Consider the following 456,038-nt stretch of genomic DNA (forward strand, 5'->3'; position numbering starts at 1 on the left):
GGTCGTTCGCGCCACTTCAACTTCTCGACCGATGCCGGTCACCGCTTTGAGCGCGGCGTGGACCCCGAGTTCACCACCGAGCACATCGAGCGCATCACCGCGCTGGTGCTGGAAATCTGCGGCACGCCCGATACGCAAGTCTGCGCCATGGATGACCACAAGCCCAATATGCCTGCCTCCAAGGCAGTGCAGTTGCGCGTGGCCCGTGCGGTGAAGGTCATCGGTATGCCTGTGACTCAGCAGCAATGCCTGGACGCCTTGAATGGCCTGGGCCTGCCTGCGACGGTGGCTTCTGAAGGCGTGATCTCTGTCACGGCGCCTACCTTCCGCTTTGACATCAATCTGGAAGAAGATCTGATCGAAGAAGTGGCCCGCATGATCGGTTACGAAAACCTGCCGACCACCAAGCCGCTGGCCCCGATCTCGCCCAAGCTGCGCGCTGAAAACGAGCGCAGCCCCTTTGGCGTGCGCCGCGAACTGGCAGCTCTGGGGTATCAGGAAACCATCAACTTCAGCTTTGTCGAGGAAAAGTGGGAGCAAGAGCTGGCTGGCAACACCAATGCCATCAAGCTGCTCAACCCCATTGCCAGCCATTTGAGCGTGATGCGCTCGTCGCTGCTGGGATCTCTCCTGCAAGTTTTGAAGTTCAACGTAGACCGCAAGGCTCAGCGCGTGCGCGTGTTTGAGCTGGGCCGCGTGTTCTTCAAGGACGACTCCGTGGTCGATTCCGACACCACCGTCAAGGGCTTTTACCAGCCAATGCGTGTGGCCGGCCTGGCCTACGGCGCTGCCGATCAGCTGCAGTGGGGCAGGGCAGAAGCCAAGGTCGATTTCTACGACGTCAAGGGCGATGTTGAAGCGTTGCTGGCCCCGGCCAAACCCGTGTTTGAGCCTGCTGAGCACCCTGCCATGCACCCCGGCCGCTGCGCCCGCGTGCTGCTGGACGGCAAGGCTATCGGCTTTGTCGGCGAGCTGCACCCCCAATGGCGCCAGGAATGGGATCTGGCCCAGGCACCCGTGATGTTCGAGCTGGAGCTCGATGCCGTGCTGGCGCGCCAGGTGCCGGTTTTCAAGTCTGTGGCCAAGCACCAGGCCGTGGAGCGTGACATCGCGGTGGTCGTCAAGGAAGCTGTGACTCACGCACAGGTGATGGAAGCCGTACAAAACGGAGTGAAGGGCGGTATTCTGCGCTCGGCCACACTGTTTGACGTGTTCCGACCCAAGAAGCTTAAGGCCGGCGAAGAAGCTGCGCCGGGTGCGCTGGCCCAGGATGAAAAGAGCCTGGCTGTGCGCCTGACGCTAGGTAGCGATACAGCATCGCTGACCGATGCCGAGATCGACACTGCCATGCAGGGCGCGATTGCAGCTCTGACCGAACGCGTGGCTGCACGTCTGCGTTGATATGTTCAATCCACAAGGAGATCGACCCATGGAGCTAGCCGTAGAAAGCATCGACAGCCCCGCGTTGACCAAGGCGCAGCTGGCCGATCTGCTGTTTGACGAAATCGGGCTGAATAAACGCGAAGCCAAGGATATGGTGGATGCGTTTTTCGACCTGATCTCGCAAAAGCTGGTGGATGGCGAAGACGTCAAGCTCTCGGGCTTTGGCAACTTCCAGATCCGCACCAAGGCCCCGCGTCCCGGTCGCAACCCGCGCACTGGCGAGCTAATTCCCATCGCCGCTCGCCGCGTGGTGACCTTCCATGCCAGCAGCAAACTCAAGGAACTGATTCAGGGCGAAGGCTCGGGGTCTTAATACAACCAGTCGATCGACTGGGAAAACGAGGGATGCGGCTGTCAAGCTGTGCATCCTTCATTGAAAGAGCTGACAGTCTTGTGCCGCAAGTGGTGCAAGGTCCTGTCAGCTCTTCGCGCTATATTGCGAGAATCTACGCAAGCAGGATGCCTTGGCGGACCTTTCTATCGAAAAATCACCGTCCTGATCCGAACTTGCGCAGCCCTGATTGCATACCTTTCATCCACTCTTTTCTGACTGCTTGCAAACAGCCATGGCTTCATCTTTGCCTGCGATTCCTGCCAAGCGCTATTTCACGATCGGTGAGGTTGCCGATCTGTGCGACGTCAAGCCCCATGTGCTGCGTTACTGGGAGCAGGAGTTTGTGCAACTCAAGCCTATGAAACGGCGCGGCAATCGCCGCTATTACCAGCACCATGAAGTGCTGATGGTGCGCCGTATCCGGGAGCTGCTTTATGAGCAGGGCTTCACCATCAGCGGCGCGCGCAATCGCTTGCGAGAGCTGGTCGGCGCAAGAGGCAAGGCGGAAGATCCATCGCAGACAGATGCTAAACAAGTGCTGGCCCAGAGTGCCGAGACCAATCTGGCGTTGGATGCCATGCTGGGACAGCCCCCTTGGGATGCGGCCAAGCCTTTCAGCCTGGAAGAGGTCAAGGAAGAGCTTTTGCAGATCAAGGCTCTACTTTCTCTTTAGGACTTGATTTCTGTGTATAATTGAAGTCTTCGGAATGTAGCGCAGCCTGGTAGCGCACTTGCATGGGGTGCAAGGGGTCGCGAGTTCGAATCCCGCCATTCCGACCAATTTAAAAAGGCCTGTGATGAAAATCACAGGCCTTTTTCTTTGGCTGTGGCTCATGCAGGGTATGGGCGCTGGAGTGCATGTCACCGGTTTCAGCGCAAGAAGTCCTCAATCAAGCGGGCCACAGCTTCTGGTTGGTCGTGGTGCAACATATGTCCAGCATTCTGGACGGTGGCGATTTGGCACTGTGGAATGTGCTGGAGGCGCTGATGGTAATGCTCCAGCGTATAGCGGCCCTTGTACCACTGGTCCAGGCTGTCATCGGAAGCCTCGACGCACAGAGTGGGGGCTGTAATAGCCGACAAGCAGGCGATCGCCTCATCGACGCGATACAGATAAGGGTTGGTGAGTTTGTGGGCCGCATCACCAAGCACATGCCAGCGGCCTTGCTCATCGGGGGCAGACCAGTGATGAGCCAGCCACAAGGCCTTGTCGCGCGGCAGGCGGTGGTTGGTCTTTTGCAGGCGGTCTGCCACGGCTTCGACAGAGGCATAAGGAGCCAGGCCCAGGCCGCCTGAGCGTTGCTCGCGCAACTGATCCATCCATTGTGCAAGTCGGCCAGGTGCATGGTTGGGCGCTGTCTCCGGCATGCCAAAGCCTTCGAGATTGATAAAGCGGTGCACGCGCTCAGGGCGGGCGCCGGCATACAGGCAGGAGACGTTGCCGCCCATGCTGTGGCCGACCAGGTCAATAGGCTGTGCGGGAGAGATGTGCTCCAGCAGCATGTCCAGATCGGCCAGGTAGTCGCTGAAGTAGTAGCTGTCACAGGGCTGTGACGTTCGGCTGAGGCCAAAGCCGCGCCAGTCGTGGGCGACGATGCGGCGCCCTTGTATGAACGAGTCTCCAAGCGCATCCACTACAAATTGCCAGGAAGCAGCCACGTCCATCCAGCCATGGGCCAGCACCAATACAGGCAGGTCTGGGTTGATGGGGCCATGGCTCCAGCTGCGCAGGTGGTAGTGCATCTGGCGCACCGGCAGCATGTGCGATTGACAAATGCGGCGGGGCTGGTAGTGAGGCAGGCAAGAGGGGGAAGTGAGAGAGGGAATTTGAGTGTTGTTGTGCATAAAGTCTCCTGTCTTCATTATTGCCGGGCTCGCTGCCATGCTCGTCGTGGTGGAGACAAGGGGTGAACAAAGCCCGCACGCTGTATCTTGCATGGGGGCTTCGAAGGTGAGCAGGCAAGAATGGGCAAGAAAGCAGTGAATGCACCATGGTCTTGCGATGTGAGGACATAAACTTGCTCACATGACTTCCCTTTCCTCTTCTCCACATCTTTCCATGCCTGCTGTTGCTCTGGGCCAGAGCGATCTGCGGGTCAGTCCCATTTGCCTGGGCACCATGACCTTTGGCGAGCAGGTGGATGAGGCCGAGGCTTGGCGCATCATGGATCGTGCTGTCGAGCGCGGTGTAAATTTTTTCGATACCGCCGAGATGTATGCTGTGCCTGCGCGCCAGGCTACCTGTGGTGCGACGGAGAGCATTATTGGACGCTGGTTTCAGGCAAGGCCCGGTGTGCGCGAGCAGATCACCTTGGCCAGCAAAGTCGCTGGCCCTTCTCGTTCCATGCCCTGGATTCGCGAAGGGGCAGGCATGACGGCGCAAGACATCGTGCATTCTTGCAATGCAAGCCTTCAGCGTCTGCAGACCGAGACCATTGATCTTTACCAGATTCACTGGCCAGAGCGCCATGTGCCTGCCTTTGGCAGCATGTATTACGACCCGGCCAGCGAAAGCTCGGCCACATCCATCCACGAGCAGCTCGAAGCCCTGGCCGCGTTGGTCAAGCAGGGCAAGATTCGCACTATCGGCCTCTCGAACGAAACGCCTTATGGCGTTCATGAGTTTGTGCGGCTGGCCGAGCAGCATGGGTTGCCGCGCGTGGCGGCCATCCAGAACCCTTATTGCCTGGTCAATCGCAGCTATGAGAATGGGCTCGATGAAACCTGTCACCGCCTCCATGTTTCGTTGCTGGCGTATTCGCCGCTGGCTTTTGGCTTGCTGACGGGCAAGTTCGATCATTTCGCGCCGCATGAAGCTGGCGCGCCCAAGGATGCGCGTATTGCCAAGTATGAGTCCGTGCAAAAGCAGCGCTGGGGGCGCGCCGATGCCTTGGCGGCTGCGCGGCGCTACAACGCGCTGGCGCGTGAGCATGGCATGACGCCGGTGCAGATGGCGCTGGCGTTTTGCTATACGAAATGGCAAGTGGCCAGCACCATTATTGGTGTGACCTCGGTTGCGCAGCTCGATGAAGATCTGGATGTCTGGGGCACGCATTTGCCTGAGGACTTGCTGGTCGAGATTGATCAGATTCGCTGGCAGATGCGTGATCCTGCGGTCTGAGGTTTTGAATATTCGGTGAAAATGCCATCTGGCTCATATACCTAAAGGGCTGATAGCTATCAAAGTTGAATCATGGCGAAAAAAGACAAAAGCACCCATGTGAGCGAGACCCCGGCGACGCAACTGCTCAAGGCGAACAAGGTGGAGTTCACTGAGCACCCTTATGACTATGTCGAGCATGGTGGCACGGAAGAATCGGCGCGCCAGCTCGGTCTGGATGAGCATGCAGTCATCAAGACGCTGGTCATGCAGGATCAGGATGCCAAGCCGCTGATTGTGCTTATGCATGGTGACTGCAAGGTCTCCACCAAGAACCTGGCCCGCCAGATCGGGGCCAAGAGCGTGGAGCCTTGCAAGCCCGAAGTGGCCAATCGCCACAGTGGCTATCTGGTGGGTGGCACCTCTCCGTTCGGTACCAAGCGTGCCATGCCGGTCTATATCGAAGAGAGCATTCTGGCGCTGCCGCGCATTGCCATCAATGGCGGGCGACGTGGCTATCTGGTGCAAATGGCTCCTGAGGCTTGTACCCGGCTGCTCAATGCCCGGCCAGTGCAGTGCGCGCTGGCAGAATAGGGCCCTGCCTGCGCTGCAGGCTCAAAATCAAACCATCATCTGTGTCGCCTGCGATTGCAGGCGGCTTTAAGCGCCAGTCTCTGGCCGAGGAATTCTCTTGAGCGCCCTCTATCCCCTGATTGCCGTTATTGCGGCTTATTTGATTGGTTCCCTGTCTTTTGCGGTCATCGTCAGCCGTGTCATGGGCCTGAATGATCCGCGGACTTACGGTAGCGGCAACCCAGGCGCGACCAATGTGCTGCGCTCGGGCAGCAAGGCAGCAGCGGCTGTCACCTTGCTGCTGGATGCGCTCAAGGGCCTTGTTCCCGTGGTGCTGGTCAAGGCTTTTGGTGCGGAGTTCGGCCTGGGTGAGAGCACGGTGGCGCTGGTTGCTCTGGCGGCTTTCCTGGGGCATTTGTACCCCGTGTTTTTTGCCTTCAAGGGTGGCAAGGGGGTGGCCACCGCGCTGGGCGTGCTGCTGGGTATCAGCGGCTGGCTGGGTCTGGCCACGGCGCTGACCTGGCTCATCGTGGCGATGTTCTTTCGCTATTCGTCGCTGGCAGCTCTGGTGGCTTCGATTTTTGCGCCTGTTTACTACGTGCTGTGCAGCGGCATCGTGTGGGATGCGGAGACCCCCATTACCGTAGCCATTGTGGTGATGGCGGCTTTGCTGCTCTGGCGTCACCGCGAGAATATTCAGCGCCTGATCGCTGGCAAGGAGTCCAAGCTGGGTCAGAAAAAAGGCGATGCCGCCAAGGCGGACGCCGCAGCAATCTCTGCAGGCAAGAAGGCTGGCAAGAGCAAGCGACGTTGAGGCTGTGGGTGTTTTTAGGCTTTTTGACGACTGAGCCCAAGCCAGTCATGCGTGTGCAGCTCTTTATTGGATAGCAAGAAATATGGCATCCAGCCCATCGCAGCGCGATTACAGCGCGCCCTGTCCTGGTTGTGGCGCGCCGGTTCATTTCGCCAGTGCGCAGTCCAGCTTTGCTGTCTGTGAGTTCTGCCGCAGCACCGTGGTGCGTGATGGAGAAACGCTCAAGCGCATCGGCTCCATGGCCGAGGTCTTCGAAGACTACAGCCCATTGCAATTGGGTGCCTCGGGCATGGTCAAGCGCAGTGGCAAGCCCGAGCCTTTCACCCTGGTGGGGCGTGCGCAATACAAAAGCAAGGCGGGCAGTTGGCTGGAGTGGGTGGCTGCGCTCAGCGGTGGTGAGTTGGCCTGGCTGAGTGAGGACAACGGCAGCTTTGTCTTTGCTGTCAACTGGCAGCCACCGGGCTGGAATGTGACGGAGTTTCAGGCCCGCGAATGGCGCATGGGCCGAGAGGTCAAGGCAGGGGAAGAGTCCTTCACAGTTACCAGTGTTCAGGATGCCCAGCTGATGTCTGCCCAGGGCGAGTTGCCTAAGTTACCGGAGCAAGGGAAAGCATTCAAGCTGGTAGAGCTGCGCAGCGACAAAGATCAGATTCTCTCCATCGACTTCAGCGGCAAAAAACCTGCGTTCAGCCTGGGGGCTGCAGTGGCGCTGGACGCTTTGCAGATGCAGGGCTTGCGCAGCAGCGCCAAGAAAAGCACGCAAGGGCGCCACTTCAACTGCCCCAACTGCGGTGCCGTGGTGCCGGTGCGTTTTGACACCACCAAGGCCTTGAGCTGCCCCAGCTGCGGCAGTCTGATCGACATGTCCAAGGGCATGGGCGGTGAGCTGAGTTATGCCGAGCAGCGCCGCAAGATCAAGCCAGCCATTGCTCTGGGCAGCGAAGGAATGCTTGATGGCCTGAAGTGGCAGGTCGTGGGCTTTCAGCGCCGCAGTGGGCGAGGGCTGGGTGAAGACGAGGACGACAGCTTTACCTGGGATGAATACCTGCTCTACAACAAGAAGGCGGGTTTTTCGTTCATCGTTGACTCGGAAGATGGCTGGAGTACGACGAGGGTTGTCAACGGCGCACCCAAGCTCAGCAAGAGCGGAGCGACGGCTACCTATCTGCAGCGCAAGTACCAGCGCGACTATGCGTATCTGGCCGAGACAGACTATGCCGAAGGCGAGTTTTACTGGCCGGTGTTCAAGGGGGCCAAGTCCAGCAATGTGGACTATGTGAACGCGGGCAAGAAGTCCACGCTGGCGTTGGAGACGGCCAACCAGGAAACTACCTGGAGCCATGGCCAGAGCGTGTCGGCAGAAACCATTGCCCAGGCTTTTGGCGTGAGCAAGCTCAAGGACCGCTCGCAGGTCAGCCCCCTGTCGGGCAGCGGCTTCAGCTGGGGCACGATTGTGTTCTGGCTGTTTGCTCTGCTGTTCATTTTTCCGTTTTTGCGTGCCTGCGTCTCCAGTCCTGACTGCGACCCACGCACCGACCCCAACTGCAGCTATACCCGCTCCAGTAGTGGCTCTTATGGTGGTTACACCTCGGGCGGCAGCCATAAGTAGGCGTTGCGCCGCTAGGCCGCCTGCCCTTTATCTCATTACAGGAGAGACATCATGAATTTTGACTGGTTCAGTGCACAAAGCTTCTTCGGCTCCATCCTCTACGCTCTGGTGGGTGTGGTGGTGTTCTGGCTGTGCTTCATCATCATCGACAAGATCACGCCCGTGGACATGTGGGCCGAGATTGTCGAAAAGCACAACAAGGCGCTGGCCATGGTGGTGGCCGCCATGTGTCTGGGCATCTCCATCATCGTCGCTGCGGCGATTCACTGAGGCTCTCCCTGAGCGGCTTTGCCGCTTCCCCCTCTGTGCTTCGCGGAGGGGATAACAGCATCGCTGCGGAGCGGCCCTTGCTTGCTGTCTTTTTTGCTGGTGTGTGCCAGTTTGGGCGGCTGCTATCTCTAGAAAATTAAGGCGATTTGATGACTTCGACGCAGCCAGAGCAGAGCGGCGCTCCTCAGGAGCAGGGGCCGCGGCCTATTGATGTGGCGCTGCTGGCCAGTGTGTTTGTGATTGCAGCCTGCGGTTTGCTTTACGAGCTGGCTGCGGGGGCATTGGCGTCCTATCTGCTCGGTGATTCGGTGCTGCAGTTCTCCACCATCATCGGCACCTATTTGTTTGCCATGGGCATTGGCTCGTGGCTGTCGCGGTATTTCGAAGATCAGCTGCCCGCGCATTTTCTGCGGGTGGAGCTGATGGTGGCGCTGGTTGGCGGTGCCTTGCCGGCCGTGCTGTTTCTGGCCAATGCCTATGCACCGGGCGCTTTTCGCTTTTTGCTCTACGGCATGGTGATGGTGGTGGGCATGTTGGTGGGGCTGGAGATCCCGCTGGTCATGCGCATCTTAAAGCGCAATGCCTCACTCAAGGACCTGGTCTCCAAGGTGCTGACCTTTGACTATCTGGGTGCGCTGGCCGTGTCGCTGGCCTTCCCGATTGTGCTGGTGCCCAAGCTGGGGCTGGTGCGAACGGGACTGCTGTTTGGCTTCATGAATGCGGCGATTGCCGTGTGGGCTCTGGTGTTGTTCAAGCATGAGCTGCGCAATCTGCGCGCACATGCCTGGGCCTGTGCGCTGGTGTTGTTGGCGCTGGGCGGCGGCATTGTGGGGGCGGATCAGCTCACCAAGCTGGCGGATGACCATTTTTATCAGGACCGCATTGTGCTGAGCAGCAGCTCGCCCTATCAGCGCATTGTGGTCACGCAGGGAAGGCAGGGCGCACGTCTGTACCTGAACGGCAATCTGCAGTTTGCTCAGAGCGATGAGTACCGCTATCACGAAGCGCTGGTTCACCCCGCCATGGCGGCGCATGGTGCTCCCAAGAAGATAGCGGTTCTGGGCGGTGGTGATGGCATGGCAGTGCGTGAGGTGCTCAAGTACGCTAGCGTGCAAGCGGTGACCCTGGTGGAGCTGGACCCAGCCATGACAGATCTGTTCCGCAGCAATGCCATGATGACGGCGCTCAATGGCAATGCGCTCAACGACCCGCGCGTGAGCATCGTCAATACCGATGCTTTTCGCTGGCTGCAGGAAACAGCCGAGATGTTTGATGTGATCGTGGTGGACTTTCCTGATCCCACCAATTTCGCCATTGGCAAGCTGTTCACCAACAGCTTTTATTCGCTGCTGGACAAGCGACTTGCGGCCAGTGGCTATGCCGTGATCCAGACCACCTCGCCACTGATTGCACGCCAGAGCTTCTGGACCGTGGTGCAGACCGTGGAGTCGATCGGACTGACAACCAAGCCCTATCACGCGCATGTGCCCAGCTTTGGTGAATGGGGCTTTGTGCTGGCCAGCCACCGTCCTTGGCGCGAGCCAGAGACACTGCCAGAAGGCATGCGCTTTTTGACACTGCCCACGTTGCGGCAGATGTTTGACTTCCCTGTCGACATGGCGCGCGTGCCCACCGAGGTGAACCGCCTGTCCAATCAGGTGCTGGTCAACACCTATGAGCGCGAATGGGGCAAGGTGGAGCATTGATGGCAGGGCCAGTCATCAATCGCCGTCAGTCCTTGCAATGGGCCGGTGCTGCAGCGCTGGGGCTGTCGGGCTGCAAGCCTGCAGAGCCTCTGCTGGAGGACCTGCCCGGTGGCTTTACGGGTGTGGCGCTGGAGCGCGGTCATAGTCTGCGCCCCTTTTGGCAGCGTCTGGCCCAGGGGCTTGCGCTGCCTGCGCCTGCTGTAGAACATCGTGCGCCTGTGGTGGTAGCGGGAGGCGGTATGGCCGGACTGGCGGCAGCGCGTGCGCTGGAGCTGGCGGGCGTGCAAGGCGCCGCCTTGCTGGATACCCAGGCTGCCATGGGTGGCAACAGCCAAGGCGGGCAGATCAAAGGCATTGCCTGCCCGTTGGGCGCGCACTACCTGCCTGTGCCCGGAGACGATGCCTGCGAGGTGCAGGACTGGCTGGAAGAGCTGGGTGTGCGCCAGCGTGTGGCTGGTCGTTGGCGTTATGACGAGCGCTATCTGTGCCATAGCCCGCAAGAGCGACTGTACTGGCAAGGCAACTGGCATGAGGGCTTGCTGCCCGTACAGGGAGTAAGCCAGCGCACGCTGGATCAATATGCCTTGTTTGAAAAGCTGGTTGGAGCGGCGATGGGTGCTGCGCGCTTTGCCATGCCATCGATTCGAGTCTGGCAGCGAGCAGGGCAGCTCCCCCCCTCTCATGCCGAACTGGATGCCCAGCGCTTTGACCACTGGCTGGCGGCTCAGGGGCTGGATGACGAGTGCCTGCTCTGGTATCTGGACTACAGTTGCCGCGATGATTTCGGTGCCGGGCTGGGCAGGGTGTCCGCATGGGCGGGTATTCATTATTTCGCCAGTCGCCACGGCTTTCATGCACCGCGCCTGCAGCTTGAGCATGACAGTGCTGACGAGGGCGAGCAGGTGCTGACCTGGCCTCAAGGAAATGGCTGGCTGAGCCAGCAGTTGGTGGCAAGGTTGAAGGCCACACATCTGCAGACAGACTGCAGCGTGCTCGCCATCACGGAAGATGCGGGCGGCGTGCAGGTCGATACCTGGCACAATGGCCGCCAGCAGCTTGAGCGCTGGCTGGCTGGGCATTGCGTGGTGGCACTGCCTACTTTTGTGGCTGCGCGTGTGGTGCGCAACGCCCCTGATTTTCTGAGGATGGTGGCGACGCGGCTGGACTGGGCGCCCTGGCTGGTGGCCAATATTCATCTTGATCAGCCGCTGGCGGACTATCCTGGTGCAGAGCCCGCTTGGGACAATGTGATGTATAGCGATGGCAATGTCGGTGGCTTGGGCTATGTGGATGCAGGCAATCAGCGGCTGGATCGAGTCAGTCGCCAGCCTACGGTGCTCAGTTACTACCAGGCTTTGGGCGATTGGGGCGATGGCCGCAGGCATTTGCTGGAGCAGCCCTTTGCCTTTTGGCGTGACCGGATTGTGAAGACGCTGAGCGAGCCACATCCTGATTTGCAGCGGCGGGCGACACGCATGGAGATTAGCCGCTATGGTCACGCCATGGCGATCCCGCGCCCCGGAGATCAGAAAGTTTTGAGTGAAATTGGCCTCAAATTCAATCAGGTAAAGCGCAAGCAGCTATCGAATGGGGAGCGTTTCAGTGCATTGCCTACGCCGGCAACAACGCGCCTGAGCTTCGCGCATTCGGACTGGGCGGGCTATTCGGTATTGGAGGAGGCCTTCACGCGGGGGCACCATGCCGGTCTGATCGCTGCTGCTGGCTTGGGCGGGTAGTTTGGCTTGAAAAAAGCCGTCAAGAGCATTAATGGCGGCTGCCTGGCAGCTTGACGACGCGATATAGCTCGGCGTTGCCGCGTGCGCTGTGCATGCCCAGCTGAGCCATGGAGCGCAAATCGAGGTCCAGTGTCAGTGACGAGCGCGCCAGCGCGGAAGTGATGGCGGGCCTGCGCCCGTCCAGGTGCCAGATAGGCGGGTAGAGGCTGTCTCCATCCCGGTCGATGACGCTGGCAATCTGCGGCTCATCTAGGCTTCGACCACGGCGCAACACTACAGCGACTTCACCGTTGTCCAACTGAACATAGGTACCAGGAGGGTAAAGACCCACCACATCAATCAAGGCCTGTTTGACTTCATCGGCGTATTGGCCGTCCTGTTGCAGGACCTGCAGGGATTCGGTGGCAGAGCGGCCGCTACGGGTCTTGCGTGGACTGATTAGCGCGGCATAGCGGTCCACGGTGCCCAGAATCCTAACCAGCCGCTCCAAAGGCTGAAGCTGGCTCAGCGGAGCTGGCGGCAGCACGGCATGGTGGTATTGAACGGTATCAAGCCACAGTGGATCGCGCACGAGCAAGCGCTCCAGTGTCAGACGCCCGTCCATAGGGTGTTGCTTGACGGCATGTGCCTGCTGGCTGCTAAGCGGAGTGCGCTGTTCGGCCAGCTGGTTTTGCAGCGTGGTCATGCCAATGTTCATGGTCAATGCGGCCTGAATCAGCGTATTGCGCTCCCCTTGGGGAAGGTGCAAGGCTTTGGCCAGAATGTGGCAGAGACAGGCGCAGATCAGCGCGTGAGAGGGACTGTAGCCCACCGTGGTGGAGCTGGCGCGCTGAAACATCAGATACAAGGCTGCATCGCTGTCCTGGGTGATGAGATCTTGCAGCCAGCGGTCCAGCTGCTCCAGCTTGACGGTAAAGCCGGGGATGTGCAGCGGCTGGGTCAGCAAGACGGCAAGTGCCGACTCCAGGTCGGACCAAAGGCCCAGCAGGTCTTCGTAAGGATCGTCGTAGCGTGCATGCATTGGGGAAGTGACGCCAGGAGGACTTAGTTTTTCTTCAGCACCATTTCGTTGCCCTTGCGGGTCATCTGAAACTGGGTCAGCAGATTGTTGCCCAGCAGCACATAAGGCATGGACTCGGGGGCGACCACGGCTTCTATGTCGTAGACCTCCATCTCCCCGATCTTGACGCTGCTGAGCTTGAGTCGCCAGCCCTGGGCCGTGCCATTGGCGGTGCGCATCAGAACCGGAGTGCCTTGCTGGTAGGCCAAGCCCATGCGATCAGCGTCTGCGCGTCCAATCGCAATGGTGCTGGCACCGGTGTCTACCATGTACTGCATGGTCTTGCCGTTGATGTAGCCGCGATTGACAAAATGGCCGCGCGCATCGGCTATCAGCACGAGCTGGTCTGAGCGAGCCGTGCCGTTGGCCCCGCCGCGGCTGCCGACGCTGACTGGGGCCTCGCCCAGGCGCAAAGTTTGCCTTTGCCCCTTGATCTCCACCATCGCGGAGTCACCGCTGACCTGCAGCAGGCGCACCTCCTTGTGGCTTTCGTTGACCGCAAGCGCCTTGGGGGCGCTTCCATCAATGACCAGCAAGGCTTTGTTGCCGAGCACGCCACTCAACGCCACAGACTGCGCCCAGGCTCCGCTGGCAGCCAATGTAAGTGCCAACATGAATCCGGTGCGACCCAGGCGTGCAGTCGCGCACAAGGGTAGCAGGGCTTCTTGGTATGCGTTGCCCTTCTCCTGCGTTGTGCAAGAGGAGAAGCCGCAGGCGCGGCTCAGGAGGCGCTGCATTTAGTCGCGGAAGTTATTGAAGGACAGAGGATGCTCTGCCAGGTCCTTGCGGATCAGGGCCATTGCGGCTTGCAGGTCGTCACGCTTGGCTCCGGTGATGCGAACCTTGTCTTCCTGAATGGCGGCCTGCACCTTGAGCTTGCTTTCCTTCATCATTTTCTGGATCTTCTTGGCCAGCTCGGACTCGATGCCGTTCTTGACCTTGATGACTTGCTTGACCTTGTCGCCACCAATTTTCTGAGCCTTTTGGATGTCCAGGAAACGCACGTCCACATTGCGCTTGGTCAGCTTGTTGCGCAGCAGGTCTTCGACTTGCTGCAGCTGGAACTCGGCATCGCCAAACATGGTGATTTCCTTGTCCTTGAGCTCCACGGCAGCCGAGGTACCCTTGAAGTCGAAGCGGGTGCCAATTTCCTTGGTAGCGTTGTCGACGGCGTTCTTCACTTCGACGAAATCGGCTTCGCAAACAGTGTCAAAAGAAGGCATGTTTTATTCCTATCAATATCAGAGCAGTAAACGGCTGCAGTGCGTCTGGCCGTCATCTGGTATTTCCCAGCAGGGCCTCAGGCGCAGTGCGACAATTGCAAGGATGTTAGTCGAGAAAAATGTACCCCTGCAGCATTGCAACACCTTTGGCATTGCTGCGCGTGCTGAAACACTGGTGCGTATCCGTAGCCAGGACGATATTCGCCAGTTTCTGGCTGATCCGCTATGGGGGCGCCAGCCGGTGTTCGTGCTGGGTGGCGGCAGCAATGTCGTGCTGACCGGCGACGTGGCCCCTGTCGTGCTCAAGATGGAAATCATGGGCATGCGGCTGCTGCGTGAGACTGACAAGCATTGGATTGTCGAGATTGGTGCCGGTGAGCGCTGGCATGACATGGTGGCCTGGACCCTGTCCCAAGGGTACACGGGGCTGGAGAATATGGCGCTGATACCGGGCACGGTGGGTGCTGCTCCAGTGCAGAACATTGGTGCTTATGGACTGGAGTTGCAGGATCGCTTTGACTCTCTTGATGCCGTGGACCTGGTCACCGGCGAGCAGTTCAGTCTTAACGCTGCGCAATGTGCGTTTGGCTACCGAGACTCGGTGTTCAAGCATGCGCCTGCTCAGCCCAAATACTGGCCGGTGACAGGCTCTGCAGCCATGCCGCGTGGCCTGGGGCTCAAAGGACGTGCGGTGATTACCCATGTGCGCCTGGCACTGCCCAAGAGCTGGAAGCCTGATCTGGGCTATCTGGACCTGCAGCGCAAGCAGGCCGAAAAAGGCATCGATCAACCTACAGCGCAGCAAATTTTTGAATGGGTATGTGAGATTCGCAGCGCGAAATTGCCAGACCCTGAGGTCATTGGCAATGCGGGCAGCTTCTTCAAGAACCCGGCGGTGACGCTTGAGCAGTGTGCGGACATCATTGCCCGTGAGCCCAAGATTGTTCACTACCCCATGGATGACGGCTCCATCAAACTGGCTGCAGGCTGGCTGATTGATGCCTGTGGCTGGAAGGGCAAGACTATGGGCCGGGCCGGCGTCTATGACAAGCAGGCGCTGGTACTGGTCAATCGCGGTGACCGCCACAGCGCGGATGGCAGTGTGACGGGGGGCGAGGTGATGACGCTTGCCAAGGCCATTCAGACCAGTGTCTATGAGCGCTTTGGAATTCGGCTGGAACCCGAGCCGGTTGTCATCTGAGCAAGGTTGAAAGCAAAAATGGAGCTTGAAGACTCCATTTTTGATAGCGTTAGGCGCTTATTTCCAGAAGGCTGGACGCAATAAAATGCCTGAAATGCGGTAGGGTGCCTTGGGCTCTATGGCCAGCTCCATGGGGACAAAGCCTTTGGTGCAATTGAGCAAAACGCTGGCAGCCAGAGGGGTGGAGGTCTGCATGCGGCCTACGGGCTGGCAGCTGCCAACGCCGGTGCGTACGGAGTCCAGCGCTTTCTGCACGGCATCGATGGGGGAGTTTTTGAGAAACTCTTCGTTGAAATTGTTGGCGGCCAGCTTGGACTTGCCATCTATGGCGGTCACTACAGCCTGCAGGCGTGTGCGCAGTGCGGCATCCGCGGCGGCGGCGTCCACATTGGCAGGGGCTGTTTGAGAGGTCGTTTCTGCTGTGGCATCGGCTGCTGGGGCGTCCGTTTGGGCCTGTGCGGTGGCCATGAAGCCGGCAGAGGCCAGCAGAACGCTCAGGCAAAGAGCTTTGCTTGTTTTGAGGGAAGTCACGTGTTGAGCCTTTCGTCTAACAACGAAGGACACTGTAAACCTTCTGCAAGCATTTTTATGAGAGACAAGAGCTTGTTTTGTGAAGAAGTGGCAAAGAGTCAAAGCAAGTGTTAGGACCTCGGGCTGTGGTGCGGGAAGAGATATAGCGCCTTGTCAGGGTTACTGCCCGACGATGGCTCTCACGCACTGCCTAAAATCTGTTGCACTGCAATAGCTCAACGGATGACGGGGCAGGCCCCCAAGATAAAGGACTTGCAATGCAAGAAAACAAAGAGGGCAAAGCTGGTGAAGGTCAGGCCAGCAATCAGCGCATCATCAAGAAGTACCCCAATCGACGTCTGTACGATACGAAGACCTCTTCATACATCACTCTGGCCGAGGTCAAGCAACTGGTCATGGAGAGTGAGCCGCTGCTGATCCGTGATGCCAAGACCAATGAAGATTTGACCCGAGCGATCTTGCTGCAAATTATTCTGGAGGAAGAGGCAGGTGGGGCACCCATGTTCTCGGAGGCCATGCTGGCCAACATCATTCGTTTCTACGGGCATGCGATGCAGGGCTTTATGGGAGCCTACATTGAAAAAAATGTGCAGATGTTCACGGACTTCCAGAGCAAGCTTGCAGGCAGCTCGCAGGGTTTGAGCCCGGATGCCTGGAAGCAGTTCATGAATATGCAGCCTCAGGCCATGCAGAGCATGATGGGGGGGTACATGGAGCAGTCTCAAAGCATGCTCACCCAAATGCAGGAGCAGATGCAAAAGCAGACCGAGCAAATGCTGGGGGTGTTTGGTATCAAGCGCTAGGCACAGAGATCATTCATGTTTTTCAAGCGGGCCTGAGGGCCCGTTTTTCATGCTGGCTGTGGACAACAGAGGCATCTAGTCTTCTTTGACGATGTTGAGCGAATGAGGTGGTCGAACAATGGTTTCGTCCCTGCAAGAGTTTTGATGAAAAAAGCCGCAGAGGATGTGAATGTTCGACAGAAAAGGTGCATCGCAGATGTGTCAAAGGAGACTGAGGATGACGGTAGGAATGGGGTCACGTGTGCTGGTGGCCTGTGCTGCGACGGTGTTGGTGGGTTCGGTATGGGCAAAGGCGACGCCCGAAGAGGTGGCAAAGCTTGGCAAGTCGCTGACTTGCACGGGAGGAGAAAAAGCAGGTACTGCCAGTGGAGTGCCTGAGTTCACGGGTAAATGGCTGGGAACACCTCCCGGTATTCAGTACACGCCACATTCGGGTCAGCATCCTGTGGATCCCTATGCTGCGGAGAAGCCGTTGTTTACGATTACAGCGGAAAATTTGAGTCAATACGCCGAGCGACTGACAGAAGGGCAAAAAGCCATGTTCGCTCGCTATCCCAAGACCTACCGCATCCCTGTGTATCAGGGCCATCGTGACTTTCGCTTTAGCGATGCTGTGTGCGCTGCAGCCAAGAAGAATGCAGAAAACGCTGTCTTGAATGCGGATGGATTGGGTACTAGTGGGGCAGTCAAGGGGGCATTGCCATTCCCGATTCCAAAAAGTGGGCTGGAGCTGGCATTCAACAACCTGCTGCCATCACGCGCTTTTACAGAGCACACGCTGCGCGACAACGCCAATGTACTGGCCGACGGAAGCATCGTCTGGGGCCGTGCCGACAACAAGGCGTTCAGCCAGATCAACGATCCTGCCAATGTGGGGCAGCCGCTGAGCAGCCCCATGTCTCAAGGTGCCAATGTGGTCAGGTTGCCTGAGCGTGAAAAGGGTGGTGTGAGCGTGGTTTCCGAGCCTGTGGAGTTCGGCAAGGAAAAGCGTCTGGGCTGGAGCTATGACCCTGGTACGCGCCGCGTACGTCAAATCCCTGAATACGGTTTTGACCAGCCCCTGGCAGGTACGGGCGGCAAGCTGACCATTGATTCTGACCGTCTCTTTAACGGTTCGCCTATTCGTTACAACTGGAAGAGTCTGGGCAAAAAAGAAATCTATGTGCCTGCCAATGCCTACAAGGTGCACGCCAATACGGTGAAGTATGCGGACTTGCTGAAGACGGGTCATGCAAACCCCGACTACATGCGCTATGAGCTGCGTCGCGTCTGGGTGCTGGAAGCTTCGCTCAAGGATGGCTATCGTCACATGTTCGGCAAGCGCGTGCTCTTCTTGGATGAGGATACTGGCCAAGCTTTGATGGGTGATTACTACGACGTGCGCGGTCAGCTGTGGCTGCATGCGCTGGTCAACCACTACTATGCGTTCGATGCCAAGATCTGGCATGCAGGCACTAGCTTCTATCACGACCTGAACTCGGGAGGCTATGTGGCCTACAACCTGTTCCAGGAGCGTCCACAAGGACCGGTGCTGAACAAGGGCAATATGAATGCTTCCATGTTTACGCCTGAAGCGGCGCGCAACGCAGGTAACTGATGAAATGTAGGGGTGGCAAAGGCTGCTGCAGCCTGGCCATCAGAGCAGGAGGCGCTTTGCGCCTCCTTTTTTGTAGGTGCTTAAAAGGCTGTCCAAGGCCTGAAGAAATCTCAAGGAGACACAAATGAGCGAGCGTTTGCAAGGCAAGGTAGCGTTGGTGACGGGCGGGGCCAGTGGTGTTGGGCTGGAGGTCGTGAGGCTGCTGCTGACCGAGGGTGCCAAGGTGGCATTCAGCGACATCAATGAGGCGGTTGGGCAGGAACTGGCGCAGGAGTTGGGTGAGCGAGCAATGTTTGTGCGTCATGACGTCAGTAGCGAGGCCGACTGGAAGCTTGTGATGGCTGCAGTCGCTCAGCGCTTTGGGGTGTTGAACGTGCTGGTCAACAATGCTGGCATTCTCTTGCCTGGCGATATGGAAACCGGTCGGGTGGAGGACTTCAGTCGACTGCTCAAGATCAATACCGAGTCTGTGTTTATCGGCTGCCAGCAAGGCATTGCGGCGATGAAGGAGAAGGGGGGCTCCATCATCAATATGGCATCGGTTTCAAGTTGGCTTCCCGTAGAACAGTACGCTGGCTACAGCGCCAGCAAGGCGGCTGTGTCCGCCTTGACGCGCGCTGCTGCGCTGAACTGCCGCAAACAGGGCTATGCGATTCGTGTGAACTCGATTCACCCAGATGGCATCTACACGCCGATGATGCAAGCTTCTCTGCCCAAGGGTGTTGGCAAGGAAATGGTTTTACACGACCCCAAGAGCAACCGTGCTGGGCGGGCTTATATGCCTGAGCGCATTGCACAATTGGTGTTGTTTCTGGCCAGTGATGAGTCCAGTGTCATGAGCGGCAGCGAGCTGCATGCAGATAACTCTATTTTGGGTATGGGTCTGTAATTGCTTTTGGGGCCTGCTGCGTGCAGGCTTGTGCCAGAAAGAAAAAAGGCCTTGAATTTCTTCAAGGCCTTTATCTTTGGCGGAGCAGGCGGGATTCGAACCCGCGGTGGGCTATTAACCCACACACGCTTTCCAGGCGTGCGACTTAAACCACTCATCCACCGCTCCACGCGATAACCCAAAATACTTCAGTACTGAAGTAAAAAACCAAGTGTGGTTGACTTGGTTTTTGAAACTTGGCGGAGCAGGCGGGATTCGAACCCGCGGTGGGCTATTAACCCACACACGCTTTCCAGGCGTGCGACTTAAACCACTCATCCACCGCTCCGTGTGATGAAGCTGCTATTCTAACCAGAAATTACAGCTCTAAAAGGAAAGTGCAAAAAGTTCTTTTGTGCACTTTCTCCTGAAGTGAAGCCTGGCTCAGGCGTTCTTGCCAATTTGCACCATCTTCATGGCCGAGGCGATCAAGCCGGAAACTTCGGTCATGTTGGCCGGCACCACCAAGGTGGTGTTGGAGTCAGCAGCCACCTTGCTGTAGGCCTCCACGGCGCTTTCGGCAACCTTGAGTTGCACGGCCTGCTCGCCGCCGGGTTGGCGAATGGCTGTAGCCACACGCTCCAGCGCCTGTCCTGTCGCTTCGGCCACGGTGGTGATGGCTGCAGCCTCACCCTCGGCCTTGTTGATGGCGGCCTGCTTTTCACCTTCGGAGCGGGCAATAAAGGCTTCACGCTCGCCGGTGGCGATATTGATCTGCTCCTGGCGGCGGCCTTCGGACGCGGCGATCAGGGCACGCTTTTCACGCTCTGCGGTGATCTGGGCCTGCATGGCGCGCAGAATTTCAGCAGGCGGTGTCAAGTCCTTGATCTCATAGCGCAGCACCTTTACGCCCCAGTTCAGTGCCGCTTCGTCGATGGCGTTGACAACCTGCGCATTGATCATGTCGCGCTCTTCAAAGGTCTTGTCCAGCTCCAGCTTGCCGATCACGCTGCGCAGCGAGGTCTGCGCCAGCTGGGTCACGGCCATGATGTAGTTGGACGAGCCGTAGCTGGCGCGCATGGGGTCCGTGACCTGAAAGTACAAGATACCGTCAACGGTCAGCTGAGTGTTGTCGCGTGTGATGCAGACCTGGCTGGGCACGTCCAGGGGAATTTCCTTCAGGCTGTGCTTGTAGGCAATACGATCGACGAACGGGATCAGAAAGTTCAGGCCGGGAGTGAGGGTGCCGGCGTACTTGCCCAGGCGCTCCTTGACCCATGCGTGCTGCTGCGGCACGACCTTGATCGAGCGCACGATGAAAATGACGGCAGCAATGGCAATGGCGAGAGGAAGTGCGAAATCCATATTGTCTCCAGCCCTCGTGGGGCGTAGCTATGAAAAAAGAGGATGAAAGGAATCGGCTTCGGCACAGTCGTGCCAAAGCCGCGTAATGATCAGATCTTGTCGACCAGCAAGCGGTTGCCAATGACCTCGGCGACGCGGTGTGCGCCGGGAAGTGTCAGCGAGCCCGGGCGACCCATGACTGTCCAGGATGCGCCGCGATAGCGAACCTGGGCCGTACCGTCGGAAGCCCATTGCTCGATGAAGACGGTTTCGCCAACGTCGAGATTGACATCGCGGTTGCTGGCTGCAGGGGCTTTGCCCGGACTGCGCTTGCGCAGCAGGTAGCAGATGAGGACGGCCGCAGAGCTGAGTGCTGCAGCGAAAACGATCTGGGTGGTGCTGCCCTGTCCCAGATGGGCGCTCAGGGCGCCGACGACGGCCCCAAGGGCCAGCATGAGGAGGTAAAACGTGCCTGTCAGCAGCTCTGCAATGACAAGCCCACCTGCCAGCAACCACCAGACGGTGGAATGATCCATACCTGAACTCCTGTCGAATAGCCTGTATTTAGTGCACCACATTCTGGGTTAAAAACAGCCTGTTTCAAAGCTGCAATAAGGATATTCCTTACACTTCGCGGCTGTTTCGTTTTTTCAGGCCTGATTGGTACGGAGGCTGTCCATGAAGTTTCGCTTTCCCATCGTCATCATCGACGAGGACTATCGTTCCGAGAATACCTCGGGTCTGGGCATTCGCGCCCTCGCTCAAGCCATTGAAGAAGAGGGCTTTGAAGTGCTGGGCGTTACCAGCTACGGCGACCTGAGCCAGTTTGCGCAGCAGCAAAGCCGCGCCAGCGCCTTCATCTTGTCGATCGACGACGAAGAGTTCCAGCTGGGTGGTGACAAGGATCCCATCATTCACAGCCTGCGTGACTTCATTGGTGAAGTGCGTCGCAAGAATGAAGATGTGCCCATCTACATCTATGGCGAAACCAAGACCAGCCGTCACCTGCCCAACGACATCTTGCGTGAGCTGCACGGCTTCATTCACATGTTCGAGGATACGCCCGAGTTCGTGGCCAAGCACATCATCCGCGAAGCCAAGAGCTACCTCGAAGGCGTGCAGCCCCCATTTTTCAAGGCGCTGCTGGACTATGCCGAAGATGGCTCCTACAGCTGGCACTGCCCCGGTCACTCGGGCGGTGTGGCGTTCCTGAAGAGCCCCGTGGGCCAGATGTATCACCAGTTCTATGGCGAGAACATGCTGCGCGCCGACGTGTGCAATGCAGTGGAAGAGCTGGGTCAGCTGCTGGACCACAACGGCGCCATTGGCGAGTCCGAGCGCAATGCCGCGCGCATCTTCAATGCCGACCACTGCTACTTCGTGACCAACGGCACATCCACCTCCAACAAGATCGTCTGGCACCACACCGTGGCCCCGGGCGACGTGGTGGTGGTGGACCGCAACTGCCACAAGTCCATCCTGCACTCCATCATCATGACGGGTGCGATTCCGGTGTTTTTGAAGCCCACGCGCAACCACTTCGGCATCATCGGTCCCATCCCGCAAAGCGAGTTCTCGGTCGAATCCATACAGGCCAAGATCGCCGCCAACCCGCTGCTCAAGGGCGTGGATGCCAAGGCGGTGAAGCCCCGCGTGCTGACGCTGACGCAGTCCACTTACGATGGCGTGCTCTACAACACCGAAACCATCAAGGGCATGCTGGACGGCTATGTGGCCAACTTGCACTTTGACGAAGCCTGGCTGCCTCACGCGGCCTTCCACCCCTTCTATGGCAGCTACCACGCCATGGGCAAGAAGCGCGCACGCCCCAAGCATTCGGTGGTGTACGCCACCCAGTCCATTCACAAGCTGCTGGCCGGTATCAGTCAGGCATCGCATGTGCTGGTGCAGGACAGCCAGACCGAAAAGCTGGACCATCCGCTGTTTAACGAGGCGTATCTGATGCACACCTCGACCAGCCCGCAGTACAGCATCATCGCCAGCTGCGACGTGGCCGCCGCCATGATGGAGCCGCCCGGCGGCACCGCGCTGGTGGAAGAGTCGATTGTTGAAGCGCTGAACTTCCGCCGCGCCATGCGCAAGGTGGAAGACGAGTTCGGTGACGACGACTGGTGGTTTGAAGTCTGGGGCCCCGAGGCGCTGGCCGAAGAAGGCATTGGCCGTGCGGACGACTGGATCATTCGCGGCAAGGATGCATCGACCAAGACCAAGGCCAAGAAGAGCGGCAAGGAGTTCGACAACTGGCACGGCTTTGGCGATCTGGCCGACGGCTTCAACATGCTGGACCCGATCAAGTCCACCATCGTCACTCCCGGCCTGGATCTGGACGGCGACTTTGCCGACACCGGCATTCCCGCGTCCATCGTCACCAAATACCTGGCAGAGCACGGTGTGGTGGTCGAAAAGACGGGCCTGTACTCGTTCTTCATCATGTTCACTATCGGCATCACCAAGGGCCGCTGGAACACCATGCTGACCGCGCTGCAGCAGTTCAAGGACGACTACGACCGCAACCAGCCGTTGGCGCGCATCCTGCCCGAGTTCGTTCAGCAGCACCGTCGCTACGAGCGCATGGGCTTGAAGGACCTGTGCCAGCACGTGCATGAGCTGTATGCCAAGTACGACATCGCGCGCCTGACGACCGAGATGTACCTGTCCGACCTGACGCCGGCGATGAAGCCTTCGGATGCCTACGCCCATATCGCGCAGCGCAAGACCGAGCGCGTGGAAATCGACCACCTGGTCGGCCGCACCACCGTGGGTCTGGTCACGCCTTATCCGCCCGGCATTCCGCTGTTGATTCCTGGCGAAGTCTTCAACAAGAAGATCGTGGATTACCTGCTGTTTGCGCGTGACTTTGCCAAGGAGTGCCCAGGTTTCGAGACCGATATCCACGGTCTGGTGGAGCTGGAAGACGAGCACGGCAATATTCGTTACTACGCAGACTGCGTAGCTGAAGCCAAGGCCAAGCCCGCGCCTGCCAAGAAGGCTCCTGTAGCGAAAAAGGCCCCGGCCAAGAAAGCTGTGGCTGCCAAGGCCGCGGCAAAGCCTGCGGCCAAAGTCGCGGTGAAGGCTGCGGCCAAGCCGGCTGCAAAGGCTGTTGCCAAACCCGCTGCGAAGAAGGCTGTCAAAAAGACCCCTGCCGATATGGATGTGCGCGTGACCGGCACGGCCGCCAAGCCTGCGAAAAAGGGCAAGGCCACGGTGCAAGTCGGTGATGCAGGGCCTTTTGGTCGTACTCTGTAAACCCGTCATATCGCAGGCAACAGCCTGCGCATGATTCGGCCCGAGGCACTTGCTGTCTCGGGCTTTTTGCTGTCTGAGCTGTGGGTGTTTTCGATGAGTGCCTTGTTTCACCGAGAGAAAGCGGGTCTAGTCTGGAGAGTGATGGCCGCCTTGAGTCTGTTGTGGGCGCTGTTTGTGCTGTGGGGCTGCCTCAATGAAAGCGGCAGCAGCGGCGGTTTGATCCTGCGGCTGTTTCCTTTTTTGCACGACTTTGACCATACCGACAAGCTGGTGCATGCGGGCCTGCATGCCGTGCTGGCAAGCCTGCTGTGGTGGACCGGCATGGCGCGCATGGCGGCGCAGCCACGAGAGAAGGCATTGAGCTGGTCAGCCTGTCATGCGCTTTTTGTCGTGCTGCTGTGTGCCGCCTATGGCGGTCTGATTGAGCTACTGCAGGCAGCTCTTACCAGTACACGCGGTGCAGAGTGGCTGGATGCGCTGGCCAACACGCTAGGTGCCAGTGTGGCCGTGCTGTTCTGGCAGGGAGTGCGGAGCTGGTTTCTTCAAAAAAGAGAGCTGCTAGCGCATGGTTTGACTTGAATTCAGATTCATTAATATCTGAAATCTATTTATATCAAGCGCAAGAAGCTCTTTTTATATAGCGATCAGACGCTGCCATGTGAGTATTCAGGCAGCGTCTGAGGCCTTTATTGCCCTTGAGCCAGCGCCTGGGCTTGCTCAAGGCTATAGCCCAGCGCCGTCAGAATCTCCAGGCTGTGCTCGCCCAGCTTCGGGGGCGAGAGGCGCACTTCAAGGTGCTTGCCATTCAGCGTCAAAGGCAGCAGCACGGTCTTGCTGCCCCGCCCATCGGGCAAGGTGATGGGCGCGAGTGCGCCCGTGGCATTGAGGTGGGGGTCGTCCAGCAGATCATGCGGGCGAACAATGGGTGCAAACGGCAGGCCTCGGTCCTCAAAGATCTTGGCAATCTGCGTGGCGCTATAGGTCGCCATTTTTTCGCGCAGCAGCGGTATCAGCCAGTCACGGGCCTGCACGCGGTCGTTGTTGCTGGCAAGGCGCGGGTCCTCATGCAGCGTTTGCAGCTCAAAGGCCTGGCAGAACTCGCGCCAGGCCCCGTCGCTGACCACGGCTAAAAAGATTTGCTCGCCGTCCTTGGCCTCGAATACGTCGTAGATAGCCCAGGCCGAAATACGCGTCGGCATAGGTGCGGCGGGCTGGCCGGTCACGGCAAACTGCATCATGTGCTGGGCGATCAAAAACACATTGTTTTCGAACAGCGCGCTTTGCACCTCCTGGCCCTTGCCGGTTTTCTCGCGCTGGGCCAGGGCTGCCATGGCACCCATGGCACCAAACATGCCGCCCATGATGTCGTTGACGCTAGTGCCCGCGCGCAGCGGGTCGCCGGGGCGGCCCGTCATATAGGCCAGGCCCCCCATCATCTGAACGACCTCGTCCAGCGCCGTGCGGTGGTCGTAGGGGCCGGGCAAAAAGCCTTTGTGGCTTACATAGATCAGGCGGGGAAATTGATCTTTGAGGCTGTCGTAGTCCAGCCCCAGCTTTTTCATGGTGCCGGGCTTGAAGTTCTCGGTCACCACATCGGCCGTGGCAATCAGCTTGAGAGCGGCTTCCTTGCCTTCGGGCGTCTGCAAATCCAGCGTCAGGCTTTTCTTGTTGCGATTGAACAGCGGGAAAAATCCCGCACCCGAACCCAGCAGCTTGCGTGTGGCATCGCCGTTGCGACCATGGCCCATCGGCTCGACCTTGATGACCTCGGCGCCCAGGTCGGCCAGCATCAGTCCGCAGCTCGGGCCCATGACCATGTGCGTGAACTCCACTACGCGTATGCCTGAATAGGGCAATGCCGTGGCCTGGTCGGCGTCGTTCAAAGAGTGCATGTGAATCTCGTTTGTTTTTATGAGGGAAAGGCAAGGCCTGCGTGCAGCGTCTCAGTCCGCATAGCGCCGAGGGACAAATCCTCGGGGCAGGCCAGCAGGCTCAAGCATGCCGTACAGCGGCTCGCCAGGCAGGGCAGCAGCCAGCGTTTCTCGCGCAGCGAGCAATCGCTCAATGTCAATGCCAGTGCGCACGCCCATGGCTTCGAACATGAAGACCAGGTCCTCGGTCACCACATTGCCGGACGCACCGGGAGCGTAGGGGCAGCCACCCAGTCCCGCCTGTGAAGCGTCAAAGGTGCGCACACCAGCCTCGTAAGCGGCCAGGCAGTTGGCCAGACCCAGGCCACGCGTGTTGTGCATGTGCGCGGCCCCGGCCTTGCTGCCCAGCTCGGTGCGCAGGCGAGTGAACAGGCGTTTGACCTGTGCCGGGTTGGCCATGCCTGTGGTGTCGGACAGGCCCACCTCATCGACACCGACCTGTGCACAGCCTGCGGCCAGCGCCATCACCTCGTCTTCCGGTACCTGCCCCTGCAAGGTGCAGCCAAAGGCGGTGGAAATGCCGGCCTCCACATGCACCTGTGGCGCCATGGCGTCGCGCAGCCGGGTGATGGCGCGTACTTCCTCCAGCATCTGCTCTGGCGTCTTGCGCACATTGGCCAGCGAGTGGGCGCGGCTGGCGGAGACGGGAATCGTGAGCTTGTGCACGCCCGCGCGCAGGGCGGCCTCGGCGCCCTTGAGGTTGGGTACCAGTGCCATGACGGTGACGCCAGGGTGCGTGGTGGCGTGCTGCACGATCTGGGTGGTATCGGCCATCTGCGGCAACAGCTTGGGCGAGACAAAGGAGCCAACTTCGATTTCCTGCACGCCGGAGGCGATGAGGGCGTCGATCCAGGCGCATTTATCAATGCTTGGCATGGTGGCGGCCACGGATTGCAGGCCGTCGCGTGGGCCCACCTCGCTGATCAGAACATCGAAGCGGGGTGTGAAGCGAAGGTGGCGGCTGTCGTGACTCATAAGGCAAAAGGCGGAGTAAAAAGCTTGCCAGCGTTGCGCCTCAAGCGATGAGTTTTGGATTATGGAGTGTCTGGCCGGGGCGCAAAGCCCGGCTCGCTGCGCACGCGCAGAAAGCGGGCAAAGCGTGGCAGTCCACTTTTTTCATGCAGACCCTGATAGCGATAGGTGATCCAGCTGCCCAGCGGTGGCGGATTCTGGCGTTGCTCGGCGTTCAGGCCCGAGCCCAGTGCAAACCGTTTGCCCTCCGGAGTCTGCACCAGCAAAGCACCGGTCATTCCCTGCCATTGGCCGCGTCCGGGCTTGTAGCCAATGACCTGGGCTTCGGCGTCGTCAAAGGGCTTGAGCTTGAGCAGGTCATCGCTGCGGCCCGAGCGGTAGGGCGCGCTGGCTTTGTGCAGCATCAGGCCTTCTCCGCCGCTTTTCACGACGTGGGTCAGCCACTGCTGCAGTTCGGATTCGCTGGAGAGCTTGCGCTGCTCCACGGCTTGTACCCAGGGCTGTGCAATAGCGCTGACGGTGCGCTGCAAGAGCGGCAGGCGCTGATCGAAGCTGCCCGGTGCGGCGGGCATATCGAACACCATGAACTGCATTTGGCGCCAGGCGGCATCGTTCGCCACCACTTGAGCCGTGGTGGACTGGGCATGGGAGAACCGGCCGCGCCCGGCCCATAGCTCGCCGTCCATGGGGGTTGCAGGCCAGCCGGCAATGAACCAGGCAGGTGCTGCAATCACTTGCCCACCACGGCTGATGAGCTGGCGACCATTCCAGTACCCCCGCACGCCGTCCAGCTTCTCGCTGACCCAGTAGTCTTGCAGCGGCAGGCCGCTACGCCAGACTTGGGCCAACAACAGCGCCGGTGGCTGTGCTGAACTAGGGATGGCGGTCTGGCCCTGGGCTGCAACAGTCAGGCCGAGCAAGGTGCAGATCAGGCAGCGAACACATGCACGCAGAAACCATTGTTGAGATCGAGGCATGGCAGTCTCCTGCTCAAGAGCTGGTCCATGCTAGAGCCTGGCTCTGAGATTGTCGATGCGCTGGCATGGTGCTTGTAAAAACAGGAGCTGACAGCGCTTTATCTGTAAGGGTTCAAGGCTTTTTTGGCATAAAAAAGCCGCTGCATGAAGGCAGCGGCTTTGTCGAAGCAGGAGACTGCTGCGCTGATGGCTCTTAGTTGCGCTCGATCACGGCGCATGCAATGCGTGCACCGGCATTGCCCGTGGGCTGGGTGGTGTAGTCATCGGGCTGGGCGTGGACGATGACGGCGCGGCCAATGATATTGCCGGCGCCGGTCAGCAGCGTGATGTCAGGTGACTGTACGTTGACTGTGGCTACGCCGTTGGAGTCGGCCTTCAGGCTGGGCAAGTCGCCCATGTGGTGCTGGGTGGAATCATATTTGCCGTGTGGATTGCCCAGAGGGTTGAAGTGGCCAGCAGCGGCATTGCCGTTGTCGCCGCAGTCGCCCTTGTCATGGATGTGAAAGCCATGCTCGGAATTGGGCTTGAGGCCGTGAATCACGGCATTGATGACGACCTGCTGGCCGTTTTTCTGGGTGAATTTCACATCGCCGCTGACCTGGCTGCCGGAAGTGGCCTGCAGCTTGGCAATCGCCTGTGCGGGATGGGGTTCGGGGGTACTGCAGGCGGTCAGTGCAGCGGCGGAGGCGGTCAGGATGAGAAAACGCAATGGCATGAGAGCTCCTCTTGAATGTTCGTTGGGACGGTCGAGATATACCTGTGAACCATAGCGGCAGTGCTTTGCGTGGCTTGTAGGGCAAGAGCGAAGATCTGCCAACGGAGTCCAAAAACAAAGCCCCGCAGGCAATGCATACCTGCGGGGCTTTGTACGTGGTCTGTTGCGAAAGGCTTAGACCTGATCGGCAGACAGGCCCGCGGTCTGGCTGAAGCCGCCATCCACATAGGTGATCTCGGCGGTCACGCCCGAAGCCAGGTCGGACAACAGGAAGGCGGCCACATTGCCCACGTCTTCAATCGTCACGTTGCGGCGCAGAGGAGCTGCATCGGCTACGCGGCCCAGCAGCTTGCCAAAGTCCTTGATGCCGGAAGCGGCCAGGGTCTTGATGGGGCCGGCAGAGATGCCGTTGGCGCGGATGGCGCGGCCATCTTCGGTGCGGCCCACGGCCTCGGCCAGGTAGCGCACGGAAGCTTCCAGCGATGCCTTGGCCAGGCCCATGGTGTTGTAGTTGGGGATGGAGCGCAGCGCGCCCAGGTAGGACAGCGTCAGCAGCGACGACTTGTCGTTCAGGTAAGGCAGAGCCGCCTTGGCCATTGCGGGGAAGCTGTAGGCGCTGATGTCGTGCGCGATCTTGAAGTTCTCGCGGGTCAGGCCGTCCAGGAAGTTGCCGGCAATGGCTTCGCGAGGCGCAAAACCGATGGAGTGCACAAAACCGTCGAACTTGCCCCAGACGGCGCTCAAGTCGGCAAACAGCTTTTCGATCTGGGCGTCATCACCCACGTCGCAGTCGAACACCAGCTTGGAGTCAAAGTCGGCCGCGAACTCGGTGATGCGGTCCTTGAAGCGTTCGCCCACATAGCTGAAAGCCAGCTCGGCGCCTTGTTCGTGGCAGGCCTTGGCAATGCCATAGGCAATGGAACGGTTGGACAGAACGCCTGTGATCAGCAGCTTTTTACCGGCGAGAAAACCCATTGTTGTTCTCCATAGAAAATTGAAAGAGAGATTGGCGCTGTCTGTGTCAGGTGCGCCATCATTGAAAACCTGTGCCCTGGAACCGACCGGGAGTCAGTCGGGCTAGGGCAGAATTGTCGCATGCGCCATTGGATGATTTGTTCAGCTCTGATTGTCGGTAGCCAAGTTGCTGCGCCCGCTCTGGCGGCGCATGCCTATGCTCTTTGGGGTGAGCCCAAGTATGGAGCGGACTTCAGGCATTTCGATTACGTGAACCCGGCAGCGCCCAAGGGCGGAGAGCTGCGCATGGTCAGCAATCTGCGCTACTCGACCTTCGACAAGTACAACCCCTTCACCATCAAGGGCTCGCCCCCCGCCTATCTGGCGGACATGATGTTCGAGACCTTGTTGAGCGTCAGTCTGGACGAGACAGCCACCGGTTACGGCTTGCTGGCCGAAGATGTGCAGGTCGCGGCTGACGGGCTTTCTGCCACGTTCAAGCTGCGCGAGCAGGCGCGCTTTCACAACGGCAAGCCGGTGCAGGCGCAGGATGTGAAGCACAGCTACGAGACGCTGCTGAGCAAATATGTCTCCCCCGGCTACAAGACGGTGTTTGCAGAAGTTGAGGGCTGTGATGTGCTGGATGAGCGCACGGTGCGCTTTCGCTTCAAAAAGCCCAACCGCGACTTGCCGCTGACCGTAGGCGCGGCGCTCCCTATCTTCAGTCGCGACTGGGGGCTGGGCGCGGACGGTAAACCCAAGCCTTTCGATCAGGTGGTGATGGATATGCCCATTGGCAGCGGGCCCTACAAGGTCGGCCCCGTCAAGTTTGGCAAGGACATCACCTATGTGCGCGACCCTGCCTACTGGGGCGCGAATCTGCCGGTGCGCGTGGGCTCTGCCAATTTTGATCGCGTCACCATCAAGATCTACAAGGACAACACGGCGCGGCTGGAAGCGCTCAAGGCCGGTGAATTCGACCTCATGCGCATCAACAGTGCGGGTGACTGGGCCAGGCGCTTGACGGGCAAGCGCTTTGACTCGGGTGAGCTGGTCAAGGGCAGTTTCGAGAACAAGCTGCCCTCGGGCTTTCAGAGCTTTTTTCTAAACAGCCGTCGCCCGCAGCTGCAGGATGTGCGCGTGCGCGAGGCATTGGGGCTGGCCTATGACTTCGAGTGGATGAGCCGCCAGATGTTCTATGGTGCCTACCAGCGCGTGCATGGCTTGTTTGGCAACACGGCTTGTGAAACCCATGGCAGCCCCACGGAGGCCGAGCTGGCTTTGCTCAAGCCGTTTGAGGCGGACTTGCCGCCTGGAACGCTGGGGCCCATCAGCCAGCCGCCGCGCACCGATGTGGGCGATGGCCTGCGCGGCAACCTGCGCAAAGCACAAAAACTGCTGGCCGATGCGGGCTGGAGCGTCAAGGACGGCGCGTTGCGCAATGCGGCGGGCGAGCCCATGGTCATCGAATATCTGGATAGCGGCGATGGCGCGATCAAGCTGGTCAGCAGCTGGATGCGCAATCTGGAAAAGCTGGGCATCACACTCAAGGTGCGCAGTGTGGATTACGCGCTCTACCAGCAGCGCATGGACAAGTACGACTTCGATATCGTTACGCTCAATGTGCCCGGCACGCACAACCCCGGTCAGGAATATGCCGAGCTGTTTGGCACGGCTGCTGCCGATCAGGAGGGGGGCTCCAACTATGTGGGTCTCAAGAGCCGCGCTGTGGACTCCATCATCAGCCAGATGGCTGCCGCCCAGTCCAAGCAGCAGATGCTGCCCGCCTGCCATGCGCTGGAGCGCATCATCGTGCAGGGCCACTATCTGATTCCGCAGTACTACTCTGGCACGCACCGCATGGTCTATGACAGCTGGCGGCTGGCGCTGCCCGGGCAGATACCGGCCTATTCGCCCGGTGAGCTATGGGCTGTCTATACCTGGTGGGCTAGACAGCCGGCGCAGACCACGCCTTCTTCCAAACCGCAGCCTTGATCCGAAGCCGCCATGTTTGCCTATATTCTCAAACGTATTCTGCTCATGATTCCCACTCTCTTGGGCGTGCTGCTGCTGACCTTTGTCGTCATCCAGTTTGTGCCCGGTGGCCCGGTGGAGCAGTATCTGGCAGAGGCCAAGGCCGGTGCGGGCAGTGGTGCAGAAGGTGCATCCATGAGCTATCGCGGCGGGCAGGGGGTGGACCCTAAACGGCTGGAAGAAATCAAGGCGCTGTATGGCTTTGACAAGCCGCCCTTAGAGCGCTTTGTGCAGATGCTGGGCCAGTTTGCGCGCTTTGATCTGGGCACCAGCTTTTTCCAGAACAAAAGTGTCTGGGCGCTGGTCAAAGAGAAGCTGCCGGTCTCCATCAGTCTGGGACTGTGGACGTTTTTCATCAGCTATTTGGTCGCCGTGCCGCTGGGCATTGCCAAGGCAGTGCGTGCAGGCTCGCGCTTTGATCTGGCCACCACGATCTTGATTCTGATCGGCTATGCCATTCCGGGCTTTGTGCTGGGCGTGGCGCTGCTGGTTATCTTTGGCGGGCAACTGCAGTGGTTCCCGTTGCGCGGGCTGACCTCGTCGAACTTTGATGAATTGAGCGCGATGGGCAAGGTGGTGGATTACCTCTGGCATATTGCGCTGCCGGTGACGGCCATGGTGGCGGGCAGCTTTGCGGTCACCGCCATGCTGACCAAGAACTCGTTTCTGGAAGAAATCCGCAAGCAATATGTGCTGACGGCACGCGCCAAAGGTTTGTCGGAAAAGCAGGTGCTCTACAAGCATGTGTTTCGCAATGCGCTGATCCCTATCGTTACCGGCTTTCCCTCGGCGTTCATTGGTGCGTTCTTTGCCGGCGCGCTGCTGATAGAGACGCTGTTCTCGCTTGATGGCCTGGGCCTGCTCAGTTATGAGAGCGTGATTCGCCGCGATTTTCCCGTGGTGCTGGGGACCTTGTATCTGTTTACGCTGATCGGGCTGGTCACCAAGCTCATCAGCGATCTTTGCTATGTCTGGGTAGATCCTAGAGTCAAGTTTGACTGAATACATGCCTAAACAGACTCAATCCCTTATGGGTAAAGCGCAAAAAGCTATGAATTTAGGAGCAAGTGCTGTGGCCGTGGAAGCGTCCAAGTCCATTTCCAAGATCAACTCCAGAACTACTTCCCAGTCGCCCGGGCGCCGTGCCTGGCAGCGTTTCAAGTCCAACCGGCTGGGCTTTATCAGCTTGATGGTATTCAGTGTGCTGGTCGTGCTCAGCTTGTTTGCCGAAGTGCTGTCCAACGACAAGCCGCTGATTGTGCGCTACGAGGGACAGACCTATCTGCCGCTGCTGCATGACTACCCGGAAACCACCTTTGGCGGTGACTTTCACACCACTACCGATTACCTGGACCCCTTCATCCAACAAAAGCTGCAGGAGGGCGACAACTGGGCCATCTTTCCCATCAATCGCTACGGCAAGGCCACCATCAACTATTTTGCTAAGCAGCCTAATCCTTCGGCACCCTCGGCCGACAACTGGTTGGGCACGGACGATCGCGGGCGCGACCTGCTGGCACAGCTGATCTACGGCTTTCGCGTCAGCGTGCTGTTTGGCCTGGCGCTGACGGCGGTGGGCGTGCTGCTGGGGGTGTTGGCGGGCGCGGTGCAGGGCTTTTTTGGCGGTAAGACCGACCTGGCCTTTCAGCGCTTCATGGAAATCTGGGGCTCCATGCCCGAGCTGTATCTGCTCATCATCTTCAGCGCGCTGTTTGCGCCCAGTGTGTCGCTGCTGCTGGTGCTGCTGAGTCTATTTGGCTGGATGGGGCTGGCTGACTATGTGCGGGCCGAGTTTCTGCGCAATCGCCAACTCGACTATGTGAAGTCGGCCCAGGCGCTGGGTGCCAGCAATCGCTCCATCATCTTTCGCCACATCCTGCCCAACAGCATGACGCCGGTGATCACATTTTTGCCATTTCGCATGAGTGGCGCCATTTTGGCGCTGACCTCGCTGGACTTTCTGGGCCTGGGTGTGCCACCCGGCACGCCTAGCCTGGGCGAGCTGCTCAACCAAGGCAAGAACAATATTGATGCGTGGTGGATCTCGCTGTCCACCTTTGGCGTTCTGGTCATCACGCTGCTGCTGCTGACCTTTATGGGCGATGCACTGCGCGATGCACTGGATCCGCGCAAGCAGGCGGCCACCTCTGCAACGAAAGGCAAGTCATGAGCGAGGACAAGACTCTGCTGAGCGTGCGCGACCTGGGCGTGCGCTTTGGCGAAAAGCAGGTGGTTCAGGGCGTGAGCTTTGAGATGGCCGCTGGTGAAAAGCTGGCGCTGGTGGGCGAGTCCGGCTCGGGAAAGTCCGTGACGGCGCTGAGCTTGCTGCGTCTGGTGGGTGATGCCCAATTGAGTGGTCAGGCCATGCTGGACGGACGTGACCTGCTACGCCTTTCGGAGCGTGAGATGCGCGGCATTCGTGGCGACGACATCGCCATGATCTTTCAGGAGCCCATGACGGCGCTGAACCCACTGATGACCGTGGGTGATCAGGTGGCCGAAGTGCTGCAGCTCAAGCAAGGGCTGAGCCGTGCCCAGGCCATGAAGCAGGCGGTAGAGCTGCTGGCCACCACCGGCATCCCCGAGCCGCAGAGGCGTGCCCAGAGCTTTCCGCACCAGCTCAGTGGTGGGCAGCGTCAGCGCGCCATGATTGCCATGGCGCTGGCCAGTCGCCCGCGCTTGCTGCTGGCTGATGAGCCGACCACGGCGCTGGATGTGACGCTGCGCGGGCAGATTCTGGACCTGCTGGCTGATTTGCAGCGCCAGACCGGCATGGCCGTGCTGATGATTACGCACGATCTGAATCTGGTGCGTCGCTTTGCTGATCGGGTGGCAGTGATGGAGCGAGGTGTGCTGGTCGAACAGGGGCCAGTGGCAGAGCTTATGCAAAGCCCTCAGCATGCCTACACCCGCAAGCTGCTGGACAGTCGCCCCGTGCGTGATGTGGATGAGGCGCCGCCAGCGCGGGATGCGGCGGATGTAGTGCATACCAAGGCACTGGGCGTGAGCTATGCCACGCCTTTGCCTGGCATTCGGGGCTGGTTTCGCAAGGGCAAGTTTGTTGCAGTGCAGGGGGCCAATATTGCTCTCCAGCGTGGGCGCACACTGGGCGTCATTGGTGAATCTGGCTCTGGTAAGTCCACGTTGGCGCAGGCTGTACTGGGCTTGCTGCCGCATGAGGGAGAACTGCGAGTGGCAGGGAAGGCATGGCAGAAGCCGGCAATTCGCAACAGCCCGATCAATCTGGCGCTGCGTCGCAAGATTCAGGTGGTGTTTCAGGATCCGTTTTCTTCACTCTCGCCACGGATGACCGTGGAGGAAATCGTGGCCGAAGGTCTGGAGATTCACGCGCCCGAACTCAAGCAGGACGAATGCCGTGAGCGTGTGACCCAGATCTTGGCAGAGGTAGGCATGACCGAAGCGCAGTTCCCTGGTCTGCTGCAGCGCTATCCGCATGAGTTCTCGGGCGGACAGCGGCAGCGTCTGGCTATCTCGCGCGCCTTGATCATGGAGCCCCAGGTGCTAGTGCTGGATGAGCCGACCAGTGCGCTGGATGTGACGATTCAGCAGCAGGTGCTGGCCTTGCTGCAGAGGCTGCAAAAGCAGCGTGGCCTGGCTTATCTGCTCATCACCCATGACATGGATGTGATTCGGGCCATGGCCCATGAGGTGCTTGTCATGAAAGATGGGCAAGTCGTGGAGCAGGGGGCGGTGCAGTCGGTGCTTTCGACACCGCAGCAGGCCTACACACGCCGTCTTGTCGAGGCGGCAGGACTGAGCGAGGTTTAGCGCTCTCTTGAAATTGATAGCACGTAGCGGTTTTCAATCAATGGCTAGAGCCGAAAAAGCCTTAAAACACTGAATCCGCACTCGAAAGTTTGTATTTGTTTGGCGCGAATTCTCTGGCTGTGGCCTAATTGACCCTTTTCAACCTCCCAATTGAGAATTCGACATGGGCAATAAGATCGTTACCGAAGCAGACCGCAAGGCCACTCCCCGTCCCCAGGCACCCAATGGCGTGACCCTGCCCACTCACGGCCGTGGCCAGCGCGTGAGCCTGGAGCGTGGTTCCCACACTCGCAGCAAGAAGAAGCCCGGCAAGCGCCACGGCTAAATTCTTGCGAGGCTGTGCTTTTGCGTGGCCCTGGCAAAAAAGCCCTCGTCACTGCGGTGCGAGGGCTTTTTGCTTTTGTGAAATGGCTCAGGGCTGCAAATTCTGCAGCTTGCGGCGCAGTTGCTGTACCTCCTCGATGAGATCGGTGGTCAGGGCTGCCAGTTGAGGATCGGCATCAAAGCTGTGCTCTAGCTGAGCAATGCGGCGGGCGCGTATCAGCGTCTGGCTGCTGAAGCGCCACTGTTCATGGCTGGCTGCATGGGTTTGCCCATCGTTGTCGCAGCAGATGACGCCGGCTTGCACATGCTCGATTACCCATTGGGGAGTGGTGCTGCAGTGGCGGGCCAGCTCCTGCAGGCTGAGCATGGCCTGGTCCAGAAGTTCGGCAGGTTCGTAGAAGGGGTAGGGGTTCATAAGAAGACCTTTCAGCTCAGGCTGCGGGCATCAAACTGCGGGAAGGCTTTGGCGAAGTCTGCGTAGGCTTGTTTTTGCTCTGGTGTGGCAGCGGGCGGGAACACCACGTCAAGCACCAGATATAGATCGCCCGGAGCGGCTGAAGGCAAGCCCTTGCCTTTGAGTCTCAGCTTGCGTCCGCTGCGGTAGCCGGCGGGCACGGTCACCTCCAGCTCGCCAGCCAGTGTCTTGAACGGTATAGGGCCGCCCAGCTCTGCCTCCCAGGGAGCCAGTGGTACGCGCTGATAGACATCCTTGCCTTCTGACCACCAGCGTGGATCGCTGCGGAAATGCACTTCCAGCAACAAATCGCCTGCAGCACCTTTTCCCAGGCCCGGATTGCCTTGGCCAGCCAGTCGAATCATCTGCCCTTCGCGCACGCCTTTGGGGATGGTGACCTGCAGCTCCTTATCCTTGTAGCTGGGCATGCCTTGGGCATCCAGTACGGTGCTGCGCAGGTGCAAGGAGCGTACAGCGCCGCTGTAGCTGTCCTGAAGGTCTAGCTCGATGCTGGCGTGTTGGTCCTGGCCGCGCATGTCGGGACTGGTGTGCGCACTTTGCGAGCCTTGTTGGCGCCTGGCACGTGCAGCCTGGCCAAACATCTGAGAGAAAAAATCGCTGAAGTCAGCGTCGCCGCCTGCATTGCCGTGGCTGCTGAAATGAAAGTCTTGCTGGTCCCACTCTGGCGGAGGGCGGAAGCCTTCGCTGCCCTGAGATCTGTAGCTCTGGCGGAACTGCATTTCATCGCCCATGGCATCGTAGGCTGCGCGCTTTTCCTGATCGGAGAGCACGGTGTTGGCCTCATTGACTTCCGCCATTCGAGCGGCAGCGTCCTTTTCCTTGCTAATGTCCGGGTGGTATTTACGGGCTAGCTTGCGGTAGGCCTTTTTGATGTCTTCGGTAGAGGCTTTTTTGTCAACGCCAAGTATCTTGTAATAGTCCTTGTAATCCATGGAGTCACCAATCTTCTAGGTCGAATGAATGAGGCTGTGCGCTTGCGCCGACTGAAGAAAATAATAGGGTGCTAATGCCTGCTCTTCAAGAGGCGATGACTTTTCGGCTGGACTTGAGGGCTGCCGATCCGCGAGAGCTGGATAAGGCGTTACCATTGCGGCGACCAAGATAAGGGGGTATCAAATGCCCTCAGAGTTGTGAAATGAAACAAGAGATTACAAGCGCGGATGCGTGGCTGGTCGTCTGCCTGTGCGCAGCCTGGTGCGGTACCTGCAAGCAGTATCGTCAGCTCTTTGAGGTTTTGGCTTTACAGTTTCCGCACATGCGCTTTGTCTGGCTGGATGTGGAGGATCGTGAAGATGTGGCTGGCGATCTTGATATCGAGACCTTTCCTTCCGTGCTGATTGCTCAGGGAGAGCAGGCCAAGTTCCTCGGCCCTGTATTGCCCCAGGGCGGAGTGCTGGCGCGTATGCTGCAGTCTTTGCCTGCCGATGCCGCAGCAAGGCCGGTGCAAGTGCAGGAGGCGCAGGAATTGCTGCGGCGCGTGTTACAAGCGGATGACTTGCATGACGTCTTGCGTTGACCGTCGTTTTATGCGAGACACTTTTTGCGAAAACAATGGTTTGCGGCTACAATCACGGCTTCACGACCAAACGGGCGGGTACACACCGCCCGTTTTTTTTGGGCAATTCATGGCGAAAACTGTCTTGAGCAGAGCTAAGTCCATGATTTGACGAATTTTTCGGGATTGAACTGAATACACGTGGCATTACAGCAAATCGTTGAACAAACCGTGACAGGTCTAGGTTACGACCTGGTTGAAATTGAACGCACAGCGGGCGGATTGCTGCGCATCACGATTGATTTGCCTTGGCAGGCGCCGGAGGAAGGTGCGCCTGAGCTGCCCGAGCAGTTCGTGACAGTGGAAGACTGCGAAAAAGTCACGCGCCAGCTCCAGTTTGCTCTGGAAGTCGACGGCGCGGATTACACCCGCCTGGAAGTGTCCTCTCCAGGAATTGACCGTTTGCTGCGCCATGAGCAGGACTTCATCCGCTTTGAAGGTGCGATGGTGGACTTGACGCTCAAGGAGCCTATTGGTGCTGCGGGTGGCGAAAAGATCAATGCAAACCGCAAGAAATTTCGTGGCACGCTGGAACGGACTGAAGAAGGTGGCTGGCAGATCGTCTGGAGCGATGAACCACCTCCCAAGCCCGGCGTGCGCGTCAGCAAAAAGCGTGAGCCTGCGCCATTGAATGTGATGGGCTTTGCGCTCGATGAGCTGCGCGAAGCTCGCCTGGCACCGATTGTGAATTTCAAAGGACGTGCAGCCAAGCCTGAGTGAGGCGGCTGGAGCGTTGAATCTTTTGGGGCAAGGAGGACGCAAGCAATGTCCTCTTTGTGTGATTGAAATAGGAGAGTCGTCGCATGAATCGCGAACTGTTGATGTTGGTTGAAGCCATTTCGCGTGAAAAGAACGTGGAACGCGATGTGGTTTTTGGTGCCGTGGAGTCCGCACTGGCACAAGCCACCAAGAAGCTGTACCAAGGTGAAGTAGACATCCGCGTGTCCATCGATCGCGAAAGCGGCGACTACGACACCTTCCGCCGCTGGGTGGTGGTGTCTGACGATGCCGGCCTGCAGAACCCCGAAGCCGAAGAAATGCTGATGGATGCGGAAGACCGCGTTCCCGGTATTCAGGTCGGTGAATTCATCGAAGAGCAGATCGAGTCGCTGCCTATTGGCCGCATCGGTGCCATGGCTGCCAAGCAGGTCATCCTGCAGAAAATTCGTGATGCCGAGCGCGAAATGCTGCTCAACGAATTTCTGGAGCGTGGTGAGAAGATCTTCACCGGCACAGTCAAGCGCATGGACAAGGGTGACATCATTGTCGAGTCCGGTCGTGTGGAAGGTCGTTTGAAGCGCGGTGAGATGATCCCCAAGGAAAATCTGCGCAACGGCGACCGCGTGCGTGCCATGATCATGGAAGTGGACGCTACTTTGCGCGGCGCTCCCATCATCCTGTCGCGCTCGGCACCCGAGTTCATGGTGGAGCTGTTCCGAAATGAAGTGCCTGAAATCGAGCAAGGCCTGCTGGAGATCAAGAGCTGCGCCCGTGACGCTGGCTCGCGCGCCAAGATCGCCGTGCTGAGCCATGACAAGCGTGTGGACCCTATCGGCACCTGCGTCGGCGTGCGTGGTACCCGCGTGAATGCTGTGACCAATGAACTGGCTGGCGAGCGCGTGGACATCGTGCTGTGGTCTGAAGATCCCGCTCAGTTCGTGATCGGTGCGCTGGCTCCTGCCAATGTCTCCTCCATCGTGGTCGATGAGGAAAAGCACGCCATGGACGTGGTGGTGGACGAGGAAAACCTCGCCATCGCCATCGGTCGCGGTGGCCAGAACGTGCGTCTGGCTTCCGAGCTGACCGGCTGGAAAATCAACATCATGGACGCTGCCGAGTCTGCACAGAAGCAGGCCGACGAATCGGCTGTCTCGCGCAAGCTGTTCATGGAAAAGCTGGATGTGGACGAGGAAATCGCCAACATCCTGATCGAAGAAGGTTTCGAGACCCTGGAAGAAGTGGCCTATGTGCCGCTGCAGGAAATGCTCGAAATCGAATCCTTCGACGAAGAGACGGTGAACGAGCTGCGTAGCCGCGCCAAGGATGCACTGCTGAGTCAGGAAATTGCTCGCGAAGAGAATGTGAGCAAGGCGTCCGAGGATTTGGTCTCGCTGGACGGCATGACTGCCGAACTGCTGGACAAGTTGGCACAAGCTGATGTGCACACCCGTGATGATCTGGCCGACCTGGCCATCGACGAGTTGACCGAAATTACCGGTCAGACCGCTGAAGAAGCCAAGGCTTTGATCATGAAGGCGCGTGAGCACTGGTTTACCGATGGGCAAGAGTAAGGTCAGGGAGGTACAGAACATTTATGTCGAGTAATACGGTTGCAGAATTTGCGAAAGAGCGCAACACGACCCCTGATACCTTGCTGCAGCAGCTCAAGGCAGCAGGGGTTGAAAAGGCCAACGAAGCTGATGTGCTGACGGATGGTGACAAGCAGCGTTTGCTCAGTCACCTGCAGGTCAGCCATGGCAGCGGAGCCAAGAAGATCACGCTGACCAAGAAGTCAACCAGCGAAATCAAGCAGGCGGACTCCTCGGGCCGTGCCCGTACGATTCAGGTGGAAGTGCGCAAGAAGCGCACTTTCGTGAAGCGGGAAGATACTCCCGCTGAGGCTCAGGCCAATGCGGAAAGCATGGCCAAGGCTGTGCAGGAGCGTGCCGTTACTCAAGAGCTGGCACGCCGTGAAGAAGATGCTCGCCGTCAGGCCGAGCAGTTGAGCCACCAGGAAGAACAATTGGCCAAGGAACGTCAAGAGCGCGAAGAGCGCGAACGCCGCGAGCGTGAAGCCGAAGAACGCGCTGCAGCTTACGCAGCTGCGGAAGCTGCCAAGATAGCGGAAGCCAAGGCTGCAAAGGAAGAAGTCAAGCGCGAGCACCAAGCCGAAGCTGCAGCCCGTGCTGCAGCACAGGCAGAAGCTCGTGCCAAGGCAGAAGCCGAATCCAAGGCCAAGGCCGAGGAAGAAGCCAACCGCGCCAAGGATCTGGAGGAGCGTCGTCGCAAGGCTCTGGCCGAAGCGGAGGCGATTCGCGCCATGATGGCTGCACCTAAGAAGGTGCTGGTCGCCAAGAAGCCCGAAGAGCCCAAGAAAGCGGCTCCTGCTGCCGACGCCAAGAAGGCAGCAACCACCAAGGATGGTGCCAAGCCAGCTGCAGGTGCAGGTAACAACAGCGGCGCAGGTGCTCGTCCTGGCAAGGAAGTCAAGTCTTCCAAGCTGTCTTCGAGCTGGTCCAACGACGCAGGCAAGAAGAAGGAAATCAAGACCCGTGGCGATAGCTCGGGTGGCGTAGGCCGCTCCAGCTGGCGCGGTGGTCCACGTGGTGGCCGTCGCGGCAATGATCGCAACGAGCAGCATCACCAGCCACAGACGCCTGAATTCCGTCAGCTGGAGATCTCGGTGCCCGAGACCATCACCGTGGCCGAGCTGGCTCACAAGATGGCCATCAAGGCATCCGAAGTCATCAAGGTTCTGATGAAAATGGGCCAAATGGTCACCATCAACCAGCCGCTGGACCAGGACACTGCCATGATTGTGGTGGAAGAAATGGGCCACACCGCCAAGGTGGCAGCACTGGATGACCTGGAGGCCTTCACCGATGAAGAAGTCTCCAGCGCAGAAGCTGAGCTGATTGCTCGCGCTCCTGTGGTGACCGTCATGGGTCACGTCGACCACGGCAAGACCTCGCTGCTGGACTACATCCGTCGCTCCAAGGTGGCGTCGGGCGAAGCCGGTGGCATTACCCAGCACATCGGTGCCTACCATGTGAAGACGCCTCGCGGCATCGTCACCTTCCTGGATACCCCCGGTCACGAGGCCTTCACGGCCATGCGTGCTCGCGGTGCCAAGTCCACCGACATCGTGATTCTGGTGGCCGCAGCCGACGACGGCGTGATGCCTCAGACCCGTGAAGCCATCAAGCACGCTAAGGCGGCTGGTGTGCCTATCGTGGTGGCCATCACCAAGTCGGACAAGCCCGAAGCCAACCCAGAGCGCGTCAAGCAAGAGCTGGTGGTGGAAGATGTGCTGCCCGAAGAGTACGGCGGCGACTCTCCTTTCGTGTCCGTGTCTTCCAAGACCGGCATGGGCATCGACGATCTGCTGGAGCAAGTGCTGCTGCAGGCCGAAGTGCTGGAACTCAAGGCGCCGGTGGAAGCTGCTGCCAAGGGTATCGTGATCGAAGCCCAGCTGGACAAGGGTCGCGGTACCGTGGCTACGGTGCTGGTGCAGTCCGGTACGCTGAAGGTGGGCGACGTGGTGCTGGCGGGTCAGACCTATGGCCGCGTGCGTGCCATGCTGGACGAAGACGGCAAGCAGACCAAGTCGGCAGGTCCTTCCATTCCCGTGGAAATCCAGGGTCTGAACGAAGTGCCTCAGGCGGGCGATGACTTCATGGTGCTGAGCGACGAACGCCGTGCCCGTGAAATCGCCACTTACCGCGCTGGCAAGTTCCGCAACACCAAGCTGGCCAAGCAACAAGCCGCCAAGCTGGAAAACATGTTTGCCGAAATGTCCGCTGGCGATGTGCAGACGCTGCCCATCATCATCAAGGCCGACATGCAAGGCTCGCAGGAAGCACTGGCTGCCTCGCTGCTCAAGCTGTCGACCGAAGAGATCAAGGTTCAGCTGGTGTACTCCGGCGTGGGTGGTATCTCCGAATCGGACGTCAACCTGGCGCTGGCTTCTAAGGCCATCATCATCGGCTTCAACGTGCGTGCGGATGCTCAGGCCCGCAAGACCGCTGAAGGCAACGATGTGGATATCCGCTACTACAACATCATTTACGACGCCGTGGATGAGGTGAAGGCTGCGATGTCCGGCATGCTGGCTCCCGAGAAGCGCGAAGAGATCATCGGTATGGCCGAGATCCGCAACGTGATCGTGGCAACCAAGATCGGTACGATTGCCGGTTCCTACATCACCCAGGGCTTCGTGACCCGCAGTGCACACTTCCGTCTGCTGCGCGAGAACGTGGTTATCTACACGGGCGAAATCGAGTCTCTGCGTCGCATGAAGGACGATGTCAAGGAAGTCAAGGAAGGCTTCGAGTGCGGTATCAAGCTGCGCAACTACAACGACATCAAGGAAGGCGACGTGCTGGAAGTCTTCGAGATCAAGGAAATCGCTCGTACGCTGTAAAAGCTATAGCTACTAGCGCTTGATATACAAGGGTTTGAGGTTGAAAAGGCCTCGAACCCTTTGTAGATGAAGCGTGGTAAGCTCCTTTTTTGATACATGGCTACCAAACGTAAAACTGCTGCACCGAATCGCAGCTTCAAAGTCTCTGACCAGATCCAGCGTGATCTGTCGGAGCTGATTGCCCGCGAGTTGAAGGACCCGCGCGTTGGCATGGTCACGCTGCAAGGCGTGGAGGTGACTCCGGACTATGCCCACGCCAAGGTGTTCTTCAGCGTGCTGGTTGGCGATCCTGAAGTCACGCTGCAAGCACTCAATCAGGCCGCAGGCTTTCTGCGCAACGGCCTGTTCAAGCGTCTGCACATTCATACCGTGCCCACGCTGCACTTCATCTACGACCGCACTACAGAGCGCGCTGCCGACATGAACGCCTTGATTGCCAAGGCCGTGGCGTCGCGTGGTCCTGAACAGGAATAAGCACATGAACGCCCCTCGCACCCGGGTGCAGCGGCGCCCTGTGCATGGGGTGTTGCTGCTCGATAAACCGCTGGGCTGGTCCAGCAACGATATCTTGCAGAAGGTCAAGTGGCTGCTGCGCGCCGAAAAGGCCGGGCATACCGGAACGCTTGACCCATTGGCCAGTGGCGTGCTGCCGCTGTGCTTTGGCGCTGCCACCAAATTCAGCCAGCTTCAGCTCGAAGCCGAGAAAACTTACGAAGCCATTGCCCGCCTGGGCCAGACCACGACCACGGCCGATGCCGAGGGCGATGTGGTGCTGGAGCGCGCGGTCGATCTGGCGGCCATCACGCCCGAGCGCCTGGCGCAGGTGCAGGCCCAGTTCACGGGTGACATCAAGCAGGTGCCGCCCATGCACAGCGCCTTGAAAAAAGATGGCAAGGCACTCTACGAATATGCCCGCGCAGGCATTGAGGTGGAGCGTCCCGCACGCGACGTCACCATTCATGCATTGAATCTGACGCTGGTGCAGGATGATCAAGGGCATCCTGCTATCAAGATGAGAGTGACCTGCAGCAAGGGCACTTACATCCGCACATTGGGCGAAGACGTGGGCGAGGCCTTTGGCTGTGGCGCCCATTTGCGTTTTCTGCGCCGTGTGGAAACCGGCGGCCTAGACGTTGCGCGCTGCGTGACGCTGGAAGCGCTGGAAGCCATGAACGATGAGGAGCGTGTTGCTCAGGTGCAGCCTGTCGACACTCTGCTGCATCGTCATGCCGTCGTCACTTTGGGTGAAGAGGATGCAGGACGCTTTCTATCAGGCCTGCGCCGCCGAGGGACTTGGGCCGATGCCCCGGCCGTTGCGGTGTATGGTGAGCGCCCGCATGCCCTTTTGGGGGTTGGCCGTGTGGTGAGCGGGGAGCTGATCCCCGAGCGCCTGCTCAGTCCGCTAGAAATTCAACAAATTTTGGAAGGAACGCCGCGTCCACAAGCAAGCGGCATTTTGGAAACACTATGAGCAAACAAATCCGCAACATTGCGATCATCGCGCACGTTGACCATGGTAAGACGACCATGGTGGACCAGCTGCTGCGCTCTTCCGGCACTTTTGCCGAGCACGAAAAAGTCGTCGACACCGTGATGGACAACAACGCCATCGAACGTGAGCGCGGCATCACCATTCTGGCCAAGAACTGTGCCGTGTCCTGGAAGGGCACCCACATCAACATTCTTGACACACCCGGTCACGCGGACTTCGGCGGTGAAGTGGAGCGTGCGCTGTCCATGGTGGACGGTGTGGTGCTGCTGATCGACGCGCAAGAAGGCCCCATGCCCCAGACGCGTTTCGTGACCAAGAAGGCACTGGCTCTGGGTCTGAAGCCTATCGTGGTGGTGAACAAGGTGGACAAGCCCGGTGCCAACCCCGACAAGGTGATCAACGCCGCTTTCGATCTGTTCGACAAGCTGGGCGCTACCGACGAGCAGCTGGACTTCCCTGTGGTGTATGCCTCCGGCATCAACGGCTGGGCATCCAAGGAAGAGGGCGAGCCCGGTGCACAGTGGGGCCCCGACATGTCGGCCCTGTTCGAGACCATTCTGGAACACGTGCCTTCGGTGCAGGGTGATGCCTCTGCTCCCCTGCAGCTGCAAGTGTCTGCGCTGGACTACTCCACCTTCGTGGGCCGTATCGGCGTGGGCCGTATCACGCAAGGTACGCTCAAGCCCGGTCAGCAAGTGGCTGTGATGGCTGGCCCCGATGGCAAGAGCTACACCGGCAAGATCAACCAAGTGCACACCTTCCAGGGTCTGGATCGCGTGCAGGCTACCGAAGCTGGTCCTTCCGAGATCGTGCTGGTCAGCGGTATCGAAAACCTCGGTATCGGTGAAACCATTGTGGACCCCGCCAATCCCCAGCCTCTGCCCATGCTGAAGATTGACGAGCCCACGCTGACCATGAACTTCTGCGTGAACACCTCGCCTCTGGCAGGTCGTGAAGGCAAGTTCGTGACCAGCCGTCAGATCTGGGACCGCCTTCAGCGTGAACTGCGCTCCAACGTGGCCCTGCGCGTCAAGGAAACCGATGAAGACGGTATCTTTGAAGTGTCTGGCCGTGGTGAACTGCACCTGACCATCTTGCTGGAAGAAATGCGCCGCGAAGGTTACGAGCTGGCGGTTTCCAAGCCCCGCGTGGTGATGCAGATGATCGACGGCGTTAAGCACGAGCCTATTGAGCTGGTGACGGCCGACATCGAAGAAGGTCACCAAGGCGGCGTGATGCAAGCTCTGGGCGAGCGCAAGGGCGAGCTGGTGAACATGGAACCCGATGGCCGTGGTCGCGTCCGTCTGGAATACCGCATTCCTGCCCGTGGTCTGATCGGCTTCACCAACGAGTTCCTGAACCTGACTCGTGGCTCCGGCATGATTTCCAACATCTTCGACAGCTATGAGCCTTACAAGGGCGAAATCGGTGGCCGTAAGAACGGCGTGCTGATCTCCATGGACGACGGTGAAATCTTCACTTACGCCCTGGGCAAGCTTGACGATCGTGGCCGTATGTTCGTCAAGGCCGGGGACCCCGTGTACGAAGGCATGATCATCGGTATCCACAGCCGCGACAACGATCTGGTGGTGAACGCCACTCGTACCAAGCAGCTGACCAACTTCCGTGTGTCCGGCAAGGAAGATGCGATCAAGATCACGCCTCCTATCGATCTGTCGCTGGAGTACGGTGTGGAATTCATCGAAGACGACGAGCTGCTGGAAATCACTCCTACCAGCCTGCGCGTGCGCAAGCGTCACCTCAAGGAACACGATCGCAAGCGTGCTTCGCGTGACTCCTGATTCGCAAGCCTAGGCTGCGCATCTCAAAAAGGCCCTTCGGGGCCTTTTTTATTGCCGTGGTCAGCCTTCGCAGGAGACAAACCAAGGGTTAACTGCCTTGCTGGAGCAGAGTCGATTTTTAGAATCACTGCTACAAATTGGCACGCATCCTGCGCATTGCGCAGGTGTGCATTTAACTCTAGGAGTGCTATGACCTTGAAAATGTTGAGTTCGGTCTTGCTGGTGGCAGGCGCAGCTTCGACGCTGAATGCCCAGGCTGCGGATCTGAAGGTCGCGATAGACCCGACTTACGAGCCTTTTACTTATAAGACGGCGGATGGCAAACCCACGGGGTTTGATGTCGATATTGCCAATGCCATCTGCGCCGAAATCAAGCGCAAATGCGTGTTTGTGGAGCAGGTCTGGGACAGCATGATTCCCGGTCTGCAGGCACGCAAGTACGACGTGGTGGTCAGCTCTTTGTCCATCACCGAGGAGCGCAAACGCGTGATCGATTTCTCCGATCGTTACTACAAGACGCCCAGCGCCATTGTGGTGAAGAAGGGCACGGCTTATGCGAATCCTGCCTCTCTCAAGGGCAAGCGCATCGGGGTTCTCAAAGGCAGTACCCAGGAAAAGTGGGCGATGGGTGAGCTCAAGCCCGCTGGCGTGACGGTCGTTCCTTATGAGGCCCAGGATCAGGTCTATCTGGACATCAATGCAGGTCGGCTGGACGGAACAGTGGCCGACAAGGTGGAAGTGCATGGCGGTTTCTTGCGCAAGCCAGAGGGCAAGGACTATGGCTATGTTGGCCCCGACCAGTACGAGACCAAGTACTACGGTGACGGCATTGGCATAGGCATGCGCAAGGGACAAAAAGATTTGAAGGATCAAATCAATCAAGCCATCAAGACCATTCGCAGCAATGGAACCTACAGCACCATTGCCAAGAAGTACTTCGACTTTGACCCCTATGGCAACTAAGCGCTGAAGAGGCAGCTTGCCCAACCTGACTTGAGGGCCTGAGGGCCCGCTTGTGGGTCTCGCAGGCTTCCTCATCAGGCGCCAGCCTTCATGAGTGAATATTTTCTTTCCATCTTGCATGGCGCGTTGCTGACAGTGGCTGTCTCGCTGGCGTCACTTTCCCTGGCTACCTTGCTGGGCTTGCTGGGTGCGATGGCCAAGCTCTCTGGCAGGCGCCCGCTGGTCTGGCTGGGCACGCTCTACACCACGGTGGTGCGCGGCATTCCAGAGCTGGTTCTGATGCTGCTGGTGTTTTATGGTGTGGCGATTGGCATCAACAGTTTTTTTGAGTCCATTGGTTCGGATTTCGTGCTGGACTTGAACCCCTTTGTGGCGGGCGTGGCGACATTGGGATTTATCTACGGTGCCTATATGACCGAGACCTTTCGCGGAGCCATTCTGGCCATTCCGCGCGGTCAGATGGAGGCGGCCTGGGCGTTTGGCATGACGCCGTTTCAGACCTTTGTGCGCATCACCTTGCCTCAGATGGTGCGCTATGCCTTGCCGGGCTATACCAATAACTGGCTGATTTTGATCAAAGCCACGGCCTTGGTCAGCCTGATCGGATTGCATGACATGACGTATCTGGCGAAACAGGCCAGCGCCGCCACTCGTGAGCCTTTTGTCTTTTTGCTGTTTGCAGCAGGCCTGTACCTGGTCTTCACCAGCATTTCCTTGTGGGCGCTCAAACGGCTCAATGCACGCTACAGCCTGGGCACCGAAAAGGTGCAGCTATGAGTTGGGATGTCATCTTCCAAGCTGAGCACATGGCTATGTATGGCCAAGGCCTGCTGATCACGCTATGGCTGCTGCTGAGCAGTCTTGCTATCGGTATGGTGTTGGCGGTGAGCATTGCATTGGCGCTGACCAGCGGCAATGCCTGGCTGGCCAGGCCTGCAGCAGCTTTCACCTATTTCATTCGCGGAACGCCGCTGCTGATTCAGATATATCTGATTTATTACGGGCTGGGGCAGCTGGAGTGGATACAGGCGCGCTGGGATGAGGTCTGGCCCTGGACATATTTCAAACAGCCATTTTTTTGCGCCTTGTTGGCCTTTGCATTGAACAACGGTGGCTATACGGCTGAAATCCTAGCGGGAGCGATTCGAGAGACTGCTCCCGGTGAAGTGGAAGCGGGCCAGGCCATGGGGATGGGGCGCTGGCAGATCATGTGGCGCCTGGTTCTACCTTCTGCCATGCGGCGCACTTTGCCGCCCTACAGCAACGAGGTGGTGCAAATGCTGCATTCCACCAGCCTGGCCAGTGTGGTGCCTGCGCTCACGGACGTGACGGCGGTGGCCAGCCGTATTTATTCAGACTTTTATCTGCCATTCGAGGCCTATCTCGCCGCAGCTGCTATTTATTTGTCAGTAACTTTTGCTTTGATTGGCGTATTTCGTATGCTGGAAAAGCACTTTCTGGCTTATCTGGCGCCGCGCACCTGAAGGTGGCCTTTTCGTTTTGCATTCATGACTTCCAACTTATACAAGCTTCAAGCCGAAGGTATTTACAAGAGCTACGGCAGCAATCAGGTGCTCAAAGGCGTGTCTTTGACGGCCAAGGCCGGTGATGTGGTGAGCTTGATCGGTAGCTCTGGCTCTGGCAAGTCCACGCTGCTGCGCTGCATCAACCTGCTGGAAAAGCCTCAGCAGGGCCGTATCGTTGTTGCTGGCGAGGAGTTGCAGCTCAAAGTCGGCCGAAAAGGAGAGCTGGAGGCGGTGCATGCCAAGCAGTTGCAGCAACTGCGAACCAAGCTCGCCATGGTGTTTCAGCATTTCAATCTGTGGGCGCACAAGACAGTGCTGCAGAACGTGATCGAGGCGCCGATCCATGTGCTGGGGCTTAGCAAAGAAGAGGCGGTGGAGCGTGCGCGTCGTTACCTGAAACTGGTAGGCCTAGAGGGGCGCGAAGATACTTGGCCCAATCACATGAGTGGCGGGCAGCAGCAGCGTGTTGCGATTGCTCGTGCCCTGGCTGTCGAACCGGAGGTCATGCTGTTCGATGAGCCTACCAGTGCACTGGATCCTGAATTGGTGGGGGAGGTCCTGCGTGTCATGCGTCTGCTGGCGGAGCAAGGTAGAACCATGGTGGTGGTAACTCATGAGATGGGTTTTGCCAGAGAAGTATCCAACCAGGTCATTTTTCTGCACCAGGGCTTTGTTGAAGAGCAGGGAGATCCACGTGAAGTTCTGCGCAATCCGCAAAGTGAGAGACTGAGCAAATTCTTGTCAGGTAGTCTGAAATAAGCGGTTATCGCTGCAATAGGCCATAAAAAAGCCGCATTTACATGCGGCTTTTTTTCTGAGCAGCCTTGTTTCGCGCCGCTGCACAAGTGAATTACTTCTGTGCCAGAACCCAGGCCACCAGCTTCTTGGCATCAGCTTCATTGACTTGGGGGTTGGCGGGCATGGGTACGGGACCCCACACGCCGGAGCCGCCCTTGATGACCTTGACTGCCAGCTTGTCAGCGGCATCCTTTTGACCTGCGTACTTGGCAGCCACGTCCTTGAAGGAGGGGCCCACCAGCTTCTTGTCAACAGCGTGGCAAGCCATGCAGTTCTTGGATTGAGCCAGGGCCTGGTCGGCCATTGCTGGCGCTGCAGCAGCAGCGGAGAATGCGAAAGCGATCAGAATTTTCTTCATCATGAGTTTCCGGGTGCAGTTTTAAACTGAGGTTAGATTTTTGCTGCATTGTAGTGCGCGCATTGAATATTGTTTGGTGTACGCACTATTGAGAAATTAAAGGAGGGTGTATGTATTTGTTAGGTTTGGCGATTGTGCTGACATTGTTGAAAGCAGCTGAAATCGGGCCGGTTGCAGACTGGAGTTGGTGGTACATCCTGGGCGTATATGGTGGTGCCGCCGCCTGGTGGGCCTGGGCGGATACTTCGGGTTACACCAAGCGCAAGGAGATGGAAAAGATGGACCGTCGTAAGAAAGAGCGTATTGAGCGACAGAAACAGGCCATGACACCGGGGCAGAGGCGTCGCTGATAAGTGATCAAGACATCGCCATTGACGATGTTCTTGTAGACCTGTGCCCATGACCGTCCAATGCTCTGAGAGCATCTTATGGCAGCACTGGGCCATAATCCCAAGGTTCATTTTTGATAACGTCTGATTAGCAAACCCCATGCCCGCATACCGTTCCAAAACCTCCACCGGCGGCCGCAACATGGCCGGTGCGCGCGCCCTGTGGCGTGCCACTGGCATGAAAGATGGCGACTTTGACAAGCCCATCATCGCCATTGCCAACTCCTTCACCCAGTTCGTGCCCGGCCACGTGCACCTGAAGGACATGGGCCAACTGGTCGCGCGCGAGATCGAGGCTGCGGGTGGCGTTGCTAAGGAATTCAATACCATCGCCGTAGACGATGGTATTGCCATGGGTCATGACGGCATGCTGTACTCGCTGCCCAGCCGCGACCTGATTGCTGACTCAGTCGAATACATGGTCAACGCCCACTGCGCCGACGCTCTGGTGTGCATCTCCAACTGCGACAAGATCACCCCCGGCATGCTCATGGCAGCCATGCGCCTGAACATTCCGGTGATCTTCGTCTCCGGCGGCCCCATGGAAGCGGGCAAGACCAAGCTGGCCAACCCCGACACCAAGGTCATCGAGTTCAAGAAGCTGGACCTGGTGGATGCCATGGTCATCGCCGCCGACCAGCGCTTCTCCGATGAAGAAGTGGCGCAGGTCGAGCGCTCGGCTTGCCCTACCTGTGGTTCCTGCTCGGGTATGTTCACCGCCAACTCCATGAACTGCCTGACCGAGGCTCTGGGTCTGTCCCTGCCCGGCAACGGTACCGTGGTTGCCACGCACGCCGATCGCGAGCAATTGTTCAAGCAGGCAGGTCATCGCATTGTGGAGCTGGCCAAGCAGTACTACGAGCAAGATGACGAGTCCGTGCTGCCGCGCGCTGTGGGCTTCAAGGCGTTTGAGAACGCCATCACCCTGGACATCGCCATGGGCGGCTCCACCAACACCATCCTGCACCTGCTGGCCATTGCCCAGGAAGCCGGCATCGACTTCACCATGGCTGACATCGACCGCCTCTCGCGTGTCGTGCCCCAGCTTTGCAAGGTGGCTCCCAATACGCAGAAGTACCACATTGAAGACGTGCACCGTGCAGGCGGCATCATGGCCATCCTGGGTGAGCTGGCCCGCGCCGGCAAGCTGCACACCGATGTGCCTACTGTCTCGGGCGGAACCATGGGCGAGGTGTTGGCCAAGTGGGATGTGATGGTGACTCAGGATGAGGCCGTCAAGCACTTCTATCTGGCTGGCCCTGCCGGTATTCCTACGCAAGTGGCTTTCAGCCAGAACACTCGCTGGCCCAGCCTGGATCTGGACCGCGCCGATGGCTGCATCCGCTCCTACGACCACGCGTTCAGCAAGGAAGGCGGTCTGGCCGTGCTGACTGGCAACATCGCCATGAACGGCTGTGTGGTGAAGTCGGCTGGCGTCGATGAATCCATTCTGGTGTTTGAAGGCCCTGCCCACGTGGTGGAGTCGCAGGACGAGGCCGTCGAACACATCCTGAACGACAAGGTCAAGGCCGGTGATGTGGTCATCGTGCGCTATGAAGGCCCCAAGGGTGGGCCCGGCATGCAGGAAATGCTCTACCCCACCAGCTACCTCAAGTCCAAGGGCTTGGGCAAGGTCTGCGCACTGCTGACCGATGGTCGCTTCTCGGGCGGTACCTCCGGTCTGTCGATTGGTCACTGCTCGCCCGAAGCAGCTGCCGGTGGCAACATTGGACTGGTGCGCAATGGTGACATCATCCGCATCGACATTCCCAACCGCACCATCAACATGCTGGTCAGCGACGAAGAATTGGCCAAGCGCCGCGAAGCGCAGAACGCCAAGGGCTGGAAGCCTGCCGAGGCACGCCCACGCAAGATTTCTGCGGCCCTGAAGGCCTATGCCAAGCTGGTGACCAGCGCCGACACCGGTGCCGTGCGTGACCTGTCCTTGCTGGACGACTGATCGCTCTCCGTTACGTTTGTTTCGTCATTGCGTCAGCACGGCTATCCGTGCTGACGGACAATCTCGCAGCCGCCCGATGCAAGTCGTGCGGCTGTTTTTTATTGTCTCGCCAGAAAGTGATTTCCATGTTGTCCGCCGTTCGTCGCTCTTTCTTGTTAAAGACTGCAGGGGCGCTTGCCCTGCTCGGAGGCGGAATTACGCAGGCAGCAGGCGGGCCACAGGCAGTGGAGGCCAGCTATCCGCAGCATCCTGTGCGCCTGGTAGTTCCGTTCACGCCAGGCGGCTCTACCGATATCGTGGCCCGACTGGTCGCAGATGCCATGCATGCCCGACTGGGGCAGGCCGTGGTGGTGGACAACCGCTCCGGGGCCAGTGGCCTCATCGGGGCAGAGGCCGTGGCCAATGCGGCGCCTGATGGCTACACCATAGGTTTGGGCACCATCAGCACGCTGGTAGTCAACCCCATCATGCTGCCGCAGTCGGCGCGCATGGATCCTGCCAAAGCGTTTGTGCCCGTGGTGGCCCTGGCTTCCATTCCCTCGGTGTTTTCTGTCCATCCCTCGCTGGGGGTACAGAACTACGGGCAGTTTTTGGCGTTGGCGCGCAGCAAGCCCGGTCAGTTCAATATCGGTTCGGCGGGCGTGGGCTCCATTGGTCATTTGATTGCTGAGCGTATCAACACCGACCTCAAGATCAAGCTGCACCATATTCCGTACAAGGGGCAGGGGCCGGTGGTCAGCAGCGCCTTGTCGGGCGAGACACAGGTGCTCAGCGATCAGTTTCCTTCCTCGGCGCCACATGTGGCTTCGGGTCGGCTGCTTCCCTTTGCTGTGGCGGCGACTGAGCGGTTAAGCGCCTTGCCTCAGGTGCCTACGTTCAAGGAGCTGGGCTATCCCGCGCTCAATGATCTGGCGATTACCTGGTTTGGCATCGTGGCCCCGGCAGGCACGCCAAAAGCCATCGTGACGCGGCTCAACAATGCGGCCAATGCGGCTTTGCAGGACCCAGCGGTGCAGCAGCGATTGCAGAGCATGGGGGTACAAGCATTGGGCGGCGAGCCGCAGCGCCTGCGCAGCTTGATGGAAGAAACCAGCAAGGCTGTGCATCAGACTGTGCATGAGCAAGAAGCGCAGACAGACAAGCCGCATTGAGTCTCTAAAAGCATAGCTGCATGCGCTTTAAATAAAAGCGTTTCAGGGTATTTTGATCGTTTTTTTAGTGCTTTAGCTGGCGCTTGAGAGGTCACGTTTCAGCCATGCGTTGCAGCGCTCCAGAACGCGGCGCTTTCGGGCTTGAGTGGGTGGTCCAGAATTCTGTTGCCCGGACAGTTTTACGGAAACGTCACCGGCCTGCGGCACAATGCCAGCCATGCTGATGTATCCGCACATTGATCCCGTTGCCGTGCAAATTGGCCCGCTGGCCGTGCACTGGTATGGCATTACCTATCTGGTGGCCTTCGGCCTGTTCCTCTTCCTGGGAACGCGCCGTATTCAACATCCCCCCTTCAAATACATGACAGGTGATCGCGCCTGGGCGCGCAAGGATGTGGAGGACATTCTTTTCCTCGGCGTGCTGGGCGTGGTGGTAGGCGGGCGCATCGGCTACTGCCTGTTCTACAAGCCCGGCTACTACCTGTCGAATCCGCTGGAGATGTTGGCTGTCTGGCAGGGCGGCATGAGTTTTCACGGCGGCCTGCTGGGGGTGATTGCCTCCATGATCTGGTTTGCCCGCTCGCGCAAGCGCAGCTGGCTGGAGGTGGCGGATTTTGTAGCGCCCTGTGTCCCTACAGGGCTGGCTGCAGGCCGCATCGGTAACTTTATCAATGGCGAGCTCTGGGGTCGTTTTGCCAGTGCCGATCTGCCCTGGGCCATGGTGTTTCCGCAAAGTGGCTCCATGCTGCCGCGCCATCCTTCGCAGCTCTATCAGTTCCTGATGGAAGGGTTGCTGCTGTTCATCATCCTCTGGTTGTATGCCCGCAAGGAGCACAAGCCAGGGCAGGTCGCTGCAGTGTTCTTGATGGGCTATGGCGCTTTCCGCTTCATTGCCGAGTACTTCCGAGAGCCCGATGATTTTCTGGGCATTCTGTCACTGGGCATGAGCATGGGGCAGTGGCTATGCATTCCCATGATCGTGGCAGGTATCGCCATGTGGGCCTGGTGCGGTAAGCAACCGGCTTATGCGGTACAGCGCAACGCTGCCTGAAGCATCAGCCCTTTAAAAAACGCAGACTTCGGTCTGCGTTTTTGCTATTGGACTGCAGTGGCGTGAAGGTCCAGAAATTGCTCATAATGGCCCTAAGCGTTACTGCAATTGCGGTATCTGCTTCTTCAATGAGAGCATGATGCCGCTAGAACAAGGAGTGAGCATATGGGCTGGGCTGGCGACTGGATTGAACAAACCAAGCTGTGGGTGCGAGGGGCGGAAAGCGACAAAGGCGATGGCGAGCATCGTGCGCTGGCGCAGCGGCTGGAAGCCACTTTGCGCCGAGGACATGAAGCCCTGTCGCCGCGCGAGCTGCGTCGTTTGCTGCAGGACATGCAGCAGGTCGCCTCGGCCACGCTCAGCGAAGTGGAGGGAGGCCGCCACGCCCAGGTTTTGATGGACTGGTATGCCAAGGCTGAGTTGCCGGCCCGCAAGGATTTCTGGCTGCTGGCGGTTGAAAAGTTCGGCCCCGATGCCAAAGCTTTGCAGGCGGCGCGTGAGCGCTATGACAAGGCAGACAGTGATGTGGAGCGCAGCGAAGCCGAGATGGGCCTGCGCCGCGCGCTGATCTCTCCGCGCACACGGCTGCTGCAGCGCTTTGCCCAGCCCAAGGGTGGCATGGGTTTCTTGGTCGATATGCGTGCCGAATTGCTGGCTCTACCCAAGGCAGAGCAGCGCTATGTGGCGCTGGATGCCGAACTGGAGCATTTGTTCTCGGGCTGGTTCGATGTGGCCATGCTGGAGCTCAGAAGCCTGAGCTGGGATTCGCCGGCATCGCTGCTGGAGAAACTGATCCAGTACGAGGCCGTGCACGATATCCGCAGCTGGGCCGATCTCAAGAATCGCCTGGACAGCGATCGCCGCTGCTATGGGTTCTTTCACCCGCGCATGCCCAATGTGCCGCTGATCTTTGTAGAGGTGGCGCTGCTCGACAAGATGGCAGGCAGCATGGCACCGCTGCTGGATGAGGGCGCTGCCGCGGCTGATCTGGCCAAGGCCAATACCGCCATCTTCTACTCCATCAGCAACACGCAAAAGGGACTCAAGGGCGTGAGCTTTGGCGACTCGCTCATCAAGCACGTGGTGGAGACGCTGACGCAGGAGTTTCCCAAGCTCAAGCAGTTCGCCACCTTGTCGCCGATTCCGGGGCTGCGCAGCTGGCTGAGCAAGAATGGCGATGCCGTACTGGCCGAGCTGGATGACAAGCAAAAAGCGGCGCTGGAGAAAGTGGCCGGAGGCCTGAGTGCCGCGCAACTACTGGCTGCGCTGGACGATCCGGGCTCCTTGCCCGAGAAGTCGGCGCTGCGCCAGGCAGCGCTGTTTTGCGCGGCCCGCTATCTGGGTCGGGAAACTGCCAAGGGGCGCCCGCTGGATGCCGTGGCACGCTTTCACCTTGGCAACGGTGCACGCGTGGAGCGCCTGAACTGGGCGGCAGACCTGTCGTCCAAGGGGCTCAAGCAATCCATGGGATTGATGGTTAATTACTTGTATGACCTCAAGCGTCTGGACAAGCACCGCAGCCTGTTGGCGCAGGGCAAGATTCCCGTTTCCTCGGAGATTGAATCGCTGTGCAAGGGATGAGTGCATCGCGATGGATGCTGCGCACAGCCTGAGCTGGTTTTTGCTCCTGCGTCTTCTCAAACCATGAATCGGGCTGCCGCACTGGCAGACCTGATGGGCACAGGAGACAGCGGATATGCAGGAATTTTCGGCAGACAAAGCAGGTTGGAAGCGACGCCAGTGGTTGCAATCGGCCGGGGGCCTGGCAGCGGCAGGTGTTGCAGGGTGGGCAGGCTGGATGGGAGCCGCACAGGCGTCGGACTGGCCAGTCCGGCCGGTCAACCTGATCGTGCCTTTTCCCGCAGGAGGCGGCACAGACACGTTTGCCAGGCCGTTCTCGGCCCAGTTTGCCAAAACCACCAGCAAGACCTTGGTGGTTGACAACCGCGGAGGGGCGGGCGGAACGCTGGGCGCCGGTATTGCCGCCAAGGCTGCGCCCGATGGCTACAACTTCTTCATGGGCGGCACCCATCACGTGATTGCGCCCTCGGTCTACCCCAAGCTCGATTACGACTTGGAGCGCGATTTCATCCCGCTGGCGCTGCTGGCCAGCGTGCCGCAAGTCGTGGTGGTCAACCCCAGGAAAGTGCCGCACACGACTTTTCAGGCCTTGCTGCAGGATTTGCGCGCCAACCCCGGCAAGTACAACTACGCCTCGGCTGGGCCGGGCTCGTCCCACCATCTGGCGGGCGAGTTGTTCAAGCTGCAGACCAAGACCCAGATCACGCATATCCCTTACAAGGGGGCGGGGCCAGCGCTACAGGATTTGATAGCGGGCAATGTGGACATGCTGTTTGACGGGTTGGGCTCCTCTGCCCAGCACATCAATGGAGGGCGCATCAAGGCGTTGATGGTCGCAGGTGCCCAGCGCAACCCGGCCTTCCCGGATGTGCCCAGCGCGGCAGAGTGCGGCTTGCCGGACTTCAATGTCACCACCTGGTACGGGCTGTGGGCGCCCAAAGGCACGCCTGTTGCGATGCAGCAGCAGATGCTGGAAGCGGTGCGCAAGATCGGCGCGGCTGAAGAGATCAAATCCACATGGGCCAAGAACGGCGCTGATTATGGGCAATTGAGCCAGCCGCAATTCGCTGCCATGGTCAAAGATGAGGTTCAGCGTTGGGCCCATGTTGTCAAGGCTGCCAATGTGAAGATCGACTCCTGATCGCTTTGTCTCTGTCTCACCTCGGCCGCAATCGCTTTGCTGCGGGGTGAAGCTCATCCTGCTCGGGCCTATGATGGCCTGCACTGTTTTTGCTTTTCCCACTCACGACTGTTACTGCGTTCGACTGCATCACGATGACCGATATGTCTCAAGCCAATCTTTACAGCGCATTGCGCGCAGCGTTTCCTGAGGACCTGACGAAAAATGCCGTAGAGGCCATAGAGCCCGATGGCTCCAGCCTCTACTACACCTGGGCCGATCTGGAACAGGGCAGTGCGCGCATCGCCAACTTGCTGGCCTCGCTGAATCTGCCCGAGAGCAGCCGCATTGCAGTGCAGGTGGAAAAGTCGGTCGAAGCCATGATGCTGTACCTGGCCACGCTGCGCTGCGGTCATGTGTTTTTGCCGCTGAACACGGCTTATCAGGCCGCAGAAATGGAGTACTTCATCACCAATGCCGAGCCTGCCGTGGTGGTCTGCGACCCCGGCTGCTTTGGCTGGGTGTCCAAGATTGCCTTCAACCATGGCGTGGGCCATGTCTATACCCTGGGGGCGGACCGCTCCGGCACGCTGCTCGATCGAGCGGCCCACCACAGTGATGAGCATCAGGTGGTGCCACGCCGCTCCGAGGATCTGGCAGCCATTCTCTACACCAGTGGCACCACGGGACGCAGCAAGGGCGCCATGCTGAGTCATGGCAATCTGCTGACCAACGCAGCCGTGCTCAAGGTGTACTGGGGCTGGCAGGAAGACGATGTACTCATTCACGCCTTGCCCATCTTTCATGTGCACGGTCTGTTTGTAGCCATTCACGGCGCGCTGCTCAACGGCAGCCCCATGATCTGGTTCGCCAAGTTCGACCCGCAGGCCGTGATGGCCCGCTTCAAGGATGCGACCGTCTTCATGGGCGTGCCCACGCTGTATGTGCGCATGCTGGCCGACGCAAGGCTGGACCGCGACATGGCTGCGCACATGCGCCTCTTCATCTCGGGCTCGGCCCCCATGCTGATCGAGACCTTCCGCGCCTGGAAGACGCGTACCGGCCACAGTGTGCTGGAGCGCTATGGCATGAGCGAGACCATCATGCTGACCTCCAACCCCTATGCTCCCGATCCTCGCTACGGCAATGAAGACGAGCGCCGTGGCGGCACTGTGGGCTTTCCGCTGCCGGGCGTTGGTGTGCGAGTGCATGGCGATGATGGCAAGGCGCTGGCGGCGGGCGAGATCGGCAATATCGAAGTGCAGGGGCCCAACGTATTTGCTGGCTACTGGCGCATGCCCGAGAAAACTGCCGAGGAATTCACGCCAGACGGCTGGTTCAAGACCGGCGATTTGGGCATGCAGGATGAGCGTGGCTACTTCACCATCGTAGGGCGCAGCAAGGATTTGATCATCTCGGGCGGCTACAACGTCTATCCGGCAGAGGTTGAGGGCTTTATCAACGACCTGGCGGGCGTGGAGGAAAGCGCCGTGGTCGGAGTGCCGCACCCGGACTTTGGCGAGGTCGGCGTTGCCGTGATCGTGCCGCGCAAGGGTGCTCAGGTGGATGGTCAGAAAATTCTGGACACGCTCAAGTCACAGCTTGCCCACTTCAAGGTACCCAAGCGCTGCCATGTGGTGGACAGCCTGCCGCGTAACACCATGGGCAAGGTGCAGAAAAAGCTTCTGCGCGATCAATACCAGAACGAGTTCGCCTGATCAGTCCACCGCGCAGGGGCTGTCGTTATTGCTTGCTTTTCAGCTGCATGTGTTGTGACTTGACTCCTAAAAAGTGAGCTGCCTGCGCTCTTGAATAGACAAACTCAGTATTGAATCAACCCAAAGACAAAGCAGCTTGTGCGCAAGCTGCTTTTAATTTGTGAGTGGCTGGCATCTGAGCTTGCCACCGGGGCAGGGGGCGCCGCGCAGCGGCTTGGGGGAAGTTGTTACTTCAGCACCAGCACAGGCACAGGGGCGTGCGTTAGCACATGCTGGGTTTCGCTGCCCAGCAGCAGCCGCTGCAGGCCCTTGCGGCCGTGCGAAGCCATGACGATCAGGTCGCAGTCATGTTTTTTGGCGGTTTCCACAATGGACTCGGCCACCAGATCGGATTGCACGATTTCGGTGCTGACGTTGACTTTGCGCTCCAGGCCAAAGGCTTTGACGCCGTCGAGAAGTGTTTGCGCCTGCTCCTTCCACTGAGTCTCGACGCGCTTGGCTTCCTTGATGTCCAGCAGGTCGCTGCCTTCCAGATAGCTGCGCGGGTAGTGAGCGACCACCTTGAGCGCAATGACGCTGGCACCGCAAAGAGCCGCTAGATCCAGGCCCGCGTGGACGGCCTTGTCCGAAAGCTCAGAGCCGTCAGTCGCAATCAGAATACGGTTGTACATAGAGATCTCCTTTCGTGTTTGCTGTCTGTCAATAAAAGCATAGGTTGATTGGGCAGTTAACGGTTGATTAATGTCAAGGTGGGTATCATCTGCCCCCGTTACGCTAGAAACATGTCCCAACACACTAACCATCAGCCCGTTGCGGCCGAGCAAGTTGTTGCTGACACTGGTTTCCTGAACGCGCCACAGATGCACAGTCATCTGCTGGACGATCCGCAAGAATGGAGCTCTTTTGGCCGCCCCGCTGGTCAAAGCTCCAGGGCCCCAATTTCTGAAAACGCGACCGAATCCCCGGTGTGGGATTCTTTTGTGGTTTTGGAGGGCATGCACTGTGCTGCATGCGCGCTGACCATCGAGGAGGCGCTTCGGGCTGTCCCCGGAGTGCAGGCAGCCGAAGTCAGTGCCGCAACGCGCCGGGCCCGCATTGAGTGGCGTCCTTCACAAGTGCTTCCATCCCAGTGGATGGAGGCTGTATCGCGTGCCGGTTATCGAGCCTTGCCTGCGCGCGACGCCTTTGCGCGTGAGCTGCGCCAGGCCGAGACACGTCGCGCCCTGTGGCGCTGGCTGGTGGCAGGCCTGTGCATGATGCAGGTGATGATGTATGCGTGGCCTGCGTACACGGCCCGGCCCGGCGATCTGTCGCTGGAGATGGAGACGCTGCTGCGCTGGGCATCCTGGGTGATTTCTCTGCCTGTGGTGCTGTTTTGCTGCGGCCCTTTTTTCAAGAGTGCCCTCAAGGACATCACCCAGCGCCGCGTGAGCATGGATTTGCCCGTGGCCATCGGCATGCTGATTACCTTCATCATCAGCACGCTGGGCACGTTCGACCCGACAGGACCTTTTGGTCATGAAGTCTTTTTTGACTCGCTGACCATGTTCGTTTTCTTCCTGCTCACGGGCCGCTGGCTGGAGCTGCGCCTGCGCGACCGCACGGCCGGCGCGCTGGAGGCAGTGATGAACCGGCTGCCGGACTCCGTGCTGCGGCGGGCCGCTGACTCCGACGAGTTTGAGCGCGTGGCGACCCGTCGCCTGCGCGTGGGCGATGTGGTGCGCGTACTGACCGGGGAGGCCTTCCCCGCAGACGGCCAGATCGTGCGCGGAACCACCCATGCCGATGAGGCCTTGCTGACCGGTGAGTCCACTCCCATTTTGCGTGCCGAGGGTGATGCCGTCACCGCTGGTAGCTATAACTTGGATAGCGTCGTCGATGTGCGCGTGGACAGCGTGGGCGAGGGCACCCGCTTTGCGCAAATCGTCAATCTGATGGAAAGCGCCTCGCTGCAAAAGCCCAATCTGGCTCAGCTGGCCGATAAGGTGGCGCGTCCCTTCCTCGTCGTCGTGTTGCTGGCGGCGCTGGGTGCCGCCATCTGGTGGTGGCCCACTGACCCTGGCAAAGCCATGATGGTGGCCGTGGCCGTGCTCATCGTGACCTGCCCCTGCGCGCTGTCGCTGGCGACTCCCGTCGCCATGCTCACGGCCGCAGGCACCCTGGCGCGCAGTGGCGTGCTGGTGCGCAATCTGCAAGGGCTGGAAGCCTTGGCTAGCGTGGACACGCTGGTATTCGACAAGACGGGCACGCTGACCCGCGACGGTTTGGTGCTGCGCGCGCTGACACCTGCTGAAGGTCAAAACACGGATGAGCTGTTGGCTCTGGCCGCCTTGCTGGCGCGCCAGTCCATGCACCCAGCATCCAAGGCTCTGGCTCAGGCAGCTCAAGTGGCGGAACTGCCCGTCAGCGACTGGCAGCTGGATTCTGTGCAGGAAGTCGCCGGCAGCGGCCTGGATGTCTGGGTGCAAGCCCGTGGTGAGGCAGAGCAGGGGCGTCATCTGCGTCGTCACCTTCGACTGGGCTCGGCCGCGCATTGCGGCGTACCCGAGCTGGCACCCCATGAGCCCGGCCAGAGTGTGATGCTGGCCGAAGAATCGGCAGAAGGCTGGAGGCCTCTGGTTCAGTTCCACCTGAGCGAAGACGTGCGCACGGAGGCTGCACAGGTCATTGCCGACCTGAAAAAACAGGGCGTAGCCGTGCAACTGCTGTCGGGTGACCGCTCTGCAGCGGTGCAGACCGTGGCGGGCAAGCTGGGCATAGAGCAGGCGCGTGGCGACTGCAAGCCACAGGACAAGCTCGATGCACTGCAGTCCGCGCAGGCTCAGGGGCGCAAAGTGGCCATGGTGGGCGACGGTCTTAATGACGGCCCAGTTTTAGCTGGAGCGCATGTCTCTTTTGCTTTTGGCAAAGCAGTGCCGCTGGCACAATCGCGCGCAGATTTTGTGGTTCTGGGCGATAGTCTGGAGTTGGTGCTACAAACCCTGCTGCTGGCGCGTCGGACCCTGTCCGTAGTACGCCAGAACCTGGGCTGGGCAGCTGCTTACAACGCCGTCTCCATTCCTCTGGCCCTGATGGGCTGGATGCCCGCCTGGCTGGCGGGGCTGGGCATGGCGCTCAGCTCTTTGCTGGTGGTGGCCAATGCCGCGCGACTGGCTCGCTCGCTTGTGCTGAAATCTTCCGATCCATCCGCCGAGCCGGCCCAGGCCGCCGAGGTGGTGGGACTGCAGCCTCAGGGAGGTCATTGATGGACATTTTGTATGTACTGATTCCGCTCTCGGTAGTGCTGGTCATGGCCATTGTGGCTGCCCTGTGGTGGGCTGTTTACCGAGGTCAGTTTGAGAGCGTGGAACAAGAGGGTGAGCGCATTCTTCGCGACGATTGATGTGGCTCAACGAGTCCGATAAGAAACCAATGAACACTTTGCAAGAAATCTAAGAGGTGCCCGATGGAAGCAACAAATAACAATGCTGTCTATTACGACGACACCGTCGTCAGACAGTTCTCTATCATGGCCGTGGTATGGGGGGTGGTAGGTATGGCGGTGGGCGTGTTTATCGCGTCCCAGCTGGCCTGGCCGGAACTCAACTTCGGTATTCCATGGCTGAGCTACGGGCGCCTGCGTCCGCTGCACACGAATGCCGTGATTTTTGCCTTTGGTGGCTCGGCTCTGTTCGCCACCAGCTACTACGTGGTGCAGCGCACCTGCCAGACCAAGCTGTTCATGCCCAAGCTGGCCAGCTTGACGTTCTGGGCCTGGCAACTGGTTATCGTCGGCGCAGCGATCAGCCTGCCCATGGGTTACACCCAGGGCAAGGAATATGCTGAGCTGGAGTGGCCTCTGGACATTCTGATTGCCGTGACCTGGGTGTCCTATGCAATCGTGTTCTTCGGTACCATCGGTATCCGCAAGGTCAAGCACATCTACGTGGCCAACTGGTTCTTCGGCGCCTTCATTCTGGCCGTGGCCCTGCTGCACATCGTCAACAACGTCTCCAGCCCCGCTGGCTGGATGAAGAGCTACTCGGCCTACGCCGGTGTGCAGGACGCCATGGTTCAGTGGTGGTACGGTCACAACGCCGTGGGCTTCTTCCTGACCGCTGGCTTCCTGGGCATGATGTATTACTTCATCCCCAAGCAGGCTGGTCGCCCCGTCTACTCGTATCGCCTGTCGATCGTGCACTTCTGGGCGCTGATCTTCACGTACATGTGGGCCGGCCCTCACCACCTGCACTACACGGCACTGCCTGACTGGACACAGTCCGTGGGCATGGTGTTCTCGCTGATCCTGCTGGCTCCCAGCTGGGGCGGCATGATCAACGGCATCATGACGCTGTCGGGTGCATGGCACAAACTGCGTGACGACCCCATCCTGCGCTTCCTGATCGTGTCCCTGTCGTTCTACGGCATGTCCACTTTCGAAGGCCCCATGATGGCCATCAAGACGGTGAACGCACTGTCTCACTACACCGACTGGACCGTGGGTCACGTTCACTCCGGCGCTCTGGGCTGGGTGGGTCTGATCACCATGGGTTCTCTGTACTACCTGATTCCCCGTCTGTTTGGCCGCGAGAAGATGCATTCCGTGCCCGCGATCGAGCTGCACTTCTGGATGGCCACCATCGGTATCGTGCTGTACATCGCCGCAATGTGGATTGCCGGCGTGATGCAGGGCCTGATGTGGCGCGCAGTCAACCCCGATGGCACGCTGACTTACACCTTCGTGGAAAGCGTGAAGGCGACCTATCCCTTCTACGTGATCCGTGTCACCGGTGGCCTGCTGTATCTGGGCGGCATGATGGTCATGGCCTGGAACACCTGGAAGACAGCCATGGCTGGCCGTTCCGTGAAGGTGGCTGTGCCTGCAGCGGTGGCGCACGCCTGAGCATTGAGGAGCAAAAGCAATGTCTGATCAAAATAACGCAGCTCCCAAGAGCTTTTCCCACGAGAAGATCGAGACCAGCAATTTCTTGCTGATCGCGCTGACACTGTTTGTGCTGACCATTGGTGGTCTGGTGGAAATCGTGCCTTTGTTCTTCCAGAAGTCCACGACCGAAGCCGTGGCGGGCCTCAAGCCCTACACACCGCTGCAGCTGATGGGCCGCGACGTCTATCTGCGCGAAGGTTGCTACAACTGCCACTCGCAGATGATTCGCCCCTTCCGCGCCGAGACCATGCGCTACGGCCACTACTCGGTTGCCGGTGAGTTCGTGTACGACCACCCCTTCCAGTGGGGCTCCAAGCGTACCGGTCCTGACCTGCACCGTGTGGGCGGCAAGTACAGCGACGAATGGCATCGCATTCACCTGAACAACCCGCGTGACGTGGTACCCGAGTCCAACATGCCTGCTTACCCCTGGCTGGAAACCAACAAGGTGGACGACACGGCTGTGGCAACGCGCATGACGGCGCTGCGCCGCGTGGGCGTGCCCTACACCGATGAGGAAATCGCTGGTGCTCAGGCCGACGTCAAGGACAAGACCGAGATGGAGGCTGTGATCGCCTATCTGCAGGTCCTGGGCCGCGCTGTCAAATAAGAGAAAGAGGGCTGGAAATGGATATCACCACCATGCGTATCGTGGCCACGCTGGCATCGCTGGCGTGTTTCGTGGGCATCTGGTGGTGGGCGTATGCCCGCCGCAACCAGGCCCGTTTTGACGAGGCAGCTCAGGTTCCATTCCTGGAAGACTGAGTCTGATCACCACAACGAGAACATCCCATGAGCGATTTCATTAACAATTTCTGGTCGGTGTACGTCGCGGCGATTACGCTGATCGGCATCTTCGGCTGCTTGCTGCTGCTGATTCTGGTGGCCCGCAAGAAGGTGGTCTCCGCTGGCGACAACACCACGGGCCACGTCTGGGACGAAGACCTGCGCGAACTCAACAACCCCATGCCCAAGTGGTGGATGGGTCTGTTTGTGATCACCGTGGTCTTTGGTCTGGCCTATCTGGCAGCCTACCCAGGCCTGGGCGGTTTCGGCGGCAAGCTGAACTGGAGCCAGACCGGTGCCTACGAGAAGGAAATGGCCAAGGCCAAGGCGGATCTGGAGCCCATGTACGCCAAGTTCACCAGCATGCCCACCGAAGAAATGGCCAAGGATCCCCAGGCCATGGCTATTGGCGAGCGTCTGTTCATGAACAACTGCGCTCAGTGCCACGGTTCTGACGCACGCGGCAGCAAGAGCTTCCCCAACCTGGCAGACGGTGACTGGCTGCATGGCGGCACTCCTGACAAGATCAAGGAAACCATCACCAACGGTCGCATCGGCGTCATGCCTCCCATGGCTGCTGCCGTGGGCACGGCTGATGATGTGCGCAACGTGGCCCACTATGTGCTGAGCCTGTCTGGCAGCCCTCACGATGCCGTCAAGGCTTCGCAAGGCAAGTCCAAGTTCGTGGCCTGCGCAGCCTGCCACGGCATGGATGGCAAGGGCAACACCGCCATGGGGGCTCCCAACCTGACCGATGACATCTGGCTGCACGGCTGGGGTGAGGCGGCCATCGTCAACATCGTCAACAATGGCAAGATGAACGAGATGCCTGCCCAGAAGGAAAAGCTGACCGAGGCGCAAATCGCCGTGCTGGCTTCCTATGTCTGGAGTCTCTCGAATACGCAAGACGCCAAGTAATGTGTAGATCAAAGGCGGTGCTCAGGCACCGCCTTTTTCACATTTCAATTTTCAGTAATTACAAAAAAATTAAGGAACTGTGATGCCGTGCGACCAAGGGAAACCTCGCAAAGTCATCCCGATCACCCCTGAGCCTCATGCAAACGGCCCGGAGATGGTGCCCATGTTTGCCTCCGAGCAAAAGGTGTACTCGCGGGCGATCAGTGGCGTGTTTTCACGTTGGCGCTGGGCCATGGTGTTCCTGACCCAGATTGTCTTCTACGGCCTGCCCTGGCTGCAGTGGGGTGAGCGCCAGATGGTGCTGTTCGATCTGGGTGCGCGCCGCTTTTACCTGTTTGGCCTGGTGCTGTACCCGCAGGACTTCATCTATCTGACGGGCTTGCTCATCATTAGTGCGCTGGGGCTGTTCCTGTTCACCGCCGTGGCCGGGCGGTTATGGTGCGGCTTTTCCTGCCCGCAGACCGTGTACACCGAGATCTTCATGTGGATCGAGAACAAGGTCGAAGGGGACCGAAGTGCTCGCATGCGCATCGACAAGAGCGGCTGGACTTTCGAGAAGATCTGGAAGAAGTCGCTCAAGCAGTTTCTCTGGATTGCGCTGTCTGTCTGGACCGGCTTTACCTTCGTGGGCTATTTTGTGCCCATTCGCGAGCTGGGCGGCGAGCTGATGGCGCTGCAGGGCAGCTGGCAGATTTTCTGGGTGCTGTTCTATGGCTTCGCCACCTATGGCAACGCCGGCTATATGCGCGAGCAGGTCTGCAAGTACATGTGCCCCTATGCACGCTTTCAGAGTGCCATGTTCGACAAGGACACCATGATCGTCAGCTACGACGCTGAGCGTGGTGAAAATCGTGGCCCTCGCAAGAAGGATGTGGATTACAAGGCGCAAGGCCTGGGTGACTGCATTGACTGCAAGCTGTGCGTGCAGGTCTGCCCTGTGGGTATCGATATCCGCAAGGGGCTGCAGTACGAATGCATTGGCTGTGGTCTTTGCATCGACGCCTGCAACTCCGTGATGGACAAGATGGAGTATCCGCGCGGCCTGATCCGCCTGACCACGCAGAACGCCGTGGCCAAGGCCTGGAAACATGCGCAGGTGATTCGCCGCATCTTCCGTCCGCGTGTGCTGATTTATTCGGCAGTGCTGCTGGGCCTGAGTGGTGCCATGATCGCCAGCCTGGTGCTGCGCGAGCCGCTCAAGGTGGATGTGATTCGTGACCGCGCCGCTCTCTCGCGTATTGTGGCGGGCGGCAAGCTGGAGAACGTCTACCGCCTGCAGATCATGAATGCCACGGAAACCGAGCAGCGTTACCGTATCACTGCGGTAGGACTGGAAAACCTGGAAGTGGCTTCTGATCAGGAGGTGACGGTAGGCCCGGCCGAGACACGCGGCATTGCCGTGCGACTGCAGATTCCTTATGGTTCCGCAGACTCCGGCTCGCACACCGTGTATTTCAATGTGGATGCAGTGACCGCAGGAGCCGGGCGCATTTCAGAGAAAACCGTGTTCCTGGTGCCGCGCTAACTTTCTCGGAACCGGCCTTTCGCCTGCATGACGGAGGTCGGACAAGGACATCGCCAATCGGCAACAATTTGCGCAGTCCTGCTGCCTTAAGCAGCGGGCCTGCCAGAATTTCGAAAAAAGGTTTCAACATGTCGGCAGCACAAGCCAAACCCCTGCAAACGGGCAAAATCATTCACCCCGAGGACGGCAAACCCTGGTGGAAGTTTGCCCATGTCTGGCTGGTCATTGCAGGCCCCGTGATCGTGGTGATTGCGGGCTTTGTCACCGCCTATATTGCCATGAGCAAGCCTGATCCCGTAATCGATCCTGACTACTATCGTCATGGCATCGAGATCAATCAGCGCCTGAGCGAGACGGAAAAAAACATGGCTCCCGCCATTACAGGGCGCAACCATGCGGCAACCCCAGCCAAGGACCATCCGCTGGATCGCTGAGTCCTTTCACATCTTTTCCATGAGGCCGCTTTTGCGGCCTTTTTTCATGGAATTTCAAAAATGTGAGCTGAAAGCGCTTTCCCTGCCGTCATTTCAAAGAAATTTAGACTTGATTTCTAAGCAGGATGAGCGCTATTAGCTCATGAAAAAGGAGTAATACGGGTTTCCCGCCACGGTGCATGCCCGAAGTTCTATATGGAAATGTTAAATGGCCCGTGCAAAATGAAGGCTATCCCGCAAACCCAGGAGACTCACTATGGATGCTCGACGCTGGATGTGGATTGTCTGGCCGGCCTTTCTGGCGGCGGCAATCATGGAGATGGTGGTTTTTGCCTTTGTTGACCCGCTGGACGTGCACTGGCTGGGGGCTCCGCTGGACTGGTCGCGCAGTGCTGTCTATACCTTGGCATTCTTTGCCTTCTGGGGTGTGACGCTGGCTGGAGGGCTGATGACGGTCATGCTGGGCCGCTCTGTCAGTGAACTCAACGCAGGCATCGTCTCCGAGCCTTTGTCCGAATAAAGAACCCAGAAAAAAGCCCGCTGATGCGGGCTTTGGGGTGAATGCAGCTGAGTCTGTGGCCTCAGTTATGACACTGCTGGCTGTTGACGATGCGCTTGAGTGCCTCGGTATCCAGAATGCGCAGATGGCGCTGCTTGACTTCGACGATGCCTTCTTCGGCAAACTTGGAAAAGGTGCGGCTCACCGTCTCCAGCTTGAGGCCCAGGTAGCTGCCGATCTCCTCACGCGTCATGCGCAGCACCAGCTCCGACTTGGAGAAGCCGCGGGCTGACAGACGCTGCACCAGATTCAGCACAAAGGCGGCCAGGCGCTCTTCGGCGCGCATGCTGCCCAGCAGCAGCATCACACCATGCTCGCGCACGATTTCGCGGCTCATGACCTTGTGCACGTGGTTTTGCAGGGCAGTGACCTCGCGCGAGAGCTGTTCGAGCTTGTCAAAGGGCATCACGCAGACTTCGGCGTCTTCAAGTGCCACGGCGTCACAGGTGTGGTGGTCGTTGACGATGCCGTCAAGGCCGATGATTTCACCTGCCATCTGAAAGCCGGTGACTTGGTCACGGCCATCTTCGGTGGCGACACTGGTCTTGAAGAATCCAGTGCGAATGGCATACAGCGAGGTGAACTCTTCGCCATTGCGAAACAGCAGTCCGCCACGCTTGACCTTGCGGCGCGTGGCCACAATTTCGTCAATGCGCTCCATTTGTTCATCGTCCAGGCCCATGGGCATGCACAGTTCACGCAGATTGCAGTTGGAGCAGGATGCTTTGATGGTCTGAAGATTCATGGGCTTTCAGCAGCGGCACTGACAGACACTGAGTGATAGTCGCGCCGGTCATTGACCTCGTGGTTTGTAATGAGATGGATCAAATTGTCGCAGCACTTGCCTCTTGCTCTCTTGATTTTCATCAAGGACAGGGGCATTGCCTTGGGGCACATTGCCAGTATTCGTTTTTAAACATGCGCTTTTTGGCATCCGAGGCAGGAGATTCATCGCAAAATATGTTGTGACTCCTTGCTTTCATCGGGTGTGAGCACTACCTGGCACCTAGTTATGACCGCAGTCACGCCTGAGTTGCTGAGCCGTTTCGATATTCCCGGCCCACGCTACACATCGTTCCCAACAGCTGACCGTTTTGTTGAGGCTTTTGGTGCAGATGACTATATTTTGGCTCTGAAGCAGCGCAAAACGCATTCCGGCACACGTGCCTTGCCACTGTCCGTCTATGTACATGTGCCCTTCTGTGAGTCACTGTGTTACTACTGTGCCTGCAACAAGATCGTCACCAAGCACCACGAGAAGGCGGGTGAGTACCTCAGCTATTTGGAGCGTGAGCTGGCCATGCATACCGAGCATTGCGGCAAGGGGCAATTGGTCAGTCAGGTGCATCTTGGTGGTGGTACGCCCACCTTTTTCAGTGATGCTCAACTGAAGCAGCTCATGGGCTTGATGCAAGAGCACTTCAAGCTGGACCCTGCGGGTGAGTACTCGATCGAGGTCGATCCGCGCACGGTGAGCAATGAGCGATTGCAAGCTTTGCGAGACATGGGTTTCAATCGCCTCAGCTTTGGTGTTCAAGACTTCGATCCTGTCGTACAGAAGGCTGTGCATCGCGAGCAGCCAGCCGAACAAGTGTTTGCCTTGGTGGCGGAAGCTCGCCGTCTGGGCTTTGTTTCCATTAATGTGGACTTGATCTACGGCTTGCCCAAACAGACGCCAGAGTCCTTTGCGCGCACGCTGCAGCAGGTCAACGAGCTGCGCCCCGATCGCATTGCGCTGTATGCCTATGCGCATCTGCCTGAGCGCTTCAAACCCCAGCGTCGTATCGAGTCTGCTGATCTGCCCATGGGGCAGGACAAGCTGAACATGCTCTCCGGAGCCATCGATGCCTTCATGGCAGGTGGCTATGTTTATGTGGGAATGGACCACTTTGCCTTACCCGATGACTCGCTGGCCATTGCCAAGCGCCAGGGGCGTCTACATCGCAACTTCCAGGGCTACAGCACGCAGCCGGATTGTGACTTGATTGCGCTGGGGGTCTCGGCCATTGGCAAGGTCGGAGCGACCTATAGCCAGAACGTCAAGACGCTGGAAGAGTATTACGACGCCATTGATGGCGATGCCCTGCCTGTGCAGCGAGGCCTGGCCTTGTCGCGCGATGATCTGGTGCGCCGCGCCGTGATCATGTCCATCATGTGCCAGGGCTCGGTGCTGTATGAGCCGATGGAGCAGGCTTGGCTGATCAATTTCCGTGAATACTTCGCTGCAGAAGTGGAGGCGCTGGAAGAGATGCAGCGCAACGGTCTGCTGGAGATATCGGAAGAGGGCTTCAAGGTGACGGGACTGGGATGGTTTTTTGTGCGTGGAGTAGCCATGCTGTTTGACCGATATTTGCAGGCAGACAGGAACCGCGCACGCTTTTCGCGCATCATCTAGCGCATGTTGTTTTCGCTGGTCTGGACTGCTTTGATCATGGGGCTCGTTGGCGGGCCCCATTGTCTTGTTATGTGTGCTGCGCCTTGCAGTGTTGTGGTCGGTGGCAAAGCCGCCAGCGAAGAGAAGGTAGTTGCCGTGCGTGGCCTGCAAAGTCGTCAATGGCTTCGCACTGCGTTGTTCCATATGGGAAGAATTTCTGGCTATGCGCTGCTTGGCGGAATTGCGGCCGTGGCCATGGAGAGTCTGTCCTGGGTGACAAGCCAGACGACGGCGTTGCAAAAGCTTTGGACTTTGATGCATGTAGCAGTCATGGCTTGGGGACTTGCCATGGTGGTGCAGGCGCGTCAGCCAGCATGGCTGGAGCGCGCGGGACGCTCTGTCTGGGCTCGGGTTCAGCCCTGGGTTACGGCGCCGGGCGGTAGTCTGGCTGCAGGCTTTGTCTGGGCGCTGATGCCTTGCGGATTGCTCTATTCGGCGGTGTTGGTGGCGGCTTTGAGTGGCGGTGCCTGGCAAGGCGCTTTGTCCATGGCTGCTTTTGCCGTAGGGGGCGCGGTGTGGCTGTTGGCAGGACCTTGGTTGTGGCAGCTGGGGCAGTCAAGAATCAATGCCGTGCGTGCCCAATGGGGAACCAGAATCGCAGGTTTGATGCTGATTGGCGTAGCAAGCTGGGCACTTTGGATGGATCTGGTTTACAAGCCCAGCCTTTGGTGCCGATAAGAAGGGTGAAGCAGGGGTCCGCAGCGTTGTTTGCATCCCAACAGGCCTTAGTCTGATGCGATGAACCCTGGAACTGCGGAATAATGTCTCATCTTGTGTATAGCGCCCAAAGTGAACCGTTTTGTTGCTATTGATATAGGACAGCTGCGTATTGGCATGCACGTCCACCTGGAGACTGGCTGGCTGAGGCATCCGTTTCCCGTGAACAGCTTCAAAGTTGTGACGCAAGAGCAGTTGAATGCGATTCAAACTCTGGGGCTCTCTGCCGTACAGGTTGACTTGTCTAAGAGCGATGCCACTGACTTGGAGTCAGGCGCAAAGCTAGAGTCTGCAGAGGTGCCATGTCTTGGCGTGGATGCTTGGCGAAAAAATATCTTGACCACACAGTCTCGGTATCTGGGCGCCATCTCGATATTTGATGATATTCAGGCCTTGCTGCTGGACAGTCCTGCAAAAGCCAGAGAAGTGACAGACGTACTGATCGCTCAGCAGGTGGTCGATTTGGCACAGGACAGGGATTTGAGCCTGCACCTTCTTGCAGATGCAGGCGGTGCAACGCATAGCATCCATGGTGTGAATGTGGCTGTGCTGAGCTTGTTGCTGGGAAAGACGCTGGGCTTGCGCGGGCAGGCATTGCAAGACTTGGGTACGGCAGCTTTGCTGCATGACATGGGCAAGTCGGGCTTGAATATCGCTGCATCAGCGAATGCCTTGAATCAAAGCGACGATGTCACCCTGCTGAGAGAGACAGGGTATGCCTGTCATGTGGGCGAGTCAGTGTCGTTGGCTCTGTCGATGGGCTATTCGCCTGCAGTGACGACTGCCATTGCCCAGCACCATGAGTGGGCCGATGGTTCTGGCTTTCCATTGGCATTGTTGGCTGCTGATATGGAGCTGGCAGGGCAAATTCTGGCGCTGAGCAATAATTTCGAACGCCTTTGTAGCTTGCCCATCCATGGCTTTGAGATGACTCCGCATGAAGCCATGACCGCGCTGTACGGACAATATCGGCAGCGCTATGCGCCACATGTACTCAAGGCATTTGTGCAGGCTCTTGGTATTTATCCTCCCGGCTCGCTGGTCGAACTCAGTGATGCGCGTGTAGGGGTGGTCGTTTCCGTCAATACAAGCCAGTCTCTGAAGCCCCAAGTGCTGGTGTATGACCAGCAGGCAGAGAAGATGCTGCAGCATGTCGATTTGCTTGACTACGTGGGTTTGGGTATTCGCCGCGGCTTGACGCGCAATCAGCTTCCAAGAACAGTGCTTGAAGCTCTTTTGCCGCAGCGAAGACTCTGTTATTTCTTCGATAGTTCTGTAGCTTCAACAGCCGAGAAGGACATTGTGTGAATTCGCAGCAAGGCTTTCATGTCGATCCTTTGCTGGTCTCGGTGCTTGAGGGCTTGCAAGAGGGGGTCTGGCTGCTGGATGTGCAGACGCTGCGGGTGATTCATGCCAATGGAGCAAGCGTACAGCTCACAGGCTATACGGCAGCTCAGGCCAAGGAGCAGTACGTCGAAGTGCTGTGTGCATCCCTTGTGCAAAAAGCGTTCTGGCAGGACGAATCCAACTGGCAGGGTGGGGCGAAATTTCTTTCTGAAATTCGCTGTGCTGACGGCTCGCTGCTAGCTGTGGAACTGGGGGTGAATGCGGTTGCCCAGAATTCGCAATTGCTGATGCTCACCATGCTTGACTGCAGTGAGCAGTTGCGCCACGAGAGTGAGTTGGACATGCTGCTGTCAGAGTTGCGCGCCACTCTGGAGTCGGCTGCAGATGGCATGCTGGTCTGTGATCTGCGTGGCGGTATTCGTGCTTTTAATCACCGTTTTGCCGATCTGTGGCAGTTGCCTGAATCGCTGCTGCTTCACAGAGACGATGGCGCGATTTTCGCGCATCTTGAGAAGCAGACGGTCAGCTGCGAAAGTCAGTTCACTTTGCTGCAGGGTGCACAGGATCTGTCTGTGCCGCAAACTTCTGAAGTGCTGCAGCTTAGAAGTGGGCGAGTGCTAGAGCGCAGGTCAGTGCCTCAGCTTAGCCGCGGTGTTGCAATAGGGCGTATCTATTCCTACCGGGACATTACGGTGGAGTCCAATTCGGCTGCAGAGTTGCGTCTGGCAGCACGGGTCTTTGAGTCCAGTCTGGATGGCATTTTCATCGCTGATGCACATGGGGTCATCGTGCAGGTAAACCCCGCAGGTGTACAGCTCTTGCATGGTATGACTGTGCTGGGGCGCTCCGCTTGGACCATTTTTGAGTCCGATAACGGGCAGGTGGAGGATTTGTGGCAGCAAGCTGCTGAGTGCTGGGAGGTCGGGGGCTTTTGGGAGGGCAATCTCTGGCTCAAGCAAAGTGAGGGCCAGCGCTGTGCTGTCTGGCTTTCCTGGGTTGCCTTGCGAGATGGCTATGGTCGCTTGATGCAAAGCATAGGCTTCATGCGTGATATGACGATGCAACGCAGTGCCCAGCAGCAGATTGAGCAATTGGCGTACAGCGATGCTTTGACGGGGCTGCCTAATCGGCAGCATCTGAGTCGTCATGTGCAGACCGTAATTGCTGCAGCCCGCTTCAGTTCCCAGCCTTTCAGTATTTTGTTTTTGGATCTTGATCGCTTCAAGATCATCAATGACTCTTTGGGTCATGATTTTGGCGATAGGGTGCTGAAGCTGGTGGCTCAACGACTGAGTGCACTGCTGCGGCCTGCCGACATACTTTGCCGCCAAGGCGGTGATGAGTTCGTTATCTATCTGAGTGGCTGCACGGGGGAAGGAGCTTCTGCGGTAGCCGCTCGTATTTTGGAGGAGATGCGTCAGCCGCTCATGCTGGACGGACTAGGATTTTCCGTGCAGTGCAGCATCGGTGCCGCTCAGTTCCCGGCGGATGGGTTGACATTGGATGAGTTGATTCGCCAGGCTGACATTGCCATGTATCGAGTCAAGGAGCGTGGGCGCGGCAACTTCAGCTTTTATCAGCCTCAGATGAGCGCGGGCCTGCTCTCGCGCATGAAGCTGGAGCACTCCATGCGACAAGCCTTGAGCAAGGGGCATATGGCAGTGCATTTCCAGCCCCAGGTGCATATCCGCTCGGGCCGAATTGTGGCTGCAGAAGCGCTGTTGCGCTGGACAGATCCTGAACTAGGTGTCATATCACCTGCTGCTTTTATCCCTTTGGCGGAAGAGTCTGGCTATGTGGTGGCGCTTGATGCCTGGGTGTTGGAGCAATCTGTACAGGAGGCAGCCCGCTGGCAGGCCGCGGGGACGCCTGTCAAGGTCTCGGTCAATGTCTCGGCACTGGAGTTCCGACAGCCTGATTTTGTAGACCGCTTGACCCGTGTTCTCAAAGACAGCGGTTTACCGGCCCGATGGCTGGAGCTTGAGTTGACGGAGAGCATTTTGTTGCAGGAGGCGCAGGAAATGGCGCAGCGAGTGCACCAAATTGCGGAGCTTGGTGTGAGCTTGGTGATCGACGACTTTGGCACAGGCTATTCAAGTTTGGCTTACCTCAAGAAGCTGCCGATCTCAAAGATCAAGATTGACCAAAGCTTTGTGCGTGGCTTGCCGCATGATGCCGGGGACAAGGCGATTGTGGGAGCCATTATCAGCATGGGGCAGGCGTTAGGTGTGGAGCTTGTGGCTGAAGGGGTGGAGACGCAAGAGCAATGCCTCGCAATTGATCAAATGAAAGGAGACTATTTCCAGGGCTACCTGTGTTCGCCGGCCTTGCCTGCAGATCAATTCAGGAGACGGCTTGAGCAGGGCGCGTCGCAGAGTAGACCGCAGTGGCAGTCGTACGACTTAGGTGAGGATGAGGGGAATACCCGCATCTCCGGCTTGCAATAAGCACTCGGGGCTCTCATCTTCCAAGTCTTTATCGTCTGAGTTGACGATGTGTGATCGCTGCGAATGCAGAACAATCCGTTTATTTCCAAGCTGAAGTTTGGACGCGGGGTGTTGAGCTGCTGTGAGCGTGCTCGGAGTTGAGCAGCTTGATGGGCCGGATTTTTTGAGAGAGCAAATGCCCAAAAGCGATTACGCAACTTTTGACTTCTATAGCTATCTTGGAACCCCTGTGGAGGCGGCTAACCGCTTCCATGTGCTTGGGGGATCTGAGTCTGTTTGCCCTAAGGCACTAGAAGGTGATGCAGTCATTAGTACTGAGAGCTTGAGTCAGCTGATTTCTGCCTTGTATGAAACAGCGATAGATCCTCAGGAATGGAAGCTCTTTCTCGAACTTTTGCGCTCCCATGCGGCAGGTAACTTTGCCTCTCTTGTTGTAAGAGATCCCAATGGCGAGAATCTCGGCTGGGTCATTTCCGCGACAGGTAGTCGTGCGGAGGTCATGCCCTATGACCCATATGCCCAATGGAGCCCTTTTGTGGGGATTGCCAAGGATAGCGTTGTCACCTTGCTGGATGTGATGACGGAGGCTGAATGGCATGCCTGTCGCTACTACACAGAGTGGTGTAAGGGTGTGGGGATTGAGCACATACTGGCAGTTGATGTTTCCACCGATAACGGTTGCTCCTATGGTTTGCGTATCACTAGGGCAGGCACTACTGGTGCCTTTGAGCAGAGGCAGCGTGATCTCGTGCGGATGCTGGTGCCTCATCTCAAGAGAGTGTTGAACCTGCAACTGAACCTGCACCGAGACCGGCAGGTCATATCGCTGTACGGGCGAGCCACTGCCCAGCTGATGATGGGGGTGGTGATTCTTGATCAGAATGGGAGGATGATTGAGGCCAATCCTGCCGCGAAAACGATCTTGAATGTAGGTGACGGAATCAGAATCAATAACGGTGCACTTGAGGCCGTTTATGCCAATGACAATCGCAAGCTGCAGCGCCTCATTCGCGATGCGCTGCTTTCTCCCAGAATGGCTCGTACCTCAATGATGGAAGGTATGTCCATCACTCGCCAGTCAGGTCAGTTGAACTGGGGAGTGGTGGTGCAGAGTATTTCCCCTGATGAGTGGACGGAGGGCAAACAGCGTCCCAGTGTCGCGGTTTTTCTACGCGACACAACGGGCAAGGCCGATCCTCCAGTCAAGCTCACGCAGCAACTTTTTCATCTGACTCCTGCAGAAACGGCCGTAGCTACACATTTGAGCAATGGGATGTCTTTGGAGGAGGCTGCAGAGGCCTTGGGTATCAAGCCCAATACGGCAAGAGCTCACTTGCGCTCTATCTTTTCGAAGACGGGGGTGCGCAGGCAAACAGAGTTGGTGCGCCTGTTCCTCAATAGCGTGGCATGGCTGGGGAACTGATGGCCCAGCCGAGGGAGAATAAAAAAAGATCCGCAGAGCGGATCTTTCAAGGTGGGTAGTTGCTTGTTTCCAGCAGTAATGAAGCAAGCAACAAAAAATAGGTGTCTGCAAATGCCGCCGGTTCGTCATCCTGAACCGGAGGTTCAGGTGGGCAAGAGCAACCTATCGTTGGGTTCATCTGACGCGAGACGATCACGCTCAATAGGTGATGTATCAAGCCCGTGCTCAATGAGCATTGGTTCAAGGAAATATAAAAACCGGCAGATTTGCAGACGTTCTCATTTTAACGTCTGCTCAGGTGCCTTGTGCACTCAAATGCCATTGAGTCATTCGGGTGAAGCGCTTAAAGAAGGCGGGTGTCTGACTCTAGGACTTCGTCCAGCTTGAGCATCAATTGTGCCGCCAGAGTTTCCTGACGTTGCTGCTCGGCATGGAGGGCTTGGGCAGCTTCGGCATCGACTTCAGGTGGCTGCTGTGTCAGGTGGTGCATTTCTGCCTCGGCGCTAGCCGTGTGAGCCTGTTGTGCATCGCGGTCAAGAACATCAAAAGCCATGTTCAAAGCGGCCAGGACGGCCACGCGTTCGCGCGATCGAACTTTGCCGCTGTCACGAATGCGGGTCATGGCCTCGTCCACGCGGTGGGCAGCTTCTTGCACGCGTTCTTCTTGACCATCGGGGCAGGTCAGCACATAGCTTTGCTGCATGATTTGCACATCAATCTGCTTCATGGGCGTCAGTGGCGGGTCTGGTTATGGGTGAAAGTGACGAGGTCACTCGCCCTGGTTGGCGGGCAGGCGTTCGATCAGTGCATCAACGCGAGCGCGCGCAGCCTGCAGGCGCAGACGCAGCAAATCGCGCTCTTGTGTGAGAGCAATGACCTGATCGGTAAGCAGGGTGTTGGTGCGCTGCAGTTCCTCGTGGCGCACCAGCAGACGCTCAACACGCTCGGCAATGAGATCAATAGAGGGCTGGGTGGTCATAGACTCTGCCATTGTAGGTCTTGCAGTCTGGGCATGGATGTAAATATGCAGGCAAATTTGGCTGTTTGTGCCGAGGAATCGCCTTGCTTGAGCAGTGCAGTTGGGAACTTGCTGGTCTCTTTCAAAATCGTAGCGCTATACGCAGGCGCTGTCTGCCCCAAGATGCTGTTTAAAGTAAAAAATCGTCACCTGAACGGCAGATAATTTAGTTCGATCGAACGATGGAGGGGCCGACAGGCTTATTACAATGCGCAGCTGTTGGTGCTCGAGGCTGCTCTTCTGCGGTCTCAGTTCAACGGGAAGCAGGGAGGAGCTGGCCAGAACACTGGCCTCTCCGAGCCTGCGCTGCCCCCGCAACGGTCGGCGAATGGAGTGCCGAGCATTCCACCTTTTCCCTCATAGCCACTGGCGCTCAGCGCTGGGAAGGCTGGTAAGAGGATGATTCGCCTAGCCCGGATACCGGCCAACATGGGTGTGTCTGCATCAAGTGCAGGCACTGTTTGCTCATTGTCGGCGGGTAGGCTGGCAGGAGCGTGTTCAGGTTCGCTTTCCATGAGTTCGCATTATTCGTCTCTGTGCGCCGCACAGCAGGCTTCGCGCGTGTGCGCATCTTTCCCCTCGGTTTTTCGTCCCACCGTTTTGGCATCGCTGCTGACCATGGCATCGCTGGCACAAGCGCAGCAAGTGGCATTGGCAGACTCCGTGCATCTGCAAGAAACCGTGGTCACGGCCAATCGCATTGAGCAGCCACTGTCTGACCTGGTGGCCGATATGTCTATCGTGGACAGAGAAACCATTGAAGCCGCAGGCGCAGTTGGCATTGCCGATGTGCTGACCCGTCTGCCAGGTGTGCAGATGGTGCGCAACGGAGGGGCAGGCTCTACGACCAGTATTTATCTGCGCGGTGCAGAGACGCGCTTTACGGCGGTCTACATTGACGGCGTACGCATGGACTCGCAGTCCACCGGCGGAGCTTCCTGGCAGGATATTCCGTTGGAGGCGATAGACCGCATCGAAGTGCTGCGCGGCCCGGCTGCTGCGGTCTATGGCTCTGACGCGATTGGCGGAGTGGTGCAGATCTTCACCAAAAAGGGGGAGGGCAAGGCCAAGCCTTATGTGGGCTTGGGCTGGGGAAGCCGTGGCACGGTCAAGGCACAGGCGGGAGTCAGTGGAGCCGAAGGGGGCTGGGACTACAGCTTGGGTGTCTCTCATGCCAGCAGCAATGGCTTTAACGCCAGAACCACGGCAACGGCCAACCCCGATGCCGATGGCTATCGCAATAATGCCTTCAATGCACGCATGGGCTATCAGATCAATAAGGCCCACCGTGTGGAAGCGACGGCGCTGACCAGCTACATGAATGCGGGGTATGACACCAGCGCAGCCGATGACCGCAGCATCTACAAGATGAGTGCCGTAGGCATGAGCTGGCTGGCCAAGTGGAGCGATGTCTACAGCAGCCGTTTGCAGTACACGCAGTCGCGTGACTTTTATCAGACTAAACCCAGTCCTTACGAAACCGATACGCGCCTGCACAGCTATCTCTTTCACAATGAGTGGAAGCTGGGTGCGCAGACGGTGACGGCAGCACTGGAGCGCCGTGAAGACAAGCTGGTCAACAGCGGACTGGACACGGGCACCCGTGAGCGTTCGCAAAACGCCCTGGCACTGGGCTATGGCCTGCATCAAGGGCAACACACGCTGCAGCTCAATGCGCGCCATGATCGCGACAGCGAGTTTGGTGGGCACACGACCGGCAGCGCCGCGTATGGCTATGAATTCATGCCGAACTGGCGTGCCACGGCTTCGGCCGGAACCGCCTTCCGTGCACCTACGCTGTATCAGCGTTTTAGCCAGTATGGCGATGCTGCACTGCAACCTGAAAAAGGCCGTAACGTGGAGCTGGGCCTGAAGTGGGGCAAGGGCAGCGATAGTTTCTCGGCCACTATTTATCGCAACAACGTCAGCAACCTGATCAACTATGTGGGTGGCAAAGGCACTTGCTCCAGTGTGGCGCTGTCTGGCCCCAAGGGCGGTTGCTATGCCAACGTGGCCAAGGCCCGTTATGAAGGCATCACGCTGGCGGCAACCACCCGTCTGGGGAGCGTGAACCTGCAAGGCTCGGTGGACTTCCAGAATCCGCGCGATACCGACAAGGACTTGCAGCTGGCACGCCGCGCCAAGCGCTACGCCAACCTGTCAGCCGACACCATGGTGGCAGGCTGGAAGCTGGGTGCTGAGATGCAGACGGCGGGCAAGCGCTTTGATGATGGGGCCAACAAGAACGTGCTGGGCGGCTACACGCTCTGGAATCTGAGTGCCCAAAAGCAGCTCACGCGAGAGTGGAGCCTGGTGGCGCGTATCAACAACCTGGCTGACAAGCGCTATGAGCTGGCCAGAACCTATGCCACCGAAGGTCGCAATGGCTACATCGGTGTGAAGTGGGAGGCTCGCTGACGCCATGACTACCACCGCAATGCATGAAGCAGGTGCGCGTTGCCCGGCGCTGCTCATCAGTTCTACGGCCTCGGGCCAGGGCAAGACCACGCTGACCGCGGCTTTGGCCAGACTGCATGCCCGCCAGGGACGCAAGGTCCGTGTGTTCAAGTGCGGGCCAGACTTTCTGGATCCGTATTGGCATGAGCTGGCCAGCGGATCGCCCGTGCATTCGGTGGATTTGTGGATGACGGGCGAGACCGATGTGCGCCAGCGCCTGCATCAGGCAGCGCAAGAGGCCGACCTGATCTTGGTCGAGGGCGTCATGGGCCTGTTCGATGGCAGTCCCAGTGCAGCTGATCTGGCGCAGTTGCTGGACTTGCCCGTGCTGGCGGTGCTGGATGCATCGGCCATGGCGGGCACCTTCGGGGCGCTGGCCTATGGCTTGCAGCATTACCAAAGTGGCTTGCGCTGGGCCGGCATGTTGGCCAATCGGGTTGCCACGGCTCATCATGCCGATCTGCTCCAGCAAGGCTTGCGTGACCCCGCTTTGTGGCTGGGCGCCATGCCCGGCGTGCAATTGGGCGCGCCCGTTGCCAAAGCCAAGCAGGCAGCCTTGCTGCCGGAGCGCCACCTGGGCCTGATTGCAGCGCATGAACTCGGCGATGCCATGCAGCGTCTGGATGCCGTAGCCGATGCACTCGCTCAGACCCCGCTGGGCCAGCGCCCGTGGCTGGCGCAAGACGGCCAGCCGAGCTGGCAAGACTGGTGTGTAAACTTTGCAGGGCCTGCCCAGGCAGGGGCGCAAAGCAAGCCCCCGCTACCGCCTTTGCTGGAGGGAAAGCGCATTGCCATTGCGCGTGATGCTGCTTTTTCTTTTATTTACCCGGCCAACCTGGACTGCCTGCGCGCCATGGGGGCCGAGTTGTGCTTTTTCTCGCCGCTGGCGGGAGAAGCGCTACCGCCTTGCGATGCACTCTGGCTGCCCGGTGGCTACCCTGAGCTGCATGCCCCGGCCTTGCACGCAAACCAGCGCTTGCGAGGCGATATTGCGGCCCATGTGGCGCAAGCCAAGCCCGTCTGGGCCGAATGTGGCGGGATGCTGGCCTTGTGCGATGGCGTCACGGCGCTTGATGGCAGCACGAAGCCCATGTGGGGCCTGCTGCCCGCACAGGTCATCATGCAAAGTCGTCTGGGAGGGCTGGGCATGCAGCAACTGGTGCTTGGTGAAGGCGTGTTGCGTGGCCATACCTTTCATTACACGCGGCTGGAGACGGCCATGCCTGTGCTGACCCGCAGCAGCCGCCCTGGCGCTGCGGTGCAGGCCGACAGAGGCGAAGCCCTGTACCAGCAAGGCAGTGTGCGAGCCACTTACTTTCACGCCTGGTTCCCATCCTGCCCATCGGTTGTGGCGGCGCTTTTTGGCGCAACAATCCAAGGCTGAGCTTTTCTGTCCATCACCATGAGTCCTGCAAGTACTTCCACCTTTGTCATGCCGCGTACCCAGTTCATTCTGGGAGGTCAGAAAAGCGGCAAGTCCCGCCGTGCAGAACTGCTGGCGCGCCAGTGGCTGGCAGCCGATGCGGGGCATCAGGCCACCCTAGTCGCAACGGGCCAGGCCTGGGATGCAGAGATGAGCGAGCGTATTGCCCGCCACCAGCGTGATCGCGCCGAGCGTGTGCCGGGCATGCAGACGGTGGAAGAGCCGCGCGACCTGGCTGCCGTGCTGGCACAGCACAGCCACCCTCAGCACCTACTGGTGATTGATTGCCTGACTTTGTGGCTGACCAACTGGCTGATGCCGGTGGCAGAAGAAAATTCTGAGTTAAAACAGCTTCAAGCCCAGGACTGGAAAGCGCAGCTAGCTCTCTTTTTGAAAGCAATTGATGAGGCCAAAGGCCCGGTCATTCTGGTGGGCAATGAAATCGGCCTGGGTGTCATTCCCATGGGGCAAGAGGTACGGGCCTTTGTCGATGCCCTGGGGGTCCTCAATCAGCAAGTGGCCGCGCATTGCGAAAGCGCCACGCTGATGTGCGCCGGCCTGCCGCTGGCGCTGAAAGGTCCCCAGGCATGAAGCTCAAAGTCAAACATTGGCTGGCTGCATCGTTGGCGGTGCCCGTGCTGCTTTGTGGTGCGTCCATGGTCTGGGCTCAGACCGTGCAGATCACCGATGCGCGAGGCAAGCAGGTGCAGCTGTCCAAGCCGCCACAGCGCATTGTCAGCCTGCTGCCTTCGCTGACCGAGAGCCTGTGCGCTCTGGGCGCCTGTGAGCGTCTGGTGGGCGTGGATCGTTACTCCAACTGGCCGGCCCATGTGAAGACCGTGCCTGTGGTGGGCGGCGGGCTGGACCCGAATATTGAATCCATCGTGGCGCTCAAGCCCGATCTGGTGCTGGCATCTGTCGCTTCACGCTCGGTGGCGCGCATGGAGGCACTGGGACTGAAGGTGGTGGCGCTGGAGCCCCGCACGCATGAAGAAGCGCGTACGGTGCTGCAACAGATTGGTGTGCTGCTGGCCCTGCCGCCTGCACAGGGGGCGGAGCGGGTCTGGGCGGGTATCGAAGCCGATCTGACCAAGGCCGCGGCCAGCGTGCCCCCAGGCATCCGTGGCCAGCGTGTGTACTTTGAAGCCAGCCGCGGCCCGTTTGCGGCGGGCGAGCAGTCCTTTATCGGTCAGACGTTGACACGGCTGCATATGCGCAATGTGATTGACCCCAAGCTGGGGCCGTTTCCGCGCATCAATCCTGAATATGTGGTCAAGGCCGATCCTGACATCCTGATGGCGGGCGAGCGTTCGTGGAAAACCGGTGTGCCCGAGTACCCGGGCTGGGCGCAGATGCGGGCCGTGCGTCAGGGCGCGATTTGCGCTTTCAGGGCCGAGGACTCGGATGTGCTGATTCGCCCCGGCCCACGCATGGCCGAAGGTGCCCGCATCATGGCGCATTGCCTACAGGCCGTGGCTGAAAAGCAGGGCAAGCCGCAATGAGCATGAGCCGAAAAGCATCCGTGCACGGGCTGTCTGCTCCCTGGCTGCTGCTGTGGCTGGCGCTGGCGGGCAGTTTGCTGGCTTTGCTGGGCGCAGGCATTGGTAGCACGGGCTTTGAGAGCGTGCTCAAGGCACGCCATGACCCGCTGGCCTGGCAGATCGTGATGGATATTCGCCTGCCGCGCACCGCAGCGGCCTTGCTGGCCGGCGGTCTGCTGGGGCTGGCGGGGGCGGTGGCGCAGGGGGTGTTTCGCAATCCGCTGGCCGATCCGTATTTGCTGGGCAGTGCCTCTGGCGCATCGCTGGGTGTGGCGCTGGCCATGGCCGCGCTGGGCGTTTCTCCGTTTGCCCTGGCGGGGTTGGCCCGTTGGGGGGTGACAGGCGCTGCATTTGCCGGGGCCGTGACCGCCGTGGTGCTGACGCTGGTGCTGGCCAAGGGCGTGCAAAACACCATGCGCCTGCTGCTGGCTGGCGTGGTGGTGGGCGTGGTGCTGGGAGCGGCGGCATCGCTGGTGCTCTTGATGAACCCGGACATCATGCAGGCCATGCAGTCCTTCATGCTGGGCAGCACGGCTTTTGCAGGCTGGAACGCCTGCGCGCTGATGCTGTGGGTGCTGCTGCCGTCACTGGCCTTGTCCTGGTGCTTGAGCCGGGTGCTGGATGGTCTGGCGCTGGGCGAAGCCACGGCGCACAGCCTGGGCTTGCCGCTGGCACCGCTGCGCCTGCTGCTGATTGTGCTGCTGGCGATGGCCACGGGCACTGCCGTGGCGCAGACCGGGTTGATTGCGTTTGTGGGGCTGGCGGCGCCGCACCTGGTGCGCTCCATGGTGCGTGCATTGCACCGCTGGCTGCTGGTGCTCAGCTGCCTGATGGGCGGTGTGCTGCTGCTGGCCGCAGACTTGCTGGCCCGCTGGCTGATTGCCCCGCAGGAGCTGCCCGTGGGCGTGCTCACAGCCGTTCTGGGCGGCAGCTATTTGCTGTGGCTGATGCACAAGCGCGGAGCCATGGCGGGCGGGGAGGGCGCATGAACATAGGCATACACAGACCGCAGGCCATCGCCACCGAAGCCTTGTGCGTACAACTGGGCGAGCGCGAAGTACTGCGCCAGGTCAGTCTGCAAATTCCCAAGGGGCGCTGGACGGCCATCGTTGGCCCCAATGGTGCGGGCAAGTCCACCTTGCTCAGAGCCATGGCCGGTATGCGCGCTGCCAACCAGCAGCAAAGCGGTGATGTGCTGCTGCAAGGTCGCAAGCTGCACGAGTGGAATGGGCGTGACCGTGCCAAGGCGCTGGCCTGGCTGGGGCAAAACCAGTCGGTGTCGGCGGATATGGCCGTGTATGACGTGGTCATGCTGGGGCGCTTGCCACATCAAGGCTGGCTGGCCCCGGCCTCTGGCGAGGACAAGCAGGCCGTGGAGCAGGCACTGCGCCAAACCCATGCCTGGGAATGGCGCCAGCGCAGCATTGGCCAGCTTTCGGGCGGAGAGCGCCAGCGTGTGCTGCTGGCGCGGGCTCTGGCGGTGCAGGCCCAGACCGTGCTGATGGACGAGCCGCTGGCCAACCTCGATCCGCCGCACCAGACCGACTGGATGCTGACGGCGCGTGATCTGGTTCAGCAAGGCGTGACTGTGGTCAGCGTGCTGCACGAGTTGTCGTTTGCCTTGCTGGCCGACGAGATGGTCGTGATGCAGGACGGCCACGTCATCCATCAGGGCGCGTGCAGCGACCCGGCCAGCCATGCAGCTCTGGAGGCCGTGTTCGACCACCGCATACAGGTGCGAGCGCTGGACGGCCTGTGGCTGGCTTTGCCGCGTTTGAGCTGAGAACCAGACTAATTTTTTAAGCCTTTTTGCCATCAAGCCATTGATGGGTAAGCGTGAGTAGCTATGAATATTGAAACCCCTCCCTCCGAAAAGCCCTATGAAAAGCCCGAAGGTGAGCGCCGCGGCCTCATCATCATCAACACCGGCGACGGCAAGGGCAAAAGCACGGCCGCTTTTGGCCTGGCATTTCGCGCCCTGGGTCGTGGCAAGGCCGTCAAGGTCTATCAGTTCATGAAGGTGCCCACGGCCCGCTTTGGCGAGCACCGCCTGGCCGAGAAGGTGGGCCTGCCCGTTGAAGGGCTGGGCGACGGCTTTAGCTGGAAGAGCAAGGACCTGGAGCATTCCGCTCAGCTGGCACGCGATGGCTGGGAAAAGGCCAAGGCCGATATTCTCTCGGGTGAGCTGTTTCTGGTGGTGCTCGACGAGATCACCTATCCGCTGATCTACGGCTGGCTGCCGCTGCAGGATGTGCTGGACACGCTGGCTGCCCGCCCCAAGGAAGTGCATGTCTGCCTGACGGGGCGCCGCTGCCCGCAGGAAGTCATCGACATGGCTGACACGGTAACCGAGATGACCATGATCAAGCACGCCTTCAAGGCGGGTGTTCCTGCGCAGCGGGGGATAGAAGACTAGTCGCCCCCTGAGGCGCTTTGCGCCTTCCCCCTCTCTCGCTTTGCTTCGCAATGCGGGAGGGGGACGATGCCTTCGCCGCGAGGCGGCTCTTGCTCGGCATCTCTGAGTTGGGCAGGGCCAGTTTTTGTTGTTTTGACGGAGGCTGGAAAAACGCGGTGGCTGCGGGTATCTGTGAAGCCTCTGCACAGCCCCCAAAGGGCGACAATTGCGTCATGTCACAAGCACAACCATCTCCCACCATTCCTGCCACGCCTTTTACCGAGGCGGAGCGGGCGGCGGTTTACCGCGCCATTTATGAGCGTCGCGACATGCGCCACTTTTCGGGTGGGCAGGTGGGGGAGGACGTGCTGCTGCGTCTGCTGCGCGCTGCGCACCATGCGCCCAGCGTCGGCTTTATGCAGCCCTGGCGCTTTATCCGCGTCAAAAACTTGGCGCTGCGCCAGCAGATTCATGCGCTGGTGGAGCAAGAGCGCGTGCGCACCGCCCATGCGCTGGGCGAGCGCGAAGAAGACTTCATGAAGCTCAAGGTGCAGGGCGTGCTCGATGCCGCCGAAGTGCTGGTCGTCGCCATGCCGCCGGGCCGCGAAGCGCATATTTTTGGCCGCCGCACCTTGCCCGAGATGGACATTGCCAGCAGCGCCTGCGCCATTCAAAACCTCTGGCTGGCTGCGCGTGCCGAAGGGCTGGGCATGGGCTGGGTGTCGATTTTTGACCCGCTGGAGTTGGCGCAACTGCTCAAGATGCCTGAGGGCGCGCACCCGCTGGGCGTGCTGTGCCTGGGGCCGGTGGATGCTTATTACGCCGAGCCCATGCTGCAGCAGGAGAAATGGGCCAGTCGCGCCCCGCTGCAAGACATGCTGATGGATGACGTCTGGGACGACTCCCGCGTTTCAGCGGCTACAGGTCAATCACAAACCGGCACGCCGGTGAATGGCTCCGGCCAAGGAAAAGCGGGCGCATGACAGGTTTTGGCTGGACTGAGCTGATCGGTCTTTCTCTCAGTCCACTGGCCTGGTTGTATCAGGCTTTCACCGCAGAGCCGTTGGCGGCACTCAACTGGGCGCGCAATCTGCAGGCCGGTCTGCTGGCCGTGCTCGTGGCCTTGTTGCTGGACAGGCTTTGGGGTGAGCCGCCCGTGTGGCTGCACCCTGTGGTGTTGATGGGCAAGCTGCTGGGATGGGTCGGGCAGGCCATTGCACCGCGCACGGAAGTCCCAAAAGATTTCATGCGTTTTTGCCTTGCAACCATTGTCTGGACTTTGCTTGCAGCTCTGTTTTTTATAATCTATGGACTGCTGCAGTTCATGCTGGGCTTTGCCGACTGGTGGGCCTGGGGGCTGGTCATGGGGGTGCTGCTCAAGCCGCTGCTGTCCTGGCGCATGCTCAAGGATGAAGTGTTGGCCGTAGAGGCCGCCTTGCAGCAGTCTCTGCCCGCAGGGCGCGAGCGCCTGAGCTGGCTGGTCAGCCGTGACACCACGCAGCTGGATGCGGCCACCGTGCGCGAAAGCGCCATCGAGACACTGGCAGAGAACCTCAGCGATTCCGTCATTGCCCCGCTGTTCTGGTTTGCCGTGGCCGGTCTGCCCGGTGCGGCCGTCTATCGACTGGCCAATACCGCCGATGCCATGTGGGGCTACCCCGGCTGGCGTGGTCAGGGCGATAAGCGTCGCCACTGGCAATGGGCGGGTAAATGGGCGGCACGGGCCGACGATGTGCTCAACTGGATTCCGGCGCGCCTGACTGCGCTGTGGCTGGCGCTGGTGGCCGGTGGCCTGTCGTGGTCTGACTTGAAGCGCGATGCGGCGGTGACTCCTTCGCCCAATGGCGGCTGGCCCATGGGGGCCATGGCGCTGGCTTTGGGGGTGCGGCTTTCCAAACCCGGCGTCTACCAGCTCAATGCCCTGGGTAGGGCGCCCGAAGCTGCGGATTTGCAGAACTCCGTAAAATTGGCCTCTAAAGTGCTTGGAGTGCAGGTAGCGATTGCGCTGATAGCTATGGTTTTGATGGCGCTATGGATGGGGAAGCTGCTGGGTAATGTTTGATATGAAGGCCGCTGCCACGCATGGCGGCACCGATGCGCTGGGCGTGCCCGCCCATGATTTTTCGACCAATCGCAACGCCTGTGGGCCTTGCCCCACGGCGGTACGGCTGCTGCAGGCGGCCCATGTGGCGCAGTACCCCGATCCGCATTACACCGAGCTGCGCGAGCAACTGGCGGCCTTTCACGGTGTGGCGCTGCAGCGCATTGTGATGGGCGCAAGCAGCAGCGAGCTGATTCACCGCATCACCTTGCATGCCGTACGCAGCGGTGCCAAAAGCGTGCAATTTCCGCAGCATCACTATGGCGACTACCTGCAGGCGGCGCGGGTCTGGCGACTGGCGCTGCAGGGGCGTTTGGAGGCGTTGGCGGTGCCCGCTTTGAGCTGGGCCTGTGAGCCGTCCAGTCCGCTGGGTCGCGTGGAAGATATCTGGCCCGCCTGGCAGCAGGCGCCGCGTCCCAAAGAGTGGCGCTTGCTGGACTGCGCTTATCGACCGCTGTGGCTGGAGGGCGATGCTCCTGAGCGCTCCATGGATGATCTCTGGCAATTGTGGACACCCAACAAGGCTCTGGGCATGACGGGGGTGCGCGCGGCCTATGCCATTGCCCCTGAGCATGCCGCCGAGGCCGATTTGCAGGCACTGAATGCACTGGCCCCGTCCTGGGTGGTGGGATCGCACGGCGTGGCCATGCTGCAGGCCTGGGTGACGGATGAGGTGCAGCAGTGGCTGCAGCAAAGCCGCGGCACGCTGAGTCGCTGGAAGGCTCAGCAACTGGCGTTGTGCGAACGACTGGGCTGGCAGGTGTTGCCGGGCCATCAGGCCAATTATTTTGTGGCACATGTGCCGGTAGGCGATATGAGCGCAGCACTGTCTGCTTTGCGCAAGAAGGGCGTCAAGCTGCGCGATTGCGAAAGCTTTGGCTTGCCCAGTCATGTGCGCCTGGGTGTTTTGCCGCCGGTATCGCAGGCGGCGCTGGAGCAGGCCTGGAAGTCAATCCGGGAAAGCATCAAATAACCTTGCAGCCCAGACTTCATGGGCGCAAGGCGCTACTATTTCTGTCATGGACACTGAAACTCTGAAGCTGCGCTCTGTGCGGGTAGAGCGCTATGTCACGCCGCTGCGTGAAGGTGGCTCCATGCCCGCCATTGTCGAGGCCGATGACCTGGGCACCTATGTGCTCAAGTTTCGGGGAGCCGGTCAGGGCGTGCGGGCCTTGATTGCCGAGATCATCTCGGGCGGCATCGCGCGGGCACTGGGTCTGCCGGTGCCGGAGGTCGTGCTGCTGCACCTCAACGGTGACTTGGCACGCACCGAGTCCGATCCTGAGATTCAAGATCTGATTCGCGCCAGCGACGGACTGAATGTGGGGCTGGACTATCTGCCCGGCTCCATCAACTTCGACCCGGCGGTGGATGGGGTGGATGATGACTTTGCCTCACGCCTGGTGTGGTTTGACACGCTGATCAGCAATGTGGACCGCACGGCGCGCAACACCAATATGCTCATGTGCAAAAAGCAGCCCTGGCTGATCGATCATGGTGCGAGTCTGACGTTTCATCACGCCTGGAAGGGCACGGTTGCCGACCCGGCCAAGCCGTTTGCGCCCAGCAGCGAGCATGTGCTGCTGCCTCAGGCATCGAAGCTGGCAGCAGTCGATGCCGAACTGGCGGCCATGCTGACTCCCGAGGTGCTGCAAGCCATTGTTGACGAGGTGCCTGACTGTTTTCTGGAGCTGGCCGCTGCCGACAAGGATGACGATGCACTGAAAGACGTGCAGGCGCATCGCACGGCGTATGTGAATTATTTTGTGGCCCGTCTGGCGGATCGTGGTCGCTGGCTGCAAGGAGTGATCGATGCCCGCGTATGAGGTGTACGACTATGCCGTGGTACGGGTCGTGCCGCGTGTGGAGCGTGAGGAATTTGTCAACGCGGGTGTGATTCTGTCCTGCCAGCTCAGCGGTTTCTTGCAGGCGGCCATTGCGCTTGACGAGAAGCGACTGCTGGCGCTGGATCCGAATGTGGATCTGGAGGCCGTGCATAGACACCTGGGCTCCATCGTGGCGATTTGCGAGGGCCGTGCCGATGCTGGGCCGATTGCACAGTTGCCCTTGCGTGCGCGCTACCACTGGCTGACTGCCAAGCGCAGCAGCATCATTCAGACCTCGCCCTCGCACATGGGGCAGTGCACCCAGCCGGGCGAAGCGTTGCAGCGCATCATGCAGCGTGTGGTGTTGCCTTTGTCTTAACGCATATCTAGAGAGAACTGATAGATGACAGCACGTTGCATCATGGTGCTGGGCACCAGCAGTGGCGCAGGCAAAAGCTGGGTGGCCACGGCGCTGTGCGCCTACTACCGTAGCCAGGGTCTGAAGGTTGCACCCTTCAAGGCGCAGAACATGAGCAATAACGCGCGTGTTGTGGCTACGCCTGATGGAAAGTGGGGCGAAATCGGCACCGCCCAGTATCTGCAGGCATTGGCGGCAGGGGCGGTGCCCGATGTGCGCATGAATCCGTTGCTGCTCAAGCCCGAGGCTGATACGCGCAGTCAGGTCGTGCTGTTCGGCCAGGTGGATGATGAACTCAGCGCCATGCCCTGGCGCGGCCGCAGTCTGAAGGTCTGGCCGCAGATTGCGAAGGCGCTGGATGCGCTGCGGGCCGAAAACGATGTGGTGGTGATCGAGGGTGCGGGCTCTCCCGCCGAGATCAATCTACACGCCAGCGATGTGGTGAACATGCGCGTGGCCAAGCATTGCAACGCGCATTGCTTGCTGGTGTCCGATATTGACCGGGGCGGTGCCTTTGCGCACCTCTACGGCACCTGGGCGCTGTTGCCAGAGGATGAGCAACAACTCATCAAGGGCTTTGTGCTCAACAAATTTCGGGGCGATGCCGCTTTGCTGGCGCCTGCGCCGCAGATGCTGCAAGAAAAGACCGGTATTCCTACGGTGGCCTGCATTCCCATGCAGTTCCAGCATGGCCTGCCAGAAGAAGATGGCGTGTTTGATGACCGAGGCAGTACCGGGGCGGGGCAGGCTATTCACACCACGATTGCCATCGTGGCTTATCCGCGCATCAGCAATCTGGATGAATTTCAACCCCTGCTGCAAGTGCCCGGCGTGCGTGTGGTGTGGGCACGCTCGCCCGCGCCAATTACCGATGCGGATTGGGTCATCTTGCCGGGTAGCAAGGCCACGGCGGCGGACTTGGCGTGGATGAGAGAGCAAGGCCTGGATGCCGCGGTAGCTCAGCACGCCAAGGAGGGCAAGCGGGTGCTGGGCATTTGCGGTGGTCTGCAGATGCTGGGCGAAGCCCTGATTGATTTGCACGGTGTGGATGGCAATGCCGCAGGCCTGGGGCTGCTGCCGCTGGTCACCTTGTTTGCGCAAGACAAAACGGTGCAGCCCACCAAGCTGACCTTGCCCGAGCTACAGGCCCCCTGGAAGGTCTTGAGCGGAGTGCAAGCACGCGGGTATGAAATCCACCACGGACAGACCCAGTTGCGGGCCGATATGCAGGCCGGCAGCGATCAGCCAGCGCAAGAGCTGCTGCCCGGCATGCTGTGGCAAGGCGGCAATCCGGCTGTGATCGGCAGCTATCTGCATGGGCTGTTTGAAAACGCCGAAGTGGTCCACGCCCTGTTCGGCCATGCTGCGCCCAGTCTGGACCAGGTGTTTGCACGGCTGGCGCAAGGTGTGGCTCAATGGTTTGAGGCCGAATCGCTTTAATGGCAGGTGTGACTTGTAGGAAAGCTCTTTCAAGCCCATGTGCGCTAAACCGATAAGCCGCAGCCTGGAGTGAGCGCAAGCTGGCAACGCTATTCACTTTTTGGAATGGAGTTAGATATGGCTTTTTTCAAGGTTCGGACGCTTCAGTTGGCTTTGGGGGCTGTCGCCTTGTCGGTGGCGGGTCTGGCCAGTGCGCAGGTCGATCAGGCCAAACCTGCGGCAGAAGCAGCAGCAATGGATGCCGCCAGGCCTGCGATGAAAAAGCATCACCATCACCACCGCAAAGGCCCGCGTGGCATGGATGGCGGCAACTCTTCAGCGCGTGAAGCGGCTGCAGCCAAGGCGGAAGCCCAAAGAGGCAGGCTTGATGACGGCCAGGGCTTGAGCCAGTACCAGCGCAACGCCTATGCCCGCTGCAGCGTGTTCAAAACCGAGGTCGATCAGCAGGCCTGCATGGCGCGCGTCAAGGATGGTGCGGTCAGTGGCTCGGTCAAGGATGGCGGTATCTTGCGAGAAGTCACGGTGGAAGAAATCATTCGCTGATGCTTTTGCTGCATTTTCAGCTCAGGCCCTTCGGGGCCTTTTTCATGTCTGTCGTGCGCTATTGCTGAACTTGCTGTCTTGACCATGATGAAAGCGCGATACTTGCCCAATCGCAAAAACATGCCTTCTGCAACACCGGTGGTGGAGGGTATTGAGGTCTGATATACCGGCAATGACTGCAAGCATGAGTTCCGCACCCCTTTCCGAAGCCGCCTTGTCCACCATCTGGAGCTGTCCTGAGGTTCCCGATATTCACGACGAACTGCTGCAAGCCCGTGTGCAGCACCGGCTGGATGTCAAGACCAAGCCACAGGGGTCTCTGGGTGTTCTGGAGCAATTGGCGCTGCGCCTGGCCTGTATTACCGGTAGTGAGAATCCTGAACTGCAAGAACCTCAAATGGTGGTGTTTGCTGCAGACCATGGGCTGGCCGCGCAAGGTGTGTCAGCCTATCCCGTCGATGTGACTTGGCAAATGGTCGAGAACTTTCTGGCGGGTGGAGCAGCAGTCAGCGTGCTGTCGCGACAGAATGGCGTAGCGCTGAATGTCGTGGACTGCGGTGTGGCCCGTGACTTTGAAGTGCGAGAGCAAGACCCCGAGCACAAGCTGCCGCGAGACGGTGAGCCGCGACTGTGGCGGCGCAAGATCGCCTATGGAACGGCCGATTGCAGCCAAGGACCAGCGATGACAGAGCAGGAGTGCGCAATGGCTTTGCGCAACGGTGCCGAACTGATCAAAAAGCTGCCGGGCAATGCCTTGCTGCTGGGGGAGATGGGGATTGGCAATACCTCCAGTGCTTCATTGCTGCTGGCGCGCCTGTGTGGTGAGCCTGTGGAAGAAGTGACCGGAGTTGGTACGGGTCTGAATAGCGAAGGCTTGACGCGCAAGATCGCTGTGCTCAAGCAGGTGCTGGATTTTCATGCCGATGTCACTGAGCCTATGGACGCTCTGGCCGCCATGGGCGGGCTGGAAATAGCGACCATGGCTGGGGCTGTCTTGCAGGCCGCAGTCGAGCGGCGCGTGATTGTGGTCGATGGTTTCATCACGACGGCTGCCGTGCTGGTGGCCAGCCGATTGCAGCCTCATGTGCTGCAGCGCTGCGTGTATTCGCACCGCTCGGGTGAGCCTGGTCACTCGCGCATGCTGGCGCATTTGCAGGCTCAGGCCTTGCTGGACTGGCAACTGCGCCTGGGAGAGGGCTCAGGCGCTTCGCTGGCATGGCCTCTGCTGCAGTCGGCCTGCACCATGCTCAATGAGATGGCCAGTTTCGAGTCGGCGGGCGTCAGCACCAAAAGCTGATGAGGTTGTCAAAATAGATAGCTGTCAGCGCTTTATTGATAAGGGTTAAGCGCTGATTCAACCCCTTTTTCCAGCCGGGGGTGCTGGAGTCTTGGGCTTGAAGTCACAGTACTGCGAGGCTACGCACTCCCAGCAACGCGGCTTGCGTGCCTGGCAGACATAGCGGCCCAGCAGAATCAGCCAGTGGTGCGAATCCACGGCATATTCAGCGGGCACACGTTTGAGCAGCTGCTTTTCAACCTCCAGCGGGTTCTTGCCGGGGGCCAGGCCCGTGCGGTTGCTGACACGAAAGATATGCGTGTCCACCGCCATGGTGGGCTGGCCAAAGGCCACATTGAGCACCACATTGGCAGTCTTGCGGCCTACGCCAGGCAGTGCTTCCAGAGCTTCACGCGTGTCGGGGACTTTGCTGTCATGCAACTCCACCAGCATGCGGCAAGTCTCCATCAAATGCTTGGCTTTGCTGCGGTACAGGCCGATGGTCTTGATATAGCTCTCCAGCCTTTCCAGACCCAGATCCAGAATCGCCTGGGGAGTATTGGCGACCGGAAACAGCTTGCGCGTGGCCTTGTTGACGCCGACGTCGGTGGCTTGTGCCGACAGCAAAACTGCGGTGAGAAGCTCAAAGACAGTGGTGTATTCAAGCTCGGTCTGAGGAGTGGGGTTGGCGGCCTTGAGAACGGCAAAAAACGGCGCTATATCGCTTTTCTTCATGGCGCTATTGTGGCCCGTGGTCGCGGCGCTTGAAAAAGAAAAGCCGCTGCATTGTGCAGCGGCTCAGGTCTTCGAGGAAGCAGGATCAGGGATCCAGGTTATAGCTGAGCACCAGGCTGTAGCGCATCTTGCGATCAGGGTTGTAGATGGAGTGATCACCCAGTGGCTTGCTCATGGCGACATCCAGCGCGTAGTGGCGGTTGTCGGAGACCCGCAGACCCAAGCTGGCTGAGCGCAGCGTGTTGCCCTTGATGCCGCTGGTCTGATGCTTGGTGCGAGCCCACTCATACAGCACATAAGGCTCTACAGACTTGATCCATGCCTGATTGAGCGGGTGCTGGTAGTTCAGCTCTGCACTGGCCCCCATGCCGGAGTCTCCCGAGAACTCACCCGCTTGGTAGCCTCTGCCATAGCGGGTCGAGCCAAACGAGATTTTTTCAGGCGTGGGCAGAATGTCGCCGCTGTATTGCCCGCTTACTGCAAAGGCAGCGCCCATTTTGTTGGCAAAGCGGTGGCGCTGAGAGTAATCCCCTGTGATGCGGGTGAAATCCAGCTTTGCGGGATTGACCAGCGGGTAGAGCTGGCTGCCCACGAGTAGATCCGTGTTTTTATAGGCTCCCATGCTGTTCAGCCCACGAGCCAGTAGCACCGATGCCGAGCGCACGGTATTGGGGCCAAAAGAGCTCCACGCCATTTGTGCGTAGAGCGTGCGCACATCTTCCTTGCGTAGCAAAGAAACTTGGCTGTCGGCCAGCTCACGGCTGTAATCAATGGCATACAGACCCGCCGTTGTGATGAGCTGGTTGGTGTTGCTCAAAATCCACGGGTAGCTGAGATTGAAGTCGAGCTTGCGTTGCTGAGTCAGGTCATCAATGCCCGGCGTGCGCGTGGCGGGTGGGTTGAAGCTTCGATAGTCGGAGTAGCTGAGCCGTGCCTGCGTGCCTTGCGCAGAGAGTTGCTGGGTGAAACCAATGGTGGCAAAACGCTCCTTATCGGGGTTCTCCAGCATGGCCGATGCCTGCAGTTGGCTGCCTGACCACAGAGGATCGTTCAGCGTGACCGAGGCAATCAGGCGTGGTGTGGGTTTGCGTGCTTCGCCTCCAAGAGTGAAAGCAACCGGTTTGTGCTTGGATTTGATGACCAGAGGCACGGCGCCATCCGTGGTCGTTGGCAGGCTGGCCGAAGCCGTGATCTGAACACCTGGCAGCCTTGCCATAAGCTGGGTTTGCTTTTGAAAAGTCTTGGCGGTCAGCGGCCTTTCGTTGAGCAGGGGCTGAGCCAGCTCACGCAACAGGTCTTCGGACCGGCCGAAATTGCCTTCAAGGTTCAGGCTCTGTACATAGCCTTCTACGACGATAACCTGCACTGTGCCATTGGCAAAGTCTTGTGGGGGCAGGTAGGCAAAGGACAGTGCATAGCCATGACGCTGATACAGCTCACTGACTTTCTGCGTGGCCACATTCAGCTCACCCACCGTGTGAGTGCCGTTGATGAACGGAGTGAAGAGCGCACTGACCTCTTCAAAAGGAATCGCCGTACTGCCCTGTACGTTGACGCCGCGCACGTTGAGACGTTGATTGACGATGTCCTGGGGGCTGGTCTGTGGCTGCTCTATCTGTATCTGTACCTCTTGCTGATGGGGCAACAGATGTTTGGCAGATTCGGGTGTCTGGGGAAGGCTGTTGAGCGGATTACCTGTAGGCTGAGCCCAGGACCAAGATGAAAGTGCGGCAAGTGCAACTGCCTGAGCCGCGACGCTTAACTGACGCTGGGCTTTTAGGCGTTGTGTTTTTGCTGTTGACTGCAAAAGTCCCTCCTGTTCTCTTTTTATGTTTCTCATTGTTCCTTACATCTTCACAGCTGTGTATGAGGATGTCGTAAAAAAGCCCGCCAGAACGCGGGCCCGGCTCACGCGGTTTCAGCTTTCACCGCCGTGGGCTGTTTATTATTTGCTGGTGGCAACAGTGCCGCCCAGTCCACCTAGTAGGCCTCCCAGAAGACCGCCAGACCCAGTGGCTGTTGCGCCGCCGGTTGCGCCTGCTCCCGCGGTCGCACCACCGGAGAGGCCGCCAGTTACACCACCAAGTACGCCACCGACCAAACCTGTCACTGCACCAACAGTATTGCCGACCAGACCAGTGACTGCGCCACCTGTTGCACCTGCAGAGCCACCGACTGTGACGCTACCGCCGACGGTGCCGCCAACAGCACCGCCAGTTGCGCCGCCCAAGCCACCGACAAGACCGGTGACGCTGCCGAGAACGCCGCCGACCAGGTTACCCGCGCCGCCAGCGCCTGCAGAGCCGCCCGAACTGCCACCTCCTGCAACTCCGCCTGTGACGCCTCCAACCAGACCTGTGGCCGTACTCAGCACACCGCCTACCAGGTTGCCTGCACCGGCCGATCCATTGGCGCCGCCGGTGACATTGCCAAGCACGCCGCCCAGCAGACCACCGTTAACACCTGTACCTGTGGGTACGCCTGCGACAACCCCGCCCAGGCCCGCTACAGTCTGTCCAACTCCGGAGACTACGCCGCCCAGAGGCGCAACAATGGGGACACCTGTACCGGTCACTGCGGCTCCCACATGGTTGACAACGCCGCCTACGGTGCCCAGAAGATTGTTGACGGGCTGAGCCAGGCCAGCAGTTTGAACCAGGTTCTGGGTCGTACCCAAAACGGTGCTTAGCACTGGCGTGACAACCTGCCCGACCTGAGTGGTCAGACCGGTGACCAGCTGGTTATTGGTCAAATGGGCTACGGTGCCTTCGAGGCCGGAGATGGTTGTGCCCAGAACTTGCACCGTGCCGCCAGCCAGACCGGCTACATCACCGACAAGGCCCAGTTGAGGTTTGTCAAGAGCACTGACGGTCTGGCCTGCGGCTCCGACTGCTCCCCCCAGAAAACCAACGGCTGGTGCAACGCCCTGCAAAGTGGTACCCACGGGGTCGGCTGTATTGCCGATTTGTCCCAGGCCTGCACTGACACCGCCGCCTACGCTGTTGACCGCATTGTTGACATTGCCAAGAATGCCGCTAGCTGGCTGAGCTACGCCGCTCAATGGCGTGCCATTGGTGGCGGAGCCCAGAACAGAAGTGACTACCGAGTTGACATCCGCGATGACGCCCGTGGCACTGCCTACGGTGCCTGTGACATCCGCTACCGTGTCTCGTACAGGAGTAAGAGGAGTGATTACTGGAGATGGATTGCTTCCGTTGCCGCCGCCTCCATTACCGCCACCACCATTACCGCCACCACCATTACCGCCACCACCATTACCGCCACCGCCGCCGTTGTTACCTCCACCACCTACGATGACACCGCCGCCGCCTCCTGCGCCGCCGTTAGTGCCGCCACTACCGACAATGTCGCCTCCACCAGTGCCTCCAGGCCCCAGGTCACTGCGCAAAGAGCCGCTGGAGCCACAGGCTGCCAAGCTGGCAATCAGTGCTACGGCGCACAGACTGCGCAGGCTCAACGCGCTCTTGTCGGCAATCGCGGCAGACAATGCCTTGCTGTTGAAAGTAGTAGTACGCATAAATCCTCCATCCCAAAAACTAGTGAAAAAAATCCGTTGACTACGCGGTCTGTGGATAGGTAGGTGTATGTTCTTGGCAGAGGCTTGGCACTGTCCAATTCATAGTTTGAGACACGAAGCTGTACATAATTAACAATATCTATCAACTTTAAGAAGTTGGTAGGAGTTTGATTACTGCGAAGCTGGAATAGCTCCTACAAAAAGACATTTCTCCCCTCTGGTGGGCTTGCGCGCGCCACAATGGGCGTTTGCCGCTCAAGCAGCGACGAGATTTCTTTAGCGCCTTAATCCAAAAAACGTATGCAATTTGCCAATCGACTCAATAACGTAGAAACCTCTGCGATTCGTGAACTGTTCAAACTGCTTGGCAAGCCCGGCATCATCAGCTTTGCGGGTGGCTTTCCGGACAGCGCCATGTTTGACGTGGCTGGCATCAGCGCCGCTTCTGCCAAGGCTCTGGAGCAAGAGGCTGGCGCTGCATTGCAGTACGGAGCAACCGAGGGCTACCAGCCATTGCGCGAGCAGCTCTCGACGTTCATGGCCAGCAAGGGCGTTCCCGATGTGGCCCCCGAGCAGCTCATCGTCACCACCGGCAGCCAGCAGGCGCTGGACTTGCTGGGCAAGACCATGGTGGGCGAGGGTGACAAGGTCATCGTTGAAGGCCCCACCTTTCTGGCCACGATTCAGTGCTTTCGCCTGTATGGCGCAGAAGTGATCTCGGCGCCTGTGGATGAGCATGGAGTCAAGACCGACGAGCTGGAAAAGCTGATTGCCGAGCACAAGCCCAAGCTGGTCTATCTGATTCCCACTTTCGGCAACCCCAGCGGTGCCATGCTGAGCCTGGAGCGCCGCAATAAGGTGCTGGAGCTGGCAGTGAAGTACCAGACCCTGGTGGTGGAAGACGATCCCTACGGCGACCTGTACTTTGACGCCGCGCCGCCTGCCAGCCTGCTGTCGCTGAGCCGCGAAGTGCAGGGCAGCCGTGAATGGCTGGCGCATTGTGGCTCGCTGTCCAAGGTGCTCAGCCCCGGCCTGCGTATTGGCTGGCTGATTGCCCAGCCCGAGCTGCTGGCCCGCGCTGTGATGTGCAAGCAGTTCAGCGACGCCCACACTAGCACCTTTGCGCAGGCCACAGCCGCCCAGTATCTGAAGTCCGGTGTCATGCCCAAAACCCTGGCCCATGTGCGCGAGGTCTATGCCCAGCGTGCCAAGGCCATGGGCGATGCGCTGCGCGAGCAGCTCGGCGATGCCATTGAGTTTGTGCAGCCCGCCGGTGGCCTGTTCATGTGGGTGCGTCTGACGGGCGCGCGCGGTCAGCTGGCTGATGCCGGTGAGCTGGCGAAGCGAGCCATCGAGCAAGGTGTGGCCTTTGTGCCCGGCGCACCTTTTTATGCGCAGAACCCGGACAACGCCACCTTCCGCCTGTCGTTTGCCACGGCCGACGAGGACAAGATCCGCGAAGGGATTACACGCTTGGCAAAAGCACTCAAGGGCTGAATATGAGGGATGAGCAAGAAGCGCTGCAAGAGCGAATCATGGAGCTGGAGATCAAAGCCAGCTATACCGAGGATTTGCTTGAGCAGCTCAATATGACGGTTTATCGTCAACAGCAGCAAATTGACTTGCTGATCAACGAGGTGCGAGAGCTCAAGCGTCAGGCACCAGAAGGTGGGGGCGCTGCAGTTCGCAACCTGCGCGATGAATTGCCGCCGCATTACTGACAGGCACTTGGATCCTTCCAATAAAAAGGCCGAAGCGAAAGCTCCGGCCTTTTTGCACCCTATCCGCGTCAGACTGTCAGCAACTCAAGGCAGGCCATGGGCGAAATGCTATGAACTTTGGCGTCACTCCAGCGGTGTGCTGGCAATGTTTTTCATCTTGCCCATGAAGAGCCGGGTAAAGAAAGCGGCCATGACGATGATCAGCACAATCACGGCCAGACTCATCAGTCCATAGTCGGTGGAAAAGAGATCAATCATCAGCTTCATAAGGCCTCCCGGTTGAATTGCTCTCACTATGGCCGCCGGGAGGGCTCGAGGGATTGCGTTGCATCAAACCGTGGCGTTGGCGGGTTTGCGCTGGAGCAATCAGCCTGCACTTATCGTCAATCAGAGTGGATTGGGCAGCGCAAAAGCGCTGAAACAGTTTCGATAGCGATGTGAGAGATGCCTGGAATGCCTTCAAGTCACAACAGAGCTGACTTTTGTGCATGAAAATAGCCGCTGAGAACGCCCGCGGATTTTGAGGACACCATGAGCATCTGGTCCATTGACGCCCAGACCGTTACCCACAGCATTCAACTGGCTGTAGCACCGGTTTTTTTTCTGACAGCCGTGGCCGGCATGATCGGCTCTGTCGCCGGGCGATTGGCCCGCATCATCGACAGAGCCCGCAAGCTTGAGGAAAGCCTGCGTACCTTGGACGATCATGACCTGATTGCCCGTTACCTGAAGGAGTTGCACTTTCTGCGCGAGCGTGGGCGACTGGCGAATGTCTCCATTGGCTTGCTCACCATGTGCGGCATGTGCATTGGCCTGACCATCGTCTTGCTGTTTGTCGGGGAAGCTTATGGCGTCAGCGGTCAGCGTTATGCCGTATTCAGCTTTTTGCTGGGGGTGCTGGCCTTTGTGCTGGCCCTGTGCTGTTTTCTCTGGGAAACCATCATGGCCACGCGCATTCTGGACTTTCACATGCTCAGCCAGGCCAAGGCTGCAGTGCGTCATGTGACGGATGATTCCAATCCCGTCTAGAGAAAAACATATAAAAAGTGCCTCAAGCCCTTATCTGGTAAGCGCTGATAGCTATCTTTATTTACATTGGCTCTAACCAAGCAGCTGCAGCCTGAATGACGCAGTCCGTCAGTCGTTGAAGGCTTTGCTGCGCGCTGCGGGTATGGCACCAGTACATGGGAATGTAGATGTCTCGCTCGGGTGCCAGCTCCAGCAGCGTGCCTTGCCGCAGCTGTGACTCGATCAGCTGCACGGCATGCACGCCCCAGCCCATGCCCAGCTCCAGAGCGCGCGTATAGCCTTGCAGCGAGGGCAGAAAGTGGCGCACGGCGTTGCGTCTGCCGTCCACGCCCAGTTGCTGCAGCCAGACATCCTGAAGGCTGTCCTTGCGCCCGTAGCACATCATGGGTGCACGAGCCATGGTCTTCGCACTGATACCCTGCGGCAGGTGGCGTGCAATGAACCCGGGGCTGGCGACGGCCACATAGCGCATGCGCCCCAGCGGCCAGGTATTGCAGCCTGTGATGGCGGTTCCGGTGGCGGTAACAGCGGCCATGACTTCACCTTCCTTGAGGCGCTTGGCCGTGTGGTCCTGATCGTCAATGCTGATGTCCAGCAGCTCGTTGCCGTCCTGTGTGAAGGCTGCCATGGCATCCATGAACCAGATGGAAAGGGAGTCGGCATTCACCGCCAGCTTGAGAGAAGGGGGCGTGGCCTGTCCTTCGGGAACCAGTTCCGGGTTCTTGCGGCGCAAGTCGTTTTCAAGCAGGGCCACTTGTTCGACATGCAGACAAAGGCGTCGGCCAGCCTCCGTACCCGTGCAGGGATTGCCGCGCAGCACCAGTACTTGGCCGACGCGCTCCTCCAGCAGTTTGATGCGCTGTGAAACGGCAGACGGCGTGACATGAAGCTTGCGCGCTGCACGCTCGAAGCTGCCCTCACGCATCACGGCGGCCAGGGCTTCCAGACCTGCGTAGTCAAACATTAGAAACTCTTCATCAAGTTGAGTAAATGTAATTTTACTTAAGTGATGTGCCGCCGCAGAATCCGTGCCGCTGAAGAGAGTTCAAAGAGGTAGGCCATGGACACAACAACTAATTTCTATTCCGCCTGGATTGCAGGCTTTACGGTGTGCGCTTCGCTCATTGCATCGATTGGTGCCCAGAATCTTTATGTGCTGCGCCAGGCTGTGCAAGGCAAGCATGTGAAGTCCTGCGTGGCGCTGTGTGTGCTCAGTGATGCTTTGCTGGTGGCCCTGGGGGTGGCGGGCATGGCGCAAATGCTGGCCCGTTACCCGTCACTGGCGCAGTATCTGACGCTGGGCGGCGCGGCTTTCTTGTTGGCGTATGGACTGTTTGCATTCCGGCGTATGTGGCTGGCATCCGATGCCGCCATGGACGCACAAGAGCCGCAGAGCGCTCCACGCGGAATGATGAGTGTGCTGGCTGCCCTGGCCGCAATCACCTTGCTCAACCCCCATGTCTATCTGGATACGGTGCTGCTAATGGGCTCTATCGGTGCGCAACAAGAGGGAGCGGGCCGCTGGTCCTATGTGATTGGGGCGGCATCGGCCAGTTGCCTTTGGTTTGTGCTGCTGGCTTTGGCTGGGCGACGGTTGCGGCATTGTTTTGCCAATCCCAGAGCCTGGCAAGTCATGGACGGCATTACCGGAGTGATGATGCTGGGGCTGGCCTGGTGGGTGGCAAGCAGCGCCTGGGCTATGGAAATCTGAGCAGGAGTTCGGACAAGCGCTGGCGCTGGGGTCAGCTTGCCGCGGTCTGCTCCCACAGGCCCACAGCCTCGATCAGGTTCCAGCTATTGCACTCAATGCGGTAAAACCGCGTTATCCCGGTTTTCTGGCTCTGTCCCTCAAGTGCCACCATGTGCTTGCCGTGGCGCTGGGCCTGGGAGAGGGGGCGAATCTTGTCGTAGTTGTGCTGCTCTGCAATATCGCCGCGAAAAGAGATCGTCACTTGCTCGCGCCTTGAGTAGTAGTCCTGGGCATATTTTTCCTTGGTTCGCTCGGCGATCAGTGCAGCCATGTCGGGCGAGGTGCTGGAAGGGATGCCCATCATGTCTCCTGCAAAGTGGACGGGGTATGCATTTCGAAATAGGAATGCGTCTGATGTGATTGTTGTATTTTGTTTCTTGCGCTGCCAGTGCCCGAGCAAGGGGCAGCAAGCCGGTATGCGCGGCGTCAAGGCTGGGTCAAGCTGGCGGCTCGCTGTGCAGAAACTTCAAATGGGCATTTGCAGTCCTGTCTTGACGCGCTCCAGCGCAATCGAGGTGCTGTAGCGGCGAATGTTGTCATCTCCTTCAAAGAGACGCCGACAGATCGCTTGGTAGTCCTCCATGTCGGTGGCGGTGACGATGAGGATGTAATCGGTCTCGCCCGTGACATAAAAGCATTGCTGCACGGCAGCTTCGGCGCTGATGCGCGCCTTGAAGTCACGTGACAGGTCTGGCCTGTCATTGACCAGTTGCACGGTGATGATGGCTGTCAGCGTGCGGCCAATATGTCCGGGCTCCAGCACGGCCACATTGGCGGAAATCACCCCGGTTTCCTGCAGGCGTTTTATGCGCCGTTGCACGGCAGGCGCCGACAGATTGATGTGCTCGGCAATCAGGCGCTGAGGCATGAGGTTGTCGCGCTGCAGTAGGGCAAGAATGGCGCGGTCGAAGGAGTCCAGGTCGGCAACAGGCATGGTGATGGGGCATTGAGAGCGAAACTTGCAGATTCCATACGGAAAATGAGCAAATTCAACGGGTGATGTGCAATATCGTATCCACCTATGTCAAAAAATAGTTGGAATCATTGGTGGCCGGTGCTGGCTGTGTTGGGGTCGGTGACAGCGCTGGGTGTCGGTACCTCGCTGGCCAAGCAGCTGTTCCCTGTGGTCGGAGCGCAGGGGACATCGGCCTTGCGCGTGGGTTTTGCAGCCTTGATTCTGGTGTGTATCTGGCGTCCCTGGCGCTGGCCGCTCAACCGCCAAAACGCACTGGCCTTGCTCGCTTTTGGCGCGGCCCTTGGCGGTATGAATCTGATGTTCTACATGGCGCTGCGTGATATTCCCTTTGGCCTGGCCGTGGCCATTGAGTTTTCCGGGCCACTGGCCGTGGCCATTTATTACTCGCGCCGGGCCGTGGATTTTGTCTGGCTGGTGCTGGCGGTCATCGGTCTTGCCATGATCTTGCCGCTGGGCGTGCACTCTCAGGGCGTACACCTGTCTGCTGTAGGTATTGCCTGCGCGCTGGGCGCGGCGATCTGCTGGGCTTTGTACATCGTGCTCGGACGCAGACTGGGCCATATTCCCAGCGGTCAGGCCGTTTCTCTGGGATTGTTGTGCGCAGCCCTGGTGGTGGTGCCATTTGGTGTGGCTGAAGCGGGGGCCAAGCTGCTGACACCATCCATCTTGCTGTTCGGGCTGATGGTGGCTGCCATCTCCAGTGCCTTGCCCTACACGCTGGAGATGATGGCTTTGCGCCGCCTTCCTCCGGCTACCTTTGGCATTGCGCTCGCTACCGAGCCAGCCATCGCTGCACTGATGGGCATGCTGCTGCTGAGCGAGAACCTCAGCACTATGCAGTGGGCTGCCATCGCCTGCATCATGGCGGCTGCCATGGGCAGCGCCATGACACGAGGGACTGTCAAACGCGTTGTGCAGGATGCATCGACAGCGAGTGCTGGATAAATGGATGCTATTAAAAACAGTGCAGCTAGCGCTTGCTAACTAATGATTTGGGTAAATATTGCTAGTGAATAACCCTTGAGGCATGCGTTGTCAGCTCTTGTTTTTGTAGCTTCTGTCCTGCAAAGCGCTACTCCGGTAGCGCTTTTTTTATGTCCTGTTCAGGCATGAGGCGCAGCGGTTTTGTCCTGGTTTTCGCTCACCGGAAAACTTCAGTGCTGGCAGACACATACGGCGTTCTGAGCGCTGCGTTGGCAGCGATAAAAACGGTTTGGAAGCGGGGTTTTTCAATGCAGAAAACGCCATGCTTTGAGTGCAGCTTGCGCAGCAAATTTGTAGGAATGTCGGCCTGTTCAAATCCAGGTTGAGGTGCTACAACGAATGCACACAGTCACGAATGCCATGCAACTTTGCGGCACTGTTCGAGCCAGGGTGTCGCCACGGGAGGTCTTATGGATGTCATCAGCAATTCCGCAGCCCGCTATGTCCGTTTGCGTGAAGAGGAAATGTCCCTGGACGAGTACCTCACCCTTTGCCAGAAAGATCCTATGGCTTATGCCAGCGCAGCGCAGCGCATGCTCGCCATCATTGGCGAGCCGGAGATGGTCGATACGCGCAATGATCCTGTCCTGTCGAGGCTGTTTGCCAACAAGGTCATCCGCCGCTACCCCGCGTTTTCCGAGTTCTATGGCATGGAAGATGCCATCGAGCAGGTGGTGAGCTTTTTCCGCCATGCGGCGCAGGGGCTGGAAGAGCGCAAGCAGATTCTCTACTTGCTCGGCCCTGTGGGCGGCGGCAAGTCCTCGATTGCCGAGCGTCTCAAATACCTGATGCAGAAAGCGCCGTTCTACGCCCTCAAGGGCTCGCCCGTGAACGAGTCGCCACTGGGCCTGTTTGATCCGGTCGAGGACGGACCGATTCTGGAGGAGGAGTTCGGCATCCCGCGCCGCAGCCTGCAGCATGTGCTCTCGCCCTGGGCCGTGAAACGGCTGGAAGAGTTTGGCGGGGACATTCGCCAGTTCCGCGTTGTCAAGCGCTACCCGAGCATCCTCAAGCAGATCGGCATTGCCAAGACAGAGCCGGGCGATGAGAACAACCAGGATATCTCCAGCCTGGTGGGCAAGGTCGACATTCGCAAGCTGGAGAATTTCTCGCAAGACGACACGGATGCGTACAGCTATTCGGGCGGTCTGTGCCTGGCCAACCAGGGGTTGCTGGAGTTTGTCGAAATGTTCAAGGCGCCCATCAAGGTACTGCACCCTTTGCTGACTGCGACACAGGAAGCCAATTACAAGGGCACGGAAGGCTTTGGCGCCATACCGTTTGATGGCGTGGTGCTGGCGCACAGCAACGAGAGCGAGTGGAAGGCCTTCCGCAACAACAAGAACAACGAGGCGTTTCTGGACCGCATTTACATCGTTAAAGTGCCGTACTGCCTGCGTGTGAGCGAGGAAGTCAGGATCTATGAAAAACTGATTCGCGAGTCATCGTTGGCCAACGCTATCTGCGCGCCTGGCACGCTCAAGATGATGGCGCAGTTTTCGGTGCTAACGCGCCTGAAGGAGCCCGAGAACTCCAGCCTTTTCAGCAAGATGCAGGTCTATGACGGTGAAAGCCTCAAGGACACCGATCCACGCGCCAAGAGCTATCAGGAGTACCGTGACTATGCGGGTGTGGATGAAGGCATGGAGGGAATATCGACCCGCTTTGCCTTCAAGATTCTGGCCAAGGTCTTCAACTACGACAGCACCGAAGTGGCGGCCAACCCTGTGCATCTGATGTATGTGCTGGAGCGGCAGATAGAGCGCGAGCAGTTCCCGGCCGAGATGGAGACCAAGTACATCGGCTTCATCAAGGAGTACCTGTCGCAGCGCTATGCGGAGTTCATCGGCAAGGAAATCCAGACGGCCTATCTGGAGAGCTATAGCGAATATGGGCAGAACATCTTTGACCGCTATGTGACCTATGCCGACTACTGGATTCAGGACAGCGAGTACCGCGACACGGATACCGGAGAAGTGTTTGATCGCAGTGCGCTGAATGCCGAACTGGAGAAAGTGGAAAAGCCCGCAGGCATTGCCAACCCCAAGGATTTTCGCAACGAGATTGTCAACTTCGTGCTGCGCGCACGGGCCAACAACCAGGGCAAGAATCCGAGCTGGACCAGCTATGAAAAGCTGCGCGCGGTGATCGAGAAGAAGATGTTCTCCAACACCGAGGAGCTGCTGCCGGTCATCAGCTTCAATGCCAAGGCCAGCGCCGAGGATGCACGCAAGCACCAGGACTTTGTCACGCGCATGGAAGCCAAGGGCTATACATCCAAGCAGGTGCGTCTGCTGTGCGAGTGGTACTTGCGTGTACGCAAGAGCAGCTGAGGCTATGACGAGCGGATGGGGCACCGCGTGCTCCATTCGTGTGATGGTTGAGACAGCCCCTGGAGATGGGAGCACAGATGGCACTGCATATCATCGATCGCAGGCTTGCAGGCAAGAATAAATCCGTGGGCAATCGCGAGCGCTTCGTTCGGCGCTTCAAGCAGCAGATCACGGAGGCAGTACGCCGCGCCGTATCCAGCCGCGACATTCGCCATATCGAGCAAGGCGAAAGCATCACCATTCCGAAAAAGGATATTCAGGAGCCTGTCTTCAGGCATGGTCAGGGCGGAATTCGGGACATGGTGCTGCCTGGCAACCGAGAGCATGTTCGCGGGGACCGCATTGCGCGTCCATCGGGCGGTGCTGGTGGCGGTGGTTCACAGGCCAGCGACAGCGGAGAGGGCCAGGATGACTTCACCTTCACGCTCACCAAAGAAGAGTTCATGGATCTCTTTTTTGAGGATCTGGCTTTGCCAAGGCTGCTGCGCAACCACCTTGGCAACACCCTGCAGTACAAGACGCGGCGTGCTGGCTACAGCCATGACGGCACACCCAGCAATCTGGCTCTGGTACGAACCATGCGGGGAGCGCTTGGCAGGCGCATTGCACTGACCAAAGCGCCACATCGCGAAATCAAGGCGCTTGAAGAGGAGTTGCAGGATTTGCTGGAGCAAGACGACGGCACCAGCGAAATGGCTGCTCAATTGCAGCAGCGTCTTGAAGCTTTGCGTGAACGCGTGGGTCGTGTGCCGTTTCTGGAGCAGCTGGACTTGCGCTTTCGCAATCGCACCAAGGTACCAGTACCCAACAGCCAGGCCGTCATGTTCTGTGTCATGGATGTCTCTGGCTCCATGGACCAGGAGCGCAAAGAGCTGGCCAAGCGCTTTTTCATCCTGCTGTATCTGTTTCTGACGCGGCATTACGACAAGATCGAAATTGTGTTTATCCGCCATCACACTCAGGCCGCCGAGGTCAGCGAGGATGAGTTCTTTCATTCCACGGAAAGCGGAGGGACCGTGGTCAGCAGTGCGCTGGTGCTGCTGGAGCAGGTCATTCGCGCACGCTATCCAGTCAATGACTGGAATATCTATGTGGCACAGGCCAGTGATGGCGACAACTTCAGCGATGACGGTGGCAAGTGCCACAGCCTGCTGGCCGAAAAGATACTGCCACTGGTGCGTTACTACGCTTATTTGCAGGTGGTGCTGGAAGAGCAAAGCCTGTGGGAGGAGTACAGCAGGCTGCAGGCCGCGCATTCGCACTTCGCCATGCGCAAGGTGTCTCAGGCCAGTGAAATTTACCCGGTGTTTCGTGATCTCTTCAAGAAAGACGGGGTGACGATATGAACCTCAACCACTATCCCGCGCTGGACTTGAGTGAAAGCCGCAAGCCGTGGTCGCATCCGGCTGCTGCGGAACGTCCACGCGATGTGCCGCAAACACCTTTGCAGGCAGGCGAGAGGCCGGCCAACCCGTTGCCCGCGCCCAGCGACTGGACCTTCGAGCTAATCGAGCAATACCACGCAGCCATCGCTGCCACGGCCGAGCGCTTTGGACTAGACACCTATCCCAATCAGCTCGAAATCATCACCGCCGAGCAGATGATGGATGCCTATTCGAGCGTAGGCATGCCCGTCAACTATCGGCACTGGAGCTATGGCAAGGAGTTTCTGGCGACGGAGCGTCGCTACCGTCGTGGCCATATGGGGCTGGCCTATGAAATCGTCATCAACGCCAACCCCTGCATCAGCTATCTGATGGAGGAAAACAGCACGGCCATGCAGGCCTTGGTGATTGCCCATGCAGCCTATGGGCACAACAGCTTCTTCAAGAACAACTATCTGTTTCGCATGTGGTCTGATGCGGGAAGCATCATCGACTACCTCGTCTATGCACGTGACTATGTGGCCCAGTGCGAGGAGCGTTATGGGATGGATGCGGTGGAGCAGTTGTTGGATTCCTGCCATGCGCTGTCGAACTTCGGTGTGGATCGCTATTGCCGTCCCTCGAACAAGAGCCTGGCCAGAGAGCGGGCCGAGCGCGAAGAGCGAGAGGCCTATGTACAGCAGCAGGTGAACGTGCTGTGGCGGACCCTGCCGGTGCGCAAGGACAAGGACGCGGCTGCGCAAAATCACGATCGTTTTCCGAAAGAGCCAGAAGAGAACGTTCTGTACTTCATCGAAAAGAATGCTCCCTTGCTCGAGCCCTGGCAGCGCGAAATTGTGCGCATCGTGCGCAAGATAGCTCAGTACTTTTATCCGCAGCGGCAGACACAGGTGATGAATGAGGGCTGGGCCACCTTCTGGCACTACACCTTGCTCAACACCATGTATGACGAGGGCTGGCTCACGGATGGAGTGATGATGGAGTGGCTTTCATCGCATACCAATGTGATCTATCAGCCGCCAGCCGGTCATCGTGCTTTCAGCGGCATCAATCCTTATGCGCTGGGCTTTGCCATGTACAAGGACATACGGCGTATTTGTGAAGAGCCTACCAAAGAGGACAGGCGCTGGTTCCCGGATCTGGCAGGCACCCCCTGGCTGCCCGCTTTGCACCATGCAATGCGCAATTTCAAAGACGAGAGCTTTGTAGGCCAGTATCTGAGCCCGCATCTGATGCGGGAGATGCGCTTGTTTGCGTTGCACGATGATCCCGATGAGCGAGAGGTTATTGTCAGTGCCATTCATGACGAGGATGGCTATCGCACGCTGCGTCAGCTGCTGTCCCAGCAATACGATCTGGGTACGCGTGAGCCCAATATTCAGGTCTGGAATGTGAACCTGCGCGGAGACCGCAGCCTGACCTTGCGTCATACCCAGTATCAGGGCAGGCCTTTGGCCGACGATGCTCAGGAGGTGCTCAAGCATGTGGCCCGCCTGTGGGGCTTTGGCGTGCAGCTGGAAAGTGTCAACGGCGATGGGGAGACCGCAGTATTGCTGCATTCTGTGCCTGCACCCGCGAGCTGAGAGTTTGGGTAAAAATAGCTTCCAGTGCTTATCTATAAAGCGCTGACAGCTATCAAAAATGAAAAAGCGCTGCAGTTGCAGCGCTTTTTCATGGGGGCCTGTAATCAAGCCAGGTGCGCGTCAATCAGAACGCAGGAACCACAGCACCTTTGTACTTTTCCTGGATGAACTTTTTGGAGTCTGCGGAGTGCAGAGCGCTCATCAGCTTGGCAATGTCGGCACCATTGGCGCGGTCCTTGCGGGCAGCCACGATGTTGGTGTATGGGGAGTCAGCACCCTCGATGAACAGCGCATCCTTGGTGGGGTTGAGCTTGGCTTCGATGGCGTAGTTGGTGTTGATCAGGGCAATATCCACATCAGCCAGGGCACGGGGCAGCAGAGGGGCTTCCAACTCCTTGAACTTGAGCTTCTTGGAATTCTTGACAATGTCCAGAGCCGTGGGCGTCAGGCTCTTGGGGTCCTTGAGTTCGATCAGACCATGCTTGGCCAGCAAAATCAGCGCACGACCACCGTTGGAAGGGTCATTGGGAATGGCAACGGTCGCGCCAGTTTTCAGATCCTTGATGTTCTTGATCTTGCTGGAGTAGGCACCAAAGGGCTCCACATGCACCTTGCCGTTGGGCACGACCACCAGAGAGGTTTTGCGATCCTTGTTGTAGCTGTCCAGATAAGGTTGGTGCTGGAAGAAGTTGGCGTCCAGCTGCTTGTCTTCAACAGCGGCATTGGGTTGCACATAGTCGCTGAATTCCTTGATCTCCAGATCAATGCCTTGGGCCTTCAGAGCGGGCTTGATGTGGTTGAGGATCTCGGCATGAGGCACGGCAGTGGCGCCCACCTTGAGGACTTCGGCATTGGCCGCGAGGGCCAGAGTGGCAATAGCGATCGCAGAAAGAGCTTTCTTCAACATCGGTTCTGACTTTCTTCAGCAAGTTGCAATAAATACCCGGGCCTTGTCTGGACCACAGTGAACTAAGGTGCATAGTCTAGTGCTGCCGATCAAAGCGTGCAGGACATTTTTCTTATTTGGTTATAAGAGCGTCTTTTTTTATTCAAGAAATTGGTTTCATGAATCCCCAAATGCTTGAGCGCCTGGTGCGTGTGTCCATGCCTTATGGCAAATACAAGGGCCGACTGATTGCTGATTTGCCTGGAAACTATCTCAACTGGTTTGCGCGAGAGGGATTTCCCAAAGGGGAAATTGGCCAGCTGCTGGCGCTGATGCAGGAGCTGGATCACAACGGGCTGAGCGGATTGCTTGAGCCATTGCGCAAGGTAGCCGGGCTGCCTCCCCGTGCTCAGGAGTGACCAGCGTCAATCAATAAAAAGGGCCGCAGCAGCGGCCCTTTTTGCATCTGCGCGGTGCCGATTACTTGGCAGCAGCGCGTGCGGCCTCGGCCTTGGCCTTGGCTTCATCCAGCTTCTTTTGCAGCTCAGCGGCTTCGGCTTCTGCCTTGCGGGCTTCTTCTTCCTTGGCTTTTTGGGCTTCGGCTTCCTTGTCGCCACCCATGGCACCAGCAATGGCGTTGCCAGCCATGGTGCCGGCCACGGCGCCGACGGCGGCACCAGCCATAGTACCCATCATGCCGGAGCCGCGAGCGGCGGGCGCTGCTGCGGCAGCAGGGGCCGCTGCAGGAGCGGTGGCGGCAGGTGTCGCGGCGGGAGCTGCGGCCTTGGGAGCAGCAGCTGCAGGAGCCACAGGTGCGGGCTTGGCTGGAGCCTTGCTGCCAATGCTGGCAGGACGAACAGACTTGCTGGAGCCCATGCGCTTGGCCTGAGCCAGCGAGGGCACGGTCAGCGATGCGATGGCGATAGCGATCACGGAGGCGGCAGCACGGTAAGAAGTCTTCACAGGTGTTTTTCCAATCTTGGTTGTCATAGTGCGGCTGTTCTCAAAAACAGAAAAGCGCGCCGGCATGCCGTAAGAGACAAAGCTCATTGGGCCTGCTTGCTATGGTATTTAGAGTTAATGGGGGAGATTTCAAGAGGCCGAGCTGAAACTGTCCGTAAAAAGACAGTGGCTGACTCCTGGCAGCTGCTTATGTTGTGATGAATATGGCGCTGCATTGCCATTGTAGGAATGCCGGGCGGTCATAAAAGTTCCAGAGCGCTTGTTCTGAAAGAATTTTCATAAAAAAGCCCCGCAGCACTTGAAGTGCTTGCGGGGTCTGCTATGAAATCAGATGACTAGCTGCTTATGCCTTGGGATGCTTGCGGACCCAGGCCAGGAAGCTGGACATGTACTTGTTCAGGAAGTCATGGCTACCAGCCCCGATATTGCCTTGGGCATCAATCAGGTCGTCATTCCAGCGCACGAAGCCCTCGGGTTGCTGCATGGTCGGCATGTCCAGAAAGACAAAAACGTTGCGCAGATGCTGCTGAGCCATGGATGTGGCTGGGCCACCGGGTGATGTGCCAATGACGGCGGCAGGGATGCCATTCCAAGCCGCTTGACCATAGGGGCGGCTCAGGCCGTCGAGCGCGTTTTTCAGCGGCGCGGGAATGGAACGGTTGTGCTCCGGTGTCACGAAGAGTAGGCCATCGCAGTTGCGCACCTGGGCTTTGAGGTCTTCAAAGGGCTTGAATTCGGGCGTTCCATCAAAGTCGCGGTTGTACAGTGGCAGGCGGCCAATCTCGATAAAGCTCACATCGGCCTGATCCTGGATTAGCTTGGCCAGACCTTCGCCGAGCTTGCGGTTGATGGATTGCTTGCTGTTGCTGCCAACGACCACGCCGATTTTCAGTTTGCTCATATCAGACCTTTCAGTACGGGAGGAAAGAGTGCCACTCTACCGGAAGGGTGGGGTGGCTGTGAGTCAGAGAGCGCCCCAGACTGCTGCTGTAAAAAAGGCTGCGGGCTGTGATGCCCTGCAGCCTGGTGTGTTCAGGAGTCCGGTTTACTGCAGAACTTCCAGCAGGCGATCCAGACCACCTTCATTGATGGAGACCTTGGCTTCGTTGCGTACGCGGGGCTTGGCGTGATACGCCACGGACAGGCCAGCGGCTTGCATCATGGGAATGTCATTGCTGCCATCGCCGACGGCAATGCATTGCTTGGCATCAATGCCCAGCAAAGACGCAACTTCCAGCAGCGTGCGGCGTTTTTCGGCGCCATCGCAGATATCGCCCCAGGCTTGCTCGACCAAGCCGCCGGTCAAGACACCGTTCTGGATCTCCAGCACATTGGCACGTACGAAGTCGATGTTGAGCAGGCCGCGCACATGCTCGGCAAAGTAGGTAAAGCCGCCGGAGACCAGAAGCACCTTGAGGCCTGCAGCTTTGGCAGACTTGACCAGGGTTTCGGCACCGGGGGAGAGCTTGAGGCGCTCCTGCAGGACACGAGCCATGTCGGCTTCGGTCACACCGACCAGTTTGCCCACACGCTGGCGCAAGCTGTCCTTGAAGTCGGTGATCTCGCCGCGCATGGTGGCTTCGGTGATGGCAGCGACCTCGGCCTTCTTGCCCGTAGCATCCGCAATCTCGTCGATGCACTCAATGGTGATCAGCGTCGAGTCCATATCGAAGGCAATAAGCTTGTAGTCGGCCAGCTTCTGCGGGGCAGTGATGTTTTGAATGGCGAGGCCGGGGGCGAATTCGATAGCAGACATGGGCGCAAAAAAAGCAAGTGGTTGCAAACTGGCTTAGGTGCAGCAAGGGCAGCCTAGGTCGATGGCAATTATCGGTGGTTTAGCCTGTTGCAATGCGTAGTCGCATGAGTGGCAGAGCGCGTTGTGTGTTTTGCTGAGTTGCAGTGATCGCGGGCAGGTCTTCAGTGCTTGCCATACAGGTACAGATCATCTGACCAGGTGGCCAGCCATTGCGGCCGGTAGGCCACAAATATGGCGCACACCATGCCGGTGACCACTGCATCTCCCCAGGCCATCAACCAGCGGGCAATAGTGGACAGGTCTTCATGGACACCCGGCAGCTCATGCCCCAGTAATGCGGATAGCAGGCCCGCCACAAACAGACTCAGCAAGGCCCCCACAAAGCCTCGGCCAAAGATATAGACGAACACGCGGGTGCCGAGCCATCGTCGCAGCAAGGCGCTCCACAGCATGGTCAAGGTGGCGGGCACAATGCCATGCCACACTGTCAGGCGCAGAGCCTCTTGCGTGCCCAGACTAGGGGAGAGTAGCCAGGCAGTGGCCCCCACGGCGCAGAGCACAGGAATTGCCAGCGGCCAGCCCAGACACATCAGCACCAGACAAGCGCCCGACCACTGCAGTTGCAGCGGCATTTGCTGCAATGTGGGCAAGGCCCAAAGCCAGGGCAATATGACCAGGGTTGCAAACAGTGGCGACCAAAGCGCAGAGCTGTCGCCATGCTTTTGTGTCAGAAGGGCTTTACGGTTCCGCAGAAAAATCCAGGGTCGCAGAGCTAGGGCAATCGTTAGAGCGAGAAAGAGAAGGACAACATCCAGCATGCCGCAATTGTGCGGCAGCGGTGGCTTGTTGGTGGCCCTGCCTTGTCAGGCCGCGACCGCTTCTGCCTTGAGCGGCTGGCCCAGGCTGCGCAGCACATCGCGCACCATCTGGGCACGGTCCTTGGGGTTCTCCAGCTCTTTTTCGATGCGCAGCTTCTCGTTGCCCGCCAGCTTGATGTGCTTGTTCTTCTGGATCAGGTGAATGATGTTCATCGGGTCGATCGGTGGCTGGGGCTTGAAGGTGATGTTGATCACGCCGGGCGCGGCATCGACCTTCACAACGCCATAGGGCTGGCTCAGCACGCGCAGGCGGTGCACGTCGATCAGGGTCTGGGCTTGGGGCGGCAGCTTGCCAAAGCGGTCCACGATTTCCTCGAGCAGGGTATCGATCTGATCGGCCGTCTTTGCCGTGGCCAGCTTCTTGTAGAACGACAGGCGCAGATGCACATCACCGCAGTAGTCGTTGGGCAGCAGGGCGGGGGCGTGCAGATTGATATCGGTGGAGGCCGAAAGCGGCGAGAGCAGATCGGGTTCCTTGCCGGCCTTGAGGCTGCGCACGGCTTCGGACAGCATCTCGTTGTAGAGCTGAAAGCCCACTTCCATCATGTTGCCGCTCTGGTTTTCGCCAAGCACCTCGCCCGCGCCACGAATTTCCAGGTCATGCATGGCCAGATAAAAGCCGGAGCCCAGCTCTTCCATTTGCTGAATGGCTTCAAGGCGCTGTTGGGCCTGCTTGGTCAGGCTGTCCAGATCGGGCACCATCAGATAGGCATAGGCCTGATGGTGGCTACGGCCTACGCGGCCGCGCAGCTGGTGCAGCTGGGCCAAGCCAAATTTGTCAGCGCGGCTGATCAGAATGGTGTTGGCCGATGGCACGTCGATACCGGTCTCAATAATGGTCGAGCACAGCAGAATGTTGAAGCGCTGGGCCACAAAGTCGCGCATCACGCGTTCCAGTTCGCGCTCGGGCATTTGGCCGTGGGCCACGGCAATGCGCGCCTCGGGCAGGATTTCTTCCAGCTTCTGCTTGCGGTTTTCAATGGTCTCCACTTCGTTGTGTAGAAAGTAGACTTGGCCGCCGCGCTTCAATTCACGCAGCACGGCTTCGCGGATCACGCCCGTGCCCTCGTTGCGCACAAAGGTTTTAATAGCAAGACGTCGTTGTGGGGCGGTCGCTATGACCGATAAATCTCTCAAACCTTCCAGCGCCATGCCCATGGTGCGGGGAATGGGAGTGGCCGTCAGTGTCAGCACATCGACCTCGGCACGCATGGCCTTCATGGCCTCCTTGTGGCGCACGCCAAAGCGGTGCTCCTCGTCAATGATGAGCAGGCCCAGATTCTTGAACTGGGTGGATTCGGACAGCAGCTTGTGCGTGCCGACCACGATATCCACCGTACCGTCCGAGATGCCCTTGATGGCGGCGGTGATCTCCTTGCCTGAGCGGAAACGCGAGACCTCTGCCACCTTGATCGGCCATTTGGAGAAACGATCGACCAGGGTTTGGTAATGCTGCTCGGCCAGCAGCGTGGTGGGAGCCAGGAAGGCAACCTGCTTGCCGCCCATGGCCGCCACAAAGGCCGCGCGCAGCGCGACCTCGGTCTTGCCAAAGCCCACATCGCCGCAGACCAGGCGGTCCATGGGCTGTGGGCTGATCATGTCCTGCACCACGGAGTGAATGGCGGCGCGCTGGTCGGCGGTTTCTTCAAAGCCAAAGTCGGCCACAAACTGCTCGTAATCTGCCGTGGGGAAGCGGAAGGCATGGCCCTGACGCGCCGCGCGGCGCGCGTAGATGTTGAGCAGCTCGGCTGCCGAATCGCGCACCTGCTCGGCAGCCTTGCGCTTGGCTTTTTCCCATTGCGTGCCGCCCAGCTTGTGCAGCGGTGCATCGTCGGGCGAGACGCCGGTGTAGCGGCTGATCAGGTGCAACTGGCTGACGGGCACATAGAGCACGGCATCGGCCGCATATTCCAGGTGCAGAAATTCCTGCAGCGCGGGCGTGCCGTCCGGATTCTTCTGGCCCATGTCCATATTGATCAGCCCGCGATAGCGGCCTATGCCGTGGTCGGAATGAACAATGGGGTCTCCCACCTTGAGCTCGGACAGGTCCTTGATCAGCGCTTCCACATCGCTGACCTGCTCCTGGCGGCGGCGACGGCGGCCCGTGGGGCTGGTGGCGAACAGCTCGGTTTCAGTGACAAAGTCCAGGCCTTCCTCGACCCAGGCAAAGCCCGTCATCAGGCTGGAGGTGGCGATGCCGACCTTTTCCGTGGCATCGGCCTGGAACTCGGCCAGAGAATCGAACACGGGCGGATTGACGCCCGAGGCACGGAAAAAGTCCAGCAGGCTTTCACGCCTGCCATCCGATTCGGCCAGAAGCAAGGTCCGGCTTGCGCTGGCTGCTATATGTTTTTGCAGCTTGGCCAGCGGATCTTCGGCGCCACGCACCACGGACAGGTCTGCTAGCTTCTGGAAGATGGCGCTGTCGGCCACATCTTCGGTACCCGGGCGCAGGGCCAGTTGGGCATGCTCTTTAGAGCGCGTGTAGAACTGATCGGGTGTGAGAAACAGGGTCTCGGGCGGCAGGGCCGGATGGTCGGGGTCGCCTTGCACCAGGCGGTAGCGGTCCTTGGTGTCTTGCCAAAAGCGCTGGAAGGCGGGCTCCAGGTCGCCATGCAGGACCACGGTGGCGTCGTTGCCCAGATAGTCGAAAACGGTGGCGGTTTCGTCGAAGAACAGAGGCAGGTAGTACTCGATGCCGGCCGTGGCAATGCCCAGGCCCATGTCCTTGTAGATGCGGCTGCGCGTGGGGTCTCCTTCCAGCAGTTCTCGCCAGCGATGGCGGAATTTGGCACGGGCCTCCTCGTCCATGGGAAATTCGCGGCCTGGCAGCAGGCGCACCTCGGGCACGGGGTAGAGGCTGCGCTGGGTATCGGGATCAAAGGTGCGGATGGAGTCGATTTCGTCGTCAAACAGATCCACGCGGTAGGGCACGGCAGAGCCCATGGGGAAGAGGTCAATCAGGCCCCCACGCACCGCGTATTCGCCGTGGCTGACCACTTGCGAGACATGCTGATAGCCGGCCAGCGTGAGCTGGGCCTTGAGCTTGGCCTCGTCCAGCTTCTGGCCTTGCTTGAACTCAAAGGTGTAACCGGCCAGAAACGAGGGGGGTGCCAGGCGGTACAGCGCGGTGGTGGCGGGCACGATGACCACATCGGCGCCATGCTCCTTGTCGCGCTGGTTGATGCGCCACAGCGCCGCTAGGCGCTCGCTGATCAGGTCCTGATGCGGCGAGAAGCTGTCGTAGGGCAGGGTTTCCCAGTCGGGAAACAGGGCGCAGCGCAGCTCGGGCGCAAAAAAGGCCATTTCCTCAATCAGGCGGCGTGCATCCGAGGCATCGGCCGTCACGATGGCGGTAACGCGGCCGTCGCCTTTCTCGCGCTCGCCCAGTCTGGCCAGCAGCAGAGCATCGGCGCTGCCCACGGGGCGGGGCAGGTGAAAGCGTTTACCAGGAGTGAGCTTGGGCAGTTGCATGGCGGATAGAAACGGTGCGAAGCCGCCAGGGCAGGGCGCTGGCAGCATGAATAAAACAGGGACAGGTTGAATGCAGGCGAGCCGCGCCAACAGGGGCGCGGTTCACGGGCCAATCCGCGGTGAGCGGGTCGGGAGCGGCGCATTCACTCAAAATGGGGGCACCTCATGGTGATGCAAGCCGAAGGCCAGGAATGGAACGGCTTTCGGTGGAAACAGCGATTTTAAAATAGAGCGCATGACAGAACCGTTTTCCTCGCCGGAGTCCATGCCGGGACTCCAGTCAAACGCCGCTGCCGCCTCCGGTGCCGCGGTCGCTGGTGCAGATGCACCGCGCTGCTGGGTGCTGATTCCCTGTGCCGGCGTGGGCTCGCGGGCGATTGCCGCCGATGCTCCCGCGCCCGAGCTGCCCAAGCAGTATCAGAGCGTGGCGGGCCAGCCCATGGTCATGCACACCCTGGCGGCGCTGCTGGGCGTGGCGCGCGTCCACCGGACTTTGCTGGTGATCTCCGACACCGACACCTTCTGGCAGGGCAAGGACTTGCACCAGAACCTGTCCATCGCGCCTTGCGGTGGTGCCACCCGGGCCGAGACCGTGACCAACGGTTTGCAGGCCTTGCTGACAATGGGTGCCAGCGCCGAAGACTGGGTGCTGGTGCATGATGCCGCGCGCTGTCTGCTGACCCCTGCACAGGCCGATGCGCTGATCGACGCCTGCCTGCCCGATGCCGTGGGCGGCTTGCTGGCGCTGAAGCTGCCCGATACCTTGAAGCAGGCAAGCCGCGTCAGTGGCGTCGATCGCGTGCAGCAGACGGTGGATCGCAGCGACAAATGGCTGGCGCAGACGCCGCAGATGTTCCGCATCGGTGCCTTGCTGGCTGCATTGCAGGCGGCGGGCGATGCGGTGACCGACGAGGCCAGCGCCATGGAGCTGGCGGGCCATGCGCCCAGGCTGGTGCCGGGTGGGGCGCAGAACTTCAAGGTGACCTATCCCGATGACTTTGCGTTGGCCGAGGCGGTGCTGCTGCAGCGCAAAGCGCTTGAAAAGATCTGAGATACTTCGTAATTCATAGCTGCTTGCGCTTGATAGGCAAGGGCTAGACAAGGATTTGATATGAATTTTCGTATTGGTGAAGGCTGGGATGTACACGCGCTGGTGCCGGGTCGCAAGCTGATTCTGGGCGGTGTGGAAGTGCCGCACACGCTGGGGCTGCTGGGCCACTCGGATGCCGATGTGCTGTTGCATGCGATCACCGACGCGTTGTTTGGCGCGGCGGCGCTGGGCGATATCGGCCGCCATTTCTCGGACACTGACCCGCAGTTCAAGGGCGCGGACTCCGCCGTGCTGCTGGCCGAGGCCGCGCGCCGCGTGCGCGCCAAGGGCTTGGAGATCGGCAATATCGACAGCACCATCGTGGCGCAGGCGCCCAAACTGGCGCCCCATATCGAGAAAATGCGCGAGCGCATTGCCGCCGTGCTGGCGCTGGATGTGGAGCAGGTCAACGTCAAGGCCAAGACGGCTGAGAAGATGGGGCCGGTTGGTCAGCAGCAGGCCATGGAGGCCAGAGCAGTGGCCTTGCTCTACAAGGCCTGAGATAGCGTCGCCAACCTGGGAAAGAGGCTGCTGCGACAAAAAGAAAAGGGGCCTTGATGGCCCCTTTTTTCAATATGCGTCATGGCTGTGGCGCATGACATGACGTAGCTTTTGCGCTCAATCTTCGCCAGCTTCTTCCTCTTTTTTGTCGCGTGGCAAATTGCGCTTGACTTGAGGGCGCTGCAGTCGCTGCTCCGGGGCGGCGCTGGGGGTGACGCCCATGGCGCGCTGTAGTTGCAGATGGGCGACCAGGCCGCCGGTGGAGGAGTTGGTCAGAGCGAACATGCCTCCCATGCGCTGCACCGTCTTGTCCACAATCGATAAGCCAAGGCCCGCGCCAGCGGCGGCGGTGCGGGCGGTGTCGCCGCGAAAGAAAGGCTGAATCAGGCTGGCCAGATGCTCGGGGGGAACGCCGGCACCGTGGTCACGAATGCGGATGACCACCCACTTCTCGCTTTCCTTGGCAATGACATCGACTTGCGTGGTGTCGGTCGATGGCGTCTTGCCATAGCGTCGGGCATTTTCAAAGAGGTTCGATATCACACGCGCCAGCTCCACCTCGTCGGCCATGACGTATAGGTCTTCGGGCACATTCATGCTGATCTGCAGCTCGCGGTGGTCTTGCACGGCATAGACGCAGGAGGCAATCACGGCATGCAGGTCCACAGGGCTGAGCATGACGCGATGATCGGGGCGGGCGTAGTCGAGGAATTTGTCGATGGTGGCGTCCAGCTGCACGATGTCGGCCACCATGTGCTCGCGTGCCACGTCGTCATAGACGCTCATCTCCGTCTCCAGCCGCAGTCGGGCCAAGGGCGTGCGCAGGTCGTGCGAGATACCGGCCAGCATCACGGCGCGGTCCTGCTCGAGCTTGGCCAGCTTTTGCGCCATGCGGTTGAAGCCGATATTGACCTCGCGGATCTCGCTGGTCACGGCTTCTTCGTCGAGCTGGCTGGCGTCAAAGTCACCTTCGCGCACGCGATTGGCCGCATAGGACAGTTGTTTGAGCGGCCGGTTGATCAGTCTTGCTATGGCTGCAGCTCCCACCAGCGACAGCAGGGCCGCTGTAATCAGCCAGATCAGCCAGGTCTGCCCGCTGGCTGGGGTGAAGCGGGACTTGTCCATCAGCATCCAGTTGCGGTCCCCGTTGATGGTGAAGCCTACCCACAGGCCCGGATCGCCATTGACGCTGCGCGCCACCACGGTGCCGTAGCCTAGGCGGCGGGTCAGCTCTTCGGTGAGCTTTTGGCCCAGGGCATTTTGCTCCAGCAGTTCAAAGGAATCGCCTGGCTCACGGGGCAGAATGCGCACGCCTTCCTGGTCGGCCATGGTCTTGATCAGGGAGACACGGTTGATGGCGTCCGAGTGCTCCAGTGCTGCACGGCTGAGATTAACCAGGGAGGCGACCTGCTTGGCCGTCTGTAGCGCTCTAGGCTCGAAATCCAGAGACCTGAGGGTTTGCAGCCAAGCCAGAATGCTGCCGACCAGTAGTAAGGCCAGCAGACAAAAGGTTCGCCAGAACAGGTTCAGGCCGACGGGAGATCGCGCCGTGCTACGCCGCTCGTACTCCAGAGGTACGGGGCTGGTCGCATCGGAGGGCGATGGGTTAAAAGCGCTCATGAGCAGCAATAGAGAAAAAACTAAACCCAAGCCTACGCCGAATATGAGCGCAATGGGTTACGGGTTGTCCAAAAGTGCATGCGTCGCTGCAGGCATTGAAACGCAGCAAGCCGCACAAAGGGCGGCTTGTCATGGTGCTGGATGAGGATCAATTCATACCATCTGGAACAAAGACATAGCCCACGCCCCAGACAGTTTGTATATAGCGCGGCGCGGCAGCGTCCTCTTCGATCAGCTTGCGCAGGCGGGAGACCTGCACGTCCAGGCTGCGGTCAAAGGGCTCGAACTCGCGGCCACGTGCCAGCAGGGCCAGCTTTTCGCGCGACAGTGGCTGGCGGGGATGGCGCACCAAGGCTTTGAGCATGGCGAATTCGCCGGTGGTCAGTGGCAGCTCTTCGCCATTCTTTTGCAGCACACGCGTGCCCAGATCGAAGGTGAAGGGGCCGAAGGTGACCACTTCGTTGTCGCCGGAAGGAGCGCCGGGGGCCTCCTGAGGAGGGCGGCGGCGCAGTACGGCGTGAATGCGGGCCAGCAGCTCGCGGGGGTTGAAGGGCTTGCCCAGATAGTCGTCGGCGCCCACTTCCAGGCCCACAATGCGGTCCACATCCTCGCCCTTGGCAGTCAGCATGATGATGGGGGTGCGGTCGTTGGCCGAGCGCAGACGGCGGCAAATCGACAGACCGTCTTCGCCGGGCATCATCAGGTCGAGCACGATGAGGTCTACCGTTTCGCGCAGCAGAATGCGGTTCAGCGCCTTGCCGTCTTCGGCAATCATGATCTCGAAGCCTTCTTGCGTCAGATAGCGGCGCAGCAGGTCGCGGATGCGGGCATCGTCATCCACAACGAGGATCTTGTCAGTGCGGTTGTTGGTCGTTGCCATGATCGTCCTTGTCGATTTATTTGTAACAGGGCTATTGTTGTCGTTGCCAAAAAAAAATCCAGTGAAATTTGCTGATATTTTGCCGCTTGTTACGAATGTTGCCTTTGCTGGCGGGACGATAAATGTTTCTTTGAAAGTTTTTAACCGTTAAATTGGCTATTTGTTGCTAGCATTGTTCTGTTTTTGTTGTGAGTAATTGATGTGTGTGCATGAGACTGGCTTGCTGACAAGTGATCTTCCCGGAAGAGTTGGGTGTAGCAGCGCGTCTCGTGTGTATCTGTGTAGGTGATTTCTTTTCCAGAGGTGAAATATGAAGCAGCTCTTCAAACCCGTGACCACTCAGGCATCACGACTTCCTGCGATGACCGCTCTGCTGGCGGCCGCCTTGATGGCCGGGCACGCTCAGGCGCAAAACGCGGGCACCAAAGAGGTGCAGCGCCTGGCCAATGTGGTGCAGCTTTCAGCCGATGGCACTGTGGAGGTGCGCCAGGACTGGATGACGGCCACGCTTTCCGTGTCCAAAGATGGACGCGATGCGGCCACCGTGCAGGCACAGCTGCAGAAGATTGTCGACGCAGCCATGAGCGTGCTGCGTGCCGAGGCACAGGGCGGCAAGCTGGAGTTCAACAGCGGCAACTTCTCCATCTCACCGCGCTATGGCAACAATTCAAAGATTGAAGGCTGGCAAGGGCAGGCCGAGGTTGTGCTGCAAGGGCGTGACTTTGTGCGCATTACGCAGGCCGCTGCCAAGGTGCCTGACATGACGCTGGCGAGCATGGGCTTCAGCCTGTCGCGCGAGGCCAGAGAGAAAGTGGAAGGCGAGGCACAGGCCAAGGCTATCGAGAACTTCCGTCAGCGTGCCACGGCGATTTCCAAGAGCTTCGGCTTTGCGGGCTACAGTCTGCGCGAGGTTGCGGTCAACAGCAGTGGCGGCTCCGTCAGGCCTATGCCTCGTCCTCGCATGGCCGCCATGAGTAAGAGCAGTTATTCCGATGCGGCGCCGGTGGCTGTGGAGGCCGGGCGCGCAGAAGTGACAGTCAGCGTGGGCGGCTCAATCCAGATGCAGTAATTGGCTTGCATCCCTCAGTGATATGAAAAAAGGAGCTGCTTGCGCAGCTCCTTCTTGATTTACAGCAGAGTTTTATCTTGAATCCAATGAATGACAAGCGCTGCCTGCTATGAAATTGATAAAGTGTTGCGCAGCTCGTTTATTGAGCCGTCCAGCCGCCATCCATGTTCCAGGCCACGCCGCGCACATTGTTGGCGGCGCCGGAGCAGAAGAAGACCGCCAGCTCGCCCAGCTCTTCGGGCGTGGTGAACTGCTGAGAGGGCTCTTTTTCGCCCAGTAAAAGCTTGGTTGCCTCTTCGTTGCTGATGCCCAAAGCGGCGGCCTTGGCGTCCACCTGTTTTTGCACCAATGGCGTCAGCACCCAACCGGGGCAGATGGCGTTGCAGGTGATTCCCGTGGTAGCGTTCTCCAGTGCCGTAACCTTGGTCAGCCCGACGATGCCGTGTTTGGCGGCGACATAGGCCGATTTTTCGGCAGAGCCCACCAGGCCATGCACGGATGCCACGTTGATGATGCGGCCCCAGTTGGCCTGCTGCATGGCGGGCAGTGCCAGACGGGTGGTGTGAAAGGCGCTGCTCAGATTGATTGCGAGGATGGCATCCCACTTCTCCACGGGGAAGTCCTGAACCTTTGCCACATGCTGAATGCCTGCGTTGTTGACCAAAATGTCCACACGGCCAAATTCCGAGGCGGCGTATTTCATCATGGCTTCGATTTCGGCCGCCTTGCTCATGTCGGCGCCGTGGTAGCCAACCTTGATCCCGGCCTCCTTGCCAGCTTGCTGAACCTGGGCGCGTGGTCCGTCCACGTCTCCAAAACCGTTCAAAACGATATGGGCGCCCTGACGTGCCAAAGCCATTGCAATACCGAGGCCGATTCCGCTGGTCGATCCTGTCACGAGCGCGGTTTTGCCTTTCAACATGGACATACGAGGTCTCCGAATGAATTACGATGCGACGACAGCCATTATCAGCCTCGGCCTTGAAAGCGCGCTCTCCATGAATCAACCTACGCTGAATTACGTATCGTGTCCCGGAGCTGCCGCCATGGCTCCCAGCTGGGCCAGCGCTCAGCGTCGTCAGCAGACTGAGGCCCAGCCCGAAGGCACGCACCGTATGGCCTACTGGGAGTGGAACAACACCGGCAACCCACAGCATCCCCATGTCATCGTCTGCGTGCACGGGCTGTCGCGCCAGGGACGAGACTTTGATGTGCTGGCCGCACAGCTCAGCCGTTTTGCCCGCGTGGTTTGCCCCGATGTGGTGGGGCGTGGCGAGAGCGATTGGCTGGTAGACCCGATGGGCTATCAAGTGCCTTTGTACGCTGCCGATATGCTGGCGTTGCTGGCTCAGCTGCACGCGCAGGCAGCCATTGAAACCCTGGATTGGGTCGGCACCAGCATGGGGGGGCTGATTGGCATGGCCTTGCTGGGACAGCCGGGCCTGCCGCTGCCTGTGTCGCCTGGCAAGCTGGTTCTCAATGACGTGGGGCCAGCCATTGAATGGGGCGCACTGGAGCGCATTGGCTCTTATGTCGGCAAAGGCTTGCACTTTCCCAACTTTGATAGCGCTGCTGCCGCAATGCGCTTGATATCTGAGGGGTTTGGCCCACATACCGACGAGCAGTGGAATCAGCTTTCTTTGGCAATGGTCAAGCCAGATACCGAGTCAGGAGTGGTGCTGCACTACGACCCCCGCATTGCGGCACCCATGGCGCAAATGACGCGTGAAATGGCGCAGGCGGGAGAAGCCTTGCTCTGGCAGCTATACGATCAGATCAAGGCACAAGTCTTGCTTATCCGAGGCGCTGAAAGCGACCTGCTGTCACGGCGCACCGCGCAGGCAATGGGGGAGCGTGGACCGAGGGCGTTTTGCACGGAGTTGCAGGGTGTGGGACATGCGCCCACCCTGGTGGCTCCTGGGCAGGTGGCTTTGGTTCGACAATTTTTGCAAGGGGATAGTGGGCTGCCGGCAAGCATGAGCCTTGCGCAGCAAGCCCAAGAGGAAGCTGAATGAAGACCAGCGATATCGCAAACACAGTCTCAGACGCCGCACCCAAGATCACGGCTCCGACGCCACATCTGATTACCGCTACGGCTGAAGTGATGCCAGGCCAGGCCAATGCACTGGTGCGTGCCCGCGCTTTTGCCGAGCCTTTGATTGCCGGCGAAGTCATGGAAACCGGGGAGAACACCCTGGCCCATGCGGATGCTGTGGCGGCCATTCTCAAGAAAATCGGTGGTTCCGAGATCATGCAGGCCGCCATTTATCTGGTGCATGCCAGTGTTCATTTGAACAAGCCTCAGGAAGTGATTGCCAAGGCCTTTGGCGATAACTTTGCCACCTTGGCGGTAGAGACGATCAAGCTCATTCGCGTGCAGCAGCAGGCACGTGATGCAGAGCTAAGCACCCAGCATGTGGATGGTGTGGCAACCCAGACCGAGAATGTGAGAAAGATGCTGCTGGGCTTCTCACGTGACCTGAGAGTGGTGCTGCTGCGACTGGCTTCACGCCTGCAGACGCTGCGCTACTACGCAGCGGAAAAAAGCCCAGTCTCTCCCAGCATTGCGCGTGAAGCGCTGTATGTATTTGCGCCGCTGGCCAACCGGCTGGGCATCTGGCAGATCAAGTGGGAGCTGGAAGATCTGGCTTTTCGTTTTTTGGAGCCGGACACTTATCGCCAGATTGCGCGCCTGCTCGATGAAAAACGGGTCGAGCGCGAAGCCTATATGGAGCAGATGCGCGCGCGTCTAGAGGCCGATCTGCGGGCCCATAGCATCAGTGCTTCTGTTCAGGGCAGGCCCAAGCATATCTACAGCATCGTCAAGAAGATGCGTGGCAAGTCGCTGAGCTTTGATCAGTTGTTTGATATCCGGGCCATGCGCGTCATCGTGCCTACGGTCAAAGATTGCTATGCCGCTTTGTCCTGGGTGCATGAGCAGTTCACGCCACTGGAAAAGGAGTTTGACGACTACATCGCCAAACCCAAGCCGAATGGCTACCAGTCGCTGCACACCGTGGTGCGTGATGAAACCGGGCGCACCATAGAAATTCAAATTCGTACGCAAGCCATGCATGACCACGCCGAGCATGGTGTGGCAGCGCACTGGGCCTATAAGGAAGCGGGCACCAAGGGGTATGCGGGGGTGACGGCCTCCAGTGAATACGATGCCAAGATTGCCGTGCTGCGCCAATTGCTGGCCTGGGGCAATGATCTGACGGGGTCTGCCCAGCGCGGTCTGTTTGAAGATCGCATCTATGTGCTCACACCCGATGCAGCCGTAATCGAGTTGCCGCAAGGTGCCACACCGGTGGACTTTGCTTACTCGGTGCACACCAGTCTGGGCCATCGCTGCCGTGGTGCACGCGTAGACGGTGCCATGGTGCCGCTCAACACGCCACTGGAGAGTGGTCAGACCGTAGAGATCAATACCGCCAAAGAAGACAGGCCCTCACGTGACTGGCTCAATGCCGATCTGGGCTACTTGGTCAGCAATCGTGCCAAGGCCAAAGTACGGGCCTGGTTTAATGCCCAGGCTACGCATGAAACCATCTCGCGCGGTCGTGAATCAGTAGAAAAGCTGTTGCAAAGAGAGGGCAAGACGGCGGTCAAGCTGGAAGAGCTGGCTGCTCAGCTTGGCTTTAAGTCTGCGGAGGCGCTGTTTGAAGTGGTCGGTAAGGACGAATACTCGCTGCGCAATATCGAGGTCGTGCTGCGCCCCAGTGAAGAGGAGCCCGAGGAAGACGCTTTCACACCGGTGCGCAAGGCGAGAAGCCATGACTCTTCACGCAGCGGCGTGCTGGTCGTTGGCGTGGACTCCCTCATGACCCAGTTGGCCAAGTGCTGCAAACCTGCACCGCCGGATGACATTGCTGGCTTTGTGACCCGCGGCAAGGGAGTGAGTGTGCATCGTTGCGATTGCTCCAACTTTCGCGAGATGAAGGCAAAGAACCCCGAGCGCGTCATCGAGGTGGATTGGGGAAAACCAAAGCATGTGGACAAAGGGGGGCCGGTCTACCCCGTAGATGTGGCTGTCGAAGCTGCTGACCGCCAAGGCCTGCTTCGAGATATTTCGGATGTGTTCGCACGCGAGAAAACCAATGTCATTGGCGTTCAGACTCAGTCCGTCAAGGGCACAGCATGGATGACCTTTACCGTGGAAGTGTCCGACTCTGGTCGTTTGAACAAGGTGCTGGGCATTGTGGCCAATGTCTCTGGGGTGCGCTCAGCAAGAAGACGCTGATGCAAGTCTTGATGGTGGAGAGCCGCTGTAGATGGCAAGAAAGTTTTAGCTCTCAAAAAATGAGTGAAAAACCCATGCTACAATTGCTTCATCGAACAGAACAACAGGCGCGTAGCTCAGCTGGTTAGAGCACCACCTTGACATGGTGGGGGTCGTTGGTTCGAGTCCAATCGCGCCTACCAAATATCGCAAGCAAAACCAGAGCTTGCAGCAAAAGTGCCCGCTAACAAGCGGGCATTTTTGTTTGTTCAGTACGGAGCAAGTACGGAAAATATTCTCGGATTTGGGTGCTATCAAATGCGTATTTTTCAGCACAAATAGTATTGCGTATACACGCCACGCAGCCGCTTTCACACCGCATGCACTTGAAACCAGCATAAGAGCGGTACCTAGTCGGCTTAGTGAGCAATTTCCGCATTAGATTGATTGCAGTTGGTCACTTCAGAATGATGAACGACTGTTGTTGCCCAAGTAGTCAAGCACGGAGGCTGAGCTCATGCTCACTTCTTTCTTCAGTTCTGGAATGCACTTTTGTGCACTCACGGACTTCCTCATCAGCTCAAAAGATCAACCAGGTAAATCTTGCTGTCCATGAGAGAACATAGGTGCGATTAAATTCGATCAAATGGCGCTGGTTTGTCCTCTTCGTGGACAGATCTTGGCCGATATCAATTCTTATTTTGAGCAGGCTGCTGTCCCCCCATGTATGTGATACGTGAGGGGTATGCAAAGCACCCTACAGCAGCCTATGGTCACTGACCGTATTTGCGCTTCGCATCTGTGACGCATGTGTCCTTGGCATCACCTGACAATGCATCGCAGCGCTCTTTTGCAGCTTTGTAATCAGCTTCGCGAGTCTTTTCGCTGGCATCTTTTCGTGCTTCAGCAACATCGCTGGACTTTGCCGTTGGATCATGTCGTACCTCAGCAACCTTGGCACTTTCCAATGCCTTTATATGTGCTGCCTTGGCATCTTTTTTACAGACATCTTTTTCGTTGCCTGACAGGTCATCGCACTTTTCTTTCGCTACGTCGTAATCTGCATCAGCCTTGCTCTTAGCAACGGCATAGCGATTTTTCTCGCTAGGATCAGACTTGTACTTCAGTTCCGCAGAGGCAATTTTCTCAGCACCTTTCGCTTGCTCTTCGCAGACGTCTTTGGCGTTGCTCTTCAAAGATTTGCACTGCTCTTTGGCTGCCTTGTATTCAGCGCTGATGCGATCCTTTTCAGCAGAGTGCTCGGCAGGAGTTAGAGCGAAGGACGAGGCAGCCAATGCAGTAGTGGCACACGCGATGGCCAGTTGGATGTTGAGCTTCATGACATTCTCCTTTTCAGGTTCGTCATTACGATGCTGGTAGACATACGCAATGGATCGTTAACCAACGCCGTAGCATGAGATGACGTAATTTGGCGCTGGGCGAACATTCACTTTATGCAGCCTGACGCGCGCTGGACGTCAGGTATCTCTAGACATCAGGGTCGGGCAGAGACTACGTCGTTACACATTTATTTGGCCAATTTCTGATCTTCGCTTTTGGCATCCTGCATCGCCTCAGGCTCAATCTCCTCGGCAGACCGATTGAGGTGTACAAAGCACCCCCAGCCAGCTATCAAAAAGCCAACCGCAACAACTAGTGCAGCCGAGTAAAGCAGGCTTGTTGGATCCTCTTGAGCTTTGAATGTTGCGATGAGCGCTTCTACGGCCAGAGCTACAACCAGGACAACAAGAAAACGGGAGAGAAAGCGACGAACTCTTGTGGGCCCGCTAATGTGGGTATTTCTCAGGACCTCCTCTTCGAGAATGGTTTGCGAAATTTGTAGAGCTACTACTGCCGCTGCCAAAACTCCCATCGCCTCAATCAGCATCAGGGTCTCGTCACTACCAAGGCCATTCGCCAGAGCATTCCACGCTTTGGCTCCCGCGATCCAAAGTAGCGCAATTGCCGCAAGGCCAAACACCAGTGACATGATTGAGTGAGCCACAGCAAATACAGCATGGAGTAATTTCATCACGCAAGTCTCCAATAAGCAGCACAGTGCAATCGATGATGAATCACGCACGAAGATTGATGTGTAGGAAAGAAGTGGCTCCGGTTTTTTGAACAGCTAGCGGTAATCCCCCCATCGATCTCGCTTAGCAACTGGATTCAGTTGTTCAAACGACCGGGACCACTTCTCTGCAGCGGAGGTTACTTCTATCAAGGGAAGAGGGCAGTTTTTCGAGCTGGATGCGCCTCTCAGACGGGGTACTCGTTATCTGAGGTCATGGATTTTAGGGACGCTCCTACAGCATCGATTCCATGTGCGCCGGACCATGGCTATTCCGTCGCCTTGGCGTCTTTGACACGGAAGGGAATTGATATGAGCGATCCAAAAGACAAGTTGAATCCTGACCCCATTACAGGAGAGCCAGGAGCTCACCCTGTTGGCACTGGCTTAGGGGCAACAGGAGGGGCAATTGCTGGCGCTGCTGCAGGTCTTGTCGGTGGACCAATAGGTGTAGCTGTTGGTACGGTTGTGGGTGCCGTCATTGGTGGCTTTGCGGGTAAAGAGGCTGCAGAGGTTGCGAACCCTACAGAGCATGACGCTTACTGGCGTGAGGCTCATACAGGTGAGCCGTACTACCTCTCTGAATACACATACGACGAATACGGGCCTGCCTATCGGGCCGGATATGAAGCACGATTTGCAGGAACAGACTGGGATGCAACCCGAGCGGAGTGGGCTCGTCGCTGGGATGCAGAGCACGCTGACGGCAAACTCAAATGGGAAAAAGCGGAGCCTGCTGTGAAAGCGGCATGGGAGCGTGCCAATCGCGCCTATGTTCAGGAAACAGGATCTTAATTTTTAGGTACAGGTAAGTGGCACCTCAAGACTCTTGCCTGATTTTTCTTCTTAACTTCCGTATGTATTCCATGCGGCTTTGCAATGTAAGCTTTAACGCACCCGCTATTGCGTGGATCTCATCTTCAGAGCGTTAAAGCACGCATTTCTTTTACAAAGGAAATTTCATGCCTAAAAGCCAGTCGAAGACAAAAACGCATCAGCAACAAGGTGGCGGAGGGGAATTGCAGCAGCAAGCAGGTGATGGCCATCCTGTGATGACGACCCAGCAGGGCATTGCGATTTCGGACAACCAGAACTCTCTCAAGGCATACGAGAGAGGTCCAGGACTGCTTGAAGACTTCGTTCTTCGCGAGAAGATCACACACTTTGATCACGAGCGTATTCCTGAGCGAATCGTGCATGCTCGCGGAACCGGGGCACACGGCTATTTCGAGTTGAGCGATTCGCTTGCCAAATTCACTACGGCCAAGGTGCTGACGGAAAAAGGGAAGAAGGTGCCGATCTTTGTGCGCTTTTCTACTGTGGCAGGGGGCGCAGGATCCGTTGACACCCCCCGAGACGTTCGGGGGTTTGCCATTAAGTTTTACACCGAGGAGGGTAACTGGGACCTTGTTGGAAACAACGTGCCGGTATTCTTCATCCAGGATGCAATGAAGTTCCCCGACCTGGTACATGCCGTCAAAATGGAGCCTGATCGAGGGTTTCCTCAGGCAGCAACCGCGCACGACACATTCTGGGACTTCATTTCATTGATGCCAGAGTCGATGCATATGGTCATGTGGATCATGAGCGATCGAACGATTCCTCGAAGTCTGCGAACCATTGAAGGCTTTGGAGTCCACAGCTATCGTCTCATCAATGCAAAGGGCGAGAGCACCTTTGTCAAATTTCACTGGCGGCCCGAGTTGGGCATTCAGTCCAACATCTGGGACGAAGCAGCGCAGTTGCAGGCCGCTGACAATGACTACCATCGTCGCGACTTGTTCGAAGCTCTGGAGGCGGGGCAAAAGCCCGCTTGGGAGCTTTCTGTGCAGCTATTCACGCAAGAGCAGGCCAACGCTCTGCCTTATGACCATCTTGACCCCACAAAAATCATCCCTGAAGAGGTGATTCCGCTGCGCAAGATTGGGCGCTTTGTGTTGGACAGGTGGCCAGATAACTTCTTTGCAGAGACAGAGCAGGTCGCATTTTGTCCCGCCAACGTGCCGCCTGGTATCGATTTTTCAAACGATCCATTGCTGCAAGGGCGCCTCTTCTCCTATCTGGATACCCAGCTCTCGCGTTTGGGAGGGCCAAATTTTGCGCAAATTCCGATCAATGCTCCCAAATGTCCTTTCGCGCATCATCAGCGCGACGGACATATGCAGATGCAGGTGCCAAAAGGGAGAGTGGCGTACGAGCCGTCAAGCTTGCAGTCCGATAGTCCGAGAGCATCTTTCTCTCAAGGAGCCCGCGCATTTGCGGAAATGGCGAATGGAAGCAAAGGGCGAGTTCGGCCTGAGTCATTTGCGGATCACTACAGCCAGGCGCGTATGTTTTATCGTAGCCAAAGCGAGGTGGAGCAGTCACACATTGCGAGCGCGCTGGTGTTTGAACTATCCAAAGTTCAGACACCGCATGTACGCAGTGCGATGGTTAGCCATTTACGCGTGATTGATGAGAAGCTGGGCCAGAGGGTTGCCGCAGGGTTGGGCCTGTCGCCTGCGCCTGATGCCGCAACGCCTGCAGTACCCGTGATCGACCTGGATCTGAGTCCTGCTACACGAATCATCGACCGCATGAAGCTGACACTGGAAGGGCGGTGTATCGCCATCTTGGTCGATGAAGGCTCGAATGCCGAGACTGTAGCAGCCCTGCGTAAAGCTCTTGAAGCGGAGAAAGCTACTGTCAAGATCATTGCTCCGCGAATTGACGGAATCAAGCTAAGCGATGGCAAGACGATTCATGTAGACGGGCAACTGGCGGGCTCACCTTCTGCTCAGTTCGATGCCGTCGCCTCCATCATTGCGCTTGAATCAGGAAAGAGGCTTTCCAAAGATACGGCTGCTCAGAACTGGTTTCGCGATGCCTTCGGACACTTGAAAGCCATTGCAGCATGCAAAGGGACACAAGCCATCTTGTCGGCAGGAGGGGTTAATCCAGACGCAGGCGTAATAGATCCATCAGAGGTAGAGGCCTTTATCAAGGCTGCCCAAACCCGCTTTTGGAACCGCGAACCGGCAATACGGACGCTTGCATGAAGGGTGATGCAAGTTAAGGACTCTGCGATGATCTAGGTTTTATCTCAAGGATCTTGAGATTTGAAGTTTTCCACGCATGATGGTGGGAGTATCTCGTGGTCATGCGATAGATCTTTGCAGATCAACAATGGGCTCTTATGAGCCCATTGTTTTTAGGTCTTAAGCCCTGATGCGGATTCCAGTCTTACCTGGTCAGTTTCGTTTTATTGCCAGGCTAATAGCGCTGTATCTAAGCCTTTAGCGCTATCAGAACATCTCCATGGGCAGCTCCATCACGCTGTCTGCGCCGTGAAGAACAGCATCAGCCTGCCCGGGAACGCGAGCCAGAATGTGCTCGGCGTAGAACTTGGCTGTGGTGAGCTTGGCCTGCATAAAAGCAGCATCCTGACCCAGATTCAGTTGTGCCTGGGCTGCCAGGGCAGAGCGGCCCATTTGCCAGCCGGCAACCAGATTGCCCGTGAGCATGAGGTAGGGGACGCTGCCTGCATATGCTGCATTAGGGGCGGCTTTGGCATTGGCCACCATGAAGTCCACGACCTTCACAAAGGCCTGGCGAGCCAAGCTCAGGCTGGCAGCGATTGCCTTAGCTGTGTCGGTGCCGCAGGCGTTCAGTTCGGCTTCGGTCTTTTCGATCTGGGAGGCAATGGCCTTGGCGGTCTGGCCGCCATCTCGCACAGTCTTGCGGCCCACCAAGTCGTTGGCCTGAATGGCGGTAGTGCCTTCGTAGATGGTCAGGATCTTGGCATCGCGGTAGTACTGGGCGGCACCGGTTTCCTCGATAAAGCCCATGCCACCGTGCACCTGCACGCCCAGGCTGGTGACTTCCAGGCTCATTTCCGTGCTGTAGCCTTTGACCAGCGGCACCATGAACTCATAGAAAGTCTGGTTGGCCTGACGCACGGCTGGATCAGGGTGGTGGTGGGCTGCATCGTAAGCGGCAGCGGCCGTGGTGGCCATGGCTCGGCAGCCCTCGTTGCTTGCGCGCATGGTCATGAGCATACGGCGCACATCGGGGTGGTGAATGATGGTGGCGCTGGTCTTGACGGAGCCATCGACGGGGCGGCTTTGGACGCGCTCCTTGGCGTAGGCCACGGCATGCTGGTAGGAGCGCTCGGCAACGGCAAGACCCTGAACACCAACGGCATAGCGGGCCGCGTTCATCATGATGAACATGTACTCAAGACCGCGATTTTCCTCACCCACAAGGTAGCCAATAGCACCGCCGTTGTCGCCAAACTGCAGCACGGCCGTGGGCGAGGCCTTGATGCCCATCTTGTGCTCGATGCTGACGCAATGCACATCGTTGCGCTCACCCAGAGAGCGATCCTTGTTCACGAGGAACTTGGGCACGACAAAAAGGCTGATGCCCTTGACGCCTTCGGGCGCGCCAGCCACGCGGGCCAGCACCAGGTGGACGATGTTGTCCGCCATGTCGTGTTCGCCATAGGTGATGAAGATTTTGGTGCCGAACACTTTGTACGTGCCGTCGCCCTGAGGCTCCGCCTTGGTGCGAACCAGAGCCAGATCGGAGCCTGCCTGAGGCTCTGTCAGGTTCATGGTTCCTGTCCACTCGCCGGTGACCAGCTTTTCCAGATAGGTTGTCTTGAGCTCATCGCTGCCGGCAGTGAGCAGGGCCTCGATAGCGCCATCGGTGAGCAACGGGCACAGCGCAAAGCTCAGATTGGCGCTGTTGAGCATTTCGATGCAGGCTGCGCCAATGGTCTTGGGCAGGCCCTGGCCACCAAAGTCGGTGGGGTGCTGCAGGCCTTGCCAGCCGCCTTCGGCGTACTGTTTGAAGGCATCGGCGAAACCGGGCGTGGTGGTGACGACACCGTCCTTGAGTGAGGAAGGGTTGAGGTCGCCGGGCACGTTCAGAGGCGCAACCACACCTTCACAGAGTTTGGCGCATTCTTCCAGCACAGCCTGTGCTGTTTCCAGACCGGCATCTTCAAATCCGGGAATCTGGGCAACTTGATCGATCAGAGCCAGATGCTCCATATCGAACAACATGTCTTTGATGGGGGCTGTGTAGGTCATCGTCTCTTTTTCCTTGAATGCAGATCCAGCGGGGTGCTGGATCTGGGTAGTGCCTTTGATTGTTGGGGATGCTCCATGCGGCAGTAGGCAGGGGCTTCCCTCGACTTCATGCGCGCTGTTTGGTAACGAAATTGATGGGCGCGCATTGTGTTGACGTTTACGTAAACGGAATAATTTTAGAGGCAGTCCATGCTTGCGTGACTGTGCCAAAGCGCAATATGTTTGCCAAGGCTTGCGGCAAGCTTGCAATCAAAGTGAAACTCTGTGGTTAATCTGAAAAACTAAGTGTTTACCCTTGTTTTTCATGTGCTTTACTCAAGCGCTGAAAGCCTTAAACTCTGTGGTAGAGGGGGGCGCCAGAGCGACTTTTGTCTTGCCGAATCTCGCCTGAAGCCAGCAATTCATCCAGATGCTGAGAGATGCTGCGGGCTTCGGCTCCCTGAACCCAGGGGGCATCAAATCCTGGCGGGTAGAGCAGGCGCTGCTCCACCATTTGCTCCAGTGACAGCGGTTGATTGCTCAGCCAACCCAGAATCCGGGCCTCTCGCTCATCGATGACGGCCGCAAAGCGCTGGAGGCTGCGCAGAAAAGTCTCTCGTTCGGTGTAGATGCCTTTGTGGTGCGATGTGACCCAGACCTTGGCATCGATCTCGGGCAGGCGCTGCAGGCTGCGGCGAAAGTCGGCAAGGCAAGAGCAGGCGTCGCCGTAATACGGGCCAAAGCCCGTCAGGTCGATATCGCCGATAAAGGCCACGCCCTCGGGCTCGACCAGCAGCACGCTGTGGCCGGCCGTGTGCCCGGGCATATGAATGGCGCGGATGCGTGACCGGCCCAGATCCCAGATGGCGCCGTCTTCGTAGCCCTGGGCATCGGGTCTGGGTTGGTAGAAAAATTCGGTCTCCAGCTTGGCGCGGATTTGCTGGGCCACCGGGCCATGGGCCCAGCCCAGCGTGGCCAGCAAGCCCTCCCAGCTTTGCAGCGCTGGCAAGTCGGCCTGATGTGCAAAGACCTGCGCTTGCGGCAGGCGGTGCAGGCCGGCCATATGGTCTTCATGCACATGGCCCAGCACCACCAGTTCAGTGGCGTCGAACTCGGCACCGATGTGGTTGGCCACGATGGGCGTATCCAGCGCCGCCAGCGTATCGCTGCCGGCAATCATGATCTGGTTGCCGTCCGGGTATTTGCCGCCTTTGGCGCCGCGAAACACTGTCACGCGGCCAAACTGGTGGCGCTGTATTTCTGGAGGAGAAGGGGGGCTGGGGAATGTCATGGGCTGCATCATCGGGTTCTGGCTTCTGCGAAGATTAAGCCAATGAATGTGACGGCGCTGTCACTACGGCGCGAGCGAAAGATGAGTGAAATGACACAGCAAGACAAAGAGGCTCATTTGATTGAACACCCCATCAAGAGCGAGCTGGTGCACCAAGGCAGCTTTTTGACCGTGAAGCTCGACACCGTACGCTTGCCCCATGGTGGGCAGGCCACGCGTGAGTATGTGCTGCACCCCGGTGCGGTGGTGGTGATCGGCCTGCTGGACGATGGCCGCGTGCTGCTGGAGCGCCAGTTTCGCTACCCCGTGGGGCAGGTGATGACGGAGTTTCCCGCTGGCAAGCTGGATGCGGGCGAGCAGCCGCTGCTCTGCGCACAGCGCGAGTTACTGGAGGAAACCGGCTACAGCGCACGTGAATGGGCCTATGCCGGCCCCATGCATCTGGCGATTGGCTACTCCGACGAGGTGATTCACGTGTTCTTTGCGCGTGGCCTGACTGCGGGCGAGCGCCATCTGGATGCCGATGAGTTTCTCGATGTCTGCAGCATGACGCCTACAGAGTTGCTGGAGGGCGTCCGTACCGGCCAGGTGACCGATGCCAAGACCCTGAGCTGCTGCCTGTGGTTGCAGAACGTGCAAAGCGGAGCCTGGGCGCTGGACTGGCAATGGGCCTGATCCGGTAAGTAGCCTGATTATTTTGATAGCTGCCTGCGCTTGATGTGCATTGGATTCAGCATGGAAAATATCTGAAACCATTGCACGTAAAGCGCTAGCAGCTCTTATTTTGAATATGCCTTTAATCGATGAACTCTGTCGCGCGGGGGATTCTGTATCGTCCCAGACCATCCGATAAACTCGGCCCATGCACCGAAGAGCGCGACCCTGCAGTAAAAGGGGAATGGCCGATGGCGGTGTTCAGGAGAGTTTCATGGAATCGTCGGATCTTGAAGATGACAGCATTTTTGAAAGCGCAGCCGAGCTGTTCAAGGCCATGGCCGCGCCCATGCGGCTGAAGATCATCAGCGCGCTGTGCAATGGAGAAAAGAATGTCTCCGAGCTGCTGGCGTCGATTGACACCACCCAGCCCAATATGTCCCAGCATCTGAACACGCTCTACCAGTCCGGCATTCTGGGCCGCAGGCGCGAGGGCGTCAGCATCTACTACTTCATTGCCAACGAAAAGGTGGTGCATATGTGCCGCACGATCTGCGTGCAGATTGCCATCGAGCAGAACTGATGAGCTAACACCGAAAAAAGGCGCCTGAGGCGCCTTTTTCATGTCTGCTGCACGAGGCTTTTTCAAGGCTTGAGATAGACAAAGCCCTCCTTGGCCTGCAATCGCGCCACTTCGGCCACGCCCGAGGGGATGACCGATGTCTCCATCAGCAGGCTGGATGCGTCGAGCTTGCGTGTTTGCAGCGTGTTGTTGCAGACCTTGAACTCCACGCCGCGCCCGGCCAGGGCGCTGACCTGGCCGCTGAACTCGCGCCCCTTGCTGTCCTTGGCATTGCTCAGCAAAAAGTCGATGCCCGGCCCGTGCGTGACCACCACGATCTTGTCGGTGGGCGAGGCATTGAGCTCGTTGGTGATGTTGCTGAGGATGGCGGCTGCGGTCTCTACGCCGGTGTTGACGTGATAGACCACTTTGACGTCTTGAGCGGCGGCGATGGCGGTGAACAAGGCAAAGCTGAGGGCAAGAAGAGGGCGCTTCATGAGGGTCTCCGGTAGTGTCTGTCTGTGGGCATCAGGGAAGATGCCGCTGGTTAAATATTGCCACTTGCTTATATTAGTCAGCGCGCAAACATTCAGAAATAGGGCAAGCGCTTAGAGCTGCGGTCAGTGCACCCGAGTGCTGCTCGTCAACGGAGGCAAAAAGTGATGACAAGACGGTCAAGTCGGTTAAGCCGGTCAAACGGCTCAAGGCGATTGAGCGAGCGGGTGTTGTGGGGGGCAGTGACTATGGCTGCAGCAGGAATTTCAGGCTTTGCATGCCTTGCTGCAGCGCATGAGGCTCAGCCCTTGCAGCCAGCGTCGTCAACAGTGAAAGCGCCCGCGATGGAGCTGCAGAAAGTGGCCGAGAACGTCTATTTTGTGCAAGGCGCATCGGCACTGGGCAGCCCCGCCAACCGCAACTTCATCTCCAACGCAGGCTTTGTGGTCACCGGCGACAGCGTGGTGGTGATCGATGCCCTGGGCTCGCCCGCTCTGGCCGAGGAGTTGGTGCAGAAAATTCGCACCATCACCCCCAAACCCATCAGCCATGTGCTGCTGACGCACTACCACGCCGACCATATCTATGGCCTGCAGGTGTTCGAGGCACTGGGCGCCAAAATCGTGGCCCATGCGCAGGCGCGTGAGTACATCAACTCCGAAACGGCACACCTGCGGCTGCAAGCCTCGCGCAAGGATCTGGCCCCCTGGGTGAATGAGAGCACGCGCATGGTGCCCGCGCAGCAATGGATATCCAATGACAACACGCAGCTGAAAATCGGTGGTGTGGACTTTGTGCTGCAGCACATGGGCCCATCGCATACGCCCGAAGACACGGCCATTTTTCTGCCGCAAAGCGGCGTGCTCTTTATTGGCGATGTGGTGTTTCGAAACCGCATTCCCTTCGTCGGACAGGCGGACAGCCGCCACTGGATCAGTGCGCTGGATGAGCTGCTCAAGCTGCCTGTCAAGGTCATGGTGCCTGGGCATGGGCCGGCATCCGAGCAACCCCGCCAGGACATGCAGCTGACGCGCGACTACCTGCACTTTTTGCGCGAGGCCATGGGTCAGGCCGCCGCCAACCTGGATCCGTTTGAAGAGGCTTATCAGGCGACCGACTGGTCGAAGTTTTCTGGCTATCCGCTGTTCAAGGAAGCCAATCGCATGAATGCCTACAACACGTTCTTGCTGATGGAGCAGGAAAAGCCGTGAGCAAGCTGCGTCCGTTATCACATCCGCTCTTGCTTTCGTCGTCTCAAAGCCGCAGGCGATGGATGCTGCAGGCCTTGCTGGCGGGCGCTGCGCCCGCATGGGCGGCGCAGGGTGCATCGGATCGTTTGCTGCCGACCAGCCAGAGCTTGCCGCGTGATCTGGCGGCAGCGCTGGCAGGCAAGCAGCCGCTGGTGGTGATGGCGACTTTGCGTGGCTGCCCGTTTTGCAAGATTGTGCGAGAGCATCATCTGCTGCCATTGCGCGAGGCTGGGGCGTTTGTGACCCAGATTCATTTCCTCTCGAGTCAGCCCCTGCAAGGCTGGGGTGGAGCGGCGACCACGCATGGTGAGATGGTCAAGCAGCTGCGTATCGAGGTTGCACCTACCGTGCTGTTCTATGGCGCTGGCGGGAAAGAAGTGGCAGAGCGTTTGAGTGGCAGCTCCATTCCTGACTTCTATGGCGCTTATCTGGAGGAGCGCGTGAAGACGGCCCAGGCGGCAGTGCTACGGCGCTGAAGCGGAGCATGGACGGGTTGAACTCGTTGTTCTAATTTGGAATAACGAGGGTTTGCGTGCAAACCTGATTTCAACGTCCTGCTGCATACTTTAAATAACAACATGCTTATATATAAATATAAGGAGGCAATCGCATGAAAACTGCATCTTGGCTGGGTGGGGCGGTAGTGCTGCTGGGGCTGATGGCTCCTGCCCTGGCGCAGGCAGATCAGGCGCTGGCACAGAAAAATGCCTGCCTGGCTTGCCATGCGACGGACAAGAAACTGGTGGGGCCAGCGTTTCAGGACGTGGCCAAGAAATATGCTGCTCAGTCGGATGCCCTGGCCTATCTGGCCAAAAGCATCAAGGCGGGCGGGTCCGGCAAATGGGGGCCTGTGCCCATGCCGGCTCAGGCGGCACTCAGCGACGCTGACGCCAGCGCGCTGGCCGCCTGGATTCTCAAAGGTTCCAAGTGAAATTGGCTTGTAGTGCTTATTGGGTAAGCGCTGCTAGCTATCAAAGAGAGAGCTTATGCAAAGCCAGTTGATGGGCAGGGTGCGCAAGGCACCGGAAAATTTTGTCAAGCCGGATGAGGTGGGCACGGTGTTTGCCGAGGCCAAGGCCGGCCGCCGTGACTTTATTCGCGGCGCTTTTGCGGCCGCAGCTGCAGGCACGGCTGCCTCAGTCGTAAGTGCGCAGGCCCAGCAGACTGTTTCAGGCGATGGGGATCCGAACATCCTGGAGCTGCCCGCGCACAGCAAGGGCCTGGGTCAGCCCGTGGTGACCGATGGCTATGGCAAACCTTCCAAATACGAGGCCAATGTGCAGCGCCGCCAGAGCCCGGGCCTGACGCAGACCAAGCAGGCTTCGGTGTCTTTTGCACCGCTGCAATCGCTGTTTGGCATCGTTACGCCCAGCGGCCTGCACTTCGAGCGCCACCATCAGGGCTGGTGGGATATCGACCCCTCCAAGCACCGGCTGATGATCAATGGACTGGTGAAGAACCCCAAGGTCTTCACCATGGATGAAATCATGCGGCTGCCTTCGGTGTCGCGCTTTCACTTCATCGAGTGCGGTGCCAATACCGGTATGGAGTGGGGCAATGTGGCCGTGCCTACGGTGCAGTACACGCACGGCATGATTTCCTGCAGCGAGTTCACGGGCGTGCCTCTGATCACCTTGCTGGAGATGGCCGGGGCCGATCTCAAGAAGGGCAAGTTCATTCTGGCCGAAGGGGCGGACGGCTCGTCCATGACCCGCACCATTCCCGTGGAACTGATTACCTCCGGCGAAGTGCTGGTGGCCTACGGCCAGAACGGCGAGATGCTGCGGCCCGAGCAGGGCTACCCGCTGCGTCTGGTGGTGCCCGGCGTGCAGGGCGTGAGCTGGGTGAAGTACCTGCGTCGCATCGAGGTGGGGGACATGCCTTACGCCACCAAGGACGAGGCGATCCACTATGTCGACCTGATGCCTGACGGGCAGCATCGCCAGTACACCAGCATTCAGGAATGCAAGAGCGTGGTCACCACGCCCTCTGGCGGTCAGATGCTGCTGGACAAGGGTTTCTACAACATCACGGGGCTGGCCTGGTCGGGGCGCGGCAAGGTCAAGCGCGTGGACGTGAGTGTGGACGGCGGACGCAACTGGCGCACGGCCCGGCTCGAAGGCCCGGTGCTGAGCAAATGCCTGACGCGCTTCAATCTGGACTGGGTCTGGAATGGCGAGGAATGCATCATCCAGAGCCGCGCCATGGACGAGACCGGCTATGTACAGCCCACCTACCAGCAACTGCGCGCGGTGCGCGGGGCGCGCTCCATCTATCACAACAATGCCATCCAGTCGTGGGCGGTGCGGGCCAATGGGGAGGTCGCCAATGTTCAGCTTGCGTAAACCACTGGCCTGGCTGGCGCTGGTCGCCATGGGTGCGGTCGCAGTGTCTGCTGCGGCTCAGAATAAATCTGCTGAAGAGCGCTACCCCGGTGTGGGCCGCAATGCCACCGGCAAAGAGGTGCTGGCCTGGGATATCGACGTGCGTCCGGACTTCAAGGGCCTGCCTGCAGGCTCCGGCTCGGTGCAAAAAGGCATGGATGTGTGGGAGGCCAAATGTGCGTCCTGCCACGGCGTGTTTGCAGAGTCCAATGAGTTCTTCAGCCCGCTGGTGGGTGGCACCACGGCCGATGACATCAAGACCGGCCATGTGGCGCGCCTCAAGGACCCGGCCTTTCCCGGTCGCACCATGATGATGAAGGTGGCCACGGTGTCCACGCTGTGGGACTACATCAACCGTGCCATGCCCTAGAATGCGCCCAAGTCCCTGTCCACCGAAGAGGTGTATGCCGTCACCGCCTATCTGCTCAACCTGGGCGGCGTCATTCCCGAGGACTTCACGCTCAGCGATAAGAACATTGCCGAGGTGCAGCAAAAACTGCCCAACCGCAATGGCATGACGACGCAGCATGCACTGTGGCCCGGCAATGAGTTCAGCAAGAGTGCCAAGCCTGATGTACAGGCCGTGGCCTGCATGAGCAACTGCGGCCCGGCGCCCAAGGTGCGGTCGGCGCTGCCCGAGCACGCCAGCAACAACCACGGCAATCTGGCCCAGCAAAACCGGCTGGTAGGCGCTCAGCATGGCATTGAAACCGATGGCGGGGCGAGCAAGGCAGCCAAGCCCGTGGCCGATAAAAAGTCGGGATCTGCCGCGCCGACTGCGTTGCTGGAGAAAAACGCCTGCATGGCCTGCCACGGCATGGAGCAAAAGCTCATTGGCCCAGCTTTCAGCGAGATTGGCAAAAAGCATGCCGGTCAGGTCGATTACCTGGCGGGCAAGGTCAAGGCCGGAGGCTCGGGTGTCTGGGGCTCGACCCCCATGCCGCCCCAGCCTAACCTCAGTGATGCGGATGCCAAGCTGATTGCCCAGTGGCTGGCCGCGGGAGCCAAGCCCTGAGAGGCACCCAGACCAGTGCCATACAACGAAATACGACGACATACGACTGTGAACCCATGAAAAGGAGACAAAGATGAAACGCAGAGACGCCCTCAAAAACAGTGCAGCCGTACTCGGCATGCTGATGGCCGCAGGCATGCTGCCCCATATGGCCCATGCGTCCTATAACAAGGCAGCTTTTGATGCCAAGACCATGGCCGATGTGCTCAAGGCGCTGGGAGCTTCGGCTCCTGCCGAGAGCAAGGATGTGACCTTGACCGCGCCCGATATTGCCGAAAACGGTGCCGTCGTACCTCTGGGTGCCGCGACCACTTTGCCCAATGTGAAGCAGATGCTGGTGCTGGTGGAGAAGAACCCCAACACGCTGGTGGCATCGTTTGCCGTCAGCGATGCGCTGGAAGCCAACTTCCTGACCCGCGCCAAGCTGGGTCAGTCCTCCGACGTCTATGCGGTGGCCATTACCAATGATGGCAAGGCCTTCTATGCCAAGAAGGAAGTCAAGGTCACCCTGGGTGGCTGCGGCGGTTGATTGAAACAAGTCATCTGAAACAAGGAGAAGAACATGGCTGATCCAATGCGTATTCGTGCCCAAGCTGCGGGCGACAAGACCACCGTGCGCGTGCTGATGTCCCATGAAATGGAGACCGGCCAGCGCAAGGATGCGGAGGGCAAGACCGTGCCTGCCTGGTTTATTCAGGAGGTGACGGCGGCACACAACGGCAAGCAGGTGCTGCAGGCCGAGTGGGGCCCGGCGGTGTCCAAGAATCCGTTTTTGCAGTTCGTGGTCAAGGGTGCCAAGGCCGGTGACAAGATCTCGGTGAGCTGGAAAGACAACAAGGGTGAGACCCGCACGGACGAAGCCACCGTGAGCTGAGCCAAGCAGGTGCAGCGGCAGGCGAGTGCTCAGCCGCTGCTCTGACTTCCCAACCAATGAGAAAAAGTGAGAGGTGCCCCATGAGACATTCCTCCATGAGCGGGGTGGTCGCTGCGGCTTTGGCCTTGTGCGCAGCCATGCCTGCTCAGGCGCAAAAGAGCACGGCTGACGGTATCGCCGAGTACCGTGAAATGCTGCAGGACGGCAATCCCGCAGAGCTGTTCGAGATGAAGGGCGAGGAGCTGTGGAAGCAAAAGAGAGGCCCGAAGCGCGCCTCCATGGAGCAATGTGATCTGGGTAAGGGGCCGGGCGTGGTCAAGGGTGCTTTTGTAGAGTTGCCGCGCTATTTTGCCGATACCGGCAAGGTGCAGGATCTGGAGTCGCGTCTGCTGACCTGCATGGACAAGCTGCAGGGGCTGGACGCCGCCAAGATTGCCGCCACGCCGTTTGGCAAGGACGAGCAAAAGAATATGGAAGGACTGGTGGCCTGGATTTCCTCGCAGTCCAAGGGCATGAAGTTCAACCTGCCGCAAACCCATGCGCAGGAAAAGCAGATGTACGAGGCGGGCAAGCGCCTGTTCTATATGCGCGGCGGCCCGCATGACTTTGCCTGCGCCTCCTGCCACGGTGCAGACGGCAAGCGCATTCGCATGCAGGACTTGCCCAACCTGACCAAAAATCCCGGCGCAGCCGAGGGCTATGGTGCCTGGCCGGCCTATCGCGTCTCCTCGGGCGAGCTGTGGAGCATGCAGCGCCGCCTCAACGACTGCTTCCGCCAGCAGCGCTTTCCTTATCCCGGCTATGCCAGCGACGTGACGGTAGCGCTGAGCATGTTTATGGGTGTCAACGGCAAAGGCGGTGAATCCACTGCACCGGCCATCAAGCGATAAGGGGGCACCGATGAGCAAGCAAAAATACCTGCCCTATGCGGCCGTAGCGGCATCGCTGCTGGTGCTGGGCTGTGCCTCGGTGGATGGCGCAGCCGACATCGACGCCCTGACCGCCAAGATGCTGCAGACCTCGTTCCGCGACCAAGGCATTGCCAAGGTGGACAGGCTGCAGCAGGACGAGTCGAACGCGGCCTGTAGTGCGGCCGATGCTTCGGGCAAGCCGCTTGCGCCTGAGCGTGCGCAGGCCATCGAAGCGGCCAATCTCAAGACTGTGCAGTGGCCCAAGGACGGCAAGCTGGTGGGCAACTGGAAAGAAGGCGAGAAAATTGCCCAGAACGGCCGCGGCATGACCTGGAGTGACAAGGCGGGCAGTGCCAATGGCGGCAACTGCTACAACTGCCACCAGATCAGCAAGGAGGAGATCTCCTTTGGCACGCTGGGGCCCAGCCTCTACAACTACGGCAAGATTCGCGGCATCAAGGACCCGGCCAGCCCTGAGTCCAAGGCCATCGTCGAATACACCTGGGGCAAGATCTGGAATGCCAAGGCCTATAACGCCTGCTCGGGCATGCCACGCTTCGGCCACGCCGGCATTCTGACCGAGGCCCAGACGCGCGATCTGGTGGCGCTGCTGGTCGATCCGAATTCTCCCATCAATCGCTGACGCATACTCTTGAAAGCATAGCTGGCAGCGCTTTACTGGTAAGGGGTTGCCAGCTTTTTGACACTATGAGCCTTTCCAAACGCGAATTTTTGCAGGTGCTGGCCGCGGCCAGCGTGACGGGCATGGGCTTGCAGCGCTATGCCTATGCGGACCAGAAGCAGGCCGACAAGGCCTTGTACGAGGTGGCTCCGTTCGGCAATGTGTCTTTGCTGCACATGACCGACTGCCACGCCCAGCTCAACCCCATTTACTTCCGCGAGCCCAGCGTGAACCTGGGCATAGGCGCGATGAAAAACCAGCGCCCGCATCTGGTGGGCGAGCATTTGCTGAAGTCCGTGGGCCTCAAGCCCGGCACGGCTTCGGCCCATGCTTTCAGCTATCTGGACTTTGAAGCCGCTGCCAAGCGCTATGGCAAAGTGGGCGGCTTTGCGCATCTGTCTACGCTGGTGCAGCGCATGCGGGCCTCGCGCCCCGGCGCCTTGCTGCTTGACGGTGGCGATACCTGGCAAGGCTCGGCCACTTCGCTGTGGACCAATGCTCAGGACATGGTGGACGCTTGCAAGCTGCTGGGCGTGGATGTGATGACCGGCCACTGGGAGTTCACCTACGGCATGGAGCGCGTGCAGGAGATCATCGAGAAAGACTTCGGCAGCAAGCTCGACTTTGTGGCGCAGAACGTCAAGACGGCAGACTTTGGCGACCCAGTCTTCAAGCCCTATGTGATCCGCGAGATCAACGGCGTGCAAGTGGCCATCATCGGTCAGGCCTTTCCGTACACGCCCATTGCCAACCCGCGCTACATGGTGGCGGACTGGAGCTTCGGCATCCAGGACGAAAACATGCAGAAGATGGTCGACGAGGCGCGCGGCAAGGGTGCCAAGGTGGTGGTGGTGCTCTCACACAACGGCATGGACGTGGATCTGAAGATGGCCAGCCGCGTGCGCGGCATTGACGCCATTCTGGGCGGCCACACCCATGACGGCATGCCGGTGCCGACCATTGTGCAGAACGCGGGCGGCAAGACCATCGTCACCAACGCGGGCTCCAACGGCAAGTTCCTGGGCGTGCTGGACTTTGACGTCAAGGACGGCAAGGTGCGTGACTTCCAATACCGCTTGCTGCCCGTGTTTGCCAACATCCTGCCCGCCGATGCCCAGATGCAGTCGCTGATCACCAAGATTCGTGCGCCCTACGAAGGCAGGCTCAATGAGGTGCTGGCTCGCACCGACGGGACGCTGTACCGCCGGGGCAACTTCAACGGCACGGGCGACCAGTTGCTGCTGGACGCCATGATGGCGGTGCAGGATGCACCCATTGCCTTCTCGCCGGGCTTTCGCTGGGGCACGTCGCTGCTGGCCGGGCAGGACATCACGCGTGAATGGCTGATGGACATGACGGCCACCACCTATTCCTACGCCACGGTGACCGAGATGACGGGCGCGACCATCAAGACCGTGCTCGAAGACGTGGCCGACAACCTGTTCAACCCCGACCCCTACTACCAGCAGGGCGGCGACATGGTGCGCGTGGGCGGCTTGCAATACCAGTGCGATCCGGCTGCCGGCGCGGGCCAGCGCATCAGCGATATGCGCCTGGGCGGGCAGTTGCTGGAGGCGGACAAGAAGTACAAGGTGGCCGGCTGGGCTCCGGTGGCTGAAGACGCCAAGAGCGCAGGCCACAAGCAGATCTGGGAAGTGGTCGAGCCCTGGCTCAAGGCGCAAAAGACGCTGGGGCCGCGCCAGCTCAATGAGCCCAGGCTCATCAACATCGGCAGCAATCAAGGCATCGCCAAAACCTGAAAAAGCCAGCAAAGAGGATTGATTAAGAAATCATTACTGCCCGTGCTGGGGTATGTGCCATTGCCTTGAGCACATACCCCGGCGTCCAATTCCCGCATGAGTCTTGCCGAGTTTGAATCGCTGACGGCCACCGTTTTGGTGGCCATTTTGTTGCTGGCTGCCGTGCTGGGCTTTGTGATGCGCGAGACGCGTTTTTGCACCGTGGGTGCGATCAGCGACGTGGTGTATTTGCAGGACTGGGGGCGTGCGCGCCAGTGGGGCATGGCCATTGCGGTGGCCATGCTGGGCTTTACGGTGCTGGCGCTGTGGGGGCAGGTGGATGTGGCGGATTCGCTGTACGCCAGTCGCCGTTTGCTATGGCTGTCTGCGCTGGTGGGCGGCGTGCTGTTTGGCGCAGGCATGGTGCTGGCATCGGGCTGCGGTGCCCGCAATCTGACGCGGCTGGGCAGCGGCAGCCTCAAAGCGCTGGTCGTGCTGCTGGTCATGGGTGTGGCGGCTTTTGCCACGCTCAAAGGCATTACCGCTGTGGCTCGGGTGCGCTGGCTGGACAGCGTGCACCTTGAATTGAACACGCTGGCCTTGCTGCCGGAATGGCTGGCAGCGCATGTCTCCTGGTCTGTGGTCATGCTGCGCGGCGTAACGGGCTTTGGGCTGGGGGCGCTTTTGCTGATGTGGGCTGTGGATCTGCGCCCTGGTGCCATGCGCAGTCCCGCTTCGTTGATAGGGGGGCTGCTGGTGGGCCTGTGCATTACGGCGGCCTGGTGGCTCAGCGGTCATTTCGCGCTGGTGCCGGAGCATCCTGAGACGCTGGAGCAGGTCTATGCCGCCACCTATAGCGGGCGCATCGAGGCCTTCAGCTTTGTCACGCCGGTGGCGCACACGCTGGACTGGCTGATGTTTTTCAGCGACCGCAACAAGCTGCTGACCTGGGGCATTGCCTCGGTGGTGGGCGTGGTACTGGGCAGCTGGGTGCATGCCTTGTGGCGCAAAGATTTTCAGTGGCAGGGCTTTGCCGACCAGCAGGATCTGGCGCGCCATCTGCTGGGCGGCCTGCTCATGGGCATTGGCGGCGTGACGGCCATGGGCTGCACCGTGGGACAGGGCATCAGCGCGATTTCCATGCTCAGCTTGGGCAGCTTTATCTCCCTGCCCGGCATTGTGCTGGGGGCGGTGCTGATGCTGCACTATCTGGCAAGGAATGCCTGAGGTGCCTGAGCGACCTGGGCTTGGGTTAATTTGATAGCTGCTTGCGCAAGCCAATCAAGCAACTTGACATCAAAACAGTCTGAAAACGAAAAAAGGAGCGCGGTAGGCGCTCCTTTTTTATAGGAGGAAGCGTTTTTAGAGCTTGCGCAAACGAGAGGCTGCCTCGACCAGGGTTTCATCCTTTTTGGCAAAGCAAAAGCGAACGACGCGCTGGTCAAACCCGTCGCCATAGAAGGCAGACAGAGGAATGGCGGCCACGCCATGCTCCTTGACCAGCCACTGGCAGAACTGGGCTTCGTTGAGATCGGAGACCGAGGAAATGTCGGCGCAGAGGAAGTAGGTGCCCGCGGTGGGCAGCAGCTTCAGACGCGAGCCCTGCAGACCCTTCACAAACAGATCGCGCTTGGCCTGATAGAAGGCAGAGAGGTTCATGTAAGGCGCCGGGTCCTGCATGTATTGCGCAAGACCGGCCTGCATGGGCGTGTTCACGGTGAAGACGTTGAACTGGTGCACCTTGCGAAACTCCGCCATCAGCGCGGCGGGGGCGGCCACGGTGCCCACCTTCCAGCCGGTGACGTGAAAGGTCTTGCCAAAGCTGGAGACGATGAAGGCGCGCTCGGCCAGGCCCGGGTAGCGGGCGCTGCTCAGGTGCTGGGCGCCGTCGTAGACCATGTGCTCATACACCTCGTCGCTGATCAGCAGCACATTGGTGGGGGCGAGCAGGGCTTCGAGCTGGCGCATTTCCGCATCGGTCCAGATGGTGGCGCTGGGGTTGTGCGGGCTGTTGATGATCAAGAGGCGCGTGCGCGGCGTGATGGCGGCAGCGATCTTTGCAAAGTCGGGGCGGAAGCTACCGGGTGTCAAAGGCACGCGCACGGGCGTGCCGCCTGCCATTTCGATATTGGGCACATAGCTGTCGTAGCAGGGGTCGAGCACGATGACTTCATCGCCCGCATGCACGGTGGCCAGGATGATGGTGAGAATGGCCTGCGTGGCACCTGCCGTGATGGTGATTTCGCTCGCTGCGTCATAGCGGTGAGCGTGAAGTGCTTCTATTTTGGAAGCAACTGCTTCGCGCAAGGCGGGCCAGCCCGTCATGGGCGGGTACTGGTTGTGGCCGGCGCGCATGGCGTCGCCCACGGCATCGAGCAGCTTGGGGTCGCAGCCAAAGTCGGGAAAGCCCTGGCCCAGGTTGACGGCCTTGTGTTCGGCCGCCAGTGCCGACATAACGGTGAAGATGGTGGTGCCCACATTGGGCAGCTTGCTGGTGAAAGTGGGAGTCACGATAGTCTTGCAATGCACGCCTTGCGCATGCCATCGCAAGGCTGAAATTCAGAAGGCTTACAGTCCGAAGTCGTCCACGCTGCCATTCATGGCGCGCATGATCAGGTCGCGCGAGAGGCGGTCGCTGAGCAGCTCGGCAAACTTGTAGACGAAGTTGCGCAAGTATGCGCCGCGTTTGATGGCCACGCGTGCCACGCTGGAGCCAAACAAATGGCCGACGGGACGCACCACCAGGTCATTGACGGGGTCGTCGCGCATGGCCATCTCGGCCACGATGCCAATGCCCAGGCCCAGGCGCACATAGGTCTTGATCACGTCGGCATCAATGGCCTCCAGCACGATATGCGGGTGCAGGCGGCGCATGGCAAAGGCATGGTCAATTTTGCCGCGACCGGTAAAGGAGGGGTGATAGGTGATCAGCGCTTCCTGAGCGATATCTTCGAGCGTGATGCGCTCTTTTTGCGCCAGCGGATGGCCTGTGGGGATGACCAGCACGTGCTGCCATTCGTAGCAGGGCAGGGTCACCAGATCGGGGTAGTCGGCCAGCGATTCCGTCGCCATGCCGATTTCGGCCACTTCGTCGATGACCATGCGGGCCACTTCGGCGGGCGTGGCCTGGTGCAGGCTGATGGTGACCTTGGGATACATCTCGCGCAGGCGGGCCACGGCAGGCGGCAGCACATAGCGGGCCTGGGTGTGGGTGGTGGCAATGCTGAGTGTGCCGCTGTCCTGCGCGCTGTATTGCTCGCCAATGCGCTTGAGGTTGCCCACCTCGCGCATGATCAGCTCAATGCTTTTGAGCACTTCCAGGCCGGGCTCGGTAATGCGCTTAAGGCGCTTGCCGTGGCGGGCGAAGATGTCAATGCCCAGCTCTTCCTCCAGCTCAATAATGGCCTTGGAGACACCTGGCTGCGAGGTGTGCAAGGCCTTGGCTGCTTCAGTGAGGTTGAGATTGCGGCGTGCGGCTTCCTGAACGAAGCGAAATTGATGCAGGTTCATGACGACATGGACTAAGAACTTGCGTCATTATGCTTCAAATATCTAAAGAAGCTATTTTTTATCTGAAATCTGCATGTTTGTAGTCGGCAAGGCCGTGCGTGCTATTTCTCTGCAGCCTCAATGGCCAGTTGAGCCAGAAGAGCAGTGACGCGTGGGTTTTCGCCAGCCGCAGCCTGCAGATCGAAGTTGCAGGTGGGGTATTGAGCCTGCAGCTCGGCCAAGAGGCGCGGAATGTCCTCGCGTGCGTGTTTGCCGGTGCCGAGAAACAAAGGCAGCACCGTCAGGTGCGTGGCGCCCTGCGTGATCAGGGTTTGGGTCGCGGTGGGTAAGTCGGGGGCGCAGGCGTCCAGATAGGCGCAGAGGCAGGGAAGGCTGGGTTGCTGCGCCAAAATGGCCTGCTGTACTGCTTCTATGGGCTGGCGCCAGAGCGGGTCTCTGGAACCGTGGGCCAGCAAGATCATGCCAGCCCGACGGGATACCAAGCTTTGTCCTGTGCTCATGATGTTTAGCGCCTGAGTACCAGCCAGCCAAATGCCGACAGCGATAGTGCTGTGTAGAGCAGGCCCGGCGCTGCGGCGGCCAGCCAGGGCCACCAAGACTGCAGCGTGCCGATATAGCCGAATACGTTGTTGAGCAGGAAGAAGCTGATGCCGGCCATCACCCCGCCAAAGACATAGGCCGTGATGCCGCCAGAGCGGAAGTGCAAATAGGCAAAGGGCAGGGCCAGAACCACCATCACCAGGCAGCTGAGCGGGTAGAAGACTTTGCGCCAGAACTCGATCTCGTATTTTTGCGCTGCCTGACCGTTGTCCTGCAAATGCTGGATGAACTGGAACAGGGCGATGGTGGTCATACGGTCGGGCTTGAGCAAAGCGCCGGAGACCATGGCAGCGGTGACCTTGGTGGGCCAGTTCATGGACTCTTCGTTCAGCCGGCTGAGCTTGGTGATGTCGCCTTCCTGGGCGACTTTGGTGGCCTGCACGTTTTGAAGTGTCCACTGCTCGTTGTCTTCGTCGACCTGGGCTGTCTGGGCGTGAATCTGTGAGGCAATGCGACCATTGGCATCAAACTCGAAGATACGCACATTGACAAAATCACCGGGAGACTTGATGGCGCCGACATTGATGGCAATGGAGTGGTCGCCTTGCTTTTCCTTGAGCCAGGCGCCGGTGGCGCCGCGCGAAATCTGCCCTTTGGTGACCACACGCAGATTCTGGCTGAGGTTGTCTGCAGCCGGGGCGATATAGTCGCCCACCACGACGGTGAGAACCACGAAGCTCATGCCCAGAACGAGCAGCGTGCGCAGTGCCAGCCAAGGCCCCATGCCACTGGTGCGCATGATGGTGAATTCAGAGCTCTGGGCAAATTTGGCCATTACGAAGATGGCACCGATCAGCACGGCAATCGGCATCAGCTCATAAAGGTGACCGGGAATGGACAGTGCGACAAAGAGCAGGGCGCGCGTGGCGGTATAGCCCGCATTGCCGCTGCCCACCCAGCGCATTTCATCAACCAGGTCAAAGAAGAAGAACAGGGCCAAAAAGGCCAGCGAGACATAGAGAACCGCCTGTATGACCTCTCGGTAGATCAGGTTGCGAAGGACTTTCATTGAGCGGCCTCCGTGCGGCGGGATGGCTTGCCCAGCAGGTCACGTGGCGACCAGCGGAAATGCCGTGCCAGCAGTACCAGAACACTGGCGAGCAGAATGCTGCCGTGCAGCAGTCCCAGAATGCCCCACATGCCAATCTTGTCAGCCTTGACCCAGCTCTCCCCCAAAGTCATGAGGTTGTAGTAAACGATAAATGATAACAAGGCAATCATCAGGCTGGTGCTGTTGCCCGCACGTGGGTTCACGCTGGAGATGGCCAAGCCCAGAATGACGAAGTTGAGGGCCGCGAAAGGCAGGCCTAGACGCCACGCGAGAACAGAGCGTGCAATCGGCTCATCTTTGCCAATCAAGTCTTTGGTGGGCATGCTGCGGGCCGCCATCTCTTCAATGGCTGCCGGGCTATCGTTGTCAACCTGTACACCGTACTCTTCGAATTCGGTGATGCGAACGGAGCCGTCATCGGCGCGCGTTTCCATGCGTTGACCGTCTTCAAGAATCACCATGCGCTGCCCTTTGACGACTTCCAGGCGGGCGCCCTTTGCGGAAGTCACGGATTCTTTGCCCGGATCTCTTGAGACGACAAAGACATTGCTTGCAGCCAGATCCGAGGGGGAGTCCTTGTCCACAAAGAAGACGCGTGTACCGCCGGCAGACTCTTGGAACTCGCCGGGTGCAATACGATCCAAGTCGCTGCGCTGCTGAAACTGGGTTTTGATTTGTTCAATTTGCTGATAAGACCAGGGCAGCACGCCAAGTGCCAAAACTGCGGTGATGAGAATCACGGGCCACGCAAAGCGCAGCAAGGGCTTGAGCAAACTGGCCAAGCCTTGACCGGCTGCAAACCAGATGACCATCTCGCTGTCTCTGTACATACGGGACAGCGAGCCGACAATGGCAACGAACAGGCTCAGGCCGAGTATGGTGGGCAACTGTCCGAGCACGGTGAAGCCCATGACCAGCATCACGTCTGAAGGGCTGACACTGCCCTTGTAAGCTTGGCCCAGGGTGCGGATTAGCATCATGGTCATCACCACAGTGATCAAGACCACGGCGGTTGCACCAAAGCTGCGGGCCAGCTCTTTGCGTATGGATGAATCGAATAACATTGGCTAAAAGGAAAACACCGATTATGAACTTTGAACTGAAGGCTCTGAGTGCTGCCGCAGCAGCACGCGAAAAATGTGATTTGTTGCTGGTACTGGTTTCCGAGCAGGCAGCATCGGGCACATTTGGCAGCGACGCCATCGGAGCCATGGTGGCCCACGCGGTGAAACAGGGTGATTTTGCCTTGTCTTGTGGCAAGCAATTGCCTTTGTATCAGGTGCCGGCCATTGCCGCACGCCGCGTAGTGCTGCTGGGTGTGGGAGCTGGCTCCCCTAAGGATGTACGCAATGCGCTGATGGGTTGCAGCGCGGTGCTCAAGGCAGAGGGTATCGCCAAAGCGGTGTTGAGCTTTGGCTTCAGTGCGGGTACACAGGCTGTGGCTGCCGCCGTGCAAGCGGTGGCTGATGCCACTTATGTCTATACCCATACCAAGACTCAGACCAAGCCGCTTGCTCTGAATAAAGTTGTTTTGGGCGTGAGTTCCAAGACTGCGGCTGTCGCTGACGCATTCAATATTGCCGTCGCTCAGCAGGAGGGTGTGCTCATGGCGCGTGAGTGGGCCAATCGCCCCGCCAACCATGCAACTCCAAGCTTGCTGGCGAATGCCGCCAAGAGCATCGCAAAGGCTGCGCGCATGAGCTGCAAGATTCATGGCCCTGCTGAGGTGGCCAAGCTGGGCATGGGCGCTTTCATGGCTGTAGCCCAGGGCTCACGCGAGCCTTTGCGCTTTATCGAGCTGCACTACAACGGCGCAGCTAAGAGCGTGGCTCCTATCGTGCTGGTGGGCAAGGGTATTACGTTTGATACGGGTGGTATTTCGCTCAAACCTGCGGCCGAGATGGATGAGATGAAGTACGACATGGGGGGCGCTGCCAGTGTGCTTGGCGTATTCCAGGCCTTGGCCAAGCTGCAGCCTGCCATCAACGTCGTGGGCTTGATTCCTGCTTGTGAAAACATGCCCGATGGCTCAGCCGTCAAGCCTGGCGATGTGGTGACCAGCATGAGTGGTCAGACAATTGAAATTCTGAATACGGATGCCGAAGGTCGTCTGGTTTTGTGTGATGCCCTGTATTACGCGGCGCGCTTCAAGCCGTCTGCATTGGTGGATATGGCAACGCTGACCGGAGCTTGCGTGGTTGCCCTGGGTGGGCTGCGAAGTGGCTTGTTCTCGACAGATGATGAGTTGGCTATCGCCTTGCAGAATGCAGGTGATGCAGCGCTTGATCCTTGCTGGCGCATGCCTTTGGATGATGAATACGCCGATGGCCTCAAGAGCAATTTTGCAGATATGGGCAATGTGGCCGGTCGCGCTGCAGGAGCGGTGACGGCCGCCAAGTTCTTGCAGAAGTTTGTGGGGGATACGCCTTGGGCGCATCTCGACATAGCTGGAACGGCTTGGAAGAGTGGTGCGGCCAAGGGGGCTACTGGCCGTCCAGTGGGCTTGTTGCTGCAATATTTGCTCGCCCAAGAGAGCAAGAAGCTTGAGACGGCTGATGTGAGCAAGGTTGCAACGCAACGTAAACGTACGGTTAAACCTGCCGCATCGCGACGTACGGGTGGGGCGACTAAGGCTTAAAAGGAAGTCGGCAAGCGCTGCCTGGATTCAGGTCGCGCTTGCTACTCATGCTTGTGACAGAAATTGCCTTTCATTTCAACGCGCCAGATAAACTGGGTTACGTGTGTCGCTTTGCCCGCAAGGCCTTGCGCCATGGTGCGCGTCTCGTCATTCTGGGAGAGACAGCCACTCTAGCGAGACTGTCACCTCGTCTATGGAGTGTGTCTTCCACGGACTTTCTGGCGCACGCATCCGAAGCGGATGGACCTCAGATGCAGGCGGCCTCTCCCATCGTTCTTGCAGAGCAGTTGCAGAACTTGCCCCACCAGGATGTACTGGTTAACCTAAAGGCGCAGGTGCCGGTCGAATTCGATCGTTTTGCACGGGTCGTGGAAATCGTATCCAACGATGATATGGATAGGCAGGATGCGCGCTTGCGTTGGCGCGACTACTCGGAGCGAGGCTTCTCCATTATTCGGCACGATTTGAATCTCAAGGGCTAAGCCATGAATTCGTCCTCCAAAGCTCCACCACGCTTTGTACCTACTCTGACTGAAGTGGTACCGGCTGAGGCTCTGCCGAGCCATTGTGTGCCGGATTCGACAGCGACTGCGGAGTCGGCGCAAGTGACGAATCGCAGCGAGGAAGAGCAGCCGGGTGTGTGTGAAACCTCGGTGCGGCCTTCTTTCCACTCGCCTTGGCTGTCGGATGGCCTCTATGTACGAGGAGCGCCTCCGACGATTCCGCATGAGCTTCCGCCTTTGCCAGAATCTTTGCCGCCTCAGCAGCCCTTTTCTGAGTTGCCAGCAGATGAAAAGCAGTTGATTGAGTTGGAATCACAGAGCCCTGAGACCGAATCTCTTGTCGATCCCTTGAGAGAGGATGTCTCCTTGCCCTCGGAAAGGTCAGATCATTCTGCTAATTCCGCTCGCAGACTGAACTCAATACCAGGGGCAATTGACAACAAAGGAGTGAGCAGTCTGGCAGAAGTGCTAGATGGGCAGTCTGGTGCACAAGCAGAGGAGTACTTGATTCATCGACTTATGCAGCGAGTGGATCTGGTGCTCGAGGAGCGTCTCAAGGATGCCATTGCACAAGTCGTTGAAACACAGACGCGCTCCATGGTCCGGAATTTGCGACAAGAGGTGGAGTCTGTGGTGCGCCAGTCAGTGTACGAAGCTGTGGACGCAGAGCTTTCCGCCCAGGCCCGTAAGTAAAGTCCAGGCCTATTTGGTGATTGGTCTTCAGCCTTTGCTCAGTGCCTCCGGGTTCACCAGGTTGCTGGGCTGAGCATTGACGAAGTTCACGATGTTTTCGAACGCGGCACGAAAGTAAAGCTCGTAGCTGTCCTGCTCCACATATCCGATATGAGGCGTACAGATGCAGTTTTCCAAGCGTAGTAATGCATGGCCTTGCAAGATAGGCTCGCTCTCGAAGACATCGATGGCCGCAAGGCCGGGGCGACCACGATTCAGGCCGCACAGCAAGGCCTCGGGCTCAACCAACTCTGCTCTTGAGGTGTTGACGAATAACGCAGTTGGCTTCATTCGAGAGAGGTCGTGCGCGGTCACTATGCTGCGCGTTGCTTCGTGTAGGCGCAGGTGGAGCGACAACACATCCGACTGCTCGAAAAAAGCTTCTTTGCTGGGGGCCGCGAGAAAGCCATCTGCCTGGGCTTGGCGGCGTGAAGCATCGCTGCCCCAGACGCAGACTTGCATACCGAATGCTTTTCCATAGCCTGCAACCATTTGTCCGATGCGTCCATAGCCCCAAATACCCAGCATGCGTCCGCGCAGAACGCACCCTAGCCCGAAGTTGGGCGGCATAGATGCGGCTTTGAGGCCGGACTGCTGCCATGCGCCATGCTTGAGATTCGAGACATATTGCGGGAGCCTGCGCATGGCAGACATGATCAACGCCCAGGTCAACTCTGCGGGAGCAGTGGGAGAGCCGACGCCTTCCGCAATGGCTATGCCTCGTTCGGTACAAGCCTGTACATCGATATGAGCACCGACCCTGCCCGTTTGTGCGATCAGCTTCAGACGGGGCAGCTTTTCAAGCAGCTGACGCGTTATCTGAGTGCGTTCCCGGATCAGAACAATGACATCTGCATCGCGCAGTCGAACGGAGAGCTGACCCACACCTTTGATAGTGTTGGTGTAGACCTTGGCGTTGAAAGTGTCGAGTAGCTTGGCGCAATCAAGCTTGCGAACTGCATCTTGGTAATCGTCCAAAATAACGATATTCACCACTGGAATCCCTTAAATAAGCGGCTGGTTTTATTGAGGAAAATTCAATGAAGCCAAAAGTCGAAAAACTTCTTTTGGAACGACTTAGAGTGGCGAAAGCGTGCTTAACGCAGATCACATGCTTCGACACATATCCAAACAAAATACCTGTTGATGGGGCTATTGTCGTCCAAGCAGGCTATGGATGCCGCTGAGGGCTTGCTTTATTGACAGGGAAAGCTGAATGAAGGCGCAAGTCTTGCAACCGGGAGTAAATACAGAGCGAAGTGGGTAAAACAAGAGCGCTATGACTTGGGTGCCAGTCTTGAACAAGAAAAGCCCTCCTGACTTGCATGAAATGCAGAAAAGGAGGGCTTGAGAGACCTTGGTGCTGGATGCTTCTAAGCTTGCGGCTTCGACCAAATGTGCTGTACTCCCATGCCAGCAAGCATGGCCGCAACAAATAGCCAAACTTCAGGCTTGAGTGTGCTGAGGTTCATGAGGGCTGGGCCTGGGCAAAAGCCTGCCAAACCCCAGCCTATGCCAAACAAGGCGGAGCCTGTCAGCAGCTTGCTATCGATGGCAGTGCTTATTGGGAGCTGCATGGGGACACCCAGCAAGGCTGTTTTGCGTTGCTTGGCCCAAGTGAAAGCGACTAAGCCGACAGCAATGGCTCCTCCCATCACAAATCCTAGGGAGGGATCCCATTGACCGAAAAAATCCAGAAAATTTTGCACCTTGGTGGGACTACCCATACCAGACAGGATGAGGCCTAAACCAAAAATGAGACCGCATACAAGTGCAGCAATATTGATGATCATGATGTTTCCTGTTGAGGCTTAAGCAATCACGTGGCGTATCACGAAAACAGTGATAGCGCCGGTTGCCATGAAAGTGATGGTGGCAGCGAGAGAGCGCAAGGAAAGGCGAGAGAGTCCACAGACACCGTGGCCACTGGTGCAGCCGGATCCCATGCGTGTGCCAAATCCGACCAGTAGGCCAGCGGCGATGATGACCAAGGGGTTGGAAGGCATCTGCATGTCAGGCAAGGGGGCAGATAGTTGCCATACCAGCGGTGCTGAAACCATTCCCAAGATAAAAGCCAGGCGCCAGCCCCATTGCTTGACGGAAGACCAGGTTGGTACTTGCAGTAGGGTGCCGGTAATGCCGCTGATGCCTGCCACGCGTCCAAGCAGGGCAATCAGCAGAGCGGCGGAAAGGCCGATGAGAAGGCCACCGGCAAGCGCCGACCAAGGGGTGAATTCGTTCCACAAAATGTTCATGCATGTTCTCCTGCTTGGCAAAACAATTGATGTACGGTTTGCATCAGCTGCAGTGCACGAAGATCTGCCAGCTGGTACCAGATGAACTTTCCTTCTCGGCGGGTTGTTACCAGACCTTCGCGGCGCAAGACGCCGAGCTGCTGTGATAGCGTGGGCTGAGTAATGCCGGTCAGTTGCTCCAATTCGCCCACAGTGCGCTCTTGGAGGGAGAGCTGACACAGCAAAAGCAGGCGGTCTTCATTCCCCAGTAGTTTGAGCATGATCACTGCTTCACTGGCGTGCGAGCGCATTGCCTGGAGATCCAGCGGAGGCAGACTCTCTTCAGCGTTAATGGAAGTCATGGCTTTGCCTTTTGAAATATTTCCATATATTATATAAAAAAGTATATTAATTGGTTGTGAAGGGTTTTCAGAATCATCTTGTCAGGAGTCACGATGACGGCAGTTAACAGCATGCATATCGAAGCATTTTTTGATGCAGTCACAGGAACTGTCAGCTATGTCCTTGCGGACACGCTCAGTGCAAAGGCCGCTGTGATTGATCCGGTACTGGACTTTGAACCGAAGTCAGGCACATTGAGCAGCCGGTCTGCCGACCGCCTCATTGAGTATGTGCGCAGCCAAGGATGGCAGGTGCAGTGGATTCTGGAAACTCATGCGCACGCGGATCACCTGTCTGCAGCGCAGCACATTCGCCATCACTTAGGTGGCAAGGTGACTATTGGGGCGCATATTCGTGAGGTGCAAGCTGCATTTCGCAAGATCTACCATTTCGAGCGAAGTTTTTTGCCAGATGGAAGCCAGTTTGATCACCTTGTCGAAGATGGCGAGAGCCTGCAGCTGGGCGATCTGATGTTGACGGCCATGCATGTACCTGGACACACGCCCGCCGATATGGCGTATCGAGTGGGAGATGCCGTATTTGTGGGAGACACCTTGTTCATGCCCGATGTAGGTACGGCACGTGCAGACTTTCCTGGTGGCGACGCAGTGATGCTGTACCGCTCCATTCAGCGGCTACTGGATCTGCCGTCTCAGACACGTATTTTCGTCTGTCATGACTATCCGCCCGCATCACGCGTGCCGGCCTGGCAGACGACGGTGCAAGACCAGCGAGAGCGCAATATTCATGTGCGACAAGGCATCAGCGAAGCCGAATTCGTCAAGATGCGCCTTGCTCGTGATGCCACACTGGAAATGCCGACTTTGATCCTGCCCTCGGTCCAGGTCAATGTGCGCGCCGGAAAGCTGCCGCCGGCCGAGGCTGATGGCCGAACTTATATACAGCTGCCGGTCAATGCCTTCGCTGCAAGCGAATCTGTGCCACAAGGAGTGTGGCAGAAGGATCTGACTTCTGGCGTCAAATGACAAGGCTTGCTGGGCAAGAAGAGCTCAAGGTTCGGCAGGTGCAGCCTTGTGTGATTCGAGGCTGCCAAGAGCATTGAGCCTGAGCTGCAGGCGCATCATGTGCTCGGGATAGACCAGAACTTCCTGGGTAGGCAAAGGTCGAGTGACTCCCTGAGAGTAGACCTTTAGTGCTCCCTGTACGACCTCTGGGTCATTGCTGTCGGCATACCAGGCCCAGTCGGCTAGGTGAGCAGCAAGCTCCGGCTTGCTTTCTGCAAGGGCAGTGGCGCGAAGGGTCATCTGCTTGGCGCCTCCCGCCAGCCTTGCCAGCTCTTGGGGTTGCGCTGCAAGAGGTGCGGGCCGCTAGTGGGATGGATATCGTCCCACCACGGCTGTATTCGCTGGCAACCATGTGGTCAATGTTTTGTACTGACTCGTGGGTTGAGTGGCGCTGTTTGTGCAACAGGCTAGGTCAGTGATCCGGCATGCCAAAAAGATCATGAGCATCCAGCAACTCCCAGGCAATGGAGGGGTTGCGTTCCAGTCCTTTGCGTATGGCAGCAGGGATGCTTTGGCGGGTCTTGCGGCACAGGCCGGGCATGTCCGAGAGCACAATCTGGATGCCGCGCATGGTGCGCACTTCATTGCTGCCCGGCGCAATATGAACCTGTAGGCCTAGCAAGGCGTGGATGCGCTGCTGCATATGCTCCAGATCACGCAGGCTGGTGATGTGCTCCAGCCTCAGCAAAAGCTTTTTCTCTTCTTCTCGAGTGAGCTGAAGAATGCGCAGGTCGGCACCCGGTGTGTGCAGCAACTGCTCTCGCTGACAGTCGCAGGCACCGGGCGGGCATTCAACACGGATGGGCAAGAGAGGCGGCATAGGGGCTGGGAAAGTAGGCACTCATGCTAAGCGCTGACGCATGCCTTGACCAGTCATGAAATGGGCTCAGGATCGGGGACATCGCCCGTCAATTGCCGACTTCTACGTGAATTCACTTGCCCCGGTTGGCGTCAGGTTTGCATAGACTCAGGCATCATTGAGGGTTACTACTAAAAGTAGGCTGGCTTGATCTGCCTGCTTCTACAAGAACGAAGGCTCGCGTTGCTGCTGCTCAGCGGCTTTGCTGGCGGGATGGGATCAATCACTTTTTTATAGCTGTATCCGCATTGCTTATGCGCGATAAGCGGTATTTTTCATGATAGAAATTCGGGACTTATCCCTGACATACCAAGGCCCCAAGGGCCCGGTGCATGCTTTGCGCGGCATCAATCTGGAAATCGCCTCGGGCGAGGTGTTTGGCATCATTGGCCGCTCCGGCGCTGGCAAAAGCTCGCTGGTGCGCTGCCTGAATCTGCTCAACCGTCCTACCGAAGGCAAGGTCATTGTCAATGGCCGTGACCTGATGCAGTTGTCCGATGACGAGCTGCGCGCCGCGCGCCGCGACATTGGCATGGTGTTCCAGCACTTCAACCTGCTGTCTTCGCGCACGGTGTTTGACAACGTGGCTTTGCCGCTGGAGCTGGCGGGTATCTCCAAGGAAGAGATCGCCAAGCGCGTGACGCCGCTGCTGGAGCTGGTCGGTCTGGATCATCTGTTCGACCGCTATCCGGCTCAGATCTCTGGCGGTCAAAAGCAGCGCGTGGGTATTGCCCGTGCGCTGGCCAGCAACCCCAAGGTGCTGCTCAGCGATGAGGCCACATCCGCGCTTGACCCCGAAACCACCCGCTCCATTCTGGACTTGCTGCGCAAGGTCAACCGCGAGCTGGGCGTGACCGTGGTGCTGATTACCCACCAGATGCAGGTCATCAAGCAGATTGCCGACCGCGTGGCCGTGATCGACGGCGGCAATATTGCCGAGCTGGGTTCGGTCATCGATGTGTTCACCAAGCCGCAGCAGGCCATCACCAAGAGCCTGATCGACGAGATCGTGCCCCAGCAGCTGCCCGAATCGGTGATGACGCGTGTCAGCCAGCTGGCAGCCCAGTTGCAGCCCGGCCAGCAAGGCCAGTTGCTGCGACTGTCCTATGCGGGCGAGAGCGCTTATCAGCCCATCTTGTCGCACCTGATTCGTGAGCTGGGCCTGGATCTGTCGATTCTGCATGGCCAGATCGACGAGATTCAGGAGCAGACCTTTGGCTCGCTGGCTGTGTATGCCAGCGGCGAGGCAGCCAAGATTGAGGCCGCCGTGACCCATTTGCGCGCCAGCGGCGTGCAGGTGCAGATTGTGCCCAGCAAGGACTGATAGCGATGTTTGAGAATTTTTCGGAAATGATGCTCCAGCTGCTGCTGGATTCCTTCTGGGAGACGCTGATCATGGTCGGCGTCTCAGGGCTGATTGGCGGTCTGATCGGTATTCCGCTGGGCGTGTTTCTGCGCCTGACCGATCACGGCGGCATTTTGCAGAACGGCCCGGCCAACAAGATTGTGGGTTGGATTGTGAATGCCCTGCGCTCCACGCCTTTCATCATCTTGCTGGTGGCCATCATTCCTGTGACGCGCTTCATCACCGGCTCGTCCATCGGCACCTGGGCCGCTGTCGTGCCTTTGACGATTGCCGCTGCGCCTTTCGTGGCCCGTCTCGTCGAAACGGCTCTGCGTGAAGTGGACGGTGGTTTGGTGGAGGCGGCCCAGTCCATGGGCGCCAGCACCAGCCAAATCGTCTGGAAGGTGCTGCTGCCTGAGGCGCTGCCCGGCATCGTTGCAGGCCTGACCATCAGCTTTGTCAGCCTGACCGGCTACTCGGCCATGGCCGGTGCGATTGGCGGGGGTGGCCTGGGCGACCTGGGTATTCGCTACGGCTACCAGCGCTTCCTGCCCGATGTGATGCTGGTGGTGGTGATTATTCTGATTTTCTTTGTGCAGGCCATTCAGAGCCTGGGTGACTGGGCCGTGCGCCGACTCAGCCACCGCTGAGCGCGTGGGAGCATTACAAAACTTTAAGAAAGGGGCGCATGTGCTGGAGCGAATGCTGCCCCTAAAATGCAGGTTCAAAATTTTTTTGAAAGGCCACTGCCGCGAAGGGGGGCCATGTTTTTTTTTGGATAGATAACAGCAAATGATGGATGGTTTGATTACCGGGCGCCTGACCGGCATTCCCGAGAGCCGCGTGGACCGCAACCGCCGCCCCTATATGGTGGCCCGTATGCGCGCTAACGCGGGAGATGGTTCCTCGATTCCTGTGAACATCGTCGCTTTTGACAACGCACCCTGCGCCGTGCTGCGCAGCCTTTCCGAAGGGGATGCGATTGCATTGCGCGGTAGCTTCACGCCCAAGGTCTGGATTGACCGTCAGGAAGAGGCGCATGCCGTGCTCGATGTGGTGGCGCAGCAAGTGCTGGCAGCGCCTTCGCTGTCGGATCTCTGAGCTACCGCACTACACTCTCTTGTAAAAAGCCCGCTTTTCTACAAAGCGGGCTTTTTTGTGGCTGTCTGCGTGCCCGATTCTCTTCATGGTCAATCCGTTGTTTGCATCTGAGCAATCTGTCTAAGCCGCAATGCGGAGAGCGTGGAAACTGAAGCTACATTCAGAGCAATCCTCTTTTTTTGCATAAGGAATTCCCATGTTGAACAAGCGCTCGCTTTTACGCACTACTTTGGCTGTGGCCGCCGCCAGCGCGCTGGGCTTTGCTGCCCAGGCCCAGGACAAGACCATCAAGATCGGAGTGACTGCCGGCCCTCACGCTCAGATCATGGAAGTGGTCAAGAAAGTGGCAGCCAAGAACGGTCTGAACCTCAAGATCGTCGAGTTTGGCGACTATGTGCAGCCCAATGCCGCGCTGGCGTCTGGTGATCTGGATGCCAACAGCTACCAGCACCGTCCTTATCTGGATGCCCAGCTCAAGGACCGTGGCTACAAGATCAGCTGGGTGGCCGATACCGTGAACTTCCCCATCGGCATTTATTCCAAGAAGATCAAAAAGCTGGCCGACCTGCCGACAGGAGCCAAGTTCGGCCTGCCCAATGACCCCACCAATGGCGGTCGTGCCTTGCTGCTGCTGCAGGGCCAGGGCCTGGTCAAGCTCAAGGACGGCGCGGGCCTGAAGGCAACGCCGCTGGACATCGTGGCCAACCCCAAGAAGCTCAAGTTCGTCGAGCTGGATGCTGCGCAGCTGCCGCGTTCGCTGGACGATCTGGATGCCTCCACCGTCAACACTAATTTTGCAATTGCTGCGGGCCTGAATCCCAAGAAGGATGCGATCGCACTGGAGTCGGCCAAGAACCCCTATGTGAACATCATGGTGGTGCGCGATGCCGACAAGAACCAGCCCTGGGTGGCGCAGCTGATCAAGTCCTACCACTCCGAGGAAGTGCGCCAGTTCATTGACAAGGAGTTCAAGGGCTCTGTGTTTCCGGCGTTCTGATCGTTACCCCCTGAGGCGCTTCGCGCCTTCCCCCAAGGGGGACGACAGCCTCGCTGCGGGGCGGCCCTTGCTTGCTGTCTCTTGGATGGGGCATGCCTGCTTTGAGGGCATTTAGCTAAAGCGCTGCATTGGCAGCGCTTTTTCTTTGACTCTTGATTTTGTAGCTGCTTGCGCTTGCCACTTCTTGGTTTTAGGTAGTTAATGCCTTGAAACCTATTGTTTTCATGCGCTGGCAGCTATCTTTATTCAAGCACTATTCAAGTGTCTGAAACCACTCGCCCAACGGCGCACGCGTGGTCTGGGTCTGGTTGACGGGCGCGGATTCATCGGCCCAGCCCAGGGCCAGTCCGCAGACGATGTGCTTGTTCTCGGGCAGGTCCAGCACGCGGCGCACGGTGGCGGGGTAGGAGGCCAGGGCCCCTATGGCGCAGCTGCCCAGGCCCATGGCGGCGGCGGCCAGTTGCAGGCCGTAGAGCGTCATGCCCAGGTCCATATAGCCGCCGGGGCCGTAGTGGGAGTCAATCGTCACGACCAGTGCCACTGGCGCGTCGAAGAAGCGGTAGTTGCGCGCAAACTGGGCATCGCGCCCGGCGCGGTCGTCGCGCGCTACGCCAAGAGCGCCATACAAAGCCTGGGCCGAAGCCACCTGGCGCTTGCGCAGTTGCATGGGCATGGGGCGGGGGAAGTAGGCGTAGTCTTCCTGCTCGGGTGCCTGGCTTTCAAAGTCCTGCAGCAGGGCTGCTGTCAACTGCTCGCGCACCGTGCCGCGCACTGCAATCAATTGGCCGGGCTGCAGATTACCGCCGCTGGGGGCCTGGCGCGCCGTCAGCAGCAATTGCTGCAGCAGTTCATCGGACACGGCATCGGTCAGAAACGCGCGTGTGGAGCGGCGCTGCTGCATCAAGGCCATTCCGGCTGGTACATCAGAGTTCTCAGATGTTTTTGCGGTTAAACCAATGCTGGTCATGGGGTGGTGGCTATCAAAAATTCATTCAAGATGAGGGCGGAAGGCATTGCACCAGGGTTGCTGCGCCTATGCCTCCGGCTCCGGCGATGGCAGCAAGGCCCAGGGCAGGGCAGGCGGACTGAGCCTGAAGCTCCAGCTCAGTCAGACAGCGCACCAGCGCAATCGCACCCGATGCACCAATGGGGTGGCCGCGCGCCAGTCCGCCGCCTGCGGTGTTGATTTGCTCGGACTCAAGCCCCAGTGCGGCGCAGAAGGCCAGGCCTTGCACGGCAAAGGCGTCATGCAGCTCTATTGCAGCCAGATCCTGAATGGACAGGGAGGGCTGTGACAGCGCAGTCTGCCCTCTTTGCAGGGCCAGGCGTGCAGCGGCAATGGCGGCCAGCAGCGGGGTTTCGGGGGCCGCACCCACGCTGGCGCTGGCCAGCCAGTGGGCGCGAGGCTGCAAGCCCCATTGCGCGCAGGCCTGGGGTGTGGCCAGCAGCAGCAAGGCCGCACCATCGGCTTTGGCCGAAATGGTCAGTGCGCTCAGCGCATGGGCCTTGATGTGATCTGCGCCGCTGCCGTTGTCATTGTTGTTGATGCTGTTGCTGGCTTGGTAGTCGCCCTGGGCGACCACCGGCATGCGGGCCGCACGCTCGGGCGTGAGGGCGCGGGGATAGCTGTCATGCGCCAGGCCCGCTACCGGCACGATCTCTGCCGTCAGCCGGCTTTGTGCGGCCAGCGCCCGCCGGTGACTGTGCAGGGCGTATTGCTCCTGCTGCGAACGTGTGAAGCCGTGTTGAAAGGCATAGTCGGCGGCCGACTGCAGCATGTCCGGGTCTCGCGCCGGGTCGGGGGCAAAAGGTGGGCGTTCGTAGCTTTGCGGCAGCTCGTCACGGCTGAGCGGGCGGGTCTGGCGTATGGGCGAGCGGCTCCAGGCTTCGATGCCACCCGCAATCACCACCTCGGCCTGGCCGGTTTGCAGCAGGCCGACGGCCATGGCAACAGCATCCAGCCCCGAGCAGCACTGGGTATCAATGGTGTGCGCCGCGCAGCTATCGGGCAGGCCTGCAGCCAAAGACAGCATGCGGGCCGGATTGCCGCCTGCGCCCAAGGCATTGCCAATGACCACGGCGTCGACAGCCTGCGCGGGCAGCCCGCATTGCTGCAAAAGCGCGTGAAGCAGGGGGGCGCCCAGCTCGTGCGGAGCCAGTTGTGCCAAAGCCGTGCCTGCGGGGGCTATTGGGGCTACTGGGCTGCGCGCCCAGGCAAGGATGGGAATAGGAGTGGGCTGGGGCATGGCTTTAACGCTGCAAGGCTTGCAGGGCAGGCAGGCCGCTGTCTGCGTTGTGGGTGGGCGAAGCTGTTGCACCACTCGCCAGCAAAGCCTTGGCGAGCTTGCCGTGGTCGGTCTTGCCGCTGGCGGTTTGCGGCCATTGCGTGCAAAACCACCACTGGCGCGGGACCTTGAAGGCCTCCGTGCGCTCGCGCAGCCACTGACTGAGCTGCAGTGCGCTCGGAGGCTGCGCAGAGTGCTCTTCTTTCCATTGCACCACGGCATGCACCTGCATGCCGCGCAGGGTGTCTGCCTGACCGTGCAGCGACACCTGTGCAATGGCAGGGTGGCTGGCCAGCAGGTTTTCCACCTCTTCGGGAAACAGGTTTTTGCCCTGGGTGACGATCATGCGGCTCTGGCGTCCGGCCAGGCACAGCATTCCGCGCTCGTCGATATGGCCCATGTCACGCACGGACAGCCAGTCGCCATCGCGCAGCACGGCCGTGGGGTCGTGGGCGTCGCCCACATAGTCCATGAAAAGCATGGGGCTGCGAATGTAGATCAGCCCGTCATCGCCATGGCTGCTGGTGGGGTCGGCCAGGCTGTGATCGGTGCTGGGGCGAATGTCGAGGTCCACATTGCTGAAGGGCCTGCCCACGGCCTGCGGGCTGCTGTGCTCATCGGCTTCCATCCAGGCAACGAAGCTGGCCTCGGACGCGCCATAGAACTCGATGATGCGCGCCTTGGGGAACAGGGCACGCAGCGCGGGCGTGTGAGCGCGCATCCAGCGTGCGCCGCTGATGGTGATCAGTTGCACCTCGGCAATGGGGGCGAGCTTGCGGTGCTCGGCCCATTGCAGCATCAGCAGCAACTGGCTTGGCACGGCGATGAGGCAGGGCGTGTCGCCACGCGCCAGGGTGCTCAGACAGCGCGAGGCCGAGAACTTCTCTTGCATGACCGCGCCGCTGCCATACCAGATGCCTTGCATGGCGCCGAACAGAAACAGCGAGTGCGAGATGCGCCCCGGCGCCAGCGTGCGCTGGGCGACCACGGGGCCGAAGTCCTGCAGGCCGACGCGAAAGCTCTCCGTCCACGACCGGTGGTGGCGCTTGAAGCCCTTGGGCATGCCGGTGCTGCCCGAGGTAAAGCCGGTGTAGAAGGCCGCGGTTGGCTGGGCTTCTTTGAGGGAGCTGGGCTCGGTGGGTAGCCAGCTTTCGATGCGCTGGCGCACATTGGGCTGCCAGTCCGGGTCCGCCACGGCGGCGCAGCGGCCACTGTGGATGACGGCCAGAAAGTCCACCAGCCGCTCCAGTGTGGACTGGCTGGCGTCCAGCAGCACCATCTCCGGGGCGCATTGCGCGACAAGGCGTGCAGAGCGCCGCAGCACTTCACGGTGTAACTGGGCAAACGTCCAGCTCTGCGCCTCGTTCTCAAGCGCGATGACCTGGGGTCGGTGCTCGGCCCAGTGGGTCAGAGGCCCGTGCACCAGCTGCCACAGGCCTTGCAGGGGGGCGTGAAAGGGCGGCTGAAGCTGAGTGGCAGCGGACTCCAGACTCATGCCCGGCCACCAAAGCGCCAGTCCGGCATGCCGCGGGCCACGGTGTGAACAATGATGGCGCACAGCACGCACTTGATGAAGTCACCGGGCACAAAGGCCAGGGTCACGGCAAAGGCCTGGCTCAGGCTCATCTTGGCCAGCAGCATCAAGCCCATGACGCCGAAGGCGTGCAGGCACAGCAGACCGCCGATGAGCGAGGCCACAAAAGCACTGAGGGCCGTGCGGCGCGGCGTGCTCTGGGGCAGGGCCGCCATGAGGGCACCGATGATGCAGGCGGCCAGGGCATAGCCCACCAGATAGCCGGCAGACGGCGCCAGAAAGACCCCAATGCCGCCGCGCCCGCCCGACAGCAAAGGCAGGCCAACGGCCACCGCAGCCAGGAATAGCAGCATGGACTGCAGACCGCGCCAGGGGCCGAGCATGACGCCGGCCAGCATCACACCCAGCGACTGGATGGTGATGGGCACGCCCAGCGGCAGGTCGATCTTGGGGATCAGGCCCATCACAGCCATGAGCGCTGCAAACAGCGAAACCTGGGCCATGGAGCGTGCGCCGCGGCGCGATACGGTGTGAGAGGGAGTGGTCATCATCAAATCTCCTAAAAACCCAGTCTGGCCCAGAGGGCGTCGGCCACACGGCGCGTGGCCTGCAGCATGTGAATCGTCAGTGGTGCAATCAGGCGCAGGCCGCCGCCTTTGCCGGTGCGCAGGCGGTGCGCTTCATCGAGCTTCTTCCATTGCACAAAAAAATGCTCGGTAAAGCGCAGCATTAGTGCGATCTGCATGGCCACGCGCTCGGTGGGCATGCCCAGTCGCGCCAGCGGTGCCAGCAGCCATTCGAGCACCTCGACCAGATCGCTGGGGCGGGTGGTCACGGTCAGTGCAATGCCTAGCGTGGAGGCGCAGATCAGGCGCAGGCTGCTCACCGCTGCCAGCGCATGGTTGCCCATGAAGACATGAAAACCCGCCACCAGCAGCGCGGCAATGATGACCGAGCGCATCAGGCGACGGGCAATGCGTGTGGCCTGGCCCAGCGAGAACCAGAGAATGACGCAAAGCAGCCCGCAGCCCGCCAGAAGCATGGGGCTGCTCGTCAAAAAAAGCAGCGTTCCTAGCGCAGCCAGCAAGGCCAGCTTGAAACCGGCCGGCCAGCGGTGCAGCCAGGTGGGCAGTTCGCTGTAGAGGCTACCCATGGCGCACACCTGCTGTGCTCTGTTGTGTCAGCTGCTGCTTCACCGCCTCTTCGTAGGCGTGGCAAACCTCACGGCCAGCACCGTCGCCGAGCAAGTGGCCTTGCTCCAGCCAGATTACGCGCTCAAAGTCGCGCACATGGTCCAGCACATGGGTGGAGACCAGCACCTGCTGAGGTGCGGCGGCAATGTCCTGCGCCAGTCGCGCTTGGCCAGGCAGATCCAGGCTGGCAAAGGGCTCATCGAGCAGCAGCAGTTGAGGAGCGGCAATCAGCAGCGAGAGCCAGCACACCTGCTGGCGCTGACCCTGGCTGAGACTGCCTACGGCGCGCTCTGCCCAGTGCTCCAGCCCGCGCGCGGCCAGCAGCTCGCGGGCCTTGGCTCTGGCTTGCTGCTTGTTCAGGCCCTGAGGGCGCAGTCCCAGCGCCAGCTCTTCTTCGACGGTGGGAAAAATGATCTGGTCGTCGGGGTTTTGAAACATCAGTCCGACCAGCCCAGGTTTGTTTTGGCGAGCCTCCTGCAAGGGCGTGTCATCGATCAGAACTTGGCCGGACTGCGGCTGCTCCAGCCCGCACAGCAGTCGAAACAGGCTGGACTTGCCCGCGCCGTTATTGCCAATGACGCCAATGCGCTTTTCGGTCAGCTGGAGATTGAGGCCGTCAAAAACCTGTGTCTGACCGCGCTGCAGCTTGATATCGACCAACTGCACGCCGCTCATGCCAAAGCTCCTTCAATGTGGAGACGGGCGAGCGAAGAGGCTGCAAAAGCGACAGGAGCGAAAGAGGTGGCTGGAGCGGCAAGAGGGGACATACGGGGAAACCTGAAACCTTGATCCGGACTGCCAAACGAGCCGGACTGCATTGGTGGCGGATTCTAGCGCTGCCAAATTTCTTTCAAAAGCCTGCAATTTGATCTCTTTTTATATGAAATTCGTATAAGAGATGACTTCTTCACCGCCAGTGCTTAGGAGCCAGCGCGGGGCCGGCATTTGGCGGCAGTTAAGGGGCAGTTGCCTGTGCGTTGTGGAGAAAAGTTTTTTCATGCTCGCTTTTTGCCCTCTTCAGCAGCTAACTTCGCTGAAGCTGCGGCGGAAGTGCTTTGCAGATGAATGGTGTTGTGCGTGGATGGCGGTGTTTTGACGTCACTTGGATGCGAAAACTGGGGAAGTATGCGGATGCATTGCGAGCAAGGGGAAGGAAATACGCTCTGAGGTCCTGTTTTTGAGCGAGTTGAGGACTTTTTCAAGCCGGAAAAATTTTTGAAAAAGATGCGGATAGATGTGGATGAGAGGGTGCATGTGCAGTTAAGCCCATGAATACATGTCTCGGGGGAGCCGGAGGCCGTCTCTTGCGGATATCCCAAAGAACAAAAGCAGGAGCTGATTGCGCTTGTGGAAATTCAGTTTCAAAGGCTTTTGGTGCTGCAATCAATACACGCCTTGCGCTGCAAGCTCCTTTTTTGAGAGTTCCGACTTCTTCTTGGATCCTCTCTTGTACTGATGCACTCATATATAGAGAGACGGCATGGAGCGCCTCTTGAGAGGCTTCCCCGTTGGGTTAAGATCATGCGGCGCTCCGGGGTGCACAAGCGTGCTGAGATCGATACCCGCGAACTTGACCCGGTTCATACCGGCGGAAGAAGAGCTTGCAAACTGACCGCAGGGCAGAGATTTGTCGCATGGTCAGTGAGCCTTCGGAGCATGATGACCCCGCTCTCGAAGGAATTTCATGGATAAGGCCGCTTCTCTGGTCGCCGATCTGCTTGCTTTCATCGCTCTGGATGAGGGCTCTGACGACCAGTTCAACCAACTCGCTCTGCGCCTTTTCGCCTACCAGTACGAAAACAACGCACCGTTTCGCAGCTTTTGCCAGCGACGCGGCGCTACGCTGCGCAATGTGAAAAGCTGGCGCGATATCCCGGCGGTGCCTATCGATGCCTTCAAGGCCATGGAGCTGCGCAGCGAGCCTCCTCGTGCGGACGAGCGCGTATTCATGACCAGTGGAACGACGGGCCAGGCCAAGGGGCTGTCGGCACGGGGGCGTCACTTTCATCCGCAGCTGGCTGTTTATGACCTGTCCATGAAGCGCTATTTCTCCAAGCGATTCATGCAGGGCGTGGAGCGCATGCCCATGGGCATTCTGTTTCCGGATGAGCAGACTATGCCCAACTCCTCGCTGGCTCACTATCTGGCGCTGGCCAAGTCCGAGTTCGGCAGCGAAGGCAGCCGCTACTACCTGAACTCCGAAGGGCTGGACATGCCCGCTTTGTGCGCTGCGCTGGAGGAGTCAGAGCGCAGCGGCCAACCCTTTGCTCTGCTGGGCGCAAGCTTCAGCCTGGTTCATGTCATGGATGCCTTGCGTGCCCAGGGCCGCAGCTTTCGCCTGCCTGAAGGCAGTCGCATCCTCGACACCGGTGGCTACAAGGGGCAGTCGCGCGAGCTGCCGCTCGAGGAGTTCTATGCCGAGCTGTCGCAGCTGCTGGGTGTGCCGCGCCGCCTGTGCATCAATATGTATGGCATGACGGAGCTGAGTACCCAGTTCTATGACGATGGCAATGCCACGCTGCCGGCAGTCAAGTCCGGGCCGCACTGGATTCGCTCGCGTCTGGTCGAGCCCATCACCGGCCGGGACGTGGCACCTGGCGAGCGCGGCATTCTGGTGCATTGCGATCTGGCCAACTACAACGCAGTCACCACGATCCTGACCGAGGATGTGGGCTTGTGGGCGGGCGCGCAGGAGTCTGACGGATTCTTGCTGCTAGGCCGTGCCGAAGGCGCTGCGGCCAAGGGCTGCTCGCTGGCGGTGGAAGAGTTTGTGAAGGCTGCCAGCGCATGAGCCAGAAGCTTGCGGTCGATGCCGGAGCAGCTCAGCGTATCAAGGCAGGCTATTTGCCAGGCTTGAGCGACGATGAGGTGCAGTGGCAGGTGCTGCCCTTTGAGGCGCGCGATGGCCTGAGGCTGGAGGTGTGCGTGCCCATGCTGACGGCACCGCAGATGTTGGCGCTGGCCGAGCGCGTGCGCAAGGCGGCTGATATCCATCTGCGCTCCATGCCGGTGGCCGAAATCATTGAGGCCATTGACCGCGCCATGGCTCGGCTGCTTGATCGCAACGACGTCTATCGACAGCTGGCCGAGCGCTGGCTGCCCGTGGTCAGCGGCTATGACGTCGACATGGTGCGGCTGGGGCTGACGGGATTTTTCAAGACTTTCAGGGCAGCACAGCTCAAGCGCTTTGTGGCTGAAGATTTTGCCAACCCGGCCGTGCTCGACAGCTTTCAGCCTGCCGCCAAGGGCGGTGCGGTGCGTGCCTTTGGTCCGAATCTGCTGGTGCACAGCTGGGCTGGCAATGTACCAGCGCTGTCGCTGTGGAGTCTGGTTTGCGGCCTGCTGGTCAAGGCCCCTGCCATTGGCAAGCTGGCCAGTGCTGAACCTTTGTTTGCGGGCTGGTTTGCACGCCTGCTGGCCGAGGTGCACCCGCCGCTGGCCGATTGCCTGGCCGTGGTGTGGTGGCGCGGCGCAGGAGGCGAAGAGGCCGATGCGCTCTACGCCCAGGCCGATACGGTGTTGGCCTATGGCGGCAACCCGACGCTGGACGCGCTGCGCCGCCGCCTGCCGGTGACCACGCGCTTTTTGCCCCATGGTCACAAGCTGGGCTTTGGCCTGATTGCGGCGCAGGCGCTGGACACACTCAAGGCTCCTGCCATGGCAAGACTGGCCGCCTGGGATGTGATGCGCTATGACCAGCAAGGCTGCTACTCGCCCCATGTGTTTTATGTGCAGCGCGGCGGGGCCGTGTCACCGCGTGCGTTTGCCGACTATCTGGCGGCCGAGCTGGCCAATCTGCAGCGCCGCTTTGCACGCCGCGAGCTGGATCTGGAAGAGGGCGCAGCCGTCGCCCGCTGGCAGCAGAGCATGGAGTGGAGCGCCGAGCCGCCGCAACTGCTGGGCCCTGTGGATGCGGCCTGGAGCGTGGCTTACAGCGATGGTCTGCAGCCCCTGATGCCAACGGCGCTGCAGCGCACGATTGCTGTGGTGGCCATAGACAGTCTGGACGAGGTGCTGCCGGTGTTGGCTGCCCAGCGTGACTATCTGCAGACGGCCGGCATCGCGGCCAGCCCCGAGCAGTTGTACCGGCTGGCCGGTTTGCTGGGCGCAGCAGGCGTGACGCGCATCAGCGCCATTGGCTCCATGAGCATGCCCGAGGCGGGCTGGCACCATGACGGGCGCTTCAATCTGCTCGATCTGGTGCGCATGACGGAGATCGAGCAGTCGGCAGAACTCGCTGCTCAGCCGCTGGCCGCTTATGCAGACTAAGGGAGTGGACACAGCCGTGGCATTCATGGAGTTCAGGCAGGCTCGATTCAGCTATCCGGGGCGAGCAGCTGTGGTGGACGGTGTGGACTGGCAGGTCGGAGCCGGAGAGTTTCACTGCCTGCTGGGGCGCAGTGGCTGTGGCAAGACCACGCTGCTCAAGCTGGCGGCAGGGCTGCTCAGGCCTCAGACGGGCCATGTCTTGCTGGGTGGAAATGAACTGGCAAAACCCGGGCCGCAACTGGGCTTCATGTTCCAGGCTCCGACGCTGCTGGACTGGCATTCGGTGCTTGATAACGTGCTGCTGCCGGTGTCGCTGCAGCGCAAGCCCACGCAGCAGGATCAGCGCATTGCCATGCAGTGGCTGGAACAACTGGGGCTTGACGACCATGCGCAGCATTACCCCAGGCAGCTTTCCGGCGGCCAGCAAAGCCGCGTGGCACTGGCTCGGGCCTTGATTCTTGAGCCCGCGCTGCTGCTGCTTGATGAGCCGTTTGCCGCGCTGGATGCCATCACGCGTGCCGAGCTGCAGGACGATCTGCGGCGCACCTGCCAGCGCCATGGAACGACGGTGCTGTTTGTGACCCATGACATTAACGAGGCCGTCTACCTGGGCGACCGCATTGCGCTCATGCATGGTGGTCGCATTGTGGATGACTGGACGATCAAGCTGCCGCAGCCGCGTACTCAGGACATGCGCCACGGCACCGTGTTCAACGATTACTGTGCCCGCGTGCGTGCCTCCATGGACAGAGGTGTGGCATGAAGCTCCTGCTAACCAAGTCGCGCCTGCTGTCCGCTTTGCTTTTGATAGCTGTACTCGCAATATGGGAGCTGGCTACAAGGCAATTTGGCTTGTCCTCCTTGGTGCTACCTGCACCGTCGGCGGTGGCGGAGTCTCTGTGGTCGGGCCTGCGCTCTGGCTACTTTTGGCCGCACCTGTGGGCCAGCCTGAAGGCTTTGCTGCTGGGGCTGCTCATTGGCAGTGCCGTGGGGCTTGTCAGTGGCATGGCCTTGGCGGAGTTCCCCTTGATGGAGCGCGTGCTCAAGCCCTATGTGGTGGTCAGCCAGGTGGTGCCCAAGCTGGCCTTGGCTCCCTTGTTTGTGCTGTGGTTCGGCTTTGGCCTGCTGCCGGTTGTGCTGATCACGGCGCTGATCTGCTTTTTCCCGCTGTTGGAAAACACGCTCATGGGCTTGCGACAGGTTGACGCGCAGCGCTTGCAGCTGTTTCAGATGCTGGGCGCGAGCCGTCTGCAGACCTTGCTGCGGCTGAAGCTGCCGACAGGCTTGCCTGCCATTTTTGCGGGCCTGCGCGTGGCCGTAGTGCTGGCGCTGGTTGGTGTGGTGGTGGCCGAGTTCATGGGCGCAAGCCAGGGCCTGGGTGCCGTGGTCATCGCGGCGCAGGGAATGATGGACACCACGCTGATGTTTGCAGTGCTGGTGCTGATCGCCATGCTGGGGCTGATGCTTTATCAGGCCTTTCTATTGCTGGAGCGCCGCTTGCTGCGTGCGCATTCCCTCTCAACTCCGCAGTCCAGCCGCAGCAGATGAGTGTGCTACGACTGCATCTTTTCGGGTCATTTGTCATGCAAGCAAGTTTTCAGACTTTGTCTATCTCCCGTCGCAGCCTGCTCGGTGCCTGTGCAGGCCTGAGCGGTCTCGCCATGGCTGGCTCCAGCATGGCAACGCCCCTGCAGGGCAAGATTCGCCTGGCGGGCTGGAGCAAGCCCATCAGCGAGATCACCAATTTGCTGGTCGAGCCGGAAAAAGGCTTTTTCAAGTCACAGGGGGTGGAGCTGACCTACCTGCCGGGTGCGGGCGGTGGCGATGCGATTCGCAATCTTCTTAGCGGTCAGGCCGATGTGGCCTTTACCGATCCCGGCTCCTTTTTCATGGCATTGGACAAGGGTGAAAAGCTGGTAGCCATCTACGACATCTATCCGCAGAACGTATTCAATGTGGTCTCGCTCAAGTCTTCGGGCATTCGCAAGCCCGCAGACCTCAAGGGTAAGAAAATTGGTGTCTACAGCCTGGCCAGCGGTACGCGCCAGAACCTGCTGGTGATGCTGCATCAGGCCGGACTCAAGGAGTCCGATGTGACGATTGTGGTGACCGGGCTGCTGAACTTCGCTCCTTTGATGCAGGGCCAGGTCGATGCCACGGCGGCCACCGACACCGGGCTGGCTGTGGGCTTGCGCAAAGGGATTGGCGAGGTGAATGTGATGCAGGTCAGCGACCACCTCAATATGTCCAGCGACATGTTTGTGGTGCGTGAAGAAGTATTCCAGCAAAAGAAGGAATTGCTCAAGGCCTTCCTCAAGGGCTACCGCGATAGCGCGGCCTGGATGATGGCGAACCCCGAGGATGCTTCGGTGCTGGCCAGCAAATACGCGATTGACGGCACGCGTCGCGACATCAATCTGGATGTGATTCGACTGCGGAATGCGGCTTCCATGCCGGCGCTTAAGGGACAGCCTCTGGGCAGCTTCGATATGGCTGCGCTGCAAAAGGGCGCCGATGCCTATCGGGCGTTGGGCATGGTGCAGCGGCAGATCAAGGTGGCGGATGTGGTGAAGGCTCTTTGACCCCCTGAGCGGCGATGCCGCTTCCCCCAAGGGGGACGACACCATCGGTGCGGGGCGGCCCTTCCTCGGTGTCTCTGCTTGAGTGCATGCCTGTTTTGAGTGTTGTTGTTTGGCTAGATCAGCAGGAATAAAGAATATGAGTCAGTCTTCTTCCATGGGCTTGCGCGGCAAGGTGGTGCTGGTAACGGGGGGCAGTCGCGGCATTGGTGCGGCCATTGCCCTGGCGTTTGCGCGTGAGGGGGCGACGGTGGTCATCAACTATCTGTCCAATGACGAGGCTGCGGCCAAGGCCGTGGATGCCTGTCTGGCTGCAGGCAAGGATTCAGGCGGTGATGCCTGGGCCGTCAGGGCCGACGTAGGCTCCTCTGATGCAGTGCAGGGCATGGTGGAGAGCATCGTGCTTGAGGTGGGCGGCATTGATATCGTGGTCAATAACGCCTTCAAGCCTTATGCCTTCGATCCAGAGCAGCGCAAGCGTTTTGACGATTTGCAGTGGCAGGACTATCAAAGCCAGTTTGATGGTGCGGTGGGCGCAGCCTTCAATGTCTGTCGTGCGGTGCTGCCCATCATGCGCCAGCGTGCGCGGGGCAGCATTGTCAACATCGTCAGCAATCTGGTGGAGCACCCGGTCGTGCCCTATCACGACTACACCACCTCCAAGGGAGCACTGGTGGCCTTTAGCCGCAATCTGGCTTCGGAGCTGGGGCCGGTGGGGATTCGCGTCAACTGCGTGGCCCCCGGTCTGGTCTATCCGACGCAGGGCACGCAGGGCAGCAAGGAATCTTTCAGAGAGTCGCTGATGGCGGCTACACCTTTGAGGCGTCTGGCAAGGCCCGAGGATGTGGCGGGACCTGTGCTGTTTCTGGCTTCCGAACTCGGCAGCTTTGTCACCGGGCAGGTGCTGATGGTCGACGGCGGCTTGATGATGCGATAAGAGCAGTTAACACCACCCTAGATACGCGTCGTTGCTTCGCCTTGTCGTAGGCTTGTACTGCCTGTGGCTTCGCGCCTCGCCTCAACCGCAAACCTGTGGTTTGCTAAGTGGTGTTAGTCGCTCTCAGTGGTACTGCAGGCGCCATCTGCCTTGTCGAGCTCAGGGCTTGGCCGAAGACTGGGCGTGGTCTATGGCATCGATGATGGCTACGCCGGTCTCTTGCACGCCAGGGGCGTTGAAGCCTGGGCCGGGGGTGACGGCAGGGTGGCTGAGCAGCTTTTCAGCCATGCTCGGTTGTGCTGCAGCAGCAGGCTGCATGTGTACAGGGTCGGCTGGTGTGGCGGCAGGCTCAGATGCAGAGGTGTCTGTGGACTGCAAATAATCGTTGTAGCGCTTGTAGGCCTGACGGTTGGTGCGTTCTTGCTCCTGCTGCTGGGAGTGCTTCATGTATTGATAGGCACCCACGCCCAGAACCAGCGATGCCACGAGGAAGACGGCAATGGCCGTGAAAACGAAGTTTTCGTCGGAGCGATGGTGTGTGTGGGGGGCGGCGGCAGGGATGGGGCGAGAGGCAGGCATCGGCAAATCGGCTCGTTAGCCCGAAAGACGGGCTGAGCGAAAAACTAACAAACTGTTTTCAGCGTATCAAAAAACAGTGGCTTGGATCCTTCATATCGTCAACTTTCCGCAAAACTTAAGTCAGAAATAGAGTGAATTGCAAAAAAGCCGGTACTTCTCAGGAAGTACCGGCTTCATTCATGGATCTTGTCGGCGGCGTCTTTGGACACAGCCCGGTGATCAGGCTGCTACCGCCACCGCTTGCAGCTGTTCAATCTCTGCCTTGGCTCGCTGCATGGCTGCAGCCTTGGCTTCTGGGCCCATGGATACGCCTTCGGCGCGCACGATGGTGAAGTCGGTCACACCCATGAAGCCGAAGATGACCTTCAGATAGCTTTCCTGGTGTTCCATGGCTTGCCCGGCAGCGCTGCTGCTGTAGGCGCCGCCGCGGGCCGAGGCAATGATGACCTTCTTGTCGCCTGCCAGGCCGACAGGGCCTGTGGCTGTGTACTTGAAGGTGCGGCCCGCCTGGGCAATGCGGTCCAGCCAGGCCTTCAGCTGGGTGGGAATGGTGAAGTTGTAGAAAGGCGCGCCGACGATGATGACGTCTGCAGCCAGGAACTGGGTCACCAGTGCTTCGGAGATAGCGTTCTCTTGTCGTTCGATTTCTGTGGCAGCTTCTTGGCCGGTGCGAAAGCCCAGGGACTGAGCGCTCAGGTGGCTGGGGGCATTCAAGGCCAGGTCGAGGTAGTCAACCTTGGCTTCAGGGTGAGCCTGTTGCAGGCTGGCCAGAATATCGGCAGTTAGTTCACGGGTGATGGAGTTGTTGCCAGTGATGGCAGAGTCAATGTGCAGAATTTGCATGCTGATATCTGGATGCCTCAGGGTGGTTGTTGGAACACATTTCTTGAGCCTTGCCGGTGGCGAGCCGTGGCCTGCCGGGGATTGGGTCTGAAACGCGATGGAATAGATTGTAAATTCGACTCAAGCTCTCGATAAGTCTGCAAAAATGCGATAGATCGTTCCAAATATCAAATCAATCGAGTCCAAGGAAGTGTGCATGGTGGATCTCAATGACATGCTGTATTTCGTCGAGGTGGTCGAGCGCGGTGGCTTTGCCGCTGCCGGCCGGGCCTTGGGTATTCCCAAGTCGCGCCTGTCACGCCGTGTCGCCGAGCTGGAAGGGCATTTAGGCGTGCGCCTGCTGCAGCGCACCACCCGCAAGCTGTCATTGACCCAGGTCGGCGAAACTTTTTTGCGCCATGGACAAGCCATGCGCGATGCGGCCCTGGCGGCGTCCGATGCGGTGGCCGAGGTGCAGACCGAGCCGCGCGGCACCATTCGCGTGACCTGCCCGGTGACTCTGGCTCAGACGGTGCTGGGTGAGTTGATGCCCGAATTTCTGCAGCGCTGCCCCTTGGTGCAGGTGGAGATGCAGGTCACCAATCGTGCCGTCAATCTGGTGGAAGAGGGCATTGATGTGGCGCTGCGTGTGCGCGCCAATCTGGACGACAGCGGCTCCATGGTGGTCAAGCGGCTTGATACCTCACGCCAGATTCTCGTGGCCAGCCCCGATCTGCTGCAGCGCCAGGGAACGCCGCGCACTTTGGAAGATCTGCAACTGCTCGACAGCATGGCCATGACGGCTGTGGATGGGCATTACAGCCTGCTGCTGGTAGGCCCGGAGGGCAAGGAGCACAGGCTGCAGCTACAGCCACGTTATGTCGTGGATGACTTGCTGACGCTGAAGTTTGCGGCGCTGGCGGGTACCGGGATGTGTTGGTTGCCGGATTACATGTGTCAGGAGGAATTGACGCGTGGAACTCTGGTGCACTTGCTGCCCCAATGGGGGCCCCCGCTGGGCATTCTTCATGCGGTGTTCCCGTCCCGGCGTGGGCTGGCTCCTGCGGTGCGGCATTTTCTGGATTTTCTGGGTGAGCGCATGCCCGGAAGCCCCATCTCTGCGCCTGTGCAAGGCTGAGGTGGCTGCACAAGGCTGTCCTGTAGGTTCTCTTTCTGTATTAGCTTCTGCCCATAAGGTAAGAACAAATCATTGGTTGGGATTTACGCAGGCTCTGCCCACAATGGCCGCCTTGTTATCTGATCGCCAGCGGCAAAGCCTTGTTCGGGTTTTGAGTCGCTCTCGGTCGCAGGAGACGGCGCATGACATCCCCATTTCGTATCGTGATCGTGCCAGGCTGGCGCAACTCAGGGCCAGGCCATTGGCAATCTCTTTGGGCAGAGCAACTCCCGGGGGCGGTGCGTGTGCAGCAGCAAGACTGGCTGGTACCGCATCGCGATGCCTGGGTGGGGGAGCTGGAGGCGCTGCTGCTTTCGGATAAGCGCCCGGCCATTGTTGTGGCCCACAGTCTGGGCTGCATTGCTACCGTGCATCTGGGGGCGGAGGCAGCCTCTCGCGTTCGTGGCGCTTTGCTGGTGGCTCCGGCCGACCCGGAGCGGCGAGCGCAGTTGGCGGACTTTGCCCCCGTGCCCTATGCACAGCTTCCTTATCGAAGTGTTCTGGTGGCCAGCAGCAACGACCCGTTTTGTCCCATCCGCCGTGCAGGAGCCTATGCCAGGGCCTGGGGCAGTGAGCTGGTACGGCTGCAAAATGCCGGCCATATCAATGTGGAGTCAGGCTTTGGGGCCTGGCCACTGGGTCTGGCACTGCTGCAATCCTTGATGGATGAGCAGGCATGGCTGGCAGGATATGCGAGCTCTGGCGCTCAGGCTGCAGGTGAGCCAGCCTTGGTTGCTTGAGCATCAAGCCTTTTGAATGAATTTAATTTGATAGCTGCAAGCGCTTTCCCAGAAAGCGTTTGCAGCTATTTTCACTATATTTCTCTTGCATGGGCGCGGCTTTGTACTTTGTCAGCTGTCTCAAGCTCTCTCTATTGCAAGGCTGCAGCTTGAAAGGCTACAGCTACTGGCTGTTGGTGACGCAAGTCACTGAGCCATTGCCCGGCTGAGCTTCTATATGCTTTTTTCGAGAAAACAAAGAAGAATATATTCTTTTGAGTTTTAAAGACAAGTTCGCACAATGCCTGCACCGTTACACATTGCTCAAGAAAAGGCAGCGAACCATGCATTCCGTGAAGCTCAAGACATTGTTGGCATCCATCGCACTGGCAGCAGCAGGCGCTGCCTCTGCTCAGACCCAGTTGCTCAATGTTTCCTATGACGTGGCCCGCGAGTTCTACAAGGACTACAACGCGGCTTTCATTGCCCATTACAAGAAGACCAAGGGCGTTGACATCAAGGTGGACCAGTCGCACGGCGGCTCCAGCGCCCAGGCGCGCGCGGTCAATGACGGTCTGGCGGCCGATGTGGTGACCTTCAACACAACCACCGATGTGGACTTCCTGGCCCAGAACGGTGTGGTTGCCAAGGACTGGAACAAGAAGTTTGCGCACGATGCATCGCCCACGACCTCGACCATGCTGTTCCTGGTGCGCAATGGCAATCCCAAGAACATCAAGGACTGGTCCGACCTGACCCGCCCCGATGTGAAGGTGGTGGTGGTCAACCCCAAGACCGGTGGCAATGGCCGCTACGCCTATCTGGCGGCCTGGGGCTCGGTGCGTGAAAAGGGTGGCACCGATGCACAAGCCGCCGAGTTCGTGCAAAAGCTCTACAAGAACGTTCCTGTGCTGGGCAAGGGTGGCCGCGATGCGACCAGCATCTTCCTGCAGCGCAATATCGGTGATGTGCTGATTACCTTTGAATCCGAAGTCGTGTCCGTGGACCGCGAGTTTGGCAAGGGCAAGGTCGATGCTGTGTACCCATCGGTGAGCATCGTGGCCGAGAACCCTGTGGCAGTGGTCGAGCGCACCGTGGCCAAGAAGGGCACCACTCAGTTGGCCACCGACTATCTGCAGTACCTGTATTCCGACGAAGCCCAGGAAATTGCGGCCAAGCACGCGATCCGCCCCCGCTCTGAAGCGATCCTGAAGAAGCATGCCGACCAGTTCAAGCCCATCAAGCAGTTCACCGTGGCCAAGTACTTCGGCTCGCTCACCGAAGCTCAGAAGGTGCACTTCAATGACGGCGGTCAATTCGACAAGCTGTACAAGTAACACTCCCTGAGCCGCTGCGCTGCTTCCCCCTCTCTTTACGCGCTTTGCGCTACGGGAGGGGACGACGCCTTCGCTGCCGGGCGGCCCTTGCTTGGCGTCCCTGGTGTGGGGCGCGTCTGTTTATATGCAGTGGGCGAGAAGGGCACCCAATAACTCCTTGTGAGTCGCTTTTGAATATGTCATCTGCTGTCCCAGCCCCGCGCAAGGCGCGCGGCGTCAAGCGAGTGCTGCCTGGTTTCGGGCTGACACTGGGCTATACGATTTTTTATCTGAGCATCATCGTGCTCATTCCGCTGGTGGCGCTGATGTCCGCCAGCTTCACCATGACCTGGGCCCAGTTCTGGGAGGCCGTGGCAGCGCCGCCCGTGGTGGCTTCGTACAAGCTGTCGTTCTTCATGTCGTTTGTGGCGGCCTGTGTGAACGCGGTGTTCGGGCTGCTGATCGCCTGGATTCTGGTGCGCTATTCCTTCCCCGGCAAAAAGATCGTGGACGCGCTGGTGGACTTGCCCTTTGCGCTGCCCACAGCCGTGGCGGGTATCTCGCTGTCGGCGCTGTATGCGGGCAATGGCTGGATTGGTCAGTACTTCGAGTCGCTGGGCATTTCGATGGCCTATAACGCCAACGGCATTGCAATTGCGCTGATTTTTATCGGTCTGCCGTTTGTGGTGCGTACCGTGCAGCCCGTGCTGGAAGATTTCGAGAAAGAGCTGGAAGAAGCTGCGACCAGCTTGGGCGCGTCGCGCTGGCAGATTTTCTACAAGGTCATCCTGCCGCATATCGCCCCGGCCTTGCTGACAGGTTTTGCCATGGCGTTTGCCCGTGCGGTGGGGGAGTACGGCTCGGTCATCTTCATTGCCGGCAATATTCCCATGGAGTCCCAGATCACGCCGCTGATCATCATGGGCAAGCTCGACCAGCATGATCTGGCTGGCGCCACTGCCGTGGCTGTTGTGATGCTGGTGATTTCTTTTGTGCTGCTGCTGTTCATCAATGCACTGCAGGCCTGGCAACGCAAGGCTCAGGGAGGCCGTTGATGTCCAAGATTCATGAAGCCGTTCAGGCGTTGTTTCCCAATATGCTGCCCATCTGGGCGCATTTGCTCACCGGTGTGGTGCTGGCGCTGATTGCGCTGGTGCTGCTCTACAAGATCACGGCCCCGCCCCAGAGCACCAAGCTGGGCAAGATGACCACCACCGAGCCACGCTGGGTGCGCTGGGTGCTGACCACGGTGGGTCTGCTGTTCATGCTGATCTTCCTGATCCTGCCGCTACTGTCGGTGTTTGGCGAAGCCCTGCGCAAGGGCTGGGATGCTTATTTCGCTGCGCTGGCCGAGCCCGATGCCATCTCCTCGATCAAGCTGACCTTCATCACCGCGCTGATCTGCGTGCCGCTGAATCTGGTGTTCGGCGTGGCCGCCGCCTGGTGCATCGCCAAGTACGAGTTCAAGGGCAAGGCTTTTCTAACCACGCTGATCGATCTGCCGTTCTCCATCTCGCCCGTGGTGGCGGGTCTGATGTATGTGCTGGTGTTCGGTGCCAACGGCTGGCTGGGCCCATGGCTGGCGGCCAACAAGATCCAGATCATCTTTGCCGTGCCCGGCATTGTGCTGGCCACCATCTTTGTGACCTTCCCCTTCATCGCGCGTGAACTGATCCCGCTGATGCAGGCGCAGGGCAGCGATGAAGAGCAGGCCGCCGTGGTGCTGGGGGCGAGCGGCTGGCAGACCTTCTGGAATGTGACCCTGCCCAATATCAAGTGGGGTCTGGTCTACGGCGTGATTTTGTGTAACGCCCGTGCCATGGGGGAGTTTGGCGCGGTGTCCGTGGTCTCGGGCCATATCCGCGGCCAGACCAACACCATGCCGCTGCACGTTGAAGTGCTGTATGGCGACTACCAGGGCGCAGCCGCCTTTGCCGTGGCCTCACTGCTGGCCTTGCTGGCGCTGGTGACCCTTGTCATCAAATCGATTGCCGAATGGCGTGCCGAGCAACTGGCCAAGGCCGCTGCCGAGGCGCCGCCTGAGCGCCCTGGCCAGATCAGCATCCAACCGAGTAAAACCGTCAAGGCAGCCTGAGCGGCCTCGATCAGAACAAGAGATTCATCATGAGTATCGAAATCCGTAACGTCAGCAAGCAGTTCGGCGATTTTCAGGCCCTGCGCGATGTCAGCCTCGATATCAAATCGGGCGAGCTGATCGCCTTGCTCGGCCCATCGGGCTGCGGCAAGACCACCTTGCTGCGCATCATCGCGGGCCTGGAAACGGCCGATGTTGGCACCATCCATTTCAGCGGTGAAGACACGACCGACGTCCATGTGCGCGACCGCAACGTGGGCTTTGTGTTCCAGCACTATGCGCTGTTTCGCCACATGACCGTGTTCGAGAACGTGGCGTTCGGCCTGCGCGTCAAGCCGCGCAAGGAGCGCCCCAGCGAGGCCGTGATCAAGGAAAAGGTTATGAAGCTGCTCAAGCTGGTGCAGCTGGACTGGATTGCTGATCGTTTCCCCTCGCAACTGTCGGGCGGTCAGCGTCAGCGTATTGCGCTGGCCCGCGCTCTGGCCGTGGAGCCCAAGGTGCTGCTGCTGGACGAGCCCTTTGGCGCGCTGGACGCCAAGGTGAGAAAAGAGCTCAGAAGATGGCTGCGTCAGCTGCACGACGAGTTGCATGTGACTTCCATCTTTGTGACCCATGACCAGGAAGAAGCGCTGGAAGTGGCCGACCGCGTGGTCGTCATCAATCAGGGCAAGATCGAGCAGGAAGGCACGCCGCAGGAAGTCTGGGACAACCCGGCCACGCCTTTTGTCTATGGCTTCCTGGGCGATGTCAACCTGTTCAAGGGCCGCGCTAGCGATGGCCGCGTCTATCTGGACGAAGGCATGCAGCTGGACAGCACGGATGCACGCGGTGCCAACAATAGCCAGGCTTTTGCCTATGTGCGCCCCCATGATCTAGAGGTGGAGCGCTATTCACCCGGCCAGAATCTGGATGCCCAGGGTCGTCCCACAGGCATCGTGGCCCAGTTGTCGCGAGCGATTGTGGTTGGCCCCATCGCCAGGCTGGAACTTATTCCATCCGAGACAACACCAAGCGCTGGTGATGCAGGAGATGAGGGGCTGATCGAAGCCCAGATTCCTGCCCAGCAGTTCAAGGAAATGGGCCTGCGCGAAGGTGAAACCCTGGTGGTCACACCACGCCGCGCCAAGGTGTTTCTGGACGAGGCAGCAGGGATTTGACTCCCCCTGAGGCGCTATCGCACCTTCCCCCTGAGGGGGACGACGACTTCGCCGCAGGGCGGCCTTTGCTCGTCATCTCGTGCGAAAGGGGCGGTGCATGCGGTAGGGGAGGTTTCCCTGTGGCGTCTTTCCTCTCAATGCGCTTCGCGCTAGGAGTGGGGGCGATAGCCTTGCACAGAAACAGCTCTTGCCGCTGTCTCGCGCACGATGTGCGCTCGACCTAAGTTCAGGCGCTATCCTTGGTCCTGGCATATTTGGCTAATTTCGCAGAAAGAATATTGATGCTTCAATGGTTTGAAACCGCGCCGCGGCGCATCCTGGCGCTGATTTGCGCTGCTTGCGTGGCCATGCTGGCTTTTGGTCTGTACCTGCAGCATGGGGTGGGGCTGGAACCATGCCCAATGTGTATCGTGCAGCGTTATGCACTGATTTTGGTAGCTATCTTCACAGGTCTGGCAAGCATTAGAGCCCAAAAAGGCTGGTGGATGAGCTGGAGCGTTCTAGCGCTGCTGGCAAGTGGCTTTGGTGCGTTTGTGGCGGCTCGTCAGAGTTGGCTGCAGTGGTATCCCCCGGAGTTCGCCACCTGCGGCCGCGATTTTTACGGAATGATCGAGCACTACTCCTTCAGCCGCTCCATCCCCATGATCTTCCAGGGCTCGGGCGACTGCGCAGCGGTTGACTGGTCCTTTCTGGGTGGCTCCATCGCCAACTGGTCGTTTGTTTGCTTCGTGGCGTTTTTTGTGATGTTGCTCACTTTGCAGGTCAAAGGACAAAAGATTCGTTTTTGATAGCACTAAGCAAAAAATCCAAGCGCCTTCGGGCGCTTTTTTATTGTTTCAGCACGATATGTTTGAAGCCTTGTGAGATGTTCTGTGCGTCAGTTGCTAGTACGTTAAAGAATTTTTACAATTTCTGAGAGTTGTTTTTTTTCAACAGATGAAGACAAGTAAGGCTCATCTCCACAATTTTTCCATTTTTTGTTCTTTCTAAGGGTATTGAAACTTACGTAAGACAGCACCTACATTGACGAGAGGGTTGGGATTACAATATTTTTTACATGTCAATGAATTCTTTTTACAAACAGAAAGTATCTATTTGTATATTTATGTCGTGTAATTGTTAGATCCACAATCGCGCCAGTTTGACTTTGGGTAACTGGACTTATGGGGCGATTGAAGCTGTTCAACTGGCTGGCGCGCATCCTGCTGGCGCTGCAGATGCTGTGGCTGCCACAGGCCGTTCTGGCTGCTGCCTATGCCACAGGCGGTAGTGGCAAGTACAAGAATGAAATTCTCTGGCTGACCTGGGGCGACCCGGCCAGCCCTTATGGCAAGAATGGCGTCAGACTGAATGCTGGCGCAAGCACCAGTGCAAGTCTGGCGGTTGCGCAGGGCGTGATTCTCGATGTTTCCTGCAATATCACCTCGATCAGCGGCGGCTTGCTAACCAGTTACACCCCTGGTGGCTGGAAAGGCTCGGGCGGCAATGAGGGCGACCGGCTGGATGTGCTCTACAACATTGGCGGTGAAGGCAGCAAGAATCAGCTTGTCTCCGGCATCATTTCCGAGAACGCCAAGAACATTGATTTTGACGTCGAGTGCAACTCCAAGGTGGGCGGAAAAGATCTGAATCTGCGTGGCTTTGTCATTGCGGACGCAGAGTCGATGACAGGCAACGAGAACATTCGCTCCAGCGCAGAAGGTCAGTGGTATCTGATCGACAGCCTGACCAACCCAGCTGCTGGGGAATATCGCATTACTCGTAGCAATAGCCTGACGGGCAATAACAGCATCCAGATCGACACACCCAGCAGTAACTCGGGTAACGGCGGCAGAACAGCTGTCACTTTCCTCAAATTCTCCCAACCCAAGCGTACTCAGAAAATGAGCTTTGGCGTGAAGGGGCAGGGCAAAACCGCAATTGCCATTGGTCTGGTGGTTCCGTTTGCTGACTTTGGCGATGCTCCCCAGTCCTATGGCGACGCCATGCATCTGATCGACGACATCAACTTCAGCAATGATGGTGTTGGTACATCGGGCTCAGCGGTAAATATCAATGTGGCCGGATTCAAGCTGGCAGACTTTCTGGCTCCAGCTCAGAAATACCTGGGTTCTTCAGGGCCTGATTCCGAACCCAATAGCACGTATAGCGACGGCGCAACGGGTGACGACTCCGGTGGCTTGCTGGCGGCGGCAGGCAAGGAGGAAGATGCATGGCCTGTGCAGTACAAGACTATCAGTGTGCTTAAAGCTGGCGCAACCTTGGCCAATATTCCCATTGCCTGCCGTGGCAATGGCGAGGTGTCGGCCTGGATTGATATGAACGTCAATGGTCGTTTCGACAGCGACGAAAAGGCGACTGCGATCTGCAGTGGTGGACAGGCTCTTTTGAACTGGACGCTACCCAAGGATCTGAAGGCTGGCAAGACCTATGTGCGCCTGCGCTATTCGGATTTGACCCGCAATATGGATGCCACAGGCATTGCGGAAGATGGAGAGGTTGAGGACCACCAGATCATCATCGAGTCTCCCAAGCTCAACATCGTCAAGCGCGCGAGTGCATCCCAATGGGTGATCGGGCAGAGCAATGCATCCTATACGCTGACTGTGACCAATACGGGCACTGTTGCAACAGGCCCATCTGTTGTCGAGAAACCCATCAAGGTTCTTGATCTGCTGCCCAATGGCATCACGCCAAAGTGGACAGGTACGCTGCTCGCCAATAACTGGAGCTGTACCTATTCCGGTCAGTTGGTGAGCTGCGTCAGCAATAGCGGCAATTACCTGGCTGCCTCGGGCGGAAGCTCTGACATTCAACTGCCAGTGAATGTTTTGTCCGCAGCTGCTTTGCAGACTGCTGTTACCAACTACGCAAGCGTGGGTGGCGGCAATGACCCCGCTAACAGTGGCGAGCCACCTAGCCCGGGAGCTTGTCAGCAGGCGGACTATTGCTCTTCTGTCAGCGTGACGGTCAAAAAGCCAGCTATCGCTGTCAGCAAACTGGCATCGCCAGCAGATCAGTCCAAGGTCAAGGTCGATGATCTCATTACTTACACCTTGCAGGTGACAGTGGCGGACGCAGCGACCTTGTCGCCTGTCGTCCTGACGGACACGCTGGGAGCAGGCCTTGAATACCAAGGCATTAGCATCAATGCAGCTGGTTTTGTGGAAGGGGGCAGTGGCTCCAATCGCAGCTTCACTCTGGCTGCAGGAGCCAAGCCCGGAACATACGCAGTCAGCTACCGTGCCAAAGTGACGGCCAGCGCGGTTTCCAAGGTCGAGAACAAGGTCGTACCTGCGGGCGGTGGTGATCCGACTGACCCCAATGCACCCGCACCTTCGTGTGTGACCTGCTCGACCACCCACTCGCTGGAAGCGCCGGTGGTGACTTACAGCAAGACCTCCAACCCCGGCTCGAATGCGCAAGTCAAGGTAGGGCAGAACATTACCTACACCCTGAGTGTCGTGGTGCAGCGTTCGCAGACTACCGATGCGGTGGTGCTGCGCGATACGCTGGGCGCGGGTCTCAAGTTCGGTGTGGTGGTTTCCAACACCGGCTTCGTGCAGGGCTCTCAAGGCTCCGCGCAGACCTTTACCTTGCCAGCGGGCGCAGTGCCCGGCACCTATGTGGTGAGCTACACCGCAGAAGTGTTGGCAGGCGCCAAGAGCGCTGACCTGAGCAATGTGGTCACCGCAGACAATCCCACGGGCGGTACGCCACCTGCGGGTTCGCTGCCAAGCTGCTCGGCCGCCTGCAACACGGGTCACGTGATGAGTGCACCCAAGGTGGAGTACTCAAAGACCACCACGGCAGTGAAGGCTCAGCTCAACGACGAGATTGAGTATCAGGTCCTGGTCAAGGTGTCTGACGCACAGACCACTTCTGATGTGGTGCTAACCGATACTCTGGGCAAAGGCCTTGAATATGTGGCGGGCAGTGCCGCCGGTGATCTTCAGATTGCTGGCAGTGCTGCAGGTCCGCTGACATTGACCTTGTCTGCAGGCAAAGTGCCGGGCACCTATCGCGTGAAGTACAAGGTCAAGGTGGTTGCTGGGGCTGTGAGTCCGCTGACCAATGCGGTTCTGGGCAGCGGCGGTGGCGGTACTGCGGTGTGTGAGGCAGGAGCCAGCTGCAGCACTGCAACCCCCTACATCACTTCCAAGGTCAGCTACGGCAAGTCCGTGGCTCCCAGTGTCTCGCCGATTGCGGTGGACAAGGAACTGGTCTACACCCTCACGCTGAATGTCTGGGATGCACCTACCACCGATGAAATCCTGCTGCAGGACACGCTGGGCAAGGGCCTGAGCTTTGTCAAAACCAATACGGTCCCGGCCGGATGGGTTGTGACTGAGCCGACCGCAGGTAGTCAGGTGCTCAAGATCACGGTTCCTGCTGGTCAGGCACCGATGGCAGATGGCAGCAAGCAGACCTATACCTTCACCTATACGGCCAAGGCCACTACAGAGGCTTCGGGCATGGTAGTGAACTCCGTGATTGGCACGGGCTCGGACAACCCCAGCTGCGCCATCAACTGCGCAACGGAAACTCCTGTTGCCAAGCCTGTGGTGACCTTCACCAAGACTTCGGCAGCCACCAGCGCAAAGGTTGGGGAGACCATTCCCTATACGCTGACTGCAACGGTGAGCAATGCGTCGCTGACCGAAGCCGTCTCCAGCATGGTGGACAACCTGAGTCAGGGCCTTGAGTTTGTGGCTGTGACTTCGGCCCCAGGCTTCAGCTACTCCATCAATGGTTCGTCTCTGGTGCTGACCTTGCCCAAGGGCACGGTGCCCGGCACCTACACCGTCACCTACGATGCCCGCGTCACTGCGGCTGCGCTGATGCAGGTGAACAACAAGGTTGAAGGGGTGCCCAGTGATGATGGCTATACGCCTGTTTGCAGCGGCAATTGTTCAGTGACGACCGAGGTAGAGCGAAAAATTGATGCCGTCGATGATCCACTGCCTCCCGTCAAGAGCAATACAGGTTCCAGCAATGCTGGTAATGCCTATGCCAATGACAGTTTGAACGGCGAGCCCGTTGACCCCTCCAAGATCACTGGCAAGGTCATGACCCCCGCCACGCCCATCAACGGCGGCTCCGTGCCCGTGCTGGATGTGGCAACCGGCATCGTCTCCGTGCCTGCAGGCACGCCTGCGGGTGACTACTCCATCGTCTACCAGATCTGCGACAAGCTGGCCCCTACGGTCTGCGATACGGCCACCATCACCGTCAAGGTGACGGCTTCGCCCATCGACGCCAAGGACGACAGCTACACGGGCAACCGTGGCTCGGGTGATCAGGAAGTGGGCAATGCCTATTCGGAGAACGACACGCTGGACGGCACGCCGTTCACGCCCGATCTCATCACCGGCAAGGTGACTACACCGGCCCAGCCCATTGGTGGAGATCCCCGTGTGCCCGTGCTGGATGTGGTGACAGGCAAGGTGACCGTGCCCTCGGGCACGCCGGCTGGCGACTACACCATCAACTACCGCATCTGCGAGAAGCTCAATCCGAACAACTGCGATGACGCCGTGATCAAGGTCACCGTCAAGCCTGACGAATCGCTGCTGCGCATCGTCAAGACCGCTGCCGTGCGTACCGCCAAGATCGGCGATCTGGTGCGCTACAGCTTGCAGATTCAGAACGTGGGCGCCGTCAAGGTCGTCAATGCCAATGTGGTCGATACGGCAGCCAACGGCTTTACCTTTGTTGACGGCTCTATGAGCGCCGTGGGCCTGGGCTCGGCCGTGACCGCATCGGGCGTGCGCCCCGTGCAGTTCAGCGGCGTGACGCTGGATGTGAACCAGACTGGCACCATCACTTACATGATGCGTGTGGGCGCCGGCGTGCGTCCGGGCAACCATGTCAACACCGCCTTTGCCCGCAACAACGTGGGTGACAGCATCTCCAACCAGGCAACCGCTTCGGTGGAGCTGGTAAGCGATCCGCTGCTGGATGATTCTCTGATCTTCGGCACCGTGTTTGACGACCGAGACCGTGACGGCTGGCAAGACAGCGCCAAGCTGACTGGCCTCAAGGCCCAGGGCGGCTTTGCACCTGCGGCTTACATCGCCAACTCCACCACCGTGGACAAGGGTGACGGCGCACAGCCGCAGGCGGACGCCAGCTCGCCGCTGCTGCATGGCCTGGATCTGGGCAGCATCACCGCTCGCCAGTCCGAAGCCGACCCGGTTGCCAAGCACACCATGGTCATCCACCAGAAGCTCAAGAGCCTGGACTTCACCGACGACTTTGTGCTGACTAACGATCAGGGCATCACCGTGCGCATGAACGCTGCCGGTCAGACCCAGATCGAGAAGACGGGTGAAGCCGCTGCTGGTCGCAATGCCGCAGCCATCGAAGTCGAGCGCAAGATCAGCCAGACCGCTGACGGCTATGGTGTGGACTACATCATCAAGAGCACCGGCATTGACGAACGCGGTATTCCCGGCGTGCGTATTGCCTCGGTCGAAGGCCTGCTGATGGAAACCGACCCCTTCGGTCGCTACCACCTGGTCGGCGTCAATGGTGGTCGCTGGGAGCGTGGCCGACACTTCATCCTGAAGGTTGACCCCAGCACCCTGCCAGCGGGCGCTGAATTCACCACCAGCAACCCCTTGCTGCGCCGTATCACTCCAGGCCTGCCTGTGCGCTTTGACTTTGGCGTGCAGCTCAACCCCGAGTTCATGGCCGCCGAGCAAAAGACGGCCGAGATCGAACTGGGCAGTGTGCTGTTTGCCGCAGGCTCCACCGAGATCCGCAGCCAGTATCTGGGCGAGAACAGTGTGATCGCCAAGGTCGCTGCCAAGGTGCAGCAATACGGCGGCGGTGATCTGCTGATCAGCGCCAATGGAGAAAGCGAAGCCGTGGCCTTTGGCCGTGCTGATGCAGTGCGCAAGGCCATCGTGGCCCAGCTTCCTGCCGATGTGCAGGCAGCCACCAAGGTCACCGTGCGCAGTCAGGTCAATGATGCAGGCAGTCTGGTCAGCGGCGTCACCGCCAATGGCGCCGTGCTGGGTACCGTGCTGTTTGAAACCGACAAATCCGTGGTGCGCCCCGAGTTCCAGGAGCTGCTGCAAAAAGTGGCGGCCTATCTGAACGGGCAGGGCGGCGGCATTGTCTCCATCGTCGGTCACACCGATGTGCGAGCCAGCCATGCCTACAACCAGAAGCTGGGCCTGGCACGAGCCAAGGCGGTGTATGAGGCACTGCTGCCCCATCTGTCCGGTGAGTTGAAGCAAAAGCTTCAAGTCCAGGCAGAAGAGGGTGCAGCCCCAGCCTCCGCCCATCGCTCCAATAAGAAAGCCACGACTCACTGAGGTTCAGATCATGAAAATGAAATTGCTTGACTACACCATCATGAGTTTGATGGCTGGTTCGGCGGCAGGAGTCTGGGCCGCTGAAACCACGGCAGAGACCGTTGCTGGCAGCACTGCGCAGACAGTTGCTCCTAAAAAAGAAGCTGCTACCGCAGTCGTGGATCGCGCTGCAGCACAAAATGGCCAATGCGATGCAGATGGCCAGATGCTGTTCCGCCTTAAGTCCGAGAGCTACGACAAGCCCGTGACCCAGGGCAAGGACAAGCACTCCAGCTCGCAAGAGCTGGCCCCTGACCGCCGTGTCTCCCTGGGCCTCAAGGCTCCGGGCAAGGCCGATGTGCGTGGGCGCTTTTCCTTCTCGCTGCCCGATGGCGGCGTGGTCTGGGCGACCGAAGACCCGACACTGGGCCAGGCCGAGCTGACGGCTTCCGCTCCCACGCTGGTGCCGTTCGATATGGGTCGTATCACCAAGCCGGTCAACTTCTACGTGCGCAGCAACTATCCGGCCTTCATCGAGCGCATGGAACTGCTGGTCTACCGCAGCAGCGACACCGATCTGGTCAAGCCCGTGGCCATCGTGCCGCTCAAGGTCGGTGCCGTCGTGTCGACGGAGTGGGATGGTCAGCTGTCCAGCGACTACCGCTACCGAGTGGGTGACGAACTCATCTATGTCGTGCGGGCCTATGGTAAGGCTAAGGAAGACGGCAGCAACGTCCCGTTTGACGAAACCTACCCCAGCAAATTCCAGCTCGTCACCCCGCAGGACGAACAGCGTGCCAACACGCTGCTGCGTGACAACCTGGAAAAATCCATGAACGGTTCGCTGTCCGTGCAGCAAGCGCTCAAGCAAAGCCTGATCAACAGCGCCTTTGCCGGCAATGGTCTGCGCCTGCAGAACATCCCGTTCTATGGCTCCAGAGTCCGTGTTCAGGGCCGCAACATCCCCGAAGGCACGACCCTGAACATCAACGGCCAGAGCTACCCCGTGGATCTGGAAGGCAAGTTTGTTGCCGAATACATGATGCCCGTGGGCCAGCATGAGTTCGACGTGGCCGTGGGCGGCCGAGGCGGCAAGGTCGAGCGCAAGCTGGGCGTCCATGTTTCCGGCGAATACTTCTTTGGCGTGGCCCTGGCCGACGTCACCTTGCAGGGCAACCGCATCAGCGGCTCGCACGAGGGGTTTGTGCAAGAGGGCAGAGACAAAGACCTGCTCACCGATGCGCGTCTGGCCTTCTACCTAAAGTCCAAGCTTCAATCGAAATACCTGATCACCGCCCAGGCGGACACCACCGAGCGTCCCATAGGCAGCCTCTTCAACGGCTTTACCGACACCTATGCGCGTGACGTCTTCCGCCGTCTCGACCCCGATCAGTACTACCTGACCTACGGTGATGACTCCACCACCACGCGGGATGTAGACACCCAAGGCCGCATGTACCTGCGTGCCGATTGGGACAAAAACCAGGCCCTGTGGGGCAACTACGCCACCGGCCTCACAGGCACCGAGTTTGCGCAGTACCAGCGTTCGCTGTACGGTGCTGCCGCGAATCTGCGCAGCAACGAGACCACCAAACTGGGAGAGGCCAAGTCGCAGTTGCGCGTGTTTGCTTCCGACAGCAATACCGCTCATGGTCATACCGAGCTGCTGGGCACGGGCGGTAGCCTCTACTACCTGCGCCATACCGACATCCTGCCCGGCTCGGACATCGTCATGCTGGAAGTGCGTGACCGTGCCACGGGGCGCACCATCAGCACCCAGCAACTGGTGCGCGGTGCGGACTATGAGGTGGACTCCTACCAGGGGCGCATCATCACGCGCCGTCCGCTGGCCCAGATTGCCAGTGAAAGTGCAAATACCATCACCCGTGATGCGCCGCTTTCCGGCTACGAGCAGCGCCTGCTGGTGGACTACGAATACGCTCCCAGTGATCTGCGCAAGAACATGACCGTGGGTGGCCGCGGCAAGCAGTGGATTGGCGAGCATGTGGCCGTGGGCGGCACCTACGTCGATGAGCAAAACGAAGGCGACGACTACAAGCTCAAGAGTGTGGACCTGACGCTGCAGGCAGGGCGCGGCACTTATCTGAAGGTGGAGCGCAGCCAGAGCGAATCGACCAGCGTGCCGGTGTTCTTCTCGGACAATGGCGGCTTGAGCTTTACGCGACTCAATCCTCCTGCGGCGCGCAAGGGCGATGCCACTGCGGTCGAGGCCCGCGTCAATCTGCAGGAGCAGGGCATCACCGACAGCGCTTGGAGCGCCGGCGCCTGGTGGCGCAAGGTCGATGCCGGTTTATCTACCGCGCGCACCGACTATCTGGGCCAGGACGTTACCGAATACGGCACCGAGCTGCTGGGCGAGCTGAGCCCCGATATGACCCTCTACACCAAGCACAGCCGTGCCGAGCGCGGTGGCGAGTCATTGACGCAAACCCAGTTGACCACCGAATGGCGCATGGATGACAAGCGCGCTTTGACCGCTGAAGTGCGCCGCATCGATGAAGACCGCTACAGCGGCCAGGGCATTGGCACATTGGCGGCACTCAAGTATAGCCAGCGCATCAGTCCCTCTCTGGAGCTGTACGGGATTGGCCAGGCCACGCTGGACAACGACGGCGGCAAGTACCGCAACAACGATGCGGTGACGGCTGGCGCACGTTATCTGTTTGGCAACCAGTCCTCGGTTAGTGGCGAAGCGACACATGGCAGCCGTGGCAATGCGCTGACTATGTCGGGCGAGTACAAGCTGACGCCCGAGCACAGCTTCTACGGTGCCTATACGGTCTCTACAGACACGACGCAGTACGACAGCCTGTTCAACAACGGCAAGCGCCCCGGACTCACGCTGGGTCAGCGCTGGCGTCTGAGCCAGCGCACCAATATCTTCAACGAAAGCCAGTACCTGAAGGACCCGCGCACTGGCTCTGGCCTGGCCCATACCTTTGGTATGGATTTCTATCCGGGTCAGAACTGGCGTCTGGGCTACACGCTGCAGCATGGCGACCTGACGGCTACCACCGGCAATGTCAGCCGCGATGCCATCAGCCTTTATGGCGGTCGCACCAATGTGCGCACCAACTGGAGCAGCAAGGTCGAGTGGCGCCGCGACTCGGGCTCGGAAAACCGCACGCAATGGGTGCTGACCAACTACCTGACCCACAAGGTCGACAACAGCTGGCGCATCGCAGGCAAGCTCAACTACTCCGAAACCAAGGATAAGAACCATGCCGAAGCCGGTGCCAAGCTGGTGGAAAGCAGCCTGGGCTTCGCCTACCGCCCCTGGGACAGCTCGCGCTGGGGCGTGTTTGGCCGCTACACCTATCTGTATGACATGAGCTCGCTGGGCCAGGTCGGCTGGGATGGCACGGCCAGTACCTCGGCTGCCTACTATGACCAGCAGTCGCATGTGGTGTCGCTGGAAGGCGTGTACCGCTGGAATCACAAGTGGGAGTCGGCCCTGAAACTGGCCCACCGTGAAGGCAAGGCCCGCTTTGGTCGCGGCACAGGCCAGTGGTTTGACTCTGCCACCACGTTTGCCGCCGTTCAGGCGCGCTACGAAGTCATGAACCAGTGGCATGCGCTGGCCGAATATCGCTGGCTGGGCGTCAAGGACGGTGGTGACAAGAACGGCTGGCTGGTTGGCGTAGACCGTGACATCACCAAGAACCTGCGCCTGGGCGTGGGCTACAACTTCACCGACTTCAAGGGCGACCTGACCAAGGTGGACGATTACCGTGCCAAGGGCTGGTTTATCAATATGGTGGGCTACTACTGATCGCAGTCAGTGCCTTCAAAAAGAAAGCCCTGGCAGTGCAAGCTGTCGGGGCTTTTTTCATGCTCAAAACAGCCTGTAACGCTTATCTGTAAAGCGCTGACAGCTATGAAATTATTGGCTCTCGTCGCTTTCGCTGACAAACGTCGGGCCGGTAGCTCCAGGCACCCAGCCCGGATAGGTTTCCATGACTTCGGCAAACAGGGCAGAGTCAATCCAGCGCTGCAGCCAGTCCTGCAGATGGGGCCAGGGCTGCTCGTTCCACTGGGCTTCATCAATGCGGGCGTACTGGCGCACAAAGGGGCGCAGTGCCATATCGGCCAGGCTGGGGTTCAGGCCGAACAGGTAGCCGGTTTCTTCGAGCTGGTCGTTGAGTTCGGATAGCCAGGTCAGCGCATCGGCTTGGGCCTGATTCACGGCCTCGGCTTCATGGCGCTCGGGGTATTTGCAGCGGTCGAGTGCCTGCTTGAAGAAGCTGTCATTGCGCTCGATCAGAGCAAGCATCTCTTCCAGGCTGCCTTGTGTGGGCTGCAGCCAGCCATCGGGGTCGTTGCTGCGCAGCGCATGCAGCATAACTTCCAGGCTCTGGTCGATCACTTTGCCGTCCTGCAGCACCAGCACCGGCACCGTGCCCTTGGGCGATGCATCCAGCAGTGCCTGGGGCTTGTTGCGCAGATTGATCTCGCGCAGCTCGCAGGCCAGGCCCGCATGCGCCAGCGCCAGACGGGCGCGAATCGCGTAAGGGCAGCGACGGAAGGAATACAGAACGGGCAAGGTGGTTGCAGCGGTCAAGGCAGGGCAGTGAAAAAAGAAAAACAACAGCGCCTGAAAGTGCGGCGCCGACGGGATTACTACTGTAACTGCAGCAGCGAAGCCATGCGGTGTGATGAGGCTTAGTGCGGATGCTCTATTTGTAAATTTGATAGCTGCTTGCGCAATACTAGAAAGGGTTTGAAGTCGATTTAACTGCTATTGCGCATCCGCCTGCATCGCGCTCAGCAGCCATTGGCGAAAGATCTGCAAGGCTTCGCTGTCGTTGCGTGATTTCAGGTGGGTCAGCCAGTAGGCCCCTGTATCCACCTCATGCGCAAATGGGCGCAGCAGTCGCCCCTGCTGCAGCATGTGGCCGAACATGCGCGTGGGCAGCAGGGCCACGCCTGCGCCCTGGGCGGCGGCTTCGGCCAGCGTCAACGATGAATCAAACATGGCGCCGCTGGCCAGGGGCGTGGGCTGGCTCAGGCCTGCAAACCAGCCTTCCCATTCCTGCGTGCGGTAAGAGCGCAGCAGCGTGTGGCGGGCCAGGTCAGCAGGCTCGCGCAGTTGCGCCGCCAATGCGGGCGCGCACATGGGCGAGAGCGGGGCGCGCAGCAGCATCTGCGCCTCTGTGCCATGCCAGGCACCGTCGCCAAAGCGTATGGCGGCATCCAGCCCTTCGCCCGCCAGATCCACGCGGTTGTTGTGCGTCAGCAGCCGCAGGTCGATATGACTGTGCAGTTGCTGAAACTGGCTCAGGCGTGGAATCAGCCAACCAATCGCAAACGTGCCCACTACACCTACGGTCAGAATCTCGCGCGCACGCGGCGCGGCGACTTGCTGCAGTGACTGGGCAATGCGCTCAAAGCTTTGCGACACCGCAGGCCACAGGGCCTGGCCCTCGTCGGTCAGGGCCAGCCCGCGCGGCAGGCGGCGAAACAGCGGCTTGCCCAGCCGGTCTTCCAGATTGCGAATGTGCTGGCTGACGGCGGCCTGGGTGACATGCAGCTCCTCGGCCGCACGCGTCAGGCTCAGATGGCGCGCTGCGGCGTCGAACATACGCAGTGCATTGAGGGGGAGCTGCATGGCTATGTATAAGTTTATCTAATGAGTGATGGCAATTATTGTCGCTGGTGGCTCGTTGAATTCATTCGTAGACTGCTTTTTATTGCACATCAACATCAAGAGGAACTTATGCAAAGACGCCGCCTGCTGACAACTGCCGCCACACTGGGGCTGGGCACCTGGGGCATGTCGGGCTGCGCCATGGACGGCACAAAGCACATGCACGCCACCATGCTGCCCACGCGTGAACTGGCCAAGCTGGAAGCCATGTCTGGCGGGCGCCTTGGCCTGTTTGTGCGCGACACGGCCACGGGGCAGCAGGCGGGTTGGCGCAGTCAGGAACGCTTTCCCCTATGCAGCACCTTCAAGACTTTGCTGGCAGCCCATGCACTCAATGAAGTGCAGCGTGGACGCTTGCCGCTGGATCGCACATTTCAGTACCGTAAAGCCGATCTGGTGCCTTGGTCGCCGATTACCGAAAAGCATGCGGATACCGATGCAGGCATGACGCTGCAGCAATTGTGCGAAGCGGCTGTGGTGGTCAGCGACAACACGGCCGCCAATCTTCTGCTCAAGGCTACGGGTGGCCCAGAAGGGCTGACGGCTTGGCTGCGCCTGATGGGAGATCACCAGACCCGACTGGACCGCTTTGAGCCTGAACTCAATACGGCTGTGAAAGGCGATGAGCGCGACACGACCACGCCTGCTGCCATGCTGGTCAGTCTGCAAAAGCTGCTGGTAGGCACTGTGCTGCCAGAGGCAGAGCGCAATCTGCTGCTTCAATGGTTGATGGCCAGCCGCACAGGCGACAAGCGCCTGAGGGCAGGGATGCCTGCAGACTGGAAAGCGGGCGGCAAGACCGGCAGCGGCGAGAACGGCACGGCCAATGACACGCTGATCGTCTGGCCAACGCCTAAAGCCAAGCCGCTGCTGGTGACGGCTTATTTCACCGGCAGCCAGCTGGATGCGGCGGAGCGCGACGCCGTGCTGGCGCAGGCGGGAGATGCGGTCAAGCGCTGGTATCTGGCGCTTTGAAATGTGTTTGGAACCTCTTCAGCACAGGTGGCTGTGTGCTGGGTTTGGCCGGATGTGGTAATTGCATATGTGAATGTTTCGAATGCGGCGCAGAATGGGTTGGTTGACCGCCAGCCCTTACTACCCTTCTCATGCAGCAAGAGCCCGATTTTTTCCATAACCTCAACGAAGAAATGCGCGACGGTCAGCGATGGCTCGAGCGTACGGTAGTGCTGGCCTATGCGGCAGCAGCAGGTCTTAGTGTGGTGGCCTTTACGCTGTTAGCCGATGCAGCATTTGAGTTTTTCGAGAGCATCTACCAAGGCGTTCACGGCTGGCTGGTGCTGATCTGGATGCCCGCGATCACAGCCGCTGCAGTCTGGGCCACGCGCAAATGGGCTCCCGGTGCTGCAGGCTCAGGCATTCCCCAGGTGATAGCCACGCTGGAGCCATCGGTCGATGCCAGCTTGCGCAGCCGCTTTGTGTCTTTGTGGCTGTCATTGGCCAAAATCATCTTGTCCAGCGCCGGTTTTCTGGCGGGCCTTTCGATAGGGCGTGAAGGACCTTCTGTGCAGGTCGCTGCGGGTGTCATGCATTCGGCGCGGCGCTGGCTAGGGCCGAAATCCGTCATCAACAGCCACGCCTTGCTGGTGGCAGGTGGTGCCGCAGGTATTGCCGCGGCTTTCAACGCGCCATTGGCGGGTGTGGTGTTTGCGATTGAGGAGCTGTCGCGCAAACTGGAGTCGCGCTCCAGTGGCCTCATCATCGCGGCCATTGTGCTGGCGGGCCTGATGGGGGTTTCCGTCTTCGGCAATCTCAGCTACTTTGGCCGTATTCGTGTGGCTGAGCTCAGCTGGCGAGACTTGCTGCCCTGTCTGACGGTGGCACTGACCTGTGGCGTGCTGGGCGGACTGTTTGCCAAGCTGATGACCATGTCGCTGACCTCTTCGACCGAGAGGCTCAACAAGCTCAAGTCACGCTTTCCCATTCGCTTTGCAGCAGGGCTGGCCTTGCTGATTGCGGTCATCGGCGTTGTCACCGGCGGGGCTACCTTCGGAGCGGGCTCTGAGGCGGTCAAGCACATGTTGCAAGGCGAGGCCGATGTGCCCGAGTTCTATGTCACGCTCAAGTTCATTGCCACTTGGCTGTCTGCCTGGGTGGGCGTGCCCGGCGGTATTTTTGCGCCATCGCTGTCGATTGGCGCCGGCGTAGGCAACAACGTGGCCAGCATTGCCGGCACAACAGATATCGCACCAGCCCTGATTGCCATGGGCATGGCGGCTTTTCTGGCGGCAGTGACCCAGGCACCGCTGACGGCTTTCATCATCGTCATGGAAATGGTCGATGGACATTCGCTGGTGCTGAGTCTGATGGCCTCGGCCATGATTGCCAGCATGGTCTCGCGCATGATTGCGCGGCCACTGTATGAGTCGCTGGCTTTGCACATGCTCCATGTCGCCCGGGGAGCGCTGCCCAAGGAGCCTGAGAGCAGCCCGGCGCATGAGGGGGCCGCCGAGGGCACGGCTGCTGAAGGAAAAGCGGCGATTGATACGGTATCAGGCAAGCACAGGTAGGTGCTGCCATCAGAGAAGTGCTCTGGTGATGAAGAGCTTTTTGCATTGAGCTGTCGCGCAGTCGCTGCATGATGAGGGCATTTTTTCAAGGAAAAGTTATGAATGAGGTGCTGCAACTGCGCCCGCTAGAGCGCGATGATCTGAGGTTCGTCCACTCTCTTAACAACAACGCCAGCGTCATGCGCTACTGGTTTGAAGAGCCGTTCGAGACCTTCGATGAGCTCAGCAGTCTGTACGAGCAGCATGTCCACGACCAGAGCGAGCGGCGCTTTGTAGTGGCAGACGGGCTGGTAAGAGTAGGACTGGTGGAGCTGGTGGAGATCAATCTGATTCACCGGCGCGCCGAAATTCAAATCATCATTGACCCTGGCTTTCAGGGGCGGGGCTTGGCTTCCACAGCCATGCTAATGGCACTGGACTATGGCTTCAAGGTGCTGAACCTGTACAAGGTGTATCTGTACGTGGACAAGAGCAATGACAAGGCCGTCCACATTTACCACAAGCTGGGTTTTACTCCTGAAGGCGAATTGGTGGATGAATTCTTTGCCAACGGGGCATATCGCACCGCATTGCGCATGTACATGCTGCAGTCGCAGTATCTGAAGATGAATGCGGTGCCTCCCGCCGCTTGAGACTCTGACCGTGCCGTGCCGTGCCGTGCCGTGCCGAGCGGTCAGGTCTGTGGGCTGACGGGAAGTGATGAAGTGATTAAGTGATGGCTTAAGACTAAGACCTTGTCCTATCCACACGCACCCACATGGCCGCAGGCCGTGCAGAAGTTACAGCCGTCCTTGCGGATCATGGCGTGCGCGCCGCACTCCGGGCACTTCTTTCCGCTGACATGGCCGTTGAGCGGCATGTGAACCTCGGCAGGAGAAGCCGGCGACGCACTGGTGCTCGGTGCGGGCTGCGGCAGGCCCCGGTTGGCGATGATGCTTTGAATCGCATAGGCCAGCAGGGCGACTTCGCTGTCATGCCACAGCGGGATGCGGCTGCCGTCTTCGCGCGCCATGCTGCCGTAGCGTATGGGGCCGCGGTCCCAGGCAACTTTGCGCAAGTCGGCCAGCGCCTTGTCCAGAAAGCCGCCGCGTGCGGCCAGACTCAGGCTGCGCATGGTGGCGGTGATCCACTGCTGGCTCTCGCCCGTCTGGCCCACGGGCATAAAGAATTCGATGGGGCGCTCCACTCCATCCACGATCATGAAGCTCACCACCAGATACAGCCGCCTTGCGCCGTCGTGGGTGAAGTATTCGATCTTGTCCACCACAGCGTTGAGCGGGCCTTCGGGGCGGCGCTCAATCACGGTTTCAAGTCCTGAATGCATAGCTGCTAGCGCTTTGTCAGCCTGCGTTTGAGCCTGATTTTGCGTAGATTCCACCGACAGCACAGCGCCCAGCGTGTCGTTGGGGCGATAGGTGGCGCAGCCCTTCAGACCTGCTTCCCAGCATTCCATATAGAGCTTCTTGAAATCCTCAAACGGATAGTCGACCGGGATGTTGACGGTCTTGGAGATCGAGGTGTCGATATACGGCTGCACGCAGCGCATCATGGCCACATGCTCGCTGGCGCTCATCTCCAACGCGCTGACGAAATAGTCGGGCAGCGGCGCATCGTCGCCATGCAAAGCTTTGTAGAGGCGATACGCATGGTCTTGCACGGTGTAGAACTGCTCGCCGCCGTCTGCCGTGCGCTTTTTACGCGTGTAAGTCCAAGAGAAAGCAGGCTCGATGCCGTTCGATGCATTGTCGGCAAAGGCCAGCGACACGGTGCCCGTGGGCGCAATCGACAGCAGATGGCTGCTGCGCAGGCCATGCTTTTTGATGGCGGCGCGCAAGTCCTTGGGCAGGCGCTTGGCAAAGCCGCTTTGCAGATACTGCTTGGCCTTGAATAGCGGGAAAGCCCCTTTTTCCTGCGCCAGCTCGACCGAGGCGGCATAGGCTGCGTCGCGCATAGTGCGGGCGATGGTTTCAGCCTGCTTCAGACCTTCATCGCTGGCGTAGCGCAGGCCCAGCAGGATCAAAGTGTCGCCCAACCCGGTAAAACCAACGCCGATGCGGCGCTTTTGGCGGGCCTCATTTTGCTGCTCGGGCAGTGGCCAGACGGTGGCATCCAGCACATTGTCCAGCATGCGCACCTGAACGGCGACGGCGGCACGAAAGGCCTCCAGATCGAAGAAAGCCTGGGGCGTAAACGGCTCACGCACAAAGCGCGTGAGGATGATCGGCCCCAGGTCGCAGCAGCCGTAGGGCGGCAGTGGCTGCTCACCGCAGGGGTTGGTGGCGGCAATCTGCTCGGCGTACCAGAGGTTGTTGTCGGCGTTGATGTTGTCGAGAAACAGAATGCCGGGCTCGGCAAAGTCATAGGCCGACTGCATGATGCTGTCCCACAGCGCGCGAGCAGCTAGGGTTTGATAGACCCACAGCCCATCTTCGCGGCGATGGGCGCCGGCCTGAATCTGGGCATCGCTGGGGCTGGCGATATGCACCAGATCCCAGTCGGCATCGTCTTTAACGGCCTGCATGAAAGCGCTGCTCACACCCACCGAGACATTGAAGTTGTTCCAGCGGCCCTTTTGCCGCTTGGCGGTGATGAACTCCAGCACATCGGGGTGATCGATGCGCAGCACACCCATCTGGGCGCCGCGCCGCGCACCGGCTGATTCCACCGTGGTGCACGATGCATCAAACACATCGATGAAGGAGCAGGGCCCCGAGGCGTGCGAATTCGTGCCTCGCACCAGCGCGCCGCGTGGGCGCAGGTTGGAGAAGTCGTAGCCAACCCCACCGCCTCGCCGCATGGTCTCGGCCGCTTGCGACAGCGCGGTGTAGATGCCGGGGTTGCCCTGGGCGTCAAAGCCATTGGTAGCGTCGGCTACGGGCTGCACAAAGCAGTTGATCAGCGTGGCCTTGGTATCCAGCCCGGCGGCGGCCATGATGCGCCCCGCACCAATCGCGCCGCGCTGCAGATTGTGCAGAAACTGCTGCTGCCAGTGTGCTTGCAGTTCAGGCTTTTCAACGGCGGCCAGCGCCTTGGCGACGCGCTCAAACAGGTCTTGATCGGACTGCTCGCCAGCGGCCAGGTATTTCTCGGCCAAGACGTCCTGGCTGATGGCTTGGGGAGAGAGATGGGTCATGGCATGCCTCATACAACGTTCATATGGGCTTTGTAGCGCAGATGAGAGTTGGGTGCAGTGATACAGCGCAACCTTGGGCCGGCTTTCTGGAGATCAAAGCTAGCCCTAGCCTTGGGGCTATCTCACTGTGTGAATGATTTCACAGGCATTGGCAGGCGTGGCTCTTCCCATTGATAGGCTTGGCTTAAGACATTGCGCTCCAGGGACTGATTGCTCCAGCGGATATCGAGCAGGTCAGCCACAGTCCAGGCCGCCCAGTCTGAACGGAATGGCCTTTCCGAGATGTCCTCGGGCAGTTTGTCCGAAGGCGTCGCCCGCCAAATGATTGCGGGAATTCGGTAACCGGCTTCGGTGTTTTTGCTGTGCCCTGCATGATTGCGCTCATGCCCGACCTCTTGACCATGATCGGAAAGATACATCCAGGCCACCTTGCCTTTGCCTGAGGCGACCGATTGTGTGAGGTGCAGCATTTCCGCCACCACATGGTCGTGATAGAGCAGCGCAGCATCATATTCTTGGCGTTGCTGGCGCACCCACAAGGGCGAGCCCTTGTGCTTTAGCGATGCATCGATCGCATCAACTTCATCATCGAAAGGGTTTTGGCCCTTGGGGTAGCGCAGGCTGTAATGGGGATGGGCGCCCAACATGTGAACCACAATGAATTTGCGCTCGGAAGGTGCGTCAAGAGCTGTTTTCAGCTCATCCAGCATTTCTCCATCCAGAGACACCGTGGAGCGTCCGGGAGTGCGGTTCACGATCTGCACCGTGTCTGCAAGCCTAGCGTGCTGCTGTTCGATCCCTACATCGTCGTGGTTGCTGATCCACCAGGTCTTGTAGCCCGATGCTCGCGCAAGCGCGAGCAGGTGATGGGACTCAGGCGAGTCCGGGGCTCCGAAGCCAAATAAGTTGCGCACTGCAGGCAAGGTGCTGGCATCTACAGACCACGCATTGCGCAGCACGGTCATCTGAGGCCCTGAAGCCCTCTGATGCGCTTGAAGCCGGGGTGTTGTCTGCCTTTCATAGCCATAGAGCGACAGGTTGTCCCGGTTAATGCTCTCGCTGAGGACCAGCACGACGGTGGATGGCCCTGCATCCTCGAGCAGAGGATTGGCCTGAATGGCATGCTCCAGCAGTCTTGCACGTTCCTCTTGCTGATCACCCAGACTGGCCTTCAGAGCCTGAGTCGAGTGCGCCCATTGCGTCCAGAAAATGACAGGGTGCAGCCTGCGCCAAGGTTTGCTGGAATAGGCCAGCGCACATACAAGGGCAACGATGAGAGACAGCACCGCAAGCCTGCGGCTCTTGTGCATGGCACTCAAGGCGACTCGCCCCGTGAGGTGCCACACCAGCAAAGCGAGCAGGCTCAGGCCGCCCAGGATCAGCATGACACTGCGCCAGTGCATCAGTAGATATTCGGAGCTCTCTCGCCAGTTGGTGTTGGCTATTGCGCCTATCACCATCGATCCTTCCGGTGCCGACTGGTACAGGTCCATCAAATAGGCGCGGATGGAGCCGTCCAAGGCGAAGAGCATGACCCAGAAAAAAGCCAGCACACGCCTGGCCTTTTGCCAGACGGGACTGCGCACAGTCCAGGCAAGCCAGATGAACACCGGCAGCATGAGGGTTAGCAGTTGTGCAACGCGTTTACCGTCGTGTCCCAGAACGATAAAAAACAGGGCAATGAAGGCGAGGGTAGACAGCGCAGGCCAGGCAATGCTCTTGCCAGGCGACGCAGAAAAGTCAATGGAGGTAGGTGTGGGGGTCAAGACACTGCACTCAGAAAGATCCATCACTGCAGCAAAATGCTGGTCAAGTGCTGGAGACATGAATGCTCCAGGCTTTGAAGACGTTTGCTGCGTCAAATGCCCTCGCTTTTCGAGCTGCTCATCTGGATGGGGCAGGCGAATACTTCCGCAAAGTTATGTGTCTTTGGGCTGAAGTTGAAGCTGGCGGCGTGAGCCTAGCACTCTTTGCTTGATCTGAGGACAACACCGCGAGCAATTTGAGAGGGTAAAGCTGGTGACTGGCAGAGCTCGATCAGTGTTGCTCACCTCAAGCATTTGTGGAGATCATTCATCTCAAAAAATAGCTGCAACCGCTTGACTGATAAGCGCTGCAGCTATTTTGATGGATCAGGCGGAATTACAGCTTCTTGACCAGCACCTGGCTCTTGCGGCTGGTGTTGTATTTGGCTTTCTTGGCTTCGGGTAGCCAGTCGGGCGATACAGGCTGAAAGCCGCGTTTGATGAACCAATGCATGGTGCGCGTGGTCAGCACAAACATGGTCTCGCAGCCCAGGGCACGGGCGCGTTGTTCGATGCGCTTGAGCAGTTTTTCGCCGTCGCCCGTGCCTTGGCTCTTGGGCGAGACGGTGACGGCCGCCATTTCGGCGGTCTTGGCTTCGAGATAGGGGTGCAGGGCCGCGCAGCCGAAGATCACGCCGTCGTGCTCAATCACGGTGTAGCTGGAGATATCGCGCTCGATTTCGGTGCGGTCGCGCTTGACCAGGGTGCCGTCGCGCTCGAAGGGTTCGATCAGCTGGATGATGCCGCCCACGTCATCGATCGTGGCCTCGCGCAGCTCTTCGAGCTTTTCGTCGATGACCATGGTGCCTATGCCGTCGTGCACATAGATCTCCAGCAGCAGCGCGCCGTCGGTGGAAAACGGCAGGATGTGGCTGCGCTCCACGCCATGCTCGCAGGCGCGCACGCAGTGCTGCAGGTAAAAGCCCACGTCGGTGGGCACCTGGGCGGGCGGCAACTGGGCCAGCAAGCGGCGCGCAGCGTCCAGTGGCAGCTCGGTGTCTATGGGGTTGTTTTCGTCGGCGGGAGCATCCGGATCCATGCGGATGCCGGGCACTTCAGTGAGGAACAGCAGCTTGTCGGCCTTGAGCTCGATGGCCACGCGGGTCGCGACTTCTTCCATGCTCAGATTGAAGGCTTCGCCCGTGGGCGAAAAACCAAAGGGCGAGACCAGCACCATGGCTTCGGAGTCAAGCGCACTGCGAATGCCTTCTACGTCCACTTTGCGGACCTGGCCCGAGTGCATGAAGTCCACGCCGTCCACAATGCCTACGGGTCGGGCCGTGAGGAAGTTGCCCGAGATCACGCGCACGCGTGCGCCAGCCATGGGTGTGTTGGGCAGGCCCTGGCTGAAGGCCGCTTCGATCTCGTAACGCAGCTGGCCGGCGGCCTCCTGGGCGCAGTCCAGGGCGACAGAGTCCGTCACGCGCATGCCGTTGTAGTAGCACGGCTCCTGGCCCTTGAGGCGCAGCTGCTCGTTGACCTGGGGGCGAAAGCCGTGCACCAGCACGATTTGCACACCCATGGCCTGAATCATGGCGAGGTCCTGCACGATGGAGCCGAGCTTGCCGGCTTCAATGGCTTCACCGGTCAGGCCCACCACAAAGGTCTGGTGTCGGAACTTGTGGATGTAGGGGGCCACAGACCGGAACCAGGGGACAAAGGTGAAATTGAAAACGGTGGACATGGCGTTGCGCGAAAACCTCGAAGTAGTGGGAAAAAAGGCCCGCGTTCCAAAGCTCAGGAAGACGCAGGCCAGTGGCGCAAAGTGTAGCGGCTACTTGCGCTGCTCAGCCGCTTGGAGAAAGGATTAATGCACGCAGATCGCGCAGTATGTGGTGCAGATGTTGCGATGCTTTCAAAAAAATAGCTGCAAGCGCTTGATAAACAGGTCTTTCAAATCAAAATATATTTGAAATCATTATTCGGCAGCCGCAACATGCTTCTTAATTGATAGCAATATGGAAGATCACCGCTCTGGCATGCAGCGCCACCGCAGGGCGTGGATATGATTCTGGCAGTACGGGGGCAAGAACAGAGCCGGGCGAGTTGCTGCTGACAGATGGCGCCATCTCGCCTTACCCATGGTTTTTCACTTTTTTCGATGATTCACGAGGCTGTTGCCATTTCTTTATGTATATCCGCTGCTTTCCCCTGACCTTGAGTTTGCTGATGACTGGCTCGGTGCTGTCTGCGCAGGCACAGACGCAGACGCAGAAGGCTGCAGCGGCCCAGCTCATGAGCTTTGAGCAAGCCCGCGCCGCGCTGATGGAACGCTCCGAGCAACTGGCTGCATCGGGCAAGGCGATAGAAAGTGCCCGTTTGCGCCGCGAGGGTATGGAGGGACTGGGCGGGCCGTCGGTGGCGGTCACCGGCATGGGTTACCGCTATTCGGCCAATGTCGATCTGGACCTGGACCCCGCCAAGCGGGCGCTGGGCAGTGGAGTTTCCTATTTGCCGCCGCAGCTTGGCGGTGCGGTGGCACAGCTACCCAGCTTGCCTGCCAACTACGATTTGCAGCGCAAGAACAATGTGGCATCGGCCAGCCTGTCTGCCGTTTGGCCGGTTTACATGGGCGGCTTGGGCGATGCGGTGCGCGGCGAGCTCGATGCCATGACGGATGAGGCCGTGGCCGATGCGGCCAGCAGCGCCGATCAGCTCAATACGCTGCTGGTGCAGCGCTACTTCACGGCGCAACTGGCCGAGCGGGCCGCAGCTTTACGCCGCCGTGCTCTGGAAGGCGTGCGGGCCCATGACGATGCGGCCCAGCGCATGCTCAAGGCCGGCGTCATTGCCCAGGTGGAGCGTCTGCAGGCCAGCGCTGCGCTGGCAGATGCCCAGCAGCAGTCCCTCAAAGCCGATGACGAAGCAAGGCTGGCCCGCAGTGCACTGCAGCGCACCGTGCATGCGGTGGGGGGCGTGCGCCCCAGCTCACCTCTGTTTGTCAGCAGCGAAGCTTTGCCGCCGCTGCTGCAGTTTCAGGATGCCGCCCAAGCCCATCATCCGGGCTTAAGCAAGGTGGCGGCCAAGCGCCGCCAGGCCGAGTCGCTGCACGATGCCAGTCAGGCGCTGCGCAAGCCCCAGGTGCTGGCCTTTGGCATGCGCGAGGTCAATACCTCGGGCAAGCCCAGCTGGGTGGCCGGTGTGGCTGTGCGCTGGACGCTGTGGGACAGCATTGACCGCGACAAGCTCTCGGCCGCAGGTCAGCGCAAGGTGGAGCAAGCCGAGCTGACCGATGCCCAGGTGCGTTCCGACATCGCGCTGCTGGTCGAGAAAAACTGGCTGGCCGTGGAGCAGTCTCGCACCCAGTACCTTGCAGGGCAGGCGCAGGAAAATCTGGCGCGCGAGCTGCTCAGGCTGCGCCAGGCCGGACTCAAGGAAGGTGCCAGCACGGCGCTGGACCTGATTGATGCCCAGCTCAATCTGGCCAAGGTGCAGACCGAACGCGCAGCGACCGCCAATCAGTATGTACAAGCCCTGGCCGCCTTGCTGGAGAGCACCGGGCAAAGCGATGAGTTCAGCCGCTATATGGCCCGCTCCGATATCCAGATCACCACAGACGCTCCATGAATACCCCCGCACCTCATCAGACCCCAACCCCTTCACCTGCACCTCAAGCCAATGCGAAAGCCAAGAGGCTGCCCGTGGTGGGCGCTTTGGTGGCAGTTGCCGTACTGATCTTTATTGTTTGGGGCTTTTGGCGCGCATCCCAGCCCCCAGCACCGTATTTTCAGGGGCAGATGGAGGCGCGTGAGTCCGATATCGCTCCCAAGGTCACGGCGCGCATCTCCAAGGTACATGTGACCGAAGGCCAGATCATCCAACCCGGTGATTTGCTGGTGGAAATGGACAGCCCAGAGGTACAGGCCAAGCTGGTCCAGGCGCAGGCTGCGCGTGATGCGGCCCAGGCGGTTGCCGACAAGGCCAGCAACGGTGCCCGACCCGAGGAAGTGCAGATGGCACGCCTGAGCTGGCAGCGTGCCCAGGCGGCGGCCGATCTGGCCAAGACCTCGTATGACCGCGTGCAAAGCCTGTTCAATCAGGGCCTGGTTTCTGCCCAGAAGCGTGACGAGGCTTATACCAACTGGCGTGCATCGGACGCCCAGGCGCGTGCCGCCAAGGCGCAGGCCGATATGGCCGCCAGCGGTGCACGCAGCGAAGACAAGAGCGCTGCCGCAGCGCAAGCCCGTCAGGTCGATGGCGTCGTGGCCGAAGTCAAGGCCGCCGAGGCCGAGACTCAGTTGCGCAGCCCCGTCGGCGGCGAGGTGGCCAATGTGCTGGCCAAGCAAGGCGAGCTGTCACCGCAGGGCGTTGCAGTGGTCACCGTGGTGGATCTGAAGAACCAGTGGGTGGTGCTCAATGTGCGTGAAGATCAGTTGCAGCGCTTTGCGATGAAGAGCCGCTTCCAGGGACGCTTGCCCGCACTTGACAATCGCGAGGCCGAGTTCGAGGTGTACTTCCTCGGCGTGCTGCCGGACTTTGCGACATGGCGTACCACGCGTGGCAGCCAGGGCTTTGATGCCCGCACGTTTGAAGTGAAAGCCAGACCGGTGCAGCCCATTGATGGCGCGCGCCCGGGCATGAGCGTGATTGTCGAAAGCTTTGGCGGGGCGGGCGCGTGAGCGTTTTTGCCGCCAGCCTGCGCCGCGAATGGGCAAGGCTCAGGGCCAGCCCCTGGGATATGGCCATGGTCAGCTGGGTGCCCTTGCTGGCGCTGGCCTTGATGTGCTGGATTTTTTCGGCAGGTCAGCCCTACCGTTTGCCGATTGCAGTCTGGAACGAAGACCATTCCGCAATTTCGCGCCAGCTGGTGCGCATGCTGAAGGCCACGCCAGGGCTGGAGGTGCGTCAGACGGTGCTCAACCGCGGCGAAGCCGCCGACGCTCTGCAGCGCATGGATGTCTATGGCGTGGTGCATATCCCGCCCGATCTGGAAACCCATGTGAAGCAAGGCCGTGGCGGCGCAGTGACCTTGCTGCACAACGCGCAACTGGCCACAGCTTCAAGCTTGCTGCAGCGGGACTTGAAGCAGGTGGTGGGCACCTTGTCTGCCGGTGTGGAGATGCAGGCCGCCGCCAAGCGTGGATCGCCCCATCAGGCGCTGCAGGTGCAGATGGAGCCGATCAAGACCCAGTTGCTGGCGCTGTTCAATGTCTCCACCAATTACGAGCAATTTCTGGCCGCAACCTTGGTGCCAGCCTTGATTCATATTCTGGCGATGACGGCAGGCGCCTGGGCCGTGGGGCGTGAGCTGCGAGATCGCACGCTGGGGCAGTGGCTGAGCCCGGCGGGAGAGTACACCGGCTTTTTTGATGCGGCAGCGGCCCTGGTGGGCAAGCTGCTGCTGCCCGCCGTTTTTCTGTGGGGCTGTGGCATGGCAGCGCTTTTGTATCTGGCGCAACTGCGGGGCTGGGCCGTGGCGGGCAGCATGGCCTGGATTGCGGTGGGGCTGGCTGCGCTGGTGGTGCTGAGCCTGGCCGCAGGCGCGGCGCTGGCGGCCATCACGCTGTCGCTGCGCACGGCGCTGTCTGGCGCGGGGCTGTTGTCGGCTCCGGCGTTTGCCTTCAGTGGCGTGGGTTTTCCGCTGCTGGCCATGACGGACAGCGCACGCGGCTGGGCCTTGTCCATGCCTTACACGCATTACGCCAGACTGCAGCTGGAGCAGTGGCAGATGGGCGCGCCCGTGGCACAAAGCTTGCCCGTGGTATGTGGCCTGCTGCTGGCCACCCTGGTGCTGCTGGCCGTGTCCAGCATGGGTTTGCTGCGCGGCCTCAAGCGGCCTGAGAAGTGGGGAGGGCGCTGAGTCATGACACCCTCATCTGCAGCCAGCTTCTGGCGTTTGTGGATGGCCAGTCTGGCCGGCATATTGCGTGACAAGGGGGCGGTACTGCTGCTGTTTGGCGCACCCGTGCTTTATGGTTTTTTTTACCCCTGGTTCTATAGCCAGGAAGTGGTGCAGCGTGTGCCTGTGGCGGTGGTGGTGCAGGACAACTCCAGCCTTGCGCGGCAGATGCTGCGCTTTGCCCAGGCCAGCCCGCGCATCGATCCGCAACTGGTCACAGCCGATGAAGGCGAGGCGCGTGCAGCGGTGCTGCGCGGGGAGGTCATGGGCTATGCGCTGCTGCCCAGAGATCTCAAGCGCGATGTAATCCGGCGCTCGAACGTGGTCGTTCCCGTTTATGCCAATGGCGCTTATCCGCTGGTCAGCAAACAGGTGCAATACGGTTTTGCCGAAGCCTTTGGCACGGTGTCGGCGGGTGTGGAGATCAAACGCTTGCAAGCGGGTGGGCAAAGCGCCCCGCAGGCCGCCATCAGCCGCTCTCCGGTCAATGTACAAGCGGTGGCTTTGTTCAACCCGACCGAAGGCTATGGGAGCTTTGTGGTGGCGGCCGTGGCCGTGCTGATCCTGCAGCAGACGTTGCTCATGGGCAGCGCCATGCTGGTGGGAACCTGGCGCGAGCAAAGTCAGCACCGTGTCGGCTCGCGGCAATGGCTGGCGCGCATGCTGGCGCTGTGCGTGCCCGGCTGGCTGGCGGGGCTGCTTTATTTTGGCTGGATCTTCATCTGGCAGGATTTTCCGCATGGCGGCAACCCATTGGGCGCCCTGGCAATGCTGGCCTGCTTTGTGCCTGCGGTAGTGGGCTGCGCCTGCTTGCTGGGCTGGTGGCTGGCAGAACGGGAAAGGGCCTTGCAGGTCGTGCTTTTTACCTCGATTCCGCTGGCATTCCTGGGCGGCTTTACCTGGCCTGTGGAGGCCTTGCCCGAGCCGCTGCAGTGGCTGCGCTGGATCTCGCCCAGCACAGCGGGCATACAGGCTTCGCTGCGCTTTAACCAGCTGGGTGCGCCCTTGGCGGCAGGCTTGCCGCATCTGGCGTGGCTGGCCTGCATGGGACTAAGCACCTGGCTGGCCGTGCTGTGGCTGGGCCGGCGCAGGGCTGAATAGGAAATAAAGGCCTAATTGGCCTTGAGCCCTTGCCCATCCTGCGCTCGCAGCTACGGTTTTATTTAGCGTGAGATGGGCTGTTGCGCGCTTGCAGGCCTAGCAAGATCAACACGCTGGCCACCAGCGGCAGCATGCCGATGTTGATGCCGTTCCAGCCCGCGCTGTGCAGCAACTGGCCCGAGCCAAAAGAGGCCACGGCCACGGTGCCAAACACCAGAAAGTCATTGAGCGCCTGTACCTTGGCGCGCTCCGAGGGGCGATAGCACTCGGTCAGCAGCGCCGTTGCGCCGATAAAGCCGAAGTTCCAGCCTACGCCCAGCAGGATCAGAGAGCCCCAGAAGTGGAAGATGTCCAGGCCCATCAAGGCCAGGGCACCGGCCGCGCCAATCATGATCAGACCCAGGGCTGTGATGGGGCGCTTGCCAAAGCGGGCAATCAGCTTGCCGGTAAAAAAGCTGGGCACAAACATGGCCAGCACATGCCACTGAATGCCCATGGCGGCCTCGCCCACGCTGTGTCCGCAGCCCACCATAGCCATGGGCGCAGCGGTCATCAAAAACGCCATCAAACCATAGCTGACCACACCGGCTGCGCAGGCCACGATGAATTGCGGCGTGCGGGCGATTTCGCCCAGTCGTCGTGCATCACCGGCCGCTGCGCTCTTGGCCTGGGGCGGCGGCAGGCGCAGCCCTATCAGCAGCGGCAGCGCCAGCAGTGCCAGCACGGCCTGGCTGTAGAAACTGCCCGCAAACGGTGTGGCGGGAAGGGCATCGCGTGTCCATATCACCACCTGCGGGCCGATGATGGCAGCAATCAACCCGCCAATCATGACGCGTGAAATCGCCTTGGCCTGCTCGTCGCTGGGCACCATGTCGGTGGCGGCAAAGCGGTAGCTCTGCACGCAGGCCGCATAAAAACCTGCCAGCGCCGTGCCGATGCAGAAGGTGATGAAGTTGCCATGCGCAATGCCTTGCGCAGCGACCACGCCGGAGATCACGCCCAGTATCGCGCCCAGCACATAGGCGGCACGGCTGCCCATGCGGTTCATGATCCAGGCGGCGGGCAGCGTGGAAAGCGCCAGCCCCAGCTGGTAGATGCTCACAGGCAAGGTGGATGCGGTGGGGTTGGTGGACAACTGCTGCCCGACCAGGCCGCCCAGCGAGATGATGATGGGCGGCGACGCTCCGCCCAGCGACTGGGCCGCCACCAGCAGACCCATATTGCGACGTTGTTGTGTGTGGTTGTCGGGTGTCATAAATCTCAAGATCGGTATGTCTGCCCACGGGCAGACCACATCTTGCTGCATTCACATTGAGACTGCATTAAAAGCCGCTTGGGCTCAAACCACCGCAGAACCTGGAAACGGCAGCAGAAGCCTCGTATCGACAGGGCGAGACAAACCTAACAGTGCATGCAGCGTGGGGGAACGCGGGTTCAGTCGGCTGTGTTGCGCGCGGCAGCGGCAAAAGGCTGCACAGGTGCCGCGAAGTACAGGGGAAGTGCAGGCAAAGCTCAAGCTAGGGAGATCTGAGCGGTGATGAAAAAAGGGGCAGACGCCCCTTTTTGTCATGATTTTGGCCTTAGCCCATATGGGTAAAGCGGTGACTGCTCTCTTTTTTATTTGAGCTTGTGGCCACATTCACCGCAGAACATGTCGGAGGTGGAAACCTCTGCCTTGCAGGAAGGGCAGTGAGGGGTAACGGCTTCTGCTTCTGCTTTGCGCTGCGCTTGGGCCGCATCGGCTTCGGCCTTGAGGCGCTCAGCTTCGGCAGCTTGCGCTGCTGCACGTTCCTCGGCCGCTTTTTGAGCAGCGGCTTGCTCTGCTGCAGCTGCTTGGGCTTCGGCGCGAAGGCGTTCCTCTTCGGCTGCCTGCGCCGCTTCTGCTTGCGCCTTCTGGCGAGCAGCCTCGGCCTCGGCACGTACGCGAGCCACTTCGGCTTCGGTGCGCTGGCGTGCAGCTTCCTCCTCTGCCGCCTGGCGCGCCAGAGCCTGGGCCTGCTGTGCGGCATCCGCATCTGCATCCGACTTGACGGAGTGCTGTTGAGTGCTCTCGGAGGCCGCAGCCATGCCCGCCGCCGTAGCGGCTACAGCGGCAGAGCCTGCGCTGTGGGTGGGGGCAGCGCTTGTGTTTTCGGATGCAGGTGACGCGTCTTTGGCCGTGGCTTCTTGCAGACGCTGGGAGGCCGCCTGCTTGGCACGCTCTGCAGCGGCCATGGTGCGCTCTGCGGCTGCCATGGTCTGGGCCTTGGCTTCCTCGGCCTTCTTGCGCACATCGCCAATCAGGCTGTCGAGCGCATCTTCGGCATCGTCCGGGTTCACGCTCTCGCGGGCCTGCAGGTAGATCAGGTTCATACCCATGATGGCCACCTGGGCCAGCAGGGCGCCAATCACGCAGTACAGCACGCCAAGGCCTGCAAAAATGCCAGTGCTAGAGCCGTTGCTCATCATGCCCATAGGGCTGAAGCCACCGCCGTAGCCACGGCCGTAGTAGCCGCCGCCCATGAACATGCCGGCCATGGCGTTGATGTCGCCAGTGATGCTCAGCGCAAGACTGGTCAGGTAAGCGGTGGCGGGCACCAAGCCGGCAAACAGCATGATGCTGATCAGGCCCAGAATGACGTAGAGCACGACTTCCATCAGCACGACTTCCAGCAGCCGCTGGCGGGCAATGCTCAGCACATTGGCCAAAGTGGCCTTGACGGACAGGCCGCTCCACAGCGCAGGCCCCATCAGCGGGCCGATGACCCAGATTAGGGTAATCAGCAGGGCAGCAGCCACCAGTACCAAAATGGGGTGGGCCACAAAGGCCAGAATGCCGCCGATGAAGGGAATCTTGCAGACAAAGTAGATGACGGCAGCGAGCAGGCTATAGGCCAGGGTGGCGACAAAAATCACCAAGCCGACGAGCAAGAATTTGGGCAGGCACAGCAGGCCTGCTGACGCAGCAGCAGAGAACGAGCGCACGGGCTCGTTTCTGGCCTTGTCCATGAGCATGATGCCGACTCCGGATGAGCCCGCCAGCAAAGCGACCATGGCCGCCAGCATGCCGATGAGGTACAAGAAGATGCCAGCTTTGACTGCCAGCCAGGTGCTGAAGACCACAAGGGCTCCCGTCACCAGCAACGTCAGAAAGCCCAATAGCAAAGGCCTCCATTGCGTCAGCCCTTCGGCGGCTCTGGCGAGGGTGGCAAAACGAATCTCTCCCAGGGATTGCTTGTTCATTGTTTGTCCTGTCAGGTGGATGGCGTGGCGGCTGGCAAGCCAGCTTGCTGGCCTTGGCGTGGATTAAAGCTTGCCGCGAATTTCGCCAGCTTCTATGGTGTAGCGCTCTGTGCCGACGGGCAGCAGGGAGTCGACTTTCTTGATGACCGTCACAGGCTTGCCGCCCTTGGACTGCGTGGTGCCAGTGGCGGTGTTCACGCGCCCGGCCTTGACGTCTTCAGCCGACTGCGTGACCACAATGCTGGAAGCCCCTCGGTTGTCGGCCAGTTCGTTGGCCAGCTCCTTGAGCAGGTTCATGGCCTGGGTGTATTCTTTGCGCCCCTTGGCTGCCAGAGGCATCTCCACCGTCAGGGCGGAAAAAGCCCGCATCTGATGGGTTTGACCGGACTGCCCGTCGGTAATGGAGACGGTCTTGGTTTGCACGGGCCCGGCCACTGCACGTTGCTTGACGGGGAGCTTTTGCATGGCCTGTATGGCCTGCGCTTGGAGGCTTTGCGCTTGCTGGGTTTCCTGGTCCAGAGCGGCTTGCAGGCGGCTGAAGCGCTCAGCCTGACCGCCGGAGACGGCAGTGGCGGGCGCATTGCTGCTGGCTTGGCAACTGGGGTCTGCCGAGTTGGTGACCCGCGAGAGCATGCAGCTCAGCGAGTTGGAGGCGTCTTGCAAAGTAGCGCAGCCGCTGAGCAGGATGGCGGCACAGGCCACGAGGGTGAGTTTGAGATTTTTCATTCTTTTCAATCCAGCAGGTCATCCAGGGAAGGGCCAGCATTCCTGGCAGGGGGCTCAATTCTGGGTGGTGCAGGTCTTGCGGCTTTCACGGGTGCTGGCGAAGCGGTCTGTGCCGTGCTGGAAGAGAGGGCTGGCACTGCTGCAGTATTGGAAGCACTAGCGGCGTCTTCAATGGCCAAGCCAGTCGATGCCGCGCTGGTGTTGGCCTGGTTTAGGCTCTCAGTCTGCGCCTGTGATGCAGGGGCGCTGCTGTCAGGCTGTGCAGGGGTTATAGAGGCTGCAGAGGCCGTACCGCTTTGAGGGCCGACCAGTGCGTCGGCCCTGGCCTTGTCTTCGGCTGAAACGGAGTCCTTGTCGGCAGCTGTTGAGGCGGAAGAGTTCTTGCCCGAGACGGCCATGCTCTTCATGCTGCTAGCCATCTGTATTCCAGCAATGATGGCCACAATGACCATTGCCAGTAGCGCCCACTTGATCCAGCCATTGCTGCTGGCAGTGGGCTCTGCTGGCAAAGCCGGTGCGCTTGCACTGACGGGTTGGAACGCGGGAGCCTCCCGGTACTCGGGCTGCCGCGCTTGCGGTGCTACAACGGGTTGAAAGGGTTCAATGGGCTCGATGCTTGGCGGCGCCATGGACTCTGCGGCAGCAGAGGTGGCAGAAGTGGGGGTGAAGGTCAGGCCGCACTGGGTGCAAAAGCGGGCATCTGGCTTGCAGGCCGCACCGCACTGGCTGCAGGATTTTTCCAAGGCGAAAACCGCAGGCTCAGTTTCCTGCCTGGTGCCGCAGTTTTTGCAGAACTTGGTATTGGGTGGCAGCGGATGGCTGCATTGGGAGCAATTCATTGTCTGCAATGGCTAAAGAATTTGCGGGCTATGGCTGCCGGCATGATGAGTATGTCGACGACGCCTGAATTTGCAGGTCTGCGTCACGGTTGGCATCGCGTGCTGAAACCCTGAGCGCCTTCGGAAATTTTTTTGTATCTTAGCGGCGCATTGCCGACGGACTGCTGAAAGCGTCGTCTTGGTTTGCCGGATGAGAGGAAGTTGCGACAGGGTTCTGTCAGATTGGAGCGAGTCTGTAAAAAAATCCTCGGCTGCCTATTTGCCTGAAAGATAAAAAAATTCAGTGGGGTCAATGATTTGAAGAAAAAAAATGAAATGAATGACGGCTTGCAGTCCATCATTTTGAAAAGAATTTGAACCTATCAGACTGTCAGATTTCTGCCAATCCCAAGACCTGCGGGGCGGCTGGCAGGGTCTGGGGGGAGGACAGGGACAGGAACAGTGGCCTGCAGACGTACTCTTTGCCCCTTCCTCTGTTTCTGGCTACTTCTCCGCCGTCAGATTCAGCACTTCAATGCGAGGCGGAACGCCCAGACGCACGGCAAAGCCTGCCCACAGACCTGCCCCACTGCTGACCAGCAGCTTCATGTTGCCAATTGAGTATTCGCCGCGCACAAAGCCGTTGTTGACAGGGGCAACCAGCCAGCGATCCATGCCCGCAATCAGGCCGCCATGGGTGTGGCCTGAAATCTGCAGGTTCACGCCCTTGGCGGCGTTGTCACGCGCGAACTTGGGCTGGTGGGCCAGAAGAATATGAAACTGTGCCTTGGCCTTGCGGGCCTGGGCGGCAACCGTGTCCACATCTGGAGGAACGCCCTCGGGGGCCATGGGATCGCTGTTGTGGGGCGAGGTGCGGCCATAGGCCGGGTCACCAATGCCGGACAGTGCCAGCTTGCTGCCCTTGATCTGCAGCAGCTGGCTGCGGTTTTCCAGCAGATTCAGACCAAGGCGGCGGAACTCTTCCATCCAGGCGTTGTAGCCGCTGTAGTACTCATGATTGCCCGGCGCGGCCCAGACGCCATAGCGGGCTGTAAGCTTTGCCAGGGGCGCCACGCTGGCGCGGCTGGTGGCGACATCACCGTCAACCAGGTCACCGGGCAGCACGATGAGATCCGGCGCAGCAGCCAGGGTGCGTTCGACAATGGTGTTGATGTACTGAGCGTTGTTCACGGGGCTGGCATGCAGGTCGGCCAGCACGGCAATGCGCAGGCCCTCCAGCGCCGGTGGCAGGCTTCTGACGGCCAGCGTCTGCTCGTGCACTCGGGGAGGCTGCAGGGCATTGAAAACGCCGATGGCGCTCAGGCCAGCCGTGGCGATGACTGCTCCCATGGTGATGGCAGGAATATGCAGTATCTGCGCGATGCTGCGGTGCCCGGTGAGCTGGGCGAGCAGCCACAGCAGATCGCGCAGCACCACGAATACCGCCAGCATCAGCAGTGTAGAGAGAATCCAGCCCCCTGGCACTTGCAGGCGGGCAATCAGGGTGTAGGGCAGGGCGTTGGTCTGCACCGCTTTGAGCAGCAAAGCCGGAGCAATGCCTAGCGAGGCGGTAAGCAAGACGGCGATCAGGCGAGTGAGACGAGAGGTGCCGTTGAGTCCGGCAACAGGCCACCAGAGCCAGAGCGCCAGCAGCGGAATGATGAGAGCAGCAGTCGAAACCATGGGAGATAGAAAACGAAAATTGCCGCGAGCATAGCAAGTGCCGGTGGCTGGCCTGTGAATCGCCAGGGCGCAGGCTGCGGTCGCTTTTGCCATGCGCACGCAAGAGTGGCCAAGGGCTGGGATAATCCCAGCCCTTATGTCTTTGAAGATCACCTTCCCCGAGTCGCTTCCCGTATCTGGCCGCCGCCAGGAAATCATGGAGGCCATGGATCGCCATCAGGTCATCATCGTCTGTGGCGAGACGGGCTCGGGCAAGACCACTCAGCTGCCCAAAATAGCGCTGGCGCTGGGGCGCGGCAAGCTGAACGCCACGCCCGACGCCAATGGCAATGTGCGCGGCCACTTGATCGGCCACACCCAGCCGCGTCGTATCGCCGCGAGCAGCGTGGCCAAGCGCATTGCTGAAGAGCTGAACACCCCGCTGGGCGAGGTGGTGGGCTACAAAGTGCGCTTTCAGGACACGCTGCAAAAGGGCGCTTCGGTCAAGCTGATGACCGACGGCATCTTGCTGGCTGAGACGCAGACCGACCCGCTGCTCAAAGCCTATGACACGCTGATCATCGACGAGGCGCACGAGCGCAGCCTGAACATCGACTTTCTGCTGGGCTATCTCAAGCAGATCCTGCCCAAGCGCCCCGATCTGAAGGTGGTGGTGACATCGGCCACGATTGATGCCGACCGCTTTGCCAAGCATTTCGAGAGCAAGGATGGACCAGCGCCGGTCATCATGGTTTCGGGCCGCACCTACCCGGTGGAGATGCGATACCGCCCGTTTGAGGGTGAAAAGGACAAGGATCTGAACGACGCCATTGCCGATGGCGTCGATGAACTCTGGGCCGGCGGCAAGGGCGGCGACATTCTGATCTTCTTGCCCGGCGAGCGCGAGATTCGCGAGGCGGCCGACCATCTGCGCAAGCATTTGCAGAATTCGCCCACCTTGCGATCTGCCGAGGTGCTGCCGCTGTTCTCGCGCCTGTCGCAGGCCGAGCAGGACCGCATTTTTGACGGTCACACGGGCCGTCGCATTGTTCTGGCAACCAACGTGGCCGAAACCTCGCTGACGGTTCCAGGCATTCGATACGTCATTGACGCAGGCACGGCGCGCGTGAAGCGCTATTCCTTCCGTAGCAAGGTGGAGCAGCTGCTGGTCGAACCTATCTCGCAGGCCGCCGCCAACCAGCGCGCCGGCCGCTGCGGCCGCGTAGCCAACGGCATCTGCATCCGCCTGTATGACGAGGTGGATTTCAACGGCCGCGACCGCTTTACGGATCCGGAAATCCTGCGCTCCTCGCTGGCTGGCGTGATTTTGCGCATGAAGGCGCTGGGTCTGGGCGATGTGGTGCATTTCCCGTTCCTCGAAGCGCCTTCGGGCCGCGCTATTGCCGACGGCTACCAGTTGCTGGCCGAGCTGGGCGCTGTGGACGACCACGGCCAGCTGCTGCCCATGGGCAAGGAGCTGTCGCGCCTGCCGCTGGACCCGCGCGTGGGTCGCATGATTTTGGAAGCGCGCGAGCGCGGTGCCGTGGCTGAGGTGCTGATTATTGCCTCGGCTCTGTCTGTGCAGGACGTGCGAGACCGGCCCATGGAGGCGCAGCAGCAGGCCGATCAGGCCCATGCCAAGTTCGACGACGAGAAAAGCGAGTTCACCGGCTATCTGCGCCTGTGGAAATGGTTGCAGGATGCGCGTGGCGGCAAGGTGGTGGCCAAGAGCCGCAAGGAAATGGCGGCTCAGCATGCGCCGGCGCCCAAACCGTCGGCCCGCAACCAGGCTTTCTTGCCTGTGAGCCAGCGCGCCAGTGGAGCGCAGGTGCAAGGCACGGTCGAAGAGCGGCTGGCGTTGTTCAACCCGGCTGAGCAGGCTCAGGATGCCACGCACAAGATCAGCAACCGCCAGTGGGAGCAGTTGCTGCGCCAGAACTTCATCAATATCCGCCGGGTGCGCGAGTGGCGCGACATTCACTCGCAGCTGCTCACGGTGGTCAAAGAGCAGAAATGGCTGCTCAACAACGAGGCGGCCGGCTACGACGCTGTGCACCTGTCCATGCTCTCGGGCCTACTGGGCAATATTGGCTATCGTGGAGAGGAAAGCGAAAGCTATCTGGGCGCGCACGGCATCAAGTTTCACCCGCACCCCGGCGCGCATCTCTCCAAAAAGCCGGGCCGCTGGATTGTGGCGGCCGAGCAGGTGGAGACCTCGCGCCTGTACGGCCGCGGCATCGCCGCGATTGAGCCGCAGTGGCTGGAAGAGGTTGGTGGCCATCTTTTGAAGAAGCAGCTGCTGGACCCGCACTGGAGCAAGAAACAGGCCGATGTGGTGGCGCTGGAGCGTGCCACGCTCTACGGGCTGGTGGTCTACAACGGCCGCCGCGTGAGCTATGGCCGCGTCGATCCGCACGAGGCGCGCAACCTCTTTATCCGCCAGGCACTGGTGGAGGGCGAGTGGGAGACGAAGTGGCATTTCCTGCCCGCCAACCTCAAGCTCATGCGCAAGGTCGAGGAGCTGGAGCACAAGAGCCGCCGCCAGGACGTACTGGTGGACGACGAGCTGATTTTTGCCTTCTACGACCAGCACCTGCCCAAGGATGTGTACAGCGGCGCGACCTTTGACAAATGGTTCCGTCTTGAATCCAAGAACCAGCCCGAGCTGCTGCGCCTGTCCAAGGATGAGCTGATGCGGCACGAGGCCGCAGGCATCACCACGGACAAATTCCCCAAGACCGTGAAGCTGGGCGGCGCCGATTGCACGGCCAGCTATCTGCACAGCCCCGGCGATGCGCGCGACGGCATCACCGTCACCGTGCCGCTGTTTGTGCTCAACCAAGTGTCGGAAGAGCGCGCCGAGTGGCTGGTGCCGGGCATGCTCAAGGACAAGATTCAGGCCCTGCTCAAGAGCCTGCCCCAGCGCCCGCGCAGCCGTTTTGTACCGCTGCCCGAGAGCGCGGCACGGCTGGCCGAGCTGTTTACACAGAGCGAGCGCTGGGCCCAGGGTGGGCTCATCGACGCCTTGCTCAAGCAGGTGCGCGACGAGACTTCGCTGGATGTGAAGCGTGCCGACTTCAAGCTGGACATGCTGAGTCCGCATCTGTTCATGAACTTCCGCATCACGGACGAGCATGGTCGCCAGCTGGGCCAGGGCCGCAATCTGGGTGCGCTCAAAGCCGAATGGGGTGCCAAGGCGCGCGGGGCGTTTCAGGCGCTTGCTTCATTAAAGGTAGCTGCTGGCGCTAGTCAATCAAAGGATTCAGATGCAAAAGTATCTGAAACTGAGAAGAGACAAGCGCAAGCAGCTCCTAAAAAAGATAGACCTGCAGATGCCAAGCCCGCTCAGCCGCATGATGCCCGCTATAAGGACTGGAGCTTTGGCGAGCTGCCCGAGTTGATGGAAATCAAGAAGGGCGGCACCACGCTGATTGGCTTTCCGGCCCTGATCGACCATGGCGATGCCATCGGCATCGAAGTGTTTGATGAGCCCGAAGTGGCAGCCGCCAAGCACCGCGTGGGCCTGCGCCGTCTGTTTGCGTTGCAGATCCGCGATGCGCTCAAGTACCTGGAAAAGAACATTCCCGACCTGCAGAAGATGGCCGTGGCCTATATGCCGCTGGGCACACAGGAAGAGCTGCGCGCCCAGATCATCGACGTGGCGATTGACCGCGCCTTTTTGCAGGAGCCCTTGCCGAGCAACGAGGCAGACTTCAAGCAACGCGTGCAGGACGGGCGTGGCCGCCTGACGCTGATCGCCAACGAAGTGGCGCGCATGTCTCTCACCATCCTTACCGAGTACGCGGCTGCCGCGCGCAAGATCAAGGACACCAAAAATGCGCCAGATGCCACGAAAGACGCGGGAGAGCAGCTGCAAAAGCTGATGCCCAAGAACTTTATCGCCGTGGCACCCTGGAGTCAGCTCGGCCATTACGCGCGCTACCTCAAGGCCATCACCACGCGGCTCGATAAATACCGAGCAGACCCGGCGCGCGATGCGGCCAAGATGAAGGAGTTGCAGCCGCTGGAGCAGCGCTACTGGCGTCTGGTGGCGGAGCGCAAGGGCCAGGTCGATGCGCGCATGCAGGAATACCGCTGGATGCTCGAAGAGCTGCGCGTGAGCTTTTTTGCCCAGGAGCTGCGCACACCGTACCCGGTCAGCGCCAAGCGTCTGGACAAGGTCTGGGTGCAGTTGCAGCAGTAGTGTGGCGCAGCCAGGCGCTGATGCAGGGGAGGTCGCAGATGTTCTGGAGCCGGGGTCTGTTGCCGCAGGAGCAGGATTTTGTGCAGCGGTATTTTGGCCACTCGCTCAAGTCTCTGCAGCCGCGCATTCGACTGCACCTGCGGCGTCTGGGTGACACGCGCCGTGCGCTGTCGCTGAATGGTGGCCGCCTGTATCTGCCGCGCTGCTTTTTTGAGGGCGATGACCCGCGTCAGCCGCTGCGACTGGCGCACCCGGGCGTGGCGGGTATCTTTGCCCATGAGCTTCTGCACCAGTGGCAGCGCCTTCAAGGCGTGGCCGTGACGCGCCAAGCCATGCTGCTTCAGGCGCGGGCTATTTGCCTGCGCCAAGACCCTTATGCCTATTGCGCCAGTGGCGACGAAGCACAGATGCTGGCGCTGTTTCAGGCGGCATCGGTAGAGCAGCAAGGACAGATGTGGGAAGACTATGTGCGCAGTGTTGTAGCCGGTGTCCCCATGCCTTGCATGAAGCGGGTGCGGGCCTATATTGCAGGTGCTGGTGACTTGCCTGCGGGGTTGAAGGCCGAGATCAAATCCTGATCCGAGACTTCACGGGCTGCACCGAATATGGTCGCCGTGCTAAGCGACTCTGTGGCGAACCGTGGGCCTGCGCCCGGGTCACCTGGGTGACGAAGTCTTGGGGCCATCCCGGATGCCGGATAAGAGGTCGAGACCTAGTCTTGCGGCTTGCTAGTCCTTCTGGACTATGTGCGTCTCGCTGTATCTCATTTACGGATGTCCGACCCATGCCCGCTCACCACCCGTTCTGGCCCAATCGCCTGCCTCACTCCATCACCGTTCCAGCGACCAGTGTCTGGGACAATCTGGCCATCAATGCCAAACGCTACCCGGACAAGCCAGCGCTGGTGTTTCTGGGCCGCACGACGACCTATGGCCAGCTGTGCGAGGGCACGGAGCGCATGGCGGCGTATCTGCACCGTTTGGGCGTGAGCAAGGGCGACCGGGTCATCTTGCTGATGCAAAACAGCTCTCAGCTGGTGCTGGCGCATTACGCCATCATGCGTGCCAACGCGGTGGTGGTTCCGGTCAACCCCATGAACATGGCCGAGGAACTCAAGCACTACATCACGGACTCCGGCGCCAAAGTCGCCATCACCACGGCAGACCTGGCACTGGAGCTGGCCAAGGCTAGCAATGCACTGGAGCCTCAGCAAGCGCTGGAGCACATGGTGGTGACACAGTTCACAGATGGCTTTGATGCCGATGTACAAGGCGTGAATGCGCTGCCCGAGGCATGGCGCAGCTGGCTGCTGAGCGAGAGGGAGACTGCCCAGCTCCAAAGTGGACAGGTTCATGCCTGGGCTCAGGCGCTGGCTTGCGAGGATGAGCCAGTGCCTCACCAAGTGGGGCGCGATGATCTGGCGGTGCTGCCTTACACCAGCGGCACGACAGGCCATCCCAAAGGCTGCATGCACTTGCACAGAAGCATCAACCACAACGCCATCGCCGGCGCTCTCTGGGGGACAGGCACGAGCGAGAGCGTGGTGCTGGCCGTGGTTCCCATGTTTCACATCACGGGCATGGTCTCTGTGCTGCACAGTGCCATCTACATGGGCGCAACGCTGGTCATCATGCCGCGCTGGGAGCGTGAGCTGGCAGGGCGGCTGATCTCTCACTACCAGGTCACCAGCTGGACCAATATTCCCACCATGGTGATTGACCTGCTGGGCAGTCCCAACTTTGCATCGTTTGATCTGTCCAGCCTCAAATACATCGGCGGCGGCGGCGCGGCCATGCCGCAAGCGGTGGCTCAGCGGTTATTGGATCAGTACGGCCTGCGCTTTTGCGAAGGCTATGGCCTGACGGAGACTGCCGCGCCATCGCACAGCAACCCGCCCGATCATCCCAAACAGCAATGTCTGGGGATTCCCTTCATGAGCACGGATGCGCGTGTCATCAGCCTGGATACGCTGCAGGAAGTGCCCCAAGGGGAGCAAGGCGAGATCGTGGTTCATGGCCCCGAAGTCTTCGAAGGCTACTGGCAGCGCCCCGAGGCGACCGAGCAAAGCTTCATGGAGCTGGACGGCAAGCGCTTTTTCCGCACCGGCGATCTGGGACATGTGGATGAGGAGGGCTACTTTTTCATCACCGACCGGCTCAAGCGCATGATCAATGCCAGCGGCTTCAAGGTCTGGCCCGCCGAGGTGGAGTCCTTGATGTTCCGTCATCCGGCCATTCAGGAGGCTTGCGTGATTTCTGCCAAAGATGCCTATCGCGGTGAAACCGTCAAGGCCGTGGTCGTGCTGCGTGCCGGGCATGAGGCCACGACACAAGAGCAGATCATCGACTGGTGCCACAGCAATATGGCGGTCTACAAGGCACCGCGTCTGGTGCAGTTTGTGACGGCCTTGCCCAAGAGCGGCAGTGGCAAGGTGATGTGGCGCATGCTGCAGGAGCAGGAAGCTGCTGCTTGAAGGCAAGAAGGGAGATGGCGGAAAGCAGCTGGAGTCGAACCAACCCGGGAGCGGCTGACGCCCCCCACCGGGTTTGAAGCCCGGCCGCGCCACCGGGCACGATTGCCTTCCTTATTGGCAAGAGCTGAAAGAAACCTCTGCAACTCTTGTAAAAGACAGGAAACCGATTGTAGCCAGCAATCATGATGTTGCTGCGATCCATTGCGACAAAGCCCCAGTGCGCAGTGCTTTATCAATTTGATAGTGCGCTGGGCAGACTGGATATGGGCTAGAGCCTGATTTTGCGAGTCATTCAGTGGGTGGAGCTCTTCCACTTCACGTCGGGTCGCAACAGGTGTGCGTCGCGCACGCGCCGGGTATAGCCGATACGGTCAAAGAATTCGAGGATTTGAATGGCGCGCTTGCGCCCCAGCCCCGTGGCATCCCGGAAGGCGGCAGCTTCTACCTCGGCTTTGCTGTGCTTTCCCGCCAGCTCGGCAATCAGACTGGCCAGCTCGTCCATACGGGCCGGCGCGTAGAACAAATCCTTGATGACCTGAAACACCAGGCCCTGGCGTGAGAGCTTTTTGAGCAACTGGCGCACCACTTCTTCGCCGGCACCATGCTCGCGCGCCAGGTCACGAACCCAGGGTGGGTCGAAGCGGCCAGCGGCAATGGCGGGCAGCAGTTTCTCGGCCAGCGCCTGCTCTGCGCTGCTCAGCTGAACGCTGTGCTGAGGCAGGTGCAGCCATGCCCCGGTGCTGCTGAGCAGCTTTTGCTCCAGCAGTGCATCGATCAGGCCCTGGTAGAGCGAGTCATAGCTGCTTTGCTGCAGGCCGGGCAGGGCCATGCGGCGCAGGCGAGCTGCGTTGACGCCGGGCTCGTCCGGAGACTTTTCATGAAACCGCGTGAGGCTGTCGATCACCTGTGTCTGCAACTGTTGCCAGCGCTGCTGGCCTAGGATCAGCGCATCGCCTGCAGCGGCAGGCAGCTCGATGGTGTGCGCCAGGCTGGCATCCTGAAGGGCATGACCGCTCAGCCGTATGAGCTGAGAGCGTGCAATGCCATGAGGGGCTTGCGCAATCAGTGCCGTGAAGTCATGTCGGGTGATGAGCTGCTCCATGGCATCCAGATAGGCCATGCGCTCTTTGCTGCGGCGTTTTCGCGCCGGTGCGTAGGGATCAAGCACCATGCCACCGGCAATGGTGCGATTGGCCTGGGCGTTGCGCACAATGATGCGATCGCCAGGCAGTGCAAGGACGGGGCTGTCGAGCACCAGCTGTACGCGTGCTTCTGTGCCAGGCTCGATGGCTTCGTCTTGCAGCAGGGCCACGTGAGCGGTGGTGTGCTTGGTACCCAAATGCACGTGCACGGGTGTCCATTGCGTGAGCTGAGGCGCTTCGCTGAGCAGGTGCAGGTGCAGGTCTATGCGGTCGGTTGCCTGCATCAGGCGCGCATCCAGGATCCAGTCGCCGCGCTCGATTTCTTCTTTGGTGATGCCTGCAAGGTTCAGGGCACAGCGCTGGCCTGCCGAGCCGGTTTCGCTGCTCTGGTTTTGTGCATGGATGCTGCGCACGCGCACGGATTGACCGGTACCGGAATGCACCAGGGTCTCGCCTGCCTTGACCATGCCGTTGAAGACGGTGCCAGTGACCACCGTGCCCTGACCGGGCAGAGTGAAGGCGCGATCCACGGCGAGGCGGAACAGGCCATCCCGGGGGCGGGCATTCATCATTTGTGCCTGCATATGCAGATGGTCGCGCAGCGCCTGCACGCCCGCATCGCCGGCCTGCGCGGCATTGGTCTCGAAGATGGGGCTGTCAGCAAGGGCGGTGACGCTGAGAATGGCCTCGATTTCGTGGCGTACATCGGCAATGCGCCCGGGCAGCACACGGTCGACCTTGGTCAGTGCCACGCTGCCGCGACGCACGCCCAGCAGTTGGAGGATTTCAAGGTGTTCTATGGTCTGGGGCATGACGCCGTCATCGGCAGCGACGACCAGCAGCGCATGGTCGATGCCCACGGCGCCAGCGGCCATGGTGTGAACAAATTTCTCGTGACCCGGCACGTCGATGATGCCCAGCACATCCCCATTGGGCAAAGGGCTGTAGGCATAGCCCAATTCGATGGAGATGCCGCGGGCCTTTTCTTCTTTGAGGCGGTCGGTCTCCACGCCTGTGAGGGCGCGTACCAGCGTGGTTTTGCCGTGGTCAATATGGCCTGCGGTTCCAATGATCATGGTTTGCTCAATTTTTGATAGCTGCTTGCGCTTATGTATCAAGCGCTAGAGCCTGTTTTTATATTGATAATTGCGAGTGCGGTCAGACCAGTTGCTGCAGTTGCTCGATGAACTGGGCTTGTGCCGCGCTTTCGAGACAACGCAGATCCAGCCAGAAGGCATCGTCATGCAGCCGCCCGATAACGGGGCGAGGCAGGGCGCGAAAGCGTGCTTCAAGCCGGGTCAGCTGGCGGCCGGCCTGCTTGCCGCTGGCTGGATAGATCTTGAGGCCAAAGCTGGGCAGGTTTTCTACGGGCAGGGCGCCACTGCCGATCTGGCTGTGCATGACGGCGCTTTCCACCACAAATCCTTGTCCCAAGGTTTGCTGCAGCAAGGGCTTCAACAGCTCGGCCTGGGTTTGCATGTCGCTCGCCTGGCGGGTGAACAGGCGCAGCGTGGTCAGCTCTTGCGCCAGCGTCTCTGGGTTCAGGTACAGGCGCAGTGTGGGCTCCAGCGCCGCCAGCGTAATCTTGCCCACGCGCAATGCGCGCTTGAGCGGGTTTTTCTTGATCTGGGCAATCAGCTCCTTCTTGCCCACGATGATGCCGGCCTGGGGGCCGCCCAGGAGCTTGTCGCCACTAAAGGTGACGATATCGGCTCCGGACTCCACGGTTTCGCGCACGGTGACTTCGTAGGGCAGTCCCCAGTCACGCATATCGATCAGTGTGCCGCTGCCCAAGTCCACAATCATGGGCAGCTTGTGTTCATGCGCAATGCTTGCGACATCGGCATCGCTGACGGCTTTGGTGAACCCGGTGATGGCGTAGTTGCTGCAGTGCACTTTCATCAGCGCTGCGGTGTTCTCGCTGATGGCTTCTGCATAGTCTTTTTCATGCGTGCGGTTGGTGGTTCCAACCTCCACCAGCTTGGCACCTGCGCGGGTCATGACGTCGGGGATGCGGAAGGCGCCGCCGATTTCCACCAGCTCGCCACGCGAGACGATGACTTCCTTGCTTAGCGCCAGGGTAGACAGCACCAGCAGCACGGCTGCGGCATTGTTGTTGACAACGGTGGCGGCCTCGGCACCGGTCAGCTCGCAGATCAGTGACTCCACCAGGTCATCGCGGTCGCCGCGTCCGCCGTCGGCCAGGTCGTATTCCAGGTTGGCGGGCGCGCTCATGGCTTGCACCACGGCATCGATGGCTGCTTGTGGCAGCAAGGCTCGGCCCAGGTTGGTATGCAGGACCGTGCCGGTGAGGTTGAAGACGGGCTGCAGGCGCGGCGCAAAGCGTGTCTGCAGTTGCTTATGGGCACTTTGCACAACGCTGGCGATGTCGGCTTGCACCACTTGTACGGCCTGGTCAGCCGGGCTCAGAAGCTGCTGGCGCAGCGCTGTCAGCACCTCGCGGACAGCTTGGGTACATGCATCTAGGCCATAGGTCTCGCGCAGCGCCATCATCTCGGCCGTGAGCAAGACCTTGTCTACGGCGGGAAGCTGAGAGGGGTGCGAGATTTCAGGGGCAGTCGCTGCGTTATTGCTCATGGCCTAGTTTTTCGGAATCGTTCGGAAAAAGGAAAAGGCGGCAGGTTGTCCTGCCGCCTTCATTATGGTGGCGGTTGGCGCCAGCGAGGGCTGAGAACGTGTTGACGAACTCCTCGCGGCTGCGTAGAGATCGTCAACACGTTCTTATGCCGCCGGGTCCACCAGCTCGTTGCTGGCTTCGCCTTGCTGTTCTTCGGCCACTGCGACAAACAGCAAAGGGTTGGCGCTGGCGCGCTGAAACTGGGTTTCGCTCATCAGCAGATCCAGCATCAGGGTGGCCAGGTCGTCGGCCAGTGGCTCGACCATGGGATTCTTTTCCTGGTTGACGATCTTGCGATAGCTTCCGCACTCGTCGCAGGTTTCGGCCAGAACTTCTTCACCTGCACCTTCGATGCCTTGGTAATGAATGCCCTTGGTCGATTCGCAGTGTGTGCATTTGACGCGCACGGTATGCCATTCGCAGGCGCAAGTGCCGCAATGGACGTAGCGATGGCCTGCGACCTTGCCGCCGATGCGAATGATGCTGGCCACAGGTTCACTGGCGCAGACGGGGCAGATGCTGGCAGGGTCTGTGAAAGGTATGTCACGAACACTCAGGCCGGCGGAGCGCTTGGTAAACACCACCTGCAGGGCGGCCATGATGAAGGGGGCCATGCCGACATGGCGGGCTGCCACTTCTTTTTGCAGCAGCTTCTTGGCGATGTCGTCACGCGTTTCGGCCGAGAGGTTGCGCAGCTCGTTGATGAGAGGCTGCAGGGGCTGCGGCAGGCCTTCGCTGCCTTGCAGCGTGTCCAGCATATTGTTCAGTACGGTCTGCCAGGCCGGGTCGATGTTGTCCACTGCGGGCAGCAGTGGCATGGAGTGCTCCTGGGCGCGGGCGATGAGTTCTGCATCGGCTGCCTTGACCTCCACAGCACTTACGGCTTTGTGCTGTGCATCCATGATTTGCGCCACGAACTGAAGATAGTCGGCGATGGGGTTGCCATCGGCGAGCTGACGCACGCGGGCTGCACGCTCGGCAAACAGGCTGCCGGCTTGCGGTAGAAGGACTCGGGGAAAGCTGGTGTGATCCAGTGCTTCAATTTCACCGGGTTGGAGGATGCGTTGCATAGTCAATCCCAAAAATAAATGGCCGCCGACCACCATGATGGAGGACGGCGGCTCCATTCAGGCCAGAAGCCTGAAGCCGGTCAGGACAATTACTTGTCTTCGCCGGTCACCTTGCGGAACCACAAAGGGTGGTGGAAGCGTGCCCAGGCACGGGTCACGGTACCGCGGGTCATGGCACGAATGGTGCCCTTGGTCCAGATGGCGGCATAGATGTGGGCAATGATCAGACCGATCAGGCCGAAGGCGCAGATGGCATGTACCAGGGAGCCGAGGCGAACCACGGTCACAGGCAGATTCCACCAGGAGCGCCACATCAGCACACCAGTCACGGTCAGCCCAAGCATGCACAGCACCAGCAACCAGAACATCACCTTCTGGCCGCCGTTGTACTTTTCAACGGGAGGCATTTTTTCATGCTCGCCATTGACCAGTGCACCGACGTTCTTGAGCCATTCCACATCGCGGTCCTTGATGATGTTCAGCTGCCAGAAGCGGAAGAACATCATCAGGAAGCCGATGGCCATGACGACTCCGATGTAGGGGTGCAGGATGCGTGTCCAGGGGCCGCCACCGAACAGGTTCGTCATGAAGAAGAACGAGGGGTGGAAGAACGCCAGACCGGACAGGGCCAGCAGCACGAAGCTGATGGCTACTACCCAGTGGTTGACGCGCTCGGCTGCCGTGTAGCGCACGATGTCACGAGATTTGCTGCGGGTCATGTGCGGTCCTCCTCACGCTTGGCTGCACGGTTTTCTTCCTCTTCAAGCTCCTCGGGCACTTCCAGAGGGCCCTTGGTGATGTAGTGGAAGAAGCTGCCAACAGCTGCTGCGCCCAGAGCGGCCAGAGCCAGAGGCTTGGCCACACCCTTCCACAGCGACACCATGGGGCTGATGGATGGGTCGTCAGGCAGCCCCTTGTACAGCGAAGGCTTGTCAGCGTGATGCAGAACGTACATCACGTGTGTGCCGCCCACACCTTGCGGGTCGTACAGACCCGCCTTGTCGTAGCCGCGTTCCTTGAGGTCCACGACACGATGGGCTGCCTGCTCCTTCATGGCGTCCTTGGTGCCGAACATGATGGCGCCGGTAGGGCAGGTCTTGACGCAGGCTGGTTCCTGTCCAACCGCCACGCGATCCGAACACAAGGTGCACTTGTACGCCTTGTTGTCCTTCTTTGAGATGCGCGGCACGTTGAACGGGCAGCCGGTCACGCAGTAACCGCAGCCCACGCACTGGTCTTGCTGGAAGTCCACGATGCCGTTGGCATATTGGACGATAGCACCTGGCGAAGGGCAGGCCTTCAGGCAGCCTGGATCTTCACAGTGCATGCAGCCGTCCTTGCGGATCAGCCATTCCAGATTGCCCGTAGCTTCGTTTTCGTACTCGGTGAAGCGCATCACCGTCCACGAGTCCGGCGTCAGGTCCGTCGGATTGTCGTAGACGCCAGCTGCGGCCGTGCCGACTTCGTCACGAAGATCGTTCCATTCCATGCAGGCGGTCTGGCAAGCCTTGCAGCCAATGCACTTGGAAACGTCGATCAGCTTGGCCACTTCGCCCGAGTGGGCGCCACGCGCACTCGGAGAGGGCGTGGTTGTGGCCGAGCGGCGTTTGATATCGAGAGACATGGTTGATGACATCAGCGTGGCTCCTTAGATCTTTTCCACCTTCACGAGGAAGGTCTTGGATTCAGGGGTCAAGCTGTTACCGTCACCCACGGAGGCTGTCAGGTTGTTCGCCAGATAGCCCTTGCGTCCCGTTGTCGAGAAGCCCCAGTGAATCGGCACACCCACGTGATGGATGGTCTTGCCATCAATCTGCATGGGCTTGATGCGCTTGGTCACCACGGCGACAGCCTTGACAAAGCCACGCTTGGACGAGACCTTGACGTTTTGCCCGGTCTCGATGCCCAGCTCCTTGCCCAGAGCCTCACCAATTTCCACAAACTGCTCGGGCTGAACGATGTTATTCAGCTGAACATGCTTGGTCCAGTAGTGGAAGTGCTCGGTCAGGCGGTAGGTCGTGCCTACATGCGGGTAATCCTTGGGATCGCCTTGGGTGCCCTTGGCGGTCTCGAGGATACGCATCACAGGACTGATGACGGCCTCCTTGTTCTTGGGGTACATGGGGTTGTAGCCCAGCGGGTTGTCAAACGCCTCATAGTGCGTGGGGAATGGACCCTCGGCCATGCCCTTGCGAGCGAACAGACGTGCCACACCTTCGGGGTTCATGATGAAGGGGTTGGTCGTTTCTGGGGGCATTGTGGGGCCCATGTCGGGCACGTCAGCACCCGTCCAGTTCTTACCATTCCACTTGATCAGTACGCGCTCAGGGTTGAAGGGGTTGCCTTCGCGGTCACACGATGCACGGTTGTACAGCACGCGGCGGTTGGCAGGCCATGCCCAAGCCCAGTTCAGAGTGTTGCCGATGCCTGTTGGGTCGCTATTGTCACGGCGGGCCATCTGGTTGCCAGAGGACGTCCAGCTACCCGACCAGATCCAGCAGCCACCCAAGGTGGAACCATCGTCACGCATTTCACCAAAGCCACCCAACTGTTCGCCCGCCTTGCGAATGAGCTTGCTGGGGTCCTTGGGATCGAACAGATCGACCAGTGCACGACCGTTGTATTCCTTGGCCACTTCTTCAGCAGAAGGGTGAGCGGCTTGGGCATAAGGCCAGTACAGATTGGTGATGGGCTCAGGGAACTTACCACCTTCCTTCTCATACAGGGCCTTCAGGCGCAGGTGCAGACCGGACATGATTGCGATGTCGGTTTTGGCCTCTCCTGGTGGTTCGGCAGCCTTCCAGTGCCACTGAAGAACGCGTGAAGAGCTGACTACGGCGCCTTCTTCTTCGGCGAAGCAGGTGGTGGGCAGGCGGAAGACCTCTGTCTGGATAGAAGCAGTATCCACATCGTTGAACTCGCCATGGTTTTTCCAGAATTCGGAAGTCTCTGTCACCAGAGGATCCATGACGACGAGGAACTTCAGCTTCTTGAGGCCTTCGCGCACGCTGTTGCTGTTGGCCAAGGCAGCCAGGGGGTTGAAGCCCTGGGCGATGTAGCCGTTGACCTTGCCCTGCGTCATCATCTCGAAGATCTGCAGCATGTCGTACTGCTTGTCCAGCTTGGGCAGATAGTCAAATGCCCAGTTGTTTTCAGCAGTAGCAGCAGGTCCCCACCATGCCTTCATCAGGCTGACGTGGAACTTGGGCGTGTTCGACCAGTAGTTCATCTGTCCTGGGCGCAGCAGTTTGGGTGTGCGCGAGGCGATGTACTGACCGTAGTCTTGCTCGGCTTCGTTCGGGAGCGTTAGGTACCCGGGAAGCGAGGCAGACAAAATGCCTAGGTCGGTCAGGCCCTGGATGTTGGAGTGGCCACGCAGTGCATTCATACCGCCACCAGCGATGCCGATATTGCCCAGCAGCAGCTGGATCATGGCGCCGGTACGCAGAATCTGCGCACCCGTAGTGTGCTGGGTCCAGCCTAGGGCGTACATGATGGTGGCAACACGACCTGCTTCCGCAGTAGATGCCAGCTTCTCGCATACGTGCAGGAACTTTTCCTTGGGCGTGCCGCAGATGGACTCCACCTTTTCAGGGGTGTAGCCGGCATAGTGCTTCTTGAGCCACTGGTACACGCAACGAGGGTGCTGCAGCGTAGGGTCGACCTTCACAAAGCCATCGTCACCCAGCTCGTAATCCCACGATGCCTTGTCGTAAGTGCGCTTTTCAGGGTCGTAGCCGGAGAAGATGCCTTCGTCGAACGCAAAGTCTTCGCGCACGATGAATGAGAAGTCTGTGTAGTTCTTCACATACTCGTGGTGAATCTTGTCGTTCGTCAGCAGGTAATTAATCACGCCACCGAGGAAGACGATGTCCGAGCCGGAGCGGATCGGTGCATAGAAGTCAGCCACGGATGCCGAGCGGTTGAAACGAGGATCGACCACCATGAAGTGAGCCTTGTTGTGCTCCTTCGCTTCTGTCACCCACTTGAATCCGCAAGGGTGTGCTTCAGCGGCATTGCCGCCCATGATCAAAATAACGTCCGCGTTCTTGATGTCGACCCAATGGTTCGTCATCGCTCCACGGCCAAACGTCGGGGCAAGACCTGCCACCGTCGGGCCGTGTCAAACACGTGCTTGGTTATCGAGTGCAAGAAGGCCCCAGGAGCGGGCCACTTTGTGCGTGATGTAACCGGCTTCGTTGCTGGAAGCAGACGCTGCCAGCATGCCGGTGGTCAGCCAGCGGTTGACCTTCTGGCCTTTTTCGTTGGTTTCAACGAAGTTGGCATCACGGTCTTCCTTGAGTAGCTTGGCCACGCGATCCAGGGCCTCATCCCAGGAGATGCGTTTCCACTCGTTGGAGCCGGGAGCCCTGTACTCAGGGTACTTCAGGCGGTTGGGGCTGTGGACGTAATCCAGCAGCGAAGCTCCCTTGGGGCACAGAGTGCCGCGATTGACCGGGTGATCCGGATCGCCTTCCACGTGCATGACAGACAGGCGAGAGTTCATCACGCCGTCTCCCAAGGAGTACATCAAGATTCCGCAGCCTACCGAACAGTAGGTGCAGGTTTGGCGAGTTACAGTGGTAGAAGCCAGTTTGTACTGACGCACCTCTGCTAGCGCTGCTGTGGGTGAGAAACCCATCAGCGCCAAGCTTGAACCCGCCAGAGTCGAACCAGTTACTTTCATGAACTGGCGTCTGGAGAATTGGACCATTGTGGGGTACCTTTTCGAGTGAACGCTTATGTGAAAGCAAATTTTACGGTGACGTCTAATTTTGATAGCAGCAACAAACCCTTAATAGTTGAGTAATTGTTGAGCGCATTGCAGTGTTTGGGTTCGTTTTTGATTTTTTTAATAATGAATTTTGATTGTTTGACTAGATGTTTGAGTGGTAGCGGTCAGCCATTGGCAGGTATCCTCAGTCCGCCAAATTGGGGCTTGCCTCTGATTCTCCGGATAACGGTTGTGGCTTGAGTTGTGAGGCGGCTTCATAGGGCGCTGTTATGTCTTTGTGTAGTCTCTCCGACTCTTGCTGCTGCATCAAAGTAAACAACTCCCAGGCGGCCATAAACAGGGCTGCGAGGGCTGGGCCTAGTACAAAACCGGAAATGCCGAACACTGACATGCCCCCCAGTGTTGAAATCAAGACGACGTAATCAGGCATCTTGGTGTCTTTACCAACCAAAATAGGTCGCAGCACATTGTCGACAAGACCTATGACGAGGATGCCGTAGGCTGCTAGTACCACTCCTTGAGTGATAGCGCCAGATGCCAAAAAGTAGATGGCTACGGGTCCCCAGACTAAACCGGCACCCACAGCAGGGAGTAGCGACAGAAAAGCCATGACAACGCCCCAGAGTACCGGCCCTTGAATGCCAAGAATCCAGAAAATCAAACCGCCGAGTACGCCCTGTGCAGCTGCGACAGCCAGATTGCCCTTGACGGTCGCACGAATCACGGTGATGAACTTGGTAGCTAGTTCGCGTTTGTGCTCAGGAGCTAATGGGGTAGCAGACCAAATGCGGATTACCAGTGCTTTGCCATCGCGCAGCAGGAAAAAAATGAGGTAGAGCATGACGCCGAAGCCGACGATGAAGCCCAAGGTGTTCTGTCCCAGGCCAAGTGCTTTGGTAGCCGCCAGCTTGCTGGCCTGCAATGCGAGGTTGGATAACTTGTTCTGAATTTCTTCAAGCGTGCCCAAGTGCAATCTTTCCAGCCAGGGTGTCATCCAGGAGGGAAGAGCCTTGAAAATTTGCTCTATGTAGCTGCCCGCGGAGAGGCTCCCCGTGCTGATGCGCTCATAGATGGCGGCTGTCTCTTTCAAAAGAGTAAGGCCTATCAAGGATAGAGGCAAGATGACCATTACCAGACTAATCAGCAAGGTTGCCAGAGCAGCCATATTGGGCATCTTGGGCATCCGCTCTTGCAGCTTGCGGTGAAGAGGGGCAAAGACAATGGAGAACACCACTCCCCAGAAAATTGCCATAGCATATTCCTGAAGAATCAAGATGAAGGCTAGGGATGATGCTATCAATAAAAGAATAAAGGCGCGTTTGTGAAGCGGCAGAAGCGGCATGCGATTCCTTGGTTATCGTGTTCTAGCAATGTAAGCGAGCCCATGAGGCGTAAACATCTTGTCTTTTATAAGACTAAGACTTTGAACAGTGGCACAATGACTGCCGCAACTCAAGGCCCTTCCCCAGCCACAGTCGCATCCGCCAATCGGTACAGCCGTGTCGCGGGAGGTTCCACAAACCAGCTAATGCTTTCTGAAGGAAAGCGGAGGTCAGCGAAACATGAGCGATCAGTCAACGATCTATCAAGCCTACCAAGGCAATACTTATCTCTTTGGCGGCAATGCGCCCTATGTCGAAGAGATGTACGAGAACTACTTGGCCAACCCTGGTAGCGTGCCCGATTCTTGGCGCGAGTATTTTGATGCGCTGCAGCATGTGCCTGCAGTCGATGGCACGGACAACAAGGACGTTCCCCACCTGCCTGTGATCAATGCTTTTGCCGAGCGTGCAAAGCAAGGTGGTACCAAAGTAGTGGTGGCTTCCGGCGCAGACTCTGAACTGGGTCGCAAGCGCACTGCTGTGCAGCAGTTGATTGCTGCTTACCGCAATGTGGGGCAGCGCTGGGCCGACCTGGATCCTCTGAAACGTACGGAGCGCCCCGAAATTCCCGAGCTGGAGCCATCTTTCTATGGCTTCACCGACGCTGACCAAGAAGTGGTGTTCAACACCAGTAATACCTTCTTCGGCAAGGAAACCATGACTTTGCGCGAGCTGATGAATGCTCTGCGTGAAACGTACTGCGGCACCTTGGGGGCCGAGTACATGTATACCACCAATCAGAATCAAAAGCGTTGGTGGCAGCAACGTCTGGAGTCCATTCGCTCCAAGCCCTCATTCAATGCCGACGAAAAGAAGCGAATTCTGGAGCGGCTTACCGCTGCAGAGGGGCTGGAGCGCTATCTACACACCAAGTACGTAGGCCAGAAGCGTTTCTCGCTGGAAGGCGGTGAGTCATTCATCGCGGCGATGGATGAGCTGATTAACTCTGCCAGCGCTAAGGGCGTTCAGGAAGTGGTGATCGGCATGGCTCACCGCGGTCGTTTGAACGTGCTGGTCAACACCCTTGGAAAGATGCCCAAGGACCTGTTTGCGGAGTTCGATCACACAGCGCCTGAAGATCTGCCTGCTGGTGACGTGAAATACCATCAGGGCTTTAGCTCCGACGTGTCTGCCAAGGGGGGGCCTGTTCACCTTTCGCTGGCTTTCAACCCTTCGCACCTCGAAATCGTCAACCCTGTGGTGGAAGGCTCGGTGCGCTCGCGCATGGATCGTCGCAACGACCCTCAAGGCAAGCAAGTACTGCCCGTACTGGTGCACGGTGATGCTGCCTTTGCAGGTCAGGGCGTAAACCAGGAAACGTTGGCGCTGTCAGAAACCCGTGGTTACACCACTGGCGGTACGGTTCACATCATCATCAACAACCAGATCGGTTTCACCACTTCTGATCCCCGCGACCTGCGTTCCACGCTGTATTGCACCGATATCGTCAAGATGATTGAGTCGCCCGTGCTGCACGTGAATGGCGATGATCCAGAGGCGGTGTGTCTGGCCATGCAACTGGCTCTGGATTTCCGTATGGAATTTTCCAAGGATGTGGTTGTTGACATTATTTGCTTCCGTAAGCTGGGTCACAACGAACAGGACACTCCTGCTCTGACGCAGCCTCTGATGTACAAGAAGATCGGTGCCCACCCAGGCACCCGTAAGCTCTACGCAGACAAGCTGGCAACCCAAGGTCTGGGTGAAACGCTGGGCGATGAGATGGTCAAGGCTTACCGTGCAGCCATGGACGAAGGTCGTCACACCCAGGACGTGGTGCTGACCAACTTCAAGAGCAAGTACGCAGTGGACTGGAGCCCCTTCATCGGCAAGACCTGGACCGACGCTGGTGATACCGCCATTCCTCTAGCTGAGTGGAAGCGACTGGCTGAGAGGATCACCACATTGCCAGCCAGCGTGAACCCCCACGCTCTGGTCAAGAAGGTGTATGACGACCGCGCAGCCATGGGGCGCGGCGACGTGAACGTGGACTGGGGCATGGGTGAAACCATGGCTTTCGCCTCGCTGGTCGCTTCGGGCTACCCGGTGCGTCTGTCGGGCGAAGACTCTGGTCGCGGCACCTTTACGCACCGTCATGCTGTGATTCACGATCAGAAGCGTGAAAAGTGGGACGAAGGCACCTATATTCCTTTGCAGAACGCTGCAGAGAACCAGGCCGAGTTCACCGTTATCGACTCCATCCTGTCCGAAGAGGCAGTGCTGGGCTTTGAATACGGCTATGCATCGAACGATCCCAACACTCTGGTGGTGTGGGAAGCCCAGTTTGGCGACTTCGCCAACGGCGCTCAGGTGGTGATCGACCAGTTCATCGCGTCTGGTGAAGTGAAGTGGGGTCGTATCAACGGCCTGACACTGATGCTGCCTCACGGTTATGAAGGCCAGGGTCCTGAGCACAGCTCGGCACGTCTGGAGCGCTTCATGCAGCTGGCGGCTGATACCAATATGCAGATCGTGCAGCCCACAACGGCCAGCCAGATCTTCCACGTCCTGCGCCGTCAGATGGTGCGTGACCTGCGCAAGCCGCTGGTCATCATGACTCCCAAGTCGCTGCTGCGTAACAAGGATGCAACTTCGCCTCTGTCCGAGTTCACTTCTGGTAGCTTCCAGACCGTGATCCCTGAAAAGGATGAGGCCATCGTCAGCAACGCCGCCAAGGTCAAGCGCATCATCGCTTGCTCGGGTAAGGTGTACTACGACCTGGTCAAGAAGCGTGCCGAGAAGGAAGTCAAGGACGTGGCTATCATCCGCGTCGAGCAGCTGTATCCTTTCCCTCACAAGGCATTCGCTGCCGAAGTGAAAAAGTACGCCAATGCGACTGACATCGTGTGGTGCCAGGATGAGCCTCAGAACCAGGGTGCCTGGTTCTTCATCCAGCACAATATTCACGAAAACATGCGTGAAGGCCAAAAGCTGGGCTACTCCGGTCGCGCTGCGTCCGCTTCGCCCGCCGTTGGCTACGCACATCTGCACCAAGAGCAACAAAAGGCACTGGTGGAAGGCGCTTTCGCCAAACTCAAGGGTTTTGTCCTGACCAAGTAATACAGGCGACAACCCCTGTCTGAGGACAGGGGTGCACAAAAAACATCTTTGGAAAGAATTCAAAATGGCAATCGTTGAAGTTAAAGTCCCCCAGCTGTCCGAGTCCATCGCTGAAGCCACCATGCTGACTTGGAAGAAGAAAGTCGGCGAGGCAGTGGCCGTCGATGAAATCCTCATCGAGATCGAAACCGACAAGGTGGTGCTGGAAGTGCCCGCTCCTTCGGCTGGCGTGATCACCGAAATCCTGCAAGGCGACGGCGCAACCGTGGTGGCCGAGCAGCTGATCGCCAAGATCGACTCCGAAGCCGTCGCCGGTGCTGCTGCTCCTGCAGCCGCCCCCGCTGCTTCGGCTCCTGCAGCAGCCCCTGTGGCCGCTGCCGGCACTGACAAGAGCGGTGTGGCCATGCCTGCTGCTGCCAAGATCCTGGCCGATAACAACCTGTCCGCCGCCAACGTGGCTGGTACAGGCAAGGATGGCCGCGTGACCAAGGGTGACGCTCTGGGTGCGATCAAGGCTGGTGCCGCTATTCCTACTGGCGCTCCCAAGGCAGCTCTGCCCCAGGTGGCAGCTCCTGTGGTTGCAAGCCTGGGCGAGCGCCCTGAGCAGCGCGTGCCCATGACACGTCTGCGCGCCCGTATCGCCGAGCGTCTGCTGCAGTCGCAAGCCACCAACGCCATCCTGACCACGTTCAATGAAGTGAACATGGCTCCCGTGATGGAGCTGCGCAAGAAGTTCCAGGACCAGTTCACCAAGGAACACGGCGTGAAGCTGGGCTTCATGTCCTTCTTCGTCAAGGCTGCTGTGCACGCCCTGAAGAAGTTCCCCGCTGTGAATGCCTCTATCGATGGCAACGACATCGTCTACCACGGCTACTTCGACATCGGTATCGCTGTGAGCTCGCCTCGCGGTCTGGTGGTGCCCATCCTGCGCAATGCAGACCAGATGAGCTTTGCCGAAATCGAAAAGAAGATCGCCGAATTCGGTCAGAAGGCCAAGGAAGGCAAGCTGGGCATTGAAGAAATGACCGGGGGTACCTTCTCCATCTCCAACGGCGGAACCTTCGGCTCGATGATGTCTACCCCCATCATCAATCCCCCTCAGTCCGCCATTCTGGGTGTGCACGCCACCAAGGACCGCGCTGTGGTCGAAAACGGTCAGATCGTGATTCGCCCCATGAACTACCTGGCCATGTCCTATGACCACCGCATCATCGACGGACGCGAAGCCGTGCTGAGCCTGGTGGCCATGAAGGACGCGCTGGAAGACCCATCCCGTCTGCTGTTCGATCTGTAATTCAACGGATCAAGCTTCTATAAAGCCCACCACCAAAAGCGGTGGGCTTTTTTCGAGTTCAACAGAGAAAAGATTCAAATCATGAGCAAGCAATTTGACGTCGTCGTGATCGGCGCAGGCCCCGGTGGCTACATCGCTGCCATCCGCGCTGCACAACTGGGTTTCAACGTCGCCTGTATCGACGAGTGGAAGAACGCTGCGGGCGGCGCTGCTCCTGGCGGCACCTGCACCAATGTGGGCTGCATCCCCTCCAAGGCACTGCTGCAGTCTTCCGAGCACTATGAGCATGCCAAGCTGCACTTTGCCGACCACGGCATCTCCACCGGAAAGGTCGAGATGGATGTGGCCAAGATGATCGCCCGCAAGGAAGCGATCGTGAAGCAGAACAACGACGGCATCCTGTACCTGTTCAAGAAGAACAAGGTCACTTTCTTCCACGGCCGTGGCTCCTTTGTCAAAGCGGTTGAAGGCGGCTACGAAATCAAGGTTGCCGGCAAGGAAGAAGAAGTCATCACCGGCAAGCAGATCGTGGTGGCTACTGGCTCCAACGCCCGTGCACTGCCTGGCGTGCCTTTCGATGAAGAGCACATCCTGTCCAACGACGGTGCTCTGAGCCTAGGCAAGCTGCCCAAGAAGCTGGGCCTGATCGGCTCCGGCGTGATCGGCCTGGAAATGGGTTCAGTCTGGCGCCGCCTGGGTGCCGAAGTCACGGTGCTCGAAGGCATGGACAAGTTCCTGCCCGCCGTGGACGAGCAAATCGCCAAGGAAGCCAAGAAGGCTTTCGACAAGCAAGGTCTGAAGATCGAGCTGGGCGTGAAGGTTGGTGAAGTCAAGGTCGGCAAGAAGGGCGTTTCCGTTGCCTACACCAATGCCAAGGGCGAAGCCCAGTCGCTGGAAGTGGACAAGCTGATCGTGTCGATCGGCCGTACTGCCAACACCAACGGCCTGAACGCTGAAGCCGTGGGCCTGGCCCTGGACGAGCGCGGCGCCATCGTGGTGGATGACCTGTGCAAGACCAATCTGCCCGGCGTGTGGGCGGTGGGTGACGTGGTGCGTGGTCCCATGCTGGCACACAAGGCGGAAGAAGAAGCCGTGGCCGTGGCCGAGCGCATCGCTGGCCAGCACGGCCATGTGAACTTCGCGACCCTGCCTTCCGTGATCTACACTAGCCCCGAGGTGGCATGGGTGGGTCGCACCGAGCAGCAACTCAAGGCCGATGGCGTGAAGTACAAGGCTGGTACCTTCCCCTTCCTGGCCAATGGCCGCGCACGTGCGCTGGGTGACACCACCGGTATGGTGAAGTTCTTGGCTGATGCCGAGACTGACGAAATCCTGGGCGTGCACATGGTGGGCCCCATGGTCTCCGAGCTGATTTCTGAAGCCGTGGTGGCCATGGAGTTCAAGGCATCGAGCGAAGACATCGCCCGCATCTGCCATGCTCACCCCTCGCTGTCCGAATCGACCAAGGAAGCCGCTCTGGCCGTGGACAAGCGCACACTGAATTTCTAAGGTTTCATCAGTCTTGCGTACAGGCGATTGACATGGCTGTGAAGTGCTCGTGCGCAGGCTGAGTTTCTTTTAGAATTTAGATAAAAATGGCTGCTAACGCTTAGTACATAAGCGCTAGCAGCTATTGTTTTTTGAGCATCTGGAGACAAGACGGTGAATGTAAAACAGGCCTACGAGGCAGAACTGGCCGCCAAGGGTTTCAAAAGCGATCCCGCGCAACTGCGCGCTGTCGAAGCGCTGCAACGCTGCGCCGATGAGTGGACTGCGTACAAGGGCAAACGCTCCAATGCCCTCAAGAAACTGATCAACCACCCCGATTTGCCCAAGGGTGTCTATATGTATGGCGGGGTAGGGCGCGGCAAGAGCTTCTTGATGGAATGCTTCTTCAATGCCGTGCCTATCAAGCGCAAGGTGCGTTTGCACTTTCATGAATTCATGCGTGAGGTGCACCGCGAGATGCATCTGATGCAAGGCACGCAGAACCCGCTTGATGCGCTGGGTGCCAAGATTGCCAAAAAGTACAAGCTGATCTGCTTTGACGAATTTCATGTCGCCGACATCACGGACGCCATGATTCTCTACAAGCTGCTTGAGTCGCTGTTTTCCAATGGCGTGGGCTTTGTGACGACTTCCAACTTCGAGCCCGATGGTCTGTACCCGGGCGGTTTGCACCGCGACCGTATCCTGCCTGCGATTGCCTTGCTCAAGGACCGCATGGAGGTGGTGAACGTGGACAATGGCACCGACTACCGTCGCCGTACGCTGGAAGATGCCAAGCTCTACCACTGTCCGCTGGGGCCTGATGCTGACGCCGCGATGCAGGAGACCTTTGACCGCCTGGCAGAGGCCAAGGACGAAGAGCCCGTCATGCAGATCGAGACCCGCAAGATTGCGGCCAAGCGCCGTGCCGGTGGCGTGGTCTGGTTTGACTTTCGTGAACTTTGCGGTGGTCCACGTTCACAGAACGACTATCTGGAAATTGCCACGCAGTTCCACACTATCTTGCTGTCGGATGTGCCCGAGCTGCATGTAAACATGGCTTCGGCTGCGCGGCGCTTTACGTTGCTGGTGGATGTGCTCTATGACCGCCATGTCAAGCTCATCATGTCGGCAGCGGTACCGCCCGAAAAAATCTACACCGAAGGGCCGCTGTCGCATGAGTTCCCGCGCACGGTTTCCCGCCTCAATGAGATGCGCTCCAAGGAGTATCTGGCACTGGAGCGCCGTGTCGTGGACACCAGCTTGACCTGATTGCTTGCGGCGCTGGCTGCCGGCTTTAAGATATCGCCCTGTCCTTTGAGTCTTGAGCTGATGAAGATGTCTATTCCTTTTGCACAGCAGATCTGCCGACATATCGCCGGTTTCGCCTTGGTGCCGCTGGCGGCTGCTTTGCTGACATGCCTGCCAGCAATGGCCCAGGAGACTGACTCTGTGCAGGAGCAGGAAAAGCAGGTTCAAAAGGAGGCTATTCAGAAAGCGCGTGAGCAAAAGCAAGAAGCGCGCAATGCTGAGCGTGATGAAATTCTGAGCAAGCGTGCTGTGATTGAGCAGCAGCGCATAGAGGCTGAAAAGCTCTGCTATCAGAAATTCGCGGTGGAGGACTGCCTTGCCGAGGCGCGCAAGTCAGCGCGTGAAAAGGATGCTCCACTGAGGGCGCTTGAGCTGGAAATCAATGATGCAGAGCGCAAGGAGAAGGCGGCAGCCAAGCTGCAATCGATAGAAGAGAGGAAGGCTGAGAACGCTGCTGTCCCTATGAAATCTCAGCAGCGCGACAAGGGAGAGAAGGGCTCACCCCAGCCCTCGGGCAGCGGTGCAAAGCCCGCAGTTGATGAGCAGGCGGCCAGGGCGCAGCGTCAGGCTGAAGCGCAGCAGCGTGCAGATAAGCAGGCTGAGTACGTGCGTCGTCATGAGCACAATCGTGCTCAGGCTGATCAAGGTCGTGCTGAACGCGAAGTCAAGGCTAGAGCAGATTATGAGGCCAAGCTCAAAGCGGCAGCCGAGCATAAGGCCCGTGTGCTTGAGAAAGCCAAGGAGCGTGGACAGACGTCAGCTCCTCTACCTCCACCTGCCCCCTGAGCTTTGGCTAATTTTGCAATCGAGAAAAGCTGCTATCAAAGAGATTGCAAAAAACGCTTTTCTGCAAAGCGTTTGATGACTTTTTACTCTGAGGTAAAAAGGCCTTCAGACCTGCGCTGAGGTGGGGAGCTCCAGCTTGAGGATGGCCAAGGACAGGTTGTCCCCGCCACCTGCGGCTCGTTGGCGGGCTTTCTCGATGAGAAACTGTGAGCCTTCGCGGGGTGAGAGTCCGTTCAGTACCGTGCCCAGCTCCTGCGTGGTGAAGTAATGCCAGACGCCGTCAGAGCAGGCCATCAGCGTGTCTCCCGGCTGTAGTTTGGCAATGAAGTGGTGTGCCATGGGGGGCGCTGCTTCTGCGCCCAGGCAACCCAGAAGAATGTTCGACTGCGGATGATGTTGAGCTTGCGTTTCGGTAAGCTCTCCGCGGTCGACCAAGGCCTGCACATAAGAGTGATCCAGTGAGCGGTGTATCAGCGATGTGCCGCGAAAATGATAGAGGCGCGAGTCGCCAGAATGCATGAAATGACAGCTGCTGTCTGGTAGCACCACAAAGGCCGCAATGGTGCTGTGAGGCTCCTGCTCTGCGGCAATTGCTGTAAGTCGAATGACGGTGTGCGCATCCTGCACAATGGCGCGCAGCATATGCAGACAGTCTTCCTTGGCTGGCTCGAATCGCTCAAAAAGCTGACGTGCCGTCAACATGACCTGATCGGATGCCTTGCGTCCGCCGCTGCGTCCGCCCATGCCATCAGCCACCACGCCAAGAATGCAGCCTTTCGCATAGGGGTGCGTCATGAGCAAGACTTGGTCTTGCTGATATTCCCGGTCGCCGCGATGAATGCCGGTGGCCGCCTGGATGCGAAAGCTGGAGGACATGAATAGGTGTACGAGGCTGAATTTAACGTTGCGTTACATTTTATCGACTGGAAATAAAGTTGCAGCAGACCGGCGTGATCTTATGTGAGGTCACGCTGACTTTGATGATGAGAAGGTGAAAAGGTTTTGACTCAATTGCAGCAGGCGGTGGCCCAGGTTTTTGCGCCCGATGGAGTGCTTTCATTGGCCGAGCCTGCATTTCGGCCACGAGCGGGACAGACGCGCATGGCACTTGCTGTGGCGCAGGCCATAGAGGATGCTGGTGTATTGGTTGTAGAGGCGGGAACAGGTGTCGGCAAGACCTATGCCTATCTGGTGCCGGCGCTGCTCAGTGGACAGCGCGTACTGGTGTCCACTGCAACCAAGGCCCTGCAGGATCAATTGTTTGCACGAGATCTACCGCGACTGGTGCACGGCCTGGGGCTGCCGCTGCGCATGGCTCGCCTCAAGGGGCGCTCTTCTTATCTTTGCATTGAGCGGCTGGAACGTGTAAGGCAAGGCAGAGCCGCGCCACAGGATCCGCAGGTGTTACGCGTGGTTGCAGATGTGGAGCGTTGGGCTCGGGTGACAGCGACGGGCGATATGGGGGAGTTGACGGCCCTTGATGAGCGCTCTGCCGCTGTGCCGCTGGTTACGTCGACCAAGGACAACTGTCTGGGATCAGACTGTCCGCACTGGCAGGGCTGCCATGTCAATCGTGCGCGTCACCAGGCGCTGGAGGCGGACGTGGTGGTCATCAACCATCACTTATTGTTTGCCGATCTGGATGTGCGTGATAGCGGAATGGCCCATCTTTTGCCCAGTACCGGAGTGGTGGTGGTAGATGAGGCACACCAGCTCAACGACATCGGCGTGCAGTTTGCGGGTGAGGCGCTGTCCAGTCAGCAGCTGGTGGCCTATGCACGAGATACCCTGAGACTGACGCAGGAGCACGCACGCGGTATGGCCGACTGGCTGGTGCTCTGCGCCACGCTGGAGCAAGCCATACGTGAGTTGCGACTTCAGGCAGGGACTCACCCGCAGGAAGGGCGCTTGTCCTGGCAAGCAGTGACTCCACAGGGGCTGGATGCCGTGAAATGGCGTGCGGCGCTGGTGCGATTGGGGCAAAGTCTGCGCGCTTTGCTGATCGCTTTGTCTGGTCTTGACGGTGCAGCGGCCGAACTGCAGCGCTTGTATGAGCGTGGTGCCGAGTTGCTAGCGAGATTGGCGCGCTTTGCTGCTGCGGCAGATGATGAGTGTGTGCGCTGGTTGGAGGTGGGGGGGCAGCATCTTCGTATGCTGGAGTCGCCCTTGTCCATCGCTCGAATCATGCAGCAGAGGCTTTTGCAGCGCAGGCTGGATGAAGAGCTTGAGACTGAAAGAGAAAATCTTGTATCAGCCAGTGAAAAGGCATGGATTTTTACGTCTGCAACGCTTGGCAGTGATGAGCAGCTGACCTGGTTTACTGAAGCCTGTGGTTTGCGTGGGGCCCAGGTTTTGCAGGTGGAAAGTCCCTTCGACTATCAGCGTCAGGCGGGTGTTTATGTGCCTGAGCCTTTTGTAGCTGCAGGCAGTGCCCAGCATAGTCAGCAGGTGGCTCAACTGGTGCTGGATGCTGCTCAGGGTATAGGTGGCCGTACTCTGGTGTTGACCACCACGCTCAGGGCGCTGCATGCCATTGCACATTCATTACGCGAGCGCCTTGGGCTGTTTGCCGACCTGGATGTACTCGTCCAGGGCGAGGCTCCCAAGCTGGCACTGGTCCAGCGCTTCATGGCAGCAGGGGCGAGACGTGGCAGTCATCAGCGAGGAGCCATCCTCATCGCTTCGGCTACATTCTGGGAGGGGGTGGATCTTCCTGGGGATGTGCTTCAACTGGTCGTGATCGACAAGCTGCCTTTTCCCCCTCCGGATGACCCATTGGTAGAGGCAAGGTCACGTTTGCTTGAGAGCGTAGGGCGAGCAGCGTTTCACGACTACATGCTGCCGGAGGCAGCTCTGGCCCTCAAGCAAGGAGCGGGGCGCCTGATCCGCAGCGAGGAGGACCGAGGCGTATTGGTGATCTGCGACAGTCGCCTGGTCACCAAGGCTTATGGGGCACAGTTGATGGCTGCCTTGCCCCCCATGAGGTGGCTGGAAGGTGCGGCGGAGTTTGAGGCTGCCCTGGCTCAACTTGCGCATCCCGCAGGTGATGACAAGGCCGTAGCGGATGCCTGAGCAATTGCATTGAGGTGTAAATAAAAAAGACACGTCATGCGTGTCTTTTTAGGGAATGGCTGATGCTCTTACCAGAGCTTCCACCAGGAATCCTTTTTCTTCTCGACGCTCTGCTCGGCATTGGATCCGTAGGTTTTTTCCAAGACACGCTTGGCATCGTCGCGCAGCTGGGTCATACCTAGGGCATCGTAAGACTTGACCAGAATCACCATGGCTTCACGTACGGCAGGCACGTTCTGGTAGTCCTTGATGGCCGTCTGAGAGCGGGCAATGGCCGCTACATAAGCACCGCGGCTGTAGTAGTACTTGGCCACATGAACCTCATACTGGGCCAGCGAGTTCACGATGTACTGCATGCGGTCACGCGCATCCGGTGTGTACTTGGAGTCGGGAAAGCGTGTGACCAGCTCGCGAAAGGATTCAAAGGAGTCCTTGGCGGCCTTCTGATCACGCTCGGACAGGTCCTGGCGGGTCAGCCAGCCGAACATGCCCAGGTTGTCATTGAAGTTGACCAGTCCCTTGAGGTAGAGAGCGTAGTCCATGGCAGGGCTGGCTGGATGCAGCTTTGTGAAGCGATCCAGCGTGGCCAGAGCCTGTACTTTTTCGCTGGCCTTGTACTGAGCGTAGGCTTTTTCCAGCTGGGCTTGCTGCGCCAAAGGCGTGCCGGCAGCACGGCCTTCGAGCTTTTCGAACAGAGGCACAGCCTTGTCGTAGGCGCCAGAGGAAGACTCATCTCGCGCTTCGGTGTAGATGCGCTCGGGTGTCCATTTGGCCGTCGGATCGTCCTTGGTGCTGGAGCATCCCGCCAAAGTGGCGGCCATTAACACGGCAGGGACAAGAGTCAAGGAAATACGCGGCATGGTGGACAGTTTTCTGGCAATCATTAGCGGTAGAGGGCAGCAAGGCCCGGCGCAAGTGCTGGCAATGGGCAAACCCACACGATACACCACAAGGCAACACCTTCCTGAAAAAGATCGACGCATTGTAATGGGCTGCTGCACTGCGCCGCTGGGTCGCGGGGGCTTTGCGTGCGAGTCGGGTAAAGAGAGAGGCATTGAGAGCGCAGGGATGCCGTGCTCTTTCTACAATAGCGCCCATGTTTGTCCATCTGCGCCTGCACACCGAATTTTCCGTTGTTGACGGAACCACCCGCGTCAATGCAATGATCAAGGCTGCCGCCGAAGACGGGCAGGTGGCGATGGCCATCACCGACTTTAACAACCTGTTTGGCGGCATCAAGTTCTATCGGGAAGGTCGCTCCAAGGGCGTCAAGCCCGTTCTGGGTGCAGAGATTGTGCTGGAAGGGGTGGGTGATGCCCCTCCCTCGCGCATCATCGTGCTGGTGCAGAGCAAGCAGGGATATCACAATATTGCCGAGCTGCTGGCTCGAGGCTGGACACGCAATGTGGTGCGCGATCAGGCGCAGCACAAATGGGAGTGGCTGCAGGAGCTGGGCGAGGGACTGATCGTGCTGTCGGGCGCGCAGGCGGGGCCTGTGGGTATTGCACTGACCCGTGGCGATGAAAAAGGCGCGGCCGAGATTGCCCAGCGCCTAGCCACCATGTTCCCGCATCGCTTCTATATTGAGTTGCAGCGCTGCGGCCGCGCCGACGATGAAGCGCATGTGACGGCTGCCGTCAAGCTGGCCAGCCGCCTGAATCTGCCCGTGGTGGCCACCCACCCCATCCAGTTTTTCAAGCCTGATGACTATGAGTCGCACGAGGCGCGAGTCTGCATTGCCGAAGGTGAAATTCTGGGTAATGCCAAGCGTGTGCGCAAATTCACGCGCGATCAGCACTTCAAGACTGCTGCCGAGATGGAGCAGCTGTTTGCGGACATTCCTAGCGCAATCGAAAACACGGTGGAAATCGCCCGCCGCTGTAGCTTGACGCTGGTGTTGGGCAACCCGCAACTGCCCAACTTCCCCGTGCCCGACGGCATGACCATGGACGAGTTCTTCCGTCATGAGTCCTACCGCGGTCTGGAAGAGCGTCTGGCTCACCTATATCCCGACCCGGCCAAACGCGAGGCTGAACGCCCACGCTATGTGGAGCGTCTGGAGTTCGAGCTAAACACCATCATGCAGATGGGCTTCCCGGGCTACTTCCTGATCGTGTCGGACTTTATTAAATGGGCCAAGGGCAATGGCTGCCCCGTGGGCCCGGGTCGGGGTTCAGGCGCTGGCTCTCTGGTGGCCTATGTGCTCAAGGTGACCGACCTTGATCCGCTGGAATACAACCTGCTGTTTGAGCGTTTTCTGAATCCAGAGCGCGTTTCCATGCCTGACTTTGACGTGGACTTCTGCCAGCAAAACCGTGACCGTGTGATCGAGTACGTCAAGCAGCGCTATGGTCGCGATGCGGTGAGCCAGATTGCGACCTTCGGCACCATGGCGGCGCGCGCAGCGATTCGCGACGTGGGTCGTGTGCTGGACATGAGCTACACCTTCTGCGACGGCATCTCCAAGCTGATTCCGAACAAGCCTGGACTGCACGTCACGCTCAAGTACCCGCCCAACCCGCCCAAGGAGGGTGACAAATACACCTACGCCATCAAGGAAGAGCCGATTCTGGCCGAGCGCATCGAGCGCGAGGAAGACGTCAAGACCCTGATCGAGATGGCGCAAAGCCTGGAAGGCATGACCCGCAATATCGGCATGCACGCCGGTGGTGTGGTGATCGCGCCGGGCAAGCTGGCTGACTTCTGCCCGCTGTACCAGCAGCCTGGCAGTACCTCGGCTGTGGCCATGTATGACAAGGACGACGTGGAGGCCGTCGGCCTTGTGAAGTTCGACTTCTTGGGCCTGGCCACGCTGACGATTCTGGAAATTGCGCGCGAATTCATCATGAAGCGCCACAAGGGGCAGGAAAACTTCGCTTTCGAGAACATTCCACTGGACGACTACCCGACCTACAAGCTGTTCCAGGAAGGCAAGACCGAAGCCGTTTTCCAATTTGAATCGCGCGGCATGCAGCAGATGCTCAAGGAGGCCAAGCCTTCACGTCTGGAAGACCTGATTGCCTTGAACGCCCTATATCGTCCTGGGCCTATGGACCTGATTCCCAGCTTTATTGCCCGTAAGCATGGGCAGGAAGTGGTGGAGTACCCGCACCCGTTGGTCGAGCCCGTACTGGCCGAGACCTACGGCATCATGGTTTATCAGGAGCAGGTGATGCAGACCGCCCAGGTTCTGGGCGGCTACTCGCTGGGCGGTGCCGACTTGCTGCGCCGGGCCATGGGCAAGAAAAAAGTCGAGGAGATGGCCAAGCACCGGATGATCTTTCGCGAAGGTGCGGCCAAGAACGGTCTGGACGAAGCCAAGGCCGACGAAGTCTTTGACCTGATGGAAAAGTTCGCGGGCTACGGCTTCAACAAGTCGCACGCCGCTGCTTATTCGTTGCTGGCCTATCACACGGGTTGGCTCAAGGTTCACTACACGGCTGAGTTCTACTGCGGCAATATGACTGTGGAAATGGACAACACCGACAAGCTCAAGGTGTTGTACGAGGACGCGCTCAGGATGGGCATCACTTTCGAGATGCCCGATGTGAACCGCGGTGTGTACCGCTTTGAGCCGGTGACCGATAAAGTCATACGTTATGGGCTTGGGGCCATTAAGGGTACTGGGCAGGCTGCTATCGAAGCCATTGTGGCTGCGCGCAATGGCGAAGGCACAGGCCCTAACGGCCACGAGAAAGGTCCGTTCAAGAGCCTGTTCGACTTCTGCCTGCGCGTCGATCGCAGTCGCATCAACAAGCGCACCGTGGAAGCCTTGATCAAGGGCGGTGCCTTTGACTCCATCGACATGAATCGCGCATCGCTGATGGCAACGCTGGATACGGCTTTTGGCTTTGCTGCCACCTCGATCGCCAACGCCGGCCAGGGCGGTTTATTTGACATGATGGGCGATGACGCTCTGGGCTCAAGCACGGCGGAGCCGCCCATGGCCGATGTGCTGCCCTGGGGCGTCAAGGAAAAGCTGACGCTGGAGAAGACTGCCATCGGCTTTTATCTGACCGGGCATCTGTTTGATGAGGTGGAAACCGAGGTGCGCCGCTTTGTGCGCACACCAATCGGCGAGATGCGCGACAGCCGTGAGCCTCAGGTCATGGCGGGCATCATCAGCGGGCTGCGCACCATCAACGGCCAGCGCGGCAAGCTCAGCATCTTCACGCTGGACGATAAATCGGCGGTGATCGAAGCCTCGGTCGATGAAAAAACCATGGCCGCCTGCGCAGATGTGCTCAAGGAGGACGAGTTTGTCGTCGTCTCGGGTCGTCTGCAGCCGGATCGCTTCAGTGGCGGCTTGCGCATGAAGGTGCAGCAGATGTGGAACCTGGCCGATGCGCGTTGCCGTTTTGCACGCTATCTGCAAGTCAGTGTGGTCGATCAAATGCCCGATGTGTCCGCGCTGCTGCGTCAATTCCCGGCCAAAGTGGAAGAAACCGATAGCGGCAATATCCATCACGGTCTCAAGGTGCGCCTGGATCTCATTTGCCGGGACGAGCGTGGCTCGGCCAGCTGTGAGCTGGCGCTGGGCGAGGGTAGTCGCTTCTACCCCTCAGATGCAGCGCTTGCGGCCTGGTATGGCTCTGCCGGAACAGGCCAAGTCAAAGTGGTTTATGAGTAAAAAGCAGAGCAGGCATGTGTGTGTCTGTCTGCCTGTGCTTGGTTTGTCAGACGGTTGCTTGATTTTTTGATAGCGCCACACGCTTTCTGGCTATGGTCTTGGCATGGATTTCCCTCGGTTTTCTGGAATTTTTTCCTGGCTGCCTTGAAATCCCTAACAATGCTATGCATATGCCAGCGCAAAAACATGGCTACGGCTCGCTAGAATGGATTTCATGGCTACCCAACCCCCATCAATTCCCCCGGTTTCACCTGTGATCAGTACGCCTGACGGTGGTGATTCTCTGGTGCTGGAGCGCCGTCGTCAGCGGCTGCAGCCGCCGCGCATGTATCAGGTCGTGATGCTCAATGATGACTTCACGCCCATGGAGTTCGTGATTGCCGTGCTGCAAGAGCTGTTCGGCAAGGATCGCGAGTCGGCCACGCAGATCATGCTCAAGATTCACCTGGACGGCCGCGGTGTCTGCGGTGTCTATAGCCAGGATGTGGCGGCGACCAAGGTCGAGCAGGTGCTGCAGGCGGCCCAGAAAGCCGGTCATCCGCTGCAGGCTACATTCGAGCCTGTTGAATAAACACAGCTCGCCCCCAGATTAGTTAGCAGAGAAGTTAACCCAAGCAAGCCGAAAGGAGTCGCACATGATCGCTCAAGAACTGGAAGTCAGCTTGCACATGGCGTTTGTCGAGGCCCGGCAACAGCGCCACGAGTTCATCACCGTGGAGCATTTGCTGCTGGCGCTGCTGGACAACCCCAGTGCAGCAGAGGTGCTGCGCGCGTGCGCGGCCAATATCGACGATCTGCGTGCATCGCTGTCCAACTTCATCAAGGACAACACGCCGCAGGTGGATGGCACGGAAGAAGTGGACACGCAGCCCACGCTGGGTTTTCAGCGTGTGATTCAGCGCGCCATCATGCATGTGCAGTCCACCGGCAATGGCAAAAAAGAGGTGACAGGCGCCAATGTGCTGGTTGCCATCTTTGGTGAAAAGGATTCCCATGCCGTGTACTACCTGCACCAGCAGGGTGTGACGCGCCTAGACGTGGTCAACTACATTGCCCATGGCATCAAGAAGGGCGAGCCGCCCGAGCCCGCAAAAGCCGAGTCTTCTGCGGAAGGCGAAGAGGGTTCCGGTGGCGAGCGCGGTAACGAGAAGGCGTCGCCGCTGGAGCAGTTCACGCTCAACCTGAACGTGGCTGCCAAGGAAGGCAAGATCGATCCGCTGATCGGGCGCGAATACGAAGTCGAGCGCACGATCCAGATCCTGTGCCGTCGCCGCAAGAACAACCCGCTGCTGGTGGGGGAAGCCGGGGTGGGCAAGACGGCGATTGCCGAGGGGCTGGCTTGGCGCATCACCGAAGGCACGGTGCCCGATGTGCTCAAGGATGGCATTGTCTATTCGCTGGACATGGGTGCGCTGCTGGCCGGCACCAAGTACCGTGGCGATTTCGAGCAGCGTCTTAAAGGCGTGCTCAAGTCGCTCAAGGACAAGCCGCATGCCATTCTGTTTATTGACGAAATCCACACGCTGATCGGCGCCGGTGCGGCGTCTGGCGGCACGCTGGATGCGTCCAATCTGCTCAAGCCCGCGCTGTCCAGCGGCCAGCTGCGCTGCATCGGTGCAACCACGTTCACGGAATACCGTGGCATCTTCGAAAAAGACGCGGCCCTGTCGCGTCGCTTCCAGAAGGTGGATGTGGTCGAGCCTACCGTGCAGGAGACCGTGGACATCTTGAAGGGCCTGAAGTCGCGCTTTGAAGAGCACCACGCCATCAAGTACGAGCAGGAAGCTCTGCAGGCCGCTGCCGAGCTGTCGGCCAAGTACATCAACGACCGCCACCTGCCCGACAAGGCGATTGACGTGATCGACGAAGCCGGTGCGGCCCAGCGCATTGCCCCCGAGGACAAGCGCAAGGAGACTATCGGCAAGGCCGAGATCGAAGCCATCGTGGCCAAGATTGCGCGTATTCCCCCTGCCAACGTTTCCAACGACGACCGCAGCAAGCTGCAGACGCTGGAGCGTGACCTGAAGAGTGTGGTCTTCGGTCAGGACAAGGCGCTGGAAGTGCTGGCTTCGGCCGTCAAGATGGCGCGCTCGGGCCTGGGCAAGCCGGACAAGCCGATTGGCTCCTTCCTGTTCTCCGGCCCCACGGGCGTGGGCAAGACGGAAGCGGCCAAGCAGCTGGCCTACATCCTGGGTGTGGACCTGATTCGCTTCGACATGTCCGAGTACATGGAGCGCCATGCGGTGTCGCGCCTGATTGGTGCGCCTCCCGGCTACGTGGGCTTTGACCAGGGTGGTCTGCTGACCGAGGCCATCACCAAGAAGCCGCATTCGGTGCTGCTGCTCGATGAAATCGAGAAGGCGCATCCGGACATCTTCAACGTGCTGCTGCAGGTGATGGACCACGGCACGCTGACGGACAACAACGGACGCAAGGCCGACTTCCGCAACGTGATCATCATCATGACCACCAACGCGGGTGCCGAGACGATGAACAAGGCCACCATTGGCTTCACGAACCCTCGCGAAGCCGGTGACGAAATGGGCGACATCAAGCGCCTGTTCACGCCCGAGTTCCGCAACCGTCTGGACTCCATCGTCAGCTTCAAGGCCCTCGACGAGCAGGTCATCCTGCGCGTGGTCGACAAGTTCCTGCTCCAACTGGAGCAGCAACTGGCTGAGAAGAAGGTGGAAGTCACCTTCACCGATGGTTTGCGCAAGCATCTGGCCAAGAAGGGCTTTGATCCTCTGATGGGCGCGCGCCCCATGCAGCGCCTGATTCAGGACACCATCCGCCGCTCGCTGGCTGATGAGCTGCTGTTCGGTCGCCTGACCGATGGCGGGCGCCTGGAGGTCGAGTGGGACGAGGCGGGTAACGATGGCAAGGGTGATGTCAAGCTCACCATTACCGAGCTGCCCAAGGATCCGGCCAAGGCTGAGCCCGCTGTGGCTGAATAAGCAGTGCTGAACAGAAAAGCCGACAGTTTCGCGACTGTCGGCTTTTTCTTTGAGTGCTTGCTAATTGATAGCTGCTTGCGCTTGACTCGCTTGGAGTTCAGGTCCTTTTGATGCTGAATCTCAATCAGATCAGGCGCAAGCTGCTATCAATGTATTCATGCGGCCTGATGGTTTACTTCACCTGGCGCTTTTCCAGCTTGCGTGCCAGCGTTCTGCGGTGCATACCCAGGCGGCGAGCTGCTTCGGAGATATTGAAGCCGGACTCGGCCAGCGTCTCGTGAATATGCTCCCATTCCAGCGTCTTGATCGACGTGGTCTGGCTGCTGACCTCCACATCGGTGCGTCCCTCGACACGCCCAAAGGCGGCTTCGATGTCGTCGGTGTTGGAAGGCTTGGCCAGATAGTGGCAGGCGCCCAGTTTGACGGCCTCCACGGCAGTGGCAATGCTGGCGTAACCGGTGAGCACGACAATCAGTGCTTCGGGGTTTTGCTGGTGCAGCATCTGCACGCAGTTCAGGCCGGAGGCATTGCCCGCCAGTTTGAGATCCATGACCGCATATTGCGGCTGGTGCTGGGTCAGCAGCTGCTGCACTTCTTCACCGCTGGTGGCGTGCAGTACGCGGTAGCCGCGGCGCTCGAACGAGCGCTTGAGGGTGCGCGCAAAGGCCGCGTCATCTTCAACCAGTAGCAGTAAACGAATTTCTTCCATGCAAACAACAATGTCTTAAATCGCGAGTGCGGACTGGGGCAGACTCACCTCTACCAGCGCGCCGCCGCCTTCGTGGGCGGGCAGGTTGCCCGCCTGTACGCGGCCGCCCAGGGCACGTGCCACGTTGGTGACGAGAAACAGGCCCAGGCCACGGCCGGGGCGCTCTTGCTTGGTGGAGACATGGCACTGGCCCAGTTGCTGCAGCACGGCAGCGTCAAAACCCGGGCCATGGTCGCGCACCTGAATGCGGACCTGATCGTACTCACTTGTCAGGCTCAGCTCCACCCAGTCGGGTGAAGCTTCAAGGGCATTGTCCAGCAAATTACAAATCATTTGCTGCAGTGCAGTATCAGAGAGCATGGCAAAGTCGGTCACGCCTTCCTGGTGCAAGGCGAAGTGCTGCAGGCTGTTATGGGCCTGCCAGTGGCTGACCACGCCTTGCACAAAGCTCACAAAAGTCGTGCTTTCCGTGCCCTCGGCGCGGGTTTCGCCGGCCGATAGCAGCACGCCGGAGACGATGGATTTGCAGCGCAGTAGCTGGCGCTGCATCTCTTGCAGATCTTCTCTCAGGTCTTCGTCTTTCATCAGCGCAGGCATATGCTGCCAGTCGCCCAAAATGACGGACATGGTGGCCATGGGTGTGCCCAGCTCGTGGGCCGCACCCGTGGCCAGCAGGCCCAGGCGGACGATGTGTTCTTCCTCGCTGGCGCGCTGGCGCATATTGGAGATGCGCTTGTCGCGGCGGCGGGTGTTTTCGACGATGCGGGTCAGAAAGACGATGGTCAGGATGCTCGTCAGTGCAAAGCTGATGAGTACGCCCACCACGTAGAGGCTGGGCAGGCCTTCCTGACTGACGAACTGCACATGCAGGGGGTGGTGAAACAACGTCAGCCCTGTGACGCCGACAAAAGAGGCCGCCACCACGCACCAGGTGTAATAGGACGGCAGCAGCACCGCGCTCAGAATGCCTTGCAGTAGATACAGGTAGATGAAGGGGTTGCTGGCACCGCCACTCAGATACAGCTGAATGGTCAGCGCCAGAACGTCGGCCAGCAGCGCATAGAAGACGCTGCGCGAAGTGACCGTGCGGTGCAGGCCCTGACTCCAGTAGATATAAGCCAGATTGGTGGACACCAGGGCCAGCAGCACCAGGGCCATAGGCAGCAGCGGCAGCGCTATCTGAAAGCCATAGTGCACCAGCGAGATGGTGACGACCTGGCCAATCACGGCAATCCAGCGCAGCTGGATCAGCAGCTGCATGTTCTGACGGTCGGTCAGGCGCTGGACGCGAAACAGAGAATCTGAAATAGGGCTCACGGCATGATTGTCCGCGAGAGTGCCAGTCACAAAGCCTTTGGGGCTATGGTATTTTGCGGTAGCCGCGTGCAGCACGCACAAGAAAAAAGCGCTCATCAGAGCGCTTTGGAGGCTCAGGCATCAGCCTTCGAGGTGGACTTGTCATGGCGCCGCACCAGCCAGGCAGCCCCTAAAACCATAGCTGCAAGCCCATACCAGGTAAGGGCGTAAACCAGATGGCTGTTGGGGAAGCTGATGACGGTCATGCCGGGGCGCAGAACATCGGGCGAGATGCCGGCATTTGAAAGGGTCTGTGCATGGACAGGGTTGCTGGCAGGCACCCCTTGATCGACGAAGTAGGGCGCTGCCTGGCTTAGGCCCTTGGCCTGAGCGATCGCCGCCACATCGCGTGAGAACCACAGCTCGTTTGCAGCATCGTTCTTGCGCAAGAAGCCGCCACCGGGCTCGCTCATGCGCATCAGTCCGATGACCGTGACGGGCTCTGTCGATGGCTGCGCCTCGGCAATCTGCTTGAGCCATTGGCTGCGCAGTTTCTCGGGCGTGAAGCCGCGATTGACCAGCACCTGCGTGCCATCGCTCAGCTGCAGCGGTGTCATGAGCCAGAAGCCGGCACCGGCCTCGGTCAAGGCCTTGGCCAGCACGCTTTGCCGGTCCAGCCACACGCCTTGCAGCTTGACCGGTAGGTACTCATAGCTGGCAGCGTTGACCTGAGGCCACTGGCCGGCTGCAGGTGCAGCCACGGGGGTGCTGTGCACGCGCTGCTCAACGCGCTCGATCAAGTCGAGCTTCCAGGCGCGGCGCTGCACCTGCCAGGTGCCCAGTGTGATGAACCCTAAAAACAAGGCGATGCCCACAAATGCGAGCATCGCCTTGGCGAAGGGAGAGCGCTGCCGCGCAGCGCTCTGGGTCTTCAGGCCGTCAGTCAAGGTGCGACAACAGCAGGGGCGGTGTGACCAGCATGGTCGGCCGCCTGGTGCATCTCATGGCCGGGCATCATGTTGGTGTTCATGTGGAACATGACCCACAAGGTGCCGGCAATCGCAATGGCCAGGAAGATCACCGTGAAGATGGTGGACAGCAGGGTCCAGCCGCCCTGGATCTTGCCGTTCATGTGCAGGAAGTACACCATGTGCACGACCACCTGAACGATGGCAAACAGGCCCAGCACAGCCGCAGCGGTGGTGCGGTCTGTAATGACATCGTTCATGACCAGATAGAAGGGGATGGCAGTCAGGATGACAGCCAGGATGAAGCCCTTCACATAGTCGCCCATGCTGACGTGCAGGTCGTCGTGATCGTGGTGGTCGTCATGACCAGCGTGGATATCGTGTGCGCTCATTTACAGCACCCCCATCAGATACACAAAGGTGAACACGCCGATCCAGACCACGTCCAAGAAGTGCCAGAACATGGACAAGCAGTTGACACGGCGCACGTTCTCATTGATCAGGCCATGCTTCTTGATCTGGATCATCAGGGTGATCAGCCAAATCAGACCGAAGCTCACGTGGATACCGTGAGTGCCGACCAGTGTGAAGAAGGACGACAGGAAGGCGCTGCTCTGAGGCGTGGCACCCACATGGATCAGGTGATAGAACTCGTAGAGCTCCACGGCCAAGAAGGCTGCGCCCAGCAGGCCGGTGACGGCCAGCCACAGCAAGGTGCCGTTGACGTTCTTCTTCTGCTTTTGCAGCATGGCAAAGCCGAAGGTGATGGACGACATCAGCAGGAAGGCCGTGTTGATGGCGACCAGGGTCAGGTCAAACAGGTCTTTGCCGGATGGGCCTGCCGCATAGCTGCGGCCCAGAACGCCGTAGGTGGCGAACAGAGCGGCAAAGATCAGGCAGTCGCTCATCAGGTAGAGCCAGAAGCCCAGCGAGGTGCCGTTCTCTGGATGGGGCTCATGAGCGAGGTGGTACTCGCGCTGGCCCAGGGCGGCGGTAGTGGTATTGGACATCGTTTAAATCTCCGCCTTAAGCATGGCTTGCGTGAGCAAGCTGTTGCGTGCGAAGTTCTTCCGTTGCTGCCACTTCGGCTGCAGGGATGTAGTAGTCACGCTTGTAGTTGAAGGTGTGAATGATCGAAGCCAGGATGGTCGCGATGAACGAGGCGATCGTCAGCGGCCACATGTGCCAGATCAGAGCAAAGCCAAGAAGGGTGGACAGGCCGGCAATCACAACGCCTGCGCCGGTGTTGGCGGGCATGTGGATGGGCTGGAAACCTGTCAGCGGACGCTGGTAGCCGTGCTTCTTCATGTCGGTCCAGGCATCAATGTCGTGCACCACGGGGGTGAAGGCAAAGTTGTACTGGGGTGGAGGCGAAGAGGTAGCCCATTCCAGAGTGCGGCCATTCCATGGATCGCCGGTTTCGTCACGCAGTTCGTTGCGCTTCCAGATGGACACAGCCAGCTGAATGAAGAAGCAGCCGATACCTGCAGCGATCAGGGCAGCACCGCAGGCGGCGATGATGAACCAGATCTGCAGCGAAGGATCGTCAAAGTGATTGGCACGGCGAGTCACGCCCATCAAACCCAGGATGTACAGCGGAGTGAAGGCAACCCAGAAGCCGACCAGCCAGAACCAGAACGAAGCCTTGCCCCAGAACTCGTTGAGCTTGAAGCCGAAAGCCTTGGGGAACCAGTAGTTGATGCCGGCAAACACGGCAAACACCACGCCGCCAATGATCACGTTGTGGAAGTGGGCGATCAGGAACAGCGAGTTGTGCAGCACGAAGTCTGCGGGAGGCACGGCCAGAAGCACGCCGGTCATGCCGCCGATGGCGAAGGTGACCATGAAGCCAATCGTCCAAAGCATGGGAACGCTGAAGCTGATGCGGCCACGGTACATGGTGAACAGCCAGTTGAAGATCTTCGCGCCCGTAGGAATCGAGATGATCATCGTGGTGATACCGAAGAAGGTATTCACGCTGGCACCCGAGCCCATGGTGAAGAAGTGGTGCAGCCACACCAGGTAGGACAGGATGGTGATACATACGGTGGCGTAAACCATCGAGGTGTAGCCGAACAGGCGCTTGCGCGAGAACGTGGACACGATTTCCGAGAACACGCCAAAGCAAGGCAGGATCAGGATGTAAACCTCAGGGTGGCCCCAGATCCAGATCAGGTTCACGTACAGCATGGGGTTGCCTCCCAGCTCGTTCGTGAAGAAGTTGGTGCCGATGTAGCGGTCCAGCGACATCAGCACCAGAGCTGCTGTCAGTACGGGGAACGAAGCCACGATCAGGGCGTTGGTGCACAGAGCAGTCCATGTGAAGACGGGCATCTTCATCAGGTTCATGCCGGGAGCGCGCATCTTGATGATGGTCACGATCAGGTTGATACCCGATAGCGTGGTGCCTACCCCCGCGACCTGCAGACCCCAGATGTAGTAATCAAGACCCGTGCTTCCACTCTGGTGCCCCAGGTTGGACAGAGCCAGCCAGCCGGAGGTGGAGAACTCGCCCAGGAACAGGGAGATCATCACCAGCACGGCGCCGCCGGTAGTCATCCAGAAGCTGAAGTTGTTCAGGAACGGGAAGGACACGTCACGTGCACCGATCTGCAGAGGAACCAGGTAGTTCATCAGGCCGGTCACGAAAGGCATCGCCACGAAGAAGATCATGATCACGCCGTGGGCGGTGAAGATCTGGTCATAGTGGTGAGGGGGCAGGTAGCCCATGTTGTCGCCAAAGGCCATGGACTGCTGCAGACGCATCATCACGGCATCAGCAAAGCCGCGCAGGAACATGACCAGGCCGAGGATCATGTACATGATGCCGATCTTCTTGTGGTCGATGGAGGTCAGCCAGTCGGTCCACAGCGGACCCCAGAGCTTGAATTTGGTGATGCCGCCGACCATGACGAGGCCGCCGAGCACCACAGCAATAAAGGTTATGAGCACGATGGGCTCATGCGTCATGGGAATCTGATCCCATGTGATTCGGCCCAACAGCCAGTGGGCGGCCGGGGTTGTTGTTTCAGACATGTTGAGTCTCTTCTGTCGTATTGGCGCGGTTGGGTCAAACGCTTGCCCGCACCGTGAACTACTTATTGCTGTGCAACAGCTCCGGAGGTGGCGACTTCGTCGAGCAGGGCGACAACGCGGTCAGCGTCTTGGGATGTGCACACATCCAGCGGCAGAACGACACTGGAGGTCTTTTGGAGATGTGCAGGCGTCTTGCCGCCGGCAGCGTCAATGGCCATCATCTCGTTCATGCACATCTGGCCGTCTTCAACGCAGCGGTTGAGCACCTTGTTGTACAGGCCGTCATCCACGCTGGCAAAGCGCTCGACAGGATTGCGCTCGCTGGGCTTGGCCAGATCCAGATAGGCCTCGCGTGTCAGAGCCTTGCCTTCGGTCTTGGCCTTGGCAATCCATTGGTCAAACTGATCGTTTTCCAGGCCGTGGAACTTGAAGACCATGCCGGCAAAACCAGCGCCGCTGTAGTGAGAGGACTTGCCGCCATACACGCCAGGCTTGTTGATCACGGCGTTCAGCTCGGTCTGCATGCCGGGCATGGTGTAGATCATGCCTGCCAGATCAGGAACGTAGAACGCGTTCATGGTGTGGGTGGAGGTCAGCTTGAAATGAATGGGGCGATCCACCGGGGCGGCCACTTCGTTCACAGTGGCAATGCCTTGTTCAGGGTAGAAGAACAGCCACTTCCAGTCCAGAGACACGACTTGAATCTCCAGAGGCTTGACGTTGGGGTCAAGAGCCTTGGTGGCGGAGATGCGGTCCAGAGGACGGTAGGGGTCGAGCTTGTGGGTGCTGATCCAGGTAATGGCGCCCAAAGCAATGATGATGAGTAGAGGAACCGTCCAGATCACCAGCTCGAGCGCAGTGGAATGGTGCCATTCGGGGTCGTACTTGGCTTCGGTGTTCGACTGGCGGTATTTCCAGGCAAACAGCAGCGTCAAGAAGATGACGGGAACGATGATGAGCAGCATCAGCAAAGTGGCCGTAATGACCAGATCGCCTTGCTGCTTGGCGACATCGCCAGCGGGGTTGAGGACGACGGCCTTGCTGCAACCTGTGAGGGCTGCGGTCAAAGCGGCCGCTGAGAGCCACGCGGGCCCACGGATTTCTTTGATTTTTAACATGCTTTGGGCGTGACAAAGTCGCGCTTAGGTGTAAACGCGGATTACTGGATCTGGGCAAATGTAATACCAAACGCGCCCTTGTCCATTGGACATTTTGTCCAAGGTCAAGACTGGGTGCTTTGAAATCCGCTATGTGACAAGGGCTTAGCCTTGATTGGTCATGAGGCGCTGTTGGGCACCAAAGGTCTTGTAAATGACCAAAGACTCCCCTAGAGGTGCATGGATGGGAGGGTTGCCGACAGGCTTGAGGGCAAAAACTCTATTGCAGCACTACATGCTTGGGCGTAGAACAGAAAGCGTCCCTGGGACTGAAAAGTAAGACAAGGAGTAGAGCCTTTATGACAAGCATGAACCCGTCCATTGGTCTTACTCAGCAAGACTATGAAAACTCGGAAACCCTGGCCTATGCGAATACCGACGAGGATGTGACCCCTGGCGAAATTGCTGTGGGTGTGATCATCGGGCGCTCTTCCGAGTACTTTGATTTCTTTGTGTTCGGCATCGCCTGCGTGCTGGTCTTTCCTTCGCTGCTGTTTCCCTATATGAGCAAGCTCGACGGGACGCTGGCGGCTTTTGCCATCTTTTCTCTGGCCTTCATTGCCCGCCCCGTGGGCACAGCCTTGTCCATGGCCGTGCAGCGACGCTGGGGGCGAGCCACCAAGCTGACCCTGGCGCTTCTGCTGCTGGGTGTGTGTACGGTAGGCATGACCTTTTTGCCCAGCTATGAAGCTGCAGGAATGAAGGCTGTCTGGGCTTTGGTGGTTTTGCGTTTGGGACAGGGCTTGGCCTTGGGTGGCTCCTGGGATGGCCTACCTTCCTTGCTGGCCATGTCGGCACCCCCCAACAAGCGGGGCTGGTACTCCATGATTGGGCAACTGGGCGCGCCTCTGGGCTTTGTGCTTGCTGCGGCGTTATTTGCCTATCTGTACTTCAGCCTCCCAGCTGACGAGTTCTTGAGCTGGGGCTGGCGCTATCCCTTCTGTGTGGCATTTGCTATTAACGTAGTAGCGCTTTTCGCACGCCTGCGCTTGGTTGTGGGGCAGTCCTATACACAGCTTTTGCAAGAGCGGGAGCTGGAGCCGATCAGCGTCACAGACCTCATGACCCATGAAGGGCGCAACGTGATGATTGGCGCCTTTGCTGCGCTGGCCAGTTTTGCGCTGTTCCATCTGGTCACGGTATTTCCCTTATCCTGGATTTCCATGTATTCCGATCAGTCCATGACAGAGGTGCTGGTGGTTCAGATGATTGGCGCGTTGCTGGCAGGTGTGGCCATCATGCTGTCGGGCTGGCTGGCTGATCGCGTGGGCCGTCGTAACACCTTGGGCACCATGGCCTGCCTGATCGGTATCTTCAGCTTCTTGGCCCCCTGGCTGCTGAGCAGCGGAAGCACCGGCAACAATGTCTTTATTTTGGTGGGCTTTGTGCTGCTAGGCCTTTCCTACGGGCAAGCCTCTGGAACGGTGACCGCCAATTTTTCTTCGCGCTATCGTTACACCGGTGCGGCCTTGTCCGCAGACATGGCCTGGCTGATTGGCGCGGCCTTTGCGCCGCTGGTGGCACTGGGCGTGTCTGCCAAGTTCGGCCTGGTGGCTTTGGGTGTGTATCTGCTGTCTGGGGCCTTGTGCACGCTGGCGGCTCTGGGCATTAATCGAGCGATAGAGGCACGTGACCAGTAACCGCTCTGGTTGCTATTTTGACGAAGCAGCCGGTTCATGAACCGGGCTTTTTCTTGTCTGACTTACTAAGGTCGGCGTCGGAAAAATAAAAGCCTGATGAAAAAAGCCGCCTGAAAAGGCGGCTTTTGTGCTGAGTCTAGGAGCTTAGTCCAGAGCTAGGCCAGCCTTCTTGATCACTTCACCAAAACGCTTGCTTTCGGCTTCCATGAAGGCCTTGAACTCAGCGGGCGTGGGGTTGAAGGGCTCATAGCCGAAGGCGGTGAACTTGTCCTTCACGTCCTGGCCCGTCAGAGCCTGGCGAACGTCGGCGCGGATTTTTTCAACCACGGCTTCAGGCGTGCCGGGGCGCACGGCCAGGGCGTTCCAGCCGATAGCCGTAAAGTCCTTGGGGCCACCCGATTCGGAGACCGTGGGCACATTCTCGAAACCGGCAATGCGGCTGGGCGCAGCCACAGCCAGGAAGCGCAGCTTGCCGCCACGCACCAGCGGGCCTGCGGTACCCAGAGAGCCCAGGGCAAAGGTCAGCTCGCCATTGGCAACGCCCTGGTACAGCTGGCTGGTCTCCTTATAGATGACGTGCTCCATCTTGGTGCCGGTCTGGTTTTCCAGCAGAGCCGAGCCCAAATGCACGGGATTGCCCACGGACCAGGAGCCGTAGTTCAACTTGCCGGGGTTGGCCTTGGCATCGGCGATCAGGTCTCCAATGGTCTTGTAAGGGCTGTTGACGGGAACGCAGACAAAGAAGAAGTTGCGGAACAAGGGCATCAGGATGTTGAAGTCCTTGTTCAGGTCGTAAGGCAGCTTCTTGAACAGGTGGGGGTAGGCGGCGATATGGACGTTGTCCAGCTGGATCATGTCCGTGCCGTCTGTGGCGCCACGCTTGAACTCATTGATAGCGATGAAGCCATTGCCGCCGGGACGGTTTTCGACTACGACGGACTGACCCCAAGCGCGGCCGAGCTTGTCAGCCACCAGGCGCGAGATCCCATCGGGGCCGCCGCCTACGGGGAAGGGGTTGATGATGCGTGCTGTCTTGGTGGGCCACTTGCCCGACTGGGCAAAGGAGGGGGCTGCCACGGCAGCAGCGATGGCGCCCAGTGCGAATGCAGCTTGGCGCCGGCTCATGTTGAGCTTGTGTGTCATTTTTGTCTCCCTGGAAGGACTGTCGAGGATGGCTTGCGTGTGATATCACGCATTTTTCATATCATCGGCTGTTGTTTTAGGTATTTGCGCCCAGTTGAATACATTGTGTCAGCGGGCTATTAAATGCCTAGGCCTAGCTTGGGCTAGCTGCTATAGCAAAATAGCATAGCTTAACTGGGGGATGCGGAATTGAACTTGCAGCAGATTGAAACCTTTGTTCGGGTGGCCGAAGTAGGAAGCTTTAGCAAAGCTGCTGTACTGCTGGATACGGCGCAGCCAGCGCTCAGTCGTCAGGTGCGGGCGCTAGAGACGGAATTGCGCGAGACACTGCTCATCCGCACCGGGCGCGGGGTGACGCTGACGGATGCGGGTAGACGCCTTTTGGAGCATGGTCACGCCATCATGCAGCGCGTGGCCATGGCCAAGGAAGACCTGGGCAGTCAGCGTGACGAGCCTGTGGGGCGCATCACCGTGGGCCTGCCGCCAAGCCTGGCGCGGCGGCTGACCTTGCCGCTGATCGATGGCTTCAGCCGTGACATGCCCAAGGCACGACTGGCAGTGGTCGAAGGCTTTTCCATGAATATCTCGGAGTGGCTGACCTCGGGGCGCATGGACCTGGGGCTGGTCTACACGCCGGAACCCCACCCGCAGATCGAAGTCTCACCCGTGCTGGAAGAGCGCCTGTGCCTGATCGGCCCGGCCAGCGCCTTGGCCGGGCGCACCAGCATCCCGTTCGCGCATCTGGATGAATTTCCACTCATCATGCCCCAGCATGGACAGATATTTCGCAAGCTGATGGAGGCGCAGGCCACGCTCTCCCAGGTCAAGCTCAATGTGGTGTGGGAGGTTTCCAGCGTGCCTGCCATTCTGGACTTGGTGCGCGGTGGCTATGGCTATGCGGCCTTGACCGATAGCGCCATGCACAGCCATGCCACGGATGCATCGTTGGTGGAAGTGCCCATCAAATCACCGCATATCGTGAGCACCTTGTGCCTGGTTCAGCCGGCGAAAAAGAAGTCCACTCCACTGATGCGGCGCACGGCAGAGCTGCTGCGCCGTCTGAGCCTGCAGGTGTGCTCGGTGGAAAGTGGTCACATCTGAGGACTCTGGGTTTTCTGTATTTATTAATATTGCTTTGAATTCAGGAGCTGTAAGCGCTGGGAAGCCTTTGATTTCAGATAGAAATGAATCTGAAATCAAGGAAATACAAGCGCAAGCAGCTTTGAGTTTGATAGCAAATATCAAAGCCTTGCATCAGACCAGCGGGCGCAGGGTTCTGGCTGCTTCCTGCAGCAGCGGCAATATTTCCTGCCGTATCACCTGCGGGGTCATGCGCTTGGCCGATGTCACCATGTTCAAGGCTGCCACCGTGCGTCCTTGCATATTGCGCAAGGGGACGGCGACTGCCTGAATCGCCAGTTCATGCTCTTCCTGCGCCAGGCAATGGTCGAGGCGGCGCACCTCATCGAGCAAAGCCTTGAGTTCATCGCCGCTGGAGATGGTATGCGCGGTGAGCTTGGGCAGGTCATAGGCGGCCAGCCATTCGTTGAGTTCGGCAGGGGAAAGCGCGGCCAGCAATACGCGCCCGGTAGAGGTGGCGTGAGCAGGCAGTCGTGTGCCCAGATGCAGGCCGTGGGCCATCAGGCGCTCGCCTTTTTCATGCACGGCACTGCGCGCAACGATGACCACTTCTTGCCCTTCGCGCACCACACAGGAATAAGACAGGCCCGTCTGCGCTGCCAGGCGGTGCAGCACCGGCTGCACGATGCGCGGCAGCCGCGCCGAGGCCAGATAGCTGCCGGAAAAGCGCAGTACCTTGGGTGTCAGCCAGAAGTAGCTGCCATCGCTTTCCAGATAGCCTAGATAGGTCAGCGTAAGCAGGTGGCGTCTTGCTGCAGCGCGGGTGATGCCGGCGCGTTCGGCGGCCATGGTGGCGTTCAGGCGCTGGCGCTCGGTGTCAAAACTCTCCAGCACAGACAGGCCCTTGGCCAGGCCTGCAATAAAGTCTGCAGGGGCTATCACGGGGGCAGCGGCGGTGGAAGGTGGTTTGGGCTCGGTCATGCTGCGATAAAGAGAGTCTGTGTTTTGCGCGATTATCGGCCTCTTTGTGCGATTATCGCGCAAGCAAGAGCGCATACCTTTGTTTTGATGCAGCACAAAACTTAGTCTTACGGCAGTGCTCAACCAGCGCTGCAAGGCGATCTGGTTGCCCCATTTTTGAGCCATAACAAGGAGTCATACATCATGCGCACTCAAGTCGCCATCATCGGTGCAGGTCCCTCGGGTCTGCTGCTGGGCCAGCTGCTGTACAAGGCAGGCATCGACAACATCATCATCGAGCAACGCAGCGCCGACTATGTGCTGGGCCGTATCCGCGCCGGCGTGCTGGAGCAGGTTACGGTTGATCTGCTGAAGAAGGCCGGTGCCGACAAGCGCATGAATGAAGAAGGACTGCCCCACGACGGTATCGAGCTGCTGTTCAAGGGCAAGCGCCACCGCATCAACTTGCACGACCTGACGGGCGGCAAGCGCGTGATGGTCTATGGCCAGACCGAGGTGACGCGCGACCTGATGGAAGTGCGCGCCCAAGAAGGCCTGACCACGGTGTATGAAGCCAGCAATGTGCAGCCCATCGACTTCGAGAGCGACAAGCCCAAGGTTCGCTACGAAAAAGACGGTCAGGTGCATGAGATTGAGTGCGACTTCATCGCCGGTTGCGACGGCTTCCACGGCATCTGCCGCGCCAGCGCTCCTCAGGACAAGATCAAGACCTTCGAGAAGGTGTACCCCTTCGGCTGGCTGGGCCTGCTGTCGGACACACCTCCTGTCTCCGAAGAACTGATCTACGCCAACACCGAGCGCGGCTTTGCCCTGTGCAGCCAGCGCAGTGCTACGCGTAGCCGCTACTACCTGCAAGTGCCCCTGACAGACAAGGTCGAGGACTGGAGCGACGAAGCCTTCTGGGAAGAACTCAAGAAGCGTCTGGACCCCGAAGCCCGTGCCAACCTGGTGACCGGCCCATCCCTGGAAAAGAGCATTGCGCCTCTGCGCAGCTTTGTGACCGAGCCCATGCGCTTTGGCCGCATGTTCCTGGCCGGTGATGCTGCGCACATCGTGCCTCCCACAGGCGCCAAGGGCCTGAACCTGGCGGCTTCCGACGTGGGCTATCTGTCGCAAGCCTTTGTCGAGTACTACCAGGATAAGTCCGAAGCCGGTATTGACCGCTACTCCGAGCAGTGCCTGCGCCGCGTGTGGAAGGCCGAGCGCTTCTCGTGGTGGATGACTTCCATGCTGCACAACTTCCCCAATGAGGGCGAGTTCAACACCAAGGTGCAGGAAGCCGAGCTGGACTACATCGTCAACTCCGAAGCAGGTTCTACCTCGCTGGCTGAGAACTATGTGGGCCTGCCCCTGGTGTAAGCCACAAGCTGTATTGCTCTCGTCACTGTCGTGATGAACGTTCTGGCATCCGGACAGGATGTCAGACTTGATCTGCCTGCTTTGCCTTGTGTGAAGCAGGCAGTTTTTTATTCATGCAATTTGGTTGTTGCTGCCTTGCGCAAATTTTGATGCTGAGCCATGGGCCAGCAGGTGCTGCAAGGAGTAAGCTTGCCGGCCTTATGGCGCACATCATGTTTTCTCCTCCCTATATTGCCGCCTCCCAGGCTGCTCAGTACTTGCGTACTCACGGATATGCCGTGATCCAGCCCGAGGACTTTGCCCAGTGGATGGGTCTTAACATGAGTGATTTGCATGCCATGAATGCAGACTGGCAGAGCCTGCCACCCGATGCTTTTCTCAAGGATGGCGGGCGCTATCGTCGTCGCCGTCATTCCTGTTTTGTCAGCGAGGTCGAGGGTGTGCAGCAGGTGCCGCACCGACCCCACTGGCAGCCGGTGGAATACAACGCATTGCACGGCGGCATGCAGCGTCTGTTTGAACCCATGCTGGATGCGACTACGCAAAGCACTGCATGGCTTGCCATGATCAATGCGCTGGGGCAGCTCGCCGACCAAGTGTTTTGCACGGATGACGCGCACGAGCGCTGGTTTGTGGAGGCGCACCAGTTCCGTATCGATACCACGGACGGTATCGGTCGCCCAACCCCAGAGGGAGCCCACCGCGATGGCGTGGACTTGGTTGCCGTGGTGCTGGTAGGGCGAGACGGTATCAAGGGTGGGGAGACGCGTGTGTTTGAAGCCGCAGGGCCGAACGGACAGCGCTTTACGCTGACCGAGCCCTGGTCTGTGATGCTGCTCGACGATGCACGCATGATCCATGAAACCACTCCGATTCAGCCGGTTCAGCCAGGCGGCGTGCGTGACACGCTGGTGCTGACCTATCGCCGTGAAAACTTTCAGGGCGCGCAGCTAGCGCTCTAGCGCTTGTTTGAGGTCGCTCTAACGGAGTGCGCTTAGGGCTTGGCGGCTGCCTGGCCCATCAGTTCATCTAGCAGGCCGGGCGGCATACCCGTGCGAATCTCTACCAGACCCTGGCCGTTTTTCCAGATGGTGGCCGGCGTGGCACGCAGCCCGGCATTGCTCATCAAGGCAGCGTTGTTGGCCAGTGCGTCACGGGCCGACAGGGGGATGCGCTGCAGCGGCGCAATGCCCAGGGCATCCAGACTTTTGCCCTGGGTGTTCGCGTAGGCCATGGCATGGCTGGCTAGCGCTTGCTCTGGAGGCTTGGAGGCCAGAATGGCGGCAGCCTTGCCCTCGCTGCTGGGGCGCAATATGCCCACCAGGATATGGCGCAGCTGCAGCTGTCCCGATTGCACAAGGGGACGCGCATCGCGCCAGAGCTGGTTGCAATAAGGGCAGTTGGGGTCGGTGAAGACGTAGGCAATGCGCGGTGCGTCTGGCTTGCCATCACCAATCCAGTGCGTGCTCTCCAGGTCTGTCCAAAGCTCTTGCCCCATGGGCTTTTGCACGGCAGTTTGCAAGGCCTTGGCGTTGACATCCTTGCCCTGTGCGTCGATGACTGTGCCTATGACCCAGTGCTTGCCGTCTGGCATGCGATAGATTGGGATGGGCTGCTGATCTCGGTAGGCAGCCCAAGCCTTGAGGCCGCCGTTGGCTGTCATGGGGCCCACAATTTGCAACCCTTGCTCTGCCAGAAACTGGGCGGAAGGCAGCTCAGTGGTCGAGCTGGCGTTGGCACTGGCACTGGCACTGGCACTGGCACTGGCACTGGCACTGGCACTGGCACTGGTGCCGCTGCTGGCGGCTATGACATCGCGGCCATAGGCAGCAGCGACCAGCGTGGCGGCGGCTGCGGCCAGCAATGGCAGCAGCAAGGCGGTTGTGGAGCGCAGGCGAGGGAGGCGATGTTGCCAGTTTTGTGGCAATAAATGGGGCACGAGAAACCTCTTGGTGGCTTTTATGGTTGGGGCGGATCGTGGGGGAGGACGCTTTGCAGCAACTCGATCAGGCTGGCGCGAGAAAGCTCTCCTGTACGCATGGCCTTGAGTTGTCCGTCAGCGTCATAAAAATACGTCGAGGGCAGGCCGCGCTGCTTCCAGTGCCGGCTGGCATGCTGCTCTGTGTCCAGAAGTACTTGCTCAGGAGGTAAAGGCATGGTTTGAAGATAGCGCAGCACGGTGGCTGCTTCTTCGCCTTGATTGAGCCAGATAAAGCGCACGTTCGGGTGATCTTTTTGCGCCTGCAGCAGTACGGGCATTTCGCGCTTGCAAGGTGGGCACCAGCTGGCCCACAGATTGATAACCAGGGGTTGGCCCTGATGGCGGCTCAGGTCTACGGACTGCGCCGCTACATTGACGAAGGCTTGGCTCGGTAGAGGAGTGTTTTGGCCTCCAGTGCTTGTCTGCATTCCGCTACCTGCTATCAATATCGAAGCTCCGGCAGCCAGTGCCTGAACGCTGTGCTTGCGCAGGACACCTGTGCTACGACTGCGCCACAGTGTCCACAGCAGTGCGGCCAGAAGGCCGGCCCAGAGGTTCCAGCCGCCGTCGCGAATGTCGATCATGCGTAGCAAAGCGGAAGCCAAGGGAGCTGTCTCTTCTGGGGTGCTTTGCCAATACTGACTGGCCCACTGAGCCACGTAGGCAATCCGCGCCATGAGCAAGCCAGCCACAGTGGCTTGAAACAGTACGGACTCCACGGGCTGACCACTGCGTAGCTGCTGGCGCCTGGCCCACCATTGGCTGGAAAACAAAGCCAGAAAAACGACCACTGCCATGGTGGGCAGGGTAATGGGGCCCAGCAGGAGGCTGGGGGGGAGATGCAGCCAGCTCAGGCTAGAAGAGGGTGCAGGATTATCGTCAGTTGCGATAGGGTCGCTCGGTATAGAGGAGCCTTGTTGCAGAGGCAAGCTCAGTTGCTGTGCCGTGATCTGTATTTGCTGGGGCGGATAGCACACACCGATGTCGGCACAGCCCTGCCATTGCAGCTGCAGCGGCCATTGCAGGCCTTGTGAGGGTAGAGCGGCAGTGGCACTCAGCGTGTTGCGAAAGACTTGCACGGTGCCGAAGAAGGCGTCGCTCAGCACCTGGCCTTCGGGCAGCGTGACAGCCAGGGGCTGCCCTTGTGCATCTGTCAGGCGAACCTGCTCTCGGTAAAGGTAGTAACCGGAGGCAATGCGCCAGCTGAACTCAAGCGTCTGCGCTTCATCAGCTTTGATGGCTGACAGCATTGGTGGCGCAAGAGTGAATGCCTGCTCGGCGCTGAGAACATCACTGCCGGAGCCGCTTTCTTCAGCATGGAGGCTGGGAATGCTGAGCGGCTGCGCCCCAGACGTCAATCCCGTCAGCAAGGCCGCTGAGAGCACAAAAAAAGCAATAAGGGGGCGCAAATGCATGAGGTTGCTGAGAGTGCTTGCAAGTGCCTGATGAGGCCGGGATTGAGAGGAGGTCTGGCTCATCTTGTGTGCATGGGATTAAGCAGGGGTTAACGCTGAGGAAAGATAAATCTGCGATGCTTGTCGCATTTCGATCAAGAAGGGCGCGCAACGGGTACTTACTTCGGCAAGAGTCGAGGCTACTGGCGGGTGTGCGATGACGACGATGCATGTACTGTTAGTAGAAGATAACGCTTTGGTTGCCAGCGGGGTCAAAACGGGCCTGCAGTTACAGGGCTTTGGTGTGGATGTTGTGGGCAGTGCCGCTCAGGCAGATGCGGCCATCAAGTCCTCCCACTTTGATGTGTGTGTGCTGGATCTGGGCTTGCCTGATGAGGATGGCTTGCAACTGCTCTCACGCTGGCGTCGGCAGGCGGTGGAGCTGCCCGTGCTAGTGCTGACGGCTCGTGATGCCGTGGGGCAGCGCATTGAGGGCTTACAGACGGGGGCTGACGACTATCTAGTCAAGCCTTTTGATTTACACGAGCTTGCCGCGCGCCTGCATGCTTTGCTGCGCCGCGCGGCCGGGCGCAGCGTGGACTGGATTGTGCTCGGTGATGTCAAGGTGGATCTGGCTGCCAGCCAGGCGCTGCGCGATGGTGCGGCAGTAGACCTGTCTCGACGCGAGTGGGCGCTGCTGAGCGCTTTGCTGCAGTCTCCCGGACGGGTGCTCAGCCTGGAGCAACTGAGAGACAGCCTTTATGGCTACAGCCTGGATGTGGAGAGCAACGCGGTGAACGTACATGTGCACCATCTGCGCCGCAAGCTGGGTACGGACATTGTTGAAACCGTGCGTGGCGTAGGCTTTAGGCTGGGGCGCGTGCAAGGAGCGCGCTGATGCGCAGCCTTCGTGTTCGCTTGCTGGTTTCCCTATGTCTTGTGCTTTGCACGCTATGGGGCGGTGTGGCGGCATGGATGTTTGCCGGCATGCGACATGAGTTGCGCTCGGTGTTGGATGATCGCCTGATCGCATCTGCCCGCATGGTCGCAGGCATTGTTCACCAGTTCAAGCCGCATAACGCCAGCCCGGAAGACTGGGGGCCTATGCTGAATGTAGTGTCGCGTGATGGCGTGGCTTGCGAGGTCAGCCTGTTGCGCAGCGAAGTCCACACAGCACCTGCGTCCCCTCAGCAAGAGCAGCATGCGAGACAGGACTCGCGGCAGGGGCTGATTCCAGCCTCTCCGCTAGACGCTCCTCGTACTGCACCGCGCAGAGGTACAGAGCAAGAGCCCGCTGCAGACAGCGCAGTGCAGCCGCAGGATGCGAGCGATGACTCCCAGGTGCTGGCGCGTACAGCAGGGGCTCCAAGCTTTCAAACCCCTTTGCCTCTGGGCTTCTCGACCATCAGCAAGGGAGGCAAGCCCTGGCGCACTTATGTGCTTGAAGAGCATGGTGTGCGTATTGCAACGGCAGACCGCATTGATGTGCGCGAAGGGCTGGTGCATGGATTTGCCTACACCATCATCTTGCCTTTCGTGTTGGCGCTGATGGTCAGCCTGGTATTGATGTGGTGGGTGGTGACGCGCGGGCTGCGTCCGCTGGAGTCACTGCGGCAAGAGCTCAGTCAGCGACCGCCTGGAGATGACTCTCCCGTGACTCAGGGTCGGCAGGTCAAAGAGCTGGCTCCATTGGTGCACACCATCAACCATTTGCTGCAACGCGTGCACAGTGCGATTGAGCGCGAGCGCCGTTGGAGCGACGACGCGGCCCATGAGCTGCGTACACCGCTGACGGCGGTGAAGACCCATGTGCAGGTTGCACAGATGGCCGTATCCAGTGCCGGAGTGCAGATGGTGACTGCGAAGACGCAGCTGAATCCGGGTGCAAGCGAAGCAGTGCCGATTGCCGACACCGATCAATGGAAGATGACGACCCAGGCACTGGAGCAAGCTGGTGAAGGGGTAGAGCATCTGCAGCATACGCTGGAGCAGCTGCTGTTGCTGGCCAGGCTGGACTGTCAGCCGGTGAGCGCCGATGAAACAGGCTCTCGGGCCATGCCTTGCGGAAGCGAGCCAGCCTGTGCATGGGATGCGCTGGAGAAGGCTTGGGAGTTGACGGCAACGGCCATACCTTCCGGGCAGCATCGGTTGCAATGGCTGCCGGGACAACGACAAGACGATACTTTTTTGCAGGATGTGCGAGTGGTGGTGCCGCAGCCATTGCTTGTCTCTGCATTGCGAAACTTGATGGAAAACGCGCTGCACTACGGGCAAAATGCACATGATCTGGCGAGAAAGTCGCAGGTGCTGCTGGGGGTGAAGCACATTGAGAAGCTGGATGTGCAGTCAGGAGATAGTTTGAGTGCAAGGCCTGTGAGTGAGGCGGGCTATGTGGAGTTCACCGTGCTCGATCATGGGCCAGGCCTCAGTGAAGAGGACTGCGCTGTCGCGACGCAGCGCTTTTGGCGCAAGCAGCATCAGGCTCATGGCAGTGGGCTGGGGCTGGCCATCGTGCAGCGTATTGCTCAGTGCAGCGGTGGTGCTCTTGAGCTACTCTCGCTTGCGCAGTGGCTCCAACGCGAACAGCGCTGTATCGAGGTTGAGGGGGACTCGATGACCGGACTGGTGGTTCGCCTGCTCTTGCCGGTCAAGTCCTGCGCGCAGCTCTCTGCTGACTGACGCGGATGAGGGATCCCATGGCAGTTAATTACTGCTTAATCTTGTGCAGGTATTGTTGGCTCATGTGCTTGCTGTCACGGGGGATATATGCCGGGCAGCAGAAGTCAAACTTCGGCGTCTAGCACACGCCTGATGCGCGGCAAATGAGCGCCGCATCAACCCCCTTCCCAAGATGAATCGCTTGAACACAAAGACCCTGCCCCGGTCGTGGGTGGCTGTCGGCATTTCCATGCTGATGGCGACCAGTGCCTGGGCACAAGAACCCGCTGCAGCTACGGCTGCACTGAACGGCAATGTGAGCGCCGGCGCCAAGATCGCTCAGTCCGGCTCTGCTGGTGGCGCCGCAGCCTGTGTAAGCTGCCACGGTGCCAAAGGTGAGGGCCAGCCTGGCTTTCCGGCCTTGGCTGGACAGCATTCGGGCTACCTGGAGCGTCAGCTGAACCAGATGGCTGCCGGTGCGCGTCAGTCGGCAGTCATGGCTCCTATGGCCAAGGCTCTGAATGAGCAAGAGCGCGCTGATGTGGCGGCTTATTACGCCAGCCTGCAGTTGCCTATCAAGGGTGTGCGTGGGGCTTTGCCCGGCAAGGACGACGACAATGGAGCCTGGCTGGTCGAGCGTGGACGTTGGGCGGATGGTATTCCTGCCTGTGCTCAGTGTCATGGCCCAGGTGGCGTGGGCGTTGGCAAGGACTTTCCAGCCATCGGACACCTCACTGCTGACTATATGCAGAGCCAGATTGATGCTTGGAACAAGGGGCAGCGTGAAGCAGGACCTCTGGGCTTGATGGGTACAGTTGCCAAGAAGCTGACTGCTGATGACATCAAGGCCGTGGCAGCGTATTACCAGCGTTTGCATAACCCCGCCGCTGCTGCACCTGCAGCGCCAGCAAAACCTTAAGCGTTGGGGAGTTGACTATGTCGGACCAACAAAAAACTGCTTCCAAAAGTTCCAATATTGCTGAATACGCCGTAGTGGCCTGCATGTTTGCAGGTCTTGGCGGTGCGCTCTGGTATGGCATGAGCGTCAGCAGCCCAGACAAGGCCAAGGAGCCTGCACAAGTCGCTGCGCCCGCAGCAGATGTCAAGGCGGTTGCTGTCTCAGCCAAGCCTGGAGAATTTACTCCTCCAGGTGAGAAAGACTACCCGGAAGGCCCAGCGGGCGAATGGGTGCGTCGTGGTGAGGCGATCTTTACTCGTACGCCTGCCAATGCAGTAGGCTACTCTGGCAACCCCTTGAGCTGCACGAACTGCCACTTGGATGCTGGCCGCTTAAAGGGTGCTGCTCCCATGTGGGGTGCCTACCCCATGTATCCGGCGTACCGCAAGAAGACGGAACACATGGACACGTTTGCAGAACGCGTGCGCGGCTGCTTCATGTACTCCATGAACGGCAAGGCGCCTGAAGACGGTCACGAGATCTTGGTGGCACTGGAAAGCTATGCCTATTGGATGGCTCAGAAGGCACCTACCGGTGAGAAGCTGCCTGGAGCAGGCTTCAAGAAGGCAGCCCAGCCTGAACAGACACCTACCTATGAAGCAGGTGCCAAGGTCTATGAAGCCAAGTGCGCGCTATGCCACGGTAGCGATGGCAAGGGTCAATTTGTGGGTGATATCGCTGTATTCCCGCCACTGTGGGGCAAGGACTCCTACAACTGGGGCGCAGGCATGCACGAAATCGACAAGGCGGCCAACTTCATCAAGAACAACATGCCTTACGGCAATGCAACCTTGACGGATCAGGAAGCCTGGGATGTCTCCACGTTCATCAATAGCCAAGAGCGTGGTCAGGACCCGCGTTTCAATGGCGACCTGAAGGCAACTGCTGAGAAGTACCATGCCGGCAAGTACACCTTGTACGGCAAGGAAGTGAATGGCAAGGTGCTCAAGGGGCTGTAAGCATCCCTTGTGTGCTGTATCCAGCCAATGAAAAAAGGCCAGCTCTTGAAAGAGAGCTGGCCTTTTTTGCTATCCAGCTGCCAAGGCTAACCACGAGTCATGGCATACAGAGGGATATCTTTTTCCTTCGCCAGCTGACTGAGCTGTGCACAGTTGTGAGCTGCAAAGAAGATGGCAATGCCCCGGTGCACTTCCTGCCTGCGCATGTCCTCATGGTGTGTGAATGACATGCCTGCAACAGCACATAGACGTTGGGCAAAGTGGGGCTCCAGTGCTGCAACCGCCACGATACCGTCGCTGCAGGGGTAGATGGAGTAGCCCGCATGGGCACCACCCACATCGCCCAATGGCTGCGTCAGCCCCCAGGTCCAGGGCAGAGCTTGCCATTGAGCGGCCTGGGCCAGGCCGATATCTCGCACAATGCCACGTCCTGTACGGAGGCTGACGAGCGCGGCTTGTAGCACAGCTTCACTGGCCATGAGTGCACCAGTCATGTCGGCGAACAGGCTGGGAGGAAGCGTGGTGCTGGTGATCAGACCGGCTTCTGCCTGATAGGTCAGGTCATGTCCGGGCATGTCAGCGAACTGGTCTGCGCTACCGAAAATTCTCACCATGGAGAGCTTGGGGTAGAAGGTCTGTAAATCCTCCCAAGCCAAGCCCAGCTTGTTCAATGCCGTGGGTCGAAATGAAGTCAAGAGAATATCGGTGTGTGCCAGTTGCTCATGAAGGCTGCGCTGTCCTTGAGGCGTTTTGAGATCCAGTTGAACCACTTGCACGCCATCGTGCATCTGAGCGTAGGCTTCGGGGCAATACATCGCCATGGGGTCGCTGCTGCGCCCATCTGAAGTCAGCGGCTCAATTTTGTGGCAACTGGCCCCCATGCTGACGCAGCGCCACAGGGCTGCAGGTCCAGGCAGGTTGAGGCAAAGGCTAAGAATGCGAAGCCCTTGCAGAGGACGGGGTGCTGCATCTGACATAAAAACTCCTTGTGTATGGATTTTGTAGCGCAGATGGAATGCAGTGAAGTACTTTCAGGACAGTCTGTCTTATGACTGAGGCTGCGCAGAGGGATTGCACTGTGGCAAGCTAACCCCATCTTGAAAGAGCACCGGTCAACGGTGTATTTGATTGACTGAGATGCGTAAACGCACGCTTTTGTCCCTGAGCGGCGCTGTGATTGCAGCAGCTGGCGGGGGCTGGAAGGTCTATTCCATGAATTCCATTTCCTCTTCTGTACTGCCAGAGCAGTTGCTGCAGCAACTCAAACCTTCTCCGCGCATGCCGGTTATGTTCCTTGGGCATGGCAGCCCCATGAATGTGATTGAAGATACGCACTGGCGCCAAAGCTGGAAAGCTCTGGGGCAGGAGTTGATGGAAAAAGGCATTGCACCACAACTTATTTTGTGTGTTTCCGCGCATTGGTTGACAGAGTCAGAGTGGGCTTTGACTGCCATGGCCCAGCCGCGAACCATTCATGACTTTGGCGGCTTCCCCCAAGAGCTGTTCGATCAGCAATATCCTGCGCCAGGAGCCCCGGAGGTTGCCAGGCAGTTGGCTGCTGAGCTTCATTCGCCACTGGATGGTTCAGGTCTGTTGCTGGATCAGCAATGGGGCTTCGATCATGGCACCTGGTCTGTCCTGCTGCCCATGTTCCCTGCTGCAAAAATTCCCGTGATTCAGTTGAGCATGCCTTATGGCCTGTCTCCAGAAAAGCACTTCGAGATGGGGCAGCAGTTGCGAGCCTTGCGTGACCGAGGCGTGCTGATCGTCGGCAGTGGCAATATCGTGCACAACCTGCGGGCGATGCGTAGAGATGTCACTGACAATCAGGCCTTTGACTGGACCATTCAGTTTGACTCTGAGGTTCAGCAGCGTTTTGACAGCGGCAATCTCGCCGAGCTGAGCACCTTTCTGGAATGGGGTCCTCAGGCGCGTCTGGCACACCCTACACATGACCACTATCTGCCTTTGCTTTATGCGGTAGGTGCTGTGCATGAGAAAGAAGCTCCGCGCATTTTTAATGCGGCATATCAGTACGGTGCATTGGCCATGCGCTCAGCGATATGGGGCTTTGAGGCCTGAGGGCTAGCGCAATAGTTGAAATTTGAAGTGCCCACGAAAAAGCCACCTTCTCAGGTGGCTTGGCAATTGAAGAACGCGCTTTCTTAGAAGGCATCGACGCTGTACTCACCTTCTGGAGGTGGGTTTTGCGACAGCATGCGCAGTACTTCTTCCGGGGAGCGTGGGTCGGGTAGGGAAGTCACAACCTCCTGCGTCGCTTTGAGTTCTGGATAGGCGGCGTATAGGTAAGTCATGGCAACTCCTTGAAGGGGTGAATGGAAACTGGTGTAGATGATCTTTTAACGCATGATCATGTCAGTTGGTTGACAGGAAAGTCAAAGAAATGAAGATAGCCCAAAACTGGGAACAATCTTGATACCGTTCGTTAGGTGGCTTGACTTGCTTACATCTTGAATACCAGTGCGGTTGGCTTGCTAATAGACTCCCACTCATGAAGAAGTTGTTTGGAGTCTCGGCGCTTGCGCTGTTTTTATCAGGTTGCTACGCCACAGGGCCTGGTTACAACTACGGCTACAGCGAGACCTATGTTTATCAGCCCTATGGCGGCGTTTACTACGCTCCTGGATATCGACCTCCAAGACATGTACATCACCATCATGCCCATCGACCGCCAGTGCATAGACCACCCCATGGGCATGGGGTACATGGAGGACATAGACCGCATCCTGGTCATGGCGCATCGGGAGGACATCGCCCTCCAGGCCAGGGTGGGCATAGACCATCGGGAGGAAGGCATCCAGGTTCTGGCTCCGGGCATCCTCATCGCTAAGTCGGATTAAGACCAAACTGCTCTCTCGTTCATTGTGCCGTGCACCAGCCAGAGTTGATGCACGTCAATACGGTGGCGCATGATGAGGGCAGACTCGTGTCATCGCAGAAAGCGGCAGCGTTATATGCGTTGCCGTCAGTCACCTCAAAGGAGAAGCACATGTCCATGTTCAATCACATTCTGGTCCCGGTCGATGGCTCCAAGCCCTCCATGCTGGCAGCGCGCAAGGCCGCCGAGCTGTCCAAGGTCTTCGGCAGCGCAGTGACTGCGGTGTATGTCGTGGATCCTTATCCTTTTACGGGCGTTGGCGCGGATTTTGCCTATGGCCAGTCTCAGTATCTAAGTGCGGCCACGGCAGAAGCCAATACGGCGCTGGATGCGGTAAAGACCATCATGGAAGAGGCTGGTGTCTCCGTGAAGACCGTGGTGGGTGAGGGGCATGCCGTGCACGAAGGCATCGTCAAAACCATGGACAGTGTGGGCGCCGACCTCATCGTCATGGGTTCTCAGGGCCGTCGTGGCCTGGAAAAGCTGATGCTCGGCAGCGTCACCCAGCGCGTGCTGGGCGCCGTCAAGATACCTGTGCTCGTAGTCCGCGAATAAACAAGCAGAGCTTAAAAAACAAAGACCTCCATTTGGAGGTCTTTTTTATGGGGCAATGCCGAAAATTAAGCATGCCCTGAACGTAAGAGACAGCAAGCAAGGGCCGCCCCGCAGCGATGCTGTCGTCCCCCTTTCTGGGGGAAGCGGCGTAAGCCGCTCAGGGGGTTATTGAATCGTCGCGCCAGAAGCCTCAACAATAGCCTTGTTGGCTTTGAAGTCTGCCTGGAAGAACTGTTCAAAGGCTTGCACGCTCATGGCCTGTGGCTCGGCTCCTTGTGTCTGAATCGCTTCCTTGATTTCGGGCATGGCCAGCAGCTTGTTCACTTCTGCATTGACCTTGCTCACGATGGGCGTGGGCGTGTTGCGGGGCATGAAAATGCCGTACCAGGTGCTCACGTTAAAGCCCTTGAGGCCGGATTCGGCCAGAGTGGGAGTGTCAGGCAAGGAGGTGGAGCGGCTTGCCGAAGTTACAGCGATTGCCCGCAGCTTGCCGGACTTGATCTGGCCAATGGCAGAAGGCACGGACGACACAAGCAGGTCCACATTGCCGGCCAGTGCATCCATCATGGCGGGGTTGGAGCCCTTATAGGGAACGTGGGTCAGTTGAATGCCAGAGGCTTTCTCCAGCATCACGCCAGCCAGGTGAATGCTGGTGCCGTTGCCAGGAGAGCCATAGGTGATCTTGGCGGGGGTTTTCTTGGCGGCCGCCACCACGTCGGCCAGCGTCTTGTAGGGCGAGTTGGCAGATGTGGCAATCACGATGGGGGTGTAGGCCACGTGAGCTACAGGCGTCAGGTCCTTGGTGGGGTTCCAAGGCAGGCTTTTATAGAGATAGGGGCCAAGAACGACGTTGTCCTTTTGGCCCATGACCATGTCATAGCCTGTGGGAGCTGCCTTGACGACTTCGGTAATGCCAATCGTGCCGCCTGCGCCTGAGCGATTGTCCGGGACCACAGTCCATTTGCTGACTTCGGTGAGCTTGTTGGCAATCAGGCGCGAAAGAATGTCCGTGCCGCCGCCGGGCGGAAAGGGCACGATCATGCGTACGGGTTTGTTGGGGTATTCGGCGACGGGGTTTTGGGCAGCTGCGGAAAAGCTCAGACTTGCACAGGCAATCGTTGCCGTGCTGAGGATGATTTGGCGAAACATGAAAAAGAAGCTCCAGAGACGAACGGGGGAGCGCTGCTTCAAAAGATGGCGGCGCGGTCGCGGCTGGTGTCCTGAGCTAAAGATCAGGAGCCAGAGTCACGGAAGGTGGGCTTTTCGATGATCGGGGACGGTGGTTCCGCCATCAATGGGTATTTGTCTTTACCGGAGAGCGCTGGCCGTGCCGTACAGACATAGCCAGCATCCGCACGCGCTGCATGGCAGGGTTGCTGCCGGTGCTAGCACGGGGGTAGCGTACCGATCGGGTGTCGCTACCAATGTGGCCCACGGGTGCGGATTGCAGTGTTTCGCTCAGCGCGAAGCTGTTTGAAAAGCTGTGGAAACATTTTGCCATGTATGCCGAGCTGCCAAGGTCTTGGTGCAGGAATAGACCAACCTGGCACACAGCCTTTTCGTGCTCAGACGAAATCAAGCTGAAAATAGCTGCAGTCCATTGGCCAGCATAGGATTACAGCTATTCTTTTTTGAATCTATAAAGTCAGGCTTGCCGTACGTCGGCAATCACTTGTTCGCCAAAGTCCGGGCGTGCCAGCCAGGCCAGAACACGGGCGGCAGCATCCGCAGCCGAGGTCAACTGGCCATGGCTGTGCAGGCTGGCAAAGCGCTCCACATCGGGAAAGCTGTCGGCAGCTGCGCTGCGCAGTTGCACCTGCATGTCGGTGTCGATGACGCCGGGGGCGAGTGAAACAATGCGTGCGCCGTTGGGCTTGGCAGCCTCTTCAAGTGCTACACAGCTGCTGAACTGGTCCATGCCCGCCTTGGCGGTGCAGTAACTGGCTTGCGATGCCATGGCACGGCGACCCAGACCTGAAGAAATATTGAGCACCTTGCGTGGCACGCTCCAGTTGTCGGTGGCCGCGAGAAAGGCGCCGGTCAGAGCCATGGGGGCTTCAAGGCCTACACGCATGGCATTGATGACGTCGGCGGCGGACACCTTGGAGAGCGGTGCGATCTGAGGGATGACACCGGCGTTGTTGATCAGGGTGATGCTGCCCCAGTCACCTGGATTGAGCGTTTGCAGCCAGGCTGTCAGCCGCTGTGCGCAGGCCTCGCTCTGGGCCAGATCTTGCTCCCATTGCAATAGCTGATCGGGCTCACTGACGCTTGATTTCAGGGCAGTACTGCTGGTACGGGCGATGCTCAGCAGATGGCTTCCTTGCTGCAGCAGTTGTTGCGCCATGGCAAGGCCCATGCCACGGGAGCCGCCGGTCAAAATCGTTAAATGCTTGGTCATGGCAGCGATCTTACGAGGGATTGCTAAGCTAAAAAACAAGCCTCGCAGGGCTTGTGCCGAGCGAGGCTTGATGTGAGGTTTGAGGTGAACTGGATATGAGGGACCCACGCCTCAATGGCCCAGATAGGCCTTGCGAACCTCGTCGTTGGTCAGCAGATTGGCGCCCGTATCTTCCAGCACTACCTTGCCGGTTTCCAGCACATAGCCGCGATCGGCAATCTGCAGGGCGCGGTTGGCGTTTTGCTCGACCAAAAACACGGTCACGCCCTCGGCGCGAATGGTCTGAATGATCTCGAAGATCTGCGCAATGATCAGCGGTGCCAGGCCCAGCGTGGGCTCGTCCAGCAGCAGCAGGCGCGGCTTGCTCATCAGCGCGCGGCCAATGGCCAGCATCTGCTGCTCGCCGCCCGACATGGTGCCCGAGCGCTGCGTGGCCCGCTCCTTCAGGCGTGGAAACAGCTTGAACACATGCTCTATGCCATCGGTGATCTCGGCCTTGTTCAGAAAGAACGCGCCCATCTGCAGGTTCTCGGTCACTGTCAGGTCCTTGAAGACGCGGCGGCCCTCGGGGGAGATGGCAATGCCGCGGCGCATGATGTGGTGGGTAGACATCTGGGTGATGTCTTCGCCCTCAAACACAATGCGTCCGCCACTGGCGCGCGGGTTGCCGCACACCGTCATCAGCAGCGATGTCTTACCCGCACCATTGCTGCCGATCAGCGTGACGATCTCGCCCTGATTGACATGCAGACTGACTTGATTGACCGCGCAGATGGCGCCGTAGTGGGTGGAGACCTGCTCCAGTTTCAACATGGGCTGGCTCATCAGGCTTCTCCCAGATAGGCCTTGATGACCCGTTCATCATTGCGAATGGCCTCGGGCAGGCCCATGGCGATGGGCTTGCCGTACTCCATGACCAGAATGCGCTCGGACACGCCCATGACCAGACTCATGTCGTGCTCGATCAGCAGCACGGCCACACCGTATTGCTTGCGCAGCTCGTCAATCAGGTGCTGCAGGTCTTTTTTCTCCTGCGGGTTCAGTCCGGCGGCAGGCTCGTCCAGCATCAGCACGCGAGGCTTGGTGATCATGCAGCGCGCAATCTCCAGCCGCCGCTGGTGGCCATAGGCCAGGTTGCCAGCCTCGCGGTTGGCGAACTGACGCAAACCCATCACATCCAGCCACTTCAGCGCGTTGTCGACTTTTTCAGCCTCTGCGCGGCGATAGCCGGGAGTATTGAATAGGCCGCCCAGCATGGTGGATTTGGACTGGCGATGCTGGGCGACCAGCAGGTTCTCCAGTGCCGTCATGCTCTTGAACAGGCGCACGTTCTGGAAGGTGCGCACCACGCCGTGGTTGGCCACTTCATGGCTGCTTCTGCCTTCCAGATTCTTGCCGTCAAGCACGACGGAGCCGCTGGACGGCTGGTAGAAGCCGCTGATGCAGTTGAACACCGTGGTCTTGCCTGCGCCGTTGGGGCCGATGACGGCAAAGACTTCCTGTGGGCGCACGTTCAGGCTGATGCTGTCCACGGCCAGCAGACCGCCGAAGCGCATGCACAGGTCTTTGACTTCTAGCAAATACTCGCTCATGCGCTTGTCCTGCCTGTGGTTGTAGTTATGAAAGTGATAGCGTTGAAGCGACTCATGCCTTGACCTCCACCTGATGGCGTTTCATGGGCAGCAGGCCTTGGGGGCGCCAGACCATCATCAGGATCATCACCAGGCCAAAGATCAGCATGCGGTACTCGGAGAACTCGCGCGCCAGCTCGGGCAGCACCGTCAGGATGATGGCGGCCACGATGACACCCAACTGCGAGCCCATGCCGCCCAGCACCACGATGGCCAGAATCAGCGCTGACTCGATAAAGGTAAACGACTCGGGGTTGACAATGCCCTGGCGGGCCGCAAAAAAGGCTCCGCCGAAGCCCGCAAACATGGCGCCCAGCGTGAAGGCCGAGAGCTTGATCTTCATGGGGTTCAGTCCCAGGGAGCGGCAGGCGATTTCGTCCTCGCGCAGCGCTTCCCAGGAGCGGCCAATCGGCATGCGGATCAGGCGGTTGCTGATGAACAGCGTGATCATGGCCAGCAGCAGCGCCATCAGATAGAGAAAGATCACCATGTGCATGGAGTTGAACTCCAGCCCGAAGAACTGGTGGAAGGTGGTGCCGTCTTCGGTCATGGGGCTGCGCGTCATGGGCAGACCGAACACCGTGGGTTTTGGGATGCTGGAGATGCCGTCAGGGCCGCCCGTGAAGCTGTTCAGGTTGACCAGCAGCAGGCGGATGATTTCACCAAAGCCTAGCGTCACAATGGCCAGATAGTCGCCGCGCAGGCGCAGCACGGGAAAGCCCAGCACAAAGCCGAACAGCGCCGCGGCAGCGCCGGCCAGGGGCAGGGCTTCCCAGAACGACCAGCCAGCCCAGTGGAACAGCAGCGCGTAGGTATAGGCACCCACGGCGTAAAAGCCCACAAAGCCCAGATCCAGCAGACCGGCAAAGCCTACCACCACGTTCAGGCCCAGACCCAGCATCACGTAGATCATGGCCAGCGTGGCAATGTCTACAGCGTTGCGGCCCGCAAAGAAGGGCCAGGAAGCGGCCATCATCAGCACCACAAAGATGACGACATTGCGTGTGCCCGACTTCATCTCGGGCATGGCGGGCAGGCTGACCTTGGGCAATTTGCCAGTCAGCAAAGGCTTGAGCATCTGCACGACAAACACGGCAAGACAGGCCCAGAGCGTCCACCGCCAGTCAGGCACGATGTTGGTGCGCATGCCAGCTCGCTCCAGGTGCAGGCTGAAGATGGGAGTGACGACGATGGCCGTCATCACCGTGGCGATCAATGCATCGCGCAAAGCAGAGGAAAAGCTGTACTTCATCAGACTTTCTCCACTTCAGGTTTGCCCAGCAGGCCCGAGGGGCGGAACATCAGAATCGTGACCAGCAGGCCAAAGGCCACGATGTCCTTGTATTCCGAAGAGATGTAGGCGGCGGCAAAAGTCTCTGCCACGCCCAGAATCACGCCGCCCAGCATGGCACCGGGAATGGAGCCAATGCCGCCCAGCACGGCGGCTGTAAAAGCCTTGATGCCAGCCAGAAAGCCGATGAAGGGGTTGAGCTTGCCCACGGCCAGTGCAATCAGCACACCACCCACGGCAGCCAGTACGGCACCCAGCACAAAGGTGAAGGAGATGACCTTGCCTGTATCGATGCCCAGCAAATTGGCCATGTGCATGTCTTGCGCGCAGGCGCGCGAGGCGCGGCCCATGCGTGAATGCTTGATGTACATGGTCAGCGCAATCATCAGCACCACCGTCACCACGATGATGAGAATACGGGTGTAGGGGATGAAGACCTCAAAGTCCCCCATGTGGAAGTTAACGGCGCCGGGCAGCAGCGACGGCACGGCCATGTCGCGAGCACCCTGACCCAGAGCCACCCAGTTCTGCAGAAAGATGGACATACCGATAGCCGAGATCAGCGCCACCAGACGCGGGCTTTGCCGCACCGGTTTGTATGCCACCTGCTCGACCACCAGCCCATAGACGCCGGTGACAAAGATGGCGACCACCAGCATCAGGCCGATGATGGCCCAGATGGGCAGGCCGCTTTGCGTGCCTATGGCTGAAAGTGTGACGAGGCCTATATAGGCCCCGATCATGTAGATGTCACCGTGCGCAAAATTGATCATGCCGATGATGCCGTAGACCATGGTGTAGCCAATGGCGATCAGGGCGTAAATGGCTCCGAGTGAGAGCCCGTTGAAGAGCTGTTGTATCAGCTGGGGGAGAATGTCTGACATGTAACGCCACCCTTGAAACAGGAAAAGGCCCGAGGGCCATATACGGATATCCGGAGGCCTGGCCCCTGCCTTAAGCCCCCGGAAGAGAGTGGTGGAATTACTTGGCCAGCGACTTGCTGCCGTCCTTGTGCCACTGGAAGACCTGGAAGTCAAAGGAGTTCAGGTCGCCCTGCTTGTTCCAGGAGACGGGGCCCAACACGGTGTCTACGGTGGACTTGTGCATCCAGTCGGCTACCTTGGTCGGGTTGTCGCCCGCAGCCTTGATGGCGGCCAGCAGAGACTGAGTGGCGGCGAACGAGGTCAGCTGGAAAGCGCCCGAAGCATTGCGCTTCTTGTCGGCAAAGGCCTTGACCACGGCAGCGTTCTTGGGGTTGGCTGCAAAGTCGGCGGGCAGTGTCACCAGCATGCCTTCGACGGCGGGGCCGGCAATGGCGTTGACTTCAGGGTTGCCCACACCTTCTGGGCCCATCATCTTGACCTTCAGGCCTTGCTCGGCAGCCTGGCGCAGCAGCAGACCCATTTCGGGGTGGTAGCCGCCGTAGTAGACAAAGTCCACACCTGCGCCCTTGAGCTTGGTAATAACGGCGGAGTAGTCGCTGTCGCCAGCGTTAATGCCTTCAAACAGCGCCACGGGCACGTTGGCCTTCTTCAGGTCGTCGCGCACGGAGGATGCAATGCCCTGACCGTAGGACTGCTTGTCGTGCAGCACGGCAACCTTCTTGGGCTTGATGGTGTTGACGATGAACTTGGCAGCCGCAGGGCCTTGCTGGTCATCACGACCGATGGTGCGGAAGATGAAGTGGTAATTCTTGCCGTCGGTCAGTGCGGGAGATGTGGCCGAGGGGGTCACAACGACCACGCCTTCGTTGTTGTAGATGGGGGCAGCTGCAATCGATGCGCCTGAGCAGACGGGGCCGACCACATAGCCGATCTTGCTGTTGACCACGCGGTTGGCTGCCACAGGGCCTTGTTTGGGCTCGCAGGCGTCGTCCACGGGAACCAGCTCAACCTTCTTGCCACCAATGCCGCCGGCGGCATTGGCCATTTCCACGGCGGTGCTTGCACCTTCCTTGACCATGTCGCCGTATTGAGTCAGCGCGCCGGTGGTGGGGATGACTAGGGCGATCTTGATTTGGGCATGCGCGGTGGAGACCAGGGAGGCACCAGCCAGACCCAGGGCGGCAACAACGGCTTGCATGCGGAACGGAATGCTCATGAGGACTTCCTTCAATCTCGAGAGATGTTCGAAAAACGCGAGCACTGCCATGGCAGTTCGCGCAAAGAAGCTCAGATTAAACGAGCCGTTACTGAAGGCAACAGGGTATGCAGGGGGTGGTGCAGAAGGTCGGTTTTTGCTATGTCGTGCATAGCAACTGGCGCACGCTTGGTATCGGTTTGAGCTCATTTGCGCTGCAAATGTGCTGTCTGGCTCCCAAAGGTCTAAAAATGGCAGGAATGACAGTCCCTTGCCGGGCTGCGGCTGTCTCAGCTGCTTGACATTTGATGGATTTTGTTGCGGCGCGGCAACTCTCTGGAGGAGGCTTGTTGTTCAGGGTTGATGCAGCTTAAAAAGTGGGTTCGCTTTTGAGCGTCAACAACTCTTGCGTGACGGGGTGCTGCAGCTCCAGCTCGCAGGCATGCAGCAGCAAGCGCGGTCTTGCGCGGGCCAGCTCTTCACTGGCATACAGCGCATCTCCCAGTATGGCGTGGCCAATGGCAGCCATATGCACGCGTAACTGGTGGGTGCGCCCAGTCAGCGGGCTGAGCAGAACCCGGGTGCAGGGGAGTTGAGGGTGTTCTGGCGGGTGTTCTATGTGCTCAAGCACCTGCCACAGGGTTTGACTGCTTTTGCCTGTTTCATGATTGATGACTCGCAACGGGCGACGCTCCCAGTCGGCGGCAATGGGTAAATCAATGCGCTTCCAGTCATTGGCATCGGCGCTGGAAGAGGGGACTTGCAAAAGACCAGCCACCACTGCGACATAGTGCTTGCGGACCTGGCGTTCGGCAAAAGCCTGGCTGAGCTGGCGCTGCACTTCTATGTTGCGGGCCATGAGAACCAGGCCGGAAGTGGGCTGATCCAGCCGGTGCACGATCAAAGCATCGGGCCAGTGCTGTTGAGCTCTGGCACTTAGACAGTCTTGTTTGTCGGGGCCACGTCCCGGCACGCACAGCAGGCCAGAGGGCTTGTCCAGCACCAGCAAGTGCTCGTCTTCATATACACAGTTCAGCACGCTCATTGCGAGGCTATTCATGAGACAGCAGCAATCAGGAGTTGAGCAGCTCATGCACCGTGGTGCAGAACTCCTGTACGTCATTGGGTTTGTGGATCAGGGCCTTGGCCCCTGAGGCGATAGCCTCCTGCTCGATCTCAGCAGTGACATAGCCTGAAGCCAGTGCAACTGGCAGGCGAGGATTGGTCAGCAGCACCTGCTTTAGCAGATCAAGGCCGCTAAAGCCCGGCATGTTGTAGTCGGTGACGACAAGATCAAAGAGTAGGGGTTGCTTTTGCAAGGCTGCCAGAGCTGCATGCGGGTCGGTGAAGGTCGTGACTTGATAACCGCGGCGGCGCAGCAGGCGATCAAAGAGAAAGACCAGAGCTTGATCGTCGTCCACATACATGACATGGCTGGCGCGTGCTGCCTGCTGCAGTTCTGGCTCAGGGGCCTCGGGTTTGTCCATGCGCAGTGGAGGCTGGGCGGCAGGGTTTGTGGGGGAGCCGAGTGGGAAATAAAGCGTAAAGCAGCTGCCCTGTCCAAGCTTGCTGTGTACATCGACAACTCCGCCGTGGGTGCGCATGACGCCATGCACGACGGACAGGCCCAGGCCTGTGCCTTGGCCTACGGGCTTGGTGGTAAAGAAGGGCTCGAAAATACGTCTTTGGGTTGCAGCGTCCATGCCAGGGCCGGAGTCCTGAACCATGAAAGCAAGGTACTCAGCCGCAGGAAGCCCCAGACGCTCGCACAGGAGGAGGTCCGGCGTAATGCGCATGGCCTGCATCTTGATGACACCACGTCGATTGCCAATGGCCTGTATGGCGTTGTTGCAGAGATTAAACAAAGCCTGTTCCACCTGTGTGGGGTCGGCCATCAGCGGCGGCAGGCCTTCACTCTCCAGAACCTGAAGACTAATCGAAGGGGGAAGGGTTACACGCAGCAGGCGGACGGTGTCTGACATGACCTCCTGCACATGTACGGGACGACGCTCGGGCGAGTCGTTGCGACTGAAGGTCAGAATCTGGCGCACCAGATCACGCGCCCGTCGGCCGGCTTTTTCAATCTCGCGCAGGCTTTCCATGACAGCTGCGTTGTCCAAGCTGTCGGCCTTGGCCAGCTCGACGTTCCCAAGGATTGCTCCCACGATATTGTTGAAGTCATGGGCAATGCCACCAGCCATGGTACCCACAGCCTGCATCTTGTGAGACTCGCGCAGCTGTGTCTCAAGTGCATTGCGCTGAGCTTCTGCACGTTTGCGACTGGTGAGATCGCGCGCAAAGATGGTCGTGGTGTCGCCACTGCTTTGGCGCTCGAATGAGACGCTGATTTCCACCGGAATTTCGCGCCCCGATACCGTGAGTCCCGTCATCTCGCCAAGCACGGCATGAGTGGTCAGCGATGCAAAGCTCAGCGCCTTGGCAGCATTGGGCAGAAAACGCTCCAGCGGACTGCCCAATGCATCTTGCGGAGAGCATAGAAACAAGGCCGCAGCCGTTGGATTGAAGACGGTGATCTGCTGCTGCTGATCGAGGCAGATGATGGCGTCCAGCGATGAGTTGATGACCGACTCCAGCCGGCGCTCGCTGGTATAAAGTTGCTGATTGCGTTCCTGTAGCGCCTTGCGCTCGGCCAGCAAGGGGCCTTGATTGACTACAGCGCACAGATACTGCCAGTGCGCCGGGCCATTTTGCTGAGGCACGACAACACCCGCAACATGCAGGTCGGCACATAGTTCAAAGCTTTTGGTGATCTGGAAGCGCACTTCATGGGCTTGCGCGCGGCCCAGGAGCTTGGCCTGAGCGAATGCAGCGTTGACGCGATCAATGTCTTCAGCGTGCACAAAAGGCTTGAAATTGATCAGTAGCCGGTCTTTTTCCGAGGGCTGAAACGCCCGGTGAGCCATGGCGTTGGCCTGAACGACCATATCGTACTCGTCGACCACCAGCAAGGGCAGCGGAATGCTGGCAAACAAGGTCTCGAAGCGCTCGGAGGCACTCTCAGCCACGGCCTGGCTGTAATTGAGGACCTCGTTCTGCAGCTCCAGCTCATGCTGGTAGTTGCGCAGCTCGGCTACCAGCGCCTGCAGCGGGTCTTCATCGTCAGGAACCAGGGGTAGAGTCTGCGCACTCAATCCCAAAGGAATCGCACCAGGGACCAGGAGAGCATGCAGAGGCAGGTCGTCTTCAAGCTCGGGTGGCAATGGTGTAAATGGTGGTTCTGAGGCGGTCATGAAGCAGGTGCCAGGCTGAGCTGGTCAGCAGCAATAATCTGCGCAGTGTAAGCCGCGCAAGCTTGCAGTCTGGTAACAAGCCATGGCCTTTGTGAGCGGCTAGGGAGCCGGCCCAATGGCCTTGGAGCAAATGTCCGTTTTGAAGGCCGGGGCCTTTAGAGACTCTCTTGTTCACTAAATGATAGCTTTTTGCTCCCTCTCTATAAGGTTTCTGACTTTTTGTTCCGCCTAAAAAGGAGACTGTGTCGTACCTGCAGTCACAGTCCTTCTCAGATGCCAGAGGTTTGCCTCAATCTGTATAGGCCTTCAGGGGCACGCAGCTGCAGAACAGGTTGCGGTCGCCGTAGACGTTGTCCACGCGCCCTACAGGGTTCCAGTACTTTGCGCGGCGCAGGGCGGGTAGGGGGTAGGCCGCAGCTTCGCGGCTGTAGCTGTGCTTCCAGTCGGCCGCGAGCAAGGCCTCGGCCGTGTGCGGCGCGTTCTTGAGCGGGTTGTCGTCCTGCGGCAGCTTGCCCGCTTCAATCTCGGCAATCTCGGCGCGGATGGCGATCATGGCTTCGATGAAACGGTCCAGCTCGTAGAGATTTTCGCTCTCGGTAGGCTCAACCATCAGCGTGTTGGGCACGGGGAAGGACAGCGTGGGCGCGTGAAAGCCGTAGTCGATCAATCGCTTGGCCACGTCCTCGGCCATCACGCCGCAGCTTTCCTTGAATTGGCGCAAGTCCAGAATGCATTCGTGCGCCACATGGCCGTGCTCGCCCGCGTACAGCGTGGGGAAGTGGTCTTTGAGGCGCGCGCTGATGTAGTTGGCGTTCAAGATCGCAGTTTCGGTGGCGAGCTTGAGGCCGGGTTCGCCCATCATGCGGATATACATCCAGCTGATCGGGAGCACGGCGGCGTTACCCAATGGCGCTGCGCTGACGGCGCCTACATTGCGCACATCGCCGCCCGTAGCGTGGCCAGGCAGGAAGGGCACCAGGTCTTCGACGACGCAGACGGGGCCAACGCCGGGGCCGCCACCGCCGTGGGGAATGCAGAAGGTCTTGTGCAGATTCAGGTGGCTGACATCGCCGCCAAACTCGCCGGGCGCTGCCAGGCCCACCAGCGCGTTCATATTGGCGCCGTCCACATAAACGCGGCCGCCGTGGCTGTGTACCAGTTGGCACAGCTCTTTCACCTGGGTCTCGAACACGCCGTGCGTGCTGGGGTAGGTGATCATGATGCAGGCCAAGTTGGCGCTGTGCTTTTCGCACTGGGCCTTGAGGTCGGCCATGTCCACATTGCCCTTGTCATCACATTGGGTGACGACGACCTGCAAACCGGCCATCTGCGCACTGGCGGGGTTGGTGCCGTGGGCGCTGGAGGGGATGAGGCAGATATTGCGGTGCGCTTCACCCTTGGATTCGTGGAAGGCCTTGATAGCCAGCAAACCGGCGTACTCACCTTGCGAGCCCGCATTGGGCTGCAGGCTGATGCCCGCATAGCCGGTGGCCTGACATAGCCAGCCGCGCAGCAATTCATCCAGCTCGGCGTAGCCTTGCAACTGGTTGGCGGGTGCAAACGGGTGGATGTTGGCAAACTCCGGCCAGGTGATGGGAATCATCTCGCTGGTGGCGTTGAGCTTCATGGTGCAACTGCCCAGCGGGATCATGCTGCGGTCCAGTGCCAGGTCCTTGTCGCTCAAGCTGCGGATATAGCGCAGCATGGCGGTTTCGGAGTGATGGGTGTTGAAGACCGGGTGCGTCAGATAGGCCGAGCTGCGTTGCAGCGCTTCGGGAATCAGCGAGGACGGACCTTCATCCATGGCTTCAATGGTTGGCAGGGCTTGGCCGTCTTTGGCGAAGATGCTCCAGATCAGCTCCACATCGGCGCGGGTCGTGGTCTCGTCCAGGCTGATGCACAGGTACTCATTCCAGGCTTTTCGCAGGTTGGCGCCCTTGGCCACTGCGCGAGCAGCTATGGAATCCGTAGCGTCCTTGGTGTGCAGGCTGATGGTGTCAAAAGCCGTGTCATGGTGGTGAGCGCTAAAGCCCAACTGGGCCAGACCCCGGCTCAAAATCGCCGTGAAGCGCGCTACGCGCTGGGCGATGCGCTTGAGGCCTTGCGGACCGTGGTAGACGGCATACATGCTGGCGATCACTGCTGGCAGTACCTGGGCCGTGCAGATATTGGAGGTGGCTTTTTCGCGGCGAATATGCTGCTCGCGTGTTTGCAGCGCCAGGCGATAGGCCGGCTTGCCATGCACATCGACGCTGACGCCGACGAGGCGCCCTGGCAGCGAGCGCTTGTATTCATCACGGCAAGCCATAAAGGCCGCGTGGGGGCCACCGGCGCCCATGGGCATGCCAAAGCGCTGGCTGTTGCCCACCACAATGTCGGCCCCCCATTCGCCGGGCGGCGTCAGCAGGGTCAGGGCCAGCAGATCGGTGGCCACAATGGCGGCGGCCTGCTTGGCGTGAATGACATCCACATCGGCCTTCCAGTCCACAATCCAGCCGCTCGATGCGGGGTACTGGATAACGGCGGCGAAGAAGTCGCCGGCCAGCGCCGCCTGCCACTCGGCCTTGCTGTTGGCCACCATCACTTCCATGCCAATGGGCGCGGCGCGGGTCTGTATGACTTCGATGGTCTGCGGGTGTAGGTCACCGGCCAGCACGATGCGGTTGCTCTTGGATTTGACCGAGCGCTTGGCCAGTGTCATGGCCTCGGCGGCTGCCGTGGCTTCGTCCAACATGGAGGCGTTGGCGATGGGCATGCCGGTCAGGTCGGTCACCATGGTCTGGAAGTTGACCAGTGCTTCCATGCGGCCCTGTGAGATTTCGGCCTGGTAGGGGGTGTAGGCCGTGTACCAGGCGGGGTTCTCCAGAATATTGCGCAGGATGACGCCCGGTGTGTGCGTGCCGTAGTAGCCCTGGCCGATAAAGCTTTTGAGAATCTGGTTCTTGTTGGCAATGGCTTTGAGCTCGGCCAGTGCAGCAGCTTCCGTCACCGGTGCTGGAAGGTCCATGGGTTTGGTGCGCGCGATGGAGGCAGGTACGACCTCGGCGATCAAGGCCTCTAGCGTGGGCTTGCCAATGGCGGCCAGCATGGTCTGCTGCTCTTCGCGATCGGGGCCGATATGGCGGGCAATGAACTCGTGCTTGTTTTCCAGAGACTCAAGCGTAGCAACGGGAGGGAACATCAGCATGGGAGGGACCTATTCTCTAAAGCTGTGACTGGCGATTCCTGGCTGGTGGAACCGGGCATAAAAAAGCCTTCGCATTGGCGAAGGCCTTGTGCCATTAATTGCCCTTGGCGAAGGTTTCGTAAGCGGTTTCTTCCATCAGGCCGTCCAGCTCGCTCACGTCGCTCATCTTGACCTTGAAGAACCAGCCGGTGGCCAGCGGGTCGCTGTTGGCCAGCGAGGGGTCGTTGCGCAGGTCTTCGTTGACTTCAACGATTTCACCGGTCACGGGCATGTATACGTCTGCAGCGGCCTTGACGGACTCGACCACGCCGGTCACGTCGCCGGCCTTGAAGATGGTGCCGACGGCGGGCAGATCGACAAACACCACATCGCCCAGTGCGTCTTGTGCGTGGACGGTGATGCCGACAATCGCGGCATTGGTGTCAGCGGCGTTGATCCATTCGTGTTCTTTGGAATATTTGATGCTCATGCAAAGCTCCAGATGGGGAATTCAGGGATTCGGAGGAATCGGGGTTGTGTTGGAGAAAGGTCCAGCCCGCACTTTAGCGGCGTTCTGAGTGCTGTTGGGCAAACTGGCCGCTCTCATGCGCGGCGACAGACCTAGCCACGGTAGTAGTTGGTGGGCACAAAGGGCATCTCAGCAACCTTCATGGGCACGGGCTTGCCGCGCACCAGGGCAAAGATTTCGGTGCCTACGGCCGCATAGTCGGGCGCCACATAAGCGATGGCAATGGGCTGGTTGAGAGTGGGGCTGAGCAGGCCGCTGGTGATGTGACCTATATGCTGGCCGTCCATGTTTTCAAGCACCGCAGGCTCGCGCACGGGAGTGCGTTCCTGTGCAAGCAGGCCAACGCGCTTGCGCGTCAGCTGCTGCGGATTTTGTAGCTGCTCCAGCACGATGGCAGCGCCGGGAAAGCCTGCTTCGCGTGCACCGCCGCTGCGTCGCACTTTCTGGATGGCCCAGTTCAAAGCGCCTGCGACAGGAGTGGTCGTGGTGTCAATATCGTTGCCGTACAGGCACAGACCCGCTTCAAGGCGCAGCGAGTTGCGGGCACCCAGGCCGACGGGGGCGACTTCGGGCTGGGCCAGCAGCGTCTCGGCAAAGGCTTGTGCCACATGGGCGGGCAGGGAGATTTCAAACCCATCCTCGCCCGTATAGCCGCTGCGCGTGATGTAGAACGCATGGCCTTGCCAGTCAAAGTAGTTGCCGGTCATGAAGACTAGGGCGTTGACGCTGGGGATCAGTCTTTGCAGCGCTGTCACGGCCTGAGGGCCTTGCAGTGCCAGCAGGGCGCGGTCGGGCAGGGGCACGACTTCGCAGCGCTGACCGATGTGTTTCTGGATATGGACCATGTCGGCCACCTTGCAGGCACCGTTGACGATGAGGAACAGGTCGTCGCCCCGGTTGACGAACATCAGGTCGTCCAGAATGCCGCCTTCTTCATTGAGCAGCAGTCCGTAGCGCTGCTTGTGCAGGCCCAGGTCAATGACATCAACGGGCATCAGCGACTCAAGAGCTGCCGCTGCATCTAGCCCGCGCAGCAAGAGCTGGCCCATGTGGGAGACATCGAACAGTCCTGCCGCCTTGCGGGTGTGCAGATGCTCGGCCATCAGCCCTTGCGGGTATTGCACAGGCATGGAATAACCGGCAAACGGCACCATGCGCGCGCCCAGCTTCTGGTGCAGGTCGAACAAAGGTGTGGTTAGCAGGTCAGGCGAGGTTGCAGCAGTCACAGGCAAGCGCTCCGGTTATTCAACCCATATGAGTGGCCCTGCATGACGGCTGCCATGCGCGGCGGGCTTGCCTTGCTGTCCGCTTTACCTGAGAGATTCACTGCCGCAGTGATGTCGGGCAGTTTGCTCCTTCGGTGGATGCAGGCGCACCATGAAATGGCGGCTCACATCTCTCTCCAGCAAGGAACGCTGGCAGCTTGTACGCCGCGCAGCGCTTGTCAGTCCTTTTGCCTGAGCGTTTGGATGGACTGGCCATCTGCGCCTTCGGCGGTGCCGGGCGGCTGGGGCCGCTGGCACTCTCTCCTGACGCAGGCAATTCTAGCGGTGCATCACGGGCCTGCACCACCGCAATTTGCAACTTCTGGGGTTTTCGATAGGGCCCAGGAGTGGCTGTTACTGCTTCTTGAAGATCAGGTCGTAGGGCTGCTCGAAACAGGTGGTGACAGGCTGGCCATTGCGCAGGGCGGGCGTGAAGCGCCAGCGGGCAAAGGATCTTTCGATGGCTTTGATGATGCGTGGGTCGGCATCCTCAGGCTGATAGATCTTGCGGCCCATCTTGCCTTCGGGCGTGACTTCGAACTGATAGACCACTTTGACCAGTGCCCCCTCGGGATACCAGTCAGGGTCGATACGGACATTGGAGGAGGTCTTGATCTTGGCGGGTGTGTCGACTTGACTGGCGGGCGTGCATTCAGCAAAAGGCTTGCGGGTCTGATTGCCGGTGGTTGAGCAGGCGCTCAAAAAGACGACGCTGAGAGCGGTGGCAAGTAGTGCGAGAGGTTGGAGTGGGTGGCGGGTCATCATGCTTCGATTGTGCTGGCAAACATTGCATGGGCATTGCTGCGTTGTCAGGCTGGACGGTGCGACACTCTGACTTCGACAAAGGTGACAAAAGGAGTGTGGGCCATGAATCCCATGGTTGGAAATCTGGAAAAGCTGCTGGCTCAGGGCAAGGATGGGGCGCTGCTGCGCTATACGCTGGGCAAGGCTTATGCCGATGAGGAGCAGATGGGCATTGCACGAGAGCATCTGCTGCAGGCGACGGCGCTGGATGCCAGCTACTCGGTGGCCTGGAAGCAGCTGGGCAAGGTGGAGCTGGCGTTGGGCGATGCGCAGGCGGCGCGTCATGCCTGGGAGCAGGGACTGGCTTGCGCACAGGCCAAGGGGGATTCGCAGGTCGTCAAGGAGCTGCAGGTGTTTTTGCGCCGTCTGGACAAGCAGGTCGCTTCAGATTGAATACTCCTGAAAAAATAGCTTCCAATGCTTGCTGAACAAGCGCTGGAAGCTATTTTTATATGAAATTTCAGTAGCGACTAATGCGCGCCGGCTGCAGCATCGGCCCCTGAGCTGTGGGCGGCAGGGCGCTTGGTGAACCAGATCAGCACGATCAGGCTGAGGAACATAAAGGACGAGGCCAGAAAGATATCGTCCGCCGCAAGGGTGAAGGCCTGCTGGTCGATCAGCCGGTTGATCTGGGCGTAGGCCTGCTCGGCGCTCATGCCAGCGGCCTGCAGGTTTTTGACCGTGACAGCAAAAGTGCCCTGGCCCTGCACCAGCAGCTCCGTCAGATGCGCGTGGTGCATGGAGGCCCGGTTTTCCCACAGTGTGGTGGCAATCGAGGTGCCCATGGCGCCGGCCGTAATCCGCACAAAGTTGGACAGGCCCGCAGCGGCGGGAATGCGATCTGGCGATAGACCGCTCAGTGTGATGGTTGTCAGCGGGATGAAGAAGAAGGCCATGGCGCCGCCCTGAATCAGCGTGGGAATCAGGATATGGCCAAAGTCTGTCTCCACCGTAAAGCGCGAGCGCATCCACAGCACAAGGGCAAACACGATAAAAGCGCCGGTTGCCATCTTGCGTGGGTCCCACACCGCCACTTTGCGGCCCACGATGGGCGTCAGCACGATGGCCAGTATGCCCACGGGGGCCAGCGCCAGACCGGCGGAGGTGGAGGTGTAGCCCATCCACTGTTGCAGCCACAGTGGCAGCAGTACCACGTTGCCAAAGAACAAGCCGTAGGCAATGGACAGCGCTATCGAGCCCGCCGCAAAGTTGCGGCCCTTGAACAGGCGCAGATCCACCACGGGGTGTGCATCGGTCAGCTCCCAGACCACGAAGATGGCAAAGGCGACCACGGCAACCACGGCAAAGACAATGATTTCTGACGAAGCAAACCAGTCCAGCTCCTTGCCCTTGTCCAGCATCAGCTGCAACGCGGCCACCCAGAGCACCAGCAGGGACAGGCCAATGGTGTCAATGGGCAGCTTGCGCTTAGGCGTCTCGCGGCTGCGATAAAGGCTCCAGGTCATCATGGCCGATAGCAGGCCCACGGGCACGTTGATGTAGAAGATCCACGGCCAGGAGATGTTGTCCGTGATCCAGCCGCCCAGCAGCGGCCCGACCACGGGCGCGACCAGCGTGGTCACGCCCCACAGCGAGAGCGCCACCCCGGCCATGGCAGGCGGGTAGCTGGCCAGCAGCAGGGTTTGCGACAGCGGAATCATGGGGCCGGCGACCAGGCCTTGCAGCACGCGAAAGAAAACCAGTGCCTCTAGCGACGAGGCAAAGCCGCAGAGCCAGGAGGTCAGCACGAACAGCAGCACGCTCATGGTGAACAAGCGCACGGCGCCGAAGCGCTGGGTGAGCCAGCCCGTCAGCGGCACGGAGATGGCATTGGCCACCCCAAAGCTGGTAATGACCCAGGTGCCCTGGCTTGGGCTAACGCCCACATCGCCCGAGATGGCCGGAATGGCCACGTTGGCGATGGAGGAATCCAGCACGTTCATAAAGGTCGCCAGCGATAAAGCCAGCGTGCCCAGCACCAAGGGGGCACCTTTGAGCGGTGCAGGCACAGAAGAGGGGGAGTGCATAAGTGCTGGCGCCGTCTTACTGTGCAGGCTCAGGTGCCGGTGCAGTGGCCGAAGGAGCGGCCGCCGTGGTAGGGGCCGCAGCAGTCATCTCTGGCAGTTGGGTCAGCGCAGGCAGCTTGTCGCCAGCAATGATGTGGCGGATGCGCTCTTCGGCCTGCGCCAGCGTGCCGTCGTACACGGCAGTCTGAGCCACAGGCTCGGTGCGCGGGGCGTTGGCCAGAGCCAGGCCATCTTGATTGCGGATATCGACCTTGGCATCCATGGACAGGCCTACGCGCAGCGGGTGCTGCTTGAGGGCTTCGGGCTCCAGGCTGATGCGCACGGGAACGCGCTGCACCACCTTGATCCAGTTGCCGGTGGCGTTCTGCGCGGGCAGCAGCGCAAACGCGGCACCCGTGCCTGCGCCCAGGCCCACGACCTGGCCTTCATAACGGGTCTTGTCGCCGTAGACATCGGCCGTCAGCTCCACCTTCTGGCCCATGCGCAGATCGGCCAGCTGGCTTTCCTTGAAGTTGGCGTCCACCCAGAGCTTGTGCAGATCGACCACGGTGAGCAGGGGCGAGCCCGCAGCCACGCGTTGGCCCAGTTGCACGCCGCGCTTGGCTACAAAACCGTCCACGGGGGCGATCAGGCGCGTGCGCTGCAGCGCCAGATAGGCCTCGCGCACCTTGGCTGCTGCGGCCATGACGGTCGGGAAGTCTTCGGCCGTTGTGCCTTTTGTCTGGGCTTCAGCGGCCGTCAGCTGGGCCTTGGCGGCACGCACGGCGGCTTCGGCGGCCACCACCGCGTTGCTGGCGGCGGTGGCCAGTGCCTTGGCGTGGTCAAACTCTTCCTTGCCCACGGCGCCGGTCACAGTCAGAGGGCGGCGGCGGGCTACATCGTCATTGGCCTTGGCGGCGTCGGCCTTCAGGCGCAGCAGGTCGGCTTCGCGCTGGGCCACCTGGGCGGCCAGCGGGGCGTTGTTGGCATACAGGGTGCGCGTCTGGCGCGCGGTCTGGGCCAGTTGCGACTCGGCCTGGGCCAGTTGCACCAGATAGTCGGCGGGGTCCAGTTGCACCAGCACCTGACCGGCCTTGACGTAGTCGGTGTCGTCCGCGCCGATGCTGATGACGGTGCCGCCCACCTGCGGCGTGATCTGCACCACATTGCCGGCCACATAGGCGTTGTCCGTGGTCTGGTAGTTGCGGGCCACCATCCAGTGCCAGCCGCCCCAGGCAATGGCGGCGACGGCGACGGCGGCTGCGACGATGGTCAGGCCCTTGCGGCGGCCTGCGGGGTTGGCTGAAGGTGATGCGGCGACAGGGGCTGCTGCTGGAGCTTGAGGAGCAGGCTGGGCAGGCTTGGTATCGGTCATGGTGTTGGCGCTTTGTTATGTATGAAGCGGTTTTGCGCTATGAAAAAGAGGAGCTGCATGCGCTAGCCAATCAATCCTTTTGGCATGTTTTTGCCTTGAAAGTATTGAATAGAAAGCGCAAGCTGCTATGAAATAGTTTTTTGAGACTTACTGCAGGGCCAGCGTGGCGGTGTCGTCTGTCCAGCCGCCGCCCAGGGCAGTGGCCAGGGCCACGCGGGTGTCCAGTTCGCGGGCCTGCAGGTCCACGGCCAGACGGCGCTGGGTGATGAGCTGGGTTTCAGTGTTGAGCACGGTGATCTGCGTGCCCAGCCCGGCCTGATAGCGCTGCACGGCAAAGTCATAGGCGCGCTCGGCTTTGGACAGCGACTCTTTTTGCAATGCTTGCTGGCGCTGCAGCGATTGCACGGAGGCAATCGCGTCGCCGGCTTGCTTGACGGCATCGAGCACGGCACCGTTGTACTGGGCGATCGCGGTGTCGAGGTCGGCCTGCTTGCCGCGCAGCTGGGCGCGCAGGCGCTTGCCGTCAAAAATCGGCAGACGCAGCGCGGGCGTGATACCCATCTGGCGCGAGCTGCCCTGCAGCAGATTGTCCAGCCCCAGCGCGTTCAGGCCGATAAAAGCGGTCAGATTCACATCGGGATAGAAGTCGGCCTTGGCGGACTCAATGCCTTGCGTGGCCGACTCCACGCGCCAGCGCGCGGCGACCACATCGGGGCGGCGGCCCAGCAGGTCGGCGCTCAGCGTCTGGGGTACAGGCTGAATGCGTAAAGTGGACAGCTTGGGCGACAGCGCATTCTGTGCATCGGGTGCCTGCGCGCAGAGCACGGCAATGGTTCGGCGCGCCAGCGTGATCTGCTCGGCCAGCATCTCGATCTGGGTGCGGGCATCGGGCATGGCGGCTTGGGCCTGTGTCAGCTCGACCTGACTGTCCAGACCGGCCTGGGTGCGCTGCTCGCTCAGATTGAGTAGCGCCTGACGCTGGGCCAGCGTGCGCTCGGCCACTTCTTGCTGTGCCATCAGGCGAGCCAGCGTGATGTAGCTGCGTGCGACTTGAGAGGCCAGCTGGTTGGCAGCAGCCGCACTGTCGGCCTTGGCGGCGCGGGCCTGGCCCAGAGCGCTTTGCAGCTCGGCGCCATGCTTGCCAAAGAAGTCGGGTGACCAGGACAGACCGGCCTGCAGATTGCCGCTGTTGTAGGTGTTGCCTGCAATGGGCGCGGGAATCATGCCGTTGGCCGTGTAGCGCTGGCGCGTGGCATCGGCACTCAGCGTGCCGTGAATGTCCGTGGCCGTGCTGCTGGCCGTGGCCAGCGCCGCAGCCTTTTCAAAGCGGGCGTTGCTGGCGGCCAAGCTGGGGCTGCCAGCCAGGGCCTGATCGATGAGCTGATTGAGCTGGGCATCGCCCAGACTCGTCCACCACTGAGAAGAAGCGAGTGCGGTAGCGTCTGCTGTATCTGCTGCTGCGTTCAGGCCCACATCGGTCGCGCCAAGCGTGGTTAGTGGTCTATGGGCTGGCCCTTGTGAGGCGCAGCCTGCCAAGGCCAATGCAGCCGTCAGCGCAGCAGTGGCCAGCAGCGGCTGACGTGCGGTGCGCGGCGCTGCGGGAGTCGGTAAAAGTCTGGAGGTCATGGAAAAGTGCCAGTGGTTTTTATTGAAATAGGGCGGTGAAGAAATCGGAAGGCAAAGTGCAGCCCTGGTCTTTGGGGCTGCTCTATGACTCGTTCATGGGGGGCGAAGGATTGAGCGATTCTTGGCTCATGGCCTCGCGCAGCGCATCGCCATTGGCCAGCATGCGCTGGAGCATGGACAGCATCAGCGTGCATTCGCTGTGGCTGAAGCCACTGAGATGGCCGTTGAGTACACGGGTCAGCACCTGCGGAACGTGCGCGGCAACGCTGCGGCCTTCATCGGTCAGCACCAGATGCACGACGCGCCGGTCGGTGGTGGAGCGCTCGCGCCGCAGCAGACCCTTGGCTTCGATGCGATCCAGCGCACGGGTGACGGAGGCGGGGTCCATGGCCAGATCCTTGGCCAGCGTGCTGCAATTGGTATCGGCGCAAATCAGCAGCTTGTACAGCGGCAGCCACTGCACATAGGTCAGGCCATGCTCGGCCAGCTGGGCATCGGCCAGCTGCAGTACGGAGCTGAGTACCCGGCGCATGAGAAAGCCAATGCTTTTGTCCGGTGCATAGACCCCGGCCTTGTAGAAGTAGCTGGCTTCATCCTGCGGATCGATGACGAAGTCGGTAGGTGTGGGTGTGGATATTGGCAATGATTGACTGGTCAATGATTGGGCGGGCAATTATTGTGCAATCGCAAAAAAATGTCAGCTAATTTTTTGGGGGACATGGCCGATTTTTTCTGCTCTTACCCGGCTGTTTTGCGACTGAAGATAGAGCTGAGAGTGCAGGTCTATAGGGCCTGGAAGCCCGTTTTTGCGTAAAAAAAGCCCGGTCATCAAGACCGGGCCTGTTGGCGCTGGGGGTGAGTGCGGCGCAGCTCAGCTGGTGTTTACAGCGGCAAGCGCAGCATGACCACAATCACCAGGCCCAGAGCCAGATTGAGAGAGACCCATTTGCGCATGCTCTCCAGCGCCTTGCCGCCTGCGGGCCAGTCCTTGGCCGTGACTGCGGTGTTCAGACGCTTGAACAGCGCAAAGCGGATATGGCCGAACACGGCCATCATCACCACGCCCAGAATACTCATCACCATCCAGTTGATGGGCATGTTGAACTGGCCGCCGGCCTGTGCCGCCATGGCATGAATGCTGCCAATCATGCCAATGCCAGAGACCAGCACGACTACGGCAAGCACCAGCACCCAGGCAAAAAAGCGCTGCAGCACGCCGTGCATCAGCGTCACGCGATCAGACGGCTGCAGACCCTGAGCGGCAGGGCGCAAGAAGAAATGGGCAAAAAACATGCCGCCCACCCAAATGATGACGGCCAGAAGGTGCAAAAGTTTGAAGCCAATAAAAAGCATGGGGTTTGGAGTGTCAGAAAGAAATACCCAAGCCTAACGGAGATTGGGGGCAGGAGTGATCAAGCGGCGCTGACCGAGCAGCGACAATGGAGGCTAGGCGTGAGCCCCATCACGCAAGCCAAGCCCTCTGAAACCATGTCTTCTGCCTCTCTTGCATTGCGTCTTCCCGTTTTAGTGAGTTCTTGCCTGCTTGGTAAGCCGGTGCGCTATGACGGGCGGCATGCACAAGTGTGTCACCCCGTTTTAGAGCGTTGGCAGCAGCAGGGGCGTTTGCGAATTCTGTGCCCCGAAGTAGCTGGTGGACTGCCAATTCCGCGCGCGCCAGTGGAGATCGAGCCCGGCAAATCGGCCCGCCAAGTGCTGATGGCACAAGCCCGGGTGCAAGACCTCCAGGGCCAGGATATGAGTGAGAGTTTCAGGCAAGGCGCGCAACTGGCCGTGGATCTGGCTCGCCGGGAGGGAATCAAGCTGGCCATTCTGAAAGAAGGTAGTCCTTCTTGCGGCAGCAGCCTGGTGGCCGATGGCCATTTTCTCGGTCATCGAATCGCGGGCCAAGGCGTGACAGCGGCGGCGCTCGAGCAGATGGGCGTGCGTGTTTTCAGCGAGAAACAGCTCGATGCTGCCGATGCATACCTGAAGCAGCTGGAAGAAAAGCCGCTGTGAGGATTTGAGCGGCTTTTCCGCCTTGTGACTGTCATGCTCAGCGCATGGCGCGGCGCAGGGCGGCGCTGCTCCAGTCCACGGCAATGCTTAGTAACAGCATGGCAATGATGACCGTGCTGGCCTGCGCGTAATGGAATAAAGACAGCTCAAAGTACAGCAATTGCCCCAGACCGCCAGCGCCCACAAAGCCCAGAATGGCGGCCATGCGGATATTCATCTCCCAGCGGTACAGCGTATAGGCCAGCAACTGCGGCGCGGCACCGGGCAGGGTGCCGTAGCAAAAAGCCAGAAAGCGGTTGCTGCCGCTGAGCCTGAGCGCGGCGGCGGGGGCGGGCGGGGCATTTTGCAAGGCCTCGGCAAACAGGCGGCCCAGTACGCCAGCTGTATGCAGGGCCAGAGCCAGTGCGCCGGCAAACGGGCCCAGTCCCACGGCCAGTGCGGTGATGGTGGCCCAGACCAGCTCGGGTACGGAGCGCAGCACATTGAGCAGCCCATTCCACGGAGCGCGCCAGCGCGGCAGGGCCAGCAGCAGCCCGCCAACAACGGCCAGCAGTGTGCCGATGATGGAGATAGCCAGCGTCTCCCACACGCCTTGGAGTACCTTGAGCAGCCAGGGCTGACTTAAATCCGGCGGGAAGAAGCCACCCACAAAGTCGCCCATGCTGGCAGCGGCATCGGCGGTGAAAAGCGCCGAGAAATCAATATCCAAAAGCCGCAGACTGCACCACAGTGCTGCGCTGCTAGCTATTAAAAATGCAGCGGTACGCCAGCCAAAGGGCAGGGCGCGGTCAGCAGGGGCGGTGTCAAGCGCCCGGCGCAGCCACCACGACAGCAGATCGGCGGCAGCCACCAGCAGCATGAAGGCCAGCAGGATGCTGGCCGCTTCGCCGCCGTTGAGCATCTTCATGGCCTGATCCATGAGCTGGCCCAGGCCGCCAGCCCCCACAAAGCCCATAACCACAGAGGCGCGCACCGCGCATTCCCAGCGGTACACGGTGTATGAAGTCAGTTCTTTGGCGGCCTGCGGCAGCAGCCCATAGAGCAGGGCCTGCAAGCGCCCAGCACCGCTAGCGCGCAGGGCGCGGGCGGGTGCAGGGTCCGTCGATTCGAGAATTTCAGCATAGACCTTGGCCAGCATGCCGCCGTAGGTCAGGCCCAGCGCCAACACGCCAGCGGCGGGCCCTAGGCCGAAGACGCGCACAAAAACCAGTGCCCAGACCAGCTCGGGGATGCCGCGCAGGATGGTGAGTACGCCACGGGCAACAGGATTGAGCGTGACCTTTTCACGCGCGGCACCCGTGGACAGATAAGCCATGGGCACGGCAATCACAAAAGCCAGCGCCATGCCGGCCGTGGCAATGGCCAGTGTCTGCAGCGTGGCCTGCGTCAGATACTCCAGAAACTCGCCACTGGTGTCGGGCGGCAGAAATTGCACCAGAAAGCCGCCAATGACTTTGAGGTTGTTGGCATCCAAAAAAGGCTGGAGCGAGAAGCCCGAGGTCTGGGCCATGGGCCAGAGCACTACCAAAGCCACCAGCAGCCATGCCAGACGCCCACGCGCTGCCGGATCGCGGTAGCGTTTTGCTGCTGGTTCCGCTGATTTTGCTGACGTCGCCTTGTTCAGCGGCATGCCATCACCTGAATGGGGGCGGCAGCCGAGGGTGGCAGATCAGGCGTGGCCTGCGGGTTGTACAGCGTGGGCAGACTGGCCGCGCTGCCGTCGGCACGGGCATAGAGCGCCTGCAACTGGGCTTGGCTGACCTGCGCAGCCGGCAGATCAAAGGCCATACGGCCATCGCGTATGCCGACGATACGTGCAAAGTTGCTCAGCGCCAGGTCCACCGCATGCAGGCTGGCCACCAGCGTGGCATTGCGCGCCGCGGCTTCTTGCACCAGCAGCTGCACCGTGGCCTGAGAGAGTGCGGGGTCGAGTGCGGAGACGGGCTCGTCCGCCAGCATCAGCTCGGCACCTTGATAGAGCACGCGGGCAATGCCCACGCGCTGCAGCTGCCCGCCGGAGAGCTGGTCACAGCGGGCAAAAAGCTTGTTCTCTAGTTGTACACGGGCCAGGGCCTCGCGTGCGCCCGTCATGTCCTGTGGGTAGACCAGTGATGCCAGTGCCTTCCAAAGTGGCCACTGGCCCAGCTTGCCGGCCAGCACGGCCGTCACCACGCGCTGGCGCAGCGGAATGGGGGCACTCTGGTGCACCGTGCCTATGCGGCTGCGCAGGGCTTTGAGGCCGCGGGCGGCAGATTGTGCAGACACGGGCTGGCCCAGCACCTGCATCTGCCCGGCAGTGGGCAGGTGGGCGGTGGCAATGGTGTGCAGCAGCGAGGTTTTGCCCGCCCCCGAGGGACCGATGAGCGCAATGCTCTCGCCCTGCGTGGCGGACAGTGAGATTTGGGACAGGGCGGTAAAGCCGTTGCTGTGGGTCAGGCCCACATCGTCCAGCATGAAGCTCATGAGACGAATACTCTGAAAATAATAGCTGCCAGCGCTTTTTGGATAAGCGCTGACAGTCAAAAAGGCTTGAAGTCTTTACTTCAGCAGACCAGCGGACTTGGCGGCGGCTTCAATGCCGTCGTAGTTCTTGGTGTCGGTGGCGATGAACTTGCTGGCGCGCTGCAGGTCCATGATGGCCTTGTGCTCGGGCTTGGCGGGGTCCAGTGCCAGGAAGGCGTCTTTGAGCTTTTTGACAATGGCGGGGTCCAGATCGCCGCGCACCGTCCAGTTGTAGTCAAAGTAGGTGGGCGTGGTGGCGAAGACGCGCACCTTGCTGGTGTCCACTTTCTTGGACTCGACCAGCTTGTCCCACACCGAGGTGTTGAGCACACCGGCCTCGGCCTTGCCAGCAGCGACAAAGGCCACGGTGGCATCGTGTGCGCCGGAGTAGGCCACGGTCTTGAAGTCTTTTTCAGGGTTCAGGCCGGCTTGCTGCAAAAAGAAGCGCGGCATCAGGCTGCCCGAAGTGGACGAGGGTGCGCCAAAGGCAAAGGTCTTGCCCTTGAGGTCGGCCAGAGTCTTGATGGCCGGGTCTGCCGTGATGAACTGGCTGGTGAAGACCGCATCTTCGGCGCGCTGCACGATGGGGATGGCCGTGCCGTGGGTGCGAATCTTGGCCTGCACATAGGTAAAGCCGCCCAGCCATGCCATGTCCAGCTTTTTGGTGGCCAGAGATTCGACCACAGCCGCATAGTCGGAGACAGGGGTGAACACCACCTTCATGCCGGTAGCTTGCGACAGGTATTCACCCAGAGGCTTGAACTTGCGCTGCAGCTCGGTCGGCGCTTCATCGGGGATGGCAGAGACACGCAGCACTTTGGGCGTATCCGCCTGAGCGGTGGACAGCAGGGAGGAGGAGGCGAGAGCAGCAACGGCCAAGCCGCGCAGAGCCTGACGGCGAGCGAAAGAGTGCGTCATCAATGTTCCGTTCATAAAAGCCACCGCCGTCCGGATACACGGCGGTTTAGTAGGTCGCAAGCCATGACTTGCAACGAATGAGAGCCCATAGGCGGTACACCGACCGCTGGCGCGTATTGTTACGTAATTGAGAAACCCTGGGCGCTACCTTCACTTGCTTTGCATAGCAAAAAGCCCCGCAGGGGCGGGGCTTGGCGTGAAAGCAGCTGCTTCGCAGACAGCCAGTGCTTTGCAGATCAGTACTGCAGATTGAGCTGGTAGATGGCCGTGGTTCCGCTGACCTCGTTGCCCACCATCAGCAGGGGCTTGCCATTGGGTGAGTGCTTGGCAGAAATGAAGTGCAGTCCTTCGGGGCCCAGATCGCCCACATTGCTGAGTGCGGTGTCAGTCAGCGGGGTTTTGTCGTCAAAGCTGGCCGTCCAGTTTTCACGGGTGTTCAGATAGTCGATCTGCTTGGGAGCCTTGGGGTCGGTAATGTCAAGCACCAGAATGCCGCCCATGCGTTCCAGACCCACAAAGACAAATGTCTTCTCGCCGATCTGGCCCACGGTCAGGCCTTCGGGCTCGGGGCCCTTGGCGCTGCTGCGCGCATCGAGCTGGGCGGTTTCATCATGGCCGGTGTTGAAGTAGGTAGCACAGGCAATGTCGCGCTTGGCACCCAGCTTGCACTCGGGGCTGGCGAGGAATTTCTCAATGGCTGCGCCAGAGTCCCAGACTTGCTTGCCCTTGGCATCCCAGATGGAGATGGAGCGACCGCCATAGGCGTAGAGCTTGTCGTAGGTCAGAAAGCCCTTGCCGTCCTTGACGGGACTGCCATTGCTGTCGGTCTGGTAGCCCATGGTCCAGGTGACTTTGAGGCGCCCCAGCTTGTCATCGTCACGGCAGGTCTTTGGGTCTGTGCCAACCGCCCCGCACCAGGCAAAGTTGGCCGCATTCAGGTAGGCACCATTGGCCAGCTGCGCCAGATGGGCGGGCAGATCGTCACCCGCACGGCGCAAAAAGCCGTCCTTGTGTACCAGATGCTTGATGCGCCACTCTTCCACAAAGCCCTGGGTCATATCGCCTGCCGCAGCCGGTGCGCCGCTCGCTTTGTCGGCGGCCGTGCCGAAGTAACGCTTGTTGCCTTCGCCCCAGGCGCGTGCATCGCCTTCGTTGGCCGTGACCAGATAGGTCGCACCATCGGCGGCCTGGTAGGCGGCGATGGAGTCGGGCTGGAACATGCCAAAGACGTTAGGAGCCTTGGTTATGTTGATGACCGGGTTCTTGCCATCGCTGTCGGCGAAGTCCAGCTCGTTGCCTGTAGCACCATGATCCTTGTAGCCCAGAGCCACCACATCGGTCACGCTGGCGCTGGCAATATCCACAATCGCTAGCGCATTGTTTTCCTGCAGTGTCACCCATGCCGTCTTTCCGTCCGGGGCCACGGCAATGTATTCGGGCTCCAGGTCGTTGGCGACGTCGGCCGTGCCCTGGCCATCGGCTGTGGGGCCGAAGATGCGCACGCCCTTGGCAAGCAACTGAGCCTTCTGGCTGTTGAAGGCCTTGAAGTCGGCCGTGCGTGCCACAGGCTTGGCCGGTGTACTCACATCGATCACGCTGATCGAGCCTTCGGGGTCGATCTGGTAGTCATCACTGGGCTCGCCCTCGTTAGCGACCAGAAGGGTCTTGCCGTCGGGGGTAAAGGTCAGCATATCGGGCAGGGCACCCACGGGCACTTGGGCAATGACCTGCAGCTTGTCGGTGTCGTAGAGAACGACCATGCCGGGGTCCGTCTTGACGGGGGCCTGCACGGCTGCAGCGACCAGGCCGCCATGTACGGCGACGCTGTTGATGGATGCACCAGCACCCAGTGAGAGCTTGGTGGCGTCCAGGCTGGCAATCATGCGTGGCGCGGCGGGGTTGCTCATGTCCAGTACATCGAGCGCACCTTTTTGGGCATTGACCACAAAGCCGCGTTGGTGGACGGGATCGAACGCCGTAATCTCAGCGGCGCTCTGCAAAAAGATGCCCGATTGGTAGCTGCCGATTTTTTCCAGCGTGAACGAGACCGGTGTTTGCTCCGGTTCCGCCTCAGGGGCAGGAGCCTCTGGCGACGGTGCTGGTGTCGTGCTGCTGGTGTTGTTGTCGTCACCACCGCAAGCGGCCAAAGCGGCGGCAGCCAGCAGAGAAATCAAAAGAGGTTGGCGCAAGGCTTTTGCAGATGTCATTGAGGGTTCGGCAGGTGCAGAAAGAAAACCCTGAATTTGTAACCAAGCCATGTTTCATCTCTGTGAAACCGTTGCGTGTGCTTTGCGCAACAGGTTGCGGGCAGACACTTGGCAACTGGGCCTGCAAGCCCATACACTCGCCAGCCTTTACTCCTGCTGCGTTATTCGCTCTCATTTTCGAGTTGCACCATGTTCCGCCGTCTTCGTTTTTGCTAAACGACTGCCACACACGCTGATCGCAACGATCTTTCATGTGTGTGCTTCTGTGCGGACATATCGCTTTTTGAGTTGAGGTGCTTTGCGCCTCTGTCTATCTCACTCCACAAGGCACGGCCTTCGGGCGCTGCAGCCTTTATCTCGTGTCTCTGAGCTGGAATTTTTCCGGGCTCGGCTCTCCCACTCTCACCCGCTCTGCCGCGCTCCTCGCGCTGTGGAGCGATGTTTTTTCGCTGGTCTCAGGTCTATGGCAGTACTGCTCTAGGACTTGGCTTGTCTGCCGCGATTTTGCGCGTGGCTTATTCCCCTTTAGGAAAGCACAACATGACTTCACCCCATTTATTCAATCTGGAAATTCTCAAATATCCGCGCACGCCGCACTTGCGGGGATCGCGGCTGCAGGTCGGAGATCAGGCCGATACCGTTGCCTATGAAGCGCTGGCTGGCCGCCACATCGTGGTTGAGGAAAAGCTGGATGGTGCCAATGCGGCGTTGAGCTTTGGCGGCGACGGCAGCCTGCTGCTGCAGTCGCGCGGCCATTATCTGCAGATCGACCAGATGGGCGGGCGCGAGCGCCAGTTCAATGCCTATAAGCAATGGGCCAAGGCCCATGAAAGTGCGCTGATGGCCTTGCTGGATGATCGCTTCATCCTGTATGGCGAGTGGTTGTATGCCAAGCACTCGCTGTACTACGACGCACTGCCGCACTGGTTTTGCGAGTTTGATGTCTGGGACCGCTCCACCCTGCAGTTTCTGGACACGCCGCGCCGCCATGCGTTGCTGGCTGGCGTGCCCGTGGTGTCTGTGCCCGTGCTCTACAGCGGCGTGGCACCCAAGCGTGTGCAGGACCTGCTGGCGCTGTTGGCCCCGTCGCTGGCGCGCAGCGCGCAGTGGCGTGCGGTGTTTGAGGATCAGGTGCTGCGCCAGCAACTGGATTTGCCGCTGGCCTGGAAGCAGACCGATGGCTCGGATCTGGCCGAGGGCCTGTATATCAAGGTCGAAGAAAACGGCCAGACCGTGGCGCGCTACAAGTTTGTGCGCTCTGACTTTGTGCAGACGATTCTGGACTCCGGCTCGCACCACAGCGAGCGGCCCATCGTCGCCAACGGGCTACGCGCCGGTGTCGATATCTTCGCCAATATGATTCAAAAGAGCTGGTAACGCTTGTCCATCAAGCGCTAGTAGCTATGGAAACCATAGTTCACAGAACTGTGGAGAGGAGATTTTTATGTGGAGCTGGAAACAGATGACCAGCCTGGTGCCGCAGTCCGCCTGCGACCCAGTGGACTGGGCGGCCTGTCTGGACGCCTTCCCCCAACTGCAGTTTGCCAAGAGCACGCCGCAGGACCCGGTCTATCACGCCGAGGGGGATGTCTGGACCCATACGCAGATGGTGGTGGGCGAGCTGCTGCAGGACAGTGACTATGTGCTGCTCACGAATGAGGAGCGCGAGACGCTTTTCCTGTCTGCGCTGCTGCACGATGTGGCCAAGTACTCGACTACGCAGATTGGCGACGACGGCCGTATTTCGCAGCCCGGCCATTCGCGCCGGGGCGCGATGGATACGCGATTGATGCTGTGGGAGGCGGGCGCACCGGTGGCCCAGCGCGAGGCGATTTGTCGGCTGATTGCCGTGCATCAGGTGCCGTTTTTCGCCTTTGCCGATTCACGCCGAGACGTCTCGCCAGAGTTCATCGTTCGCGAGCTGTCCTGGCAGGTTGATCTGCACCTGCTGGTGCTGCTGGCGCGGGCCGATATTCGCGGCCGCATCTGCCCTGATGTGGGCAATGTGCTGGTGAATATCGAGCTGTTCAAAGAGCTGGCGCAGGAGGAGGCCTGCTTGCGCACGCCGAGAAAGTTTGCATCGGCAGAGACGGCGGTGCGCTATTTTCGTGGGGCCGAGCTGCATCCCGACTATGCGCTGCACGAAGAGCCGGGCTCACGCGTCATCGTGATGTGCGGCCTGCCGGCGTCGGGTAAAAACACCTGGGTGGCGCAGCACCATGGCGACCTGCCCGTGGTGTCGTTTGACGATGCGCGCACCGAGCTGGGCCTCAGGCACGGAGAGAACGAAGGCGCTGCCGCGCATCGCGCCGTGGACAAGGCCAAAAGCCTGCTGCGCGCCAAAGCCCCTTTTGTGTGGAATGCCACGCATTTGTCGAGGCAGATGCGTGGCAAGTCCGTGGACTTGTGCCTGGCTTATGGCGCGCAGGTAGAGCTGGTGCACCTGGAGGCGAGCCGCTCAACCTTGCTGGCGCGCAACAGCAAACGAGACACCACGCTGAGCAATGCAGCGCTGCTGGGCATGCTGCACAAGTGGGAGGTGCCGCTGCCCACAGAGGCGCATGGGCTGCAGCTGCTGGACGGTTTTTGAGCCTCCGCTCAGTGCTTGGCAAGGCGGTGTTGGTGGCGCTTAAAAGCGGAAGGTTGCGCCAACGATAGGGCCGCTTTGGCTAAAGTCCAGTTGCTTGCCGCCATCGCGGTAGTCCACGCTCAGGTGACGGTAGCCCAGAGAGATATAGATATTGTCTTTGAGCTGATAGTTCACCGAGCCATGTACCTGCCAGGTGAACTTTGACCCCATATCCAGACCACCCATATCGGCATAGAGCAAGGTGGACCAGCGCGGCGCTATGTCATAGCGCCAGCGCGCGGCGACCACCGGGTCCACAAACGAGGTATTCGATTGGGCGGACGCCAGACCGGGTACCTTCACATCGGCCTTGATCTGCCACAAGCGCAGGCCTGCCATCAGGTCAATGCTCGACTGGGGATTCAGCATCCAGTTGCGGCCACCGGTCAGCGTCAGCGAAGTCTGCTTGACTTTTGCATGAGCGCTCAGGCCCATTGGCAGTGCAGCTTTGTCCGATGTGGACGCATAGCTCAGGTCGCCGTGCAGCACATAGTGGCCCTTGCGTGCCGTGCCGTTCAAAAAGGCGGCGGCATCCAGGTTGTCCAGAACATCGGAGAAAGATTTGTTCACATGCGCAGTCGGCGCACCTTTGAACGGACGCACGCTGCCGTCCAGTCCCGTCAGCCACACATAGGGCGTGAGCTGAAACCGCCAGGCGTCGGCTGCGGCCTTGTCCTGCGCCCAGGCCTGTGTGCCGAGCAGGCCCAAGGCCAGCGCAGCGACAGCCTTGCCAAGAGGGGTCTTGATGTGCTGTGTCATTGTTCTTCCTTACAACGTGTTCTTGTGCACCTTGCCGTCCTTCATGATCAGGCGCAGGTTCTGGTCCGGATTGATCAAGAAGTCCAGATTCACGGAGGGATCGCCATCGGCCACGAGCAGGTCGGCAAACGCGCCGGGGACGATTCGGCCTAGTGGCTGAGGGTAGGGGTTGCGCTCACCGGACAGGGCCAGCAATTCACCATTGGTAGCCGTGGCCTGCTTGAGCAGCGTCAGCGGGTCATAAAAACGCGTCAGCTTGGTCAGTTGCTTGCCCTGCGTGGCCGTGCCCTTGGGGTTGAACAGTACATCGGTGCCCCAGCCGGTCTTGATGCCGTACTTTTGCGCCATTTCATAGGCCCGCACCGTGCCTTGAGCCACTTTGGACTGACTGGCATGGCGTTCAGCATCGGGGTAGACATTGCTGTCTTCATCCTGCAAGAAGGGCTGCAGGCTCCACCACACCCCTTCGTCGCGCATCATCTTCACGCTGTCTTCATCGGCAAGCTGGCCGTGCTCTATGCTTTTGACACCTGCCTTGATGGCGCGCTTGATGCCCTTGGGTGTGTACACGTGTGCCATTACATAGGTGTTCCAGTCACTCGCAGCTTCCACTCCCGCGCGCAGCTCTTTTTCGGTGAACTGGGTGCTGTCCAGCGGGTCGTACAGCGATGCCACGCCGCCGCCCGCCAGCATCTTGATCTGCGATGCGCCCAGCATCAGCTGCTCGCGCACGCGGCGCAGCACCTCGGCCTCGCCATCGGCAATCATGGCCACGCCCGTCAATTCCACCCGGCTCAGCGGCTCATTGGCTGCACGGGGGATGTCGCTGCGCATGCGAAAGTCGCCATGGCCCGAGGTCTGAGAAATCATGGCCCCGCTGGGGTAGATACGCGGTCCCACCACCATGCCCTCGTCGATTGCCCGCTTGAGAGCAAAGGCCGGGCCTCCCGCGTCACGTACCGAGGTAAAGCCGCGCATCAGCGTGCGCTGAGCCTCCTGCGCTGCAGCCAGGTAGAGATAGCCTAAATCTGCCGTCATGGCTGTCATCTGCGGTATGGCCGCCAGCATGGTGTGCCAGTGCGTATCGATCAGGCCCGGCATTACCAGCTTGCCCTGGCAGTCGATCACCTGGGCACCTTCCACTTTCTCGCCGGCAGAGGGCAGGGCCGCAATCAGCTGGCCCTGAATCAGCACCTGCACGCCTTGGCGTACAGGCTTTCCCGTTCCGTCGAAGAGGCGCAGATTGGTCAGCAAAACAGGGCGCTCGGCGGGTTTGGGCGTACCAGCTGCTCCGGCTTCGACAGCATGCAGGCCCATGAAAGGAGCCAGCATGGCGGCCAAACCGCCTGTAAACATGCGGCGCGACATATCAGCCATGACCCGTTCGTGCAGCAACTGACACACCACGCTGCCACAGGTACAGGCTCTGGGGCGAATGGGGCCGGTCTTCCAGGTCAGGCTGGCATCGGTCGCAAGTGCGTTACTCATCTGCTCTTTTCCCTTTCTCAATGAACAAGAGGCGTTGGCGCCACTGTTGCAACTGGAGCGGCTTGCTCACAATTTGCGACATCAATGCTACACGACGACATGCCCATGAAAAATGCCCCAGGCCGCGATGGGGGCTGGGGCATTGCTTGTGTTTTGAGAGCAAGCTTGGGCTGGAGACTTTATTCTCCGCGTGGTGTATGGCTGACAGGGAGCGGGCACTGGCTATTCCGCGATTCATCTCGCAGACAGGAAGATGAGTCCCTTGACTGTTGACCCCTCAGCCCAGAAAAGACTAAAGGGCTTAGCCAATTTCTTAGCTAAGCCCTTGAATCATTTGGTCGGAGCGGCGGGATTCGAACTCGCGACCCTCTGCTCCCAAAGCAGATGCGCTACCAGGCTGCGCTACGCTCCGAAGGTCGTTACTTTAACTGAATTTTGAGGCGATTTTTTCTTCATTCGATAAATGCGGCAGATATTCTGCTTTTCCCTTGGGCTCTGGATGTAGGTATGTGCTCAGGTGGTTCGCTTGCCTGGAGCGAGACGGTCATGGTGGGATGCGAAGCGAATTGCTTGGGCCTGGCAGATTCGACAGAATGCCGACTTCAACAACAGGGGGAGCTATGAATAAAAAAGTGATGGTGTTTGTCGCTTTGACTATTGCGGCTATGGGCACTCAAGCGGATCAGAAGTCGAATATTTCGGCTGAATATGCAAGGTGTAACGACAACGTAGACCTGGGCGCCTTCAAGAACTCCCGATGGGCCGCTTGCGATGAAGCGGAGCTGGGTAGGCTGGATGTCAAGCTCAATGAAGTCTACAAGCAGGTTCGGACACAGATGTCGGAAGAAGAGAGAAAGGCGTTGGTGCAGGCCCAAAGAGATTGGCTGAAATTTCGTGAAAGCTCTTGCAAGCTCTGGGAGGTGCAGAGTTTTCAGGCGCCGTCTGGGCATCATGGCTACACGTCTTGCATGGTGGATATGACCGATAAGCGTGTGTCAGAGTTGCGCACCTGGGTGCAATGAGCGGTATTTCTTTGATGAGGTAGCTTTAGGGATCATCTGCAGCCAGTCTTGCCGCATCTTGGAATAAAGAGCTGTTGATTTTGTTTTTGAGGGCAACGAGTTCAGTACTTCGTTGCAGACATTAATTCAGAGGAAAACGGCTTTCAGGCTTGTGCAGAAAGAGCGCGCAGCTATCAAAAGAGGTAGCGCTTGAGATCCCGTCACCCAATGAGTGAAGCGCACATCGCGTTGGACAAGCATTAAAAAAGCCCGCGAAATCGCGGGCTTGCATGAGAAAAAAGTCTAAAGATCACGAGTTGCTTCGCGACCGGCTTTTATTCCCACTCTATTGTAAACAAGACATTTTTATCTTTTATATTCAATGGCTTATTTTCCTGCTAATTGGTAATACCATGAAAAATACCATGCTCAGAAAAGGCTTAACAATATTTTGAAAAATTGCCTACTGAGCGCTGCCGCACAGCTCCATAGGCCGCTTTCCTGGCTTTGCTTCCAGATGTATGCTCTTCTGCTCCTGCAGCTAATGGATCACCGCAAACAGGTTACTCGCCTGGGGATTCCCTTTCGACCCGAGCATCCGTATGAGACTCATGCTCGATTATTATTATTATAGAAGCCCCCATGAATAAATCGCTCATCATTTTCGGCATCGTCAACATAACCTCGGACAGTTTCTCCGATGGAGGCCGGTATCTGGCGCCAGACGCAGCCATTGCGCAGGCGCGTAAGCTGATGGCCGAGGGGGCAGATGTGATCGACCTCGGTCCGGCATCCAGCAATCCCGACGCCGCGCCTGTTTCGTCCGACACAGAAATCGCGCGTATCGCGCCGGTGCTGGACGCGCTCAAGGCAGATGGCATTCCCGTCTCGCTCGACAGTTATCAACCCGCGACGCAAGCCTATGCCTTGTCGCGTGGTGTGGCCTATCTCAATGATATTCGCGGTTTTCCAGACGCTGCGTTCTATCCGCAATTGGCGAAATCATCTGCCAAACTCGTCGTTATGCATTCGGTGCAAGACGGGCAGGCAGATCGGCGCGAGGCACCCGCTGGCGACATCATGGATCACATTGCGGCGTTCTTTGACGCGCGCATCGCGGCGCTGACGGGTGCCGGTATCAAACGCAACCGCCTTGTCCTTGATCCCGGCATGGGGTTTTTTCTGGGGGCTGCTCCCGAAACCTCGCTCTCGGTGCTGGCGCGGTTCGATGAATTGCGGCTGCGCTTCGATTTGCCGGTGCTTCTGTCTGTTTCGCGCAAATCCTTTCTGCGCGCGCTCACAGGCCGTGGTCCGGGGGATGTCGGGGCCGCGACACTCGCTGCAGAGCTTGCCGCCGCCGCAGGTGGAGCTGACTTCATCCGCACACACGAGCCGCGCCCCTTGCGCGACGGGCTGGCGGTATTGGCGGCGCTGAAAGAAACCGCAAGAATTCGTTAACTGCACATTCGGGATATTTCTCTATATTCGCGGTTCAGCAGGCATGTCCCCTTTGAGGGCGACCCGACGACAGGATAATCGACCTTATGGTGCGCAAATATTTCGGCACAGACGGTATTCGTGGCAAAGCCAACGAAGGCGCGATGACGGCGGAAACCGCCTTGCGCGTCGGCATGGCGGCTGGCCGTGTCTTTCGTCGCGGTGACCACCGCCATCGTGTCGTGATCGGCAAGGATACGCGCCTGTCGGGCTATATGCTTGAACCCGCGCTCACAGCCGGTTTCACCTCGATGGGCATGGACGTATTCCTTTTTGGCCCGCTGCCGACAACGTATAGGAAGAATAAACGCCCTTTTCACCCAAGTCCAACAGCTTTGGACCGCAGTTGACTCTTTCGACACCCCTGCGATGCAACCCAATCCGGCTGACGGGGAGCCAGCAACGCTGAAAATTTACCCTCCTCTTTCCCACTAGCGGCTCCTTTTCCGACAACCAGCACGGCGGATCCCTGCCGCGGCGCTGTGAACGCAGCATTTTGATTGGTATCGTTGGCCTTCAGGCTCGTCAGTCAAACAGACCCAGGAGCAGCTCAGCCGGTGGCGCCCGGCTTTCGGGTAACGCCCTGGTCCCGCTGGTTTCGGCTTTGTGCTTCAGGTGATCAAGGATCTGCTTGATCACTATAGGGTCTTCAATGCAGGCGATGACTTTCATGGCGCCGCCGCAGCCGCTGCAGGTCTCGATGTCGATATTGAAAACACGCTTGAGCCGTTGCGCCCATGTCATCGACGCTCGCCGTTGTGCTGGTGTTGCCGGTTCATCAGCCACCCTGACCTTGTTGCCCCTGCCCCGTTTTGCCGGCGTGACCAACGCCCGGTGCCGACTGTTGGGTGCGAACACCCCGTGGAAGCGGGTTAGGTTGACTCTGGGCTTCGGTACCAGGGCGGCCAGCCTTGCAATGAAATCCAATGGTTCGAAAATGACGTGCGTGGTGCCGTCCCGGTACGGCGTCTTGAGCTGGTAGCGCACGTTGCCGCCTCGTGTTAACGACAGCCGCTTCTCGGATACCGCCGGGCGGCTGATGTACCGGCACAGCCGTTCGAGCTTCTTGCGTTCATCGGCCCTGGCCGCCACGCCGGCGTGCAGGCTGGACCCGGCTACCTTGCCAATCCCGTCACCGAACGGATCACCACTGGTCGGCAGAGTTTGCAAAGTGAACACCTTTCGCCCCGCCTGTGAACCGACAGCGATACGGTAAGTGATCGAGTGCCCCAGCAGGGGTGTCATCGGGTCGTCATCCACCGCATCCGAGGCCAGATAGCTGTTTTCGACATCCCGTTCCAGCAGGCCTTGCCGTTCCAGATAGCGACCCACCCGGTGGGCGATGGTGTGCGTCAGCTGGGTGAGCTCTGGGCTGGTCGGCGCCTTGACCCAGCGGAAACGCGCTGAGCCGTGGGATTGCTCGACATACACACCGTCGAGAAACAGCATGTGGAAGTGAACATTCAGATTGAGCGCCGATCCAAAACGCTGGATCAGGGTGACCGCGCCCGTCTTGGCCACTTGGTGGGTATGGCCCGCTTTCTTGACCAGGTGCGTGGCAATGACGCGGTAAACGATGCCCAGCACCCACCCCATGATCTCGGGCCGGCTGGCAAACAGGAAACGCAGCTGAAACGGGAAGGGGTCGTTTGCGGGAGAGGGCGAAATCCTACGCTAAGGCTTTGGCCAACGATATTCTCCGGTAAGATTGATGTGTTCCCAGGGGATAGGAGAAGTCGCTTGATATCTAGTATGACGTCTGTCGCACCTGCTTGATCGCGGCCGCGATAGCTAGATCGCGTTGCTCCTCTTCTCCATCCGCGTTCCAAGCTGCGGAAAGGCACCCATAAGCGTACGCCTGGTCGAGCAGGCGACGCGGATCGACGTCCAGCGCACGAGAGAATGCGTCCGCCATCTGTGCAATGCGTCTAGGATCGAGACAAAGGTCGTCTCTGTCAGCCGGATCGTAGAACATATTGGCGGCGCCAAAGCCCACTTCACCGACCAGACCGACGGGATCTATCACCAGCCAGCCGCGACTGGAGAACATGATGTTTTCATGATGCAGATCGCCATGTAGCCCACGCAGTTCCGAGGCATTGCTCATCATTTGATCGGCTATAATCGCCGCGTGGACGTAGTCAGTTTGACAACCTGCGTTTTGATCATCGCGCGCCCGCTGAAACAAAGCTGCAAAGCGATCCCGGATCGGGAGAAGGGCAGAAGGCAGGGGTTCCTCAGATGCGGCATACAGCTTCGCCATTAGTTCCGCTGCAATTTCGGTCGCCTGGTAGTCGCCGTGCTCGGCAACGATGTGAGAGAGCATTCGCTCCCCGGCATATTCGAGCAACATCAGATTGTTCTCACGACCGAGCAACCGGACTGCTCCCCTCCCATTGCGCCATACCAGATAGTCGGCCCCGCGCAGTTCATCAGCAATGTCTTCTATAGGTTTCAATCCCTTGACGATTGCAGGAGTCCCGTCTGGCAATGAAACTTTCCAAACGAGGCTGGAAAAGGTGTCCGCAATGAGAACAGGTTGCGAAACGTGCCAATGAGCAGGAAAAACAGGCGGCATGAACATCAACCCCAAGTCAGAGGGTCCAATCGCAGATAGAAGGCAAGGCGTTCGCGGTCGGGGGCTTCGATCCCCAATACATTGAATAGGACAGCGAAGGCGCGCTCTGCTTCATCTGGCGCTGCCCAGTTCTCTTCGGCGTTAGCAATCATGAGTGCCAAATCGGCATAGCGATCTGCTGTTCCGAGCCGCCCAAGGTCGATCAGACCCGTGCATTGAAGAGTTTTAGGGTCCACCATGAAGTTCGGCATGCAGGGATCACCATGGCAAACAACCATATCGGTGCGCTCTTGGTCGAGCCGCACCGGTAGCTCTCGTTCGACACGAGCCAAAAGATCGAGCTGCGGCGTACTCTTGTCCTCGTCCGGTAAGAAGTCGGGATTGACGGCATTGCGGGACACCACATCAACGGCGCGTCCGAACATTCGCGACAGCCTGCGCTCAAACGGACATTGATCAACCGATAGGCTGTGAACAGCGCCAAGTTGCTGCCCCATTGACGGCCACGCTTTGAGCAAATCCGCTCCAGACAGATCAGCCGCCGGTACTCCCGGAATTGCCGTTATCACCAAGCATGCACCCTCCTGTTCCTCCTGCCAGTTGATCACCTCGGGGCAAGCCACACCTCGACCTTTGAGCCAAATGAGGCGGTCACGCTCTCCAGCGAGCTCACCGCGGCGGGAAGCAGGTGCGATTTTCGCGAAGGCATGCCCGTCACCACGTCGAAAAACAAAATCACCAGATTCTCCGCCTCTGACAGGCAACCAGTCAGAATGCGATTCACCAAAAAAAATATTAGTTCGATTCAATGGAGGTTCCTTCAGTTTTCTGATGAAGCGCGGAGGTGGCTCAACCTGCGAAAAGAAACGAGTTGCTACGTAAGTCCGAGAACATGCTTTCCATGGTCTCTGAGCTCGCCTTTGGGACCGACATATCGGTAGAGAGTGACGCGCTCGATGCCGAGTTCCTTGCAGAGATCGGAAACTGAAGTATCGCGCTGGGCCATGGCGGCTTGCGCGAGACGCACCTGAGCTTTGGTGAGCGCGAATTTTCGTCCGCCCTTGCGACCGCGCGCTCTCGCGGAGGCGAGACCCGCCATGGTGCGCTCTCGGATCAGATCCCGCTCGAACTCGGCCAAGGTGGCGAAGATTCCGAACACCATGCGACCGGACGCAGTCGTGGTGTCGATCTGAGCGCCCTTTCCAGTCAGAACCCGCAGGCCGATCTTGCGGTCTGACAGCTCCTTCACCGTGTTGACCAGATGGGCAAGCGATCGTCCGAGGCGATCGAGCTTCCAGACCACCAGCACATCGCCGTCACGCAATGACTTGAGGCAGGCAGTCAAGCCAGGGCGATCATCACGACCGCCGGAAGCAAGATCATCATAGATATTGTCCCGTTCGACACCTGCGGCGCGCAAGGCGTCGTGCTGCAGGTCGAGAGACTGCGAGCCATCGGCTTTGGAGACGCGGGCATATCCGATCAGCATGTATCACAAACGTTGGTTTGAGGCGGCGCTTCGGCCACGATTGCATTGACCTCTGGAAATGTATCTCAACCAGCTTCATAAACAAAGCGTCTTGAACGCTATCAGATTTTGAAAAAGGAACATGTATGCCGCGTCGCGTCACTCTAACCGATCGGCAGAAAGACGCGCTGTTGCGCTTGCCGACTTCACAGACGGATTTGCTCAAGCACTATACGCTGAGTGATGAAGACCTTGGGCATATCAGGCTGCGTCGGCGCGCTCACAACAGGTTCGGCTTCGCCCTGCAATTGTGTGTCCTGCGCTATCCCGGCCGGGTGCTGGCTCCAGGCGAACTGATCCCTGCAGAGGTCATCGAATTTATCGGAGCGCAGCTTGGCCTGGGTGCCGACGATCTCGTAGACTATGCTGCCCGGGCACTGTTGCAAAGTTAGCGATGAGGCAGCCTTTTGTCTTATTCAAAGGCCTTACATTTCAAAAACTCTGCTTACCAGGCGCATTTCGCCCAGGGGATCACCATAATAAAATGCTGAGGCCTGGCCTTTGCGTAGTGCACGCATCACCTCAATACCTTTGATGGTGGCGTAAGCCGTCTTCATGGATTTAAATCCCAGCGTGGCGCCGATTATCCGTTTCAGTTTGCCATGATCGCATTCAATCACGTTGTTCCGGTACTTAATCTGTCGGTGTTCAACGTCAGACGGGCACCGGCCTTCGCGTTTGAGCAGAGCAAGCGCGCGACCATAGGCGGGCGCTTTATCCGTGTTGATGAATCGCGGGATCTGCCACTTCTTCACGTTGTTGAGGATTTTACCCAGAAACCGGTATGCAGCTTTGCTGTTACGACGGGAGGAGAGATAAAAATCGACAGTGCGGCCCCGGCTGTCGACGGCCCGGTACAGATACGCCCAGCGGCCATTGACCTTCACGTAGGTTTCATCCATGTGCCACGGGCAAAGATCGGAAGGGTTACGCCAGTACCAGCGCAGCCGTTTTTCCATTTCAGGCGCATAACGCTGAACCCAGCGGTAAATCGTGGAGTGATCGACATTCACTCCGCGTTCAGCCAGCATCTCCTGCAGCTCACGGTAACTGATGCCGTATTTGCAGTACCAGCGTACGGCCCACAGAATGATGTCACGCTGAAAATGCCGGCCTTTGAATGGGTTCATGTGCAGCTCCATCAGCAAAAGGGGATGATAAGTTTATCACCACCGACTATTTGCAACAGTGCCTTATTTTAAAATAATAGTAGTGAAGATTTTCTAAAATTAACATAATACACGTTATACGAATTCCCAAGGCATGGCTTTTAGTCATGCTTTTTTTATCAAAAGACTATACCTGAATGATAGCGAGCCAAATCGCATACAATATCTATCATTAGACTTAATGCAATAATTAAATGATAGTATTATCATTAATCTAATAGAATTAAGATTAAATGATAGAAATGAATACACGTATTTATCTACGAGCTTCAACTAAAGATCAAGATGCAGAAAGGGCTTTGCAGATTCTTCAGGATCTAAACCAAAACTTGAATTTGGGTGAAACCATTGTGTACGTGGAAAACTATAGTGGTACGAAGTTAGACCGACCTGAATTGAATAAGCTACTGTCAGAAGCAAATCAAGGTGACACATTGTTAGTTGAAAGTATTGACCGCTTATCACGCCTAACCCAACGAGATTTTCAAGAGCTGAAGCGCAGGATCCAGGAGAAGGGACTTCGTTTAGTCGTAGCAGATCTTCCTACTACCTACCAAATGATTCAAACCAGTGACAGCATTACTCATTCAATCTTGGAACTCATCAACAATATGTTGATTGATCTTCTGGCAACAATGGCCCGCCTAGACAATGAGAAACGTATAGAACGTATTAAGCAGGGCCTGGCACGTTCGGGTTACAAACCAACAGGCAAGAAGGCAAATGAGGCTAAACATAAACGAATAAAAGAATTGCTAGTAGTTGGCAATATGACTAAGGAAGAAATTGCCAAAGCAGTGAATTGTGGAGTTGCAACTGTCTATCGAGTTGCTAAAGTTATCTAAAAGAGGCTTATCTCAACGCGCCCCCAATGGGGCACCGCTGCATTCAGGTTACTTCACATAAGAAATTTTATGTTAAATGATTGTTAGAAATGCCCCTTGATCGAGGCATTTTCTATAAAGAATACTAAAAACTAATTAAAGCCAACCAAGTTTCAAAACAAGGCAGTTCTCAGCAATCATATTTTTAAATTATATAACTCCCAACTGAGCTTTTGCTCCAACGATAAGGCTTTCATTTTGAGTTTCTAAGGCAAATAAACCATACATCAAAGGAGAGGCCGCTGCTCTTTCTAAAGTCTGTTCATATAGTTTATTCCAAACTTTACCCCCTAGTTTTTCATACTCGATGATTAGAGTTTTGAGGCTTTCTTCTCCAAACAAAGTTACATGCCCAGCAAAATCAATCGCTGGGTCATCTATATGGGCTGTTGACCAATCAATAACGCCTGAAACAGCTCCATCCTTTGAAGCTAGTACATGCCCAGCATATAAATCGCCATGTATAAATTGGGTGAAATCTGCCCATAGAACATCATTATCCAACCATTTTCTGTAGCGGGTTTCCAATTGCTCACTTATACCAATTTCAGATTTTACTAACTGCAAATTGTTTGCTATTTCAGGTCTTAAATCTGAAGGTTTCATAATTTTCAAATCATTTTCCCGAACTTCTTTTTCAGGAATACTATGGATTTCAAATAAGGTTTTTGCCAAAGATGTTATGTATTTCGGGCTATCTTTGTCCATATTCCAAATTATTTCATAGGTTTCAGCATCCAAATTTAAAACAGGATTATCTTTAAGTATGGGATAAGCCACTAATTCTGTAGATGAAATTCTCCAATCAGGAACCTCTACAGAAAGATGTTTTTTTACCAATTCTAAAATGCGTTTTTCTTTCTTGATTTGTTCCCTCATGCCATCACGACGAGGAATACGCAGCAACCATTGTTGCCCCTTTGTATCAAGAGCAAAAACGACCTTAAAATCAATGCCCATTTCATTGAAATTCATTTTGTCCGTAAGCAACAAGCCGTGTGCTTCAGCAAGTGATTGAATATCTTGAATTGTCATTTTTAATTTCCTTTAAAGAGTTCAATAATTAATGTTCGGATTAGATTGGCTATCATTAACAATCTCTCTCAAAAGTCTTGATGATTTTGTGGTCTTTGATCTCGTAGATAATGTCAGCAATATTATCGACCAATTGCTTGTCATGAGATACGAAGATAATAGTTCCTGCATAGGACTTCATCATTGTTTCTAATGCGGCAATACTTTTTAGGTCAAGATAGTTTCCTGGTTCATCCATAAGCAAAATATTATATTTTCCTAAAAGCATTTTGGATAAAAGCAGTTTGATGATTTCACCTCCCGATAAGTCGGATAAGTTTTTTTGAATATCATTCGCTCCGATCCCCATTGAAGCCAATACTGCACGAATTTCCGCAACTGTGTACTCGCACTCTTCCTGCATAAAGGAGAGCACAGATTTATGCGTGTTAAATTTATATCCTGTTTGTGTAAAGTAGCCAATTTCAGCTTTTGGAGATATGGTTAATCCATCAGCACGTTCTGATATCATTTTTAACAAGGACGTTTTCCCTGTTCCATTCGATCCAGTTATAGCGACTTTAGCGCCAAGCGGTATTATAAAGTTAGCGTCATCAAAGATAGTACGGCTACCAAATTTTAAGCTCAGACCATCTGCCGTAATCGGGAACTTATTGTGCAGTTCTAGGGCTGAACTTTGACGAAAACGAATAGAACGCAAATGCTCTGGTGCTTGAATATCTTCTAATGCAGCCAAACGCTTTTCCATACTCTTAGCTGCCTGATACAGTTTTCTTTGCTTGGTGCCAGTCATTTTTGCATGCCCAAGTCGTCCAGCACTTTCGGTAGAGTTTTTGGATTTTTCTCCTTTTTTCTTATTGTCTAATCGATTAGCTTGCTGGCGTTTTTCTTGCACAGCAGATTCTAATCGCTCCCGTTCCTTCATCATCAGCTCATATTCTACGGCTTGGTGTTGTCGCTCTTCTTCTTTTTGACGCAAGTAATCCGAGTAACCACCCCAATATTCCGTAATTTTACCGTCTTTTAACTCCCATATCTTGTCTACAACCATATCAAGAAAATATCGGTCATGACTGATAACAAGTAATGCTCCATCAAATGCTTTAAGTTGACCAATAAGTAGATCTATTCCATTGAGATCAAGGTGGCTGGTTGGTTCATCCGCTAGAATGCCATGTACTTGTTGGGAAAATGCGGCAGCAATTTTTGCACGAGTTTCCTCTCCGCCACTCATTGTGTCGTTTTGTACATTGGAAACACCAAGGCGAGATAACATTGCCCGGTCTTCGACCGTTTCTATTTCGATTCCGCCCAGTTGGCTGATATGTGCAAAATCACCAAAACGCTGTAATGTCGCTTCGGCTAAAACAATTTCGCCATTAAGTACTTTGAGTAAACTACTCTTTCCTGCTCCGTTATCACCCACAAGACCAATACGGTCATAAGAGTGAATTTCCAATTCATCAATATCCAAAACATCACGCCCAGCATAATCCAAGCGTATGTTTCTCGCTTTAATAATTAAACTCATTTTTATTTACTCCTGTTTAGCTCTTGAAATTTTTTATGCAGCAAACAGGATTTAGGTGAAAACAAAAGCTAGCATCACAGTGTCCTCCCAAAAAAAAAGCTATTCATCCACAGGGTGGACAAATAGCTAGTCAATTAAGTTATAACTGGAAACTATGCACTAAAAGCATACTTATAAATTAAGCATACTTTTACTTTATATATCCGCATATATTCTTAAAGACACAACAAAAGCCCACCATTATAAAATAGTGTCACTATGCAAATAGTTGTGTCTTAACGAATGCGGATAGAATGCATAAACTTACCTAAAAAATAAAATTCAGTTTTATGATAACTTTACTGTTAAAAGAAGTCTAGACAACCTTGTTTTATGCTTGGATATAAGGCTTATTTTAGGCACTGTTGCAAAGTTAGCGATGAGGCAGCCTTTTGTCTTATTCAAAGGCCTTACATTTCAAAAACTCTGCTTACCAGGCGCATTTCGCCCAGGGGATCACCATAATAAAATGCTGAGGCCTGGCCTTTGCGTAGTGCACGCATCACCTCAATACCTTTGATGGTGGCGTAAGCCGTCTTCATGGATTTAAATCCCAGCGTGGCGCCGATTATCCGTTTCAGTTTGCCATGATCGCATTCAATCACGTTGTTCCGGTACTTAATCTGTCGGTGTTCAACGTCAGACGGGCACCGGCCTTCGCGTTTGAGCAGAGCAAGCGCGCGACCATAGGCGGGCGCTTTATCCGTGTTGATGAATCGCGGGATCTGCCACTTCTTCACGTTGTTGAGGATTTTACCCAGAAACCGGTATGCAGCTTTGCTGTTACGACGGGAGGAGAGATAAAAATCGACAGTGCGGCCCCGGCTGTCGACGGCCCGGTACAGATACGCCCAGCGGCCATTGACCTTCACGTAGGTTTCATCCATGTGCCACGGGCAAAGATCGGAAGGGTTACGCCAGTACCAGCGCAGCCGTTTTTCCATTTCAGGCGCATAACGCTGAACCCAGCGGTAAATCGTGGAGTGATCGACATTCACTCCGCGTTCAGCCAGCATCTCCTGCAGCTCACGGTAACTGATGCCGTATTTGCAGTACCAGCGTACGGCCCACAGAATGATGTCACGCTGAAAATGCCGGCCTTTGAATGGGTTCATGTGCAGCTCCATCAGCAAAAGGGGATGATAAGTTTATCACCACCGACTATTTGCAACAGTGCCTCCGCGAGCTGCTGGCCCGCGTGGCCGCCCGCGATGCTGAAACGCTGGCCTGGCTCGATGAGGCACGCCGGTGACCGACCCGAAGCAACTGGAAAACTGGCTGCATGAGAAGGCAGGCCCGGCCTATGACGCCTTGAAGGCTGACCTGACCCGCGCCGTCACGCCTGACCAGGTGCGCCACACTCTGGCCGAGCTGCTGACCGAAGCCGAGGCCGCCGGCGTGTACCCATTGCCGAGGGAAGAACGCGAATGGGTGGATGCTCCCGCCGTAGGCCGTGAACTGACGCCTTTCGACCCATCCGAGGAGCTGACGACGACCGAGGCGATCAGCGCCTTCCTGGCCGAAGCCGAGGCCACGGCTGATCCGGCCTATATCGAGCACGCCCGCGAAGTCGCGGCGCGGGCGAGGGCCATGCACGGCATCGAGTAGGAGGAGCTGGCCACCATCGCCATTCCTGGCGGTGCTGCAGCTCGACGTGCGCGACTTGGTGCGCTGGATCTCATCGCTAGAAACGACGATGCGAGATCCACGCCAAGGAGAAGGCCAGAGCGGCCGTCATCGTCCGATCTGGCGATGCTCGAGCACGCCGGCGCGCATCGCCGTCTTTGACGATGCAGGCCCGAAAATGGCAAGGGCGGCCATCGGCCGCCCTTGCTGTTCCTGGTGCGCGTGCCTACGCGGCGCGGAGTGACTGCCGCACCGCGTCCAGGGCCTCGCGGAAGTCAGCAGGCGTCGCCTGCCCCGTCTCGGCCTGGTAGAACACGACCATGAAAGCGTTTGCCACGGCCTCGGCGAGCGGCCCGAGCTGCCGCGCTGTGTCCTGGTCGAGCCAGTCGAGCGCGGCGAGCTGCACGGCTGCATGATGAACTGCCTGCGTTGCATTGGTAGGATTCAGAGTTGCCATGATTCACCTCTCTAACAGGTGGGTTTGTGGAAGTGTCGGCCGGCCCCACGCCGGCCGGCGCGCTTATCGGCTGCCGCTGCTGTAGAAGCCGGCGGCCTCGGCCAGCGGCGTACTTCTCGCGCTGCCACCGCTGTAGTTGCTGGCGTTGCCGCTCACCTTGGCAGCCGGCCTGGCGGCCTCGATGGTGGCCGAGGCAGGCCGATTCACGAAGGCGGTGACTTCCGCCTCGCGGCCGGCATCGGTCGATTGGTCGCCGACCGGCTCAAACTCCACCGCCTGCGCCTGGCGCTGCTCGGCAGCGGCAACGTCCAGGCAGTCGAAAAATCCTCTCTGCGTCATCGTCATACCTCCTTGTCGCGGTTGGCGAATGCGGCCACTTCATCGTCAGGATCAGCAGCGCCCGAATCGGCACCTGCCAAGCTGTTGCCGCCGAAGCTGGGCACATCCTCGGCCGCCTGGTCCGTCTGGCTGCTCGCCCGGATCGCGGCAGCGATCTTCCCGCCCGTGGTGTCGGCGATGCGTTCGGCGGCGGCGTCGCGGATGCTGGCCGCCTTGGCCTTCGCAACGTCGCCAATGCCTTGCGCCAGGTTCGCAGCCGTCGCAGCGAGAAGGCTTCCCGCACCTTGGCCGGCTTGGCCGCCAGCGTCGCCGCCTCCGCTGGCCTTCGAGCTGGAGCCGGCTTTGTCGCCGCCCCTCGATTCGCCGCCGCTGCTGCCCGAACTGCTGGAGCTTCCCGAGCTGTAGAAGCCGGCCGCCTGGCCGAGCGGCGTACTTGTGCCGGCACTGGAACTGCCGCCACCGACGCCCGCTGCCTGCGCGAACGATCCAGCATCGGAATCACCACCAGCACCGCCACCAAACATGGGCATTCCGCCCGATTCGCCACCGGCGCTAGTCCCTGCTTTCTCGAACGCTGCCTTAATCGCCGACATGCCGCCGGCGGCCGAGGCTGCACCGCCCATCACGGCCGCTCCAGCCACGCTTGCGGCTCCGGCGGCCATGCTCGCCGCGCCCATCGCCGCACCGATGGCGGCACCTGCACCGAAGTTGCCGATGCCACCAGCGCCACCGATACCCGAGCCGGTGATGATGCCAGCGACAAGCGGGGGCACACGATTGACCAGCATGAGCAACGCCACGCAGAAAACGAGCATCACGCCCAGCTCTTCAAAGTTCAGGGTGCCGGTGTTCATCCTGGCGTAGAAGCTGGAAAGCAGGTCGTTCCCGATGCCGACCAGGAGCACCATCGTCATGATCTGCACGGCCACGCCCAGCACGGTCTTGTAGTAGTTGATCGCCATGTCTGACGTCCAACGCGAGCCGCCGAAGCCAAGGAAGAAGATACCGGCGTACATCAGCAGCCAGCCTGACACGAGAAGCAGCAACATATTCACGGCGACAACGGCCAGCAGGATCAGGATGCCGACGCTCAAGGCCACACCGATGAAGCTATCCACGGGCGACCAGATCGACGAGTTCCTGAATGCCTGCTTCAAGATCATGAAGCCAATATCCACGATGCCCGAGGGTGTCACCGACGCCACCCCAGACGCCTGCTCACCAAGCCGGGCCAGTGACTGGATGATCGAGTTGGCGAAGGTCGGGCCATAGCGCAACAGCCAGAGGAAGAAGCCGAAGAACAGGATGAACCTGATGAACTCGGCGAAGAACTCGCCAATGTCGGCCTTGCGCAGCGCCATGAAGCCGAACGTGAAAACCAGCGAGATCGTGCCCAGCGTCCAGAACAGGAACATCGCGGCATTCATCACCACCGTCTGCCAGGACGTGGCCCGCGTGGCGAACTCCGTCACCACCTGGTCAAGCATCCCTTGGTTGGTGAGCTGGGCCGACGCGGCGGTGGAGTAAAGCGCGAGGGCGACGCCGATCAGCGCCGCCTTGTGCAGTGCTTTCATGGCTTCGCCTCCTTCTGGTCTTTCGGGTCGGCCAGTTCGAGCCAGTTCATGGGCTTCTCGGTCGGCGCGATGCCGCCGGCGGCCGGCGACCGGCGCGAGCACAGCCCGGCGAATTTCTCGCGCGTGGCCCTATCCTCGATCTTCGTGATCGCCTCAATCTGGCAATTGGTGTCATTGACCTCGGGCATGGGCGGGATGGCTGGCTTGTTGTCGCAACCAGCCACCAGCACCACCACGAGGCCGGCAAGCAGCATCGTATTCTTCATGGTGCAGGGCCTCCGTCAGCGGGTCAGTTCGAGCCAGTTTCTTGGGTTGGCCGTGCGCTCGATCCTGGATTCCCTGGAAGTCGCGCCGGCGGCCTGCTGTTGCGCCTCTACGTCGGCCTGCGCCTGCATCCTGGCGGTCGCGGCGTTCTGCTGTGCGATCAGCAGGCCACGGATTTGCAGGAGCTGGTTTGCCTGGTTGGCGGCGAGCTGGTTGGCGTAGCCGATGGCCTGCATCTGCCCGGTCGCGCCCTGCGCGGCGGACTGGAGCCGTTCGAGCTGGCGAGCATCGGCGGAAAGGTTGCGCTGCTGTTGCTCCAGGCCCTTGAAAAGCGCGTCGTTCGCCTTCTTCTGACTCTCGCTCGCCAGGCTGCGGTTTTGCTCCATCGCGGCGCGCTCGGCATCCGAGCACCCGGCGGCCGAGAAGCACGGCGAACCACGGTAGTAGGCCACATCCTGGAACTTGCCCAGGTACGCATCGACGCTGCCGAGCTGATTCCGGTAGTAGTTCAGCGTGTCGGTGGCGGCCATCAATCCGTTGATGGTGGACTGCGCCTGATCCCAGATATACGCGGCCGGGGCCATTGTGTTTTGCAGCATGTTTTCGTACTGCTGCAACTGGGTCTGGTACTGCTCGATCTGCTTGAGCGTCTGCGCCACCGACTCGATGGCCGTCATGACGTTTTGCACCAGGTTGCCGCCGTCGATGACGGGGATGCCTGCCTGCGCCGGGGTGATGATGATGCTGCCGGCCAGAGCGGCGGCGAGCGCGGTTTTAGCCGCTAAAAAACGGACGTGCTTCATGGTCGCAATCTCCATTCGATGAAAGAAAGGCAATGCCTTGACCAAGCTCGCGCTTGCCCACGGCAAGGTTTCATCGAAGAGCTACGCCACTAGCTAATCGGTATCGCCCTTGGCACTGAGGCCCGGGCTTCGGTGATTCTGTTCTCGGCCCTTACGGGGTGTCCCTGGCCTTATGCGTTCTCCCAAGAGTTGATAACGTCCGGGCCGGCGGCCTGGAAGGGGCTTGTGTCGCGTGCAGCACACGGTAATTTAGCTGCTAAAACTCTCAAGGTTCGGCCCTCGGCTGCACCACCGACTTCATGAGCCGGCTCATTTCGTCCTGGGTGGCCTCGATTCGACCCAGCAGGGCAAGGATCGTGGCATCGCCGAACCGGGCTGTGCGCGGATCGTCGGTCAGCCATAGCTTGAGCAATCCGCCCAGCCGGCCAAGGTCGCCATTCACTCGCACCAACTCGCGCACATAGTGGTAGTCCATGACACCCCTGACCTGGTAGCCCTGGCCTACGTCGCGCAGGTAGCGCGCCACGCTGATTCCCGCCATCTTGGCGTTCGCCTCAATCAGTTCGCGTTCTTCTGGAAGGCAGTACACCTTGATCGGTGGGCTGCCCTTCCTGGTGATTCGATTCTCGTCGCCCATTTGTCCTCCAACCGGCGGTAGCCGGCAGCCTCGCAGAGCAGGATGCACGTTGAGCGCCCCGCGCGAATAAGGGACAGTGAAGAAGGACAACCGGCTTGCCGGTGGGCCTACTTCACACATCCTGCCCGCCTTACGGCGTTGTTTTTGCCTCGTATGACTCATCGAATTTCGCGCTGTAACCGCACCATTGCTTCGCAACAGCGCGCCAGCAGCGGGAAAACCAACGGAAATTGCCAATGTCCATGTGCTTGCAGCGATCCAAGAGGCCGGTAACAGCGTTTCAGCCATGCGCTGGCAGCGATTGAGCATGAGACTTTGCTTACTCCGTGCCCTGACCCGTGGAGCCAGGCGGCGCATTGGTGATGTGCTGGCGAACGTATTTCAGGAACGTCTCATAGCGGAAAGGGATTCGCCCGATCTCGCGCATGTGCTCCCAGATGATCTTGAGCGCGTAGCCGGCCTCCATCGCTTCCTTCACGTCCGCGCGCGCCGCCATGAAAGCGGCCAGGTAGTCCCTGCGCTTTATCTGCGAGGTCTGCTGCTGAAGAGCGAGCCGTGCGGCCAGCTCGTCGGGATAGCTGCTTTCTGTCGTCGCCATGTCCGTAAACCTCCGTTATCAACTGAACTACTCCGAAGGTTACGGAGTGCCGGCCTACACAACATTCCAATAATTGGCCGAAATGGTTGACATGGAGCCGACGACACAGGCACGCCCATCGAAACAGGGATGGCAGCCCATTCAGCACGGAAGGTTGAACGCCAAGAGGGAGGCCGGGAGAATCCCCCGCCGCTCGGCCCCTCAAGTGTCAAAGAGTGGATCTCATCGTCAGAAGCGGCGATGCGAGATCCAGCGCCGGCGGCCGCCATCGTCGGAACTGGCGATAGTCGACCGTGGCCTGGACGTGGCCAGCCTCGCCGAAAATGACGATGCTGCAGCTCGACGTGCGCGCAAAAGAATGGCCGGCCTCATTGCGTGGCCGGGAATCGAATTGAACTGTTGTATGTTGTAGCGCGCTACAACATACAACGTACAACACCTGCCTATTGACACTTGAGGGGCGCAGCGTTTTAGCCGCTAAAAAGAACCGGCCGGAGCTGAACACCCTTCTGGCGTACAACTCGGCCGAAGGCCGACCATCGGCAAGGGCTTGGCGTCGCCCTAAAGGGCGGCGGCAAGTGCCGCGCCTCGTGGATGATCTTGGAAGATCATGGATGGAATTTGCGAACTAGCCGCAAGCCCGCGCCGTTGCTGTGTTTTCCGGCTTGAGGCGGGGAGCGTTGCTACGGGTGAAGGGGAACATTGCTACGGAGCTTGGGGAACGTTACTACGGGCTTCGGCCTGCCAATTTCCCACTTCCCTGCCGCATACTCGCTGACCTTCCAGCCCACGGTGGCAAGCTCGGCCAGAGCCTTGCGGGCCTTCTGGCGGCGCTTCTTCATGGCCTCGGCGTTCGCCTCGTCCGGCCAGACGTAACCGGAAAGGGTATCCAGCTCCACGCGCCCGGCTTTGCCCGGATCGATCCAGCCGCATAACCGTTGGTGAATCAGGCGGGCCGGGTCGGTCTGTAGCGCCCGCACCTCGGCCATCTCGATGCGGGTATACGGGCGCCTACCAAGAATCGCCTCTGCAATCTGGGGATTCAACGCGACGAATAGCCGTCCGTCCTCCTCGTCGAAGGCGTAGCTCATCAGGTGAAAAGACCTTTGCCTGTTCCCCTTGGTGACTACCACCGTCACGTTTGCCATGCGCAGCAAGCTCGCCTTGATCGCCCTGATATTGTCGCCGCCATCGGTCAAGCCGATTTCGCCTAGCAGGCTGGTCATACTCTCTCTCACGACCAGCGCATCCTGCCCTACCGCGTCGAACTTCGGCTCAAGGAATAGACGGAGTTGCTTCGGCAAATCCGCTGTTGGCTCTGGCGTCAGGATGATGCCCTTCGGCCCTCCAAGAGCCACAAGACCTTGCAGTAGCCGCATGTCATCAGCACCAAGAGGCTCGAAGCCGACGAACCGCGCTTGTTCATTTTCGGCGTAGTGATACGTCACATCGAGCTTGAGCTTCTTCCGTTCGCCGCGCTTGAGACTGCGGAACAAGCCGGGGACCAAGCAGTGCATTGGATCGTGCCTGGCATGGGTGAGGTCAAAAGCCATCGCCTCGCCTCCGACCATCACGTCTTTCCTCATTCCTGCACGCCTCATACAGCTCCACCGGTACCAGCACGCCGCCGGCGTGCCGCATGTACCAGCGATCAAGCGGCGTGGCGTCGTAGTTCTGCTTGCTGACGCCGAAACGCACGAAGTAGCCGCGCCGCTCATCGCCGATGGGCTGCCGATCATGGGCGCGGTCGCTGAGGCGCTTCGCCTCGTCCTCAGTCATGCGGGCGACGTAACCGCACCACCTGGCATTGTCGATCAGCGCGGACGCGCCACGCGCGGCCTGCTGCTGGTCGGTCTGCCCTTCGCGGGCGCTTCCCTTGCTGACGTGGTGCAGGTAGAGCACGGATGCGCCCGTGGTAGCCGCGACCTGCTCCAGCACGGCCACGAGGTGGGCCATGTTGCCGTTGCTGTTCTCATCGAGGGCGTGGATGCGGCTCAGGGTGTCCAGCACGATCAGCCTCGCCCCGGCGCTGTACTCGATGACGCGGCGCAAGTGAGCCTCGTCCATGACGTTCAGGCGCTTGCCCATGATCGGCTCAAGTGCAAGGTTCTCTGCGATGGCTTGGCGTGCTGCGTGTCCGAGGTGCTGGCCGATGGCGTGAATGCGCCGCACAAGCGCGGGCGGCGGGTCTTCCCCAGCCAGATAAACCACGCGCCCGGTGTGTGCGGGGGCCAGGCCCACGAGGTCGCCGCCGGCAACGCTGCATGCGATGCTCATGGCCGCTTCCAGTGCCCAGAAGCTCTTGCCCGTGGCCCCTGGGGCGACGAGCGCGCCGACGGTTCCCGCGAGGAAGCCCGGCCATATGAAGTCCAGCACCGGCGGTTCGCACTCGAACGCCGCCAGGACGTCAATCGCCACGGCTCAGTTCCCCGTTCCGTACAGGGACTCGTCGCTCAACACCTCGGCGATCTGCGAGGTTCGGAAGTAGACCCGCCGGCCGATCTTCAACCGAGCCTTGTTGATCCGCTGCGTCCACTCGTTCGTCGCGCGAAGGCTGATCCGCAATCCATCAGGCGATCGATCCAGGACAGAGGCGAGCTGCGCCATGCTCAGCAGCGGGCCAAAGCGTTGCAGCAGCGTGTCTTCTATCGTCATTGCGTAAACCTCCGTTATCAACTGAATTGCAACGAAGATTAGGCGCTATTGGGGGTTGTCTACATCTTATTAGTTGTCCAAAATGGTTGACATGAAAAACGATCCAACCATTGTCATCTGGGAAGGCTGCGATCCCACTGTCTCGGAAGCCATCGAGCAGTTTGAGGATCGCTGGCGGCCGTATTCCGCCTCCTCGCGGCGCTACCCCATCGTTGGGCTGTTACAGGAACTCATTGACCCCGCCGTGGCTGCGTACACGGCGACGCTGCCACAACGCTACTTGGGCCATATCCCCGGAGCAGGGACAGGGGTGGGCCTCAGCGGGATCATTCGACTGGTTGGACTTGATGCGATGGTTCGCATGCAGAGGCAGTTGCTGCGCCAGTTCATCAAAACGGAGGATAGGCAGACGCCAAGAGATCGGCGGTTTGTTGCGACACTGGAATCGTTGATTGGGCTTGTATGGGACTGCGCCTGCAAACGGCCGGTGAAGTCGAAGGTGCGCGACACCCGACTGAATGGCGAACGCCTCCAGGGGTTCTGCCGGTTCTGCGGATCACTCGCCGAGCTGACCTCATTCGCCGGTGGGAGCGATGATCCGAAGGCGGACGATCCAGAGGAAAAGCTTCGACTAAGCAGCCTGTATTGCCTGGATCACCGGCCTAAATTGCCGAGCGGCGCATGGAACCCTGTCTACAGACAAGCAAGGCGATCCCTCGCGCAATTCGACCTCGAACTGGCGAGACTCAACCAGCAATGCGCGAAGCCGGCCACTGCCCAAGTGAAATCGGGCGATCAACTGGTTGACAGCTACTTCTTCCACTATGTCGCGGGCCAGACCTTACAGCCGGCGGACAAGGCAGAGCTGCGCAATCAAGCACGGCTGATGGTGGACTCGAAGCTATCGGATCGCAAAAAGCAGATGCTGATGCTCCAGTGGTCTGGACTCAATCAGTCGGAGATTGCGCGAAAGCTCGGCATCGAGCGCCAAGCGGTATCGAAGGCGCTGGCGGCGATCCCCGCAATGTTCCGCTTGAGTACAAAGCCGCGCTCACGGCGTCAACCTAATTGACCAACTAATAGGACGAAACAATCCGCATTGCCAGGCACCATCAGGCACATGTTCGCAAGTGACTGAAAGAGGCCAGGGGATGCAGGCAACGACAAGCAAGACGCTCATCAATCGGAAGAAGCTACTGGCGATGATCCCGCTGTCTGAGCGCACGATCTTCAACATGGAGCAGCGCGGGGAGTTTCCGCGCCGGATCGCACTCACCAGCCGAAACGTCGCCTGGGACTTGGCCGAGGTCGAGGAATGGATAGAGGCGCGGAAGTCGTCGGGCACTCAGGCCATGCGCCCTGGCTTCACTCCGTCTGCCGTGGCCGGCGGCTCTGCTGCCCCTTTTAGCGGCTAAAACGCTGCGCCCCTCAAGTGTCAATGAAACCCGAGGCCATGCCTCGATGCTCAGGCGGCGCTGCCTAACCTGCCTTCGTCTGGTTTACACCTTCGGCCGTCTCAGCGTCCATTCGTCGATCATGTCCGCCCAGTCCTGCAACATCGCCGTGCGCTGCTCGCGGTACTCGGCCTTGTTGTAGACGGCCCTGACGCCTCTCTGCTCGTGTGCCAGGCACTTCTCGATCCAGTCCGTGTTGTAGCCGGCTTCATGCAACAACGTGCTGGCCGTGCGCCGCAAGTCATGTGGCCCGAACTTGGCGAGCGACCGCCCCTCCTTCTGCGCCAGCCGATACGTCAGCGTCAGCACCTGGTTGAGCGTGGCGCTGCTCATGGGTAAATCCGAGTCATACCGCGACGGAAGCACGTAGTCCGATCCCCCTGCGAAGGTTTTCAGGGCAATGAAGATGTCCAGCGCCTGCCGGGACAGGAACACCAGGTGCGGATTGCGCCGCTTCATCCGCTCCTTCGGGATCGTCCAAAGCGCGTCGCTGAAATTGATCTCGCTCCATGTCGCGTTAGTCAGCTCGCTCTTGCGCACCATCGTCAACAGCAGCAGCTTGGCCGCCGCCCGAATGGATGGCGCTGTGCCGATGCGCTCCATGTACTGGTACATCAGGCCGATCTCGTCGGGCGTCAGCGCACGGTCGCGCGGCTCGAACTTGGCAATGGTCGTCGGGCGCACCAGCTCGGCCGGGTTCTCGACCTTCTGGCCGCGCTCGATGGCCCAGCGAAAGACCTGGAGCACCACCTCGCGGACATGCACGGCTGTCGCCGGCGCGCCGCGCTCGACGATGGCATCGGTCAGCGCGCGCAAGTCTTCGTGGGTGATCTCCACCAGCTTCTGATTGCCGAACTTCGGCTTCAGCTCGCGCTCGTAGACCGAGCGGCGCATGTCGCGGGTGGAGTCGGCCATCTGGTAGCCGCGCAGCCACTTTTCCGCCCAGGCCCCGAACGTCTCCGCGTCCTTGACGCGGGCCTTGTCCCGCGCCTTTTCCTTGGCCGGTGACTTCCCGGCCGCGACCATCTTCTTGGCCTCGCCCAACCGCTCGCGGGCTTCCGCCAAGGTGATGCCGCCGACACCGTAGCGGCCGAAGGTGATGGTCTCCTGCCTACCGTGGATCGAGTAGTTGTAGCGGAACGAGATCGCTCCGGCGGCCGTGACGGCTACATAGAGGCCGTCACGGTCATTCACCTTGTAGAGCTTGTCCTTCGGCTTGAGGTTGCGCAGCTTGGTATCGGTCAACATGGTTCTCGCCCTGATTCAGCTCAAATACCATGATCAGAAAACCGGCCCATCCTGGCGTAAAACAACAATTAAATCATCGTCTTACACAAATTCGATACCATGAACATCCGCAAGGTGGTTGCATGGTATTGGCGACTTCTCATGGCATAGAAGCATTCAATGCCATCCATCATGCCATGAAAAAACGGTGCTTGGCGATGCCAAATGTTGCCAGGCGGTGCTGAACGAAATCACAAAAAAGCCCGCAGTGACGCGGGCTTAGGTGTGTTTTAGTGCTACTAGATGCCAGCCAGTGCCAGACGCCGGATCACTCCCACTCGATGGTTGCTGGCGGCTTGGTGCTCACGTCGTAAGTCACGCGGTTGATACCACGGACTTCATTAATGATTCTTCCAGACACCTTCTTCAGCAGGCCGTAGGGCAGCTCGGCCCAGTCGGCGGTCATGAAGTCGCTGGTGACTACGGCGCGCAGGGCCACGACGTAGTCGTAGGTGCGCCCATCGCCCATCACGCCCACGCTCTTGACGGGCAGGAATACGGTGAAGGCCTGGCTGGTCAGGTCGTACCAGCTCTTGCCTGTGGCCTCGTCGATCCAGTTGTTCAGCTCTTCGATGAAGATGGCGTCGGCGCGGCGCAGTAGGTCGGCGTATTCCTTCTTCACTTCACCCAGGATGCGCACGCCCAGGCCGGGGCCGGGGAAGGGATGGCGGTAGACCATGCCTCGGGGCAGGCCCAGGGCCACGCCCAGTTCGCGCACTTCGTCCTTGAACAGGTCGCGCAGGGGCTCCAGCAGCTTCAGACCCAGTTGCTCTGGCAGGCCGCCCACGTTGTGGTGGCTCTTGATGGTGACAGCCTTCTTGCTCTTGGCACCGCCGGATTCGATAACGTCAGGGTAGATGGTGCCCTGGGCCAGGAAGGTAGCCCCCTTGCTGCCAGCATTGGCGGCCTTGAGCTTGGAGGCTTCGGCCTTGAAGACATCCACGAACAGGCCGCCGATGATCTTGCGCTTGGCTTCAGGCTCGGACACGCCAGCCAGCTTGCCCAGGAATAGCTCGGACGCGTCGACGCGAATGACCTTGGCGTTGAGCTTGCCTTCGAACATTTCCATGACCATATCGCCTTCGTTCAGGCGCAGCAGGCCGTGATCGACGAACACGCAGGTCAGCTGGTCGCCGATGGCGCGGTGGATCAGGGCGGCAGCCACGGAGGAGTCCACGCCGCCGGACAGACCGAGAATCACTTCTTCGTCACCGACCTGCTCACGGATCTTGGCCACGGCTTCTTCAATGTAGTCGCCCATGATCCAGTCGGCTTGCGTGCCGCAGATGTCCAGCACAAAGCGGTTGAGCAGCGCCTGGCCTTGCACGGTGTGCGTGACTTCGGGGTGGAACTGCACAGCGTAGTAGCGGCGGGCTTCGTCGGCCATGCCGGCGATGGGGCAGCTGGGGGTGGAGGCCATGACCTTGAAGCCAGGGGGCAGCTCGGTGACCTTGTCACCGTGGCTCATCCAGACCTTGAGCATGCCGTGGCCTTCGGGGGTCACGAAGTCTTCGATGCCCTTGAGCAGTTCTGTGTGGCCATGGGCGCGCACTTCGGCGTAGCCGAATTCGCGGGTGTTGGAGCCTTCGACCTTGCCGCCCAGCTGGGTGGCCATGGTCTGCATGCCGTAGCAGATGCCCAGAACGGGCACGTTCAGTTCGAACACGGCGTCGGGCGCGCGGTCGTCTACTTCATAGACGGACGCGTGGCTGCCAGACAGGATCACGCCCTTGAGCTTGCCATCGGCGGCAAATTCGCGCACCCAGTCGCTGCTCACATCACAGGGGTGGACTTCGCAGTAAACATGGGCTTCGCGCACGCGGCGGGCAATCAGCTGCGTGACCTGGGAGCCAAAGTCCAGAATGAGGATCTTGTCGTGTTGCATGGTCTTCAAGGGCTAGAAGGTGAAGGAAAACAGGGTTAAAAATCTTCGGCTGCCAGGAGCGTGACGCCGCTTTTGCGGGCGGCAGCGATCTGGGCAGCATCGAATGTGGCCAGTGGCAGGCGCAGCGACTGCGCCAGCCACAGATAAGCGGCGTCGTAGGTGGGCAGGCCCGTGTCCAGCGCCACGTCGAGCACGGCCTTGTGCTGGGCAGGAGCCAGCTCATGCAGCTCCACGCGGTGACGAATGGCTTCGAGTACTCCCCACAAACCTTCAACGCTGGTGTGCGGGATGCGTCCATGATTCACACCCGAGGCGATGAGGTTGCCGCATTCCCACTGCCAGAGATTGGGGGCATGGGGGTCGACCTCGTCGCGGCGGATGCGGGTGTACAGGCGCTGGGTGTGCTCGCTTGCGTCGTCAGGCAAGAGCCAGGCGGCGGTGACAGAAGCATCGAGCACAAAGGCGGTAAAAGCGGTGGAACTCATGCTTTGCTGCGTCCATTTTGGCGCAGGCTTGCTACGGAATCCGTAGCTCCTTGCGCACGTACCGTCTGCTGCAGCGCCTGAATTTGTTCTAATTCTCGGGCGATCTGCTCATCGGTGATCACGGGCTTGCGGCGCACAGGCAGCATGCGCACGACTTCTTTGCCATGGCGCGTGATGCGCACTTCCTCGCCTTGTTCGACCAGTTCGACCAGGGCAGAAAAGCGGCTTTTGGCTTCGTAGATACCGACGCTATGCATGGGGTGTGGAGTAATCCGTCTGAATGTTGAGTTCGGATGGAATTTTAGCATTCTGACTAGAAATTTAAAATCTGGTCAGAAATCTGTGGGTATCAAAGCAAAGAAGAAAAAAGTGGGGAGCGCTGCGTCAGTGCAAGGTAGTGAGCGGTGAGTTCTCAAAGGTCCGTTGTACAGAGTGATGGGCTACGTTGTGAGTGTGCCTAAGCACAATGCGCTGCCCGCCGCGCTGCATGGAGAGCCCCAGTATGTTTTCAACCCCCTGTTGCTCATTGGGGTCTCTGCACTCGCCCGCAGCGCTCGAAAAACTCAGATGTCGATCTGCCAGTTGGCGGCTTGCACCGTCACATTGACTTCGCGAATCTTGCGTGATAAATCATCGGCCTGTTTTTGAAGGCTGGAGACTTGAATCTGCGGCACCCACTTGATTTCGCGCGGGCTGTACCGATCCACATCCTTGTGGGTCGCTGCAATGGTGCTGATGAGTAGCGAGTGTTGGGCAATCAACATTTCACGCAAGGCCAGCACATCGGCCAGCAAGCGGCCATCGCTGAGTTTGGCTGATTCATTGACAGCATTGATGCGGCGAACCAAGGCTTGTTGCTCTTGCAGCGTAGAAGTGGCCTCGGTCAGCAAATCCTGGACCTTTTCCTTGGGCTCTTCACCTTCTTGAACGATGGCGTTGTGAGCAATGCGCTCGCGCAGCGAGGCCAGCTTTTTCTTCAGATCGGCTCTGAGAAGCAGGGCTTCGGCAAGTTTCATGAGGATTCCTGGAAAAGAAAAAAGCAGGATGGGCATTGTGGCCCATCCTGCTTGTGACCCGTGTCAGTCGATCAATCAGTCAGCGCGGTAGTTAGGCGCTTCTTTGGTGATCTGCACATCGTGCACGTGGGATTCACGGATGCCAGCTGCGGTGATTTCCACAAACTCGGCCTTTTCGTTCATCTCGGTGATGGTTGCACAACCGCAATAGCCCATGGAGGCGCGCACGCCGCCGGCCATCTGGTAGACGATGGAAACCATGGAGCCCTTGTAGGGCACGCGGCCTTCAATGCCTTCGGGAACCAGCTTGTCGGCGTTAGGGTTGCCGGTGGTCGACTCCTGGAAGTAGCGGTCGGCAGAGCCTTGCTGCATGGCGCCAATGGAGCCCATGCCGCGGTAGCTCTTGTAGGAGCGGCCCTGGTACAGGATCACTTCGCCGGGCGCTTCTTCGGTGCCGGCAAACATGCCGCCCATCATGATGGTTGATGCGCCCGCAGCCAGAGCCTTGGAAATGTCACCAGAGAAGCGGATGCCGCCGTCGCCGATCAGAGGCACGCCAGTACCCTTCAAAGCATCAGCCACGTTGGAGATGGCCATGATCTGGGGCACGCCCACACCGGCCACGATGCGAGTGGTGCAGATGGAGCCAGGGCCGATGCCGACCTTGACGGCGTCCGCGCCAGCTTCGACCAGGGCGAGAGCTGCAGCACCAGTGGCAATGTTGCCGCCGATGACATCGATCTGGGGGTAGTTTTGCTTGACCCAGCGCACGCGGTCGATCACGCCCTTGGAGTGGCCGTGAGCCGTGTCCACCACGATGGCGTCCACGCCAGCCTTGGCCAGCAGGTCCACGCGCTCTTCGGTGCCTGCGCCCACGCCCACGGCGGCGGCCACACGCAAGCGGCCAGAAGCGTCACGCGCAGCGTTCGGGAAGGTGGTTTGCTTGTTGATGTCCTTGACGGTGATCAGGCCCTTGAGTTCAAAGGCGTCGTTCACGACCAGGATACGTTCGAGCTTGTGCTTGTTCAGCAGCGCCTTGGCTTCGGCGGGGCTGGTGCCGTCTTTTTCATTGACGGTGATCAGCTTTTCGCGGGGCGTCATGATCTGGCGGACCTTGACGTCGTAGCGCGTTTCAAAGCGCACATCACGGCTGGTCACAATGCCGACCACCTTGCCGCCGTCGCAGACGGGGAAGCCGGAGATGCCCAGCTCTTCCGACAGCTGCAGCACCTGCAGTACGGTGTGCTCGGGGGTGATGACCACAGGGTCGTGCACCACGCCGGATTCGTGGCGCTTGACCTTGGACACTTCAGCGGCTTGCTGCTCGGCTGTCATGTTCTTGTGGATCACGCCGATACCGCCTTCTTGCGCAATGGCGATGGCCAGGCGCGCTTCCGTCACTGTGTCCATGGCAGCGGACACCAGAGGCAGATTCAGGCGAATATTGCGGGTGAATTGGGTGGCGAGGGAAACGTCCTTGGGCAGGACTTCGGAGTAGGCGGGAACGAGCAGGACGTCGTCAAAGGTCAGTGCTTTTCCGAGAAGGCGCATGTGATGGCTCCAAAAGACGCATTGTACCTGTGACTTGCCGCACAATGTGGGCTCGCCGGCTAGAACCCCTAGCGGTTGTTCAAGACTTATTGACTCCCCATGAATACCATCAAGTTCGCTTTGTTGGCAGCCATTGCTTGCTGCTCGGTTCCCGCAATGGCCCAGTGGCAATGGATCGACGGCCAGGGGCGCAAGGTGTTCAGTGATAGAGCGCCTTCCGCAGATATTCCCGCCAAGAATATTTTGCGCAGTCCAGGCATGCAAAGGCCAGCGGTCGGGACTGAGGCAGCAGAAGCGCCTGCAGCGGTGCCGGCGACAGCTGCAGCCGGCTCAGCACCCGGCCAGGGCGTAGACAAGGGCCTGGAAGAGCAAAAGCGCAAACAGCAAGAGCAGGAAGCTGCAAAGCAGCAGGCTGACAAGCTGAAGCAGGAAAAAGTGCGCCAGGAAAACTGTGCTCGCGCCAAGCAGGCTAAAGAGACGCTGAGCTCCGGGCGAATGCTCTCTCATGTCAATGCCAAGGGGGAGCGAGGCTTTATGGATGAGGCCGCGCGCGATGCGGAGATCAAGCGAGCAGACGCGGTCATCGCCTCTGAATGTGGACCCATGCAGGATTCGGCTCAGTAGTCGGTCTGTGATCGCTTCCAGCGATCTGACCCAGAAAAAAAGAAGCACCTTAGGTGCTTCTTTTTTGTCGCAGTGCTCAGTACCCCGCTTTGGCTTCAGGCCGTCGGCGCTTGAAGAGTCCGGTGCTGCGTGCACCTTGGCGTGCAAAGCGCTCGCGCCGCGCAATCTTGGGGTCTACGGTAAGGGGGCGGTAGATTTCGAGGCGGTCGCCATCGTGCAGAACCTGCGTCATGTGGGTCGTTTTGCCCCAGATGCCCAGCATGTCCGGGGCTGCACTGTGGATGTCTGGAGCAAGCTGGGGATGGGCGAGGGCTGCTGCTGCGAGAGCTTGCTGGACTGTGCTGCCCACAGGCATGTTTAGAACAGCTTCGTGAACGACGCCGGCTTGGGGCGAGATGCACAAGCACAGTGTCAAATCACCCATAGATCTGCTCTGCACGCTTGATGAAGGCGTCGACCATGGAGCCGGCAATGCGGTCAAAAACCGGGCCAATGATGGCCGCAACAGCCCCGCTCTCAAATCCGTAGTCCAGTTGCAGCTCGACCTTGCAGGCGCGCTGCGTGCCATCGCCCACGGGATGAAAGCGCCAATGGCCTTCCAGACGGGAGAATGGGCCCTTGACCAGGCGCATGCTGACCTGCTTGCCGCCGTTGTCCATGGTAGTGTTCGTGTTGCGCGTCACAAAAGACTTGCGCAGTCCGCTGAAAGCAATACCAACCTCGGCAGTCATGCCTGTGCTGTCTTGCTCCAAAATCTTGGCATGATCGCACCATGGCAAGAACTCAGCATAGTGGGCCACGTCCGTCACAAGGGCAAACATTTCTTCGGGGCTGTACCAGATCAGGACGGACTTGTTGACGTTTTTCATGAACAAAGAGTAACCGGCATGGCGCAAGACAGGCGTATTGAGCAGTGCTCATTGGCCCACAGCGCGATGCGAAACTAAAATCAACGCCTCAGAGGCGAGACAGCAATCCAGTATTGTAGGGAGAGCTTTCATCTCCAGTCAGCCTGCAACTAATATTCCATGGCCAAGAAACCAGAAACATCGTCGCGCATTGCCGACAATAAAAAAGCAGCTTTTAACTATTTCTTCGAGGAGCGCCACGAAGCCGGCATGGTGCTGCACGGCTGGGAGGTCAAGGCCCTGCGCAGTGGCAAGGTGCAACTGACCGATGGCTACGTCATCATCAAGGATGGCGAGCTGTTCCTGCTCGGCTGCCAGATCAACCCGCTCAAGACCGCATCCACACACGTCAACCCCGATGCGGCCCGCATCAAGAAGCTGCTGCTCAAAAAGGATGAGATCAAGCGTCTGGTCGGCAAGGTGGAGCAAAAGGGCTACACGCTGGTGCCCATCAATTTGCACTGGAAAAACGGCTTTGTGAAGTGCGATATTGCGCTGGCCAAGGGCAAGGCTGAGCACGACAAGCGTGATGTGATCAAGGATCGCGAAGGCAAGCGCGAGGTCGAGCGAGCGATGAAAGGTCGCAATCGCTGATTGCCCAAATCAGTCCCAGGCCTCAATAAATAAGAGCTGCTAGCGCCCGTGTTCTCTTGATTTCAGGTACTTTTGTATCTGAAATGAAGGATTCACGAACGCTGCCAGCTCTTTTTTGATAGTTCACTATCCCTGCGGTCTTCTGGCAGGCATCTGGCAATGCGGGCAGACCTCCGTCACTCAAGGGTTCTCGCCGTAGCGGGTCTTGAAGTCAAACTCCAGGCGCTCGCAGTCTTCTGGGGACTTGAACTCCTGGGTCTTGCGCTCGGCTTCAGGCTTGGCAGTCTGCTTCCAGCAGATCTTGATGGTCTCGGCTTCTGTCCAGCGCTGCTGGCTCTGCGGGTCGTCCATGAACTGGCCGACCAGCATCAGCGCGCCAAAAATAACTACGGGCAGAGCAATCAGCCAGATGACCAGGCGGTTTTTGGCAGGGGCGGCAGGCTTTGGGGCCTCGGTTTTTGGGGTGTCGTTCATAGTGGTTGCCGATTATCCGCAAGCCGATGATGACTGCATTAATGCAGCTCATGAAAAATCATGATCGCCCAAACGTCGCAGCGCCGCGCGGGTCTGTAGTCGCAAACCTATAATGTTTGGCTGATTTGCCTTTGCGCGTGGTTTGGGAACCAAGCTGCGCCGGCCGTACCGATCGCAGGCGTCTTGCAGGCGTCTTCATACCAAATACCATGAGCACACCCACTTTTTCCGTAGCGGACATCCGCAAGACGTTCCTGGATTTTTACGCTTCCAAGGGCCACACCGTCGTGGCGTCCAGCTCGCTGGTTCCCGGCAACGACCCCACGCTGATGTTCACCAACTCCGGCATGGTGCAGTTCAAGGATGTGTTCCTGGGCACGGACAAGCGCCCCTACAACCGCGCCACATCGGTGCAGGCCTGCCTGCGCGCTGGCGGCAAGCACAACGACCTGGAAAACGTGGGCTACACCGCGCGCCACCACACCTTCTTTGAAATGCTGGGCAACTGGTCTTTCGGCGATTACTTCAAGAAGGAGTCCATCGAGTGGGGCTGGGAGCTGCTGACCAAGGTTTTCGGTCTGCCTGCCGAGAAGCTGCTGGCCACCGTCTATCACGAAGACGACGAAGCCTATGACATCTGGAAGAACGTCATCGGTCTGCCTGCCGAGCGCATCATCCGCATCGGTGACAACAAGGGCGGCAAGTACAAGAGCGACAACTTCTGGATGATGGCCGACACCGGCCCTTGCGGTCCTTGCTCGGAAATCTTCTACGACCACGGCGAGCACATTGCCGGTGGCCCTCCCGGTAGCCCGGAAGAAGACGGCGACCGCTTCATCGAGATCTGGAACCACGTGTTCATGCAGTTTGACATGAAGGAAGACGGCTCTGTAGTGAAGCTGCCCGCGCCTTGCGTGGACACCGGCATGGGCCTGGAGCGTCTGGCCGCCATCCTGCAGCATGTGCACAGCAACTATGAAATCGACCTGTTCCAGGCATTGATCAAGGCTGCTGGCCGTGAAACCAATACGGCCGACCTGAACACACCTTCGCTGAAGGTGATTGCCGACCACATTCGCGCCACATCGTTCCTGGTGGCCGATGGCGTGATTCCTTCCAACGAAGGCCGCGGCTATGTGCAGCGCCGCATCATCCGCCGTGCCATTCGCCATGGCTACAAGCTGGGTCAGAAGACTCCCTTCTTCCACAAGCTGGTGGCCGATCTGGTGGCGCAAATGGGCGATGCCTATCCCAAGCTCAAGGAGCAAGAAGCACACATCACCAGCGTGCTCAAGGCCGAGGAAGAGCGCTTCTTCGAGACCCTGGCCCACGGCATGGAAATTCTGGACAGCGCGCTGGCGGGCGACGTCAAAGTGCTGCCCGGCGATGTGGCCTTCAAGCTGCACGACACCTACGGCTTCCCGCTGGACCTGTCCAACGACGTGGCGCGCGAGCGCGGCGTGACCGTGGATGAGGCGGGCTTTAACGCCGCCATGCAGCACCAGAAGGAAACCGCCCGCGCCGCTGGCAAGTTCAAGATGGACCGCGCGCTGGAATACTCGGGCGCAGCCAACACCTTTGTGGGCTATGACAAGCTTGCAGAAGCAGCAAAAATCGTAGCGCTGTACGCTGACGGTGTCTCAGTTTCTGAGCTGAAGGCTGGTCAAAACGGCGTGGTAGTGCTGGACAGCACTCCTTTTTATGCAGAGTCCGGCGGTCAGGTGGGTGATCAGGGCGTGATCGCCGCAGCTGGCAACCGCTTTGTGGTGGAAGACACGCTCAAGATCAAGGCCGATGTGTTTGGTCACCACGGCCAGCTGGAATCCGGCTGCCTGAAGGTGGGCGATGCCGTGGAAGCCCAGGTGGACACCGCCGTTCGCGCCGCCACCATGCGCAACCACTCGGTCACCCACATCATGCACAAGGCCTTGCGCGAAGTGCTGGGCGGCCATGTGCAGCAAAAGGGCTCGCTGGTCAACGCTGACCGCACCCGTTTTGACTTTGCGCACAACGCACCCGTGACGGCTGAGCAGATCCGCGAGATCGAAGCCCGCGTGAACGCTGAAATCCTGGCCAATACCGCTACCGATGCCCGCGTGATGGACATTGAAAGTGCTCAGAAAACCGGGGCCATGATGCTGTTCGGCGAAAAGTATGGTGAGACCGTGCGCGTGCTGGACATCGGCAGCAGCCGCGAACTGTGTGGCGGCACGCACGTGCAGCGTACCGGCGACATCGGCCTGTTCAAGGTCGTGGGTGAATCCGGTGTGGCCGCTGGCGTGCGCCGTATCGAAGCCATCACAGGCGAGAACGCGCTGGCCTATCTGCAGTCGCTGGAGTCCACAGTGGGTGAAGCCGCTGCGGCCTTCAAGGCACCTACGGCCGAGCTGAACAACCGCATCGGTGGTGCGCTCGACCAGATCAAGGCGCTGGAAAAGGAAATCGCAGCACTCAAGGGCAAGCTGGCCTCCAGCCAAGGCGATGAACTGGCCACCACGGCTGTCGAAGTCAATGGCGTTAAGGTGCTGGCCGCCAAGCTGGAAGGCGCGGATGCCAAGTCTCTGCGCGACACCATGGACAAGCTCAAGGACAAGCTGGGTGCAGCTGTCATCGTGCTGGCCGCTGTGGACGGCGACAAGGTGCAGCTGGCTGCAGGCGTGACCAAGGCCGAAACCGCCAAGGTCAAGGCTGGCGAGCTGGTGAACTTTGTGGCCCAGCAAGTGGGCGGCAAGGGCGGCGGCAAGCCCGATATGGCCATGGCCGGTGGCACCGATGCTGCAGCTGTGCCTGCAGCGCTGGCCAGCGTACAGGCTTGGGTAGCAGAGCGCCTGTAAGCAAACAAGCTGCCGAACTAAGGCTGCTTTGATCTAAACACCCCAGATTTCTGGGGTGTTTTGCTATTATTTGCAGGCGAACCAAGGTGCTGAGCTGGGCTTTGCGCCACAGGATGAAGACTTCAACTGGCTTTGTGTATTGCTGATGCGCTGGAAACCACATTGTTCAATTTCCATCGCGAAAGCATGGTGGAATGCCTTGCTGGTGATACTGGCGACATGGCCTGCAATAGGCGGTGCTCAAAGCGTTTTCTTTATCAATCCAGGGTATGCCAATGAGACCTATTGGCGTACAGCCTCGGATGCCATGCAGGCTGCAGCCAATAGCCTGGGCATGCAGCTCGAAGTGCAATACGCACAGCGCAATCCCTTGAATGCCATTGCCATCGCCAAGGAAGTGGGAGCGAGGCCTGTAGCGACTCGTCCACGCTTTGTCATTTTTGGCAATGAAGGAGGAGTGGCTCCGGAGATGCTGCGCATACTGGACGCTGCAAAAATTGACCATTTCATGGTTTTTAGTGGCTTGCCGGATTCGGCCCGAGGCCAGCTTGGGAAGCCCAGAGAAAAATTCAAGCACTGGCTGGGAAGCCTGGAGCCGAAGGCAGAGGACGCGGGTTATCTCACAGCCAAGGCTTTGATAGACGTGGGAAGAGCAAACAAGGCATTTTCCTTGCTTGATGCCAAGCTGCATTTGCTGGCCATTGCCGGAGATCGCTCCACCCCCAGCTCCATCGCTCGCAATACAGGTATGCGCAAGGCCGTGGCGGAGTCCTCTGATGTGATGCTGGTGCAGGAAGTTTTTGGCGAATGGAATCGTCAAAAAGCAGCTGAGCAGATGCGGGCTTTGATGCTGCGCTACCCGGAGGTGCGCCTGATCTGGGCAGGCAACGATGAGATGGCTTTTGGGGCCATGGATGTCTGGCGTACCCGGCCAGGAGCTCCCGGTAAAGATGCTTTTTTCAGCGCCATCAATACCTCAGCAGCGGCTTTTTCTGCCATTCGTTCGGGAGAGCTTTCTGTTTTGGCGGGAGGCCACTTCATGGCGGGAGCCTGGGCGATGGTCATGCTCTACGACTACGCACATGGCAAGGACTTTGGAACGGAAGGGCTGGAGCTGGTGCGGCCCATGTTTGTGCTCTTTAACGCCCCATTGGTTGAGCGGTTTGAGCAGCGCTTTGGAAGCATGCCAAAGGCATTGAATTTTCGACGCTACAGCAAGGCTCTCAATCCCAAAGAAACGACATACCGTTTCGAAATAGAGAAGCTGCTTCGCTAAGCCTATGCCGGAGAAACGCTTTCGTTCCATTGCCACGCACTTGATAGTGCGCATTGTCTTGCTGGCCGTGCTTTGCATGACGGTCTTTGTGACTTTGCTGGCGAGCTGGGAGTACAAGTCAGGCAGGCGTAACTTCAAGCTGGATATGGAGCAGCATGTCAGCTCCAGCCTTTTGCTGCTGTCTGCCGCTCTGTGGGATATTGAGCCTGCGATGGTGCGAAAGCAGGTGCAGTGGCTCAGTCAGCTGCCTCAAGTGGGCTATGTGCGTGTGCACTCCAGCACGACTGGCGAGAGCTTTGAGGCCGGGTCGGAAGGTGCACTGCCCATGCGCTTGCCAGCTTTGCAACTCCAGATCCCGATCCCGCGAGATTTGGAGACTCCCGCCGCGCAAGACATGCCTTTGGGTACGCTGGAGGTTTGGGAGAGCCGCAGTTATTACATGGCGTTGATTCGCAATTCGATATTGGGCGTCGTTGTCGGCTATCTAGTATTTACCGGCATGGTGTGCCTTGTGGTGATGATGGTCATGCGCAGGCAGCTGCGCGATCCTTTGCGTCAGATTGCCAGTTTTGCGCGTGGCCTCAAGCCCAATGGACTGTCTCAGACTCTGGTGCTGAACAGGGCGGCCCGCGATCATGTCGATGAAATTGACCAGGTTGCCAGTGGCTTTGTGCAGTTGCAGCATGATTTGCAAAACCATATTGCCCACCTTGACCAATTGGTGGCTCAGCGCACGGCTCAGCTGGAGCGGATGGTGGAGGAGGTAAGGGGTCTGTCAATGACGGATGCATTGACGGGTAGCTTGAACCGAAGGGCTTTGGACGAGCGTCTGCAGGCAGAAGTCGAGCGCAGTTGCCGCTACCTGCGCCCTTTGTGTGTGGTCTTCATGGATATAGACCATTTCAAGCAAATCAATGATCAGTACGGACATGGCGCTGGTGACCTGATCTTGCAGCAGGTCGTGCAGCGCTGCCTGAAGGGCTTGCGCGCTCAGGTCGACTGGCTTGCTCGCTATGGAGGGGAAGAGTTTCTTGCAGTGCTGCCTGAGTCTGACGTGGCTGAAGGAGTGCAGCTGGCCAAGCGCTTGGGAGAGGCTATCCGTGATCAGGCCTTTGAAGTGGATGGCCAAAGCTTGCGGGTTACTGCCAGCTTTGGCGTGGCGCAACTGAGGTCTGGCGAAAGCATGGAGTCTTTGCTTTACCGCGCTGATGCGGCACTGTATGAAGCAAAGGCGGCAGGGAGAGATGTGGTCTATTGCGGTGAACCGCTGATGCTTAACCCCGAAAAAATACCGGCCACTTAGAGAAGTGGCCGGCATGGACTGATACAGGCTTGCGGCCCTTTTCTATAAGGAGTTAAGCCTTGCGGCGGAACACCAAGTCCCACACGCCATGGCCCAGGCGGATGCCGCGGTTTTCGAACTTGGTCAGGGGGCGGTAATCAGGCTTTTCAGCATAGTTCTCGGCGGTGTTCTGCAGTGCTGGCTCTGCATTCAGCACTTCCAGAATCTGCACGGCATAAGGCTCCCAGTCGGTAGCGCAGTGGATATAGCCGCCGGGCTTGATGCGGGCGGCCAGCTTGGCAATCAGCGGGCTTTGAATCAAGCGGCGCTTGTTGTGCTTTTTCTTGTGCCAGGGGTCGGGGAAGAAAATGTGCACGCCGTCGATGGAAGCCTCGGGCAGCATGTTGTCAATGACTTCCACGGCATCGTGCTGCAGGATGCGAATGTTTTCGATTTCCTGCTCGCCAATGCGCTTGAGCAGCGCGCCCACGCCGGGCTCGTGCACTTCGCAGCACAGGAAGTTGTCGTCAGGGCGAACGCGTGCGATATGGGCTGTTGCCTCACCCATGCCGAAACCGATTTCCAGAATCAACTTGCCTTCGCGGCCATAGGTGGCTGCGGCATTGAGCGGGGCCTTCTGGTACTGCAGCAAAAAGCGCGGGCCCAGTTCTTCAAAAGCCTTGGCCTGGCCTGTGGTGGTGCGGCCAGCGCGGCGCACATAGCTTTTGATGGTCTTGGGGTAGGCCACGCCTTCTGGCGCCTGGCCTTCAGGCGTTGCAGTGGGCTGCTCGTTGGCTGCGGTCTCGGCCATATCGGTGGTAGGTGTAGGAATAGAAGAAGTCACGAGGCAATATTGTAGGTTTGACGCCAGCACTGGACCCAGAAGCTCAGCGCCAAAGGCAAGGCGGTTGCGGGGCTTTCAGTGCTGCTGTGGGGTGCTGAAGGCGCTTGTGGCAGGCCCAGCTGCTGTGCCGCTGCCGCCAACGCGTCCAGCGCAGCCCTGGGTTGGCTTACATCTATGGCTGGTGCGCCGTGTTGTTTGGAGAGCTTTTCACCATTTTCCATGCGCACCAGTGGAGTGTGCAGGTAATCAGGTTGCTGATAACCCAGTGCATGCTGCAGCATGATTTGGCGAGGGGTGTTGTCGGTCAGGTCTTCGCCGCGCACCACATCGGTAATTCCTTGCCAGGCATCGTCCACCACCACGGCCAGCTGATAAGCCCACAGCCCATCGGCGCGGCGCAGCACAAAGTCCCCCACGCTGGAGAGCAGATTTTGCTGCTGTTGACCCAAGCGACGATCCAGCCAATGCAGCACGGGATTGTCACACTCCAGAGTGGTCTGCTTGTTTACTTGTATTTTGATAGCTTCACGCGCTTTGTCTGTCTGCGCTTGAGGCGAATTTTGATATAAATCGCACATCGACTGCTCAAGAGCAAAGCGCCAAGCTCTGGCAGGTTTGCCATGAAGGCCGTTGCGGCAGGTTCCGGGGTAGGGGCGTTCAACGTGGCGCTCGTGGATCAAGCCCTGCGCTTGCCATACGGCTTCAATTTCTCTACGTGTACAGCCGCAGGGGTAGGCCAGATGCTGAAGTTGCAGCTGTTGCAGAGCGCTCTCATACAGAGAGTGGCGCTGTGATTGCCAGACGACAGGTACATCCGAGTGCAGCCCGCAGGCGCTCAGCTGGCGCAGGATTTCTTGATCGGCCCCGGGCTGGCAGCGCGGCGGGTCTATATCTTCAATGCGAATTAGCCAAAGGCCGTTATGGGCCTTGGCATCCAGCCAACTGGCCAAGGCCGCGACCAGTGAGCCTGCGTGCAGAGGGCCGGTAGGAGAGGGGGCAAAGCGCCCGACATAGCGACGACTTTTCGCAAAAGGGGCGTGGGCGGGGTGAGAAGAGGCAGGGGCCGACGTCATGAGGGACGTTATCTTACGCCCCTTGCCTGCTGCGCCACAGACTCAGGCTAGGGCCAGCCCCATTTCCAGGCCGGAGATGAAGGCGTCCTCCAGACGCAGGCCCTGGCACCAGTCTCCGCAAAGGCCCAAGCCTACGGAAGGGTCATGAGCATAGCTTTTGCCCAGAGAGGCCAGCGTATGCGCATGCGGCCAGAGGTAAACACTGGCGTGGCGCGGCGCAACACGTATGCCTGTGATTTCGCCAAAGCCTTTTTGCAGCTTGCTGAGAACACGCGTGGCGTCATCATGGCGGTGCTCGTTGGACCACAAGGGGTTGGCGTGAATGGTCCAGCGTTCTGTCTGTGCGCGGCCGGGCTTGGAGGATTCGCGTGCTACCCAGGCAATGCGCTCGTGGGTGCTGCGTGCGGCATTCCACTGTGGTCCCAGAGTGCTCAGACCCGCTTGAGCGGCCATGGGGTAGGACAGCGTCATGGCCCAGCAAGGCGCCATCTCCACGGTGGCCAGTGTTTTGGCCAAGGCTGCGCCTTGGGGGGCCGTTTGCAGCAACTGCACGGCCAAAGGTGCGGGCAGGGCCAATACCACAGTGTCAAAGTCTGAGGCGATCTGCGGGCCGTGGTCTTCGGTGTCCAGCATGAGTGACCACTGATGGCGGCTGTGGTCATTGCCATTGGCAATGTGATGATTCAGGGCGCGAAGAGATTGACCCAGGTGCAGGCGACCGGCATCCCATAGTGGTGCAGCCCATGCCAAGGGCAGGGATTGCATGTCCGGCATGCCCACCCAGTGCTTTTCACGGGTGGGGGCAATTTTGTCGATTCGGCGCCCTTGGGCATTGCGTGTCTGGATGCTGTGCACGCTCCAGGCGCGCAGATTGGCGGGCGTGGTGTCCAGTGCTTGCTGAAAGCGCGGGTCGCGCACGGTGAAAAACTGGGTGCCGATGTCAAAGCTGCCGTAAGGCCCGTTGACGGAGCGCATGCGCCCTCCGGCCTGGGTCAAGCGCTCATAGACATGAACATCATGGCCGGCCTGCATCAGTGTGCGTGCGCAGGCCAAACCTGCAATGCCTGCACCAATGACGGCGATGCGCTTGGCGCGAGGGTGAGGGGAGGCAGAGGCTGCTGCGGACACTCGAGTGCGGGAAGCGTTCATGAAAAAGCCTTTTCGACACTGTTTGAGTGTGAGCGTAGCAGCTATCCAAAAGAGAGCAAGTGCTGCTTGTGCTCAATTGTTGCGTCGCAACCCACATCCGATCGCGGTGTGAGGGTTGCGGTTTTATGTGTTCACTGGTGGTGGTGGTTTTCCATCAGCGCCTTGCGCGTGGCGGGGCTTTCCAGCTGCGCCAGCCACCATTGCAGGGCACGCCCCGGAGTGCGCTGGGCCGGGCCGGGCCAGGCGTAGTACAGGCGCAGGTCACGGTTGGCACGCTGCACCTGTCGGGTGACGAGCAAACCGGCATCCAGATAGGCCTGCACCATGCCACGCGGCAGAAAGCCCGCACCAATGCCGCGCACCTGGGCCTCCAGCTTGGCCTGCATGCTATCGACGGTGAGAACATCTTGCCCGTTGACCAGACCGAAGCTGGTGTTGCTGCGCAGGCCTGAGTCCGCCACAGCAATCATGCGGTGCTGCAGCAGAACTTCGTCAGACAGGGGCTCCTGCAGCTTGGCCAGAGGATGGTGAGGCGCCAGAGCAAAGACGAACTCTATCTCGCCAATCTCGCGGGTTTGCAGCTCGGAGACGTTGCTGGTGTTGACGGCCACGCCAATGGCCAGATCGGCCTGGCCGCTGGTCATCAGCTCCAGCGTGCCGTTGAGAATGCCGTCGCGCAGCTTGAGCGTGGTGGGTGGGTTGAGTGCGTAAAAGGCTTCCACCAGCTCAAAGATGGGCGTGCGGGCAATGACACCGTCGAGCACGATGGTCAGCTGAGGCTCCCAGCCCGTGGCCACGCGTTTGACACGGTGGGCCACAGCATCAATTTCCTGCAACAGACGGGCACCTTCGCGCAGCAGGGCCTGACCGGCCTCGGTGGCCTGTGCATGGCGCGAGCTGCGGTCAAACAGCAGCACATCGAGAGCATCCTCAATCTGCCGGACGCGATAGGTCAGTGCACTGGGCACCAGCCCCAGGGAGCGCGCGGCAGCCGCAAAGCTGCCGGTTTCGGCAATGGTCTGGAGCATGGCCAGACTGTCGGGGGTGAGCACGTCGCGGGAGCTGGGCATGGTGGTATGGAGTGTTCAAACAGTTTGAATGATGCCATCAAGCGCATTCAGCCACAGCTCGATGGCTGACTTCTACAGTAGAGGGCATAGACAGACAGCAGCGACTGAAAGCCGCTAACACCACTCTCGATACGTCGTTGTTTCGCCTTGTTGTACTTTTGCAGGTGAGCAAGCGCTTGAAATGAAAGGAAAGCACCATGATGACTTTGCGCAAATCCCAGGAACGTGGCTATGCCGACCATGGCTGGCTCAAGTCCTATCACAGCTTTTCATTTGCCGGCTATTACGACCCCCGGTATATGGGGTTCGGCAATTTGCGAGTGATCAACGAAGACCGGATCGCTCCGGGCACGGGCTTTGGATCGCACGGGCACCGAGACATGGAAATCATCAGCTATGTGCTCGAGGGCGCTCTCTCGCACAAGGACAGCATGGGTAATGAAACCCCCATCCTGCCCGGTGAAGTCCAGCGCATGAGCGCAGGCTCGGGGGTGGTGCATAGTGAGCAGAACTTTTCCAAGGAGCACAGCACACACTTTCTGCAGATTTGGCTGCTGCCGGCACGCAGCGGAATCGAGCCAGGCTATGCCCAAAAAACGTTCAGCGAGGCCCAAAAGCGCGGTCGCCTGTGTCTGGTGGCTTCGCCTGATGGTGCAGAAGGCTCTGTACCCATGAACGCCGATGCACGCATGTATGCAGGGCTGTTTGAAGGTGCGGAAGCGGCTGATGTTGCTTTGCCAGCAGGTCGCAAGACTTATGTGCATCTGGTGCGCGGCGAGCTGGAAGTGAATGGACAAAAGCTGACAAGCGGCGACGCGGCGCTTATTGAAAATGAGGAGCGCCTGCGCCTTTCCAATGGCCGGGGAGCGGAGGTTCTGGTGTTTGATCTGGAGCCTTGAGAGCCTGATCTGAACCAAAGGCGGCCTGAGGTCGCGATGATTGGAGTTTGAAATGTTGAATCAATGGAAAAACCCACTCGACCTGCTGGGTCGTGTCCTGATTGCCCTGCTGTTTGTGCCTGCGGGCTTGCAGAAAATCAGCGGCTTTGCGGGAACCGTAGGCTATGCGGCCTCGGTAGGCATGCCTATGCCACAAGTGGCCGTGGCTGTCGGTCTGGTGATTGAGATCGTGGGCGGTCTGGCTATTTTGCTGGGCTGGCAGACCCGCTGGGCGGCGTTGATCCTGGGCTTTTTCACCCTGGTCGCCAGCTTCTTCTTCCATAACTTCTGGGCTGTGCCTGCAGAGGCTGCCATGATGCAGCAGCTGCTGTTCTGGAAAAACATTGCCGTGGTTGGCGGCTTGCTGGGCTATGCCGCGCACGGCGCTGCAGGCTGGAGTGTGGATGGCCGCAAAGCCTGAATCACCTCAGAACGCAAGCTGAGGGCCAGCAGGCAGCTATCCATTTGATAAGCTTGGGCTCTGCAGCACATAAGGCCTGCCGGGTGTAAATCCGGCGGGCCTTTGTTTGGCTCATCTCTCATCAGGCGCGGCCAATGGCGGCGTCGGTTCCACCAAGAAAGAAACAAATATGAGCAATATCGTTGTGGTCTATCACTCGGGCTATGGACACACCCAGCGCATGGCCCAGTCAGTGGCGCAGGGCGCGGAAGCCCAGTTGCTGGCCATCGATGCCGACGGCAATCTGCCAGAAGGCGGCTGGGAGCAGCTGGCCGCAGCCGATGCCATCATCTTTGGCGCCCCCACGTATATGGGTGCACCCAGCTGGCAATTCAAAAAGTTTGCCGATGCATCGTCCAAAGCCTGGTTTGCCCAGGCCTGGAGGGACAAGCTGTTTGCTGGCTTTACCAACAGCGCCAGCGTGCAGGGCGACAAGCAGGTGACACTGGACTACTTCTACCATCTGTCCATGCAGCATGGTGGCGTCTGGGTGGGGCTGGGCCTGTTGCCCTCAAACACCAAAGCAGCCCAGCGCAACGATGTGAACTGGATGGGTAGCTTCAGCGGTGCCATGGCGCAGTCGCCTTCGGATGCCTCTGCAGGCGAGATGGCGGCAGGTGATCTGGAAACAGCCCGCCAGTTTGGCGAGCGCGTGGCCAAGGCCGCCAACCGCTGGGCCAAGTGAAGGCGGGCAAAGCTTGTTAGCGATTTAAAGCTATCTAAATAAAAGCAGCTGACGCTGGATTTTCAATGATTTCAGGTAGTTTTATGGCTGAAATCAATGTTTATCAAGCGCTGGCTGCTTTGTTTTTGATAGTTAGATCGTGGGGGCCTTCGTTCTGCTGCTGCTCCATCAAATGCTTTTTGATGGGGCGAGGGTGAACCAGCTCGGTGCGTGACAGGTCGGTGGCCAGTGAGTCACGTCCGTCGAAAACAAAGCAGCCGCCGTCGTAGAACTTGCCGTCGGTTTCTTCAAAGTATTTGAGGATGCCGCCTTCGAGCTGGTAGACGTTTTCAATGCCTTCGTCGCGCATCAGAATGGCGGCCTTTTCGCAGCGAATGCCGCCCGTGCAGTAGCTGACCACGGTTTTGCCTTCAAACTGGGCCTTGTGCTCGCGCAGGGCTGGCGGAAATTCGGTGAACTTCGTCAGGCGCCAGTCCACTGTTCCGGCGAATGCGCCTTCATCGACTTCATAGTCGTTGCGCGTATCCAGCGTCACCACTTCGCGGCCTTCATCGTCATGGCCTTGCTCCAGCCAGCGGCGCAGCGTGACGGGGCTGACCGATGGGGCGCGGCCATTGGCGGGGCGAATGGCCGGATGATCCATGCGGATGATCTCTTTTTTGACCTTGACCAGCATCTTGCGAAAGGGCACGGTCTCGGACCAGCTCTCTTTGGGCATGAGGTCCGCAAAGCGCGTGTCTTGTTTGAGCTGATCGACGAAGCTGTGCACGGCTTGGGCTGGGCCGGCAAGAAAGAAGTTGATTCCTTCTTCGGCCAGCAGCACGGTGCCCTTGAGGTCCAGGTCGCTTGCGCGCTGCAGCAGCGTCTCGCGCAGCTGCTCAGCGTCGTTCAGGGGCGTGAATTTGTAGCAGGAGATGTTGAGTATGTCGGCCACGTAGCTATCCGGGTGCGGCCGCGTACCTGCTGCATCGACGGTGATGCAGCTCAGACCGGGGCCGTCAATGCTGCCTTGATTTTATTGGACAGCTGAGCCACTGCCAGAGATGCGGGTGCTCCGGGCATGGATTGCAGCAGCAACTGGCGACGCATGACGGCTTCGCGCACGGCGGAATCCACGGGAATATCGCCCCAGTGTGTGAGGTGCAGAGGTTCGCCGGACTCTGTAGTGACAAAGCGGTTGAGCACCTGCTGGAGCTGGCTGGTGATGGCGCGACCGTCTCCGGGGCGCTGCGCCTGGTTGATGACCAGTCGCACCTGCTGACGCTTTTGCTGCATGGCTAGCACCTTGATGGCGGCATAGGCATCGGTCAGCGAGGTGGGCTCGGGAGTGGCCACTACCAGGACTTCGCTGGCCATGGACACGGAAAAGAGCACCACGTCTGAGATGCCGGCGCCGGTGTCCAGCAAGATGATGTCGTAACGCGGGCGCAATATCTCAATAGTGCGCATGAACTGGGCACGAATCTCGGGCGTCAGGCGCGAATATTCAATCATTCCCGAGCCGGCCAATAGCACGGAGTAGCCGCCTGGCGTGGTCAGAATGGCGTCTTCTAGCGTGGAACGGCCGGTGAACACATCATGCAAAGTGACCTTGGGATAAAGGTTGAGCACCACATCCAAATTGGCCAGCCCCAGGTCAGCGTCCAATACCAGGACATTAAAGCCATGGCGGGTCAGCGCGGCAGCCAGATTGGCGGAGACAAAAGTCTTCCCGACACCGCCTTTACCGCTGGTGACCGCAATGATGTGGGCCTGTTTGCTGCGGTCAGGTGCCCGCAGGGCATCTTCCATGGAAATGTGAGCAGGCAAAGTGGGGTGAGGGGCCAAGGTGTCCATCGTCTCAGGGCGTTACGACCTTGCGTGCGGCGTCGGTTTTAACGTCTGGTGCTGTGTTGTTGTCAGTGTCATTGTCATCGACAGAGGTGCCGTGCAAAGCCGTGAAAAGCAGGCTTTTTTCCTCGACACTCACTGTACTGTCAGGTGGATCTTCAACACAGACGCAGTTGCGGCCGGCAGATTTGGCCAGATAGAGCTGACGGTCGGCGCGCTCGGTCCAGAGCTGGGTAGTGCTGCGAATCCAGGGCTGGGCATATACGCCACCGATGCTGACGGTGACATTCAGGCTGCGGCCTGAAGCCATGCGAATTTGCATGGCTTCGATCGACTGGCGCAACCGCTCGGCGACAGAGTGCCCCTGATGTGGGGGGCAGGCTGGCAAAACGATGGCGAACTCTTCACCGCCATAACGGGCCAGCGTGTCCATGGGCCGTATGCCGTCGGCGAGCTTCTGGGCCACGGACTGCAGCACCATGTCGCCGGTGATGTGGCCGTGCTCGTCGTTGATCTGCTTGAAATGATCGATATCAATCATCAGCAGCAAAGCAGCTTCGCCCGAGCGTGCCACACGGTCAATTTCTCGCTCTATGACAGTACGGAAGTGACGGCGATTGGCAAGCCCCGTCAGAGGGTCGCGCAAAGACAGCGCGCACAGTCCATCAATAAGTGCCTGCAGGTACTGGGTGGGGGTGTCTTTGGGAAGGTTGGCTTCGCCCATGCCTGCGCGTGTCACCAGGCTGTGAGCGGTGGCAAGGCGCAGATCTCGCAAAAACACGGATTGATGGGGAGGGGAGGACGTCACGACGAGAGATGAAAGCTGCGCGCAAGTTTAGCAGTGGACTTATGGATCTGTCGTGGTGGGCTTATCTGTGCGATTGAAATGGGAGGCTTCTGTCTCTAATTTTTTTAAGGATTGCAAAAACTCTGCATCGGTGCGGTAGAGCCTCACCGGGCTGCCGCTCTTGTGCAATAAATTGGCGCGTTCAAGTCGCTGCTGGGCAGGCAGCTTAAGGCCCACCACATGCAGCTTTCCACCACGTCGTGCGACCATGCGCTCAAGACGGGCAAAGGTTTCCACGCCGGTAATATCAATGCTGTTGATGGGCTGCATCAACAAGGCCAGGTCCTTGGCTTGCGGTGCTTGCCCCAGGGCATCAGAGGCGCGGCTTTCCAGCGCACTGGCTGTTGCAAAGTCCAAGTCCGCATCCATGCGCAGAGTGACGATATCTGGGGACAGTGGCGGCAATTGCCAGAGCTTGAGGCTGCGCAGGCTGCCGTCAGGATGCTGACCGACCTCGACAATGCGCGGGTGCAAATGCTGGTAGAGGTAGTAGGCCTGGTTCAGCAAGATGCCGGCAAACACACCCCAGTACATGCGCGGCGCCGTCAAGATGGTCAGCACCAAGGTGGTGGCACTGATGCAGGCTTCCACCTTGGATATCTTGAACAGCTTGAGAATGGCACTGGGGCGGACCAAGTTGAGTACCGCCGTGATGACGATGGCAGCCAATGCGGCCTGAGGCACATGGTAGAGCCAAGGAATGAACCAGAGCACAACCACGACCACCAGCAAAATGGAGAAGATATTGGCGTAACCCGTCTTGGCGCCCGCCAGCAAATTGACGGCAGAGCGAGAAAACGAGGCACTGGTGGCAAAGCTGCCAAACAAGCCGGCGCTGATCTTGGACAGGCCCTGGGCGATTAAGTCCTGGTTCTCGTTCCAGCGTGTGCCGGCCTGCTGGTGTTCTACCTTTGCACTGGAGGCGGTTTCGAGAAAGCTCACCAAAGAGATGACTAGCACGGGCATGATGAGTGCACCAAACTGCTCCCAGCTAAGCATCCCCGGCCATTGCAAGCTGGGCAGGCCGGCAGGGAGGTGGCCGATCACGGCGCCGCCCGCATCTGCAAAGTCAGTCATCCAGCTGATCAGGCCGCTCAGGCCGATGATGAAGATGGCGGAAGGAAAGGCCGGGCGCCACTTCTTGGCCAGCATCAGCAAGGCCATGCTGCTCAACCCGTAAGCAATGGATTGCAGGCTGAACAGATGAATGGAGGGTGAGTGCCAGACGGTGGACCAGTCAGAGCGCATTCCCAGCAGGGCGGGCAACTGCGAAGCCAGAATCAGCAGGGCGGCGGCCTGGGTGAAGCCCGCAAGCACAGGAGAGGTGACCAGATTGAGCAACCAGCCTGCGCGCACTGCACCCAAGCTCCACTGCACCAGCCCCGAGAGGAGGGCCATCCAAGCAGCCAGAGCAACCCACTGCGCAGAGCCGGGTTCGGCCATTCCGGTCAGAGAGGCCCCTATGAGCAAGGCACTCAGTGCTGTTGGACCCACGCCCAGTCGCGGTGAAGGGCTGAAGAGAACGGCAATGGCTGCCGGGATGATGGAGGCATAAATGCCGGTAATCAGCGGCATCCCCGCCAACGCTGCATAAGCGACACCCTGAGGCAGCAGCATGAGGCCCACGGTCAAACCGGCCCAGAATTCGCCGCGAAGCAAGGGCAAAGTGGGCTTGGGCCAGTTCAGAAAGGGGAGCCAGCGGGCCAGGGAGTGCTTGGAGATCATGGTTCCAGTGATGGAATTTGCCTGCAAGCATAGCCGCGGTTTGTTGTGCAGGAATTAAAAGCAGAGCAGGCGGCGACTTCTGGAGGACGCCGCCTTGCGGATTCAGGCTATGACTTCAGCAAAACCGTTGCGCCCCGGAAACTCGGGCGCAAGAGGGCGTGCGTTGGGCATCTTTAGCCACAGACGCAGCATCTTGCGGCGCTGCTCCTGAGCTTCATGGTCTTCAAAGCCGTTGCGGGAATGCAGGACAGCATAGTTGTTGGCGAACTGCAGATCCCCTGGCTCCAGCATCATGTCGAGCTTGAGTGCGGGGTCATTGATCATCTGGTCGAACAGATCCAGCGCCTCAACCTCCACGGCAGACAGGGGCAGCTGGCGAATTTCGTGGCCCAATTCTATGTACTGACGCAGATAGCGGCAACTGAGCTTGCCTTGATGAAAGCTGAAGATGGGCGAGAGGCTGGGCTGTGGTTCGCACAAATGCTCGAAGTACCACTGCCGGTAGTACAGGCCAAGGTACTCTGGGTGGGTGCGCAGGATTTCGTTATAGATGGCAGCTACGCTGATAAGGCTGGAGAGACCACCGCTCTTGGCCTTGCGCACGCACAGCAGACCGACCACATCGGATGGGTCGGAATGGTAGGGAAGGTAGAGGTTGGTCTCGTAGACGCGAGTGCTTTTTTGAGAGGCATCGCCCACATGCATGACAAGGCCGAGCAAGTCACCGCGAGGGTTCTGGCGCACGGGCTGGCCCATGTGCAGTCCCAGGCCGTAATATACGATATTGATCTCTTCGTCTGTGTAGCGCTCCACAGGCAGGCCGCGCAGCACCAGAAAGCCTTTGCCATTTTCTAGCTCGTCGGCATGAGCGAGGAGTTGCTGCTGCACGCTGGCTGGCAGCGGAAAGTCTTCGCGCTTGAATTGCGGAAAGCTCAGGCCGCGTTGCTTGACTTGGGCCAGGGCAGCATCAAGGGCAGCAATGGTGTCCGGGGAAAGCTGGTGAATCCAGGAGCTGTCTCCCGTCAGGTCCGAGCCGCGCCATGCTGCGGGGCCATTCAGAGGCTCTTTGAGAATAATGCTCACGTTGAAATCGGTTCAGATGAAGATGGAGTAAGCGGCGAATGCTACACTTTTAGAAGTATTCGCTTGGAAACATCCTATCACGCTCACTCATATGAGCCGAACTTTATGACCTGTGCCTGTAGAGTGGGTGCATAAAAAAAGAGAGGCCTAGGCCTCTCTTCACACCGAAGCTGTGCAAGTCGGTGTCTTGCGCTCAGTGGTGAGCCACCGCTTTTTATTGCTGCATCAGTTGCCCAGGTTGCGAATGGCCTCGGGCGTGAACTGGCTTGGCTTGAGGTTGTCCCTGCCCAGAATGGGAGCCTTGGGGCGTTCCTGAACCAGGTTCATGCCGACATAGGAGCCAGAATTCAGGTCATAGTAGAACGAGGTGCCGGCATGCCACTTCTTAATGTCAAAGGCGTAGTAGTAGTTGATCTCACCGTGCTGCCACAGCTGTCCACGTGCATCGTAAAAATCGCCGCTAACGGCATGGCCAGTGTCTTCGTCGATGAACATCACACGTTTGGAGTAGACGTGGCGGTAGCCGGGCTTGAGCTTGCCTTCCAGCACCCAGACGCGGCGCAGCTCATAGCGGGTGTAGGCGGGGTTGGGATGGCCGGGCTTGAGCAGGTCGGCGTACTTAATTTGCTGGTTGATGCGGAAGGTGTTCGCAGGAATGAACATCTCACGCTTGCCCTGGAGGGTCCATTCATAGCGTTCAGAGCCGCCGTTGAACAGTCGCTCGGAGTCGATGGTTACCTTGCCGCTGGTGCCGGGTGTGGGCTGGTCATAGCCGAATTCAGGTAGCTGACGCACGCGGCGTGTGCCAGGGTCGTAGTTCCAGGCCAGGCGCTTGTCGGTGCCGAAATTCATCGGCTCAATGGACAGAATCACGCCACCTTTTTCACGCTCGGGCAGCATGGAGAAGTTGGTTACGTAGGCGTACTTGCCCTCGTTGGGCTTGCCCAGGTTTTCCTTGGAGTCGTAGCGGCTGAGCTGGATGTAACTGGTGCGGCCCCAGGCAATATCACCGCTGGCCCCAACCAGAGCCATGTCGCGCTCGACTTCTTCGGTGCTGGCACGGCTGGGCATCAGGTTGTTCCAAAGCAGCTCAAGCCCGGTCTTGGGAATGGGGAAGGGAATAGCCCCCATGAAACCCTTGACACCGTTGCCGTCGTTGATGATCTCGGCTTCCAGTGCATTGCGCTTGATGACAGCACAGATGTCATCGTCATAGCGGAAATCGCGATGCCCGGGGTAGACCGGAATACGCATGGTGTTGGGGAATTTCTTGAGCAGCGCTTTCTGACCCTCGCTGAGCTTGTCAGCGTACTGCGCCATATTGGCTGCCGTTATTTCGAACAGCGGTTTTTCATTGGCGTAGATATCGGGCTGGAACTGGCCCACCGATTTGGTGAACTTCACACCGGGTGGCACACCCAGAATCTTGCCGGTAAACGGGGGAATAGTGCCGTCCGCATTGCCGGCTTTGATGGCGCCGGTGCACGTCAGTTCCTTGCCCAGTTTGTCTGCTTCGGCGGGGGTAACTTTGGCCAGGGCAGAACTGGCTGCAAACAGGCTCAGGCTCAAACCAATCGCCAGGCTCAGTGTTTTCTCTCGTTTCATGACTCTTTGTTTTAGCTACTGGAACCTCCTCATTCTTTAGTTAATTGCTTAGGCAAGAATCGTCTGATTTGACTAGAGGACTTGTATGTATAGGCCCAGACAGGACTTAATGCCTTGGAGGAAATGAAAAAGGCAGCACTGTTGCCAGCGCTGCCTTGAGGGAAGGGGTGGGTGGAATGATTAGCGGCTGCCGTTCAAGTCCATCTCTTCGTATTTCACGATTTTGCTGCCCTTGGTCCACTTGTAGCCAAACCAGATTGCCAGGAACAGGGGCAGGCCGATATAGGTGGCAATGGCACCGACCCAGTCGATCTGGTCCTTGATCAGGTTTTCATAGTTCTGCCCCAGTGTGATGATCAGGCACAGTACAAACGCAAAAATGGGGCCAAAAGGGAAGGCGGCAGCCTTGTAGGGCAGCAGGTCCATGTTGTAGTTTTGCGCTTCACAGCCTTTGCGAAAGCGATAGTGACTGATGGCAATGCCCAACCACGCTACAAAGCCGCACATGCCGGACAGGTTCAGCAGCCATATATAGACCACTTCAGGGCTGAAGATATTGGACAGAAAGCACAGCGCAGCAATAAAAGTGGTAGCGATCAAAGCCAGCAAGGGGACGCCGCGTGAATTGACTTTTGCAAAAATCTTGGGTGCCATCCCTTGCTGAGCCAGTGCATAAAGCATACGGGTCGAGGCGTACATGCCCGAATTGCCTGCAGACAGAACCGAGGTCAGAACCACGGCATTCATCACTGCAGCGGCGCCCAGCAGGCCCGCACGCTCGAACACCAGGGTGAAAGGGCTTACGGCGATGTCGCCCAAGTCGTTGCGCAGCAGCTTCGGGTCTGTATAGGGAATCAGCAGACCGATGATCAGAATGGCAAAGACGTAGAACAGCAAAATGCGCCAGAACACCTTGCGCACAGCCTTGGGAACATTCTTGGCAGGATCCTCGGACTCGCCAGCTGCGATGCCAATGAGCTCCGTACCCTGGAAGGAAAATCCCACCACCATGGCCACGCCTATCAGCGCTGCAAAGCCGCCTGCAAAAGGTGCGTCACCGGCAGTGAAGTTGGCGATATTGCCCCAGATCCCTTCGGGGGCTCCGCCTTGCAAGATGCCGAAGATCATCATCACGCCGATGGCGATGAAGATCAGCACGGTGGCTACTTTGATGGCTGCAAACCAGAATTCCGATTCGCCAAAACCCCGGGCGGACAAGGCATTGAGGACAAACATCAAGGCTAGAAACAGGGCACTCCACAGCACGCCATCGGTGTCGGGGAACCAGTAGGCCATGACCAATTGGGCAGCTACCAGGTCCACCGCAATGGTGACAGCCCAGTTGTACCAGTAGTTCCACCCCAGTGCGAAGCCAAAGCCTTCGTCGACATACTTGGCACCATAGGTTGCGAAAGAGCCTGAGACAGGCATGTGCGCGGCCATCTCACCCAGGCTGGTCATCAGAAAGTAGACCATCAGGCCGACGATCATGTAGGCCAGCAGGGCGCCGCCGGGGCCGGCCTGAGAGATGGTGGCACCAGAGGCGACAAACAGGCCGGTGCCAATAGATCCGCCAATGGCGATCATCGACATATGGCGTGCTTTGAGGGAACGGTGCAAGCCACCGTTGTCTGTTTTTGTTTGGCTATCGCTCATGAGAGATATAGATTTTTGAGAGGCAGTGGAGTCTCTGCGTGGCTGCTAGCTTGTATTTACCGCTCTTGCAGACACGACTCCATGCAGCACTTTGATGCCGGAGTCTCTGTGTATCAATGTTGTCGGAGCGATAAGCGATGGTGGGCATCGTTCATTGCGCTTTCTGACTGGGTGCCGATTGTGAGCGATTTGCGCATCAGCTGCCTAAGGTGACTGAAGAGTGGGTTGCCGAGTAGTTTGGGGAGTGCTTTAAGTGATTGATCTATAAAAGCAAAATTGCATCCTTCGGTGAATGCTGAATATCCTTAAACCTTCGTCAAATCGACGCCGTTAGGAGGAGTGTTGGCGACTGATTTGCAAGGGTGCGTATTTCAATTCGTCAAAAAATAAAGTCGATAGATATTTTTTTTGATTTCAAAATGACTTTATCTGAGGGCGATAAGTTGCGTGAAAGCATTAAAAAAGCTGCTAGCCTTTGTCAATAAAGGGCTGGCAGCTATCTTTTTTGAATTCTTGGTTTAACTGAGCAGCAAGGCATCGTCTGCCAGCTTTTCGCCGCGCACCTTCTCGAACATATGCAGAAGGTCGGTTACATCCATCTTGGCGCGCTCTTCGCCGCTAACGTCCAGCACCACATTGCCCTGGTGCAGCATGACGGTACGTGTGCCCACATCAAGCGCTTGACGCATGCTGTGCGTGACCATCATGGTGGTGAGTTTGGCCTCCTTGACGATGCGGTCCGTCAGCTGCAGTACAAAGTCTGCGGTGCGTGGGTCCAGAGCAGCCGTGTGCTCGTCCAGCAGCAGAATGCGCGAGGGCTGCAAGGCTGCCATCAGCAGACTCACGGCCTGGCGCTGACCGCCGGAGAGCAGGCCGATACGGTCGGTCAGGCGATTCTCCAGACCCAGGCCCAGCGTGGCCAGGCGGTCGCGGTACAGCTCCCGGTTCTGCGCCTTCACGGCCTTGGAGAGGCCACGGAAGTTGCCGCGCTCATGCGCCAGTGCCATGTTTTCTTCGATGGACAGGTCTTCGCAGGTTCCCGCCATGGGGTCCTGAAACACGCGGGCCACTTGCTTGGAGCGGTTCCAGACTGGCATGCGTGTCATGTCGATGCCGGCAATTTCAATCTTGCCCTTGTCCACGCTCTGGTCGCCAGAGACGCAGTTCAGGAAAGTCGATTTGCCCGCGCCGTTGGAGCCGATGACGGTAACGAACTGTCCGTCGGGAATGGCCAGCGACAGGCCGCGCAGCGCACGCGTTTCAATCGGCGTGCCGGGGTTGAAGGTCAGTTCCAGGTTTTGTGCGTTCAGCATGGTGTTCTCCGCATTCCTTCTTTACTTGCGCTTGCCTATTTTTTTCTTGATTTGCGGAATGATTAGCGCGATGGTCACCAGCACGGCAGTCACCAGATTCAAGTCCTGCGCCTTCAGGCCAATGGCGTCTATATTGAGCGCTGCAGCGATGAAGAAGCGGTAGACCACAGCGCCCAGCACCACGGCCAGCGTTGCCCAGATGATCTTGCGCGAGGGGAGAATGGTTTCGCCCACGATCACAGCGGCCAGACCGATCACGATGGTGCCAATGCCCATGGAGATGTCGGAGCCGCCCTGGGTCTGCACAAACAGCGCGCCGGCCAGCCCGACCAGACCGTTGGAAATCGCCATGCCCAGCAAAATCATGCCGCCGGTGTTCACGCCCTGGGCACGGGCCATGCGGGCGTTGGAGCCCGTGGAGCGGATGGCCAGGCCGCGCTCGGTGGCAAAGAACCAGTCCAAGGAAAGCTTGGCGACGATGACAAAGCCCAGCATGATGATGGGGCGCATTACATAGTCAGGCACGCTCTCGGGCTGTAGCATGGTGAACAGCGTGGGATCGTTGATCAGCGGCACGTTGGGGCCGCCCATGATGCGCAGATTGACGGAGTACAGGCCGATCATCATCAGGATGGAGGCCAGCAGGTCCATGATCTTGAGCTTGACGTTGAGCCAGCCGGTGATCAGGCCTGCAACGGCACCAGCGGCAGTGCCGGCCAGTGTGGCCAGCCAGGGGTTGGTACCCGTGGAAATCAAAATGGCGCAGACGGCGCCGCCCAGCGGAAAGCTGCCATCGACCGTGAGGTCGGGAAAGCGCAGCAAGCGAAAAGAGATGAAGACGCCCAGCGCCACCAGGCTGAAGATCAGGCCAATTTCAATGGCACCGAGTACGGAAAATAAAGACATAGAGAAAGCGACAGGCGCGGCAGACGTCTAAAAAAATCGGCAGGGCCATGTTGCCACGGCACCTGCCGCTGTGCTGGCGCTGCGAACCATGAAGGGCGCAGCACTAGTCACAGACAGGGCTTACTTGACCACGGTGGCCGCAGCCTTGACCAGGGCGTCGGACAGCTTCACGCCTTGCTTTTCAGCCGCGCCGGGGTTCACGAACAGTTCCATCTTGGTCGAGACTTCGGGCTTGATGTCGCCGGGCTTTTCACCCTTCAAAATGCGCGCCACCATGCGGCCGGTCTGCTCGCCTAGGTCGCGGTAGTTGATGCCGTAGGCAGCCACGGCGCCGCGCTTGACGGAGTCAGTGTCAGAAGCCACCAGAGGAATCTTGGCATCCTGGCCGACCTTGACCAGCGACTCATAGGCCGACACCACGTTGTTGTCGGTGTTGGTGTAGATCACATCGACCTTGCCTACCAGCGAGCGGGCGGCGCTGGAGACGTCCACCGAACGGGGGGCGGCAGCAGTCACCAGAGTCCAGCCCATCTTGGGCAGCAGGGCTTGCAGTTCCTTGACCACCACGGCGGAGTTGGCTTCGCCTGGGTTGTAGACCATGCCAACGCGCTTGGCATTGGGCACGACTTGCTTGACCAGATCCATCTGCTTGTCCAGAGCCAGCAGGTCGGACACGCCGGTCACGTTGTTCTTGGAAGGCTCCCAGCTGGCAACCAGCTTGGCGGCCACAGGGTCGGTCACGGCGGAGAACACCACGGGCACGGTCTTGGTCGACGCGATCACGGCCTGCGCGGAAGGCGTGGCGATGGCGACGATGGCATCAGGCTTGTCACCGACAAACTTGCGGGCGATCTGAGCTGCTGTGCCGGTGTTGCCTTGAGCGCTCTGATATTGCCACTTCAGGCTTTTGCCGTCTTCATAGCCTGCAGCCTTCAGCGCGTCTTTCACGCCATCACGCACGGCGTCGAGTGCCGGGTGTTCGACGATGGCGGTCACTGCCACCGATTTGGTATCTGCGGCGTGCGCGCCAGTGATGGCGGCAATTGCCAAGGCCACGGCACCCAGGCGGGCCCAAGACTGATGCTTCATGTGTATCTCCAGCGTTTGTTATGTATTGCAGGTGAAGTTCAAGACGGCAGTGCTCGACGCGCGTCGCCTTGCAGGAAAGTCTACTGCACCACTCTGGCCGTCTTCGCCATTGAGATAACCTTGTTTATCCCTATACGATGATTGCGAAAAAATGGCATGAAAGCTGCGCAAAGCATACTTTGAATGGAAAAACGCTGCCTGAATTTATGGTGGTGTAGCGCAATATTGCGTTGACTGATGCCTGTTTTTTGCCTTTGCATGCAGTTTTCCTGTGGGTTCGTGACAGCATCATCCTTTTGAGAGGCGGGTTGCCTGATTTTTAGGCGCTTTGTGGCAGGCAATCTTCCTGCATGTCGAGCTTGTACTTGGAACTCACAGGTCGCCTTTGCTCCGCCATGTAAATGGTCATGACGGGACCTGTTCTGCAGGTGAATTGCCGGGGTTTGGGCAGCGGCACTGTTGCCAAAAAACTTCAGCCATGAAAAAACCTGCACAGGCTTGTGCCGGTGCAGGTTTTTCAGAACGTCATTCAAAGCGCGTTATGCGTTTTGAAGGGCAGCTTGAAGACTACATGCCTGAGTAGTTGGGGCCGCCGCCGCCTTCAGGCGTGACCCAGACGATGTTCTGGGTTGGATCCTTGATGTCGCAGGTCTTGCAGTGCACGCAGTTTTGCGCATTGATCTGCAGGCGCTGCTTGCCAGCGTTGGCTTCGTCTTCCACAAACTCGTACACGCCAGCGGGGCAGTAGCGCTGCTCGGGGCCGGCAAACTGGGCCAGGTTGACATTGACAGGAACGCTGGCGTCCTTGAGTGTCAGGTGGGCTGGCTGGTCTTCGGCGTGGTTGGTGTTGCTGATGAAAACGCTGGAGAGGCGGTCAAAGGTCAGCTTGCCATCGGGCTTGGGATACTCGATAGGCGTGCATTCCGATGCGGGCTTCAAATAAGCGTGGTCAGGTTTGTTGCGGTGCAGTGTCCAAGGGATGTTGCCGCGCAGCACGAACTGCTCAAAGCCGTTCATGAGGGTGGCCGTGGTCAGACCCTTCTTGAACCAGGCCTTGAAGTTGCGAGCCTTCCACAGCTCTTCATACAGCCAGCTGTTCTCGAAGGCGTGGGTATAGGCGTTGAGTTCGTCGCCTTGGCGGCCCGCCACGATGGCGTCATAAGCGGCTTCGGCGGCCAGCATGCCGGTCTTGATAGCGGCGTGACTGCCCTTGATGCGGCTGACGTTCAGAAAGCCTGCTTCACAGCCGACCAGTGCGCCGCCGGGGAAGACAAAGCGCGGCAGGCTGGAGATGCCGCCGGCAGTGATGGCGCGGGCACCGTAGCTGATGCGCTTGGCGGGCTTGATGCCGTTGGCCTCGTCACCTTCCAGGTAGTAGCGGATGTTTGGATGGGTCTTCCAGCGCTGCATCTCCTCAAAGGGAGAGAGGTAGGGGTTGGAGTAGTCCAGACCGGTGATAAAGCCCAGTGTGACCAGATTGTCTTCCAGGTGATAGAGGAAGGCACCGCCGTAGGTGTCGCTCTTCATGGGCCAGCCAGCGGTGTGAACCACCATGCCAGGCTTGTGACGGGCGGGGTCGATCTCCCACAGCTCCTTGATACCCAGGCCATAGGTTTGCGGATCGCGGTTGGCATCCAGCGAGTACTTGGCAATGATTTGCTTGCCCAGGTGGCCGCGTGCGCCCTCGGCAAAGATGGTGTATTTGCCGTGCAGCTCCATGCCCAGCTGGAAGTCGCCGGTGGGCTCGCCTTCCTTGCTGATGCCCATATTGCCGGTGGCCACGCCCTTGACGGAGCCGTCTTCGTTGTAGAGCACTTCGGCGGCGGTGAAGCCGGGGAAGATTTCCACGCCCAGCTCTTCAGCCTGCTCGGCCAGCCACTTGGTCACAAAGCCCAGGCGGACGATGTAGTTGCCTTCGTTGTGAAAGCACTTGGGCAGCAGCCAGTTGGGGGTGCGAATCGAGCTTTTTTCACCTAGGAAGACCATGGCGTCTTCGGTCACGGGCTGGTTCAGAGGTGCGCCCTTGGCTTTCCAGTCAGGGATCAGCTCGGTCAGAGCGCGGGGGTCCATGATGGCGCCCGACAGGGTGTGGGCACCGGGCTCGGAGCCTTTCTCCAGCACAACGACGGAGACATCCTGACCTTTTTCGGCAGCCAGCTGCTTGAGGCGGATGGCCGTGGCTAGGCCACCGGGGCCGCCGCCTACCACTACCACGTCGTATTCCATGGCTTCTCGCGGGCCGTATTGGGCCAGGATTTCTTCGTTTGTCATCGGGAAAGTCTCGCTTGATATTGGATTGGGGAAAACTGGCGTGCGCGGCTTTGAAATGTGCGTTTGCAAAAACCGCGATGCGGGCGATTCTATGCTGAGCGCTCACAGCGGCCATGCAGATTGGGCGACAGGGGCGCAAACTGTGTTGTGCCTCAGACCATAGGCTAGTACTCGCCCAGAGCCGCGCCATCCTTCAAAGAAACTAGAGCAGGATGACGATGAGTGCGTGGGCAACCTTGTTCAATACGGCGAAAGGACGATAGGCGCGCTCTCACCGGAGGCTAGGCGAAGGCAGGTGCGGGCTTGAGGCTTAGGGCCTGCGTTTAGATGAGAAATGGCTTGACGTGAATGTAAATAAAGGGAGAGTAGCTATTCTTTTAAGAGCTTTAGTGGTGAGCTATTCCTTGCTGACTCTTGCTACCCTGAGTAGCCCCTGCTGTCACTTGCTTTGTCTCTTGCGCGGTCAGCTCTTTTTCTCGCGCGGGACGCGACCCATCAAATAGAACTCGGGGTTGGGCTGCATTCCGGCAAAGCTGGCCATGCGGTTGGACAGGCCAAAGAAGGCAGTAATGGCCGCAATGTCCCAAATGTCCTCGTCATCAAAGCCGTGCGGATACAGGGCCTCGTAGTCTGCGTCATCGATCTCTTGGCTGCGTTGACTGACCTTCATGGCGAAGTCCAGCATGGCGCGCTCGCGCGCACTGATGTCGGCTTTGCGGTAATTGACAGCAACCTGGTCGGCAATCAGCGGCTTTTTCTCATAGATGCGCAGGATTGCTCCATGTGCGACCACACAGTACAGGCATTGGTTGGCTGCGCTGGTGGTGGTGACAATCATCTCGCGCTCCCCTTTGCTCAGGCTGCCTTGTTCTTTGAGCATCAGAGCGTCGTGATAGGCGAAAAAGGCGCGCCATTCCGCCGGGCGACGGGCAAAGGCCAGAAACACATTGGGGATGAAGCCAGACTTCTCCTGCACTTCGACAATGCGCTGGCGAATGTCTTGCGGCAGATCGTTCAGCTCGGGAAAGGGATAGCGGTTTTTCATGACGACAGTCTCCTTGGCTTGTGCTTGCTTTACATAGGGCAAGCAAAGCATGGCACGGCGCAGTCCCCTAAAGCTGTCGTTTGCGTTGCAGATGTTGCTCAGATGCGGCTTAGATGCGGCTATTGCGACCTTGGACTGTTCTATTCCTTCTTTCTGCCTGAGAGGAAGAGGTGGGAGGATGAAGGCAAAAAATCAGTCAAATTGCCTCAAATGCTTATGCCAAAAGGGCAAGCAGCTATTGATTTGATATTTTTTTCTTTGAACCTGAAGAGGAGAGGTCGCAAGCGCAGTGCTTGGCCCCCTCCTTTACACAAGCTTTGCAGCTCACGTGTTTGAAGGAGTTGTCTTGTCAGTGTGCGAGGCTGCTGCAATTGCCCGTCACTTTGTCGCCCTGGAACAGTTTGCGCACAAAAAGGCGAGAGTCTGGAAAGGAGCTGTTGACGGCCTGTGAGTGGTCCATGCCGGGGTAGGTATGGGCTTCAATCACGGTACCCGCTTCGCAGCTTTGCTCAGCCAGGTCTTGCTGAAAGCGCGTAGGGGCATCTCTGTCTGCACCACCAATGCCCAGAAACACCGGCGTGTTGATCTTGAATGTGGGGAACTGCCCTTTGCTGAAGGGCTGGGCGTAGTAGCTCATGAAGTCGGACTTGAAGGTGTTGGTCCAGCTCAGTTGCTCTTTCTTGATGACGTCGAACATTTGATGCACGCAGCTCGTTTCGGCAGCTCTCATGGCTAACAGGCCCTTGTCGGTCAGCACGGCTTCGGCAGGCAGGCGCGGCTGAGACTGGTTGGCAACGGCTGCGACATAAAGAATGTACGCAATGGAGGTGTCTACCCGCTCTTGTTCGGCGCGGCTGGCGCGATAGGCGATCTTGCCGTCTTTGCTGGGACGCCCTGAATGCGGTGTGCCAGTGGCCACCGTGCCAAGAATCTTCAGCTCTGGCGCGTACTCGGCAGCGTAGCTGGCCGTGGCAAATGCGGCTGCAGCCCCCTGAGACTGGCCGACAATCACGATTTTGTCGCTGAGTGGCAAAGCCTTGCTGCTCAGCGCGGCGCGCACAGAGTCCAGCGTGGAATAGGCCGCAGCACGGCTGTTGAGGTAGGCATGCGGGCCAGGCGTGCCAAGGCCTTGATAGTCGGTGGCGACAACGGCATAGCCCTCTTTGAGCCAGCTGTTGAGGTATTGCGCATCACGCTCCGAGCGAGGATTGCGCGACGGGGCGCAGTTGTCGCCAATACCGACCGTGCCATGTGCCCAGGCAATGACGGGCCAGCCGCTGGCAGGAGGCGTTCCCTTGGGTAAAAAAATGGCCCCCGAAGTGGTGAGCTGCGCGGCTGGCTCAGGCCGGCTTGCTGTGCCGTCGGTAGAGCTGTACCAGAGCGCATAGGCTGTGGCGGCTTCGCTCAAGCTGAAGGCCTGGGCCAAGGGCTCCAGTGCGAGTAGCTGTCCAGCTGACAGGCTTGCATGGGGGGCTTGTGCAAAAGAGTGGGGCTCTTGTGCTGGAGTGCTTGCCGTGGCGGGCATGGCAGAGAGCGCCAGTGCGGCGGCAGTGCTTAGCGTCAGAGCGCGTAGGTCCAGCAGGGACAAGAGTTTCATCGGGTAGTCTCCATATTTGATTGAGGCAAAGATCAGTCTGCCGCTTGGACGCAATGCCGGGAATCGTCCGGATGGAGTGGGTGAAAACGCGCTGGTCAGCCCAAGACTTGCCTGACAATGCTGCCTATTGAAAAGCAATGGATACGCGATGAGCAACGAAGCACAAACCACCGACTGGGCCGCCTGGAGCCGCGAGGCTGTTGAGATGATGCAGGCCCGCAATGCTCAATGGCCGCAGCAGTTTGGACTTCAAGGTAATCCCAAGTACCGCTGGGATCTTGAGCGCGCTTTACTGGCGCTGGAGGCTCCGCTGCACGAAGTGGTTGCCACGGTCTGTCTGGTCGGCACCAGCAGCGAGCAAGATGGCAGCTTTGTCTGGAGCTGGGCTAACGAAGCCATTCCCCGGCTGCATGGCGAGGCGCTGGAAGTGGTGCACGAATTTGGCCGCGAAAACAAGCTGGCACTGCTGACTACAGCCCGGATTCCCGGCGGCCGACCTGAGGCCATGGAGTGCATGTGTATTGCTGGCCGCCTGCAGCGTGCGGTGGGCACCTTCATTGATCAGCAAGGCGATGTGACCCTGTATTTCACGTTGCTGCACTTACAGGTCGCGGTGGAACAAGAGCCGCAGGCGAATTGAGGCTGCTTTGAGGTCAGCCCTTCTCATGAGCTGTAAAGATTGTTGACAGAAGTCAGGCTACAACTTTTATAGACTGGCGACTTATAAGTTCGGAAAGGACAAAGTGATGAAAACCATTTTTGCACTGGCTGCTGCTGTTTTTGTTCTGAGTGGTTGCGCGGTTTATCACGACCGTGGTGGTTATTACGGGGATGGCTATAAAAAGCCGCACCCCCACGGCTGCCCTCCGGGACAGGCCAAGAAAGGCAATTGCTGAAAGCTTTGGCTCGCAAAACCCGCTTCGGCGGGTTTTGTTTTAGGCGGGCAGTTCTTTGGGAAAGCCGTTGTTAAGAGCGGCTTACGCAACCCAGCAAATCGAAGATTTGCGGTTGAGGCGAGGCGCGACGCCGCTGGCAGTACAGGCGTACGACAAGGCGGTGCAACGATGTATGAAGGGTTGCGTGAGTGGCTCTAAAGCTGGTCTGGCTTGAGCCAGCCAATGCGGCCTTGCCCGCTCTCATTGAGAGTACTCATCAATTCAGCAGCAGCAGCCTCAGGCATCTGAAGCCTGAAAGTCACCAGACTGCCGTGATCGACTTGCAGCAGCTCGGCACCAGCAGCCTCGGTCATGCGTCGAACCAAGCCCTCCAGCGGGTAGGGGGCGGTGCACTGCAGAATCTGCATGCGTTGAATGGCCACTTTTTCGGCCTGCAGCAAGGCTTGTGCCACGGCATCGGTATAGGCGCGCACCAGACCACCAGCACCGAGTTTGACGCCGCCAAAATAGCGCACCACCGTGGCCAGAACGCCCTCCAGATCCTGGTGGCGCAATACATCCAGCATGGGGCGGCCTGCGGTGCCGCTGGGCTCGCCATCATCCACGGCTGCAGATTGACCACCAGCCAGCAAAGCCCAGCAGACATGGGCGGCGCCTGGGTGCTGGCGTCTGAGTTCATCGACGACAGCCTGTGCGCTGGCCCTGTCCGTCATCGGCTGTACGCAGCCGATAAACCGGCTTTTTTTGATGATCAGTTCACTGGAGGCAGGAGAGCGAAGGGTCTGAGGCATAGCGGCGGCAGCATAACCGCAAAGACAGCGGAGCAAAGCCATGGGGTGTTGCAGCCATTGTGTCAGTTCGATGACGTGACGACGCGCTTTGCAGGGTTTGCGCGACAGTGGCGTTAATCAGGTTCCTACAAATAGTCAAAAAGTACAGCATTAAGCTACTAGCAAAGGAGGCCGTCATGAACCGTCTGCAAGCACAGTCCCTGAGCGAACACACTTTTGGTCGAGAGCACGTCATGCCGCCGCCACTGGCGCAGGAGCTTGCCGAGCCGCCAGCCGAGCAGGCCCCGTCACCGGAGGACGAGTGGGACCTGCTGCAACGCATACGCAATGTGGGCGAGTGGTAGCTCAGCAGCCTGCTTTCTATGAATTTCTGACCGGCCGGCTGATTCTGCAAACGAAAGCCGGTTTTTCATGCCTGCATCTTCTGGTAGTGCTGCGAAAATTGTCGGCATGAACTCGCACTCTGCGGCACCTCTTTCAGCATTCTCTGGTGCAGGGCCTAGAGCCGAGGCGCTTGCCTAGCATCTGGGCATTCATCTCAGCAGCTTCAGAACCTATGTCAAACGCGTTTGCGCCAAGCTGCGCGAGCAGGGCCACCGCTGTAGAGTTCCAAATTCGATAGCTGCTAACAATTGATGTGTAAGCGCTAGAAGGCTATTCCGATGTGAATTTTATGCATGCATGGTTCGTCTCCATTTGGTGACATCGGCGGGAAAGCCGTTTTCTACACTGTGCGCCTGGAGATCAAGACATAACACCCCGGAGAGCCAAAGCACCTCATCGTCACTGTGAGCAGCGGCCCTGTGGCGCTGAGCGCGGCGCTGGAGATAGCCCATCACGGCCTGCGCTGAGTCGTGCTGGAGTCGCAATCGACGGGTCTCTGAAGGCAGCCGTGCCATTGTGTTTACGCGGCTATCCATGGAAATTTTGCAAAAAGCTGGTGTGGCCAAGCGCGTGACCGAGACAGGCTTGCCTTGGTGCTTACGTACATGGCCGCGTGAATTATTGCGGGCCGTGCCGCCCATATGTTTCCGATTTTGGCGTGCGCGGTGCCAATACCGTGTCAGGAAAGGTTTTGCAAGCCAAGCGCGACTGAGAGCCAGCAGGCAAAGCCTGATTCAACCTGAATCTCACACTAAGAAGTATGCAGTCAGGCAGAGAGCGGGGCTTGTACCTAGCTCTGCTTAACTGCTTTGGGGAGCTGCAGTGCGCGCAGATGCAGCCTATGCTCCTATTTTGGTAGCTGTCATGGCTTATTAATAAAGAAAACCAAATAGTAAACGTTTTGAAAACAAGGCATCAATGGCGCTCCATGCTATGGATTTGAGAACTCGCTAGAGAAATCCTTTCCTTAGTGGCAAGACCTTAGGGATGCAGAGATCAGGCGCAAAACGTACACTGGCCGGCTGTTTTTCCGTTAAAGCTCATCCCCATGAACGCCCCGGTTGATGTTTCCTTTTTTCACCGCGATGCCAAACCGCTGACCAGCTACAAGCCGTACTGGGCCAAGCGCTTTGGTACGGCGCCATTTCTGCCCATGAGTCGTGCGGAGATGGATCAGCTCGGCTGGGACAGCTGCGACGTCATTCTGGTCACGGGCGATGCCTATGTGGACCACCCCAGCTTTGGCATGGCCGTGATTGGCCGTGTGCTGGAGGCGCAGGGCTTTCGCGTGGGCATCATTGCCCAGCCGGACTGGACCAGCGCCGAGGCCTTCAAGGCCTTGGGCAAGCCCAATCTGTTTTGGGGTGTGACAGCGGGCAATATGGATTCGATGATCAACCGCTACACGGCTGATCGCAAGATTCGCTCCGACGACGCCTACACCCCTGGTGACGTGGGCGGCAAGCGCCCCGACCGCGCCGCCATCGTCTACAGCCAGCGCTGCCGCGAAGCTTACAAGGACGTGCCCATTGTGCTGGGCGGCATCGAAGGCTCGCTGCGCCGCATTGCTCACTACGACTACTGGAGCGACAAGGTGCGTCGCTCCATCGTGGTGGACAGCAAGTGCGACATCCTGCTGTACGGCAACGCCGAGCGAGCGCTGGTCGAAGTGGCCCACCGCATTGCCGAGCGTGAGCCGGTGGAGCAGATCACCGATGTGCGCGGAACGGCGTTTTTCCGCCGCGCATCGGAAGAGGGCTGGTTCGAGGTGGACTCCACCACGGTGGATGAGCCCGGTGAAGTCGAAGCCCACATCAACCCCTATATGACGACCAGCGAGCAGGCCGAGGCCCAGGGGCAGACCTGCTCAAAAGAGTCGGGTTCTGAAGATGCCGAAAAGGCGCAAGCAGCCGAGCCCATAGGGCCGACATGCGGCAGCGGAAAAAATACGGGTGGAGCGGGCAATTCGGGGGCTTCGGTGGCCAATGTCCAGCCGATCCAGTTCGTGCCCAATCTGTCGCTGCGCAGCAAATCCAAGCTGCCCCCGCGCGACCGCACCGTGCTGCGTCTGCCCAGCTACGAACAGGTCAAGAGCGATCCGATTCTGTACGCCCATGCCAACCGCGTGCTGCACCTGGAAACCAACCCTGGCAACGCCCGCGCGCTGGTGCAGGCGCACGGTGAAGGTGCTACGGCCCGCGATGTATGGATGAACCCGCCCCCCATCCCGCTGACGACCGCCGAGATGGACTGGGTGTTTGGCCTGCCGTACGCGCGCAACCCGCACCCCGCCTACGCCGATGAAAACGGCAGCCACGATGGCGAAACCAAGATCCCCGCGTGGGAGATGATTCGCACGTCCGTGAACATCATGCGAGGCTGCTTTGGCGGCTGCACCTTCTGCTCGATTACTGAGCACGAAGGCCGCATCATCCAGAGCCGCTCGGAAGACTCCATCATTCAGGAGCTCGAAGAGATCCGCGACAAGGTCAAGGGCTTTACCGGCACCATTTCCGACCTAGGTGGCCCCACGGCCAATATGTACCGCCTGGGCTGCAAGAGCCCGCAGATTGAAGCGGCCTGCCGCAAGCCCAGCTGTGTGTTCCCCGGTATCTGCCAGAACCTGCACACCGACCATGGCCCGCTGATCAAGATCTATCGCCGCGCGCGCAAGCTGCCCGGTATCAAGAAGATTCTGATCGGCTCCGGTCTGCGCTACGACCTGGCCGTCAAGTCGCCCGAGTACGTGAAGGAGCTGGTGCAGCACCATGTGGGCGGCTATCTGAAGATTGCGCCTGAGCACACCGAGCAGGGCCCGCTCACCAAGATGATGAAGCCGGGCATCGGCAGCTATGACAAGTTCAAGCAGCTGTTCGAGAAGTTCAGCGAAGAGGCCGGCAAAAAGCAGTTTCTGATTCCTTACTTTATCGCCGCTCACCCAGGCACCAGCGATGAAGATATGATGAATCTGGCCATCTGGCTCAAGAAGAATGGCTTTCGCGCCGACCAAGTCCAGACCTTCTATCCCAGTCCCATGGCCACGGCCACGGCCATGTATCACTCTGGGCGCAACACGCTGACCAAGGTCCGCCGTCAGATGCGCGACGAGGAAGAGGAGCGCGTGGACATTGTGCGCGGTGAAAAACGCCGCCGTCTGCACAAGGCCTTCTTGCGCTACCACGATCCGAACAACTGGCCATTGCTGCGCGATGCGCTCAAGACCATGGGGCGTGCCGATCTGATCGGCAATGGAAAGCAGCACCTGATTCCGACTTTCCAACCCATGGTTGATGGCAGTTATCAGACCGCGCGCAAGAAAAACAGCACTTCGTCCAAGAGCAGTAGCGGTGGCATGGGCTACACCACCAACAAGGACGGCAAGGCTGTGGCGGTTCGCCGCCGTTCCGAAGAAGCGAGCATGGAGCCTAGGGGCGATGTGCGCTTCCGCACGAATCAGCCCCAACCCGGCAAGATGCTGACACAGCACACAGGTCTGCCGCCCCGTGCAGGCATCAAGTCCAAGCCCGGCTCCAAAGCTGCAGCTGGCAAGACTCAGGCTGCGCGAAAGCCGCGCTGAGGCTGCAATCTGATTGCTGTCTTGCTTGCAGCTTCATCTGAAAATAAAAACGACGCATTCAAGGCGTCGTTTTTATTTTTCTGTGAATCGGCAGCTGTGCACGGACTTGAAAAGGCATCAGTAACCCAAGGCTAGTGAGTCATACCACTGCGGCAGCTGATTGGCCTTTGGGGCGAAAAAGTCGGCACTCAAGGGTTGGGGCCTTGCAATCGCATAGCCCTGGACGTAGTCCACTCCCATGCTCATGAGCTCTTCGGCGATTTCTCGGCTTTCTACAAACTCGGCAACGGTTTTTTTACCCAATGTCTGGCCGATGCGGTTGATCATCTCCACCATGGCGTGATCACCTCTGTCCTGAAGCATGTCGCGCACAAAGCCTCCATCAATCTTGAGGTAATCCACGGGAAGCTGTTTGAGATAGGTCAGCGAAGACATGCCGACACCGAAGTCATCTAACGCAAAGCGGCACCCCATGGCCCGCAGAGCCTGGATCAACCGTCTGGCATTGCTGAGATTGCCAATGGCACTCGTTTCGGTAATTTCGAAGCACAGTATCTGGGGCGCAATGCCGTAGTACTGCATTTGAGCCGTAATGAATTCCAGCAGGGCTTCATCGTCAAGGCTGGAGCCAGATAGGTTGATGGAGCAGGTGTCCACCTGCTTGGCATAGTCGGGCTGCTGGGACAGCGTTTGCAAGGTCTTGGAGATGACCCATCTGTCCAGAGATGGCATGAGGCCGTAGCGTTCTGCCGCAGGAATGAAGTGGCCAGGGGCCAGGATCTGTCCGCTTTCATCGCGCAGGCGCAGCAAAACCTCAAAATGCATGCCTTTTTGCTTGTCGCCTTGCAGCGGTGCAATGTTTTGGGCATAGAGGCAGAATCGCTCTTCATCCAGGGCCGAGCGTATGCGTGTAGCCCATTCCATTTCACTGACGTAGCGGCTGTACGTGCCGTCTTCTGGGGTATAGAAAAAGACCCGGTTGCGGCCTCGCTCCTTGGCTTGATAGCAGGCCATATCGGCCATGCGAAGTAGCTCTGCTGCGTTGGAAGCATCGCTATGGATGTGGACGACACCAATGGAAAAGCCTGTACGCAATGTCTTGTCTCCCCAGCTGATGGACAGATCCAGAGCGGCCTGACGGAGTTTTTCGGCAATGGCGGCCACGCTGGCGGGCTGGCAGTTTTCCAGCAATACGGCAAACTCATCGCCGCCCATTCGTGCCAGACAGTCGCTTTCACGCAGGTTGCTTGAGAGCATGCGTGATACTTCGCACAGCACTTCTTCCCCTGCTGCATGGCCGCTGGTTTCATTGATGAGCTTGAACTGGTCAAGATCAATGTAGAGCAGTGCACAAGGCTTGACCTGATGCAAGCCCTGGGTGAGAAGTGTTTGTAGACGGCGCTCGAACTCCCCGCGGTTCTCCAAGCCTGTCAATGTGTCGTGACGAGCATTCCAGGAAAGCTGGTCCATGTATTGCTGCTCGCGCGACACATCTCGCAAAACGAAGAGGGCACCTGACACCTGGCCTTCACACAGCATGGTGGAGCCCAGCACTTTGACCGGCACGATGCTGTGGTCGGTGCGGCGTACCCAATGCGTCTGGTTATCTCGAACGATCATGGCTTCGTTCAGCAGTTGAGAGAGAAGCTCTTCGCTGCTGAAAGCAGAGTCCATGCAGTAAAACTGCAAAATCAGCTTGATAGGCTTGCCAAGAAAACTCTTGTTTTGTAGGCCCAGCAAACCGATGCCTGCAGGATTGATGTAGTTGACGGCTCCTTTTGCATCGGTGGTGATGACGGCATCGCCCAAGGCTGCCAGAGTAGTTTCTGCCCGCTCTTTCTCAGAATTGAGTCCAGCCTGTATCAATTCACGCTGTTGTATCAGGCGCCAGGTACTCCAGGTCCATAGCGCAACCAGAGTCACTGCCAGAGCGCCATTGAGGCTCAGTAGCAGCCATACGATGCTGCGAGAGCTGTGTCCCAGAGAGTCGCTGAATGCTCTGGTCAGTGCGGTTACGCCTTGATTGATGAGATCAATCTCGCGTTTCCACGCTGCGACAGTTTCGAGTGTGACCGCACCATCTTTGTAGCTTTGCTGTATTTCCCGCGCCAGAGAGTCAAGCTGGTCAAGATATTCATCGCCCAGCTTCCAATAGGCAACGGGCTCCTGCACCCAGCTGAAATACCGAAAAGTTCGCAGCAGCCATATCAGCGCATTGACATCGTCGGGATGGTTCAGTCCCTGCTCAATGCCTTTTCGCGCGAGATCCAGACGCAATGGCTCGTTGTAGAGGGCGTTACGTGCTTCGGCATCCCCGCGCGGCACCAGTAAAGCGCTCTGGTTGCGAGCCAGATCGGATGGATTGCCTTCATCGGCATAGCGTGAAAGGGCGTAGATGGCGTCTTTCTGGGCTTTGGACCAAAGGCTTTCTCCGTTGACAAAGCCGCGCACTGCGGAGAGTAGATAAAGGCTTGCGCTGGTGCTGAACATCAGAACCAGAACCAGCAGAGCAAGAGCCCAGACACGCCGAAGCAAGCGTTGAGACTTCATTGCGGGGCTTGAAAATGCCTTCATGACGCCTCATTCATCGAGTTGACAATGATCCATGAAGAGGCTGTAGAGCTGGGACAGTCCTTTTACGACTCTGACTTTGTCTTTGCTGATGTACAGAGCACCTCTAAAGCTTCCTCTTCATGCATACCCTTCATCCACTGGCGGAATCTGGAAAAGGGGTGCAATTTGTTTTCAGAAGTAATTTTTGATATGTAAAAGTGAACTCTGCGTCGGACAACTTCGTCTATTCATTCAAGAAGAGGCATCAATCTTGAATCTCTTGATGACTTTCAAGGCTTTTGGACTATGGGGCTGTGTTTGCTTACAGTAGGTCGATGCAGTGCACCTTCGGTTCATTCAGTGCATCAGCTTGCCGATCGGCGAAGAAACGCTCCAATGTGACCTTGACGGTACGAAAGGCAATCTCTTCCCAGGGAATATCCGCTTCTGTAAACAACTGGGCCTCCATCGTTTCCGGGCCTGGGTAGAACTGGCTGCTTTTCAGACGAGCCAAGTAGAAGAAGTGGATTTGTCCAACCTGAGGCACATTGATCAGGGAAAATAATCTGCCCATTTCTATATCTGCGCCCGCTTCTTCGTCGGTTTCGCGCTGCGCACCTGCCCTAGTGGTTTCTGCAAGCTCCATGAATCCCGCGGGCAAGGTCCATTTGCCACGCCTGGGCTCGATATTGCGCTTGCACAGCAGAATACGCCCGTCATCCATCACGGGCAAAGTGCCCACGACATTCAGAGGATTCTCGTAGTGGATGGTCTTGCAGGAGGGACAGACCGCACGCTCGCGCGTGTCCCCATCGTCAGGAACGCGGTAGGTGACTGCGGTGCCGCAATTGCGGCAGAACTTGATGGGGTTGCGAAAAATCATGCCGCAACTATAAGCAAAATAGCTTGCAAGCGCAGGTGGAACTTGCGCAAACAGCTATGAAAAAGGGAGCCTCTAAGGGCTCCCTTCAACAAGTAGATAGCGCGTAATGGTTTCAGACGATTTGGATCTTGATGGACTCAAGACCGTTCACGTGGCCTTCCAGAGTGTCGCCTTTGACCACGGCAGCAACACCTTCCGGGGTGCCGGTCATGATGAGGTCGCCGGGTTGCAGCTCCCAGGCTGCCGATAGATGTTCGATGGTTTCGGCAATATTCCAGATCAGCTTATGAATATGGCTGCGTTGGCGGTCGACGCCATTGACCTGCAGGGAAATCTCGGCATTGGTGATGTCGCCAGCTTGCTCTACCGGCGTGATGGCGCCAATGGGGGCAGACTGCTCGAAGGCTTTGCCAATGCACCAGGGCCGGCCCTGCTTTTTCATATCGTTTTGTAGATCGCGGCGTGTCATGTCCAGACCCACGGCATAGCCGTAGATATATTCCAGCGCATCCGCAGCCTTGATGTTCTTGCCTGCCTTGCCGATGGCAACGACCAGCTCGATCTCATGGTGCAGGTTCTGCGTCATCGAGGGGTAGGCCACCGCGGTGAGGCTGTCTGGGTTGACGGGCACGACCGCATCTGCAGGCTTCATGAAGAAGAATGGAGGCTCACGGCCTGTGAAGCCCATCTCCTTGGCGTGATCCTCATAGTTGCGGCCCACACAATAGATGCGGTGAAGGGGGAAGCGCTCGCTGCAGCCTACAACAGGCAGGCTGGCGGCGGGGGGGGGAGTGAACACGTAGCTCATGAAATCCTCGGCAAGAACACGCGCTGAAATCAGCGTTGGATGGATGTGGTGAGCAGTGTGCCACGCAGCCGACGGTAGTTCCTCGTACTTTGGATAGCTAGTTTTACGTACCGGAGCCTTGATCCGTGATGCGACACTTCCATGCTCGCGCTATGCTGCAGACATCATGAAGCTGCATACCTACTTCCGCTCCTCTGCCTCTTATCGCGTGCGCATTGCACTGCAACTTAAGGGCCTGTCTTATGAGTCTGTTCCGGTGCACCTCGTGCGTGGCGAACAAAAGGCCGAGGCCTATGCCAGCCAGGTAGGGGATGCCTTGGTTCCAGCCCTGGTAACCGATGAGGGCCAGTGGCTTACGCAATCCATGGCCATCATTGAATACCTCGATGAAACCCATGCTCAGCTGCCGCTGTTGCCCCAGGATGCCTTGGGACGAGCTCATGTACGGGCATTGGCCCAGATGGTGGCTTGCGAGATTCACCCCTTGAACAACCTGCGTGTGCTGAAGTACCTGGTGCACGAGTTGAAGCTTAGTGATGAGGCCAAGACTGCTTGGTATGCCCACTGGGTGCGCTCGGGGCTGGAGGCTTTCGAGCGTCAACTACAGCTGCTGGATGCCGAGCGCAAGGCAGCAGGCCAACAGCATTCTGTTTTTTGCTGGGGTGATGTGCCTACGCTGGCGGAGTGCTGCTTGATTCCTCAGGTTTTCAATGCGCAGCGCTTCGATGTGAATTTGAACGGGCTGCCGCGTTTGATGGAGGTGGTGGAACGCTGCAATGCCTTGCCGGCTTTTCAGCAGGCCCATCCTTCGGCATGTCCCGATGCAGAGTGACGGTAACGCCATGAACCAAAGCCCTTGCGATAGCCTTCAGGCTGCCTCCAAGCCTGAGCAGTGGCCTTCATCTTGGCTGGTACCAGACTGGCCTGCCGTGCCGGGTGTCCATGCCGTTTGTACATCGCGTGAAGGAGGGGTGAGCCAGGCCCCATGGGGCAGCCTCAACCTGGGAGACCATGTCAGTGATGACCCGGCGCATGTGCGCCGAAACCGTGACCTCTTCAACGCGGCGCTGCAAGCCCTGACGCCCGGGGCCTGCACGGCATTTTTGCAGCAGGTGCACGGCGTGGATGTCCTAGCGCTGAATGCAGGCAATGTCGCCAGCTCCAATGGTGCGGCTTTTGATGCCTGTGTCAGCAGCGATGCCGGTGTGGTTTGCACCATCATGGTGGCCGACTGTCTGCCGGTGCTGCTGGCACATGACTCCGGTCTTGTTGTCGGTGCTGCGCATGCTGGCTGGCGTGGGTTGGCAGGAATGCCGCCGGGAAGAAAGACCGCTGACGGTCCTTTAGCTGTCGGTGTCTTGGAGCGAATTTTCGAGTCTTTTTGCCAGGAAGTGCAGGCGCAGCAAGCGCTTCCAGCTATTAAAAAAGAAGTACCTCGGATTGCCGCTCACACCCAGGCCTGGCTGGGACCATGCATTGGCCCAGAATCCTTTGAGGTGGGAACTGAAGTGCGCGATATCTTTGTGGCCCATGACGCGGCTGCTGCCCAATATTTTGCTGAGGTACGGGGTTCCCAGGGCAAATACCTGGCCAACCTTCCCATGCTGGCCCGGCAAAGGCTTGCTGCATTGGGTATTGCAGCAATCTTCGGCAACGATGGCAGCCAGCCCTGGTGCACGGTCAGCAATGGGTCACGATTTTTCTCGCACAGGCGTGACGCAGCCCGACTGGGAAGCAGTGGACGGCTCGCTGCCAGTATCTGGCGCAGTGCTTGATGTTACGCACTCGCTGGACTGTGCTGCAGCGAGTGCTTCCTGTTGTGCACGCTCTTTGAGACGGCGCTTGCGTGCCGGTGTTCCAAAGATATAGAGCACGATGGAAAGCGGCAGCAAGCCGTAGAGCACAAAGGTAAAAAATGCACCCAGTAGGGTGCCGCTGGGGCTGGCGGCTTCGGCAATCGTCATCATGACGACGACATACATCCAGGCGATGGCGATAAGGTACATGGTGTCTTGGCAAAGGTCTGGAAAGAACGCTGATAAAGGGAAAGGCTGTGTCAAATCAGCAGTCTCAAGGCTACATGACGAATGTTCTTGTCGGAAATGCATGGCACATCGGTGACAATTCCTGCGTGTGAGCCGTATTGCAGATTCCGCAAGCGTTCCCAGACCCGGAGATCGTCGGTCGCTTGCCTTGACTAGGATGTAAGCATGATTTTTGACCCGAGCTGGGGCCAGGCTGGCCAATCCATTCAACAATTCTGGCAGGAGCAGTGGCGCAAGAGCCTCCAAGCGCTTCAGCAGATGCAGAATTTCACGCCTGTGGCGCCCGCCAGTTTGTCGGGACAGCTAGGCAGCAACCCCTGGGCTGCCATCATGGACTCCATGTCGTCTGCCTTGCCGCAGATGACCGCAGGCTTGGCTCAGACTGTTCAATTTGATGCTTCAAAGCTGCAGGAGTTGCAGCAGGAATATCTCCAGTCGGTTCAGGCACTCACCGACGCTCACAACGTACAGGCCATGCTGTCCAAGGACAAGCGCTTCTCCAAGCCTGAATGGAGTGCCAACCCCGTAGCAGCGATGGCGGCGGCCAATTATTTGCTGGGCAGCCGCATGCTTGCTGGCATGGCCGAAGCAGTGCAGGGTGATGACAAGACCCGCAATCGTGTGCGCTTCGCGGTTGAGCAATGGGTGGCCGCCATGGCTCCCAGCAACTTTCTGGCCTTAAATGCGGAGGCGCTTAACAAGGTGGTGGAAACCAAGGGAGAGAGTCTGGCGCAAGGCATTGCCAATCTGCTTGCAGACATGCGCCAGGGCCATGTCTCCATGACCGATGAAAGTCTGTTCACGGTGGGGGAGAACGTAGCAACCACCGAGGGTGCGGTGGTGTTTGAGAACGATTTGTTCCAGCTCATCGAATACAAGCCCCTGACGAGCAAGGTTTACGAGAAGCCATTTCTCATGGTGCCGCCTTGCATCAACAAGTTCTATATTCTGGATCTGCAGCCGGATAACTCAGTCATTCGCTATGCCGTCGCGCAAGGCCATCGCACCTTTGTCGTCAGTTGGCGCAATCCTGATGAAAGCATGAGCCACAAGACCTGGGACGACTATATTGAGGACGGTGTGCTCAAAGCGGTGAGTACCGTTCAGGATATCTGCCAAGTGCCCCAAATCAATGTACTGGGCTTCTGTGTGGGAGGCACCATGCTTTCTACGGCCTTGGCGGTGCTGGCTGCGCGTCATGCTCGTGAACAAGGGCTGCTCCAGGAACTTCAGCCCAAACGCAGTCGCGCTGCAGTGAAGACGACAAGCAAGGCTGGAACAGGAAAAGTGCAGGAGCAGCCGTTCCCTGTAGCTAGCATGACGCTCTTGACCACGCTGCTTGATTTTCGTGACTCCGGCATCTTGGACATCTTTATTGATGAAAACATGGTGCGTCTGCGCGAGATGCAAATGGGCAAGGGGGGGCTGATGAAGGGACAGGACATGGCCTCCACCTTCAGCTTTTTGCGCCCTAATGACCTGGTCTGGAACTATGTGGTGGGCAACTACCTCAAAGGCGAAACTCCTCCGCCCTTTGATCTGCTCTACTGGAATAGTGACTCCACCAACCTGCCAGGTCCCTTCTATGCTTGGTACTTGCGCAATCTCTACCTTGAGAACAGTCTGATCAAGCCCGCAGCGCTGACCGTGTGTGGAGAGAAGGTCGATATCGGTCAGCTCAAGATGCCTGTTTATATTTATGGTTCGCGTGAGGATCATATTGTTCCCGTTGCTTCGGCTTATGCCTCATCTCAAGTGCTCGGAGGAGAGCTGCGCTTTGTGATGGGGGCTTCTGGTCACATTGCCGGAGTGATCAACCCACCGGCGAAGAACAAGCGTAGTCACTGGCTGCGTGAAGATGGCGAGTTCCCCAGCAATTTCCATGAGTGGCAAGCGGGAGCGACGGAATATCCGGGAAGCTGGTGGACAGACTGGAGCGAATGGCTGGCAAGACATGCAGGCAAGCAACAAGCGGCCCCCAAGGCTTACGGACGCAAGACTGCCTATGCCGAGATTGAGGCTGCTCCTGGACGTTACGTTCTGGCCAAAGTGTGAAAAAGCTTGAGGCACAATGAGCTTCATATTGCGGTGCAGCATCGAGCATGCTTGCTGCAGTAGTAAGCCGCGGACTGCACGGTGAACACAAGGCAGTCCCACACCAACATCATTTGTAAGAAACCTAGAAAGGTTCGTCAGCAATGGAAGACATCGTTATCGTTTCCGCCGTTCGCACGGCAGTGGGCAAATTCGGCGGAACTCTGGCCAAAGTACCCGCGACCCAGTTGGGCGCCGCCGTGATCAGCGAGGCTCTGAGCCGTGCCAAGCTTGGCAAAGATCAGGTGGGTGAGGTGATCATGGGGCAGGTGTTGACTGCTGGCGTTGGTCAAAATCCTGCGCGCCAGGCCATGATGGCAGCCGGTATTGCCAAGGAAACGCCAGCGCTGACGATCAATGCGGTGTGTGGCTCAGGCTTGAAGGCTGTGATGCTGGCGGCGCAGGCAGTGGCAACCGGTGACAGCGAAATCGTGGTGGCAGGTGGTCAGGAAAACATGAGCCTGTCGGCCCATGTCTTGCCGGGATCGCGCGATGGTCAGCGCATGGGTGACTGGAAGATGGTGGACACCATGATCGTCGACGGCCTGTGGGACGTCTACAACCAGTACCACATGGGCATTACGGCCGAAAACGTGGCCAAGGAAAAGAACGTCAGCCGCGAGCAGCAGGATGCGCTGGCGCTGGCAAGCCAGCAAAAGGCGATTGCTGCGCAAGACGCCGGCAAGTTCAAGGAAGAAATCGTTCCGGTGAGTATTCCCCAGCGCAAGGGCGACCCCGTTATTTTCGATACGGACGAATACATCAATCGCAAGACCAATGCTGATGTGCTGGCCACACTCAAGCCCGCCTTTGACAAGGCTGGCTCCGTGACTGCAGGTAACGCTTCAGGCTTGAACGACGGTGCCGCCGCCGTGGTGGTGATGACAGCCGCCAAGGCCAAGGCTTTGGGCCTGAAGCCTTTGGCCAAGATCGTCTCCTACGCTACCAGCGGCCTGGCTCCTGAAGTCATGGGTCTGGGCCCTGTATACGCCACGCGCAAGGCGCTGGAGCGTGCGGGCTGGCAGGCAGCGGATGTGGACTTGTTTGAACTCAACGAGGCCTTTGCAGCACAAGCCTGTGCGGTGAACCAGGATCTGGGCATCGATACCGCCAAGGTCAACGTCAATGGTGGAGCTATTGCCATTGGCCACCCGATTGGTGCATCTGGCTGCCGTATCTTGGTGACTCTGCTGCACGAGATGCAGCGCAGTGGCGCAAAGAAGGGACTGGCAGGTCTGTGCATTGGCGGCGGTATGGGCGTTGCCATGGCGCTTGAGGCCTGCTGATACGGTATTTAGTCGGATTTGGATTGCAGACAGCGCTGGTGCTCCTGAAGGCCAGCCTGTTTGAAGGAGGCGCGGCGATTGTGGTTTACCAAAGTCTTCATTGAAGACGGGTGTTGTGCCAGATCGCTACGGACTCCTGTGAGCGAACTTTCTTTCAGAGATTGGCAATCCCTATTGCATGGAAGACGGCGTTCAGGAAGATAGACGAAAACTAAAAAAGGTCTATCTCGGATAGTGTGATCGTGAAATAACCATTGATTGACAGGAGAGATGAATGGGGCAGAAAGTAGCGTACGTCACGGGGGGCATGGGTGGTATCGGTACCGCCATTTGCCAGCGTTTGCACAAGGATGGCTTCAAGGTAATCGCGGGCTGCGGCCCATCGCGTGATTACCAGAAGTGGCTCAATGAGCAAACGCAATTGGGTTACACGTTTTATGCGTCAGTTGGGAATGTAGGTGCCTGGGAGTCCACGGTCGAGGCCTTTAACCAGACCAAAGCCGAGCACGGAACAATCGACGTGCTGGTCAACAATGCGGGTATCACCCGCGACCGCATGTTTCTCAAGATGACGCCGGACGACTGGAAATCCGTCATTGAAACCAACCTGAACTCCATGTTCAATGTCACCAAGCAGGTGGTTGGGGACATGGTGGAAAAGGGCTGGGGTCGTATTATCAATATCAGCTCGGTCAACGGTGCCAAGGGCCAGGCAGGCCAGACCAACTACTCGGCGGCCAAGGCTGGCATGCATGGCTTTACCATGGCTCTGGCTCAGGAGCTGGCAGCCAAGGGAGTAACGGTGAATACGGTCAGCCCTGGCTACATTGGTACGGACATGGTCAAGGCCATTCGTGCAGATGTGCTGGAGAAGATTGTGGCTGGTGTGCCTGTCAAGCGATTGGGTGAGCCTGCTGAAATTGCCTCCATTATTTCTTGGCTGGCATCGGACGAGGGCAGTTACTCCACGGGCGCAGACTTTGCTGTCAACGGTGGTTTGCACATGCACTGAGCATGGACTGAAATTTTCAGGAATACAAAAGGAGCTGTGGCTCCTTTTTTCTTGGGTGGGCTAGATGCTTGGAATAGGGCTCAGTATCAGCAGGTAATGACTTTCACCTCATAGCCTTGTCCCGTAGTGAGGACATCGTGAAGACGGTCAATGTTGGGGTGAGAACCTGGCTGGGCTTGAGCATGCGCGGTGTGTTCGGCGAACAGTTCCAAACCCTCATGAGCGGCTGCAACGTTGATGCACCCGTGTTTGGAGTGGAGGGCATGATAGACCGCGACAGAACCTGATTTGCCAGGTATGTTGGGAATCGTGGCTGTGATCTGTCCATTCGCGTCAAGCAGCTGTAGTTCTTTGATATGGGTAACGGCAGGGAGGCGCAGGAGGTTGTCTGCAAAAGTCATGAGGTGATCGGTGGAATGGGTTCAAGTGTGCCGGAAGCTAACGACGGACTTTTGAAAGCAGGCAATCAGCAGTCCTGGCTGCTCTGATGCTATCAGCGTAGAAGCGAGCCGTCTTCGCTACTGCGACCACCTGGCATAAGGCCTGGGCCTGTACTTATTCCCGCGCCTGCGCCGCCCCCATGAGAACCGCCATTTCGTGCTCCTGCACCTGTTTGTCCATCACCCGTCTTTCGATTGCCGCCACTGCTCTGGCTTGGTCGCGACGGGCCTTGAGGTGGAATCTGCAGCTGCGGTGAAATGGGCTCCAGATCCAAAGCCTGGCGTATAAAGCTGCGCAGCGAAGCAACCAGCGCCGAGGTTTCGATAGGACGGCCTTCAACCATATCTTGCGCGGCACGTGCGGCCATTTCCACCTGTTCTTCGGTGCCCAGCAAGATGATGTCGGACAAGGCGGCCTCTACGGCATCACGAATACGGCGGCGACGCTCGCTCAGACTTTCGCTGACAGGCTGTCGCTCGCCCAAGTTTGCATTTTTGAGGTCGCGCAGGTGCTCTGGGTTGACACTCAATGTTCCGGTAAAGGAACTGCCCAGCGTCTTGTAGGCTGCGATCAAGGTTTTCAGCCGTTCATTGATCTGCCGATTTTCGCGCTCGCGTCGCTTCTGTACGGTATGCATGAACAGCAGACGCACGCCCATCATCAGGCAGGTCATGAGAAGCAAGCCCAACAAAGTCGAGAGCAGAGAAGACCAGGAACTGAAGTCGAAGGAAGAGCGCATGAAAATCTTTCGATAAGACTGGAGGTGGGGCGCCGTAGCATGCTCAGCGTATCCAGCACTTTCCTTTATGGATGCAGGCCAAGGCTGGTGTGGACTGAAGTGCAAGTCTTTAGGAGATGCAGTTTTGTCCTATGCTAGATAGTTGACATATCACCTACCTGAGAAAAAGAGAAAACGTGCTGGAGCCAGTGAATAACCGGGGCCTGAACCCCTCTTGGATTATTGTGGCAGCGGGCATCAGTGCCTCCTTGCATGTGGGCAAACTGCCTCCAGCTGTGCCTTTGTTGCAGCAGCAGTTGGGCGTATCGCTGGTGCAGGCCGGATTCTTGCTCTCCACCGTACAGGTAGCGGGGATGGTGCTGGGACTGTTCGTTGGACTGGGGGCAGACAAATGGGGTTTGCGCCGCAGCGTCCTCGCCGGCTTGATGCTGATGGCCTTGTCCAGCATGGTTGGCGCTGCCGCGACGGGTTTTGTCTGGCTACTGACCTTGCGGGTACTGGAAGGGCTGGGTTTTTTACTGGTTGCCATGCCCGCTCCAGGTTTGATTCGACGCAATGTCAAGCCTTCCGAGCTGGGCGCGCGCATGGGCTGGTGGGGCTCCTACATGCCCATAGGCAGCGCCATGGGCTTGCTGTTGGGGCCCTGGGTCCTGCAGGCAACCAGCTGGCAAGCCTGGTGGATGATTCTGGGAGCTGTTTCGGCGCTGACTGCCTATGCCGTGTGGCGTATGGTGCCAGCGGATGCTGCTGTCAATCCGGCTCCTGCTGTAACGACCGTCGAGGGGTGGCGTCCGCGTCTGGCACTGACGTTGCGCAGCCCCGGTCCCTGGCTAGTGTCCCTGGGCTTCATGGTGTATTCGGGGCAGTGGATGGGCATTGTCGGCTTTTTACCAACCTTGTATGCAGATGCTGGACTGAGTGCCAAGCTCGCTGGTTTGCTGACTGCCGTGGTGGCCGCCAGCAATATGCTGGGCAATGTTGCAGCAGGAAAGCTGCTGAACCGTGGCTGGAGTCCCGCGCGCTGTCTGCAGACCGGCTATGTGCTGATGGGGCTGACAGCGCTGCTGGCCTATGTGCAGGTCGGCGAGGAGGCACTGGCTCCTTTGTGGCTTCGCTTTGTAGCGGTAGCTCTGTTTTCTGCCACAGGCGGCCTGATACCTGCGACTTTGTTCACGACCGCCATGCACTTGGCACCTAGCCCAACGACGGTTTCTACGACCATGGGCTTTATGCAGCAGTGGTCCTGTGTTGGGCAGTTTGCAGGCCCGCCTTTGGTCGCAGCCGTGGCGGTCTGGATGGGCGGCTGGCAGTTCACCTGGATGGTGACAGGCAGCATGTGCGTTGTTGGATGGTTGCTGGCGCTGGGTGTGGGGCGCTGCTGGAGCCGGCTTGGGCACTGAGTCACCCAAAGAGCAGGCTACCCTCTTTTTTGTGAGCTTAAGGCTCTTTATAGTAAAGGCCTGAAGCCTGTTTTCATGCTGAATTTTGGAGGGGCTTTGAGCCTCAGCTTCAGAGTCACAGACTGCTTCACATGAGCATCGTGGTGACACAGCTCTTTCGTAGAGGAGCATCATGCAAAAACGCCAGTTTCTTGCCACCGCAGCTTCGCTGACGGCATTGTCATCAACGCTTTGGCTGTCGGGCTGTGCTTCGAGCAAGCCCCAGGGCAGCGTCCAAGCTGCTGAGCAGATCTACTACGGTGGTCCGATTCTCACCATGAATGATGCACAGCCTCAGGTAGAGGCTGTTGCCGTTGTACAGGGGCTGATCGCCGCTGTCGGCTCGCTTGAGAGCATGCAGGCGCTGCGTGGCCCCACAACACGCATGGTGGATCTGCAAGGGCGTACGCTGATCCCGGGCTTTGTAGACCCCCACAGCCATATTGGTGGTGTGGGGCTGCAGGCCATTTCAGCGAATCTGCTGCCGCCTCCCGACGGCGCAAATGCCACGATCGCAGACTTGCAGCAAACGCTGCGTAACTACATCCAGACCTCTGCCGAAGTCAAAAAACTGGGGATTGTGCTGGGCTTTGGCTATGACGACTCTCAGCTTCAAGAGCGGCGCCACCCCACGCGAGACGATCTGGATGCGGTCTCGCGTGACTTGCCTATCGCCGTGATTCACCAGTCAGGACATTTCGGCGCACTCAACTCTGCGGCTTTGGCACGCGCAGGCATTGGCGCACAAACGCCGGCTCTGGAAGGGGGCGTCATTCGCCGTCGCATCGGCAGTCAGGAGCCTAATGGGGTGCTGGAAGAGAATGCCTTTTTCTTCACGCTGGGCAAGCTCATGCCCAAGATGACGCTGGAGCATTCCATGGAGTGGCTGGAAAAAGCCCAGCAACTCTATCTGCAGTTCGGCTACACCACGGTGCAAGACGGACGCTCCGATATGGGAGCGATTGCATCGGCCATGACCTTGGCGGAGTCGGGGCGTCTGGTGGTTGATGTAGTTTCTTACCCCGACATCCTCAAGCTGGGCGAGGGCGCCTTGCCAAATCACCTCCAGTTCAGCCGCGGCTATAAGAATCACTTCCGCATTGGTGGCGTCAAGCTCACGCTGGATGGTTCTCCCCAAGGCAAGACTGCCTGGCTAAGCGAACCCTATCTGCAGCCGCCAGAAGGGCAGAAACCTGGCTATCGGGGCTATGGCGTGCTCAGCGATGCCAGGGCCAATGAAGAAGTGGCAAAGGCCATACGCAATGGCTGGCAGATTCTGGTACACGGCAATGGGGATGCGGCCATTGACCAGTTCATTGCGGCGGTGCGCGCGAGCGGGCCAGTGGAGCAAGCCCGTGCGGTTCGGCCTGTGCTGATTCATGGTCAGACTTTGCGTCGCGACCAAGTACGTCAGCTCAAGGAGCTGGGAATTTTCCCCTCGCTGTTTCCCATGCATACCTTTTACTGGGGGGACTGGCATCTCGAGTCGGTATTGGGAAATCCGCGGGCGCAGAATATTTCGCCGACGGGATGGGTGCTGGAAGAGGGCATGAAGTTCACCTCGCATCACGATGCGCCTGTGGCGCTGCCATCCTCAATACGCGTGCTCGATGCGACCGTAAACCGCACGACACGTTCGGGGCGTGTACTGGGGCCTGAGCACCGTGTGTCGCCCTGGGTGGCTCTCAAGGCACAGACCATCTGGTCGGCCTATCAGCACTTTGAAGATGATCGCAAAGGCTCGATCGAGGTCGGGAAACTGGCGGATCTGGTGGTGCTGTCGGATAACCCGCTGACCGTGCCGTCGCATCAGCTGGCCAACCTGCAGGTGCTGGAGACGATTAAGCAAGGGCGAACGGTTTATCAACGCGGCTCATGGAACTCCTGAATTGAGAGCTTTTAGCGCTTGTATACCAACCGTTTGAAGCCAATTTGAAGCTGAGTCATGCATCGCGTGAGCCAATCAGTGCGCGCAGCGCCTTCTCCAGCTGAAGCGCGTTTTCATACACCAGCAGCCACTCTGGTCGTAGTGGCACAGAGGACTCTGGATGAGTCGGGTATTCGCTCATGGTCGCCAGCGGGTCGTCGGCTTTCAAAGCGACGACCGTGGGCTGATTGGCCAGGTCCAGACAGGCAGCGGTGAGCCAGCGGCAATAATCGGCCAGTCCTGCAGGCGGCGGCATGTGAGTGTGAGAGGTGGCGCGGTTCAGGCTCTCGGCCAGCAACAAGGCGGTGGCATAGACGCGAACCGCATGGCGGTCATAACGCCGTGTGACAAAGGCAAGCCGCTCGGCATTGAGGCGCCCTCTCAAGGACCAGCGACGTGAGGAATGCGCCTGACCTACGGCAGCGCGCAAAGCGGCCAGCGACTCATGGGCCAGGGAAAGCTGACCCAGAGCTGTTTCGGCCGCGTCCGGTTTCTGTTGCTGGCAGGCTTTGAGTGTGAGATCAAGGCCATTGGCAAGCTGCTTGAGAAAGGTGGAAGCGGCTCGCCCAATGTCCTTGATCGGATTGGAGGTCAGCAGCACCTGGCTGAAGATCAGGCCGACGGCTGCACCCACGACGACATCGAGCAGGCGCGAGGTGCCGGCCATGCTGGGGCCTAGAACCAAAACCAGAATGACCGATACCCCGGCCTGAATCGGCACTACAGGGGCAGGGCCGATTATGGCCCCGAGCAAGATGGAGAGAAAAGCCCCCAGACTCATGCGCAAGAGAAGGTGCTGCTCGGGCCACTGCCACAGCAAATCGCCAATCACGATGCCCAGCGTGCAGCCTATGAGCAGACTGCGAGCCTGCTTGAGGTGGCTGGGCAGGCCTGGCGCCAGGCATATCACGGCGGTGACCACGGCAAAGGCGGGCTTGGCGTGCCCCCAGAGCTGCTGGGCGATGACCCACGCCAGCATGCTGGCCAGCGCAGCGGCAAGGGCGTCACGCAATGCCAGCCGGGCTCTGGATGGCAAAGTGGCCTTGGCACGGCGCCAGGCCAGCATGAATGGGGTGCTGAAGCGCAATCTCAACTCCTGTGTTCCGAGTACATGGCTCCTATGCCAGGATCTTAGAGCGCTCTGCGCATCGAGCCTATCTGGGATGGTGGGCTTGGCGTGAATTGCAGCCCACCTTTGAGAGGATGGGCTTAATCCGTCGTGTCCTCATACTGAGGTGCCGGCACACGAAAGCCACTGGTAATGACAGCCAGATAGGCAATGCCAATACTGGCCCAGATCAGGCCGGAGTTCAGCGACGTGGGTTCAACCTTCAGCCACATGGCACCAACGCTGATGAAACCCAGCACGGGGGTGACGATGTAGCGAAGCACATCGCCCAGGCTTTGCCAGCGGCGCTGACGCCACACGTATTCCGCCAAGACCGAAAGATTGACAAAGCTGAACGCCGTCAGTGCGCCAAAGCTGATCAGAGCCACTACATATTCCAGGCTCAAAAAGCCAGCAGTCAGGGCTACGGCACCGACCAGCAAGATGTTGTAGGACGGGGTAAAGGACTTGGGGCTGATATGGCCGAAGAAACGCTTGTGGATGACGCCGTCGCGCCCCATCACATACATCAGGCGCGACACCCCGGCATGAGCAGCAATGCCCGAGGCCATCACGGTCACGATGGCAAATGACAAGACCACCGATTTGAACAAGGCGCCACCGACCAGATAGAGGATTTCGGGCTGTGTTTCGTCCACGGCTTCGAAGTATTGCTTGGGATCACCGGGAAAATACAGCTGCAGGAAATATGTGGCCACGATAAAGATCAGGCCCGAGATCAAGGCAGTCAGAAAGATGGCCTTGGGCAAGGTGTTCTGGGTGTCATGGGTTTCTTCGGCCAGAGAGCTCAGCGAGTCAAAGCCGGTAAAGGAGAAGCACAAGATCGTGGCACCTGTAATCAGAGCGCCAATTTCGGCCTGAGCGCTCCAAAAGGGTGAAAGGCTCCACAGGCCTTGTCCACTTTGCTCGGCAATCGTGCCCAGAGCATTCTGGCCGGCGTGCAGCTCGCGCCAGATCATGAAGGTGAAGATGGCAATGATGAGCAGCTGGAAGAAAACGATGATGCCATTGAAGTTGGCAACAAACCGGATACCGCGCAGATTGACGAAGACCATCAGCGCTGTCAGACCGATGATCCAGACCCAGTGGTTGATTTCCGGGAACATGGACGTCAAGTAGATCTTGGCCAGCAAGATATTGACCATGGGCGAGAGCAGGTAGTCCAGCAAGGACGACCAGCCGACCATGAAACCTACATTGGGATGGATGGCCTTTTGTGCATAGGTGTAAGCCGAGCCGGAAGAGGGGTAGCGCCGGATCATGTGGCCGTAGCTCAGCGAGGTGAGCAGTACGGCCAGCAAGGCGACAAAGTAAGAGGTGGGAACATGCTGCAGTGAATCGCGCGAGACCATGCCAAAGGTGTCCAGCAGCGTCATGGGCTGGATGTAGGCAAGGCCGATGATGACCACATGCCAGAGCAGCAGGGTCTTTTGCAGGCGAGCGGGAGCGGAGGCCGAGGCCGCCGAGGGAGGGCGATCAGTCAGTGCAGTCATCTTCTACAAGAACAAGAGAGCCGGTACAAACCTGCACCGGCCTGCGCGCGGCATGGGGCTGAGAGCAATCTCCCAAGGCCATTGCCGCCGTGTTATCGATGGTTTGGGCGCACCCCGAGGTGGGGCGCCGTTCTTGGTTTTTGCCAAGCCTCGGAGCAGGCTCAAGCAAAAGGTCGGCCATTATCGGCGTTTGTAAGCTCGCCGGTGGTTCATCCAGAAAATTGCCTAGAAATTCAGGCGGTATCGATGCTGATAGCTATGAATAAAAGAGCTGCAGGCATGAGTCGATGCCAATCCTTTATCTGCCTTGCAGCAGAGACTGTATGCATTCCCACTCGGCTGCGCTCACGGGGGTGATGGAGAGCCGGTTGCCTTTTTGCAGCACCCGCATCTGGCTCAGTGCTGATTGCTCGCGCAGCTCTGCAATCAAGATCGGACGGGTTTTGCGAATGGCCTGTACATCAAGCATCAGCCAGCGCGGCTTCTCGGGCGGGGACTTGGGGTCGTAGTACGGGTCGGCAGGATCGAATTGCGATGGATCTATCCGGAGATTGCCCGCAATCCTAGCGATCCCGTAAATGCCTGGCTCGGCACAACTGGAGTGCCAGTACAGCACACCATCGCCCACTTGCATGGCATCACGCATGAAGTTACGGGCTTGATAATTGCGCACACCATTCCAGGCAATCGTCTGCGCAGGTGCTGCCAGTGCATGGTCTATGGAGTATTCGTCTGGCTCATTTTTCATGAGCCAGTAGGAGGGAGTATTCATACTCGCATTGTCAGTGACGAAAGCGTGAGTTTCAGGCTACTGGCGACGCTTCCATGGGCCGCTGTCTTGGGGCCCCCAGCTACGAATGAGGTCGTTGTTGCGACTGAGTAGGTTCTGGGTGTCCAGCCATCTTCCAGGAATGTCTAGTTCTGCTTCCTGGACGACGCGTATGCAGTCCTGGATATGGCGCTCGCCCAGATAGCGCAAGGTGGCGTAGCCAATCGAGGCAGCGGCAATCTGCCCCAGCAGGGGAACGTATTTGGCGGCCTGTTTGGTGCTCATGCGCACTCCGACCACGCGCCCAAGGCGTAGCACCATGTCGCGTGTGATGAGCTTGCCGATCAGCACAGAGCCAACCATGGCAATGGCTTTTTGTGCCTGCTCGCGTTTACCGGGGGAGAGCTTGTCTAGCTGTTCGGGCGTCAGGCCGAATTCCTGATTAATGCGTGGATACAGCTGTGCAAGCAGTGCAGCATCGGTAGCCCAATCCAGACCTGGAATGGGAATTGTGCTGGCCGCTGCACTGATCAAGGCTCGTTTTTTCAGCAGGCTGCGAGCTCTCTGAGTTGCCTGTCGGAGGTCTTGGTGTTCTGCGCGGGTGGCAGAGAGGTTTCTGAGGCTTGGGTCTTTTTTCCACATATTCGTAGTCGATGTTGGAAATAGAAAAAGGGGCCAGTAGCCCCTTTTGCCTGAAGTTCAGCTGGACTCGGACTTGCCTCGTACCATGCCATAGATAAACAGCAAAATCACGGCACCAATGACAGAAGCAATCCAGCCTGCGGTCTCTCCAGGTTGGTACCACCCCAGTGCAGAGCCCAAGTAAGTGGCGACAAAAGAGCCTACGATGCCAAGAAGAATGGTCATGATCCAGCCCATGCTGTCATTGCCAGGTTTGATGGCGCGCGCAATCAGGCCCACGATAAGGCCGACGATGATGGTTCCAATGATGTACATGCAAGACTCCCTTGTAGAGCAGGTTTGACGAAGCACACTCTACGCGTGTGACAGAAGCGCTTTTGTCGGACGATGTTGAATCGTTGAAAGAATCAATCGTCAACTCTGCAAACAAACGTATTCGGTATGGGTAGCAGTGCAAAGAAAAAACGCCTGCATTTGCAGGCGTTTGACGCATGAGCCGATGAGGTCATGTCAGGGCTGCAGTGGGCCCAGGGCGCTGTAAGCAGCGGCAGCGGTCATGGAAGAGTCTGCACCTTCAACACGGCGTGCGCCATCAAAACGGCGGGCCCAGTAAGAGGTCTGCATGCTTTCCACGCGGACACTGGCACCGGTACGAGGCGCGTGAATGAACTTTCCGTCGCCTACATAGATGCCAACATGGCTAAAAGTGCGACGCATGGTGTTGAAGAAAACCAGATCGCCGGGCTTGAGGTCATTGCGGTCGATTTGCTGAGTGGCTTTGGCCTGCTCTGCAGAGACGCGAGGCAGAACTTTGCCCATGGTCTGGGAATAGATGGCACGGACAAAGCCGCTGCAATCAAAGCCGGTTTCTGCACTGGTCCCGCCCAGGCGATAAGGCACGCCAAGAAAGCCCATCGCCGTCACCACCAGGTCGGAGGTTTTTTCGGTCACGTTCTGGCGTGCTTCACGAACGAAGTCAGTCGTTTTCTCGGCCACGGAGTGGCGAGCTTCACGTAACTGGGTGATAAGACCGCGGTTGACCAGCAACTGGGTCATGTCGTCGTCACGCTGCTCGGTGGGAGCTGCATGCGCAGAGGTAACGCCGACCAATAAAAGTGCAATGAGCCATCGGGACATGGGGCAAGAGGGTAACACGTCCATTTGTAGGATGGAGTCTCTATTTACAAAATTTTGTGTGTGCGCTTGATGTGTGGCAAAAAATGATCTGAGCCTATACGGCTGCTGCTTTACAAGCTCACAAATTCAGAGTGAATAGCTGCTGCTTCATTCCTTTTTGCTTATAGGGATATTCACTGTGCATGGCTGCAGGCAGGCCCGGTTTATTCGTGCTTTCTATCGTGGATCATGCTTGCAGCGACAATAGCGCTATTGCTGGTTGTCAATGCTGGGCACGAATCAAATGCCCCATTGGTCTGTTTTGATTGCGGTGCAGGACTTTCTAAGTAGCCTGCCTGCCAAATACTGTTTAAAGAAAGATTTCCCATGTTGCTAGAAGCCTCCGAGTCGCAACTGGTTCTGGTGGATTACCAAGACAAGTTGATGCCTGTTATTCATGAAGGCGCCGAGGCCTTGGCCAATGCAGTCAAGCTCGCCAAGGTGGCGCAGCTGCTTGAGGTGCCTGTCTGGGGGACGGAGCAAAATCCCTCGCGCCTGGGCGCGAACAATGCAGAGCTGAAGGCCATGTGCCAGAAGACACTTGAAAAAATGTACTTCAGTGCTGTACCGGAAGGACTGGGCGAATGGTTGCGTCCTCCTGCAAAGCCTCAGGGCGGTAATGCACGTAGCCTGCCCAAGCATTTGCAAAAGCCACAGCAACAGGCGCCAGAGCGCAACATGGTGGTGATTGCGGGTTGTGAAACCCACGTCTGCCTGCTGCAGACGGCGCTGGAGTTGCTGGAGGACGAGTTTGATGTGTGGGTGGTGACGGATGCTTGCGGCTCGCGTACCGAACGCAATCGTGATGCGGCCTTTGACCGTCTGGCCGGTGCTGGTGCTGAGCTGGTGACAACCGAGATGGTGCTGTTCGAGTGGCTGCGTACTTGCGAAGACCCGGCCTTCAAGCAGATGCTGGCACTGGTGAAATAAGCGCTAGCAGCTATTGAATCGAGAGCGCCTGCGGGCGCTCTTTTTTTGCGCTCTTTTTTATTTGCGCAAGATGATGATGCAAAGACCCACCACCAGCCCGAAGTGGGTGGCAGTGATCCAGATGCTATGAGGAATATCCATGGTGTGATTTAGCGAGTGTTGAATAGAGCCTCACTGTGGCTGCCTCGTTTGAAGAGTGTGGGAAGCTTGTGAAGCCTGCGTGAAATCGCAGCAGCAAGAGGTCGAAAAAGGAGTTCCTTGTCTGGAAAGCCGTGATGAGGTGGCGGCGCCAGCTGACGTGGAGTGGCGCAAGATGACGGCGCTTTGTCAGTTTTTGGCAAGTGCGTTATGAATAATTCTGAATTCAGAAGGCTTTCTGCAAAGGATGGAAAGCCAAGGAGACCTATTCATGAAGACGAATTTCAAGGATTTCTATCGCCGCTCTATTGAAGACCGCGATGCATTCTGGGCTGAGCAGGCCGAACTGATCGACTGGCAGCAAAAGCCCACGCAGATCTGCGATTACAGCAATCCACCGTTTGCCAAGTGGTTTGCAGCAGGCACCACCAATTTGTGCCACAACGCCATTGACCGGCATCTGAGCACACGCGCTGACCAGAACGCGCTGATTGCAATTTCGACAGAGACTCAGACCGAAAAGGTCTACAGCTACCGTGAGCTGCATACAGAGGTCAATCGCATGGCGGCAGTTTTGAAGTCGCTGGGTGTGGAGCAGGGCGACCGGGTACAGATCTACATGCCGATGATTGCCGAGGCCTGTTTTGCCATGCTGGCCTGCGTCCGCCTGGGGGCCATTCACTCCGTGGTGTTTGGCGGCTTTGCCTCTGGGGCGCTGGCTTCTCGCATTGATGATGCTGAGCCCAAGGTCATCGTCAGTGCCGATGCCGGTTCACGCGGTGGTCGTGTGGTCGCCTACAAACCATTGCTAGACGAGGCGCTCAAGCAGTCTAAGCATCAGCCCGCAGCCGTGTTGATGGTGAACCGTGGGCTGGCTGACATGCCCATGCAGCCCGGGCGTGACCATGACTGGGCTGCCTTGCGCGAGCAAAACCTGAATGCCCAGGTCGATTGCGTCTGGGTCGAATCCACACATCCCAGCTATACGCTCTACACCAGCGGCACGACTGGCAAACCCAAGGGCGTGCAGCGTGACACAGGCGGCTATACCGTGGCGCTGGCGGCCAGCATGCCGCATATTTTTGACGGTCAGCCGGGGCAGACCTTTTTCTGCACTAGTGACATTGGCTGGGTGGTGGGGCACAGCTACATCATCTATGCGCCGCTGATTGCAGGGATGGCGACGGTGATGTACGAAGGCCTGCCAGTCAATCCTGATGCAGGTATCTGGTGGAGTATTGTCGAGAAGTACAAGGTCACGCACATGTTCTCGGCGCCCACTGCGATTCGGGTACTCAAGAAGCACGATGCCCAATACCTGAAGCGCTATGACATCTCCAGCCTCAAGGCGCTGTGGCTGGCCGGTGAGCCGCTGGATGAACCCACGGCAGCGTGGATTAGTGAAGCCATCAACAAGCCCATCATTGACAACTATTGGCAGACGGAAACAGGCTGGCCCATCATGACGCTGTGCAACGGCGTGCAGCCGCAGGCGACCCGCTTCGGCAGTCCCGGCAAGGCCGTCTATGGCTACAACGTCAAGCTGATCGACGATGCGACCGGGCAAGAGTTGACAGGCTCCAACCAGAAAGGTGTGCTGGCCATCGAAGGACCGCTGCCTCCTGGCTGCATGCAAACCGTGTGGCGTGATGACAATCGATTCGTCAATACCTACTGGAAGAGCATTCCGGGCCGGCTGATTTACAGCACTTTCGACTGGGGCATTCGCGACGAGGATGGTTACTACTTCATCTTGGGGCGCACCGATGATGTGATCAACGTGGCGGGCCACCGGCTGGGCACGCGCGAGATTGAGGAGAGCATCTCGGCCCATGCGCAGATTGCCGAAGTGGCTGTCGTGGGCGTTGCCGACACGCTCAAGGGGCAGGCGGCCTTGGCTTTTGCCGTAGTGCGTGACGCTGCAGCAGTGACGGATGCCACAGCCAGCAAGGCGCTCGAAGCCGAAGTGATGAAGCTGGTGGACTCTCGCTTGGGGGCCGTGGCACGCCCGTCTCGCGTGGTTTTCGTGACAGCCTTGCCCAAGACCCGCAGCGGAAAATTGTTGCGCCGCGCCCTGCAGGCGGTGGCAGAGGGGCGTGATCCTGGTGATCTGAGCACCATGGAGGATCCGGCGGTGCTGGCTCAGGTTCAACAGCGTCTATAACGCTCAACAAACCCTGTCTGTGAATGCAGGCCCGAGGCTATCGCGCTCGGGCCTTGCTGTTTGCAGCCTAAAATCGACCGATAACGCTTTGCAGCAATGTGCTGGGCGCTATGAAATTCAAAACTTCAAGAAAGAGCTGTCGTGCAAGTTGCATCCTCCATCTTCAAGGCCTATGACATTCGCGGCATCGTGCCGAGCACGCTGACCGAAGAGGTCGCCCGTGGCATCGGCCGCGCTTTTGGCATGGCGGCTCTGGTTGCCGGTGAAAAGACCGTGGCCGTGGGCCGCGATGGTCGCCTATCCGGTCCTTCGCTGTCGGCCTCGCTGATGCAGGGCCTGACCGATGTGGGCGTGAACGTGATCGATATCGGCATGGCCACCACGCCCATGCTGTATTTTGCGGCGGCCACGCTGTGCACCAGCGGCATTCAGGTGACGGGCAGCCACAACCCCAAGGATTACAACGGCTTCAAGATGGTGCTGGCTGGCCGCGCCATCTACGGCGATGAAATCCAGGCACTGCGCGTGCGGATGGAAACCGAAGACTGGACCATCACCGGCGCGGGGCAGATCAGCCAGGCCGATGTGCTGGCCGATTACAGCTCCCGCATCGTCGGTGACATCAAGCTGGCGCGCCCCATGAAGGTGGTGGTGGACTGCGGCAACGGCGTGGCCGGTGCTTCGGCGCCCGGCATCTTTCGCCAGCTGGGCTGCGAGGTGGTTGAGCTGTTTTCGGAAGTTGATGGCAATTTCCCCAACCACCACCCCGACCCCAGCAAGCCCGAGAACCTGCGCGATGTCATCCATGCGCTGCAGACCACGGATGCAGAGCTGGGTCTGGCTTTTGACGGCGACGGCGACCGTCTGGGCATCGTCACCAAGGACGGCCAGAACATCTTCCCAGACCGCCAGATGATGCTGTTCGCCAAGGATGTGCTCTCGCGCGTGCCCGGCGGCTCCATCGTGTTTGACGTCAAGTGCACCCAGCGCCTGGCGCCCGAGATCGAGGCTGCTGGTGGCAAGGCCGTGATGTACAAGACGGGTCACTCCCTGGTCAAGGCCCGCATGAAAGAGCTGGGCGCGCCTCTGGGTGGTGAGATGAGCGGCCATATCTTCTTCAAGGAGCGCTGGTACGGCTTTGACGACGGCACCTATGCGGGTTGCCGACTGCTGGAAATCGTCAGTCGCGAGGCTAACCCCAGCGCTGTGCTCAATGCCTTGCCCACCAGCTTCTCCACGCCAGAGCTGAACGTGGCATGTGCCGAAGGCGAGCCCCACCGTCTGGCAGCCGAGCTGCAAGCGCTGGCCGCCACGGAATTTGCCGCGCCTGCCAAGGTCAGCACCATTGATGGCCTGCGTGTGGATTGGGCCGATGGCTTTGGCCTGATTCGCGCCAGCAACACCACGCCCGTGCTGGTGCTGCGTTTTGAAGGCCACAGCGAAGAAGCACTGCATCGCATCGAGGCCCAGATGCTGGGCCTGCTCAAGCGTGTCAAGCCTGACGCCCAAGTGGGTGCATCGACGCACTGATAAATACGGATTGACCCTGAATCAAGGCATGACCAAACCCGCTCCCATGACCCTGGCCCGTGCGCTTTTCAGCGTGCTGGCCTGGGCAGCACAGCCCTTGCTGAGCCGCAAACTGCGGCGCAGAGCCGTGGCCGAGCCCGGTTATGCCGTGGCAGTGCCCGAGCGCTTTGGCTACTACCAGCCTCAAGACCTGGGCCAGGATGGTCATGGCCAGTGGATCTGGATTCACTCCGTCTCTCTGGGGGAGACCCGGGCCGCCGCCATTTTGGTCAAAGCGCTGCGTGAGCGCATTCCGAACATGCGGCTGCTGCTGACCCACAGCACGGCGACCGGCAGAGAAGAAGGCGCAAAGCTGCTGCAGCCTGGAGATTTACAGGTCTGGTTGCCGTGGGACACCTTGGGAGCCACCCGGCGCTTTCTCCAGCAGTTCCGTCCAGCAGTGGGCGTGTTGATGGAAACCGAAATCTGGCCCAACCTGATTGCCGCCTGCGCCAATGCTGGCGTTGCGCTGACCCTGGCCAATGCCAGGCTCAATGAAAAGTCCCAAGCGGGTGCTTTGAAGATCAAGCCCATCTCCCGGCCTGCCTACGCGGCCTTGGCCGCCGTTTGGGCTCAGACCGAAGAGGACGCTAGGCGACTGCGCAATGTCGGCGCCAAGGTCGATGCGGTGTTGGGCAATCTGAAGTTTGATGTGCACATTGATGATGGGCAGCTTGAACAAGCCAGGCAGTGGCGCTCTTTGCTGAGCAAGCCTGTCTTGCTCTTGGCCAGCAGCCGCGAAGGTGAAGAAGCGCAGTTCATAGAAGCGCTCAAGGCTTTGGGCGATGAGGCTGCCGCCGTGCAATGGCTGATTGTTCCGCGGCACCCTCAGCGCTTTGATGAAGTGGCGCAGCTATTGGTGGATGCCGGCTTCGCCGTTTCACGGCGCAGTCAGTGGGACTTGGTGCCGCCGGTCTCATCGGCCAGCACGAAGAGTATCGAAGCGCAGAGCATCTGGCTGGGGGACTCTTTGGGTGAGATGCCTTGCTACTACGGGCTGGCCTCAGCGGCCCTGATGGGCGGCAGTTTTGCCCCCTTGGGTGGACAAAATCTGATTGAGGCGCTGGCCTGTTCTTGTCCGGTAGTGCTGGGGCCGCACACCTTCAACTTCAGCCAGGCCTCGGATGAGGCGGTGCAGGCCGGCGCGGCTTTGCGCGTGCCCGATATGAGGGCGGGGCTGCAAGCCGCACTGGCGTTGCTTGCACAGCCACAGCGCCTGGATGCTGCCGTTCAAAGCGGCTTGCAGCTGATGCAAGCCAATCGCGGCGCTGCGGCGGCCACGGCTGAGCGCCTGCTGGAGATTCTCAAGGCGAGACAGCCGTAAGCCAGGCAGACCGAATCGGGCGGCAACTCCCAAAAAAGTAGCTGCAGGCGCTTGTCACAACTTGATTTCAGGTGCAAAACGATTTGAAGTTCAATGCTGGAGGGTGCTATGCGCTCTTTTATCGATAGTGTTGCCCTCTGAGGCTTGTGAAATCGTGAACCTGCCCAGGAAGAGGTTCATGCGGCTCATCAATGCCTCACGCCCTGATGCTTTAAAGCCTCAAGGCCTGCTTCAACACCTGCCTCAGCGCTTGGGTGTGCGCTGCGGCGCTTTCACCGGCTCGGGACTGTCCAGGGCGGCAGCTGTGTCCTTGGTCGTGATGCTGGGTGTGTGGGTCAGAGCGTCGATGGCACGCAGATCGTCGTCTTGCAAAACACCTGCGGCCTGCCGCAATTTGAGCTGTCCCAGCAGCACCTGATAGCGAGCATTGGCCAGGTCGCGCTCGGTTTGATAGAGCTGGCTTTGCGCATTGAGCACATCGATATTGATGCGAACTCCCACCTCGTAGCCCATCTGGTTGGCTTCGAGCGCGCTCTTGCTGGACAAGAGCGCAGCTTCCAGTGCCTTGACCTGGGCATGACCGGACTGAACGCCCAGAAAGGCCGTGCGTGTCGATTGCTCCACCGTGCGGCGCGCATCATCGAGCTGGGCGCGTGCTTTGTCCTCGAGCGCCACGGTCTCCTTGACGCGGTTCTGTACGGCAAAACCGGCGAACAGCGGCATATTCATCACCACGCCGATCTGCGCCGCATTGGTGTGCGAGCCTGCCGTGAGGTTGGGCATCATGGAGCCATTGGGGTAGCGATTGACCACATAACCCGCTTGCAGATCCACGGTGGGTTTGTGTCCGGCCTCGGCCTTTTGGGTCTCCAGCTTCGCAACGTCGAGCGCCAACTGGGCCTGGCGCAGCTGCGGCTGTGTGCTCAGGGCCTGATCCACCCAGCTTTGCATATTGTCTGGCTCGATCTGGGGCAGGGTCACCGGCGCTGCCAGGGGCATGGGCTCAATGCCGACGCGGCCTACCAATTGATCCAGAGCCACGCGCTTGACCTGAAGTTCGTTTTGCACCGCGACCTCCTGGGCGGTTACCAGGTCGAAGCGTGACTGGGCTTCACGCGCATCGGTGATGGTGGCTGTGCCCACCTCAAAATTGCGCTGGGCCATCTCAAGCTGGGTGCGGATGGCCTGCTTTTGCGACTGTGCTACGCGCACGCTGTCCTGTGCGGCCAGGACGTCGAAATAGGCCTGGGCCACGCGCACGATCAGGCTCTGTGCTGCCGCATCCAGCTGGGCCTGGGCCACATCCACGCCGCGTTGGCCTTGTTCGTAGGCAATCTTGTTGGCCGGCCGGTACAGCGGCTGCTGGGCACTGAGCTGCAGGTTCTGCGTGGTGTTGTTGACGCTGTAGTCCAACGCAGGCTGGGTAGCAGACTTGGCCATGCTGATGTCGGTGTGGGTGCGGTTCACACCGCCCGACAGGCCCACGCTGGGCAGCAAGCCGGAGCGGGCCTGATCGGCACGACTGGCCGCTGCACGTGCATCGGCCTGCTGGGCTTGCCAGGAAGCGTCATAGCTGCGCGCCTGCGCCACCAGCTCGGACAAGGACTGCGCTTGTGCCTGAGCGCCGCCCCATGCCAACAAAACTCCCAAGGAAATAACACGCAAGGCGTGGACGGATGGGATTTGCAGGGGCCTGGGCAGCTTGGTCATAGACGTCAGGGTAGGGTGGTCTCGATCACAACAGAGAAGGCATAAAACGCGGAGTGAGCCGGACGGGTCATGGTCCACTCAAGGCTCCATATTCAATAACGGGGTACCGCCGGATCGGCGCTCAGCGACCAGGCGTCAATGCCGCCGGTGATGTTGCTCACATCCTCAAAGCCGTTGTTGACCAGAAAGGCCGCCACACTCATGCTGCGTGCGCCATGGTGGCACAGGCAGGCAATGGGGTGGTCTGGATCGAGCTCCTGCAGGCGTGCAGGGATGTCATGCATGGGGATGCAGCGCAGCTCGAAGCCCTCACCGGGCTGAATGCTGGCCTGGGCGATTTCCCAGGGCTCGCGCACATCCAGTACCACGGGCTTGATGCCGTTTTCGGCATAAGAAGCCAGCCATTGCTGAAACTGTGCGGGCAAAACCTGGGTCAACATAAAAACTCCTGGTGGCTGGCGGCGGATGGAGAAGGCCAGCCCTGATGCTGTAAGAAGGCCCCGAACCGGGTGCCCAGCCACAGACTGGGGCGGTTGCAGGGCGAATTGCGCAAGCGCTTAGAACGAGAAGCGCGAGGGCTCTTCAAAGCCGTTGAGGCGGCTGGCTGCGGTATCCCAGGGCTGCTTGACTTCGAAGTTGTTGCCGTTCTTGGTGACCAGCGTGAAGCGCATCACAGGCATATGGCCGACGATGGCTGCAATGCGGCCGCCTTCGTTGAGCTGGGCATAGAGGGCTTCAGGAATGCTGGCCACCGAGCCGCTGAGCACAATGACGTCAAAGCTGCCTTCCGCCAAGGAGGCGGTTGCACCGTTGGCCAGCTTGACTTCGACGTTCTTGACACCGGCGCTCACCAGGTTTTCACGGGCCATCTCGGCCAGCTCGGGGTCGATCTCCAGGGTCACGACTTCCTTGGCCTGAGCGGCCAGCAAGGCGGCCATGTAGCCGGAGCCCGCACCGATCTCGAGCACGCGGTCGGTGGGCTTGAGCTGGACGTCTTGCAGCATGCGTGCCTCGATCTTGGGTGCCAGCATGTGCCAGCCCTTGGCAGCCGCTTCTTCGGGGTTGCCCTTCAAGGGGACTTCGATGTCCATATAGGCCAGGTTGGCGTACTCGGGCAGCACAAAGTCTTCGCGGTGGACCTTGCCCATCAACTCCAGCACCGCATCGTCCAGCACGTTCCAGGGGCGGATCTGCTGTTCGATCATGTTGAAACGAGCCTGCGCGTGCACGTCGCGCGGGTCTACTTGGGCGTTCATTGGCAAGGCCATGGTATCTCCGGGGAAAGACTTATCAGGACAAACCGCTGATTCTACGAGCCTAAGAGGCTTTGTGCGGCGGCTCGCTGCTTTTTGGGTCTGCACCCAACCATTTGCGACGCAGCCATTGCGCAAAATCATCGAGATAGCAGTACACCACGGGCACGACCACCAGCGTCAGCAGCGAGGAGGTGATCACGCCGCCAATCACGGCCTGTCCCATGGGCGCGCGTTGCTCCGAGCCTTCGGTGACGGCAAAGGCCAGCGGCACCATGCCGAAGATCATGGCCAGTGTGGTCATCAAAATCGGGCGCAGACGCACGCGGGCGGCCAGCAGCAGCGCTTCGCTGCGCGGCAGGCCGGGCAGGAGCTGGCCTGTGGCTGCATCGAGCTGTGGCTCACGTGCGCGGATGGCGAAGTCCACCAGCAAGATGGCATTCTTGGTCACCAGCCCCATGAGCATGACGATGCCGATGATGGAGAACATGGACAGGGCTGAGCCAAACATCATCAGTGCCAGCACCACGCCGATCAGCGTCAGAGGCAGCGAAGTCATAAGCGCCAGCGGCTGCAGGAAGCTCTTGAACTGGCTGGCCAGAATCATGTAGATGAAGATGATGGCCAGCATCAGCGCCGAAATGGCATAACCAAAGGACTCGGCCATGTTCTTGGCAGCACCGCTGAACTGATAGCTGTAGCCCGGCGGCATGGGAATTCCGGCCAGGGCCTGACTGATATCGCCGCTGACCTCGCCTGTGCTGCGCAGATACACGTTGGCGTTGATGGCGACCTCGCGGTTGAGATTGCGGCGGTTGATCTGGCTGGGGCCGGTGCCTTCGAGCACGCTGGCGACCTGGTTGAGGCGCACGATGCGCATGCTGCCGTCGCTGGCCGACAGCGCAAAGGGAAGGCGCTCCAGGTCCTGCGGTGTGGTGCGCGCCTCGGGCGTGAGGCGCACATTGACGTCATAGGTCTGGTCATCGCTGGCGCGCCAGTTGCCCACCGTTTGACCAGCCACCCAGATGCGCAGGGCATTGGCCATGCTTCCCACGGAAAGCCCAAGATCTGCTGCGGCATCACGGTGAACCTCAATGTTCACCAGCGGCTTGTTGGGTTTGAGACTGGAGTCCAGATCAACCAGGCCTGCAATGGAGCTGATGCGCTCTTGAACGATTTGACTCAGGCGCGCCAGCTCGTCAAGGTCAGGCCCCATGAGCGAGAACTCCACCTGCTTTTGTCCCCCCACGGATTCGCGCAAGCCCACATGGGTGACCTTGATGCCGGCAATCGCCTGCAGCTTGGGACGCAGATAGGCCGAAATTTCATCCACATTGCGCTGGCGTTGATGTCGGTCCACCAGGCGTACATAGATATTGGCGTAGTTCTTGCCGCTGGCGTTGCCGGTATTGATGGTGGTTAGCGTGTAGCGCACCTCGGGCAGCTCGCGCAGGATCTGCGTGACCTGCTGGGCCTTGGCCTCTGTGGCTTCGATGGAGGAGCCTTCGGGTGTGTTGAACGTCACCGAGGTCTCCGAGAAGTCTGCCTTGGGCACAAATTCGGTTCCAAGCAAAGGTACAAGGGCGATGCTTGCTATGAAAATCAAGAATGCCAGTGCCAGTGTGAGCAGCTTGTGGGCCAGCGACCAGCGCAGAATGCTCTGATAGAAGTCCGAGAGCTTGTCGCTCATGCGCTCCACCCAGGCCGTCACCCGACCCAGTGTGCGGTCGTACAGGCTTTTGCCGCCATGCTCACCATGGCCATGAATGGCCGGGTCGTGCCAGACGCTGGAGAGCATGGGGTCCAGCGTGAAGCTGACAAACATGGAGATCAGCACGGCGGCCACGATGGTGATACCGAACTCGTGAAAGAACTGGCCGATGATGCCGCCCATGAAACCAATGGGCAGGAATACGGCGACGATGGACAGCGTGGTCGCCAGCACGGCCAGTCCAATTTCCTGAGTACCCTCCAGCGCTGCCTGATAGGCGTTCTTGCCCATTTGCACATGGCGCACGATGTTCTCGCGCACCACGATGGCGTCATCAATCAGCAGTCCCACACACAGCGACAGTGCCATCAGCGTGACCATGTTGATGGAAAAGCCAAACCAGTACATGAAGAGGAAGGTGCCAATCAGCGCGATGGGCAGTGTCAGCCCCGTGATCACCGTGGAACGCCAGGAGTTCAGGAACAGAAACACGATGAGCACCGTGAGTACGGCCCCTTCAATCAGCGTCTGGCGCACGTTGTCCACCCCCACACGGATGGCACGAGAGTTATCGGCAATGGCCTGCAGTCGCACGCCTGGCGGCAGCTCAGGAGCAATGGCTGCAATGGCTGCGTTCAAGCCATCGACCACTTCGATGGTGTTTTCGTCCTGGGCCTTTTGCACGGACATCAGCAAGGTGCGGCTGCCGTTGTACAGGGCCAGCGTCTGCAGCTCTGCCGCATCGTCCTGCACGCGAGCGAGCTGACCGACCCGAATCGGCGCACCATTGCGGTGGGCGACGATGATGCGGGCAAACTCTTCGGGGCGTTGAATGCGCGCATCAATCTGCACCACGCGTTCCTGCGCCCTGGAGCGGATCGCTCCCACGGGCAGGTCCTGGTTTTCGGCGCGCACTGCCTGGGCCACCTGCTCGGGGGTGATGGAGTAGGCCTCCAGTGCCTGCGGGTCCAGGTAGATGTTGATCTCGCGCTGGGTCGCACCCACCAGGTTCACGGCTCCCACGCCGCGTACATTTTCCAGCCGCTTTTTCAGCACCTGGTCGGCCCAGCTGGTCAGCGCAATCGCATCGGGCGGGGTGACGGTCTGGCCGTTTGGCGCTGTTTCTCCGTGCAAGGCATGCGGATCTGGCAGCACGGCCAGCGACCACACCGCCGTGCTGGCCGGGTCAAAGCGAATGACTCGCGGCTCCTTGACCTCGTCACGCAGAGTTGGGCGCACGGACGCGACTTTCTCGCGCACGTCATCGGCTGCCCGCCGCCCGTCGATGTGCAGCTGAAACTCGATGATGACGACACTCGTGCCTTCGTAGCTGCGCGAGGTCAGGGCGTTGATACCCGCCACCGAGTTGACGGCCTCTTCGATCTTCTTGGTGACTTCGCTCTCCACGATCTCCGGGGAGGCTCCGGGATACTCCACGCTCACCACGACCACGGGGAATTCAATATTCGGGAATTGATCGACCTTGAGCCGCTGGTACGAAAACACCCCCAGCACCACAAAGGCCAGCATGAGCATGGTGGCCAGTACGGGGTTTTTCAGACTGATGCGCGTGAACCACATTTACTGGCTCCTGCTGTGGTCCGCCGGGGCGGCTGTCGATGCAGGCGCAAGCTCCACCAGCGTGCCTTCGCGCAAGGCACCCGAAGAGCCGGCCAGAGCACGCTCACCCGCATTCAGCCCTTTGAGAACCTGAACCCAGGTCACTCCGTCCACTGATGCCTGGCGGCCCAGCTCCACACTCTTGTGCGCAATGCGCAGTTCTTGGCGTCCCGGCTGCTCATGCGAGCGCTCGGGCGCTCCAGAAGTTGCAGGTGAGTCCAAGCTTGTCAGCACTTGAACATACGGCAAGGGCTTGTCGGTGCGCACTGCTGCCAGGGGAATGGCCAGTTGGCTGGAGTTGCCGGTAATGATGCTGCCTTGCAAGAAAAGGCCAGGGCGCAGGTGGAAGCTGGGTTGACTGCTATCGCTTTGAAGCTTGGCTGCATCCTGAATCGCCAAATACGTTGCCACGGTGCGCGAGCCGGTCTGGGCAATGGGGTTGATGCGCACCACCTTGGCGTGAACGGTGCTCGTGCCCTGAGCTGCTCCAGGCACTTGAAGCTCAGCCAGTTGTCCGACCTCGACTTGCACCGAATCTGCAGGGGCCAGTTGGGCCATGATTTCCAGCTGGTTGGGGTCAACGACTTCGACGATGCGCGCTTCTACGCCTACGCGTTCGCCGTCTTGTACAAAGCGCTGGGCAATCTGACCGTTCATGGGGCTGAGGATGACGGCATCGGTGACTGCCTTGCGAGTGGCGTCAGCCGCGGCCTGAGCGGCCGCTAGGTTGGCCTTGGCAGTGTCAAGGTTGGCCTGTGAAGTTGCCAGGGCCGTGGTGGAAATAAAGCCTTTTTGCACCAGTGCGGCATTGTTGTCATGATTGCGCTGGGCAATGAGCAGCTGGGCCCTGGAGGCGTCTGCTTGCTGCTGTGCCTGGCGCCAGCGAGCTTCAGACTCGGCAGCATCGATGCGAGCCAGTTGCTGGCCTTTTTTGACGCTGTCGCCCTCGCGCACCGTCAGGCCACGCAGCTCGCCGGAAACGTAGGCTTTGACCACAGCGGAGTTCACCGCCTGCACCACGCCGTTCAAAGGAACTGTCAGGGCCAGTGGACGCTGCTCCACGCTGATGACCTCGCTGACAGTCAGCTGTATGGGCAGCTCCTGCTGCACAGAGCTGTTGGCCACGGCCTGTTTTTTGTGCTGCAGATTGGAGGTGGCCCGCCAGCCAATGACAATCAGCAAGCCGATGAGGGTCAGACTCAGGGCCCAGCGGCCAGAAAGCTTCATGATGTGATTCCCTCGATGCAGGTTTTTGTATTTGTGCGCTGCATCCTAGACATGTGGATGATGGTCTTTTTTGCAAAGCAGCACGTAGTTTAGTGGGCGCGCTGCGGCACGGCGAGCTTTGAAAGCGCTCGAGTGGTGCCAATGGGGCGAGAATTTGAGCTACGCTCGCTGGGCACATAGGCAGCTGGTGTATGGGCGGCAGGTGTGTTTGGATACAAGGAAACTGAGATGGCTGTTGAAACCATTTATCTGGGCGGTGGTTGCTTTTGGTGCACTGAGGCGGTGTTTGACCGCGTGCGTGGCATTGTGGATGTACAAAGCGGTTATGCCAATGGGCATCTGGATCACCCCAGCTACGATGACATTTGCACGGGCCAGACGGGCCACGCGGAAGTGGTGAAGCTGGACTTCGATCCCGCTGTGATCAGCCTGCGTGATTTGCTACTGATTTTCTTCGGCACGCATGACCCGACCACGCTAAACCGTCAGGGTAATGATGTGGGCACGCAATACCGCAGTGCCATCTTCACGACCCAGGCACAGCAGGCCGATGTCGCAAAAAACCTGGTGGATGAAATGCAGGCCGAAAAAGCCTTTGATGCGCCCATCGTCACGCAGATCGAGCCCTTGACGAATTACTGGCCCGCCGAAGACTACCACCAGGATTATTTTTTGCAGCACTCCAACCAGGGCTATTGCGCCTTTGTGGTGGGGCCCAAAGTGCAGAAATTTCAGCACGCGTTCTCGCGCTGGCTCAAGGATTAAACCCCGTCTCGGGTTGAGACGCTCGAGTGCAGATACACTCTGCAACCTTCGGCCTCTTGATTCAGCTTGATCCATCTGGCCGCTTGCTGTTCACGAACGCTTTCACTGCTTCCACGTGTCAATCCATTCCCGTTTGCGTAGTCCCCACCGGTCAGCACCGTCTGACGGGAGCGCCAGCCTGCGTGCAATGTGGGTAGAGCGCTGGAATATGCGCTGGCTCATGGGGCTGCTGGCTCTGAGCCTGTTGCTGGGGCCGACGCTGGGTCAGATGCACCGAGCGGTGCATGCAGGAAGTGCTTCTTCCAGCACGGCCTTTGTGGCTCATGCTCACGCGATTCAGGCGGTAGCAGTTACAGCCGATGCAGCTGACTGTGCGACCGGTGCAAACGCCTGTGGCGCTGATCTGGCCTGGGTTCATGCCTTGTTTGCCGGACATGGACCGGCCGAGTGTCAACTGCTGGACCAGGCAAATCATGGCTATGCCGGCCCGCCAGTCGTGCTGGCGTTTAACGCAGCAGCACCTCCATCGCTGCTCCCCCAGCCCCAGGCGCCCGCGCCAAGGGCTATCTTTGTCGCTGCTCCACTGACGGCGCGTGCACCTCCCTCGCATCTCACGCTGGCGTAGGCGTTTTGTCATGCAGTGGCATGACAAGCTCACTTGCGTCAAAAAAATCCAAATTGATAGCTAATAGCGCTTGATACATAAGTGCTTGAGGCTGTTTTGATTGAATTTTCTGTGCATGCTTTTCTGAGCCTGAAGGCTTGTGTGTGCACGGTCAGTTTGCGGAACTGAGATGTCTCAACGTTTTCTACACTCTTCAACACAGAGTTCTTCCTCCCCATTTTTTCACCTGCCTTCCAAGTCGGCGCTTGCTCGCGCCATTGAGGCGCTGGAGCCCGCCGGACGCGGACTGGTTCTGACAACCGGGCTGAGCCTGTTGGTCTGTGCTCCCATGGCATTCGCCCAGACAGAGGCGGCGCAGTCAGAGGCCGCTTTGGCGGAAGTCACGGTATCGGCAACCGGCCTGGCGGCGGGTGATATGGCCACGCCCGTACAAGTGCTGGGCGAAGAAGAGCTGCGTCTGCGCCGCGCCGCGACGCTGGGTGAAACCCTGGCGGCCGAGCCAGGCATCCATGCCAGCCATTTCGGTGCTGGGGCCAGCCGGCCTGTGATTCGCGGCATGGATGGCGCGCGCGTATCCGTGCTCAGCGATGGCTCGGAATTGCTCGATGCCTCGACCGTCAGCCCTGACCATGCGGTGACCAACGAGCCCTTGCTGGCCAACCAGATCGAGGTACTGCGTGGTCCTTCGGCCTTGCTCTACAGCCCTGGTGCCATGGGTGGCGTGGTGAATGTGCTGGACAGCAAGATCCCAACCCAGGCACCCGATAAGGGTCTGGAAGGCTCGGCCGAGGTGCAGGCCGGCACGGCTGCAGGCATGTCGGCAGGCGCGTTCTCCCTGACCACTGCCACTCCGCTCAAGAACGATAACGGCCAACTGGTGCTGCATGCCGAGGGCGTGGCCCGCAATGCCGGAGACTATCGCGTGGGTGGCGGCTGGGGCCAGAACAAGGTTGCGGGTAGCTTCAGCCGTGGCAACACGGGCAGCGTAGGCCTGTCCTGGGTGGGCAATCAGGGCTATCTGGGTCTGGCCTATACGCGCCAGCAGGCCAAATACGGCTTGCCTGGCCATCAGCACAGTTTTGCGGGCTGCCACACCCATGGTGACCATCTGCATTGCGGCGATCACGGCCACGGACATGAGGGACATGACCACGATCATGAGCACGGAGAAAGCGGCAGCGTTCCCGTGGTCGATCTGACCAATGAGCGCTGGGATTTGCGGGGTGAATGGCGCAAGCCCACAGCCGCTATTGCTGCCTTGCGCTTGCGTGGCGGTCTGACCAACTACCGCCACGATGAGATTGAGGGTGGCAGCGTGGCCACCCAGTTCAAAAACAAGGGCCATGACCTGCGTCTGGAGATGGAGCATGAGCCCATTGCCGGATGGCGTGGCACGCTGGGCCTGCAGACTCTCAAGCGCCGCTTCAGTGCCACGGGTGAAGAGGCCTATGTGCAGCCCACGGACACCCAGCGCCACAGCCTGTATCTGCTGGAGGAATACCGCTGGCAGGACTGGAGCTTTCAAGGCGCTTTGCGCCACGACCGCCAGCGCGTTGAAGCCGAGCTGAGCAACGAGCGGCGCAGTCACAATGCCACCTCGGCATCGCTGGGCACGGTCTGGAAGTTCCAACCCGGCTACAGTGCGTCGGCATCGTTCACCAGTGGCAGCCGTATGCCTACGGCCGAAGAGCTGTTTGCCAATGGTCTGCACATGGCCACGGCAACTTATGAGGTCGGCAACCCCAATCTGTCGCGCGAGCGCTCTCAGGCGCTGGATCTGGGCCTGGCCAAGACGGCCGGTGATACGAACTGGAAGCTCAATGCCTATCACTACCGCATCAAGGGCTATATCTACGGCGCAACGCTGGATGCCCACGAAGGACTGCAACTGCTGCAATACACCCAGGGCAATGCGCGCTTTACGGGCTGGGAAGCCCAACTGAGCCAGCGCCTGAGCCGTGAATGGAGTGTGAGTGTCTTTGGGGATGGCGTGCGTGCACGTCTGGAAGACGGCTCTGCTTTGCCGCGTATTCCGGCTTTGCGTGCGGGCTTGCGGGTCAATGCGCGCCTGGCTGGGTGGGATGGCATGGCGGAGTGGACTCAGGTGCTGCGCCAGAGTCGCACGGCGCAGTATGAGACCCAGACTCCCGGCTACGGCATGCTGAATCTGGGCGCCAGCTACCAATGGAAGAGTGGCGGCAATCAGTGGCAGTTTTACGTCAAGGGACAGAACCTCACCAATCGTCTGGCCTATTCGGCAACATCGTTCATCAAGAGCGCTGCACCGCTGACAGGCCGAAATCTGGTGCTGGGCTTGAGAATGGACTTCTGAGCCACGCCTTAAATTAAGACTCTAAATAGCAACTAGCCCCGTGTCAGCAAGGGCTAGTTGCTATAAATAATGCTGCAAGTGTCTGAGAGAGCGTGAATTGTTGACGCCAATTCTTGCAATCACTTCTGAGGCAGGAACGCCGGCGCGCAGCCATTGCACGATGGCGGTGTTGCGCAGCACCTGAGGCCCCACACGGTGCAGCGGAAATTTCTGGCTGTCTTCGGGCTGAGCCTGATGGGCGCGCTGGATGATCTGCGAGGCCACATGAAACAGCATGCGTACCGAGAGCTCGCCGCCACGGCGCGAATAGAAGACGATATGCGTGCCTTCGATCACGGATGGCCCGCGCTGCGCTGCACTGAATCTTCTCCAGGTCTGCAATGCCTGCGCCACGGTGTCGGGCAGTTCCAGCAGCCTTTGCTGGGCATTGCGAGTGCCTTCGATCTGCAAGTAGCGGGGCAGGGGAGAGTCGCCATTGGCAATGGACTCTGAAGTGCCTGTCCAAATCCGCTCAGCGCTGGAGCGCAAATCCTTCCAAAGCAGGCAACGGACCTCTTCGGGAGCCAGAGCCATCTCATAAAGCAGCAGCAAAATCGCGCGGTCGCGTGCATTCTGGTAGCCATCGGCTTCTGGAAAGAAGCGTGGCAAGGCTTGCCAAAGCAGGGGAGGCAGGCAATGCCCCTTGCCATCTTCTGCTGGCGGCCGTTCTGCTGGCACAAGCCCTGTAGCGGGGTTGGAGTCAATCCAGCCATGTTCCAGCGCATGGTCGTAGATACGCTCCAGCAAGCGCCAGTAGCGGCGCAAAGTCACGGGGCTGATCTTTCGATCAGGGTGGTGATGGGCGCGTTGACCATCACGGATCTGTAAAAAACTCTGTACGTCTTGTGCAGAGGCCTGATGCCAGAGCTTGGTTGACGGGGCTTCATGAGAGGAGTGCGTTTGGGTGGAAAGAGGACTCCGGCCAGACAAGTGCATAAGCCAGGACTGCCAAACCTTTTCGTAGTTGCCGTCAGGAGATGAGTCCAGAGCATCCCAGCTCTTGCTGCCTTCATGCGCCAGCCATTCGCGAAACAAATCAGTACCTGTAGGAACTGCTGATGCCTTGGCGGATTGCCGATGGAGTACTGGGGTCTTGTGTTCGCTATCCATGCATTGATTTTAATGTAACTTACATGAAATTTAATAAGAAACTTGATACTTCCTCGTGACTTTTGAAAAAAAGAAAAAGAATGCAAAGGGGTTCTAAAGAACCCCTTTGCATTCAATAAAAACCTTTTCGGCTCTCAAGGAGCCAGCCGTTCTCTTGTCCAGTCCAGGCCTTCTTGGCGATAGACCAGTCGGTCATGCAGCCGGCTTTTACGGCCTTGCCAAAACTCCCATCGTTCTGGAACCAGACGAAAGCCTCCCCAGTGCGGCGGGCGAGGAGGGTTAAGCAGAAATTGCGCACTGTATTTAGCCGCATTGGCGACCAGTACGCTGCGACCGCTGATCACCTGGCTCTGAGGACTGGCCCATGCCCCAATTCGGGAATCAAGGGGACGGCTGGCAAAGTAGGCATCACTTTCTTCGGCACTGACTCTTTCCACCTTTCCCTCAATTCGAACTACACGCTCGAGCTCCACCCAGTGAAATTGCAAAGCAGCAAACGGGTTGCCCGCCAGTTCCTGGCCTTTGCGACTGTCATAGTTGGTGTACCAGACAATGCCGCGTTCGTCATAGCCCTTGATCAGCACAATGCGCGTGCTGGGGCGCATATCACCGCTTACCGTGGCCACCGTCATGGCATTGGGCTCTGGCACATGCGCGTTTACCGCTTCCTGCAGCCATTGGTCAAACTGCTGCAGGGGATTGGCATTAGAGGCGGACTCGCTCAGCTCTGCACGCTCATAGCTTTTGCGCAGGTCGGCGATGGAAGTAGATAGGCTGCTCATGCTGCGTATTTTGCCGCGCACTCAATGCCAGCGTTATGCTCAACCGCAATATGCATGAAGAAGTTTTGCACACGCCATCCATCCGCTCAGATCAGCCCTGTGTGCTGGTGCTTGCGGCAGCGCTATATCGCATGTTAAAGCGACGCTGCACTTGGGTAGTTGGTTGATTGTCCCGGCCGACCTGCCTTTGGCTCTGCCAGAGACACTGAGAGATCTGTTGCGGCATCTCTCCCATCTGCCAAAGCAAGAGCTGCACGTGATTCAAGCTTTTTATCAAGGCCGTAAAGGTGACCCAGTGGCGTTCAGCCAGGCTGCAGGTCAGGCCCTTTGCCAACTCACTGGTGATCAAGGGGCAGCCTCTGTCGCCAGACAGGCCGCACAAGCTTAGAAGCTGCAGCATTGGCAATGTGATGACATCGGTTGTGTGCTCGATGCGGATACCGTCCACCCCTTGGAGCAGGCCCGCCAAGTCTTGGCAAAGAGGCTCCAGATACAGATAACGGGCGGCGGACATAAGCCATGAAAAAGCCCCTGAAAAGGGGCTGGATCAAGGACGCGTGTGAACGAAGAACTCTTAAGCGCCGCGCTCTATGACTGCGCAGGCCAGTCGAGCCCCTGAATTGCCGGTAGGCTGAGTCGTGTAGTCGTCAGGGTCCTTGTGTACGATCAAGGCGCGACCAAGAACTCCGTGGCTACCTCTGTCCAGCTTCAGCTCTTTGCTCACAAAATCAATAGTGGCGATGCCTTGGTTGTCAGCCTCCAGGCTGGGCAGATCGCCAAGATGATGGGCTTTGCTGTCGCCGAACTTGCCATGAGCTTGCTGACTTGGGTTGAAATGACCACCAGCGCTCAGCCCATCTCCGCTGGAGCAGTCGCCTTTTTCATGGACATGAAATCCGTGCTCGCTGTTCGGCGCCAGCCCTTGCACACGGCCTTGTATACGAATGCTGCCGTCAGCCTGAGGGAAAAACTGCACGGTACCGCTGACCTGGCTGCCTTTGGTGGCCTTAAGGCGGGCAATGGACTGAATGCCTTTGCCATGAGATGCAGTCGCAGGACTTTCAGTTGAAGAGGGCGCTGTGGTGTTTTCAGTCGTCGAGCAAGCTGTCATGGCCATGGTCGAGGCGAGCATCAGGCCGCTCCAGGCTGGACGTGAAAAGAGGGCGGCAACACGATTGGCGAACATGTCAGTCTTTCCAGAATCAAAAAAGCCATTGTGCCGCAGCAGACTTATATTTCAAGTGTTTTTGGGACTAAAGCCAATACTGATAAGAGCTGTTAGCTATGTTTCAAATAGCACCGGATAGCGTTTGAGTGATGTGGCTATGGTCTACATAGCTCAGCAGTCGCTTCAGCGCCTTGTCATCAATGCCCATACTTTGCAATTGCTCATGCGTGGCCTGCGCATAGTCCAGTGTCGTTCCATAGATGCCCTGCGCCTGAGAAAAAATGCGACGGTATTCGTCCGGAGCCAGCTCACCCGTGTGATGCGGGCTTTGCCGTGACAGTGTGAAGGCCAGGGCTTTCACGCTGCCCTTAGGGGTTCGGCACTGCAGCCAGCGGGGGTCGTACACCGCATTGGGCATTTCACGCAGCCAAAGTTTTCGCATTGCCGCATCGCCTTGTGCACGTGGTATGCGAAACACCATGCCTTGGCAGCTGCCACCAGGCAGCATGCCAAATACCAGACCTGGTGTCTGGGGAGTGCCACGGTTGATCGTGCTCCACATCTTGAGAGCTCGATGCCAACCATGGACATGGGCAGAGCGACGCTCGCTGAAATCAAACTCAGGACGCCAGATCAAGGAGCCGTAGCCAAAGACCCATAGATCCTCAGTCCCTCCCCATTGCGCCAAAGTGCGCTCCAGCATCTGATCTGCATCGCGTAGGGATTGGCTCAACAAGGGCAGGGCTGACATGAGAACTCCTCAAACCGGCTTCAGGACTGAATGGCTTTATATATAACGCACCGCCTGGCAACTGGTGCACAGCCTTGACAGGCTTGGCTGAAAAGCAACGTGCTGCAGTCATCCAGAGCATTGCCGGCACAGCACCGCCGCAAAGCGTTCACAGCAAAGCATCTAGAATGCGTGGTTTTGTCACCTTGCTCATCTGGAGTTTCAGATCATGCAGCAGGCGTGCCATGAAGACAGGTTTCGTACTTTCTATCCCTCGCATTTACGGAGATTTCATTCATGTCCTTCAACAGCTCTAACGACGATAGCCAAGAACGCTTTGCGCTGGGCTTTCTGTTTGCCATCATTGCGCTGCTTGTCTCTACCGTCGTTGGCACCGTGGTCTACAAGCGCGGCATTGCTCATGCTCCCAAGGTTGAAGCGACAGCACAAGCGCCTGGCGCGACCAACGTGCCTGTGGTCGTTGTTGAAGAGAGCGCTCGTGTCATCGTCGAGAACGGCGTGGTGAAGTTCTACTTTGTCTCCGGCAAGGCAGAAGTGGCCGCTGGTGCCAACGAGGCTCTGGCTGATGTCGTCAAGGGTGTGACCGAAGGCAAGCGAGCCGTGGTATCTGGCTTCCATGACGCGACTGGCAGCGCTGAAATCAATGCCCAACTGGCCAAGCAGCGAGCACAGGCAGTTCAGGCTGCTTTGATCGCTTTGGGCGTTGCAGAAGACAAGGTTGAGCTGAAGAAGCCTGAACAAATGCAGGCTGATGGCTCCAATGATGAAGCACGCCGTGTGGAAGTGATTCTTGCTGACTGATTGAGCCGGGCTGAAACGGCCTGACGCTTTTCTCAAAAAGCCCGATACGGCACTTGGCTGTATCGGGCTTTTTTGCGTTCTTTGAAAGATCAGCTGTTTTCGATGAATCCTGTGGCTGGAGGCTGCCCCAGAGCTATGACTTTTTCCACTCCCTGTGCATCGACTTGACGCATGACAAAAGAGCCTCTTGCAAACCGCATGCTGCGGATCTGCCAGCGCCCGGCAACGCGCTCATACTCATCGGTGTACTGGCCTGAGAGATGAACGATAGTGCGCTCCTTGACGTTGATCTGGCAGAAATCCAGATCCCATAATCCCGTCGCACAATTGTCCGAAGTAAAGCAGATTTGAGGGTTGTGCCCGTGATGCATGTCCTGGATGCTGGGATTTGCAACGGCCAGTTTGGTAAAGGTCTCAACCCAGCCATTGCGGTCCGTGAAGGACGGGAAACCATCGGCCTCAATGACAGCGCCATGCGCTACGAAGCACTCACGCATGACGTCTGGCTGCTTGTGATCACACGCACGCAAGTAGCGGGCTTTCAACTCCTGGATGGCCTGCATGTCTTCCAGGCGTTTCAAGCGCATTTCAATCTGTTCCAGGACTCTATCGTTCATGAGAATGTCTCCTTGCTGGGTATCTGATCCAGCAGTCTTCAGCAAGGGCAACCCTGAACGAAACCTATGTTTGGACGATAGAGAGGATGAAAGCGACCAATAAAAAAGCGGCACTCATGTGCCGCTCAATCCAAACTCAGGCAAAGCCTGAAAAATTAACGCAAGCCAGTGCCTGTTCCGAGGTCGTCCTTGCGCTCAATCAGCTCTATTTTGTAGCCATCAGGGTCTGTCACAAAAGCAATCACGGTGCTTCCGCCCTTGACTGGGCCTGCTTCACGAGTCACGTTACCGCCAGCCGCCTTGATTTTCTCGCAAGCGGCATAGGCATCAGGCACGCCCAAAGCGATATGTCCATAAGCTGTTCCCATATCGTAGCTGTCGGTACCCCAGTTATAGGTCAGCTCAATCTCTGCCTGCGCTGGATTGCCTCCCTCGAAGCCCAGAAATGCCAGTGAATACTGGTACTCCGCATTCTCGGAAGTACGAAGTAATTGCATGCCAAGAACTTGGGTATAGAAGTCAATAGAGCGCTGGAGATTGCCAACGCGCAGCATCGTGTGGAGGAATCGCATATCTGCCATTTTGCCAGCCTCGCATGGCTACTGCACAGTTCAAGCCTGATGATCCTAAGTCCCATAGGCCAAAAAGACCCGGAAATAAGGACGCCAAGGCTGCACGAGATATTTCATTTACTTCTATGCACGACATTGCATGGATTCGCCTGGTTAGGTGCGAGGGAGAAATGAGTTGATATGCACAGAGCTGAAGTCGACTCGATGTACTGTATTCCCCAAGTTGGATTCCCAGAACAGTACTGAATGGATCGCCCTGGGTGCTTGGCCGCGTGCAAGGTACTTGCGCAGCGTTGCAGGGGATATGTCAAGCAGCTTTGCCTTTTGGTCAATGCTGCCTGGCACGTTGTCAAGGACGTAGGTGAAGTGAGGGAGATGTGCGGGGTATGGTGCTCGAAACATCACACGACGTTCGAGCGACCGTTATGCAAACTGGATCACCTAAAGGCTGAACAGCTTTTTATTCAGACGAGCAATTAAACATAATATACATCGTATCTTCAAAATTTTGAGTCATTCAAAAATAATGCAACCGTCTTTCGACTCTTGTTTAAACCTCAGCGCAAAGTCCTGCGATTGATGGAGCGTCTTGTTGCGGCAAGATTGCTTCGACGTACTACCGAGGAGGCCGAGACAGGCTCAACAACCGCAGCATTGACTGTTGTGGCTAGCTTTTGCTGGGCTTCCAGCAAGCTTTTGAGGTCCGCTGCTCGCTCTTGCGCCAGAGCAGCGCTGTTTTGAGCTGCTTGCAACTGCGTATGCAGGCTCAAGATTTCTTGCTCTGCCTGATCAAGGCGGCTCTGCAGTTCCTGAGAACGAGCTTCTGCTTTGCGCTCCTGATCTTGCAGGCTTTTACGGGTGACAGTCAGCTCTTGTCTTGCGCGGTCTAATTCATGGAGCATGTGTCGCTCGTTGCCAGCGTATTGCTCAGCCATGCGCTGGCGTTCTGCGGCTGCAGACTGGAGTTCTTCTCCATGTTTTTGTTGCAGCAATTCGCGCTGATGTACGGCTTTGCTCAATTCATCGCGCAGCTCTTGCATGCGCTGGTCGCGATGCTGCAGCGATTTCTGCATTTCATCCAGGCGTCTTGCCAGGTCCTGCGCATGATTTTGTGCCGCCTGCAGCGCCTGATTCATGGCCTCCTTTTGCGCCTCTATCGTCGCTTCACGCTGAGCGAGCAGCTCCTTTTGCTCTTCAAAAGCCAGCTCTGCAGCCTTCATCTGCTGCTCACGCTCATCCAGCGCTTTGCTGGCTGCGGCCTTGGCTTCTTCCTGTGCGGTATTCCAAAGCTCCTGCGCTAATCGTTGCACCGGGTCTGGAGTCGACTGCAGCAGGGAGGGATCCTTTTCACCTGCCACACCCAAGCGTCTTCCCAAGGTCGCAAACCAGGTCTCCAGCATCGGGCTGACCGTGTTTGGCGAACCTCGCCCAATCTGCTGACGCACGCGCTCGATGGTCGGGCGCAGGCCTTGGGCAATCAAAGCATCTGCAGCAGCCCAGACATCGGACTCTTGCACGCCTCTGGACACAGGTTTGCTTGTATTCATATCTATTCTTTATTTAACTAACGATAAGTGATTGTTATCGTGATTTATTGATTAAATATGTAATACACAATACATCTTATGTATTAAATATTACGTATGAAATTTTCATACAGAGAACAACGTACATTAGCGTGTTTTTTCAGGCTTTTCACGCAATCCAGTCCAGCAAAGTGCATGGATTGCATCCAATCTGTGAAATTTCCAGTCGCCGCCGCATTGCACTGCTTAAGCGCTCCCTTCCAACTCCCCCAAGGTCTACAGCCGAGTCAATGCGCAAGACGTTGGCCACACAGAGATAGGCAAGGCAAAACAACAGCGTATTGAGGGTCGCTTTGGTCGCGCCAAGCAAAAGATCGGCCTGCCTCTCCAAGAGTCAATCACGCAGGAAACCAGGCACAGAGACTTCGACACCTGCCAAAACGACCAATCACGAAAGATTCATATTTGCGTCTCAACGACGATATGAGTAGCTCTTAGCCATAAGCTGGGGCGAACAACCAAGGCCCATGCCAGAGCACATTGAATGCACATGGGCAGAGGACAATAGAGAGCATGGATTTCAGCAAGCGCCCCCTCTCCCCTGCTCCTGTGCCCTTTGGAACGAACACGCCCTCGCTTGCCGAGCCTTTGCCCGGCTTGGCACCCCAGGCGCATGCCGCGATCAAAGAGTTGATGCATGAAGGCGAATCGGCCAATACCCGTAACAGCTACCAAAGTGCCATGCGTTACTGGGCCGCCTGGCATGTGCTGCGACTGGGGCAGCCCATGCAACTGCCATTGAGCGCGGCCACGGTGCTTCAATTCATCATTGACCATGCGCAGCGGCAGACGCCTTCTGGCCTGCAAAGTGAAATGCCAGAAGCTGTGGATGATGCCCTGGTGGCTGCTGGCTACAAAGGCAAAAAAGGCCCGCTCTCACACAACACGCTGGTGCACCGCATGGCTGTGATGTCCAAAGCCCATCAAGTTCACGCGCTGGACAACCCCTGCCAGGATGGTGCGGTCAAAGAGCTGATGTCGCGTACCCGCAAGGCCTATGCGCGGCGCGGAGAGTTGCCGCAGAAGAAAGAAGCCTTGACGCGCGATGTGCTTGAAAAGTTGCTGGCCACCTGTGATGACAGCTTGCGCGGCATTCGCGATCGGGCCCTGCTGCTGTTTGCCTGGGCCAGTGGCGGGCGCCGCCGGTCGGAAGTGGCGGGTGCAGACATGCGCTATTTGAGAGCCATCAGCCACAACGAGTACATCTACACGCTGGTTCACAGCAAAACCAACCAGAGCGGCACCGACAACCCGGACAACCATAAACCCGTGACGGGCCGTGCTGCGGTGGCCCTGCACGCCTGGTTGCAGGCCGCGCAAATTGCGCAGGGGCCGATTTTTCGGCGGATTCGCAAGGGCGGCCATGTGGGCGAGCCGCTGACGCCTGCCGCTGTGCGCAATATCGTCAAACAGCGCTGCGCGCTGGCGGGGGTGGAAGGGGATTTTTCCGCGCACTCGCTGCGGTCAGGCTTTGTGACGGAAGCAGGTCGTCGCAACCTGCCACTGGCCGACACCATGGCACTGACCGGGCACCATAGCGTCAACACAGTGCTGGGCTATTTCCGTGCCGATACCGCCTTGAACAATCCGGCCGCACGCATGATGGACGAGGAATAAGCGCCGCTGACGCAAGCCAGCTCACTCAAGATTTGGCCCTCATGAGTCACGCACCACACCGTTTTTTACACTGCGGCTTGGCGTCAGTCACAGTGTCTTTGCGGCGCGGCGCTGAGCTGGCCTCGCGCCCGTGCAGACATTACTTGCAACACAGGGCGCACCTGGAGTTGCCGCTTTCCAGCGCTGGACTGGGGCAATACGTGGCGATATGCCGAAAACGCTGCGTGGCATCGCTGCTGAACCATGTTTCCTGTGTTCAGCAGCGATGCATCCGCGGTGCGCGCGCTCAGGTCTTAAAGCGGCTCTTTCAAGAGCCTCTTACTGGGCAATGCGCAAAATCGGCTTGATGGTGCTGCCGTTCTTGGAGTCTTCAAACGCCTGGTTAATGTCTTCAAACTTGTAGAACTTCACCAGCTTGTCAAAGGGAAAGCGCCCTGCCTTGAAGTAACTCACCAGCTGGGGAATGAACACGCGGGGCACCGAATCGCCCTCGATCACGCCCACCATGGTTTTGCCCTCGGCCATGATGTCGTTATGAATATCAATGGGCATCTCAGGCGTCACACCCACAATCGCGCAAGTGCCCAGCGGGCGCAGGGCTTGCAGCGACTGCTTGACCACCTTGGGCACGCCCGTGGATTCAATGGCGTAGTGGCTGCCGCCGTTGGTCACCTTCTTGATCTCGGCCACCACATCCACCTTGCTGCCGTTGAAGGCATGGGTGGCACCCAGCTCCAGCGCCAGGGCCAGGCGGGACTCATGCACATCCACCGCAATAATGGTTTCGCAACCGGCTATTTTTGCCGCCATGATGGCCGACATGCCCACCGCGCCGCAGCCATACACCACCATGGACGCGCCAAACTCCGGGCGCAGGCGGTTGAGCACCGTGCCCGCACCGGTCTGGATGCCGCAGCCCAGCGGGCCGAGCAAGGCCACGTCCACATCCTTGTCCACCTTCACCACATTGCGCTGGTGCGCCACGGCGTAGGTGCCAAACGAAGACTGGCCAAAAAACGTGGCCAGCGGCTGGCCGTTGTGCGACAGGCGCGTGGTGTAGTCGTCGGCCACGCCGCCAAAGTTCAGCGGGTTGAAGGTATTGCACACCGTGGGGTGGCCCGTCAGACAGTTGCCGCAGCCGCCGCAATGGGCAAACGACATGACCACATGGTCGCCCACGGCCAGGTCTTTCACCCCGGCGCCCACCGCCTCCACAATGCCCGCGCCTTCGTGGCCCAGCACGGCCGGCAGCGGGGCAATGGCCAGATCACGCGCCACCGCATCGGTGTGGCATACGCCGGTTGCTACCAGCTTGACCAGCACTTCGTTGTCCTTGGGCGCGGCCAAGTCCACTTCTTGCAAAGCAAAGTCAGCGCCTTGGGCGGCAGTTACGGCGGCGGTAATCTTCATCATGTCAGTCCCCAGAAAATCAAAATCACAGGTTGGCGCGGCACCAGGCCACACCCTCACCAGCGATAAATGGTAGCGGCAATTGAGTGAGATCAAGCCCGTTCAAGCATCTTCAAGCCGCAACCCAACCAACATGCAAGCAAGTTCTGATCCAGCGCAGACATATAGCAAGAGCAGGCTTTGAGTCCTGAGCCAGCTCAGTCCTGCCAGCACAGGATGCCGCAGACATGGCTACAGAGCATTCATCCACCTGGCCTGCGCTGCGTCGGCCCTGTTGCGGCATTTGATAAAAACAATAGCTGCCAGCGCTTATGGATCATTGGATTCAGGTAGAAAAGTATCTGAAAACAAGAATATACAAGCGCTAGCAGCTATTGATTTCCTAGCCTATCGCAGATAGACAGTTGGGACAAGGCACGAAGCTGCAGTCAGTCGTTTCAAGCTATGGCAATGCGAAGCAGCGACCTATCAAGGGCTATATCCGCAGGATTGGGTACCAGTGACGCCGATGCCACCCAGCTCTTGGGCCAGCGCTTCGCCTTTGCCGGAGGACGACAGAATGCCGACGTGGTAGTCGTCAGCGGCAAGTTTGCGGGCGGTGGCTGCACCCATGCCGGAGCCTGCGGCGATGATGATGGCGGTTTTTTTATTTTTCATTTTTCTTCTTTGAATTGATAAGTCATAGCAATATGTTTTGCCGAATTTTCAATACTTGGATAAACAGTTCTTTCATTTATGTTTAGCTTATCCAACTGCTTTATTATTTCCTCTTTATTTTCTACTGTTATTCTACTTATTGAAATATTTTCGTTGCCATCTTCAGGCAAAATTGCCTCATGCCCAAATAACAAAAATGCGCCTGATTGAAATGAAATTCTATTATTAGACTGCTTTCCTTTTACGCATATTACAGACCTTAAATCATCTGGCTCTATTCTTCCTTCAAAATAAGGCTTCTCCTCTTTAATAAAGTGTAGTAATTTTTTTACAACTTGCTGATCATTAAATGACGTCTTATCTAATTTTAAATCAATTTTTTCTTTGTCGCTTTGAGATAGTCTTGTCAAATTTGCTATCGCACTTGCTGTATCTGAATCAAAATATTTTATTTTACTCCTTTCGATTTCAAGAAGTATGACTTCACCATCTTCATTATGATTTTTTGAAGCAGCAAAAAAAAGACCTATCAATGGATTTGAAGTAATGTCGAGTAATCTTGTAGGTAATGAGTAATGCTGAGCCCTAACTAATCGATCCAATGTATAGACATCATCTCTAAAATCTATTGAATTAGAAACCAAAAGCTCTCGATACATTATATCTTCGGTTTTTAAATATTTTAGATTTCCTTTTTCATCCTTCCTAAATAAAGAAGGTTCCAGAAGATATTTACTTCTTTTGGTGTGGCCTCTGTAAAATATTTCGTTAGTCTTGCTCAAGCTTAAGACATGCTCTATGAAACCACCGACACTAGATATTCTCTTATTTGTATCTTGAGGACTAGGGATATCCTCATAATTAACAGAGTTATTTTTTCCTCTTAATTTATTCTCATCGACTATATCTGATAAAACTTCAATTAAATCCTCATCCTTAATAGCCCAGTGAGTTCTATTAACCTCCCACTCTCTAATATCCAATCGGTCTTTGTGAATAAGTATGTGATTAAAAGGAATTGGGCCAATTTCTCTATCTATTTCAAATTCAAATTTAATACTGCCATAATTATTCCAAGATGTTATATTTTTGATATACCCAACATACACATCACTTTCGGATCCCTCATAAGCAAAAAGGCATGGGATTTCTTTAAGTTTTTGTATAACATCACTATTAATATCTCTAAATTTCGATGCTATATCCTCATTCGTGTATTCTAAAAATCTACTTCTTGCAATACGGTATGTAGTGTTATCCCAAACACCATCCTCAGCAGTAACTATAAGGTTATACATTTGTTTTTAAATATCTTTGCAATTAATACCAAGCTTTAAGCAAAATGAGTTATCAGAAATCAAATTTAACTCATTAAGATATTTATCTACGATGAAAATTGTTTGCTGCTCATTCTTCAAACTTTTTAGACAGCTCCAAATCTCATGTCTAATCAACGGCGCCAACCCCTCCGTCGCCTCATCCAGAACCAGCAATTTCGGATTCGTCGATAAGGCCCGGCCAATCGCCAGCATTTGCTGCTCGCCGCCAGAGAGCTGGTTGCCCATGTGGTGCTCACGCTCCTTGAGGCGCGGGAAAAGTTCGTAAATTCTGGCCAAATCCCAAGGTGCAGACTCTGCAGCTAGCTCTCCTTTTTGAGATTGAGCAGATGGCCGAGCAGGATTTCTAGCGAAGGCCACCAAATGCTCACGCACCGTGAGATTGGGAAAGCACATGCGCCCTTCGGGCACGAGGGCGATGCCACGGCGGGCAATTTCGTCGGCAGGCAGATTGGTAATTTCCTGCCCCTCAAAAAAAATCTGCCCCTTGCGTACGGGCAAAGCGCCGGTAATGCATTTGATGGTGGTGGATTTGCCCATGCCGTTACGGCCCATGAGGCTGACGACCTGGTGCGGCGCAATGCTCAAACTCACACCAAACAGCACCTGGCTGGCGCCATAACCGGCTTCGATATTGCGCACTTCGAGCAAAGGCGTTTCGGAACTACTCATGCTGCGCCCTCTTCTTGTTGTTCTAGTTCGTCGACTTCTTCATCTTCCTGCCCCAGATACACAGCTTGCACGCGCGGGTCGTGCTGGATTTGCTCGCTGGTGCCTTGCGCAAACACCTTGCCGTAGACCAGCACGGTGATGCGGTCGGCCAGCTGGAACACGGCGTCCATATCGTGCTCAATGAGCAAAATGGCCATGTCTTTTCTGAGCTGCTGAATCAACTCCACCATTTCTTCGGATTCTGCCGGCCCCATACCTGCCATGGGCTCGTCCAGCAGCAAGAGTTTGGGCGTGGCAGCAATGGCCAAAGCGACATCGAGCTTGCGCTGCGCGCCGTGGGGCAAGGTGCCAGCGGTGGTGTTCCAGCTGTCCTGCAGCTGCACGCGTTGGGCCAGCTCCCACGCTTTCGCTGTTAACTCGGCATCTTTGTCGCGCACCTTGAACCAGCGAAAGCTGTTGCTGTGGTGGGCTTGCGTGGCGAGCAGCAAGTTCTCGGCTACGGTGAGCTTGGGGAAGATGCTGGTGATTTGAAAGCAGCGCGACAGGCCCGCTGCCACGCGCTGGTGGGGGGCCAAGCCAATGAGTTCGGTGCCGTCCAGCTTGAGAGAGCCGCCATCGGCGGGCAGCAGGCCCGAGATGAGGTGCACCAACGTGGATTTGCCCGCGCCGTTGGGGCCGATCAGGGCGTGGATTTCACCCTGCTCCACCTCCAGCGAGACATGGTCGGTGGCGGTGAGTGCGCCAAAGCGTTTGACCAGATTTTGTATGGAAAGCAGGCTCATACCTTACCCTCCTTGCGGTGGCTGCTATTCTTTTTGGCAAAGAAAGCGGCCAAGCCCTTGGGCGCGAGAAACACCACGGCCATCAGCAGCAGGCCCATGGGCGCGTGCCAGTAGTCGGTGTGCTGCTTGAGCAATTCTTCCAGCGTGAGCCACACGGCCACGCCCAGCGGCGCGCCCCAGCGCAGGCCGATGCCGCCAATGACGACCATGACGATGAGCAGGGCCGACTGGTTCCACTGCATCAGGCTGGGGCTGACAAACAGGTTTTGCGTGGCCAGCAGCGCGCCGGACAAGGCTGCAATGCCGCCCGCCAGCGCAAAGGCCAGCAGCTTGAGCCGAAAGCTGGGGTAGCCCATGGCCTTCATGCGGGTTTCGTTGTCGCGAATGCCTTCCAGAGCGCGACCCAGGTAGGAGCGCTCTATGCGTGAAAGCACTAAAAAGATAGCTAACAGCGCAAGCAGGACAAGGGTGTAAAGCCAATTTCCCTGTGCATCTGTGCCTTGCCACAGTTGCAGCGGCGCGTACATGGTGTAGCCGTCGTCCCCGCCATAGGCGCGCAGCGACACAGCCAGGTAGTACAGCATTTGCGCAAAAGCCAGCGTAATCATGATGAAGTACACGCCCTGCGTTCGCACGGCCACCAGCCCGATCAGCGCGGAAATAACCAGCCCCGCGACAAAGGCCACCAGCCAGATCAGCCAGGCGTTGCTGTAGCCGCCCTCCACCATGGCCACCACCGCATAAGCGCCCACACCGACAAAACCGGCATGGCCCAGCGCCACCAGCCCGGCACGGCCGATCAGAAAATTCAGGCTGAGCGCGGCCATGCTGACGATGAGGATGCGACGCACAAAATCTACGTAGTACTCCAGCCCCAGAGCCGGAGCCAGCCACGGAAAAGCGCCCAGCACCACGACCAGCCCCGCCAGCACACTGTGGCCGACCCAGCTGGCGTGGGCGTTGGAGGCCATGGCGGGTGGCAGTGGGTGCGGATTTTGCGGGGTACTGTATGAATTTACAGTTTTTGTATCAGACACAGAAAAAACCCACTTGTTTAGGCGCGCGCCGGGAACAGGCCCGAAGGTTTGAACACCAGCACCGCAGCCATCAGGACATACATGGCAATGCTGGCCACAGCGGGGCCGATGTCAGCGGCCAGACTGGGCGAGAGCACCTCGCGCAGCAGCGGCGGCAGCAAGGCGCGACCGGCGGTGTCCACCAGCCCGACCAGCAAGCTGGCAATCAGCGCACCACGCACCGAGCCAATGCCGCCGATGACGATGACGACCAGCGCCGGGATCAGAATGCTCTCGCCCATGCCCACCTGCACGGCGCTGATGGGGGCCATGAGTGCCCCGGCCAGTGCCGCCAGCGCCGCGCCCATGGCAAAGACGATGGCAAAGACGCGTTTGACGCGAATGCCCATCCATTCGGCCATCTGCCGGTTGGATGCGCCTGCGCGCACCCACATGCCGAGCTTGGTGCGGTTGACCAGCAGGTACAAGGCCAGTGCAGCCGCCAGACCGGCGGCCAGAATCAGCAGGCGGTAGGACGGGTATGGCAAAAAGCCAAACAGCTGCACGGGGCCGGAGAGCGCCTGCGGCGTGGGGGCCATGATGGGAGACGGCCCCCAGATGGCTTTGACCAAATCGTCAGCAATCAAGATGACGCCAAACGTGGCCAGCACCTGCGATAGGTGGTCGCGCACATAAAGGCGGCGAATCAGCAGGGCCTCCAGCACGGCGGCCAAAGCGACGGTCACAAGAATGCCCACGGCAATGGCCAGCAAGAAGGAGCCGCTGTGGGTGTGCACCGAGGCGGAGACATAGCCCCCTGCCATGAACAGTGCGCCATGGGCGAGGTTGAGCGTATCCATGATGCCGAACACCAGCGTCAAACCGGCGGCCAGCAGGAACAGCATCAAGCCATAGCCCAGGCCATTCAAGGCCTGTTCCAGAAGAAAAACGGCATCCATGAAAAACCTGCCCTCAGGCTTACTTCATGGCGCATTCGGCGGCGTAGCTGTCCTTGTGGGCGGTAAAGATCTTGCCCGGCTGCAGTGCGTTGCTGATCTTGCCGTCGCCGGTCTTGACCACCTTGCGCAGGTAGTAGTCCTGAATCAAAAACTGGTTGTTGCCATAGCTGACGTTGCCGCGCACAGAGTCGAACTTGGTGGTCTTGATGGCCTTGGCCAGTGCGTCTTTGTCATCGAGCTTGCCGCCCACGGCCTTGACGGCAGCGTCCAGGTTCATGACCACGTCATAGGCAAAAGCAGCGTACAGCGTGGGCAGACGGCCATAGGCTTTCTGGAACTCGGCCACGAACTTCTTGTTGGCGGCATTGTCCAGATCATGGGCATAGCTGGACGGGTTGTAGATGCCCACCATGGGCTCGCCCACGGCAGCAATCACGTCCTGATCGGCGGTGAACGGAGATGAGATCAGCACCATGTCCTTGTTCAGGCCCGCACCCATGAACTGCTTGATGAAGTTGATGCCCATGCCGCCGGGCTGAAAGATGTAGACGGCATCGGGCTTGGCAGCGCGCAGCTGGGCCAGCTCGGCGGCAAAGTCCAGCTGGCCGACCTTGGTGTAGACCTCATCGGCCACGGGCTTGGCATAGGCGCGCTTGAAGCCGTTGACTGCGTCCTTGCCTGCGGGGTAGTTGGGGGCCAGCACCACGACTTTCTTGTAGCCCTTGTCGGCAGCGTGCTTGCCTGCGGCCTCATGCATGGCATCGTTTTGGTAGCTGGTACCAAAAAAGAAGGGACTGCACTGCTTACCCGCCAGCTGGCTGGGGCCGGGGTTGGCCGACAGGAACGGAACTTTGGCGGCAAACAGGCTGGGGCCGACCGCCAGAACCACGTTGGAGCCTACGGGGCCGGTGAAAAAGTCCACCTTGTCGCGCTTGATGAAGCGATCGGCCAGCTGACGAGCGGTTTCGGGGTTGCCTGCGGTGTCGGCCTGAATCAGCTCGGCGGGTACGCCGCCCAGCTTGTTGTCCAGCAGCTTGGCGGCCAGGTTCAGGCCATCCTTGATTTCAGCTCCGGGGCCGGCAAAGGGGCCGGAGATATCCAGCGCCACGCCCACTTTGATGGGGTTGGCGGCCATGGCAGCCGTGCTGGCCAGACACAGCACAGCTGCGGCCAAGGCGGAAGAAGACAGGGGGAACAGATGGCGAGCGTAGGTCATGGTGCTTGTCTCTCTTGTATGGAATGCAGTCGTAGTGCAGGCTGTTTCGGACCGTGTTTTCTGGTCGAGCGCAGTTTCATGTCGCTTTCGCGTCGCGCACGATGTGCGACGCGCCGAGCCTACACAGCACGCTCTGTTTTGTGTAGCTAGCGTCTCTACTGAGTTGCAGATTTGCTCACATCTGCTTACTTCCGTGGCGCAGCGCTTGACAGTCCCATCAACTCCAGAGCCGTCTGATAAACCACGGATTGCGTATCGCCCAAAGCCAGCGGCAAGTCGAAATGATTGGTGGCTGGCGCCTCAACCCACGCACCGGGCAAACAACGGGCCTGCCAGGCGGCCAGGTACTCGCGGGATTGGCGGTGAAACTCTCGGCTTTCAAATTCTCCACAAGCCACGCGCAGCTGGCATTGACCGTGGGTGCTGAGGTCCGGCAGGGCAAAGCGCGGGCTGTTGCGTATGGCGGCAGCATCGTCCAAGGCCATCCAGCCGTTGATATGGGTGGTCAGCAGCGGTTGCAGATCAAACAGGCCGCTAAGTGCAAAAGCCGATGCCGGGATTGCGCTGGCTGGCAGGTCGTAATCCTGCTGCCAGCCCTTGGCCAGCAGCATGCCCACGAGATGGCCACCCGCCGAACTACCGCACACGCAGATATTGCGCGCATCACCGCCGTAAATGGCGTTATTGCGCACCACCCAGGCATAGGCCTGGCGCACCTGATCGACGATATGGTCGAGCGTGACGGCCGGGGCCAGGTCGTAATCCGGCACCACCACCACTGCCCCGGCCTGCGTGAGCGCCGGGGCCATAAAGGCCGAGTCATCTTTGCCCAAGGCGCGCCAGTAACCGCCGTGGATGAATATAAAAACAGGAGCAGCTGGCGCTTGCTGCATCTGCGTTGGAGGCAGATAGATATCCAGAACGTCGCTATCGCGCGGGCTGTAGCGCTGGTTGCGCACCGCGCCGGGCAGGCTAAATGCCGCTTGGCTTTCCTGGCTGTAGCGTGCAATCAAAGCACCGGCATCCTGCACACTGGCACGGGCGTTGTATTGGCAGTCGTAATAGGCTTGGGCAGTCGATGTAGGCATGCCCGCAAGAATAAGCGAACGGGCCCGCAATGGGCCCGAACTTTGACGGATCGGCAACCCGGTTGATCGGGCCTCAGTTGAGCTTCACTCGTGCATCAATTGAACTTCAGGCGTGATGCCAGCGACCGCCTGCAACGGCTTGCGGGGCCGCAAGCACTTCCGCATCTGTCAGAACCCTTCCGGTCCATAGATGCACGGGACGGGCGCCAGCAGCCAGGGCCATGGCTTGCAAGGCGCGCAACTCCACCTGCGTGAAATCGCCTTCAGGCGCTCCCAGCGGGTGGATGACAACGCGAGGGGGCAAGCTCAGCCAAGGCCGCCCCAGCGCCTGCTTGATGAGCTGACTGAGCAGGGCCTCGCCCTCCTCGTAGCAGCTGACGATGCTGCGCGGGTGCGCAAACGGGCGGTACACCTGCACATCTGCATGACCGCGCAAGGCGCTGGCAGCACTGCCGATCGCCGCAATCACCCTCCGGCTGCCGCGATGCTCGATGGCGATGTCTGCCGCTTCCGTCACCACACTCCCCGTATCAGGCAGGCGTATGGTGACGGTCTGTGGTGCGATCTGGAGGTACAGCACCTGGCGTCTGAAAGAAAACATAAGACGCCCTAGCCCGCTTAACCCAGCGCGGCAATCACATCTGCGGGGGCCTGCACCAGCTCAATCAGCACGCCTTCGCCAGCAATCGGGAACTCGTCATTGCTCTTGGGGTGCAGGAAAGTGATGTCGTAACCTGCCGCGCCCTTGCGGATGCCGCCGGGGGCAAAGCGCACGCCGTTGGCTGTCAGCCACTCCACGGCCTTGGGCAGATCATCGATCCACAGGCCGATGTGGTTGAGCGGCGTGGCGTGCACGGCGGGCTTTTTGTCGATGTCCATGGGCTGCATGATGTCCACTTCCACCTTGTTGGCGCCCTTGCCCATGGCCAGGATGTCTTCGTCCACGTTCTCGCGCTCACTCTGGAAGGTGCCGGTCTGCTCCAGACCCAGCATGTCCACCCACAGCTTTTTCATGCGCTGCTTGTCGGTGCCGCCGATGGCGACTTGCTGAATACCCAGTACTTTAAAAGGACGGTTGCTCATAATAGACTCCTTGATTGATAGCTGTAAGCGCAGTACCTATAAGCGCTAGAGCCAGTTTTTATAGAAATTTCATACCTCGCCCAGCACCCAGCTGCTGGCCATCGCGAAATACTCGCGCAGCCAGGCATTGAAGCGTGTGGCCAACGGTGTGGAGGCCGCCACCGGATAGGCGTTGGGCAGGTTTTGCCGCCGCGCCATCTGCATGGCACGCATCAGATGAAAGTCGCTGCTGACCATGGCCCACGGCGCATCGGCCGCCAGACCACGCTCTGCCAGCAATGGACGGCTGAGTTGAAGATTGAGTTCTGTGCTGGTGCTGAGCTTTTCCAGCACCAGTCGATCTGCAGCAATGCCGTGGCGCTGCTGCAGATAGCGGGCCATGACTTCGGCTTCGGACTCCGTCTCCCCCCAGTCCACTCCGCCGCAAACGGCGATCAGCGCACCGGGCTGAAGTTGGGCCAGCTCGGCGGCCGTATCCAGCCTCGCGGCCAGCACGGGACGAGGGTGACCGTTGAGCGTTCCGCTGCCCAGAACCACAATGGCCTGCACAGGCGGCACTTGCTGCGGCTCCAGCCCCAGACTGAAAAGACGGCTCCAGAACCACAGCAAGCTGAGCAGCCAGAGCGCCAACCCCGCCCAGCCCAGCGCCCACAGCCGGGCATGCCAAGGCCTGGCTGCGCGCCAGACTTGTACGGCCCGCCATTTCCAGCACAGCAGCAGCGCTGCCGCCCCCAGGGCGGCGGGCAAGACTACGCCCACATTGAAGTGGCCCATGCCCATCAGTACCAGCGCATTACCCAGCAGCAAAACGCCAGCCACAGCCAGCCAGACTGTGGCAAGCTTGCTCTCAATGCGAAGGTTTGCTGTGGATTTCATAGCTTTCTGCCTAGACTGTGTAATGGCTAGAGGTTGATTTGACCTAAATACTGGACTGAGTCAGTGGACTGAGACATCACAAAATGGGCATGGAAAAGCCCGCAGAGCCTAAACCCTGCGGGCTTTTCATTTCAGAGACTTGCTGCCTGCGCGTTCAGCCATGTCAGCGCAGAGGGCAGGCCCTGAAAAGCAGTCATCACTCGAATTCCAGAATGATGTCGTCCACGGCCAGCGAGTCGCCCTTGCTGGCGCTGATCTTGCTGACCACGCCGTCTTGCGCCGCGAACAAGATGTTTTCCATCTTCATGGCTTCGATGACAGCCAGCTTCTCACCAGCTTGCACCTTCTGGCCGGGCTGCACCGCCACGTCGACCAGCAGGCCGGGCATGGGCGAGAGCAGGAACTTGGACAGGTCTGGCGGAGCCTTGTAAGGCATGAGCTTGTGCAGCTCGGCACCCTTGGGCGAGAGCACCAGCACATCGGCTTGTGTGCCGTTGTGGATGACGCGCAGAGCCAGCGGGTTCTTGGCCGTGCCACGCTCGATCTGGCAGACAAAGTCCTGACCGTTGCAGTTGCCGCGCACCACCAGATCACGAATGTCGGCATTGCTGCGGAATTCGTAGGTCTTGCCGTTGATGACGACCTTACACACGCGCGCTTCGGCATCGAAGTCGGTGACTTCGCCGCTCACATACTGGTTGTTGCCTTCGGCACCCAGAACCACAGCCGTATAGCTGTGACCCACTTGCACGTGGTGGCCCTGCATCTGGCCGCTAATGGCCGATGCACGCGCACGGTAGCGGCGGTTGCGGAACATGGCCAGCGCGACCAGGAAGTCGGGATCGGCGTGGGGCACGTCCTCGGCGTGGAAGCCGTGGCTGTAGTGCTCGGCAATGAAGCCGGTGTTGAACTCACCGCTCACAAACTTGGGGTGAGCCAGCAGCGCTGCCTGGAAAGGAATATTGGAGCTGATGCCGCGAATGGCAAAGCCGTTGAGGGCTTCACGCGCCTTGGCGATGGCGTCATTGCGATCCTTGCCGTGCACGATGAGCTTGGCGATCATCGAGTCGTAGTACATGGGGATTTCGCCGCCGTCGTAAACGCCGGTATCCACACGCACGCCGTTCAGGTGCTCGGTGTCGGACTGCCACATGGTCTGCTCGGGAGTCTGGAAGCGAACCAGACGGCCCGTCGAAGGCAGGAAGTTGCGGAAGGGGTCTTCGGCGTTGATACGGCACTCGATGGCCCAGCCGTTGCGCTTCACGTCTTCTTGCTTGATCGCCAGCGTTTCACCAGCAGCCACGCGAATCATCTGCTCGACCAGGTCAATGCCGGTAATGCACTCGGTCACAGGGTGTTCCACCTGCAGACGCGTGTTCATTTCCAGGAAGTAGAAGTCCTGATCCTTGCCAACCACGAATTCCACGGTACCGGCGGACTGGTACTGCACGGCCTTGGCCAGTGCCACCGCCTGCTCGCCCATGGCCTTGCGGGTTTCGTCGCTGATGAAAGGTGATGGAGCCTCTTCGATCACCTTCTGGTGGCGACGCTGAATGGAACACTCGCGCTCGTTCAGGTAAATCACGTTGCCGTGGCTGTCACCCAGAATCTGGATTTCGATGTGGCGGGGCTCCTGAACGAACTTCTCGATGAAGATGCGGTCGTCGCCAAAGCTGTTGCGCGCTTCGTTCTGGCAAGACGCAAAGCCTTCAAAGGCTTCCTTGTCGTTGAACGCCACGCGCAGGCCCTTGCCGCCGCCGCCGGCCGAAGCCTTGATCATCACGGGGTAGCCAATGCCCTTGGCGATTTCCACGGCCTGCTCGGGGCCGGAGATCGCATCGTTGTAGCCGGGGATGGTGTTGACCTTGGCTTCGCCCGCCAGCTTCTTGGAAGCGATCTTGTCGCCCATGGCGGCAATGGAGTGCGACTTGGGGCCAATAAAGGCGATGCCCTCTTCTTCGCAGCGCTTGGCAAAGCCTTCGTTTTCCGAGAGGAAGCCATAGCCGGGGTGCACGGCCTGAGCACCGGTGGCCTTGCAGGCCTCGATGATCTTGTCACCCAGCAGATAGGACTCGCGGCTGGGCGCAGGGCCCAGCCGCACGGCTTCGTCGGCCAGCTTGACGTGACGCGCATCCTTGTCGGCGTCGGAATAGACCGCCACGGTCTTGATGCCCATCTTGCGGGCGGTGGCGATCACGCGGCAGGCAATTTCACCGCGGTTGGCAATCAGAATCTTGGTAAACATGTACGTATCTCCTGGTTCTTCTTGTTCTTACAGGGGGATGTTCCCGTGCTTGCGCCAGGGGTTCTCGATCTGCTTGTTCTTGAGCATCTCCAGCGAGCGGCAGATGCGCTTGCGGGTTTCGTGGGGCTGAATGACGTCGTCGATAAAGCCACGGGCACCGGCCACAAAGGGGTTGGCAAAGCGCTCTTTGTATTCCGCTTCACGGGCTGCCAGCTTGACGGGGTCGTTCTTGTCTTCACGGAAGATGATTTCCACCGCGCCCTTGGCGCCCATCACGGCGATTTCAGCGTGAGGCCATGCCAGGTTCACGTCACCGCGCAGGTGCTTGGAGGCCATCACGTCGTACGCGCCGCCGTAGGCCTTGCGGGTGATGACGGTGATCTTTGGCACGGTGCATTCTGCGTAGGCGTACAGCAGCTTGGCACCGTGCTTGATGATGCCGCCGTATTCCTGCGAGGTACCGGGCATGAAGCCGGGTACGTCCACAAAGGTCACCACGGGGATGTTGAAGGCATCGCAGAAGCGCACAAATCGCGCCGCCTTGATGGAGGACTTGATGTCCAGGCAACCGGCCAGCACCAGAGGCTGGTTGGCCACGATGCCGACGGTCTGACCGGCCATGCGGGCAAAACCGATGATGATGTTCTTCGCGTACTCGGGCTGCAGCTCGAAGAAGTCGCCATCGTCCACGGTCTTGAGGATCAGCTCCTTCATGTCGTAGGGCTTGTTGGCGTTCTCGGGCACCAGCGTGTCCAGCGACATTTCGGCGCGGTTCACGGGGTCGGTGCTGGGGCGAACAGGCGCTTTTTCGCGGTTGTTCAGCGGCAGGTAGTTGTACAGACGGCGCAGCATCATCAGTGCTTCAACGTCGTTCTCAAACGCCATGTCGGCCACACCGCTCTTGGTGGTGTGGGTCACAGCGCCGCCCAGCTCTTCAGCAGTCACTTCTTCGTGGGTCACGGTCTTCACGACTTCGGGACCGGTCACGAACATGTACGAGCTGTCCTTGACCATGAAGATGAAGTCGGTCATGGCGGGCGAATACACCGCACCACCGGCCGAGGGGCCCATGATCATGGAGATCTGAGGCACCACGCCCGAGGCCAGCACGTTCTTCTGGAACACGTCGGCATAGCCACCCAGGGAGGCCACGCCTTCCTGAATACGCGCGCCGCCCGAGTCGTTCAGACCGATCACCGGTGCGCCGACCTTCATGGCCTGGTCCATCACCTTGCAGATCTTCTCGGCATGGGTTTCGCTCAAAGCGCCGCCGAAGACGGTGAAGTCCTGGCTGAACACAAAGACCAGACGGCCGTTGATCATGCCGTAACCCGTGACCACGCCGTCGCCGGGGATCTTGGTCTCTTCCATGCCGAAGTCCGTGCAGCGGTGCTCCACGAACATGTCCCATTCTTCAAAAGTGCCGTCGTCCAGCAGCAGCTCAATACGCTCGCGTGCGGTCAGCTTGCCCTTTTTGTGCTGTGCGTCAATGCGCTTTTGTCCCCCGCCCAGCCGCGCGAGTTCTCGCTTGGCTTCCAGCTGCTTCAGAATATCGTCTTGCATGCTTGTCCTCTATCGTGATTTGAATTGCTTGTCTCGCAATGATTGTGCTGCGATGCTATGGTAATAAGAGCTGCTTGCGCCTACTGCATTTGGGCTAGAAGCAAATTTCGTGCTGCGGTACTGGCTGCAATGCGACCGGCAGCCACATCGTCCTGAAGGACGGGGAGCATGGCCTTGACCTGCGGATGCTTGCGAAAAGCATCCTTCAAACCAAAGTCAATGCGCTCCCACATCCAGGCCAGCGCCTGCTTCTCGCGGCGCAGAGCCAGACGGCCGTTGGTGGTCTGCATATCCTTGAAGCTGCTGACAGCAGCCCAGAAACCATCGACGCCCTGACCCAGCAAAGCGCTGATCTGCAACACACGCGGCTGCCACAGAGCGCCCATATGGGCGTGATCGGGGTTGCCGTGCATGCCCAAAAGACGCAGGCTCGATGTGATCTGAGCCTGGGCGCGGGTTGCAGCGTTGGGGTCGATATCGGCCTTGTTGATGACTACTAAGTCAGCCAGCTCCATCACGCCCTTTTTGATGGCCTGCAAATCGTCGCCCGCATTGGGCAGCTGCAGCACGCAGAACATGTCGGTCATGCCGTGAACGGCAATCTCGCTCTGGCCCACGCCTACGGTTTCGACGATGACTACGTCGTAACCGGCAGCTTCACAAACCAGCATGGCTTCACGCGTTTTTTCGGCCACACCGCCCAGCGTGCCGCTGCTGGGACTGGGGCGGATATACGCTTCCATGCGCATGGAGAGATGCTCCATGCGAGTTTTATCGCCCAGGATAGAGCCGCCAGAGACCGTGCTGGACGGATCAATCGCCAGCACAGCTACACGCAGGCCCTGCTCTATCAGGTACAGACCCAGCGCTTCGATGAAGGTAGATTTGCCGACGCCCGGCACGCCGCTGATGCCAAGGCGAAATGCCTTGCCGGTATGCGGCAGCAGAGCGGTGAGCATGGCATCGGCCTGCTCACGGTGGTCGGCACGGGAGGATTCCAGCAAGGTAATGGCCTTGGCCATGGCCCGGCGCTGCACGGCAGGGTTGCCGTGCAGGATGCCGTCTTGCATTTGCTCAGGTGTCACGTCGCGATCGCCTTTGCTATCAATGCACTACCGGCCGATTAGACCGAGGCACCCAGGCCGTTGGCCTTCTTGATCTGCTCGAGCACATCCTTGGCGCTGGCAGGAATGGGAGTGCCGGGGCCATACACGCCCTTGACGCCTGCGTTGTAGAGGAAGTCATAGTCCTGCGCAGGAATCACACCACCGACGAAGACGATGATGTCGTCCGCGCCTTGCTTCTTCAGCTCGGCAATGATGGCGGGCACCAGGGTCTTGTGGCCTGCAGCCAGCGTGGACACACCCACGGCGTGAACGTCGTTCTCGATGGCCTGGCGTGCGCACTCTTCGGGGGTCTGGAACAGCGGGCCCATGTCCACGTCAAAGCCCAGGTCGGCAAAGGCAGTGGCCACCACCTTGGCACCACGGTCGTGACCGTCCTGGCCCAGCTTGGCGATCATCACGCGGGGGCGACGGCCCATGGATTGGGAAGCGGCGTTGATTTCTTCCTTGAGCTTATCCCAGCCTTCGGCGGAGTCATAAGCGGCAGCATACACACCGGTCACCTTCTGTGTATCGGCGCGGTGGCGACCAAAGGCCTTTTCCATCGCGTCGGAGACTTCACCCACCGTGGCGCGCAGGCGCACGGCCTTGATGGACAGATCCAGCAGATTGCCTTCGCCCGATTCTGCTGCAGCAGTGATAGCAGCCAGCGCAGCCTGCACCTTAGCTGTATCGCGTTTTGCCTTGATATCGTTGAGGCGGGCAATCTGGCTGTCGCGCACCTTGACGTTGTCCACTTCCAGGATTTCGACGGGGTCTTCCTTGGCCAGCTTGTACTTGTTGACGCCCACAATGACTTCCTTGCCAGAGTCGATGCGCGCCTGCTTTTCCGCAGCAGCGGCTTCGATCTTGAGCTTGGCCCAGCCAGAGTCCACTGCAGCGGTCATGCCGCCCATGGCGTCCACTTCCTCGATGATGGCCCAGGCCTTGTCGGCCATTTCCTGGGTCAGCTTTTCCATCATGTAGGAACCAGCCCAGGGGTCGATCACATTGGTGATGTGGGTTTCTTCCTGAATGATCAACTGCGTGTTGCGGGCAATACGGGCCGAGAACTCGGTGGGCAGCGCAATGGCTTCGTCCAGCGCATTGGTGTGCAGCGACTGAGTGCCGCCAAACACGGCGGCCATCGCCTCAATCGTGGTACGTACCACATTGTTGTAGGGGTCCTGCTCGGTCAGCGACCAGCCCGAAGTCTGGCTGTGCGTGCGCAGCATCAGGCTCTTGGGGTTCTTAGCGTCAAAGCCCTTCATGATGCGGCACCACAGCAGACGGGCAGCGCGCATTTTGGCGATTTCCAGGTAGAAGTTCATACCCACGGCCCAGAAGAAGGACAGACGGCCCGCAAACGCGTCCACGTCCATGCCCTTGGCAATGGCGGTTTTCACATATTCCTTGCCGTCGGCCAGTGTGAAGGCCATCTCCAGGGCCTGGTTGGCACCGGCTTCCTGCATGTGGTAGCCCGAGATCGAGATCGAGTTGAACTTGGGCATGTTCTGGCTCGTGTACTCAATGATGTCGCCGATGATCTTCATCGATGGCTTGGGCGGGTAGATATAGGTGTTGCGTACCATGAACTCTTTCAGAATGTCGTTCTGAATCGTTCCGGCCAGCTGGTCTTGCGACACGCCCTGCTCTTCAGCGGCCACCACATAGCCCGCCAGCACTGGCAGCACGGCGCCGTTCATGGTCATGGAGACCGAGACCTTGTCCAGAGGAATCTGGTCAAACAAGATCTTCATGTCCTCGACTGAGTCAATGGCCACACCGGCCTTGCCCACGTCACCCGTCACGCGGGGATGGTCGGAGTCATAGCCGCGATGTGTGGCCAGATCAAACGCTACCGAGACGCCCTGACCACCTGCCGCAAGAGCCTTGCGGTAGAAGGCATTGGATTCTTCGGCGGTCGAGAAACCTGCGTACTGACGAATGGTCCAGGGACGGCCTGCATACATGGTGGCCTGAGGGCCTCGGATGTAGGGCGCAAAACCGGGCAGCGTGTTGGTGAACTGCAGATCGGCCGTGTCTTCTGCCGTGTACAGCGGCTTGACGGTGATGCCGTCTGGGGTGACCCAGTTCAAATTATTGATGTCTCCGCCTGGCGAGACCTTGTTCGCGGCCTTGTTCCAGGCTTGCAGGTCAGCGGGAGCAAATTCTTGTTGGCCCTGTGTCGGGTTCTCTTGGCTCATGTTGTCTCTCGTCTCGTGTGCGGTGCGCGCAGTGAAATATGAAATTGCGGTGAACTACCTAGAGGTGACCCTAGTGTACATGATTCATAATTATGAATTCAAAATTTCAAGTCATATAATTACGAGTAATGACAACTAAGAAACTTACGCCCAGCGCACTGTATGAGCAGGTTGCCGAGCAACTGCGTCAACGCATCTTCCAGCGCGAGCTGGAGCCTGGGGCGTGGATAGATGAGCTCAAAATTGCAGAGGAATATGGCATTAGCCGCACCCCCTTGCGAGAAGCTCTGAAAGTGCTTGCCGCAGAGGGTCTTGTCACCATGAAGCTGCGTCGCGGCGCTTATGTGACCGAGGTGTCGCGCAAAGATATTGCTGACGTCTATCACCTGTTGAGCCTGCTGGAGGCCGATGCCGCCTCGGTCGTTGCAGACAAAGCCAGCGATGAGCAATTACAGCGCTTGGCTCAGACGCATGAAGAGCTTAAGCAGAACACGGGCGATGCCGAGCGATTTTTCGCGCTTAACGAAAGCTTTCATATGCAGATCCTGGAAATTGCCGACAATCGCTGGCGTAATCAGCTAGTTGCAGATCTGCGCAAAGTCATGAAGCTCAACCGCCATAAGTCTCTGTTCAGACAAGGTCGCATTGAAGACTCCTTGGCCGAGCACGAAGCAATCATGCAAGCCTTGCTACAGCGAAAATCTCAAATGGCAATGGACTGCGTACAAAAGCATTTCCGCAACGGCCTGAATGCCGCAATTTGACATTTATTTGCACTGATTCAGCTTTTAGTAGCAATCAGCTTACAGAGTCAAGGTTTTATCCTACAAAAGAGTAAGTCAGCTTCTGCTGATTTATGAGATGCTTTACAGTAACTGAATGTTCCTTCGATTTAAAAGGATCACAATTCATGCTGGAGCAATTTTTCTGGAGCGCCACTCCCGATACGCAATTAATACAGGGTGAATATGATCTTTCCCTGGTCTTTCTGTCGCTAACTGTGTGCTGGATTGCTTCAGCACAAGCACTGCGCCATGCGGCTTTTGCCAGGCTTTCTACATCGAGATCAATTCGAAACTGGTCAATTGCTAGTGGATCTATGGCGCTAGGCATAGGTATTTGGGCCATGCATTTCATTGGCATGCTCGCCTATTCCCTACATACCCCAGTTCAATATGACCTGCCTCTGACGGTTCTCTCGATACTTCCAGGGATCGCTGCCTCAGCTGTAGCTTTGACGCTCCTCTCTCGCAACGATCTCAATATGAAGCAGCTTTTCTTAGGTGGCTTTATCGTTGGTATTGGCATAGCCACTATGCATTACAGTGGAATGGCTGCCATGAAAATGGATGGCTCACACTACTACTCTGTTCTTTGGTTCATAGTCTCATTGATCGTTGGTGTGGTTTTGGCGACTCTGGCCCTATGGGTTAGATTTGGCTTGGCTCGAACCCGCATCCAACAAAAATCATGGCGAAAGCAGCTCTCCTCATTAATTATGGGCTGTGCAATAGCTGGAATGCATTACACAGCCATGCTTGCGTTGAGAGTTACAAAAGATCATGCCGATCATAGCCAAGCCACCTCAAATGACAGCCTGATCCTTGCTTTAACAATCGCTTTGATTACGCTGGTAATTGGCTCTCTCATCGCCCAAAGCAATGCTCTTATTCACTATCGCAACCGGTGGCAAAAAGTGGATATGAATGAGGCTCGGCTGCAAGCTTTGGTGAACATGGCCGCTGATGGAATTATTTGTATAGACCCATTAGGAAGAGTGACAGACTACAATCCTGCTGCTCAAAAAATTTTTGGTTGGAGTGCCGAGGAAGTTCTCGGAAAAAATGTAAAGATGCTGATGCCTGTTGCTCTTTCTAGCCAGCATGATCATTATCTTGAGCGCCACGAGGAAAGTCAACGTAACAAGGGCCAGCCTTTGCTGAATAAAATTTCCGAAGTATTGGGTCAGCATAAGGAAGGAACGCTGATTCCTCTTCGATTAGCTCTCAGTCAGGCTGAGGCGCGTGGACAGCGGATGTATATAGGTGTATTGACGGACCTCTCTGAGAGCAAGCGTTCAGAGCGTCAGTCTCATATTGCAGCGACCGTATTCGATCATTCCCATGAAGGATTAATTGTCCTGGACGCTAACCGGAGAATCGTAGATATTAATCCTGCGTTTTCGCGTATCAGCGGAATGAGTCGACAAGCCGCAAAAAACAAGGAATTCACAACCTTCTTCCTTAGTTTTGAGGAGGATGCTGATAATCAGTGGGAAAAAATATGGACATTTGTTGCCAAGCATGGATACTGGCAAGGAAAGAGGCTTATGAAGCATGATCAAGGTCTCTACCTATTCTCCTTAAAAGCTGTGTGTGATGATCACCAGCGATTGCACCACTACATTGCAGTTTGCTATATGCAGTTAGACAGTCATATTGGCGCCAATGCCTGATTACTTGTATTTCAATTTCACTTTTTATGATTCAAATTCTAGTAATAGAATACATCATGTAAGTTACATTAAAATTTCAGCTTTTACTAGGCGTTGTTGCATAAATCAGGTTTGAAGCGAGCTTCCCCTAGCCCCAGTCGGGGCTATGCCACCTTCGCTTTAAATGCAGGGTTGTGCTTGCGTCGGGATTTGATGGTCATAAATCTCTCCAGGTTCGACCTACTGTCAGGCCATTTTTACGGGGAAAGATCTCGCTTAGCTAGCTTTTCAAAAAACCGGAGCCACTTCTTCCATGGCTGGCTCGCTGAGGTTGAACCACTGCTGCATGAAGTGAATGCGCAGCAGCATCTCTGCGGGAAACGGGGGACGTCCTTTGCGACCTTCTGGGGCATACGGTGCAATCAATGCCTCCAGATCCTTCCATGGCACGACCTGCTGCATCTGCTCAAGGAATTCGCGTTTGCGTGTTTTTTGGTGGAAAGGTTCAGGCCAAGATCAAATTGCTGCATAGGCCGGGAGGCTGCCGCACCCAGCAGGCATGTGCAAGCACATGCGTTGGGGACTTATACAGAGGTTCATTAGCTTGAGCTTCTCTGTATAAACCGTCTTGCACCGCCCCAAAGCCACTAGCCTTTTGCATCACTGACATAATCTTGCACTATCTGCTTTAGGGTAGCTCAGCCAGGGGCCTCATACTTCTCTATATCTGTTTAGCGACGCAGAAATCATTCCTCCACGAGGACTTGAGTCGGTTGAATTTCTTTGTCTCAGATCTTGGGCTCAGAGTGAGTCAGCACTCCGCCCTCCTTGAGGCATATATAAGCTTAGCAAGACACGACACCTTCAGCACTTTTTCTCTGGGTGATCGTCCCGTCGGGGCTCCATGAAATTTGTTGTGCCTCAATGTAGCAAAGAGAGTGGAGCTTATAGGCAAAACAAGGCGGATTCTCAAGGCACCACAGCACCCTTTTTATGCTATGAACGATCAAACTATCAAAAACAATCAAGAACTTAAAAACATGTGGCGCATGAGCGTGGCGCCGATGATGGACTGGACCGACAAACATTGCCGCTACCTTCACCGCCTGTTGAGTCAACATACTTTGCTCTACACAGAAATGGTGACAACCGGAGCCTTGATCCATGGCGATGTCGCTCGACACCTGCGCTTTGAGGCTGAAGAGCACCCTGTCGCATTGCAGTTGGGAGGCTCTGAGCCTGCCGACTTGGCACAGAGTGCCAAGCTGGGCGCGCAATGGGGCTATGACGAGATCAATCTGAACTGTGGCTGCCCCAGCGAGCGCGTGCAGCGCGGTGCTTTTGGCGCCTGTCTGATGAATGAAGCTTCCTTGGTCGCGGACTGCGTGAAGGCCATGGTCGACGTGGTGGATATCCCCGTGACCGTGAAACACCGAATTGGCATCGACAAGATCGAAAGCTACGACTTTGTGCGCGACTTTGTCGGCACTGTGGCCGATGCGGGATGCGATGTGTTCATCGTTCATGCGCGCAATGCCTGGCTCAAGGGCCTGTCGCCCAAGGAAAACCGCGAGGTACCCCCTCTTCGCTATGAGTTAGTAGCCCAACTCAAGCGCGACTTTCCACAGCTGACGATTGCCGTCAACGGCGGCATCAAGAGCGATGAAGTTGTTCATCAGCAGCTGCAGCAGGTCGATGGCGTAATGGTCGGGCGCGAGGCTTATCACAACCCTTGGTGGATGGCGTCCTGGGATGCTCTTTACTATCAGGATGAAAACATTGAGCGCACACGTGAGAATATTGAAGAGCAAATGGTGCTGTATATGGAGCGTGAAGCCCGCGAGTACGGTACGCATTGGTATTGCATCGCTCGCCACATGCTGGGCCTGCGCAACGGCTTGGCAGGTGCTCGGCGCTGGCGCCAGGTCTGGAGCGATCATCGCCTCAAGACACTGCCTCCTCACGAAGTAATGAAACTGGCTCGCACTAAACCTGCTGAAGCCCTTGTCCTATAAAGACACGAAGCCAGTGCTTTTGGAGCCGCGAGCAAGATGAATTGGGTCAATCTTTTCAGCACTTAAAACCGCCATTTGCATGCTCATTCCTCTTCATACAGCTTTGGAATTTGAAGGGAATTTACTACTTCGCATGTCAATTTCTGCTGTTATATTGCACTGCAACATAACCCGCAAAAGTGCCCATGCTCTATCAGATCTACGAAATGCAACGCGCAATGGTCGAGCCCTTTGCTGACTTTGCCCAGGCTGCCTCCAAGTTCTACAACAACCCCCACTCGGTATTCAGCCAGCTGCCGCTAGCGCAGCGCATGGCGGCTGGCTTCAATCTGGTCTATCGCCTGGGCAAGGACTACGAGAAGCCCGAGTTCGATCTGCATGGCGTGGAAGTGGGCGGTGTTGACGTCACCATCCGTGAACGGGTGGAAATGAATAAGCCCTTTTGCGAATTGCGCCGTTTCAAGCGCTTTTCCGATGACCCTGAGACACTGGAGGCCATGCTAAGCCAACCCGTGGTCCTCATTGTGGCGCCACTTTCAGGCCACTACGCCACGCTGCTGCGTGACACTGTGCAAAGCATGCTCGGTGGCCACAAGGTCTACATCACCGACTGGAAGAATGCGCGCACCGTTCCTCTATCCGAAGGCGAGTTTCACCTAGACGACTATGTGAACTATGTGCAGGAGTTCATTCGCTATCTGCAGGGCCGCTATGGTCAGTGTCACGTCGTCAGCGTCTGCCAACCCACAGTGCCTGTGCTTGCCGCTGTATCACTGATGGCCAGCCGCGGCGAGAAAACGCCTTTGTCCATGACCATGATGGGGGGGCCCATTGATGCCCGCCGCTCCCCCACTGCGGTGAACAATTTAGCGGAAACGCGCAGCTTCGAATGGTTTGAAACCAACGTCATCTACGAAGTGCCCAACAACTACCCAGGAGCTGGTCGCCGCGTATACCCTGGCTTTTTGCAGTACTCAGGCTTTGTCGCCATGAATCCCGACCGTCATGCAAAAAGCCACTATGACTACTTCAAGGACTTGATCAAGGGTGATGACGCCAGTGCTGAGCACCATAGAAAGTTCTATGACGAGTACAACGCCGTATTGGACATGGATGCAGACTATTACCTGGAGACCATTGCCACCGTGTTCCAGGAGTACAAGCTCGTACATGGCACCTGGTATGTGAAGAACGAGCAAGGCGAAGCAGAACTGGTTCGCCCTCAGGACATTACGAAATGCGCACTATTGACCGTGGAAGGCGAGCTGGACGATATCTCCGGCGCCGGCCAGACTCGTGCCGCCCATGATCTGTGCTCAGGGATTGAGGCAAGCGCACGACAGCACATTGAAGTCCAGGGCGCAGGCCACTATGGCATCTTCAGCGGCAGTCGCTGGCGAAACACCGTTTATCCGCAAGTTCGTGACTTTATTCTGGCTCACCAGCCTGCCTGTGCCACTGCCGCCAGCGCCGCCGGTCACGTCAGCAGCCATAGCGATGACGAGTTGCCCAAGGCTTTTCAACCCGACCATCCTGATGAGATGCCCTATGCCGAAGCGTAGGACGGGGGCAAAAACGGTCACAATGGCGCCTCGCCCCAAAACACGCGCAATATGCGCCGACGGGCATAGAGGCTCAACGAGAAACAAGCATGACCCCACCGATGTCCGCAGCCTCTCCGCTTCAAGCACTGGCTGCGAACATTGATGCAGCCCTCCCCCAGACACAATGCACGCGCTGCGGTTATCCCGACTGCTCGTCCTATGCCGGGGCTATTGCCAGCGGAGAAGCCCCCATTAATCAATGCCCTCCTGGTGGTCAGGAAGGTGTCCGTCGTCTGGCTGCCATCACAGGCCAGAAAGAGTTACCGCTCAACCCAGAAAATGGTCTGGAAGCCCCCCGCGCCCTGGCCGTGATCGACGAAGCCTGGTGCATCGGCTGCACGCTGTGCATCAAAGCCTGCCCCACTGACGCCATTCTGGGTGGTAACAAACGCATGCATACTGTGATTGCCGAGCATTGCACGGGCTGTGAGCTGTGCATTCCCGTCTGTCCCGTAGATTGCATAGAGCTGGTCAACGCCAGCGCCGATGCCAGTGGCTGGGATGCCTGGAGCCCTGGGCAAGCCGACCATGCACGCCAGCGCTACAGCGCACACCTGCAGCGCACAGGTCGCAAGGCCAATGCGCCTGTACGCACCACGGCACAAGCGAAGCTGCCAGAACCCATAGCAAGCAGCGCCAGCCCTGTTGCTCCCCCTGCTCTGGACAAAAAGGCCATGCTGGCTGCCATCATGGCCAAAGCCAAGGCACAACGCGCCAAGCCATAAATTTCAAGCCCAATAGGCCTCTTGTCCTTATCTGGCAATGGCTTGTAGCTATCAAAGGCAGAGTAACGATTCCATCCAGAGTGTGCCTTCCGCACCTGCTGCGCCTCACCCTCCGTCTCACCTGACGTTTTCGCACGGTTTCTGATCTATGAGCCGCGAGCCCCGCACTCTGGCTCGCAGCGCATATCTCCTACCCTCTCCCTCTTGTGTCTTGAGCCCAGCTCCTGGCTATTGCCAACGACGCCTGGACTCATTGCACCGCCAGCAAAAAGAGGAAGAGCAAAAATCCCGGCTTGCTTGCCTGCTCACACCCATGCCCTTTTACTGGGCATGGCTGCTGCAATGGTCTTCAATGAAAAATTTGTAAAAACCACAAGCACTTTGGCCTATTTAGTTATGCCAAAATGGCATCAATTCATAAAATAAGACTATGAACCCCCTGCTCTCGCGCTTACAGCCCTATCCGTTTGAACGCCTTCGCCAACTGTTTGCCTCTGCCCAGCCCCCAGCAGGTCTGCGCCCTATCAGTCTTGGAATCGGTGAACCCCGCCACCCAACGCCTGCGTTCATTGAAAAAGCGCTGAGCGCCGAGCTGCAAGGCCTGTCCGTTTACCCCGCCACCGCAGGCATGCCTGCGCTGCGTCAGGCATGCGCCCAATGGGCCAATCAGCGCTACGGCATTGAACTTGACGTCGCAACCCAGGTCTTGCCCGTCAACGGCTCGCGCGAAGCGCTGTTTGCCTTTACCCAAGTAGTGGTAGACAACACCCAGCCCGGCGCCCTCGTCATCTGCCCTAATCCCTTCTATCAAATCTATGAAGGCGCGACGCTGTTGGCCGGAGCCACGCCTTATTACGCCGCCAGCGATGCCACGCGCAACTTTGCCGTGAACTGGGACGCCGTGCCCGAAGAGGTCTGGCAAAGCACGCAGATGATTTTTGTCTGCTCGCCCGGCAACCCCACGGGTGCAGTGATGCCGCTGTCCGAATGGGAAAAGCTGTTTGCACTGTCTGACCAGCATGGCTTTGTGATTGCCAGCGACGAGTGCTATAGCGAGATTTACTTTCAGGACGAAGCTCCGCTGGGCGGCCTGGAAGCCGCAAAACTGCTGGGCCGCCATGACTTCAAGAATCTGGTCATGTTCACCAGCCTGTCCAAACGCAGCAATGTTCCCGGTCTGCGCAGCGGCTTTGTGGCGGGCGACGCCGACTTGCTCAAGTCCTTCTTGCTCTACCGCACCTACCACGGGGGCGCCATGAGCCCTGTAGTGCAGACCGCGTCTATTGCCGCTTGGGGCGATGAGGCTCATGTGGTGGAAAACCGCCTCCGGTACCGCGAAAAGTTTGCCCAGGTCACACCCGTGCTGTCCAAGGTCATGGATGTCAAGCTGCCCGATGCCAGCTTCTACCTCTGGGCTGGCATTCCCGCCGAATTGGGCATGGATGATGCACAGTTTGCCAAGGAGCTGTATATTCATACAGGCGTCACCGTTTTACCTGGTAGCTACCTTGCTCGCGAAGCTCAGGGCTTTAACCCAGGAGCCAACCGGGTCCGAATGGCCCTGGTGGCAGAGACGGCTGAATGCCTGGAGGCCGCGCAGCGTATCGCACAGTTCATCGAGTCACGTACCCGCTAGTTTCACTGCCAAGGCCTGCGCCTGTGCAGGCCTTATGGCTCCAAGATTTCCCTCAACTTTCGATCTTCGACCGAAAACACCATGACGCAACAACTGCAATCCATCATCGATAGTGCTTGGGACAACCGTGCCAATATCTCGCCTTCCGCCGCCCCCAGGGAAGTGGTTGACGCGGTGGAGCATGTGATTGCCGAACTCAATGACGGCAAGCTGCGTGTGGCCACTCGCGAAGGCGTGGGCCAGTGGACCGTACACCAGTGGCTCAAGAAAGCTGTGCTGCTGTCCTTCCGCCTTAAAGACAACGCGCTCATCAACGGCGGCGCACTGAACTTCTATGACAAGGTTCCCACTAAATTTGAAGGCATGAGCGAAGCCGAAATCGCCGCGACCGGTGTGCGCGTGGTGCCTCCTGCCGTGGCTCGTCGCGGCTCCTTCATCGCCAAGGGCGCGATTCTGATGCCCTCCTATGTGAACATCGGGGCCTATGTAGACGAAGGCACCATGGTCGACACCTGGGCTACCGTGGGCTCCTGCGCTCAAGTGGGCAAGCATGTTCACCTGTCGGGCGGCGTGGGCCTGGGAGGCGTGCTCGAACCCCTGCAAGCCAATCCCACCATCATTGAAGACAATTGCTTCATCGGCGCACGCTCCGAAGTCGTAGAAGGCGTGATCGTCGAAGAAAACTCCGTGCTGGGCATGGGCGTGTACATCGGCCAGTCCACTCCGCTGTTCAACCGCGAAACCGGCGAAATCACCTATGGCCGCGTGCCCAGCGGCTCCGTGGTGGTCAGCGGCAACATTCCCAAGCAGACCAAGGATGGCAAGGACTACTCCATGTATGCCGCCATCATCGTCAAGCGTGTAGATGCACAGACCCGCTCCAAGACCAGCATCAACGATTTGTTGCGTGACTGATCGTCGCTTGCCCCAAACCAAGCCTGCCACCCACAAGGTGCGCAGGCTTTTTTCATGCGGCAGATCAGCCAAGGTGAACATCATCCATTCAAGGCCGCCGGCAAGGGCGCTAACATGCACGCATCGAGAGGCTCGCTAACAAGCGGATACAAGACAATACAAGAGGATCAGCAAGCAATGAGCACCATGGAAAAAATTCTGCGTCTGATGGCCGAGAAGAAGGCCTCTGACGTGTATCTGTCGGCCCGTGCGCCGGCCATGATCAAGATCAATGGCGTCAGCGTCCCCATTAACAACCAGGAGCTTCCGGTAGAAGCGCCCTTGGCATTGCTGGCCGAAATCGTCCCGCCCTCCGCCATCGAAGAGCTCAAAAACACGGGCGAGCTGAATATGGCCGTCCCCATGATGGGTGTGGGTCGCTTTCGTATCAGTGCCATGCGCCAGCGCGGCAGCTATGCCGTCGTCATCCGCTTTATTGCCAACCAGATCCCTTCACGTGACACGCTGAACCTGCCCCCCGTCATCAGCGAGCTGGTGATGGAAAAGCGCGGCCTGGTACTGGTGGTTGGAGCCACTGGCTCCGGCAAGAGCACCACGCTGGCAACCATGATCGATGAGCGCAACGAAACGCTCAGCGGCCACATCCTCACGGTGGAAGATCCCATCGAATTTCAGTTCCGCAACAAAAAATCCATCGTCAACCAGCGTGAAGTCGGCACCGATACCGCCACCTTACAGACCGCGCTCAAGAATGCACTGCGCCAGGCGCCCGATGTGATCTTGATTGGTGAAATTCGCGACCGCGAAACCATGTCCGCCGCTCTGGCCTATGCCCAGTCCGGTCACCTGGTGCTGGCCACCTTGCACGCCAACAACAGCTACCACGCACTCAACCGTATTCTTTCCTTCTTCCCCGAAGAAGTGCGCCCCACCATGCTGGGCGAGCTGGCCGCCTCGCTCAAGGCCGTGATCTCCCAGCGCCTGATCCGAACGGTGACCGGCTCGCGCGTGCCCGCCGTGGAAGTCATGCTCAACACCAAGCTCATCAGCGACATGATCTTGAAGGGCGACTTCGGCGGTGTGAAGGAGTCCATGGAAAAATCCATGGCCGAAGGCTCGCAAACCTTTGAAGAAGCGCTGGCGGCACTGGTTCGCAGTGGCACAATCGATCGCAACGAAGCGCTGACTTATGCCGACTCGCCCACCAACCTGATGTGGCGTATGGACAATGATGTCAGCCGTGCGGCAGCTCCCAGTGTCCCGGACATCACCGATGTGGTCCTGTCCGGCGATGACGATATGCCGTCTTTCACGGAAATCACCCTCGATGTCAAAACCGCCTGAGGCTGTTCTCCCTCAGTCCCCGGCAGCCTTGGCACCGACCTAGCTTGAACCTCTTTTTTCATGTCCCGGACCCTGCAACTGACCGAGCAGCTCATCAGCCTGCCCTCTGTCACCCCCGAAGATGCCGGCTGCCTTGAGCTGCTGGCCGATGCCCTCGCGTCCATGGGCTTTGCCTGTGAGCGCCTGGACAGCGGCCCCGATGAATTCCGCGTCCGCAATTTATGGGCAAAACATGCTGTAGCCCAATCCACATCTGCACAAGCAGCTATCAAAAACGATAAACCTGTGCTGGTATTTGCCGGGCATACGGATGTCGTGCCGCCCGGCCCGCTCAAGGAATGGAGCAGCCCGCCGTTTGTGCCCATGCACCGCGACGGCAAGCTCTATGGCCGCGGCGCCAGCGACATGAAAACCTCCATCGCCGCCTTTGTGGTTGCGGTGGAAGAGTTTTTGCAAGCCACGCCCGAGCCCGCCTTTGACATCGCCTTCTTGCTGACCAGCGATGAGGAAGGCCCCTCTGTCGACGGCACCAAGGTCGTGGTGGAGGAATTCAAAAAGCGCGGCGAGCGTCTGGACTGGTGCATTGTGGGCGAACCCACCTCGGTCAAGCGCACCGGCGACATGATCAAAAACGGCCGCCGCGGCACCATGAGCGGCAAGCTCACCGTCAACGGCGTGCAAGGCCACATCGCCTACCCGCAACTGGCCCGCAACCCCATTCACGAAGCCCTGCCCGCGCTGACCGAGCTGGCCTCCACCGTCTGGGACCGTGGCAATGACTTCTTCCCGCCCACCAGCTGGCAGATCAGCAACATCCACGGCGGCACGGGTGCCAGCAACGTCATTCCCGGCCATGTGGTCATCGACTTCAACTTCCGCTTCTGCACCGAGTCCAGCTCCGACTCGCTGCAAAAGCGCGTGCATGAAATCCTGGACCGCCACGGCGTCGAGTACTCGCTGGTCTGGACCGTAGGCGGTCAGCCTTTCCTGACCACACCCGGAACCCTGGTGAAGGCCGTGCAGGCAGCCATCAAGGACGAAACCGGCCTGGATACCGAGTTGTCCACCACGGGCGGCACCAGCGATGGCCGCTTCATCGCCCAGATCTGCCCCGAAGTCATCGAATTGGGCCCGCCCAATGCCAGCATCCACAAGATTGACGAGCACATCGCTGTGGCCGATATCGAGCCGCTGAAAAACATCTACCGTAAAACGCTGGAGCAGCTCCAGCGCCAGCAGACCACACAGACCACCGCATGAACGCAAGCACCTCTCAAGCCGTCACCGGCAACACCATTGCCGAGCTGATCGCCAGCGGCGCGCAGGCACTCACCGCTGCAGGCGTGGCCTTTGGTCACGGCACGGCCACCGCCGAAGACGAAGCGGCCTGGCTGGTGCTGTGGAAGCTGGGCCTGCCGCTGGATAGCGAACTCACGCCCGGCGCGCCAGAATCTGTATCAAATCAGCCTGTAACGCAAGCCAGTCAAGCGCAAGTAGCTACTCTTTTTGAAGAACGCATCCGCACGCGCAAGCCTGCGGCCTATCTGACCCGCGAAGCCTGGCTGGTCGGTGTTCCCTTCTACATCGACGAGCGCTCCATCGTGCCGCGCAGCTTTATCGCCGAGCTGCTGGCCGACGGCAGCATCGACGGCTGGCTCTCGGACAAAACCGTGCAGGTGCTCGATCTGTGCACCGGCAACGGCTCTCTGGCCTGCCTGGCTGCCATGGCCTACCCCGATGTACAAGTCACCGGCGCCGATCTTTCTACCGACGCGCTGGCCGTGGCCCGCATCAATGTAGACAAGCACGGCCTGCAGGACCGTGTGACGCTGCTGGAAACCAATGGCATGAGCCAGGTGCCCGGACCCTGGGATCTGGTGCTGTGCAACCCCCCTTATGTAAACGCTGACAGCATGAGCAAGCTGCCCGCCGAATACCTGGCCGAGCCTGAACTGGCGCTGGCTGGCGGCTCGGACGGCATGGACTTTATCCGCCAGTTGCTGGCCGACCTGCCCGCACGCCTGAACAAGGACGCGGTGGTGATTCTCGAAATCGGCAATGAAAAGCCGTACTTTGAAGCCGCCTTCCCCGACTTGCCCGTGTTCTGGCTGGAAACTGCCTCGGGCGACGAGCAAGTGCTGCTGATCACCGAAGAAGCGCTGCGCCACTGGTCGCAAGGCGATACTGCTGCGCTCAAGCTGTAAAAGCCTCGGCCATCAAAGCTATAAAAAGGCCCGGTCATTCCGGGCCTTATTCTTTTTAGGCTACACGTCCCATCTCACACTTCACACTCAATAAGACATGACCCGAGTCGCCAACTTGGAGATGGGTGTGCGAATCAGGCCCTCGATCTTGGGCGGCAGCAGCATGGGCTTGAGCAGCATGCGCACGGCCAAATCGGCCGGCAGGCGGCGGCTGACCAGCTTGTAAATGCGCTGAGCCATGTCTTCAAAGCGTGTATTGCTATCCGCAAAATAGTGCCCTTTGTGCGCCCAGACATGGCGCAGCGCCACATCCGAATCACTCTCGCGCAGCTCCTTGAGGCGGCCATACAAGGCCTTGGCAATGCGGGCGCGCCCCACGGGAGAGTGCTGCTGCAGCGTCTTGAAGTACTGAAAAAAATGCTTGAAGTGATTGACCTCGTCATTGCGTATGCGGCCCAGCAGATCGCTGAGCACCGGCTCCTCACTCAATTCGCGCAGCGTGTGATAGTAGGCCGTGGTACCGGTCTCCACCACACAGCGCGCCACCATCTCGAGGCGCTGGTCCGGGTAGAGTTCTTCCATGGTGCATAGCTGCGAGTACTCGGCAAAAAAGCTGTCATAGGCCTGCTGCCAGGGGAAAGCTGGCCAGACGGCTTCCACATAGGCACGCAGGGCCTGCCCATGCTGCAACTCTTCAGCCTCCCATTGCTGCTGCAGCCACATCGCAATTTCCGGCCAGGCCGCGTAATGCTCGGCCAGATTCGCGGCGTAAGTGTCCGAGCCGGTCTCTATGAACGACGCACTCATCAGCAGAAAGAACAAGTCTTCGTTGTGTTCGACCGCCGCCTTGTCGATCTGCGAGAAAGCGATGTCTTCAATGCGCCAGCGACTTGCGGCGCTGCCGGAATGGGGTCGGGTACTGGTTAGATCTGTCACGTTTTTCTGCGTCCGCACAGGACACATTCCTCCGTCGGCAATCCTGTCGTCAGGCAACGATAAGCGATCTGCCGGAATTCTTGCAGCTTGCGCGTATCCAAATCAGACGACCTTACAAACCGATAACATTTTTTGCGGTGCTGCGCACAATCGCAGCCAAAGCCTGGCTTTCGCAATGCCTCGCACTTCAAGGCGCAATGCCAATCACTGGGATAATTACGCCCAGTCATGATCACCCTCAAGAACATCACGCTGCGCCGCGGCACCAAAGTCCTGCTTGACCAAGTCAGCACCACCATCAACCCCGGGGAGCGCGTCGGCCTTGTCGGCCGCAACGGCGCCGGCAAGTCCAGCCTGTTTGCCCTGCTTAACGGCAGCCTCAGCGAGGATGGTGGCGACTTCTTCATCCCCCCGCAATGGCGCATGGCCCAGGTGGCCCAGCACATGCCCGAGACCGACGAGTCTGCGACTCAGTTTGTGCTGGACGGCGACACCCGTCTGGCCGAGCTGAACGCCCAGCTGGCCGCCGCCGAAGCCTCGGGCGACGGCATGGAAATCGCTCAGGCCTATGTGGATCTGGCCGATGCAGGTGCACATGATGCGGAATCTCGTGCACAAGCCCTGATTCTGGGTCTGGGATTCAAGGTCTCCGAGCTGCACCATCCTGTCAACAGCTTCTCGGGTGGCTGGCGCATGCGATTGCAACTGGCCCGCGCGCTGATGGCCCCCAGCGATTTGCTGCTGCTGGACGAGCCTACCAACCACCTGGACCTGGACGCACTGGTCTGGCTGGAAGCATGGCTCAAGCGCTACAGCGGCACCATGATCGTCATCAGCCACGACCGCGAGTTTCTGGACGCCATCACCAACGTCACCCTGCAGATCCAGGGCGGGCAGATCAACCGATATGGCGGCAACTACTCTCGCTTTGAAGAACTGCGCGCCCAGCAACTCGAATTGCAAGCCGCTAGCTTCGCCAAGCAGCAGGAGAAGATGGCCCACCTGCAGAAGTTCATTGACCGTTTCAAGGCCAAGGCCAGCAAGGCCAAGCAGGCCCAAAGCCGGGTCAAGCAGCTCGAGCGCATGGAAAAGATCGGTCCTGTGCTGGCCGAGGCCGAATTCACCTTCGAATTCAAGGAACCCGCCAATCTGCCCAACCCCATGCTGGCCATCACCGATGCCGCATTTGGCTATAAGGACGAAGACGGCAACGAGACCACCATTCTGCGCGGCGTCAACCGCTCGGTGCTAGCCGGTCAGCGCATCGGTATTCTGGGTGCCAACGGCCAGGGTAAATCGACTCTGGTCAAGACCATTGCCCGCGAAATGGGCGCACTGGCTGGCACAGTCACCGAAGGCAAGGGCCTGAACATTGGCTACTTTGCCCAGCAGGAACTGGACGTGCTTCGCCCCAGCGAAAATCCGCTGGAGCACATGATTCGTCTGGCCAAGGACCTG

General features: G+C 58.7%; 399 protein-coding genes, 6 tRNA genes, 7 pseudogenes and 3 riboswitches (2 of these 415 only partly in view). Of the genes and pseudogenes, 205 read left to right on the top strand and 207 right to left on the bottom strand.

Annotated elements, in window-relative coordinates:
* The 4 genes from pheT to AC2I9W_RS00285 all read left to right on the top strand — a co-directional run.
* Positions 1-1,401, top strand: partial view of a phenylalanine--tRNA ligase subunit beta gene (gene pheT, locus AC2I9W_RS00270; RefSeq protein WP_486408108.1) — the 3' portion only. It extends 1,053 nt beyond the left edge of the window; only the last 1,401 of its 2,454 coding nucleotides appear in the window; the start codon falls outside the window, past its left edge; it ends in the stop codon at positions 1,399-1,401.
* Between the two features lies 1 nt (position 1,402).
* On the top strand, positions 1,403-1,756 hold the full coding sequence (locus tag AC2I9W_RS00275) for an integration host factor subunit alpha (protein ID WP_486408109.1): 354 nt from the start codon (positions 1,403-1,405) through the stop codon (positions 1,754-1,756).
* Positions 1,757-2,009: 253 nt separating this feature from the next.
* A complete protein-coding gene (locus tag AC2I9W_RS00280) occupies positions 2,010-2,450 on the top strand; it encodes a MerR family transcriptional regulator (RefSeq protein ID WP_486408110.1) in 441 nt (146 codons plus the stop codon).
* A 30-nt stretch (positions 2,451-2,480) separates the two neighbouring features.
* Positions 2,481-2,557: transfer RNA gene (locus AC2I9W_RS00285), tRNA-Pro, on the top strand.
* Positions 2,558-2,647: 90 nt separating this feature from the next.
* On the opposite strand, the gene AC2I9W_RS00290 is transcribed toward AC2I9W_RS00285, so the two are convergent.
* On the bottom strand, positions 2,648-3,622 hold the full coding sequence (locus AC2I9W_RS00290) for an alpha/beta fold hydrolase (protein ID WP_486408111.1): 975 nt from the start codon (positions 3,620-3,622) through the stop codon (positions 2,648-2,650).
* Positions 3,623-3,836: 214 nt separating this feature from the next.
* Between AC2I9W_RS00290 and AC2I9W_RS00295 the strand changes: the two genes are divergently transcribed.
* The 7 genes from AC2I9W_RS00295 (at position 3,837) to AC2I9W_RS00325 (ending at position 11,585) form a co-directional block, all read left to right on the top strand.
* On the top strand, positions 3,837-4,898 hold the full coding sequence (locus AC2I9W_RS00295) for an aldo/keto reductase (RefSeq protein WP_486408112.1): 1,062 nt from the start codon (positions 3,837-3,839) through the stop codon (positions 4,896-4,898).
* A 72-nt stretch (positions 4,899-4,970) separates the two neighbouring features.
* The gene (ybaK, locus tag AC2I9W_RS00300) at positions 4,971-5,471 is read left to right on the top strand and encodes a Cys-tRNA(Pro) deacylase (protein ID WP_486408113.1); all 501 of its coding nucleotides are present in this window, start codon (positions 4,971-4,973) and stop codon (positions 5,469-5,471) included.
* A 97-nt stretch (positions 5,472-5,568) separates the two neighbouring features.
* The gene (gene plsY / locus AC2I9W_RS00305; RefSeq protein WP_486408114.1) at positions 5,569-6,264 is read left to right on the top strand and encodes a glycerol-3-phosphate 1-O-acyltransferase PlsY; all 696 of its coding nucleotides are present in this window, start codon (positions 5,569-5,571) and stop codon (positions 6,262-6,264) included.
* A gap of 82 nt (positions 6,265-6,346) precedes the next feature.
* On the top strand, positions 6,347-7,873 hold the full coding sequence (locus AC2I9W_RS00310) for a DUF4178 domain-containing protein (protein ID WP_486408115.1): 1,527 nt from the start codon (positions 6,347-6,349) through the stop codon (positions 7,871-7,873).
* 51 nt (positions 7,874-7,924) lie between these two features.
* Entirely contained in the window at positions 7,925-8,143 is a 219-nt protein-coding gene (locus AC2I9W_RS00315; protein ID WP_486408116.1) for a DUF350 domain-containing protein, read from the top strand.
* A gap of 149 nt (positions 8,144-8,292) precedes the next feature.
* Positions 8,293-9,849: a polyamine aminopropyltransferase gene (locus tag AC2I9W_RS00320; protein WP_486408117.1), complete on the top strand. Its 1,557-nt coding sequence runs from the start codon at positions 8,293-8,295 to the stop codon at positions 9,847-9,849.
* Positions 9,849-11,585, top strand: coding sequence for an FAD-dependent oxidoreductase (locus tag AC2I9W_RS00325; protein ID WP_486408118.1), 1,737 nt, complete (start codon positions 9,849-9,851; stop codon positions 11,583-11,585). The genes AC2I9W_RS00320 and AC2I9W_RS00325 overlap by 1 nt, the downstream gene beginning before the upstream one ends.
* Before the next feature lie 28 nt (positions 11,586-11,613).
* Here the strand turns inward: AC2I9W_RS00325 and AC2I9W_RS00330 are convergent, their stop codons facing one another.
* From AC2I9W_RS00330 to AC2I9W_RS00340, 3 genes are all read right to left on the bottom strand, one after another.
* Entirely contained in the window at positions 11,614-12,606 is a 993-nt protein-coding gene (locus AC2I9W_RS00330; RefSeq protein WP_486408119.1) for an HD-GYP domain-containing protein, read from the bottom strand.
* 23 nt (positions 12,607-12,629) lie between these two features.
* Positions 12,630-13,259: a retropepsin-like aspartic protease family protein gene (locus AC2I9W_RS00335; protein WP_486408120.1), complete on the bottom strand. Its 630-nt coding sequence runs from the start codon at positions 13,257-13,259 to the stop codon at positions 12,630-12,632.
* Positions 13,260-13,382: 123 nt separating this feature from the next.
* Positions 13,383-13,868: a YajQ family cyclic di-GMP-binding protein gene (locus tag AC2I9W_RS00340; RefSeq protein ID WP_158390982.1), complete on the bottom strand. Its 486-nt coding sequence runs from the start codon at positions 13,866-13,868 to the stop codon at positions 13,383-13,385.
* A 103-nt stretch (positions 13,869-13,971) separates the two neighbouring features.
* On the opposite strand from AC2I9W_RS00340, the gene murB reads away from it, so the two are divergent.
* Entirely contained in the window at positions 13,972-15,069 is a 1,098-nt protein-coding gene (murB, locus tag AC2I9W_RS00345) for a UDP-N-acetylmuramate dehydrogenase (RefSeq protein ID WP_486408121.1), read from the top strand.
* A 57-nt stretch (positions 15,070-15,126) separates the two neighbouring features.
* On the opposite strand, the gene AC2I9W_RS00350 is transcribed toward murB, so the two are convergent.
* Complete coding sequence (locus tag AC2I9W_RS00350) at positions 15,127-15,600, bottom strand: hypothetical protein (RefSeq protein ID WP_486408122.1); 474 nt, start codon at positions 15,598-15,600, stop codon at positions 15,127-15,129.
* Positions 15,601-15,857: 257 nt separating this feature from the next.
* On the opposite strand from AC2I9W_RS00350, the gene phaR reads away from it, so the two are divergent.
* From phaR to AC2I9W_RS00365, 3 genes are all read left to right on the top strand, one after another.
* A complete protein-coding gene (phaR, locus tag AC2I9W_RS00355) occupies positions 15,858-16,403 on the top strand; it encodes a polyhydroxyalkanoate synthesis repressor PhaR (RefSeq protein ID WP_486408123.1) in 546 nt (181 codons plus the stop codon).
* Positions 16,404-16,620: 217 nt separating this feature from the next.
* Positions 16,621-18,000, top strand: coding sequence for a DUF1329 domain-containing protein (locus AC2I9W_RS00360; RefSeq protein WP_486408124.1), 1,380 nt, complete (start codon positions 16,621-16,623; stop codon positions 17,998-18,000).
* Between the two features lie 124 nt (positions 18,001-18,124).
* Complete coding sequence (locus AC2I9W_RS00365; protein WP_486408125.1) at positions 18,125-18,889, top strand: SDR family oxidoreductase; 765 nt, start codon at positions 18,125-18,127, stop codon at positions 18,887-18,889.
* 77 nt (positions 18,890-18,966) lie between these two features.
* Here the strand turns inward: AC2I9W_RS00365 and AC2I9W_RS00370 are convergent.
* From AC2I9W_RS00370 to AC2I9W_RS00385, 4 genes are all read right to left on the bottom strand, one after another.
* Positions 18,967-19,057: transfer RNA gene (locus AC2I9W_RS00370), tRNA-Ser, on the bottom strand.
* A 69-nt stretch (positions 19,058-19,126) separates the two neighbouring features.
* Positions 19,127-19,217, bottom strand: a tRNA-Ser gene (locus AC2I9W_RS00375).
* 95 nt (positions 19,218-19,312) lie between these two features.
* The gene (locus tag AC2I9W_RS00380) at positions 19,313-20,233 is read right to left on the bottom strand and encodes a stomatin-like protein (RefSeq protein WP_158390988.1); all 921 of its coding nucleotides are present in this window, start codon (positions 20,231-20,233) and stop codon (positions 19,313-19,315) included.
* Positions 20,234-20,322: 89 nt separating this feature from the next.
* Positions 20,323-20,748, bottom strand: a complete 426-nt coding sequence (locus AC2I9W_RS00385) for an NfeD family protein (protein WP_486408126.1) — start codon at positions 20,746-20,748, stop codon at positions 20,323-20,325.
* Between the two features lie 142 nt (positions 20,749-20,890).
* On the opposite strand from AC2I9W_RS00385, the gene AC2I9W_RS00390 reads away from it, so the two are divergent.
* On the top strand, positions 20,891-23,479 hold the full coding sequence (locus tag AC2I9W_RS00390; RefSeq protein ID WP_486408127.1) for an Orn/Lys/Arg family decarboxylase: 2,589 nt from the start codon (positions 20,891-20,893) through the stop codon (positions 23,477-23,479).
* Between the two features lie 30 nt (positions 23,480-23,509).
* Positions 23,510-24,058, top strand: coding sequence for a VanZ family protein (locus tag AC2I9W_RS00395; RefSeq protein ID WP_486408128.1), 549 nt, complete (start codon positions 23,510-23,512; stop codon positions 24,056-24,058).
* A 107-nt stretch (positions 24,059-24,165) separates the two neighbouring features.
* Here the strand turns inward: AC2I9W_RS00395 and AC2I9W_RS00400 are convergent, their stop codons facing one another.
* From AC2I9W_RS00400 to fabI, 5 genes are all read right to left on the bottom strand, one after another.
* Entirely contained in the window at positions 24,166-25,371 is a 1,206-nt protein-coding gene (locus AC2I9W_RS00400) for a CaiB/BaiF CoA transferase family protein (protein ID WP_486408129.1), read from the bottom strand.
* A gap of 51 nt (positions 25,372-25,422) precedes the next feature.
* Positions 25,423-26,385 carry a hydroxymethylglutaryl-CoA lyase gene (locus tag AC2I9W_RS00405; RefSeq protein WP_486408130.1) on the bottom strand — a complete coding sequence of 321 codons (963 nt, stop codon included), beginning with the start codon at positions 26,383-26,385 and terminating at the stop codon, positions 25,423-25,425.
* Between the two features lie 59 nt (positions 26,386-26,444).
* Positions 26,445-27,359 (bottom strand): DNA ligase, encoded by a 915-nt coding sequence (locus AC2I9W_RS00410; RefSeq protein WP_486408131.1) that lies wholly within the window; start codon positions 27,357-27,359, stop codon positions 26,445-26,447.
* Between the two features lie 193 nt (positions 27,360-27,552).
* Positions 27,553-28,074: a superoxide dismutase family protein gene (locus tag AC2I9W_RS00415; RefSeq protein ID WP_486408132.1), complete on the bottom strand. Its 522-nt coding sequence runs from the start codon at positions 28,072-28,074 to the stop codon at positions 27,553-27,555.
* A gap of 174 nt (positions 28,075-28,248) precedes the next feature.
* Complete coding sequence (fabI, locus tag AC2I9W_RS00420) at positions 28,249-29,049, bottom strand: enoyl-ACP reductase FabI (RefSeq protein ID WP_486408133.1); 801 nt, start codon at positions 29,047-29,049, stop codon at positions 28,249-28,251.
* A gap of 120 nt (positions 29,050-29,169) precedes the next feature.
* Between fabI and AC2I9W_RS00425 the strand changes: the two genes are divergently transcribed.
* From AC2I9W_RS00425 to AC2I9W_RS00445, 5 genes are all read left to right on the top strand, one after another.
* Positions 29,170-31,023 carry an extracellular solute-binding protein gene (locus tag AC2I9W_RS00425; protein ID WP_486408134.1) on the top strand — a complete coding sequence of 618 codons (1,854 nt, stop codon included), beginning with the start codon at positions 29,170-29,172 and terminating at the stop codon, positions 31,021-31,023.
* 12 nt (positions 31,024-31,035) lie between these two features.
* Positions 31,036-32,064, top strand: coding sequence for a microcin C ABC transporter permease YejB (locus AC2I9W_RS00430; protein WP_486408135.1), 1,029 nt, complete (start codon positions 31,036-31,038; stop codon positions 32,062-32,064).
* Between the two features lie 49 nt (positions 32,065-32,113).
* On the top strand, positions 32,114-33,232 hold the full coding sequence (locus AC2I9W_RS00435; RefSeq protein WP_486408136.1) for an ABC transporter permease: 1,119 nt from the start codon (positions 32,114-32,116) through the stop codon (positions 33,230-33,232).
* Complete coding sequence (locus AC2I9W_RS00440; protein WP_486408137.1) at positions 33,229-34,851, top strand: ABC transporter ATP-binding protein; 1,623 nt, start codon at positions 33,229-33,231, stop codon at positions 34,849-34,851. The genes AC2I9W_RS00435 and AC2I9W_RS00440 overlap by 4 nt, the downstream gene beginning before the upstream one ends.
* Positions 34,852-35,014: 163 nt before the next feature.
* Complete coding sequence (locus AC2I9W_RS00445; protein WP_201742936.1) at positions 35,015-35,176, top strand: hypothetical protein; 162 nt, start codon at positions 35,015-35,017, stop codon at positions 35,174-35,176.
* An 87-nt stretch (positions 35,177-35,263) separates the two neighbouring features.
* Here AC2I9W_RS00445 and AC2I9W_RS00450 read toward each other — a convergent pair whose 3' ends face one another.
* On the bottom strand, positions 35,264-35,590 hold the full coding sequence (locus tag AC2I9W_RS00450; RefSeq protein ID WP_486408138.1) for a chaperone modulator CbpM: 327 nt from the start codon (positions 35,588-35,590) through the stop codon (positions 35,264-35,266).
* A gap of 11 nt (positions 35,591-35,601) precedes the next feature.
* On the bottom strand, positions 35,602-36,582 hold the full coding sequence (locus AC2I9W_RS00455) for a DnaJ C-terminal domain-containing protein (RefSeq protein ID WP_486408139.1): 981 nt from the start codon (positions 36,580-36,582) through the stop codon (positions 35,602-35,604).
* A 203-nt stretch (positions 36,583-36,785) separates the two neighbouring features.
* On the opposite strand from AC2I9W_RS00455, the gene AC2I9W_RS00460 reads away from it, so the two are divergent.
* The 11 genes from AC2I9W_RS00460 (at position 36,786) to AC2I9W_RS00510 (ending at position 48,890) form a co-directional block, all read left to right on the top strand.
* Complete coding sequence (locus AC2I9W_RS00460; RefSeq protein WP_486408140.1) at positions 36,786-37,166, top strand: thioredoxin family protein; 381 nt, start codon at positions 36,786-36,788, stop codon at positions 37,164-37,166.
* 180 nt (positions 37,167-37,346) lie between these two features.
* Positions 37,347-37,925, top strand: coding sequence for a ribosome maturation factor RimP (gene rimP, locus AC2I9W_RS00465; protein ID WP_486408141.1), 579 nt, complete (start codon positions 37,347-37,349; stop codon positions 37,923-37,925).
* A gap of 83 nt (positions 37,926-38,008) precedes the next feature.
* Positions 38,009-39,496 (top strand): transcription termination factor NusA, encoded by a 1,488-nt coding sequence (gene nusA / locus AC2I9W_RS00470; protein ID WP_486408142.1) that lies wholly within the window; start codon positions 38,009-38,011, stop codon positions 39,494-39,496.
* A 23-nt stretch (positions 39,497-39,519) separates the two neighbouring features.
* Positions 39,520-42,348 carry a translation initiation factor IF-2 gene (gene infB / locus AC2I9W_RS00475; protein WP_486408143.1) on the top strand — a complete coding sequence of 943 codons (2,829 nt, stop codon included), beginning with the start codon at positions 39,520-39,522 and terminating at the stop codon, positions 42,346-42,348.
* 96 nt (positions 42,349-42,444) lie between these two features.
* The gene (gene rbfA / locus AC2I9W_RS00480) at positions 42,445-42,822 is read left to right on the top strand and encodes a 30S ribosome-binding factor RbfA (protein ID WP_158391004.1); all 378 of its coding nucleotides are present in this window, start codon (positions 42,445-42,447) and stop codon (positions 42,820-42,822) included.
* Between the two features lie 4 nt (positions 42,823-42,826).
* On the top strand, positions 42,827-43,819 hold the full coding sequence (gene truB, locus AC2I9W_RS00485) for a tRNA pseudouridine(55) synthase TruB (RefSeq protein ID WP_486408144.1): 993 nt from the start codon (positions 42,827-42,829) through the stop codon (positions 43,817-43,819).
* Positions 43,816-45,642 carry a translational GTPase TypA gene (gene typA, locus AC2I9W_RS00490; RefSeq protein ID WP_486408145.1) on the top strand — a complete coding sequence of 609 codons (1,827 nt, stop codon included), beginning with the start codon at positions 43,816-43,818 and terminating at the stop codon, positions 45,640-45,642. The genes truB and typA overlap by 4 nt, the downstream gene beginning before the upstream one ends.
* 189 nt (positions 45,643-45,831) lie before the next feature.
* A complete protein-coding gene (locus AC2I9W_RS00495; RefSeq protein ID WP_486408146.1) occupies positions 45,832-46,605 on the top strand; it encodes an ABC transporter substrate-binding protein in 774 nt (257 codons plus the stop codon).
* Positions 46,606-46,695: 90 nt separating this feature from the next.
* Complete coding sequence (locus tag AC2I9W_RS00500; RefSeq protein ID WP_486408147.1) at positions 46,696-47,382, top strand: ABC transporter permease; 687 nt, start codon at positions 46,696-46,698, stop codon at positions 47,380-47,382.
* Positions 47,379-48,089 (top strand): ABC transporter permease, encoded by a 711-nt coding sequence (locus AC2I9W_RS00505; protein ID WP_486408148.1) that lies wholly within the window; start codon positions 47,379-47,381, stop codon positions 48,087-48,089. Before AC2I9W_RS00500 ends, AC2I9W_RS00505 begins: the two co-directional genes overlap by 4 nt.
* A gap of 24 nt (positions 48,090-48,113) precedes the next feature.
* Positions 48,114-48,890, top strand: a complete 777-nt coding sequence (locus AC2I9W_RS00510) for an ABC transporter ATP-binding protein (protein ID WP_486408149.1) — start codon at positions 48,114-48,116, stop codon at positions 48,888-48,890.
* A 91-nt stretch (positions 48,891-48,981) separates the two neighbouring features.
* Here AC2I9W_RS00510 and AC2I9W_RS00515 read toward each other — a convergent pair whose 3' ends face one another.
* A complete protein-coding gene (locus AC2I9W_RS00515; protein WP_486408679.1) occupies positions 48,982-49,287 on the bottom strand; it encodes a c-type cytochrome in 306 nt (101 codons plus the stop codon).
* Between the two features lie 110 nt (positions 49,288-49,397).
* Here AC2I9W_RS00515 and AC2I9W_RS00520 point away from each other — a divergent pair, with 110 nt between their 5' ends.
* The 7 genes from AC2I9W_RS00520 to AC2I9W_RS00550 all read left to right on the top strand — a co-directional run bounded on the left by AC2I9W_RS00520 (position 49,398) and on the right by AC2I9W_RS00550 (position 58,257).
* Positions 49,398-49,637, top strand: a complete 240-nt coding sequence (locus AC2I9W_RS00520; RefSeq protein WP_486408150.1) for a TIGR04438 family Trp-rich protein — start codon at positions 49,398-49,400, stop codon at positions 49,635-49,637.
* 139 nt (positions 49,638-49,776) lie between these two features.
* On the top strand, positions 49,777-51,636 hold the full coding sequence (gene ilvD / locus AC2I9W_RS00525) for a dihydroxy-acid dehydratase (protein ID WP_486408151.1): 1,860 nt from the start codon (positions 49,777-49,779) through the stop codon (positions 51,634-51,636).
* Positions 51,637-51,761: 125 nt separating this feature from the next.
* The gene (locus AC2I9W_RS00530) at positions 51,762-52,787 is read left to right on the top strand and encodes a Bug family tripartite tricarboxylate transporter substrate binding protein (protein WP_486408152.1); all 1,026 of its coding nucleotides are present in this window, start codon (positions 51,762-51,764) and stop codon (positions 52,785-52,787) included.
* A gap of 208 nt (positions 52,788-52,995) precedes the next feature.
* Positions 52,996-53,838, top strand: coding sequence for a prolipoprotein diacylglyceryl transferase (gene lgt / locus AC2I9W_RS00535; RefSeq protein ID WP_486408153.1), 843 nt, complete (start codon positions 52,996-52,998; stop codon positions 53,836-53,838).
* Positions 53,839-54,003: 165 nt separating this feature from the next.
* Positions 54,004-55,419 carry a malonyl-CoA decarboxylase gene (locus AC2I9W_RS00540; RefSeq protein WP_486408154.1) on the top strand — a complete coding sequence of 472 codons (1,416 nt, stop codon included), beginning with the start codon at positions 54,004-54,006 and terminating at the stop codon, positions 55,417-55,419.
* 115 nt (positions 55,420-55,534) lie between these two features.
* Positions 55,535-56,560, top strand: a complete 1,026-nt coding sequence (locus AC2I9W_RS00545) for a Bug family tripartite tricarboxylate transporter substrate binding protein (protein ID WP_486408155.1) — start codon at positions 55,535-55,537, stop codon at positions 56,558-56,560.
* A 143-nt stretch (positions 56,561-56,703) separates the two neighbouring features.
* A complete protein-coding gene (locus tag AC2I9W_RS00550) occupies positions 56,704-58,257 on the top strand; it encodes a malonate--CoA ligase (RefSeq protein ID WP_486408680.1) in 1,554 nt (517 codons plus the stop codon).
* A gap of 227 nt (positions 58,258-58,484) precedes the next feature.
* On the opposite strand, the gene AC2I9W_RS00555 is transcribed toward AC2I9W_RS00550, so the two are convergent.
* On the bottom strand, positions 58,485-58,928 hold the full coding sequence (locus AC2I9W_RS00555) for a universal stress protein (RefSeq protein WP_486408156.1): 444 nt from the start codon (positions 58,926-58,928) through the stop codon (positions 58,485-58,487).
* A 189-nt stretch (positions 58,929-59,117) separates the two neighbouring features.
* Between AC2I9W_RS00555 and AC2I9W_RS00560 the strand changes: the two genes are divergently transcribed.
* From AC2I9W_RS00560 to AC2I9W_RS00600, 9 genes are all read left to right on the top strand, one after another.
* Positions 59,118-61,502: a heavy metal translocating P-type ATPase gene (locus AC2I9W_RS00560; protein ID WP_486408681.1), complete on the top strand. Its 2,385-nt coding sequence runs from the start codon at positions 59,118-59,120 to the stop codon at positions 61,500-61,502.
* Positions 61,502-61,639 (top strand): cbb3-type cytochrome oxidase assembly protein CcoS, encoded by a 138-nt coding sequence (gene ccoS / locus AC2I9W_RS00565; protein WP_003056328.1) that lies wholly within the window; start codon positions 61,502-61,504, stop codon positions 61,637-61,639. Before AC2I9W_RS00560 ends, ccoS begins: the two co-directional genes overlap by 1 nt.
* A 63-nt stretch (positions 61,640-61,702) precedes the next feature.
* Complete coding sequence (ccoN, locus tag AC2I9W_RS00570) at positions 61,703-63,139, top strand: cytochrome-c oxidase, cbb3-type subunit I (RefSeq protein ID WP_486408157.1); 1,437 nt, start codon at positions 61,703-61,705, stop codon at positions 63,137-63,139.
* A 19-nt stretch (positions 63,140-63,158) separates the two neighbouring features.
* Positions 63,159-63,791 carry a cytochrome-c oxidase, cbb3-type subunit II gene (gene ccoO, locus AC2I9W_RS00575; protein ID WP_158391018.1) on the top strand — a complete coding sequence of 211 codons (633 nt, stop codon included), beginning with the start codon at positions 63,159-63,161 and terminating at the stop codon, positions 63,789-63,791.
* Between the two features lie 17 nt (positions 63,792-63,808).
* Complete coding sequence (locus AC2I9W_RS00580) at positions 63,809-63,946, top strand: cbb3-type cytochrome oxidase subunit 3 (protein WP_003063128.1); 138 nt, start codon at positions 63,809-63,811, stop codon at positions 63,944-63,946.
* Between the two features lie 27 nt (positions 63,947-63,973).
* On the top strand, positions 63,974-64,885 hold the full coding sequence (gene ccoP / locus AC2I9W_RS00585; RefSeq protein ID WP_486408158.1) for a cytochrome-c oxidase, cbb3-type subunit III: 912 nt from the start codon (positions 63,974-63,976) through the stop codon (positions 64,883-64,885).
* A gap of 82 nt (positions 64,886-64,967) precedes the next feature.
* Positions 64,968-66,410, top strand: a complete 1,443-nt coding sequence (ccoG, locus tag AC2I9W_RS00590) for a cytochrome c oxidase accessory protein CcoG (RefSeq protein ID WP_486408159.1) — start codon at positions 64,968-64,970, stop codon at positions 66,408-66,410.
* 128 nt (positions 66,411-66,538) lie between these two features.
* Positions 66,539-66,844 (top strand): FixH family protein, encoded by a 306-nt coding sequence (locus tag AC2I9W_RS00595; RefSeq protein ID WP_158391021.1) that lies wholly within the window; start codon positions 66,539-66,541, stop codon positions 66,842-66,844.
* Between the two features lie 256 nt (positions 66,845-67,100).
* Positions 67,101-67,364 carry a hypothetical protein gene (locus AC2I9W_RS00600; RefSeq protein ID WP_158391022.1) on the top strand — a complete coding sequence of 88 codons (264 nt, stop codon included), beginning with the start codon at positions 67,101-67,103 and terminating at the stop codon, positions 67,362-67,364.
* Positions 67,365-67,425: 61 nt separating this feature from the next.
* On the opposite strand, the gene fnr is transcribed toward AC2I9W_RS00600, so the two are convergent.
* The gene (fnr, locus tag AC2I9W_RS00605) at positions 67,426-68,148 is read right to left on the bottom strand and encodes a fumarate/nitrate reduction transcriptional regulator Fnr (protein ID WP_158391023.1); all 723 of its coding nucleotides are present in this window, start codon (positions 68,146-68,148) and stop codon (positions 67,426-67,428) included.
* Positions 68,149-68,415: 267 nt separating this feature from the next.
* Here fnr and hemN point away from each other — a divergent pair, with 267 nt between their 5' ends.
* From hemN to AC2I9W_RS00635, 6 genes and pseudogenes are all read left to right on the top strand, one after another.
* Positions 68,416-69,798 (top strand): oxygen-independent coproporphyrinogen III oxidase, encoded by a 1,383-nt coding sequence (gene hemN / locus AC2I9W_RS00610; protein WP_486408160.1) that lies wholly within the window; start codon positions 68,416-68,418, stop codon positions 69,796-69,798.
* 3 nt (positions 69,799-69,801) lie between these two features.
* Positions 69,802-70,515 carry a sulfite exporter TauE/SafE family protein gene (locus AC2I9W_RS00615; protein ID WP_486408161.1) on the top strand — a complete coding sequence of 238 codons (714 nt, stop codon included), beginning with the start codon at positions 69,802-69,804 and terminating at the stop codon, positions 70,513-70,515.
* Positions 70,516-70,626: 111 nt separating this feature from the next.
* A pseudogene (locus tag AC2I9W_RS00620) lies at positions 70,627-70,824 on the top strand (DUF3391 domain-containing protein); the annotation flags it as partial.
* Positions 70,825-70,890: 66 nt separating this feature from the next.
* On the top strand, positions 70,891-71,862 hold the full coding sequence (locus tag AC2I9W_RS00625) for an HD-GYP domain-containing protein (RefSeq protein WP_486408682.1): 972 nt from the start codon (positions 70,891-70,893) through the stop codon (positions 71,860-71,862).
* Positions 71,859-74,348, top strand: coding sequence for a sensor domain-containing protein (locus AC2I9W_RS00630; protein WP_486408162.1), 2,490 nt, complete (start codon positions 71,859-71,861; stop codon positions 74,346-74,348). The genes AC2I9W_RS00625 and AC2I9W_RS00630 overlap by 4 nt, the downstream gene beginning before the upstream one ends.
* 175 nt (positions 74,349-74,523) lie before the next feature.
* Positions 74,524-75,771, top strand: coding sequence for a helix-turn-helix transcriptional regulator (locus AC2I9W_RS00635; RefSeq protein WP_486408683.1), 1,248 nt, complete (start codon positions 74,524-74,526; stop codon positions 75,769-75,771).
* Between the two features lie 343 nt (positions 75,772-76,114).
* Here AC2I9W_RS00635 and AC2I9W_RS00640 read toward each other — a convergent pair whose 3' ends face one another.
* Both AC2I9W_RS00640 and AC2I9W_RS00645 read right to left on the bottom strand, forming a co-directional pair.
* The gene (locus AC2I9W_RS00640; RefSeq protein WP_486408163.1) at positions 76,115-76,498 is read right to left on the bottom strand and encodes a cell division protein ZapA; all 384 of its coding nucleotides are present in this window, start codon (positions 76,496-76,498) and stop codon (positions 76,115-76,117) included.
* 42 nt (positions 76,499-76,540) lie between these two features.
* Positions 76,541-76,750: a DUF904 domain-containing protein gene (locus AC2I9W_RS00645; protein WP_158394239.1), complete on the bottom strand. Its 210-nt coding sequence runs from the start codon at positions 76,748-76,750 to the stop codon at positions 76,541-76,543.
* Positions 76,751-76,992: 242 nt separating this feature from the next.
* Positions 76,993-77,232, top strand: a riboswitch (cobalamin riboswitch).
* A gap of 70 nt (positions 77,233-77,302) precedes the next feature.
* Between AC2I9W_RS00645 and AC2I9W_RS00650 the strand changes: the two genes are divergently transcribed.
* The 15 genes from AC2I9W_RS00650 (at position 77,303) to cobT (ending at position 92,230) form a co-directional block, all read left to right on the top strand.
* Positions 77,303-79,207 carry a TonB-dependent receptor domain-containing protein gene (locus AC2I9W_RS00650; protein ID WP_486408164.1) on the top strand — a complete coding sequence of 635 codons (1,905 nt, stop codon included), beginning with the start codon at positions 77,303-77,305 and terminating at the stop codon, positions 79,205-79,207.
* A 4-nt stretch (positions 79,208-79,211) separates the two neighbouring features.
* Entirely contained in the window at positions 79,212-80,630 is a 1,419-nt protein-coding gene (locus AC2I9W_RS00655) for a cobyrinic acid a,c-diamide synthase CobB (RefSeq protein ID WP_486408165.1), read from the top strand.
* A 48-nt stretch (positions 80,631-80,678) separates the two neighbouring features.
* Positions 80,679-81,260 (top strand): bifunctional adenosylcobinamide kinase/adenosylcobinamide-phosphate guanylyltransferase, encoded by a 582-nt coding sequence (gene cobU / locus AC2I9W_RS00660; RefSeq protein WP_486408684.1) that lies wholly within the window; start codon positions 80,679-80,681, stop codon positions 81,258-81,260.
* Between the two features lie 65 nt (positions 81,261-81,325).
* Positions 81,326-82,171, top strand: coding sequence for an ABC transporter substrate-binding protein (locus AC2I9W_RS00665; protein WP_486408685.1), 846 nt, complete (start codon positions 81,326-81,328; stop codon positions 82,169-82,171).
* A gap of 2 nt (positions 82,172-82,173) precedes the next feature.
* Positions 82,174-83,199: a FecCD family ABC transporter permease gene (locus tag AC2I9W_RS00670; protein WP_486408166.1), complete on the top strand. Its 1,026-nt coding sequence runs from the start codon at positions 82,174-82,176 to the stop codon at positions 83,197-83,199.
* A complete protein-coding gene (locus AC2I9W_RS00675; protein WP_486408167.1) occupies positions 83,196-83,993 on the top strand; it encodes an ABC transporter ATP-binding protein in 798 nt (265 codons plus the stop codon). Before AC2I9W_RS00670 ends, AC2I9W_RS00675 begins: the two co-directional genes overlap by 4 nt.
* Before the next feature lie 63 nt (positions 83,994-84,056).
* The gene (cobO, locus tag AC2I9W_RS00680) at positions 84,057-84,626 is read left to right on the top strand and encodes a cob(I)yrinic acid a,c-diamide adenosyltransferase (RefSeq protein ID WP_486408168.1); all 570 of its coding nucleotides are present in this window, start codon (positions 84,057-84,059) and stop codon (positions 84,624-84,626) included.
* Positions 84,627-84,838: 212 nt separating this feature from the next.
* Positions 84,839-85,588, top strand: coding sequence for a 5,6-dimethylbenzimidazole synthase (bluB, locus tag AC2I9W_RS00685; protein ID WP_486408169.1), 750 nt, complete (start codon positions 84,839-84,841; stop codon positions 85,586-85,588).
* Positions 85,585-86,667, top strand: coding sequence for an adenosylcobinamide-phosphate synthase CbiB (gene cbiB, locus AC2I9W_RS00690; protein WP_486408170.1), 1,083 nt, complete (start codon positions 85,585-85,587; stop codon positions 86,665-86,667). The genes bluB and cbiB overlap by 4 nt, the downstream gene beginning before the upstream one ends.
* A complete protein-coding gene (locus tag AC2I9W_RS00695; protein WP_486408171.1) occupies positions 86,660-87,679 on the top strand; it encodes an aminotransferase class I/II-fold pyridoxal phosphate-dependent enzyme in 1,020 nt (339 codons plus the stop codon). The genes cbiB and AC2I9W_RS00695 overlap by 8 nt, the downstream gene beginning before the upstream one ends.
* Positions 87,680-87,725: 46 nt before the next feature.
* Positions 87,726-88,532, top strand: coding sequence for a HipA family kinase (locus AC2I9W_RS00700; RefSeq protein ID WP_486408172.1), 807 nt, complete (start codon positions 87,726-87,728; stop codon positions 88,530-88,532).
* Complete coding sequence (locus AC2I9W_RS00705; protein WP_486408173.1) at positions 88,519-88,911, top strand: DUF3037 domain-containing protein; 393 nt, start codon at positions 88,519-88,521, stop codon at positions 88,909-88,911. Before AC2I9W_RS00700 ends, AC2I9W_RS00705 begins: the two co-directional genes overlap by 14 nt.
* 24 nt (positions 88,912-88,935) lie before the next feature.
* Complete coding sequence (locus AC2I9W_RS00710) at positions 88,936-90,390, top strand: cobyric acid synthase (protein WP_486408174.1); 1,455 nt, start codon at positions 88,936-88,938, stop codon at positions 90,388-90,390.
* A 117-nt stretch (positions 90,391-90,507) separates the two neighbouring features.
* Positions 90,508-90,933 carry a hypothetical protein gene (locus AC2I9W_RS00715; protein ID WP_486408175.1) on the top strand — a complete coding sequence of 142 codons (426 nt, stop codon included), beginning with the start codon at positions 90,508-90,510 and terminating at the stop codon, positions 90,931-90,933.
* 184 nt (positions 90,934-91,117) lie between these two features.
* Positions 91,118-92,230: a nicotinate-nucleotide--dimethylbenzimidazole phosphoribosyltransferase gene (cobT, locus tag AC2I9W_RS00720; protein WP_486408176.1), complete on the top strand. Its 1,113-nt coding sequence runs from the start codon at positions 91,118-91,120 to the stop codon at positions 92,228-92,230.
* Positions 92,231-92,287: 57 nt separating this feature from the next.
* Here the strand turns inward: cobT and nth are convergent, their stop codons facing one another.
* The 3 genes from nth to AC2I9W_RS00735 all read right to left on the bottom strand — a co-directional run bounded on the left by nth (position 92,288) and on the right by AC2I9W_RS00735 (position 96,482).
* Entirely contained in the window at positions 92,288-92,944 is a 657-nt protein-coding gene (gene nth / locus AC2I9W_RS00725; RefSeq protein ID WP_486408177.1) for an endonuclease III, read from the bottom strand.
* 85 nt (positions 92,945-93,029) lie between these two features.
* Positions 93,030-94,589, bottom strand: coding sequence for a ShlB/FhaC/HecB family hemolysin secretion/activation protein (locus AC2I9W_RS00730; RefSeq protein ID WP_486408178.1), 1,560 nt, complete (start codon positions 94,587-94,589; stop codon positions 93,030-93,032).
* A 300-nt stretch (positions 94,590-94,889) separates the two neighbouring features.
* Positions 94,890-96,482: a collagen-like triple helix repeat-containing protein gene (locus AC2I9W_RS00735; RefSeq protein ID WP_486408179.1), complete on the bottom strand. Its 1,593-nt coding sequence runs from the start codon at positions 96,480-96,482 to the stop codon at positions 94,890-94,892.
* A gap of 300 nt (positions 96,483-96,782) precedes the next feature.
* Between AC2I9W_RS00735 and AC2I9W_RS00740 the strand changes: the two genes are divergently transcribed.
* Both AC2I9W_RS00740 and AC2I9W_RS00745 read left to right on the top strand, forming a co-directional pair.
* Entirely contained in the window at positions 96,783-97,979 is a 1,197-nt protein-coding gene (locus AC2I9W_RS00740) for an aminotransferase-like domain-containing protein (protein ID WP_486408180.1), read from the top strand.
* Positions 97,980-97,981: 2 nt separating this feature from the next.
* A complete protein-coding gene (locus AC2I9W_RS00745) occupies positions 97,982-98,203 on the top strand; it encodes a SlyX family protein (protein ID WP_486408181.1) in 222 nt (73 codons plus the stop codon).
* A gap of 123 nt (positions 98,204-98,326) precedes the next feature.
* Here the strand turns inward: AC2I9W_RS00745 and AC2I9W_RS00750 are convergent, their stop codons facing one another.
* Positions 98,327-98,470 (bottom strand): DUF3149 domain-containing protein, encoded by a 144-nt coding sequence (locus tag AC2I9W_RS00750; protein WP_158391042.1) that lies wholly within the window; start codon positions 98,468-98,470, stop codon positions 98,327-98,329.
* A gap of 264 nt (positions 98,471-98,734) precedes the next feature.
* On the opposite strand from AC2I9W_RS00750, the gene AC2I9W_RS00755 reads away from it, so the two are divergent.
* Positions 98,735-99,232 (top strand): DUF2721 domain-containing protein, encoded by a 498-nt coding sequence (locus AC2I9W_RS00755; RefSeq protein ID WP_486408182.1) that lies wholly within the window; start codon positions 98,735-98,737, stop codon positions 99,230-99,232.
* A gap of 61 nt (positions 99,233-99,293) precedes the next feature.
* On the opposite strand, the gene AC2I9W_RS00760 is transcribed toward AC2I9W_RS00755, so the two are convergent.
* Positions 99,294-100,196, bottom strand: coding sequence for an HTH-type transcriptional regulator ArgP (locus AC2I9W_RS00760; protein ID WP_486408183.1), 903 nt, complete (start codon positions 100,194-100,196; stop codon positions 99,294-99,296).
* 96 nt (positions 100,197-100,292) lie between these two features.
* Between AC2I9W_RS00760 and AC2I9W_RS00765 the strand changes: the two genes are divergently transcribed.
* A complete protein-coding gene (locus tag AC2I9W_RS00765; protein ID WP_486408184.1) occupies positions 100,293-100,943 on the top strand; it encodes a LysE/ArgO family amino acid transporter in 651 nt (216 codons plus the stop codon).
* A gap of 31 nt (positions 100,944-100,974) precedes the next feature.
* Here the strand turns inward: AC2I9W_RS00765 and AC2I9W_RS00770 are convergent, their stop codons facing one another.
* Both AC2I9W_RS00770 and AC2I9W_RS00775 read right to left on the bottom strand, forming a co-directional pair.
* Positions 100,975-101,283: a hypothetical protein gene (locus tag AC2I9W_RS00770; RefSeq protein WP_486408185.1), complete on the bottom strand. Its 309-nt coding sequence runs from the start codon at positions 101,281-101,283 to the stop codon at positions 100,975-100,977.
* Positions 101,284-101,448: 165 nt separating this feature from the next.
* Entirely contained in the window at positions 101,449-101,916 is a 468-nt protein-coding gene (locus tag AC2I9W_RS00775; protein ID WP_158391047.1) for an Lrp/AsnC family transcriptional regulator, read from the bottom strand.
* 87 nt (positions 101,917-102,003) lie between these two features.
* On the opposite strand from AC2I9W_RS00775, the gene AC2I9W_RS00780 reads away from it, so the two are divergent.
* The 4 genes from AC2I9W_RS00780 (at position 102,004) to AC2I9W_RS00795 (ending at position 108,243) form a co-directional block, all read left to right on the top strand.
* Positions 102,004-102,903, top strand: a complete 900-nt coding sequence (locus tag AC2I9W_RS00780) for an EamA family transporter (RefSeq protein WP_486408186.1) — start codon at positions 102,004-102,006, stop codon at positions 102,901-102,903.
* Positions 102,904-103,352: 449 nt separating this feature from the next.
* The gene (locus AC2I9W_RS00785; protein WP_486408187.1) at positions 103,353-105,275 is read left to right on the top strand and encodes a PrkA family serine protein kinase; all 1,923 of its coding nucleotides are present in this window, start codon (positions 103,353-103,355) and stop codon (positions 105,273-105,275) included.
* 77 nt (positions 105,276-105,352) lie between these two features.
* Positions 105,353-106,621: a YeaH/YhbH family protein gene (locus AC2I9W_RS00790; RefSeq protein ID WP_486408188.1), complete on the top strand. Its 1,269-nt coding sequence runs from the start codon at positions 105,353-105,355 to the stop codon at positions 106,619-106,621.
* Positions 106,618-108,243 carry a SpoVR family protein gene (locus AC2I9W_RS00795; protein WP_486408189.1) on the top strand — a complete coding sequence of 542 codons (1,626 nt, stop codon included), beginning with the start codon at positions 106,618-106,620 and terminating at the stop codon, positions 108,241-108,243. Before AC2I9W_RS00790 ends, AC2I9W_RS00795 begins: the two co-directional genes overlap by 4 nt.
* Before the next feature lie 124 nt (positions 108,244-108,367).
* Here AC2I9W_RS00795 and AC2I9W_RS00800 read toward each other — a convergent pair whose 3' ends face one another.
* Positions 108,368-109,150 (bottom strand): MetQ/NlpA family ABC transporter substrate-binding protein, encoded by a 783-nt coding sequence (locus AC2I9W_RS00800; protein ID WP_486408190.1) that lies wholly within the window; start codon positions 109,148-109,150, stop codon positions 108,368-108,370.
* 158 nt (positions 109,151-109,308) lie between these two features.
* On the opposite strand from AC2I9W_RS00800, the gene AC2I9W_RS00805 reads away from it, so the two are divergent.
* Positions 109,309-109,548 carry a DUF3820 family protein gene (locus AC2I9W_RS00805; RefSeq protein WP_486408191.1) on the top strand — a complete coding sequence of 80 codons (240 nt, stop codon included), beginning with the start codon at positions 109,309-109,311 and terminating at the stop codon, positions 109,546-109,548.
* A gap of 61 nt (positions 109,549-109,609) precedes the next feature.
* On the opposite strand, the gene AC2I9W_RS00810 is transcribed toward AC2I9W_RS00805, so the two are convergent.
* The 5 genes from AC2I9W_RS00810 to mfd form a co-directional block, all read right to left on the bottom strand.
* On the bottom strand, positions 109,610-110,119 hold the full coding sequence (locus AC2I9W_RS00810; protein ID WP_486408192.1) for an ABC transporter substrate-binding protein: 510 nt from the start codon (positions 110,117-110,119) through the stop codon (positions 109,610-109,612).
* Between the two features lie 316 nt (positions 110,120-110,435).
* Positions 110,436-110,993, bottom strand: a complete 558-nt coding sequence (locus AC2I9W_RS00815; protein WP_486408193.1) for an NADPH-dependent FMN reductase — start codon at positions 110,991-110,993, stop codon at positions 110,436-110,438.
* A gap of 144 nt (positions 110,994-111,137) precedes the next feature.
* Complete coding sequence (gene serB, locus AC2I9W_RS00820) at positions 111,138-111,848, bottom strand: phosphoserine phosphatase SerB (protein ID WP_486408194.1); 711 nt, start codon at positions 111,846-111,848, stop codon at positions 111,138-111,140.
* A 161-nt stretch (positions 111,849-112,009) separates the two neighbouring features.
* Positions 112,010-112,666 carry a hypothetical protein gene (locus tag AC2I9W_RS00825; RefSeq protein ID WP_486408195.1) on the bottom strand — a complete coding sequence of 219 codons (657 nt, stop codon included), beginning with the start codon at positions 112,664-112,666 and terminating at the stop codon, positions 112,010-112,012.
* Between the two features lie 45 nt (positions 112,667-112,711).
* Positions 112,712-116,200: a transcription-repair coupling factor gene (mfd, locus tag AC2I9W_RS00830; RefSeq protein ID WP_486408196.1), complete on the bottom strand. Its 3,489-nt coding sequence runs from the start codon at positions 116,198-116,200 to the stop codon at positions 112,712-112,714.
* Positions 116,201-116,465: 265 nt separating this feature from the next.
* On the opposite strand from mfd, the gene ispD reads away from it, so the two are divergent.
* The gene (gene ispD / locus AC2I9W_RS00835) at positions 116,466-117,251 is read left to right on the top strand and encodes a 2-C-methyl-D-erythritol 4-phosphate cytidylyltransferase (RefSeq protein ID WP_486408686.1); all 786 of its coding nucleotides are present in this window, start codon (positions 116,466-116,468) and stop codon (positions 117,249-117,251) included.
* A gap of 60 nt (positions 117,252-117,311) precedes the next feature.
* Positions 117,312-117,791: a 2-C-methyl-D-erythritol 2,4-cyclodiphosphate synthase gene (gene ispF, locus AC2I9W_RS00840; RefSeq protein ID WP_486408197.1), complete on the top strand. Its 480-nt coding sequence runs from the start codon at positions 117,312-117,314 to the stop codon at positions 117,789-117,791.
* A 117-nt stretch (positions 117,792-117,908) separates the two neighbouring features.
* On the opposite strand, the gene AC2I9W_RS00845 is transcribed toward ispF, so the two are convergent.
* Positions 117,909-119,411, bottom strand: a complete 1,503-nt coding sequence (locus AC2I9W_RS00845; protein ID WP_486408198.1) for a sensor histidine kinase — start codon at positions 119,409-119,411, stop codon at positions 117,909-117,911.
* Positions 119,412-119,559: 148 nt separating this feature from the next.
* On the bottom strand, positions 119,560-120,291 hold the full coding sequence (gene ompR, locus AC2I9W_RS00850) for an osmolarity response regulator transcription factor OmpR (RefSeq protein WP_003055820.1): 732 nt from the start codon (positions 120,289-120,291) through the stop codon (positions 119,560-119,562).
* A gap of 310 nt (positions 120,292-120,601) precedes the next feature.
* Between ompR and AC2I9W_RS00855 the strand changes: the two genes are divergently transcribed.
* Positions 120,602-121,360, top strand: a complete 759-nt coding sequence (locus AC2I9W_RS00855) for an SIMPL domain-containing protein (protein ID WP_486408199.1) — start codon at positions 120,602-120,604, stop codon at positions 121,358-121,360.
* Positions 121,361-121,499: 139 nt separating this feature from the next.
* Here AC2I9W_RS00855 and AC2I9W_RS00860 read toward each other — a convergent pair whose 3' ends face one another.
* Positions 121,500-122,282 carry a 3-hydroxybutyrate dehydrogenase gene (locus AC2I9W_RS00860; protein WP_486408687.1) on the bottom strand — a complete coding sequence of 261 codons (783 nt, stop codon included), beginning with the start codon at positions 122,280-122,282 and terminating at the stop codon, positions 121,500-121,502.
* Between the two features lie 76 nt (positions 122,283-122,358).
* Here AC2I9W_RS00860 and AC2I9W_RS00865 point away from each other — a divergent pair, with 76 nt between their 5' ends.
* The 3 genes from AC2I9W_RS00865 (at position 122,359) to AC2I9W_RS00875 (ending at position 125,785) form a co-directional block, all read left to right on the top strand.
* Positions 122,359-123,375, top strand: a complete 1,017-nt coding sequence (locus AC2I9W_RS00865) for an alpha/beta fold hydrolase (protein ID WP_486408200.1) — start codon at positions 122,359-122,361, stop codon at positions 123,373-123,375.
* Positions 123,372-125,603 carry a RelA/SpoT family protein gene (locus AC2I9W_RS00870; RefSeq protein ID WP_486408201.1) on the top strand — a complete coding sequence of 744 codons (2,232 nt, stop codon included), beginning with the start codon at positions 123,372-123,374 and terminating at the stop codon, positions 125,601-125,603. Before AC2I9W_RS00865 ends, AC2I9W_RS00870 begins: the two co-directional genes overlap by 4 nt.
* 105 nt (positions 125,604-125,708) lie before the next feature.
* Positions 125,709-125,785: transfer RNA gene (locus AC2I9W_RS00875), tRNA-Val, on the top strand.
* Between the two features lie 570 nt (positions 125,786-126,355).
* Here AC2I9W_RS00875 and AC2I9W_RS00880 read toward each other — a convergent pair.
* Positions 126,356-126,922 carry a hypothetical protein gene (locus tag AC2I9W_RS00880; protein ID WP_486408202.1) on the bottom strand — a complete coding sequence of 189 codons (567 nt, stop codon included), beginning with the start codon at positions 126,920-126,922 and terminating at the stop codon, positions 126,356-126,358.
* 188 nt (positions 126,923-127,110) lie between these two features.
* Positions 127,111-127,614 carry a hypothetical protein gene (locus AC2I9W_RS00885; protein ID WP_486408688.1) on the bottom strand — a complete coding sequence of 168 codons (504 nt, stop codon included), beginning with the start codon at positions 127,612-127,614 and terminating at the stop codon, positions 127,111-127,113.
* A gap of 351 nt (positions 127,615-127,965) precedes the next feature.
* On the opposite strand from AC2I9W_RS00885, the gene AC2I9W_RS00890 reads away from it, so the two are divergent.
* Both AC2I9W_RS00890 and AC2I9W_RS00895 read left to right on the top strand, forming a co-directional pair.
* Positions 127,966-128,448, top strand: a complete 483-nt coding sequence (locus tag AC2I9W_RS00890) for a hypothetical protein (RefSeq protein ID WP_486408203.1) — start codon at positions 127,966-127,968, stop codon at positions 128,446-128,448.
* Between the two features lie 167 nt (positions 128,449-128,615).
* A complete protein-coding gene (locus tag AC2I9W_RS00895; protein WP_486408204.1) occupies positions 128,616-130,691 on the top strand; it encodes a catalase in 2,076 nt (691 codons plus the stop codon).
* A 246-nt stretch (positions 130,692-130,937) separates the two neighbouring features.
* Here AC2I9W_RS00895 and AC2I9W_RS00900 read toward each other — a convergent pair whose 3' ends face one another.
* Positions 130,938-132,728: an acyl-CoA dehydrogenase gene (locus tag AC2I9W_RS00900; protein ID WP_486408205.1), complete on the bottom strand. Its 1,791-nt coding sequence runs from the start codon at positions 132,726-132,728 to the stop codon at positions 130,938-130,940.
* Between the two features lie 331 nt (positions 132,729-133,059).
* Entirely contained in the window at positions 133,060-133,998 is a 939-nt protein-coding gene (locus tag AC2I9W_RS00905) for an MBL fold metallo-hydrolase (RefSeq protein ID WP_486408206.1), read from the bottom strand.
* Between the two features lie 90 nt (positions 133,999-134,088).
* On the opposite strand from AC2I9W_RS00905, the gene AC2I9W_RS00910 reads away from it, so the two are divergent.
* Both AC2I9W_RS00910 and AC2I9W_RS00915 read left to right on the top strand, forming a co-directional pair.
* Positions 134,089-134,673: an NUDIX domain-containing protein gene (locus AC2I9W_RS00910; RefSeq protein WP_486408207.1), complete on the top strand. Its 585-nt coding sequence runs from the start codon at positions 134,089-134,091 to the stop codon at positions 134,671-134,673.
* A gap of 253 nt (positions 134,674-134,926) precedes the next feature.
* Entirely contained in the window at positions 134,927-135,235 is a 309-nt protein-coding gene (locus tag AC2I9W_RS00915) for an ArsR/SmtB family transcription factor (protein WP_486408208.1), read from the top strand.
* 62 nt (positions 135,236-135,297) lie between these two features.
* Here AC2I9W_RS00915 and AC2I9W_RS00920 read toward each other — a convergent pair whose 3' ends face one another.
* Positions 135,298-135,711, bottom strand: coding sequence for a DsrE family protein (locus AC2I9W_RS00920; protein WP_158391087.1), 414 nt, complete (start codon positions 135,709-135,711; stop codon positions 135,298-135,300).
* Positions 135,712-135,957: 246 nt separating this feature from the next.
* Here AC2I9W_RS00920 and AC2I9W_RS00925 point away from each other — a divergent pair, with 246 nt between their 5' ends.
* From AC2I9W_RS00925 to AC2I9W_RS00975, 11 genes and pseudogenes are all read left to right on the top strand, one after another.
* Positions 135,958-136,920, top strand: a complete 963-nt coding sequence (locus AC2I9W_RS00925; RefSeq protein ID WP_486408209.1) for an MBL fold metallo-hydrolase — start codon at positions 135,958-135,960, stop codon at positions 136,918-136,920.
* A complete protein-coding gene (locus tag AC2I9W_RS00930) occupies positions 136,917-137,435 on the top strand; it encodes a thioredoxin domain-containing protein (protein ID WP_486408210.1) in 519 nt (172 codons plus the stop codon). The genes AC2I9W_RS00925 and AC2I9W_RS00930 overlap by 4 nt, the downstream gene beginning before the upstream one ends.
* A gap of 134 nt (positions 137,436-137,569) precedes the next feature.
* A complete protein-coding gene (locus tag AC2I9W_RS00935) occupies positions 137,570-137,890 on the top strand; it encodes a c-type cytochrome (RefSeq protein ID WP_486408211.1) in 321 nt (106 codons plus the stop codon).
* A gap of 55 nt (positions 137,891-137,945) precedes the next feature.
* Positions 137,946-139,304 carry a sulfite dehydrogenase gene (gene soxC, locus AC2I9W_RS00940; RefSeq protein WP_486408212.1) on the top strand — a complete coding sequence of 453 codons (1,359 nt, stop codon included), beginning with the start codon at positions 137,946-137,948 and terminating at the stop codon, positions 139,302-139,304.
* Positions 139,288-140,358 (top strand): annotated as a pseudogene (locus tag AC2I9W_RS00945) (c-type cytochrome). The gene soxC and the pseudogene AC2I9W_RS00945 overlap by 17 nt, the downstream one beginning before the upstream one ends.
* 73 nt (positions 140,359-140,431) lie before the next feature.
* Entirely contained in the window at positions 140,432-140,887 is a 456-nt protein-coding gene (soxY, locus tag AC2I9W_RS00950; protein WP_486408213.1) for a thiosulfate oxidation carrier protein SoxY, read from the top strand.
* Between the two features lie 33 nt (positions 140,888-140,920).
* Positions 140,921-141,232 (top strand): thiosulfate oxidation carrier complex protein SoxZ, encoded by a 312-nt coding sequence (gene soxZ, locus AC2I9W_RS00955; RefSeq protein WP_003053938.1) that lies wholly within the window; start codon positions 140,921-140,923, stop codon positions 141,230-141,232.
* An 80-nt stretch (positions 141,233-141,312) separates the two neighbouring features.
* The gene (soxA, locus tag AC2I9W_RS00960; RefSeq protein ID WP_486408214.1) at positions 141,313-142,122 is read left to right on the top strand and encodes a sulfur oxidation c-type cytochrome SoxA; all 810 of its coding nucleotides are present in this window, start codon (positions 141,313-141,315) and stop codon (positions 142,120-142,122) included.
* Positions 142,123-142,132: 10 nt separating this feature from the next.
* Complete coding sequence (soxX, locus tag AC2I9W_RS00965) at positions 142,133-142,786, top strand: sulfur oxidation c-type cytochrome SoxX (RefSeq protein ID WP_486408215.1); 654 nt, start codon at positions 142,133-142,135, stop codon at positions 142,784-142,786.
* 65 nt (positions 142,787-142,851) lie between these two features.
* Positions 142,852-144,585 (top strand): thiosulfohydrolase SoxB, encoded by a 1,734-nt coding sequence (gene soxB / locus AC2I9W_RS00970; RefSeq protein ID WP_486408216.1) that lies wholly within the window; start codon positions 142,852-142,854, stop codon positions 144,583-144,585.
* A gap of 96 nt (positions 144,586-144,681) precedes the next feature.
* Positions 144,682-145,791 carry a YeeE/YedE family protein gene (locus tag AC2I9W_RS00975; RefSeq protein WP_486408217.1) on the top strand — a complete coding sequence of 370 codons (1,110 nt, stop codon included), beginning with the start codon at positions 144,682-144,684 and terminating at the stop codon, positions 145,789-145,791.
* A 135-nt stretch (positions 145,792-145,926) separates the two neighbouring features.
* Here the strand turns inward: AC2I9W_RS00975 and AC2I9W_RS00980 are convergent, their stop codons facing one another.
* From AC2I9W_RS00980 to lptF, 5 genes are all read right to left on the bottom strand, one after another.
* The gene (locus tag AC2I9W_RS00980) at positions 145,927-147,093 is read right to left on the bottom strand and encodes a pyridoxal phosphate-dependent aminotransferase (protein ID WP_486408218.1); all 1,167 of its coding nucleotides are present in this window, start codon (positions 147,091-147,093) and stop codon (positions 145,927-145,929) included.
* A gap of 39 nt (positions 147,094-147,132) precedes the next feature.
* Entirely contained in the window at positions 147,133-148,074 is a 942-nt protein-coding gene (locus tag AC2I9W_RS00985) for a CysB family HTH-type transcriptional regulator (RefSeq protein WP_486408219.1), read from the bottom strand.
* A 101-nt stretch (positions 148,075-148,175) separates the two neighbouring features.
* Positions 148,176-148,574 carry a sirohydrochlorin chelatase gene (locus AC2I9W_RS00990; RefSeq protein ID WP_486408220.1) on the bottom strand — a complete coding sequence of 133 codons (399 nt, stop codon included), beginning with the start codon at positions 148,572-148,574 and terminating at the stop codon, positions 148,176-148,178.
* 5 nt (positions 148,575-148,579) lie between these two features.
* Positions 148,580-149,683: an LPS export ABC transporter permease LptG gene (lptG, locus tag AC2I9W_RS00995; RefSeq protein ID WP_486408221.1), complete on the bottom strand. Its 1,104-nt coding sequence runs from the start codon at positions 149,681-149,683 to the stop codon at positions 148,580-148,582.
* Positions 149,680-150,789, bottom strand: coding sequence for an LPS export ABC transporter permease LptF (gene lptF / locus AC2I9W_RS01000; RefSeq protein WP_486408222.1), 1,110 nt, complete (start codon positions 150,787-150,789; stop codon positions 149,680-149,682). Before lptF ends, lptG begins: the two co-directional genes overlap by 4 nt.
* Positions 150,790-150,812: 23 nt before the next feature.
* On the opposite strand from lptF, the gene AC2I9W_RS01005 reads away from it, so the two are divergent.
* The 3 genes from AC2I9W_RS01005 to AC2I9W_RS01015 are packed head-to-tail and all read left to right on the top strand — an operon-like array spanning position 150,813 to position 153,559.
* Positions 150,813-152,363 carry a leucyl aminopeptidase gene (locus AC2I9W_RS01005; RefSeq protein WP_486408223.1) on the top strand — a complete coding sequence of 517 codons (1,551 nt, stop codon included), beginning with the start codon at positions 150,813-150,815 and terminating at the stop codon, positions 152,361-152,363.
* Between the two features lie 53 nt (positions 152,364-152,416).
* Entirely contained in the window at positions 152,417-152,845 is a 429-nt protein-coding gene (locus AC2I9W_RS01010) for a DNA polymerase III subunit chi (RefSeq protein WP_486408224.1), read from the top strand.
* A 3-nt stretch (positions 152,846-152,848) separates the two neighbouring features.
* Positions 152,849-153,559 (top strand): hypothetical protein, encoded by a 711-nt coding sequence (locus AC2I9W_RS01015; RefSeq protein ID WP_486408225.1) that lies wholly within the window; start codon positions 152,849-152,851, stop codon positions 153,557-153,559.
* 27 nt (positions 153,560-153,586) lie between these two features.
* On the opposite strand, the gene AC2I9W_RS01020 is transcribed toward AC2I9W_RS01015, so the two are convergent.
* The 4 genes from AC2I9W_RS01020 to AC2I9W_RS01035 all read right to left on the bottom strand — a co-directional run bounded on the left by AC2I9W_RS01020 (position 153,587) and on the right by AC2I9W_RS01035 (position 156,194).
* A complete protein-coding gene (locus AC2I9W_RS01020) occupies positions 153,587-154,591 on the bottom strand; it encodes a D-2-hydroxyacid dehydrogenase family protein (protein ID WP_486408226.1) in 1,005 nt (334 codons plus the stop codon).
* Positions 154,592-154,971: 380 nt separating this feature from the next.
* Positions 154,972-155,391 carry a DUF6691 family protein gene (locus AC2I9W_RS01025; protein WP_486408227.1) on the bottom strand — a complete coding sequence of 140 codons (420 nt, stop codon included), beginning with the start codon at positions 155,389-155,391 and terminating at the stop codon, positions 154,972-154,974.
* Between the two features lie 18 nt (positions 155,392-155,409).
* Positions 155,410-155,853, bottom strand: a complete 444-nt coding sequence (locus AC2I9W_RS01030; protein ID WP_486408228.1) for a YeeE/YedE family protein — start codon at positions 155,851-155,853, stop codon at positions 155,410-155,412.
* Positions 155,850-156,194 (bottom strand): metalloregulator ArsR/SmtB family transcription factor, encoded by a 345-nt coding sequence (locus AC2I9W_RS01035; protein ID WP_158391106.1) that lies wholly within the window; start codon positions 156,192-156,194, stop codon positions 155,850-155,852. The genes AC2I9W_RS01030 and AC2I9W_RS01035 overlap by 4 nt, the downstream gene beginning before the upstream one ends.
* A 93-nt stretch (positions 156,195-156,287) precedes the next feature.
* Here AC2I9W_RS01035 and AC2I9W_RS01040 point away from each other — a divergent pair, with 93 nt between their 5' ends.
* Positions 156,288-157,220, top strand: a complete 933-nt coding sequence (locus AC2I9W_RS01040; protein ID WP_486408229.1) for an MBL fold metallo-hydrolase — start codon at positions 156,288-156,290, stop codon at positions 157,218-157,220.
* Between the two features lie 24 nt (positions 157,221-157,244).
* Here the strand turns inward: AC2I9W_RS01040 and AC2I9W_RS01045 are convergent, their stop codons facing one another.
* Positions 157,245-157,499: a hypothetical protein gene (locus AC2I9W_RS01045; protein WP_486408230.1), complete on the bottom strand. Its 255-nt coding sequence runs from the start codon at positions 157,497-157,499 to the stop codon at positions 157,245-157,247.
* A gap of 172 nt (positions 157,500-157,671) precedes the next feature.
* Positions 157,672-158,079, bottom strand: a complete 408-nt coding sequence (locus AC2I9W_RS01050; RefSeq protein ID WP_486408231.1) for a hypothetical protein — start codon at positions 158,077-158,079, stop codon at positions 157,672-157,674.
* Between the two features lie 316 nt (positions 158,080-158,395).
* Between AC2I9W_RS01050 and AC2I9W_RS01055 the strand changes: the two genes are divergently transcribed.
* The 4 genes from AC2I9W_RS01055 to AC2I9W_RS01070 all read left to right on the top strand — a co-directional run bounded on the left by AC2I9W_RS01055 (position 158,396) and on the right by AC2I9W_RS01070 (position 161,561).
* A complete protein-coding gene (locus AC2I9W_RS01055; protein WP_486408232.1) occupies positions 158,396-159,442 on the top strand; it encodes a methionine ABC transporter ATP-binding protein in 1,047 nt (348 codons plus the stop codon).
* A gap of 5 nt (positions 159,443-159,447) precedes the next feature.
* Positions 159,448-160,113 carry a methionine ABC transporter permease gene (locus tag AC2I9W_RS01060; RefSeq protein WP_486408233.1) on the top strand — a complete coding sequence of 222 codons (666 nt, stop codon included), beginning with the start codon at positions 159,448-159,450 and terminating at the stop codon, positions 160,111-160,113.
* Between the two features lie 142 nt (positions 160,114-160,255).
* Positions 160,256-160,564: a single stranded DNA-binding domain-containing protein gene (locus AC2I9W_RS01065; RefSeq protein ID WP_486408234.1), complete on the top strand. Its 309-nt coding sequence runs from the start codon at positions 160,256-160,258 to the stop codon at positions 160,562-160,564.
* A 196-nt stretch (positions 160,565-160,760) separates the two neighbouring features.
* Complete coding sequence (locus AC2I9W_RS01070) at positions 160,761-161,561, top strand: MetQ/NlpA family ABC transporter substrate-binding protein (protein WP_486408235.1); 801 nt, start codon at positions 160,761-160,763, stop codon at positions 161,559-161,561.
* Between the two features lie 253 nt (positions 161,562-161,814).
* Here the strand turns inward: AC2I9W_RS01070 and AC2I9W_RS01075 are convergent, their stop codons facing one another.
* The 6 genes from AC2I9W_RS01075 to AC2I9W_RS01100 all read right to left on the bottom strand — a co-directional run bounded on the left by AC2I9W_RS01075 (position 161,815) and on the right by AC2I9W_RS01100 (position 167,248).
* Complete coding sequence (locus AC2I9W_RS01075) at positions 161,815-162,471, bottom strand: nitroreductase (RefSeq protein WP_486408236.1); 657 nt, start codon at positions 162,469-162,471, stop codon at positions 161,815-161,817.
* A gap of 82 nt (positions 162,472-162,553) precedes the next feature.
* On the bottom strand, positions 162,554-163,807 hold the full coding sequence (locus AC2I9W_RS01080; protein ID WP_486408237.1) for a thiolase family protein: 1,254 nt from the start codon (positions 163,805-163,807) through the stop codon (positions 162,554-162,556).
* 4 nt (positions 163,808-163,811) lie between these two features.
* Entirely contained in the window at positions 163,812-165,341 is a 1,530-nt protein-coding gene (locus tag AC2I9W_RS01085; RefSeq protein WP_486408238.1) for an AMP-binding protein, read from the bottom strand.
* Positions 165,338-165,931: a biotin transporter BioY gene (locus AC2I9W_RS01090; protein ID WP_486408239.1), complete on the bottom strand. Its 594-nt coding sequence runs from the start codon at positions 165,929-165,931 to the stop codon at positions 165,338-165,340. Before AC2I9W_RS01090 ends, AC2I9W_RS01085 begins: the two co-directional genes overlap by 4 nt.
* Before the next feature lie 8 nt (positions 165,932-165,939).
* Positions 165,940-166,533 carry a CbiQ family ECF transporter T component gene (locus AC2I9W_RS01095; protein ID WP_486408240.1) on the bottom strand — a complete coding sequence of 198 codons (594 nt, stop codon included), beginning with the start codon at positions 166,531-166,533 and terminating at the stop codon, positions 165,940-165,942.
* On the bottom strand, positions 166,526-167,248 hold the full coding sequence (locus AC2I9W_RS01100; RefSeq protein WP_486408241.1) for an energy-coupling factor ABC transporter ATP-binding protein: 723 nt from the start codon (positions 167,246-167,248) through the stop codon (positions 166,526-166,528). Before AC2I9W_RS01100 ends, AC2I9W_RS01095 begins: the two co-directional genes overlap by 8 nt.
* A gap of 1,009 nt (positions 167,249-168,257) precedes the next feature.
* On the opposite strand from AC2I9W_RS01100, the gene AC2I9W_RS01105 reads away from it, so the two are divergent.
* The 6 genes from AC2I9W_RS01105 (at position 168,258) to AC2I9W_RS01130 (ending at position 174,358) form a co-directional block, all read left to right on the top strand.
* Positions 168,258-169,364, top strand: coding sequence for a LuxE/PaaK family acyltransferase (locus tag AC2I9W_RS01105; RefSeq protein ID WP_486408242.1), 1,107 nt, complete (start codon positions 168,258-168,260; stop codon positions 169,362-169,364).
* Complete coding sequence (locus AC2I9W_RS01110; protein ID WP_486408243.1) at positions 169,361-170,842, top strand: acyl-CoA reductase; 1,482 nt, start codon at positions 169,361-169,363, stop codon at positions 170,840-170,842. The genes AC2I9W_RS01105 and AC2I9W_RS01110 overlap by 4 nt, the downstream gene beginning before the upstream one ends.
* On the top strand, positions 170,832-171,605 hold the full coding sequence (locus AC2I9W_RS01115) for an ABC transporter ATP-binding protein (protein WP_486408244.1): 774 nt from the start codon (positions 170,832-170,834) through the stop codon (positions 171,603-171,605). The genes AC2I9W_RS01110 and AC2I9W_RS01115 overlap by 11 nt, the downstream gene beginning before the upstream one ends.
* Positions 171,602-172,390 carry an ABC transporter permease gene (locus tag AC2I9W_RS01120; RefSeq protein WP_486408245.1) on the top strand — a complete coding sequence of 263 codons (789 nt, stop codon included), beginning with the start codon at positions 171,602-171,604 and terminating at the stop codon, positions 172,388-172,390. The genes AC2I9W_RS01115 and AC2I9W_RS01120 overlap by 4 nt, the downstream gene beginning before the upstream one ends.
* A gap of 35 nt (positions 172,391-172,425) precedes the next feature.
* Positions 172,426-173,424 (top strand): ABC transporter substrate-binding protein, encoded by a 999-nt coding sequence (locus AC2I9W_RS01125; protein WP_486408246.1) that lies wholly within the window; start codon positions 172,426-172,428, stop codon positions 173,422-173,424.
* A gap of 154 nt (positions 173,425-173,578) precedes the next feature.
* Positions 173,579-174,358 (top strand): SDR family oxidoreductase, encoded by a 780-nt coding sequence (locus AC2I9W_RS01130; protein WP_486408689.1) that lies wholly within the window; start codon positions 173,579-173,581, stop codon positions 174,356-174,358.
* Between the two features lie 159 nt (positions 174,359-174,517).
* On the opposite strand, the gene AC2I9W_RS01135 is transcribed toward AC2I9W_RS01130, so the two are convergent.
* Complete coding sequence (locus AC2I9W_RS01135; RefSeq protein ID WP_486408247.1) at positions 174,518-174,937, bottom strand: hypothetical protein; 420 nt, start codon at positions 174,935-174,937, stop codon at positions 174,518-174,520.
* A 219-nt stretch (positions 174,938-175,156) separates the two neighbouring features.
* A complete protein-coding gene (locus AC2I9W_RS01140) occupies positions 175,157-175,780 on the bottom strand; it encodes an FMN-dependent NADH-azoreductase (protein WP_486408248.1) in 624 nt (207 codons plus the stop codon).
* Positions 175,781-175,976: 196 nt separating this feature from the next.
* Here AC2I9W_RS01140 and AC2I9W_RS01145 point away from each other — a divergent pair, with 196 nt between their 5' ends.
* The 9 genes from AC2I9W_RS01145 (at position 175,977) to AC2I9W_RS01185 (ending at position 193,320) form a co-directional block, all read left to right on the top strand.
* Positions 175,977-176,897 carry a LysR family transcriptional regulator gene (locus AC2I9W_RS01145; protein WP_486408249.1) on the top strand — a complete coding sequence of 307 codons (921 nt, stop codon included), beginning with the start codon at positions 175,977-175,979 and terminating at the stop codon, positions 176,895-176,897.
* 182 nt (positions 176,898-177,079) lie between these two features.
* Positions 177,080-177,676 carry an RBBP9/YdeN family alpha/beta hydrolase gene (locus tag AC2I9W_RS01150; protein WP_486408250.1) on the top strand — a complete coding sequence of 199 codons (597 nt, stop codon included), beginning with the start codon at positions 177,080-177,082 and terminating at the stop codon, positions 177,674-177,676.
* A 323-nt stretch (positions 177,677-177,999) separates the two neighbouring features.
* Positions 178,000-178,992, top strand: coding sequence for a sulfate ABC transporter substrate-binding protein (locus tag AC2I9W_RS01155; RefSeq protein ID WP_486408251.1), 993 nt, complete (start codon positions 178,000-178,002; stop codon positions 178,990-178,992).
* 176 nt (positions 178,993-179,168) lie between these two features.
* Complete coding sequence (gene cysT, locus AC2I9W_RS01160; RefSeq protein ID WP_486408252.1) at positions 179,169-180,026, top strand: sulfate ABC transporter permease subunit CysT; 858 nt, start codon at positions 179,169-179,171, stop codon at positions 180,024-180,026.
* The gene (gene cysW, locus AC2I9W_RS01165) at positions 180,026-181,066 is read left to right on the top strand and encodes a sulfate ABC transporter permease subunit CysW (protein WP_486408253.1); all 1,041 of its coding nucleotides are present in this window, start codon (positions 180,026-180,028) and stop codon (positions 181,064-181,066) included. The genes cysT and cysW overlap by 1 nt, the downstream gene beginning before the upstream one ends.
* 29 nt (positions 181,067-181,095) lie before the next feature.
* Positions 181,096-182,223: a sulfate/molybdate ABC transporter ATP-binding protein gene (locus AC2I9W_RS01170; protein WP_486408254.1), complete on the top strand. Its 1,128-nt coding sequence runs from the start codon at positions 181,096-181,098 to the stop codon at positions 182,221-182,223.
* A 281-nt stretch (positions 182,224-182,504) separates the two neighbouring features.
* A complete protein-coding gene (locus AC2I9W_RS01175; RefSeq protein ID WP_486408255.1) occupies positions 182,505-183,011 on the top strand; it encodes a disulfide bond formation protein B in 507 nt (168 codons plus the stop codon).
* A gap of 375 nt (positions 183,012-183,386) precedes the next feature.
* Complete coding sequence (locus AC2I9W_RS01180) at positions 183,387-189,548, top strand: CshA/CshB family fibrillar adhesin-related protein (protein ID WP_486408256.1); 6,162 nt, start codon at positions 183,387-183,389, stop codon at positions 189,546-189,548.
* 10 nt (positions 189,549-189,558) lie between these two features.
* Complete coding sequence (locus AC2I9W_RS01185; RefSeq protein WP_486408257.1) at positions 189,559-193,320, top strand: hypothetical protein; 3,762 nt, start codon at positions 189,559-189,561, stop codon at positions 193,318-193,320.
* Positions 193,321-193,431: 111 nt separating this feature from the next.
* On the opposite strand, the gene AC2I9W_RS01190 is transcribed toward AC2I9W_RS01185, so the two are convergent.
* Positions 193,432-194,109, bottom strand: a complete 678-nt coding sequence (locus tag AC2I9W_RS01190) for a glutathione S-transferase (protein ID WP_486408258.1) — start codon at positions 194,107-194,109, stop codon at positions 193,432-193,434.
* Between the two features lie 177 nt (positions 194,110-194,286).
* The gene (locus AC2I9W_RS01195; RefSeq protein WP_486408259.1) at positions 194,287-195,156 is read right to left on the bottom strand and encodes a LysR family transcriptional regulator; all 870 of its coding nucleotides are present in this window, start codon (positions 195,154-195,156) and stop codon (positions 194,287-194,289) included.
* A 108-nt stretch (positions 195,157-195,264) separates the two neighbouring features.
* Here AC2I9W_RS01195 and bla point away from each other — a divergent pair, with 108 nt between their 5' ends.
* The 3 genes from bla to speG all read left to right on the top strand — a co-directional run bounded on the left by bla (position 195,265) and on the right by speG (position 198,355).
* On the top strand, positions 195,265-196,170 hold the full coding sequence (bla, locus tag AC2I9W_RS01200) for a class A beta-lactamase (protein WP_486408260.1): 906 nt from the start codon (positions 195,265-195,267) through the stop codon (positions 196,168-196,170).
* A 131-nt stretch (positions 196,171-196,301) separates the two neighbouring features.
* Complete coding sequence (locus tag AC2I9W_RS01205) at positions 196,302-197,723, top strand: chloride channel protein (RefSeq protein ID WP_486408261.1); 1,422 nt, start codon at positions 196,302-196,304, stop codon at positions 197,721-197,723.
* 98 nt (positions 197,724-197,821) lie between these two features.
* The gene (gene speG, locus AC2I9W_RS01210) at positions 197,822-198,355 is read left to right on the top strand and encodes a spermidine N1-acetyltransferase (RefSeq protein WP_486408262.1); all 534 of its coding nucleotides are present in this window, start codon (positions 197,822-197,824) and stop codon (positions 198,353-198,355) included.
* Positions 198,356-198,462: 107 nt separating this feature from the next.
* On the opposite strand, the gene AC2I9W_RS01215 is transcribed toward speG, so the two are convergent.
* The 3 genes from AC2I9W_RS01215 to argA all read right to left on the bottom strand — a co-directional run bounded on the left by AC2I9W_RS01215 (position 198,463) and on the right by argA (position 204,345).
* Entirely contained in the window at positions 198,463-200,856 is a 2,394-nt protein-coding gene (locus tag AC2I9W_RS01215) for an adenosylcobalamin-dependent ribonucleoside-diphosphate reductase (protein ID WP_486408263.1), read from the bottom strand.
* A 122-nt stretch (positions 200,857-200,978) separates the two neighbouring features.
* On the bottom strand, positions 200,979-202,682 hold the full coding sequence (locus tag AC2I9W_RS01220; protein WP_486408264.1) for a phosphoethanolamine transferase: 1,704 nt from the start codon (positions 202,680-202,682) through the stop codon (positions 200,979-200,981).
* 316 nt (positions 202,683-202,998) lie between these two features.
* On the bottom strand, positions 202,999-204,345 hold the full coding sequence (gene argA / locus AC2I9W_RS01225; protein WP_486408265.1) for an amino-acid N-acetyltransferase: 1,347 nt from the start codon (positions 204,343-204,345) through the stop codon (positions 202,999-203,001).
* Between the two features lie 485 nt (positions 204,346-204,830).
* Between argA and AC2I9W_RS01230 the strand changes: the two genes are divergently transcribed.
* From AC2I9W_RS01230 to AC2I9W_RS01245, 4 genes are read left to right on the top strand one after another with little or no spacing between them, the layout of a single operon-like run.
* Entirely contained in the window at positions 204,831-206,228 is a 1,398-nt protein-coding gene (locus AC2I9W_RS01230; RefSeq protein WP_486408266.1) for a TolC family protein, read from the top strand.
* A complete protein-coding gene (locus tag AC2I9W_RS01235) occupies positions 206,225-207,280 on the top strand; it encodes an HlyD family secretion protein (RefSeq protein WP_486408267.1) in 1,056 nt (351 codons plus the stop codon). The genes AC2I9W_RS01230 and AC2I9W_RS01235 overlap by 4 nt, the downstream gene beginning before the upstream one ends.
* Positions 207,277-208,461 (top strand): ABC transporter permease, encoded by a 1,185-nt coding sequence (locus AC2I9W_RS01240; protein ID WP_486408268.1) that lies wholly within the window; start codon positions 207,277-207,279, stop codon positions 208,459-208,461. The genes AC2I9W_RS01235 and AC2I9W_RS01240 overlap by 4 nt, the downstream gene beginning before the upstream one ends.
* Before the next feature lie 42 nt (positions 208,462-208,503).
* The gene (locus AC2I9W_RS01245) at positions 208,504-209,601 is read left to right on the top strand and encodes an ABC transporter permease (RefSeq protein WP_486408690.1); all 1,098 of its coding nucleotides are present in this window, start codon (positions 208,504-208,506) and stop codon (positions 209,599-209,601) included.
* 58 nt (positions 209,602-209,659) lie between these two features.
* Here the strand turns inward: AC2I9W_RS01245 and AC2I9W_RS01250 are convergent, their stop codons facing one another.
* The 5 genes from AC2I9W_RS01250 to AC2I9W_RS01270 form a co-directional block, all read right to left on the bottom strand.
* A complete protein-coding gene (locus AC2I9W_RS01250; RefSeq protein ID WP_486408269.1) occupies positions 209,660-210,856 on the bottom strand; it encodes an MFS transporter in 1,197 nt (398 codons plus the stop codon).
* Positions 210,857-211,218: 362 nt separating this feature from the next.
* Complete coding sequence (locus tag AC2I9W_RS01255) at positions 211,219-212,823, bottom strand: zinc ribbon domain-containing protein (RefSeq protein WP_486408270.1); 1,605 nt, start codon at positions 212,821-212,823, stop codon at positions 211,219-211,221.
* A gap of 63 nt (positions 212,824-212,886) precedes the next feature.
* On the bottom strand, positions 212,887-213,549 hold the full coding sequence (locus AC2I9W_RS01260) for a hypothetical protein (RefSeq protein ID WP_486408271.1): 663 nt from the start codon (positions 213,547-213,549) through the stop codon (positions 212,887-212,889).
* Between the two features lie 5 nt (positions 213,550-213,554).
* Positions 213,555-214,388: a zinc ribbon domain-containing protein gene (locus AC2I9W_RS01265; protein ID WP_486408272.1), complete on the bottom strand. Its 834-nt coding sequence runs from the start codon at positions 214,386-214,388 to the stop codon at positions 213,555-213,557.
* A 483-nt stretch (positions 214,389-214,871) separates the two neighbouring features.
* Entirely contained in the window at positions 214,872-216,050 is a 1,179-nt protein-coding gene (locus AC2I9W_RS01270) for a metallophosphoesterase (protein WP_486408273.1), read from the bottom strand.
* A 136-nt stretch (positions 216,051-216,186) separates the two neighbouring features.
* Between AC2I9W_RS01270 and hrpA the strand changes: the two genes are divergently transcribed.
* The 3 genes from hrpA (at position 216,187) to AC2I9W_RS01285 (ending at position 222,706) form a co-directional block, all read left to right on the top strand.
* On the top strand, positions 216,187-220,233 hold the full coding sequence (gene hrpA, locus AC2I9W_RS01275; protein ID WP_486408274.1) for an ATP-dependent RNA helicase HrpA: 4,047 nt from the start codon (positions 216,187-216,189) through the stop codon (positions 220,231-220,233).
* Between the two features lie 38 nt (positions 220,234-220,271).
* Positions 220,272-220,811, top strand: a complete 540-nt coding sequence (locus tag AC2I9W_RS01280) for a hypothetical protein (protein ID WP_486408275.1) — start codon at positions 220,272-220,274, stop codon at positions 220,809-220,811.
* A gap of 206 nt (positions 220,812-221,017) precedes the next feature.
* Positions 221,018-222,706 (top strand): long-chain fatty acid--CoA ligase, encoded by a 1,689-nt coding sequence (locus AC2I9W_RS01285; protein ID WP_486408276.1) that lies wholly within the window; start codon positions 221,018-221,020, stop codon positions 222,704-222,706.
* 15 nt (positions 222,707-222,721) lie between these two features.
* Here the strand turns inward: AC2I9W_RS01285 and AC2I9W_RS01290 are convergent.
* From AC2I9W_RS01290 to AC2I9W_RS01325, 8 genes are all read right to left on the bottom strand, one after another.
* A tRNA-Sec gene (locus AC2I9W_RS01290) sits at positions 222,722-222,817 on the bottom strand.
* A gap of 181 nt (positions 222,818-222,998) precedes the next feature.
* Positions 222,999-224,924: a selenocysteine-specific translation elongation factor gene (gene selB, locus AC2I9W_RS01295; protein ID WP_486408277.1), complete on the bottom strand. Its 1,926-nt coding sequence runs from the start codon at positions 224,922-224,924 to the stop codon at positions 222,999-223,001.
* Positions 224,925-225,006: 82 nt separating this feature from the next.
* Positions 225,007-226,446, bottom strand: coding sequence for an L-seryl-tRNA(Sec) selenium transferase (selA, locus tag AC2I9W_RS01300; protein WP_486408278.1), 1,440 nt, complete (start codon positions 226,444-226,446; stop codon positions 225,007-225,009).
* Positions 226,447-226,590: 144 nt separating this feature from the next.
* Positions 226,591-227,556 (bottom strand): formate dehydrogenase accessory protein FdhE, encoded by a 966-nt coding sequence (gene fdhE / locus AC2I9W_RS01305; RefSeq protein ID WP_486408279.1) that lies wholly within the window; start codon positions 227,554-227,556, stop codon positions 226,591-226,593.
* An 89-nt stretch (positions 227,557-227,645) separates the two neighbouring features.
* Complete coding sequence (locus AC2I9W_RS01310; protein WP_486408280.1) at positions 227,646-228,275, bottom strand: formate dehydrogenase subunit gamma; 630 nt, start codon at positions 228,273-228,275, stop codon at positions 227,646-227,648.
* A complete protein-coding gene (fdxH, locus tag AC2I9W_RS01315; RefSeq protein WP_158391160.1) occupies positions 228,272-229,192 on the bottom strand; it encodes a formate dehydrogenase subunit beta in 921 nt (306 codons plus the stop codon). Before fdxH ends, AC2I9W_RS01310 begins: the two co-directional genes overlap by 4 nt.
* 12 nt (positions 229,193-229,204) lie before the next feature.
* Entirely contained in the window at positions 229,205-232,270 is a 3,066-nt protein-coding gene (gene fdnG / locus AC2I9W_RS01320; protein ID WP_486408281.1) for a formate dehydrogenase-N subunit alpha, read from the bottom strand.
* 205 nt (positions 232,271-232,475) lie between these two features.
* A complete protein-coding gene (locus AC2I9W_RS01325) occupies positions 232,476-233,633 on the bottom strand; it encodes an AI-2E family transporter (RefSeq protein WP_486408282.1) in 1,158 nt (385 codons plus the stop codon).
* A gap of 220 nt (positions 233,634-233,853) precedes the next feature.
* On the opposite strand from AC2I9W_RS01325, the gene AC2I9W_RS01330 reads away from it, so the two are divergent.
* From AC2I9W_RS01330 to AC2I9W_RS01350, 5 genes are all read left to right on the top strand, one after another.
* Complete coding sequence (locus AC2I9W_RS01330; RefSeq protein WP_486408283.1) at positions 233,854-236,733, top strand: 2-oxoglutarate dehydrogenase E1 component; 2,880 nt, start codon at positions 233,854-233,856, stop codon at positions 236,731-236,733.
* Positions 236,734-236,797: 64 nt separating this feature from the next.
* Entirely contained in the window at positions 236,798-238,027 is a 1,230-nt protein-coding gene (gene odhB / locus AC2I9W_RS01335) for a 2-oxoglutarate dehydrogenase complex dihydrolipoyllysine-residue succinyltransferase (protein ID WP_486408284.1), read from the top strand.
* Between the two features lie 81 nt (positions 238,028-238,108).
* Positions 238,109-239,536, top strand: coding sequence for a dihydrolipoyl dehydrogenase (gene lpdA, locus AC2I9W_RS01340; protein WP_486408285.1), 1,428 nt, complete (start codon positions 238,109-238,111; stop codon positions 239,534-239,536).
* A 153-nt stretch (positions 239,537-239,689) separates the two neighbouring features.
* The gene (gene zapE / locus AC2I9W_RS01345; RefSeq protein ID WP_486408286.1) at positions 239,690-240,787 is read left to right on the top strand and encodes a cell division protein ZapE; all 1,098 of its coding nucleotides are present in this window, start codon (positions 239,690-239,692) and stop codon (positions 240,785-240,787) included.
* 66 nt (positions 240,788-240,853) lie between these two features.
* Positions 240,854-241,612, top strand: coding sequence for a hypothetical protein (locus AC2I9W_RS01350; RefSeq protein ID WP_486408287.1), 759 nt, complete (start codon positions 240,854-240,856; stop codon positions 241,610-241,612).
* Positions 241,613-241,717: 105 nt separating this feature from the next.
* On the opposite strand, the gene AC2I9W_RS01355 is transcribed toward AC2I9W_RS01350, so the two are convergent.
* Entirely contained in the window at positions 241,718-242,488 is a 771-nt protein-coding gene (locus AC2I9W_RS01355; protein WP_486408288.1) for a PP2C family protein-serine/threonine phosphatase, read from the bottom strand.
* A 126-nt stretch (positions 242,489-242,614) separates the two neighbouring features.
* Here AC2I9W_RS01355 and yoaA point away from each other — a divergent pair, with 126 nt between their 5' ends.
* Positions 242,615-244,684: a DNA repair helicase YoaA gene (gene yoaA / locus AC2I9W_RS01360; RefSeq protein ID WP_486408289.1), complete on the top strand. Its 2,070-nt coding sequence runs from the start codon at positions 242,615-242,617 to the stop codon at positions 244,682-244,684.
* A gap of 68 nt (positions 244,685-244,752) precedes the next feature.
* Here the strand turns inward: yoaA and AC2I9W_RS01365 are convergent, their stop codons facing one another.
* Positions 244,753-245,544 (bottom strand): outer membrane protein assembly factor BamD, encoded by a 792-nt coding sequence (locus AC2I9W_RS01365; protein ID WP_486408290.1) that lies wholly within the window; start codon positions 245,542-245,544, stop codon positions 244,753-244,755.
* Positions 245,545-245,780: 236 nt separating this feature from the next.
* Between AC2I9W_RS01365 and dnaE the strand changes: the two genes are divergently transcribed.
* The 3 genes from dnaE (at position 245,781) to clpA (ending at position 252,271) form a co-directional block, all read left to right on the top strand.
* Positions 245,781-249,314 carry a DNA polymerase III subunit alpha gene (gene dnaE, locus AC2I9W_RS01370; RefSeq protein ID WP_486408291.1) on the top strand — a complete coding sequence of 1,178 codons (3,534 nt, stop codon included), beginning with the start codon at positions 245,781-245,783 and terminating at the stop codon, positions 249,312-249,314.
* Between the two features lie 205 nt (positions 249,315-249,519).
* Positions 249,520-249,885: an ATP-dependent Clp protease adapter ClpS gene (clpS, locus tag AC2I9W_RS01375; protein ID WP_486408292.1), complete on the top strand. Its 366-nt coding sequence runs from the start codon at positions 249,520-249,522 to the stop codon at positions 249,883-249,885.
* Between the two features lie 64 nt (positions 249,886-249,949).
* On the top strand, positions 249,950-252,271 hold the full coding sequence (gene clpA / locus AC2I9W_RS01380) for an ATP-dependent Clp protease ATP-binding subunit ClpA (RefSeq protein WP_486408293.1): 2,322 nt from the start codon (positions 249,950-249,952) through the stop codon (positions 252,269-252,271).
* Positions 252,272-252,443: 172 nt separating this feature from the next.
* Here the strand turns inward: clpA and AC2I9W_RS01385 are convergent, their stop codons facing one another.
* The 7 genes from AC2I9W_RS01385 to cyoA all read right to left on the bottom strand — a co-directional run bounded on the left by AC2I9W_RS01385 (position 252,444) and on the right by cyoA (position 259,398).
* On the bottom strand, positions 252,444-252,980 hold the full coding sequence (locus AC2I9W_RS01385; RefSeq protein WP_486408294.1) for a response regulator transcription factor: 537 nt from the start codon (positions 252,978-252,980) through the stop codon (positions 252,444-252,446).
* Positions 252,981-252,995: 15 nt separating this feature from the next.
* Positions 252,996-254,297, bottom strand: coding sequence for an ATP-binding protein (locus AC2I9W_RS01390; protein WP_486408295.1), 1,302 nt, complete (start codon positions 254,295-254,297; stop codon positions 252,996-252,998).
* 113 nt (positions 254,298-254,410) lie between these two features.
* A complete protein-coding gene (locus AC2I9W_RS01395) occupies positions 254,411-255,211 on the bottom strand; it encodes an SURF1 family protein (RefSeq protein ID WP_486408691.1) in 801 nt (266 codons plus the stop codon).
* A gap of 8 nt (positions 255,212-255,219) precedes the next feature.
* Positions 255,220-255,636: a cytochrome o ubiquinol oxidase subunit IV gene (gene cyoD, locus AC2I9W_RS01400; protein ID WP_486408296.1), complete on the bottom strand. Its 417-nt coding sequence runs from the start codon at positions 255,634-255,636 to the stop codon at positions 255,220-255,222.
* On the bottom strand, positions 255,637-256,254 hold the full coding sequence (gene cyoC / locus AC2I9W_RS01405; protein ID WP_158391177.1) for a cytochrome o ubiquinol oxidase subunit III: 618 nt from the start codon (positions 256,252-256,254) through the stop codon (positions 255,637-255,639).
* Positions 256,255-256,270: 16 nt separating this feature from the next.
* On the bottom strand, positions 256,271-258,280 hold the full coding sequence (cyoB, locus tag AC2I9W_RS01410) for a cytochrome o ubiquinol oxidase subunit I (RefSeq protein WP_158391178.1): 2,010 nt from the start codon (positions 258,278-258,280) through the stop codon (positions 256,271-256,273).
* 62 nt (positions 258,281-258,342) lie between these two features.
* Positions 258,343-259,398 (bottom strand): ubiquinol oxidase subunit II, encoded by a 1,056-nt coding sequence (cyoA, locus tag AC2I9W_RS01415; RefSeq protein ID WP_486408297.1) that lies wholly within the window; start codon positions 259,396-259,398, stop codon positions 258,343-258,345.
* 347 nt (positions 259,399-259,745) lie between these two features.
* On the opposite strand from cyoA, the gene AC2I9W_RS01420 reads away from it, so the two are divergent.
* Positions 259,746-261,077 (top strand): MFS transporter, encoded by a 1,332-nt coding sequence (locus AC2I9W_RS01420; RefSeq protein ID WP_486408692.1) that lies wholly within the window; start codon positions 259,746-259,748, stop codon positions 261,075-261,077.
* A gap of 144 nt (positions 261,078-261,221) precedes the next feature.
* Here the strand turns inward: AC2I9W_RS01420 and AC2I9W_RS01425 are convergent, their stop codons facing one another.
* The gene (locus AC2I9W_RS01425) at positions 261,222-262,220 is read right to left on the bottom strand and encodes a Bug family tripartite tricarboxylate transporter substrate binding protein (protein WP_486408298.1); all 999 of its coding nucleotides are present in this window, start codon (positions 262,218-262,220) and stop codon (positions 261,222-261,224) included.
* Between the two features lie 189 nt (positions 262,221-262,409).
* On the opposite strand from AC2I9W_RS01425, the gene AC2I9W_RS01430 reads away from it, so the two are divergent.
* Positions 262,410-263,321 carry a LysR family transcriptional regulator gene (locus tag AC2I9W_RS01430; protein WP_158391182.1) on the top strand — a complete coding sequence of 304 codons (912 nt, stop codon included), beginning with the start codon at positions 262,410-262,412 and terminating at the stop codon, positions 263,319-263,321.
* 153 nt (positions 263,322-263,474) lie between these two features.
* Here the strand turns inward: AC2I9W_RS01430 and AC2I9W_RS01435 are convergent, their stop codons facing one another.
* A complete protein-coding gene (locus tag AC2I9W_RS01435) occupies positions 263,475-264,281 on the bottom strand; it encodes an IclR family transcriptional regulator domain-containing protein (protein WP_486408299.1) in 807 nt (268 codons plus the stop codon).
* 183 nt (positions 264,282-264,464) lie between these two features.
* Here AC2I9W_RS01435 and pobA point away from each other — a divergent pair, with 183 nt between their 5' ends.
* Positions 264,465-265,640 carry a 4-hydroxybenzoate 3-monooxygenase gene (pobA, locus tag AC2I9W_RS01440; protein WP_486408300.1) on the top strand — a complete coding sequence of 392 codons (1,176 nt, stop codon included), beginning with the start codon at positions 264,465-264,467 and terminating at the stop codon, positions 265,638-265,640.
* A gap of 200 nt (positions 265,641-265,840) precedes the next feature.
* Positions 265,841-266,602 carry a 2OG-Fe dioxygenase family protein gene (locus tag AC2I9W_RS01445; protein WP_486408301.1) on the top strand — a complete coding sequence of 254 codons (762 nt, stop codon included), beginning with the start codon at positions 265,841-265,843 and terminating at the stop codon, positions 266,600-266,602.
* A 32-nt stretch (positions 266,603-266,634) separates the two neighbouring features.
* Here AC2I9W_RS01445 and dsbG read toward each other — a convergent pair whose 3' ends face one another.
* A complete protein-coding gene (gene dsbG, locus AC2I9W_RS01450; RefSeq protein ID WP_486408302.1) occupies positions 266,635-267,579 on the bottom strand; it encodes a thiol:disulfide interchange protein DsbG in 945 nt (314 codons plus the stop codon).
* 20 nt (positions 267,580-267,599) lie between these two features.
* The gene (locus AC2I9W_RS01455) at positions 267,600-269,036 is read right to left on the bottom strand and encodes a prolipoprotein diacylglyceryl transferase family protein (protein ID WP_486408303.1); all 1,437 of its coding nucleotides are present in this window, start codon (positions 269,034-269,036) and stop codon (positions 267,600-267,602) included.
* Between the two features lie 205 nt (positions 269,037-269,241).
* On the opposite strand from AC2I9W_RS01455, the gene AC2I9W_RS01460 reads away from it, so the two are divergent.
* The 4 genes from AC2I9W_RS01460 (at position 269,242) to AC2I9W_RS01475 (ending at position 273,590) form a co-directional block, all read left to right on the top strand.
* Positions 269,242-269,913, top strand: a complete 672-nt coding sequence (locus AC2I9W_RS01460) for a response regulator (RefSeq protein WP_486408693.1) — start codon at positions 269,242-269,244, stop codon at positions 269,911-269,913.
* Positions 269,913-271,694 (top strand): ATP-binding protein, encoded by a 1,782-nt coding sequence (locus tag AC2I9W_RS01465; RefSeq protein ID WP_486408304.1) that lies wholly within the window; start codon positions 269,913-269,915, stop codon positions 271,692-271,694. Before AC2I9W_RS01460 ends, AC2I9W_RS01465 begins: the two co-directional genes overlap by 1 nt.
* Before the next feature lie 172 nt (positions 271,695-271,866).
* Positions 271,867-272,592 carry a c-type cytochrome gene (locus AC2I9W_RS01470; RefSeq protein ID WP_486408305.1) on the top strand — a complete coding sequence of 242 codons (726 nt, stop codon included), beginning with the start codon at positions 271,867-271,869 and terminating at the stop codon, positions 272,590-272,592.
* 17 nt (positions 272,593-272,609) lie between these two features.
* The gene (locus tag AC2I9W_RS01475) at positions 272,610-273,590 is read left to right on the top strand and encodes a c-type cytochrome (protein WP_486408306.1); all 981 of its coding nucleotides are present in this window, start codon (positions 272,610-272,612) and stop codon (positions 273,588-273,590) included.
* An 86-nt stretch (positions 273,591-273,676) separates the two neighbouring features.
* Here AC2I9W_RS01475 and AC2I9W_RS01480 read toward each other — a convergent pair whose 3' ends face one another.
* On the bottom strand, positions 273,677-274,567 hold the full coding sequence (locus tag AC2I9W_RS01480) for a CoA transferase (RefSeq protein ID WP_486408307.1): 891 nt from the start codon (positions 274,565-274,567) through the stop codon (positions 273,677-273,679).
* A gap of 235 nt (positions 274,568-274,802) precedes the next feature.
* Here AC2I9W_RS01480 and ygiD point away from each other — a divergent pair, with 235 nt between their 5' ends.
* Complete coding sequence (ygiD, locus tag AC2I9W_RS01485; RefSeq protein WP_486408308.1) at positions 274,803-275,672, top strand: 4,5-DOPA-extradiol-dioxygenase; 870 nt, start codon at positions 274,803-274,805, stop codon at positions 275,670-275,672.
* Between the two features lie 83 nt (positions 275,673-275,755).
* Here the strand turns inward: ygiD and AC2I9W_RS01490 are convergent, their stop codons facing one another.
* Entirely contained in the window at positions 275,756-275,905 is a 150-nt protein-coding gene (locus AC2I9W_RS01490) for a hypothetical protein (protein WP_486408309.1), read from the bottom strand.
* Positions 275,906-276,253: 348 nt separating this feature from the next.
* Here AC2I9W_RS01490 and AC2I9W_RS01495 point away from each other — a divergent pair, with 348 nt between their 5' ends.
* Positions 276,254-276,451 (top strand): hypothetical protein, encoded by a 198-nt coding sequence (locus AC2I9W_RS01495; RefSeq protein ID WP_486408310.1) that lies wholly within the window; start codon positions 276,254-276,256, stop codon positions 276,449-276,451.
* A gap of 155 nt (positions 276,452-276,606) precedes the next feature.
* Positions 276,607-277,044, top strand: a complete 438-nt coding sequence (locus AC2I9W_RS01500; protein ID WP_486408694.1) for a universal stress protein — start codon at positions 276,607-276,609, stop codon at positions 277,042-277,044.
* 165 nt (positions 277,045-277,209) lie between these two features.
* Here AC2I9W_RS01500 and AC2I9W_RS01505 read toward each other — a convergent pair whose 3' ends face one another.
* From AC2I9W_RS01505 to AC2I9W_RS01565, 13 genes are all read right to left on the bottom strand, one after another.
* Complete coding sequence (locus AC2I9W_RS01505) at positions 277,210-278,193, bottom strand: Bug family tripartite tricarboxylate transporter substrate binding protein (protein WP_486408311.1); 984 nt, start codon at positions 278,191-278,193, stop codon at positions 277,210-277,212.
* Between the two features lie 496 nt (positions 278,194-278,689).
* Positions 278,690-279,445 carry an SDR family NAD(P)-dependent oxidoreductase gene (locus AC2I9W_RS01510; RefSeq protein ID WP_486408312.1) on the bottom strand — a complete coding sequence of 252 codons (756 nt, stop codon included), beginning with the start codon at positions 279,443-279,445 and terminating at the stop codon, positions 278,690-278,692.
* Between the two features lie 111 nt (positions 279,446-279,556).
* Positions 279,557-280,270, bottom strand: coding sequence for an ABC transporter ATP-binding protein (locus AC2I9W_RS01515; protein ID WP_486408313.1), 714 nt, complete (start codon positions 280,268-280,270; stop codon positions 279,557-279,559).
* Positions 280,270-281,037 (bottom strand): high-affinity branched-chain amino acid ABC transporter ATP-binding protein LivG, encoded by a 768-nt coding sequence (gene livG, locus AC2I9W_RS01520; protein WP_486408314.1) that lies wholly within the window; start codon positions 281,035-281,037, stop codon positions 280,270-280,272. The genes AC2I9W_RS01515 and livG overlap by 1 nt, the downstream gene beginning before the upstream one ends.
* A gap of 52 nt (positions 281,038-281,089) precedes the next feature.
* Positions 281,090-282,328 carry a high-affinity branched-chain amino acid ABC transporter permease LivM gene (locus AC2I9W_RS01525; protein WP_486408315.1) on the bottom strand — a complete coding sequence of 413 codons (1,239 nt, stop codon included), beginning with the start codon at positions 282,326-282,328 and terminating at the stop codon, positions 281,090-281,092.
* Positions 282,328-283,251 (bottom strand): high-affinity branched-chain amino acid ABC transporter permease LivH, encoded by a 924-nt coding sequence (gene livH, locus AC2I9W_RS01530; protein WP_486408316.1) that lies wholly within the window; start codon positions 283,249-283,251, stop codon positions 282,328-282,330. The genes AC2I9W_RS01525 and livH overlap by 1 nt, the downstream gene beginning before the upstream one ends.
* Positions 283,252-283,348: 97 nt before the next feature.
* The gene (locus tag AC2I9W_RS01535) at positions 283,349-284,467 is read right to left on the bottom strand and encodes a branched-chain amino acid ABC transporter substrate-binding protein (RefSeq protein ID WP_486408317.1); all 1,119 of its coding nucleotides are present in this window, start codon (positions 284,465-284,467) and stop codon (positions 283,349-283,351) included.
* A 349-nt stretch (positions 284,468-284,816) separates the two neighbouring features.
* Positions 284,817-285,506: an RluA family pseudouridine synthase gene (locus AC2I9W_RS01540; RefSeq protein ID WP_486408318.1), complete on the bottom strand. Its 690-nt coding sequence runs from the start codon at positions 285,504-285,506 to the stop codon at positions 284,817-284,819.
* Positions 285,507-285,519: 13 nt separating this feature from the next.
* Positions 285,520-287,697, bottom strand: coding sequence for a PAS domain-containing hybrid sensor histidine kinase/response regulator (locus AC2I9W_RS01545; RefSeq protein WP_486408319.1), 2,178 nt, complete (start codon positions 287,695-287,697; stop codon positions 285,520-285,522).
* A gap of 289 nt (positions 287,698-287,986) precedes the next feature.
* Positions 287,987-290,884, bottom strand: a complete 2,898-nt coding sequence (gcvP, locus tag AC2I9W_RS01550) for an aminomethyl-transferring glycine dehydrogenase (protein WP_486408320.1) — start codon at positions 290,882-290,884, stop codon at positions 287,987-287,989.
* A 94-nt stretch (positions 290,885-290,978) separates the two neighbouring features.
* Positions 290,979-291,353: a glycine cleavage system protein GcvH gene (gene gcvH / locus AC2I9W_RS01555; protein ID WP_486408321.1), complete on the bottom strand. Its 375-nt coding sequence runs from the start codon at positions 291,351-291,353 to the stop codon at positions 290,979-290,981.
* Positions 291,354-291,484: 131 nt separating this feature from the next.
* Complete coding sequence (gcvT, locus tag AC2I9W_RS01560) at positions 291,485-292,618, bottom strand: glycine cleavage system aminomethyltransferase GcvT (RefSeq protein ID WP_486408322.1); 1,134 nt, start codon at positions 292,616-292,618, stop codon at positions 291,485-291,487.
* A gap of 65 nt (positions 292,619-292,683) precedes the next feature.
* Positions 292,684-292,808, bottom strand: a riboswitch (glycine riboswitch).
* Positions 292,809-292,827: 19 nt separating this feature from the next.
* Positions 292,828-292,934, bottom strand: a riboswitch (glycine riboswitch).
* A gap of 77 nt (positions 292,935-293,011) precedes the next feature.
* Entirely contained in the window at positions 293,012-293,422 is a 411-nt protein-coding gene (locus tag AC2I9W_RS01565) for an energy transducer TonB (RefSeq protein WP_486408323.1), read from the bottom strand.
* Between the two features lie 102 nt (positions 293,423-293,524).
* Here AC2I9W_RS01565 and AC2I9W_RS01570 point away from each other — a divergent pair, with 102 nt between their 5' ends.
* Entirely contained in the window at positions 293,525-293,854 is a 330-nt protein-coding gene (locus AC2I9W_RS01570; protein ID WP_486408324.1) for a hypothetical protein, read from the top strand.
* 77 nt (positions 293,855-293,931) lie between these two features.
* On the opposite strand, the gene AC2I9W_RS01575 is transcribed toward AC2I9W_RS01570, so the two are convergent.
* The 5 genes from AC2I9W_RS01575 to AC2I9W_RS01595 all read right to left on the bottom strand — a co-directional run bounded on the left by AC2I9W_RS01575 (position 293,932) and on the right by AC2I9W_RS01595 (position 299,821).
* Positions 293,932-295,488, bottom strand: a complete 1,557-nt coding sequence (locus tag AC2I9W_RS01575; RefSeq protein WP_486408325.1) for a DHA2 family efflux MFS transporter permease subunit — start codon at positions 295,486-295,488, stop codon at positions 293,932-293,934.
* A 16-nt stretch (positions 295,489-295,504) separates the two neighbouring features.
* Entirely contained in the window at positions 295,505-296,842 is a 1,338-nt protein-coding gene (locus AC2I9W_RS01580; protein ID WP_486408326.1) for an EmrA/EmrK family multidrug efflux transporter periplasmic adaptor subunit, read from the bottom strand.
* Positions 296,843-296,989: 147 nt separating this feature from the next.
* Entirely contained in the window at positions 296,990-298,468 is a 1,479-nt protein-coding gene (locus AC2I9W_RS01585) for an efflux transporter outer membrane subunit (protein WP_486408327.1), read from the bottom strand.
* A gap of 82 nt (positions 298,469-298,550) precedes the next feature.
* A complete protein-coding gene (locus AC2I9W_RS01590) occupies positions 298,551-299,126 on the bottom strand; it encodes a MarR family winged helix-turn-helix transcriptional regulator (RefSeq protein ID WP_486408328.1) in 576 nt (191 codons plus the stop codon).
* Between the two features lie 224 nt (positions 299,127-299,350).
* The gene (locus tag AC2I9W_RS01595) at positions 299,351-299,821 is read right to left on the bottom strand and encodes a CopD family protein (protein ID WP_486408329.1); all 471 of its coding nucleotides are present in this window, start codon (positions 299,819-299,821) and stop codon (positions 299,351-299,353) included.
* 135 nt (positions 299,822-299,956) lie between these two features.
* Between AC2I9W_RS01595 and AC2I9W_RS01600 the strand changes: the two genes are divergently transcribed.
* Positions 299,957-300,484: a 2-thiouracil desulfurase family protein gene (locus AC2I9W_RS01600; RefSeq protein WP_486408695.1), complete on the top strand. Its 528-nt coding sequence runs from the start codon at positions 299,957-299,959 to the stop codon at positions 300,482-300,484.
* 37 nt (positions 300,485-300,521) lie between these two features.
* On the opposite strand, the gene phnE is transcribed toward AC2I9W_RS01600, so the two are convergent.
* From phnE to AC2I9W_RS01620, 4 genes are all read right to left on the bottom strand, one after another.
* On the bottom strand, positions 300,522-302,114 hold the full coding sequence (gene phnE, locus AC2I9W_RS01605) for a phosphonate ABC transporter, permease protein PhnE (RefSeq protein ID WP_486408330.1): 1,593 nt from the start codon (positions 302,112-302,114) through the stop codon (positions 300,522-300,524).
* A complete protein-coding gene (locus tag AC2I9W_RS01610; protein ID WP_486408331.1) occupies positions 302,105-302,947 on the bottom strand; it encodes a phosphonate ABC transporter ATP-binding protein in 843 nt (280 codons plus the stop codon). The genes phnE and AC2I9W_RS01610 overlap by 10 nt, the downstream gene beginning before the upstream one ends.
* Positions 302,948-303,022: 75 nt before the next feature.
* The gene (locus AC2I9W_RS01615) at positions 303,023-303,904 is read right to left on the bottom strand and encodes a putative selenate ABC transporter substrate-binding protein (protein ID WP_486408332.1); all 882 of its coding nucleotides are present in this window, start codon (positions 303,902-303,904) and stop codon (positions 303,023-303,025) included.
* A 236-nt stretch (positions 303,905-304,140) separates the two neighbouring features.
* Positions 304,141-306,111: a choice-of-anchor I family protein gene (locus AC2I9W_RS01620; RefSeq protein ID WP_486408333.1), complete on the bottom strand. Its 1,971-nt coding sequence runs from the start codon at positions 306,109-306,111 to the stop codon at positions 304,141-304,143.
* A gap of 540 nt (positions 306,112-306,651) precedes the next feature.
* On the opposite strand from AC2I9W_RS01620, the gene AC2I9W_RS01625 reads away from it, so the two are divergent.
* Both AC2I9W_RS01625 and AC2I9W_RS01630 read left to right on the top strand, forming a co-directional pair.
* Positions 306,652-307,488, top strand: coding sequence for an RNA ligase family protein (locus AC2I9W_RS01625; RefSeq protein ID WP_486408334.1), 837 nt, complete (start codon positions 306,652-306,654; stop codon positions 307,486-307,488).
* Positions 307,489-307,555: 67 nt separating this feature from the next.
* Positions 307,556-308,701, top strand: coding sequence for an AAA family ATPase (locus AC2I9W_RS01630; RefSeq protein WP_486408335.1), 1,146 nt, complete (start codon positions 307,556-307,558; stop codon positions 308,699-308,701).
* Between the two features lie 39 nt (positions 308,702-308,740).
* Here AC2I9W_RS01630 and AC2I9W_RS01635 read toward each other — a convergent pair whose 3' ends face one another.
* The 3 genes from AC2I9W_RS01635 to AC2I9W_RS01645 all read right to left on the bottom strand — a co-directional run bounded on the left by AC2I9W_RS01635 (position 308,741) and on the right by AC2I9W_RS01645 (position 311,399).
* Positions 308,741-309,499, bottom strand: a complete 759-nt coding sequence (locus AC2I9W_RS01635) for a porin family protein (protein WP_486408336.1) — start codon at positions 309,497-309,499, stop codon at positions 308,741-308,743.
* Positions 309,500-309,508: 9 nt separating this feature from the next.
* Entirely contained in the window at positions 309,509-310,987 is a 1,479-nt protein-coding gene (locus AC2I9W_RS01640) for a metal-dependent hydrolase family protein (RefSeq protein WP_486408337.1), read from the bottom strand.
* 335 nt (positions 310,988-311,322) lie between these two features.
* Positions 311,323-311,399, bottom strand: a tRNA-Pro gene (locus AC2I9W_RS01645).
* A gap of 208 nt (positions 311,400-311,607) precedes the next feature.
* Between AC2I9W_RS01645 and AC2I9W_RS01650 the strand changes: the two genes are divergently transcribed.
* From AC2I9W_RS01650 to glmM, 3 genes and pseudogenes are all read left to right on the top strand, one after another.
* On the top strand, positions 311,608-312,009 hold the full coding sequence (locus AC2I9W_RS01650; RefSeq protein ID WP_486408338.1) for a lysozyme inhibitor LprI family protein: 402 nt from the start codon (positions 311,608-311,610) through the stop codon (positions 312,007-312,009).
* A 621-nt stretch (positions 312,010-312,630) separates the two neighbouring features.
* On the top strand, positions 312,631-313,446 hold the full coding sequence (gene sul2 / locus AC2I9W_RS01655) for a sulfonamide-resistant dihydropteroate synthase Sul2 (protein ID WP_001043260.1): 816 nt from the start codon (positions 312,631-312,633) through the stop codon (positions 313,444-313,446).
* An 86-nt stretch (positions 313,447-313,532) separates the two neighbouring features.
* Positions 313,533-313,775 (top strand): annotated as a pseudogene (gene glmM / locus AC2I9W_RS01660) (phosphoglucosamine mutase); the annotation flags it as partial.
* A 235-nt stretch (positions 313,776-314,010) separates the two neighbouring features.
* Here glmM and AC2I9W_RS01665 read toward each other — a convergent pair.
* The 4 genes and pseudogenes from AC2I9W_RS01665 to AC2I9W_RS01680 all read right to left on the bottom strand — a co-directional run.
* A pseudogene (locus tag AC2I9W_RS01665) lies at positions 314,011-315,126 on the bottom strand (IS91-like element ISCR2 family transposase); the annotation flags it as partial.
* A 106-nt stretch (positions 315,127-315,232) separates the two neighbouring features.
* On the bottom strand, positions 315,233-316,069 hold the full coding sequence (locus tag AC2I9W_RS01670) for an aminoglycoside O-phosphotransferase APH(6)-Id (RefSeq protein ID WP_000480968.1): 837 nt from the start codon (positions 316,067-316,069) through the stop codon (positions 315,233-315,235).
* Entirely contained in the window at positions 316,069-316,872 is an 804-nt protein-coding gene (aph(3'')-Ib, locus tag AC2I9W_RS01675) for an aminoglycoside O-phosphotransferase APH(3'')-Ib (protein WP_001082319.1), read from the bottom strand. Before aph(3'')-Ib ends, AC2I9W_RS01670 begins: the two co-directional genes overlap by 1 nt.
* Positions 316,873-316,937: 65 nt before the next feature.
* Entirely contained in the window at positions 316,938-317,552 is a 615-nt protein-coding gene (locus AC2I9W_RS01680) for a recombinase family protein (protein WP_000904906.1), read from the bottom strand.
* 125 nt (positions 317,553-317,677) lie between these two features.
* Between AC2I9W_RS01680 and AC2I9W_RS01685 the strand changes: the two are divergent.
* Positions 317,678-317,965: pseudogene (locus AC2I9W_RS01685) on the top strand (DUF4158 domain-containing protein); the annotation flags it as partial.
* A gap of 51 nt (positions 317,966-318,016) precedes the next feature.
* Here the strand turns inward: AC2I9W_RS01685 and AC2I9W_RS01690 are convergent.
* Positions 318,017-318,721 carry an IS6-like element IS26 family transposase gene (locus AC2I9W_RS01690; protein WP_001067855.1) on the bottom strand — a complete coding sequence of 235 codons (705 nt, stop codon included), beginning with the start codon at positions 318,719-318,721 and terminating at the stop codon, positions 318,017-318,019.
* 281 nt (positions 318,722-319,002) lie between these two features.
* Between AC2I9W_RS01690 and AC2I9W_RS01695 the strand changes: the two genes are divergently transcribed.
* Entirely contained in the window at positions 319,003-319,605 is a 603-nt protein-coding gene (locus tag AC2I9W_RS01695; protein ID WP_012308657.1) for a recombinase family protein, read from the top strand.
* 189 nt (positions 319,606-319,794) lie between these two features.
* Here the strand turns inward: AC2I9W_RS01695 and AC2I9W_RS01700 are convergent, their stop codons facing one another.
* From AC2I9W_RS01700 to AC2I9W_RS01710, 3 genes are all read right to left on the bottom strand, one after another.
* On the bottom strand, positions 319,795-320,679 hold the full coding sequence (locus tag AC2I9W_RS01700; RefSeq protein ID WP_000155092.1) for an Mph(E) family macrolide 2'-phosphotransferase: 885 nt from the start codon (positions 320,677-320,679) through the stop codon (positions 319,795-319,797).
* Between the two features lie 55 nt (positions 320,680-320,734).
* Complete coding sequence (gene msr(E), locus AC2I9W_RS01705) at positions 320,735-322,210, bottom strand: ABC-F type ribosomal protection protein Msr(E) (RefSeq protein WP_000052512.1); 1,476 nt, start codon at positions 322,208-322,210, stop codon at positions 320,735-320,737.
* 449 nt (positions 322,211-322,659) lie between these two features.
* Positions 322,660-323,364, bottom strand: coding sequence for an IS6-like element IS26 family transposase (locus AC2I9W_RS01710; protein WP_001067855.1), 705 nt, complete (start codon positions 323,362-323,364; stop codon positions 322,660-322,662).
* Positions 323,365-323,497: 133 nt separating this feature from the next.
* On the opposite strand from AC2I9W_RS01710, the gene AC2I9W_RS01715 reads away from it, so the two are divergent.
* Positions 323,498-323,857, top strand: coding sequence for a helix-turn-helix domain-containing protein (locus tag AC2I9W_RS01715; RefSeq protein ID WP_216891662.1), 360 nt, complete (start codon positions 323,498-323,500; stop codon positions 323,855-323,857).
* A 244-nt stretch (positions 323,858-324,101) separates the two neighbouring features.
* On the opposite strand, the gene AC2I9W_RS01720 is transcribed toward AC2I9W_RS01715, so the two are convergent.
* The 10 genes from AC2I9W_RS01720 to AC2I9W_RS01765 all read right to left on the bottom strand — a co-directional run bounded on the left by AC2I9W_RS01720 (position 324,102) and on the right by AC2I9W_RS01765 (position 331,202).
* Complete coding sequence (locus tag AC2I9W_RS01720; protein WP_075246802.1) at positions 324,102-324,332, bottom strand: type I toxin-antitoxin system ptaRNA1 family toxin; 231 nt, start codon at positions 324,330-324,332, stop codon at positions 324,102-324,104.
* Between the two features lie 63 nt (positions 324,333-324,395).
* Positions 324,396-324,671 carry a hypothetical protein gene (locus AC2I9W_RS01725; protein ID WP_216891664.1) on the bottom strand — a complete coding sequence of 92 codons (276 nt, stop codon included), beginning with the start codon at positions 324,669-324,671 and terminating at the stop codon, positions 324,396-324,398.
* 2 nt (positions 324,672-324,673) lie between these two features.
* Positions 324,674-326,245 carry a P-type conjugative transfer protein TrbL gene (gene trbL, locus AC2I9W_RS01730; protein WP_216891667.1) on the bottom strand — a complete coding sequence of 524 codons (1,572 nt, stop codon included), beginning with the start codon at positions 326,243-326,245 and terminating at the stop codon, positions 324,674-324,676.
* Entirely contained in the window at positions 326,242-326,511 is a 270-nt protein-coding gene (trbK, locus tag AC2I9W_RS01735; protein WP_022579748.1) for an entry exclusion lipoprotein TrbK, read from the bottom strand. Before trbK ends, trbL begins: the two co-directional genes overlap by 4 nt.
* Before the next feature lie 15 nt (positions 326,512-326,526).
* The gene (gene trbJ / locus AC2I9W_RS01740) at positions 326,527-327,312 is read right to left on the bottom strand and encodes a P-type conjugative transfer protein TrbJ (RefSeq protein ID WP_022579749.1); all 786 of its coding nucleotides are present in this window, start codon (positions 327,310-327,312) and stop codon (positions 326,527-326,529) included.
* 265 nt (positions 327,313-327,577) lie between these two features.
* Positions 327,578-327,949, bottom strand: a complete 372-nt coding sequence (gene traJ, locus AC2I9W_RS01745) for a conjugal transfer transcriptional regulator TraJ (protein ID WP_075239409.1) — start codon at positions 327,947-327,949, stop codon at positions 327,578-327,580.
* A 319-nt stretch (positions 327,950-328,268) separates the two neighbouring features.
* Complete coding sequence (locus tag AC2I9W_RS01750) at positions 328,269-328,547, bottom strand: TraK family protein (RefSeq protein WP_014090305.1); 279 nt, start codon at positions 328,545-328,547, stop codon at positions 328,269-328,271.
* 683 nt (positions 328,548-329,230) lie between these two features.
* Positions 329,231-330,133, bottom strand: a complete 903-nt coding sequence (repC, locus tag AC2I9W_RS01755) for a replication protein C, IncQ-type (protein ID WP_438826513.1) — start codon at positions 330,131-330,133, stop codon at positions 329,231-329,233.
* Positions 330,090-330,965 (bottom strand): helicase RepA family protein, encoded by an 876-nt coding sequence (locus AC2I9W_RS01760; protein ID WP_216891670.1) that lies wholly within the window; start codon positions 330,963-330,965, stop codon positions 330,090-330,092. Before AC2I9W_RS01760 ends, repC begins: the two co-directional genes overlap by 44 nt.
* A 3-nt stretch (positions 330,966-330,968) precedes the next feature.
* Complete coding sequence (locus AC2I9W_RS01765) at positions 330,969-331,202, bottom strand: DNA-binding protein (protein ID WP_216891672.1); 234 nt, start codon at positions 331,200-331,202, stop codon at positions 330,969-330,971.
* Between the two features lie 91 nt (positions 331,203-331,293).
* On the opposite strand from AC2I9W_RS01765, the gene AC2I9W_RS01770 reads away from it, so the two are divergent.
* Together AC2I9W_RS01770 and AC2I9W_RS01775 are read left to right on the top strand one after the other, a co-directional pair.
* Positions 331,294-332,274, top strand: coding sequence for a LuxR family transcriptional regulator (locus AC2I9W_RS01770; RefSeq protein WP_216891673.1), 981 nt, complete (start codon positions 331,294-331,296; stop codon positions 332,272-332,274).
* 79 nt (positions 332,275-332,353) lie between these two features.
* Positions 332,354-332,617, top strand: coding sequence for a helix-turn-helix transcriptional regulator (locus AC2I9W_RS01775; RefSeq protein ID WP_022579756.1), 264 nt, complete (start codon positions 332,354-332,356; stop codon positions 332,615-332,617).
* 84 nt (positions 332,618-332,701) lie between these two features.
* On the opposite strand, the gene AC2I9W_RS01780 is transcribed toward AC2I9W_RS01775, so the two are convergent.
* The 6 genes from AC2I9W_RS01780 to guaB all read right to left on the bottom strand — a co-directional run bounded on the left by AC2I9W_RS01780 (position 332,702) and on the right by guaB (position 338,880).
* Positions 332,702-333,904 carry a tyrosine-type recombinase/integrase gene (locus AC2I9W_RS01780; RefSeq protein ID WP_022579757.1) on the bottom strand — a complete coding sequence of 401 codons (1,203 nt, stop codon included), beginning with the start codon at positions 333,902-333,904 and terminating at the stop codon, positions 332,702-332,704.
* Between the two features lie 307 nt (positions 333,905-334,211).
* A complete protein-coding gene (gene guaA / locus AC2I9W_RS01785; RefSeq protein WP_486408339.1) occupies positions 334,212-335,828 on the bottom strand; it encodes a glutamine-hydrolyzing GMP synthase in 1,617 nt (538 codons plus the stop codon).
* A 35-nt stretch (positions 335,829-335,863) separates the two neighbouring features.
* A complete protein-coding gene (locus tag AC2I9W_RS01790; protein ID WP_486408340.1) occupies positions 335,864-336,313 on the bottom strand; it encodes a type II toxin-antitoxin system VapC family toxin in 450 nt (149 codons plus the stop codon).
* Positions 336,310-336,570, bottom strand: coding sequence for a type II toxin-antitoxin system Phd/YefM family antitoxin (locus AC2I9W_RS01795; RefSeq protein WP_486408341.1), 261 nt, complete (start codon positions 336,568-336,570; stop codon positions 336,310-336,312). Before AC2I9W_RS01795 ends, AC2I9W_RS01790 begins: the two co-directional genes overlap by 4 nt.
* Positions 336,571-336,876: 306 nt before the next feature.
* Complete coding sequence (locus AC2I9W_RS01800; RefSeq protein ID WP_486408342.1) at positions 336,877-337,329, bottom strand: DIP1984 family protein; 453 nt, start codon at positions 337,327-337,329, stop codon at positions 336,877-336,879.
* A 75-nt stretch (positions 337,330-337,404) separates the two neighbouring features.
* Positions 337,405-338,880, bottom strand: coding sequence for an IMP dehydrogenase (gene guaB / locus AC2I9W_RS01805; RefSeq protein WP_158391222.1), 1,476 nt, complete (start codon positions 338,878-338,880; stop codon positions 337,405-337,407).
* 99 nt (positions 338,881-338,979) lie between these two features.
* On the opposite strand from guaB, the gene AC2I9W_RS01810 reads away from it, so the two are divergent.
* Entirely contained in the window at positions 338,980-339,504 is a 525-nt protein-coding gene (locus AC2I9W_RS01810) for a DUF4124 domain-containing protein (RefSeq protein ID WP_486408343.1), read from the top strand.
* Between the two features lie 76 nt (positions 339,505-339,580).
* Here the strand turns inward: AC2I9W_RS01810 and AC2I9W_RS01815 are convergent, their stop codons facing one another.
* On the bottom strand, positions 339,581-339,928 hold the full coding sequence (locus tag AC2I9W_RS01815; protein WP_486408344.1) for an RnfH family protein: 348 nt from the start codon (positions 339,926-339,928) through the stop codon (positions 339,581-339,583).
* The gene (locus AC2I9W_RS01820; protein ID WP_158391225.1) at positions 339,921-340,373 is read right to left on the bottom strand and encodes a type II toxin-antitoxin system RatA family toxin; all 453 of its coding nucleotides are present in this window, start codon (positions 340,371-340,373) and stop codon (positions 339,921-339,923) included. The genes AC2I9W_RS01815 and AC2I9W_RS01820 overlap by 8 nt, the downstream gene beginning before the upstream one ends.
* Positions 340,374-340,532: 159 nt before the next feature.
* Here AC2I9W_RS01820 and smpB point away from each other — a divergent pair, with 159 nt between their 5' ends.
* Positions 340,533-341,006: an SsrA-binding protein SmpB gene (gene smpB / locus AC2I9W_RS01825; RefSeq protein WP_486408345.1), complete on the top strand. Its 474-nt coding sequence runs from the start codon at positions 340,533-340,535 to the stop codon at positions 341,004-341,006.
* Between the two features lie 180 nt (positions 341,007-341,186).
* On the opposite strand, the gene AC2I9W_RS01830 is transcribed toward smpB, so the two are convergent.
* Positions 341,187-341,480: a hypothetical protein gene (locus tag AC2I9W_RS01830; RefSeq protein ID WP_486408346.1), complete on the bottom strand. Its 294-nt coding sequence runs from the start codon at positions 341,478-341,480 to the stop codon at positions 341,187-341,189.
* A gap of 209 nt (positions 341,481-341,689) precedes the next feature.
* On the opposite strand from AC2I9W_RS01830, the gene alaS reads away from it, so the two are divergent.
* From alaS to AC2I9W_RS01845, 3 genes are all read left to right on the top strand, one after another.
* Entirely contained in the window at positions 341,690-344,314 is a 2,625-nt protein-coding gene (gene alaS / locus AC2I9W_RS01835; protein ID WP_486408347.1) for an alanine--tRNA ligase, read from the top strand.
* A gap of 205 nt (positions 344,315-344,519) precedes the next feature.
* The gene (locus AC2I9W_RS01840; protein ID WP_486408696.1) at positions 344,520-345,590 is read left to right on the top strand and encodes an ABC transporter substrate-binding protein; all 1,071 of its coding nucleotides are present in this window, start codon (positions 344,520-344,522) and stop codon (positions 345,588-345,590) included.
* A 4-nt stretch (positions 345,591-345,594) separates the two neighbouring features.
* Positions 345,595-346,893 (top strand): GGDEF domain-containing protein, encoded by a 1,299-nt coding sequence (locus AC2I9W_RS01845; RefSeq protein ID WP_486408348.1) that lies wholly within the window; start codon positions 345,595-345,597, stop codon positions 346,891-346,893.
* A 52-nt stretch (positions 346,894-346,945) separates the two neighbouring features.
* On the opposite strand, the gene trmB is transcribed toward AC2I9W_RS01845, so the two are convergent.
* From trmB to AC2I9W_RS01865, 4 genes are all read right to left on the bottom strand, one after another.
* On the bottom strand, positions 346,946-347,683 hold the full coding sequence (gene trmB, locus AC2I9W_RS01850; protein WP_486408697.1) for a tRNA (guanosine(46)-N7)-methyltransferase TrmB: 738 nt from the start codon (positions 347,681-347,683) through the stop codon (positions 346,946-346,948).
* Between the two features lie 29 nt (positions 347,684-347,712).
* Positions 347,713-348,789 (bottom strand): tRNA glutamyl-Q(34) synthetase GluQRS, encoded by a 1,077-nt coding sequence (gluQRS, locus tag AC2I9W_RS01855; RefSeq protein WP_486408349.1) that lies wholly within the window; start codon positions 348,787-348,789, stop codon positions 347,713-347,715.
* Positions 348,790-348,831: 42 nt separating this feature from the next.
* Positions 348,832-349,938, bottom strand: a complete 1,107-nt coding sequence (locus AC2I9W_RS01860) for an NAD(P)/FAD-dependent oxidoreductase (protein WP_486408350.1) — start codon at positions 349,936-349,938, stop codon at positions 348,832-348,834.
* A 131-nt stretch (positions 349,939-350,069) separates the two neighbouring features.
* Entirely contained in the window at positions 350,070-351,008 is a 939-nt protein-coding gene (locus tag AC2I9W_RS01865; RefSeq protein WP_486408351.1) for a LysR family transcriptional regulator, read from the bottom strand.
* Between the two features lie 197 nt (positions 351,009-351,205).
* On the opposite strand from AC2I9W_RS01865, the gene AC2I9W_RS01870 reads away from it, so the two are divergent.
* The 3 genes from AC2I9W_RS01870 to AC2I9W_RS01880 all read left to right on the top strand — a co-directional run bounded on the left by AC2I9W_RS01870 (position 351,206) and on the right by AC2I9W_RS01880 (position 353,091).
* Positions 351,206-351,907: a pirin family protein gene (locus AC2I9W_RS01870; protein WP_486408352.1), complete on the top strand. Its 702-nt coding sequence runs from the start codon at positions 351,206-351,208 to the stop codon at positions 351,905-351,907.
* Between the two features lie 52 nt (positions 351,908-351,959).
* Positions 351,960-352,367 carry a DoxX family protein gene (locus AC2I9W_RS01875; protein WP_486408353.1) on the top strand — a complete coding sequence of 136 codons (408 nt, stop codon included), beginning with the start codon at positions 351,960-351,962 and terminating at the stop codon, positions 352,365-352,367.
* 169 nt (positions 352,368-352,536) lie between these two features.
* On the top strand, positions 352,537-353,091 hold the full coding sequence (locus tag AC2I9W_RS01880; RefSeq protein ID WP_486408354.1) for a flavodoxin family protein: 555 nt from the start codon (positions 352,537-352,539) through the stop codon (positions 353,089-353,091).
* Positions 353,092-353,194: 103 nt separating this feature from the next.
* Here the strand turns inward: AC2I9W_RS01880 and AC2I9W_RS01885 are convergent, their stop codons facing one another.
* The 14 genes from AC2I9W_RS01885 to AC2I9W_RS01950 form a co-directional block, all read right to left on the bottom strand.
* On the bottom strand, positions 353,195-354,025 hold the full coding sequence (locus tag AC2I9W_RS01885; RefSeq protein ID WP_486408355.1) for a sulfurtransferase: 831 nt from the start codon (positions 354,023-354,025) through the stop codon (positions 353,195-353,197).
* Between the two features lie 50 nt (positions 354,026-354,075).
* On the bottom strand, positions 354,076-354,927 hold the full coding sequence (locus AC2I9W_RS01890) for a MinD/ParA family protein (RefSeq protein ID WP_486408356.1): 852 nt from the start codon (positions 354,925-354,927) through the stop codon (positions 354,076-354,078).
* Positions 354,928-354,931: 4 nt separating this feature from the next.
* Positions 354,932-355,729, bottom strand: a complete 798-nt coding sequence (locus tag AC2I9W_RS01895; RefSeq protein WP_486408357.1) for a GGDEF domain-containing protein — start codon at positions 355,727-355,729, stop codon at positions 354,932-354,934.
* Between the two features lie 39 nt (positions 355,730-355,768).
* Entirely contained in the window at positions 355,769-357,493 is a 1,725-nt protein-coding gene (locus AC2I9W_RS01900; RefSeq protein WP_486408358.1) for a SulP family inorganic anion transporter, read from the bottom strand.
* Between the two features lie 102 nt (positions 357,494-357,595).
* A complete protein-coding gene (locus tag AC2I9W_RS01905) occupies positions 357,596-358,576 on the bottom strand; it encodes a TauD/TfdA family dioxygenase (RefSeq protein WP_486408359.1) in 981 nt (326 codons plus the stop codon).
* 225 nt (positions 358,577-358,801) lie between these two features.
* Positions 358,802-360,181 carry a DUF1329 domain-containing protein gene (locus AC2I9W_RS01910; RefSeq protein WP_486408360.1) on the bottom strand — a complete coding sequence of 460 codons (1,380 nt, stop codon included), beginning with the start codon at positions 360,179-360,181 and terminating at the stop codon, positions 358,802-358,804.
* A gap of 180 nt (positions 360,182-360,361) precedes the next feature.
* On the bottom strand, positions 360,362-361,837 hold the full coding sequence (locus tag AC2I9W_RS01915; protein ID WP_486408361.1) for an amino acid permease: 1,476 nt from the start codon (positions 361,835-361,837) through the stop codon (positions 360,362-360,364).
* A gap of 518 nt (positions 361,838-362,355) precedes the next feature.
* Positions 362,356-363,150, bottom strand: a complete 795-nt coding sequence (locus tag AC2I9W_RS01920; RefSeq protein ID WP_486408362.1) for an ABC transporter ATP-binding protein — start codon at positions 363,148-363,150, stop codon at positions 362,356-362,358.
* A gap of 21 nt (positions 363,151-363,171) precedes the next feature.
* A complete protein-coding gene (locus AC2I9W_RS01925) occupies positions 363,172-364,056 on the bottom strand; it encodes an ABC transporter permease (RefSeq protein WP_486408363.1) in 885 nt (294 codons plus the stop codon).
* 120 nt (positions 364,057-364,176) lie between these two features.
* Complete coding sequence (locus AC2I9W_RS01930; RefSeq protein WP_486408364.1) at positions 364,177-365,145, bottom strand: ABC transporter substrate-binding protein; 969 nt, start codon at positions 365,143-365,145, stop codon at positions 364,177-364,179.
* Positions 365,146-365,225: 80 nt separating this feature from the next.
* Positions 365,226-365,678 (bottom strand): hypothetical protein, encoded by a 453-nt coding sequence (locus tag AC2I9W_RS01935; protein ID WP_486408365.1) that lies wholly within the window; start codon positions 365,676-365,678, stop codon positions 365,226-365,228.
* 34 nt (positions 365,679-365,712) lie between these two features.
* Positions 365,713-367,416 (bottom strand): electron transfer flavoprotein-ubiquinone oxidoreductase, encoded by a 1,704-nt coding sequence (locus tag AC2I9W_RS01940; protein ID WP_486408366.1) that lies wholly within the window; start codon positions 367,414-367,416, stop codon positions 365,713-365,715.
* Between the two features lie 463 nt (positions 367,417-367,879).
* Positions 367,880-368,461 (bottom strand): peroxidase-related enzyme, encoded by a 582-nt coding sequence (locus AC2I9W_RS01945; protein WP_486408367.1) that lies wholly within the window; start codon positions 368,459-368,461, stop codon positions 367,880-367,882.
* 349 nt (positions 368,462-368,810) lie between these two features.
* Positions 368,811-370,058: an alpha/beta hydrolase family protein gene (locus tag AC2I9W_RS01950; RefSeq protein WP_486408368.1), complete on the bottom strand. Its 1,248-nt coding sequence runs from the start codon at positions 370,056-370,058 to the stop codon at positions 368,811-368,813.
* 148 nt (positions 370,059-370,206) lie between these two features.
* On the opposite strand from AC2I9W_RS01950, the gene AC2I9W_RS01955 reads away from it, so the two are divergent.
* Positions 370,207-370,698, top strand: coding sequence for a DUF6882 domain-containing protein (locus tag AC2I9W_RS01955; RefSeq protein ID WP_486408369.1), 492 nt, complete (start codon positions 370,207-370,209; stop codon positions 370,696-370,698).
* 106 nt (positions 370,699-370,804) lie between these two features.
* A complete protein-coding gene (locus tag AC2I9W_RS01960) occupies positions 370,805-370,954 on the top strand; it encodes a hypothetical protein (RefSeq protein ID WP_486408370.1) in 150 nt (49 codons plus the stop codon).
* Between the two features lie 194 nt (positions 370,955-371,148).
* Here the strand turns inward: AC2I9W_RS01960 and AC2I9W_RS01965 are convergent, their stop codons facing one another.
* Positions 371,149-371,745 (bottom strand): IMPACT family protein, encoded by a 597-nt coding sequence (locus AC2I9W_RS01965; RefSeq protein ID WP_486408371.1) that lies wholly within the window; start codon positions 371,743-371,745, stop codon positions 371,149-371,151.
* Positions 371,746-371,921: 176 nt separating this feature from the next.
* On the opposite strand from AC2I9W_RS01965, the gene AC2I9W_RS01970 reads away from it, so the two are divergent.
* Both AC2I9W_RS01970 and AC2I9W_RS01975 read left to right on the top strand, forming a co-directional pair.
* A complete protein-coding gene (locus tag AC2I9W_RS01970; RefSeq protein WP_486408372.1) occupies positions 371,922-372,089 on the top strand; it encodes a hypothetical protein in 168 nt (55 codons plus the stop codon).
* A gap of 1,088 nt (positions 372,090-373,177) precedes the next feature.
* On the top strand, positions 373,178-375,706 hold the full coding sequence (locus AC2I9W_RS01975; RefSeq protein ID WP_486408373.1) for a YgiQ family radical SAM protein: 2,529 nt from the start codon (positions 373,178-373,180) through the stop codon (positions 375,704-375,706).
* 117 nt (positions 375,707-375,823) lie between these two features.
* On the opposite strand, the gene AC2I9W_RS01980 is transcribed toward AC2I9W_RS01975, so the two are convergent.
* From AC2I9W_RS01980 to AC2I9W_RS01990, 3 genes are all read right to left on the bottom strand, one after another.
* Positions 375,824-378,256 carry a putative bifunctional diguanylate cyclase/phosphodiesterase gene (locus AC2I9W_RS01980; protein ID WP_486408374.1) on the bottom strand — a complete coding sequence of 811 codons (2,433 nt, stop codon included), beginning with the start codon at positions 378,254-378,256 and terminating at the stop codon, positions 375,824-375,826.
* Positions 378,257-378,581: 325 nt separating this feature from the next.
* Complete coding sequence (locus AC2I9W_RS01985) at positions 378,582-379,142, bottom strand: NUDIX hydrolase (protein ID WP_486408375.1); 561 nt, start codon at positions 379,140-379,142, stop codon at positions 378,582-378,584.
* Between the two features lie 112 nt (positions 379,143-379,254).
* The gene (locus AC2I9W_RS01990) at positions 379,255-379,950 is read right to left on the bottom strand and encodes a fumarylacetoacetate hydrolase family protein (RefSeq protein ID WP_486408376.1); all 696 of its coding nucleotides are present in this window, start codon (positions 379,948-379,950) and stop codon (positions 379,255-379,257) included.
* Positions 379,951-380,116: 166 nt separating this feature from the next.
* On the opposite strand from AC2I9W_RS01990, the gene maiA reads away from it, so the two are divergent.
* Together maiA and AC2I9W_RS02000 are read left to right on the top strand one after the other, a co-directional pair.
* A complete protein-coding gene (gene maiA, locus AC2I9W_RS01995; protein WP_486408377.1) occupies positions 380,117-380,782 on the top strand; it encodes a maleylacetoacetate isomerase in 666 nt (221 codons plus the stop codon).
* Between the two features lie 10 nt (positions 380,783-380,792).
* Positions 380,793-381,725 carry a purine nucleoside phosphorylase YfiH/LACC1 family protein gene (locus AC2I9W_RS02000; protein ID WP_486408378.1) on the top strand — a complete coding sequence of 311 codons (933 nt, stop codon included), beginning with the start codon at positions 380,793-380,795 and terminating at the stop codon, positions 381,723-381,725.
* Here AC2I9W_RS02000 and AC2I9W_RS02005 read toward each other — a convergent pair.
* Positions 381,642-381,956, bottom strand: a complete 315-nt coding sequence (locus tag AC2I9W_RS02005) for a hypothetical protein (protein WP_486408379.1) — start codon at positions 381,954-381,956, stop codon at positions 381,642-381,644. The genes AC2I9W_RS02000 and AC2I9W_RS02005 overlap by 84 nt on opposite strands.
* A gap of 204 nt (positions 381,957-382,160) precedes the next feature.
* Between AC2I9W_RS02005 and AC2I9W_RS02010 the strand changes: the two genes are divergently transcribed.
* The 3 genes from AC2I9W_RS02010 (at position 382,161) to phbB (ending at position 386,387) form a co-directional block, all read left to right on the top strand.
* The gene (locus AC2I9W_RS02010; RefSeq protein ID WP_486408380.1) at positions 382,161-384,050 is read left to right on the top strand and encodes a PHA/PHB synthase family protein; all 1,890 of its coding nucleotides are present in this window, start codon (positions 382,161-382,163) and stop codon (positions 384,048-384,050) included.
* A 143-nt stretch (positions 384,051-384,193) separates the two neighbouring features.
* Positions 384,194-385,375, top strand: coding sequence for an acetyl-CoA C-acetyltransferase (locus tag AC2I9W_RS02015; RefSeq protein WP_486408381.1), 1,182 nt, complete (start codon positions 384,194-384,196; stop codon positions 385,373-385,375).
* A 274-nt stretch (positions 385,376-385,649) separates the two neighbouring features.
* Entirely contained in the window at positions 385,650-386,387 is a 738-nt protein-coding gene (gene phbB / locus AC2I9W_RS02020) for an acetoacetyl-CoA reductase (protein ID WP_158391262.1), read from the top strand.
* Between the two features lie 86 nt (positions 386,388-386,473).
* Here phbB and AC2I9W_RS02025 read toward each other — a convergent pair whose 3' ends face one another.
* Both AC2I9W_RS02025 and AC2I9W_RS02030 read right to left on the bottom strand, forming a co-directional pair.
* Entirely contained in the window at positions 386,474-386,788 is a 315-nt protein-coding gene (locus AC2I9W_RS02025) for a DUF2322 family protein (RefSeq protein ID WP_486408382.1), read from the bottom strand.
* Positions 386,789-386,880: 92 nt separating this feature from the next.
* Positions 386,881-387,567, bottom strand: a complete 687-nt coding sequence (locus AC2I9W_RS02030; protein ID WP_486408383.1) for a hypothetical protein — start codon at positions 387,565-387,567, stop codon at positions 386,881-386,883.
* Between the two features lie 179 nt (positions 387,568-387,746).
* Here AC2I9W_RS02030 and AC2I9W_RS02035 point away from each other — a divergent pair, with 179 nt between their 5' ends.
* Both AC2I9W_RS02035 and AC2I9W_RS02040 read left to right on the top strand, forming a co-directional pair.
* Positions 387,747-388,967 carry an MFS transporter gene (locus AC2I9W_RS02035; protein ID WP_486408698.1) on the top strand — a complete coding sequence of 407 codons (1,221 nt, stop codon included), beginning with the start codon at positions 387,747-387,749 and terminating at the stop codon, positions 388,965-388,967.
* Positions 388,968-389,139: 172 nt separating this feature from the next.
* Positions 389,140-390,894, top strand: coding sequence for an amidohydrolase (locus AC2I9W_RS02040; RefSeq protein WP_486408384.1), 1,755 nt, complete (start codon positions 389,140-389,142; stop codon positions 390,892-390,894).
* 55 nt (positions 390,895-390,949) lie between these two features.
* Here AC2I9W_RS02040 and AC2I9W_RS02045 read toward each other — a convergent pair whose 3' ends face one another.
* The 6 genes from AC2I9W_RS02045 to AC2I9W_RS02070 form a co-directional block, all read right to left on the bottom strand.
* Positions 390,950-392,020 (bottom strand): FUSC family protein, encoded by a 1,071-nt coding sequence (locus AC2I9W_RS02045; RefSeq protein ID WP_486408385.1) that lies wholly within the window; start codon positions 392,018-392,020, stop codon positions 390,950-390,952.
* 122 nt (positions 392,021-392,142) lie between these two features.
* Positions 392,143-393,555: an APC family permease gene (locus tag AC2I9W_RS02050; protein ID WP_486408386.1), complete on the bottom strand. Its 1,413-nt coding sequence runs from the start codon at positions 393,553-393,555 to the stop codon at positions 392,143-392,145.
* Between the two features lie 298 nt (positions 393,556-393,853).
* Complete coding sequence (locus AC2I9W_RS02055; protein WP_486408387.1) at positions 393,854-394,327, bottom strand: EVE domain-containing protein; 474 nt, start codon at positions 394,325-394,327, stop codon at positions 393,854-393,856.
* Between the two features lie 36 nt (positions 394,328-394,363).
* The gene (locus AC2I9W_RS02060; protein WP_486408388.1) at positions 394,364-394,858 is read right to left on the bottom strand and encodes a hypothetical protein; all 495 of its coding nucleotides are present in this window, start codon (positions 394,856-394,858) and stop codon (positions 394,364-394,366) included.
* Positions 394,859-395,023: 165 nt separating this feature from the next.
* The gene (locus AC2I9W_RS02065) at positions 395,024-395,281 is read right to left on the bottom strand and encodes a GlsB/YeaQ/YmgE family stress response membrane protein (RefSeq protein WP_158391270.1); all 258 of its coding nucleotides are present in this window, start codon (positions 395,279-395,281) and stop codon (positions 395,024-395,026) included.
* Between the two features lie 195 nt (positions 395,282-395,476).
* Positions 395,477-396,103 carry a C40 family peptidase gene (locus AC2I9W_RS02070; protein WP_486408389.1) on the bottom strand — a complete coding sequence of 209 codons (627 nt, stop codon included), beginning with the start codon at positions 396,101-396,103 and terminating at the stop codon, positions 395,477-395,479.
* Positions 396,104-396,469: 366 nt separating this feature from the next.
* On the opposite strand from AC2I9W_RS02070, the gene AC2I9W_RS02075 reads away from it, so the two are divergent.
* From AC2I9W_RS02075 to AC2I9W_RS02090, 4 genes are all read left to right on the top strand, one after another.
* Complete coding sequence (locus tag AC2I9W_RS02075) at positions 396,470-397,072, top strand: isochorismatase family protein (RefSeq protein WP_486408390.1); 603 nt, start codon at positions 396,470-396,472, stop codon at positions 397,070-397,072.
* A gap of 409 nt (positions 397,073-397,481) precedes the next feature.
* Positions 397,482-399,374: a propionate--CoA ligase gene (locus tag AC2I9W_RS02080; RefSeq protein ID WP_486408391.1), complete on the top strand. Its 1,893-nt coding sequence runs from the start codon at positions 397,482-397,484 to the stop codon at positions 399,372-399,374.
* Between the two features lie 141 nt (positions 399,375-399,515).
* A complete protein-coding gene (locus AC2I9W_RS02085; protein ID WP_486408392.1) occupies positions 399,516-400,904 on the top strand; it encodes a phosphomannomutase/phosphoglucomutase in 1,389 nt (462 codons plus the stop codon).
* A 28-nt stretch (positions 400,905-400,932) separates the two neighbouring features.
* On the top strand, positions 400,933-402,267 hold the full coding sequence (locus tag AC2I9W_RS02090; RefSeq protein WP_486408393.1) for a 3-deoxy-D-manno-octulosonic acid transferase: 1,335 nt from the start codon (positions 400,933-400,935) through the stop codon (positions 402,265-402,267).
* Between the two features lie 243 nt (positions 402,268-402,510).
* Here the strand turns inward: AC2I9W_RS02090 and AC2I9W_RS02095 are convergent, their stop codons facing one another.
* From AC2I9W_RS02095 to AC2I9W_RS02115, 5 genes are all read right to left on the bottom strand, one after another.
* Positions 402,511-403,977, bottom strand: a complete 1,467-nt coding sequence (locus AC2I9W_RS02095; RefSeq protein ID WP_486408394.1) for a TolC family outer membrane protein — start codon at positions 403,975-403,977, stop codon at positions 402,511-402,513.
* A gap of 92 nt (positions 403,978-404,069) precedes the next feature.
* A complete protein-coding gene (locus AC2I9W_RS02100) occupies positions 404,070-404,417 on the bottom strand; it encodes a rhodanese-like domain-containing protein (protein ID WP_486408395.1) in 348 nt (115 codons plus the stop codon).
* A gap of 117 nt (positions 404,418-404,534) precedes the next feature.
* On the bottom strand, positions 404,535-405,245 hold the full coding sequence (locus tag AC2I9W_RS02105) for a protein-L-isoaspartate O-methyltransferase family protein (RefSeq protein ID WP_158391277.1): 711 nt from the start codon (positions 405,243-405,245) through the stop codon (positions 404,535-404,537).
* 49 nt (positions 405,246-405,294) lie between these two features.
* The gene (locus AC2I9W_RS02110) at positions 405,295-408,522 is read right to left on the bottom strand and encodes an efflux RND transporter permease subunit (protein WP_486408396.1); all 3,228 of its coding nucleotides are present in this window, start codon (positions 408,520-408,522) and stop codon (positions 405,295-405,297) included.
* A complete protein-coding gene (locus tag AC2I9W_RS02115; RefSeq protein WP_486408397.1) occupies positions 408,523-409,788 on the bottom strand; it encodes an efflux RND transporter periplasmic adaptor subunit in 1,266 nt (421 codons plus the stop codon).
* 228 nt (positions 409,789-410,016) lie between these two features.
* On the opposite strand from AC2I9W_RS02115, the gene msrA reads away from it, so the two are divergent.
* The 3 genes from msrA to AC2I9W_RS02130 all read left to right on the top strand — a co-directional run bounded on the left by msrA (position 410,017) and on the right by AC2I9W_RS02130 (position 413,510).
* A complete protein-coding gene (msrA, locus tag AC2I9W_RS02120; RefSeq protein WP_486408398.1) occupies positions 410,017-410,553 on the top strand; it encodes a peptide-methionine (S)-S-oxide reductase MsrA in 537 nt (178 codons plus the stop codon).
* A gap of 115 nt (positions 410,554-410,668) precedes the next feature.
* On the top strand, positions 410,669-411,178 hold the full coding sequence (locus AC2I9W_RS02125) for a hypothetical protein (protein WP_486408399.1): 510 nt from the start codon (positions 410,669-410,671) through the stop codon (positions 411,176-411,178).
* 169 nt (positions 411,179-411,347) lie between these two features.
* Positions 411,348-413,510 carry a TonB-dependent receptor domain-containing protein gene (locus AC2I9W_RS02130; protein WP_486408400.1) on the top strand — a complete coding sequence of 721 codons (2,163 nt, stop codon included), beginning with the start codon at positions 411,348-411,350 and terminating at the stop codon, positions 413,508-413,510.
* A gap of 60 nt (positions 413,511-413,570) precedes the next feature.
* Here AC2I9W_RS02130 and AC2I9W_RS02135 read toward each other — a convergent pair whose 3' ends face one another.
* Together AC2I9W_RS02135 and pdxH are read right to left on the bottom strand one after the other, a co-directional pair.
* Entirely contained in the window at positions 413,571-414,659 is a 1,089-nt protein-coding gene (locus AC2I9W_RS02135) for a tyrosine-type recombinase/integrase (RefSeq protein WP_486408401.1), read from the bottom strand.
* A gap of 134 nt (positions 414,660-414,793) precedes the next feature.
* Positions 414,794-415,441, bottom strand: coding sequence for a pyridoxamine 5'-phosphate oxidase (gene pdxH / locus AC2I9W_RS02140; RefSeq protein WP_486408402.1), 648 nt, complete (start codon positions 415,439-415,441; stop codon positions 414,794-414,796).
* Between the two features lie 163 nt (positions 415,442-415,604).
* Here pdxH and AC2I9W_RS02145 point away from each other — a divergent pair, with 163 nt between their 5' ends.
* Positions 415,605-415,829: an NTP transferase domain-containing protein gene (locus tag AC2I9W_RS02145; protein ID WP_486408699.1), complete on the top strand. Its 225-nt coding sequence runs from the start codon at positions 415,605-415,607 to the stop codon at positions 415,827-415,829.
* A 186-nt stretch (positions 415,830-416,015) separates the two neighbouring features.
* On the opposite strand, the gene AC2I9W_RS02150 is transcribed toward AC2I9W_RS02145, so the two are convergent.
* Both AC2I9W_RS02150 and AC2I9W_RS02155 read right to left on the bottom strand, forming a co-directional pair.
* The gene (locus AC2I9W_RS02150) at positions 416,016-416,627 is read right to left on the bottom strand and encodes a superoxide dismutase family protein (RefSeq protein WP_486408403.1); all 612 of its coding nucleotides are present in this window, start codon (positions 416,625-416,627) and stop codon (positions 416,016-416,018) included.
* 103 nt (positions 416,628-416,730) lie between these two features.
* Positions 416,731-417,360, bottom strand: coding sequence for a gamma-glutamylcyclotransferase (locus AC2I9W_RS02155; protein WP_486408404.1), 630 nt, complete (start codon positions 417,358-417,360; stop codon positions 416,731-416,733).
* Between the two features lie 276 nt (positions 417,361-417,636).
* Here AC2I9W_RS02155 and AC2I9W_RS02160 point away from each other — a divergent pair, with 276 nt between their 5' ends.
* Positions 417,637-418,161 carry an OmpA family protein gene (locus tag AC2I9W_RS02160; protein ID WP_158391288.1) on the top strand — a complete coding sequence of 175 codons (525 nt, stop codon included), beginning with the start codon at positions 417,637-417,639 and terminating at the stop codon, positions 418,159-418,161.
* 89 nt (positions 418,162-418,250) lie between these two features.
* On the opposite strand, the gene AC2I9W_RS02165 is transcribed toward AC2I9W_RS02160, so the two are convergent.
* From AC2I9W_RS02165 to AC2I9W_RS02175, 3 genes are all read right to left on the bottom strand, one after another.
* Complete coding sequence (locus tag AC2I9W_RS02165; protein WP_486408405.1) at positions 418,251-418,823, bottom strand: nuclear transport factor 2 family protein; 573 nt, start codon at positions 418,821-418,823, stop codon at positions 418,251-418,253.
* 110 nt (positions 418,824-418,933) lie between these two features.
* Positions 418,934-419,350 (bottom strand): lactoylglutathione lyase, encoded by a 417-nt coding sequence (gloA, locus tag AC2I9W_RS02170; RefSeq protein WP_486408406.1) that lies wholly within the window; start codon positions 419,348-419,350, stop codon positions 418,934-418,936.
* Between the two features lie 557 nt (positions 419,351-419,907).
* Positions 419,908-420,897: a DNA-binding protein gene (locus AC2I9W_RS02175; protein ID WP_486408407.1), complete on the bottom strand. Its 990-nt coding sequence runs from the start codon at positions 420,895-420,897 to the stop codon at positions 419,908-419,910.
* 552 nt (positions 420,898-421,449) lie between these two features.
* On the opposite strand from AC2I9W_RS02175, the gene AC2I9W_RS02180 reads away from it, so the two are divergent.
* Positions 421,450-422,553 carry a site-specific integrase gene (locus tag AC2I9W_RS02180; RefSeq protein WP_486408408.1) on the top strand — a complete coding sequence of 368 codons (1,104 nt, stop codon included), beginning with the start codon at positions 421,450-421,452 and terminating at the stop codon, positions 422,551-422,553.
* A 318-nt stretch (positions 422,554-422,871) separates the two neighbouring features.
* Here the strand turns inward: AC2I9W_RS02180 and AC2I9W_RS02185 are convergent, their stop codons facing one another.
* From AC2I9W_RS02185 to scpA, 16 genes and pseudogenes are all read right to left on the bottom strand, one after another.
* Entirely contained in the window at positions 422,872-423,966 is a 1,095-nt protein-coding gene (locus tag AC2I9W_RS02185; RefSeq protein ID WP_486408409.1) for an NAD(P)-dependent alcohol dehydrogenase, read from the bottom strand.
* A gap of 489 nt (positions 423,967-424,455) precedes the next feature.
* Positions 424,456-424,620: pseudogene (locus AC2I9W_RS02190) on the bottom strand (SDR family oxidoreductase); the annotation flags it as partial.
* Complete coding sequence (locus AC2I9W_RS02195) at positions 424,617-425,918, bottom strand: FRG domain-containing protein (RefSeq protein WP_486408410.1); 1,302 nt, start codon at positions 425,916-425,918, stop codon at positions 424,617-424,619. The gene AC2I9W_RS02195 and the pseudogene AC2I9W_RS02190, both read right to left, overlap by 4 nt.
* A 6-nt stretch (positions 425,919-425,924) precedes the next feature.
* Positions 425,925-426,608, bottom strand: a complete 684-nt coding sequence (locus AC2I9W_RS02200; protein ID WP_486408700.1) for an ABC transporter ATP-binding protein — start codon at positions 426,606-426,608, stop codon at positions 425,925-425,927.
* A 17-nt stretch (positions 426,609-426,625) separates the two neighbouring features.
* On the bottom strand, positions 426,626-427,411 hold the full coding sequence (locus tag AC2I9W_RS02205; RefSeq protein WP_486408411.1) for an ABC transporter ATP-binding protein: 786 nt from the start codon (positions 427,409-427,411) through the stop codon (positions 426,626-426,628).
* Positions 427,408-428,382 carry a branched-chain amino acid ABC transporter permease gene (locus AC2I9W_RS02210; RefSeq protein WP_486408412.1) on the bottom strand — a complete coding sequence of 325 codons (975 nt, stop codon included), beginning with the start codon at positions 428,380-428,382 and terminating at the stop codon, positions 427,408-427,410. Before AC2I9W_RS02210 ends, AC2I9W_RS02205 begins: the two co-directional genes overlap by 4 nt.
* A gap of 83 nt (positions 428,383-428,465) precedes the next feature.
* A complete protein-coding gene (locus AC2I9W_RS02215) occupies positions 428,466-429,386 on the bottom strand; it encodes a branched-chain amino acid ABC transporter permease (protein WP_486408413.1) in 921 nt (306 codons plus the stop codon).
* Positions 429,387-429,405: 19 nt separating this feature from the next.
* Positions 429,406-430,602: an ABC transporter substrate-binding protein gene (locus AC2I9W_RS02220; protein WP_486408414.1), complete on the bottom strand. Its 1,197-nt coding sequence runs from the start codon at positions 430,600-430,602 to the stop codon at positions 429,406-429,408.
* Positions 430,603-430,787: 185 nt separating this feature from the next.
* Complete coding sequence (locus AC2I9W_RS02225) at positions 430,788-431,690, bottom strand: alpha/beta hydrolase (protein ID WP_486408415.1); 903 nt, start codon at positions 431,688-431,690, stop codon at positions 430,788-430,790.
* A gap of 106 nt (positions 431,691-431,796) precedes the next feature.
* Positions 431,797-432,291: a rod shape-determining protein gene (locus AC2I9W_RS02230; RefSeq protein ID WP_486408416.1), complete on the bottom strand. Its 495-nt coding sequence runs from the start codon at positions 432,289-432,291 to the stop codon at positions 431,797-431,799.
* A 17-nt stretch (positions 432,292-432,308) separates the two neighbouring features.
* Entirely contained in the window at positions 432,309-432,773 is a 465-nt protein-coding gene (locus tag AC2I9W_RS02235; protein WP_486408417.1) for a VOC family protein, read from the bottom strand.
* 69 nt (positions 432,774-432,842) lie between these two features.
* Entirely contained in the window at positions 432,843-433,649 is an 807-nt protein-coding gene (locus tag AC2I9W_RS02240) for a YdcF family protein (protein WP_486408418.1), read from the bottom strand.
* 196 nt (positions 433,650-433,845) lie between these two features.
* Positions 433,846-435,894, bottom strand: coding sequence for an acetyl-CoA carboxylase biotin carboxylase subunit (locus AC2I9W_RS02245; RefSeq protein ID WP_486408419.1), 2,049 nt, complete (start codon positions 435,892-435,894; stop codon positions 433,846-433,848).
* Between the two features lie 27 nt (positions 435,895-435,921).
* Positions 435,922-437,457 (bottom strand): acyl-CoA carboxylase subunit beta, encoded by a 1,536-nt coding sequence (locus AC2I9W_RS02250; RefSeq protein WP_486408420.1) that lies wholly within the window; start codon positions 437,455-437,457, stop codon positions 435,922-435,924.
* Positions 437,458-437,537: 80 nt separating this feature from the next.
* A complete protein-coding gene (gene meaB, locus AC2I9W_RS02255) occupies positions 437,538-438,542 on the bottom strand; it encodes a methylmalonyl Co-A mutase-associated GTPase MeaB (protein WP_486408421.1) in 1,005 nt (334 codons plus the stop codon).
* A gap of 38 nt (positions 438,543-438,580) precedes the next feature.
* Positions 438,581-440,767: a methylmalonyl-CoA mutase gene (gene scpA, locus AC2I9W_RS02260; RefSeq protein ID WP_486408422.1), complete on the bottom strand. Its 2,187-nt coding sequence runs from the start codon at positions 440,765-440,767 to the stop codon at positions 438,581-438,583.
* A 128-nt stretch (positions 440,768-440,895) separates the two neighbouring features.
* On the opposite strand from scpA, the gene AC2I9W_RS02265 reads away from it, so the two are divergent.
* Positions 440,896-441,531: a GntR family transcriptional regulator gene (locus tag AC2I9W_RS02265; RefSeq protein ID WP_486408423.1), complete on the top strand. Its 636-nt coding sequence runs from the start codon at positions 440,896-440,898 to the stop codon at positions 441,529-441,531.
* Between the two features lie 146 nt (positions 441,532-441,677).
* Positions 441,678-443,222, top strand: coding sequence for an MHYT domain-containing protein (locus AC2I9W_RS02270; protein ID WP_486408424.1), 1,545 nt, complete (start codon positions 441,678-441,680; stop codon positions 443,220-443,222).
* A gap of 285 nt (positions 443,223-443,507) precedes the next feature.
* Here the strand turns inward: AC2I9W_RS02270 and AC2I9W_RS02275 are convergent.
* Positions 443,508-443,731: pseudogene (locus tag AC2I9W_RS02275) on the bottom strand (transposase); the annotation flags it as partial.
* Positions 443,732-444,199: 468 nt separating this feature from the next.
* Here AC2I9W_RS02275 and dusA point away from each other — a divergent pair.
* The 8 genes from dusA (at position 444,200) to prmB (ending at position 453,644) form a co-directional block, all read left to right on the top strand.
* Positions 444,200-445,216, top strand: coding sequence for a tRNA dihydrouridine(20/20a) synthase DusA (gene dusA / locus AC2I9W_RS02280; protein ID WP_486408425.1), 1,017 nt, complete (start codon positions 444,200-444,202; stop codon positions 445,214-445,216).
* Between the two features lie 185 nt (positions 445,217-445,401).
* Positions 445,402-446,778 (top strand): polyhydroxyalkanoate depolymerase, encoded by a 1,377-nt coding sequence (locus AC2I9W_RS02285; RefSeq protein WP_486408426.1) that lies wholly within the window; start codon positions 445,402-445,404, stop codon positions 446,776-446,778.
* Positions 446,779-446,879: 101 nt separating this feature from the next.
* Positions 446,880-447,545, top strand: coding sequence for an electron transport complex subunit RsxB (locus AC2I9W_RS02290; RefSeq protein ID WP_486408701.1), 666 nt, complete (start codon positions 446,880-446,882; stop codon positions 447,543-447,545).
* A gap of 430 nt (positions 447,546-447,975) precedes the next feature.
* Complete coding sequence (gene dapC, locus AC2I9W_RS02295; RefSeq protein ID WP_486408427.1) at positions 447,976-449,181, top strand: succinyldiaminopimelate transaminase; 1,206 nt, start codon at positions 447,976-447,978, stop codon at positions 449,179-449,181.
* Positions 449,182-449,262: 81 nt separating this feature from the next.
* Complete coding sequence (gene dapD / locus AC2I9W_RS02300) at positions 449,263-450,096, top strand: 2,3,4,5-tetrahydropyridine-2,6-dicarboxylate N-succinyltransferase (RefSeq protein WP_486408428.1); 834 nt, start codon at positions 449,263-449,265, stop codon at positions 450,094-450,096.
* A 177-nt stretch (positions 450,097-450,273) separates the two neighbouring features.
* Positions 450,274-451,440 carry a PilT/PilU family type 4a pilus ATPase gene (locus tag AC2I9W_RS02305; RefSeq protein WP_486408429.1) on the top strand — a complete coding sequence of 389 codons (1,167 nt, stop codon included), beginning with the start codon at positions 450,274-450,276 and terminating at the stop codon, positions 451,438-451,440.
* 60 nt (positions 451,441-451,500) lie between these two features.
* Positions 451,501-452,700, top strand: a complete 1,200-nt coding sequence (gene dapE / locus AC2I9W_RS02310) for a succinyl-diaminopimelate desuccinylase (RefSeq protein ID WP_486408430.1) — start codon at positions 451,501-451,503, stop codon at positions 452,698-452,700.
* The gene (prmB, locus tag AC2I9W_RS02315; protein WP_486408431.1) at positions 452,697-453,644 is read left to right on the top strand and encodes a 50S ribosomal protein L3 N(5)-glutamine methyltransferase; all 948 of its coding nucleotides are present in this window, start codon (positions 452,697-452,699) and stop codon (positions 453,642-453,644) included. Before dapE ends, prmB begins: the two co-directional genes overlap by 4 nt.
* Positions 453,645-453,731: 87 nt before the next feature.
* Here the strand turns inward: prmB and AC2I9W_RS02320 are convergent, their stop codons facing one another.
* A complete protein-coding gene (locus AC2I9W_RS02320) occupies positions 453,732-454,580 on the bottom strand; it encodes a ferritin-like domain-containing protein (protein WP_486408432.1) in 849 nt (282 codons plus the stop codon).
* 228 nt (positions 454,581-454,808) lie between these two features.
* On the opposite strand from AC2I9W_RS02320, the gene AC2I9W_RS02325 reads away from it, so the two are divergent.
* Positions 454,809-456,038: the 5' portion of an ABC-F family ATP-binding cassette domain-containing protein gene (locus AC2I9W_RS02325; protein ID WP_486408433.1), read on the top strand. It continues 855 nt past the right edge of the window; only the first 1,230 of its 2,085 coding nucleotides appear in the window; the start codon lies at positions 454,809-454,811; the stop codon falls past the right edge of the window.

This window comes from Comamonas sp. FUJ_7 (genome assembly GCF_057369555.1).

Excerpts from the sequence above, each read along its gene's own strand:
- AC2I9W_RS00275 (WP_486408109.1), top strand. The coding sequence starts at position 1,403 with ATGTTCAATCCACAAGGAGATCGACCCATGGAGCTAGCCGTAGAAAGC.
- AC2I9W_RS00280 (WP_486408110.1), top strand. The coding sequence starts at position 2,010 with ATGGCTTCATCTTTGCCTGCGATTCCTGCCAAGCGCTATTTCACGATC.
- AC2I9W_RS00290 (WP_486408111.1), bottom strand. The coding sequence starts at position 3,622 with ATGCACAACAACACTCAAATTCCCTCTCTCACTTCCCCCTCTTGCCTG.
- AC2I9W_RS00295 (WP_486408112.1), top strand. The coding sequence starts at position 3,837 with ATGCCTGCTGTTGCTCTGGGCCAGAGCGATCTGCGGGTCAGTCCCATT.
- ybaK (WP_486408113.1), top strand. The coding sequence starts at position 4,971 with ATGGCGAAAAAAGACAAAAGCACCCATGTGAGCGAGACCCCGGCGACG.
- AC2I9W_RS00310 (WP_486408115.1), top strand. The coding sequence starts at position 6,347 with ATGGCATCCAGCCCATCGCAGCGCGATTACAGCGCGCCCTGTCCTGGT.
- AC2I9W_RS00315 (WP_486408116.1), top strand. The coding sequence starts at position 7,925 with ATGAATTTTGACTGGTTCAGTGCACAAAGCTTCTTCGGCTCCATCCTC.
- AC2I9W_RS00320 (WP_486408117.1), top strand. The coding sequence starts at position 8,293 with ATGACTTCGACGCAGCCAGAGCAGAGCGGCGCTCCTCAGGAGCAGGGG.
- AC2I9W_RS00325 (WP_486408118.1), top strand. The coding sequence starts at position 9,849 with ATGGCAGGGCCAGTCATCAATCGCCGTCAGTCCTTGCAATGGGCCGGT.
- AC2I9W_RS00330 (WP_486408119.1), bottom strand. The coding sequence starts at position 12,606 with ATGCATGCACGCTACGACGATCCTTACGAAGACCTGCTGGGCCTTTGG.
- AC2I9W_RS00335 (WP_486408120.1), bottom strand. The coding sequence starts at position 13,259 with ATGTTGGCACTTACATTGGCTGCCAGCGGAGCCTGGGCGCAGTCTGTG.
- AC2I9W_RS00340 (WP_158390982.1), bottom strand. The coding sequence starts at position 13,868 with ATGCCTTCTTTTGACACTGTTTGCGAAGCCGATTTCGTCGAAGTGAAG.
- murB (WP_486408121.1), top strand. The coding sequence starts at position 13,972 with ATGTTAGTCGAGAAAAATGTACCCCTGCAGCATTGCAACACCTTTGGC.
- phaR (WP_486408123.1), top strand. The coding sequence starts at position 15,858 with ATGCAAGAAAACAAAGAGGGCAAAGCTGGTGAAGGTCAGGCCAGCAAT.
- AC2I9W_RS00360 (WP_486408124.1), top strand. The coding sequence starts at position 16,621 with ATGACGGTAGGAATGGGGTCACGTGTGCTGGTGGCCTGTGCTGCGACG.
- AC2I9W_RS00365 (WP_486408125.1), top strand. The coding sequence starts at position 18,125 with ATGAGCGAGCGTTTGCAAGGCAAGGTAGCGTTGGTGACGGGCGGGGCC.
- AC2I9W_RS00380 (WP_158390988.1), bottom strand. The coding sequence starts at position 20,233 with ATGGATTTCGCACTTCCTCTCGCCATTGCCATTGCTGCCGTCATTTTC.
- AC2I9W_RS00385 (WP_486408126.1), bottom strand. The coding sequence starts at position 20,748 with ATGGATCATTCCACCGTCTGGTGGTTGCTGGCAGGTGGGCTTGTCATT.
- AC2I9W_RS00390 (WP_486408127.1), top strand. The coding sequence starts at position 20,891 with ATGAAGTTTCGCTTTCCCATCGTCATCATCGACGAGGACTATCGTTCC.
- AC2I9W_RS00395 (WP_486408128.1), top strand. The coding sequence starts at position 23,510 with ATGATTCGGCCCGAGGCACTTGCTGTCTCGGGCTTTTTGCTGTCTGAG.
- AC2I9W_RS00400 (WP_486408129.1), bottom strand. The coding sequence starts at position 25,371 with ATGCACTCTTTGAACGACGCCGACCAGGCCACGGCATTGCCCTATTCA.
- AC2I9W_RS00405 (WP_486408130.1), bottom strand. The coding sequence starts at position 26,385 with ATGAGTCACGACAGCCGCCACCTTCGCTTCACACCCCGCTTCGATGTT.
- AC2I9W_RS00410 (WP_486408131.1), bottom strand. The coding sequence starts at position 27,359 with ATGCCTCGATCTCAACAATGGTTTCTGCGTGCATGTGTTCGCTGCCTG.
- AC2I9W_RS00415 (WP_486408132.1), bottom strand. The coding sequence starts at position 28,074 with ATGCCATTGCGTTTTCTCATCCTGACCGCCTCCGCCGCTGCACTGACC.
- fabI (WP_486408133.1), bottom strand. The coding sequence starts at position 29,049 with ATGGGTTTTCTCGCCGGTAAAAAGCTGCTGATCACAGGCGTTCTGTCC.
- AC2I9W_RS00425 (WP_486408134.1), top strand. The coding sequence starts at position 29,170 with ATGCGCCATTGGATGATTTGTTCAGCTCTGATTGTCGGTAGCCAAGTT.
- AC2I9W_RS00430 (WP_486408135.1), top strand. The coding sequence starts at position 31,036 with ATGTTTGCCTATATTCTCAAACGTATTCTGCTCATGATTCCCACTCTC.
- AC2I9W_RS00435 (WP_486408136.1), top strand. The coding sequence starts at position 32,114 with ATGAATTTAGGAGCAAGTGCTGTGGCCGTGGAAGCGTCCAAGTCCATT.
- AC2I9W_RS00440 (WP_486408137.1), top strand. The coding sequence starts at position 33,229 with ATGAGCGAGGACAAGACTCTGCTGAGCGTGCGCGACCTGGGCGTGCGC.
- AC2I9W_RS00445 (WP_201742936.1), top strand. The coding sequence starts at position 35,015 with ATGGGCAATAAGATCGTTACCGAAGCAGACCGCAAGGCCACTCCCCGT.
- AC2I9W_RS00450 (WP_486408138.1), bottom strand. The coding sequence starts at position 35,590 with ATGAACCCCTACCCCTTCTACGAACCTGCCGAACTTCTGGACCAGGCC.
- AC2I9W_RS00455 (WP_486408139.1), bottom strand. The coding sequence starts at position 36,582 with ATGGATTACAAGGACTATTACAAGATACTTGGCGTTGACAAAAAAGCC.
- AC2I9W_RS00460 (WP_486408140.1), top strand. The coding sequence starts at position 36,786 with ATGAAACAAGAGATTACAAGCGCGGATGCGTGGCTGGTCGTCTGCCTG.
- nusA (WP_486408142.1), top strand. The coding sequence starts at position 38,009 with ATGAATCGCGAACTGTTGATGTTGGTTGAAGCCATTTCGCGTGAAAAG.
- infB (WP_486408143.1), top strand. The coding sequence starts at position 39,520 with ATGTCGAGTAATACGGTTGCAGAATTTGCGAAAGAGCGCAACACGACC.
- rbfA (WP_158391004.1), top strand. The coding sequence starts at position 42,445 with ATGGCTACCAAACGTAAAACTGCTGCACCGAATCGCAGCTTCAAAGTC.
- truB (WP_486408144.1), top strand. The coding sequence starts at position 42,827 with ATGAACGCCCCTCGCACCCGGGTGCAGCGGCGCCCTGTGCATGGGGTG.
- typA (WP_486408145.1), top strand. The coding sequence starts at position 43,816 with ATGAGCAAACAAATCCGCAACATTGCGATCATCGCGCACGTTGACCAT.
- AC2I9W_RS00495 (WP_486408146.1), top strand. The coding sequence starts at position 45,832 with ATGACCTTGAAAATGTTGAGTTCGGTCTTGCTGGTGGCAGGCGCAGCT.
- AC2I9W_RS00500 (WP_486408147.1), top strand. The coding sequence starts at position 46,696 with ATGAGTGAATATTTTCTTTCCATCTTGCATGGCGCGTTGCTGACAGTG.
- AC2I9W_RS00505 (WP_486408148.1), top strand. The coding sequence starts at position 47,379 with ATGAGTTGGGATGTCATCTTCCAAGCTGAGCACATGGCTATGTATGGC.
- AC2I9W_RS00510 (WP_486408149.1), top strand. The coding sequence starts at position 48,114 with ATGACTTCCAACTTATACAAGCTTCAAGCCGAAGGTATTTACAAGAGC.
- AC2I9W_RS00515 (WP_486408679.1), bottom strand. The coding sequence starts at position 49,287 with ATGAAGAAAATTCTGATCGCTTTCGCATTCTCCGCTGCTGCTGCAGCG.
- AC2I9W_RS00520 (WP_486408150.1), top strand. The coding sequence starts at position 49,398 with ATGTATTTGTTAGGTTTGGCGATTGTGCTGACATTGTTGAAAGCAGCT.
- ilvD (WP_486408151.1), top strand. The coding sequence starts at position 49,777 with ATGCCCGCATACCGTTCCAAAACCTCCACCGGCGGCCGCAACATGGCC.
- AC2I9W_RS00530 (WP_486408152.1), top strand. The coding sequence starts at position 51,762 with ATGTTGTCCGCCGTTCGTCGCTCTTTCTTGTTAAAGACTGCAGGGGCG.
- lgt (WP_486408153.1), top strand. The coding sequence starts at position 52,996 with ATGCCAGCCATGCTGATGTATCCGCACATTGATCCCGTTGCCGTGCAA.
- AC2I9W_RS00540 (WP_486408154.1), top strand. The coding sequence starts at position 54,004 with ATGGGCTGGGCTGGCGACTGGATTGAACAAACCAAGCTGTGGGTGCGA.
- AC2I9W_RS00545 (WP_486408155.1), top strand. The coding sequence starts at position 55,535 with ATGCAGGAATTTTCGGCAGACAAAGCAGGTTGGAAGCGACGCCAGTGG.
- AC2I9W_RS00550 (WP_486408680.1), top strand. The coding sequence starts at position 56,704 with ATGTCTCAAGCCAATCTTTACAGCGCATTGCGCGCAGCGTTTCCTGAG.
- AC2I9W_RS00555 (WP_486408156.1), bottom strand. The coding sequence starts at position 58,928 with ATGTACAACCGTATTCTGATTGCGACTGACGGCTCTGAGCTTTCGGAC.
- AC2I9W_RS00560 (WP_486408681.1), top strand. The coding sequence starts at position 59,118 with ATGCACAGTCATCTGCTGGACGATCCGCAAGAATGGAGCTCTTTTGGC.
- ccoS (WP_003056328.1), top strand. The coding sequence starts at position 61,502 with ATGGACATTTTGTATGTACTGATTCCGCTCTCGGTAGTGCTGGTCATG.
- ccoN (WP_486408157.1), top strand. The coding sequence starts at position 61,703 with ATGGAAGCAACAAATAACAATGCTGTCTATTACGACGACACCGTCGTC.
- ccoO (WP_158391018.1), top strand. The coding sequence starts at position 63,159 with ATGTCTGATCAAAATAACGCAGCTCCCAAGAGCTTTTCCCACGAGAAG.
- AC2I9W_RS00580 (WP_003063128.1), top strand. The coding sequence starts at position 63,809 with ATGGATATCACCACCATGCGTATCGTGGCCACGCTGGCATCGCTGGCG.
- ccoP (WP_486408158.1), top strand. The coding sequence starts at position 63,974 with ATGAGCGATTTCATTAACAATTTCTGGTCGGTGTACGTCGCGGCGATT.
- ccoG (WP_486408159.1), top strand. The coding sequence starts at position 64,968 with ATGCCGTGCGACCAAGGGAAACCTCGCAAAGTCATCCCGATCACCCCT.
- AC2I9W_RS00595 (WP_158391021.1), top strand. The coding sequence starts at position 66,539 with ATGTCGGCAGCACAAGCCAAACCCCTGCAAACGGGCAAAATCATTCAC.
- AC2I9W_RS00600 (WP_158391022.1), top strand. The coding sequence starts at position 67,101 with ATGGATGCTCGACGCTGGATGTGGATTGTCTGGCCGGCCTTTCTGGCG.
- fnr (WP_158391023.1), bottom strand. The coding sequence starts at position 68,148 with ATGAATCTTCAGACCATCAAAGCATCCTGCTCCAACTGCAATCTGCGT.
- hemN (WP_486408160.1), top strand. The coding sequence starts at position 68,416 with ATGACCGCAGTCACGCCTGAGTTGCTGAGCCGTTTCGATATTCCCGGC.
- AC2I9W_RS00615 (WP_486408161.1), top strand. The coding sequence starts at position 69,802 with ATGTTGTTTTCGCTGGTCTGGACTGCTTTGATCATGGGGCTCGTTGGC.
- AC2I9W_RS00635 (WP_486408683.1), top strand. The coding sequence starts at position 74,524 with ATGCCCAAAAGCGATTACGCAACTTTTGACTTCTATAGCTATCTTGGA.
- AC2I9W_RS00640 (WP_486408163.1), bottom strand. The coding sequence starts at position 76,498 with ATGAAGCAGATTGATGTGCAAATCATGCAGCAAAGCTATGTGCTGACC.
- AC2I9W_RS00645 (WP_158394239.1), bottom strand. The coding sequence starts at position 76,750 with ATGACCACCCAGCCCTCTATTGATCTCATTGCCGAGCGTGTTGAGCGT.
- AC2I9W_RS00650 (WP_486408164.1), top strand. The coding sequence starts at position 77,303 with ATGAGTTCGCATTATTCGTCTCTGTGCGCCGCACAGCAGGCTTCGCGC.
- AC2I9W_RS00655 (WP_486408165.1), top strand. The coding sequence starts at position 79,212 with ATGACTACCACCGCAATGCATGAAGCAGGTGCGCGTTGCCCGGCGCTG.
- cobU (WP_486408684.1), top strand. The coding sequence starts at position 80,679 with ATGCCGCGTACCCAGTTCATTCTGGGAGGTCAGAAAAGCGGCAAGTCC.
- AC2I9W_RS00665 (WP_486408685.1), top strand. The coding sequence starts at position 81,326 with ATGGTCTGGGCTCAGACCGTGCAGATCACCGATGCGCGAGGCAAGCAG.
- AC2I9W_RS00670 (WP_486408166.1), top strand. The coding sequence starts at position 82,174 with ATGAGCCGAAAAGCATCCGTGCACGGGCTGTCTGCTCCCTGGCTGCTG.
- AC2I9W_RS00675 (WP_486408167.1), top strand. The coding sequence starts at position 83,196 with ATGAACATAGGCATACACAGACCGCAGGCCATCGCCACCGAAGCCTTG.
- cobO (WP_486408168.1), top strand. The coding sequence starts at position 84,057 with ATGAATATTGAAACCCCTCCCTCCGAAAAGCCCTATGAAAAGCCCGAA.
- bluB (WP_486408169.1), top strand. The coding sequence starts at position 84,839 with ATGTCACAAGCACAACCATCTCCCACCATTCCTGCCACGCCTTTTACC.
- cbiB (WP_486408170.1), top strand. The coding sequence starts at position 85,585 with ATGACAGGTTTTGGCTGGACTGAGCTGATCGGTCTTTCTCTCAGTCCA.
- AC2I9W_RS00695 (WP_486408171.1), top strand. The coding sequence starts at position 86,660 with ATGTTTGATATGAAGGCCGCTGCCACGCATGGCGGCACCGATGCGCTG.
- AC2I9W_RS00700 (WP_486408172.1), top strand. The coding sequence starts at position 87,726 with ATGGACACTGAAACTCTGAAGCTGCGCTCTGTGCGGGTAGAGCGCTAT.
- AC2I9W_RS00705 (WP_486408173.1), top strand. The coding sequence starts at position 88,519 with ATGCCCGCGTATGAGGTGTACGACTATGCCGTGGTACGGGTCGTGCCG.
- AC2I9W_RS00710 (WP_486408174.1), top strand. The coding sequence starts at position 88,936 with ATGACAGCACGTTGCATCATGGTGCTGGGCACCAGCAGTGGCGCAGGC.
- AC2I9W_RS00715 (WP_486408175.1), top strand. The coding sequence starts at position 90,508 with ATGGCTTTTTTCAAGGTTCGGACGCTTCAGTTGGCTTTGGGGGCTGTC.
- cobT (WP_486408176.1), top strand. The coding sequence starts at position 91,118 with ATGAGTTCCGCACCCCTTTCCGAAGCCGCCTTGTCCACCATCTGGAGC.
- nth (WP_486408177.1), bottom strand. The coding sequence starts at position 92,944 with ATGAAGAAAAGCGATATAGCGCCGTTTTTTGCCGTTCTCAAGGCCGCC.
- AC2I9W_RS00735 (WP_486408179.1), bottom strand. The coding sequence starts at position 96,482 with ATGCGTACTACTACTTTCAACAGCAAGGCATTGTCTGCCGCGATTGCC.
- AC2I9W_RS00740 (WP_486408180.1), top strand. The coding sequence starts at position 96,783 with ATGCAATTTGCCAATCGACTCAATAACGTAGAAACCTCTGCGATTCGT.
- AC2I9W_RS00745 (WP_486408181.1), top strand. The coding sequence starts at position 97,982 with ATGAGGGATGAGCAAGAAGCGCTGCAAGAGCGAATCATGGAGCTGGAG.
- AC2I9W_RS00750 (WP_158391042.1), bottom strand. The coding sequence starts at position 98,470 with ATGAAGCTGATGATTGATCTCTTTTCCACCGACTATGGACTGATGAGT.
- AC2I9W_RS00755 (WP_486408182.1), top strand. The coding sequence starts at position 98,735 with ATGAGCATCTGGTCCATTGACGCCCAGACCGTTACCCACAGCATTCAA.
- AC2I9W_RS00760 (WP_486408183.1), bottom strand. The coding sequence starts at position 100,196 with ATGTTTGACTACGCAGGTCTGGAAGCCCTGGCCGCCGTGATGCGTGAG.
- AC2I9W_RS00765 (WP_486408184.1), top strand. The coding sequence starts at position 100,293 with ATGGACACAACAACTAATTTCTATTCCGCCTGGATTGCAGGCTTTACG.
- AC2I9W_RS00770 (WP_486408185.1), bottom strand. The coding sequence starts at position 101,283 with ATGGGCATCCCTTCCAGCACCTCGCCCGACATGGCTGCACTGATCGCC.
- AC2I9W_RS00775 (WP_158391047.1), bottom strand. The coding sequence starts at position 101,916 with ATGCCTGTTGCCGACCTGGACTCCTTCGACCGCGCCATTCTTGCCCTA.
- AC2I9W_RS00780 (WP_486408186.1), top strand. The coding sequence starts at position 102,004 with ATGTCAAAAAATAGTTGGAATCATTGGTGGCCGGTGCTGGCTGTGTTG.
- AC2I9W_RS00785 (WP_486408187.1), top strand. The coding sequence starts at position 103,353 with ATGGATGTCATCAGCAATTCCGCAGCCCGCTATGTCCGTTTGCGTGAA.
- AC2I9W_RS00790 (WP_486408188.1), top strand. The coding sequence starts at position 105,353 with ATGGCACTGCATATCATCGATCGCAGGCTTGCAGGCAAGAATAAATCC.
- AC2I9W_RS00795 (WP_486408189.1), top strand. The coding sequence starts at position 106,618 with ATGAACCTCAACCACTATCCCGCGCTGGACTTGAGTGAAAGCCGCAAG.
- AC2I9W_RS00800 (WP_486408190.1), bottom strand. The coding sequence starts at position 109,150 with ATGTTGAAGAAAGCTCTTTCTGCGATCGCTATTGCCACTCTGGCCCTC.
- AC2I9W_RS00805 (WP_486408191.1), top strand. The coding sequence starts at position 109,309 with ATGAATCCCCAAATGCTTGAGCGCCTGGTGCGTGTGTCCATGCCTTAT.
- AC2I9W_RS00810 (WP_486408192.1), bottom strand. The coding sequence starts at position 110,119 with ATGACAACCAAGATTGGAAAAACACCTGTGAAGACTTCTTACCGTGCT.
- AC2I9W_RS00815 (WP_486408193.1), bottom strand. The coding sequence starts at position 110,993 with ATGAGCAAACTGAAAATCGGCGTGGTCGTTGGCAGCAACAGCAAGCAA.
- serB (WP_486408194.1), bottom strand. The coding sequence starts at position 111,848 with ATGTCTGCTATCGAATTCGCCCCCGGCCTCGCCATTCAAAACATCACT.
- AC2I9W_RS00825 (WP_486408195.1), bottom strand. The coding sequence starts at position 112,666 with ATGCTGGATGTTGTCCTTCTCTTTCTCGCTCTAACGATTGCCCTAGCT.
- mfd (WP_486408196.1), bottom strand. The coding sequence starts at position 116,200 with ATGCAACTGCCCAAGCTCACTCCTGGTAAACGCTTTCACCTGCCCCGC.
- ispD (WP_486408686.1), top strand. The coding sequence starts at position 116,466 with ATGCCGGGACTCCAGTCAAACGCCGCTGCCGCCTCCGGTGCCGCGGTC.
- ispF (WP_486408197.1), top strand. The coding sequence starts at position 117,312 with ATGAATTTTCGTATTGGTGAAGGCTGGGATGTACACGCGCTGGTGCCG.
- AC2I9W_RS00845 (WP_486408198.1), bottom strand. The coding sequence starts at position 119,411 with ATGAGCGCTTTTAACCCATCGCCCTCCGATGCGACCAGCCCCGTACCT.
- ompR (WP_003055820.1), bottom strand. The coding sequence starts at position 120,291 with ATGGCAACGACCAACAACCGCACTGACAAGATCCTCGTTGTGGATGAC.
- AC2I9W_RS00855 (WP_486408199.1), top strand. The coding sequence starts at position 120,602 with ATGAAGCAGCTCTTCAAACCCGTGACCACTCAGGCATCACGACTTCCT.
- AC2I9W_RS00860 (WP_486408687.1), bottom strand. The coding sequence starts at position 122,282 with ATGTTGAAAGGCAAAACCGCGCTCGTGACAGGATCGACCAGCGGAATC.
- AC2I9W_RS00865 (WP_486408200.1), top strand. The coding sequence starts at position 122,359 with ATGAATCAACCTACGCTGAATTACGTATCGTGTCCCGGAGCTGCCGCC.
- AC2I9W_RS00870 (WP_486408201.1), top strand. The coding sequence starts at position 123,372 with ATGAAGACCAGCGATATCGCAAACACAGTCTCAGACGCCGCACCCAAG.
- AC2I9W_RS00880 (WP_486408202.1), bottom strand. The coding sequence starts at position 126,922 with ATGAAGCTCAACATCCAACTGGCCATCGCGTGTGCCACTACTGCATTG.
- AC2I9W_RS00885 (WP_486408688.1), bottom strand. The coding sequence starts at position 127,614 with ATGAAATTACTCCATGCTGTATTTGCTGTGGCTCACTCAATCATGTCA.
- AC2I9W_RS00890 (WP_486408203.1), top strand. The coding sequence starts at position 127,966 with ATGAGCGATCCAAAAGACAAGTTGAATCCTGACCCCATTACAGGAGAG.
- AC2I9W_RS00895 (WP_486408204.1), top strand. The coding sequence starts at position 128,616 with ATGCCTAAAAGCCAGTCGAAGACAAAAACGCATCAGCAACAAGGTGGC.
- AC2I9W_RS00900 (WP_486408205.1), bottom strand. The coding sequence starts at position 132,728 with ATGACCTACACAGCCCCCATCAAAGACATGTTGTTCGATATGGAGCAT.
- AC2I9W_RS00905 (WP_486408206.1), bottom strand. The coding sequence starts at position 133,998 with ATGACATTCCCCAGCCCCCCTTCTCCTCCAGAAATACAGCGCCACCAG.
- AC2I9W_RS00910 (WP_486408207.1), top strand. The coding sequence starts at position 134,089 with ATGACACAGCAAGACAAAGAGGCTCATTTGATTGAACACCCCATCAAG.
- AC2I9W_RS00915 (WP_486408208.1), top strand. The coding sequence starts at position 134,927 with ATGGAATCGTCGGATCTTGAAGATGACAGCATTTTTGAAAGCGCAGCC.
- AC2I9W_RS00920 (WP_158391087.1), bottom strand. The coding sequence starts at position 135,711 with ATGAAGCGCCCTCTTCTTGCCCTCAGCTTTGCCTTGTTCACCGCCATC.
- AC2I9W_RS00925 (WP_486408209.1), top strand. The coding sequence starts at position 135,958 with ATGGCTGCAGCAGGAATTTCAGGCTTTGCATGCCTTGCTGCAGCGCAT.
- AC2I9W_RS00935 (WP_486408211.1), top strand. The coding sequence starts at position 137,570 with ATGAAAACTGCATCTTGGCTGGGTGGGGCGGTAGTGCTGCTGGGGCTG.
- soxC (WP_486408212.1), top strand. The coding sequence starts at position 137,946 with ATGCAAAGCCAGTTGATGGGCAGGGTGCGCAAGGCACCGGAAAATTTT.
- soxY (WP_486408213.1), top strand. The coding sequence starts at position 140,432 with ATGAAACGCAGAGACGCCCTCAAAAACAGTGCAGCCGTACTCGGCATG.
- soxZ (WP_003053938.1), top strand. The coding sequence starts at position 140,921 with ATGGCTGATCCAATGCGTATTCGTGCCCAAGCTGCGGGCGACAAGACC.
- soxA (WP_486408214.1), top strand. The coding sequence starts at position 141,313 with ATGAGACATTCCTCCATGAGCGGGGTGGTCGCTGCGGCTTTGGCCTTG.
- soxX (WP_486408215.1), top strand. The coding sequence starts at position 142,133 with ATGAGCAAGCAAAAATACCTGCCCTATGCGGCCGTAGCGGCATCGCTG.
- soxB (WP_486408216.1), top strand. The coding sequence starts at position 142,852 with ATGAGCCTTTCCAAACGCGAATTTTTGCAGGTGCTGGCCGCGGCCAGC.
- AC2I9W_RS00975 (WP_486408217.1), top strand. The coding sequence starts at position 144,682 with ATGAGTCTTGCCGAGTTTGAATCGCTGACGGCCACCGTTTTGGTGGCC.
- AC2I9W_RS00985 (WP_486408219.1), bottom strand. The coding sequence starts at position 148,074 with ATGAACCTGCATCAATTTCGCTTCGTTCAGGAAGCCGCACGCCGCAAT.
- AC2I9W_RS00990 (WP_486408220.1), bottom strand. The coding sequence starts at position 148,574 with ATGAGCACAGGACAAAGCTTGGTATCCCGTCGGGCTGGCATGATCTTG.
- lptG (WP_486408221.1), bottom strand. The coding sequence starts at position 149,683 with ATGAAAGTCCTTCGCAACCTGATCTACCGAGAGGTCATACAGGCGGTT.
- lptF (WP_486408222.1), bottom strand. The coding sequence starts at position 150,789 with ATGTTATTCGATTCATCCATACGCAAAGAGCTGGCCCGCAGCTTTGGT.
- AC2I9W_RS01005 (WP_486408223.1), top strand. The coding sequence starts at position 150,813 with ATGAACTTTGAACTGAAGGCTCTGAGTGCTGCCGCAGCAGCACGCGAA.
- AC2I9W_RS01015 (WP_486408225.1), top strand. The coding sequence starts at position 152,849 with ATGAATTCGTCCTCCAAAGCTCCACCACGCTTTGTACCTACTCTGACT.
- AC2I9W_RS01025 (WP_486408227.1), bottom strand. The coding sequence starts at position 155,391 with ATGATCATCAATATTGCTGCACTTGTATGCGGTCTCATTTTTGGTTTA.
- AC2I9W_RS01030 (WP_486408228.1), bottom strand. The coding sequence starts at position 155,853 with ATGAACATTTTGTGGAACGAATTCACCCCTTGGTCGGCGCTTGCCGGT.
- AC2I9W_RS01035 (WP_158391106.1), bottom strand. The coding sequence starts at position 156,194 with ATGACTTCCATTAACGCTGAAGAGAGTCTGCCTCCGCTGGATCTCCAG.
- AC2I9W_RS01040 (WP_486408229.1), top strand. The coding sequence starts at position 156,288 with ATGACGGCAGTTAACAGCATGCATATCGAAGCATTTTTTGATGCAGTC.
- AC2I9W_RS01045 (WP_486408230.1), bottom strand. The coding sequence starts at position 157,499 with ATGACCCTTCGCGCCACTGCCCTTGCAGAAAGCAAGCCGGAGCTTGCT.
- AC2I9W_RS01050 (WP_486408231.1), bottom strand. The coding sequence starts at position 158,079 with ATGCCGCCTCTCTTGCCCATCCGTGTTGAATGCCCGCCCGGTGCCTGC.
- AC2I9W_RS01055 (WP_486408232.1), top strand. The coding sequence starts at position 158,396 with ATGATAGAAATTCGGGACTTATCCCTGACATACCAAGGCCCCAAGGGC.
- AC2I9W_RS01060 (WP_486408233.1), top strand. The coding sequence starts at position 159,448 with ATGTTTGAGAATTTTTCGGAAATGATGCTCCAGCTGCTGCTGGATTCC.
- AC2I9W_RS01065 (WP_486408234.1), top strand. The coding sequence starts at position 160,256 with ATGATGGATGGTTTGATTACCGGGCGCCTGACCGGCATTCCCGAGAGC.
- AC2I9W_RS01070 (WP_486408235.1), top strand. The coding sequence starts at position 160,761 with ATGTTGAACAAGCGCTCGCTTTTACGCACTACTTTGGCTGTGGCCGCC.
- AC2I9W_RS01075 (WP_486408236.1), bottom strand. The coding sequence starts at position 162,471 with ATGGCCTTGATGCAGCAGCGCCGCTCCACACGCGCGTTTCTGACCGAT.
- AC2I9W_RS01080 (WP_486408237.1), bottom strand. The coding sequence starts at position 163,807 with ATGCCCCAGCCCACTCCTATTCCCATCCTTGCCTGGGCGCGCAGCCCA.
- AC2I9W_RS01085 (WP_486408238.1), bottom strand. The coding sequence starts at position 165,341 with ATGAGTCTGGAGTCCGCTGCCACTCAGCTTCAGCCGCCCTTTCACGCC.
- AC2I9W_RS01090 (WP_486408239.1), bottom strand. The coding sequence starts at position 165,931 with ATGATGACCACTCCCTCTCACACCGTATCGCGCCGCGGCGCACGCTCC.
- AC2I9W_RS01095 (WP_486408240.1), bottom strand. The coding sequence starts at position 166,533 with ATGGGTAGCCTCTACAGCGAACTGCCCACCTGGCTGCACCGCTGGCCG.
- AC2I9W_RS01100 (WP_486408241.1), bottom strand. The coding sequence starts at position 167,248 with ATGAGCGGCGTGCAGTTGGTCGATATCAAGCTGCAGCGCGGTCAGACA.
- AC2I9W_RS01105 (WP_486408242.1), top strand. The coding sequence starts at position 168,258 with ATGGATAAGGCCGCTTCTCTGGTCGCCGATCTGCTTGCTTTCATCGCT.
- AC2I9W_RS01110 (WP_486408243.1), top strand. The coding sequence starts at position 169,361 with ATGAGCCAGAAGCTTGCGGTCGATGCCGGAGCAGCTCAGCGTATCAAG.
- AC2I9W_RS01115 (WP_486408244.1), top strand. The coding sequence starts at position 170,832 with ATGCAGACTAAGGGAGTGGACACAGCCGTGGCATTCATGGAGTTCAGG.
- AC2I9W_RS01120 (WP_486408245.1), top strand. The coding sequence starts at position 171,602 with ATGAAGCTCCTGCTAACCAAGTCGCGCCTGCTGTCCGCTTTGCTTTTG.
- AC2I9W_RS01125 (WP_486408246.1), top strand. The coding sequence starts at position 172,426 with ATGCAAGCAAGTTTTCAGACTTTGTCTATCTCCCGTCGCAGCCTGCTC.
- AC2I9W_RS01130 (WP_486408689.1), top strand. The coding sequence starts at position 173,579 with ATGGGCTTGCGCGGCAAGGTGGTGCTGGTAACGGGGGGCAGTCGCGGC.
- AC2I9W_RS01135 (WP_486408247.1), bottom strand. The coding sequence starts at position 174,937 with ATGCCTGCCTCTCGCCCCATCCCTGCCGCCGCCCCCCACACACACCAT.
- AC2I9W_RS01140 (WP_486408248.1), bottom strand. The coding sequence starts at position 175,780 with ATGCAAATTCTGCACATTGACTCTGCCATCACTGGCAACAACTCCATC.
- AC2I9W_RS01145 (WP_486408249.1), top strand. The coding sequence starts at position 175,977 with ATGGTGGATCTCAATGACATGCTGTATTTCGTCGAGGTGGTCGAGCGC.
- AC2I9W_RS01150 (WP_486408250.1), top strand. The coding sequence starts at position 177,080 with ATGACATCCCCATTTCGTATCGTGATCGTGCCAGGCTGGCGCAACTCA.
- AC2I9W_RS01155 (WP_486408251.1), top strand. The coding sequence starts at position 178,000 with ATGCATTCCGTGAAGCTCAAGACATTGTTGGCATCCATCGCACTGGCA.
- cysT (WP_486408252.1), top strand. The coding sequence starts at position 179,169 with ATGTCATCTGCTGTCCCAGCCCCGCGCAAGGCGCGCGGCGTCAAGCGA.
- cysW (WP_486408253.1), top strand. The coding sequence starts at position 180,026 with ATGTCCAAGATTCATGAAGCCGTTCAGGCGTTGTTTCCCAATATGCTG.
- AC2I9W_RS01170 (WP_486408254.1), top strand. The coding sequence starts at position 181,096 with ATGAGTATCGAAATCCGTAACGTCAGCAAGCAGTTCGGCGATTTTCAG.
- AC2I9W_RS01175 (WP_486408255.1), top strand. The coding sequence starts at position 182,505 with ATGCTTCAATGGTTTGAAACCGCGCCGCGGCGCATCCTGGCGCTGATT.
- AC2I9W_RS01180 (WP_486408256.1), top strand. The coding sequence starts at position 183,387 with ATGGGGCGATTGAAGCTGTTCAACTGGCTGGCGCGCATCCTGCTGGCG.
- AC2I9W_RS01185 (WP_486408257.1), top strand. The coding sequence starts at position 189,559 with ATGAAAATGAAATTGCTTGACTACACCATCATGAGTTTGATGGCTGGT.
- AC2I9W_RS01195 (WP_486408259.1), bottom strand. The coding sequence starts at position 195,156 with ATGCAGCTCCCCCTCAATGCACTGCGTATGTTCGACGCCGCAGCGCGC.
- bla (WP_486408260.1), top strand. The coding sequence starts at position 195,265 with ATGCAAAGACGCCGCCTGCTGACAACTGCCGCCACACTGGGGCTGGGC.
- AC2I9W_RS01205 (WP_486408261.1), top strand. The coding sequence starts at position 196,302 with ATGCAGCAAGAGCCCGATTTTTTCCATAACCTCAACGAAGAAATGCGC.
- speG (WP_486408262.1), top strand. The coding sequence starts at position 197,822 with ATGAATGAGGTGCTGCAACTGCGCCCGCTAGAGCGCGATGATCTGAGG.
- AC2I9W_RS01215 (WP_486408263.1), bottom strand. The coding sequence starts at position 200,856 with ATGACCCATCTCTCTCCCCAAGCCATCAGCCAGGACGTCTTGGCCGAG.
- AC2I9W_RS01220 (WP_486408264.1), bottom strand. The coding sequence starts at position 202,682 with ATGTCTCCAGCACTTGACCAGCATTTTGCTGCAGTGATGGATCTTTCT.
- argA (WP_486408265.1), bottom strand. The coding sequence starts at position 204,345 with ATGTCCACCGTTTTCAATTTCACCTTTGTCCCCTGGTTCCGGTCTGTG.
- AC2I9W_RS01230 (WP_486408266.1), top strand. The coding sequence starts at position 204,831 with ATGACTGGCTCGGTGCTGTCTGCGCAGGCACAGACGCAGACGCAGAAG.
- AC2I9W_RS01235 (WP_486408267.1), top strand. The coding sequence starts at position 206,225 with ATGAATACCCCCGCACCTCATCAGACCCCAACCCCTTCACCTGCACCT.
- AC2I9W_RS01245 (WP_486408690.1), top strand. The coding sequence starts at position 208,504 with ATGGCCAGTCTGGCCGGCATATTGCGTGACAAGGGGGCGGTACTGCTG.
- AC2I9W_RS01250 (WP_486408269.1), bottom strand. The coding sequence starts at position 210,856 with ATGACACCCGACAACCACACACAACAACGTCGCAATATGGGTCTGCTG.
- AC2I9W_RS01255 (WP_486408270.1), bottom strand. The coding sequence starts at position 212,823 with ATGAACAAGCAATCCCTGGGAGAGATTCGTTTTGCCACCCTCGCCAGA.
- AC2I9W_RS01260 (WP_486408271.1), bottom strand. The coding sequence starts at position 213,549 with ATGAAAAATCTCAAACTCACCCTCGTGGCCTGTGCCGCCATCCTGCTC.
- AC2I9W_RS01265 (WP_486408272.1), bottom strand. The coding sequence starts at position 214,388 with ATGAATTGCTCCCAATGCAGCCATCCGCTGCCACCCAATACCAAGTTC.
- AC2I9W_RS01270 (WP_486408273.1), bottom strand. The coding sequence starts at position 216,050 with ATGGTTTCGACTGCTGCTCTCATCATTCCGCTGCTGGCGCTCTGGCTC.
- hrpA (WP_486408274.1), top strand. The coding sequence starts at position 216,187 with ATGTCTTTGAAGATCACCTTCCCCGAGTCGCTTCCCGTATCTGGCCGC.
- AC2I9W_RS01280 (WP_486408275.1), top strand. The coding sequence starts at position 220,272 with ATGTTCTGGAGCCGGGGTCTGTTGCCGCAGGAGCAGGATTTTGTGCAG.
- AC2I9W_RS01285 (WP_486408276.1), top strand. The coding sequence starts at position 221,018 with ATGCCCGCTCACCACCCGTTCTGGCCCAATCGCCTGCCTCACTCCATC.
- selB (WP_486408277.1), bottom strand. The coding sequence starts at position 224,924 with ATGATCATTGGAACCGCAGGCCATATTGACCACGGCAAAACCACGCTG.
- selA (WP_486408278.1), bottom strand. The coding sequence starts at position 226,446 with ATGAGCAATAACGCAGCGACTGCCCCTGAAATCTCGCACCCCTCTCAG.
- fdhE (WP_486408279.1), bottom strand. The coding sequence starts at position 227,556 with ATGCAACGCATCCTCCAACCCGGTGAAATTGAAGCACTGGATCACACC.
- AC2I9W_RS01310 (WP_486408280.1), bottom strand. The coding sequence starts at position 228,275 with ATGACCCGCAGCAAATCTCGTGACATCGTGCGCTACACGGCAGCCGAG.
- fdxH (WP_158391160.1), bottom strand. The coding sequence starts at position 229,192 with ATGTCATCAACCATGTCTCTCGATATCAAACGCCGCTCGGCCACAACC.
- AC2I9W_RS01325 (WP_486408282.1), bottom strand. The coding sequence starts at position 233,633 with ATGCCGCTTCTGCCGCTTCACAAACGCGCCTTTATTCTTTTATTGATA.
- AC2I9W_RS01330 (WP_486408283.1), top strand. The coding sequence starts at position 233,854 with ATGAGCGATCAGTCAACGATCTATCAAGCCTACCAAGGCAATACTTAT.
- odhB (WP_486408284.1), top strand. The coding sequence starts at position 236,798 with ATGGCAATCGTTGAAGTTAAAGTCCCCCAGCTGTCCGAGTCCATCGCT.
- lpdA (WP_486408285.1), top strand. The coding sequence starts at position 238,109 with ATGAGCAAGCAATTTGACGTCGTCGTGATCGGCGCAGGCCCCGGTGGC.
- AC2I9W_RS01350 (WP_486408287.1), top strand. The coding sequence starts at position 240,854 with ATGTCTATTCCTTTTGCACAGCAGATCTGCCGACATATCGCCGGTTTC.
- AC2I9W_RS01355 (WP_486408288.1), bottom strand. The coding sequence starts at position 242,488 with ATGTCCTCCAGCTTTCGCATCCAGGCGGCCACCGGCATTCATCGCGGC.
- AC2I9W_RS01365 (WP_486408290.1), bottom strand. The coding sequence starts at position 245,544 with ATGCCGCGTATTTCCTTGACTCTTGTCCCTGCCGTGTTAATGGCCGCC.
- dnaE (WP_486408291.1), top strand. The coding sequence starts at position 245,781 with ATGTTTGTCCATCTGCGCCTGCACACCGAATTTTCCGTTGTTGACGGA.
- clpS (WP_486408292.1), top strand. The coding sequence starts at position 249,520 with ATGGATTTCATGGCTACCCAACCCCCATCAATTCCCCCGGTTTCACCT.
- clpA (WP_486408293.1), top strand. The coding sequence starts at position 249,950 with ATGATCGCTCAAGAACTGGAAGTCAGCTTGCACATGGCGTTTGTCGAG.
- AC2I9W_RS01385 (WP_486408294.1), bottom strand. The coding sequence starts at position 252,980 with ATGGAAGAAATTCGTTTACTGCTACTGGTTGAAGATGACGCGGCCTTT.
- cyoD (WP_486408296.1), bottom strand. The coding sequence starts at position 255,636 with ATGAGCGCACACGATATCCACGCTGGTCATGACGACCACCACGATCAC.
- cyoC (WP_158391177.1), bottom strand. The coding sequence starts at position 256,254 with ATGTCCAATACCACTACCGCCGCCCTGGGCCAGCGCGAGTACCACCTC.
- cyoB (WP_158391178.1), bottom strand. The coding sequence starts at position 258,280 with ATGTCTGAAACAACAACCCCGGCCGCCCACTGGCTGTTGGGCCGAATC.
- cyoA (WP_486408297.1), bottom strand. The coding sequence starts at position 259,398 with ATGTTAAAAATCAAAGAAATCCGTGGGCCCGCGTGGCTCTCAGCGGCC.
- AC2I9W_RS01420 (WP_486408692.1), top strand. The coding sequence starts at position 259,746 with ATGAACCCGTCCATTGGTCTTACTCAGCAAGACTATGAAAACTCGGAA.
- AC2I9W_RS01425 (WP_486408298.1), bottom strand. The coding sequence starts at position 262,220 with ATGACACACAAGCTCAACATGAGCCGGCGCCAAGCTGCATTCGCACTG.
- AC2I9W_RS01435 (WP_486408299.1), bottom strand. The coding sequence starts at position 264,281 with ATGACCGAGCCCAAACCACCTTCCACCGCCGCTGCCCCCGTGATAGCC.
- pobA (WP_486408300.1), top strand. The coding sequence starts at position 264,465 with ATGCGCACTCAAGTCGCCATCATCGGTGCAGGTCCCTCGGGTCTGCTG.
- AC2I9W_RS01445 (WP_486408301.1), top strand. The coding sequence starts at position 265,841 with ATGGCGCACATCATGTTTTCTCCTCCCTATATTGCCGCCTCCCAGGCT.
- AC2I9W_RS01455 (WP_486408303.1), bottom strand. The coding sequence starts at position 269,036 with ATGCATTTGCGCCCCCTTATTGCTTTTTTTGTGCTCTCAGCGGCCTTG.
- AC2I9W_RS01460 (WP_486408693.1), top strand. The coding sequence starts at position 269,242 with ATGCATGTACTGTTAGTAGAAGATAACGCTTTGGTTGCCAGCGGGGTC.
- AC2I9W_RS01465 (WP_486408304.1), top strand. The coding sequence starts at position 269,913 with ATGCGCAGCCTTCGTGTTCGCTTGCTGGTTTCCCTATGTCTTGTGCTT.
- AC2I9W_RS01470 (WP_486408305.1), top strand. The coding sequence starts at position 271,867 with ATGAATCGCTTGAACACAAAGACCCTGCCCCGGTCGTGGGTGGCTGTC.
- AC2I9W_RS01475 (WP_486408306.1), top strand. The coding sequence starts at position 272,610 with ATGTCGGACCAACAAAAAACTGCTTCCAAAAGTTCCAATATTGCTGAA.
- AC2I9W_RS01480 (WP_486408307.1), bottom strand. The coding sequence starts at position 274,567 with ATGTCAGATGCAGCACCCCGTCCTCTGCAAGGGCTTCGCATTCTTAGC.
- ygiD (WP_486408308.1), top strand. The coding sequence starts at position 274,803 with ATGAATTCCATTTCCTCTTCTGTACTGCCAGAGCAGTTGCTGCAGCAA.
- AC2I9W_RS01490 (WP_486408309.1), bottom strand. The coding sequence starts at position 275,905 with ATGACTTACCTATACGCCGCCTATCCAGAACTCAAAGCGACGCAGGAG.
- AC2I9W_RS01495 (WP_486408310.1), top strand. The coding sequence starts at position 276,254 with ATGTACATCACCATCATGCCCATCGACCGCCAGTGCATAGACCACCCC.
- AC2I9W_RS01500 (WP_486408694.1), top strand. The coding sequence starts at position 276,607 with ATGTTCAATCACATTCTGGTCCCGGTCGATGGCTCCAAGCCCTCCATG.
- AC2I9W_RS01505 (WP_486408311.1), bottom strand. The coding sequence starts at position 278,193 with ATGTTTCGCCAAATCATCCTCAGCACGGCAACGATTGCCTGTGCAAGT.
- AC2I9W_RS01510 (WP_486408312.1), bottom strand. The coding sequence starts at position 279,445 with ATGACCAAGCATTTAACGATTTTGACCGGCGGCTCCCGTGGCATGGGC.
- AC2I9W_RS01515 (WP_486408313.1), bottom strand. The coding sequence starts at position 280,270 with ATGAGCCAGCCCATGTTGAAACTGGAGCAGGTCTCCACCCACTACGGC.
- livG (WP_486408314.1), bottom strand. The coding sequence starts at position 281,037 with ATGAGCGAGTATTTGCTAGAAGTCAAAGACCTGTGCATGCGCTTCGGC.
- AC2I9W_RS01525 (WP_486408315.1), bottom strand. The coding sequence starts at position 282,328 with ATGAAGTACAGCTTTTCCTCTGCTTTGCGCGATGCATTGATCGCCACG.
- livH (WP_486408316.1), bottom strand. The coding sequence starts at position 283,251 with ATGTCAGACATTCTCCCCCAGCTGATACAACAGCTCTTCAACGGGCTC.
- AC2I9W_RS01535 (WP_486408317.1), bottom strand. The coding sequence starts at position 284,467 with ATGAGCATTCCGTTCCGCATGCAAGCCGTTGTTGCCGCCCTGGGTCTG.
- AC2I9W_RS01540 (WP_486408318.1), bottom strand. The coding sequence starts at position 285,506 with ATGAATAGCCTCGCAATGAGCGTGCTGAACTGTGTATATGAAGACGAG.
- AC2I9W_RS01545 (WP_486408319.1), bottom strand. The coding sequence starts at position 287,697 with ATGACCGCCTCAGAACCACCATTTACACCATTGCCACCCGAGCTTGAA.
- gcvP (WP_486408320.1), bottom strand. The coding sequence starts at position 290,884 with ATGCTGATGTTCCCTCCCGTTGCTACGCTTGAGTCTCTGGAAAACAAG.
- gcvH (WP_486408321.1), bottom strand. The coding sequence starts at position 291,353 with ATGAGCATCAAATATTCCAAAGAACACGAATGGATCAACGCCGCTGAC.
- AC2I9W_RS01565 (WP_486408323.1), bottom strand. The coding sequence starts at position 293,422 with ATGATGACCCGCCACCCACTCCAACCTCTCGCACTACTTGCCACCGCT.
- AC2I9W_RS01570 (WP_486408324.1), top strand. The coding sequence starts at position 293,525 with ATGAATCCCATGGTTGGAAATCTGGAAAAGCTGCTGGCTCAGGGCAAG.
- AC2I9W_RS01575 (WP_486408325.1), bottom strand. The coding sequence starts at position 295,488 with ATGCACTCCCCCTCTTCTGTGCCTGCACCGCTCAAAGGTGCCCCCTTG.
- AC2I9W_RS01580 (WP_486408326.1), bottom strand. The coding sequence starts at position 296,842 with ATGACCGATACCAAGCCTGCCCAGCCTGCTCCTCAAGCTCCAGCAGCA.
- AC2I9W_RS01585 (WP_486408327.1), bottom strand. The coding sequence starts at position 298,468 with ATGACCTCCAGACTTTTACCGACTCCCGCAGCGCCGCGCACCGCACGT.
- AC2I9W_RS01595 (WP_486408329.1), bottom strand. The coding sequence starts at position 299,821 with ATGCTTTTTATTGGCTTCAAACTTTTGCACCTTCTGGCCGTCATCATT.
- AC2I9W_RS01600 (WP_486408695.1), top strand. The coding sequence starts at position 299,957 with ATGTCTTCTGCCTCTCTTGCATTGCGTCTTCCCGTTTTAGTGAGTTCT.
- phnE (WP_486408330.1), bottom strand. The coding sequence starts at position 302,114 with ATGCCGCTGAACAAGGCGACGTCAGCAAAATCAGCGGAACCAGCAGCA.
- AC2I9W_RS01610 (WP_486408331.1), bottom strand. The coding sequence starts at position 302,947 with ATGAGCTTCATGCTGGACGATGTGGGCCTGACCCACAGCAACGGCTTT.
- AC2I9W_RS01615 (WP_486408332.1), bottom strand. The coding sequence starts at position 303,904 with ATGACGCACTCTTTCGCTCGCCGTCAGGCTCTGCGCGGCTTGGCCGTT.
- AC2I9W_RS01620 (WP_486408333.1), bottom strand. The coding sequence starts at position 306,111 with ATGACATCTGCAAAAGCCTTGCGCCAACCTCTTTTGATTTCTCTGCTG.
- AC2I9W_RS01625 (WP_486408334.1), top strand. The coding sequence starts at position 306,652 with ATGACTTCACCCCATTTATTCAATCTGGAAATTCTCAAATATCCGCGC.
- AC2I9W_RS01630 (WP_486408335.1), top strand. The coding sequence starts at position 307,556 with ATGTGGAGCTGGAAACAGATGACCAGCCTGGTGCCGCAGTCCGCCTGC.
- AC2I9W_RS01635 (WP_486408336.1), bottom strand. The coding sequence starts at position 309,499 with ATGACACAGCACATCAAGACCCCTCTTGGCAAGGCTGTCGCTGCGCTG.
- AC2I9W_RS01640 (WP_486408337.1), bottom strand. The coding sequence starts at position 310,987 with ATGAGTAACGCACTTGCGACCGATGCCAGCCTGACCTGGAAGACCGGC.
- AC2I9W_RS01650 (WP_486408338.1), top strand. The coding sequence starts at position 311,608 with ATGAATAAAAAAGTGATGGTGTTTGTCGCTTTGACTATTGCGGCTATG.
- sul2 (WP_001043260.1), top strand. The coding sequence starts at position 312,631 with ATGAATAAATCGCTCATCATTTTCGGCATCGTCAACATAACCTCGGAC.
- AC2I9W_RS01670 (WP_000480968.1), bottom strand. The coding sequence starts at position 316,069 with ATGTTCATGCCGCCTGTTTTTCCTGCTCATTGGCACGTTTCGCAACCT.
- AC2I9W_RS01680 (WP_000904906.1), bottom strand. The coding sequence starts at position 317,552 with ATGCTGATCGGATATGCCCGCGTCTCCAAAGCCGATGGCTCGCAGTCT.
- AC2I9W_RS01690 (WP_001067855.1), bottom strand. The coding sequence starts at position 318,721 with ATGAACCCATTCAAAGGCCGGCATTTTCAGCGTGACATCATTCTGTGG.
- AC2I9W_RS01695 (WP_012308657.1), top strand. The coding sequence starts at position 319,003 with ATGAATACACGTATTTATCTACGAGCTTCAACTAAAGATCAAGATGCA.
- AC2I9W_RS01700 (WP_000155092.1), bottom strand. The coding sequence starts at position 320,679 with ATGACAATTCAAGATATTCAATCACTTGCTGAAGCACACGGCTTGTTG.
- AC2I9W_RS01710 (WP_001067855.1), bottom strand. The coding sequence starts at position 323,364 with ATGAACCCATTCAAAGGCCGGCATTTTCAGCGTGACATCATTCTGTGG.
- AC2I9W_RS01720 (WP_075246802.1), bottom strand. The coding sequence starts at position 324,332 with ATGGCAACTCTGAATCCTACCAATGCAACGCAGGCAGTTCATCATGCA.
- AC2I9W_RS01725 (WP_216891664.1), bottom strand. The coding sequence starts at position 324,671 with ATGACGCAGAGAGGATTTTTCGACTGCCTGGACGTTGCCGCTGCCGAG.
- trbL (WP_216891667.1), bottom strand. The coding sequence starts at position 326,245 with ATGAAAGCACTGCACAAGGCGGCGCTGATCGGCGTCGCCCTCGCGCTT.
- trbK (WP_022579748.1), bottom strand. The coding sequence starts at position 326,511 with ATGAAGAATACGATGCTGCTTGCCGGCCTCGTGGTGGTGCTGGTGGCT.
- trbJ (WP_022579749.1), bottom strand. The coding sequence starts at position 327,312 with ATGAAGCACGTCCGTTTTTTAGCGGCTAAAACCGCGCTCGCCGCCGCT.
- traJ (WP_075239409.1), bottom strand. The coding sequence starts at position 327,949 with ATGGGCGACGAGAATCGAATCACCAGGAAGGGCAGCCCACCGATCAAG.
- AC2I9W_RS01750 (WP_014090305.1), bottom strand. The coding sequence starts at position 328,547 with ATGGCGACGACAGAAAGCAGCTATCCCGACGAGCTGGCCGCACGGCTC.
- repC (WP_438826513.1), bottom strand. The coding sequence starts at position 330,133 with ATGAGGAAAGACGTGATGGTCGGAGGCGAGGCGATGGCTTTTGACCTC.
- AC2I9W_RS01765 (WP_216891672.1), bottom strand. The coding sequence starts at position 331,202 with ATGACGATAGAAGACACGCTGCTGCAACGCTTTGGCCCGCTGCTGAGC.
- AC2I9W_RS01770 (WP_216891673.1), top strand. The coding sequence starts at position 331,294 with ATGAAAAACGATCCAACCATTGTCATCTGGGAAGGCTGCGATCCCACT.
- AC2I9W_RS01775 (WP_022579756.1), top strand. The coding sequence starts at position 332,354 with ATGCAGGCAACGACAAGCAAGACGCTCATCAATCGGAAGAAGCTACTG.
- AC2I9W_RS01780 (WP_022579757.1), bottom strand. The coding sequence starts at position 333,904 with ATGTTGACCGATACCAAGCTGCGCAACCTCAAGCCGAAGGACAAGCTC.
- guaA (WP_486408339.1), bottom strand. The coding sequence starts at position 335,828 with ATGCAACACGACAAGATCCTCATTCTGGACTTTGGCTCCCAGGTCACG.
- AC2I9W_RS01790 (WP_486408340.1), bottom strand. The coding sequence starts at position 336,313 with ATGAGTTCCACCGCTTTTACCGCCTTTGTGCTCGATGCTTCTGTCACC.
- AC2I9W_RS01795 (WP_486408341.1), bottom strand. The coding sequence starts at position 336,570 with ATGCATAGCGTCGGTATCTACGAAGCCAAAAGCCGCTTTTCTGCCCTG.
- AC2I9W_RS01800 (WP_486408342.1), bottom strand. The coding sequence starts at position 337,329 with ATGAAACTTGCCGAAGCCCTGCTTCTCAGAGCCGATCTGAAGAAAAAG.
- guaB (WP_158391222.1), bottom strand. The coding sequence starts at position 338,880 with ATGCGCCTTCTCGGAAAAGCACTGACCTTTGACGACGTCCTGCTCGTT.
- AC2I9W_RS01810 (WP_486408343.1), top strand. The coding sequence starts at position 338,980 with ATGAATACCATCAAGTTCGCTTTGTTGGCAGCCATTGCTTGCTGCTCG.
- AC2I9W_RS01815 (WP_486408344.1), bottom strand. The coding sequence starts at position 339,928 with ATGGGTGATTTGACACTGTGCTTGTGCATCTCGCCCCAAGCCGGCGTC.
- AC2I9W_RS01820 (WP_158391225.1), bottom strand. The coding sequence starts at position 340,373 with ATGAAAAACGTCAACAAGTCCGTCCTGATCTGGTACAGCCCCGAAGAA.
- smpB (WP_486408345.1), top strand. The coding sequence starts at position 340,533 with ATGGCCAAGAAACCAGAAACATCGTCGCGCATTGCCGACAATAAAAAA.
- AC2I9W_RS01830 (WP_486408346.1), bottom strand. The coding sequence starts at position 341,480 with ATGAACGACACCCCAAAAACCGAGGCCCCAAAGCCTGCCGCCCCTGCC.
- alaS (WP_486408347.1), top strand. The coding sequence starts at position 341,690 with ATGAGCACACCCACTTTTTCCGTAGCGGACATCCGCAAGACGTTCCTG.
- AC2I9W_RS01845 (WP_486408348.1), top strand. The coding sequence starts at position 345,595 with ATGCCGGAGAAACGCTTTCGTTCCATTGCCACGCACTTGATAGTGCGC.
- trmB (WP_486408697.1), bottom strand. The coding sequence starts at position 347,683 with ATGGCCGAGACCGCAGCCAACGAGCAGCCCACTGCAACGCCTGAAGGC.
- gluQRS (WP_486408349.1), bottom strand. The coding sequence starts at position 348,789 with ATGACGTCGGCCCCTGCCTCTTCTCACCCCGCCCACGCCCCTTTTGCG.
- AC2I9W_RS01860 (WP_486408350.1), bottom strand. The coding sequence starts at position 349,938 with ATGAACGCTTCCCGCACTCGAGTGTCCGCAGCAGCCTCTGCCTCCCCT.
- AC2I9W_RS01865 (WP_486408351.1), bottom strand. The coding sequence starts at position 351,008 with ATGCCCAGCTCCCGCGACGTGCTCACCCCCGACAGTCTGGCCATGCTC.
- AC2I9W_RS01870 (WP_486408352.1), top strand. The coding sequence starts at position 351,206 with ATGATGACTTTGCGCAAATCCCAGGAACGTGGCTATGCCGACCATGGC.
- AC2I9W_RS01875 (WP_486408353.1), top strand. The coding sequence starts at position 351,960 with ATGTTGAATCAATGGAAAAACCCACTCGACCTGCTGGGTCGTGTCCTG.
- AC2I9W_RS01880 (WP_486408354.1), top strand. The coding sequence starts at position 352,537 with ATGAGCAATATCGTTGTGGTCTATCACTCGGGCTATGGACACACCCAG.
- AC2I9W_RS01890 (WP_486408356.1), bottom strand. The coding sequence starts at position 354,927 with ATGGACACCTTGGCCCCTCACCCCACTTTGCCTGCTCACATTTCCATG.
- AC2I9W_RS01900 (WP_486408358.1), bottom strand. The coding sequence starts at position 357,493 with ATGATCTCCAAGCACTCCCTGGCCCGCTGGCTCCCCTTTCTGAACTGG.
- AC2I9W_RS01910 (WP_486408360.1), bottom strand. The coding sequence starts at position 360,181 with ATGAAACGAGAGAAAACACTGAGCCTGGCGATTGGTTTGAGCCTGAGC.
- AC2I9W_RS01915 (WP_486408361.1), bottom strand. The coding sequence starts at position 361,837 with ATGAGCGATAGCCAAACAAAAACAGACAACGGTGGCTTGCACCGTTCC.
- AC2I9W_RS01920 (WP_486408362.1), bottom strand. The coding sequence starts at position 363,150 with ATGCTGAACGCACAAAACCTGGAACTGACCTTCAACCCCGGCACGCCG.
- AC2I9W_RS01925 (WP_486408363.1), bottom strand. The coding sequence starts at position 364,056 with ATGTCTTTATTTTCCGTACTCGGTGCCATTGAAATTGGCCTGATCTTC.
- AC2I9W_RS01930 (WP_486408364.1), bottom strand. The coding sequence starts at position 365,145 with ATGAAGCATCAGTCTTGGGCCCGCCTGGGTGCCGTGGCCTTGGCAATT.
- AC2I9W_RS01940 (WP_486408366.1), bottom strand. The coding sequence starts at position 367,416 with ATGACAAACGAAGAAATCCTGGCCCAATACGGCCCGCGAGAAGCCATG.
- AC2I9W_RS01945 (WP_486408367.1), bottom strand. The coding sequence starts at position 368,461 with ATGAAAAACCGCTATCCCTTTCCCGAGCTGAACGATCTGCCGCAAGAC.
- AC2I9W_RS01950 (WP_486408368.1), bottom strand. The coding sequence starts at position 370,058 with ATGAAACTCTTGTCCCTGCTGGACCTACGCGCTCTGACGCTAAGCACT.
- AC2I9W_RS01955 (WP_486408369.1), top strand. The coding sequence starts at position 370,207 with ATGAGCAACGAAGCACAAACCACCGACTGGGCCGCCTGGAGCCGCGAG.
- AC2I9W_RS01960 (WP_486408370.1), top strand. The coding sequence starts at position 370,805 with ATGAAAACCATTTTTGCACTGGCTGCTGCTGTTTTTGTTCTGAGTGGT.
- AC2I9W_RS01965 (WP_486408371.1), bottom strand. The coding sequence starts at position 371,745 with ATGCCTCAGACCCTTCGCTCTCCTGCCTCCAGTGAACTGATCATCAAA.
- AC2I9W_RS01970 (WP_486408372.1), top strand. The coding sequence starts at position 371,922 with ATGAACCGTCTGCAAGCACAGTCCCTGAGCGAACACACTTTTGGTCGA.
- AC2I9W_RS01975 (WP_486408373.1), top strand. The coding sequence starts at position 373,178 with ATGAACGCCCCGGTTGATGTTTCCTTTTTTCACCGCGATGCCAAACCG.
- AC2I9W_RS01980 (WP_486408374.1), bottom strand. The coding sequence starts at position 378,256 with ATGAAGTCTCAACGCTTGCTTCGGCGTGTCTGGGCTCTTGCTCTGCTG.
- AC2I9W_RS01985 (WP_486408375.1), bottom strand. The coding sequence starts at position 379,142 with ATGATTTTTCGCAACCCCATCAAGTTCTGCCGCAATTGCGGCACCGCA.
- AC2I9W_RS01990 (WP_486408376.1), bottom strand. The coding sequence starts at position 379,950 with ATGAGCTACGTGTTCACTCCCCCCCCCGCCGCCAGCCTGCCTGTTGTA.
- maiA (WP_486408377.1), top strand. The coding sequence starts at position 380,117 with ATGAAGCTGCATACCTACTTCCGCTCCTCTGCCTCTTATCGCGTGCGC.
- AC2I9W_RS02000 (WP_486408378.1), top strand. The coding sequence starts at position 380,793 with ATGAACCAAAGCCCTTGCGATAGCCTTCAGGCTGCCTCCAAGCCTGAG.
- AC2I9W_RS02005 (WP_486408379.1), bottom strand. The coding sequence starts at position 381,956 with ATGTACCTTATCGCCATCGCCTGGATGTATGTCGTCGTCATGATGACG.
- AC2I9W_RS02010 (WP_486408380.1), top strand. The coding sequence starts at position 382,161 with ATGATTTTTGACCCGAGCTGGGGCCAGGCTGGCCAATCCATTCAACAA.
- AC2I9W_RS02015 (WP_486408381.1), top strand. The coding sequence starts at position 384,194 with ATGGAAGACATCGTTATCGTTTCCGCCGTTCGCACGGCAGTGGGCAAA.
- phbB (WP_158391262.1), top strand. The coding sequence starts at position 385,650 with ATGGGGCAGAAAGTAGCGTACGTCACGGGGGGCATGGGTGGTATCGGT.
- AC2I9W_RS02025 (WP_486408382.1), bottom strand. The coding sequence starts at position 386,788 with ATGACTTTTGCAGACAACCTCCTGCGCCTCCCTGCCGTTACCCATATC.
- AC2I9W_RS02030 (WP_486408383.1), bottom strand. The coding sequence starts at position 387,567 with ATGCGCTCTTCCTTCGACTTCAGTTCCTGGTCTTCTCTGCTCTCGACT.
- AC2I9W_RS02040 (WP_486408384.1), top strand. The coding sequence starts at position 389,140 with ATGCAAAAACGCCAGTTTCTTGCCACCGCAGCTTCGCTGACGGCATTG.
- AC2I9W_RS02050 (WP_486408386.1), bottom strand. The coding sequence starts at position 393,555 with ATGACTGCACTGACTGATCGCCCTCCCTCGGCGGCCTCGGCCTCCGCT.
- AC2I9W_RS02055 (WP_486408387.1), bottom strand. The coding sequence starts at position 394,327 with ATGAATACTCCCTCCTACTGGCTCATGAAAAATGAGCCAGACGAATAC.
- AC2I9W_RS02065 (WP_158391270.1), bottom strand. The coding sequence starts at position 395,281 with ATGTACATCATTGGAACCATCATCGTCGGCCTTATCGTGGGCCTGATT.
- AC2I9W_RS02070 (WP_486408389.1), bottom strand. The coding sequence starts at position 396,103 with ATGTCCCGATGGCTCATTGCACTTTTATTGGTCGGCGTTACCTCTGCG.
- AC2I9W_RS02075 (WP_486408390.1), top strand. The coding sequence starts at position 396,470 with ATGTTGCTAGAAGCCTCCGAGTCGCAACTGGTTCTGGTGGATTACCAA.
- AC2I9W_RS02080 (WP_486408391.1), top strand. The coding sequence starts at position 397,482 with ATGAAGACGAATTTCAAGGATTTCTATCGCCGCTCTATTGAAGACCGC.
- AC2I9W_RS02090 (WP_486408393.1), top strand. The coding sequence starts at position 400,933 with ATGACCAAACCCGCTCCCATGACCCTGGCCCGTGCGCTTTTCAGCGTG.
- AC2I9W_RS02095 (WP_486408394.1), bottom strand. The coding sequence starts at position 403,977 with ATGACCAAGCTGCCCAGGCCCCTGCAAATCCCATCCGTCCACGCCTTG.
- AC2I9W_RS02100 (WP_486408395.1), bottom strand. The coding sequence starts at position 404,417 with ATGTTGACCCAGGTTTTGCCCGCACAGTTTCAGCAATGGCTGGCTTCT.
- AC2I9W_RS02105 (WP_158391277.1), bottom strand. The coding sequence starts at position 405,245 with ATGGCCTTGCCAATGAACGCCCAAGTAGACCCGCGCGACGTGCACGCG.
- AC2I9W_RS02110 (WP_486408396.1), bottom strand. The coding sequence starts at position 408,522 with ATGTGGTTCACGCGCATCAGTCTGAAAAACCCCGTACTGGCCACCATG.
- AC2I9W_RS02115 (WP_486408397.1), bottom strand. The coding sequence starts at position 409,788 with ATGAAGCTTTCTGGCCGCTGGGCCCTGAGTCTGACCCTCATCGGCTTG.
- msrA (WP_486408398.1), top strand. The coding sequence starts at position 410,017 with ATGGCTGTTGAAACCATTTATCTGGGCGGTGGTTGCTTTTGGTGCACT.
- AC2I9W_RS02130 (WP_486408400.1), top strand. The coding sequence starts at position 411,348 with ATGTCTCAACGTTTTCTACACTCTTCAACACAGAGTTCTTCCTCCCCA.
- AC2I9W_RS02135 (WP_486408401.1), bottom strand. The coding sequence starts at position 414,659 with ATGGATAGCGAACACAAGACCCCAGTACTCCATCGGCAATCCGCCAAG.
- pdxH (WP_486408402.1), bottom strand. The coding sequence starts at position 415,441 with ATGAGCAGCCTATCTACTTCCATCGCCGACCTGCGCAAAAGCTATGAG.
- AC2I9W_RS02150 (WP_486408403.1), bottom strand. The coding sequence starts at position 416,627 with ATGTTCGCCAATCGTGTTGCCGCCCTCTTTTCACGTCCAGCCTGGAGC.
- AC2I9W_RS02155 (WP_486408404.1), bottom strand. The coding sequence starts at position 417,360 with ATGTCAGCCCTGCCCTTGTTGAGCCAATCCCTACGCGATGCAGATCAG.
- AC2I9W_RS02160 (WP_158391288.1), top strand. The coding sequence starts at position 417,637 with ATGTCCTTCAACAGCTCTAACGACGATAGCCAAGAACGCTTTGCGCTG.
- gloA (WP_486408406.1), bottom strand. The coding sequence starts at position 419,350 with ATGCGATTCCTCCACACGATGCTGCGCGTTGGCAATCTCCAGCGCTCT.
- AC2I9W_RS02175 (WP_486408407.1), bottom strand. The coding sequence starts at position 420,897 with ATGAATACAAGCAAACCTGTGTCCAGAGGCGTGCAAGAGTCCGATGTC.
- AC2I9W_RS02180 (WP_486408408.1), top strand. The coding sequence starts at position 421,450 with ATGGATTTCAGCAAGCGCCCCCTCTCCCCTGCTCCTGTGCCCTTTGGA.
- AC2I9W_RS02185 (WP_486408409.1), bottom strand. The coding sequence starts at position 423,966 with ATGATGAAGATTACCGCCGCCGTAACTGCCGCCCAAGGCGCTGACTTT.
- AC2I9W_RS02195 (WP_486408410.1), bottom strand. The coding sequence starts at position 425,918 with ATGTATAACCTTATAGTTACTGCTGAGGATGGTGTTTGGGATAACACT.
- AC2I9W_RS02205 (WP_486408411.1), bottom strand. The coding sequence starts at position 427,411 with ATGAGCCTGCTTTCCATACAAAATCTGGTCAAACGCTTTGGCGCACTC.
- AC2I9W_RS02210 (WP_486408412.1), bottom strand. The coding sequence starts at position 428,382 with ATGGCCTCCAACGCCCACGCCAGCTGGGTCGGCCACAGTGTGCTGGCG.
- AC2I9W_RS02215 (WP_486408413.1), bottom strand. The coding sequence starts at position 429,386 with ATGGATGCCGTTTTTCTTCTGGAACAGGCCTTGAATGGCCTGGGCTAT.
- AC2I9W_RS02220 (WP_486408414.1), bottom strand. The coding sequence starts at position 430,602 with ATGACCTACGCTCGCCATCTGTTCCCCCTGTCTTCTTCCGCCTTGGCC.
- AC2I9W_RS02225 (WP_486408415.1), bottom strand. The coding sequence starts at position 431,690 with ATGCCTACATCGACTGCCCAAGCCTATTACGACTGCCAATACAACGCC.
- AC2I9W_RS02230 (WP_486408416.1), bottom strand. The coding sequence starts at position 432,291 with ATGTTTTCTTTCAGACGCCAGGTGCTGTACCTCCAGATCGCACCACAG.
- AC2I9W_RS02235 (WP_486408417.1), bottom strand. The coding sequence starts at position 432,773 with ATGAGCAACCGTCCTTTTAAAGTACTGGGTATTCAGCAAGTCGCCATC.
- AC2I9W_RS02240 (WP_486408418.1), bottom strand. The coding sequence starts at position 433,649 with ATGAAATCCACAGCAAACCTTCGCATTGAGAGCAAGCTTGCCACAGTC.
- AC2I9W_RS02245 (WP_486408419.1), bottom strand. The coding sequence starts at position 435,894 with ATGTTTACCAAGATTCTGATTGCCAACCGCGGTGAAATTGCCTGCCGC.
- AC2I9W_RS02250 (WP_486408420.1), bottom strand. The coding sequence starts at position 437,457 with ATGCAAGACGATATTCTGAAGCAGCTGGAAGCCAAGCGAGAACTCGCG.
- scpA (WP_486408422.1), bottom strand. The coding sequence starts at position 440,767 with ATGAGCCAAGAGAACCCGACACAGGGCCAACAAGAATTTGCTCCCGCT.
- AC2I9W_RS02265 (WP_486408423.1), top strand. The coding sequence starts at position 440,896 with ATGACAACTAAGAAACTTACGCCCAGCGCACTGTATGAGCAGGTTGCC.
- AC2I9W_RS02270 (WP_486408424.1), top strand. The coding sequence starts at position 441,678 with ATGCTGGAGCAATTTTTCTGGAGCGCCACTCCCGATACGCAATTAATA.
- dusA (WP_486408425.1), top strand. The coding sequence starts at position 444,200 with ATGAACGATCAAACTATCAAAAACAATCAAGAACTTAAAAACATGTGG.
- AC2I9W_RS02285 (WP_486408426.1), top strand. The coding sequence starts at position 445,402 with ATGCTCTATCAGATCTACGAAATGCAACGCGCAATGGTCGAGCCCTTT.
- AC2I9W_RS02290 (WP_486408701.1), top strand. The coding sequence starts at position 446,880 with ATGTCCGCAGCCTCTCCGCTTCAAGCACTGGCTGCGAACATTGATGCA.
- dapC (WP_486408427.1), top strand. The coding sequence starts at position 447,976 with ATGAACCCCCTGCTCTCGCGCTTACAGCCCTATCCGTTTGAACGCCTT.
- dapD (WP_486408428.1), top strand. The coding sequence starts at position 449,263 with ATGACGCAACAACTGCAATCCATCATCGATAGTGCTTGGGACAACCGT.
- AC2I9W_RS02305 (WP_486408429.1), top strand. The coding sequence starts at position 450,274 with ATGAGCACCATGGAAAAAATTCTGCGTCTGATGGCCGAGAAGAAGGCC.
- dapE (WP_486408430.1), top strand. The coding sequence starts at position 451,501 with ATGTCCCGGACCCTGCAACTGACCGAGCAGCTCATCAGCCTGCCCTCT.
- prmB (WP_486408431.1), top strand. The coding sequence starts at position 452,697 with ATGAACGCAAGCACCTCTCAAGCCGTCACCGGCAACACCATTGCCGAG.